General features: G+C 59.0%; 386 protein-coding genes, 3 tRNA genes and 18 pseudogenes (2 of these 407 running past the window's edge). 208 read left to right on the top strand and 199 right to left on the bottom strand.

Going from position 1 to position 461,373, the window contains the following annotated elements; all coding sequences use genetic code 11:
- On the top strand, positions 1 to 288 hold the 3' portion of the coding sequence (pssA, locus tag AB4N91_RS12765; protein WP_010460013.1) for a CDP-diacylglycerol--serine O-phosphatidyltransferase. 1,056 nt of this gene lie to the left of the window's left edge; 288 of the gene's 1,344 nt are visible here — the last part of the coding sequence; its start codon lies beyond the left edge, outside the window; the stop codon is at positions 286 to 288.
- Positions 289 to 291: 3 nt separating this feature from the next.
- On the opposite strand, the gene AB4N91_RS12760 is transcribed toward pssA, so the two are convergent.
- The 5 genes from AB4N91_RS12760 to efeU all read right to left on the bottom strand — a co-directional run bounded on the left by AB4N91_RS12760 (position 292) and on the right by efeU (position 5,836).
- Positions 292 to 1,461 (bottom strand): MFS transporter, encoded by a 1,170-nt coding sequence (locus tag AB4N91_RS12760; protein ID WP_154504577.1) that lies wholly within the window; start codon positions 1,459 to 1,461, stop codon positions 292 to 294.
- 161 nt (positions 1,462 to 1,622) lie between these two features.
- Positions 1,623 to 2,447: an iron uptake system protein EfeO gene (gene efeO, locus AB4N91_RS12755; protein WP_154911751.1), complete on the bottom strand. Its 825-nt coding sequence runs from the start codon at positions 2,445 to 2,447 to the stop codon at positions 1,623 to 1,625.
- A 24-nt stretch (positions 2,448 to 2,471) separates the two neighbouring features.
- Positions 2,472 to 3,770, bottom strand: a complete 1,299-nt coding sequence (gene efeB, locus AB4N91_RS12750; RefSeq protein ID WP_154911750.1) for an iron uptake transporter deferrochelatase/peroxidase subunit — start codon at positions 3,768 to 3,770, stop codon at positions 2,472 to 2,474.
- A gap of 18 nt (positions 3,771 to 3,788) precedes the next feature.
- Complete coding sequence (gene efeO / locus AB4N91_RS12745) at positions 3,789 to 4,988, bottom strand: iron uptake system protein EfeO (RefSeq protein WP_154911749.1); 1,200 nt, start codon at positions 4,986 to 4,988, stop codon at positions 3,789 to 3,791.
- A gap of 8 nt (positions 4,989 to 4,996) precedes the next feature.
- A complete protein-coding gene (efeU, locus tag AB4N91_RS12740) occupies positions 4,997 to 5,836 on the bottom strand; it encodes an iron uptake transporter permease EfeU (RefSeq protein WP_010460022.1) in 840 nt (279 codons plus the stop codon).
- 291 nt (positions 5,837 to 6,127) lie between these two features.
- On the opposite strand from efeU, the gene AB4N91_RS12735 reads away from it, so the two are divergent.
- From AB4N91_RS12735 to AB4N91_RS12710, 6 genes are all read left to right on the top strand, one after another.
- Positions 6,128 to 7,144, top strand: a complete 1,017-nt coding sequence (locus AB4N91_RS12735; protein ID WP_042932818.1) for an AraC family transcriptional regulator — start codon at positions 6,128 to 6,130, stop codon at positions 7,142 to 7,144.
- Between the two features lie 168 nt (positions 7,145 to 7,312).
- The gene (locus AB4N91_RS12730) at positions 7,313 to 8,971 is read left to right on the top strand and encodes an AMP-binding protein (protein WP_145307258.1); all 1,659 of its coding nucleotides are present in this window, start codon (positions 7,313 to 7,315) and stop codon (positions 8,969 to 8,971) included.
- Positions 8,972 to 8,991: 20 nt separating this feature from the next.
- A complete protein-coding gene (locus AB4N91_RS12725) occupies positions 8,992 to 9,753 on the top strand; it encodes an SDR family NAD(P)-dependent oxidoreductase (protein WP_460112516.1) in 762 nt (253 codons plus the stop codon).
- A 12-nt stretch (positions 9,754 to 9,765) separates the two neighbouring features.
- Complete coding sequence (locus AB4N91_RS12720) at positions 9,766 to 10,959, top strand: acetyl-CoA C-acyltransferase (protein ID WP_460112515.1); 1,194 nt, start codon at positions 9,766 to 9,768, stop codon at positions 10,957 to 10,959.
- 142 nt (positions 10,960 to 11,101) lie between these two features.
- Entirely contained in the window at positions 11,102 to 12,229 is a 1,128-nt protein-coding gene (locus AB4N91_RS12715) for an acyl-CoA dehydrogenase (RefSeq protein ID WP_077748382.1), read from the top strand.
- Positions 12,230 to 12,242: 13 nt separating this feature from the next.
- Positions 12,243 to 13,016, top strand: a complete 774-nt coding sequence (locus AB4N91_RS12710) for an enoyl-CoA hydratase (protein ID WP_077748383.1) — start codon at positions 12,243 to 12,245, stop codon at positions 13,014 to 13,016.
- 116 nt (positions 13,017 to 13,132) lie between these two features.
- On the opposite strand, the gene AB4N91_RS12705 is transcribed toward AB4N91_RS12710, so the two are convergent.
- From AB4N91_RS12705 to argH, 11 genes and pseudogenes are all read right to left on the bottom strand, one after another.
- Positions 13,133 to 14,284 (bottom strand): acyl-CoA dehydrogenase family protein, encoded by a 1,152-nt coding sequence (locus AB4N91_RS12705; protein WP_010460035.1) that lies wholly within the window; start codon positions 14,282 to 14,284, stop codon positions 13,133 to 13,135.
- 3 nt (positions 14,285 to 14,287) lie between these two features.
- Entirely contained in the window at positions 14,288 to 15,394 is a 1,107-nt protein-coding gene (locus AB4N91_RS12700; RefSeq protein ID WP_077748385.1) for an enoyl-CoA hydratase/isomerase family protein, read from the bottom strand.
- A 218-nt stretch (positions 15,395 to 15,612) separates the two neighbouring features.
- Complete coding sequence (locus AB4N91_RS12695) at positions 15,613 to 16,320, bottom strand: HPP family protein (protein ID WP_010460040.1); 708 nt, start codon at positions 16,318 to 16,320, stop codon at positions 15,613 to 15,615.
- A gap of 159 nt (positions 16,321 to 16,479) precedes the next feature.
- Positions 16,480 to 17,658, bottom strand: a complete 1,179-nt coding sequence (locus tag AB4N91_RS12690) for an MFS transporter (RefSeq protein WP_102593775.1) — start codon at positions 17,656 to 17,658, stop codon at positions 16,480 to 16,482.
- A gap of 106 nt (positions 17,659 to 17,764) precedes the next feature.
- Positions 17,765 to 19,145, bottom strand: a pseudogene (locus tag AB4N91_RS12685) (MmgE/PrpD family protein).
- Positions 19,142 to 20,029 carry a polysaccharide deacetylase family protein gene (locus tag AB4N91_RS12680; RefSeq protein WP_077748388.1) on the bottom strand — a complete coding sequence of 296 codons (888 nt, stop codon included), beginning with the start codon at positions 20,027 to 20,029 and terminating at the stop codon, positions 19,142 to 19,144. Before AB4N91_RS12680 ends, AB4N91_RS12685 begins: the two are co-directional and overlap by 4 nt.
- Positions 20,022 to 20,870, bottom strand: coding sequence for a polysaccharide deacetylase family protein (locus AB4N91_RS12675; RefSeq protein ID WP_154504595.1), 849 nt, complete (start codon positions 20,868 to 20,870; stop codon positions 20,022 to 20,024). The genes AB4N91_RS12680 and AB4N91_RS12675 overlap by 8 nt, the downstream gene beginning before the upstream one ends.
- A gap of 135 nt (positions 20,871 to 21,005) precedes the next feature.
- On the bottom strand, positions 21,006 to 21,830 hold the full coding sequence (locus AB4N91_RS12670; protein ID WP_460112513.1) for an ABC transporter substrate-binding protein: 825 nt from the start codon (positions 21,828 to 21,830) through the stop codon (positions 21,006 to 21,008).
- A gap of 39 nt (positions 21,831 to 21,869) precedes the next feature.
- Complete coding sequence (locus AB4N91_RS12665) at positions 21,870 to 22,634, bottom strand: amino acid ABC transporter ATP-binding protein (protein WP_010460050.1); 765 nt, start codon at positions 22,632 to 22,634, stop codon at positions 21,870 to 21,872.
- Between the two features lie 10 nt (positions 22,635 to 22,644).
- Positions 22,645 to 23,523 carry an amino acid ABC transporter permease gene (locus AB4N91_RS12660; RefSeq protein WP_010460052.1) on the bottom strand — a complete coding sequence of 293 codons (879 nt, stop codon included), beginning with the start codon at positions 23,521 to 23,523 and terminating at the stop codon, positions 22,645 to 22,647.
- Positions 23,524 to 23,676: 153 nt separating this feature from the next.
- On the bottom strand, positions 23,677 to 25,104 hold the full coding sequence (argH, locus tag AB4N91_RS12655; protein WP_460112512.1) for an argininosuccinate lyase: 1,428 nt from the start codon (positions 25,102 to 25,104) through the stop codon (positions 23,677 to 23,679).
- A gap of 359 nt (positions 25,105 to 25,463) precedes the next feature.
- Here argH and AB4N91_RS12650 point away from each other — a divergent pair, with 359 nt between their 5' ends.
- Complete coding sequence (locus tag AB4N91_RS12650; RefSeq protein ID WP_083376808.1) at positions 25,464 to 26,429, top strand: LysR family transcriptional regulator; 966 nt, start codon at positions 25,464 to 25,466, stop codon at positions 26,427 to 26,429.
- A 386-nt stretch (positions 26,430 to 26,815) separates the two neighbouring features.
- Here the strand turns inward: AB4N91_RS12650 and AB4N91_RS12645 are convergent, their stop codons facing one another.
- The 9 genes and pseudogenes from AB4N91_RS12645 to arnB all read right to left on the bottom strand — a co-directional run bounded on the left by AB4N91_RS12645 (position 26,816) and on the right by arnB (position 37,241).
- Complete coding sequence (locus tag AB4N91_RS12645; protein WP_460112663.1) at positions 26,816 to 28,381, bottom strand: ArnT family glycosyltransferase; 1,566 nt, start codon at positions 28,379 to 28,381, stop codon at positions 26,816 to 26,818.
- A gap of 45 nt (positions 28,382 to 28,426) precedes the next feature.
- A pseudogene (locus AB4N91_RS12640) lies at positions 28,427 to 29,808 on the bottom strand (UDP-glucose dehydrogenase family protein); the annotation flags it as partial.
- The gene (gene arnF / locus AB4N91_RS12635; RefSeq protein ID WP_083376807.1) at positions 29,805 to 30,206 is read right to left on the bottom strand and encodes a 4-amino-4-deoxy-L-arabinose-phosphoundecaprenol flippase subunit ArnF; all 402 of its coding nucleotides are present in this window, start codon (positions 30,204 to 30,206) and stop codon (positions 29,805 to 29,807) included. The gene arnF and the pseudogene AB4N91_RS12640, both read right to left, overlap by 4 nt.
- Positions 30,203 to 30,547, bottom strand: a complete 345-nt coding sequence (gene arnE / locus AB4N91_RS12630) for a 4-amino-4-deoxy-L-arabinose-phosphoundecaprenol flippase subunit ArnE (protein WP_083376806.1) — start codon at positions 30,545 to 30,547, stop codon at positions 30,203 to 30,205. Before arnE ends, arnF begins: the two co-directional genes overlap by 4 nt.
- The gene (gene arnT, locus AB4N91_RS12625; RefSeq protein WP_460112511.1) at positions 30,544 to 32,193 is read right to left on the bottom strand and encodes a lipid IV(A) 4-amino-4-deoxy-L-arabinosyltransferase; all 1,650 of its coding nucleotides are present in this window, start codon (positions 32,191 to 32,193) and stop codon (positions 30,544 to 30,546) included. The genes arnE and arnT overlap by 4 nt, the downstream gene beginning before the upstream one ends.
- On the bottom strand, positions 32,190 to 33,074 hold the full coding sequence (arnD, locus tag AB4N91_RS12620) for a 4-deoxy-4-formamido-L-arabinose-phosphoundecaprenol deformylase (protein ID WP_427700877.1): 885 nt from the start codon (positions 33,072 to 33,074) through the stop codon (positions 32,190 to 32,192). The genes arnT and arnD overlap by 4 nt, the downstream gene beginning before the upstream one ends.
- Entirely contained in the window at positions 33,074 to 35,080 is a 2,007-nt protein-coding gene (gene arnA / locus AB4N91_RS12615; RefSeq protein ID WP_458725320.1) for a bifunctional UDP-4-amino-4-deoxy-L-arabinose formyltransferase/UDP-glucuronic acid oxidase ArnA, read from the bottom strand. The genes arnD and arnA overlap by 1 nt, the downstream gene beginning before the upstream one ends.
- Positions 35,077 to 36,096 carry an undecaprenyl-phosphate 4-deoxy-4-formamido-L-arabinose transferase gene (gene arnC / locus AB4N91_RS12610; protein WP_083376803.1) on the bottom strand — a complete coding sequence of 340 codons (1,020 nt, stop codon included), beginning with the start codon at positions 36,094 to 36,096 and terminating at the stop codon, positions 35,077 to 35,079. Before arnC ends, arnA begins: the two co-directional genes overlap by 4 nt.
- Positions 36,093 to 37,241, bottom strand: coding sequence for a UDP-4-amino-4-deoxy-L-arabinose aminotransferase (gene arnB, locus AB4N91_RS12605; RefSeq protein ID WP_460112510.1), 1,149 nt, complete (start codon positions 37,239 to 37,241; stop codon positions 36,093 to 36,095). The genes arnC and arnB overlap by 4 nt, the downstream gene beginning before the upstream one ends.
- Positions 37,242 to 37,643: 402 nt before the next feature.
- Between arnB and AB4N91_RS12600 the strand changes: the two genes are divergently transcribed.
- Complete coding sequence (locus AB4N91_RS12600) at positions 37,644 to 38,534, top strand: site-specific integrase (protein WP_460112509.1); 891 nt, start codon at positions 37,644 to 37,646, stop codon at positions 38,532 to 38,534.
- A 10-nt stretch (positions 38,535 to 38,544) separates the two neighbouring features.
- Here the strand turns inward: AB4N91_RS12600 and AB4N91_RS12595 are convergent, their stop codons facing one another.
- The 10 genes from AB4N91_RS12595 to AB4N91_RS12550 form a co-directional block, all read right to left on the bottom strand.
- Positions 38,545 to 39,615 carry an ABC transporter ATP-binding protein gene (locus AB4N91_RS12595; RefSeq protein ID WP_083376800.1) on the bottom strand — a complete coding sequence of 357 codons (1,071 nt, stop codon included), beginning with the start codon at positions 39,613 to 39,615 and terminating at the stop codon, positions 38,545 to 38,547.
- Positions 39,612 to 41,210 (bottom strand): ABC transporter permease, encoded by a 1,599-nt coding sequence (locus tag AB4N91_RS12590; RefSeq protein ID WP_083377308.1) that lies wholly within the window; start codon positions 41,208 to 41,210, stop codon positions 39,612 to 39,614. The genes AB4N91_RS12595 and AB4N91_RS12590 overlap by 4 nt, the downstream gene beginning before the upstream one ends.
- A 3-nt stretch (positions 41,211 to 41,213) precedes the next feature.
- Positions 41,214 to 42,224: an iron ABC transporter substrate-binding protein gene (locus tag AB4N91_RS12585; RefSeq protein WP_460112508.1), complete on the bottom strand. Its 1,011-nt coding sequence runs from the start codon at positions 42,222 to 42,224 to the stop codon at positions 41,214 to 41,216.
- A 205-nt stretch (positions 42,225 to 42,429) separates the two neighbouring features.
- Positions 42,430 to 42,990, bottom strand: a complete 561-nt coding sequence (locus tag AB4N91_RS12580; protein ID WP_083376798.1) for a PqiC family protein — start codon at positions 42,988 to 42,990, stop codon at positions 42,430 to 42,432.
- A 16-nt stretch (positions 42,991 to 43,006) separates the two neighbouring features.
- The gene (locus AB4N91_RS12575; RefSeq protein ID WP_460112505.1) at positions 43,007 to 44,662 is read right to left on the bottom strand and encodes a PqiB family protein; all 1,656 of its coding nucleotides are present in this window, start codon (positions 44,660 to 44,662) and stop codon (positions 43,007 to 43,009) included.
- Positions 44,643 to 45,302, bottom strand: a complete 660-nt coding sequence (locus AB4N91_RS12570; protein WP_460112504.1) for a paraquat-inducible protein A — start codon at positions 45,300 to 45,302, stop codon at positions 44,643 to 44,645. Before AB4N91_RS12570 ends, AB4N91_RS12575 begins: the two co-directional genes overlap by 20 nt.
- Positions 45,299 to 45,895: a paraquat-inducible protein A gene (locus AB4N91_RS12565; protein WP_102593784.1), complete on the bottom strand. Its 597-nt coding sequence runs from the start codon at positions 45,893 to 45,895 to the stop codon at positions 45,299 to 45,301. Before AB4N91_RS12565 ends, AB4N91_RS12570 begins: the two co-directional genes overlap by 4 nt.
- 212 nt (positions 45,896 to 46,107) lie before the next feature.
- Positions 46,108 to 47,400, bottom strand: coding sequence for an NAD(P)/FAD-dependent oxidoreductase (locus tag AB4N91_RS12560; RefSeq protein ID WP_304873853.1), 1,293 nt, complete (start codon positions 47,398 to 47,400; stop codon positions 46,108 to 46,110).
- Positions 47,397 to 48,485: a polyamine ABC transporter substrate-binding protein gene (locus AB4N91_RS12555; RefSeq protein WP_221109489.1), complete on the bottom strand. Its 1,089-nt coding sequence runs from the start codon at positions 48,483 to 48,485 to the stop codon at positions 47,397 to 47,399. Before AB4N91_RS12555 ends, AB4N91_RS12560 begins: the two co-directional genes overlap by 4 nt.
- Before the next feature lie 144 nt (positions 48,486 to 48,629).
- Positions 48,630 to 49,988: a glutamine synthetase family protein gene (locus tag AB4N91_RS12550; protein WP_077748402.1), complete on the bottom strand. Its 1,359-nt coding sequence runs from the start codon at positions 49,986 to 49,988 to the stop codon at positions 48,630 to 48,632.
- A gap of 162 nt (positions 49,989 to 50,150) precedes the next feature.
- Between AB4N91_RS12550 and AB4N91_RS12545 the strand changes: the two genes are divergently transcribed.
- On the top strand, positions 50,151 to 51,065 hold the full coding sequence (locus AB4N91_RS12545) for a helix-turn-helix domain-containing protein (RefSeq protein WP_010460092.1): 915 nt from the start codon (positions 50,151 to 50,153) through the stop codon (positions 51,063 to 51,065).
- A 59-nt stretch (positions 51,066 to 51,124) separates the two neighbouring features.
- Here AB4N91_RS12545 and AB4N91_RS12540 read toward each other — a convergent pair whose 3' ends face one another.
- Positions 51,125 to 53,512 carry a DUF3772 domain-containing protein gene (locus AB4N91_RS12540; protein WP_172790882.1) on the bottom strand — a complete coding sequence of 796 codons (2,388 nt, stop codon included), beginning with the start codon at positions 53,510 to 53,512 and terminating at the stop codon, positions 51,125 to 51,127.
- Between the two features lie 209 nt (positions 53,513 to 53,721).
- Between AB4N91_RS12540 and AB4N91_RS12535 the strand changes: the two genes are divergently transcribed.
- Entirely contained in the window at positions 53,722 to 54,177 is a 456-nt protein-coding gene (locus tag AB4N91_RS12535; RefSeq protein WP_010460096.1) for a YMGG-like glycine zipper-containing protein, read from the top strand.
- On the opposite strand, the gene AB4N91_RS12530 is transcribed toward AB4N91_RS12535, so the two are convergent.
- The 5 genes from AB4N91_RS12530 to AB4N91_RS12510 all read right to left on the bottom strand — a co-directional run bounded on the left by AB4N91_RS12530 (position 54,162) and on the right by AB4N91_RS12510 (position 60,104).
- Positions 54,162 to 55,187 carry a DUF2955 domain-containing protein gene (locus AB4N91_RS12530; RefSeq protein ID WP_154911736.1) on the bottom strand — a complete coding sequence of 342 codons (1,026 nt, stop codon included), beginning with the start codon at positions 55,185 to 55,187 and terminating at the stop codon, positions 54,162 to 54,164. The genes AB4N91_RS12535 and AB4N91_RS12530 overlap by 16 nt on opposite strands.
- A complete protein-coding gene (locus tag AB4N91_RS12525) occupies positions 55,177 to 56,316 on the bottom strand; it encodes an HlyD family secretion protein (RefSeq protein ID WP_460112503.1) in 1,140 nt (379 codons plus the stop codon). The genes AB4N91_RS12530 and AB4N91_RS12525 overlap by 11 nt, the downstream gene beginning before the upstream one ends.
- Entirely contained in the window at positions 56,313 to 57,851 is a 1,539-nt protein-coding gene (locus AB4N91_RS12520; protein WP_460112502.1) for an efflux transporter outer membrane subunit, read from the bottom strand. Before AB4N91_RS12520 ends, AB4N91_RS12525 begins: the two co-directional genes overlap by 4 nt.
- Positions 57,852 to 58,070: 219 nt before the next feature.
- Positions 58,071 to 58,703: a response regulator gene (locus AB4N91_RS12515; protein ID WP_010460104.1), complete on the bottom strand. Its 633-nt coding sequence runs from the start codon at positions 58,701 to 58,703 to the stop codon at positions 58,071 to 58,073.
- A gap of 33 nt (positions 58,704 to 58,736) precedes the next feature.
- Positions 58,737 to 60,104, bottom strand: a complete 1,368-nt coding sequence (locus AB4N91_RS12510; protein WP_460112501.1) for a cache domain-containing protein — start codon at positions 60,102 to 60,104, stop codon at positions 58,737 to 58,739.
- A gap of 380 nt (positions 60,105 to 60,484) precedes the next feature.
- Between AB4N91_RS12510 and AB4N91_RS12505 the strand changes: the two genes are divergently transcribed.
- From AB4N91_RS12505 to AB4N91_RS12490, 4 genes are all read left to right on the top strand, one after another.
- Positions 60,485 to 62,542 (top strand): carbon starvation CstA family protein, encoded by a 2,058-nt coding sequence (locus AB4N91_RS12505; RefSeq protein WP_010460108.1) that lies wholly within the window; start codon positions 60,485 to 60,487, stop codon positions 62,540 to 62,542.
- Between the two features lie 16 nt (positions 62,543 to 62,558).
- The gene (locus AB4N91_RS12500; RefSeq protein ID WP_010460111.1) at positions 62,559 to 62,756 is read left to right on the top strand and encodes a YbdD/YjiX family protein; all 198 of its coding nucleotides are present in this window, start codon (positions 62,559 to 62,561) and stop codon (positions 62,754 to 62,756) included.
- Positions 62,757 to 62,975: 219 nt separating this feature from the next.
- Entirely contained in the window at positions 62,976 to 63,797 is an 822-nt protein-coding gene (gene ppk2, locus AB4N91_RS12495) for a polyphosphate kinase 2 (RefSeq protein WP_010460112.1), read from the top strand.
- A 141-nt stretch (positions 63,798 to 63,938) separates the two neighbouring features.
- Positions 63,939 to 66,824: a sensor domain-containing phosphodiesterase gene (locus AB4N91_RS12490; RefSeq protein WP_460112500.1), complete on the top strand. Its 2,886-nt coding sequence runs from the start codon at positions 63,939 to 63,941 to the stop codon at positions 66,822 to 66,824.
- Positions 66,825 to 66,835: 11 nt separating this feature from the next.
- Here the strand turns inward: AB4N91_RS12490 and AB4N91_RS12485 are convergent, their stop codons facing one another.
- The 6 genes from AB4N91_RS12485 to AB4N91_RS12460 form a co-directional block, all read right to left on the bottom strand.
- A complete protein-coding gene (locus AB4N91_RS12485) occupies positions 66,836 to 67,744 on the bottom strand; it encodes an amino acid ABC transporter substrate-binding protein (RefSeq protein ID WP_083376791.1) in 909 nt (302 codons plus the stop codon).
- 47 nt (positions 67,745 to 67,791) lie between these two features.
- Positions 67,792 to 69,132 carry a putrescine-ornithine antiporter gene (gene potE / locus AB4N91_RS12480; RefSeq protein WP_010460119.1) on the bottom strand — a complete coding sequence of 447 codons (1,341 nt, stop codon included), beginning with the start codon at positions 69,130 to 69,132 and terminating at the stop codon, positions 67,792 to 67,794.
- Between the two features lie 113 nt (positions 69,133 to 69,245).
- The gene (locus tag AB4N91_RS12475; RefSeq protein WP_010460121.1) at positions 69,246 to 70,679 is read right to left on the bottom strand and encodes an efflux transporter outer membrane subunit; all 1,434 of its coding nucleotides are present in this window, start codon (positions 70,677 to 70,679) and stop codon (positions 69,246 to 69,248) included.
- 1 nt (position 70,680) lies between these two features.
- A complete protein-coding gene (locus AB4N91_RS12470; RefSeq protein ID WP_010460123.1) occupies positions 70,681 to 73,890 on the bottom strand; it encodes an efflux RND transporter permease subunit in 3,210 nt (1,069 codons plus the stop codon).
- A complete protein-coding gene (locus AB4N91_RS12465; RefSeq protein ID WP_371857840.1) occupies positions 73,887 to 74,969 on the bottom strand; it encodes an efflux RND transporter periplasmic adaptor subunit in 1,083 nt (360 codons plus the stop codon). Before AB4N91_RS12465 ends, AB4N91_RS12470 begins: the two co-directional genes overlap by 4 nt.
- Before the next feature lie 208 nt (positions 74,970 to 75,177).
- A complete protein-coding gene (locus tag AB4N91_RS12460) occupies positions 75,178 to 76,368 on the bottom strand; it encodes a cation:proton antiporter (RefSeq protein ID WP_010460127.1) in 1,191 nt (396 codons plus the stop codon).
- Between the two features lie 468 nt (positions 76,369 to 76,836).
- Between AB4N91_RS12460 and AB4N91_RS12455 the strand changes: the two genes are divergently transcribed.
- From AB4N91_RS12455 to AB4N91_RS12410, 10 genes are all read left to right on the top strand, one after another.
- Positions 76,837 to 77,280: a CopD family copper resistance protein gene (locus AB4N91_RS12455; protein ID WP_083376787.1), complete on the top strand. Its 444-nt coding sequence runs from the start codon at positions 76,837 to 76,839 to the stop codon at positions 77,278 to 77,280.
- 116 nt (positions 77,281 to 77,396) lie between these two features.
- Entirely contained in the window at positions 77,397 to 78,743 is a 1,347-nt protein-coding gene (locus tag AB4N91_RS12450; protein ID WP_102593711.1) for an oxygen-independent coproporphyrinogen III oxidase, read from the top strand.
- A gap of 22 nt (positions 78,744 to 78,765) precedes the next feature.
- Positions 78,766 to 80,154 (top strand): oxygen-independent coproporphyrinogen III oxidase, encoded by a 1,389-nt coding sequence (hemN, locus tag AB4N91_RS12445; protein WP_083376785.1) that lies wholly within the window; start codon positions 78,766 to 78,768, stop codon positions 80,152 to 80,154.
- A 77-nt stretch (positions 80,155 to 80,231) separates the two neighbouring features.
- Positions 80,232 to 82,445, top strand: coding sequence for a transcriptional regulator NosR (gene nosR, locus AB4N91_RS12440; RefSeq protein WP_154911728.1), 2,214 nt, complete (start codon positions 80,232 to 80,234; stop codon positions 82,443 to 82,445).
- Positions 82,446 to 82,498: 53 nt separating this feature from the next.
- Entirely contained in the window at positions 82,499 to 84,421 is a 1,923-nt protein-coding gene (gene nosZ / locus AB4N91_RS12435; protein WP_370655154.1) for a TAT-dependent nitrous-oxide reductase, read from the top strand.
- Between the two features lie 27 nt (positions 84,422 to 84,448).
- Entirely contained in the window at positions 84,449 to 85,738 is a 1,290-nt protein-coding gene (locus AB4N91_RS12430; protein ID WP_077748417.1) for a nitrous oxide reductase family maturation protein NosD, read from the top strand.
- A complete protein-coding gene (locus AB4N91_RS12425) occupies positions 85,735 to 86,658 on the top strand; it encodes an ABC transporter ATP-binding protein (protein WP_010460143.1) in 924 nt (307 codons plus the stop codon). The genes AB4N91_RS12430 and AB4N91_RS12425 overlap by 4 nt, the downstream gene beginning before the upstream one ends.
- Positions 86,655 to 87,485, top strand: a complete 831-nt coding sequence (locus AB4N91_RS12420) for an ABC transporter permease (RefSeq protein WP_460112499.1) — start codon at positions 86,655 to 86,657, stop codon at positions 87,483 to 87,485. Before AB4N91_RS12425 ends, AB4N91_RS12420 begins: the two co-directional genes overlap by 4 nt.
- Before the next feature lie 33 nt (positions 87,486 to 87,518).
- Positions 87,519 to 88,022, top strand: a complete 504-nt coding sequence (locus AB4N91_RS12415; protein ID WP_010460147.1) for a nitrous oxide reductase accessory protein NosL — start codon at positions 87,519 to 87,521, stop codon at positions 88,020 to 88,022.
- Positions 88,023 to 88,130: 108 nt separating this feature from the next.
- Positions 88,131 to 88,874: an SDR family NAD(P)-dependent oxidoreductase gene (locus AB4N91_RS12410; protein WP_010460150.1), complete on the top strand. Its 744-nt coding sequence runs from the start codon at positions 88,131 to 88,133 to the stop codon at positions 88,872 to 88,874.
- Positions 88,875 to 89,580: 706 nt separating this feature from the next.
- On the opposite strand, the gene AB4N91_RS12405 is transcribed toward AB4N91_RS12410, so the two are convergent.
- The 11 genes from AB4N91_RS12405 to nirS all read right to left on the bottom strand — a co-directional run bounded on the left by AB4N91_RS12405 (position 89,581) and on the right by nirS (position 98,621).
- Entirely contained in the window at positions 89,581 to 91,074 is a 1,494-nt protein-coding gene (locus AB4N91_RS12405) for a cytochrome D1 domain-containing protein (RefSeq protein ID WP_460112498.1), read from the bottom strand.
- Positions 91,071 to 91,910: a uroporphyrinogen-III C-methyltransferase gene (gene cobA / locus AB4N91_RS12400; protein WP_102593705.1), complete on the bottom strand. Its 840-nt coding sequence runs from the start codon at positions 91,908 to 91,910 to the stop codon at positions 91,071 to 91,073. The genes AB4N91_RS12405 and cobA overlap by 4 nt, the downstream gene beginning before the upstream one ends.
- Positions 91,911 to 91,980: 70 nt before the next feature.
- Positions 91,981 to 93,159 (bottom strand): heme d1 biosynthesis radical SAM protein NirJ, encoded by a 1,179-nt coding sequence (nirJ, locus tag AB4N91_RS12395; RefSeq protein ID WP_154911726.1) that lies wholly within the window; start codon positions 93,157 to 93,159, stop codon positions 91,981 to 91,983.
- A gap of 27 nt (positions 93,160 to 93,186) precedes the next feature.
- The gene (ahbB, locus tag AB4N91_RS12390; RefSeq protein WP_460112497.1) at positions 93,187 to 93,690 is read right to left on the bottom strand and encodes a siroheme decarboxylase subunit beta; all 504 of its coding nucleotides are present in this window, start codon (positions 93,688 to 93,690) and stop codon (positions 93,187 to 93,189) included.
- Positions 93,665 to 94,108 carry an Lrp/AsnC family transcriptional regulator gene (locus tag AB4N91_RS12385; protein WP_460112496.1) on the bottom strand — a complete coding sequence of 148 codons (444 nt, stop codon included), beginning with the start codon at positions 94,106 to 94,108 and terminating at the stop codon, positions 93,665 to 93,667. The genes ahbB (AB4N91_RS12390) and AB4N91_RS12385 overlap by 26 nt, the downstream gene beginning before the upstream one ends.
- Positions 94,101 to 94,616, bottom strand: a complete 516-nt coding sequence (gene ahbB / locus AB4N91_RS12380) for a siroheme decarboxylase subunit beta (protein ID WP_460112495.1) — start codon at positions 94,614 to 94,616, stop codon at positions 94,101 to 94,103. Before ahbB (AB4N91_RS12380) ends, AB4N91_RS12385 begins: the two co-directional genes overlap by 8 nt.
- Positions 94,613 to 95,071: an Lrp/AsnC family transcriptional regulator gene (locus AB4N91_RS12375; RefSeq protein WP_010460166.1), complete on the bottom strand. Its 459-nt coding sequence runs from the start codon at positions 95,069 to 95,071 to the stop codon at positions 94,613 to 94,615. The genes ahbB (AB4N91_RS12380) and AB4N91_RS12375 overlap by 4 nt, the downstream gene beginning before the upstream one ends.
- A gap of 1 nt (position 95,072) precedes the next feature.
- On the bottom strand, positions 95,073 to 96,251 hold the full coding sequence (locus AB4N91_RS12370) for a cytochrome D1 domain-containing protein (RefSeq protein WP_458725311.1): 1,179 nt from the start codon (positions 96,249 to 96,251) through the stop codon (positions 95,073 to 95,075).
- A complete protein-coding gene (locus tag AB4N91_RS12365; RefSeq protein WP_017338897.1) occupies positions 96,248 to 96,571 on the bottom strand; it encodes a c-type cytochrome in 324 nt (107 codons plus the stop codon). Before AB4N91_RS12365 ends, AB4N91_RS12370 begins: the two co-directional genes overlap by 4 nt.
- A 19-nt stretch (positions 96,572 to 96,590) precedes the next feature.
- Complete coding sequence (locus AB4N91_RS12360; RefSeq protein ID WP_042932083.1) at positions 96,591 to 96,905, bottom strand: c-type cytochrome; 315 nt, start codon at positions 96,903 to 96,905, stop codon at positions 96,591 to 96,593.
- Positions 96,906 to 96,929: 24 nt separating this feature from the next.
- Positions 96,930 to 98,621, bottom strand: coding sequence for a nitrite reductase (nirS, locus tag AB4N91_RS12355; RefSeq protein WP_460112493.1), 1,692 nt, complete (start codon positions 98,619 to 98,621; stop codon positions 96,930 to 96,932).
- Positions 98,622 to 98,820: 199 nt separating this feature from the next.
- On the opposite strand from nirS, the gene AB4N91_RS12350 reads away from it, so the two are divergent.
- The 3 genes from AB4N91_RS12350 to AB4N91_RS12340 are packed head-to-tail and all read left to right on the top strand — an operon-like array spanning position 98,821 to position 100,451.
- The gene (locus AB4N91_RS12350) at positions 98,821 to 99,612 is read left to right on the top strand and encodes a CbbQ/NirQ/NorQ/GpvN family protein (protein ID WP_083376777.1); all 792 of its coding nucleotides are present in this window, start codon (positions 98,821 to 98,823) and stop codon (positions 99,610 to 99,612) included.
- Positions 99,596 to 100,183, top strand: a complete 588-nt coding sequence (locus AB4N91_RS12345; protein WP_458368476.1) for a cytochrome c oxidase subunit 3 — start codon at positions 99,596 to 99,598, stop codon at positions 100,181 to 100,183. The genes AB4N91_RS12350 and AB4N91_RS12345 overlap by 17 nt, the downstream gene beginning before the upstream one ends.
- A 10-nt stretch (positions 100,184 to 100,193) precedes the next feature.
- On the top strand, positions 100,194 to 100,451 hold the full coding sequence (locus tag AB4N91_RS12340; protein WP_077748428.1) for a cytochrome C oxidase subunit IV family protein: 258 nt from the start codon (positions 100,194 to 100,196) through the stop codon (positions 100,449 to 100,451).
- A 65-nt stretch (positions 100,452 to 100,516) separates the two neighbouring features.
- On the opposite strand, the gene AB4N91_RS12335 is transcribed toward AB4N91_RS12340, so the two are convergent.
- Positions 100,517 to 101,464 carry an IS110 family RNA-guided transposase gene (locus AB4N91_RS12335; protein ID WP_460112662.1) on the bottom strand — a complete coding sequence of 316 codons (948 nt, stop codon included), beginning with the start codon at positions 101,462 to 101,464 and terminating at the stop codon, positions 100,517 to 100,519.
- Between the two features lie 404 nt (positions 101,465 to 101,868).
- Here AB4N91_RS12335 and AB4N91_RS12330 point away from each other — a divergent pair, with 404 nt between their 5' ends.
- From AB4N91_RS12330 to AB4N91_RS12320, 3 genes are all read left to right on the top strand, one after another.
- Positions 101,869 to 102,309: a c-type cytochrome gene (locus AB4N91_RS12330; protein ID WP_010460184.1), complete on the top strand. Its 441-nt coding sequence runs from the start codon at positions 101,869 to 101,871 to the stop codon at positions 102,307 to 102,309.
- A 3-nt stretch (positions 102,310 to 102,312) separates the two neighbouring features.
- Positions 102,313 to 103,740, top strand: a complete 1,428-nt coding sequence (locus tag AB4N91_RS12325; protein WP_077748429.1) for a cbb3-type cytochrome c oxidase subunit I — start codon at positions 102,313 to 102,315, stop codon at positions 103,738 to 103,740.
- 78 nt (positions 103,741 to 103,818) lie between these two features.
- A complete protein-coding gene (locus tag AB4N91_RS12320) occupies positions 103,819 to 105,660 on the top strand; it encodes a nitric oxide reductase activation protein NorD (RefSeq protein WP_077748498.1) in 1,842 nt (613 codons plus the stop codon).
- A gap of 15 nt (positions 105,661 to 105,675) precedes the next feature.
- Here the strand turns inward: AB4N91_RS12320 and AB4N91_RS12315 are convergent, their stop codons facing one another.
- Positions 105,676 to 105,876, bottom strand: a complete 201-nt coding sequence (locus AB4N91_RS12315) for a protein DnrP (protein ID WP_077748430.1) — start codon at positions 105,874 to 105,876, stop codon at positions 105,676 to 105,678.
- Positions 105,873 to 106,556 (bottom strand): Crp/Fnr family transcriptional regulator, encoded by a 684-nt coding sequence (locus AB4N91_RS12310; protein ID WP_010460193.1) that lies wholly within the window; start codon positions 106,554 to 106,556, stop codon positions 105,873 to 105,875. The genes AB4N91_RS12315 and AB4N91_RS12310 overlap by 4 nt, the downstream gene beginning before the upstream one ends.
- 484 nt (positions 106,557 to 107,040) lie before the next feature.
- Here AB4N91_RS12310 and AB4N91_RS12305 point away from each other — a divergent pair, with 484 nt between their 5' ends.
- Both AB4N91_RS12305 and AB4N91_RS12300 read left to right on the top strand, forming a co-directional pair.
- Complete coding sequence (locus AB4N91_RS12305) at positions 107,041 to 108,231, top strand: NnrS family protein (protein ID WP_010460195.1); 1,191 nt, start codon at positions 107,041 to 107,043, stop codon at positions 108,229 to 108,231.
- Positions 108,232 to 108,259: 28 nt separating this feature from the next.
- Entirely contained in the window at positions 108,260 to 108,697 is a 438-nt protein-coding gene (locus AB4N91_RS12300; RefSeq protein WP_010460197.1) for a CopD family copper resistance protein, read from the top strand.
- 137 nt (positions 108,698 to 108,834) lie between these two features.
- Here the strand turns inward: AB4N91_RS12300 and ytfE are convergent, their stop codons facing one another.
- A complete protein-coding gene (gene ytfE / locus AB4N91_RS12295; protein ID WP_017338886.1) occupies positions 108,835 to 109,509 on the bottom strand; it encodes an iron-sulfur cluster repair protein YtfE in 675 nt (224 codons plus the stop codon).
- 155 nt (positions 109,510 to 109,664) lie between these two features.
- Between ytfE and norR the strand changes: the two genes are divergently transcribed.
- The 7 genes from norR to ubiT all read left to right on the top strand — a co-directional run bounded on the left by norR (position 109,665) and on the right by ubiT (position 116,444).
- On the top strand, positions 109,665 to 111,194 hold the full coding sequence (gene norR / locus AB4N91_RS12290; protein WP_010460201.1) for a nitric oxide reductase transcriptional regulator NorR: 1,530 nt from the start codon (positions 109,665 to 109,667) through the stop codon (positions 111,192 to 111,194).
- 88 nt (positions 111,195 to 111,282) lie between these two features.
- Positions 111,283 to 111,930, top strand: coding sequence for a pyridoxamine 5'-phosphate oxidase (pdxH, locus tag AB4N91_RS12285; protein ID WP_010460203.1), 648 nt, complete (start codon positions 111,283 to 111,285; stop codon positions 111,928 to 111,930).
- Between the two features lie 244 nt (positions 111,931 to 112,174).
- Positions 112,175 to 112,729: a molybdenum cofactor biosynthesis protein B gene (moaB, locus tag AB4N91_RS12280; RefSeq protein ID WP_010460206.1), complete on the top strand. Its 555-nt coding sequence runs from the start codon at positions 112,175 to 112,177 to the stop codon at positions 112,727 to 112,729.
- On the top strand, positions 112,726 to 113,961 hold the full coding sequence (locus AB4N91_RS12275) for a molybdopterin molybdotransferase MoeA (protein ID WP_169857758.1): 1,236 nt from the start codon (positions 112,726 to 112,728) through the stop codon (positions 113,959 to 113,961). The genes moaB and AB4N91_RS12275 overlap by 4 nt, the downstream gene beginning before the upstream one ends.
- A 122-nt stretch (positions 113,962 to 114,083) precedes the next feature.
- Positions 114,084 to 115,079: a ubiquinone anaerobic biosynthesis protein UbiU gene (gene ubiU / locus AB4N91_RS12270; RefSeq protein ID WP_169857757.1), complete on the top strand. Its 996-nt coding sequence runs from the start codon at positions 114,084 to 114,086 to the stop codon at positions 115,077 to 115,079.
- A 10-nt stretch (positions 115,080 to 115,089) separates the two neighbouring features.
- A complete protein-coding gene (locus tag AB4N91_RS12265; RefSeq protein WP_083376770.1) occupies positions 115,090 to 115,980 on the top strand; it encodes a U32 family peptidase in 891 nt (296 codons plus the stop codon).
- Complete coding sequence (ubiT, locus tag AB4N91_RS12260; RefSeq protein WP_010460215.1) at positions 115,974 to 116,444, top strand: ubiquinone anaerobic biosynthesis accessory factor UbiT; 471 nt, start codon at positions 115,974 to 115,976, stop codon at positions 116,442 to 116,444. The genes AB4N91_RS12265 and ubiT overlap by 7 nt, the downstream gene beginning before the upstream one ends.
- Before the next feature lie 135 nt (positions 116,445 to 116,579).
- On the opposite strand, the gene AB4N91_RS12255 is transcribed toward ubiT, so the two are convergent.
- The 4 genes from AB4N91_RS12255 to AB4N91_RS12240 all read right to left on the bottom strand — a co-directional run bounded on the left by AB4N91_RS12255 (position 116,580) and on the right by AB4N91_RS12240 (position 120,248).
- Complete coding sequence (locus AB4N91_RS12255) at positions 116,580 to 116,966, bottom strand: putative zinc-binding protein (RefSeq protein WP_102593695.1); 387 nt, start codon at positions 116,964 to 116,966, stop codon at positions 116,580 to 116,582.
- 74 nt (positions 116,967 to 117,040) lie between these two features.
- Complete coding sequence (locus tag AB4N91_RS12250) at positions 117,041 to 117,715, bottom strand: Crp/Fnr family transcriptional regulator (RefSeq protein WP_010460219.1); 675 nt, start codon at positions 117,713 to 117,715, stop codon at positions 117,041 to 117,043.
- 86 nt (positions 117,716 to 117,801) lie between these two features.
- A complete protein-coding gene (narL, locus tag AB4N91_RS12245; protein WP_010460222.1) occupies positions 117,802 to 118,449 on the bottom strand; it encodes a two-component system response regulator NarL in 648 nt (215 codons plus the stop codon).
- Positions 118,446 to 120,248 (bottom strand): HAMP domain-containing protein, encoded by a 1,803-nt coding sequence (locus AB4N91_RS12240; RefSeq protein ID WP_077748433.1) that lies wholly within the window; start codon positions 120,246 to 120,248, stop codon positions 118,446 to 118,448. Before AB4N91_RS12240 ends, narL begins: the two co-directional genes overlap by 4 nt.
- Positions 120,249 to 120,552: 304 nt before the next feature.
- Between AB4N91_RS12240 and AB4N91_RS12235 the strand changes: the two genes are divergently transcribed.
- The 13 genes and pseudogenes from AB4N91_RS12235 (at position 120,553) to AB4N91_RS12175 (ending at position 136,918) form a co-directional block, all read left to right on the top strand.
- Positions 120,553 to 121,857, top strand: coding sequence for an MFS transporter (locus tag AB4N91_RS12235; protein ID WP_077748434.1), 1,305 nt, complete (start codon positions 120,553 to 120,555; stop codon positions 121,855 to 121,857).
- A complete protein-coding gene (locus tag AB4N91_RS12230) occupies positions 121,835 to 123,232 on the top strand; it encodes a NarK family nitrate/nitrite MFS transporter (RefSeq protein WP_077748435.1) in 1,398 nt (465 codons plus the stop codon). The genes AB4N91_RS12235 and AB4N91_RS12230 overlap by 23 nt, the downstream gene beginning before the upstream one ends.
- A gap of 69 nt (positions 123,233 to 123,301) precedes the next feature.
- Positions 123,302 to 127,075 (top strand): nitrate reductase subunit alpha, encoded by a 3,774-nt coding sequence (locus tag AB4N91_RS12225; RefSeq protein ID WP_102593693.1) that lies wholly within the window; start codon positions 123,302 to 123,304, stop codon positions 127,073 to 127,075.
- Position 127,076: 1 nt separating this feature from the next.
- Positions 127,077 to 128,615: a nitrate reductase subunit beta gene (gene narH, locus AB4N91_RS12220; RefSeq protein ID WP_010460230.1), complete on the top strand. Its 1,539-nt coding sequence runs from the start codon at positions 127,077 to 127,079 to the stop codon at positions 128,613 to 128,615.
- A 2-nt stretch (positions 128,616 to 128,617) separates the two neighbouring features.
- Complete coding sequence (narJ, locus tag AB4N91_RS12215) at positions 128,618 to 129,373, top strand: nitrate reductase molybdenum cofactor assembly chaperone (RefSeq protein ID WP_010460232.1); 756 nt, start codon at positions 128,618 to 128,620, stop codon at positions 129,371 to 129,373.
- Entirely contained in the window at positions 129,366 to 130,046 is a 681-nt protein-coding gene (gene narI, locus AB4N91_RS12210) for a respiratory nitrate reductase subunit gamma (protein WP_010460234.1), read from the top strand. Before narJ ends, narI begins: the two co-directional genes overlap by 8 nt.
- 10 nt (positions 130,047 to 130,056) lie before the next feature.
- Positions 130,057 to 131,016, top strand: coding sequence for a peptidylprolyl isomerase (locus tag AB4N91_RS12205; RefSeq protein WP_077748439.1), 960 nt, complete (start codon positions 130,057 to 130,059; stop codon positions 131,014 to 131,016).
- A 25-nt stretch (positions 131,017 to 131,041) separates the two neighbouring features.
- On the top strand, positions 131,042 to 132,034 hold the full coding sequence (gene moaA / locus AB4N91_RS12200) for a GTP 3',8-cyclase MoaA (RefSeq protein WP_154504667.1): 993 nt from the start codon (positions 131,042 to 131,044) through the stop codon (positions 132,032 to 132,034).
- Positions 132,035 to 132,297: 263 nt separating this feature from the next.
- Entirely contained in the window at positions 132,298 to 134,313 is a 2,016-nt protein-coding gene (locus tag AB4N91_RS12195; RefSeq protein WP_460112492.1) for a ribonucleoside triphosphate reductase, read from the top strand.
- 32 nt (positions 134,314 to 134,345) lie between these two features.
- Complete coding sequence (gene nrdD, locus AB4N91_RS12190) at positions 134,346 to 134,513, top strand: anaerobic ribonucleoside-triphosphate reductase (protein WP_010460242.1); 168 nt, start codon at positions 134,346 to 134,348, stop codon at positions 134,511 to 134,513.
- Positions 134,510 to 135,205: an anaerobic ribonucleoside-triphosphate reductase activating protein gene (locus tag AB4N91_RS12185; protein WP_424479031.1), complete on the top strand. Its 696-nt coding sequence runs from the start codon at positions 134,510 to 134,512 to the stop codon at positions 135,203 to 135,205. Before nrdD ends, AB4N91_RS12185 begins: the two co-directional genes overlap by 4 nt.
- A gap of 51 nt (positions 135,206 to 135,256) precedes the next feature.
- Positions 135,257 to 135,778 (top strand): annotated as a pseudogene (locus tag AB4N91_RS12180) (MCP four helix bundle domain-containing protein); the annotation flags it as partial.
- Positions 135,779 to 135,781: 3 nt separating this feature from the next.
- On the top strand, positions 135,782 to 136,918 hold the full coding sequence (locus tag AB4N91_RS12175; protein WP_372242836.1) for a methyl-accepting chemotaxis protein: 1,137 nt from the start codon (positions 135,782 to 135,784) through the stop codon (positions 136,916 to 136,918).
- Between the two features lie 33 nt (positions 136,919 to 136,951).
- Here AB4N91_RS12175 and AB4N91_RS12170 read toward each other — a convergent pair whose 3' ends face one another.
- From AB4N91_RS12170 to AB4N91_RS12150, 5 genes are all read right to left on the bottom strand, one after another.
- Entirely contained in the window at positions 136,952 to 138,331 is a 1,380-nt protein-coding gene (locus AB4N91_RS12170; protein WP_460112491.1) for a 4Fe-4S binding protein, read from the bottom strand.
- Positions 138,319 to 139,170 carry an FTR1 family iron permease gene (locus AB4N91_RS12165; RefSeq protein ID WP_460112490.1) on the bottom strand — a complete coding sequence of 284 codons (852 nt, stop codon included), beginning with the start codon at positions 139,168 to 139,170 and terminating at the stop codon, positions 138,319 to 138,321. Before AB4N91_RS12165 ends, AB4N91_RS12170 begins: the two co-directional genes overlap by 13 nt.
- Before the next feature lie 22 nt (positions 139,171 to 139,192).
- Positions 139,193 to 139,525: a cupredoxin domain-containing protein gene (locus tag AB4N91_RS12160; protein WP_010460251.1), complete on the bottom strand. Its 333-nt coding sequence runs from the start codon at positions 139,523 to 139,525 to the stop codon at positions 139,193 to 139,195.
- Entirely contained in the window at positions 139,526 to 140,056 is a 531-nt protein-coding gene (locus tag AB4N91_RS12155; protein WP_010460253.1) for an iron transporter, read from the bottom strand.
- Positions 140,057 to 140,143: 87 nt separating this feature from the next.
- The gene (locus AB4N91_RS12150; RefSeq protein WP_077748446.1) at positions 140,144 to 140,482 is read right to left on the bottom strand and encodes a hypothetical protein; all 339 of its coding nucleotides are present in this window, start codon (positions 140,480 to 140,482) and stop codon (positions 140,144 to 140,146) included.
- Positions 140,483 to 140,639: 157 nt separating this feature from the next.
- Between AB4N91_RS12150 and AB4N91_RS12145 the strand changes: the two genes are divergently transcribed.
- The 6 genes and pseudogenes from AB4N91_RS12145 to AB4N91_RS12120 all read left to right on the top strand — a co-directional run bounded on the left by AB4N91_RS12145 (position 140,640) and on the right by AB4N91_RS12120 (position 144,804).
- Positions 140,640 to 140,879 (top strand): DUF3079 domain-containing protein, encoded by a 240-nt coding sequence (locus AB4N91_RS12145; protein WP_077748447.1) that lies wholly within the window; start codon positions 140,640 to 140,642, stop codon positions 140,877 to 140,879.
- Positions 140,880 to 141,261: 382 nt separating this feature from the next.
- Positions 141,262 to 141,840 (top strand): hypothetical protein, encoded by a 579-nt coding sequence (locus tag AB4N91_RS12140; protein WP_224795479.1) that lies wholly within the window; start codon positions 141,262 to 141,264, stop codon positions 141,838 to 141,840.
- A 250-nt stretch (positions 141,841 to 142,090) separates the two neighbouring features.
- Positions 142,091 to 142,276: pseudogene (locus tag AB4N91_RS12135) on the top strand (IS5/IS1182 family transposase); the annotation flags it as partial.
- Positions 142,277 to 142,581: 305 nt separating this feature from the next.
- Positions 142,582 to 143,952 (top strand): NAD(P)-binding domain-containing protein, encoded by a 1,371-nt coding sequence (locus tag AB4N91_RS12130; protein WP_077748449.1) that lies wholly within the window; start codon positions 142,582 to 142,584, stop codon positions 143,950 to 143,952.
- Between the two features lie 263 nt (positions 143,953 to 144,215).
- Positions 144,216 to 144,497, top strand: coding sequence for a hypothetical protein (locus tag AB4N91_RS12125; RefSeq protein ID WP_010460264.1), 282 nt, complete (start codon positions 144,216 to 144,218; stop codon positions 144,495 to 144,497).
- A 64-nt stretch (positions 144,498 to 144,561) separates the two neighbouring features.
- Positions 144,562 to 144,804 (top strand): AbrB/MazE/SpoVT family DNA-binding domain-containing protein, encoded by a 243-nt coding sequence (locus tag AB4N91_RS12120; RefSeq protein ID WP_010460266.1) that lies wholly within the window; start codon positions 144,562 to 144,564, stop codon positions 144,802 to 144,804.
- Positions 144,805 to 145,053: 249 nt separating this feature from the next.
- Here the strand turns inward: AB4N91_RS12120 and AB4N91_RS12115 are convergent, their stop codons facing one another.
- Together AB4N91_RS12115 and AB4N91_RS12110 are read right to left on the bottom strand one after the other, a co-directional pair.
- Positions 145,054 to 146,373, bottom strand: a complete 1,320-nt coding sequence (locus tag AB4N91_RS12115; protein ID WP_077748450.1) for an ABC1 kinase family protein — start codon at positions 146,371 to 146,373, stop codon at positions 145,054 to 145,056.
- Positions 146,370 to 146,834 (bottom strand): DUF3429 domain-containing protein, encoded by a 465-nt coding sequence (locus AB4N91_RS12110; protein ID WP_172790991.1) that lies wholly within the window; start codon positions 146,832 to 146,834, stop codon positions 146,370 to 146,372. Before AB4N91_RS12110 ends, AB4N91_RS12115 begins: the two co-directional genes overlap by 4 nt.
- 565 nt (positions 146,835 to 147,399) lie before the next feature.
- Here AB4N91_RS12110 and AB4N91_RS12105 point away from each other — a divergent pair.
- Positions 147,400 to 147,864, top strand: coding sequence for a hemerythrin domain-containing protein (locus AB4N91_RS12105; protein ID WP_200668590.1), 465 nt, complete (start codon positions 147,400 to 147,402; stop codon positions 147,862 to 147,864).
- A 105-nt stretch (positions 147,865 to 147,969) separates the two neighbouring features.
- Here AB4N91_RS12105 and AB4N91_RS12100 read toward each other — a convergent pair whose 3' ends face one another.
- Positions 147,970 to 148,206, bottom strand: coding sequence for a hypothetical protein (locus tag AB4N91_RS12100; RefSeq protein WP_077748452.1), 237 nt, complete (start codon positions 148,204 to 148,206; stop codon positions 147,970 to 147,972).
- Between the two features lie 437 nt (positions 148,207 to 148,643).
- Between AB4N91_RS12100 and AB4N91_RS12095 the strand changes: the two genes are divergently transcribed.
- Both AB4N91_RS12095 and AB4N91_RS12090 read left to right on the top strand, forming a co-directional pair.
- Positions 148,644 to 149,216, top strand: coding sequence for a TetR/AcrR family transcriptional regulator (locus AB4N91_RS12095; RefSeq protein WP_460112488.1), 573 nt, complete (start codon positions 148,644 to 148,646; stop codon positions 149,214 to 149,216).
- Complete coding sequence (locus tag AB4N91_RS12090; RefSeq protein WP_077748454.1) at positions 149,213 to 150,190, top strand: DMT family transporter; 978 nt, start codon at positions 149,213 to 149,215, stop codon at positions 150,188 to 150,190. Before AB4N91_RS12095 ends, AB4N91_RS12090 begins: the two co-directional genes overlap by 4 nt.
- 563 nt (positions 150,191 to 150,753) lie before the next feature.
- On the opposite strand, the gene AB4N91_RS12085 is transcribed toward AB4N91_RS12090, so the two are convergent.
- The 3 genes from AB4N91_RS12085 to AB4N91_RS12075 form a co-directional block, all read right to left on the bottom strand.
- Positions 150,754 to 152,313, bottom strand: coding sequence for a diguanylate cyclase domain-containing protein (locus AB4N91_RS12085; protein WP_460112660.1), 1,560 nt, complete (start codon positions 152,311 to 152,313; stop codon positions 150,754 to 150,756).
- A 309-nt stretch (positions 152,314 to 152,622) separates the two neighbouring features.
- Positions 152,623 to 153,993, bottom strand: a complete 1,371-nt coding sequence (locus AB4N91_RS12080) for a heavy metal sensor histidine kinase (protein ID WP_077748455.1) — start codon at positions 153,991 to 153,993, stop codon at positions 152,623 to 152,625.
- Positions 153,990 to 154,661: a heavy metal response regulator transcription factor gene (locus AB4N91_RS12075; protein WP_077748456.1), complete on the bottom strand. Its 672-nt coding sequence runs from the start codon at positions 154,659 to 154,661 to the stop codon at positions 153,990 to 153,992. The genes AB4N91_RS12080 and AB4N91_RS12075 overlap by 4 nt, the downstream gene beginning before the upstream one ends.
- Before the next feature lie 154 nt (positions 154,662 to 154,815).
- Between AB4N91_RS12075 and AB4N91_RS12070 the strand changes: the two genes are divergently transcribed.
- The 4 genes and pseudogenes from AB4N91_RS12070 to AB4N91_RS12055 all read left to right on the top strand — a co-directional run bounded on the left by AB4N91_RS12070 (position 154,816) and on the right by AB4N91_RS12055 (position 156,758).
- A complete protein-coding gene (locus AB4N91_RS12070; RefSeq protein ID WP_077748457.1) occupies positions 154,816 to 155,319 on the top strand; it encodes a GlcG/HbpS family heme-binding protein in 504 nt (167 codons plus the stop codon).
- Between the two features lie 10 nt (positions 155,320 to 155,329).
- Positions 155,330 to 155,740 (top strand): hydroxyisourate hydrolase, encoded by a 411-nt coding sequence (gene uraH / locus AB4N91_RS12065; protein ID WP_077748458.1) that lies wholly within the window; start codon positions 155,330 to 155,332, stop codon positions 155,738 to 155,740.
- Between the two features lie 218 nt (positions 155,741 to 155,958).
- Positions 155,959 to 156,267 (top strand): annotated as a pseudogene (locus AB4N91_RS12060) (oxidoreductase); the annotation flags it as partial.
- Positions 156,268 to 156,305: 38 nt separating this feature from the next.
- Entirely contained in the window at positions 156,306 to 156,758 is a 453-nt protein-coding gene (locus AB4N91_RS12055) for a PAS domain-containing protein (RefSeq protein WP_010460270.1), read from the top strand.
- 447 nt (positions 156,759 to 157,205) lie between these two features.
- Here the strand turns inward: AB4N91_RS12055 and AB4N91_RS12050 are convergent, their stop codons facing one another.
- On the bottom strand, positions 157,206 to 157,985 hold the full coding sequence (locus AB4N91_RS12050; protein WP_042932070.1) for an SDR family NAD(P)-dependent oxidoreductase: 780 nt from the start codon (positions 157,983 to 157,985) through the stop codon (positions 157,206 to 157,208).
- A 62-nt stretch (positions 157,986 to 158,047) separates the two neighbouring features.
- Here AB4N91_RS12050 and AB4N91_RS12045 point away from each other — a divergent pair.
- A pseudogene (locus AB4N91_RS12045) lies at positions 158,048 to 158,413 on the top strand (response regulator); the annotation flags it as partial.
- Positions 158,414 to 158,603: 190 nt separating this feature from the next.
- Here AB4N91_RS12045 and AB4N91_RS12040 read toward each other — a convergent pair.
- The 3 genes from AB4N91_RS12040 to AB4N91_RS12030 all read right to left on the bottom strand — a co-directional run bounded on the left by AB4N91_RS12040 (position 158,604) and on the right by AB4N91_RS12030 (position 160,920).
- Complete coding sequence (locus AB4N91_RS12040) at positions 158,604 to 159,020, bottom strand: hypothetical protein (RefSeq protein ID WP_460112487.1); 417 nt, start codon at positions 159,018 to 159,020, stop codon at positions 158,604 to 158,606.
- Positions 159,021 to 159,377: 357 nt separating this feature from the next.
- Positions 159,378 to 159,998: a dTMP kinase gene (locus AB4N91_RS12035; protein WP_010460277.1), complete on the bottom strand. Its 621-nt coding sequence runs from the start codon at positions 159,996 to 159,998 to the stop codon at positions 159,378 to 159,380.
- Positions 159,999 to 160,152: 154 nt separating this feature from the next.
- Entirely contained in the window at positions 160,153 to 160,920 is a 768-nt protein-coding gene (locus AB4N91_RS12030) for an AraC family transcriptional regulator (RefSeq protein ID WP_169857753.1), read from the bottom strand.
- A gap of 278 nt (positions 160,921 to 161,198) precedes the next feature.
- On the opposite strand from AB4N91_RS12030, the gene AB4N91_RS12025 reads away from it, so the two are divergent.
- From AB4N91_RS12025 to AB4N91_RS12010, 4 genes are all read left to right on the top strand, one after another.
- Positions 161,199 to 162,125 (top strand): 4-hydroxyproline epimerase, encoded by a 927-nt coding sequence (locus AB4N91_RS12025; RefSeq protein WP_010460281.1) that lies wholly within the window; start codon positions 161,199 to 161,201, stop codon positions 162,123 to 162,125.
- A 61-nt stretch (positions 162,126 to 162,186) separates the two neighbouring features.
- Complete coding sequence (locus AB4N91_RS12020; protein WP_010460283.1) at positions 162,187 to 163,134, top strand: dihydrodipicolinate synthase family protein; 948 nt, start codon at positions 162,187 to 162,189, stop codon at positions 163,132 to 163,134.
- Between the two features lie 71 nt (positions 163,135 to 163,205).
- Positions 163,206 to 164,483, top strand: coding sequence for an NAD(P)/FAD-dependent oxidoreductase (locus AB4N91_RS12015; RefSeq protein WP_010460284.1), 1,278 nt, complete (start codon positions 163,206 to 163,208; stop codon positions 164,481 to 164,483).
- Positions 164,484 to 164,624: 141 nt separating this feature from the next.
- Positions 164,625 to 165,269 carry an MliC family protein gene (locus tag AB4N91_RS12010; protein WP_010460286.1) on the top strand — a complete coding sequence of 215 codons (645 nt, stop codon included), beginning with the start codon at positions 164,625 to 164,627 and terminating at the stop codon, positions 165,267 to 165,269.
- Between the two features lie 28 nt (positions 165,270 to 165,297).
- Here AB4N91_RS12010 and AB4N91_RS12005 read toward each other — a convergent pair whose 3' ends face one another.
- The 12 genes from AB4N91_RS12005 to AB4N91_RS11950 form a co-directional block, all read right to left on the bottom strand.
- Complete coding sequence (locus AB4N91_RS12005) at positions 165,298 to 165,738, bottom strand: CBS domain-containing protein (protein ID WP_010460288.1); 441 nt, start codon at positions 165,736 to 165,738, stop codon at positions 165,298 to 165,300.
- A gap of 40 nt (positions 165,739 to 165,778) precedes the next feature.
- Positions 165,779 to 166,156: a nitrite reductase small subunit NirD gene (gene nirD, locus AB4N91_RS12000; protein ID WP_010460290.1), complete on the bottom strand. Its 378-nt coding sequence runs from the start codon at positions 166,154 to 166,156 to the stop codon at positions 165,779 to 165,781.
- Positions 166,156 to 168,717, bottom strand: coding sequence for a nitrite reductase large subunit NirB (gene nirB, locus AB4N91_RS11995; RefSeq protein WP_010460292.1), 2,562 nt, complete (start codon positions 168,715 to 168,717; stop codon positions 166,156 to 166,158). The genes nirD and nirB overlap by 1 nt, the downstream gene beginning before the upstream one ends.
- Positions 168,718 to 169,065: 348 nt before the next feature.
- A complete protein-coding gene (locus AB4N91_RS11990) occupies positions 169,066 to 170,406 on the bottom strand; it encodes a glutamine synthetase family protein (RefSeq protein ID WP_460112486.1) in 1,341 nt (446 codons plus the stop codon).
- 20 nt (positions 170,407 to 170,426) lie between these two features.
- Positions 170,427 to 170,981 (bottom strand): helix-turn-helix domain-containing protein, encoded by a 555-nt coding sequence (locus AB4N91_RS11985; protein WP_010460296.1) that lies wholly within the window; start codon positions 170,979 to 170,981, stop codon positions 170,427 to 170,429.
- Between the two features lie 25 nt (positions 170,982 to 171,006).
- Positions 171,007 to 172,296, bottom strand: coding sequence for an NAD(P)/FAD-dependent oxidoreductase (locus AB4N91_RS11980; RefSeq protein ID WP_460112485.1), 1,290 nt, complete (start codon positions 172,294 to 172,296; stop codon positions 171,007 to 171,009).
- Between the two features lie 68 nt (positions 172,297 to 172,364).
- A complete protein-coding gene (locus AB4N91_RS11975) occupies positions 172,365 to 173,549 on the bottom strand; it encodes a patatin-like phospholipase family protein (protein WP_042932066.1) in 1,185 nt (394 codons plus the stop codon).
- Between the two features lie 102 nt (positions 173,550 to 173,651).
- Entirely contained in the window at positions 173,652 to 174,116 is a 465-nt protein-coding gene (locus AB4N91_RS11970; protein WP_010460302.1) for a MaoC family dehydratase, read from the bottom strand.
- A gap of 21 nt (positions 174,117 to 174,137) precedes the next feature.
- Positions 174,138 to 174,869 carry a hypothetical protein gene (locus AB4N91_RS11965; RefSeq protein ID WP_154911703.1) on the bottom strand — a complete coding sequence of 244 codons (732 nt, stop codon included), beginning with the start codon at positions 174,867 to 174,869 and terminating at the stop codon, positions 174,138 to 174,140.
- Entirely contained in the window at positions 174,866 to 175,954 is a 1,089-nt protein-coding gene (locus AB4N91_RS11960) for an AI-2E family transporter (protein WP_083376750.1), read from the bottom strand. Before AB4N91_RS11960 ends, AB4N91_RS11965 begins: the two co-directional genes overlap by 4 nt.
- A gap of 78 nt (positions 175,955 to 176,032) precedes the next feature.
- Positions 176,033 to 176,668 carry a response regulator transcription factor gene (locus AB4N91_RS11955; RefSeq protein ID WP_010460308.1) on the bottom strand — a complete coding sequence of 212 codons (636 nt, stop codon included), beginning with the start codon at positions 176,666 to 176,668 and terminating at the stop codon, positions 176,033 to 176,035.
- A 4-nt stretch (positions 176,669 to 176,672) separates the two neighbouring features.
- Positions 176,673 to 178,949: a PAS domain-containing sensor histidine kinase gene (locus tag AB4N91_RS11950; RefSeq protein ID WP_083376748.1), complete on the bottom strand. Its 2,277-nt coding sequence runs from the start codon at positions 178,947 to 178,949 to the stop codon at positions 176,673 to 176,675.
- Between the two features lie 231 nt (positions 178,950 to 179,180).
- Here AB4N91_RS11950 and AB4N91_RS11945 point away from each other — a divergent pair, with 231 nt between their 5' ends.
- The 6 genes and pseudogenes from AB4N91_RS11945 (at position 179,181) to phaR (ending at position 186,888) form a co-directional block, all read left to right on the top strand.
- Positions 179,181 to 180,803 (top strand): acyl-CoA synthetase, encoded by a 1,623-nt coding sequence (locus AB4N91_RS11945; RefSeq protein ID WP_010460312.1) that lies wholly within the window; start codon positions 179,181 to 179,183, stop codon positions 180,801 to 180,803.
- Between the two features lie 121 nt (positions 180,804 to 180,924).
- Entirely contained in the window at positions 180,925 to 181,251 is a 327-nt protein-coding gene (locus tag AB4N91_RS11940; protein ID WP_010460314.1) for a DUF485 domain-containing protein, read from the top strand.
- On the top strand, positions 181,251 to 182,921 hold the full coding sequence (locus AB4N91_RS11935) for a cation acetate symporter (protein WP_424481663.1): 1,671 nt from the start codon (positions 181,251 to 181,253) through the stop codon (positions 182,919 to 182,921). Before AB4N91_RS11940 ends, AB4N91_RS11935 begins: the two co-directional genes overlap by 1 nt.
- Before the next feature lie 63 nt (positions 182,922 to 182,984).
- Positions 182,985 to 184,757 (top strand): acyl-CoA dehydrogenase C-terminal domain-containing protein, encoded by a 1,773-nt coding sequence (locus AB4N91_RS11930; protein WP_145307042.1) that lies wholly within the window; start codon positions 182,985 to 182,987, stop codon positions 184,755 to 184,757.
- Between the two features lie 129 nt (positions 184,758 to 184,886).
- A complete protein-coding gene (locus AB4N91_RS11925) occupies positions 184,887 to 186,155 on the top strand; it encodes an OprD family porin (protein ID WP_010460319.1) in 1,269 nt (422 codons plus the stop codon).
- A 185-nt stretch (positions 186,156 to 186,340) separates the two neighbouring features.
- Positions 186,341 to 186,888 (top strand): annotated as a pseudogene (gene phaR / locus AB4N91_RS11920) (polyhydroxyalkanoate synthesis repressor PhaR).
- A 38-nt stretch (positions 186,889 to 186,926) separates the two neighbouring features.
- On the opposite strand, the gene phaP reads toward phaR, so the two are convergent.
- A complete protein-coding gene (phaP, locus tag AB4N91_RS11915) occupies positions 186,927 to 187,496 on the bottom strand; it encodes a TIGR01841 family phasin (RefSeq protein ID WP_077748474.1) in 570 nt (189 codons plus the stop codon).
- Between the two features lie 242 nt (positions 187,497 to 187,738).
- Between phaP and AB4N91_RS11910 the strand changes: the two genes are divergently transcribed.
- Entirely contained in the window at positions 187,739 to 190,207 is a 2,469-nt protein-coding gene (locus tag AB4N91_RS11910; protein WP_460112484.1) for a DUF3141 domain-containing protein, read from the top strand.
- Positions 190,208 to 190,387: 180 nt separating this feature from the next.
- Here the strand turns inward: AB4N91_RS11910 and AB4N91_RS11905 are convergent, their stop codons facing one another.
- Positions 190,388 to 191,425: an AraC family transcriptional regulator gene (locus tag AB4N91_RS11905; protein ID WP_460112482.1), complete on the bottom strand. Its 1,038-nt coding sequence runs from the start codon at positions 191,423 to 191,425 to the stop codon at positions 190,388 to 190,390.
- A 281-nt stretch (positions 191,426 to 191,706) separates the two neighbouring features.
- Between AB4N91_RS11905 and phbB the strand changes: the two genes are divergently transcribed.
- The 5 genes from phbB (at position 191,707) to AB4N91_RS11880 (ending at position 197,679) form a co-directional block, all read left to right on the top strand.
- Positions 191,707 to 192,453, top strand: coding sequence for an acetoacetyl-CoA reductase (gene phbB, locus AB4N91_RS11900; protein WP_010460332.1), 747 nt, complete (start codon positions 191,707 to 191,709; stop codon positions 192,451 to 192,453).
- A gap of 57 nt (positions 192,454 to 192,510) precedes the next feature.
- The gene (locus tag AB4N91_RS11895) at positions 192,511 to 193,689 is read left to right on the top strand and encodes an acetyl-CoA C-acetyltransferase (protein WP_010460334.1); all 1,179 of its coding nucleotides are present in this window, start codon (positions 192,511 to 192,513) and stop codon (positions 193,687 to 193,689) included.
- Positions 193,690 to 193,788: 99 nt separating this feature from the next.
- Complete coding sequence (gene phaC, locus AB4N91_RS11890; protein WP_102593673.1) at positions 193,789 to 195,492, top strand: class I poly(R)-hydroxyalkanoic acid synthase; 1,704 nt, start codon at positions 193,789 to 193,791, stop codon at positions 195,490 to 195,492.
- Between the two features lie 144 nt (positions 195,493 to 195,636).
- Positions 195,637 to 196,290 carry a hydrolase gene (locus AB4N91_RS11885; protein ID WP_010460339.1) on the top strand — a complete coding sequence of 218 codons (654 nt, stop codon included), beginning with the start codon at positions 195,637 to 195,639 and terminating at the stop codon, positions 196,288 to 196,290.
- 66 nt (positions 196,291 to 196,356) lie between these two features.
- Positions 196,357 to 197,679: an OprD family porin gene (locus tag AB4N91_RS11880; protein WP_083376741.1), complete on the top strand. Its 1,323-nt coding sequence runs from the start codon at positions 196,357 to 196,359 to the stop codon at positions 197,677 to 197,679.
- Positions 197,680 to 197,686: 7 nt separating this feature from the next.
- Here AB4N91_RS11880 and AB4N91_RS11875 read toward each other — a convergent pair.
- From AB4N91_RS11875 to fdnG, 7 genes and pseudogenes are all read right to left on the bottom strand, one after another.
- Positions 197,687 to 197,782: transfer RNA gene (locus AB4N91_RS11875), tRNA-Sec, on the bottom strand.
- A gap of 6 nt (positions 197,783 to 197,788) precedes the next feature.
- Entirely contained in the window at positions 197,789 to 199,696 is a 1,908-nt protein-coding gene (gene selB, locus AB4N91_RS11870; protein ID WP_460112481.1) for a selenocysteine-specific translation elongation factor, read from the bottom strand.
- The gene (selA, locus tag AB4N91_RS11865) at positions 199,693 to 201,114 is read right to left on the bottom strand and encodes an L-seryl-tRNA(Sec) selenium transferase (protein WP_427700503.1); all 1,422 of its coding nucleotides are present in this window, start codon (positions 201,112 to 201,114) and stop codon (positions 199,693 to 199,695) included. The genes selB and selA overlap by 4 nt, the downstream gene beginning before the upstream one ends.
- Before the next feature lie 50 nt (positions 201,115 to 201,164).
- Positions 201,165 to 202,091, bottom strand: coding sequence for a formate dehydrogenase accessory protein FdhE (gene fdhE / locus AB4N91_RS11860; RefSeq protein ID WP_460112480.1), 927 nt, complete (start codon positions 202,089 to 202,091; stop codon positions 201,165 to 201,167).
- A gap of 5 nt (positions 202,092 to 202,096) precedes the next feature.
- Positions 202,097 to 202,750, bottom strand: a complete 654-nt coding sequence (locus AB4N91_RS11855) for a formate dehydrogenase subunit gamma (protein WP_102593669.1) — start codon at positions 202,748 to 202,750, stop codon at positions 202,097 to 202,099.
- A pseudogene (gene fdxH, locus AB4N91_RS11850) lies at positions 202,747 to 203,683 on the bottom strand (formate dehydrogenase subunit beta). The gene AB4N91_RS11855 and the pseudogene fdxH overlap by 4 nt, the downstream one beginning before the upstream one ends.
- Positions 203,684 to 206,749 (bottom strand): formate dehydrogenase-N subunit alpha, encoded by a 3,066-nt coding sequence (gene fdnG, locus AB4N91_RS11845; protein WP_169857741.1) that lies wholly within the window; start codon positions 206,747 to 206,749, stop codon positions 203,684 to 203,686.
- A gap of 356 nt (positions 206,750 to 207,105) precedes the next feature.
- Between fdnG and AB4N91_RS11840 the strand changes: the two genes are divergently transcribed.
- The 6 genes from AB4N91_RS11840 (at position 207,106) to AB4N91_RS11815 (ending at position 212,854) form a co-directional block, all read left to right on the top strand.
- Positions 207,106 to 208,260, top strand: coding sequence for a MalY/PatB family protein (locus AB4N91_RS11840; protein ID WP_083376736.1), 1,155 nt, complete (start codon positions 207,106 to 207,108; stop codon positions 208,258 to 208,260).
- Positions 208,261 to 208,481: 221 nt separating this feature from the next.
- Positions 208,482 to 209,339 (top strand): SDR family oxidoreductase, encoded by an 858-nt coding sequence (locus AB4N91_RS11835; protein WP_010460357.1) that lies wholly within the window; start codon positions 208,482 to 208,484, stop codon positions 209,337 to 209,339.
- Between the two features lie 166 nt (positions 209,340 to 209,505).
- The gene (locus AB4N91_RS11830; RefSeq protein WP_010460359.1) at positions 209,506 to 210,117 is read left to right on the top strand and encodes a Yip1 family protein; all 612 of its coding nucleotides are present in this window, start codon (positions 209,506 to 209,508) and stop codon (positions 210,115 to 210,117) included.
- Positions 210,118 to 210,163: 46 nt separating this feature from the next.
- Complete coding sequence (locus AB4N91_RS11825) at positions 210,164 to 211,507, top strand: cation:proton antiporter (protein WP_010460361.1); 1,344 nt, start codon at positions 210,164 to 210,166, stop codon at positions 211,505 to 211,507.
- 191 nt (positions 211,508 to 211,698) lie between these two features.
- Positions 211,699 to 211,995, top strand: coding sequence for a hypothetical protein (locus tag AB4N91_RS11820; RefSeq protein ID WP_010460363.1), 297 nt, complete (start codon positions 211,699 to 211,701; stop codon positions 211,993 to 211,995).
- Positions 211,996 to 212,377: 382 nt separating this feature from the next.
- Complete coding sequence (locus AB4N91_RS11815; protein ID WP_010460365.1) at positions 212,378 to 212,854, top strand: hemerythrin domain-containing protein; 477 nt, start codon at positions 212,378 to 212,380, stop codon at positions 212,852 to 212,854.
- A 54-nt stretch (positions 212,855 to 212,908) separates the two neighbouring features.
- On the opposite strand, the gene AB4N91_RS11810 is transcribed toward AB4N91_RS11815, so the two are convergent.
- A complete protein-coding gene (locus AB4N91_RS11810; protein WP_010460367.1) occupies positions 212,909 to 213,445 on the bottom strand; it encodes a hypothetical protein in 537 nt (178 codons plus the stop codon).
- Between the two features lie 138 nt (positions 213,446 to 213,583).
- On the opposite strand from AB4N91_RS11810, the gene AB4N91_RS11805 reads away from it, so the two are divergent.
- Positions 213,584 to 213,817, top strand: a complete 234-nt coding sequence (locus AB4N91_RS11805; RefSeq protein ID WP_010460369.1) for a hypothetical protein — start codon at positions 213,584 to 213,586, stop codon at positions 213,815 to 213,817.
- Between the two features lie 12 nt (positions 213,818 to 213,829).
- On the opposite strand, the gene AB4N91_RS11800 is transcribed toward AB4N91_RS11805, so the two are convergent.
- Positions 213,830 to 215,752 (bottom strand): hybrid sensor histidine kinase/response regulator, encoded by a 1,923-nt coding sequence (locus tag AB4N91_RS11800; RefSeq protein ID WP_010460371.1) that lies wholly within the window; start codon positions 215,750 to 215,752, stop codon positions 213,830 to 213,832.
- Positions 215,753 to 215,898: 146 nt separating this feature from the next.
- Here AB4N91_RS11800 and AB4N91_RS11795 point away from each other — a divergent pair.
- Positions 215,899 to 216,655, top strand: a pseudogene (locus tag AB4N91_RS11795) (DJ-1/PfpI family protein).
- Here AB4N91_RS11795 and AB4N91_RS11790 read toward each other — a convergent pair.
- The 3 genes from AB4N91_RS11790 to AB4N91_RS11780 all read right to left on the bottom strand — a co-directional run bounded on the left by AB4N91_RS11790 (position 216,636) and on the right by AB4N91_RS11780 (position 221,541).
- Positions 216,636 to 217,532, bottom strand: coding sequence for a zeta toxin family protein (locus AB4N91_RS11790; RefSeq protein ID WP_154911687.1), 897 nt, complete (start codon positions 217,530 to 217,532; stop codon positions 216,636 to 216,638). The pseudogene AB4N91_RS11795 and the gene AB4N91_RS11790 overlap by 20 nt on opposite strands.
- Before the next feature lie 128 nt (positions 217,533 to 217,660).
- A complete protein-coding gene (locus AB4N91_RS11785; protein ID WP_154911686.1) occupies positions 217,661 to 219,940 on the bottom strand; it encodes an ATP-dependent DNA helicase in 2,280 nt (759 codons plus the stop codon).
- Complete coding sequence (locus AB4N91_RS11780; RefSeq protein ID WP_224795481.1) at positions 219,937 to 221,541, bottom strand: VRR-NUC domain-containing protein; 1,605 nt, start codon at positions 221,539 to 221,541, stop codon at positions 219,937 to 219,939. Before AB4N91_RS11780 ends, AB4N91_RS11785 begins: the two co-directional genes overlap by 4 nt.
- Positions 221,542 to 221,776: 235 nt before the next feature.
- Between AB4N91_RS11780 and AB4N91_RS11775 the strand changes: the two genes are divergently transcribed.
- On the top strand, positions 221,777 to 222,001 hold the full coding sequence (locus tag AB4N91_RS11775; protein ID WP_010460381.1) for a YgdI/YgdR family lipoprotein: 225 nt from the start codon (positions 221,777 to 221,779) through the stop codon (positions 221,999 to 222,001).
- A gap of 84 nt (positions 222,002 to 222,085) precedes the next feature.
- Here the strand turns inward: AB4N91_RS11775 and AB4N91_RS11770 are convergent, their stop codons facing one another.
- The 15 genes from AB4N91_RS11770 to AB4N91_RS11700 all read right to left on the bottom strand — a co-directional run bounded on the left by AB4N91_RS11770 (position 222,086) and on the right by AB4N91_RS11700 (position 243,865).
- Positions 222,086 to 222,448: a hypothetical protein gene (locus AB4N91_RS11770; RefSeq protein ID WP_154911684.1), complete on the bottom strand. Its 363-nt coding sequence runs from the start codon at positions 222,446 to 222,448 to the stop codon at positions 222,086 to 222,088.
- Between the two features lie 200 nt (positions 222,449 to 222,648).
- A complete protein-coding gene (locus tag AB4N91_RS11765) occupies positions 222,649 to 224,502 on the bottom strand; it encodes a polyurethane esterase (protein WP_010460385.1) in 1,854 nt (617 codons plus the stop codon).
- Between the two features lie 96 nt (positions 224,503 to 224,598).
- Positions 224,599 to 226,287: a polyurethane esterase gene (locus tag AB4N91_RS11760; RefSeq protein WP_154911683.1), complete on the bottom strand. Its 1,689-nt coding sequence runs from the start codon at positions 226,285 to 226,287 to the stop codon at positions 224,599 to 224,601.
- Positions 226,288 to 226,311: 24 nt separating this feature from the next.
- Positions 226,312 to 229,383 (bottom strand): autotransporter serine protease, encoded by a 3,072-nt coding sequence (locus AB4N91_RS11755; protein ID WP_154911682.1) that lies wholly within the window; start codon positions 229,381 to 229,383, stop codon positions 226,312 to 226,314.
- A gap of 215 nt (positions 229,384 to 229,598) precedes the next feature.
- The gene (gene eprS, locus AB4N91_RS11750) at positions 229,599 to 232,556 is read right to left on the bottom strand and encodes an autotransporter serine peptidase EprS (RefSeq protein ID WP_460112479.1); all 2,958 of its coding nucleotides are present in this window, start codon (positions 232,554 to 232,556) and stop codon (positions 229,599 to 229,601) included.
- A gap of 72 nt (positions 232,557 to 232,628) precedes the next feature.
- Positions 232,629 to 233,996: a TolC family outer membrane protein gene (locus tag AB4N91_RS11745; protein WP_042932057.1), complete on the bottom strand. Its 1,368-nt coding sequence runs from the start codon at positions 233,994 to 233,996 to the stop codon at positions 232,629 to 232,631.
- A gap of 2 nt (positions 233,997 to 233,998) precedes the next feature.
- The gene (locus tag AB4N91_RS11740) at positions 233,999 to 235,348 is read right to left on the bottom strand and encodes an HlyD family type I secretion periplasmic adaptor subunit (protein WP_154911680.1); all 1,350 of its coding nucleotides are present in this window, start codon (positions 235,346 to 235,348) and stop codon (positions 233,999 to 234,001) included.
- The gene (locus AB4N91_RS11735; RefSeq protein WP_102593484.1) at positions 235,345 to 237,120 is read right to left on the bottom strand and encodes a type I secretion system permease/ATPase; all 1,776 of its coding nucleotides are present in this window, start codon (positions 237,118 to 237,120) and stop codon (positions 235,345 to 235,347) included. The genes AB4N91_RS11740 and AB4N91_RS11735 overlap by 4 nt, the downstream gene beginning before the upstream one ends.
- A gap of 173 nt (positions 237,121 to 237,293) precedes the next feature.
- Complete coding sequence (locus AB4N91_RS11730; RefSeq protein WP_077747857.1) at positions 237,294 to 237,719, bottom strand: AprI/Inh family metalloprotease inhibitor; 426 nt, start codon at positions 237,717 to 237,719, stop codon at positions 237,294 to 237,296.
- 72 nt (positions 237,720 to 237,791) lie between these two features.
- A complete protein-coding gene (locus tag AB4N91_RS11725) occupies positions 237,792 to 239,249 on the bottom strand; it encodes a serralysin family metalloprotease (RefSeq protein ID WP_077747856.1) in 1,458 nt (485 codons plus the stop codon).
- A gap of 449 nt (positions 239,250 to 239,698) precedes the next feature.
- A complete protein-coding gene (locus AB4N91_RS11720) occupies positions 239,699 to 239,953 on the bottom strand; it encodes a hypothetical protein (RefSeq protein ID WP_460112478.1) in 255 nt (84 codons plus the stop codon).
- Between the two features lie 118 nt (positions 239,954 to 240,071).
- Entirely contained in the window at positions 240,072 to 241,157 is a 1,086-nt protein-coding gene (locus tag AB4N91_RS11715; RefSeq protein ID WP_154911679.1) for a polyamine ABC transporter substrate-binding protein, read from the bottom strand.
- A gap of 51 nt (positions 241,158 to 241,208) precedes the next feature.
- A complete protein-coding gene (locus tag AB4N91_RS11710; protein ID WP_010460408.1) occupies positions 241,209 to 241,550 on the bottom strand; it encodes a cupin domain-containing protein in 342 nt (113 codons plus the stop codon).
- 42 nt (positions 241,551 to 241,592) lie between these two features.
- Positions 241,593 to 242,999, bottom strand: coding sequence for an NAD(P)/FAD-dependent oxidoreductase (locus AB4N91_RS11705; protein WP_010460410.1), 1,407 nt, complete (start codon positions 242,997 to 242,999; stop codon positions 241,593 to 241,595).
- 50 nt (positions 243,000 to 243,049) lie between these two features.
- Complete coding sequence (locus AB4N91_RS11700; protein WP_010460412.1) at positions 243,050 to 243,865, bottom strand: helix-turn-helix domain-containing protein; 816 nt, start codon at positions 243,863 to 243,865, stop codon at positions 243,050 to 243,052.
- Between the two features lie 263 nt (positions 243,866 to 244,128).
- Between AB4N91_RS11700 and AB4N91_RS11695 the strand changes: the two genes are divergently transcribed.
- Positions 244,129 to 244,404 (top strand): DUF1652 domain-containing protein, encoded by a 276-nt coding sequence (locus AB4N91_RS11695; protein ID WP_010460414.1) that lies wholly within the window; start codon positions 244,129 to 244,131, stop codon positions 244,402 to 244,404.
- Between the two features lie 58 nt (positions 244,405 to 244,462).
- Here AB4N91_RS11695 and AB4N91_RS11690 read toward each other — a convergent pair whose 3' ends face one another.
- Positions 244,463 to 246,937 (bottom strand): UvrD-helicase domain-containing protein, encoded by a 2,475-nt coding sequence (locus tag AB4N91_RS11690; protein WP_460112477.1) that lies wholly within the window; start codon positions 246,935 to 246,937, stop codon positions 244,463 to 244,465.
- A gap of 281 nt (positions 246,938 to 247,218) precedes the next feature.
- Between AB4N91_RS11690 and AB4N91_RS11685 the strand changes: the two genes are divergently transcribed.
- A complete protein-coding gene (locus tag AB4N91_RS11685; protein ID WP_460112476.1) occupies positions 247,219 to 247,914 on the top strand; it encodes a pirin family protein in 696 nt (231 codons plus the stop codon).
- A 187-nt stretch (positions 247,915 to 248,101) separates the two neighbouring features.
- Here AB4N91_RS11685 and pgm read toward each other — a convergent pair whose 3' ends face one another.
- The 4 genes from pgm to AB4N91_RS11665 all read right to left on the bottom strand — a co-directional run bounded on the left by pgm (position 248,102) and on the right by AB4N91_RS11665 (position 254,398).
- On the bottom strand, positions 248,102 to 249,748 hold the full coding sequence (gene pgm, locus AB4N91_RS11680; RefSeq protein WP_102593491.1) for a phosphoglucomutase (alpha-D-glucose-1,6-bisphosphate-dependent): 1,647 nt from the start codon (positions 249,746 to 249,748) through the stop codon (positions 248,102 to 248,104).
- 120 nt (positions 249,749 to 249,868) lie between these two features.
- The gene (locus AB4N91_RS11675; RefSeq protein ID WP_154911676.1) at positions 249,869 to 251,269 is read right to left on the bottom strand and encodes an aminotransferase-like domain-containing protein; all 1,401 of its coding nucleotides are present in this window, start codon (positions 251,267 to 251,269) and stop codon (positions 249,869 to 249,871) included.
- Positions 251,270 to 251,336: 67 nt separating this feature from the next.
- Entirely contained in the window at positions 251,337 to 252,815 is a 1,479-nt protein-coding gene (locus AB4N91_RS11670; protein ID WP_077747844.1) for a hypothetical protein, read from the bottom strand.
- A gap of 560 nt (positions 252,816 to 253,375) precedes the next feature.
- Positions 253,376 to 254,398: a zinc-dependent alcohol dehydrogenase family protein gene (locus AB4N91_RS11665; RefSeq protein ID WP_010460426.1), complete on the bottom strand. Its 1,023-nt coding sequence runs from the start codon at positions 254,396 to 254,398 to the stop codon at positions 253,376 to 253,378.
- A 269-nt stretch (positions 254,399 to 254,667) separates the two neighbouring features.
- Between AB4N91_RS11665 and AB4N91_RS11660 the strand changes: the two genes are divergently transcribed.
- The 4 genes from AB4N91_RS11660 (at position 254,668) to AB4N91_RS11645 (ending at position 261,778) form a co-directional block, all read left to right on the top strand.
- Positions 254,668 to 255,585: a LysR family transcriptional regulator gene (locus AB4N91_RS11660; protein ID WP_008156370.1), complete on the top strand. Its 918-nt coding sequence runs from the start codon at positions 254,668 to 254,670 to the stop codon at positions 255,583 to 255,585.
- Between the two features lie 311 nt (positions 255,586 to 255,896).
- Complete coding sequence (gene mexE / locus AB4N91_RS11655; protein ID WP_145307622.1) at positions 255,897 to 257,150, top strand: multidrug efflux RND transporter periplasmic adaptor subunit MexE; 1,254 nt, start codon at positions 255,897 to 255,899, stop codon at positions 257,148 to 257,150.
- Between the two features lie 15 nt (positions 257,151 to 257,165).
- Positions 257,166 to 260,360: an efflux RND transporter permease subunit gene (locus AB4N91_RS11650; protein ID WP_154504733.1), complete on the top strand. Its 3,195-nt coding sequence runs from the start codon at positions 257,166 to 257,168 to the stop codon at positions 260,358 to 260,360.
- The gene (locus tag AB4N91_RS11645) at positions 260,357 to 261,778 is read left to right on the top strand and encodes an efflux transporter outer membrane subunit (RefSeq protein ID WP_010460436.1); all 1,422 of its coding nucleotides are present in this window, start codon (positions 260,357 to 260,359) and stop codon (positions 261,776 to 261,778) included. Before AB4N91_RS11650 ends, AB4N91_RS11645 begins: the two co-directional genes overlap by 4 nt.
- A 55-nt stretch (positions 261,779 to 261,833) precedes the next feature.
- Here AB4N91_RS11645 and AB4N91_RS11640 read toward each other — a convergent pair whose 3' ends face one another.
- Complete coding sequence (locus AB4N91_RS11640; RefSeq protein ID WP_256577972.1) at positions 261,834 to 261,962, bottom strand: hypothetical protein; 129 nt, start codon at positions 261,960 to 261,962, stop codon at positions 261,834 to 261,836.
- A gap of 181 nt (positions 261,963 to 262,143) precedes the next feature.
- Here AB4N91_RS11640 and AB4N91_RS11635 point away from each other — a divergent pair, with 181 nt between their 5' ends.
- The 3 genes from AB4N91_RS11635 (at position 262,144) to AB4N91_RS11625 (ending at position 266,494) form a co-directional block, all read left to right on the top strand.
- Positions 262,144 to 263,199 (top strand): tetratricopeptide repeat protein, encoded by a 1,056-nt coding sequence (locus tag AB4N91_RS11635; RefSeq protein ID WP_010460438.1) that lies wholly within the window; start codon positions 262,144 to 262,146, stop codon positions 263,197 to 263,199.
- 125 nt (positions 263,200 to 263,324) lie between these two features.
- A complete protein-coding gene (locus tag AB4N91_RS11630; RefSeq protein ID WP_010460440.1) occupies positions 263,325 to 264,827 on the top strand; it encodes an ATPase domain-containing protein in 1,503 nt (500 codons plus the stop codon).
- A 14-nt stretch (positions 264,828 to 264,841) separates the two neighbouring features.
- Positions 264,842 to 266,494 (top strand): ATP-binding protein, encoded by a 1,653-nt coding sequence (locus AB4N91_RS11625; protein WP_154505554.1) that lies wholly within the window; start codon positions 264,842 to 264,844, stop codon positions 266,492 to 266,494.
- A gap of 30 nt (positions 266,495 to 266,524) precedes the next feature.
- Here the strand turns inward: AB4N91_RS11625 and AB4N91_RS11620 are convergent, their stop codons facing one another.
- The 5 genes from AB4N91_RS11620 to AB4N91_RS11600 form a co-directional block, all read right to left on the bottom strand.
- Positions 266,525 to 266,902 (bottom strand): response regulator, encoded by a 378-nt coding sequence (locus AB4N91_RS11620; protein WP_145307628.1) that lies wholly within the window; start codon positions 266,900 to 266,902, stop codon positions 266,525 to 266,527.
- Between the two features lie 77 nt (positions 266,903 to 266,979).
- Positions 266,980 to 268,161 (bottom strand): hybrid sensor histidine kinase/response regulator, encoded by a 1,182-nt coding sequence (locus AB4N91_RS11615; protein WP_010460446.1) that lies wholly within the window; start codon positions 268,159 to 268,161, stop codon positions 266,980 to 266,982.
- Positions 268,155 to 268,748 (bottom strand): chemotaxis protein CheB, encoded by a 594-nt coding sequence (locus AB4N91_RS11610; RefSeq protein WP_145307630.1) that lies wholly within the window; start codon positions 268,746 to 268,748, stop codon positions 268,155 to 268,157. The genes AB4N91_RS11615 and AB4N91_RS11610 overlap by 7 nt, the downstream gene beginning before the upstream one ends.
- Entirely contained in the window at positions 268,745 to 269,578 is an 834-nt protein-coding gene (locus tag AB4N91_RS11605; RefSeq protein ID WP_010460449.1) for a CheR family methyltransferase, read from the bottom strand. The genes AB4N91_RS11610 and AB4N91_RS11605 overlap by 4 nt, the downstream gene beginning before the upstream one ends.
- A complete protein-coding gene (locus AB4N91_RS11600) occupies positions 269,578 to 273,069 on the bottom strand; it encodes a response regulator (protein ID WP_010460451.1) in 3,492 nt (1,163 codons plus the stop codon). The genes AB4N91_RS11605 and AB4N91_RS11600 overlap by 1 nt, the downstream gene beginning before the upstream one ends.
- Positions 273,070 to 273,327: 258 nt before the next feature.
- On the opposite strand from AB4N91_RS11600, the gene AB4N91_RS11595 reads away from it, so the two are divergent.
- The 17 genes from AB4N91_RS11595 to AB4N91_RS11515 all read left to right on the top strand — a co-directional run bounded on the left by AB4N91_RS11595 (position 273,328) and on the right by AB4N91_RS11515 (position 293,541).
- A complete protein-coding gene (locus tag AB4N91_RS11595; protein ID WP_010460453.1) occupies positions 273,328 to 273,687 on the top strand; it encodes a response regulator in 360 nt (119 codons plus the stop codon).
- A gap of 341 nt (positions 273,688 to 274,028) precedes the next feature.
- Positions 274,029 to 275,321, top strand: a complete 1,293-nt coding sequence (locus tag AB4N91_RS11590; protein ID WP_154911674.1) for a glycosyltransferase — start codon at positions 274,029 to 274,031, stop codon at positions 275,319 to 275,321.
- A gap of 148 nt (positions 275,322 to 275,469) precedes the next feature.
- Positions 275,470 to 276,336 (top strand): PI-PLC domain-containing protein, encoded by an 867-nt coding sequence (locus tag AB4N91_RS11585; protein ID WP_077747838.1) that lies wholly within the window; start codon positions 275,470 to 275,472, stop codon positions 276,334 to 276,336.
- A 189-nt stretch (positions 276,337 to 276,525) separates the two neighbouring features.
- Positions 276,526 to 277,413: a PI-PLC domain-containing protein gene (locus AB4N91_RS11580; RefSeq protein ID WP_010460458.1), complete on the top strand. Its 888-nt coding sequence runs from the start codon at positions 276,526 to 276,528 to the stop codon at positions 277,411 to 277,413.
- Positions 277,414 to 277,494: 81 nt separating this feature from the next.
- The gene (locus AB4N91_RS11575) at positions 277,495 to 278,400 is read left to right on the top strand and encodes an AraC family transcriptional regulator (protein WP_077747836.1); all 906 of its coding nucleotides are present in this window, start codon (positions 277,495 to 277,497) and stop codon (positions 278,398 to 278,400) included.
- Between the two features lie 296 nt (positions 278,401 to 278,696).
- Positions 278,697 to 280,007: an ABC transporter substrate-binding protein gene (locus AB4N91_RS11570; RefSeq protein ID WP_460112471.1), complete on the top strand. Its 1,311-nt coding sequence runs from the start codon at positions 278,697 to 278,699 to the stop codon at positions 280,005 to 280,007.
- Positions 280,008 to 280,189: 182 nt separating this feature from the next.
- On the top strand, positions 280,190 to 281,116 hold the full coding sequence (locus AB4N91_RS11565; RefSeq protein ID WP_077747832.1) for a carbohydrate ABC transporter permease: 927 nt from the start codon (positions 280,190 to 280,192) through the stop codon (positions 281,114 to 281,116).
- 10 nt (positions 281,117 to 281,126) lie between these two features.
- A complete protein-coding gene (locus tag AB4N91_RS11560; protein WP_007936731.1) occupies positions 281,127 to 281,957 on the top strand; it encodes a carbohydrate ABC transporter permease in 831 nt (276 codons plus the stop codon).
- Between the two features lie 159 nt (positions 281,958 to 282,116).
- Positions 282,117 to 283,220 (top strand): ABC transporter ATP-binding protein, encoded by a 1,104-nt coding sequence (locus tag AB4N91_RS11555; RefSeq protein WP_077747830.1) that lies wholly within the window; start codon positions 282,117 to 282,119, stop codon positions 283,218 to 283,220.
- Between the two features lie 15 nt (positions 283,221 to 283,235).
- A complete protein-coding gene (locus AB4N91_RS11550; RefSeq protein WP_460112470.1) occupies positions 283,236 to 284,708 on the top strand; it encodes a mannitol dehydrogenase family protein in 1,473 nt (490 codons plus the stop codon).
- Between the two features lie 158 nt (positions 284,709 to 284,866).
- Positions 284,867 to 286,363: a xylulokinase gene (xylB, locus tag AB4N91_RS11545; RefSeq protein WP_460112469.1), complete on the top strand. Its 1,497-nt coding sequence runs from the start codon at positions 284,867 to 284,869 to the stop codon at positions 286,361 to 286,363.
- A gap of 13 nt (positions 286,364 to 286,376) precedes the next feature.
- Positions 286,377 to 287,315: a carbohydrate kinase family protein gene (locus AB4N91_RS11540; RefSeq protein ID WP_154911670.1), complete on the top strand. Its 939-nt coding sequence runs from the start codon at positions 286,377 to 286,379 to the stop codon at positions 287,313 to 287,315.
- 382 nt (positions 287,316 to 287,697) lie between these two features.
- Positions 287,698 to 289,908 (top strand): type VI secretion system Vgr family protein, encoded by a 2,211-nt coding sequence (locus AB4N91_RS11535; protein ID WP_460112468.1) that lies wholly within the window; start codon positions 287,698 to 287,700, stop codon positions 289,906 to 289,908.
- Entirely contained in the window at positions 289,905 to 290,900 is a 996-nt protein-coding gene (locus AB4N91_RS11530; protein ID WP_102593501.1) for a DUF2515 family protein, read from the top strand. The genes AB4N91_RS11535 and AB4N91_RS11530 overlap by 4 nt, the downstream gene beginning before the upstream one ends.
- 71 nt (positions 290,901 to 290,971) lie before the next feature.
- The gene (locus tag AB4N91_RS11525) at positions 290,972 to 291,787 is read left to right on the top strand and encodes a hypothetical protein (RefSeq protein ID WP_154911668.1); all 816 of its coding nucleotides are present in this window, start codon (positions 290,972 to 290,974) and stop codon (positions 291,785 to 291,787) included.
- A gap of 1,001 nt (positions 291,788 to 292,788) precedes the next feature.
- Positions 292,789 to 293,055, top strand: a complete 267-nt coding sequence (locus AB4N91_RS11520; RefSeq protein WP_154911667.1) for a DUF2790 domain-containing protein — start codon at positions 292,789 to 292,791, stop codon at positions 293,053 to 293,055.
- A gap of 90 nt (positions 293,056 to 293,145) precedes the next feature.
- On the top strand, positions 293,146 to 293,541 hold the full coding sequence (locus AB4N91_RS11515) for a hypothetical protein (RefSeq protein ID WP_077747817.1): 396 nt from the start codon (positions 293,146 to 293,148) through the stop codon (positions 293,539 to 293,541).
- Here AB4N91_RS11515 and AB4N91_RS11510 read toward each other — a convergent pair.
- Positions 293,538 to 293,807, bottom strand: a complete 270-nt coding sequence (locus tag AB4N91_RS11510; RefSeq protein WP_083376698.1) for a DUF1652 domain-containing protein — start codon at positions 293,805 to 293,807, stop codon at positions 293,538 to 293,540. The genes AB4N91_RS11515 and AB4N91_RS11510 overlap by 4 nt on opposite strands.
- Positions 293,808 to 294,191: 384 nt before the next feature.
- On the opposite strand from AB4N91_RS11510, the gene eco reads away from it, so the two are divergent.
- Positions 294,192 to 294,674 (top strand): serine protease inhibitor ecotin, encoded by a 483-nt coding sequence (gene eco / locus AB4N91_RS11505; RefSeq protein WP_010460500.1) that lies wholly within the window; start codon positions 294,192 to 294,194, stop codon positions 294,672 to 294,674.
- 27 nt (positions 294,675 to 294,701) lie between these two features.
- On the opposite strand, the pseudogene ilvA reads toward eco, so the two are convergent.
- Positions 294,702 to 295,703, bottom strand: a pseudogene (gene ilvA / locus AB4N91_RS11500) (threonine ammonia-lyase, biosynthetic); the annotation flags it as partial.
- Positions 295,704 to 295,952: 249 nt separating this feature from the next.
- Between ilvA and AB4N91_RS11495 the strand changes: the two are divergent.
- Positions 295,953 to 296,288 carry a DUF2834 domain-containing protein gene (locus AB4N91_RS11495; RefSeq protein WP_145307660.1) on the top strand — a complete coding sequence of 112 codons (336 nt, stop codon included), beginning with the start codon at positions 295,953 to 295,955 and terminating at the stop codon, positions 296,286 to 296,288.
- Positions 296,289 to 296,408: 120 nt separating this feature from the next.
- On the opposite strand, the gene AB4N91_RS11490 is transcribed toward AB4N91_RS11495, so the two are convergent.
- Both AB4N91_RS11490 and AB4N91_RS11485 read right to left on the bottom strand, forming a co-directional pair.
- Entirely contained in the window at positions 296,409 to 297,332 is a 924-nt protein-coding gene (locus AB4N91_RS11490) for a magnesium transporter CorA family protein (protein ID WP_010460506.1), read from the bottom strand.
- 7 nt (positions 297,333 to 297,339) lie between these two features.
- Positions 297,340 to 298,914: a RimK family protein gene (locus AB4N91_RS11485; protein WP_154911666.1), complete on the bottom strand. Its 1,575-nt coding sequence runs from the start codon at positions 298,912 to 298,914 to the stop codon at positions 297,340 to 297,342.
- A 92-nt stretch (positions 298,915 to 299,006) separates the two neighbouring features.
- Between AB4N91_RS11485 and rimI the strand changes: the two genes are divergently transcribed.
- Positions 299,007 to 300,104 (top strand): ribosomal protein S18-alanine N-acetyltransferase, encoded by a 1,098-nt coding sequence (gene rimI / locus AB4N91_RS11480; RefSeq protein ID WP_154911665.1) that lies wholly within the window; start codon positions 299,007 to 299,009, stop codon positions 300,102 to 300,104.
- Positions 300,105 to 300,222: 118 nt separating this feature from the next.
- On the opposite strand, the gene AB4N91_RS11475 is transcribed toward rimI, so the two are convergent.
- Positions 300,223 to 301,374: a PQQ-dependent sugar dehydrogenase gene (locus AB4N91_RS11475; RefSeq protein WP_460112465.1), complete on the bottom strand. Its 1,152-nt coding sequence runs from the start codon at positions 301,372 to 301,374 to the stop codon at positions 300,223 to 300,225.
- A 51-nt stretch (positions 301,375 to 301,425) separates the two neighbouring features.
- Entirely contained in the window at positions 301,426 to 301,773 is a 348-nt protein-coding gene (locus tag AB4N91_RS11470) for a hypothetical protein (protein WP_154911663.1), read from the bottom strand.
- A gap of 193 nt (positions 301,774 to 301,966) precedes the next feature.
- Between AB4N91_RS11470 and ku the strand changes: the two genes are divergently transcribed.
- Entirely contained in the window at positions 301,967 to 302,827 is an 861-nt protein-coding gene (gene ku, locus AB4N91_RS11465) for a non-homologous end joining protein Ku (protein ID WP_010460516.1), read from the top strand.
- 120 nt (positions 302,828 to 302,947) lie between these two features.
- Here the strand turns inward: ku and lpxO are convergent, their stop codons facing one another.
- The gene (gene lpxO, locus AB4N91_RS11460; protein WP_077747809.1) at positions 302,948 to 303,847 is read right to left on the bottom strand and encodes a lipid A hydroxylase LpxO; all 900 of its coding nucleotides are present in this window, start codon (positions 303,845 to 303,847) and stop codon (positions 302,948 to 302,950) included.
- Between the two features lie 495 nt (positions 303,848 to 304,342).
- On the opposite strand from lpxO, the gene AB4N91_RS11455 reads away from it, so the two are divergent.
- Complete coding sequence (locus tag AB4N91_RS11455) at positions 304,343 to 305,932, top strand: ABC-F family ATPase (RefSeq protein ID WP_010460520.1); 1,590 nt, start codon at positions 304,343 to 304,345, stop codon at positions 305,930 to 305,932.
- Between the two features lie 187 nt (positions 305,933 to 306,119).
- A complete protein-coding gene (locus AB4N91_RS11450; protein ID WP_083376690.1) occupies positions 306,120 to 307,307 on the top strand; it encodes an MFS transporter in 1,188 nt (395 codons plus the stop codon).
- A gap of 22 nt (positions 307,308 to 307,329) precedes the next feature.
- Here AB4N91_RS11450 and AB4N91_RS11445 read toward each other — a convergent pair whose 3' ends face one another.
- Together AB4N91_RS11445 and AB4N91_RS11440 are read right to left on the bottom strand one after the other, a co-directional pair.
- Positions 307,330 to 308,367, bottom strand: coding sequence for an alpha/beta hydrolase family protein (locus AB4N91_RS11445; RefSeq protein ID WP_154504757.1), 1,038 nt, complete (start codon positions 308,365 to 308,367; stop codon positions 307,330 to 307,332).
- 168 nt (positions 308,368 to 308,535) lie between these two features.
- Positions 308,536 to 309,147 (bottom strand): FMN-dependent NADH-azoreductase, encoded by a 612-nt coding sequence (locus tag AB4N91_RS11440; RefSeq protein ID WP_154504759.1) that lies wholly within the window; start codon positions 309,145 to 309,147, stop codon positions 308,536 to 308,538.
- Between the two features lie 130 nt (positions 309,148 to 309,277).
- On the opposite strand from AB4N91_RS11440, the gene AB4N91_RS11435 reads away from it, so the two are divergent.
- A complete protein-coding gene (locus tag AB4N91_RS11435) occupies positions 309,278 to 310,186 on the top strand; it encodes a LysR substrate-binding domain-containing protein (RefSeq protein WP_010460527.1) in 909 nt (302 codons plus the stop codon).
- Entirely contained in the window at positions 310,183 to 310,542 is a 360-nt protein-coding gene (locus tag AB4N91_RS11430; RefSeq protein WP_083376688.1) for an MmcQ/YjbR family DNA-binding protein, read from the top strand. Before AB4N91_RS11435 ends, AB4N91_RS11430 begins: the two co-directional genes overlap by 4 nt.
- On the opposite strand, the gene AB4N91_RS11425 is transcribed toward AB4N91_RS11430, so the two are convergent.
- Both AB4N91_RS11425 and AB4N91_RS11420 read right to left on the bottom strand, forming a co-directional pair.
- Positions 310,539 to 310,970: a DUF1294 domain-containing protein gene (locus AB4N91_RS11425; RefSeq protein WP_154504761.1), complete on the bottom strand. Its 432-nt coding sequence runs from the start codon at positions 310,968 to 310,970 to the stop codon at positions 310,539 to 310,541. The two genes, AB4N91_RS11430 and AB4N91_RS11425, sit on opposite strands and share 4 nt — an antisense overlap.
- A complete protein-coding gene (locus AB4N91_RS11420) occupies positions 310,967 to 311,797 on the bottom strand; it encodes an undecaprenyl-diphosphate phosphatase (RefSeq protein ID WP_042932039.1) in 831 nt (276 codons plus the stop codon). Before AB4N91_RS11420 ends, AB4N91_RS11425 begins: the two co-directional genes overlap by 4 nt.
- Before the next feature lie 289 nt (positions 311,798 to 312,086).
- Between AB4N91_RS11420 and AB4N91_RS11415 the strand changes: the two genes are divergently transcribed.
- From AB4N91_RS11415 to AB4N91_RS11375, 9 genes are all read left to right on the top strand, one after another.
- The gene (locus tag AB4N91_RS11415) at positions 312,087 to 313,721 is read left to right on the top strand and encodes a methyl-accepting chemotaxis protein (RefSeq protein WP_460112463.1); all 1,635 of its coding nucleotides are present in this window, start codon (positions 312,087 to 312,089) and stop codon (positions 313,719 to 313,721) included.
- 243 nt (positions 313,722 to 313,964) lie between these two features.
- A complete protein-coding gene (gene pnuC, locus AB4N91_RS11410) occupies positions 313,965 to 314,528 on the top strand; it encodes a nicotinamide riboside transporter PnuC (protein WP_010460537.1) in 564 nt (187 codons plus the stop codon).
- The gene (locus tag AB4N91_RS11405) at positions 314,525 to 315,049 is read left to right on the top strand and encodes an AAA family ATPase (protein ID WP_010460539.1); all 525 of its coding nucleotides are present in this window, start codon (positions 314,525 to 314,527) and stop codon (positions 315,047 to 315,049) included. The genes pnuC and AB4N91_RS11405 overlap by 4 nt, the downstream gene beginning before the upstream one ends.
- Before the next feature lie 331 nt (positions 315,050 to 315,380).
- A complete protein-coding gene (locus AB4N91_RS11400) occupies positions 315,381 to 315,815 on the top strand; it encodes a hypothetical protein (protein ID WP_010460541.1) in 435 nt (144 codons plus the stop codon).
- Between the two features lies 1 nt (position 315,816).
- Positions 315,817 to 316,389, top strand: a complete 573-nt coding sequence (locus AB4N91_RS11395; RefSeq protein WP_102593514.1) for an adhesin — start codon at positions 315,817 to 315,819, stop codon at positions 316,387 to 316,389.
- Positions 316,390 to 316,442: 53 nt separating this feature from the next.
- Positions 316,443 to 317,873, top strand: a complete 1,431-nt coding sequence (locus tag AB4N91_RS11390) for a hypothetical protein (RefSeq protein WP_042932036.1) — start codon at positions 316,443 to 316,445, stop codon at positions 317,871 to 317,873.
- Between the two features lie 62 nt (positions 317,874 to 317,935).
- Positions 317,936 to 318,616 (top strand): C39 family peptidase, encoded by a 681-nt coding sequence (locus tag AB4N91_RS11385; RefSeq protein WP_010460547.1) that lies wholly within the window; start codon positions 317,936 to 317,938, stop codon positions 318,614 to 318,616.
- Positions 318,617 to 318,649: 33 nt separating this feature from the next.
- The gene (locus AB4N91_RS11380; RefSeq protein ID WP_010460550.1) at positions 318,650 to 319,402 is read left to right on the top strand and encodes a hypothetical protein; all 753 of its coding nucleotides are present in this window, start codon (positions 318,650 to 318,652) and stop codon (positions 319,400 to 319,402) included.
- 46 nt (positions 319,403 to 319,448) lie between these two features.
- Positions 319,449 to 320,729, top strand: a complete 1,281-nt coding sequence (locus AB4N91_RS11375; RefSeq protein ID WP_288113840.1) for a coiled-coil domain-containing protein — start codon at positions 319,449 to 319,451, stop codon at positions 320,727 to 320,729.
- A gap of 72 nt (positions 320,730 to 320,801) precedes the next feature.
- Here the strand turns inward: AB4N91_RS11375 and AB4N91_RS11370 are convergent, their stop codons facing one another.
- Positions 320,802 to 322,127 (bottom strand): sigma-54 dependent transcriptional regulator, encoded by a 1,326-nt coding sequence (locus AB4N91_RS11370; RefSeq protein WP_460112462.1) that lies wholly within the window; start codon positions 322,125 to 322,127, stop codon positions 320,802 to 320,804.
- A 342-nt stretch (positions 322,128 to 322,469) separates the two neighbouring features.
- On the opposite strand from AB4N91_RS11370, the gene AB4N91_RS11365 reads away from it, so the two are divergent.
- From AB4N91_RS11365 to nhaB, 3 genes are all read left to right on the top strand, one after another.
- Positions 322,470 to 322,736 (top strand): hypothetical protein, encoded by a 267-nt coding sequence (locus AB4N91_RS11365; RefSeq protein WP_010460556.1) that lies wholly within the window; start codon positions 322,470 to 322,472, stop codon positions 322,734 to 322,736.
- 273 nt (positions 322,737 to 323,009) lie between these two features.
- Complete coding sequence (locus tag AB4N91_RS11360) at positions 323,010 to 324,299, top strand: NHL repeat-containing protein (RefSeq protein ID WP_460112460.1); 1,290 nt, start codon at positions 323,010 to 323,012, stop codon at positions 324,297 to 324,299.
- A gap of 77 nt (positions 324,300 to 324,376) precedes the next feature.
- Positions 324,377 to 325,879 carry a sodium/proton antiporter NhaB gene (gene nhaB / locus AB4N91_RS11355; RefSeq protein ID WP_010460560.1) on the top strand — a complete coding sequence of 501 codons (1,503 nt, stop codon included), beginning with the start codon at positions 324,377 to 324,379 and terminating at the stop codon, positions 325,877 to 325,879.
- Positions 325,880 to 325,968: 89 nt separating this feature from the next.
- Here nhaB and AB4N91_RS11350 read toward each other — a convergent pair whose 3' ends face one another.
- The 3 genes from AB4N91_RS11350 to gnd are packed head-to-tail and all read right to left on the bottom strand — an operon-like array spanning position 325,969 to position 329,290.
- A complete protein-coding gene (locus AB4N91_RS11350) occupies positions 325,969 to 326,793 on the bottom strand; it encodes an HAD family hydrolase (protein ID WP_154912204.1) in 825 nt (274 codons plus the stop codon).
- Complete coding sequence (gene zwf / locus AB4N91_RS11345) at positions 326,790 to 328,313, bottom strand: glucose-6-phosphate dehydrogenase (RefSeq protein ID WP_102595631.1); 1,524 nt, start codon at positions 328,311 to 328,313, stop codon at positions 326,790 to 326,792. The genes AB4N91_RS11350 and zwf overlap by 4 nt, the downstream gene beginning before the upstream one ends.
- Positions 328,310 to 329,290 (bottom strand): phosphogluconate dehydrogenase (NAD(+)-dependent, decarboxylating), encoded by a 981-nt coding sequence (gene gnd / locus AB4N91_RS11340; protein WP_102595630.1) that lies wholly within the window; start codon positions 329,288 to 329,290, stop codon positions 328,310 to 328,312. Before gnd ends, zwf begins: the two co-directional genes overlap by 4 nt.
- A 272-nt stretch (positions 329,291 to 329,562) precedes the next feature.
- Between gnd and AB4N91_RS11335 the strand changes: the two genes are divergently transcribed.
- From AB4N91_RS11335 to AB4N91_RS11320, 4 genes are all read left to right on the top strand, one after another.
- Complete coding sequence (locus tag AB4N91_RS11335) at positions 329,563 to 329,745, top strand: DUF6026 family protein (RefSeq protein ID WP_077747795.1); 183 nt, start codon at positions 329,563 to 329,565, stop codon at positions 329,743 to 329,745.
- 209 nt (positions 329,746 to 329,954) lie between these two features.
- On the top strand, positions 329,955 to 331,700 hold the full coding sequence (locus AB4N91_RS11330) for a phosphoethanolamine transferase CptA (protein ID WP_077747794.1): 1,746 nt from the start codon (positions 329,955 to 329,957) through the stop codon (positions 331,698 to 331,700).
- Positions 331,701 to 331,902: 202 nt separating this feature from the next.
- Positions 331,903 to 334,140, top strand: coding sequence for a TonB-dependent siderophore receptor (locus tag AB4N91_RS11325; protein WP_460112458.1), 2,238 nt, complete (start codon positions 331,903 to 331,905; stop codon positions 334,138 to 334,140).
- A 96-nt stretch (positions 334,141 to 334,236) separates the two neighbouring features.
- On the top strand, positions 334,237 to 334,446 hold the full coding sequence (locus tag AB4N91_RS11320) for a hypothetical protein (RefSeq protein ID WP_010460570.1): 210 nt from the start codon (positions 334,237 to 334,239) through the stop codon (positions 334,444 to 334,446).
- A 56-nt stretch (positions 334,447 to 334,502) separates the two neighbouring features.
- Here AB4N91_RS11320 and chrA read toward each other — a convergent pair whose 3' ends face one another.
- The 6 genes and pseudogenes from chrA to AB4N91_RS11290 form a co-directional block, all read right to left on the bottom strand.
- Entirely contained in the window at positions 334,503 to 335,711 is a 1,209-nt protein-coding gene (gene chrA, locus AB4N91_RS11315) for a chromate efflux transporter (RefSeq protein ID WP_102595628.1), read from the bottom strand.
- 6 nt (positions 335,712 to 335,717) lie between these two features.
- Positions 335,718 to 336,209: a GNAT family N-acetyltransferase gene (locus AB4N91_RS11310; RefSeq protein WP_010460575.1), complete on the bottom strand. Its 492-nt coding sequence runs from the start codon at positions 336,207 to 336,209 to the stop codon at positions 335,718 to 335,720.
- 102 nt (positions 336,210 to 336,311) lie between these two features.
- A complete protein-coding gene (locus tag AB4N91_RS11305; RefSeq protein ID WP_010460577.1) occupies positions 336,312 to 336,893 on the bottom strand; it encodes a DinB family protein in 582 nt (193 codons plus the stop codon).
- An 18-nt stretch (positions 336,894 to 336,911) separates the two neighbouring features.
- A complete protein-coding gene (zapE, locus tag AB4N91_RS11300; protein WP_010460579.1) occupies positions 336,912 to 338,030 on the bottom strand; it encodes a cell division protein ZapE in 1,119 nt (372 codons plus the stop codon).
- 27 nt (positions 338,031 to 338,057) lie between these two features.
- The gene (locus AB4N91_RS11295) at positions 338,058 to 338,399 is read right to left on the bottom strand and encodes a nuclear transport factor 2 family protein (protein ID WP_460112457.1); all 342 of its coding nucleotides are present in this window, start codon (positions 338,397 to 338,399) and stop codon (positions 338,058 to 338,060) included.
- A gap of 52 nt (positions 338,400 to 338,451) precedes the next feature.
- Positions 338,452 to 339,169 (bottom strand): annotated as a pseudogene (locus tag AB4N91_RS11290) (helix-turn-helix transcriptional regulator).
- Positions 339,170 to 339,369: 200 nt separating this feature from the next.
- On the opposite strand from AB4N91_RS11290, the gene AB4N91_RS11285 reads away from it, so the two are divergent.
- A complete protein-coding gene (locus AB4N91_RS11285) occupies positions 339,370 to 340,422 on the top strand; it encodes an aldo/keto reductase (protein ID WP_154504775.1) in 1,053 nt (350 codons plus the stop codon).
- Positions 340,423 to 340,498: 76 nt separating this feature from the next.
- Here AB4N91_RS11285 and speB read toward each other — a convergent pair whose 3' ends face one another.
- Together speB and AB4N91_RS11275 are read right to left on the bottom strand one after the other, a co-directional pair.
- Positions 340,499 to 341,458, bottom strand: coding sequence for an agmatinase (gene speB, locus AB4N91_RS11280; RefSeq protein ID WP_200666180.1), 960 nt, complete (start codon positions 341,456 to 341,458; stop codon positions 340,499 to 340,501).
- 16 nt (positions 341,459 to 341,474) lie between these two features.
- Positions 341,475 to 342,566 carry a polyamine ABC transporter substrate-binding protein gene (locus AB4N91_RS11275; RefSeq protein WP_411959690.1) on the bottom strand — a complete coding sequence of 364 codons (1,092 nt, stop codon included), beginning with the start codon at positions 342,564 to 342,566 and terminating at the stop codon, positions 341,475 to 341,477.
- A 101-nt stretch (positions 342,567 to 342,667) separates the two neighbouring features.
- On the opposite strand from AB4N91_RS11275, the gene AB4N91_RS11270 reads away from it, so the two are divergent.
- From AB4N91_RS11270 to AB4N91_RS11260, 3 genes are all read left to right on the top strand, one after another.
- Positions 342,668 to 343,561 carry a LysR family transcriptional regulator gene (locus tag AB4N91_RS11270; protein ID WP_010460591.1) on the top strand — a complete coding sequence of 298 codons (894 nt, stop codon included), beginning with the start codon at positions 342,668 to 342,670 and terminating at the stop codon, positions 343,559 to 343,561.
- A 219-nt stretch (positions 343,562 to 343,780) separates the two neighbouring features.
- Complete coding sequence (locus tag AB4N91_RS11265; RefSeq protein WP_424479952.1) at positions 343,781 to 345,253, top strand: nucleobase:cation symporter-2 family protein; 1,473 nt, start codon at positions 343,781 to 343,783, stop codon at positions 345,251 to 345,253.
- 57 nt (positions 345,254 to 345,310) lie between these two features.
- Positions 345,311 to 345,796, top strand: coding sequence for an LEA/WHy family protein (locus AB4N91_RS11260; protein ID WP_145307716.1), 486 nt, complete (start codon positions 345,311 to 345,313; stop codon positions 345,794 to 345,796).
- A gap of 205 nt (positions 345,797 to 346,001) precedes the next feature.
- Here the strand turns inward: AB4N91_RS11260 and AB4N91_RS11255 are convergent.
- Together AB4N91_RS11255 and AB4N91_RS11250 are read right to left on the bottom strand one after the other, a co-directional pair.
- Positions 346,002 to 348,285 (bottom strand): annotated as a pseudogene (locus tag AB4N91_RS11255) (heavy metal translocating P-type ATPase).
- Positions 348,286 to 348,507: 222 nt separating this feature from the next.
- Positions 348,508 to 349,434 carry a universal stress protein gene (locus tag AB4N91_RS11250; protein WP_460112456.1) on the bottom strand — a complete coding sequence of 309 codons (927 nt, stop codon included), beginning with the start codon at positions 349,432 to 349,434 and terminating at the stop codon, positions 348,508 to 348,510.
- Between the two features lie 224 nt (positions 349,435 to 349,658).
- Between AB4N91_RS11250 and AB4N91_RS11245 the strand changes: the two genes are divergently transcribed.
- Positions 349,659 to 350,189 (top strand): GNAT family N-acetyltransferase, encoded by a 531-nt coding sequence (locus tag AB4N91_RS11245; protein WP_083376670.1) that lies wholly within the window; start codon positions 349,659 to 349,661, stop codon positions 350,187 to 350,189.
- A gap of 290 nt (positions 350,190 to 350,479) precedes the next feature.
- Positions 350,480 to 351,847 carry an erythromycin esterase family protein gene (locus AB4N91_RS11240; protein ID WP_460112455.1) on the top strand — a complete coding sequence of 456 codons (1,368 nt, stop codon included), beginning with the start codon at positions 350,480 to 350,482 and terminating at the stop codon, positions 351,845 to 351,847.
- A 16-nt stretch (positions 351,848 to 351,863) separates the two neighbouring features.
- On the opposite strand, the gene AB4N91_RS11235 is transcribed toward AB4N91_RS11240, so the two are convergent.
- The 3 genes from AB4N91_RS11235 to AB4N91_RS11225 are packed head-to-tail and all read right to left on the bottom strand — an operon-like array spanning position 351,864 to position 354,162.
- Positions 351,864 to 352,520 (bottom strand): dienelactone hydrolase family protein, encoded by a 657-nt coding sequence (locus AB4N91_RS11235; protein WP_460112454.1) that lies wholly within the window; start codon positions 352,518 to 352,520, stop codon positions 351,864 to 351,866.
- Positions 352,513 to 353,220, bottom strand: a complete 708-nt coding sequence (locus AB4N91_RS11230; RefSeq protein WP_460112453.1) for a phosphoribosyltransferase — start codon at positions 353,218 to 353,220, stop codon at positions 352,513 to 352,515. Before AB4N91_RS11230 ends, AB4N91_RS11235 begins: the two co-directional genes overlap by 8 nt.
- Positions 353,221 to 353,277: 57 nt before the next feature.
- On the bottom strand, positions 353,278 to 354,162 hold the full coding sequence (locus AB4N91_RS11225; protein WP_102595251.1) for a universal stress protein: 885 nt from the start codon (positions 354,160 to 354,162) through the stop codon (positions 353,278 to 353,280).
- Between the two features lie 347 nt (positions 354,163 to 354,509).
- Between AB4N91_RS11225 and AB4N91_RS11220 the strand changes: the two genes are divergently transcribed.
- Genes AB4N91_RS11220 through AB4N91_RS11210 form a run of 3 tightly spaced genes read left to right on the top strand, consistent with a single transcriptional unit; the run spans position 354,510 to position 356,681 of the window.
- On the top strand, positions 354,510 to 355,076 hold the full coding sequence (locus tag AB4N91_RS11220; protein ID WP_083376666.1) for a phosphoribosyltransferase family protein: 567 nt from the start codon (positions 354,510 to 354,512) through the stop codon (positions 355,074 to 355,076).
- A 38-nt stretch (positions 355,077 to 355,114) separates the two neighbouring features.
- A complete protein-coding gene (locus AB4N91_RS11215) occupies positions 355,115 to 356,080 on the top strand; it encodes a ribose-phosphate diphosphokinase (RefSeq protein WP_288113816.1) in 966 nt (321 codons plus the stop codon).
- A gap of 52 nt (positions 356,081 to 356,132) precedes the next feature.
- Positions 356,133 to 356,681: a flavin reductase family protein gene (locus AB4N91_RS11210; protein ID WP_460112659.1), complete on the top strand. Its 549-nt coding sequence runs from the start codon at positions 356,133 to 356,135 to the stop codon at positions 356,679 to 356,681.
- A 135-nt stretch (positions 356,682 to 356,816) separates the two neighbouring features.
- Here the strand turns inward: AB4N91_RS11210 and glgP are convergent, their stop codons facing one another.
- Both glgP and ppsA read right to left on the bottom strand, forming a co-directional pair.
- Positions 356,817 to 359,318, bottom strand: coding sequence for an alpha-glucan family phosphorylase (gene glgP, locus AB4N91_RS11205; RefSeq protein WP_460112452.1), 2,502 nt, complete (start codon positions 359,316 to 359,318; stop codon positions 356,817 to 356,819).
- A gap of 65 nt (positions 359,319 to 359,383) precedes the next feature.
- Positions 359,384 to 361,810 carry a phosphoenolpyruvate synthase gene (ppsA, locus tag AB4N91_RS11200; protein ID WP_460112658.1) on the bottom strand — a complete coding sequence of 809 codons (2,427 nt, stop codon included), beginning with the start codon at positions 361,808 to 361,810 and terminating at the stop codon, positions 359,384 to 359,386.
- A 297-nt stretch (positions 361,811 to 362,107) separates the two neighbouring features.
- Here ppsA and AB4N91_RS11195 point away from each other — a divergent pair, with 297 nt between their 5' ends.
- Complete coding sequence (locus AB4N91_RS11195) at positions 362,108 to 363,535, top strand: bifunctional enoyl-CoA hydratase/phosphate acetyltransferase (protein WP_154504789.1); 1,428 nt, start codon at positions 362,108 to 362,110, stop codon at positions 363,533 to 363,535.
- Positions 363,532 to 364,767, top strand: a complete 1,236-nt coding sequence (locus tag AB4N91_RS11190) for an acetate/propionate family kinase (RefSeq protein ID WP_460112451.1) — start codon at positions 363,532 to 363,534, stop codon at positions 364,765 to 364,767. Before AB4N91_RS11195 ends, AB4N91_RS11190 begins: the two co-directional genes overlap by 4 nt.
- A gap of 135 nt (positions 364,768 to 364,902) precedes the next feature.
- Here the strand turns inward: AB4N91_RS11190 and polX are convergent, their stop codons facing one another.
- The 8 genes from polX to AB4N91_RS11150 all read right to left on the bottom strand — a co-directional run bounded on the left by polX (position 364,903) and on the right by AB4N91_RS11150 (position 373,786).
- Positions 364,903 to 366,723 (bottom strand): DNA polymerase/3'-5' exonuclease PolX, encoded by a 1,821-nt coding sequence (polX, locus tag AB4N91_RS11185; protein WP_460112450.1) that lies wholly within the window; start codon positions 366,721 to 366,723, stop codon positions 364,903 to 364,905.
- Between the two features lie 201 nt (positions 366,724 to 366,924).
- Positions 366,925 to 367,485: a nitroreductase family protein gene (locus AB4N91_RS11180; RefSeq protein WP_460112448.1), complete on the bottom strand. Its 561-nt coding sequence runs from the start codon at positions 367,483 to 367,485 to the stop codon at positions 366,925 to 366,927.
- Between the two features lie 199 nt (positions 367,486 to 367,684).
- A complete protein-coding gene (locus AB4N91_RS11175; protein ID WP_010460623.1) occupies positions 367,685 to 367,963 on the bottom strand; it encodes an acyl carrier protein in 279 nt (92 codons plus the stop codon).
- A gap of 11 nt (positions 367,964 to 367,974) precedes the next feature.
- Positions 367,975 to 369,093 carry a dihydrolipoamide acetyltransferase family protein gene (locus tag AB4N91_RS11170; protein WP_460112447.1) on the bottom strand — a complete coding sequence of 373 codons (1,119 nt, stop codon included), beginning with the start codon at positions 369,091 to 369,093 and terminating at the stop codon, positions 367,975 to 367,977.
- A 46-nt stretch (positions 369,094 to 369,139) separates the two neighbouring features.
- Positions 369,140 to 370,126: an alpha-ketoacid dehydrogenase subunit beta gene (locus tag AB4N91_RS11165; protein WP_042932032.1), complete on the bottom strand. Its 987-nt coding sequence runs from the start codon at positions 370,124 to 370,126 to the stop codon at positions 369,140 to 369,142.
- Entirely contained in the window at positions 370,123 to 371,106 is a 984-nt protein-coding gene (gene pdhA / locus AB4N91_RS11160; protein ID WP_200666207.1) for a pyruvate dehydrogenase (acetyl-transferring) E1 component subunit alpha, read from the bottom strand. The genes AB4N91_RS11165 and pdhA overlap by 4 nt, the downstream gene beginning before the upstream one ends.
- Positions 371,103 to 372,866, bottom strand: coding sequence for an acetate--CoA ligase (gene acsA / locus AB4N91_RS11155; protein ID WP_460112446.1), 1,764 nt, complete (start codon positions 372,864 to 372,866; stop codon positions 371,103 to 371,105). Before acsA ends, pdhA begins: the two co-directional genes overlap by 4 nt.
- A gap of 32 nt (positions 372,867 to 372,898) precedes the next feature.
- On the bottom strand, positions 372,899 to 373,786 hold the full coding sequence (locus tag AB4N91_RS11150; protein ID WP_460112445.1) for a universal stress protein: 888 nt from the start codon (positions 373,784 to 373,786) through the stop codon (positions 372,899 to 372,901).
- Between the two features lie 258 nt (positions 373,787 to 374,044).
- On the opposite strand from AB4N91_RS11150, the gene AB4N91_RS11145 reads away from it, so the two are divergent.
- Positions 374,045 to 375,097, top strand: a complete 1,053-nt coding sequence (locus tag AB4N91_RS11145; RefSeq protein WP_460112444.1) for a phosphotransferase — start codon at positions 374,045 to 374,047, stop codon at positions 375,095 to 375,097.
- Between the two features lie 20 nt (positions 375,098 to 375,117).
- On the opposite strand, the gene groL is transcribed toward AB4N91_RS11145, so the two are convergent.
- Positions 375,118 to 376,734 carry a chaperonin GroEL gene (groL, locus tag AB4N91_RS11140; protein WP_145307753.1) on the bottom strand — a complete coding sequence of 539 codons (1,617 nt, stop codon included), beginning with the start codon at positions 376,732 to 376,734 and terminating at the stop codon, positions 375,118 to 375,120.
- Positions 376,735 to 377,052: 318 nt separating this feature from the next.
- Here groL and AB4N91_RS11135 point away from each other — a divergent pair, with 318 nt between their 5' ends.
- From AB4N91_RS11135 to AB4N91_RS11125, 3 genes and pseudogenes are all read left to right on the top strand, one after another.
- Positions 377,053 to 377,550, top strand: a complete 498-nt coding sequence (locus AB4N91_RS11135) for a BCAM0308 family protein (RefSeq protein ID WP_010460640.1) — start codon at positions 377,053 to 377,055, stop codon at positions 377,548 to 377,550.
- Positions 377,551 to 377,638: 88 nt separating this feature from the next.
- Positions 377,639 to 377,872, top strand: coding sequence for a hypothetical protein (locus AB4N91_RS11130; protein WP_200666215.1), 234 nt, complete (start codon positions 377,639 to 377,641; stop codon positions 377,870 to 377,872).
- 29 nt (positions 377,873 to 377,901) lie between these two features.
- A pseudogene (locus AB4N91_RS11125) lies at positions 377,902 to 378,132 on the top strand (LEA type 2 family protein); the annotation flags it as partial.
- A 44-nt stretch (positions 378,133 to 378,176) separates the two neighbouring features.
- Here AB4N91_RS11125 and AB4N91_RS11120 read toward each other — a convergent pair.
- Both AB4N91_RS11120 and AB4N91_RS11115 read right to left on the bottom strand, forming a co-directional pair.
- A complete protein-coding gene (locus AB4N91_RS11120; RefSeq protein ID WP_017341458.1) occupies positions 378,177 to 379,139 on the bottom strand; it encodes an IS110 family transposase in 963 nt (320 codons plus the stop codon).
- Positions 379,140 to 379,448: 309 nt separating this feature from the next.
- Entirely contained in the window at positions 379,449 to 380,372 is a 924-nt protein-coding gene (locus AB4N91_RS11115; RefSeq protein ID WP_460112443.1) for a carbon-nitrogen hydrolase family protein, read from the bottom strand.
- 85 nt (positions 380,373 to 380,457) lie between these two features.
- Here AB4N91_RS11115 and AB4N91_RS11110 point away from each other — a divergent pair, with 85 nt between their 5' ends.
- Positions 380,458 to 381,366: a LysR family transcriptional regulator gene (locus tag AB4N91_RS11110; protein ID WP_458725262.1), complete on the top strand. Its 909-nt coding sequence runs from the start codon at positions 380,458 to 380,460 to the stop codon at positions 381,364 to 381,366.
- Between the two features lie 9 nt (positions 381,367 to 381,375).
- On the opposite strand, the gene AB4N91_RS11105 is transcribed toward AB4N91_RS11110, so the two are convergent.
- The gene (locus AB4N91_RS11105) at positions 381,376 to 381,627 is read right to left on the bottom strand and encodes a hypothetical protein (protein WP_010460650.1); all 252 of its coding nucleotides are present in this window, start codon (positions 381,625 to 381,627) and stop codon (positions 381,376 to 381,378) included.
- A 164-nt stretch (positions 381,628 to 381,791) separates the two neighbouring features.
- Here AB4N91_RS11105 and AB4N91_RS11100 point away from each other — a divergent pair, with 164 nt between their 5' ends.
- On the top strand, positions 381,792 to 382,109 hold the full coding sequence (locus tag AB4N91_RS11100) for an ElaB/YgaM/YqjD family protein (protein WP_460112442.1): 318 nt from the start codon (positions 381,792 to 381,794) through the stop codon (positions 382,107 to 382,109).
- Between the two features lie 94 nt (positions 382,110 to 382,203).
- Here AB4N91_RS11100 and AB4N91_RS11095 read toward each other — a convergent pair whose 3' ends face one another.
- Complete coding sequence (locus AB4N91_RS11095; protein ID WP_083376650.1) at positions 382,204 to 383,244, bottom strand: Ldh family oxidoreductase; 1,041 nt, start codon at positions 383,242 to 383,244, stop codon at positions 382,204 to 382,206.
- 227 nt (positions 383,245 to 383,471) lie between these two features.
- Here AB4N91_RS11095 and AB4N91_RS11090 point away from each other — a divergent pair, with 227 nt between their 5' ends.
- Together AB4N91_RS11090 and AB4N91_RS11085 are read left to right on the top strand one after the other, a co-directional pair.
- Positions 383,472 to 388,310 carry a dermonecrotic toxin domain-containing protein gene (locus tag AB4N91_RS11090; RefSeq protein ID WP_460112441.1) on the top strand — a complete coding sequence of 1,613 codons (4,839 nt, stop codon included), beginning with the start codon at positions 383,472 to 383,474 and terminating at the stop codon, positions 388,308 to 388,310.
- 96 nt (positions 388,311 to 388,406) lie between these two features.
- Positions 388,407 to 389,408 carry a FecR family protein gene (locus AB4N91_RS11085; protein ID WP_460112440.1) on the top strand — a complete coding sequence of 334 codons (1,002 nt, stop codon included), beginning with the start codon at positions 388,407 to 388,409 and terminating at the stop codon, positions 389,406 to 389,408.
- A 54-nt stretch (positions 389,409 to 389,462) separates the two neighbouring features.
- Here AB4N91_RS11085 and pvdQ read toward each other — a convergent pair whose 3' ends face one another.
- Positions 389,463 to 391,808, bottom strand: a complete 2,346-nt coding sequence (gene pvdQ, locus AB4N91_RS11080) for a bifunctional acylase PvdQ (RefSeq protein WP_460112439.1) — start codon at positions 391,806 to 391,808, stop codon at positions 389,463 to 389,465.
- Positions 391,809 to 392,052: 244 nt separating this feature from the next.
- Here pvdQ and AB4N91_RS11075 point away from each other — a divergent pair, with 244 nt between their 5' ends.
- A complete protein-coding gene (locus AB4N91_RS11075; protein ID WP_010460662.1) occupies positions 392,053 to 392,424 on the top strand; it encodes a hypothetical protein in 372 nt (123 codons plus the stop codon).
- Between the two features lie 19 nt (positions 392,425 to 392,443).
- Here the strand turns inward: AB4N91_RS11075 and AB4N91_RS11070 are convergent, their stop codons facing one another.
- Positions 392,444 to 392,632: a hypothetical protein gene (locus AB4N91_RS11070; protein WP_010460665.1), complete on the bottom strand. Its 189-nt coding sequence runs from the start codon at positions 392,630 to 392,632 to the stop codon at positions 392,444 to 392,446.
- A 157-nt stretch (positions 392,633 to 392,789) separates the two neighbouring features.
- Here AB4N91_RS11070 and AB4N91_RS11065 point away from each other — a divergent pair, with 157 nt between their 5' ends.
- The 6 genes and pseudogenes from AB4N91_RS11065 (at position 392,790) to AB4N91_RS11040 (ending at position 400,269) form a co-directional block, all read left to right on the top strand.
- The gene (locus AB4N91_RS11065) at positions 392,790 to 392,927 is read left to right on the top strand and encodes a hypothetical protein (RefSeq protein WP_010460667.1); all 138 of its coding nucleotides are present in this window, start codon (positions 392,790 to 392,792) and stop codon (positions 392,925 to 392,927) included.
- A 267-nt stretch (positions 392,928 to 393,194) separates the two neighbouring features.
- A complete protein-coding gene (locus AB4N91_RS11060) occupies positions 393,195 to 394,436 on the top strand; it encodes an MFS transporter (RefSeq protein ID WP_460112438.1) in 1,242 nt (413 codons plus the stop codon).
- A 21-nt stretch (positions 394,437 to 394,457) separates the two neighbouring features.
- Positions 394,458 to 395,587: pseudogene (locus AB4N91_RS11055) on the top strand (LuxE/PaaK family acyltransferase).
- A gap of 1 nt (position 395,588) precedes the next feature.
- Positions 395,589 to 397,991: an aldehyde dehydrogenase family protein gene (locus tag AB4N91_RS11050; protein WP_154504819.1), complete on the top strand. Its 2,403-nt coding sequence runs from the start codon at positions 395,589 to 395,591 to the stop codon at positions 397,989 to 397,991.
- Positions 397,992 to 398,044: 53 nt separating this feature from the next.
- The gene (locus AB4N91_RS11045; RefSeq protein ID WP_460112437.1) at positions 398,045 to 399,334 is read left to right on the top strand and encodes a phenylacetate--CoA ligase family protein; all 1,290 of its coding nucleotides are present in this window, start codon (positions 398,045 to 398,047) and stop codon (positions 399,332 to 399,334) included.
- The gene (locus AB4N91_RS11040) at positions 399,334 to 400,269 is read left to right on the top strand and encodes a GNAT family N-acetyltransferase (RefSeq protein WP_010460676.1); all 936 of its coding nucleotides are present in this window, start codon (positions 399,334 to 399,336) and stop codon (positions 400,267 to 400,269) included. Before AB4N91_RS11045 ends, AB4N91_RS11040 begins: the two co-directional genes overlap by 1 nt.
- Here the strand turns inward: AB4N91_RS11040 and AB4N91_RS11035 are convergent.
- Positions 400,258 to 401,184, bottom strand: a complete 927-nt coding sequence (locus AB4N91_RS11035) for a LysR family transcriptional regulator (RefSeq protein ID WP_154504821.1) — start codon at positions 401,182 to 401,184, stop codon at positions 400,258 to 400,260. The genes AB4N91_RS11040 and AB4N91_RS11035 overlap by 12 nt on opposite strands.
- Positions 401,185 to 401,302: 118 nt before the next feature.
- Between AB4N91_RS11035 and AB4N91_RS11030 the strand changes: the two genes are divergently transcribed.
- A complete protein-coding gene (locus tag AB4N91_RS11030) occupies positions 401,303 to 402,298 on the top strand; it encodes an aldo/keto reductase (protein WP_010460679.1) in 996 nt (331 codons plus the stop codon).
- Between the two features lie 45 nt (positions 402,299 to 402,343).
- Here AB4N91_RS11030 and AB4N91_RS11025 read toward each other — a convergent pair whose 3' ends face one another.
- Positions 402,344 to 402,877: a hypothetical protein gene (locus tag AB4N91_RS11025; protein WP_010460681.1), complete on the bottom strand. Its 534-nt coding sequence runs from the start codon at positions 402,875 to 402,877 to the stop codon at positions 402,344 to 402,346.
- Between the two features lie 390 nt (positions 402,878 to 403,267).
- Between AB4N91_RS11025 and AB4N91_RS11020 the strand changes: the two are divergent.
- The 7 genes and pseudogenes from AB4N91_RS11020 to rarD form a co-directional block, all read left to right on the top strand.
- Positions 403,268 to 404,347 (top strand): annotated as a pseudogene (locus tag AB4N91_RS11020) (cache domain-containing protein); the annotation flags it as partial.
- Positions 404,348 to 404,734: 387 nt separating this feature from the next.
- Positions 404,735 to 405,259: pseudogene (locus AB4N91_RS11015) on the top strand (methyl-accepting chemotaxis protein); the annotation flags it as partial.
- 192 nt (positions 405,260 to 405,451) lie between these two features.
- Positions 405,452 to 405,898 carry a DUF411 domain-containing protein gene (locus AB4N91_RS11010; RefSeq protein WP_010460685.1) on the top strand — a complete coding sequence of 149 codons (447 nt, stop codon included), beginning with the start codon at positions 405,452 to 405,454 and terminating at the stop codon, positions 405,896 to 405,898.
- Complete coding sequence (locus AB4N91_RS11005; protein ID WP_077747751.1) at positions 405,898 to 406,332, top strand: YqaA family protein; 435 nt, start codon at positions 405,898 to 405,900, stop codon at positions 406,330 to 406,332. The genes AB4N91_RS11010 and AB4N91_RS11005 overlap by 1 nt, the downstream gene beginning before the upstream one ends.
- An 85-nt stretch (positions 406,333 to 406,417) precedes the next feature.
- A complete protein-coding gene (locus AB4N91_RS11000) occupies positions 406,418 to 407,443 on the top strand; it encodes an alpha/beta fold hydrolase (RefSeq protein WP_083376640.1) in 1,026 nt (341 codons plus the stop codon).
- A 13-nt stretch (positions 407,444 to 407,456) separates the two neighbouring features.
- Positions 407,457 to 408,410, top strand: coding sequence for a D-2-hydroxyacid dehydrogenase family protein (locus AB4N91_RS10995; protein WP_083376639.1), 954 nt, complete (start codon positions 407,457 to 407,459; stop codon positions 408,408 to 408,410).
- 102 nt (positions 408,411 to 408,512) lie between these two features.
- Positions 408,513 to 409,394: an EamA family transporter RarD gene (rarD, locus tag AB4N91_RS10990; protein WP_010460694.1), complete on the top strand. Its 882-nt coding sequence runs from the start codon at positions 408,513 to 408,515 to the stop codon at positions 409,392 to 409,394.
- Between the two features lie 127 nt (positions 409,395 to 409,521).
- Here rarD and hppD read toward each other — a convergent pair whose 3' ends face one another.
- Both hppD and AB4N91_RS10980 read right to left on the bottom strand, forming a co-directional pair.
- A complete protein-coding gene (gene hppD / locus AB4N91_RS10985) occupies positions 409,522 to 410,598 on the bottom strand; it encodes a 4-hydroxyphenylpyruvate dioxygenase (RefSeq protein WP_010460695.1) in 1,077 nt (358 codons plus the stop codon).
- 249 nt (positions 410,599 to 410,847) lie between these two features.
- Entirely contained in the window at positions 410,848 to 411,786 is a 939-nt protein-coding gene (locus AB4N91_RS10980; protein ID WP_460112436.1) for a DMT family transporter, read from the bottom strand.
- Between the two features lie 78 nt (positions 411,787 to 411,864).
- On the opposite strand from AB4N91_RS10980, the gene AB4N91_RS10975 reads away from it, so the two are divergent.
- The 3 genes from AB4N91_RS10975 (at position 411,865) to AB4N91_RS10965 (ending at position 414,981) form a co-directional block, all read left to right on the top strand.
- Positions 411,865 to 412,737: a LysR family transcriptional regulator gene (locus AB4N91_RS10975; RefSeq protein ID WP_010460697.1), complete on the top strand. Its 873-nt coding sequence runs from the start codon at positions 411,865 to 411,867 to the stop codon at positions 412,735 to 412,737.
- Positions 412,738 to 412,853: 116 nt separating this feature from the next.
- Complete coding sequence (locus tag AB4N91_RS10970; protein WP_460112435.1) at positions 412,854 to 414,386, top strand: EAL domain-containing protein; 1,533 nt, start codon at positions 412,854 to 412,856, stop codon at positions 414,384 to 414,386.
- 232 nt (positions 414,387 to 414,618) lie between these two features.
- Positions 414,619 to 414,981, top strand: a complete 363-nt coding sequence (locus AB4N91_RS10965) for a histone-like nucleoid-structuring protein, MvaT/MvaU family (protein ID WP_077747869.1) — start codon at positions 414,619 to 414,621, stop codon at positions 414,979 to 414,981.
- A gap of 176 nt (positions 414,982 to 415,157) precedes the next feature.
- On the opposite strand, the gene AB4N91_RS10960 is transcribed toward AB4N91_RS10965, so the two are convergent.
- Entirely contained in the window at positions 415,158 to 415,682 is a 525-nt protein-coding gene (locus AB4N91_RS10960) for a DUF4946 domain-containing protein (protein ID WP_460112434.1), read from the bottom strand.
- 145 nt (positions 415,683 to 415,827) lie between these two features.
- Between AB4N91_RS10960 and gloA the strand changes: the two genes are divergently transcribed.
- Positions 415,828 to 416,349, top strand: coding sequence for a lactoylglutathione lyase (gene gloA, locus AB4N91_RS10955; RefSeq protein WP_010460703.1), 522 nt, complete (start codon positions 415,828 to 415,830; stop codon positions 416,347 to 416,349).
- A gap of 131 nt (positions 416,350 to 416,480) precedes the next feature.
- Here gloA and ahpF read toward each other — a convergent pair whose 3' ends face one another.
- The 3 genes from ahpF to AB4N91_RS10940 all read right to left on the bottom strand — a co-directional run bounded on the left by ahpF (position 416,481) and on the right by AB4N91_RS10940 (position 419,819).
- A complete protein-coding gene (gene ahpF / locus AB4N91_RS10950; RefSeq protein WP_077747745.1) occupies positions 416,481 to 418,043 on the bottom strand; it encodes an alkyl hydroperoxide reductase subunit F in 1,563 nt (520 codons plus the stop codon).
- A gap of 123 nt (positions 418,044 to 418,166) precedes the next feature.
- On the bottom strand, positions 418,167 to 418,730 hold the full coding sequence (ahpC, locus tag AB4N91_RS10945; protein ID WP_010460707.1) for an alkyl hydroperoxide reductase subunit C: 564 nt from the start codon (positions 418,728 to 418,730) through the stop codon (positions 418,167 to 418,169).
- A 150-nt stretch (positions 418,731 to 418,880) separates the two neighbouring features.
- A complete protein-coding gene (locus tag AB4N91_RS10940) occupies positions 418,881 to 419,819 on the bottom strand; it encodes a site-specific integrase (protein ID WP_282410049.1) in 939 nt (312 codons plus the stop codon).
- Positions 419,820 to 419,996: 177 nt separating this feature from the next.
- Between AB4N91_RS10940 and AB4N91_RS10935 the strand changes: the two genes are divergently transcribed.
- On the top strand, positions 419,997 to 421,016 hold the full coding sequence (locus tag AB4N91_RS10935) for a DNA-binding protein (protein WP_083376634.1): 1,020 nt from the start codon (positions 419,997 to 419,999) through the stop codon (positions 421,014 to 421,016).
- Here the strand turns inward: AB4N91_RS10935 and gorA are convergent.
- Positions 421,013 to 422,371, bottom strand: a complete 1,359-nt coding sequence (gorA, locus tag AB4N91_RS10930) for a glutathione-disulfide reductase (RefSeq protein WP_460112433.1) — start codon at positions 422,369 to 422,371, stop codon at positions 421,013 to 421,015. The two genes, AB4N91_RS10935 and gorA, sit on opposite strands and share 4 nt — an antisense overlap.
- 132 nt (positions 422,372 to 422,503) lie before the next feature.
- Positions 422,504 to 423,343 (bottom strand): UTP--glucose-1-phosphate uridylyltransferase GalU, encoded by an 840-nt coding sequence (gene galU / locus AB4N91_RS10925; RefSeq protein ID WP_010460715.1) that lies wholly within the window; start codon positions 423,341 to 423,343, stop codon positions 422,504 to 422,506.
- 258 nt (positions 423,344 to 423,601) lie between these two features.
- Here galU and AB4N91_RS10920 point away from each other — a divergent pair.
- Positions 423,602 to 423,788: pseudogene (locus AB4N91_RS10920) on the top strand (hypothetical protein).
- Between the two features lie 139 nt (positions 423,789 to 423,927).
- Positions 423,928 to 424,209, top strand: a complete 282-nt coding sequence (locus AB4N91_RS10915) for a hypothetical protein (protein WP_169857679.1) — start codon at positions 423,928 to 423,930, stop codon at positions 424,207 to 424,209.
- 11 nt (positions 424,210 to 424,220) lie between these two features.
- Here the strand turns inward: AB4N91_RS10915 and AB4N91_RS10910 are convergent, their stop codons facing one another.
- Together AB4N91_RS10910 and AB4N91_RS10905 are read right to left on the bottom strand one after the other, a co-directional pair.
- Entirely contained in the window at positions 424,221 to 424,451 is a 231-nt protein-coding gene (locus AB4N91_RS10910) for a hypothetical protein (protein WP_010460721.1), read from the bottom strand.
- Positions 424,452 to 424,523: 72 nt separating this feature from the next.
- Positions 424,524 to 424,880: a hypothetical protein gene (locus AB4N91_RS10905; RefSeq protein WP_083376633.1), complete on the bottom strand. Its 357-nt coding sequence runs from the start codon at positions 424,878 to 424,880 to the stop codon at positions 424,524 to 424,526.
- Positions 424,881 to 425,092: 212 nt separating this feature from the next.
- Here AB4N91_RS10905 and AB4N91_RS10900 point away from each other — a divergent pair, with 212 nt between their 5' ends.
- The 6 genes from AB4N91_RS10900 (at position 425,093) to ada (ending at position 428,768) form a co-directional block, all read left to right on the top strand.
- Positions 425,093 to 425,395, top strand: coding sequence for a DUF1883 domain-containing protein (locus tag AB4N91_RS10900; protein WP_007946189.1), 303 nt, complete (start codon positions 425,093 to 425,095; stop codon positions 425,393 to 425,395).
- A 29-nt stretch (positions 425,396 to 425,424) separates the two neighbouring features.
- Positions 425,425 to 425,601, top strand: a complete 177-nt coding sequence (locus tag AB4N91_RS10895; protein WP_010460725.1) for a hypothetical protein — start codon at positions 425,425 to 425,427, stop codon at positions 425,599 to 425,601.
- Positions 425,602 to 425,738: 137 nt separating this feature from the next.
- Positions 425,739 to 426,245, top strand: coding sequence for a methylated-DNA--[protein]-cysteine S-methyltransferase (locus AB4N91_RS10890; RefSeq protein WP_077747740.1), 507 nt, complete (start codon positions 425,739 to 425,741; stop codon positions 426,243 to 426,245).
- Positions 426,242 to 426,946 (top strand): 2OG-Fe(II) oxygenase, encoded by a 705-nt coding sequence (locus AB4N91_RS10885; RefSeq protein WP_077747739.1) that lies wholly within the window; start codon positions 426,242 to 426,244, stop codon positions 426,944 to 426,946. The genes AB4N91_RS10890 and AB4N91_RS10885 overlap by 4 nt, the downstream gene beginning before the upstream one ends.
- Positions 426,936 to 427,616 carry a DNA oxidative demethylase AlkB gene (gene alkB, locus AB4N91_RS10880; RefSeq protein WP_077747738.1) on the top strand — a complete coding sequence of 227 codons (681 nt, stop codon included), beginning with the start codon at positions 426,936 to 426,938 and terminating at the stop codon, positions 427,614 to 427,616. Before AB4N91_RS10885 ends, alkB begins: the two co-directional genes overlap by 11 nt.
- An 87-nt stretch (positions 427,617 to 427,703) precedes the next feature.
- A complete protein-coding gene (gene ada, locus AB4N91_RS10875; protein WP_083376632.1) occupies positions 427,704 to 428,768 on the top strand; it encodes a bifunctional DNA-binding transcriptional regulator/O6-methylguanine-DNA methyltransferase Ada in 1,065 nt (354 codons plus the stop codon).
- On the opposite strand, the gene acuI is transcribed toward ada, so the two are convergent.
- Complete coding sequence (gene acuI / locus AB4N91_RS10870; protein ID WP_169857677.1) at positions 428,769 to 429,752, bottom strand: acrylyl-CoA reductase (NADPH); 984 nt, start codon at positions 429,750 to 429,752, stop codon at positions 428,769 to 428,771.
- A gap of 237 nt (positions 429,753 to 429,989) precedes the next feature.
- On the opposite strand from acuI, the gene AB4N91_RS10865 reads away from it, so the two are divergent.
- The 8 genes from AB4N91_RS10865 to AB4N91_RS10830 all read left to right on the top strand — a co-directional run bounded on the left by AB4N91_RS10865 (position 429,990) and on the right by AB4N91_RS10830 (position 436,079).
- Entirely contained in the window at positions 429,990 to 431,054 is a 1,065-nt protein-coding gene (locus AB4N91_RS10865) for an NAD(P)H-dependent flavin oxidoreductase (protein WP_460112431.1), read from the top strand.
- Between the two features lie 145 nt (positions 431,055 to 431,199).
- On the top strand, positions 431,200 to 431,967 hold the full coding sequence (gene modA / locus AB4N91_RS10860; protein WP_262382741.1) for a molybdate ABC transporter substrate-binding protein: 768 nt from the start codon (positions 431,200 to 431,202) through the stop codon (positions 431,965 to 431,967).
- Complete coding sequence (modB, locus tag AB4N91_RS10855; RefSeq protein WP_077747734.1) at positions 431,968 to 432,648, top strand: molybdate ABC transporter permease subunit; 681 nt, start codon at positions 431,968 to 431,970, stop codon at positions 432,646 to 432,648.
- Positions 432,649 to 432,651: 3 nt separating this feature from the next.
- Positions 432,652 to 433,731, top strand: a complete 1,080-nt coding sequence (gene modC / locus AB4N91_RS10850) for a molybdenum ABC transporter ATP-binding protein (protein ID WP_010460742.1) — start codon at positions 432,652 to 432,654, stop codon at positions 433,729 to 433,731.
- Between the two features lie 78 nt (positions 433,732 to 433,809).
- Positions 433,810 to 434,850 carry a DNA topoisomerase IB gene (locus tag AB4N91_RS10845; protein WP_460112430.1) on the top strand — a complete coding sequence of 347 codons (1,041 nt, stop codon included), beginning with the start codon at positions 433,810 to 433,812 and terminating at the stop codon, positions 434,848 to 434,850.
- 72 nt (positions 434,851 to 434,922) lie between these two features.
- Positions 434,923 to 435,144: a hypothetical protein gene (locus AB4N91_RS10840; RefSeq protein ID WP_083376626.1), complete on the top strand. Its 222-nt coding sequence runs from the start codon at positions 434,923 to 434,925 to the stop codon at positions 435,142 to 435,144.
- Positions 435,145 to 435,259: 115 nt separating this feature from the next.
- Positions 435,260 to 435,490 (top strand): hypothetical protein, encoded by a 231-nt coding sequence (locus tag AB4N91_RS10835; protein ID WP_010460746.1) that lies wholly within the window; start codon positions 435,260 to 435,262, stop codon positions 435,488 to 435,490.
- Between the two features lie 304 nt (positions 435,491 to 435,794).
- Positions 435,795 to 436,079, top strand: coding sequence for a hypothetical protein (locus AB4N91_RS10830; protein WP_010460748.1), 285 nt, complete (start codon positions 435,795 to 435,797; stop codon positions 436,077 to 436,079).
- Between the two features lie 107 nt (positions 436,080 to 436,186).
- On the opposite strand, the gene AB4N91_RS10825 is transcribed toward AB4N91_RS10830, so the two are convergent.
- Positions 436,187 to 436,906 carry a TetR/AcrR family transcriptional regulator gene (locus tag AB4N91_RS10825; RefSeq protein WP_460112429.1) on the bottom strand — a complete coding sequence of 240 codons (720 nt, stop codon included), beginning with the start codon at positions 436,904 to 436,906 and terminating at the stop codon, positions 436,187 to 436,189.
- Positions 436,907 to 437,061: 155 nt separating this feature from the next.
- Here AB4N91_RS10825 and AB4N91_RS10820 point away from each other — a divergent pair, with 155 nt between their 5' ends.
- A complete protein-coding gene (locus tag AB4N91_RS10820; protein ID WP_460112657.1) occupies positions 437,062 to 437,898 on the top strand; it encodes an NmrA family NAD(P)-binding protein in 837 nt (278 codons plus the stop codon).
- Between the two features lie 86 nt (positions 437,899 to 437,984).
- Here AB4N91_RS10820 and AB4N91_RS10815 read toward each other — a convergent pair.
- Together AB4N91_RS10815 and AB4N91_RS10810 are read right to left on the bottom strand one after the other, a co-directional pair.
- A tRNA-Leu gene (locus tag AB4N91_RS10815) sits at positions 437,985 to 438,071 on the bottom strand.
- Between the two features lie 162 nt (positions 438,072 to 438,233).
- A tRNA-Cys gene (locus AB4N91_RS10810) sits at positions 438,234 to 438,307 on the bottom strand.
- 413 nt (positions 438,308 to 438,720) lie between these two features.
- Between AB4N91_RS10810 and AB4N91_RS10805 the strand changes: the two genes are divergently transcribed.
- The 3 genes and pseudogenes from AB4N91_RS10805 (at position 438,721) to AB4N91_RS10795 (ending at position 443,205) form a co-directional block, all read left to right on the top strand.
- The gene (locus AB4N91_RS10805) at positions 438,721 to 440,316 is read left to right on the top strand and encodes a lactate dehydrogenase (RefSeq protein ID WP_460112427.1); all 1,596 of its coding nucleotides are present in this window, start codon (positions 438,721 to 438,723) and stop codon (positions 440,314 to 440,316) included.
- Between the two features lie 128 nt (positions 440,317 to 440,444).
- Positions 440,445 to 440,679, top strand: a pseudogene (locus AB4N91_RS10800) (methyl-accepting chemotaxis protein); the annotation flags it as partial.
- Between the two features lie 327 nt (positions 440,680 to 441,006).
- Entirely contained in the window at positions 441,007 to 443,205 is a 2,199-nt protein-coding gene (locus AB4N91_RS10795) for an LTA synthase family protein (RefSeq protein WP_460112426.1), read from the top strand.
- A 10-nt stretch (positions 443,206 to 443,215) separates the two neighbouring features.
- On the opposite strand, the gene AB4N91_RS10790 is transcribed toward AB4N91_RS10795, so the two are convergent.
- Positions 443,216 to 448,690: a trifunctional serine/threonine-protein kinase/ATP-binding protein/sensor histidine kinase gene (locus AB4N91_RS10790; protein WP_460112425.1), complete on the bottom strand. Its 5,475-nt coding sequence runs from the start codon at positions 448,688 to 448,690 to the stop codon at positions 443,216 to 443,218.
- A 492-nt stretch (positions 448,691 to 449,182) separates the two neighbouring features.
- Between AB4N91_RS10790 and AB4N91_RS10785 the strand changes: the two genes are divergently transcribed.
- The 5 genes from AB4N91_RS10785 to dctM all read left to right on the top strand — a co-directional run bounded on the left by AB4N91_RS10785 (position 449,183) and on the right by dctM (position 453,314).
- Entirely contained in the window at positions 449,183 to 449,458 is a 276-nt protein-coding gene (locus AB4N91_RS10785) for a hypothetical protein (protein WP_460112423.1), read from the top strand.
- A gap of 135 nt (positions 449,459 to 449,593) precedes the next feature.
- Entirely contained in the window at positions 449,594 to 450,079 is a 486-nt protein-coding gene (locus AB4N91_RS10780) for a hypothetical protein (RefSeq protein WP_460112422.1), read from the top strand.
- A 259-nt stretch (positions 450,080 to 450,338) separates the two neighbouring features.
- Entirely contained in the window at positions 450,339 to 451,334 is a 996-nt protein-coding gene (gene dctP, locus AB4N91_RS10775; RefSeq protein WP_010460763.1) for a C4-dicarboxylate TRAP substrate-binding protein DctP, read from the top strand.
- 67 nt (positions 451,335 to 451,401) lie between these two features.
- On the top strand, positions 451,402 to 452,034 hold the full coding sequence (locus tag AB4N91_RS10770; protein WP_083376620.1) for a TRAP transporter small permease: 633 nt from the start codon (positions 451,402 to 451,404) through the stop codon (positions 452,032 to 452,034).
- Positions 452,031 to 453,314 carry a C4-dicarboxylate TRAP transporter large permease protein DctM gene (gene dctM, locus AB4N91_RS10765; protein ID WP_460112420.1) on the top strand — a complete coding sequence of 428 codons (1,284 nt, stop codon included), beginning with the start codon at positions 452,031 to 452,033 and terminating at the stop codon, positions 453,312 to 453,314. The genes AB4N91_RS10770 and dctM overlap by 4 nt, the downstream gene beginning before the upstream one ends.
- 70 nt (positions 453,315 to 453,384) lie before the next feature.
- Here dctM and AB4N91_RS10760 read toward each other — a convergent pair whose 3' ends face one another.
- From AB4N91_RS10760 to AB4N91_RS10745, 4 genes are all read right to left on the bottom strand, one after another.
- Positions 453,385 to 453,783 (bottom strand): DUF1850 domain-containing protein, encoded by a 399-nt coding sequence (locus AB4N91_RS10760; RefSeq protein WP_010460768.1) that lies wholly within the window; start codon positions 453,781 to 453,783, stop codon positions 453,385 to 453,387.
- Positions 453,780 to 455,807 (bottom strand): TRAP transporter permease, encoded by a 2,028-nt coding sequence (locus AB4N91_RS10755; RefSeq protein WP_010460771.1) that lies wholly within the window; start codon positions 455,805 to 455,807, stop codon positions 453,780 to 453,782. The genes AB4N91_RS10760 and AB4N91_RS10755 overlap by 4 nt, the downstream gene beginning before the upstream one ends.
- Before the next feature lie 81 nt (positions 455,808 to 455,888).
- Positions 455,889 to 456,842, bottom strand: coding sequence for a TAXI family TRAP transporter solute-binding subunit (locus tag AB4N91_RS10750; protein WP_010460773.1), 954 nt, complete (start codon positions 456,840 to 456,842; stop codon positions 455,889 to 455,891).
- Positions 456,843 to 457,013: 171 nt separating this feature from the next.
- On the bottom strand, positions 457,014 to 457,394 hold the full coding sequence (locus AB4N91_RS10745; RefSeq protein ID WP_010460776.1) for a response regulator transcription factor: 381 nt from the start codon (positions 457,392 to 457,394) through the stop codon (positions 457,014 to 457,016).
- Positions 457,395 to 458,156: 762 nt separating this feature from the next.
- On the opposite strand from AB4N91_RS10745, the gene AB4N91_RS10740 reads away from it, so the two are divergent.
- Together AB4N91_RS10740 and AB4N91_RS10735 are read left to right on the top strand one after the other, a co-directional pair.
- The gene (locus AB4N91_RS10740; protein WP_460112419.1) at positions 458,157 to 460,415 is read left to right on the top strand and encodes a nitric-oxide reductase large subunit; all 2,259 of its coding nucleotides are present in this window, start codon (positions 458,157 to 458,159) and stop codon (positions 460,413 to 460,415) included.
- 81 nt (positions 460,416 to 460,496) lie between these two features.
- Positions 460,497 to 461,373: the 5' portion of a sensor histidine kinase gene (locus AB4N91_RS10735; RefSeq protein ID WP_154912140.1), read on the top strand. 656 nt of this gene lie beyond the right edge of the window; only the first 877 of its 1,533 coding nucleotides appear in the window; its start codon is at positions 460,497 to 460,499; its stop codon lies beyond the right edge, outside the window.

Below are 461,373 nucleotides of genomic sequence, written 5' to 3'. Positions count from 1 at the left end.
CACCTCAAGGGCATGTGGATCGACAAGCGCTACACCTTGCTGACCGGTAATAACCTCAACCCACGGGCGTTCCGCCTCGACCTTGAGAACGCGTTGCTGATCGATGACCCGAAAGGCGAATTGCTGGAGCCGCGCAGTAAAGAACTGGGCGAGATTTTCCACAACACCACGCGCATCCAGCGATATCAGGATCTGGAAACGCTGCTGGAATACCCGGCGGCGGTGGCCAAGTTCCTCAAGCGTGTCAGTCGGGTGCGGATCGAGCGGTTGCTCTATCGGATTTTGTAACCCTCAGTGCTGCCGCGTCTGTGGCCACAACGCCACCAGCAGCAACAGCGCAGCGGCAAACAGGTAGGGAAGGCGCGGATCGACGTCGTAGATCAACGTCGCCGCCAGCGGTCCGATGACCACGCCAAAGCCTTGCGCGGCACCAATGGAGCCGGCGGTGGCGCCTTGTTCCGAGGCGTCGACCGCGTTGGCCGCCAGTGCGGCGAACGACGGAAAGATCAGCCCCATCCCACCCGCCGACACGAAAAAACACAGCCATAAACCCCAAGCAGCATCCGCCAGGATGCTGCCGGCAAAGCCCACGGCCGCCACCAGTGCGCCCGCGCGGATGAGCCGCAGCGGCGGCCATTCAAGCCGGCGCACCAGCAGTTGCGAACAGATCAGCGCGAAACCGACCATGGTCAAGGCGATGCCCGCGGTTTGCGCGGCATCGGCCGGGTTCATGCCGAGTCGGTCGAGGGCGAAGAAGCCGACGGTGATCTGCGCAATCGACACACAGAGCATCGCCACAAACGCGACGGCCATTGGGCGACGCAGTCGTGGATCGTTCAGATGAACCTTGCGCGGCGCTTGCCGCAGGTGCAGTTCCTGACCCTTGAGTTTGTAGTGCAGCACCACAAACGCCAGTAACGGCAGGATCGCCATGGCATAGAACGGCAAGCTCAGACTGAAGCGCGACAACAACGCCGCAATCGCCGGGCCGATCACCAGCCCGCAGGCGTTGGCCGCGCCCAGGGCCGCCATGGCTTTGGCGCGGTGTTGCGGCTCGATGTTGTCGGCGATCAGCGCGTTGCCGCCCACCGGAATCGCGGCATAGAACACGCCGATCAGGCCGCGTCCGATCATCAACCCGATAAACCCCAACAGCGCCGACGGCAGAAAACGCAACGAGGCATCGATGAACAGGCACAAGGCCCAGTAGGCGAGGGTGAAGCCGGCTGTGGCGATCAACAGAATCCGTCGCCGGCCATAGCGATCACTGGCCCGGCCCCAGGGGCGGGCGAGCAACATCCAGATCACCCCGGACACCGTCACCGCCGCGCCGGCCTGCCAGGTGGCCAGGCCCAATACCCGGGCGATCGGTCCGATCAGGGAGACGAACGCCATCATCGACATGGAACAGGCCATGTTGGCGACCATGAGTGGGCGCAGGTCGAAGGCAGGGGTGGTCATGGTGAGTCTTCCGTGAGCTTTTATTATTGGCGGGGGATGTTAGCGCGGGTTATGTGCAAGGCAGGAGGAATATCGGTGAGCGTGATAATGCCTTCGCGGGCAAGCCTCGCAGCAGGAGCGAGGCTTGCCCGCGAAGAGGCCCGCCAAAACGCTACAAAAAATCAGTTCAAACCCAATTTCCCACGCAATGTGGAAAGGTCTTCAGCCAACGTATTCACCGGCCCAACCAACGCCTTGCGGTCGTTCTCTTTCACCTTGTCATACGTCTCGAACCCACCATCCCCGGTTTTGTACTTCGCCAGAATCTTGTTCACGCTGGCAAAGTTCTTGTCGACCTTGGCAATAAACGCCGCGTCCTGCTTTTCGATCTGCGGACGGAACAGGTCGACGATTTTCTTCGCGCCGTCGATGTTGCCCTGGAAGTCATACAGGTCAGTGTGGCTGTAGCGGTCTTCTTCACCGGAGATCTTGGTGGCCGCCACTTCTTCCAGCAGCGCAGCGGCGCCGCCCACCACTTTCTCGGGCGGGAAGGTCAGGCCGGCGACGCGGGTTTGCAGGTCTTTGACGTCTTTGTTCAAGCCATCGGCCAGTTCATCGAGACCCTGGGTGCTGTTTTGCGAGAACAGCGAATATTCAATGCGGTGGAAACCGGTGAAATCTTCGGCCGTCACGCCTTTTTCGTGGTCATCGACACGGGAGTCGATGGAGGCATCGAGGTCGCTGAACAGCTCGGCAATCGGCTCGATCGATTCGTAGAAAACCCGGGTCGGTGCGTACAGTTTCCTGGCGGTGGCCAAGTCTCCTTTTTTCACTGAATCGGTGAACTGCTGTGTGTGGCTGGCCAGCTCATCCAGTTGCTCCGTGACATAGATTTTGTAATCCGAAATCGGCTGCACCAGCTCCAGCGGCGCCGTCGTCGCGAAAGCCGACAGCGGGGTATTGAGCAAGCCTAGGGTCAGCAATAACGCGAGGGGCGACTTTTTCATGGGACGGTTCCGTGTGGGGGTTGTTCAGGTGTTTGTTTTGGGTGAGGCAGCGTCAAGCAGCGAGCGACCGATGAAGTCCTGGTCGCCCGTCACACCCGGCAGGGTGAAGAAGTAACCGCCGCCGACCGGCTTGAGGTATTCCTCCAGCGGCTCGCCGTTGAGTCGGGTCTGGACGGTGATAAAACCTTTGTCCAGATCCGCCTGGTAGCAGATGAACAACAAACCCATGTCCAACTGGCCGTTCTTGTTCACGCCGTTGGAGTAGTTGAACGGCCGGCGCAGGATCAGGTTGGCCTGGGTCGCAGCAGCGCGCGGGTTGGCCAGGCGGATATGCGCGTCGAGTTTGGTCAGTTTGCCTTGCGGGTCCTTGGCGTAGTCCGGAACTTCAGTTTCATGGGCGCCGCCCATGGGCGCGCCGGTGGCTTTTATGCGGCCGAGAATGCTTTCCTGTTCCTGCAAGGGCGTGCGGTCCCAGCGCTCGACGAAGTTGCGGATGATCCGCACCGCCTGATAGCTGCCATTGGCGGCCCACGCCGGTTCGTCGCTGCCCGGTTGCACCCAGACGAGGCTGTCCATGGACTTGGCATCGTTGGAGTCCGGGTTCGCCGAGCCGTCGCGAAAACCGAGGAAATTGCGTGCGCTCTGCGCCGGCACACCGGGTTTCGTCGGCGCCTGGGGCGGCACGCTGCCTTCCTGTTTCCAGCGCACCAGCAGCAGGTCCGGCAGGTTTTTCACAATGTCGCGCAGGGCGTGGATGTTGGTGTCGGTGGTGTTGGCGCAAAACTGCAGACTCAGGTCGCCGTGGCAGCAATCGGCGTCCAGAGCATCGTTAGGAAAACCGACCATGCGGCTCAACCGTTTGGGCTTGGCCGCGGCCAGGCCGAAGCGCTCGTCGAACAGCGACTCGCCCACCGATACGGTGATGGTCAGGTTGTCCGGCGTGACCACCGGGCCGAGGATGCCCGAATCCACCGGCGGCAGTTTCGGATCGACTTGCGCCACCGGTCCGCCCTGCATCAGGAACGCGATGCGCTCGTTGAGGGTGCGGAACAGCCGTTCCAGGTCCTCGCGATCACTGGCCAGCACATCAAACGACACCAGCATGCCGGACGCCGGGCGCGGAGTGACGATGCCGGTCTGGTGCTTGCCATGGAACGCGTGGCGGTCTTCGGTCTTGTCGCTGCTTGGTGCTTCGGTGACTTGCGCGGGGCTTGCGGCCATCGCCGGGCAGCTCAGTGCGGAGCCTGCCAGCGCAACACCCGCAGCGCCCATGCCCATCAATACCCGGCGACGCTGGAGGTTGAAGTGTTCTGAATCGTTCATCGGTTTTGAGTCTTCTGCTTAAAGGCCGGAAAGGCCGAGGGCGGGATCGATTCCATCGAGTGCGTCGGCCAGCGCCTTGGCCTTGTCGGCGATCTGTTTGCGCTGCGCGGCACTCACCATGTCGTAGCTCGCGTAGCCGTCCTGGACCTTCAACCCATTGAGTTCGGCATCGAGGGCAGTGATCGCGCTGTCGATCTTCGGCAACAACTCGGTGGCGGACTTGGTCAGCAACGGGCGCAACAGGTCGACGACTTTGCGCGCAGCAAAGAGGTTGGCGGCAAAACCGTTCAGGTCGGTGTGGCTGTAGCGTTCTTCTTCACCGCTGCTGGCACGCACATCGGCGAGGCTGTGCAGATTGCGCGCGACAATGCTCACCAACTGTTCCGGTGGCAGCGATTGCGCGAGCAGTTGCTGTTTGAGCGTGGCGACGTCGCTGTTCAAGCGCTGGGCAACCGGTGCCAGACCGTCGAGGTTGCGTTGCTGGAACAGCGCGTACTCGATGCGGTGGAAACCGCTGAAGGCTGGATCCTGTTCGCGTTTCTCGAAGTAATCGGCGCGGGCATTGATGGCGTTGTCCAGTTCAGCCAGACGCTGGGCGGCGGGGGCGATCCGTTGATAAGCGGCGCGGGCGGGCACATACAGCGCTTGTGCCTGGCTCAGGTCGCCAGCGGCGATTGCTTGCTCAAGGGCGGCGACGGCTTTGATCAGCGCGTTGCTTTGACTGCTCAGGTACACACGGAATTCTGACAACGGCCCTACGAAGGCGACCATCGACGGCTTGGCCTTGGCGGCCGCGTCGGAGGCGGCAGTCGGAGTCACGTGCAAGGTGCCTCGCGGGTTGCTCAGCAATCCGCAGGTGATCGCATAGTCGCCGGGTAGCAGGTTGGCATTGATCACCTGGCTCAGGCCCGGCGCGATGTTTTCCCGTTCTTCGACTACCAGCACGCCGTCAAGGATCTCCCATTCCACCGCCCGGTCCGAGCGATTGACGATGCGGAAGCTGGCGCGACCCGCCGGAACGGACAGCGCATTCGGCTCGCAGCTGTGCGGGTGAATAGTCACCAGCACTTCGTCATGGTTAACCTGGCGCTTGGCCGCCGCCATTTTCGAGGCGTAGTAGAACAGGCCGCCGGCGGCGATCATCACGATCACCGAACCGACCACCGCCCAGCGCAAGGCACGGGGAGGCGAGGCCTGGGGAGGGACTTGATTTGGCATGGGTGCCCTTATTGGCTGGAAACGGAAGAAGGTTGTTCAGCGGGTGCCGGGGCTGGGATGAAGAACATCACCAGCGCCACTGCCAGGTAAATCAGATAGGCCCCGAGGGTGCTGACCGTCGGCGCGTCCTGGTAACCGAACATGCCGGCCAGCACCGATCCCACCGGGCCGTCCATCGGCAGCGTCGCACTGAAGTCCAAGAGCACGGTTTGCAGGTGATTCCAGACTCCGGCTTCATGCAGCGCCTGCACCGAGTTGGCGAGAATGCCCGCCGCCACCACCAGGATGAACAAGCCGGTCCAGCGGAAGAACGCGCCGAGGTTCAGGCGCATGCTGCCGGTGTAGATCAGGAAGCCGACGATGATCGCCAGGATCAGGCCGAGGAGGGCGCCGATCGGTGCCGCCGGGCCTTCGCTCTGCTGGAACACCGCGAGCAGGAAGAACACCGTCTCCAGGCCTTCCCGGGCCACGGCGAAAAACACCATGGCGATCAGTGCCGTGACCTGGTGTTTGGAGCCGGTCAGCGCGTGGTCGAGGGAGACGTGCAGCGAGTGCTTGATCGAACGCGCCACTTTGCGCATCCAGAAGACCATGGAGCTGAGAATGCCGACAGCCACCAGGCCGACCACACCTTCAAACAACTCCTGTTGTTTCTGCGGGAATTCGGCGCTCACCAGCTCCAGACCACCGCCCACCAGCAAGGCCAGCGCAACGGCAAGGAAAACGCCGATCCACACGGCGGGCATCCACTGGCCACGGCCGGTCTGCTTGAGGTAGCTGGCGATGATGCCAACGATCAACGCGGCTTCAATGCCTTCGCGCAGCATGATCAGAAAAGGAACAAGCATTCAGCACCGTCGTGGAATTAGATAGGGTGCTAAGTTGTAACATAATGACACTCATTCCCAAATGGCATTCATTGGCATTTACCTGAACCTAACCTGAACAACTCTAAAGATCACACCACCCCCTTGTAGGAGCGAGGCTTGCCCGCGAAGAACGATTACTCGGTATCAGGGCAAGACCGAGTCGCCTGCTTCGCGGGCAAGTCGGATCGCCGCACCGCTCGCTCCTACAGGATTGGGTCGCTGTGCGCTAAGATGCCGGCACTCAAACAAGATCAAGGCCCACCTCGCTCAATGTCGGAAAAAGACACCATCGCCATCCAACTGGTGCGTGAAGCCCTGTTGCAAAGCTGCGCCCCCGGAGCCGCCACCGACGAGGTATTGAACAAAGTCGGCATTGATCCGCAGCTGCTACAAACCAGTGATGCCCGCGTTCCGGCGACGGCGTATGCACGGCTTTGGCGCTTGCTGGCCCGGCGCGGGGACGATGAATTTTTTGGCATGGACCCGCGCAAGCTCAAATCCGGCAGCCTTGAGTTTCTCTGCCGCAGCTCGATGATCCAGCCGAGCCTGGCAGCCGGCCTGACCTCAGGCCTGAGTTTCCTGTCGTTGATGCTCGAACGCATGCCGGCGCAGCTGGTTCGTCAGCAAAGCCTGGCGGAGATCGTGTTGCTGGAAGATGAGCTGGACCCGCGCCGGGCCTTTACCTATTTCACCTACTGGATGATCGTGCACGGCGTTGCCTGTTGGCTGGCGGGGCGGCGGATACCGATTCTGGCCATTGAATTACGCTGCCCGGCGCCGGATTTCTGCGATGACTATCAGGTGATGTTCTCCGAGAACCTGCGATTCGACCGGCCCCGCACGCGGATGATTTTCTCGGCGGATTGCCTGGACCTGCCGATCAAGCGCAGCCCGGAAGAACTCAAGCGCTTCCTGGCCCATGCGCCAGCGAATATTCTGGTCAAGTACCGCGACCCGGAGAGCCTGGCGAGCCGGATCAAGCATGATTTACGCCAGTTGCCCGCCGATCAGTGGCCGGAGACCGAGCCTCTGGCGCAGCAACTGTGCATGTCGGCCTCGACCTTGCGCCGGCGCCTGGCGGAGGAAGGGCAGACCTATCAAGGGCTCAAGGACAGCGTGCGCAAGGAATTGGCCATTGTCTGGCTGGCTGAGCCGAGTATCAGCTTTGCCGAGATCGCCACGCGGCTGGGGTTTGCGGATGCGAGTTCGTTCTACAAGGCGTTTCGCAAGTGGTCGGGGTCCAATCCGGGGCATTATCGGAGTTTGATCCTTAACGAAGCGAGCTAGATACCGATCGTTCCCGCGCAGAGCGTGGGAACGATCATTGGCTACCTTGGCCAAACCAGTCAGACAACTTGATAGCTTTGACCATTGCCCCGAGCCCCGCGTGGGGTGAGTATTTCTGTGGTTTTTACGGTTCCCCCAACCTAATAAAAATACACAGGGATTCTGGCAATGCGCGATTACTTGTCTGCCACGTCACAGTTCAATTATCAGCACACCGTCGACGCCGCCCTGGCCGGCGATCTGACTGCCCTAAACGCCTGCGTCGAGTGTTGCGACCGGCATGCCTTGCCGGGGCGTATTGCGCTGTTCTGGGAAGGCCGCGACGGCGCCAGCGCCACGTACACCTTCAAGGACCTGCAGGACAAAGCCGCGCGCTTTGCCAACTTCCTTCTGGCCCAGGGCGTGAAAAAAGGCGACAAGGTCGCCGGCCTGCTGCCACGTAATATCGAATTGCTGATCACCGTCTTCGCCACCTGGCGCATCGGCGCGGTCTATCAGCCGTTGTTTACCGCCTTCGGCCCGAAAGCCATCGAACACCGACTCAGCTGCTCCGGCGCCAAAGTGGTGGTGACCGATGCGGTCAATCGCCCCAAACTCATTGAAGTCGCCGACTGCCCGACCATCGTTACCGTCGGCGGTGCGAAAGGCCAAGGCATCGTCCGTGGCGATTACAGCTTCTGGGCCGAACTGGCCAATTATTCCCCCGAGTGCGAACCGGTGTTGCTGACCGGCGAAGACCCGTTCCTGCTGATGTTCACCTCGGGCACCACCGGCCCGTCGAAAGCCCTGTCGGTGCCGCTCAAAGCCATTGTCGCTTTTCAGAGCTACACCCGTGACGCCGTGGACCTGCGCCCCGAAGACGCGTTCTGGAACGTCGCCGATCCGGGCTGGGCCTACGGCATCTATTTCGGCGTCACCGGTCCCATGGCGATGGGGCATCCGATCACCTTTTACGATGGCCCGTTCACCCTCGAAAGCACCTGCCGGGTGATCAATAAATACGGGATCACCAACCTCACCGGGTCACCGACGGCCTATCGCTTGCTGATTGCCGGTGGCGACGAGTTCGCCAAGTCGATCAAGGGCAAACTGCGCATCGTCAGCAGCGCCGGTGAGCCGCTGAACCCGGAAGTGATCCGTTGGTTCGCCGACAACCTCGGGGTGGTCATTCATGACCATTACGGCCAGACCGAACTGGGCATGGTCCTGTGCAATCACCATGGCCTGGAGCACCCGATCCACATGGGCGCCGCCGGGTTTGCCTCGCCGGGCCACCGCATCGTGGTGCTCGACGACGAGTACAAGGAGCTCGGCGTCGGCCAGCCCGGCATCCTCGCCATCGACCGTACCCAGTCGCCGATGTGCTGGTTCGCCGGTTACGAAGGCGCGCCAACCAAGGCCTTCGTTGGCAACTACTACCTGAGTGGCGACACCGTCGAGTGGAACCCGGACGGCAGCATCAGCTTCGTCGGGCGCAGCGATGACGTGATCACCACTTCCGGCTACCGCGTCGGCCCGTTCGATGTGGAAAGTGCATTGATCGAACACCCGTCAGTGATCGAAGCCGCCGTCGTCGGAAAACCCGATCCGGAGCGCACCGAACTGGTCAAAGCCTTCGTCGTGATTTGTGAGCAATACCGCCCGACACCGGAGCTGGCCGAAGAACTGCGCCAACACGTGCGCAAGCGCCTGGCCGCGCATTCGTACCCGCGTGAAATCGAATTTGTCAGCGAGTTGCCGAAAACCCCAAGCGGCAAATTGCAGCGCTTTATCTTGCGCAACCAGGAAATCGCCAAGGCTCAAGAGGCTGCGGCGAAGAACGTTTAGCTTGAATCAAGGACACAATGATGCAGATCGAAAACAAGGTTTTTCTCGTCACCGGCGGTGCCTCGGGCCTCGGTGCGGCCACCGCTGAAATGCTGGTCGCGGCTGGCGCCAAAGTGATGCTGGTGGACATGAACGCCGAGGCGCTCGCGGCCCAGGCGCAACGTCTCGGCGCGCAAAGCGTAGTGGCCGACATCAGCGACGAAGCCGCTGCCGAAGCCGCTGTGCAGGCGACGGTGAAAGCCTTCGGCGGTCTCAACGGTCTGGTCAATTGCGCCGGCATCGTGCGTGGCGAGAAGATCCTCGGCAAGACTGGCCCGCACGCGCTGGCCAGTTTCAGCCAGGTGATCAACGTCAACCTGATCGGCAGCTTCAATATGCTGCGCCTGGCTTCGGCGGCCATCGCCGAAACCGAAGCGGATGCCGACGGCGAACGCGGCGTGATCATCAACACCGCCTCAGCCGCGGCTTACGATGGCCAGATTGGCCAGGCCGCTTATGCAGCGTCCAAAGGCGCGATCGTCAGCCTGACCTTGCCCGCCGCCCGTGAACTGGCGCGCTTCGGCATCCGCGTGATGACCATCGCCCCCGGCATTTTTGAAACCCCGATGATGGCCGGCATGACCCCGGAAGTCCGCGCGTCCCTGGCGGCTGGTGTGCCATTTCCGCCGCGCCTGGGCAAACCGGGCGAGTATGCCGCGCTGGTCAGGCATATCATTGAAAACAGCATGCTCAATGGCGAGGTGATCCGTCTCGACGGTGCCTTGCGCATGGCCGCTAAATAAGGAGGATTTGTCATGACTATTGCCAACGATCCCATCGTTATCGTCAGCGCCGTCCGCACCCCGATGGGCGGTTTCCAGGGCGAACTGAAAAGCCTGACCGCGCCGCAACTGGGGGCTGCCGCGATCCGCGCTGCCGTCGAACGCGCGGGTATCAAACCTGAATCCGTAGAAGAAGTGCTGTTTGGCTGCGTACTGCCCGCAGGCCTGGGTCAGGCACCGGCGCGGCAAGCTGCATTGGGCGCGGGGCTGGATAAATCGACCCGCTGCACCACCCTGAACAAGATGTGCGGCTCGGGCATGGAAGCAGCGATTCTGGCCCACGACATGCTCGTTGCCGGCAGCGCCGACGTGGTCGTCGCGGGCGGCATGGAAAGCATGTCCAACGCACCGTACCTGCTGGACCGCGCTCGCAGCGGTTACCGCATGGGCCATGGCCGCGTGCTCGATTCCATGTTTCTCGACGGTCTGGAAGACGCCTACGACAAGGGCCGCCTGATGGGCACCTTCGCCGAGGATTGCGCCGAAACCAACGGTTTCAGCCGCGAAGCCCAGGACGCGTTCGCCATTGCCTCGACCACCCGCGCGCAGCAGGCGATCAAGGACGGCAGCTTCAAGGACGAGATCGTGCCGATTACCGTGACTGTCGGAAAAGAGCAGGTGCTGATCAGCAACGACGAACAACCACCGAAAGCCAAGCTGGACAAGATCACTTCGCTGAAACCGGCATTCCGCGAAGGCGGCACGGTGACCGCGGCCAACTCCAGTTCGATTTCCGACGGTGCGGCGGCGCTGGTGCTGATGCGCCGGTCCGAAGCACAGAAACAAGGTCTGAAACCGCTGGCAGTGATTCACGGCCATTCTGCATTTGCCGATACCCCGGGCCTGTTCCCGGTGGCACCGGTGGGCGCGATCAAGAAGCTGCTGAAGAAAACCGGTTGGTCCGTGGACGACGTCGAGCTGTTCGAAGTCAACGAAGCATTCGCGGTGGTCAGTCTGGTGACCATGACCAAACTGGAAATCCCCCACGAGAAGATCAACGTGCACGGCGGCGCCTGCGCCCTGGGCCACCCGATTGGTGCGTCTGGCGCGCGGATTCTCGTGACCTTGCTCTCGGCCCTGCGCCAGAAAGGCCTGAAACGCGGCGTTGCAGCGATCTGCATCGGCGGCGGTGAAGCCACGGCCATGGCTGTGGAATGCCTTTACTAAGGTTGACGCAATTCCCACTGTAGGAGCGAGCCTGCTCGAGAATGCGGTGTGTCATTCAACGTTAATGTCGACTGACACGGCTCTTCGCGAGCAGGCTCGCTCCTACAGGTTCTGCGTCAGGCTCAATTTTTAAGGATTCACCATGATTCCCGATGACGACCAACAACAGATCCGCGACATGGCCCGACAATTCGCCCAGGAACGGCTGAAACCGTTTGCCGCCGAGTGGGACCGCGAACACCGCTTCCCCAAGGAAGCCATCGGTGAGATGGCCGAACTGGGCTTCTTCGGCATGCTGGTGCCGGAGCAGTGGGGCGGTTGCGACACCGGTTACCTGGCCTACGCCATGGCTTTGGAAGAAATCGCCGCCGGTGACGGCGCCTGCTCGACGATCATGAGCGTGCACAACTCCGTGGGTTGCGTACCTATCCTCAAGTACGGCAACGATGATCAGAAAGAACGCTTCCTCAAGCCACTGGCCAGCGGCGCGATGCTCGGCGCCTTTGCCCTGACCGAACCGCAGGCCGGTTCCGACGCCAGCGGCCTGAAAACCCGTGCGCGCCTGGAAGGCGATCACTACGTGCTCAACGGCTGCAAGCAGTTCATCACGTCCGGGCAGAACGCCGGGGTGGTGATCGTGTTTGCCGTGACCGACCCGAGTGCCGGCAAGCGCGGCATCACGGCGCTGATCGTGCCGACTGATTCGCCGGGCTACAAAGTCGCCCGGGTTGAAGACAAACTCGGCCAGCACGCCTCCGACACCTGCCAGATTCTCTTCGAAGACGTCAAAGTGCCGGTGGCCAACCGGTTAGGTGAGGAGGGCGAAGGTTACCGGATCGCCCTGGCCAACCTTGAAGGCGGCCGTGTCGGTATCGCCTCGCAATCGGTGGGCATGGCCCGCGCCGCGTTTGAAGCGGCCCGCGATTACGCCCGTGAGCGTGAGAGTTTCGGCAAGCCGATCATCGAACATCAAGCCGTAGCCTTCCGCTTGGCAGACATGGCGACGCAAATCGCCGTCGCCCGGCAGATGGTGCATTACGCCGCTGCATTGAGGGACAGCGGTCAACCGGCCCTGGTCGAAGCGTCCATGGCCAAGCTGTTCGCCTCGGAAATGGCCGAGAAGGTCTGCTCCTCGGCGTTGCAAACCCTCGGTGGTTACGGTTACCTGAACGACTTCCCGCTGGAGCGGATCTACCGCGACGTGCGGGTTTGCCAGATCTACGAAGGCACCAGCGATATTCAGCGCATGGTTATTTCGCGCAATCTTTAAGAAGGAGTCCATTGTGAGTTACGAAACGATTTTGCTGGAAACCCACGGTCGTGTAGGCCTGATCACCCTCAACCGTCCGCAGGCGCTGAACGCGTTGAATGCGCAGATCGTCAGCGAACTGAACCACGCCCTCGATGGCCTGGAAGCTGATTCGAACATCGGCTGCATCGTGCTGACCGGCTCGAAAAAAGCCTTCGCCGCCGGCGCCGACATCAAGGAAATGGCCGAGCTGACCTACCCGCAGATCTATCTGGACGATCTGTTCAGCGACAGCGATCGCGTGGCCAACCGCCGCAAGCCGATCATTGCAGCGGTCAACGGTTTCGCCCTGGGCGGTGGCTGTGAACTGGCGCTGATGTGCGATTTCATCCTTGCCGGCGACAATGCGAAATTCGGCCAGCCGGAAATCAACCTCGGCGTGCTGCCGGGTATGGGCGGCACCCAGCGCCTGACCCGCGCCGTGGGCAAGGCCAAGGCCATGGAAATGTGCCTGAGCGGACGTTTGATTGATGCGGTAGAAGCCGAGCGTTGCGGGATCGTCGCGCGGATCGTGCCGGCGGATGAACTGCTGGAAGAAGCGCTGAAAGTCGCCGCGTTGATCGCCAAGAAGTCGTTGCCGATCGCGATGATGATCAAGGAAAGCGTCAACCGCGCGTTTGAAGTGAGCCTGTCGGAAGGCGTGCGCTTTGAGCGCCGGGTGTTCCATGCGGCGTTTGCGACGCAGGATCAGAAGGAAGGGATGGCGGCGTTCATTGCCAAGCGTGAGGCGCAGTTCCAGGGTAAGTGATGTAGCGACCTCACCGACGCCTTCGCGGGCAAGCCTCGCTCCTACTGGGTTACGGGTCGTTCATGCGAACACCGATAACCTGTAGGAGCGAGGCTTGCCCGCGAAGCTTTCAAGCTTCACACCAGATAGTTTTTCAACTCCCGGGCAATCACCATCCGCTGTATCTCGCTCGACCCTTCATAAATCTGCGTAATCCGCGCATCCCGGTAATAGCGCTCCACCGGGTAATCTTCCAGATACCCGTACCCGCCATGAATCTGCATCGCAGACGAGCAGACTTTCTCGGCCATTTCCGACGCAAACAGCTTGGCCTGCGAAGCCTCGGACAGGCACGGTTTGCCGGCACTGCGCAGCCGAGCCGCATGCAGGATCAGCAAGCGCGCCGCGTTTAGCCGGGTGTGCATGTCAGCGAGCATATTCGCGATGCTCTGGTGCTCGATGATCGGTTTGTCGAACTGCACCCGATCCCGCGAATACGCCAGTGCGGCTTCGAACGCTGCCCGGGCAATGCCCAGCGCCTGGGCAGCGATGCCGATGCGGCCGCCTTCGAGGTTGGACAGGGCGATGGCCAGCCCTTTACCGCGATCACCCAGCAGATTGGCTTCGGGAATCGTGCAGTTGCTCAAAGTCACCGCGCAGGTGTCGGAGGCGCGAATGCCCATTTTGTGTTCGGTGCGGTCGACGATGAAACCGGCGGTATCGGTCGGCACCAGGAACGCCGAGATGCCGCGCTTGCCCAGGTCCGGATCGGTCACGGCAAACACAATCGCCAGTTTTGCCCGCTTGCCATTGCTGACGAATTGCTTGGCGCCGTTGATCACCCATTGGCCGTCGCGCAGTTCAGCGCGGGTGCGCAGGTTGTGCGCTTCGGAGCCGGCTTGCGGCTCGGTCAGGCAGAAGCAGCCGATCGCCTGGCCGCTGGCCAGATCCGGCAACCAGGTTTGTTTCTGTTCTTCGGTGCCGTAGTTGAGCACCGGGCCGCAGCCCACGGAATTGTGGATGCTCATCAATGCGCCCGTGGCGCCGTCGCCGGCCGAAATCTCTTCTACCGCCAGGGCGTAGGCGACGTAGTCGACATAGGTGCCGCCCCATTCTTCCGGCACCACCATGCCCAGCAGGCCCAGTTCACCCATCTTCGCCACCAGACCGTCATCGATCCAGCCGGCCTTTTCCCAGGCTTGCGCATGGGGCGCGATTTCGCCGCGGGCAAAGTCCCGGGCCATGTCGCGGATCATGACTTGCTCTTCGCTCAATTCGATATCGTGCATGGCTCAGTTCCCGCTCTGGTCAAAACCGCTGAAGAAACTCGCGACGTGCTCGGCGTCCAGCGCCTGCAAGGTTGGCGGATTCCAGCGTGGTTGCTTGTCTTTATCGATCAGCAAGGCGCGCACGCCTTCGATCAGGTCGCCGCGCGCGAACCACTGACGGTCCAGGTGCAGCTCAAGGGCAAAACAGTCTTCGAGGCTCAAGTGCCGACCACGGCGCAGCATTTCCAGGGTCACGCCCATCGCCAGCGGCGAACGGCTCTCCAGCAGGTCGGCGGTGGTCATGGCCCATTCATGGCTGTCGGCGACCGTCACTTCACGCAGTTGCTCAACAATACTCGGCACATCGGGCAGGGCGAAGAAGTGATCGATGGCCGGGCGCAGCGCTTCCAATGGCGCATCGGGCAGTTGTTGCACCGCGAGTTTCGCCAGCAGGCCTTGCAGGTCCTTGAGCGGCGTGTCGCGCCATTCGAGCTGGTCGAGTTGCTCGTCGAGGGCGCCGAGTTTTTCGCTTTCCAGAAACCAGTCTGCCAAGCCGCAATAGAGCGCATCGGCTGCGCGGATCTGCACGCCGCTGACGCCCAGATAAATCCCCAGCTCACCGGGAATCCGTGGCAAGAAATGACTGCCACCGACGTCCGGGAAATAACCGATGGCCACTTCCGGCATCGCCAGACGGCTTTTCTCGGTAACCACCCGCAAGTCAGCGCCTTGCACCAGGCCCATACCGCCGCCGAGGACAAAACCGTCCATCAGGGCCAGCACCGGTTTGCAGTAGTGATGAATGGCGAGGTCGAGGGCGTATTCCTCGACGAAGAAGTCTTCGTGCAACGTGTCGCCGCTTTTGAAACTGTCATACAGCGAGCGAATATCGCCGCCGGCACAGAAGGCTTTCTCGCCGGCACCGCGCAAGACCACCGCGTGAACCTGCGGATCCTGCGCCCAGGCGTCGAGCTGGCGCTGCAGGTGGCGGACCATGTTCAGGGTAATGGCGTTGAGACCGGCGGGGCGATTGAGGATCAGGTGACCGATGTGGTTGCGGACCTCGGCCAGCACTTCGTTTTGCGTGGCATCCATGAACGAAGTCTCTTTCGATGAAACCTGAGCAGTCATCACTAACTCCCTGCTTTTATTGTTCTTTATAGAGAAGCTCGCGCGCGAGCGATCCCGGATCGTACCAGTGCAAATTTATGATGTACAACCGGGATATATGCAGGTGCTTTCTGCATATTTGCATGGGCCTGTGAGAGCGAGCCTGCTCGCGAAGGCGTTGTGTAATTCAACATTGAGGTTGAAGGGCAGGGCGTCTTCGCGAGCAGGGAGGTGTGCCGTCAGGAACTATGACGCAGCACTTCACTAATACTGCGACGTTTGGCGTGTAACTCACTGATATGAATCAGTTGTTCCAGGTCTTCCGGGGTGACATCGAAGAACGCCTCCATGTCCGCCAATGCCAGTTTCAAGTCCTGGGCGGTGATGGCCTGGCTGTCGATCGGCGGATGATCCGCCGGCACCATGGGCACCGGTTCGGCGGCGCGCTTGGGGTAGCGAATGCGCGTCAGGTTGTTATAGGCCAGCGCGCAGAGCAGCATGGTCGATGCGGCGAGCATGACCGCGCCGAGGGCTTTCCAGTCCAGTGCGATGGTTGCCGGATCGGCCAGCACCAACAGCAACGCCAGCGCTCCGGCCGGTGGGTGCAGGCAACGCAACCAGCACATCAGGATCAGCGCCATGCCCGCCGCCAGGCAGGCGCTGCCAAGGGTTCGGCCGAGAACATGTGCGACCAGCAGCGCAACGACGCCGGCACTCAAGTATCCGCCCAGAATCGACCATGGCTGGGCGAGGGCGCCGGAGGACACCGCGAACAGCAACACCGCCGATGCGCCCAACGGCCCGATCAAATGTTGCGCCACTTCCATGCCGAACACTTGGGCGCACAGCCAGACGCTGAACAGCGTGCCCAGGGACATGCCAATGGCAGCACGGCTCCATTCGGAAGGACGGGTGTTGATGGCGGCAGGTAACCAGCGAGCGAGCATGAGGCAAACGATCCGTTGGTAAAAATCCAGGAAAAAAAAGGCTTAACTGGGAAACCCAGAAAGCCCTTGAAGGTGTTCCAACTATTGGGGGAGGAACGGGGCACAGTGTGCCGTTCATTCCCGATGCTGACAAATTCATATTAATGCAGTTTGAGTGCATTATTTTTGCTGTAACGCGACTCGGCGACCGCTCATGAAACACAGGAACCCGCCCATGGCCGTCAGCGCACTCAATGCGTAAAACATGGTGGGCGCCGGTGTGTGCATCAGCAGGAAACCACAAATCACAGGGCTCAGGGCTCCGCCGAGGGCCGCGAGGTTTTGTGCGCCGTAGTAACTGCCGCGCAGTTCTTCCGGGGCCAGGGTGTCGACGAAGAGAAATTCGGCGGGGTAAATGATCATTTCGCCGAGGGTGAAGATGAACATCGCCACGCACCAGCTCACCAGGCTGTCGGCCAGACTGAAGCCGATCAGCCCGACGATAAACAGACTGGTGCCGCCGGCGATCCAGTAACGCAGCTGTTCGCGCTTGAGGAATCGGCCGATCTGGTATTGCAGCAGGATCACGCTGATGGCGTTGCAGGCGAGCAGGGCGGCCATGGTTTCCAGTGCGCGCTTGGAATCATGGGTCACCAGCAGGTATTGCGACAGGTACAGGGTGAATCGACCGTGGACCACGGTGCTGAGCAGGCAACCGCAGGTGAACATGATCAGTGTGCGGTCGTTCTTCAGAGTAATCAGCGTCTTGAGAAAACTTTGGGGTTGGCCGATCGGGGGTGTCTGCGACGAGTCCCTGGGGATGCCGATCATCAGGAAAATGCTGAAGAACGCGATGCCGCCGGCTATCAGGAACGGCGCAATCGGGTACACCCCGGCAATCACCACGCCGAGCATCGGGCCGGTGGCGTAGCCGATGTTGGTCAGGGTGTAGCGCAGGGAAAACGCCTTGGCGCGTTGGCCAATCGGCAGGTTTTCGCTGAGGATCGCCTTCGAGCCGATCAGGAACAACGCCGAGGCGGTTTCGGTGATGACCAGGGTGGCGGTGGTCAGGTAGAGGTTTTCGGCGAAGGTCAGCAGGACGAAGCCGATGGCGCTGGAGAGCATCGCCAGAATCAGCAGCCGACGTTTTTCGAGGCGGTCGATGATGTAGCCGCCATAGAGCGCGAGCAGGGTGGCGATAAATACCGCGATGCCCAACAGCAAACCGACGTCCTGCTGGTTGAGGCCGAGCTTGTTGCTCAGGAACAAGGTGAGCAGCGGGCTGGTGATGGCGCGGCTGACGACGATGGTCAGCGAAACGATCATCAACCGGCGGATTACGAGCGAGTAAGTGGCCACGGTGGGGCAAATGTCCTTATTTAGGTTGTGTAGTGTTCGTCGTGGAGCCGCGTCGCCTTCATTCGCGGGCAAGCCTCGCTCCTACAGGTTGTTGGTGTCCGCATGATCAACGCAGGACCTGTAGGAGCGAGGCTTGCCCGCGAAGAGGCCCGCACAGGCAGAACACCGATTCCAACGTGTCCAACCGCCACAATTGCTCAAGCAATTCCCCAGCCTGCTCCTGGGGCATCACCCGCCCGGCCAGGCTGAAAAACTTCTCCTCCAGCGCCGCATCACTCAACGGATTCCCCGGCGCGCCCAATGGCGGGTCGATACAAAGATTTGCCTGCCGACCGTCCACCGTCCGCACGCGGATGACGGGCTCGCCATCCTCTGACAGTTGCGGATCCACTTCAAGACGAATGCGCGCCATCCAGTGAGCAATCCGAGGGTCGCCCCGTTGTGCCTCGTCATAGGCTTCCAGCCGGCAATGACCATGAACCAGCCGGGCGGCGAGGGCATAGGGCAAACTCATCTGTGCTGCCGCGAGCGTGCTGACATCCTGTCCACCGCACATGTCCTGAAGAAACCCGCACAACGAGACTTCGATGTCTTCAATCTGATCGGCGCCGACTTGCAGTTGATCTATTAACAACCCCAACGCATCGATTGCCGAATGAGTCCCCCGGCACGCGGCGTAGGGCTTGATCGAGCAGCGGGCGAGCTTCCCACACGACGCCCAGATCCGCATCGAGCGCGGTCGGATCTGAGGCCACGCCGGCCAGGGTTCTGAGAAAACCGCCCCAGACATCCTCGAACAACTTTTTCGGTCCGCTGATGCCTTGTTGAGCAAACCGCGCCGCCAGCAATCCACCTTCGGCCGCTCGACCGCTGTGCAGCTTTTTACTCTGCGAGCCGTCGTGGATGAAGGCCCACAGCCCACCGCTGAAACTGCCAGCGATGCCCAGTGCCGACACGGTTTGCGCGGCGTCCAGTCCAAGGATCCGCGCGCTCGCCGCTGCGGCGCCGAACACCCCGCAGGTCGCGGTCGAATGCCAGCCCGCGCCGTTGTGCGCCGAATAGCCGCCGCAGGCTTCGAGCACGCGACGGCTGACGTCGTAGCCAATCACCACGGCGGTAATCAACTCGCGGCCGTTGACCGGTTCGGTCTTCATCGACACCGCAGCCATCACCGCCGGCAGCACCACCGCGCCGGAGTGGTCGCAGCCCCCGGTGTCGTCCAGTTCCAGGGCGTGGGCGGCGATGCCATTAAGGATCGCGGCCTGAGCGGCGCCCATGCGCAGATCAGTGCCCCAGACCAGGGTGTCACCGGCTTCACTTGCGAATACCTGACGCGCCTGTTTCGCCACTTCGCTGTCAGCCCCGGCCAATGTCACGCCGAAGGTGTCGAGGATGTGCCGTTTGGCTTGCGCCACCAGGGCCGGTGGCAAATCTTCAAAGCGCGTGTCGACGCAAAACTGCGCGAGTCGCTGCATGCGTTCAGTCATACGAGGTAATCCCGGTAATGCCGCTCATACACCGATGCCGGATGATCCTCGGTCACGGGGACTGCCGAATCGGCCCACCATTGCGCGACCTCGCCGGCCGTGGCGATCCACACGTCATCGTGCTGCTGCATGCCCTCAAGCAATTCACGCAACACGCCAATTCGCCCCGGCGTGGCAATGATTTCCGGGTGCAGGCGCAGCACGTAACACAGGCCAAACCGGCGAAACCCGGCGAAGTCCATTTGCAGGTTGCCCAGGGTGTGGCTGTAAGAGGCGATTCGCGATTGTGCCGGCGGCACCGCCGGGCTGAGGTTGAAGGCGAAATAGGGCTCGTCTTCCAGTTCGTAGTGCAACGGCAGCTCGATCACTTCGGGGGCGGTGGGGTGAGCGAACGGCAAATCATCGCCGCGCCACGACGAAGACCAGCGAATGCCTTGGTTCCTCAGCGCCTCGATGAAGCCCGGCGCACCGTTACCGGCCGGGATGCGAAACCCGCTCGGACGCTGGCCGGTCAGTGCCGCGAGCGCTTCGCAACCCTTGGCAATCTCGGCGCTTTGTCCGGCCAGATCGAGCAGGTCGTAGTTCTGGTGGCGATAGCCGGCGCAGGCGATCTCATGCCCGCCGGCCTGAATTGCCCGTAGGTGTTGCGGGTTTTCCTCGGCAACGATACCCGGGATGCACCAACTGCTTTTTACCCCGAGTTCGGCGAACAAACCGAGCAAACGCTCGACGCCGCGCTGGGTGCCGTAACGCCAGACCGACAGCGTCTTGTCGCGGCCGGCGACTTCAGGTGCCTGGGTCAGGATGCCGTGGATGTCGTTGTAGTCGACGGTCAGGACCACGGCGCAGCGGTATCCTTTGGGCCAGACGGTGGAATCAGCCATGGTGATGCTCCTTGAGCCACCACTGGGCGACATCGCGGCAGGTGGCAAACCACACGTCGTCGCGCTGACGCATGTGTTCGAAGAGTTTTTCCAACAGCAGGATGCGCCCCGGCTTGCCGGTGATCTTGGGGTGGAACAGGGTGGTCAGGCACAGCCCTTCATTCATCGCGCCGTCGTACTCGCGGCACCAGTTGTCGAGGGTCAGTGCGTAGCTGGCGGTGCGGTCCAGCCCCGAGGGGAAGTCCGGCGCCCGGGTGTAGGCGAGGGAGGCGTAGTCGTCCATTTCCCAGCGGCCGGGGATTTCCACCAGCGGGGTTTCATGGCCCGGCACTTTCACCAGGTACGGGCGGTCATCGCCGCGCATGCTGCTGGAGTAAGTCACGCCGGCTTCCACCAGCATCGCCGGGGTCTCGGCTCGCCAGTCTCCGGAGGGGGTGCGGAAACCTTCGGCGCGGATGTTCAGGTGTTTCCAGAACACCTCGCGGGATTTGTTCATCACGTCCTTTTGCTGTTCCAGCGCCAGGGCGTAAAAGGATTCGTGTTTGTAGCCGTGGTACGCCACCTCATGCCCGCGCTCGATAATCGCCTGGCACTGTTTCGGCCAGTTTTCCACGACCCAGGCCGGGACGAAAAAGGTCGTCGGGATCCGGTATTCGTCGAGCAAATCCAGAATCCGCGGCAAGGCCCGGTAAGGACCATAACCGCCAAAACCGAAGTACTCGGGCTTGCGCCAGATCGAACCGTTGAGCATCGCATCGCCTGTCGGACCATCGAGGTCGAAGGCCAGGGCGAGGCAGGCTTTGTGCGGGTCGGGCCAGGTGGGTTGGGGGGAGGAGGACATCGTGGCGCTCCATTTTATCTATAAGTAAAACGCAGTTCCTGTAGGAGCGAAGCTTGCTCGCGAAAAGGCCGGTACATTCAACATCTCTGCCAAACACCGCCTTCGCGGGCAAGCCTCGCGCCTACAGGGCAAGCATTACTTGCCGGCGTTGATGGTCACGGTCTTGATCGCGCCCAGTTCCAGGTCCCATTTCTTGAGAATCGCCTGATAGCTGCCGTCATCGACCATGCTCTGCAACGCGACCTTCACCGCTTCACTCAACTCAGGCTTTTTCTTGCTCACGCCAAGGCCGGTGAACTGCTGGGAGATTGGCAGGCCCACGGTCTTGTACATGTCCTTTTCCTGGGTCTTGAGATACGGCAGGGTTTCGCTACCCTGCATGGCCGCATCGATACGGCTCTGACGCAATTGCGCGCGGGCATCGGCCGAGCCTTCAGTGCCGACCACCACGATGGCCGGTTTGCCGGCGCCTTCGCAGTGGGCCTTGCTGTATTCAGCAATTTCCGCCGGGAAGGTGGTACGACGGCTGGTGCCGACTTTCTTGCCGCACAGGTCGGTGATCTCGTTGAAGTCCTTGTTCTTCTGCAAGGTGTAGAACTGCGGGCCGCTGGTGAAGTAGTCGACAAAGGTCACGCTGGCCTGGCGTTCAGCGGTGTCGGTCATGCCCGACATCACCATGTCCACGCGGTCGGTGGTCAGGGCATTGATCATTTGCTCGAAGCCGGTTTCCTGCCACTTGATCTTCACGCCCAGACGTTCGGCCAGGGCATTGCCCAGGTCAACGTCGAGACCGGTGAGGGTGTTGGTGGCCGGGTCCTTGAAATCCATCGGCGGGTAGTTCGGCATGATCGCCACAATGACCTCGCCTTTTTCCTTGATGCCGGCCGGAAGCTCAGCGGCGAAGGTGAAGCCGCAAGCCATAACACCTGCGAGTACTGTCGGGATAACTATTTTCTTCATGGTCGTTCTCTTATGAGTGTTGTGAGCGCCAAACGGCGCTTAGGTTCGAACGGCAGAAATGAAGCTTTGGGTGCGCGGGTTTTGCGGACTTATTAGTATTTCTTCGGGGCTTCCAGCCTCCACGATCTGCCCGCCGTCCATGAACACCATGCGGTTGGCAACCTCACGGGCAAAGCCCAGTTCATGGGTGACGACGATCATGGTCATGCCGGTTTGCGCGAGGTCACGCATCACCGACAGCACCTCACCGACCAGTTCCGGGTCGAGTGCCGAAGTGGGTTCATCGAACAGCATCAGCTTGGGACGCATGGCCAGGGCACGGGCAATGGCGACGCGTTGCTGCTGACCACCCGAGAGTTCGATCGGGTAGCTGTTACGCTTGTCGGCCAGGCCGACGCGAGCGAGCAATTCCACGGCTTCTTCGTGCGCCTCTTTGGGCGAACGCTTGAGCACCTGGCACGGCCCTTCGATGATGTTTTGCAGCACAGTCATGTGCGGGAACAGGTTGAAACGCTGGAACACCATGCCGGTGGACAGGCGTTGACGGGCGATCTGCGACTCATTGAGCTCGTGCAATTTGTTGCCGACGACCCGGTAACCCACCAGTTCGCCGTCGACCCACAGGCCGCCCTTGTCGATCTTTTCCAGCTGGTTGACGCAACGCAGCAAGGTACTTTTGCCGGAGCCGGACGGGCCAATGATGCACAGAACTTCGCCTTGCTCGACTTCGATGTTGACATCCTTGAGCGCGTGGAACTGGTCGTAATATTTGTTCAGGCTCACGGCCTTGACGATGCTTCTCATGTGGGGCTCCTCAAGAACGCTTGCCGGCGCCGCGAGCGAAACGACGCTCCAGACGGCTTTGACCGAAGGACAGCACGGTGACGGTGGCCAGGTACCAGATACCGGCGACGATCAGCAGCTCCATTACGCGGGCGTTGGCGTAGTAGATGTTCTGGGCGTTGTAGAGCAGCTCCGAGTACTGGATGACGCTCGCCAGGGAGGTCATTTTCACCATGCCGATGAACTCGTTGCCCACCGGCGGAATGATCACCCGCATGGCTTGCGGCAGGATGATCCGGCGCAGGGCTTGCAGGCGTGGCATGCCGATCGACTTGGCGGCTTCGTACTGCCCGGTGTCCACCGACAGCAAACCGGCACGCACCACTTCAGCGGTGTAGGCGCCCTGGTTGATGCTCAAGCCGAGCAGGGCGGCCACGAACGGGGTCATCAGAGTCACGGTGTCCATTTCGAACACGCCGGGAATGCCGATGGTGGGAAAGATCAGCGCCAGGTTGAACCACAACAGCAGTTGCAGGATCAGCGGCGTACCGCGAAACAGCCAGGTGTAGGTCACCGCGACATAACGCAGGATCGGATTGGCCGACATGCGCATGATCGCCGTGATCACCCCGAAGACGATGCCCAGGGCCATCGCCAGCACCGCCATGACGATGGTGTTGAGCAAACCCCACATGATCGCTTGCGAGGTAAGGAACTGGCCGATGTACGACCATTCGATCTTGCCTTCGGCGAAGGCGCGTACCAGCCCGAGAATCGCAATGACGATGACGGTGGCGAAGAAAATCCGCCCGTAATAACGCCGGGGCACGTGGTGGTATTGGGTAATGTCGAACTGGTTTTCCGCCAGTTTTCGCTCCCGCTGGAGTCGTTCTGCCTGAGTCTGGCTCATGTTGTTTCTCCGTACACTGTTCTTTCAGATCAACCAAAATCCCCTGTAGGAGCGAAGCTTGCTCGCGAAAGCGGTGTGACATTCAACATTGAGGTCGACTGACATGACCTCTTCGCGAGCAAGCTTCGCTCCTACGGATTTTTGCGTGCTGCTTCAGAGGCGGAAACCCTGATAGTTCTCGGTCCATTGCTGCTGCGCCGCGAGGGCGGTTTTCAGACGGCCGATCTGCTCGCGCACCTGTTGCGGCGCCGTGCCACCCCAGCCACTGCGGGCGGCGATGGCTGCTTCGAGGGTCAGACTCTCGCGCACTTCCGCGGTCAGGCGTGGATCAATCTCGGCCAGCAGCGCCGGCGATGCTTCCCACAATTCAATGTCGTGTTTCTCACAGGCCTGGACCAGCGCGCCGGTGATTTCATGCGCTTCCTTGAACGGTACGCCGCGCATGGCCAGCCAGTCGGCGACTTCGGTGGCCAGGGTGAAACCGAGCGGTGCCTGGCGACGCAGCTCTTCGACGTTGACCTTCATGGTTGCGACCATCCCGGCCATGGCTGGCAACACCAGCAGCAGCGTGTCGACGCTGTCGAGCACGCCGTTCTTGTCTTCGCTCAAGTCGCGGTTGTATGACAGCGGCAGGGATTTCAACGTCGACAACAACCCGGTGAGGTTGCCGATCAGGCGGCCAGCCTTGCCCCGGGCCAGTTCGGCAATGTCCGGGTTCTTCTTCTGCGGCATGATCGAACTGCCGGTGGCGTAGGCATCGTCCAGCGCGACCCAGCGAAATTGCCGCGACGACCACAGGCAAAACTCTTCGGCGAGGCGGGAAATGTTGATCCCGAGCATGCTGGCGATAAACAGAAACTCGGCGACGTGATCGCGGCTGGCCACGGCGTCAATGGAGTTTTCGCAGACGCCGCTGTAGCCCATTTCCTTGGCCGACTGCTGCGGCAGGCGCGCGATGGCGGAACCGGCCATGGCTGCCGCGCCGAGTGGCGACAGCGAGGTGCGATTGTCCCAGTCCACCAGGCGTTGCACGTCACGCAGCATCGATTGAGCGTGAGCCAGCAAGTGGTGAGCGAAGACGATCGGTTGCGCTTGCTGCAAGTGAGTGAAGCCTGGACAGATGCTCTCGATGTGTTGCTCGGCCTGATCCACAAGCGCTTGCTGCAAGGCCAGTATTTCGACGGCCAGGGTGCGCACGTGATCCCGCAGGAACAGGCGCAGGTCGTTGGCGGTCTGGTCGTTACGGGACCGCCCGGCGCGCAGTTTGCCACCGAGGGCGCCGAGGCGTTCGGTCAGCAGGCGTTCGATAAAGGTGTGGACGTCTTCGTCGTCCAGGGTCGGCGCGATGCTGCCGGCACGGAAGTCATCACCGATGCGCGTCAGAGCGTCGAGCATGGTCAGGGTTTCCTGCTCGCTCAACAGCCCGGCGCGCTGCAATTCACGGGCATGCGCCTTGGAACCGGCGAGGTCATACGGGGTAAGGCGAAAGTAGCGTTCGGGGCAACGGGACAACGCCGCCAGGGCTTCGGACGGGCCGCTTTTGAAGCGGGCACCCCAGAGACGGTCGGTGGATTGAGACATTGTTGTTTTCCTCGTCGTAGCCGGAAGTTAGTCATTAGTTTGGTGTGATGCCGAAGAGCTTCGCGGGCAAGCCTCGCTCCTACAGATCGGTATGCCGGACCTGGAACCCGTGCCGGGATCGTTAAAAAATCAACCGGGCGTGGTCAGGCCAAAGCAGTTTCAATAGGGGCAGTTATATCGTTGCGAGAGCTGATCGAAGTGTCAGCTTTTAATAGTTCGAAATCAGTGAGTTGGCACTGAAGTACGGGGATTATTAGCGGTTGCCAAGCCTGGTTTTCTGTGTTCATTATTATTTACCAGCACTATTTTTGTTGTTGGACACAGAGTGTTGAATAGGGCGCCAGAGGTAAATAAGCATTATGGAAACCCCACTTTCCAATTCCGGAAACCCGCCACCGAAAACGTCGCATCGGGCGCCGCTGGCCCTCAGTGGCCTGGATTTCAAACTGCTAAAAGTGTTCAAGGCCGTGGTCGAGGCCGGAGGCTTCAGTGCCGCCCAGAACGAGCTGAATGTGGGGCTGGCAGCCATCAGCAAACAGATTTCCGACCTTGAAATCCGCATCGGCATGCGCCTGTGCACCCGAGGCCGGGAAGGCTTTCACCTGACCGAAGAAGGCAGTCTGGTGTACCAGGCATCCATCGACTTGTTTGCCTCGGTCGACAACTTTCGTGATCGGCTTAGTTCGGCGCAGAATGAACTTGTCGGTGACCTTGGGGTGGGTGTTATTGACAATACAATCTCCGACGATAATTCACCGTTAGTGGCCGCGCTTAGAAGAATCAATGAAGAGTCACCTAAAGTAAGGTTCCAACTTCAGTCATCGCAACTGGATGAAGTCGAAAGAGGCGTCGTAGAGGGGCGGTTAGTGGCGGGCATCGTTCCTGTTTATCAGAAGCGTGAAGAGTTCGATTACTACGCGCTGTATGAAGAGCGCTCGGAGGTTTACTGCGCGCTCGGTCATCCGCTGTTCTCGATGCCGGACGCCGAAATCGGCAGCCACGTGCTCAAGGATTACGAGTTCATCAACCATCGCTACGCGATTCATCGCGACAAACTCAATTTCGTCCACTACGACAGTTTTTCAGCCTCGGCGACTCAGGTGGAAGCCGTGGCATTGCTGATCAAGACCGGGCGTTTCCTGGGCTTTTTGCCGCAGCATTACGCCGCATCGATGGCGGCTCAGGGGCAATTTCGCGCGGTGCGCCCGGACCTGATCAGCATCGTCACGCCGTTCAATCTGATCCTGCGCCACAACACCGTGCGCAGCCCGCTGGTCAAGGCGTTTGCGCAGGCATTGGGTGTGGATCTGAAGGCACCGGTTTGAAAGTCAGACACATCTGATACGCAACACAGGGATTATTTCAGGCTGCGCATCGTCATCTGTTTTGATCAATCTGATTTGTTTTTTACAGTACCTTCTCAAGTTTTTTTGGGAAGGCGATCAAAAGATAAATTGATAAACCGATATAACAAGTCCCGCCCCTTATTCTGCGAATAATAGAATCAATATCTGCAAAGTCAGTAATCACGGAAAAAACAATCATGGTGTGGAAGCCAGCGCAAGAAATGATCAACAAGTAAATTCTTGCGAAAAATATTCTTCTTTTAAACTTGGCGGTGGCCAGCCACCGAACGCTCGATGGCGGGGAGGGCGGCGTCGGTGGAGTGGGCGGCGGGCAATGACATTGATCCGTGCACTTAGCAGCAGCCTCACGGGCTCGGCATCTGCGAAGGCAGGTTGAGGTGCAGCAAGACGTAATCATCTTTGTCGAATCGGCCGCTTAACACCGGCGGCACGGCTGCGAACGGCGTGCCTTGCAAGGCCCGATAGTCACGCGCGTCCATCATCAACCACGCCGGCAGTTGAAGCTGTTCCAGCTCCTGAATCGACTCGGTGAACACCGGTTGCAAGTCCTCATCGATATTGACCATGAACTTGATCGCCTTCGCGTCTTTACCCATGCCATGCAATACCAGCGGCGCCGGATCGTTTTGCACGAGCGCAAAGGCCGCGCGGCTGAACGTCTGGGTGTCGTAGAGCCGGCGTTCGACCGGTTCGAACACCAGAATGTAGACCGACCACAACGCCAGAACCGCGCAAAACGCCAAGGTCTGTGCCCGCCATCGGGGCCTGAAAAGCGTGGCCAGTGCGATCACTTGCAGCGCGGCGAGGATGATCAGCATCGAAGTGATCGAGGTCAGTTGCTCGGGAAACCGTCGATGGGCGTACAGCAACACGCCGATCAATACGCAGGGCGTCAACAACCACACTCCTTGCATCAAACCGCGCAACCAAACGAAAACCTGTCCCCGCGCCACCTGGAACGGGTACGCGGCAATGATCGCGGCCATGGGCAACATCGGCAGCAGGTAGCGGGCCTTTTTTGCTTGGGGAATCGACAGTCCGACCATCACAATCAACGCCGCCGCCGTGCAGTACTGCAACAGGCGCAGCGCCGGACCTGACTGGCGCTGATGGGGCAGCCAGACCGCCGCCAACACCAGCAGCGCCAACGGATACGCCAGCGCATAGTTGCCCAGCGATCCGGTGAAGTAATACAGCGAACCGCTCACGCCTTCACTGCCGTCCATTCGCCCCAGAAACTGCATGCGCACGACATCCTGCATGAACAGGGGACCGCCACGGCTTTCGGCCAGCCATAACAACATGCCGACGCTTGCGGCCAGCAGCACCGCCGCCGTCAGGCCGAAGCCGAACAGCCGCTGCCATTGGCGATTGAGCAGCCAATAACTGCACAGCATGCCAGTCGGGACCACCAGCCCGATCGGGCCACGAACCGCAAAGCCCAGAAGCAACAGGGCGAAAATCAGCAGCCAGCGCCGGGGTGCCGAAAAGTGGTCCGCGGCATAACCCAGATAGAACACTGCAAAGGCGATCGCCGCGAGCATCAGGTCCTGGGACACCGCTCGGACTTCGGTGACGAAGGTGTTGGTCATCAACATCAACGCGATGCTCAGCAGCGCCCAACGTGGGGAGTAGGGCGCCAGCAAGCGGTACATCAGCGTAACGATTACCGCCCCGGCAATTGCGCTTGGTAACCAGGCACTGAGGCTGTTGACCTGTCCGAAGGGCAACGACAGGACCCAGATGAACAGGGTCGAAAGCGCCGAGTAATCGGCGTAGGGCTGGCCATAGGTGGTCGGAAAAACCGACGGCCCATGGCGCAGCATTTCCTGGGCAAACAGCACAAAACGCGAATCGAAACCGATGGCGGCCTGCTGATAAACCCCGGCGCTGAACAGCCCCAGCGCCATCAGCCCCAGCCACAAGGACTGCCGGCGTATGGGCGCCGATACGGCGATCAAGCGACGACCTGATTCGCGGGCCACTGCTGGAACGGAATCGGCAATTTGCGTGATTCCCCACGGCCTATCGGGAAGTACAGGAAACCGCTGCGTGCCAGGCGTTCGGCGTCGTACAAATTGCGTCCGTCGAAGATCACCGGCGCCTTCAACCGTTGCTGGATCAGGTTGAAATCCGGGGCCTTGAACTGCTGCCATTCGGTGCAAATGATCAGCGCGTCGGCACCGGCCAATACCGATTCCGGTGTGCCCATCAGCATCAACTTCGACTCCTCGGGATACAGGTGCTGGGTTTCCTGCATGGCTTCCGGGTCGAATGCGCGCACGCTGGCGCCGGCGGCCCACAGCGATTCCAGCAGCACCCGGCTCGGCGCATCACGCATGTCATCGGTGTTGGGTTTGAAGGCCAGGCCCCACACGGCGAAGGTCTTGCCGCGCAAGTCACCCTTGTAGAACGCGTTGATGCGCTCGAACAGCTTGTGCTTCTGCCGCTGATTGATCGCTTCCACCGCTTGCAACAGGTCGCTGGAGCAGTGCGCCTCTTCGGCGCTGTGAATCAGCGCGCGCATGTCTTTGGGGAAACACGAACCGCCATACCCGCAGCCGGGGTAGATGAAGTGGTAACCGATGCGCGAGTCGGCGCCGATGCCCAGGCGCACCGATTCGATGTCCGCACCCAGATGCTCGGCCAGTTCGGCGATCTGGTTGATGAAGCTGATCTTGGTGGCCAGCATGCAGTTGGCGGCGTACTTGGTCAGCTCGGCGCTGCGCAGGTCCATGAACATGATGCGGTCGTGGTTGCGATTGAACGGCGCGTAAAGGTCGCGCATCACGTCGCGCACGTCATCGCTGTCGCAGCCGATGACGATCCGGTCCGGGCGCCGGCAGTCCGCCACGGCCGAACCTTCCTTCAGAAATTCGGGGTTGGAGACGATATCGAACTGCAGCAAGCGGCCGACCTTGATCAGGCACTTGTCGATATGCGCTCGCAAGGTGTCGCCCGTGCCCACCGGTACCGTGGATTTCTCCACCAGAATCACCGGCTGCTCACGATGCCGTGCAACCGCTTCGCCCACCGACAACACGTAACGCAGGTCCGCCGAGCCATCGTCCCGGGACGGTGTACCGACCGCGATAAACAGCACCTGACCATGCTGCACCGCGAGTTTTTCATCGGTGGTGAATTGCAGGCGTTTGGCTTCCAGGCTTTCGCGCACCAGGCTGGCCAGCCCCGGTTCGAAAATGCTCACGTGGCCTTGTTGCAGCAATTCGACTTTCTTCTCGTCAATGTCCATGCAGACCACGTCGTGGCCGACTTCCGCCAGGACGGCGGCTTGCACCAGGCCAACGTAACCGCTACCAAATACACTGATTTTCATGAGGCACTCCTGCGTTCGGGCGCGCGAGCCGGACGTGAGTTGATGGTGATGACTCCGAGCATGACCAGGGCCACGCCGAGGGTTTTTGTAACGCTGAACGCTTCGTTGAACACCGGCAGGCTGGCGGCCAGCAGATACACCAGCGCGTAGCTGATGCTCAGCAGCGAATAGGCCCGGCCCAGCGGCACATCCCGCAGGGCGGCGAGCCAGGACAGCATTGAAACTCCGTAGGCCAGAATCGCCCCCAGCACCACGGCGACCGCCGCTGGATCGATGCTGGAAGTCAGTAGATGTTCGGGGGACGGCAGGCGCGTCATGCTCCAGCGCATGCCCAACTGCGCCGCGCTGCCGAGCAGCACGCTGCCCATTGCAAAGGTGATTCCGCGACGCAGGTTCATGCTTGTTGCCCCAGCAGAATCACACCGCCGATCACCAGCGCCACGCCCAGCCAGTGCCGGCGGTCGATGGGCTCGTGGAAGACAAACCGGGCGATCAGGGTAATCAGCACGAAATTCAGGCTGAGCATCGGGTAGGCAATGCCGACTTCAAGGCGCTGCAACACCAGCAGCCAGACCAGCAAACCCAACCCCAGCGCAGCGAGTGCCAGCCACAACCAAGGGGAGCGCAGTTTCTCGCCCCAGGCTGACGGCTTCGCCCGCCAACTGTCGACGGCGTACTTCTGGGCGATCTGGCCCAGGCAGGTCAGCAGGCACGCGGCCAACAGCAGGAGCAGGCTCATGACGCACCCTGAGGAAAGATCAGAATCACCAGATTGCCTTGTTCATAGCGCTTGCCATCCTTGGGCAGCCGTTCGATTTCTTGCAGCTCGTCCTCACCCTTGACCCGCATCACCACGCCGACCGAGCCGCTCTGACGGGCGTTGCGCATCCACTGCTGAACCTGATCGGGATCGACGCGCTGCTGCACCGAGTCAGGATAAGCAAGGCCATATTTCAGTTCGCCTATCGTGTTGTACAACGCCACGTCCGGGCGCTTCAGACGCCAGGCCAGGGCAGCTGCGGCGCCGAGATCGTTGCTCAACAGTTTCCCGGTCTGCGCCAGTTCATCGGCGTGATGGCGGATGAACTGGTCGGGCATCTTGTTGGCCACCACCGAGTCGGGCAGCCCGGCGGGCAGTAGACCGATCAGCAGCAGGCTGCCGAAGGCCGGTGCGGCCCAGCATTGCAGGGGTCTGAAAGCTTGCAGCAGGTTGGCCATGATCCAGCCGATCAGGCCGATGAACACCAGCACCAGGTTGTGCAGTTCATGGTTATACAGCGGCTTTTTCAGTTGCAGATAGACCAGGGCGAGCAGGGCGGTCAGCCCCAGCAGCAAGTTCAGCAAACCGTTGAGGCCCAGCACCCGGCCTTGCTCCAGCTTGAGTCGGTCGGCCAGGGTATGCCCCAACAGCAAGGCCAATGGCAGCAGGCAGGGCAAGATGTAGCTCGGCAATTTGCCGTTGCTCAGGCTGAAAAACAGCAGCGGCGTTACCAGCCACAGCAGCAGAAAACCGATGCGGACCTGGCCACGGGTTGTCCATGCTTGCCGCAACGCCGACGGCAGCAATGCCACCCACGGCAGACTGAACGCCACCAGCAACGGCAAATAGAACCACCACGGCGCGTCATGCTGGGCGTCGTCACCGGCAAAGCGACGGATGTGTTCGTGCCAGAAGAAAAATCGCCAGTAATCGGGTTCCTGCGAGTGAATCGCCAGCGCCCACGGCAGACTGACCGCAATAGCCACGATGATTGCCACGGGGCCGTAGACCAGCAGCTCACGCCAGCGTTTTTGCCAGATCATGAAGGGCAGGGCGATCAGCACCGGCAGTAACCAGGCGAGAAAGCCCTTGGTCATGAATCCCATGCCGCAGGCCAGCCCCAGCACCGCCCAACCGGTCAGGCGCGGACCCCGGCGGTCGCTGTCGAGCGCGAACCATAACGCGACCAGGCTCAGATTGACCCAGAAGGCAAATTGCGGATCGAGATTGGCGTAGCCGGCCTGGCCCGCGACCACGGTGAAACTCATGTACAGCAACGCACAGGCAAAGCTTTTGCGCGGTTCGTTCCACAAACGACGGGCGATCAGAAAACACAACAACACACTCAGGCCCATGCTCAGCGCCGAGGCAAAGCGCACTCCAAACAGGTTCTGGCCAAACAAGGCCTGGCTGGCCGCAATCACCCAGTACCCGGCTGCCGGCTTTTCGAAATAGCGCAGGCCCATGAAATGCGGCGATACCCAGTCGCCGCTCAGGAGCATGCCTTGGCTGATCTGCGCATAGCGGGTTTCATCGGGAATCCATAAGCCGTGGCTGCCCAACGGCAACAGATACGCCAACAGAAAAACCCCCAACAGCAGCGGCAGTCCCCAGCGTTTGCTCATGCGCCTTGCACTCCCAGCCAGCCTTCCCGGCCTTCGAGATGGCCGCGCACGACCCGGCCCGTTGGCAAGGCGCCCGGGGCTGCGGGAAGCAGGTCGCCCAAGGGTTTAAAGCCGATACCACGCTGGCGCGCATCGGCCAGCAGTTGACGGAAATCGTTGGCCATCAGAATCCCTTCTACTTCGGCGTGGATCGTATAAACGTTGAGGTGTTCAGGGGTGAAGCGATCGAGGATGAAGGCGTTGAAGTCCTTGGCCGCAACGGCAGGGCCGACCACTTCATCGAAGGTCGGCAGGTCCACCGGAATCTGCGGCGCCCCCAAGCCACCGCCGGCCAATCTTGGTTGGAACAGGCTCTGGCCGCGGCAATCGCTGTTGTAGCGAAAGCCGAAGGCCTGCTTGGCCTCGATCACGCGTTCGTCCGCACGCCAACCGGCCGACGCCGAGCACTCGACGGCTTGCCCGAGGATGTCGCTGAGGGTGTCGACGCCCTGGCGGATCTGTTCGATCAGCTGCGCCTCGCTCCACCGCCCGGCATTGGCCTGCCAGCCGTGGTGATCCCAGGCGTGCAGACCGACTTCATGGCCCGCATCCCGGGCCTGACGCATCAAGTGCCCGAGGTCGCGGCCGATCGGTTTGCCCGGCCAGGCCGTGCCGGCCAGCAGAATGTCCCAGCCGTACAGGCCGGCCGCGTTGGAACGGAGCATTTTCCAGAGGAATTGCGGGCGGATCAGGCGCCACAGATGGCGCCCCATATTGTCCGGCCCGACACTGAAGAAAAACGTCGCCTTGACCTGTGCTTCATCGAGGATTTCCAGCAGTCGCGGCACCCCCTCACGGGTGCCCCGGTAAGTGTCGACATCGATCCGAAGGCCTGCCCGCATCAGCATGATTCTTCTTTGGAGTGCTCGGCAATTTCGAGCATGGCCTCACGCAAGAAGAAATCCAGGGTGTTGCCGATGGTCTCGCTCATCTCCACCGTCGGCGTCCAGTCCAGCAGGCGCTTGGCGTTGGCGATACTCGGTTTGCGGTGGGACACGTCCTGGTAGCCGGTGCCGTAGAACGCCTTGCTTTCCACGTCGCGGAAACCGGCGAACGGCGGGAAGTTGTCGCGCAACGGGTGCGCTTCGAATTGACGCAACAGTTCTTCGCCCAACTGACGAATGCTGGCCTCGTTGTCCGGGTTGCCGATGTTGATGATCTGGCCATTACAGGCATCGTTCTCGTTGTCGATGATCCGGGCCAGCGCTTCGACGCCGTCGGCAATGTCAGTAAAGCAGCGTTTCTGCTCGCCGCCGTCGAACAGACGAATCGGCGTGCCTTCCACCAGGTTCAGGATCAGTTGGGTGATGGCCCGGGAGCTGCCGATCCGCGCCGAGTCCAGCCGGTCGAGGCGCGGGCCCATCCAGTTGAAAGGACGGAACAGGGTGAAGCTCAGGCCTTTCTGGCCGTAAGCCCAGATCACCCGGTCGAGCAACTGTTTGGAGATCGAGTAGATCCAGCGTTGCTTGTTGATCGGGCCGACGACGAGGTTGGAGCTGTCTTCGTCGAAGTTCTGGTCCTGGCACATGCCATACACTTCGGAGGTCGACGGGAAGATCACGCGCTTGTTGTATTTGACGCAGTAGCGCACCAGTTTCAGGTTCTCTTCGAAGTCCAGTTCGAACACCCGCAGCGGGTTGCGGGTGTATTCGATTGGCGTGGCTATAGCCACCAGCGGCAGGATCACGTCGCACTTCTTGATGTGGTATTCGATCCACTCGGAGTGAATGCTGATGTCGCCTTCGACGAAGTGAAAACGCGGATGGCTGCGCAAGCGGTCAATGGCATCGGAGCCGATATCGAGGCCGTACACCTCGTATCGGTCGTCGCGCAAAAGCCGCTCGGACAGGTGATTGCCGATGAAGCCGTTGACGCCCAGGATCAGCACCCGAGTGCGGCGTGGCGCGCGGCCGGACTCGGCGCCACGCAACACGGAACCGTCGACCAGCCCCAGTTCGCTGGCCAGTTGCGGACCGCTCAGGTACAAGCCGTTGTCGTTACGCTGGCCGGAGGTGATGACCAAAGAGTCTTCGCCACAGGCAATGCGCAGCGGATCGACGCTGATGACCCGGCCCGGTGCCTGGCCTGCGTTTCCCTTGGCAACTTCTGCGCTCCAGACGATCAGCTTGTGTTCGCCAACGGCACAGAACGCGCCTGGGTACGGCTGGGTGACGGCGCGGACCAGGTTGAACAGTTCTTCGGCGGGGCGCTTCCACACAAGCTTGCCGTCGGCCGGGGTGCGACGTCCGAACACCGTGGCTTTGGATTCATCCTGCGGGGTTTCGCTGACGGTGCCTTGACGCAACGCCGGCAAGGCATCGCGCAGCAGGTCGATGGCGGCCACACGCAATTTGCCGTGCAGGCTCAACGCCGTGTCGCTGCGTTCAATGGCCACCCGTTGCTGGGCGATGATTGCGCCGGCGTCGGCGCGCTTGACCATACGGTGAAGGGTCACGCCGGTTTCACTTTCACCGTTGACCAGCACCCAGTTGGCCGGTGCACGACCCCGATAGCGCGGCAGCAATGAACCGTGCAAGTTGAACGCACCTTTGCGTGCCGTGGCCAACAGCGGTTCGCTCAGCAGCTGGCGGTAGTAGAACGAGAACAGGTAATCGGGTTTCAGCTTGCTGATGCGCTCGATCCACAACGGATGGTTGGCATCTTCCGGGGCATGAACCGGGATGCCCTTGCGCGCACACAGTTGCGCCACGGAGGCGTAAAAGGTGTTTTCCTTCGGATCATCAGCGTGGGTAAACACCGCGGCGATCTCGAAGCCTGAGTCGAGCAGGGTTTCGATGCCGGCACAGCCGATATCGTGATAGGCGAAGACAACAGCTTTTGCGCTCATGAGAGAACCTGATCGGAAGAAGTGTTAGTGAGGCCGTCGACGGTGACAACGGGTGCTGGCGTGGCGGGTTGGCTACGCAGGACTTTCTCGACGAAGAATCGGGGGCGGGCGCGGACGTCGCTGTACATGCGGCCCAGGTATTCGCCCAACAGGCCCATGCCGATGAACTGCCCGCCGGTGAACACAAACAGCACGGCGAACAACACGAATGTGCCGTCGCCGGCCCATTCGGCGCCGAACACCAGGCGCAGGACGATCAACGCCGTGGCGAACAGCAAGCCGAGTCCGGCCATGGCGAAACCGACGATGCTCAGCAACCGCAGCGGCGTGGTGGTCATGCAGGTGATCAGGTCGAACATCAGGTTGACCAGGCGCATGGGGCTGTATTTGGATTCGCCGTGTTCACGTTCGGCGTGGGTCACCAGGATCTCCGTGGTGTGCCGGGCAAAGCTGTTGGCCAGGATCGGAATGAAGGTGCTGCGTTCGCGGCAGGCGAGCATCGCGTCGACGATGCTGCGGCGGTAGGCGCGCAGCATGCAGCCGTAATCGCTCATGGCCACACCGGTCGAGCGCTGTACGGCCAGGTTGATCAGCTTCGACGGCCAGCGGCGCAGCGCGGAGTCCTGGCGGTTGTTGCGTACCGTGGCAACCACGTCATAGCCCAGCTCGGCCTGCGCCACCAGGCGAGGGATTTCTTCCGGCGGGTTTTGCAGGTCGGCGTCGAGGGTGATCACCACATCGCCTTTGCACTGCTCGAAACCGGCCATGATTGCCGCGTGCTGGCCGTAGTTGCGGTTGAGAATGACCGCCACCACCGGGCTGCACTCTCGATTGGCGGCCTCCTCGAGGATTTGTGCGGAGTTGTCGCGGCTGCCGTCATCGACCAGCACGATTTCATAGTCATGGCGCAACAAACGGCAGGCCGCTTCGGTCCGCCTGAGCAGCTCGGGCAGGCTGTCCTGTTCGTTGTAGACCGGGATGACGATCGACACGCAACGGATCGGATACGGTTTCACAGGCTTTTTTCCAGTGTGTTTTCGATGGCGTCGACGACACGATTGACGTCATCGGTGGTCATGTCGGGGAACAACGGAATCGAGCACAGGCGCTCCGAGTTCCATTCGGTGTTGGGCAGGTGAAGGTCAGGGAAACGCTGGCGGTACCAGGTGTGCAGGTGCGTGGCGATGAAGTGAATGCCGGTGCCGATGTTCTGTTCCTGCAAGGCCCTCATGAAGGCATCGCGATCCAGTCCGCAGCGCTCGGCGTCGATGCGCAGGACGAACAGGTGCCACGCGTGCCGCTGCGGATACGTCGGGATGGCCAGCGGTTGCACCGGTAAACCTTCGAGGCGTTGCAGGTAGGTGCGCGCCAGCTCGGTGCGCTTGGCGTTGATCGCACCCAGACGCTCAAGCTGCACCAGGGCGATGGCGGCATTGATGTCGGCCAGGTTGTATTTGAAACCCGGCTCCATCACTTGTGCCTGAGGTCTGCGACCGTGGGTCAGCCGATCGTAGGCATCAACGCCCAGCCCATGAAACTTGAGCATGCGTACCCGGTTGGCCAGCGCGGTGTCGTCGCTGACGAACATCGCGCCCTCGGCGCAGGTCATGTTCTTGATCGCGTGGAACGAGAAGATCGCCGTGCCTTTAGCGCCGACATGTCGACCGTTATAGAAAGTGCCTGCCGCATGGGCGGCGTCTTCGATGACGGGGATGCCGTGTTTGTCGGCCAATGCGTAAAGTGGATCAAGGTCGAAGGCGGCACCGGCGTAATGCACCGGAATGATTGCCCGGGTGCGCGGCGTGATCGCCGCCTCGATGCTGGCCAGGTCACACATGAGCGTGTCGCGGTCAACGTCGACAAAGACCGGTTTGGCACCCAGCAGGCAGATCATGTTGGCGGTGGACACCCAGGTCTGCGACGGCGTAATGACTTCATCGCCCGGACCAATGCCCAATGCCAGTAACGTGATATGCATACCACCAGTGGCCGAAGAAAGTGCAACGGCATGACGGCAGCCGACATAGTGGGCAAATTGCTCTTCCAGTTGCTGGGTTTTCGGCCCGGTAGTGATCCAGCCGGAGCGCAATACTTGCTCTACGGCTGCGATTTCCTCATCGCCGATAGTCGGGCGGGAGAAGGGGAGAAACGCCTCATTCATAAGAATCTCCGGGCGAACGGCTTCCTTCAGCAAAATCGCCGAAAGAAGCGTGTTTTCAATGGGTTGACTACCGGAGCAGGAAGCCATCAATTGACTTTCCGGGCCGCGACCGGCAGCGTGACGACCCACAAGGGCTCGTCGGGTTGATTGAAGGTTATGCCCGATTTTGTGAAAGGAACATGAAAAACCGGTCTTCGAATCGTTTATCTGAAAGTCATACAGCCACTGTTCAGACTTCTGCCGTTTATCGCGATTTTTAGAAGAGAAGTCCTACGGAAGTGTTCCCCTTTATATGAACAATGTTTCAATCCTTAGTTGTTTTTACTGAATTGTTTCCACTCAAGGCCGTTTCGTTTGATTGACTTAGTTAATACCCACTCTGTTGCTTCGAAGACCAACCCGATGACTGTCTACCTGGCCCGACTGGCGCCCTCCAGTCAGTTGACCATGCGCTACGTTTTGCAGGATGCGGCCGACCGTTTGGGTTTCGAAGACATGAACGTCGAGGAGATTCCCTGGCATCAGCTCCAACCCGACAATGTGATTGCGCTGGTCGCAGCGCTGCGTGAAGACGGGTACGCACCGAATACCTCGTCGCTGTACGTCAATGCGGTACGCGGGGTGATGAACGAAGCGTGGCGCATGAGCCTGATCAGTCAGGAACACTTGCTGAAAATGCGCTCGGTGAAAGGGATTGCCGGCACGCGTCTGTCCCAGGGGCGCAACCTCAGGCGCTCGCTGATTCAGGAGATGATGGCGGTGTGTGCCGCCGACCCGCGTCCTCAAGGCTTGAGAGACGCCGCCATCATCGGGATTTTGTACGGTTCGGGAATGCGCAAATCCGAGTCGGTGAACCTGGACCTGTCACAGGTGGATTTCAGCGAGCGCAGCTTGCGGGTCGCCGCCAAGGGCAACAAGCAGTTGATCAAATACGCCCCGGCCTGGGCCTTTGAAAAACTGCAGGCCTGGCTGGAACTGCGCCGTTCGCACCTCAAGGAAGGCGAGGTGGACGACCCGTTCCTGTTCAACCGCATCCGTCGCGGCAGCCACATCACCCGCGAGCGCATCACCAAACACGCGATCTATTACATCGCCCGGCAGCGCGGTGCGCAGGTCGGGGTAAAGATCATGCCGCATGATTTCCGGCGCTCGTTCATCACCCGGGTGATCGAAGAGCATGACCTGTCGATCGCGCAAAAACTCGCTCATCACAGCAATATCCAGACGACGGCCAACTACGATGTGCGCGACGACAACGAGCGGCGTCGGGCGGTGGATCGCTTTGATCTGTGATGGAGTGGATTCAGGGTTCACTCAGCACATGGGCATGGCCGATGGTTGATACGTGAACCTCACTGCCAGCGGGCGGAGCGTACAGGCCAGAGCTGCGCACCATCAGTGATCGACCGTGCGGGTCGCCGGCGACGGCAGGCTGCAACTCCACGGTCAAGGTGCAGGTGTTGCCGCTGAAATCCCGCTCGGTCACCACGGCGCGGCAACCGACGGCATCTGTCAGGCTGGGCTGGATGCTGACCAGTTGCAGCTGCTCGGGGCGCAGCATGATCTGCGCGGCATTGTTGTTACGGTGGTTGTTGACCGGAATACGGCCCAAATCGCAATGGGCCCAACCGGCCTCGATCCTGGCGGGCATGACCACGGCATCTCCAAGAAACAGCGCGGTCTGTTCGTCGTCGGGATAGCGGTAAAGGTCCAGCGGATGGCCCGACTGCACCAGCCGGCCGTCACGCATTACCGCCAACTGATCGGCGAACGACAAGGCTTCGCTCTGGTCATGGGTGACCAGGATGGTGGTGACGCCGGCGTCGGACAGCAATCGCGCGACCATTTTGCGCATGGCGCCCCGCAGACCGGTATCGAGGGCCGAAAACGGCTCATCCAGCAACATCAGCCGTGGTTGCTGCGCCAACGCACGCGCCAGCGCCACTCGCTGTTGCTGACCGCCGGAAAGCTCATGGGGCCAACGTTGGGCCATGCTCGCGTCGAGGGCCACGCTGTCCATCAACTCAGCGATTCGCTGGTGCTTCGCGTCGCCTGTGGTCGACAGCCCGAAACCGATATTGGCGGCCACCGTCATGTGCGGGAACAGCGCGCCGTCCTGGGGAACATAGCCGATCAAGCGCTGATGCGCCGGGACTTCATGGGTGTCGTCGACGAGTGTCTGGCCGTCGAGCGAAATACTGCCCGTGTCCGGGAATTCGAAACCGGCGATCATCCGCAGCAACGTGGTTTTGCCGGAACCCGAGGGGCCAACGATGACTGTCCGGCTGCCTTTTGGCACCGACAGGCTGACGTTCTCCAGCGCTCGCTGAGAACCGTAATATTTGCAGATCGCGTGCAGTTCCAGAGCGTTCATCGTCCAGCCGTTCGTTTGGATTGGTAATAAAGAATTGCGGTCAACGGAAGCGACAGCACAATCATCAGCAGGGCGTAGGGCGCGGCGGCGGCATAGTCGATTTCGCTGGTCATGGCCCAGAAACCAGTGGCCAGGGTGCGCGTGCCGTTGGGGGCGAGCAGCAGGGTCGCGGTCAGCTCATTGGTGATCGCCAGAAACACCAGCGCGGCACCGGCGGCGGCCCCGGGCGCGGCCAGGCGCAGGGTGATCAGCCACAGTGCCCGCGCAGGCGAGCGGCCGAGGCTGCGCGCCATGTTTTCCAGTTCGACCGGTGCCTGCGCGATGCCCGCACGCAAACTCACCAGGGCGCGGGGCAAAAACATCAGCAGATACGCCAACAGGACGGTGATCGTGGTCTGGTAGATCGGTCGGGCGAAATGAATGGTAATGGTGACCAAGGCCAGGGCGACGACGATCCCGGGCAACGAGCTGGTGATGTAGTTGCAGCTTTCCAGCAAACGCTGCAGCCGACCCGGCGAGCGAATCGACAGCCAGGCAATCGGGATGGCGGCGCAGGTGGTCAGGACTGCGCCGCAAATCCCCAGCAGCAGGGTTTGTTCCAGCGCCGGCACAAGCTCTGCCAAGTCCCAGACTTGCGGGCCGCCCGCGATCAGCCATTTGCCCAAGGTGATCAGCGGCACACCCAAGGCCAGGGCGCAGGTGGTGATTTGCAGCATCAACCCCAGCACCGTGGCTTGAGCGTCCAGGCGCACCACCCGTTGTTCACGCGCGCTGCCGGAACCGACCCGGGCGTAACGCGCCGTACCGCGAGCGGCCGATTCGGCGGTCAGCATCAGCAGGCAACACAGGGCGAGCACGCTGGCCAGCATGTGGGCAGCGGGGCCGTTGAAGGTGGATTTGAACTGATCGAAGATCGCCGTGGTGAAGGTGTCGAAGCGGATCATCGCGTACAGGCCATATTCGGCCAGCAGGTGCAGGCCCACGAGCAACGCACCGCCACAGATGGCCAGGCGCAGTTGCGGCAACACCACCCGGAAAAAGATCGCCCAGGGCTTTAGCCCCAGGGATTCGGCCACGTCTTCGATCGCCGGGTCGAGCCGGCGCAACGTCGCTGCAATCGGCAAGTACAGGAACGGGAAGTAGGCGATCACCGAGACCAGAACCCCGGCAAACAGGCCGTGAATCGGTGGTACCAGGCTGACCCAGGCATAGCTGTGCACGAAGGCCGGCACCGCCAGCGGCGCGATCGCCAGCAACGACCAGCCACGTCGCCCGGGCAGGTTGGTGCGCTCCGTCAACCAGGCCAGGGCCAGGCCCAGGCTGATGCACAACGGAATCGTGATCACCACCAGCAACACGGTGTTGATCAGTAACTCGCCGACCCGAGGCCGGAACACCAGCGGCACCAGCGTTGCCCAGCCGGTTTGTATCGACACGCCGATGACGAAGGCAATCGGCATCAGTGCCAGCAACGACACCAGCACCGACAAACCGATTACCCAGGCGCCACCGCGACCGGCGAAGACGCCACGGGCGCGTCGTCGCAGGTTGACGGGTATCGCCGCGGGGATACCGGTTGGCAGGGATTCAGGGATCAATTAGAGCAGCCCCACCTGAGTCATCAGGTCCACGGCTTTTTTGCTGTCGAGTTTCGACGCATCGACCATCGGGGCGTCGAGTTGCGACAAAGGCACCAGTTTCGGATTGGATGGGGCGTTTTTGCCCACGGCGTATTCGAACGACTTGCCAGTCTTGAGGATGTCCTGGCCGTCCTTGCCGGTGATCCATTTGAGCAACGCCTGGGCTTGTTCCTTGTGCTTGCTGGACGCCAATACGCCGCCCCCCGAGACGCTGACAAAGGCCCCCGGGTCCTTGTGCTTGAAGTAGTGCAGGGCCGTGTTGTTGCTGTTTTCGCCGGTCTTGGCTTGATCGCCGAAGCTGTAATAGTGATAGATCACGCCGCTGTCGATCTGCCCGGCATTCACCGCCTTGAGCACGGCGCTGTTGCCGCGATAGGCCGTAACGTTGTTTTTCATCCCTTTGAGCCATTCCAGCGTTGCGGCTTCACCCTTGAGTTCCAGCACTGCAGCGACGATTGCCTGGAAGTCGGCACCGGCCGGAGAAGCGCCCCAACGACCTTTCCACGCCGGACCCGCGAGGTCCATCAGTGATTTCGGCAAGTCGGCCTCGGGCAGTTTCGCAGGGTTATAGACAAACACGGTTGAGCGCGTGGCAATCCCGACCCATTTGCCATGGGCCGGACGATAAGCCGCCTCGACTTGCTCCAGCGTCGTCGGGGCAACCGGCGCAAACAGGCCGGCGTTGTCCACCAGCACCATCGCCGGGGAGTTCTCGGTCAGGAACACATCGGCCGGGGACGCGGCGCCTTCCTGCACGATCTGATTGCCCATTTCGGTATCGTCACCATTGCGCACGGTGACCTTGATGCCGGTTTCCTTGGTGAAGCCCTCGACCCAGGCTTTGGTCAGGCTTTCGTGCTGCGCGTTGTAGACCACAATGCCGTCATCCGCTGCAAACACCTGTGTGGCGCCGAGCAGGGCAGTGGCCAGCAAGGCCGCTTTGAGGAAGGAAGGGGTAGAGGTGAACATTCTGTCGGCAGCTCCTGTTCTTTTGGAAGGCATGCACGTCCATTCGCGGATCAATCAATGCGAACCATTTGCATGTTTGAATCGCAGGGAATGTAGAGCTCAAAATGAGAAAAAAACGTCAAAGAAACCGTTAATACATGTCATTTACATTCAGATTAGCAGCACCTCGGCCCCTTGCCCGATGGGTCTGAATCAAACGGTGTGGTCACTGGCTCGATGGGCAGCCTTTCGAAGTTCCGCCGGCCGCCTGATTGATCGCAGCGGCCAGACGCTTGACGTTGTTCTGATGCGCCACCACCAACTCATCAATGCTGGGGCCGGAAGGTGACTGCAACGTGCTGCGGCAAGTAATCAGCGTGTTATCACTGTCGCCAAGGCTGCGCAGGCGCCATTTGACGTCGATCAGCGCGTATTGCCCTGGAATCGAGTCGAAGCGCTGCACATCCAGGCGCAGTGACATTTTGCGTTGTGAATGGCTGTTGAGCAGTTGGTCAACCATGGCGCTGCGCAATTCATCCACCAGGCTCGCGGCCCACCATTCGGTTTCGAGTATCGCCAGGCCGCTGTTGCCCTGGCGGATCACGATCTGCGGACGATCGACCTGGGGCGGCACGCTGATGCTTTCAATCTCGATCTCCGAGGTACCGCCTCTGGATTGATTACCCAATTGCGCCGGAATCAGGGTGTGAAACTGAATCGGGTCACTGCGGCAAGCGGTGAGCAGTAACAGCGCGGTGACCAAGGTGATCTTCAGCGAAAAAGCCATGGTGTTGCTCCTGTGGTCAGTTGCGCGGTGGCGCCTGCAGATCCATCGGTGCGGCGTTGTTGGGGCGGCCGCGAATCAGCGATTCCGGATGGCGTCCCAGGTAATCCGAGAGCTCACGCAAGGAGCGCGACATGCGTCCGAGTTCGTCCAGGGTCTGGGTCAGCTGTTCCCGCTGCGGCGAATCTTCGGCGAGCGTCGAACTGGCCGATTGCAGGGTTTTGCTGACGTCGGCCAGGGTGGTTTGCACGCCCGGCAGCGTCTTGGCGTTGAATTGGGCGAGGCCTTTGCGCAGTTCGACGAGGTTACTGTCAAGATTGCCGGCAATTCGCTCGATCGGCAGTTGGTTGATCTTGTTGACCATGCCTTCGAGTTTTTCCTGCAACTGTTCGAGGCTGCCGGGAATGGTCGGAATACTGACCGGACGGGCGCTCGGATCGAACGCGACTTTCTCGGCCTTGGGGTAGAAATCCAGTGAGATGTACAGCTGGCCGGTCAGCAGATTGCCGCTGCGTGCCTGGGCGCGCAGACCGTTCTCGATAAAGGAACCCATCAAGCGCACGGCTGCGGCTTCATCATTGGGATCATGATTGAGCGCCTTGAGCATTTTGGTATGGGCCGAACCCAGGCGCTGCGGGTAGATCACGATGCCAACGTTGACCGGGAAGCTGCGCTTTTTCGCATCGAAATCCAGATTGATCGACACCACTTTGCCGAACTCCACGCCGAGGAATTCCACCGGTGCATCGACTTTGAGGCCCCGCAGGGCCTGGTCGAAACGCAGGCTCAAGTATTGGCCCTTGCCACTGGGCGGGGCGAGGGCGGTTTGCTGGTCGGTGAACAGTTCATAGGCATACTCTTCGGCCGCCGGTTTATCGTTGGGGCTGTACTCCGGCGCGCGGAAGGCGATGCCGCCCACCAGCAGCGATGACAACGACTCGGTCTTCACCGCGAAGCCATTGGCGCCGACGCTGACATCAATACCGCTGGCGTTCCAGAACCGGGTGTTTTCGGTGACATAGGCATCGTTGGGCGCGTGAATGAACAAGTCGATGTTCACACCGTTGCCGTCAGGGTCCAGCGCATAGGCCACCACCTGGCCGACCGGGATTTTTCGGTAATAGACCGGCGAGCCGATGTCCAGCGATCCGAGGTCCTGGGTGTGCAAGGTAAAGCGTTTGCCCGGTTCGCCATAGGTAATCGCTGGCGGGTTTTCCTGGCCTTTGAAGTGTTTCGAACGGGTGTTGGACTGGCCGATATCCGCGCCGATGTAGTCACCGGAGAACAGGGTATCGATGCCCGACACGCCGCCGGCACCGATACGCGGACGCACCACCCAGAACTGTGAGTCTTCACGGGTGAAGCTTTCCGCCTGTTTGGCCAGTTTGATCGTGGCGTTGACACTCTTCTGGTCGCTGCTCAGTTCCACGTCCGAGACCTGCCCGATCACCACATTGCGGTATTTGACCTCGGTCTTGTTGGCAGTCAGGCCGCTGCCGGTCTTGAACGTGACCGTGATGGTCGGGCCTTCCTGCATCATGCTGTGGACCACCAGGGAAATGCCCACCAGTACTGCGACGATTGGCACGATCCAGACCAGCGAAACGCTGAAACGACGAGTCTTGATTGGGGCCTGGCCAGGGGCTTGCGGCCCGTCAGTGGCTTGCGACTTCATCCATGTCCTCCTCGGTGTGTGAGTTTTTATCCTGCTCGTTATCCCAGATCAGACGCGGGTCGAAACTCATCGCTGACAGCATGGTGAACACCACCACCAGTCCGAAAAACAGAATGCCCGGACGCGGTTCGATATCGGCCAGGGCTTGAAACTTCACCAGTGAGGCCACCAGGGCCACCACGATCACGTCGAGCATGGACCAATAACCGATGAGCTCGACGAAGCGGTATAACGTCGATCGCTCCTTGCGCGCCCATAGGCTGTTGCGATGCACCGTAATCAGCAGCAGCATTAACACGACGAACTTGACGCCCGGCACCGCGATGCTGGCGATAAAAATGATCAGGGCGATGTCCCAGGCACCGTGCTGCCAGAAATCCAGCACGCCGCCCATGATTGTGCTGTCAGCTCCGTTGCCGACCATCTTCGTATTCATCACCGGCAGCAGATTGGCCGGGACGTAAAACACCAATGAGGTCAGCAGGTAGGCCCAGGTGCGGGTCAGCGAGTTGGTTTTGCGCCGATGCAACGGCGCGCCGCAGCGCTCGCATTCGTGCGGTTCACCTGTCATGTCGCAGGCCAGTCCGCAGCTGTGGCACAGGCAGAGGTTGAGTTCGCTGGCGACCGGAGGCGTTGTCATAGAATGTCCCACAGCTCACGGATATCGCGCCCGGCGATGCGGATCATCATCAGGCTGAGCACGGCCAGGGCAAACAGACCGATGCCGGGCAGCACATCCAGCAACCCGGCGAGCTTGATCACCGCGACCATGGCCCCCAGCAGACAGACTTCGAGCATGCTCCAGGGCCGCAGGGTTTCCAGCCAGCGCATGCAGAAGCTGAAACCGGGCGAGCGCCGGGAGGCGAGGGCATAGCTCAGCACCCAGATCAGCAGCAACAGCTGGAAAATCGGCGCGATGATCATCGCGATCGCCGCCACCATGGCAATGAACGTGATCGGCCCCAGGCTCAGGGCCAGCACCGAGTCCCAGAGGGTTGCGCTGTTTTTCAGGCCTTTGAGGCTGATGCTCATGACCGGGTAGAAATTGGCGAAAATCCACAGCATCAACGCCGTCCAGGTCAACGCCAGGCGTTGTTCCACCGTCAGGCCGTTATAGCGCTGGAGCACACCGCCGCAGCGTGTGCACAGGGTTTTTTGATGTTTGGCGAGCGTGACTTTTTCATACACGCAGTCGCAGTGCTCGCAGATGATCAGTCGGTCAGTCGTAGCCATAGGCCGTACTCGCCAGGACGCAGAAAAGTCAGAGCACCTCCTCAATATAGAAGTGCCTTGCGATTGAGCAAATCGAAAGGCCTAAACAACTGATTGACCGCGTTATCGTTTATCGCGAGCAGGCTCACTCCCACAGGGATCGTCGTCGTTCAAAAATGCTGTGTCCGCCGAAAATCCCCTGTGGGAGCGAGCCTGCTCGCGATAGCGGCCTGTCAGCCAACCAGTTCGCGCAGGCGATACCAGAACATCCCAAGCGCCAGCAACGGCGAGCGCAGCATCGGCCCGCCGGGAAAGGTCATGTGCGGCACGGCGCTGAACACGTCGAACCCTCGACTGTGCCCGGCATGGATCGCTTCACCCAATAGCTTCGCGCACCAATGCGTGACGTTCAGCCCATGCCCCGAGTAACCCTGGGCATAAAACACATTCGGGTGCTGACTCAAGCGGCCAACTTGCGGGAAGCGATTGGCGGAGATGCCGATCCGGCCGCCCCATTGATAGTCGATGCGCACATCGCGCAATTGCGGGAAGACTTTGAGCATCTGCGGGCGCATGTACGCCGTGATGTCAGCCGGATCGCGCCCGGAATAATGGCAGGCGCCGCCAAACAGCAAGCGCCGGTCCGCCGAGAGCCGGTAGTAATCCAGGCCGACTTTCTGGTCGCACAACGCCAGGTTCTGCGGGATCAACTGCGCGGCAACCTCAGGTGCCAGCGGCTCGGTGGCAATGATGTAGCTGCCGGCCGGGAGCACCTTGCCGCTGAGCTTCGGTTCGAGTTCTTCAAGGTGCGCGTTGCAGGCCAGCACCAGACTTCCCGCGCGTACCGTGCCACCGGCACAGCGAACCTGCACCGTGCTGCCATGGATCAACTCCAGAACCGGGCTCTGCTCGAAGATCTGCACCCCAAGGGATTGCGCCAGCCTTGCTTCGCCCAGCACCAGATTGAGCGGATGCAAATGGCCCGAACCCATGTCGACCAGACCACCGGCATAGACGCTTGAGTCCACCACTTGCTCACGGATCTGCTCCGGCCCGACCAGACGGGTTTCGTGGGCGTAACCTGATTCGGCCAGACTGTCGCGCTCCGTCTTGAACGCCGCGAATTGCGCCTTGGTGTTGGCCAGCTCGCAGAACCCCCAGCGCAGGTCGCACTCAATCCCGTGTTCACGGACGCGATTGCCCACCAGTTCCACCGATTCGATCCCCGCACGCTCCAGATAGCGCACCCCGTCCTCACCGACGTACCGGGTGAAACCGCTGACGTCATGGCCGATGCCGCGGATCAACTGCCCGCCATTGCGCCCGCTGGCGCCCCAGCCAATCCGCCGGCCCTCCAGCACAATCACCGAGAGCCCGCGCTGAGCCAGCTCGATCGCGGTGTTGACCCCGGTAAAACCGCCGCCGATCACGCAGACATCGGCCACAAGGTCCGAGGCCAGCGTGGGGTAGGGCGTCAGGCCTTTGGCCGTGGCCGCGTAGTAGGAATGTGCGTGTTCGTTATTCATTTGTTGGACTTCACTTTGCTCCAGGAACGGGTCATCAGTCGCATGATCGCCTGGGGCGGGGTGGTCGAAATGTAGAGTTTGTCGAGGACTGCCTGAGGTGGGTAAACCTCAGGGTTGTTCACCAGCTCCGCGTCCATGTACTCCTTGGCGGCGGGGTTCGGGTTGGCATAGCCGACCGAGGCGCTGACCTTGGCAATCACTTGCGGGTCCAGAAGGTAGTTGATGAAGGCATGGGCTTCTTTCGGGTTGCTGGCATCGGCAGGAATCGCCAACAGGTCAAACCACAAGTTACTGCCTTCCTTCGGAATGGCGTAGGCGATGTTCACGCCGTTCTTGGCTTCCTTGGCCCGGTTGGCGGCCTGGAACACGTCACCGGAATAGCCGAAGGCCACGCAGATGTCGCCGTTGGCCAGGTCCGACACGTATTTGGAGGAGTGGAAATAGGTGATGTAAGGCCGGATGCTCAACAGTTTGGCTTCGGCTTTTTTGAAGTCTTCAGGGTTCTCGCTGCGCGGGTCCATGCCCATGTAATTGAGAATCGCCGGGAACACTTCATCGGCCGAGTCCATCATCGATACGCCGCACTGGCTGAGTTTCTTGATGTTTTCCGGTTCGAACAGCACTTCCCAGGAATCGATGCGGTCGATGCCGAGCACTTGCTTGACCTTGTCGACGTTGTAGCCGATGCCGTTGGTGCCCCACAGGTACGGCACGGAATGCTCGTTACCCGGATCGTTTTTCTCCAGCAGCGTCAACAATTTCGGGTCGAGGTTTTTGAAGTTGGGCAACTGCGCACGGTCCAGCTTGAGGAACGCGCCGGCCTTCACCTGACGGGCGAGGAAGTGGTTGGACGGCACGACCACGTCATACCCGGTACGCCCGGCGAGCAACTTGCCCTCCAGGGTTTCGTTGGAATCGAAGACGTCGTAGATCACCTTGATCCCGGATTTGGCCTGGAAGTCGGCGAGGGTGGTTTCGCCGATGTAATCGGTCCAGTTGTAGACGCTGACGGTGGGTTGAGCCTGGGCAACGGCACTGAACAGCACGGCAAGCGCGGCCGGCACCATGGATTTCAATAGACGCATTCGACACCTCTTTAGTTATTAGACTGTGTAGGAGCGAGGCTTGCCCGCGAAGAGGCCGGTCCGTTCAACATCGTCGTTGACAGTCAGGCCGCCTTCGCGGGCAAGCCTCGCTCCTACAGGGGGGCGCGTGATCTCGCGTGGTTTTCAGACGCTAAGCATCAAGAACTCACGCTCCCAGGAACTGATCACCCGCTTGAAGTTCTCGTGTTCAGCACGCTTGACTGCCACGTAACCGCGCACGAATTTGTCGCCCAGATACCGTCCGATGGTTTCGCTCTCTTCCATCTGCGTCAGCGCATCCTCGATGGTGATCGGCAGGCGCAGGTTGCGGCGCTCGTAGGCTCGACCTTGTACCGCCGCACTCGGTTCGATGCGTTCAACCATGCCCAGATAACCGCACAACAAACTGGCCGCGATCGCCAGGTACGGGTTGGCGTCAGCCCCCGGCAAGCGGTTCTCCACGCGCATCGAATCTGGCGTCGAGGTCGGCACTCGCAGGCCGACGGTGCGGTTTTCTTCGCCCCATTCAACGTTGACCGGGGCCGAGGTGTCCGGCAGGAAGCGGCGGAACGAGTTGACGTTGGGCGCGAACATCGGCAGCACTTTGGGGATGTACTTTTGCAGACCGCCGATGTGGTGCAGGAACAGCTCGCTCATCGTGCCGTCGGCATTGGCGAAGATCGGCTGACCGGTGGCAATGTCGACTACGCTCTGGTGGATGTGCATGGCGCTGCCGGGCTCGTCGCCAATCGGCTTGGCCATGAACGTCGCCGCGACGTTGTGCTTGAGCGCCGCCTCACGCATGGTGCGTTTGAACACAGTGATCTGGTCGGCCAGGTCCAGCGCATCGCCATGACGGAAGTTGATTTCCATCTGCGCCGGGCCGTCTTCGTGGATCAGTGTGTCGAGGTCCAGGCCTTGCAGTTCGCACCAGTCGTAGACGTCTTCGAACAGCGGATCGAATTCGTTCGCGGCGTCGATGGAAAACGACTGACGACCGCTTTCCGCACGGCCCGAACGGCCCAGCGGCGCCTTGAGCGGCAAGTCCGGGTCTTCACAGCGCTGGGTCAGGTAGAACTCCATTTCCGGCGCGACAATCGGCCGCCAGCCTTTGTCGGTGTACAGCTGCAGCACTTTCTTCAGCACATTGCGCGGCGACAGTTCGATCGGGTTGCCGAACTTGTCGAAGGTGTCGTGGATCACGATGGCGGTCGGCTCGATGGCCCATGGAATCACATACACCGCGTCGGCGACGGGCTTGCAGACCATGTCGATGTCGGCCGGGTCGAGCAGGTCGTAGTAGATGTCGTCGTCGACAAAGTCCCCGGTTACCGTTTGCAAAAGCACACTTTCCGGCAGGCGCATGCCTCGCTCATGCAGGAACTTGTTGGTGGGTGCGATTTTGCCGCGTGCAATGCCGGTCAAGTCACTGACCACACACTCGACTTCGGTAATCTTGTGATCTTTCAGCCACGTGAGGAGCTGATCGAAAGGGGCATTCATAAAGACCTCGTTATTGGTTTTTTTTAACGCCGGGGAGGGCGGTTTCATCCACCGCACACTTCCCCTGAGACGCGTTGACGACTATCTTGGGCGAGCCTTGCGGTTCCATCTATCCACTTTCAGCGGCACCAAAACGCACCAAACGAGTGCGTAAGGTCATTCATGTCAGCGTCCAGTCCAATTCAGGTTCAAGCGTTCAACACCGACGATGTCGCTGCGCAAATCCGCGCCACGCCGGGTTGGGTTCAGCATTACCAGCAAATGTCGCCGGGGCATTTCGCCGGGCGTGTGCGCTACCTGGACCTGCAAGGCGTGGAGATTTACGAAGAGCAGATGAACACCCGGGTCGAACAGAATTTCAGCGCGCCCGAGGGTTCGCTGGCGTTCTGTTTCGATCGCAGCGACAACGCGCTGTATGTGTTGAATGGCGAAAGCCGCAACATCTGGATCACCCCGGAGAACTACCAGGAAGTCGCCGTGGTGTTTGGTCCGGAGTTCGTGCAGCGTCATGGTTTGAATGTTGCGCGGCTGGAAGGCTTGTTCATGTCGCCGCTGAACTCGGGGCAGAACGCCTTGTTCAGCCGCTGGTTGAGCGGCACCTTGACCCGCCTCGCCGAAACGCTCGACCCGCCGAGCAAAGAAGCGCTGACCCAGCAACTGCTCGAAGACTGCCTGTACATCCTCGACAACGCCTGTGTGTGCCTCGATCACGGCGGCCTGCAGCGCCGCACCGAAGAACGCGCAGTGATGAAACGCATCGGCGAATGGGCCGCCGACTCACCGGAAGAAACCCTCAACCTGCTGGAGCTTTCCCAGGTGGCCGGGGTTTCCCTGCGGCAGTTGCAGCACGCGTTCAAGGCCTTCACCGGGATGACGCCCACCCATTGGCTGCGCCTGCGCCGCCTCAACAGCGCCCACCGCGAATTGCTCGCGCGAACACCGAATGACACCACCGTTGCCGAAGTGGCGATGAATTGGTCGTTCTGGCATCTGGGGCGGTTTTCCAGCAGTTACCGGGCGCTGTTCAAGGAACTGCCGAGTGAAACGCTCAAGCGCATTCGCCCGAGCAGGACCTGATTCGCAAGTTCAGCCTCGCCGAGAGGGCGCAGTGACTGGCTGAACGACCGGTTTTTTGTTCAAACCGTCGATGCAGGTTTCGCCAGTTCAATCCCGGCCGCACCCAATCGCTTGAGAATTTCAAACAACAAATCGCTTTTAGTCGTGCCGACGATTCTCGGGCTGCTGACGTAGCCCGTGACCGTCAGCGTGATGCCTTCGGGGGTCAGTTTGCTGAACCGGACGAAGGTAGCCGGTTTGTCGAGGATGGTTTCGTTCTCGCGGTACGTGTCGTACAGCAGGTTTTGAACTTGCTCCGGATCGATGTCCAGCGGGAACATCAGCTCCAGTGTCGCCACCCCTTGTGCGCTGCCGCCGAGGGTGACGTTGCGCAGGTTCTGCGAGATCAGTTGTGAGTTGGGCACGATGACGATCGAGCGGTCACTGAGTTGTATTTCGGTGGCCCTGACGTTGATGCGGCGGATGTCGCCTTCGACGCCACTGATGCTGATCAGGTCGCCGACCTTGACCGGGCGCTCGGTCAGCAGAATCAGCCCGGAGACGAAGTTTTTGACGATTTCCTGCAAGCCGAAGCCGATCCCCACCGACAGGGCGCTGACAATCCACGCCAGGTTGGTCCACTCGATGCCCAGGGATGACAAGGTCAGCAGTATCACCAGGGCGTAACCGATATTTGAGAACAGTGTGCTGAGCGAGGCACACATGCCGGGGTCCATGTCGGTCTTGGGCAGGAACTCGTTATCCAGCCATCGGCGCAGTGCGCGAATCAGGTAGATGCCGATGAACAGGGCCAGTAGCGCATTCAGCAAATGGCCCGGGATGATATTGAGTTTGCGCAGGCCATCGCCGCCGAGGATGGCGAACGTCTGGGTAAACAGTTGCCCCAGCGTCGTGCCGACGCCACCGACAAACAGTGAAATGACCGCCAGCAGCATTAAACCGGCGCGACCGACACCGGACAGAATGATCGACGCTTGCTCAAGGCGTACATCGCCGATTCCGAGCAATTGTTTGAGCGCCTTGCCGCTTGGACTCTTGGGTGAAAACAGGTACTCACAGCTGTCTCTGAACAATTGCGTCAGCAAGTAGAAGCCCGACAGGATGATAAAACCCCAGACCAGTTGGTACGTAATGAACCGTGCCAGGGAGATGTAGCCGATCAGCAGCGCAATCAGCGATACCACCGTCGCAAAACCGGCCAACGAATAAATCAGGCCGGCAAGGGTGGTACTCGATTCGGGCGCTTCCCCGGTAGCCGCAACGGCTCTGCGGACTCTGCTGGCTCGCCGGAACAACGTGCCGATAATCAGCGTGACCACCAGCGCGATCAAACCGCGGCCAAACAGAATGGCCGGCGGGCTCATGCCGGTGACGTTGGTGATTTGTGCCAGGCTGACCAGAATCAGCAGTGTGACGGCCAGTATTCTGGGGAAGGGCTGGATTGCCAGTGCCACGGGATCGGAGATGGCCGGCAGTCGCCAGGAAGGATGTCGGGTCGACAGCAGCGCCCGGCTCAGACCGGTAATCAGGATGCACACATAGATGATTTTTTCGAATTCATCGGCAAAGTTCTGAATCAAAGGCGACAACGGCAATTGCCGGGTGAGCGCATAAAACAGCAGTTGCATTGCAAAAGCCGTGGTCAGCAGCGTGGCCACGACAGAGGCCAGTGCGAGCGAGCTTCGACGCAAACGTCCTTCCGGCATTCGATGAATACACACCCAGGTCAGCCCGCGCTCCGCGATTCTTCGGCCCCAGGACCAAACACCCAGGGCCAGCACGATCAATGCGATGGTGAACAGGCGTTCGCCGGGTTGCCAGGCGGCCTTGATTGCGCTGGAAGCCTGCTGGATGAATTCGCTCAGCCGCTGGCGGTCCTCCTTCAGCGGACTGAACAACGGAGCCCAGAACCCCGGCCCCAGGATACTGCCGCTGCGCAGCGTGACTTCGGATTCCAGCAGGTTGCGGCGAATGCCGGCGATTTGAATAAGGAGACCGGCAGCATTGTTTCTGAGTGCTGTCAGGGTTTTGAGGCTGGAATCGACTTTGGTCTTTTGCTCGGAGAGATAGGCTCTTTGCGTCGCGATATCCGATTTCTCTGACTCTACATCGTCGAGTGATACCGGGCCCAACACATCAAGTTGGGCTTGCAGTTGCTTCTGTTCGGGCAGCAGGGATGACTGCAGGCTATCCACGTCGTTGATAAACGACTGAACAGCATCTTGCAGGCCGACCATCTGGGTGAGGTTATTGGCCAGCGAAATCTGTTGCTTGATTCGGTCAAGGCGGATTTGCAGGTTTTGCAGATCACTCTGAGAAATGACTAACGACGAAGTACCCGATGTAATACCTGCAGCCGGCGGTATGTCGGCGGCCGACAGCGCTCCGTCACTGGTTGCAAGCAGCGTGAGCACGACGAACATCATTGACTTCAATGCATTACGCATGGGGGTGCTCGACTCTGTGGTGGGTCGCTCAACCTATGAGGTTAGGCCATCACGCCAAAACGATCGAAAAGAATCCTGTTCGCCGTCAGGATCAGGCAATACCGTGCAGAGAGTGAGTGCCGCGTGATCTACACTCTTTGTTGCTGAATCAAGCCCGGGATCAGCTACCCGGGGTTAGTGCAGAGTGACGGGCTGCGTTGGAGGTCATTATGAGCAAGGTGTCATCCATCGGCCTGAGCATCGCATTGACGGTTGCGTGCACCCAGGGTTGGGCTGCAACGGTCGTTCCGATGAAAGGGCAGAGTTCGCAACAGACCCAGCTGGACATCAATGAATGCAACAGCATCGCGTCCAGTCAGGCCGCGTCGACCGCACAGCCTGCTTCCGGAGGGCGATTGCGCGGTGCTGCCGCGGGGGCCGCCGCGGGATCGGCCGGGGCAGAAGTGCGCGGGCGTCAGCATGACGAGTTTTATGAGCGCATCGATGACGACACGAAACAGGACTATCGGCAGGACCGCGCGAAAGAGACCGCCGTGGCCGGTGCAGTGGTGGGCGGCTCGCGTCAGCGTCAGGAGCGCCGGGCACAAGAGAAAACCAGTGCTGCAACTACCTCGACGGCGTACACCAGTTGCCTGCAGGGCAAGGGGTATCAGGTTAATCCCTGAGTCTTTCGCGGCCGCTGCTCGAGCAGATAAACCATCAGGCAGGCGTACAACGTGACGGCGAGGAACAAGCCCATGCGCACCGCAAACGCGGTGTACACGTCCTTGCCTGCGATGCTGTCCTGAACCGACTGGCCCAGCAGGATAATCAGCGTGATCAGGGTGTTGAGCCAGAACCCCGGGCTGAACCCGGTCGGGCTCAGCGCGTAGAGCTTGCGCGCCAGCACCAGGCCGAACAGCAGCATCCACAGAAAGAACATCCAAAGGTGCACAAACAGGCTGAGGGCGCTCCAGAACAGGATCGCCAGCAGGCCTGCGAGCAAGGTTGAGCCAACGAGTTCGCGACCGGCTGTGTGGGCGTTGGTCGTGGAGCTTTGTTGGCCCAGGCTGACGGCCTTGAGGATGATCGGCAGGTAACCGGCCGGGTCGATCAAGGCGAGCAGGAACGTCGGTAACACAATCAGGGTTGCACGTAGCGCCACTCGGCTGACCTCTTCGGCGGGCAACGTCGGGGCAGGCGGCGGGGAAGGGGCGTTGGGCGGATCCGGGAATAACCCGTGACTGACCGCCACGACCGCTACGGCGAGCAGCAAGCCCTTGACCAGGGCACCGATGACCATCGCCGCCAGATCGAATTCGGCAACGCCGGCCGAGGAAATCATCGTCAGGCCAATCACCAGAAAGGTCACGATCAGGGCATTTCCACCGCGCAGGCCAAAACGGAAGACCAGGAATAGGCTCAGACCGATCAGCAGCACGCCGCTGACGGGGTAATAACGCAGGATCGGGATCAACAACAGGCCGAGGCCCGTGGTCAACATCGCAGCCAGTGCGAGCACCACGGCTGCCTTGAACGGCAACGGGCGATTGATCGACGCCAGCAGGATCAGGCACAGCACCGGCGCGAGAAAGGGGATCGGCAACCCGAGGCCGAAGCTGGCGGCAAGGCACAGCGCCGTGCCAGTGGCCAGGCGTAATGCGCGCTGTTCCCGGGGCGTGCGTTTAGTAGGCATAGCTCAGCCAGCTCATGAAACCCACAAACAGCCGACCCAACGGGTTCAGCGGGTTGCCTTGAGTCGGGAAGGCCATGACTTCGGCCTGCCCGCCAGCACGGATGGCGCCGCTGTCACGCAAGCTTTTTCGGGCGTCTTCGGAGAGCTCGATAATCACCGGAAAACGCTGGGCCGGTCGCAGCCAGTCGCGGCTGTTCTGGACACTGGGTAAGGTGCCAGGCGCCGGTGTCTGTCCGACACTGACGCCATAACCGACACTGCGCACGCGTCCGTCGAACACTTCGCCCGGGAATGCATCCAGGACGATCGCCACGGGCGTATCGACTTTCACCAGACCGAGGTTGTTTTCAGTCATGTCCGCGCTGATCCAGACATCGTGGATGGCAATCAGGGTCATGACCGGGCCACCGGCCGCGGCGAACTGCCCGGCGTCGGTGCGCAGGTCGGTGACCAACCCCGCCGAACGGGCGCGAATCTGCGTGTTGGACAGATCCAGCTCGGCTTTCGACAGCGCCGTGGCGGCGCTTCGCAGCAGGGCGTTGTCTTCCTCGCTGCCACCTTCTTGCTCGCGGGCGCGTTGCACTTCGGCGCGGGCGGCCGCGACCTGGCTGACCGCCTGTTCACGATTGGCGCGAGACACTTCGAGCAGACGCACGGAAATGGTTCCGGGGTCTTCGCGGTACAAACCTTCCAAACGTTGATTGTCTTGTTTCGCCTTCAGTTCGTTGGCCTGGGCCGCGCGCAAGTTGGCTTGCGCCGAAGCGATGCCGGCGGTGCTGGCGCCGATCTGCCGACGGGTCGATTCAAGGTCTGCGCGGGCGCGGTCGACGGCGATCTGGTAGGGCTGCGGGTCCACTTCGAACAGCACGTCGCCCGCCTGGACGTCCTGATTGTTGCGCACGTTGACGCGGATCACCCGGCCGGCGACTTCCGAGGCGACCGGAATGACAAAGGCGCCCACGCGGGCTTGTTGCGTATAGGGCGTGAAACGGTCGGCCGCCAGGTACCACGCCAGGCTCAGGAGGATCAGGAGCAGCACCCATTTGATGCCTTTTTTCGCCGGGTCGGCGGCAGGCTCAGGAGGCTTTGGGGCGGGCGCCTCGGGGACAGGCTGCACGGTTTCACTCATGGCTGTTTACCTTGTGGGGCAGGGAGGGTGGCGGGCTCGCTCAGCAGGTCGCCCCAGTCGGTGCGTTTTTCCATCTGCTGGCGGGTGGCTTCATCGACTTTGGGCTGGGCGCTGTACCAACCGCCACCGAGGGATTTGTACAGGGCAATCAGGTTGCTCACCGCGTTGCTGCGGGCGACCAGGTAGCTGTCCTGCTGTTCGAGCAGTGCGCGCTGAGCATCGAGCACCCGCTGAAAGTCCGAGTAACCTTCGCGGTACTGCGTGCTGGCCAGCACCAGCGAGCGTTTGGCGGCCACTCCGGCTTCGCTCAGGATGCGTTCGCGCTCCAGCGATTTGATCAAACCAGTGGCGGCATCGTCAGCCTCCCGCGCGGCCTGGCGGACTTTGTCGCGGTACGCCTCGATCAGTTGCTGCAACCGCGCATCCTGGACGCGTACGTTATTGCTGATCTGACCATGGTCGAACAGGTTCCAGCGCAGGCTGGGGCCGCCGATCAGGTCCAGGCTTCGGGACGTACCGTTTAGCGTGTCGGCCGACCAGACGATGCTGCCAAGCAAGGTCAGCGACGGATAGAAGTCACTTTCGGCCACGCCAATCAATGCCGACTGGGCGGCGACATTCAGCTCGGCGGCGCGCACATCGGGCCGGCGCAGCAGCAGATTGGCCGGCACATCCTGGAGCACGGCGCGATCGACCAGCGGGATCAAGCCTTCGTTGCTCACGAGCATCGGCAACGCGCCGGGCGGTTGCCCGATCAGCACGGCCAACGCATTACGCGTTCGTTGCAACTGGTCTTCGAGGGAGGGGATGGTGCTCAGGGTGCCGAGGTATTGGGTTTTGGCCTGTTGCAGGTCGAGTTCCGCTTGCTGGCCGCTGTTGAACAGTTTTTCGGTGATCTCGAAATTACGCTTTTGTTGTTTGGCGTTCTCCCGGGCGACGCGTAACCGTGCCTCGGTGGTGCGCAATGAAAAGTAGGTGTCCGCGACCTGGGCGCGCAGCAATACCAGCACGTCTTCATAGTTGGCCTGAGCGGCAAAATAACTGGCGTCGGACGATTCGATGGCCCGGCTGAAACGCCCCCAGAAGTCCAGCTCCCAACCCATGTCGAACCCAGCGCTGTATTGCCAGAAATGGCTGTCCTGGGGATTGGTGCCACCCGATTGCCGGCGATTGAAGTACAAACTGTCGGCGCTGGCTTGCTGCAGTTGCGGGTACAGAGCGCTTTGCGCTATGCCCAGCTGGGCACGGGCTTCCATCACGCGCAAGCCGGCGATTTTCAGGCTGGAATTATTTGCATCCGACTCGGCGATCAGCTGATTCAGTAGCGGATCGTTGAAGACCTGCCACCACTGGCGGATATCCGGATTCGGTCCGCGTTGACTGGCGTGTTCAAGGGCTGCGGTATTCCAGTGTTCGACCCACGTTTCGCCCGGCGGCTGGAAGTCCGGCCCCAGCCGCACGCAGCCACTCAGGCCAAGTGCGCCGAGCAGGAGGAGGTGGCCTGGCAGTCTTTGCAAGGAACGGCCTCGAGGCATCGCGTATCGTCCAACCAGAGAAGGTCACTGGAGCATAGCCGTCCAAATGAGCAACCGGCTGTTAAGCTTCTCAGGCACCCTCAAACCTTCTGCGATCATTGATAGGCAGGACACTCATGAGTCTTTTTGTGCTGGGGGGCAATTTCTGGGAGAAGGTGCGGGCGTTGTTTATCCGCTCTGCCAAGGTGGTCAATCCCGAGGCAGTGCAAGGCGTGCCTGCTAGCGCGAAATGATCCCGTGATCGATCGCATACTTGACCAGGGCTGCGGGTTTGTCGATGTTCAGTTTGCGGCGGATGCTCAAACGATGGGTTTCCACAGTGCGCACGCTGATGTCGAGCTCGCGGGCCATTTCCTTGTTGTTCAATCCTTGCGCCATTTTGTACAACACCTGGCTTTCGCGAGGGGTCAGCTCATTGTCGGTGCTTTTGTCGGCTATCAGCCGCTGGGCGATTTCGGCGCTGTAGAACGTGCCGCCACTGACGATGGCTTCGATGGCCGCAATGATTTCCCGCGACGGTGAGTTCTTCAGCACATAGCCGCTGGCGCCGGCGCGAACGGATTCACTCACGTATTCATAATTGTCGTACATGCTCAGCATCAGCACCTTGAGCGACGGATACTGGCTGCGCAGCACGCGGGTCAGCTCAAGCCCGTTCATGTCGCGCAGGCTGATGTCGACCAGCAACAAGTCTGGCTGGCAGCGCCCGACCATCTCGATGGCCTGCGCGCCACTTTCGGCTTCGCCCACCACTTCCAGGGGCGCCATGACCGCGAGCAGCGCTTTGATCCCGTCGCGGACCAGGGAGTGATCGTCGACCAAGGCGACGCGGATCGGATAGGGCAGGTTCATCGCAGATATTCACTCTTGTTGTAAGGGGGTGGGTCAGCGTTTCGCACCGGGCATTTTCATCGGCAGCAGCACGTCCAGCTCACTTCTTCCAGGCATCGATATCAGGTCGAACCGCCCGCCAAAATGTTCGACACGCTCACGGATATTACGCAGGCCGATGCCCGCGTGGCGGCGTTCGACCTGGGCGACATTAAAACCGACACCGTCGTCGACCACCGTCAACCGCACGGATTCCTGTGACCCATGCAGGGTAATCGAAACGTTTTTAGCCTGTGCGTGGCGTTCGATGTTGGTCAGGCCTTCCTGCACAATCCGGAACAGCGAAACAGCCGCGCCGTCGACCAGTTCACAGTCAAATTCATTATCGTCGTAAGTCACGGTGAGACCGCTGCGCTGCTCGAATTCGGCGGCGAGCTGGCCGATCGCCGCCGGCAGGCCCAGCGTGTCGAGCAATGACGAGCGCAGATCGTGAGAGAGGCTGCGAACCTCGCCAATCGCGTCGCCAAGGCGCTCCGTGGCATCTTTCAGCGTATTCAAACCCTTGTCGTTGGCCTGGCCATTCTCCAGCAGCAGGCTGGCCAGTTCGAACTGGAATTTTATGGAGACGAGCACCTGGCTGATGCCGTCGTGCAGCTCCCGGGAAACCCGTGAGCGCTCTTCCTCCTGGAGGCTGACGATCCGCTGGGTCAGGCGCTGGAGCTTTTTGTCCGCCAGGCGATGCTCGCTGACGTTGAGCGTCATGCCGCTGGCGAAGACGAACAGCACAGCCACGAGCGCCACCGCGGCAATCGCCAGCATGGTCTTGCGGATGCCGTGGGCCACTTCGTCACGCGCCTGCTGGGTGGCGCGCTCAACGTCTTCAAGGTAGATGCCGGTACCGAGCATCCAGCCCCAACGGTCCAGCATCACTACATACGCGAGTTTGTCGGTGACCTGACCGGAGGAAGGCTTGTTCCAGGCGTAGCGCTGAAAACCTTCGCCGGATTGCGCACTTTTGAGCAGTGCCTGAATCACCGGCAAACCTTGGGGATCTTTCATGTCCCACAGGTATTTGCCCACCAGTTCCGACTGGCGCGCGTGCATCAGGCTGCGACCCTCACGGTCGTAGACGAAGAAGTAGCCGTTGATGCCAAAGCTGAGCTTGCGCAGTTCTTCCAGCACCTGTTGCTGGGCGTGCTCGTCACCGTGGCCGTCGTCGTAGAGCGGCGCGATCAGGCTCTGGGCCATTTCCACGTAGTTTTTAAGCTCGGCGCGTTTGCTCGCCAGAATGCTGTCTTCAATCAGCTGCGCCTGTTGATCGCCGAGTTGGCGATTGAGGGAAATCACCAGCGCGCAGATCACCGCGATCGCCAACACCAGCGGCAGAATCCCGAGCGCGACGATTTTGTGTTTGAGCTGCATCTTGGCTCCTGACCGGACCGAGGGAAGGCGATGGCCCGGCATCATATGCCAAAGATACGCGCGTCCAGTAGCGGTGCTGGACGGAATGACCTGCGGCGGGGATGTCTGTCAGGTGAAATGCAAAACCCTTATAGGAGCGAGCCTGCTCGCGATAGCGGTAGTCAGACGACATTGATGGTGAATGTCAGTCCGCTATCGCGAGCAGGCTCGCTACTACAGAGGAATCAGCGCATCTACGTAGAACTACGTAGGCGCCATGTACGTAGTAACGCGGATTTATTTGTGGACGGCATGCGGGGATATTGGGCCAGCTCCGCACCGCGGACACAATTATAAAAAATTACCGCCGCAGTCCACTGGCTGTCGGCAGGAGACACGCTATGCCCCGTATGGCTAAACACCTCGCCTGGTTTGCCGTGGCTGTTCTGGGAGCGTTTGCGCTAAGTGTCGTGGCCTTGCGCCGCGGCGAAGCGATCAACGCCCTGTGGATCGTAGTCGCAGCAGTCGCTATCTACCTCGTTGCCTACCGCTACTACAGCCTGTTCATCGCCACCAAGGTGATGCAACTCGACCCCAATCGTGCCACGCCCGCCGTCATCAACAATGATGGCCTGGACTACGTGCCGACCAACAAACACGTACTTTTTGGTCACCACTTCGCGGCCATCGCCGGTGCAGGTCCGCTGGTCGGTCCCGTTTTGGCGGCGCAGATGGGCTATCTGCCCGGTACGCTTTGGCTGATTGCCGGCGTGGTGCTGGCCGGTGCGGTTCAGGACTTCATGGTCCTGTTCATGTCCACCCGCCGCAACGGCCGTTCCCTGGGCGATATGGTCCGGGAAGAAATGGGCCGCATCCCCGGGACCATTGCGCTGTTCGGCTGCTTCCTGATCATGATCATCATCCTTGCGGTGCTGGCATTGATCGTCGTGAAAGCCTTGGCCGAGAGCCCGTGGGGGATTTTCACGGTGATGGCGACCATCCCGATCGCGATGTTCATGGGCATCTACATGCGCTACATCCGCCCGGGTCGCATTGGTGAAATCTCCATCATTGGTGTGCTGTTGCTGCTCGGTTCGATCTGGCTCGGTGGGCAGATTGCTGCTGATCCGGTCTGGGCCAAAGCGTTTACGTTTACTGGCATTCAGATCACCTGGATGTTGATCGGCTACGGTTTTGTCGCCGCGGTATTGCCGGTGTGGCTGATTCTGGCCCCGCGTGATTACCTGTCGACTTTCCTGAAGATCGGCACCATCGTGGCCTTGGCGATCGGCATTCTGATCACCATGCCCGACCTGAAAATGCCGGCACTGACCCAGTTCATCGACGGCACTGGCCCGGTGTGGAAAGGCGGGTTGTTCCCGTTCCTGTTCATCACTATCGCCTGCGGCGCGGTCTCGGGTTTCCATGCACTGATTGCCTCCGGCACCACGCCGAAACTGTTGGCCAGCGAAGGTCATGCCCGTTACATCGGTTACGGCGGCATGCTGATGGAATCCTTCGTTGCCATCATGGCGATGGTCGCGGCTTCGGTGATCGAACCGGGCGTGTACTTCGCCATGAACAGCCCGGCGGCGCTGGTTGGCTCTGATGCTGTTTCGGTTGCTCAGACCGTCAGCAGCTGGGGTTTTGCAATTACTCCGGAAGCGCTGCAAGCGGTGGCCAAGGACATCGGTGAAACCACGATCCTGGCCCGTGCTGGCGGTGCGCCGACCCTGGCGGTCGGTATCGCGCAGATCCTGCATCACGTTCTGCCAGGTGAAAACACCATGGCGTTCTGGTACCACTTCGCGATCCTGTTTGAAGCGTTGTTCATCCTGACGGCCGTCGATGCGGGCACCCGTGCCGGGCGTTTCATGTTGCAGGATTTGCTCGGTTCGTTCGTACCGTCGCTGAAGCGCACTGAATCCTGGACCGCCAACCTGATCGCGACCGCTGGTTGCGTGGCGATGTGGGGTTATCTGCTGTACCAAGGCGTGATCGACCCTCTGGGCGGCATCAATACCTTGTGGCCGTTGTTCGGTATCTCCAACCAGATGCTGGCCGGTATCGCGCTGATGTTGGCGACCGTTGTGCTGATCAAAATGAAACGTCAGCGCTACGTCTGGGTGACCATGTTGCCAGCCGTGTGGCTGCTGATCTGCACCACCACCGCAGGCTTCATCAAGCTGTTCGATGCCAACCCGGCGATCGGTTTCCTGGCCCTGGCCAAAAAGTACAGCGATGCGCTGGCCAACGGCCAGATCCTCGCCCCGGCGAAGAGCATCGACCAGATGCACCACGTGATCTACAACGCCTACACCAACGCAACGCTGACCGCGCTGTTCCTGCTGGTGGTCTTCAGCATCCTGTTCTTTGCGCTCAAGGTCGGCATTGCGGCCTGGGGCTCCAAGGAGCGTACGGATAAAGAAGCCCCATACCAGGCGCTGCCGCAAGCGTGAGGGAGGAGGGCGCCAAATGTTCAATGACCTGAGTCGCCTCGGTAAATACCTCGGTCAGGCCGCGCGCTTGATGGTGGGCATGCCGGACTACGACACCTACGTCGAACACATGCAGGGCAAACACCCGGACAAGCCGGTGATGAGCTACGAAGTGTTCTTCCGGGAACGCCAGGAAGCGCGTTACGGGAGCAAGGCCGGGCCTAAATGTTGTTGAGGTAACTGGCGGCTTGATGCAATCCCCGTGGGAGCGGGCTTGCTCGCGAAAGCGGTGTGTCATTCAACACGGATGTTGACTGACACGACCTCTTCGCGAGCAAGCCCGCTCCCACTTTTTTTTGTTTTGTCTTTTAAATCCTCGACGGCGTCCTCGGCGCCGGTAAATCTTCAACCATGGACTAAACTCAGCGAGCCAATCGACTGCGAGGTGTTGTTCATGGCAAAGGACAAGAAATCCACCAAGAAACGTCATTCCGTCGACATCGCGAAGATGTCCAACAAGGACTACCTGAGTGAACTGCGCCGACTGCATGTCGAAATAGTGAAGTTGCAGGAATGGGTGCGGCATGAGGGCATCAAGATCTGCATTGTCTTCGAGGGCCGCGACGGGGCGGGCAAGGGCGGCACCATCAAGGCGCTGACCGAGCGCGTGAGCCCACGGATCTTTCGCGTTGTGGCGTTACCTGCCCCGACCGATCGCGAAAAAAGCCAGATGTATGTGCAGCGTTACCTGCCACATTTGCCTGCGGCTGGCGAAGTGGTGATCTTTGATCGCAGTTGGTACAACCGTGCGGGCGTCGAGCGCGTGATGGGGTTTTGCACCAAAGAGCAGGCAGTCAGTTTCCTGAGGGCTGTCCCCTTGGTCGAGCGCGCAATCGTCGACTCGGGCATCATGCTGTTCAAGTATTGGCTGGAAGTCAGCCCGCAGGAACAGACCCGACGGCTTGAAGCGCGGATTGAGGACGGCCGCAAAATCTGGAAGCTCACCCCAATGGACCTGAAGTCGTACAGCCGCTGGTATGACTACTCGCGTGCACGTGATGACATGTTCAAGGCGACGGATACCGGACATGCTCCCTGGCTGGTAGCCAACTCGAACGACAAACGACGGGCTCGCCTGAACATCATCACCGATTTGCTCAGCCGCATTCCTTATGAAGAGGTGCCGCGCGAGAAAGTGAAGTTGCCCAAGCGTCAGCGGCCAGGCGGTTATCACGAACCGGATTACCCACTAAAACGCATTCCCGAAAAGTTCTGAGTGCGTCGTCAAATCTTTCATGGGTACTAAAGCGAATAAAACTATTGATAAAAAGGTACATAAGCTTTAAACGGGAAGAACACTGGCGTATTGCTAGCAACTAAAAAGTGGATATCGCCAGTTTTGGCACAGGGAGCGCTGATGAGTTTTTGTCCATTGTCCGACTCCCCGCAGCAATCCGTTGTCGCCACGCTACCGAAGAGTCGGCCGGATGCTGTCGGCACAGCCTGCAAGGGCCATGAAGAAACGGTTGAACAATTGCTGACCTCGGCTCGCCACTGGGCTCACACCACCGCATGGGTGGTGTACCGTGCCGGCGAACACATGCATCTGGTCGGGCAGGGCGATCCGCAGGCGAAGTGGCCGTCCAGTGTGGCGAGTGAAGAATTTGAGGCTTTTTGCCAGGCCCGGCACTTGCACCGATGGCCGACCGGTCGAGGCGAAAGTGTATTGGGATGGCTGCTCGCGCCCATCAAGGATGCTGCGGAACCGGCGCTCGCCGAATTTGCCCAGCGCCTGGGCATGCAGGTACAGACCGATACTCTTGCCCGAGCGCAAATTACTCAACGGGTGCTGTATGAAATTACCTACCTCGCGAGTTCGACCCGCGACCGGTTTGTATTTCTGGTGGGGGTTCACCGGCTACTCGCCAGCCTGATCGACGCCGAGAACTTCTATCTCGCACTGTATGACCCGCACACCGGCAAGATTGACTATCCGTATTACGTCGACATCATCGACGTTGATGCCGTGGAGGCCGAACACTACGAGTACCTTGATGTTTCACACCTGTCGTTGACCGGCCAGGTGTTGACCACCGGCCAGCCGTTGCTGATCGACGCCGCCGGCATTCGCGCGGCTCAGGCCGAGGGCCGCTTCTACTGCGTGGGGGATCGTCCCGAGTTCTGGATGGGCGCGCCGTTGAAAAATGCTTCGGATGACGTGTTTGGCATGCTGGCCATGCAGGTCTACGACGTTTCCCGTACCTACAGCGCTGAAGACCGCGCATTGTTTCTGGTGGTGGTCCGCCACGTGGCCATGGCGCTGGACCGGATCCTGCACCGCGAGAATCTCGAAGGGATCGTCATGCGTCGCACCCTGGAGCTTTCGGCACTCAACGACGCCTTGAGGCAGGAAGTGGCAGAACGTGAGCGCGCCGAACATTTGCAGAGCGCGCTGTTCCAGATTGCTGAACTGTCAAGCCAGCCTGGCGATATGGCTGAACTGTTTCAAACATTGCATGGCATCGTCGGTGATCTGCTGTTCGCGCAGAACTTCTACATCGCACTGTTCGACGACACGACCACTGAAGTGACTTTTCCGTATTACGTTGATGATCGGCAGACAACTTGTCCGTCGGCACGGCGTGGACGCCGGGGCCTGACTGAGTACGTTATTCGTCAGCGTCGTCCTTGCTTGATTGACGCCGACGAGGCTGAACGATTGCATGTGCACGGTGAAATCGAAATTGCCGAAGAGTGTTACCGGTCCTACTCCTGGCTGGGCATTCCCTTGTTCGATGGCGATGTGGTGCGTGGTGTACTGGCGGTACAAAGCTATACCTCGCAAGTGCGGTATACCCTGCGTGATCAGGAACTGCTGACGTTTGTGTCGCGGCACATCGACACCGCGTTGTCGCGACGCACGGCCGCCGAAGCCATCCATTCCGCCAACCTCAAGCTCGAAGCCCGGGTGCAGAGCCGCACCCGAGAACTCGATCACGCCAATGCCAAGCTGCAACACGAAAACTCCCACGATGCGCTGACCGGGCTGCCGAACCGAACCTACCTGCAACAGCACCTCAATCAGGCCTGGTTGCGATTCGGCAGCGAAGGCGGGCACCTGGCGGTGATGTTCATCGACCTTGATCGTTTCAAAATGGTCAACGACAGCCTCGGCCACCATTTTGGCGATCTGCTGTTGAGGCAAGCCGCCCACCGTTTGCGCAGCTGCCTGCGTGACACCGACATGCTCGCGAGACTGGGGGGCGATGAATTTTCGGTGCTCGCTCCCGACGCGCCGCTGGACGTGGTGATCGAAATCGCCGAACGGATCCTGGTGGCGTTTGACCTGCCGTTTTTTATCAATGGCCATGAGGTTTTTTCATCCTGCAGTATCGGTATTGTCAGCGCCGACAATCAGTTCCATCACGAACCGGCCGACTTGCTGCGCGATGCCGATGCGGCGATGTACCGGGTCAAGAGTGCCGGTCGCGACAGCTACGCGGTGTTCAATCAGGAAGTGCGCCGAGAAGTCTCGGACCAGATGGAGCGCGAAGGGGCCTTGCGCAATGCGCTGAAGCGCACCGACGAACTGCTGCCGTATTTCCAGCCGATTGTCAGCGTTGAAACGGGTGAACTCCTGGCCCTTGAAGCGCTGATCCGCTGGCATCAGCCGAGCGGCCGAGTGATCGCACCAGGGGAGTTTTTGCCGAACGTCGAAGGGTTGCGCCTGATCGGTCGACTGGACCTGTACATGCTCACCAGCGTCGCAGTAATCCTCGCACTCCCTCAACACGCCAATTGGCCGCCGGTGCACGTGAATTGCTCCAGCTACAGCATGACGCGCCCGGACTTTGCCAGTGATGTGCTTGCCCTGTTGGCGCAGCACCGGGTCGCGCCGTCGCGGATCTGCCTGGAGTTGACCGAAGGTGCCCTGGTGGCCGAGCCGGCTATTGCCCGGCAGAACATGCAGCAATTGGCCGACAATGGCATGTCGGTGGTGCTCGATGACTTCGGTGCAGGATTTTCATCCCTGAGCTACGTGCATCAATACCGTTTCAGCGGCTTGAAGATCGACAAGTCTTTCATCCTTGAACTGACCACCAGCGCCCGCAGTCGCGCGATCGTGCGGGCAATTGTGCGGATGGCCGAATCGCTGGACCTGAGCGTGGTGGCCGAAGGTGTCGAGGATGAAGCGACGCTGATCTTGCTGCGCGAAATTGGGGCAGGGCAGGCTCAGGGCTATTATTTTGCCAAGCCCATGGGGTTGCAGGCGTTGCTGGATACGTTACTTGTCGCTCGCTAAAACGGGGTGTGTTATTGCGGCAATGCATAGACCTTGAACAGCTTTTTGGCCGTGTCGTCGGCGCCACCCAGGTATTTGTCGAATGCCTGCTCAATCTCGCCCGAGCGGTACATGTCACTTAGCGCGGTATCGACCAGCAAACGGAAGTCTTCATCGTTTCGATCCACTGCCATTGCAGTCGGTGCGTACTCGAAAATTCGGTCGAGCAAAACCAGATTGCTTGCAGACTTATCCGTGGCGAGAAGATTTTTCAGCACCATGCGTTCAGCGAAGAAGGCATCGGCCTTGCCTTCGGCGACCTGCTTGAGGCCTGCCGCGGTATTTTCGACAGTGACAAGCGTGGCCACGACCCCGAGTAATCGCATCCGCTCACGGATCCATGTCTCGGTGACTCCGCCTGCAATGGCGGCATAGGTCTGGTTGGACAACCCATGGTTGATCGTCGCTCGCCACGTTGGTCCGGTGTTAGCCACCTTGCCAGCAAGCGCATTGAGCAACGGCTGCGGTGCATCCTGACGCACCACTACCGAGAGGCCAGCCGTGTAGACCGGTACTGAGTAGCTCACCCTCTTGCGCCGCTCCAGAGTGGGGGCGGTCGGTGTACAGAGAATGTCGATTTTCCCCGAGCTGACGGCATTTATCTCGTCGGTGGGTGAGACCGACAGGTAGCGTATTTGCAAACCAGGCAGAGCCAATTCGGTCTTGACCTTGTCGGCGATCTTCAGGCACAGATCGATCGCATAACCGCTCGGTATATCGCTTGCCTGGGCGCTAAAAGGGGGGAAGTTCGGCAAGTAGCCGAGGGTGAAGGATTGAGTCGTCCGCACGCGCTCAAGCGTATCGGCACCCGCCAATACCGGCATCAGCGTGAGCAGGCAGACGAGCAGCAGGTTGTTGGCTTTGGACAATTTAACGTTCATATCCTGGTTCCCCGAATTCAGATGGCTGGCAGTCCTGAAGACGACGGTCAAGGGATGTTGGCCTGAGTCTGAGGCGGTGCAGATGGCTCGACAAACCGTTTGGAGAGGAAGCCGTAAAGCAGGTAGCCGAACGCCAGGACAAGGGCGCCGCCGAACACGGCTTCTTTGCCGCAGGCATACAAAGCGTACAAGGAGTAAGCCACGGCAATCAGTAACAGCGCCGTATTGCGGGTGTATACGCCTGCGCTGACTTTGGCTTTGTACATCATGACCAGCAGGCCGGTGGCCGCCGTCACATAGGGGATCAGGTTGGTCACTGCCGCCAGGCTGACGAGTTTTGCAAACTGAGCGCTGGCGTTGGGCGATATGGTCGACAGCGCCATCAAGGTCTGCAATACACCGCAGACAAGCATGCCGACAATGGGCGCGTTCAGCGCGCTGACCTTGCTGAACAGTTTGGGAAACATGCCCTGGTCAGCCGTCATCTTGGCCGTTTGCGCCAGGGTGAACTGCCAGCCCAGCAGCGAACCGACACAAGCCAATACTGCCAGCGCCATGATGATGTTGCCGACTGTCGGGTTGAACATGTGTGCGTAGACGAGCGCGAAAGGGGCCGATGAGTTGGCCAGTTCGGCATTGGGTATGATGCCCTGAATAACGGACGTCGACAGCACGTAAACCACTGCTGCACCGAGCGTGCCGAACAGGCAAGCCAGCGGCACCGTGCGCTTGGGATCGTCCACGGCATCGGAAGCCTGAGCCGCCGACTCCATGCCGAGGAAGGCCCACAGCGTCAGGGGGATCGCTTTGCTGATGGCTTCGGAGATTGGCAGTTCGTTGGGGTTCCATGCGGCAGCCAGCACGTCAGGCTTGAACCAAAACCAACCGATGATGCACAAGCCGGCCACCGGGATGATGACACCCCACACGGTGATCGCACCGATCTTGCCGGTGATGCCGGGGCCGCCAAAGTTGGCCACGGTGGTCAACCAGAGCAAGCCGACCGTTCCGATGAACAATGGAATGGCGCCACTTCCCAGCCACGGCAGGAACGATGTCATGTACCCCACCGCGGAGATGGCGACGGCCACGTTGGCGATGGCCAGCGAAAGGAAGTACAGGTACGAGCAGAGGAAAAACCCAGATTTGGCGTGTGCCTCTTCGGTGTAGGCAGACAACCCTCCTGGACGCGGGCAGAAAATACCGCACTGGGAAAAGCAGTAGGCGATGGACATTGAGCCAATGGCCGTGACGATCCATGACAACAATGAAACGGCCCCGAGTTGCGCCATGCTTGTCGGCAACATGATGATGCCTGAGCCCATCATGTTCACCGTGACCAGTGTGGTGAGCCCCATGAGGCTCATTTTCTTGCTTGAGTCGGCCATCGGAAACTCCTGGATCTGCTCGACGCATTGACCCTGTGCCCGACGCTTGGATACTTGTCGTCGGGCAAGGGCTTAACCTTGGTGTTTTTTTGACCCCATCTGCCTAGCGCTAATCAGGGTGGCTTTTCGCTTGCAGTGACGGTCAGCTTGTCCGCTTCGGTAACCCAGCCTCCGCCAGTAGCCTTATAAACATCGACCATGGCGCTGAACACCGAACCCCGGGTCCGGGTGTAATTCAACTCGGCGTCGAACAAGCTGCGTTCGGCATCCAGTACTTCTATGTAGCTGGTGTATCCGTTGTCGTAGCGCAGGCGCGCAAACCGGGTGTAAGTACGCAACGCCTCGACCTGATTGGCCTGGGACACCATCTGCTCGCGGGATTTGCTCGCTGCCACCAGTGCGTTTTCAACATCCCTGAAAGCCGACTGAATGGTCTTTTGGTAGGCCAGCAAGGTTTGTTGCTGGAACGCCTCGGCTTGCTGGACTTCACCGGCGATGCCACCCGCGGTGAAAATCGGCATGCTCGCGGCGACACCATAGGACCAGGTGGCGGCCGGCCCGGTGAACAAATTCGAGAGTTGATCACTGACTGAGCCCAGTAGCCCGGTCAGGGATATCGTCGGGAAATACAGCGCCTTGGCGGCACCGATGCGGGCATTGGCGGAAATCAGATCCAGCTCGGCCTGACGCAGATCGGGGCGTCGTTCCAATAAGTCCGAAGGCAAGCCGGCAGGCACCAACGGTAGCGTCAGTTGGGCCAGGTCACGCCCGCGCAGAATTGGCCCCGGGTTGCGTCCCAACAGCACGGCCAGGTTGTTCTCCTGCTGTGCAACCTGGGACTCGAATTGCGATACAGAGGCCTGAGTGCGCTGGAACTCGGAAAGGTTTTGCGCCAGTTCCATTTCGGAAATGGTGCCGGCACCAAAGCGCAGTTTGAAAATCTCGTAGGAGTCGCCGCGGGCCTTGGCAGTGGTGCGGGCGATTTCCAGTTCGCGGTCGAGATCGCGAAGCAGGATGTAGCTGGATGCCACCGACGACACCAGGCTCAGAATGACCGTGCGCCGGCCTTCTTCAGAGGCCAGCAGGTCAGCGCGTGCGGATTCATTGAGGCGCCGCAAACGACCCCAGATATCCAGCTCCCAGCTGACACTGAGGGTGGCCTGGTAGTTGTTGTAAATCGGATCGACGTTGGCATCCAAAGGCACCGGGCCGTTGTCGCGTGGCGCCCTGGACCGACTGCCTTGCGCACCGGCGCCGATTTGCGGAAACATCTGCGAGCGCACCACTCCGTAACGGCCCTGGAATTCCTCGACCCGGGCGGCGGCAATCTTGATGTCTTTGTTTTCCGCCAGCGCCGTGCGAATCAGGTCATTGAGCGCCGGATCCTTGAACTGTTCCCACCACAGCGTATTGGACAGGTCATGGGCTTCCTGGTCTGCATAACGGTAGGTTGCCGGAGTGTCCGTGGTCGGACGTTGGTAATCCGGGCCGAGCATGCAGCCCGTCAGGCCCAGGCACACCACGAGGGGTAGATGAAAGGTGCGCATCTCAATCCCCCTCATGTCGGTGTTGCGCAGCGCCGCCGGGAATCTCCCCGGTCGACGTAGACGGCGGTGGTTGAGTGGTCTGCTTGACCGTGCCTTTTTTCTCGGTCAACCGTTCGACCAGGTAGTAAAACAGCGGGATAAAGAAGATTGCGATGACTGTCGCCGCCAGCATCCCGCCAATGACCCCGGTGCCGATGGAGTGGCGACTGTTTTCGGATGCACCGACGGCAATGGCCAGCGGGACGCAGCCAAGAATAAACGCCAGGGATGTCATCACAATCGGGCGCAAGCGCTCCTTGGCGGCGGTCATGGCGGCATCGTAGGCAGACATGCCGCTTTCGCGGTTCAGTACCGCAAACTCGAAAATCAGGATGGCGTTCTTGGCGGCCAGGGCCACCAGCATGGTCAAGCCGATCTGGAAATAAACGTCATTGCTCAACCCACGGATCAGCACAGCCAGCAGCGCACCGAACAATGCAAAGGGCACCGCCAGCAGCACCCCGACAGGCAGTGACCATTTCTCGTATTGAGCCGCCAGGATCAGGAACACCATAATCAGGCCGAAGATGAACACCCGGGACGAGGCTCCGCCGCTTTTTTTCTCCTCGAAGGCTTCACCACTCAAGGCCAGGGCGTAGTCGTTGGTCATGATTTCAGCGCTTATTTCTTCCAGCGCCTTGAGTGCCTGGCCGGAGCTGTAACCGGGGGCTGCGTTGGCGGTGAGTTTGACTGCGGGGAAGTTATTGAAACGGGTCAGCAGGTCGGGACCGGTGACGTAGCGGGTGGTCAGCACGGCTTTGAGCGGCACCATCTCCTGGTTTTTGTTGCGCACGTAGATCTGTTGCAGGTCCTCGGCCTTGAGGCGATAGCTTGGTTCTGCCTGCAGGATCACCTGCCACAGCCGGCTGAATTTGTTGAATTGCGACACATAGAGCGAGCCGAACATGGTTTGCATGGTGCTATAGACTTCTTCCACCGGCACACCCAGCGACTCTGCCTTTTCCCGGTCTACGTCGACCAGCAACTGCCGGGAAAAAACGTTGAAGGTGGAGGTGATGGCGCCGAGTTCGGGGCGCTGCCTGGCTTTGGCGACAAACGTGCCGACCATTTCTGCCAGTTGATTGACGCCGGCATCCCCCTTGCTCTGAATCCATACCTCCATGCCGCCGGTGGTGCCAAGGCCGGGAATGGACGGCGGATTCACCGGCAGAATGATCCCGCCTTGAACGTTGGCAAAAGCATGGACCGCTTTCTGGATGACGGCGGGGGCGCTTTGTTCCTTGATTGTGTCCGAGTCCTTGTAGCGCTCCTCGAAATCCTTGAACCCGACAAAAAAGGCGCCGGCATTGTTCTTGTTCTGGCCGTCGAGCAGGCTGTAACCATTAACGATGGCAACGCCCTCGACGGCCTCGTCGTTCATGAAGAAGTCACTGGCTACTTTGCCCACCTCGCCGGTGCGATCGAGACTGGCGGCATCGGGCATGATCACGGCCCCCAGCAGATACCCCTGATCTTCCGGCGGCAAAAAGGCGCTGGGAATGCGCTGCGCCATGAGCAGAATCAACGCGATCATGCCGGCGAACAGTAACAACGCCATCACGAAGCGCTTGATCATGAAGGCCACCGAGCGCGAGTAGCCCTCGGTCATGCGTTCGAAGCTGTGCTCGAACCAGCGGAAAAAAGCATTTTTTTCGCCGTGTTGGGGTTTGAGCAGCAGGGCCGCCAAGGCAGGCGAAAGTGTCAATGCCACCAGACCGGATATCACCACAGAGATGGCGATGGTGATCGCGAACTGTTTGTAGAGCTGGCCTGTGATCCCGCCCATGAAGGCCACCGGAATGAACACCGCGCACAGCACCAGCACGATGGCCACCACCGGGCCTGCGACTTCATCCATGGCTTTTTTCGCGGCGTCCTTGGGCGTCATCTTGTGGACGTGCATGTTGCGTTCGACGTTCTCGATCACCACGATGGCGTCGTCGACCACGATACCGATGGCCAAGACCATCCCGAACAGCGTCAGCATGTTCACTGAAAAGCCCAATGCCGACATCCCGATGAAGGTGCCGACGATCGACACCGGCACCGCAAGCACCGGGATCAGGGTGGCACGCAGGCTCTGCAGAAAGATGAACACCACGATGACCACCAACACCAGCGCTTCGAAAAAGGTGTATATCACCTCGGAAATCGAGGCGCGGGTAAACGCGGTGGTGTCCATTACGATCTTGTATTCGATGCCCTCGGGGAAGGTCGTCTTCATGTCTGCCAGGGTCTTGGTAACCGCAGCAGACACGTCGAGGGCGTTGGCGCCCGGTTGTTGATACACCGCAATCAGCGTTGCCGGACGGCCCTGATAGGTGCTGCGCAGCGAGTAGTCTTTTTGTCCGAGTTCGGCACGGCCGATGTCCTTGAGACGAACGATTGCCGCCCCTTCGTTGCTGGCGCGCAGAATGATGTTCTCGAACTCTACCGGCTCGGTCAGACGTCCCTTGGTGGTCACGGCAAACGACTGCTCTACCGCCTGGCCGGTGGGCGACTGGCCAACGCGACCGACAGCAAATTGCTGGTTCTGATTGGACACGGCTTTTTGCACGTCTGCCGCAGTGATGCCCAACTGGGCCATCCGGTCGGGCTTGAGCCAGATCCGCATGGCGTAGTCGGGTGTGCCGAAAATACTGGCCTGGTTGGCGCCCGGAATACGCTTGATCGCATCCAGAATGTAGAGGTTGGCGTAGTTGGCCACATAAGTGCTGTCAAAACGATCACCTGCGGAGTACACGGCGAGGACCATCATGAAGGCCGAAGATTTCTTCTGCACCTGAATACCCTGGCTCTGAACCGCGGAGGGCAGTTGCGGCAGGGCCAGGTTGACCCGGTTCTGCACGTCTACCTGGGCAAGGGAAGGGTCGGTGCCAATCTCGAAGAACACATTGAGGGTCATGTTGCCGGTCGCTGAGCTCGACGAGTTCATGTAGATCATGTTGTCGGCGCCGTTGACCTGCTGCTCGATAGGCGCTGCCACATTATTGGCCACGACCTGGGCATCCGCGCCCGGGTAGGTGGCTGACACCGTAATCTGCGGCGGTGTGATATCCGGGTACTGGGCGACCGGCAAACTGACCATCGCCACTGCACCGGCCAAGGTGATGATGATCGAGATAACGGAAGCAAAAATGGGACGATCAATGCAATAGTGAGAGATGCTCATGGGCGACGCCCACTGTCTTGCACCGACGCGGTGGCTGTCGGTTTTGCCGTCGTCTCGGTTGCCGGGGGAGGGGGGGCGATGATATTCAGCGGCCCTCCGGGGGTCACTCTGATCGCACCATCGACCACGATGCGTTCACCGGCTTGCAATCCTTGGGTGATAAACCAGTCATTGCCATGCCAGTCACCCACTTCGACCACCCGTTGCTCGGGCTTGCCCTGTGCATTGATCACCCAGACGAAACGGCTTTTGGCTCCCTCCAGAACGGCCTTCTGCGGCACCGTAATGGCGTTCGGCCTGGAAGCCCCGATGGCCCGCACCCGCACGAACTGTCCGGGTCTGAGTAGGCCTGTCGGGTTGGCAACCACCGCCCGGACCAGAAAGGTCCCGGTATCCTGGCTATAAGAAGGCGCTGCAAAATTCAGGCGGCCACGCTCGGGGACAACGGTGCCGTCGGCCAGGACGACCTCTACGACGAACTCACTGCGCAGGGGAAATATAAGGTGTCCAGACGCAATCTCGTCGCGGAACTTGAGCGTCTCGTTTTCCGAAAGACTGAAGTTGACGTAGATAGGGTCCATCTGTGAAACGGTGGTCAGCAGCCCGGATTCACCCGGCGTGACGTAACTGCCTTCCTGCTTTTTGGCAAAACTTGAAAGGCCGGTGAGGGGCGAGGCTATGGTGGTGTAACTGAGGTTCAACTGTTCGGTTCGAACCGTGCCCTCGGCGGCAAGCACGGCAGCCCGTGTCTGACGCTCATCACCGACAGCATTGTCCAGATCCATCTTGCTGACCGCATTCTGCGCCGCCAAGGGACGGACACGGGCCAGCGTAGCCTTGGCGACTTCCCAGCGTGCCTGTTGTTGAGCCAATTGGCCCTGCGCCGACAGCAATGACGCTTCAAAAGGTTTACGGTCCATCTGGAACAGCGTTTGCCCGGTTTTTACCAAATCGCCTTCGGTGTACAGCCGCTTCTCCAGGAAGCCGGCAACCCGGGCGCGGATCTCAACTTCGCGGGAACTTTGTGTTTGGGCAACGAATTCGAATGTTACCGGGGTGTCGCGGGCGGTGACCGTCATGACCGTCACATCGGGGGCTTGGCGAGCCAGGGTCACGGGCTCTTTGCCGCAACCGACCAGGCTCAAGACCCCGACCATAATGGCAACAGGCAAGCCGACGAGCTGCCTGACAACAATCATGTTTGCGCCCATTCTCACGCTCCCTAAACGCTTAGCCACGCTTTCGTAAAACGCTAACACCCGCAGACCGTGGCATTTCTGACAATAATCAATGAATACGACCGGCCAGCCGCGAGACCCATGGATTGGCGCTCAAGCCGTGCAGCAGCACGCTGAGTAAAACGGTACAGGCAGCGACAGATACCAAGGTGCGACTGGTTTCTAGAGGGTAGTCCAATATCATGACGGCGAAGACGATGCTGGCCAGGCCGCGTGGGCCGAACCAGCCGATGAACAGGCGGGTTTCGAAATCAAAGCCGGTTCCTGTCAGGCTGATCAGCACGGGCACTATGCGAATCACGGTCAGACTAAGCACTGCATACAGGCAGATGTTCAGGGTGAGATTGTTCCAGGCCCAGGGGATCACAATTGCGCCGAATACGACCCACGTGATGACCGACAGCAGGCTGGCGAATTCTTCACTGGCTTCGAGCAGATGATGCTTTTGTTCGGTAAACAAAAAACTGGCGAGCAACCCGCCGACGAACGCGCCGATAAAACCGCTACCGCCCAATGTTTGCGCGGTGGCAAAGCACAAAATGGCGAGCCCCGGCAGTGTCAGTTGCGACCACATGGGGGCTTGCCAATGGTGTTTTGCGGCGTAACGCTGCAACAGCCAGGCAATGAGCGTAAGCGCCACACCACTGATTGCACCGATGCCCAGCTCCTCGATAACCAACTCTACCGCGAGTGAAAGCGGCGACTGCGTCTGCTCTTCGACCAGCAGTGCAAGGAACATCAGCAGCACTGGAACACAGATCCCGTCATTCAGCCCGCTTTCTACGTTCAGTCCTTCACGCACGGGGGCGGGCACCTTGGGATTACTCACCACCGCCTTCCCCAGCGCAGCGTCGGTGGGCGCCAGAAGGGTCGCCAGTATGGCCAGTTCCAATGGCGGTACTTGCGGGAACAGCCAGATACCGACCAGCCAGCCACTGAGCATGGTCAGTGGCAGACCTATCATCAATAAACGCAACGGCAACCCTTCGTGCGCCCTTAAAACCTTGAGGTCAGCATTGGCCGCATCGCTAAAGAGAACAATGGCCAATGTCAGCTCTGCCAGAATCCTGAGGCCGTCCTTGTCAATCCGGGGTTGCAGAATTCCCAGGAACGCAGGGCCAAGAATCAGGCCGGCAAGCATGAACATGAGAGGACCGTTGAGCAGGCGAGATTCGAAGCGCCCCGCAAATATGCTGTAGGTCAGGAGGAAGGCGGCAAGCAGAGCTAAGTTCTGATACATCGCAGACCTGCTTATCCAGGTTGATGTAAAGGCAATGGTGTCATTGCCAGGACGAGGCGCAGCTGAAATCAAAACATCAGGTTAGTCCACATGCTCGGGTTTGACCGGGTCGCCCGACTTCAAACCCAGCTGCGCCCTGACATCGTCGAGACTGGAGAAGCGATAACGCAGGATGAGTTCGTTCGTTGTCGATTCGTCTGATTTAAATCAAGGCAGGGCAACTCGGTACGTCCATTGAAACAAGTATTGCCTTGCCAGCTGACTCAGTGGTGACCCAGGTTTCAGTTTTTTCTCTCGACCAACGATAAGAACGGTCGCTCCTGCACGTTCGATACTGATGGAGTGCGGTGAGTGTGGGTTTTGTGCTTTCTTGATCGATGTCAACCACATGGAGCGGACGGCTCTGTAGTCTCCAGAGATCGACATACCCGTGCGTAACGGGTTGCCTTGACTCAAGGCGACACCTCCATGATCTATCCGCTGATTCTGACGTTGCATCTGTTTGCCGCCCTGATCTTTATCGGCACGGTGTTCTTCGAAGTGCTGTTCCTTGAAAGCATCCGCAAACAGCTACCCACCAGGGTCATGTTGCTGGTGGAGGAAGGCATCGGCCGGCGAGCGCGCTCGCTGATGCCGTGGGTGCTGCTGGTATTGTTCGGTGCGGGGCTCGGCATGGTCTGGCTGCGCTACCTGCCAGTCCTTGCCTCACCATTGGCTTCATCGTTAGGCACATTGCTTGCCTTGAAAGTCGCGGTGGCCGTGAGCGTACTGCTGCACTTCCTGGTGGCCATGTTTTTGTTCAAGCGTGGCCGAATGAGTCCGCGGTACCTGCAGTTCATCCACGGCAGCCTGTTTTGTCACATGGTCGTGATCGTGCTGCTGGCCAAGGGAATGTTTTATCTGACCTGGTGATCGGCTTTGACGGGTAGTCAGTTCTTCCAAGACTTTGCTTGTGCTTGATGCAAATCAAGGCGTATTGATCGTTGAACCCCGACACTGACGATCCGCAGCCAGTGTCGGAGACCTTCATGCTCGATTTCTTTTACAACCCCGGCGAGCTGGTCGCCCGGTGCGATCAGGGCGTGCTCGACCCCAACTGTCATGCCGACACGCAAAAATTCCATGAGGGTATCGGATCACTGGATCTGCTTCGCGCGTTGCGCGTCAGCCGCCAGAAGCGACGTCCGCTGTCCTTGAACGTGCAGCTACCCTCCAGTCTCAAGCTTTCCTTTTGTTCCCCTCGTGACAGCGCCGACGAGCACCAGGTTATTGAGCAGTACCTCCAGCATCTGGAGCAGGAGATCGACCTCGTCGGTTGCCACCTGGATGCGCAGCAACGGGTGGAACAGTTTCATCTGGGCGGCGGAACACTCACCACTGCTCACATAGGGCGGCTAATGAGTCACCTGCGTAGCCGTTTCAACTTTCTCTTACATGATTGCGGCGACTACAGCGTCGAGGTGGACCTCTATCAAACCGATTGGGCGACCATGGGCGTGCTGCGCGACCACGGTTTCAACCATGTCAGTATCGGCGTTCCGGATTTCGACAGCGACTGTGAAAGGTCGGTGGCCTGTTACCAGAACCCGGCGCCGATCCAGTCGCTCATGGACGCGGCGCGGACCTTTGGTTTTCGATCCATCAACGTCGATCTGGGTTTTGGCCATGCCTGGCAGACGCCAGACAGTTTTGCGTTGAAGCTGGCGAGCATTATCAAGCTGGAGCCAGACCGGCTGATGGTGTTCGATTATGCCCGGCCACCACGGCGCTATCGTCCGGTGCCCGGTGACAAAGTCAGAGCGCCGTGCAGCCAGGTCGATAAAGGCGCGATGCGCCAAATCTGCTTTGATCAACTGCTTTGCGCGGGTTATCACTACATCGGTATGGGGCAGTTTGTCCGGCCCGATGATGATTTGGCCGTCGCCCAGGAGCGAGGCCGGTTGCGCCGTACCTGTGAGGGTTTCTCCCGTCACGGCTATTGCGATCATGTTGGATTCGGTTTGGGTGCCATTAGCCAGATCGACGATTTGTACACGCAAAACACCGACGAGATTGAACGCTATCAGCAGCAACTGGACATGCGGCAATTGCCGACGTGTCGAGGCTGGCGCTTCGAGGCGGGAGAGCAAATCAGGCAAATGGTCATGGAGCGACTGGCGTGTGATCTGGAATTGGATATACGCGCCATCGAAAGACGTTATGGGCTGGTTTTTTCCAGGTATTTCTCGTCGGTCTGGCCGTTGCTGGAGCAATTGAGTCGTGAGGGGTTGATTGAGTTGTCGGACCGCTTCATCAGCATTCTCCCTGCCGGTCGGCCGGAAGTGGATGCCATCTGCAACCTGTTTGAAAAGGATGTGGGCGGTGCGAGGTGTTAACCCATTTGCGAGTTGATTGATCATGAAGCCTTCCTTTGATTTCAATCGCGCCCTGGTCGAAAAGTATGACCGCCCGGGGCCGCGCTACACTTCTTACCCAACCGCGCCACAGTTCCATCAGGCCTTTGCCGTTGACGACTATCAGCGTGCCGCCCGCGAGAGCAACCAGGCGAGCGCGTCGAAACCGCTGTCGGTGTATATCCACATTCCGTTTTGCAAAAGTCTTTGTTACTACTGCGCCTGCAACAAAATCATTACCCAGAAAACCCATCGCGCCGTCGAGTACCTTCGGTACCTCAAGCTTGAGATTGCGATGCAGGCGGCCTTGTTCGATAGCACCCGTAAACTCACGCAATTGCACCTGGGCGGCGGCACGCCTACTTATTTAACCAGTGAACAGCTCGCGGACCTGATGGATTGCCTGCACCAGGCGTTCAACATGGATGACAGCGATGACCATGAGTTTTCCATCGAAGTCGACCCGCGCACCATCAGCACCGAGCAGATCCGGTCGCTGCGCCAGTTGGGCTTCAATCGCCTGAGCTTCGGTGTTCAGGATTTCGACCCCGACGTGCAGGCCGCGGTCAATCGCCAGCAAAGTGAAGAGCAGATTTATGCGCTGGTTGCTGCGGCACGCGAGGCGCAATTCAAGTCGATCAGCGTCGATCTGATCTATGGCCTGCCGTTGCAAACCGTGCAGAGTTTCGACGTCACCCTCGGCAAGATCATCGCGCTGCGTCCGGACCGGATTGCCGCCTACAGCTACGCGCATCTGCCGGAAATGGTTCGCGCACAACGGTTGATTCGTCCCGCCGACATGCCGCCGCCGGAGCGCAAGCTGGAATTGCTTGAACTGACCATCCGCCGTCTGACCGCGGCCGGTTACGTCTATATCGGCATGGATCATTTCGCCTTGCCGGACGACGAGCTGTCGCTGGCCCGCGCCAATGGCACCCTGCAGCGTAACTTTCAGGGCTACTCCACCCACGCCGACTGCGACTTGATCGGCCTCGGCGTGTCCTCGATCGGCAAGGTCGGCGACAGCTACAGCCAGAGCGTCAAGGAGCTGTCTCAGTACTACGCGCGTCTGGACCAAGGCCTGCTACCGGTGCATCGCGGTTACCGCTTGAGCGCAGACGACTTGCTGCGCCGCGAAGTGATCAGCGACCTGATGTGCCATGGCCGTATTACGTTTAACCGCTATGAAATGCGTCATGACATTCTCTTCACCGAGTACTTTGCCGACGCCTTGTCCCAACTGGAGGAGCATGTTCGCGACGGACTGCTGCAGATCCACTGCGACGAACTGGTGCTGTTACCACAGGGGCACTTGATGATGCGCAGTGCCGCGATGGCGTTTGACGCCTATCTGGGTAGTGAGCAAAAAGGCCTGTTTTCACGCACGGTTTGAGTCATTGGCGCCTGTCCTCATGGGCTAATTTCTCAAGTTGATTTCAATCAAGGGCAGGGGGCGCAACGCTCCCTAACATGACCGAAAGCCCTTTTGAAATCAGCGAGCCCATGACAATCCATCCGCCTTCGATACACGGCAACCTGCGCGCCTGGGGCGTCGGGCTGGTGGTCATGCTAATGCTGATGCTCGCCACCTTTGAGGCGGTGCAAGCCAAGGAATACGGCGACATCGAGCAGCAGCGCATCGAGAAAACCTTCCCTCAGACCGATTCCGTATCCGCCCCCGAAGGCCGGTTCAAGGTGCGCACGCTGTCCGCCGCCGGCAAGGTGCTCGGCTATGTGTTCCAGAGTCTGGACGTGGTGGACATTCCTGCCTACTCGGGCAAGCCGATCAATACCCAGGTGATCCTCGACACTGCTGGTGCGATTCAGGATGCCTATGTGCTGGAGCACCATGAGCCCATTCTGCTGATCGGCATTCCTGAGGCAAAACTTCACGGCTTCAGTGCCAGGTACAAGGGCATCAAGGTCAGCCAGCGGGTGGTCGTCGGCCATTCCAGCGACCCGAAGGCCGTCACCGTCGATGCGATTGCCGGGGCTACCGTCACGGCGATGGTGGTCAACGAGGTCATCATGCGCGCCGCCCACGACGTGGCCGTATCGCTCAAGCTGATCGAGGACACGGGCGGTGTGGCACGCATGCCTGCCACCGTGCGCCAGGACTTTTTCGAACCCGCCACCTGGGAACAACTCACCGGCAACGGCGCCATCCGCCGCTTGAACCTGACCCGTGGCCAGGTCGACGCCGCCTTCAAGGGCACCGACGCCGAAGGCGTGGAAAACGCCGCCGCCGATCAGGTGGATGAGACCTTTATCGAGCTCTACACCGCCGACCTGAATCCGCCGACCATCGGCCGTGCGCTGCTGGGCGACAATCAATATCGCTTCCTTATGCAGGACCTCAAGCCCGGCGAGCAGGCCATTGTGGTGCTGGGTCGTGGGCTTTTTTCCTATAAAGGCTCGGGGTATGTGCGCGGCGGGATTTTCGATCGGGTGCAATTGCGCCAGTTCGGCAACGTCATCAGTTTTCGCGACATGGACCATCAGCGGCTCTCCGACGTCTTTGCCAAGGGCATGCCGGAATTCACTGAAATGTCGATTTTCATTGTGCGCGAGCCGGCCCGGTTCGACCCGGGATCGCCCTGGTCCCTGGAATTGCTGGTGCGTCGTCAAACCGGGCCGCTCAGTGGCACGTTCAGCAGCTTCGAACTGCCTTATCAACTGCCCGAGCCATACCTTGAGCGGCCACTGCCCAGCGCCGAAGAATTGGCCGCCCTCGAGGAAGCCGGTCGGCCGATGTGGTTGACCATCTGGTACCAGAAATCCTTTCAGATCACCGTGCTCGGCAGCGCATTACTGCTGCTGATGGCGATCCTGTTCCTGCAGGACTCCTTCACGCGTCGGCCACGTTTTCTGCACTGGCTGCGCCGAGGTTACCTGGTCTTTACCGTGGTGTTTCTCGGCTGGTATGCGCTGGGGCAACTGTCGGTGGTCAATGTGCTGACCTTCGCCCATGCGCTGTTCGATCACTTTCGCTGGGAGCTGTTTCTCACCGACCCGCTGATCTTCATGCTCTGGGTCTTCACCGCTGCGAGCATTCTGCTGTGGGGGCGGGGCGTATTCTGCGGCTGGTTGTGCCCGTTCGGTGCGTTGCAGGAGCTGATCAACGAAGCCGCGCGCAAGCTGAGAATCCCCCAATACGAATTGCCTTTCGCGGTGCATGAACGGCTGTGGGCCATCAAATACATCATTTTGCTGCTGCTGTTCGGCCTCTCCCTTGAGTCGATGTCCACCGCCGAATTGTTCGCCGAGGTGGAACCGTTCAAGACCGCTGTCACCCTCAAGTTCGACCGCCAATGGTGGTTCGTCCTCTACGCGGTGGCACTGCTGGTCATCAACCTCTTCACCCGCAAAGTCTATTGCCGCTACATCTGCCCGTTGGGTGCCGCGCTGGCGATTCCGAGCAAATTTCGCCTGTTCGACTGGCTCAAACGCCGCAAGGACTGTGGCACACCCTGCCAGCTGTGCGCCAAGGAGTGCGAGATCCAGGCGATTCATCCCGATGGCCGAATCAATGCCAACGAGTGCCACTACTGCCTCGATTGCCAGATGACTTACCAGAACGACAACAAGTGTCCGCCGCTGATCAACAAGCGCAAGAAGCGCGGCAAACCGGCACCCATCGCTGTGCAACTGATACCTGTCGTGGAAGTGAGCGCTCTGGAATGAACCCCGCGAGCGCCTGTGCGCTGCGACCGTTTTTATCCCTTCAAGGAACACAACTGATGAACGACACAGAATCCAAGAAAACCACTGAAGTGCCGGAATCGACCGGCCTCAGTCGTCGCGGTTTCCTGGGCACCAGTGCGGTAACCGGTGCGGTACTGGCCGGTGCCACGGCCATCGGTGGCGCGGTGTTTACCCGTGAGACCTGGGCGGCAGCGGCCAAGGACGCGCAACTCAAAACCCACGTCGGGCCGGGCGAACTGGACCAGTACTACGGTTTCTGGAGTGGCGGTCATCAGGGGGAAGTGCGGATCATGGGCATTCCGTCGATGCGCGAGCTGTTGCGTGTACCGGTGTTCAACGTCGACTCCGCCACTGGCTGGGGCCTGACCAACGAAAGCAAACGGATCATGGGCGACAGCGCGCATTTCCAGAATGGCGACTGCCACCACCCGCATTTGTCCATGACTGACGGCAAGTACGACGGCAAATACCTGTTCATCAATGACAAGGCCAACAGCCGTGTTGCGCGTATCCGTCTGGACATCATGAAGTGCGACAAGATGCTTACCGTGCCCAATGTGCAGGCCGTTCACGGGCTGCGCCTGCAAAAAGTGCCGCACACAAAATACGTGTTCGCCAATGCCGAATTCGTGATTCCACACCCCAATGACGGCAGCACCTTCGACCTGCAGGACAAGAACAGCTACACGATGTTTAACGCCATCGATGCCGAGAAAATGGAGATGGCCTTCCAGGTCATTGTCGATGGCAACCTGGACAACACCGACGCCGACTACACCGGCAAATACGCGGCGTCCACCTGCTACAACTCGGAGAAGGCCTACGACCTGGGCGGCATGATGCGCAACGAGCGCGACTGGGTGGTGGTGTTTAACATCCCGCGCATCGAAGCGGCGATCAAGGCTGGCAAGTTCATCACCCTGGATGGCTCGAAAGTGCCGGTGGTCGACGGTCGTAAAACCGATGGCAAGGACAGCGCATTCACCCGTTACATCCCGACGCCGAAGAACCCCCACGGCCTCAATACCTCGCCTGATGGCAAATACTTCATTGCCAACGGCAAGCTTTCGCCGACCTGCACCATCATTGCCATCGCCAAGCTTGACGATCTGTTCGACGACAAATTCAAGGACCCGCGCGACGTGGTGGTCGGTGAACCCGAGCTCGGTCTGGGCCCGCTGCACACCACTTACGACGGCCGCGGCAATGCCTATACCACGCTGTTTATCGACAGCCAGGTGGTGAAGTGGAACGTGGAGGAGGCCATTCGCGCGTACACCGGCGAGAAGGTCAACTACATCAAGCAGAAACTCGACGTGCAATACCAGCCAGGCCACAACCATGCGTCGCTGACCGAAACCAGTGAGGCCGACGGCCAATGGCTGATGGTGCTCAGCAAGTTTTCCAAGGATCGCTTCCTGCCGACCGGCCCGCTGCACCCGGAAAACGATCAACTGATCGATATCTCCGGCGAGGAAATGAAACTGGTGCATGACGGCCCGGCCTTCGCCGAACCCCACGACTGCGTCATGGCCCGCCGCGACCAGATCAAGACCAAGAAGATCTGGGACCGCAACGACCCGTTTTTTGCCGAGACGGTGGCGATCGCCGCCAAAGACGGGATCAAGCTGGAGACCGACAACAAGGTCATCCGCGACGGCAACAAAGTCCGCGTCTACATGACCTCGATGGCCCCGGCCTACGGTTTGCCGGAGTTCACCGTCAAACAAGGCAACGAGGTCACGGTGACCATCACCAACATCGACCAGATTGAAGACGTGACCCACGGCTTCGTGATGACCAACCATGGCGTGAGCATGGAAATCAGCCCGCAGCAGACCTCGTCGATCACCTTCATCGCCGACAAGGCCGGCCTGCACTGGTACTACTGCAGCTGGTTCTGCCATGCGCTGCACATGGAAATGGTCGGCCGCATGAAGGTCGAGAAGGCCTGACCGTTGCCCATCGACAGGAGCGAAGCAATGACTGATAGCAAGGGAAACCCGGTGACGGTCATTGCATTTGCGCTCCTGCTGATGTCCGGCAGCGCGCTGGCGGTGCAACCCATCACCTCGTTGCCGCTGCGGGTGGACGCCAATCAACGCTGGCACCTGCCGGTGGGGGAATACCGGGGCTCGTTCAGTGTCGATCAACCGATGCAGATTCTCTGCGAGCCCGGCGCGGTATTTCAGGGGGAGGGGCAGGGCAACGGTGTGATCATCAGCGCGCCGGATGTCGCCATCGAAGGCTGCACCTTTCTAAACTGGGGACACGACCTCACCGCCATGAATGCGGCGGTGTTTATCCAGCCCAAGGCCCATGGTGCGGTGATTAAAGGCAATCGCCTGCAGGGTAAGGGCTTCGGTATCTGGGTCGACGGCACTCAGGATGTGAGCCTGATCGACAACCGCATTCAGGGTGATCCGGCGATGCGTTCGCAAGATCGCGGCAACGGCATTCACCTGTATGCCGTGCATGGCGCCAAGGTCATTGGCAACCAGGTGCGCGACACCCGCGATGGCATCTACATCGACACCTCCAACGGCAACCTGCTGCAGGGCAATACCCTGGAAGACCTGCGCTACGGGGTGCATTACATGTTCGCCAACGATAACCAACTGATCGGCAACACCACCCGCCGCACCCGCACTGGCTACGCCTTGATGCAAAGCCGCAAGCTCACGGTGATCGGCAATCGCTCCGAACAGGACCAGAACTACGGGATCCTGATGAACTACATCACCTATTCAACCTTGCGTGACAACTTCGTCACTGACGTGCGCGACGGCTCGACCGGCGACAGCATGATCAGCGGCGCCGAGGGCAAGGCGCTGTTCATCTACAACTCGCTGTTCAACAGCATCGAACACAACCACTTCGAGCACAGCGCCGTGGGCATCCATCTCACCGCCGGCTCGGAAGACAACCGCATCGCCGACAACGCGTTTGTCGGCAACCAGCGGCAGGTCAAGTACGTCGCCACCCGCTTGCAGGAATGGTCGGTGGATGGCCGTGGTAACTACTGGAGCGATTACCTGGGCTGGGACCGCAACAACGACGGCCTCGGCGATATCGCCTACGAACCCAATGACAACGTCGACCGCCTGCTCTGGCTGTACCCGCAGGTACGACTGTTGATGAACAGCCCCGGCATCGAGTTGCTGCGCTGGGTGCAACGGGCCTTTCCGGTGATGAAATCGCCGGGGGTGCTGGACAGCCATCCGCTGATGAAATCATCCACTCAACCCCTGACCCAGGAGCCCAACTCATGAACGTCATCGACATCGAAGGCGTCAGCCAGCGCTATGGGCATGCCACCGTGTTGCATCAGCTCAACCTCAGCCTGGCGGAAGGTGAAGTGCTGGGTTTGTTCGGTCATAACGGCGCGGGCAAGACCACCAGCATGAAACTGGTGCTGGGCCTGCTCCAGCCCAGCGAAGGGCAGGTCCGGGTGTTCGGTCGCTTGCCCTGCGATCCCCACGTACGACGCCTGCTCGGTTATCTGCCGGAGAACGTGACGTTTTACCCGCAGCTGAGCGGTGTTGAAACCTTGCGCCATTTCGCGCGACTCAAAGGCGCCGCGTCCGCCCAAGTGGACGCACTGCTGGAGGAAGTCGGCCTGGCCGGTGCGGCGCATCGGCGGGTCAAGACCTACTCCAAGGGCATGCGTCAACGGTTGGGGCTGGCGCAGGCGCTACTCGGCGAGCCGCGTTTGTTGCTGCTCGACGAACCAACAGTCGGCCTCGACCCCATCGCCACTCAGGACTTGTATCGGTTGCTCGATCGCCTGCGCAGCCAAGGCACCAGCATCATTCTGTGTTCCCACGTCTTGCCCGGTGTCGAGGCGCACATCAACCGCGCCGCGATTCTGACCCAGGGACGTCTGCTGGCACTGGGGAGTCTACGCAGTTTGCGCGAGGAAGCCGGGTTGCCGACGCTGATTCGCGCCAACGGCCTCAAGCACGCCGGGCCCTTGCAGCAACGCTGGAACAACGCCGGGCACCTCACCGAGCGCTGGGGCGTCGAAGGTCTTGAAGTGGCCGCACTCAATGGCAGCAAGCTCGGGCTGTTGCGCCAGCTGCTCAATGAAGACGAGCCGGCCGACGTGGAAATCCATCAACCGTCGCTGGAAGATATTTACCGCTACTACATGAGCCGGGCCGGTGCGGCGCCAATCGGGGAGGCCGTATGAACGCTGTCTGGAACATGGCCCGCAAGGAATTCAGTGACGGTTTGCGCAATCGCTGGTTGTTGGCAATCAGTGTGTTGTTCGCGGTGCTGGCCATCGGCATCGCCTGGCTGGGCGCCGCGGCCTCCGGGCAGTTGGGTTTCACCTCGGTGCCGGCCACCATCGCCAGCCTCGCCAGTCTGGCGACGTTTTTGATGCCGTTGATTGCGTTGCTGTTGGCCTATGACGCCATCGTCGGCGAGGACGAGAGCGGCACGTTGCTGCTGTTGCTGACGTACCCCTTGGGTCGCGGGCAGATTCTGCTCGGCAAGTTTGTCGGCCACGGGTTGATCCTGGCGCTGGCGACGCTGATCGGTTTCGGCTGCGCCATGCTGGCCATCGCGGTGCTGGTGGACAACGTCGAACTGAGCCTGCTGTTCTGGGCCTTCGGTCGGTTCATGGCGTCGTCGACGTTATTGGGCTGGGGGTTTCTGGGGTTGGCCTATGTGCTGAGCAGTGCGTCGGCCGAAAAATCCACGGCGGCCGGGCTGGCACTGGGCGTGTGGTTCTTCTTCGTGCTGGTGTTCGACCTGGCCCTGCTGGCGCTGTTGGTGCTCAGCGAAGGGCAGTTCAACCCGAAAGTGCTGCCCTGGTTGCTGCTGCTCAATCCCGCTGACATCTATCGCCTGATCAACCTTTCCGGTTTTGAACCCGGTGCCGGCAACACGGGTGTGCTGACGCTTGGCAGCGATTTGCCGATGCCGGGCTCGATGCTCTGGCTATGCCTGTCGCTGTGGGTGGCGGTGCCATTGGGTTCGGCCTGGTTGTTGTTTCGTCGCCGAGCGACATGAATTTTCACTTTGATGGTTTTGGAGTAGTTGACGATGAATGCGTTTTATCTGACGACGATGCGCGCGGTGGCGGGCCTGATGATGTGCCTCCTGCTGACGGCCTGTGACAACCCAGTGCAAGCCACTTACAGCGACACCGCCGCGGCCTTTCATCCCAGTGATGAATGCCATGTCTGCGGGATGATTATCGACGGATTCCCCGGGCCCAAGGGCGAAGTGGTCGAGCGGGCGGGGATCAAGAAGTTCTGTTCCACGGCGGAAATGATCGGCTGGTGGTTGCAGCCGGAAAACCATCATGGCGATGCAAAACTGTATGTCCATGACATGGGCCGCAGCCCGTGGAACGCGCCGAATGACGCCCATCTGATCGATGCAAAAGACGCCTTCTACGTGGTCGGTACCCAACTCAAAGGCGCCATGGGCGTGGTGCTGGCGTCGTTCTCAAGTCGCGAGGCCGCTGAAAAGCTTGCCGCTGAACAGGGCGGTCGCTTGCTGCGCTTCAGCGAGATCACTCCGGCGCTGCTGCAACAACACTAACGTCGTTTTAAAAGCCTGATCGCCGTCAAGTCGTTTTTTCGTCTCCTGCTCAAAGATAGGGCTCGCTACGTCCCCAGTGCTGGCATCCGTGATGCCCAGGAGAAAATGATGAAAACCGAGTTTCAAGATCGTTTGGCGGTGGTCACAGGTGCCAGCTCCGGGATCGGCCTTGCGCTGTGCGCCGCGCTGTTACCGCGCGGGGTCAAGGTGCTGGCGATGTCACGGACCCTCGGTGAATTGCCGGCCTTGCAGCAGATCTACGGCGAGCGGTTGCAGTGGTTTGCCGGGGACGTCACAAGTCAGCAAGACCTGAGCGAACTGGCCGAGCGCGCTGCGGCGATGGGCCCCGTGGACTATTTGGTGCCTAACGCGGGTGTCGCCGAAATGGCCGACAGCCTGGATATGCAGGCCTTCCAGCGTCAGTGGGCGGTCAACGGCGCTGGGGCGTTGAACACCCTGGCGGCGTTACGCGGGGAATTGGCGAGCCCGGCTTCGGTAGTATTTGTCGGGAGCTTCCTGACCGGCTCGAGCTTTCCCGGGTTGGCCGCTTGCATTGCCAGCAAGGCCGCACTCGCGGCTCAGGCGCGCACGCTTGCGGTGGAGTTCGCGAATTTTGATGTGCGCATCAATCTGGTCTCGCCGGGACCGACCGCCACCGCGATGTGGGACAACCTGGGGTTGAGCGAGGGGGAACTCGGCGACGTCGCCGACACCCTGGGTAAACGTCTGTTGCCGGGGCATTTTCTTGATGCGGCGGCGGTGGCCAATGTGATTGTTTTTCAGTTGTCGCAGGGGGCTCGGGGTGTTTACGGCCAGGACTGGAAGGTTGATAACGGTTACACCTTGGGCTGAAGTCCGTTCGGGGTACATATCCGTTTCTGCGGTAACGGCTACTATTGATTCCGCTTTTACAGCGGGTCACTTGGAAAAGCGCCAAGTAACCAAACGCTTTCGCCCCTGACGTACGGTGCCTCGCCTAGGCTCGGCATGCCCTCGCTCCGGTCCTGCTCCGTGGGCCCGCCGCCATCGGCCATCCATGGCCGGGGGCGGCTACCGCGGCATCCTTGCCGCGGTGCCCACTGCGCAGAACCTGCGCTCGGCCTTCCGACGGGGCAGATCAAGATCAAGTTCAAAAGCCAGATCAAAAGCCAAAGCGAGGCGGCCTGATAGCCGACCTGATGTCTGTCAGGGGCATCGGCGGTGGACCTCTATGTCATGCCCGCCAAAAATCCAACTGTGGGAGCGAGTCTGCTCGCGAAGGCGGACTTACATTCAACATTGATGTCGACTGACAGGGCCTCATCGCGAGCAGGCTCGCTCCCACAGGGGAATGCGTACGCTTGAAGATACAGGCCGGCCGGTAGGCCGCCTCGCAGTGTTTTTGCGGTGGTCGCCCCCTCGAGAGGCCCACGGAGCAGGACCGGAGCGAGGGTATGGCGAGCCTCCGAACGAAAGGGGTAGAAGCGCTTTGGTTACTTTGGCGCTTTTCCAAAGTGACTCGCTGTAAAAGCGAAACCAATAGCCGCCGTTACCAAAGAAACGGATATACCCCCAAGGCCTAATGCGAAGTCCCCTCGGCAAACTCAATCTTGTTCCCCACGTTGTACTTGCCCGAAGGCTTGTTCATCGGAATGCGTTTGATCTCCTGGAGGGTGTTGCTGTCGTAGACAATCAGCGCACCGTCGGTGGCCCAGATGCTCAACAGCAGGAAACGGCCATCCCGGGTGAACTCAACATGAGCGGCGGTTTTACCGGGCATCGGGCGCAAGGTGTGGGCAATCTCCAGCGTCTGTTTGTCGATCAGGTGGATCGCATCGTTGTCGGGCCCGAAGAACACATCAGTCCAGGCATACCGCGAGTTGACATGACTGCGCATGAAAAACCCGGGCCCCAGGGTCGGAATTTCCTTGATCAGTTTCCAGGTCTTGAAGTCGATGACCGAGATCAGCCCCTTGCTGATATTCGGCGTGGCGAACACCCATTCACCGTTGCGTTTCCAATAGGTCCCCGAGCCCAAATGCGGCATGCCCGGCAGCGGTATGTCGGTGACCACCTTGCCGCTGTCGAGGTCGATGACCTGGCCGCCCTGGGCCTTGCGCGACGTGGCCAGCAGCTGTTTGTAGTCCGGCGAAAAGGAAAAATCATCGAGAAAATCCCCGGCAGGAATCCGCCGGGGTTCGAAATCCGGTGTGCCCGCCCAGGACAGCTCCCAGACTTCCTTCACGTCCTTGAGTGCGACGATGAAACTGTCGCGCGGCGGGGCGGAGTAAACCGCGCTGACCCGTGACGCGGTACCGTTCTGACCGATGGTCGGGATGGTTTTGACCAGCGACAGATCGCGGGCATCGAACACCACCAGGTTGCCGGGCAAATAGTTGCCTACCAGCACCCAGCGTCCATCCTTGCTCACCGCCAGGTTGCGGGTGTTAAGGCCGGCGCGGACCTCGGCGATCAGCTTCAGGTTGTGCAAGTCATACAGGCTGATCCAGCCGTCACGGGAAGCGAAGTAGACGAAGCGCCCATCGGGCGAGAACTTCGGCCCGCCGTGCACGGCGAAGTGCGAAGCGAACCGCGTGAGCACCTCAAATCGGTCACCGTCGAGGATGTCGATGTGATGGTCGCCAGCTTCTACCACCACAAACAGGTTCATCGGGTCGGCGCCGTGCTGGGGCGTGGAGGGCAGTTTGCTAAGGTCCGCGAGCAGCGAGTAACTGCCGAGAATGTCGTCATTGCTCCAGGTGGGCGGGGTGGCAGGCGGTTGCTGAAGGTAATCCACCAGCGCGTCGACCTGCGCGGGGCTGAACACGTTGGCATAGCCGGTCATCTGGCTCGCGGGGCGACCGTTTTGAATCACGCTGCGGATTTCATCAGGTTTGATCCGGCTGAGGCTCTCAGGCAACAACGCCGGCCCTGCGCCGCCGAGACGGTTGATACCGTGACAGCTTTTGCAATGCTGCTGATAGAGTTGCGCTGCGTGTTCAAGTGCCGGCACTGCTGCGCCGGCCTGGGCCGCACTGACCCCTAACAGGTGGGCAAGGACGATGCGCCTCATATCGCCACCTTGGCGCGACGTAGCAGGGCTTGGGTCGGGTAGAGTCGCGCCGGGTATTCCAGCTGTTCTGCGTCAAACATATCGACCACTGAGCCGATTACCGTCAGTGTCGGAATACCCGGTGGACAATCCAGCGCCAGGGTCGGCAATTGGTGCAGCTTGCCGCGGGCGACGTGCTGGTCGGGTCGCGTGCCGTTGCTGATCAGCGCCGCCGGTGTGTCGGCCGACAGCCCGGCTTCGATCAAGCGTTGAGCGATGATCCCCAGGTTCGACAAGCCCATGTAAAACACCAGCGTCTGGCTACTGTCGGCGAGGCTGCTCCAGGGCAGCGACAACTCGCCATCGCGTTGCAAATGGCCGGTGATGAACCGGCAGGAATTGACCAGGTCGCGGTGGGTCAACGGTATGCCTGCATAGGCGCTGCAGCCGGAAGCGGCGGTGATTCCCGGCACCACCTGGCAATCAATGCCGCGTTGCAGCAGGTACTCCAGCTCCTCGGCACCGCGACCGAAAATGAACGGGTCGCCGCCCTTGAGCCGGACCACGCGTTGCGCTTGATCGGCGAGGTCGGCCAGCAGTTCGTTGATCTGTTCCTGGGGCAGGCTGTGGCAGCCACTGGCCTTGCCGACGTAATGACGGGCGCAGGTCAGGGGAATCAAGTTCAGCAGTTCGGGGCTGATCAGCCGGTCGTACACCACGGCGTCGGCCTGCATCAACAGGCTCCAGGCGCGCAGGGTCAGCAGGCGTGGATCGCCGGGGCCGGCGCCGACCAGGGCAACTTCGCCCGGCCGGAACGGCGACTCAAGTGTGGCCGGTATAGCAATTGATGGAGGCATGGGACGTCCTTGGTGCTTCATCAGGTTGGCCGGCCCCAGCCTTTGTCAGGTGGTTGGCCGGACGGGCTATTCAGTGGGTGATGCAAGGGATGTTCGTTGACGGCGTAACACCGATTTCGTCATCGCTGAGGTGGCAGCCGGGGTCCTGGCCCCACAGATCTCCCTCGGCCCAGGCACGCGTGCGGGTGTTGCCGTTGCAGATGGGCAACCAGCGGCATTGCGCGCAACGACCACCGACAGCGCGGGGATGCTCACGCAGGCGCAACAGCAGGGCATCCGGCTGATCCAGCCACAACGTGCGGAACGGCGTGCGGCGGACATTGCCCACCGAGTGTTGCCACCAGTAGGTGTCCGGGTGCACTTCGCCGGTGTTGTCGATATTGGCAATGCCGCTGCCGGAGGCGTTGCCACCCCAGGCGCGGAGCATGTTTTCCAGGCGTGGGTAATGCTCGGGAATACGCAGGGCTGCCCATTGCAGCAGCAGAATGGCATCGGCATCGTTGTTACCGCTGACAAAATCGCTGTCGCGCCCCTGTTGGATGTCTTCCCAGGCTCGCTCAAAGATCAACGTCATGGCCTCGCGGCTCATCTGCTGGTGCGCGTCGAGTTTGCGACTGCGTTTACCGCGACCGCTGTAGTTGAGGTGCGACAGATAAAACTTCTGCACGTCGAACTCGCGCATCAGCGCCAGTAATTGGGGTAACTGCGGATGGTTTTCCTGGGTCAGGGTAGTGCGCAGCCCGACGCGAATGCCTTGTTCGCGACAGAGCCGGATCGCCTGCATGGAGCGGGCGAAGCTGCCCTTGAGTTGGCGGAAAGCGTCATGGGTGGCTTCCAGTCCATCGATGCTGATGCCGACGTAATCGAAATTCGCTGCGCTGATCTGCGCAATGTTCTGCTCATCGATCAGCGTGCCGTTGGTGGACAAGGCCACAAAGAAACCTTTGGCCCGGGCGTAGGCGCTGAGCACAAACAGATCCTCGCGCAACAGCGGTTCGCCACCGGAAAGAATCAATACCTTCACCCCGGCATCGTGCAAATCGTCGATCACGGTCAGCGCGGCGGCCGTATCCAGTTCGTCGCGAAAGACACTGTCGGCCGAGGTGGCGTAGCAATGTTTGCAGGTCAAGTTGCAGCGCCTGAGCAGGTTCCAGATCACCACCGGCGCCCGGTTACTGCCCGGTGGACTGGTTCTCGGTGCAGGCGCCTGGCCTGCCAGCGCACGCAAGTATTGGCTGATCCTCAACATGCAACTCTCCTTGAGTCGGGAACGTGTTCAGCGCGAAGCGGGCGGCAGGCGCAAGCCGGTTTTCTTCAGGATGCGGCTGCTCACCAGCATCTCGTCGGCAGAACAGGCCTCGCCCAACAAATAGCGCAGGTGCTCGCGGTAGCTGTTGATCTCATCGCGGCTGCGGCCATGCACCATGGCGAACAGGTTGTAGCGCCATCCGGTTCGGCGCGGGCGGCGATAGCAGTGGCTGACGAAAGGCTGCGCGCCGATCAGCGCGCCGAGGCGCGTTATGTCGGTGTCGCGCACATCCCAGACCGTCATGCCGTTGTGGCGATAGCCCAGTCGGTAGTGATTGGGTACGGCGGCAATGCGCCGAATCGCGCCCTCGGCCTGCAAGCGCTTAAGTAGGTCCAGGGTGGATTCGATGCTTAATTCCAGTTGTTCGGCGAGCCACGCCCACGGGTCATCCAGCAACGGCAGACCGGCCTGGGTCAACGCAATCAGACGCTGGGCGAGGGTGTCTTCAGATCGGGAAATACAGACCGACATGGTAAGTCTCCTCTTTAGGCAGGTTGAGCAGGGGCAGGCCGGTCAGGGTTTCGATGCGCTGCAGCGTCTCGGCGATGCCTTCTTCGGTCGCGCAGCCAAGCACGAACCACATGTTCCAGGCGTGTTCGCGTCGGTAGTTGTGCGCCACTTCCGGCAGGCCATTGAGCTGTTCGGCGACGTCATCGAAACGTTCTTCCGGCACCGCCAACGCGGCGAGGGTGAAGGCGCCGCCCAGCCGTTCAATGTCGAACATCGGGCCGAAGCGTGTGAGCACGCCATCAGCGAGCAGGGTGTGCAATCGGTCGAGCAGTTCAGTGCTGCTGCTCTGCAGTTCGGCCGCCAATACCCGCCAGGGGTGGCGCACTAGCGGCAAGCCCAATTGCAAACGGTTGATCAGTCGGCGGTCGAGGTCATCCATGGGTCGGTACTCCGGTGCGCGAGGGCGCAAAACGGCCGCCGCACTGTTTGAAGACCTGGGTACTGAACAGTAATTGATGGGGCAGGTCGCTCAGTAGATGCTCCTCCAACAACGCCTGGATCTGCGCCTCAACCTGCTCACGTTGACGCCCGTGCACCATGCAAAACAGGTTGTACCGCCACTGCGGCAGGCGCCGGGGCCGTTGATAGCAGAGGTTGATGCCGGGCGCTCGCCCCAGGCGCTGGCCGACTTCGTCGATCAGTGCATCGGGAACATCCAGCACCAGCATGGCGTTGGCGGTAAAGCCCAGCGCGCGATGGTGCAGCACCAGGCCGATACGGCGAAACAGCCCTTGCTCGCTCCATTGGCGCATCTGTTCGAGTACCTGGTTTTCGTTAGCGTTGAGCCGTTCGGCGAGAGCCTGATACGGGCGCGACACCAGCGGCAACCCGCCTTCGAGGTGCCGGCGCAGCGCCAATGCTTGTTTGGGGTTCAATCCTGGTGTCATGAGTTTTCTCCCAGGGCAAAGCCCAGGTCGATGCGGTAGGCGGTCAACATCGGCAGGTCCAGCGGCATGAGGCCGGTGTCGTCCTCCAGTTCCTTGAGCACGCGGTCGATGTGTTGGCGATCAGGGCCGGTCAGCACAAACCACAGGTTGTAGAAATGCTCCCGTGCGTAGTTGTGATTGACCTCCGGGTACTGACTGACGCGATCGGCCACCTGTTGCAGGCGGTCAGCGGGCACGGCGAGGGCGGCGAGGGTGCTGGCCCCGGCGCGGCTGTGTTCGAACACCGGGCCGATGCGTGAGAGGGTGCCGGCCTGATCCATTTCTTCCAGGCAGGCCATCACCTGGGATTCGCGGCAACCGAGAATCCTGGCCATCTCCTTGTACGGTGACGGACACAGCGGCATGCCGTGCTGAAAGCGGTCGATGAGTTGGCGGCTGAGTCGTTCAAGGTCCATTTCAATACCCCATTTTTTGCGCGCGACTGCTGAAGAAGATGCCGCTCGGTGCTCTGGCGGGCAGGGTGCTCAGCAGCTTCAGGCGGTACGGATCCCAGACCTGGACCTGATCACCGTCGCGTAATGACAGCCACAATTGGTCGCCGCGTGCGGTGAATTCCATGTGCAGCACCGCTGGCCCGGGGCGCAGATCGGCGACCACGGCGTGGGTTTCGGTGTCGATGACCTGAACCCGATCGTTGTCCGGGTAGGCGAAATTGACCCACAGCTGCCGACCGTCCGGGCGCGACGTGACAAACACCGGTTGGCCGGCTACCGGAATCACGGCGGTCTGCTGCCAGGTGCGTGAATCCATCACCAACACTTGATGCCGGCCGACGGCGGGCACGAAGGCCTGGTTATCGGCGACGGCCCAGCCTTCCAGGTGCGGCATCTTGTAGACCGGGAGTTTCGCCTGACCGCGTCCGTAATCGCCGAGTACTCGCTGCACGCCGCGTTCTGGATGCCAGAGGTCGAGTTGCGCCATGCCGTCTTCACCGAACAGGCCGGCCATGTAAAAGCGTCCGTCCGGGGTGATCAAGGCATCGTAGGGTTGCTCACCAATGCCGGTGAAACGGCTGATTTGTGGTGTGCTGCCCTGACTGAAATCGGTGGTCCAGATCTCGCCGGTATCGAACAGGCTGAAGACAAAACGTTGCCCCGGCGCGTCGACCAGGCCGACCACCCGGGAGCGCTTGCTGCCATCGGCCAGGGGCGTGGCCGGAATATCGGCCACCAGTTGCAGGGTGTCGGCATCAAAGACCTTGACCCCGCCGGGCACGTAGTTGGACACGGCGATCAGCTTGCCGTCCTGACTGATGGCGCCACCAATGCTGTTGCCGCCCTGGATGACGCGATGGTCGATACGCCAGGTCAGCAAGTCGATTTTGCTCAACCCGCCGTCGCGCCCGAACACATAGGCGTAGCGCTGGTCACGGGAGAACACCACCGAGGCATGGGACAGGTCGCCAAAACCCTCGAGTCGGGCCAGCGCGGTGTGGGTGTCGCTTTCGATGATTTGTACGCTGGCGGTGGCGCGCTCCACGACCAGGCCCAAGTCGCCGGTGCCACGCACTGGTGGCTGAACGCAAGCGGACAACAACAGCCCGGTCGCCGCTGACAGCAGGATTGAACGGATCATGGTGCGGGATATCCCTGGAGAAGTAGATCGACCAGCCAACGGATGTCGCCGGGGCTGAGCAACGGGGCCCAACCGGGCATCGCGGTGCCGGGCCGGCCTTGGGTGACGGTGGCAATCAGGCTGTCCCTGGATTTGCCGGCCAGCGCTGCGCGCGTCAGTTCGGGGCCTAGCCCGCCAGTCAGGTGCAGCCCATGGCAGGCACCGCAGTCCTGGGTCAGCAGGTGTTCGAGTTGCGCCTGACGCTGGGCGTCCGGCGCCGCAACCGCGGTTGCGCAAATGAGGAGGAGGGCCGCCAGAATCACAGCGTGTCGATACACCATCAAGACGCCCTCCTGGCGGTTATTTGAGTGTCAGTACCCAAGTCGCGAGCGTTTTCGCTTCTTCTTCAGTCACCGGGTTGGCCGGCATGGGCATCGGCCCCCAGTTGCCTTGTGTACCGTTCTTGATGTGGCTCGCGAGGGTGTCCACGGCTCCGGGTACGCCAGCGTTCTTGGCCGCTACATCCTTGAGCGCAGGGCCGACAATCTTGGTGTCGATGGAATGACAGGCTGCGCAGGGTTTGCTCTTGAACAGCTCCAGCGCGTCTTGGGCCATGGCCGGTTGCACACTCAGCGCAGCGGTCAGGGCGAACAGTGAAAACAGAGTATTTTTCATGGTGTTTCCTTGCATTGATGGAGCTCAATAGATGTCGTGTTGGGTGTTGTAGACGTTGAACTTTCCGGTGGGTGTGATCAGTCGCTTGTCCTTGATGACTGACTTGAGCTTCAGTGTTTTGTCGTCGATCACCACCAGCGCCGACTCGTCTGCCTGGCCACTCCACACGGAGAACCAGACTTCATCGCCGGCCTTGTTGTATTCCGGTTGCACGACGCGCATGGCGCCTTGCTTGATGCCCGCGTATTCAGCGATGGGCAGCACGGTGTAGCCGGCGTCGAGTTTGTCGAGGTTGAACACCGCCACTGACTGGCTGAGTTTTGTATCCGGGTTGAGGGTGGTATCGACGTACAGATGACGGGAGTTGGGATGGGTTTTGATGAACAGCGATCCACCGCCCTGACCCTTGAGCGAGGCGACCTGCTTCCAGGCGTATTGCGGGTGTTTGGTCGGGTCGGTGCCGATCAGCGAGATACCGTCATCACCCAGATGGCTGGTGGCCCAGACCGGGCCATAGGTCGGGTGGTTGAAGTTGGCGCCGCGACCCGGGTGAGGGGTTTTGCCGACGTCCACCAGCGCGGTCAACTTGCGCTCCTTGGAGTCGATCACGGCGACCTTGTTGGAGTTGTTGGCGGCGGTCATGAAGTAGCGGTGCGTGCTGTCCCAACCACCGTCATGCAGGAAGGGCGCAGCATCGATGTAGGTGACAGTGAGGTTTTTGATGTCCTGGTAATTGACCAGCATGACCTTGCCGGTTTCCTTGACGTTGACGATGAACTCCGGCCATTCGTGGGAGGCGATGATCGCCGCGACCCGAGGCTCGGGGTGATATTCCTGTTTGTCGACGGTCATGCCGCGGGTCGAAACGATCTGCTTCGGCTCCAGGGTTTCGCCATCCATGATGGTGAACTGCGGCGGCCAATAAGAACCGGCGATGGTGTATTTGTCTTCGTAGCCCTTGAACTTGGAGGTCTCGACCGAGCGCGCCTCGATGCCCACTTTGACTTCGGCGACCTTGGTCGGCTCCACCGGCCACAGGTCAATCATGTCGATCCGGGCGTCTCGACCGATCACCAGCAGGTAGCGGCCTGAGGCTGAGATTCGCGAGATGTGCACCGCGTAACCGGTCTCGATGAGTTTGACGATCTTCTTGCTGTCACCGTCGACCAGGGCGATCTTGCCGTCATCGCGCAACGTCACCGAAAACAGGTTCGGCAGGTAGAGTTTGCTCAGCTGCTTCTTCGGACGATCTTCGGGTTTGACCAACACTTTCCAGGTTTTCAGCGTCTCGGCCATGCCCCATTCCGGTGGCGTCGGCGGCGTGTGCTGAATGAACTTGGCCATGACCGTGATCTGATCCTTGTTCAGTGCATTGGACGTCCCCCAGTTCGGCATGCCCGCCGGTGACCCGTAGGTAATCAAGGCTTCCAGATACGGTTGCCCGCGGCTTTGGGTAATGTCCGGCGTCAGCGGTTTGCCCGTGGCCCCTTTGCGCAAAACGCCGTGGCAGCCTGCGCAGCGCTGGAAGTAGATTTCCTTGGATGAGTCGAACTCGGCCTGGCTCATGTCGGGAGCGCCAGCAGTTTTAACCATGGGCAGGTTGGCCACCACTGCGGCGGGCTCTTCAGCGCTGGCGGCATGACCCACCACCAGGGCCAGTGACGAACACAATGCAGCGCGGGCCAGGGCAAACGTTTTTCTATTGCTGATCAGCATTCCATTTCTCCTCAGGCAAGACCTTTGCGATGTGCTGAAACGGCAGCACAGAACGCAGGTTCTTAGTGCCGTGCAAGGCTATGCCCGAGCAGGCCAATGTTCGCTTGACGACGATCAAGTTTGCCGGCCATCTCACTTGCCAGGTTGTCGCAGGGGCCCGTAGCGTGTTCCTTGAATCCGCTTTTGGAACAGGCAGCCCATGGACCGTAACCCGTCTTGCGAACCCTTCTATCAACCGCTCAACAATGAGGAGGCGCTGTTCGAGCAAGCCTGGCGACACGGCATGCCGGTGCTGATCAAAGGCCCGACGGGATGCGGCAAGACCCGCTTTGTCCAGCACATGGCTCATCGGCTGAAACTGCCGCTGTACACCGTGGCTTGCCATGACGATCTGAGCGCGGCCGACCTGATCGGCCGCCACCTGATCGGTGCCCAGGGCACCTGGTGGCAGGACGGACCGCTGACCCGCGCGGTGCGTGAAGGCGGCATCTGTTACCTCGACGAAGTGGTCGAGGCGCGTCAGGACACAGTGGTCGTATTGCATCCATTGGCCGATGATCGTCGTGAACTGTTCCTGGAACGCACCGGCGAAGTGCTGAAGGCGCCGCCGTCCTTCATGCTGGTGGTCTCCTACAACCCCGGTTACCAGAACCTGCTCAAAGGCATGAAACCCAGCACCCGCCAACGTTTCGTGGCGATGCGTTTCGGCTATCCACCAGTGGCCGACGAAGAACGTATCGTGGCCCGGGAAGCCCAGGTGGACACCGCGCTGGCGACGCAAGTGGTGCGGTTGGGCCAGGCGCTGCGCCGGCTCGATCAACATGATCTGGAAGAGGTCGCCTCAACGCGGCTGCTGATTTTTACCGCGCGCATGATCCGCTCCGGCATGAGCCCGCGTGAGGCCTGCATGGCCTGCCTGGCCGAGCCGCTGAGCGACGATCCGTTGACCGTTGCCGCGCTGATGGACGTGGTTGATGTCCACTTCGGCTGAGTCCGCGGGCGTCTTGCGCCGTCACTTGCCGGGCGATCTGGCGATGTGGTTTTTCATTCTGGCCGAGCTGTCGGTGTTCGCCATCCTGATTGTGGTGTTCGCCGTGACCCAAGCGATCAAGCCGCAGATGTTCAGTGAAAGCCGCCTGTTGCTGAACACCTCAACCGGGTTGGCGATGACCCTGAGCCTGCTCACTGCGGGGCTGTTCGCCGCGTTGGCGCAAGAGCAAGTCAGGCACTCGCGGCCGCGTCACGGTGCGGTCTTCCTGCTGATGGCGTTACTCGCCGCCAGTGTCTACGTGGTGCTGAAACTCACGGAATACAGGCACTTGCTCGCCTCGGGGCTGGGCATGGAGCACAACACCTTTTTCACCCTCTACTGGATCCTCACCGGTTTTCATTTTCTCCACGTACTGCTCGGCATGGTCATTCTCGGGTGGCTCGCGGAGCGCTGTCGCCGTGGCTTGTACGACGCCAGCAAGCGCAGCGGGTTTGAATCCGGCGTGCTCTATTGGCACATGGTCGATCTGATCTGGGTCATGCTGTTTCCGCTGGTCTACGTGCTGAGTTGACGAGGTTCTCATGTCTGTTTCCAGGGTATTGCTCGTCTGTTGGGCGGCGCTTGCCACGTTAAGTGTGTGCACGGTGGTGTTGGCCCACGTTGGCGCGACATCGCTGCTGTCGATGGCCATCTTGCTGGTGGCGGTGGGCAAGGCGTGGCTGATCACTGACGGCTTCATGGAGATGCGCCACGCACCGCGACTGTGGCGCCGGTTGATGTTGAGCTGGGCGCTGGTGTTGGCGACGGTTGTAGGCCTGACGCTGGAGGTGGTCCGCTGAAGGAATACAGCCCGTAAAACAGCACAACTTTCAACGTGGGAGATTCTATGGTTGAGGGGAAACCCTCAACTCACCTTTGACTGATATTCGCTTTGCCCTTTCAGCAAGGCGAATGCCACCCGCGCAAGCTTGCGAGCCAGCATCACCAGCGCCTCAGTGGTGCTGAAGCCCCGGGCTCTTTGGGCTTCGTAAAACCCTTTCCAGGCTTTCGTACGGCTAGCCGACATCGCTGCATTGTGCAGAAGCCGGCGGGCCTCGGGGTCACCGCGCTTGGTCAAACTGCGGCGACCGTCCTTCTGTCCTGATTTAGACACCCGTAAATCCATGCCCAGGAAGGCGATAAACGCATCCGCGTTTCTAAAATCCCCGCGCTGAAATGCAGTTATCAAGCGAGCCCCAGTCAAAAATCCAATGCCTTCAACTTTCAGGCAACGTTTCAGTTGACCGAGTAAACCGGCTTCTTTGAGCTGATCGTTGATCGTCTTTTCGATCAGCGTTTCAAGCTGCTGCATGGACTTCACTTGTTCTGCAAAAGCCGCTTTCAGCAGCGGCTCATTCGACCAACTCTGCACCAGGCCAACCCTAGCCTGGACCAAGGCAGCCCGGCGGCGGAAGAGGCTCAGGAGCTGGCGGTACAGCGGTGATGGAGGGGTCCAAGGGTGCAACTCCTCGGCTTCGTTCTTCAGGTAACGGGCCAGCAACTTGGCGTCCAGCGCGTCGGTTTTGGCGCGGATTTTCACGCCTTCGCGATAATGTTTGAGTTCATAGCCTCCCACCATGTAAATCGCACATCCGGCCTCATAGGCCAGATCAGCAAAGTCCAGGTGATAGATGTTGGTCGCCTCAATGGCAATAGCCACCGTCCCCGGCAACGTATTCAGCCACTGCTTGATGGATGTTTTAGTGTTGGGAATCTCTTTAAGCAAATCGTTATCAGCCTGATAAATCACCAGTTCATTCTTGGCGACATCCACGCCCACGATCGGTTTTGATAGAGAGACCCGCATTGCCATAGGATTTCCTCCGAGATAAGGTTTGAGCACTTGAAGGGCTCACCCAGAGGCGCAGGCTTGTTCCTATCGTCGGTCTAGCCAGATGCATTCTTTATCGGCGCTTGGGTGAAAGGAGGAGAGGCGAAATCTCCCACAGTCTGTACTGCGTCAACAGTCAGAATCGAGCCTTGTCCCTCCTCCTCCCTTCAAGTCCTACCATACAAGCGAGCCTGCTCGCGAAGGAGCCGTCACATTCAACATCCAAGTTGACTGACACTCTGCCTTCGCGAGCAGGCTCGCTCCCACATTCGATCTGCGTTGTCAGTAATACCCGACCAAAACCATCTGTCTTTCTTGATCGCCATCAAGCAGGTTTCAACCCTTCGCTTCCTATCATGGACGGGCCAAGCAAAGAGGAAGCGACCATGTCAGAGACCTTCACCAAAGGCATGGCCAGGAATATCTATTTCGGAGGAAGCATCTTCTTCTTCCTGATATTCCTGGCCTTGACCTATCACACGGAACAGACCTTTCCGGCCCGCAGCAATGAGGCGCAGCTCACCGAATCCGTGGTGCGCGGAAAGTTGGTCTGGGAGCAAAACAATTGCATCGGCTGCCACACGCTGCTGGGCGAGGGCGCCTACTTTGCGCCTGAGCTGGGCAACGTGTTCCAGCGGCGCGGTGGGGAAGCGGGCTTCAAACCCTTTCTGCATGCCTGGATGAAAATGCAGCCACTGGGTGTACCCGGCCGGCGCGCGATGCCGCAGTTCAAGTTGAGTGACCAGGAGGTGGATGACATCGCCGAGTTCCTCAAATGGAGCTCGAACATCAACACCAATGGCTGGCCGCCAAACAAGGAGGGCTAAGCGATGAGCATTGCTAATCCGCATCTGAAATTTGCCTCGCAAGCCGTGGCCAAACCGTACTTCGTGTTCGCCCTGATGCTGTTTCTCGGGCAGGTGCTGTTCGGGTTGATCATGGGCCTGCAATACGTGATAGGGGACTTTCTGTTCCCGATCATTCCCTTCAACGTGGCGCGGATGGTGCACACCAACCTGCTGATCGTCTGGCTGCTGTTCGGGTTCATGGGCGCTGCCTATTACCTGATTCCGGAAGAGGCCGACCGCGAACTGCACAGTCCGAAGCTGGCGATCATCCTGTTCTGGGTCTTCGCCGCCGCGGGTGTGCTGACGATCCTGGGCTATCTGCTGGTGCCGTATGCCGGCCTGGCCAGGCTGACCCACAACGAATTGCTGCCGACCATGGGCCGGGAGTTCCTGGAGCAACCGACCATCACCAAGATGGGCATTGTGGTGGTGTGCCTGGGCTTCCTCTACAACATCGGCATGACCCTGCTAAAAGGTCGCAAGACCACCGTCAGCATGGTGATGATGACCGGGTTGATCGGGCTCGCGGTGTTCTTCCTGTTCTCCTTCTATAACCCCGGCAACCTGGCCCGCGACAAGTTCTACTGGTGGTGGGTGGTGCATCTTTGGGTGGAAGGCGTGTGGGAACTGATCATGGGTTCGATGCTCGCGTTTGTCCTGATCAAGATCACCGGGGTAGACCGGGAAGTCGTGGAGAAATGGCTGTATGTGATCATCGCCATGGCGCTGATTACCGGGATCATCGGCACCGGTCACCACTTCTTCTGGATTGGTGCGCCTGAGGTCTGGTTGTGGGTCGGTTCAATCTTCTCGGCACTCGAACCGCTGCCGTTCCTGGCCATGGTGATTTTCGCCTTCAGCATGGTGAAGAACCGCCGCCGACAACACCCGAACCGCGCCGCCACCCTGTGGGCCAAGGGAACCGTCGTCACAGCGTTCTTCGGTGCTGGCGTCTGGGGCTTTTTACATACCCTGGCACCGGTCAACTTCTACACCCACGGTTCGCAACTGACGGCGGCGCACGGCCACCTGGCTTTCTACGGTGCTTACGCGATGATCGTGATGACCTTGATCAGCTACGCCATGCCACGACTGCGCGGGTTGGGTGAAGCAGGCGATGAGCGCTCGCAGACCTTCGAAATCTGGGGCTTTTGGTTGATGACCCTGTCGATGGTGATGATCACGCTGTTCCTCACCGCAGCCGGTGTCGTTCAGGTCTACCTGCAACGCTGGCAGGTCGATGGTGTTGCGTTGCCCTTCATGGCCACGGTCGAACAACTGCAGGTGCTGTTCTGGGCCCGTTTTGGTGCCGGTCTTGGTTTCCTTGCGGGACTGCTCTGTTACCTGTTCAGCTTCAAGCAACGTGGCCGCGCAGCCTTGCGCGCCCCGGCGGCCGTGGTGCCTTCATGAGCCGGTGTCAAGGTTAGAAAAGGTCGGCCCGGCTGATACAGCGGGCCGTTTTTTTGCTTTACAAAAAGGGCAATGATCATGGCCTTTACCGTCGAACTGGAAGAGTGGGTCGGCAGCGTCTGGCATCGCTTCATCACCCGGCGCGCCAGCCCGGACTTCCCCGAAGCACGCGTTGAACTGGCCAGCCAGCAACGTCCGCTGGCGCTGCTGTTTCGCGCCATGGGCGGTGCCAGTGGTATCGGTGTCGAAGCCGCCAGCGACCGCGATCTGCTGTTGCGGCGCAACGTGTTGCAGCAGATCGCCGGCACCTGCAAGCAAGTGCCCCTGGCGTGGTGCGATGCGAGCAACCTTCGTCTACCGTCGAGCCTCGCGGTGTTTCCCGAAGTCGCACTGAACGAAGAACTCTATCGTTGGCTCGCCTTGCTGGCGGCACAGGCCGGCCAGATGCGGCACTGGGGACGGGACAATCAACGCTGGACGCAACTGCTGTTAGGGCGTTATCCCGCGTTGCGTGCCCGGTACAAACGTCTGGTCGATGCTCACCTGCAATTGCGCCCGGATCCGGCCACATTGAGTAGCGGCGAAGCGGCCCTGGAACGGGCGTTATGCCAGGCGCTGCGCGAGCCCGGCAGTGTCGAACATTTTCCCCGCAGCGAACGGGCCGCGTGGCCGTTGCCCCTGTGGTTGTACCCGCCGCAAAACCTTGCGAGCCCTCAGGCTGCCGACCTGGGGGAGGAGTCCGAAGAATCGTTGACGACCCCGCCCGGTGAGCAAAAGGGCGCAAGCAAACGCGCCAAGCGGATAGATGAAAGCACCCGTGACGGCGGGTTGTTGATCGTGCGTCTGGAGAACCTGTTCAGCTGGACCGAACACGTGGACCTGGATCGCTGGTCGGACGACAGCGAGGACCCGGACGCGGCCAAAGTCGCCGAGGACCTCGACGAGTTGAGCCTGTCGCGCACCCGTCTGCGCAAGGGCGGCGGCCTCAAGCTGCACCTGGATTTACCGCCGGCCGATGTCGACGATATTCCCCTGGGCGAGGGCATCAAGTTGCCGGAGTGGGACTATCGCAAACAGCAGATGCAAGACGCCTTCGTCAATCTGCAAATGATGGTGCCCCGGGACTGCGAGGCGCAGCCACTGCCGCCACGGCTGAAAGCTTCGGCGCACCGTCTGCGGCGCCAGTTCGAGCACCTGCGCAATGACCGCCAATGGTTACGCCAGCAACCCCAAGGGTCTGAACTGGATATGCAGGCCTGGCTGGATTTTCACGTTGAACGCGAGCATGGCCAGTGTGCGGAACGCGGTTTGTTCATGGAACAACGGCAGACACGCCGTGACCTGGCGTGCCTGTTGCTGGCCGATGTGTCGATGTCCACCGACGCGCACCTGAACGATGAGCATCGGGTGATTGATGTCATCCGCGACAGCTTGCTGCTGTTCGGTGAGACCCTGTCGGTGCTCGGTGACGATTTCGCCCTGTACGGGTTTTCCTCGTTGCGCCGTCATCAAGTGCGGATGCAGGAACTCAAGTCTTTCACCCAGCGTTATGACGACAACACCCGCGGTCGTATTCAAGGGCTCAAACCGGGTTATTACACGCGCATGGGCGCCGCCATCCGCCAGGCCACCCAACTGCTGGGCAAGAGCAAGCGCCGCAGCAAATTGTTGCTGCTGCTCACGGATGGCAAACCGAATGATCTGGACTTGTATGAGGGACGTTACGGTGTTGAAGACACCCGCGAAGCGGTGCTGGAGGCGCGGCGCAAGGGGTTGACGCCGTTTTGCATCACGATTGATCGCGAGGCCGGGGATTACCTGCCTTACATGTTCGGCGCCAATGGCTACACCTTGATCCGTCAGCCCGAGCAATTACCTCTGCGATTGCCGCAGCTGTACCGCCAGTTGACCCAACCTTGAGGGGGGGACGCAGCATCAACTGATGCCGCGTGGCAGCCAGAAAAACATCGTCACGCAGAAGATCGTCAGGCCAATGCAGAACCACGTGAATCGGCGCAGCCGACATTGCGCCGCGTGTGCGGCCAATACTGGCAAGGGCATGCCGCACTGGCGGCACTCGGTTTCTTGTGCGGGGTTGGCGCGTTGGCAATACAAGCAGACGGGCATGGCACTCACTCAAACTGCTCCAGGCGCAGACGATCGAGAATGGCGATCTGGCGGCCGTCCTGGGTGATGATGTTTTCATCGATCAGGCGACGGATAATCCGCGAAAAGGTTTCCGGCTGGATCGACAGGTGCCCGGCAATCAGTTGCTTGGCCATTGGCAATTCGAATTGGCTGCCAACGGTTTGCTGGCGCACCAGTTGCGTCAGCAGATAACGCACGACCCGGTGGGTGGCGTTTTTCAGTGACAGGGTTTCGATTTCGTTGACCCGTTGATGCAAGCGAACGCACAGCTTGCCGAGCAGCGCAAAGGTCAGGCGGCTGTTACTTTGCAGCAGGCGCATATAGGTGCTGTTGGATAACCGATAGAGCTGAGTGGGGCAGATCGCTTCGGCCGAGGCCACATAGTTCGGGGTGTCCATCAGCATCATCGCTTCGGCGAAGGTTTGCCGGTCACCAATGACCTCAAACACTTTCTCCTGCCCGTCCGGCGTCAGGCGATAGATTTTCACCGCGCCGGCAATCACGAAATAGAACGAGTCTGCCGGCTCGCCCTGACGGAACAACGGTTCGCCTTTGTCGATGCTCAGCAAATGGCTGGTACTCATCAACTCATCCAGCTGTTCTTCGTTCAACGGCTCGAACAAGTGATGACTGCGCAGAATCTGGTGATGGACGCGATGAAGCACCATAAGAATTCATCCTGAAGTTTGAAGAGGGGATGGCGATCAAGTCAAACGAGGCCCAGCGAGACACCGCTGGCCAACGCCAGCACCGAGGTCAGCACCACAAACCAGGCCAATGGCTGGATGACTTTTTTCATGACGACTCCTGGGGATCGAGAAGGATCAGGTTTTCCTTAATTTCTGAACCATTGAGCAAGACGCGGGCCATGCCTGGAGTCCTTTGTTTACTGGGGCTGCCAGATAGGAGGGTAAAAACGACCACGGGGTTTAGGGTTCAAATAACCCTTTGATGGTCATTTCTACCCTGGCCCGGTCCCGCAGGGGCGCGGGTCCTCTCACCACAGCGGGCGAATGAACATCAGGGCACGGCCCTTGCACACTTGATCTGCGACAAAGGCAATTAATCGTCAATACCCGATGATTGCCCCCGGACTTGCCTCGACGCGTGTGGGTTGGCGTCAGGTCAGCAGCAAGGTAAAGGAGTAGCTTTATGCAAGTGCTTGACCGCCGTAAAGCGATGGCTATCGCGCCGCTGTTGCGTTTGGCCTTTCGGCCGTTTTTCCTCGCCGGCTGCCTGCTGGCGGTGCTGGTCATTCCGCTCTGGCTGTTCGCCTTCAGTGGTGAGCTTTCCGGCTGGCAGCCGGCGGGTGGCTGGCTGAACTGGCATCGACACGAATTGCTGTTCGGATTCGGCTTGGCGATCATCGCCGGCTTTCTGCTGACGGCGGTGCAGACCTGGACCGGTCGCCCCGGCATCAGCGGGCAACCACTGGCCATGCTGGCGCTGCTGTGGTTATTGGCGCGCGTGGCCTGGCTGGTCAATGCACCGTTGCCGGTGCTTGCGGTGCTGGAACTGGCGTTCCCGCTGGCGGTGGCTGCGCTCATGGGATTCACCTTGTGGAAGGTGCGGCAGAAACGTAACTACCCCATTGCGGTGGTGTTGCTGCTGTTAGCAGCGGCCGATGGGTTGTCCCTGTATGGTCTGGTCGAAGGTCATGAAGGCTGGCAGCGTCAAGGCGTGTTGACGGGTATGTGGCTGGTGGCGGCAATGATGGGTTTGATCGGTGGGCGCGTCATTCCGTTCTTCATCCAGCGCGGCCTCGGCAAGGTCGAGGGCGTAACCCCTTGGCCGTGGCTGGATTGGCTGCTGCTGATTGGCTCACCGCTGGTAGCGTTGCTCTATGCCGCGGGACCTGCGCTTGCCCCCGATTTCTGGGTGGGCCTGTTGTTCGCGGTGTTGGCCGCTGGGCATCTGGTGCGCCTGGTGCGCTGGCATGATCGCGCCCTCTGGCATGTGCCGTTGTTGTGGTCGTTGTACCTGGCTTATGCCTGGCTGGCGGTGGCCTGTCTCGGGATGGCGCTGTGGCATTTCGGTGTGCCGATCAATCCGAGTCTGGCGGTGCATTGCCTGACCATTGGCGCCATGGGCGGCCTGGTGCTGGCGATGATTGCACGAGTCAGCCTGGGGCATACCGGCCGCGCGCTGGAGCCGCCGTCGGGCATGACCCTGGCGTTCATTCTGCTCAACCTGGCCTGTCTGAGCCGGGTCGTGTTGATCCTGTTTTTCCCCTTGCCGGCGTTGTGGCTGGCCGGTCTGTGTTGGGTGCTGGCGTTTGCGCTATACGCCTGGCGCTATGGGCCGATGCTGTTGCAGTCCCGGGTGGACGGCCATCCGGGCTAAGCACGCTAACTGATGGAGGCTGCCGGTGATGTATCCCTTTTTACTGGTCACCCACTTGCTGGCGGCGATTGCCTTCATCGGCACGCTGTTTTTCGAGGTGGTGATCTGGCACAACGCCCGCCAGCAGGTGGCCGTTAGCGCGCAAACGAGCGCCGATCAAGCGATTGCAGTGCGTTCGCGCAAGGTGCTGCATGGCGTGGTGTTGCTGTTGTATGCCGCCGGTATCAGCCTGGCGTGGCAACACCGGGGTGTATTGAGTCAGCCGCTGGCGAGCAGTTTTGGTACGTTGCTGAGCCTGAAGATCATCCTGGCCCTGAGCATCATCGGCCATTACTTTCTGCTGGCGTACTGGCTGAAAAGTGCATGCCTGACCACGACCCGCGCCACTTGGATTCGCCGCAGCATCCTCGGGCACATGGTGTTGATCGTGATCCTGGCCAAGGCCATGTTCTATTGGCACGGTTGATCGCGCTGGAGAACCCGCAACCCTGTAACGGCGCCATTCGCGAGCAGGCTCGCTCCCACATTGGGATACCGTTCCCCTGTGAGAGCGAGCCTGCTCGCGAAAGCTGTGTTCACTGGTTTTGTATGACCCGCAATCGATCAATGGCGAGGTTTAAGTGCGTTGACGAACAACACGTTGTTTTCCAGATGGATGTGTTGCATCAAGTCATCACGGAACTCCAGCAGCCCGCGATACAGGGCACGCCAGGTATTACAGGCATCGGCCGGCGGGGTGATGTTGTTGGTCAGCGCAAGCAGCCTTTCCAATGCTTCGCCATGTTGATCATGTTCAAAGCGCAGCACCTGGATCGGCGGTGCGGCCTGAGGGCCGATGCCTTGTTGCAGCATCGGGAAGAGCACTTGTTCTTCCTTGAGCATGTGGCCTTCAAGTTCTTGTTGCATGTCGGTCAAGAGATCGGCCAGGCCGTTGGGGCAACTGCTGCGGGCACCATGGACCTGCTCGACGCGGCGGGCCAGACGAATCAGTTCCGGCAGTTGTTCGCGATGGCGGGCGTGGTAGCGCGCCAGAAGATGGGCGATCAACAGCTCCGAGGGTTCGTTGCGCCAGTCGTGCTGGGTTTCGCCGGTGTCTTGCAGCCGGTGCAGCGCATCGGCAATCAGGGCCGGATCGAGGCCTTTGCCAGCGGCCGCTTCAAGCAGGCTTTTATGCCCGCCACAACAGAAGTCCAGTTTAAAGGTGTGGAAGATCCGCGTGGCGCCGGGAATGTCGCACGCCAGTTGGCCGAGGCTTTGTTCCAATAGAGTCAGGCTCATCAGGGGTTCCTTGTTTGGATTTCAACGGTTCCCCAGGCTCATTGCATCCGACATGCCATATTTAACGTATTGAAAAATATGGCTTAATTTTTAGTTGTGGTGATAGACACCCGGACACTTTAGGGTGAATCCAACCATAGAGGGTAATAACTACCATGCTGCGTGAAAGCCTTGCGGCCGACCTGATCGTCGAGTTGCCGAATGCTGTGCGGTTGCAACGTTTGGTCCAGACCCTGCGCGAGTACTTCAACAGTGGCGCCGTGGGATTGCTGCGTCTGGATGACGACAGCCTCAGGCCGGTCGCGACGGTGGGGCTGGTGCATGAAGCGTTGGGCCGCCGGTTTGTCATCGCTCAGCATCCGCGGCTGGCGGCGATCATGGCGTCGCGCGAACCCACCTGGTTCGAGCCCGACAGTCGGCTGCCGGATCCCTATGATGGCTTGCTCGACAATCACGCCGGCGAACCGATGCCAGTGCATGACTGCATGGGCGTGAGTCTGTATGTGGAAGGTCGGATCTGGGGGGCGATCACCCTCGATGCGCTGCATGCCGGGACCTTCGACAGCCGTGCGCGGGAAGAACTCAAGCGCTGCACCTTGCAGATCGAAGCCGCCGTGCGAGTCACCCGACTGGAACAGGAAAACCGCAGCCTGCGCTTGTCCCGCAGCGATATTCAAGACGTACGCAGACCGGCGGACGAAGGCGAAATCCTCGGGCAAAGTGAAGTGCTGCACCAGTTGCTCAATGAACTGGATGTACTGGCCGATTCCGAGCTGCCGGTGTTGCTGCTGGGCGAGACCGGCGTCGGCAAAGAGCTGTTCGCCCGGCGCTTGCATCGTCTGTCGCGTCGCAGTCATAAGCCGCTGGTGCAGGTCAACTGCGCCGCTTTGCCGGAGTCTCTGGCGGAAAGTGAATTGTTCGGCCATGTCAAAGGCGCGTTTTCCGGCGCCACCAGTGACCGTGCCGGGCGTTTCGATGCGGCCAACGGCGGCACGCTGTTTCTCGATGAAGTCGGTGAATTGCCATTGGCGGTGCAGGCGAAACTGCTGCGCACCCTGCAGAACGGCGAGATCCAGCGTCTCGGCGCCGACAAGCCGTTGCACGTCGATGTGCGCATCATCGCCGCGACTAACCGGCACCTGCCGGACAGCATCCGCGATGGTTTGTTTCGGGCGGATCTGTATCACCGGCTCTCGGTCTATCCGGTGCCGATTCCGCCGTTGCGCGAGCGGGGTAACGATGTGTTGATGCTGGCCGGGCACTTCCTTGAGCTGAATCGGGCGCGGCTTGGCTTGCGCGGTTTGCGTCTGTCGCCGGCCGCCGAGCGCGCGCTGCTGACTTACAACTGGCCGGGCAACGTGCGCGAGCTGGAACATGTGATCAGCCGAGCCGCGTTGAAGACGCTCAGCCGCGGCACGAGTCGTACCCTGATCATGACGCTGGAACCCGAGATTCTGGACCTCGACAGTGCCATGGGCGGGCAGGGCGTGGTCGTCGAAAGTCCTCTGGACGAAACGGCTGACGCGCCGTTCCAGCCCCTGGGGGAAGCGGTCGACGATTACCAGCGCAAGAAAATTCTCCAGGCCTTGAGCCTGTCCGGGGATAACTGGGCCAGCGCCGCGCGGATCCTGGAAATCGATCCCAGCAACCTGCACAAACTGGCGCGGCGGTTACGCCTCAAATAAGGCGGGGCATGCTCAGTGTTGATGGTGGTCAAGGTGCTGTTGCGCGAAGTCTCGCACGCTGGGCAGAACCTTTTCGGAGATCACCGTCATGCCCCTTTCTCTGGCACAGATGCGCCGCAACTACACCCTTTTTGGCCTGCAAGACGAGGCGGCGCTGGACGACCCGCTGGCCATGTTCCGACAGTGGATGCAACTGGCCCGCGACACCGAGCGCGCGCCTGTCGAAGCCAACAGCATGGTGTTGGCGACCGTCGACAGTGAAGGTCGCCCGCACTGTCGGGTCCTGCTGCTCAAGGGCTTTAGTGATGAAGGCTTCACGTTTTTTGGTCATTACCAGAGCGACAAGGGGCAGCAGTTGGCTGCTAATCCGTATGCTGCGATGACCTTTTTTTGGCCGGGGCTGGAGCGTCAGGTGCGGATCGAGGGTCAGGTGTCCAGGCTCGCCCCGACGCTGTCGGATGCGTACTTCGATTCCCGCTCACAGGACAGTCGCCTGGGCGCCTGGGCCTCACCGCAAAGCCGACCATTGGCCAATCGGGCTGAGCTTGAATCGCTGTTGACACAAACCACCCAACGGTTTGCCGGCCAGACCGTGCCGCGGCCCGAGCATTGGGGCGGCTACTGCTTGCAGCCGGATCGCCTGGAATTCTGGCAAGGCCGTGCCGACCGCTTGCATGACCGCCTCGATTACCGGTTGCGCGATGGCGTATGGCAACGGAACCGCCTGGCACCTTGAACCCGCAGAACACGCAGCGATGGAGAACAATGTGGGAGCGAGCCCTGCTCGCGATAGCAGTGGGTCAGTCGACATCAATGTTGCCTGACAAGCCGCTATCGCGAGCAGGCTCGCTCCCACAGGTATCGTGTGGCCTACACGTTCTTCATATGTCCCTGTAGAGGTACCTCCTTGGAGGAATAGGCTCATCGGGCATTCCAGTTCAGGCTTTGCCCCATACCCTCATTTACGGGAAGGCTTGGATATGGCCCATCTGGCGCAACGCACGTTTGAACCCCTGAACATTGCCGTACTGACCATCAGCGATACGCGCACCTTTGACACCGACACCTCGGGGCAGACCCTCACGGATTTGCTGCAAACGGCCGGGCATGTATTGATCGATCGTGGTCTGGTCAAGGACGACATTTATCAGATCCGCGCCAAGGTTTCCCACTGGATCGCCGACCCCAAGGTGCAGGTGGTATTGATGACCGGCGGCACCGGTTTCACCGCGCGCGACAACACACCACAAGCGGTCTTGCCGTTGCTGGACAAACACGTGGAAGGCTTCGGTGAACTGTTCCGTCAGGTGTCCCTTGCGGAAATCGGCATGTCCAGCCTGCAGTCACGGGCATTGGCGGGGATGAGCAATGGCGTGCTGGTGTGCTGCGTTCCGGGTTCGCCGGGCGCGTGTCGAACGGCCTGGAACCAGATCCTGCTCGAACAGCTGGACAGCCGCACCGGCCCATGCAATTTCGCCCCCCATTTGAAACCGCAAGGGCAACGGGTCGTCGACGCCTGCGAGACCCGCTCATGACCGGCCGGGTGTGTGACCTTGGTCACTTGATGCCGGTGGACGAGGCCATCAATCGTTTGCTGGACCAGGCACCGCCGCCGCCCCTGGCGCAAAAGATCGACCTGGATCAAGCCTTGGGTCGGGTGCTGGCGGCGGACATTCATTCCCCCGTCAACCTGCCGGCCTGGGACAACAGCGCCATGGACGGTTATGCCCTCAGGGCCGCTGACCTGCCACCGGAGGGTGGCTGGTTGTTGATTGGCGGACGAATCGCAGCGGGGGATTCGGCGTGCTCGCCGTTGCTCGCGCAGCAAGCAGTGCAGATTTTTACCGGCGCTCCATTACCTGCAGGCGCCGACACCGTGGTGCCGCAAGAGCGCTGTCGGATCGAGGGCGAGCGCGCCTGGTTCCCGCCCGTCAGTACTGGCGATCACGTGCGCAAAGAAGGTGAGGAGGTTCGCCGCGGCGACCTGTTAATCCGGGCCGGCAAACGTCTGCGTGCGCAAGAAGTGGGGTTGCTGGCTGGCGCTGGCATCGGGCAGGTTGAGGTCTATCGTCCGTTGCAGGTGTGCTTGCTCAGCAGTGGCAATGAACTGCGTGAGCCGGGTGATTCATTGGCGCCCGGGCAGATTTACAACAGCAATCGCTACTGCCTCGCCGCGTTGTTGAGCGGTTGGGGGGTCGAGGTGCATGACTATGGCGTCATGGCCGATGAGTTGGCCGCCAGCCGGCATGCCTTGAGCCTGGCGTCTTCGGAATGCGACCTGTTGTTGAGTTCCGGTGGCGTCTCGGTGGGTGAAGAAGATCACCTCAAACAAGCGATCGAGGAACTCGGCAGCCTGGATTTCTGGCGGCTGGCCATTCAGCCGGGCAAGCCGCTGGCCTTCGGCGAAGTCGCCGGCAAACCCTGGATCGGCATGCCGGGCAATCCCTCGGCGGCGCTGATTACCGCGTTGGTGGTGGTGCGCCCGTTCCTGCTCAGGGCTCAGGGCGTCAGCGATGTGTTGCCGGCGCCACTGGCCGTGCCCGCCGGGTTCGATTGGTTGCAGCGCAACAAACGTCGGCAGTACCTGCGGGCTCGGTTGACACCCGGTGCTGATGGTCAGTTGAGCGTGGAGCTGCACCCTCAGCAAAGCTCGGCGATGTTGACCGCCGCGTGCTGGGCCGATGGCCTGGCGGTGATCGAGTGCGAGCAGCAAGTGCTCAAGCACGACAACGTGATGTTCCTGTCCTTCGCCGACCTGATGCATTAATCGCAATTGATTGCCGTCAAGGCCGTGCCTGCCGGTCTCGCTAGACTGGCAGCGCCTTCTTCGATCGCTGTACCACGAGCATCGAGGGAGGGTCCAGACGCGTTTTTCCATGAGGATTACCCATGCAACTGGTCTGCCCGGCAGGCAACCTGCCTGCGCTGAAAGCGGCGGTGCGCCAAGGCGCCGATGCCGTTTATGTCGGTTTTCGCGATGACACCAATGCCCGGCATTTTGCAGGGCTGAACATGGACCACAAACAATTCGACGCGGCGGTCGCCCACATCCGTCAGCACCAACGCAAACTCTACGTCGCGGTCAACACCTACCCGCAACCCAAGGGCTGGGAACGCTGGCAGCGCGCGGTTGATCGCGCCGCCGATTTTGGTGTGGATGCGCTGATCGCCGCCGACCCCGGCGTACTCAACTACGCCAGCCAGCGGCATCCGCAACTGGCGCTGCACCTGTCGGTGCAGGGCTCGGCGACCCATGCCGCGGCCCTGGAGTTTTATGCGCAGCGCTACGGAATTCGTCGCGCGGTTCTGCCACGGGTGTTGTCGTTGGCGCAGGTGCGCCAGGTCGCTGCGAGCAGCCCGGTGCCCATCGAAGTCTTTGGCTTCGGCAGCTTGTGCATCATGGCTGAAGGGCGTTGCCATCTGTCTTCGTACATTACCGGTGAGTCGCCGAACCTCTGTGGCGTCTGTTCGCCGGCCAAAGCGGTGCGCTGGAGCGAAGACGCCGACGGCTTGAGCGCACGGCTCAGTGAAGTGCTGATCGACCGTTACACCCCTGAGGAACCCGCCGGTTATCCGACCTTGTGCAAAGGCCGTTTCCTGGTCGGCGGCAAACGCTTTCATGCGCTGGAAGAACCCACCAGCCTCGACACCCTGGACTTGCTGCCGGAATTGACGGCCATCGGCGTCGAGGCGGTCAAAATCGAGGGCCGGCAACGCAGCCCGGCGTATGTCGAACAAGTCACCCGTGTCTGGCGTGCGGCGCTGGATGCCCATCGTGGCTCGCCGGGCAGTTTTCGGGTCAAGGAGGAATGGCGCCGGGTGTTGGCCGGTTTGTCCGAAGGCAGCCAGACCACTTTGGGTGCTTACCATCGATCATGGCAATGAGGGAGGCGACATGAAGCTCAGCCTTGGACCGGTCCTGTTTTATTGGGACAAAGCGCAACTCAGCAACTTTTACGCCGAGATGTCGGCCTTGCCCCTGGATGTGATTTATCTGGGGGAAACCGTGTGCTCGAAACGCCGGTCATTTTCATTGGATCAATGGTTGGGGCTGGGGCGCGAGTTACAAGACTGCAGCCAGGCACAACTGGTTCTCTCCAGCCTGACGCTTATCGAAGCGGCCTCCGAACTCTCTAGCCTGCGGCGGCTCTGCGACAACGGCCAACTGTTGGTGGAAGCCAACGACATGGGCGCGGTGCAGTTTCTGGCCGAGCGCAAGTTGCCGTTCGTGGGCGGTCCTGCGCTGAATGTGTACAACGGGCATACGCTCACGCAACTGCTGGACGGCGGGATGACCCGTTGGGTGCCGCCCGTGGAGTGTTCGGCGACGCTGATTAGCGATGTGCTCGATCAGGTGCGGGAACTGGGTCGAGAGGTCCCGGAAGTCGAAGTCTTTGCTTACGGGCATTTGCCGTTGGCCTATTCCGCACGCTGCTTCACCGCGCGGGCGGAAAACCGGCCCAAGGACGACTGCCAGTTTTGCTGCATCAACTACCCCGACGGCCTGCCGCTGACCAGTCAGGAAGGGCAAGCACTGTTCACCATTAACGGCATTCAAACAATGTCGGCCGAGGTGACCAATCTCCTGGCAGATTACGCGGGGCTGGTGGCCTGCGGCGCTGATTTGTTGCGACTGAGCCCTCGTTATCAAGGCATGGCGCAGGTCATTGCCGCCTATCAACGGGTTCGTCTGGGCGAGACACCGCCGGTGTTCGTCGACGGTTGTAACGGTTACTGGCATGGCCAGGCCGGCATGTTGCGCATCGAGGAGGTCGGCTTGTGTTGAATCGGAAGAAGTGGCTGCTCAAAGGCGCCGACCGGTTGTTGCCGTTGGTGCGCCGGGTGCCTTTTGCAGTGCAGCGTCTGGCGTTGCAGCAGGCGTTGAATCGTTGCCTTGCCGAGCCGTTGCGCGACGGCGAGTTTGAAGTGTTGCGTGGGCGCTGGTTGTGCCTGCGGATTCCGGATTTGGGCTTGTCCTGGTATTTGACGCTGACCCGTCAAGGGTTGCGAATTGCCGAGCATGCCACGGCGCATGTGACCATCAGCGGTAACTGGCGCGAGTTTTTATTGCTGGCCAGCCGTCAGGAGGATCCGGATACGTTGTTCTTTCGCAGGCGTTTGGTGATTGAGGGTGATACGGAGTTGGGGCTGGCGCTGAAGAACCTGATCGACAGCCTCGATCCCGACGTGTTGCCTGTGTGGCTGTGGCGCAATCTGGAGCGGGCAGGGAAGGGGTTGGCGACGGTTTGACCCACACAGATTAACTGTGCGAGCGAGCTTGCTCGCGAAGGGGCCAGTCCATCCATATGGAGGCTGACTGACACGCCGCCTTCGCGAGCAGGCGCGCTCCCCCTGTTGGATTTTCGGTGGCTGTCAGACCATCGTTTACTGGCGTTTTTCATGCTGGCGAGCATCACTCGCAATCAACTGCCTGATCTCTTCGAACAACTCATCCCCCTGCGCTGGCGTGCAATCCTCGCCATTGCGTTTACGCAACCCGTAATGGCTAAGAATCAAGTGCACGTTCGCGTGCAGGCCATGTTGCTTCAGGCAGTTTTCGACGCATTGCAGCGGGCAGCCGTCCAGCGCAAAAATCCGCCGTCCCGAGCGGGCCTTGTTGACCAGCGCCGCCACATGCCCGCCAACACCGACGATGCAGGACATTTCCGCCAGTCCGCTGCGATCAAGGCGCACCGCCAGGGTATTGGCCAGTTGGGCAACGTTGGAGCAGCCTGAGCAGGCATAAATCAGCGGCAAGGTTGAACGTGGCATCAGCACTCTCCATGGATGGACTTCTTCAGTCTGCAAGAGCGGTGGCATTGCGCATTGACGGCGGTCAATTACGACTATTGGAAGGCCGCGAGATCCTCTTCGGCGAGGATGCTGATATTGCGGCGTTCCATCGCGATCAGGCCGCTGTCCACCAGGCGGTGCAAGATCCGCGAAAAGGTTTCCGGCTGAATGCCCAGCTTCGAGGCCACCAGGCGTTTGGACACCTGCAACACAATCAAACCGCTGACCGGGTTGCGTTCCTGCAACAGGAAATTGATCACCCGGCGGCTCGCACTGGCCATGGTCAAGGTGTCGATGTCGCGCAGACGCAGGTGCAGGTGCACGCTCATGCTCGCCAGGATCGCCAGGCAGACTTTCGGCTGATCTTCCAGGGCATTGCGGTAGTGGTTGCCCTCGATACTCACCAGTACGCTGTCTTTCAGCGCCGTGGCGCTGACCGGGTAGAGACGGGCCTGGCTGAACAGTAAGGCTTCGGCAAAGGTCTGGCCCGGCTGGATGATCTCCACCAGATTCTCCTGGCCCTCGCCGGTCAGCCGATACAACTTGATCTGGCCGCTGACCAACAGGAAGAAACGCTTGGCCGGATCCCCTTGGTGCATGAGTGTGCTGTGACAACTCAGGCGCTTGAGCATCGCCAGGCCGCAGACTTCCTCGAAGATTTTCTCCGGTAGTTGGCTGAACAGATGGTGACGGCGCAACGTTAAAACGATGGAAGGGTGGGTCAGCATGGCGTACCTCCGCTGACGCTCATAGTAGAGAGCGTCGGCCGGATGACCTATGCCTCTGCCGGCCTACCTCCAAAGAGGCATACCCGTCATCCGGCATTGCGCAGATGTTCCATGGCCCATACGGCGGCCTCGACCCGCGAGCGCAAGCCGAGTTTGTGCAGCAGGTTTTTCACATGAACCTTGACCGTCCCTTCAGTGATGCCGAGCTTGTGCCCGATGACTTTGTTGCTGAAGCCGCTGGCGATGGTTTTCAGCACCTGACGTTCACGCTCGGTCAGTTCCACCACGGTCTGGCGCTGGGGTGAGCGCAGTGCCTGGGCCATGACCTGGGTCAGCCCCGGGCTGATCACCAATTCGCCGTTCAAGGCATTGCGGATGTACTGAATCAACAGTTCGGGCTCCATGTCCTTGAGGAGGTAGCCGTCGGCATCCAGACGCAGTGCGTCGCGAATATCGTCTTCGGCATCCGAGACCGTGAACAGCAGCACCTTGCCGGTGTAGTGCATCGCCCGTAACTGGCGCAGGGTTTCAATGCCATTCATCACCGGCATGTTGTTATCGAGCAACACCAGATCCGGTTGCAGCGGCTCGATCAGTCCGAGCGCTTCTTCACCGTTGCTGGCTTCACCGACGATCAGGAAATCATCTTCGAGTTCGAGCATCTGGCGGATGCCGTGACGCATCATCGGATGGTCATCGACCAGCAGGATGGTGTGTTGCAGGGATGGGTTCATGTGACGCTACCTTCTGTTTTTTGTCCCAGAAACTCCGGTTGGAATTCCAGTTGGACACGGGTGCCTTGCGGCTCCCTGGAGACTATTTCGAGTTGGCCGCGCAAGCTGCGGGCCCGCTCATCCATGATTTTTAGGCCGTGATGCTCGCGTTGGTCGACGTTGCCGCTGAAGCCACGCCCGTCGTCTTCGACGATCAGCCTCACGGTTTCACCGTCCTGACGCAGTTGCAGCCAGGCGTTTTGCGCATGGGCGTGACGCAGGCAATTGGAGAGCGCCTCGCGGGTGATCTGCAGAATGTGGATTTGTTCGCTGGCCGATAATTGAAAGGCCAGCGCGTCGACGTGCAGGTGCACCTGGCACTCCCCGCGACGGGAGAACTCTTCGGCGGTGTCCTTGAGCTCCTGCACCAGCCCCGCATCGTGAATCTGCAAGCGAAAGGTGGTCAGCAATTCGCGTAACTGGCGGTAGGCATTGTTCAACCCTTCGCGCAGTTCGGCGGTGACGTTTTCCAGGGTCTCGATCGGTTCGCCACGACGCATCAGGGTTTGCAGGCGGCTGACTTGCAGCTTCATGTAGGACAGGGCCTGGGCCAGTGAGTCGTGCAGCTCGCGGGCAATGATCGTGCGTTCGTCGAGCAGCAGCAGGCGATGATCCTGTTCCCGTTGGCGCTTGAGCGAGAGCGAGGTGCCGATCAGGTTGGCCAGGGCCTGGATCAGTTGGGTTTCCCAGGCTTGCGTCGGGTGTCCATCGACAAAATGCGCCTTGAGCTCACCCAGTTCGCTGCCCTGGTTGCTGATGCTGAAGGTTTGCGGGCTGGCTTTATGGTGCTTCTGGCACGTGGCGCAATCGCTGCTGGCGCAGACTTCGCGGATGTTGGCGCCATGCAGGGCGAGCAACTGTTGGGCCGGGGCCTGCAATTGACCTTGAAGGCACAGCGACAGGCGCAAGCCGGGCAGGCGTTGCTGGAAGCGCCGGATCAACTCATCCAAACCTTCGGCATTGGCCAGGCGTGTGGCCAGGCTTCGACTGCTTTGGTACAGCAATTCAAGGGCCGCATTGGCTTGTTGCAGGTTCAGGGTTTTTTGCTGCACCTGACTCTCAAGGGTGCGATGCGAGTCTTCGATCGTCTCGGCCATGGCGTTGAAACTCATGGCCAATTGGCCCAATTCGTCCTGGGACTGATGGTTGACCCGCACCTTGAAATCGCCACGACGAAAACGCTGGGTCGCGTCCACCAACTCTTTCAAGGGCGTGACCACGCCATATTGCAGTTCGTACAGCCCAAGCAGCAGGACGATCATCGTGGTGAACAGCGCCAAGCCCTGGATAACTTGTTGCCAGCCTTGCTTCTGTTCGCTTTGGCGCTGCAACAGGTCGACGAAATGGTTCAGTTGCTCAACGAAGGACAGGGCCTGGACCTGAAAATAGGCGGCATCACCGCGCTCCAGCGCCGGACGCAAATCCTCGTTCCATTGTTGCTGGATTTGCCCGTAGCTGATCTGCAGCGCAGTGGTCGGGCCATCTTCCAGCACGGCTTTGAGTGACTGGCTGTTTAGACGGGTTTGGAGGCTGTCGGTGATGGCGAGGATTTCTTCGCCGGTTGCCCCTGCGGCCAGTTTCCAGCTCAGGTGGTAGGTCTCCATGCGCACAGAGCCAGCGGTGTTGATGGCAGCCGCATCACCCTGGCTGAACCAGGCGATCAGTCCGGCGCTCAACGAACTGGCGAGGGCGAGCACGGCGATCAGGATCACGGCCAGCCCGGCGCGAGCGGGCAGGGAGCTGCGCAACCAGCGCATCATCAGCGCAGGTCCCGGAAAATTTCAGGAAAACAGAGCATGCGGAACCCCAGGTCAGGGCTTTGCCGCCGATCCCGGGCGCGCTACCTCTAAAGAGTTGTCGACTGATCCTTGTCAGCAAAAACCTTGGCGAAAAACCTTAAGACACTGATAAACAAACGGTTTCAGGGTTCTTCTGTACTACCTCCTTAGAGGTAGACCCCGCAAGCATAGGCCTATGCCCCCATGGGCTTCGTTGACGTAGGTCAAGTTTTTGCGGGGTTGGCCTCTCTAGTCTGCCGCCATGGCTAACTGACTGGAGAGCATTGTGACCGAACCCCGTGTACGACAAGGCCTGGTGCTGGGCATGAGCACATTGGCCTTCACTGTCTGCTTCATGGTCTGGATGATGTTTGCCGTGCTCGGGGTGCCGATCAAGGACCTTCTCCAGCTCAACGAAACCCAGTTCGGCCTGCTGGCCGCGACGCCGGTGCTGACCGGTTCGCTGGTGCGTCTGCCACTGGGGCTGCTGACCGACCGCTTTGGTGGGCGCAGCGTGTTCTTCCTGCTGATGCTGGCCTGCGTCGCGCCGCTGTACCTGATCAGTCACGCCACCGCCTATTGGCAGTTCCTGGTGCTGGGCTTGTTCGTCGGCCTGGCCGGCGGCTCGTTCTCGGTGGGGATTGCCTACGTCGCCAAATGGTTCGACAAGGAGAATCAGGGCTTCGCCATGGGCATCTTCGGCGCCGGTAACGCCGGAGCCGCGGTGACCAAGTTTCTGGCCCCGGCATTGATCGCTGCCGGCAGCTGGCAGTTGGTGCCGAAAGTTTTCAGCGCCATTCTATTTATCACCGCGCTGTTGTTCTGGTTCCTCAGCGCCGAGAACAAAAACCACCGCAGCGCTTCGGGCGCCACGTTGCGTGAGCAATTGAGTTCGCTGAAGGACCCGGCCGTGTGGCGCTACTGCCAGTACTACTCGATCGTCTTCGGTGGCTACGTCGCCCTCGCGCTGTGGATGACCAAATACTACGTACAGGAATACGGTTTCAGCCTGCAAAGCGCGGCGCTGCTGGCGGCCTGTTTTTCCCTGCCCGGTGGCGTGCTGCGTGCGGTCGGTGGCTGGATGTCGGATCGCTGGGGTGCGCAAAGCGTGACCTGGTGGGTGTTGTGGGTCAGTTGGATCTGTCTGTTCCTGCTCTCGTATCCCCAGACCCAACTGCAAGTGCAAACGATCAACGGCCCGGTGGATTTTCACATCGGCCTCAACCCTGCGCTGTTCACCGTACTGCTGTTCGTCATGGGCATCGCCTTCGCGTTCGGCAAGGCCTCGGTCTTCAAATACATCGCCAATGACTACCCGAAAAACATGGGTGCGGTGTCCGGCATCGTCGGCCTCGCCGGTGGCCTGGGCGGCTTCGTGTTGCCAATCCTGTTCGGCGCCCTGGTGGACCTCACCGGCGTGCGCTCTTCCTGCTTCATGTTGATGTACGGCGTGGTCTGGGTCTCCCTCACCTGGATGTACTTCAGCGAAATACGCAAAAGCCCGGTGCTGGGTAAAGCGCCGCTGCTGACACCGTCCCCGATTTCCAGCATTGCCCTAGGAGAAGAACATGTCCGTTCTGCAAAAGCCTGACAAAGGCCCGGTCATTCATGACTGGCGCCCCGAGGACCCCGCGTTCTGGGGAAGTAGCGGTAAACAGACCGCCACGCGCAACTTGTGGATTTCCATTCCTGCGCTGCTGCTCGCCTTTGCGGTGTGGATGGTCTGGAGCACGGTGATCGTGCGTTTGAACGCCATCGGTTTCTCCTTCACCACCGACCAGCTGTTCTGGCTGGCGGCGTTGCCGGGGCTGTCCGGGGCGACCTTGCGGATCTTCTATTCCTTTATGGTGCCGATCTTCGGTGGCCGTCGCTGGACCGCCCTGAGCACCGCGTCGCTGTTGTTGCCATCGATCTGGATGGGCTTCGCCGTGCAGGACCCGAGCACCTCCTACAGCGTGTTCGTGTTGATTGCGTTGCTCTGCGGTTTTGGTGGCGGCAACTTCGCGTCGAGCATGTCCAACATCAGTTTCTTCTATCCCAAGTCGCAGCAGGGCACGGCCCTTGGCCTCAACGCGGGGCTGGGTAACCTGGGCGTCTCGGTGATGCAGTTCTGTGTGCCGCTGGTGATTACCTTCGGTGTGTTCGGTTTCATGGGCGGCTCGCCGCAAGCACTGCCGGACGGCGGCCAGTTGTGGTTGCAGAACGCCGGCTTCATCTGGGTACCGTTTATTGTCCTGGTGACCGTGCTGGCCTGGTTTGGCATGAATGATCTGTCCAGTGCCCGGGCCTCGTTCAGCGAACAGGCGGTGATCTTCAAACGCAAACACAACTGGCTGATGTGCTGGTTGTACCTGGCGACCTTCGGTTCGTTCATCGGTTTCTCCGCCGCGTTTCCGCTGCTGATCAAAACCTCGTTCCCTGACGTCATTGCCTTGAAGTTTGCCTTTCTCGGTCCACTGGTTGGCGCTCTGGTACGGCCATTGGGTGGCTGGCTGGCCGACAAGCTCGGTGGCGCGAAAGTGACCTTGTGGAACTTCGTGCTGATGATCGTGATGGTCTTCGGTGTTCTGCACTTTCTTCCCGAAAGTGGCCAGGGCGGCAACTTCTACGGCTTCCTCGGCCTGTTCATGCTGCTGTTTATCACCACCGGCGTCGGCAATGGCTCCACCTTCCGCATGATCCCGGTGATCTTCCGCACCCAGCATGAGAAAGCCTCGGCTGGAAAATCAGCCGCCGTGCGCGAACAAGCGCTGAAAAATGCCGGTAAAGAGTCCGCCGCCGTCCTGGGCTTCAGTTCGGCCATGGGCGCCTTCGGTGCGTTCTTCATTCCCAAATCCTTCGGCTCTTCGATGGCCCTGACCGGCGGCCCGGAGATGGCCTTCTACATGTTCGTCGGCTTTTACCTGAGCTGCATCGTGGTGACGTGGTGGTGGTACGCGCGCAAAGGCGCCGCGACACCCTGCTGAGTCGAACCGAATCCAACCATTGCGTGGGCGGGGCACAGACTCCGCGACAAAGCCTGAGAGGACTACACCGTGAGTCATTTACTGGATCAATTGCGGTTTTTCAACCGCAAGCAAAACGAGTTTTCCGACGGTCATGGCGAGACCCGCAAAGAGTCCCGTGACTGGGAGAACGTCTACCGTTCGCGCTGGCAGTACGACAAGATCGTGCGTTCCACCCACGGGGTGAACTGCACCGGTTCCTGCTCGTGGAAAATCTACGTCAAGAACGGCCTGATCACCTGGGAAACCCAGCAGACCGACTACCCGCGTACCCGTAACGATCTGCCGAACCATGAGCCCCGTGGCTGTCCGCGTGGTGCCAGTTACAGCTGGTACATCTACAGCGCCAACCGGCTCAAGTACCCGAAAATCCGCAAGCCATTGCTCAAGCTCTGGCGCGATGCGCGGCAGACCATGGCGCCAGTGGAAGCCTGGGCCAGCATCGTCGAGGACAAGGCCAAGGCCGACTCCTATAAAAGCAAGCGTGGCATGGGTGGCTTCATCCGCTCCAACTGGGAGGAAGTCAACGAGATCATTGCCGCGGCCAACGTCTATACGATCAAGCAATACGGCCCGGACCGGATCGTCGGCTTCTCGCCGATCCCGGCCATGTCGATGGTCAGCTATGCCGCAGGCTCGCGTTACCTGTCGCTGATCGGTGGCGCCTGCCTGAGTTTCTACGACTGGTACTGCGACTTGCCACCGGCCTCGCCGATGGTCTGGGGCGAGCAGACCGACGTGCCGGAATCGGCCGACTGGTACAACTCCAACTACATCATTGCCTGGGGTTCCAACGTCCCGCAGACCCGTACCCCCGACGCGCACTTCTTCACCGAAGTCCGTTACAAGGGCACCAAGACGGTCGCGATCACCCCGGATTACTCGGAAGTCGCCAAACTCACCGACCTGTGGCTGAACCCTAAACAAGGCACCGATGCGGCGCTGGCCCAGGCGTTCAACCATGTGATCTTCAAAGAATTCCACCTGGACAAACCGAGCGCCTATTTCACCGACTACGCCAAGCGCTTCACCGATTTGCCGGTGCTGGTGCTGCTCAAGCAAATGGTCGACAAGGCACCGGGCGCCGGTTACCAGCCGGACCGTTTCCTGCGCGCCAGCGACCTGACCGACAACCTCGGCCAGGAAAACAACCCGGAATGGAAAACCATCGCGCTGGATGTCAGTGGCGAACTGGTGTCCCCTCAGGGCTCCATCGGCTATCGCTGGGGAGAGAAGGGCAAGTGGAACATCCTTCCCCGCGAAGGCGGCGAAGGCCGTGAGATCGATCTGAAGCTGAGCCTGATCGGCGATGACGTGGCCGAAGTGGCGTTCCCGTATTTTGCCGGCGAGTCCCACGAACACTTCCAGCACGTGGCCGGCGATGCCGTGCAATACCGCCGCGTGCCGGTACACAGCGTGGTGCTGGCGGACGGCAGTGTGGCCAAAGTCGCCACCGTGTTCGACCTGTCGGCGGCCAATCTGGCGATCGACCGTGGCCTGGGGGGTGAAAACGTCGCCAAGGATTACAACGACGCCTCGGTGCCCGGCACCCCGGCGTGGCAGGAGCAGATCACTGGCGTCAGCCGTGAGAAAGCCATCCAGATTGCCCGTGAGTTCGCCGACAACGCCGACAAGACCAAGGGCCGCTCGATGATCATCGTCGGCGCGGCGATGAACCACTGGTACCACATGGACATGAACTACCGCGGGCTGATCAACATGCTCATGCTCTGCGGGTGTGTCGGTCAGACCGGTGGCGGTTGGGCGCACTACGTGGGCCAGGAAAAACTGCGTCCGCAATGCGGCTGGCTGCCGTTGGCGTTCGGCCTGGACTGGAACCGTCCGCCTCGCCAGATGAACGGCACCAGCTTCTTCTACGCCCACAGTTCGCAGTGGCGCCACGAGAAGATGAGCATGCACGACGTGCTCTCGCCATTGGCCGATAAATCACAATTCCCTGAGCATGCCCTGGACTACAACATCCGCGCCGAACGCGCCGGCTGGTTGCCCAGCGCACCGCAACTCAACACTAACCCGTTGCACATTTGCCGTGACGCGGCGGCGGCCGGCATGGACCCGAAAGACTACGTGGTCAAGTCGTTGCAGGACGGTTCGCTGCGCTTCTCCTGCGAGCAGCCGGACAGCCCGGTTAACTTCCCGCGCAACATGTTCATCTGGCGTTCCAACCTGCTGGGCTCCTCGGGCAAGGGCCACGAGTACATGCTCAAGTACCTGCTGGGCACCAAAAACGGGGTGATGAACGAAGACATCGGCCAGGTCGGCGATTGCAAACCTGAAGAAGCCGAATGGGTGGATGAGGGCGCCATCGGCAAGCTTGATCTGGTCACTACGCTGGACTTCCGCATGTCCTCGACCTGCGTCTATTCCGACATCGTGTTGCCGACCGCAACCTGGTACGAAAAAGACGACATGAACACCTCGGACATGCACCCGTTCATTCACCCGTTGTCGGCAGCGATCGACCCGGCGTGGGAATCGCGTTCCGACTGGGAAATCTACAAAGGCATCGCCAAGGCGTTTTCCAGTATGTCCGAAGGGCACCTGGGCGTTGAGAAGGATCTGGTGACCATCCCGCTGATGCACGACAGCGTCGGCGAACTGGCCCAGCCGTTTGGCGGCACCGACTGGAAAAGCGACGGCGTGGCACCGGTGCCGGGCAAAAACGCACCGAATCTGCACGTGGTGGAGCGTGACTACCCGAACATCTACAAACAGTTCTCGTCCCTCGGGCCATTGCTGGAAAAACACGGCAACGGCGGCAAGGGCATCAACTGGAACACCGAAGACGAAGTGAAATTCCTCGGTGAACTCAATCACAAAGAAGGCGATGCCGGTATCAGTCACGGCCGTCCGAAAATCGACACGGCCATCGATGCCGCTGAAGTGATTCTGTCCCTGGCGCCGGAAACCAACGGCCAGGTGGCGGTCAAGGCCTGGGCCGCGCTGTCGGAATTCACCGGCATCGACCACAGCCACCTGGCGCTGTCGAAGGCCCACGAGGCGATTCGGTTTCGCGACATTCAGGCACAGCCGCGCAAGATCATTTCCAGCCCGACCTGGTCGGGTCTCGAAGACGATCACGTCAGCTACAACGCCGGCTACACCAACGTTCACGAAGGGATCCCGTGGCGCACCATCACCGGTCGCCAGCAGTTCTATCAGGATCACCCGTGGATGCAGGCATTCGGTGAACAACTGATGAGTTATCGCCCGCCGGTCAACACCCGCACCATCGAAGGGGTGAAAGGCAAGCGCAGCAACGGCGAGATCGAAATCGTCCTGAACTGGATTACCCCGCATCAAAAATGGGGCATCCACAGCACCTACAGCGACAACCTGCTGATGCTCACCCTCAGCCGCGGCGGGCCGATTGTCTGGCTCTCGGAGAATGACGCGAAAAGCGCCGGCATCGAGGACAACGACTGGATCGAGTGCTTCAACGTCAACGGTGCACTGACCGCCCGGGCGGTGGTCAGCCAGCGCGTCAAGGACGGCATGGTGATGATGTATCACGCACAGGAACGGATCGTGAACGTGCCAGGTTCGGAAACCACCAAGACCCGTGGCGGCCACCACAACTCGGTCACCCGCGTCGTGCTCAAGCCGACCCACATGATCGGCGGCTATGCGCAGCAAGCCTACGGTTTCAACTATTACGGCACGGTCGGTTGCAACCGCGATGAATTCGTCGTGGTGCGCAAAATGTCCAAAGTCGACTGGCTCGATGGTTCAAGTGGCGATGACCTGCCACGTCCGCTGCCGACCGATATTGAGGAGAACTGAGATGAAGATTCGCTCACAAATCGGCATGGTTCTGAACCTGGACAAATGCATCGGTTGCCACACCTGTTCGATCACCTGCAAAAACGTCTGGACCAGCCGCGAAGGCATGGAATACGCCTGGTTCAACAACGTCGAATCAAAACCCGGGATCGGCTACCCGAAAGAATGGGAAAACCAGGACAAGTGGAAGGGCGGCTGGATCCGCAACGCCAACGGCACGATCAACCCGCGCATCGGCGGTAAATTCCGCGTGTTGGCGAACATTTTCGCCAACCCGGACCTGCCGAGCCTCGACGACTACTACGAACCGTTCGACTTCGATTACCAGCACCTGCACACCGCACCGCTGGGCGAGCATCAGCCCACCGCGCGACCGCGTTCGCTGATCTCCGGCAAGCGCATGGAAAAAATCGAGTGGGGTCCGAACTGGGAAGAAATCCTCGGCACCGAATTCGCCAAACGTCGCAAGGACAAGAACTTCGACAAGATTCAGGCGGACATTTACGGCGAGTACGAAAACACGTTCATGATGTATTTGCCGCGCCTGTGCGAGCACTGCCTCAACCCGACGTGCGCGGCATCGTGCCCGAGCGGTGCGATCTACAAGCGTGAAGAAGACGGCATCGTCCTGATCGACCAGGAAAAATGCCGTGGCTGGCGGATGTGCATCAGCGGCTGCCCGTACAAGAAGATCTATTTCAACTGGAAAAGCGGTAAGTCCGAGAAATGCATCTTCTGCTACCCGCGTATCGAAGCCGGTATGCCGACCGTTTGCGCGGAAACCTGCGTCGGGCGCATCCGCTACCTCGGCGTGCTGCTGTATGACGCCGACCGCATCAGCGAAGTGGCGAGCACCGCCAATGAGCAGGACCTGTACGAGAAACAACTGGAGATCTTCCTCGATCCGAACGATCCGGCAGTGATTCGTCAGGCCCTGGCCGATGGCGTACCGCAATCGGTGATCGATTCCGCTCAGCGTTCGCCGGTCTACAAAATGGCCGTGGACTGGAAACTCGCCCTGCCGCTGCACCCGGAATACCGCACCTTGCCGATGGTCTGGTACGTGCCGCCACTGTCGCCGATCCAGAACGCCGCGACCGCCGGCACTGTCGGCATGAACGGGGTGATTCCGGATGTCGACAGCCTGCGTATTCCCCTGAAGTACCTGGCGAACCTTTTGACGGCGGGTGATGAAAAACCGGTCAAGCGTGCGCTTAAACGCTTGCTGGCGATGCGCGCCTACAAACGTTCCGAGCAAGTCGACGGCGTGCAGGACCTGCAGGTGCTGGCGGATGTCGGCCTGAGTGTGGCCCAGGTCGAGGAGATGTATCGCTACCTGGCAATCGCCAACTACGAAGACCGTTTCGTGGTACCGAGCGCCCACCGTGAAGACGCCATGAGCGACGCCTTTGCCGAGCGCTCCGGTTGCGGTTTCAGCTTTGGTAGCGGCTGCAGCGGCAGTTCCGACACCAACATGTTCGGTGCGAAGAAAGCCAACCGCCGCGACATCCTGAAAACCGTCCAGTTGTGGGAGGAATGAGCATGCAAATTCTCAAAGTGATTTCGCTGCTGCTCGATTACCCGACCGAGACACTGATTGGCGGTCGCGACGAACTCGAGCAAGCGATCATCCAGTCACGGGAAATCAGCCCCAAGCAACGCGGCGCGTTGTTCGAATTGTTGGAGTTGATCTGCGCCAATGACCTGATGGATGGGCAGGAGCACTACGGTGCGCTGTTCGGTCGAGGCCGCTCGCTGTCGCTGCTCTTGTTCGAGCACGTGCATGGCGAATCCCGCGATCGCGGCCAGGCGATGGTCGACATGATGGCGCAATACGAAGAAGCCGGTTTTGCCATCGGTGTCAAAGAGCTGCCCGATTACATACCGCTGTACCTGGAGTTCCTGTCCACCCGCGAAGACATCGAGGCCCGGGAGGGCCTGGCGGATGTGTCGCACTTGCTGGCCTTGCTCGCGGCGCGTCTGGAAGAGCGTGAAAGTGCCTATGCCAGCTGCTTCCGGGCGCTGCTGCAAATTGCCGGGGCCGAGCCGCATCAAGCGGTGGCCGACCTGCGGGCGCAGGTGGCGGCGGAGCCGCGCGACGACTCCCTGGAAGCCCTCGACAAGATCTGGGAAGAGGAGGCCGTGGACTTTCTCCAGGCCGAACAGCAGGACCGTTGCAGTGGACTGCCAAGCGCACCGGGCAAGGCCCGGGAAGAAAGCGCGGTGCCGTTGCACTGGGTGGATTTTCAGCATGAAGGGTTGGCCGTCGTGCCGGCCAAGGAGGTAGGCAATGTCTAAATGGAACCTGTTGTTGTTCGGGGTCTATCCCTACGTCGCCCTGGCGATTTGCCTGATTGGCAGCTGGGCGCGTTTCGATCTGTCGCAGTACACCTGGAAGGCCGGCTCGAGCCAGATGCTCAATCAGCGCGGCATGCGCGTGGCGAGCAACTTTTTCCACATCGGTGTGTTGTTCGTACTGGCCGGACACTTTGTCGGCCTGCTGACCCCGGCATCGGTGTATCACCACGTGATCAGCACTGAGAACAAGCAGTTGCTGGCGATGGTGTCCGGTGGCTTCTTCGGTCTGTTGTGCCTGATTGGCTTGCTGATGCTGGTCAATCGGCGGCTCACCGATCCACGGGTCCGCGCCACGTCCAGCCCCTCGGACATTCTGGTTCTGCTGGTGTTGCTGGCGCAGTTGCTGCTGGGGCTGCTGACGATCGTTGCGTCCACCGCGCACATGGACGGCTCGGTGATGGTGATGCTCGCCGATTGGGCACAGAACACCGTGTTGTTGCGTCCGGTGGAAGCCGCGGCGGCCATCGCGCCGGTCGGGTTGATCTACAAGCTGCATGTGTTTCTCGGTTTGACTCTGTTTGTGCTGTTCCCCTTCACCCGTCTCGTACACATGATCAGCGCACCGATCTGGTACCTGGGGCGTCGTTATCAAATCGTTCGTCAGAAGTACTGAGGAGACAATCATGTCAGGTGGATGCGGATGTGGTGGCGGTAATGGGGGCAGCGGTGGCTGCGGTTCTTCAAAAAAAGCGGAGGCCGTTCTCGACATGGCACCGGTCGCAGAGGCGCAGTTCGAGGCGCTGCCGGTTGAGCCCGCAGGGGCCGATGACGCCCCGGCGCAGTTGATCGCCAGCAGTGAACAGGAGTGGCCGATCATCAGCGTCAACGAGGTGTCGATCACGCCGGAAGCGATGGCGCTGGAGCTGCAATATCACCCGGCCGAAAGCCGCGAAGAAGCGGTGTACTTGGCCGCCAGGGCGTTGGTGATCCGCGAGTTGTTGCAGCAGCGCATTGCCGAACTCGGCGTATCGATGGAGATCGGTGCTGGCGAGAACGAAGAAGAAGCGGCCACGCGTTTGTTGCTTGAACGCGAGGTGCATGTGCCGCAGTGCGACGAGGAAACCAGTCTTCGTTACTACGAAAACAATCGCGGGCGCTTTCACAGCGCACCATTGCTGGCGGTACGGCACATCCTGCTCGAATGTGCGCCGGACGATGTAGAGGCGCGCAGCCTTGCGCATGTTCAGGCGGAAGTCCTGCTGCAACGTCTGGATGAATTCCCCGGCACTTTCGCCGAACTGGCGTTGAAATATTCGGCCTGCCCGTCGAAGGCTCAGGGTGGTTCTTTGGGGCAGATCAGCAAGGGCCAGACCGTGCCTGAACTGGAACGTCAGTTGTTCACTCTGGCACCGGGCCTGGCCAGCAAACCGCTGGAAAGTCGCTACGGCTGGCATGTGGTCAGTGTCGATCAGCGAATCGAAGGCATGCCGTTGCCCTACGAAGTGGTGTCGACGGCGATCCGCACGCAGTTGCAGCAAGGCGTGTGGCAAAAAGCCTTGGTGCAATACCTGCAAACCCTGATCGGTGCGGCGGATATTCGCGGTATCCATTTGCAGGGCGCCGACTCACCGCTGGTGCAGTGAGCATCGAGGCAAACCGGGAGATGTGATGAACGCTGTAATGCAGGATGGCTTTGGACGGCAGATTGATTATCTGCGGATGTCGGTGACGGACCGCTGTGATTTTCGCTGTGTGTATTGCATGGCGAAAAACATGACCTTCCTGCCGCGTCAGCAGGTGCTCACCCTTGAAGAGTTGCAGCGTTTGGCAACGCTGTTCGTTGGCCTGGGTGTACGCAAGATTCGCCTGACCGGCGGCGAGCCGCTGATTCGTCCGGGCATTGTCGACCTTTGTCGCAACATCGCCGCGTTGCCCGGTTTGCGCGAATTGGTGATGACCAGCAACGGCTCGCAGCTGGGCCGTCTGGCCCGGCCGTTGGTCGATGCCGGGGTGAAGCGGATGAACATCAGCCTCGATAGCCTGGACGGGCAGAAGTTTCGCGCGATCACCCGCATTGGCGATCTCGATCAAGTACTCAACGGCATTGAGGCAGCACGGGACGCGGGGTTCGAGCGGATCAAACTCAACTGCGTGGTGATGAAGGGCCGCAACTTTGATGAAGTCCCGGCGTTGGTGCAGTACGCCATCGACCAGCGCATCGATATCAGTTTCATCGAGGAAATGCCCTTGGGCGATGTCGGGCGTTCCCGGGGTGAATCGTTTTGTTCCAGCGACGAGGTTCGGTCGCTGATCGCCAGCCAGCATCGGTTACTCGACAGCACCGAAAACAGCGGCGGACCGGCACGCTATGTGCGTCTGGAACGCCATCCAGAGACCCGGATCGGCTTCATTTCACCCAACAGCCACAACTTCTGCGGCAGCTGCAACCGGGTACGGATGACCGTTGAAGGGAAGCTGTTGCTGTGTTTGGGGCAGGACGACGCCCTGGATTTAAGAGGGTTGCTGCGGCGTTATCCGCTGGATGATCAGCCCGTGATCAATGCCGTGCAGAAGGCCTTGCGCGGCAAGCCGTTGCGCCACGATTTCAGCCCCGAAGGGGAGGTGCAGATTGTACGGTTCATGAACATGAGTGGCGGTTGAGCTGATCTGTAAAACACAGCAAATCACTGTGGGAGCGAGCCTGCTCGCGATAGCGGTAGAACAATCGACATCAATGTTGAGCGTGCTGCAGTCATCGCGAGCAGGCTCGCGCCCACATTAGATTTTCTTCTGCCGTTATCGGACGTTCTTTCGCCGGGGAATCTTGATGTCGATCAATTGCAGATCAGCACTTTTTCCGTAGCCTTCACTGCATGTTGTGGTTTTAGATTTTTTTAAATCTATATGTAGTGTCTGGAGGCCAAATGCAAAGCACGCTGATCGCAGTAGGATGTAACCGCTTGCACAAACGCGATGGCAGTCAGGTCGCCTTCGATGCCGACAAAATCCGTCAGGCATTGATCGCCGCCGGCAAGGCGACGGGGGAGTACGCCGAGGTTGAGGTTGAAGGCTTGCTTAACGCGGTATTGGCCAGGCTCGAAGGTTTGCCAAGACTCCATGTCGAGCAAATCCAGGACCGTGTTGAACGGGTGTTGATGGACGCCGGATATTTCCTCGCCATGCGTGCCTACATCGTCTACCGCGAACAGCACGGGCGCTTGCGCCGCGACCGCCGGACCATGGTCGAGGTGGCGACTTCGATGAACGAATACCTGGACCGTGAAGACTGGCGGGTCCAGGCCAACGCCAATCAGGGGTATTCACTGGGCGGACTGGTGTTGAACGTGTCGGGCAAGGTCACTGCCAACTACTGGCTGGACGAGGTGTACAGCGAGGCCATAGGCCAGGCCCACCGCGAGGCGGATTTGCATGTGCACGACCTCGACATGCTCGCCGGTTACTGCGCCGGCTGGTCGCTGCGCACCCTGTTGCACGAAGGGCTCAACGGTGTGCCGGGGCGTGTTGAAGCCGGTCCGCCAAAGCACTTGAGCAGTGCCTTGGGGCAGATGGTGAATTTTCTCGGCACCCTGCAAAACGAATGGGCCGGTGCCCAGGCGTTCAGCTCGTTCGACACCTATCTGGCGCCCTACGTGCGCAAGGATCAACTGACTTTTCAGGAAGTACGCCAGGCGATCCAGGAGTTCATCTACAACCTCAACGTACCGTCACGCTGGGGCACGCAGACGCCATTTACCAACCTGACCTTCGACTGGGTGTGCCCCCAGGATTTGCGTGAGCAAATACCCGTCATCGGCGGTGAAGAAATGCCGTTTGCCTATGGTGACCTGCAAGCCGAAATGGAGCTGCTCAACCGCGCTTACATCGAAGTGATGCAGGCCGGTGACGCGAAAGGGCGGGTGTTCACCTTTCCGATCCCGACCTACAACATCACCCATGACTTTCCGTGGGACAGTGAAAACGCCGATCGTCTGTTCGAGATGACCGCGCGGTACGGCCTGCCGTATTTCCAGAACTTCCTCAATTCTGATCTGCAACCCAATCAGGTGCGTTCAATGTGCTGCCGTTTGCAGCTCGATGTGCGCGAGTTGCTCAAGCGTGGCGGCGGCTTGTTCGGCTCAGCGGAACAGACCGGATCGCTTGGCGTTGTCACCATCAACTGCGCACGGCTGGGCTATGTGTTCAAGGGTGATACCAGTGGATTATTGCAGCGCCTGGACATACTGATGGAACTGGCGATGGAAAGCCTGGAGGTCAAGCGCAAGGTGATTCAGCACCACATGGATGCCGGTTTGTACCCGTACACCAAGCGCTACCTCGGAACCCTGCGCAACCATTTCTCGACCATCGGCCTCAACGGCATGCATGAAATGCTGCGCAATTTCACCGGCGACGAGGAGGGCATGCACACCGAGCATGGCCGGCAGTTTGCCCTGAACATGCTCGATCATGTGCGCGCCACGTTGCTGCGTTTCCAAGAGGAAACCGGCCACATGTACAACCTGGAGGCGACGCCAGCTGAGGGCACGACTTACCGTTTTGCCAAGGAAGACCTCAAGCGTTACCCCGGCATTCTCCAGGCTGGCAGCGTGCAAGCGCCGTATTACACCAACTCTTCCCAACTGCCCGTGGGCTACACCGAAGACCCCTTCGAGGCCCTGGAGCTTCAAGACGAACTGCAATGCAAATACACCGGCGGCACCGTCTTGCATCTGTACATGGCCGAGCGGATTTCCTCGACCGAGGCGTGCAAGCAACTGGTGCGCAAAGCGCTTGGCCGCTTCCGCCTGCCGTACCTGACCGTGACCCCGACGTTCTCCATCTGCCCGGTGCACGGCTACCTCGATGGCGAGCATGAGTTCTGCCCCAAATGCGACGAGGTCTTGCTGTTGCAAGAACAGAAGCTCGGCACCGTTCATTGATTTCGATCCACTCAACCGCAAGGAGCTTCACCATGACTGCATCGCAAGCACTGCCCCAGGCTCAACGTCAACGCTGCGAAGTCTGGACCCGGGTGATGGGCTATCACCGCCCTGTGTCGGCGTTCAATCCGGGTAAACAGTCGGAGCACCGTGAGCGGGTGCACTTCACTGAAAGCGCGGCGCTGGCCGGGCGCCAATGAGTCGAACGCTTCGGGTCGGGGGCATGGTGCCCCTGACCACTATCGACTATCCGGGACAGCTCGCCTGTGTGCTGTTTTGCCAGGGTTGCGCCTGGCGTTGTCGTTACTGCCATAACCCGCAGTTGATCCCGCCTCGTGGCACAGACGAAGTGGAATGGCGGCGGGTGCTGGCGTTTCTGCAACGCCGTCAGGACCTGCTCGATGCGGTGGTGTTCAGTGGCGGTGAGCCGACCCTGCAGGACGGTTTGCTCGGCGCCATGGAGGAGGTGCGGGCGATGGGGTTTCGCATTGGTTTGCACAGTGCCGGTATCAAGCCGGCTGCGTTCGCCAAGGCATTGCCTGGCGCTGATTGGGTTGGCTTCGATGTGAAGGCGCTGCCGGAGGATTGCCAGGCGATCACCCGGGTCGAAGGCAGCGGTACCGCCAATTGGCGCAGTCTTGAGCATCTGCTGGCCAGTGGTGTCGATTATGAATGTCGTACCACCGTGCACTGGCATCTGTTTGAACCGGCGCGTCTGCTGATCCTTGCCAAGCGCTTGAGCGAACTCGGCGTCAAGCGTTTCGCCGTGCAACTGGTTCGCACCGAGCGGATGTTCGACCCGTTGCTGCCGAGTGTTTCGGCACAAGCCTTGCTACCTGACTTATGGGAAGCCATGCGCGAGCTGTTTCCCGCTTTCGTGTTACGGGGGTAACCGTGGCTGCGAATCAACGTTTAACGGTGACATCCATCATTAGGTTTTCAAATGCGCTGCCAATCGGCAGGTATCAAACAGGGAGCATTTGATATGGCCAAATTAACGACAGCACAACGTATCGTCATCGGCTTTGCCATCGCGCCGTTGGCGCTGATGGGCATGGCGTTTTACGCGTTGCACGATCTGGCAACGCTCAAGGAACAGGCGGTAGTAATCGTCAAGCAGGACTGGCCGAAGATCGATCCGATCATGGTCATCGCCACCGGCGTACGTGATAACGCCAGGAACACCCGGGATCTACTGATCGATAAAGATAATCAGCAGGTGCAGCAGTCAATCGACGCTACCAAGAAAAGGATTACCCAGGCACTCGATACGCTTGAACCATTGTTCTATTTGCCAGAGGGCAAAACCGCTTATGCCGCGTTGAAGAAGAATCGTGAAGCCTACGTGGCGGCGTTCACTCAAGTGCAGGTGTTGATCCGGCAAGGGGCTTTCGATGACGCCATGGCACAGCTGAAACAAAAGGTCGTGCCGGCCGAACGCGAGGTTTATGGCAGCCTGGATCAATTGATGGCGCTGCAAGGCAAAATATTCGCCGACAGAGAACAATCAGCGCAGGCGCTGTACAGCGATGCCCGGCGCAATATGCTCGGGTTGTTTTTGTTCTGTGTGGCGCTGGTCATCGCCGCGGCGGTGATCGTCACGCGCAGTGTGACCCGTCCATTGGGCGGCGAGCCGGATGATGCCGCACGGTTTTTAAGTCAGATCGCTCAAGGCGACCTGACGATTCAGGTACCCGTGAACTCAAGTGCCGGCGGCAGCGTGATGATGAACATGCATCAGATGCAGCAAAGTCTGAATGCCATGGTCAGGCACATCGCGATGTCGGTGGACCAGGTGGCCAGTTCCTCCGAAGAGCTGAGTGCGGTCAGCAGCCAGACCAGCAGCAACCTGCAATTGCAAGGGCTGGAGATCGAGCAGGCGGCCACCGCCGTGAACCAGATGACCGCGGCGGTCGATGAAGTGGCGCGCAATGCGGTCAGCACCTCCGAGGCCTCGCGGCAGTCCGAGCAAACCGCGCAACGCGGGCGTGAACAGGTTCAGGAAACCGTGGTTTCAATCGGCGCACTGGCCGATGGGGTCACCGACACCTCACAGCGCATCGAGCAACTGGCGGGCCGGGTGCAGGACATCAGCAAGGTGCTGGACGTGATTCGCAGCATCGCCGAGCAGACCAATTTGCTGGCCCTTAACGCGGCCATTGAAGCGGCTCGTGCTGGTGATGCCGGACGCGGTTTTGCCGTGGTCGCCGATGAAGTGCGCGCCCTGGCGCATCGCACTCAAGAGTCCACCCAGGAAATCGAGCAGATGATCGGCAACATTCGTCTCGATACCGGGCATGCGGTGACGGCCATGCAAAGCAGCAGCAACCTGGTGCGGGCCACCCTGGAAGTGGCGCAACGGTCGGGCGATGCATTGGATGAAATCACCCGGTCGATCTCGCAGATCAACGAGCGCAACATGATGATTGCCAGCGCTACGGAGGAGCAGGCATTGGTGGCGCGTGAGGTGGACCGCAATCTGATGGGGATTCGCAACTTGTCAGAGCAGGTCTTGCTGGGTGCCCAACATACTCACACCGCAGGTCACGATTTGGCGCAGATGGCCGGGGCGCTGCACCAGACGGTGGCGCGTTTTAAAGTCTAGGTAATTCGGGTTGGTGGTTGTGGATTAGGGCGCTCAGGACCAGCCCCAGAACTGCAACCACCAGTCGAACCCTACCAAGCCGATGGCGGGTAACAGGCAAGTGCTGCCAGCGCAGCGACGAACCTGGGAAAGGCCTTCGCGGTCCAGCCGTTTCCAACCCAGCAACAGGCTCCAGCCCATCGCAGCCATTAACAGACAAGCCCTGGCCGGTTGTACCCACTCCAGCAGCAGACCTTCATAGCGCAGCAATTTCACCGTTGTGGCCGACAGCCCTAGAAACAATCCCGCCCCACCCAAGGGCGTGAGTGTCAGCGCCAGGGGCCAATACAGTGCAGGATCTTGCGCCAGTCGAGCCGTCAGGCGCATAAGGATCATCAACGCCGTGCCCAACACCATCGAACTCAAACTCAAGTAAGCGACGATGCTGAAACCGTCGAGCCAGCTGAAGCTGTCGTTGAGCTGCGGATAATGGGTCAGCAGCCACCAGGGCGCGTTGTCCTCAAGGGCCCAGAGTTGGTCGTGCTCGACCAGCCATTGGGCGAGGGTTTGTTTGAGGGCGACGAACCATGGGCTGACCGTCCACTGAAAGGCGCCCATGGCCAGACCGATCACACCGAACAGCAATAGACGCGCGTCCCATGGTGAAAGCGTCTGCGCCGTCGCATGAAGAATCTCTTGGTTGCTGGAGCGCGCGATCAGCTGAACCGCGCCGCGTTGTCCGCTGCAACGTCCGCAGGCATGGCAGTCACTGGCGCCTTGCATACGACGGATATCGAGCAAGGGCGCGCAGTTGGGCGGCGGGAGGCGTGGCGCGGCGTTTTCCATCCAGCGTTGTTCGTCGACCTGAAAATGCACGGGCGCCAGTCGGGCGAGCAGGGCGAAGACGCCACTGACCGGGCACAGGTAACGGCACCAGACCCGCTTGCCTCGGGCGAACAGCAACCCGACGACGACCGCGGCGACGGTCGAACCGCCCAGAATCAACAGCGCCGCCTGGGCGTAGTCATAGACGCTGATCAACTGGCCGTAGAGGGTTGTCAGGCAGAACGCCAGGGTTGGCCAGCCGCCCCAGCGCAACCAGCGCGGTACACCCAAACCTTTGCCGTAATGGCTGGCCCATTCGCTGAGTGAGCCTTCCGGACAGAGAACGCCACACCAGATTCGTCCAAACAGTACGATCGACAGCAACACGAACGGCCACCAAATGCCCCAGAACAAAAACTGCGCGAACAGGGTCAGGTTATCGAGCAGCCGTGCCTGGCTGTCCGGCAGCGGCAACACCGCCGGGATCACCAACAGCAACGCGTAAAACAGTACAACGACCCACTGCACGGCACGGATGACGGGCGCGTGACGACGCATGCCGTCGCCCAGGCGCTGCAGCCATTGATTGCGGCGACTCAGCTCAGGCATGGGACTTTTTCCACAGCACGCTGGCGCAGCCAACCTCCGACGGTCAGCCAATAACCGGCCAGCACCAGTAACGTCATGCCGCTGGGCGTCGCACGATAACCGGCAAAACCGGCAAGAAAACCACCCAGTCCATGGCTGTCGCTGAGCAAGGCACTGCTGTCCCAAAGCGCATCACCAACGAGGCTGTACATCACCTCCGGTAAATCCATGGCGAGTAATTGGCCGCCAATTCGCTCGGTACCGCTGACCAGCAACGCCGCGCCGAGTATCAGCAAAACAGCTTCGCTGATGGAAAAGAATCGCTGCCACGAGATGAGCCGGCGACTGCTGTGCAGCAGGGCAATGGTCAGCGCCGACAGCACCAATCCCATTGCGCCGCCGACGACAAACAAACTGAGCTGCGGACCTCGCAACTGAGCACCGGAGCCATAGAGAAAGACTACCGTTTCACTGCCTTCGCGGCTGACGGCGAGCAGGGCCAGCAGTAACAGACCCGCGCCACCTTGCCGAGCCAGGTGGCTATCGGCGTGTCGTTGCAAATCGTGCTTGAGCGTGCGCCCGTGGCGGTGCATCCAGCCGACCATTTGCACGATCAGCAGGCTGGCCACCAGCGCAAGTGCAGCCTGGAACCATTCACTGGCTGAACCGCTCATGGCCTCACCGGCAAACAGAATCAACACCGCCAGCAGGCCCGAAAGCATCAACCCCAGCACGACGCCTGCCCACAAGTACTTCGCCAGTCGATCACCCTGATGCTGACTGACCCAGGCCTGGAGAATGCCGATCACCAGCAGCGCCTCGACGCTTTCGCGCCAGACAATGAACATTGATTGATACATGAAAACTCCGTGTTTGAACGGGTTATTTCGCGAGGATGCCGCCCTCGGGCAGTTGTGGATTGAACTCGTCGAAGAAGGGGTAGTGGCCGGGCCTGAGCGGGTGAATGACCACAAAGGTTGTCACGCCCGGCGACAGGACTTTTTCGACCCGCAACGGCGTGCTCTCAAATTCGGCTGGGCCTTGGCCGATATTTCTCAGGATGATCTTGAAGCGCTGACCGGCCGGAACCTCCAACAGGGCAGGAGTGAAGTGGCCATCGCGCAGGCTGAGTTCATAGCTGGGTAATTCGGCATAGGCCATGAACGGCGCCACTGCTCCGGCAAGCATCAGCCAGGCAATCTGCAGGCGCTTCATTCAATAGCCGCCTTTTTTACCAATGCCGGCGTAGATGAACTCGTAGTGCAATTCGCAGCGTTCAAACCAGGGGGCTACGCCGGTTTCCTTATCGGTATGACGGCCAAGGGACCCATGACCGCCGGGTGGCAGGACGGTGAAGGTCAGCTGATATTTGCCTGGGCCGAGCAGCTTTACATTGTCGCCATAGTGCGGGCCGTCATTGGCGACCATGGCGTGGAAATCGCCTTTGAGTTCGTTCTCGCTGCCCTGTTTTTTCAGATAGAACGAGACATTGAGGTAAGGCACGAAACTGCCTTCCTGAAAGCCCTGTCGATTGTCCGCCGTGGCGCGAATGTCGGCTTCCAGATGCACATCGGAATCCGCGGTGGCCCGCATCATTCCGGCAGGTGCCATCTCGATCGGCTGCAAATACACCGCCCCGACTTCCAGCCCAGGACACAACTGTGGCTCACCGATCGGGTATTCCTTAGCGTGAGCCAGCGGTGTGAGCAAGAGCAGGGCAAGCGAAAGCGACAAGGGGGTACGCATAATTTCTTCCTGGGCATTGACGAGTAGGAGCCCGAGTCTAGGAAGCTTTGCTGCGAACAATAATGATTGGCATCAAGTTTCGAGAAATTAAACCGATGGCACATCACTCTGGCGAAATCGCTGGGCGCGCTCGACGGTGTGGGTCATCTGTTCGGCTGCGTGAATGGTCAGCGGATGCTGGGTAAAGCCGGGTCTGGGGGATATGTAGGTGGCCATCTCGCGCGCAACGGCGAGCTGGTGTTCCGAACCATCGGCCAGCAGGGCGATGACCAGGTTTTCCAAGGCAATCACTCGGACACGCAGATGAACCAGTTCAGCGTTGGTCAAGGCGGGCGGGGCGGTAAACGCTTTGTCATCAAGAGATGTTGCAGCATCTTGATCGTCCCAAGTTGATAGGCCGCTTGGGAAAGGATTTTTATTGAGCATGAGAGGCGTCTCCAAGTCTGTTAAAGCGTTAGCTTAGCCCCGGGATTGCGAAGGAGGTGAGCGCAGTCATCTGATGTCGATTCTTGATGTGTATCAAGGCTGGCTTTGCGTAAGGGCTATAGGTTGGAAGAACGCCTCCCAATGACCGGAGATCGGCATGGCTAAGAACTTCCCCATCAACCCCAAGCACCCCGAACGGATTTGTTGGGGGTGCGACCGTTATTGTCCGGCGAAGTCCCTGGCCTGCGGCAATGGTTCCGACCGTACGATGCACCCGGCCGAACTTTTCGGCGAGGATTGGAATGTGCCTGGTGACTGGGGCATCGAGAAGCTCATCACTACTGACAAGCCGACAGATGATGTTGCGGACACCTGGACTGGCAGTCGGAGCGAGTAGCGGGTGACAGAAGCAAACAACCAGACAGTTTCATGCTTTTAGTTACCATTTTTTAGGTTATTTAGTTCGGATAGCTGGCAGGCTGCTCAAAAAACATCACATCGATCATCTATGCGATTTCGCCACATTAATATAACTAAACTAAATAGACATTTAGCTTAGTTATAATTATTCGTTATTAATGGGGAAGGGTAGTGCATTAAATGAACTAGGGGTCGTTCTTCCTTGGTCGCTATCTTTCAATCATGTACGGTATCTTTCAAAGCTTCAAGCAGACACGTGTAATCGGTAACAAGCCAAGTAAATCAGGGGCTCCAGCGTTGTGAAGCTTCTGGCTTTGGCTTCTAAGAGCTGAACGAAAACGAGTGAAAAGATTGTTGTAATGACATATTTATCGCCCTGGATGGTTGAAAGCGCTTATCGCTATTTGAAGGCTGCGAAGCACCTTAGACGTGGCCATGACATGCTGGACATTGCGCAGATCAATGCTGCAATTGGCATGGAAATCCTGCTCAAAAGCTTCGTGTCAAAACCCAATGGCAACCTTGGCCAGGTTAATGAAACTTACGAACTAGACCTGGTAGCAATAAAAGCTGCGCATGAGCATTTGAAAGCGACAGACAGAATTCCGGTTTATCGGAAAGACAGAGGGCCAAATAAGCACGATCTGCTTACGTTGTTTCACGCGATACCTGAACCGATCAGGCAGCATATTCGGCTTGATCGTCACGAGCATTGGATCGAGAAGGATCGTGAAGTTTTCACCAATGCGCGTTATCGATATGAAGCCGGTGCTCCTGGAGGTTACGACGATATTTTGATCGGTGTCTTGGACGAACTGATTGAGGACGTTGTGCACTGGTATCGTGAGCTGGGCAGCAAAGATATGTTCATCGTGTTTTATGGAATGCCGCCGCTGGAGCAGTTGCCGGATTCCGATCAGGAGCCGGACAACCTTTGAGCCTGCCTTCAAATCTGATCACCACAGCCCCCCAGCCCCATATAAGATATTACGCATAATGTATATTATGTTAAACGATGTGTCAGAGCGGAACTTCTACCAAAGGTTCTTTCGAGCTACCACTGCTGTACCCCGCACCGACAGAGCTCTCTGAGTGCAAGTGATAGCGAGTCGCCTGTCACTCAAGCGATTCGTGCGATGACCAACTGGGATTCATCTGACGTACTGAGCCGAGCCGGTGGCTCGAAGGATGGAGGAAGCGCTATATGAAATCGCGCCAATACGTCAGTTCGCATGCCTGACCATCAGCGCGTCTAACTCCGAAGACACCACGATCATGACCTTCCGGCACCTGCTGGAAATACATAAGTTGGCCCATGCGATCTTCACCATCATCAATGGTTATTTGCAGGAAAAAGGCTTCTCCCTACGTCGGGTGTGTTAACGTTCTGACCGGTTTCAAGCATTTTTTCTCCTGTTTGACCGGATCGAACGCTGCCTTCCAGCGTTTTCTCGAGAACCCTCGCTTCATTGGTGGCCTGCCCACCCTCCGGCCTTCTGTTTCAGCGACAGATGCTGCCTTCATCACATTGCACTATCGGTAAAGCCGATTTTAGTGCGCATCACTACAGAGCTTGATGGCCCGACCGTTGCCGGTACGAGCATCACTCTTTTCCGCGCTCAGTCGTCGTCAGGGCCAAGATCCCGCGCGCGATGAACCGCCTGAAGAAAGGAGTCTTTATGACTTTTAGAGTTGCCATTCTTGGCGCCGGCCCTAGCGGCTTGGCACAATTACGTGCTTTTGAAGCTGCCCGTTGCGACGGCGCTGAATCCCCCGAGATCGTTTGCTACGAAAAGCAGAGTGACTGGGGCGGTCTGTGGAATTACACCTGGCGCACCGGTTTGGATCTGTATGGCGAGCCCGTCCATGGCAGCATGTACCGATATCTCTGGTCAAACGGCCCCAAGGAATGCCTGGAGTTCGCCAATTACAGTTTCGAAGAACACTTCGGCCGGCCGATTCCTTCCTACCCGCCACGCGCCGTGTTGCGAGACTACATCATCGGCCGCGTAGCCAAAAGCAACGTGCGACAGCACATCCGTTTCAATACAGCGGTGCATTGGGTTGCCTATGACGAGAGCACCGGCAAGTTCGCGGTCACCGTGCGCGACCTCAAGCAAGACCAACTGATCACCGAAGAATTCGATCACGTAATCGTCGCCACCGGGCACTTCTCGACCCCCAACGCGCCCTACTTCGAAGGCTTGGAGCAGTTCCCCGGTCGCGTATTGCACGCCCATGATTTCCGCGATGCATGCGAGTTTCAAGGCAAAAATTTGCTGCTGGTTGGCAGCAGCTACTCCGCAGAAGACATCGGCACGCAGTGCCACAAGTACGGCGCCAAGTCGGTTACTTTCAGCTATCGCACCAAGCCTATGGGCTTTGATTGGCCGGAATCTTTTGCCGAAGTACCGTTGCTCACCCATGTGGTCGGCAAGACCGCACATTTTAAGGATGGCACCAGCAAAGAGGTCGACGCGATCATCCTGTGCACCGGGTATCAGCATCACTTCCCGTTCATGCCCAACGAGTTGACGCTGACCACGCGCAACCGGCTCTACCCGGAAGGCTTGTACAAAGGCATCGTGTCTTTGGCCAATCCGAAGCTGATGTTCCTCGGCATGCAGGATCAGTACTACACGTTCAACATGTTCGATGCCCAGGCCTGGTATGCCCGGGACATTATGCTTGGCCGCATCACGCTACCAGTAGAGCAAGCCATGGTCAGCGACAGCCGTGAATGGGTGGCTCGCGAAGAGCAAGTGGCCGATCCCTTTGAAGCCATCGACTATCAAGCCGCCTACATACTCGACCTGCTTGAGCCCACCGATTACCCGCCTTTCGATGTTCTCGCCGTGGCTGATATCTTCAAGGAGTGGGAGCATGACAAAGAAGCGGACATCCTCGGCTATCGCAACAAAAGCTACCGCTCCACGCTGACCGGCACCATGGCGCCCGTGCATCACACGCCGTGGATGGATGCGATGGACGATTCACTGGAAGCCTTTCTGCACGGCAAGCAATCGAAGCCTGCAAAGGTATCTACATGAATCAGCCAAGCCTGAGCCAGGCACGGTCGCACTCCCCTCTCCAGTCGACCGATAAGATCGAGTACGGAATCATCCCTGGCATGTTCCCAATTTCACACGATCGCCGTGTTGGAAGAAATTGATGATCCGCCTCCTCTCTTCGACCTGAAATCCTGTGGCTGTATCTGCAGCCCAAATTTTCGACACGATCGATTGGATGTTCCCCAACCGGCCACTGGCCTAGTCGATTACTGGGTGCCTGGTTTCCTCATAGGAGTGACAAATTGCTGACTCGACCCGACAAAGATGCGCTACGTGCAATGCTCGAATCGCAAGTTCAAGAAAAGCTACAGCACGACCCTGATGCGGTAACGACTTATGCAGCACAGCCTGAACCCGAACGGAAGCCATACACCAGTAAGCCCACGGTTCAGGACAAGGCTTTTCACAAAGAGTTAGAGCAAATGCGTGCAGATGCCGAAGCCGGAGTGATACATACGCCTAAGCGTGAGTCTCAGGAGACGGGGGCTCCTAGCCTTAGGCTGGACGATTATCCAGATCTGTAAAACACGCCGCAGTGAATCTAAAGGCATTGGACGGCTTCAGAATTAGAACCAATGGAGACCACACGTGAGAAAGCCCCCTTTGAAGGTCATCATTGAAGAATGGGATGGTGACGGCGCTATTCGAATTCCGGACGAAGCGCTGCAGGAATTGGAACTGGATGTCGGCGACGCTGTGTATTTGATAGAAGAATTTGTTGGCAATACGCGCTGCCTTGTCCTATCAAAAAAGCCTCAAATCACGGATCTGATAGACGAGCTCACGGAAGCATGGAATAGCAGGCAGCTTGGTAACGCCCAGGAGAAATGAGACAGCTGCAATGCGCTTCGCGAATCAATCGTGGCAGGCCAACTGCGGAGTGAATCGCTCAGGGCATATGAATACTTTGGGTCGAGCCGGCTTAAGCCCGAATGAGCGATAGCCGATGTAGCTATAGCTCCGCAGCCCAGCAAATCGCCAATTGAATCAGAGATCAGGTACTTGCGGGCCGAGAATTATGTAAAGGCCTGGTTAAGCAGTAGTGGTACCCAGGGCGAGCATTAATCGTCCATAAAGCGCTCACATCACGTAAGGCTCGAACAGCCTCCGGACATTCACCCGCGCCTTCAGCTTCGCGGCCAACAGGTACAAACCTCCCACCTTGCGATGAAGAAATAGTACATCCACAGGTGGCGTGTGCCAGAAGTCGCGGTCGGCACCTAGTTCCCAACCGGTATCACGTAGGCGTACGGCCAGGTCAGACGTCGCAAAGTCATAGGTACCTTGATGCCTCAGTGGCTCGCAGGCCTGTGTAATGAGATCAGTGAGCACCGCTCGGTGTTTGGGCAGCGTTTCAGGCTGAAAGTAGCCGACGTCCAGCGCGGCATTGGTGATGGCGGCACGGTCTTCATGCAGGCCTGCAATCAACAAGCGGCGATAAGCCTCGGTAGTGTTGCGGTCATAAAGTCGCGTGGCGCCGAAGTCCAACAATACCATCCGGCCGGAGTCTTGCTGATAACGGTAATTGGCAAAGTTAGGGTCGGTCTGCACGCACTGGAACTCAAACACCTCGCGCAGAAACAGGCCGAATAGCAACATGATGATCCGGTCGCGCTCTGCCTGCGGCGCGTGCTCTAGTGACTCCACCGCTACTCCATCAACGAAGGACATCACCAAAATATTTGGCGTGCTGAACTGGGCATACGCACGAGGAACCAGAAAGTCAGGACTGTCCGCCAACAGTTGATCAAAGCGCTGTAGGTGCTCGGTTTCTTTCATGTAATCCGCTTCATCCTGTAGCTGACGCTTGGCCTCTTGGAGCAATGGGCCGATGTCCATGCCTTTAGGCAGCATCCCGGACATGCGCAGCAAGGTAGCAACGTTATCCACATCGCTGGAAATACTCTCGCGCACGCCAGGGTATTGCACCTTGATCGCCAGGCGTTGGCCGTCCTTATCTTTCGCAGCATGAACCTGGCCGATGGACGCTGCCGCCAATGGCGTGAAGGAAAACCGTTCGAAGCGCTCTTCCCACCCCTTGCCCCAGCTTCCGTTGAGGACTGCCACCAACTGGCTCATAGGCATAGGGTGAGCGTCGCAACGCAGACGAGAAAGGATTTCGCTGAACTCGCGCGGCAACAAATCACCTGTGTCCATCGATAACAACTGGCCAACCTTCATGGCGGCGCCACGCAGTTGCGACAGTTGCTCGACCACCCGATGCACATTGCCCGACGTCAACAGAAGTTCGCTGAGCGCCGGACGTTTGCCCTGAACCCACTGCCGAGCGCCTTCGGCTAGCATGCCGCCCGCGACGCCCGAGGCCAAACTGCCAAAACGCATCAACCGCGATAAGCGGCTGCCAGGCACGGGCAACGAACCGGGCTCACGAGGCTTCATGAATGAAGCGCCTCAACGATCGCGGCAAGCAGCAAGCAGACGCTCGCCACGAAGGTAAGCCGTAATCGCATCGGCAAGTACCAAGCGGGCAAGCTCGTAACCCGCAACAGCTGCCTGTCCTGCCGGAGGTGGGCAACAAAGCCGATGACCAACAGCAAGCAACCCAATGGCATTGGCAGTAACGTGGCAATCCAAGCAACAAGCGCAGGAATGACACTCCAGATGAACCGGTCTCTGCCCTGCTCGGCGCTCATGTCTTGCACGGTCATGGCGAAGCCCCAGTGTAAGGCGCCGACAAAGCTCAGGATGACTGCGCCATAGTTAACAAGCGCAATCGTAAACAACGACCGATAGTCGAGAGAGAACGGGATCAGTAGCGCCAGAAAAATAAACGGCAACAGACCGCCATAACCCAGCAGGCTGACGTGCTTTGGCGGAGAGGTTGAAGGCAACACGTTCATTTGTATTCCTTGCAGTGAGCGACACTCAAGACTGTAGGCCCAAAAGCCCCGCTTGGGCGAGATTGATGGCGATCCGAAGCTGGGGTCAGCGTAATGAATCGCTTTGTAGAATTGGATCATTGCCCATTGCTTTGCGGGCAAGGAGGCGACGGCATATGAGGAGTTTCGCATCCTTGAGATCATGCTCAGTGCCTGCATTTACCAAGTCGACCGCACCCTAGAACCCTTCCAGTCTTCAGTTCTTAGTGATCGGGTTTTTAAAGCGTTCCAATGCAATGAACAGATTCTTGAAACCAAAATTAATAGGGAAACCGCGCCAGCTGTGCTTTGCCTGGTCGTCCAAGGCTCCCTGCCCTGCGGCGAGTTTAAGATGTTTACAGACCTCCTTTCAGCGAGACAAAGCGCGAACTCTGTGCTCGCCTATACTAATAATGTTAAATCATGCTGGTGAGCTCGGCTAACAAGGCATTGATAAATATGGAGATTTAAAAAATTGTTTGCCTTGGAGGTCGCGGGTTAAGAAATATTTCGCCGTGACGGTTTGGTGTCGTTTAGAGGTTTTGATATGAACGTCTTGTTGAAAGAACTTCAGGCATATCATCATGAGGTCGCTATAAAAATCAATCAGATCAAAGAGTTGCTGAGGAAGATGAGGCATGAATCCGAATCCGATGGTGCTGATGACTGCAAGCTGTTGTTCAAGATGCTGGAAGCCATGCATGGTGATGCAGAACGACAACACCATGAAAATGAAGAACTTATTAGGCTGGCATTGCTAGCGACTGAGGCGCCGATCCACCAACGGGTCAAGGATATCGAGCGAGATCATCAAGCATTTGGGCGCATTGCTGGACAGCTGAAGATGTTGGAGGACACAACTCAGGAAACGAGAGTAATTGCTGATACTATCGATGACTTTATCAAAAAATATTTCGATCATATGGACTCGGAGGAAAATATTTTCTTTCCGTTGGCAGATAAATGGCTGGCAGACGAGCAGTGGCAGGAAATAAAGCGTCAGTGGCATTAATTGCGTCTTACCGTAGACCTTAATATTCTAGCAACTACTCAGATCCGCGATCTAACAAGCTCGGTTTGCTTTACTTGATTTGGTAATCGGAATATTGCAATGCGCTCATTTAAGCCTCCTAACTTTTTCTCCGGTGAGAAAAATTATAAACTCGGAATCGCTGATTTGACTGACCGGCCCAAAATCTATCGCGCGCAAATATGATGATCCGTTAACCCACTTTGATTCATCGCCAATCATGGCGTCTCGTGACGACTGGCTCGTTGATTCAACAATCGTGTATTGCCGTCCAGACTTACCTATTGCTTCGAAGCGATCGGTTTCTTGAAGACGACTAGCCATTTCATAGAACTCCATTTCGGTTGGAAGCCGTTAAAAGATAGCATCGTGGTACTGAATTGCCAGAAAACGGGCTTGTTCCAGCTTCGGTAATTTATCCGGTGTAATAGGCAAGCCCTCAAACGTCGCTGCAAGCGTAATCGGCTTCAAAGATGATGTTATTGGCGATTTGCCGACCTCTACAACTAGCCCCATAAATGCACATCCTTACCCGTGGATCGATTCCCGTCACATACCAGAGGCAAGAGCGTATGCGTTAACCACTCGGGTGCGTTTAGTTAGCGTAACGAACGTCCTGGCTGGCCAAATCCTGCGATTCACTGCTGCGTTTGCATACTGCGGTCTGCGTCGTAACGGCCATGATTCAGGTCGTATTTGGATGCACCCCAATCTTACCGGTCAGTATAGTTAGCTCCGTCCCTATGCCGGAGTGCCTTAAATTGGACAATACCCGTGAACGCTTGATTGAGTCAGCGCTGAAGCTGTTTCTTTCACAAGGTATATACATTACTGGTGTGATGGCCATCGCCGCGATGGCAGGTGTTACCAAGATGACGCTCTACAGCCATTTCCCCTCCAAGGATGCGCTGATAGTGGCTTGCCTTGAGGAGCGCGACCGACGCTGGCGTGAAGAGGTAGAGCGCACCTTGGCAGGGCATCCTGACCCGGTCAGTGGCATGCTCGCTTTTTTCGATTTGTATCAACGCTTTCTTTTACAAGACAGCGAACGCGGGTGCCTGTTCGTCAACAGTGCGGCCGAATTCCCCCAGTTTAGCCACCCTGTGCATTTAGCAGTGAGCAGGCATAAGCAAGGGATACGCGACAATCTCACTACCTTGGCCGTGAGCGCCGGTATAAGTGACCCTGACGTAGTTGCTGAGGGGCTGTTTATCTTGCTGGAGGGCAGTTTTGTCAGCGGCGCCATGGGCCAGGACGTCAGGGTATTCGACACTGCCCGACACGTAGCTCATTGCTGGATCCGGAAGCAGGCCCAACAGGAGCAGAGCGTATGACCCTAGGCCTATTGGCGGCCATTGCCGCCACTTTTTCATGGTCGCTGCTCTACATCTTTCCGGGGTTGGTCGGCGATTACAGCCTTTTTGATCTGGCTGTGGTGAGCTATGCCTTTGCTGGTTTAGGTAGCCTGCTTGTGCTGTTTGTTTACCGCAGCGAAGTTCGGCAATTGCGACTGAGCGACTGGGCCTGTGCCGCACTGCTGGGCTTCTTGGGATACATCGGCTACTTCTTCCTGATCACCACTGCGGTCTTGGCAGCTGGGCCGGTGATCCCTCCGGTGATGATGGGGTCAGTACCGATTGTGCTTGCGATCGCCGGCAACATGCGAAGCTCCAGCGTGCCCTGGCGCGCCATTGCCGGGCCGCTGCTGGTGGCGGCATTGGGCATAAGTTTGGTCAACTTGAGCGTGTTTGATTTTAGCGCCGCAAAGGTGGTGCTCCCGACCCATTCGATACTGCTGGGGCTGCTCGCATCGTTAATGGCAATTGGATTTTGGACGGGCTTTGGATTGTTAAATGAAAGTGCTTTGGCTCAGCGCCCAAGCATGTCCCCCATGTTGTGGTCAGCCATGTTGATCTTCATGTGCAGCGTCGAGATGCTGGCGTTCATACCCGTTGGTCTGCACTTGAACCTGTCCCACTTCGCTAGCCATCCGAGCGGGTTAGCAGGTACTCAGGCGCTATTAGTCTGTGGGTTGATTCAGGGGTTAGGGGCTACCCTTGCGGGTGCCTGGGCATGGTCAATTGCAACTCGACGTCTACCTCTGGCGCTCAGCGGGCAATTGATCGCCAGCGGAACCATTTATGCAACTACGATGGGCCTGCTGATCAACCAACGCTGGCCCTCTCCTATGGAAGCGCTTGGGACAGGGTTGCTATTGGTCGGGGTGGTATGGGCAATTCACGCCTTTTATCGCAGGCAAACACGCCTCGCGACGCGTGGTGGGGTAACTGACCTTGGCCAAAACTAATTCGACTGCGCCGGTACGGGCATTTTAGGTGTCCACTTTGGATTGATTTGGCATCATTACCCTGAGTGCCGGAGTCGGGAAGGTGTGTTTGGCGGACGGTTACGGCGTAGCTGTCGGAGGGGCCCGGCATTGCGAAATCAAACTTAGAGAGACGCGGGGGGGCTCAATCACGTAAGGATTTCAAGGTATTTCAACCTGATAGGCCGCATCGGAAGTCGGAATGCCGATATGCAGAAATGATATCTGTATTCAGAGCATTTCTAACAGAACCTGACAGGCTCCCTGGGTCTTTGTTGCCGAACTTAGCGATTAAATGAGCCGGAATATCCTAGACGCAAGATCGCTACCGAAGAAAGACCGCAAAAGGCAAAGCCGCCTCTAAGTCAGTAACGCGCAAATAAAAACTGACGCTTTGTTGGGTTCCCGTTTTGTTCTAGGGGGGCGTGCTGCGAGTTTAAATATGACGAAGGCCAATGCCGCATCGAGGCCAACGGGACGCTAAAGTAAATTTACATCCGATGGATCCTTGCCTGACTAAGCGACTAGCGGTGCTAGTGAGCATCTCAAGCTTCCGGGGACTCAGTCATCGCGACTCCTTTTCGCCCCAGTTGTTTAACGCCATACATGGCCTGATCCGCCGCCTTAAGCAATGTATCGAGACTCTTGCCATGGGTAGGACACAGCGAGACGCCAATACTGCACGATATTGAAAGCTCTCCTGCACTGGTCACGACTGTCTGCGCGATGGTTTCGAGCACCCTCGCCGCCTTCAGTTCCGCACTCTCGGTGTGGGTAATGCCTGTAACCAGAATCACGAATTCATCCCCGCCGTAGCGTGCGATGGTGTCACACGAGCGAGTGGCTTGAAGCATGCGATTTGCGACCGCTCGGAGAACCTGATCGCCGACCTCATGGCCGTACTTATCGTTGATATCCTTGAAGTGATCCAGGTCGATCAACAGCACGGCAAATGGAACCCCGTTCACTTTCCAATCGGAGAAGGCCTGATCAAATCGATCGGCGAAAAGGTAGCGATTAGGCAGTTGGGTGAGCACGTCATGAGTTGCGAGATAAGCCGAGCGTTCGTGTTCAACCTCTGCTCTTTCGATCGCGTTGAAATGCCGAATCAATACCACAGGCACAAGCACGAATGCCCCCGCGAGAACCGCAAGGATGATCAATGTTTCCGCGGTCAGAATATCCCCCAATCGCAACTGACGCTCAAACAACAAGATCATCGGTTGTGAAACATTCCTGATCTCGACTCGGTCAGATAGCGCCGGTAATAGGAAGCGATCCAAGATACAGGCTTGCTCGGTCTGCGTTGAAAAAACATTGCTTTCAGATCCTGCAGCGGTTTTCAGGACAGCACTGACGCGAACCAGGGGATCTACGTTCGCATAACTCACAGCCTCCTGTAGCGAGTCCGTCTTGATCAAAAGCAAAGACACCATCGTGCTGCCAAAGAAATTGGGGCGAGTGTTCCCTCGATCCTGTTCAGGACGAATGACTGACTGCATCAGAATGTAAGCGTTCCCCCCCTCATACATTGAGAAAACAGGCGATACGACCGGCTTCTGATTATTGTGTGTTCGAGCCAACGCATAGGAGAGATAGGCGACGGTTTCTAGCTTGACGCCATAGATCGAACTCGATTCAGGGAGTAAGGGGTACATGAACAATACAGGCCAAGTCTCATTGAGATAGACCTGATGTTGCGCAGGTTGGTGAGTGAGACTCGGAAAATCCTTGAGTTGAAAGTCTGGTCGCCAAGTACGGCGCAACAGATCTTCAAAAGCCGCCTGTTCGGCGATGGGTACCGCCCGCGCCGCCTCAAGCATATAAATATGAGGGTAAGCGGCTAAAACGACGGCTGCATACCGGGCCGCAGCTTCCGTATCGCTCTGATCGACGGCTTGAAGAAATGCCGAGAAACCCGCCAGCACAGCCTCATTAGTATCAAGCTGATTGCGCACGATGCCGGAAATATTTTGTACGTATTCCGAGAAACGCTTTTCTCTACGTTCAGTCTCAGACTTCAGCAGTAACAGAGCTGAAAAAACAACCAATCCGACAGCGAGGAAAATGAAACCTGCCAGGGAGCTGCGCCGCCTAGTAAGCATCACTTTAACTTTTCCAAAGCGCAGAGCGAGAGCCGAGCCTTGGCAAGCACCGTTGAAGCTAAAAGAGATCGCGGGTGAACGACCGATAAATGCCGATTTGAAGGTCGCTGAGCATTGAAAACAACTCCCAAGGAATCAGATCCGATACGATTTCTGCTCTGCACTGCGGCTACCCCTTTCGCATGTGCTCGAAAGAAAAATTTTCGAGCCCCATTTGCTGCTTCCTAGATGGTCACCACCGCAACGAAACTCACTATAGGGCAATTTGCCAGTATTCGCTGTGTCGTGTGCAATACCTTCGGTTCGAGCTCAGGCGTTTATAAGGGGAAACTCCAAGTGAAAGCTCGTACCTGCGTCAGTGCTATCAACGGTTATACGTCCGCCATGCAGTTGCATAATCGAACGAACGATGGCCAATCCCAGCCCTCCGGAATCGTCGGGTTGATTGCGTGATGGGTCACACCGGTAAAAACGCTCAAACAATCGTGGAAGATGTTCTGCCGCAATCGGCTCGCCGTGGTTGTGCACAGTGATGTCGAGACGGTGCTCCAAAACCCTGCTGCTGATCGTCACTGCAGAGGTAGGAGTTGCGTAGCGCAGCGCATTCGCCAGCAAGTTAGCAAGTGCTCGACGGATCAAGCCTGGATCACCCAGCAATTGATCCTGGGCCTGGTTTATCAGCTGTACATCTCGTTCTTGCGCTACCCCTTCGAAATACTCACAGAGCTGCTCGATCAGATCGTGCAGGTTGATTTGCTCGAATTTTACGCAAGCGTTTGGTTGCTCGGTGCGAGCGAGGAACAGCATGCTGTCGATCATGCGGGCCAGCCTTTCATACTCTTCCTGATTGGAAACCAGCAGGTTCTGATAGTCCTCTATAGAGCGACTGCGCCTCAGAGTTTGTTGGGTATGTCCCATCAGGTTGCCTAGTGGGGTTCGCATCTCATGGGCGAGGTCTTCCGAGAAACGTGAAAGCTGGGCGAATCCGTCCTCAAGACGTGCAAGCATCTGGTTGAGGGCATTACAGAGCGGTTTGAGTTCATTCAGCTCACTGAACTCATCCAGCCGCAGATGCAGATGCTGCACATCGATAGCGGCCGCGCGCTTGGCCAGCAGGCGCACAGGGTGCAGGCCTCGTTGACTAACCCACCAACCGAATCCAAAAGCCAATAGCGCTCCGACTGACATGGCCAGCCAAAGCCTGAGTCGGTAAACCCCCAGCATCTGCTCGCGCTCACCCAACAACTTGCCAGCGATCAAGGTCAAGCCGCGATCACCTTGTATGACATCCTGCCAGGCAAGCCGCACAGCCTCGGAAGAGTGATCCTCAACAAGGCGCGCCTGGGGGGCAGCCGGCAACTTTGGAAAAGTCATACCCACCGGGTTGATTTCGATCAACACCTTGCCGGTGTCATCGACAATCCATAGCAGACTGTCGCGATTGCCCAACATGTTTTCGTAGAGCTTGGGCCGACCTCGCAGTTGCTCGATGCTGTCGCTATCGCTGATCAATGCTTGCATTCGCTCCAGGCGTCCCAGCAGGGCCTGGTCGTCGCGCCACGCAATCTCTCGCTGTAACGATTGATAAAGATAAAAACCGATGGAGCCCAATAACAGTGCGCTGACCAATGCGAACATGATCGCCAGGCGCAGGCTCAGAGTGCGCGGAAACAGAGTCAAGATTGCACCTCGAGCATGTAACCGATACCACGGACTGTGTGGATCAATTTCAGCGGGTAAGGATCATCAACCTTGGCGCGCAGTCGGCGGATGGCGACATCGACCACATTAGTGTCACTGTCAAAGTTCATTTGCCAGATCTGTGAGGCAATCAACGAACGCGATAGCACCTCCCCTTCACGACTAAGCAGCAAGTGCAGTAGGGCGAACTCCTTATTGGTCAGGGTGAGGCGCTCTCCGTTGCGCGTTACCTTGCGTCGCAACAAGTCCAGACTTAGGTCGCCAGCCACAAAATGCTCCACCTCGCGAGGCGGGCCACGGCGCAGCAAAGTGCGTACGCGTGCCAACAACTCGGCATAGGAAAAGGGTTTCACCAGATAATCATCAGCCCCCAACTCCAGCCCTTTGACCCGATCATCAACCGAATCACGTGCGGTAAGAAACAGTACCGGGGTCTGCCACTTACGCCGGATGATTTGCAGCAATTGCCAGCCGTCCAACCCCGGCAACATGACATCCAGAATGATCAGATCGAACTCACTCTCCTGTGCCAAATGCTGGCCATCGAGGCCGTCAAGAGCGATCTCTACCGAATAGCCCGATTCAGTCAGGGCTTTGCGCAGGTAATCCGCCATTTTCGTTTCATCTTCAACCACCAGGATACGCATTTTTTCCTCCAGGACTGGCGCACAGGCTAGCCCGCTTCGCTGATTTCTCACATTACATATTGGTAATCAGGAGGTAATCATTCTGACGGAGCGGGCTGGTCATGATGTCTGGCAATGACCCAGACAGACTCAACCAACCAACCAAGGAAACAGCATGCGTACAAGCCTATCGACTTCATTGCTGATCACACTCGCAATGAACTCTGCGTTCGCCGTTGCAGCTCCGGATCAGGTTGCGCAGCGCCAGGACGTGTCACTTGCAATGGCCAACGATTTGCTAACGGCCGCGCTGACCGCCTGTCATGCCGATGGCCGCACAGCCGTCGCCGCAGTTGTCGACCGTGGCGGCAATCTGGTTGCCGTGCAACGCGATGACAATGTCGGCCCGCACAACACGTTAGCCGCGCAACGCAAAGCCTATACCGCCCTGTCGACCAAGACTTCGACGCGGTTGTTAGCTGAGCGCGCTCGCGCTAATCCAGATGCTGAAAACCTCAACACCCTCGATGAGTTGTTACTGCTCGGTGGAGGCGTGCCATTGAAATTCGATGGTCAGGTCATCGGCGCCATTGGGGTGGCTGGTGCGGGGGGCGCAACACACGATGAAGGTTGCGCAGAGGTCGCTATCAACAAAGTTTTACCTGCCGTTAAAAACTAAGGACATCACCATGACTGTATTGAAAAGTATCTTCGCTGGCGCTGTATTGAGTGCCCTTTCAGCCCTTGCATCAGCGGCAACAAATCCGTTGAGCGTGCATGTACTCAACTTGCAGGATGGTCTGCCCTCCCCTGGAGTCAATGTCACGTTGGAAAAACAGGATGGGAAAAACTGGGACATGCTCAACAGCGCGGCTACCAACGAGCAAGGTCGTATCACCGGGCTGTATCCGCAAGGTCGGGGTCTGGAGAAAGGTACCTACCGTGTCACCTTCAAGACTGGTGAGTGGTTCAAGTCGCACAAAACGTCCAGCTTCTTTCCGGAGGTACCCGTCATTTTTGAGGTGGACGGTACCGTTCCTCACTATCACATCCCGTTGCTTCTGAGCCCTTACGGTTTCTCCACATACCGAGGAAATTGATCGTAAAGCGATACCAAAGGATACCGCCCGAAGGTGAAGACAGCCGCCCCTACTCAAAAGGGCGGCACTGTCGCTTAACTTTTGGGCATCAAAACCTTCAGCGATGACCACGTTCACGCCTTAGGCTTGGTTCACGTTACAGGTGTGATGCCGGTAACAGTGCCTTTCTGATCCTTGAACATGAATAGCGGGCCACTCATCCCCCCGTATAACCCATGCTGAGATACCTCTCCATCGCCGAATCGGACTGGGATAATGCACCACGGATGCCGGAATCGTTCCGTCGCGCAGTCCGTAGTTCTTTCAGCGGTGCGAACATCTACGCCGGTCGTTACACTGCACAAAGCGCTACGCAGTTGCTGGATTCAGGACTGGCCGACCTTGTCGCTTTTGGCCGTACGTTCATGGCCAACCCGGATCTGCCAGCCAGAATCTCGAACGATTGGCCGCTGCCCCCTCTAAACTCAGCCACAGTGTATGGCGGTAATGCCGAGGGTTATACTGATTACTGCGTGTATGGCGGGTAACCGCTAAAAATGAGATGTCACTCACTGGGGCTCTGAAAATGATCGACGCAGAACTGCTGAAACTGGTGGTTGAAGCATCCAACGACGGCATCGTGGTAGCAGAGCAGGAAGGCGACGAAAACATCCTGATCTATGCCAACCCCGCCTTTCAGCGCCTAACGGGGTACAGCGTTGACGACATCCTGTACCAGGACTGCCGCTTCCTGCAGGGTGATGACCGTAATCAAGCTGGTTTGACAGTAATCCGCGAGGCGATAAGGAACATGCTCCCCTGCCGCCAAGTCATTCGCAACTATCGCAAGGACGGCAGCGCCTTCTGGAACGAGCTGTCGATCACCCCAGTGTTCAACGACACAGATCAACTCACCTACTTCATCGGTATCCAGAAGGACGTCAGCGTCGAAGTTGAGGCCAAGGAGCGAGTGCGTGAACTGGAAGCTGAAGTCGCACAGCTGAAGACCCAGCTGGCTCTATTACAATCTAAAACCTAGATGAATCCGCACTTGATGGTTAACGATCCAGTATCCACCCGTAAAAACGTCTCTGTTTCTGAACCAGGGACTGGTGAACTCTCAAGCAACGTACCACCCCCACCCTCGCAATCATCCGCCATAATTTGTGCACTGCCGTAATCGTAATCAGATGGTGCACAAGATCATGGCCCATTCCAGCTATCCGGCGAGATGCCAATGGCCCGGCCTTCGGCCGAGTTTGGTGTATGCCGATGCCCTACGTCATCGAAAGACAAACGTGGTGCTTAAGGATGGCTGGGCTGCACGGATGTTCTGGTATGGAAGCACCTGAAAGTAATCGCTCAACCTGAGTCACTATTTCAACGCTGGCGGAGCTAGCATCCGGCTTAAGGCTAGCAAGTATCTGCGCGTTTGATTTCTTCGTTAAATAGTAGGCTCACTAAAAGACAGCAGTCCAAGCTAACGTCAGGGCGCCTTGTTTTCGATCAGACAATTACCGCCATCCACCACCAGCACTTCACCGGTGATATAGCTGGCTTCCGGAGACGCCAAAAACGCCACTGCAGCGGCAACCTCTTCTGGACGACCGGCGCGACCGATCGGAGTGTAGGTACCCGCGCGGCTTTCTTCTTCGGTCAATGCTCCCGTATCAATCCAGCCTGGTGCAACACTGTTGACGGTGATGCCCCGTTTACCGACTTCCAGCGCCAGGGCCATATTCATCCCCAGCATTGCTGCTTTTGCCGCACTGTAAGCCGACTCACCTGGATTGCTTCCGCGTGTACCGGACGTCGAACTAATGTGGACGATACGTCCGTAACCGCGCGTCTTCATCCCAGGTAACACCGCACGAGTCAGCAAAAAAGCGGTAGTCAGGTTGCGCGCCAGAGATAGATTCCAGGTCGCTAAATCCATGTCCGCCACTTCGACGAAGGGTTCCGGGCTGCCGACCATAGCCATGCCGGCGTTATTGACCAAAATGTCGATATGGCCGAACTGCTCATGAGCCCAATCGGTCAGCGCTTTGACTTGCAATTCGTCAGTCAGGTCGGCTGCCATCGCCCGAGCGTCTATACCTTCAGCCTGCAACTCGGCGACACGTTGCTGAATTCGCGCACTGCTGGCAGTGATCAAGACTCGCGCGCCTTCGCGGCCCAAACGTCGGGCGATTGCGAGTCCAATACCACTTTCACTGCCCGCACCGCTGACCAGCGCGACTTGACCTTGCCACATTGGAATCGCCATTTCTTATCCCTTTGTGATCACTCAATTTAATGCAACGATAGCAAAAAAGCCTATTAATGGCGGTGCTCAACGGTTGGGACGTCCTGACAAAGATCCGGGCCGCAGGCGCAAGTATGCGAGTGTTGTTCCTCTCAGCTCGCGATGGCGTAGAAGACCGAGTTAAAGTATTGGATCTGGGTGCTGATGACTACATGGTCAAGCCTTTTGCGTTCCCCGAGCTACTTGCTAGAGTCCGAGTCTTGCTGCATAGAGCAGACCCTCCATCCAGTCAGCCCCATTTAGTAATCGGTGATCTTGAGCTTGACCTACTCAAGCATCAGGCGTTTCGAGGAGGGAAACGGATCGACCTAACGGCGAAAGAGTTTTCATTATTGGAGTTTATGCTCCAGCACCGTGGTGAAGTTCTTCCGAAATCCCTTATCTGCGCCCTCCTTCGGCAAAATGGGCTCCGCTAGTTTGCTGCCGAGACGGGTTCTGATACCTCGACAAGCACACCTTCCTTCAATTTGAAGTGAAAGTGGGCGTTTACCGGTTTCGACCACAGGTCTTTGTCCTGCATTTCACGAGCGAACGTTGGAACACCAACAGTGACCGTGGCGGCGTAAACACCATCACCAGCTAAGGGGCTGTTTTCAGAGTAATGCAGCCCCACATCGGCGGTAGAATCGTTTCTACGCTCTTTCCATTGGCTTTGTTCGTCGCAGCGAAGGTAACCGTGGAGTACGGGAGTCGCGTCTTGGTTGCGTTGTCCGTCACCTTGATCTCAATATGATACCGCTCGTTCTTTGCGGGAACATGTTCACTCCACTGAGCAGGTGTTCCCATCTGCATCCACATAGCTTCGGCGCCCTCAAGCTCCAACTGGATTGTCAGCCCGTCGTTGATGACTCTACCTATTAGAACTGCGCTTTCCGTTGGATCTTTCGGTGAGGTGAGCGTCTTGATCTGCGGCTCTTCCGCTTGCGCAAGGCATGTGGCGACTGGCAGTGCTATTGCGGATCCTAAAGCGAACAGCAACTTTTGGGTGTTTGTCATCTCAAGTGCTCCTGGCTGAGTGAAGCTATCGCGGATGCAATTTCCAACGCCAATTAGATCTCACTGTCGTTTCCACCAATCACGTTTGCAATAGCATCAATGGCTAAGTTCATCTGCAAGCCCTTTGAATAGCTACGTTGGTACTTCACTCTAGCCCATGGACTGCCTACTGCCGGTTAGCTGTCAGAAATGTAATATTTCAAACAGCTAATCAACGCTGCTCCCGCATAGGCTTTCGATTGCCGACCTCTGGCCCAGGCTGTGTGTGCGTGTGTGTAAAAGCGCGGGCACCTTCTTGAAGAAGTCGTTGCTACGTAAAAACTGTCAGCGCCGCAAGACCGGCGCAGCGAACTTCGTCTACAGGGCACATCGAAGGACGCCATTGATCTGCGAAACCACCTGCATCGTTGCGGCTTCGATCGTTCCTTCATTACGGCATAAAACCCAGCCGTGATCTGCAATCGCTCGTTCGAACGCCTGGGTACAAGCGACATGTTCTTCCAACCGATGGATCACAGTACTGCTCAGCCCACGCTGTCGTGCCGCTGCCCTCGCCCATGAAATATCAGGGGCGGTGACAACTCCGACATGCAGGTCTGGCACTCGCACGTTTCGATCAATGTTCAACTGCAGAATCTCTGCAAACGGGATTATCCGGCGAAACGCGGCATCAGATGGATACCAGCGATCAATCAAGATGATGCTGCCTGGTGGTTGTTTAGTCAGCACGTGCCGGGAGATCCAGGCACGGCTATCGGCGAAGCGCTCACAAACTTCCAACTCCAGATCCCGGCTGGGATTTCTGACGAGTTTGTTCACGAGGGCCATTGTTTCACCCCTGTAGGGATCGCTTTTTTTCTCGCAAAGCCGGATCACTTTTTTGTTGTCTGCCCTCAGTACTTTCGTGACGGCCTCCAACAGTGTGGTTTTGCCGGCTCCCTTGGGCCCATCTAGAGAAACAAACAGCGGACGATTCATTCTTCACATAACGATTGATACACGGTTTTTTTTGCCCTGTTCGTTCGCTGGAACCGCTTGGCGCGACTACCCGAATCGAGTGCAGGGCCCTTATGAGCAGACACTGATGGGCACTCTAACTTAGTTTCTGGCGAATGAATGTCCCCCGATGCATTCATGACACCTGTCGATACTGGCGCGGCGTAAACCCGGTCAATGCCTTGAACTGTCGTGTGAACGCACTGTGGTCGGTGTAGCCGCACTGCAATGCCACGTCGGTAATGGGAATGTCGGTGTGCAGCAGTCGGTGCGCATGTTCCAGTCGAATCTTTTGAATCATCTGCCGTGGCGTCAGGTGGAACACTCGCTTGCAATACCGTTCCAGTTGCGCCACCGAAATACCGGCGATCCGCGTCAGTTCGCCCAAGGTGATACGGCGATTGAAATGCGCGCGAATGTATTCATCCACCGCCGCCAGGCGCTGATAGGCCGGGTGAGCATCACTGGCCGATTGCAGATCGACCGAAATTCCCGCCAGGCCCATGATTTCACCGCTGCGGTTATACAACGGGCGTTTATGCGTCAGGCACCAACCGGGTTCTCGACTCCCATATAAATGCAATTCCAACTGGTCTTCCAGAACAAAGCCTTGCTCCAGTACACGACGATCCTGTTCGGTGTAGCCAGGCCCCAATTGTGCTGGAAAGACTTCAGCGCTGGTTTTGCCAAGCAGCGGTTGCAACTGTTTCAACCCGCAGCGCTGAACCAGCGTGCTATTGGCCATGACATAACGCGCCTTCATGTCCTTGATAAAGATCGCGGCATTGGGGATCACGTCCAGCATCGGCAACAGCAGTGCCACGCCCGCCAGTAATTCTTCGAGGGTATCGGGGCGATTCAGGTCGTTTCCTTGGCACAGGATCGCCAATGCGTTCTGCGTCATGACGCTTGTTCTCCCACTCTGCGGACAAGCAAAAATCCTCCCTTGCGCCCTCTCCGCTCAGCAACTGGCCTTCACTTCGGAGCCGTTGTCGAGGCGCGCGCAAGCAGATTGCCCCAAGGTTTACCCCGTGTCGAGGCCACAAGGATTGTGCTGATTTCGTCATTTGCATTCATGGAAAACATCAATCGCTATCGCCCCTGACGCGTTCACTCTATCCGCAGGTTCGGTGGCCTGGTGGTGGCAACCGGCGTACCGGCACACTTCTAAAGGATGGGTTCATGAAACGAGTACATGTCATCGACTCCCACACCGGCGGCGAACCGACTCGCCTGGTGATGAACGGATTTCCCCAATTGCCCGGCCAGACCATGATCGAGAAGCGTGATGCCCTGCGCGATCAGCATGACCACTGGCGCAAGGCCTGCCTGCTGGAGCCCCGGGGCAACGATGTCCTGGTCGGCGCCCTGTATTGCGAGCCGGTCTCGCCGGATGCCACCTGCGGCGTCATCTTCTTCAACAATGCCGGCTACCTCGGCATGTGCGGTCACGGCACCATCGGCCTGGTCAACTCGTTACATTACTTGGGGCACATCGCTCCGGGTGTGCACAAGATCGACACGCCGGTCGGCCCGGTCAGCGCGACGCTGCATGAAGACGGCACGGTGACCCTGCGCAATGTGCCCGCCTACCGCTATCGCCAACAGGTGCCGGTAGACGTCCCCGGGCACGGCTGCGTCTACGGCGATATCGCTTGGGGCGGCAACTGGTTTTTCCTGGTGTCCGACCACGGGCAAGTGTTGCAACTCGATAACGTCGAAGCGCTCACCGATTACACCTGGGCGATGCTCAAGGCCCTCGAAGCCCAAGGCATCCATGGCGAAGACGGCGCCGTCATCGACCATGTCGAGTTGTTTGCCGACGACGACCAGGCCGACAGCCGCAACTTCGTCATGTGCCCGGGCAAAGCCTACGACCGCTCGCCCTGCGGCACTGGCACCAGCGCCAAACTGGCATGCCTGGCTGTCGATGGAAAACTGACCGCGGGTGCGCCCTGGGTACAAGCCAGCATCACCGCCAGTCAATTCGTCGGCAGTTACGAATGGGAAGGCGAACGCGTCCGCCCGTTCATTACCGGCCAGGCCTTCATGACCGCCGACAGCACGCTGCTGATCGACGAACAGGACCCCTTCGCGTGGGGCATTTGAGCGAACACGCTGCATTCCCCACCTCAATCAAGCTGAATAAACGCTTCTAGGAGTGCCAACAATGAGCGCAAACATCTTCACTGGCTGCATGCCTGCACTGATGACCCCTTGCACCGCCGAGCGCAAACCCGACTTCGACGCGCTGGTGGCCAAAGGTCGCGAACTGATCGATATCGGCATGAGTGCTGTCGTGTATTGCGGTTCCATGGGTGACTGGCCTCTGCTCACCGAAGCCGAGCGCCAGGAAGGTGTGGCGCGTCTGGTCGCTGCCGGCGTTCCGACCATCGTCGGCACTGGTGCCGTCAACAGTCGTGAAGCGATTTCCCACGCGGCGCATGCGGCCAAGGTCGGTGCCCAGGGCCTGATGGTCATCCCTCGCGTCCTCTCCCGGGGTGCCTCGCCGGCCGCGCAAAAAGCTCACTTCGCGGCGATTCTGGAGGCTGCTCCAAATCTGCCGTCGGTGATCTATAACAGTCCTTACTACGGCTTCGCCACCCGTGCCGAGCTGTTCTTCGAACTGCGCCGCGAACACCCGAACCTGATCGGCTTCAAGGAGTTCGGCGGTGCTGCCGACCTGCGCTACGCCGCCGAAAACATCACGTCAAAGGACGATGACGTCACCCTGATGGTCGGTGTCGATACCCAAGTGGTGCATGGCTTCGTCAACTGCAACGCCACCGGCGCTATCACCGGCATCGGCAACGCGCTGCCCCGCGAAGTGCTGCAATTGGTGGCCCTCAGCAAGCAGGCGGCCAAGGGTGACGCCACGGCTCGCCGCCTGGCCAAAGAGCTGGAATCTGCGCTGCAGGTGCTGTCGTCCTTCGATGAGGGCTGCGATCTGGTGCTCTATTACAAGCACCTGATGGTGCTCAATGGCGACAAGGAATACACCCTGCACTTCAACGAAACCGATGCGCTCAGCGATGCCCAACGGCGCTATGCCGAGACTCAGTACACGTTGTTCCGCCAGTGGTACAAAAACTGGTCGGCCGAGCAGAACGTTGCCTGATCCCACCCTGACTGCGCCCGCTGTAAACCCGCCCGGCTTTGCAGCCGGGCCACTTATTCCAGGAAAGCGCCATGACTCTGCCTGCTGCACACAACCCGCACGACATCGCTGACATTGCCGTGGTCGGCGCCGGCATCATCGGCGTCGCTTGCGCTGTGCGGCTGGCACGTCAGGGTCTGCGGGTGGTGGTCCTCGACCAGCAAGACCCTGGCCGGGGCGCCTCGTTTGGCAATGCCGGGCACCTGGCGACCGAACAGGTGTTTCCTATCGCCGACCTGTCCATCCTCAAACGTCTGCCCGCCATGCTCACAGACCCAATGGGGCCGTTGCGCCTGGACTGGAAATACCTGCCACGCGCTCTGCCCTGGTTCACTCGCCTGTTGCTGAACCTGCGACATGCCCCCTTCCAACGAACCATCGCCGGCCTGCGCGCACTCAACGAAAGCAGCCTGGGCGCCTGGCACCGACTGCTGGAGGACATTGCCCGCCCCCATCTGCTGCGCGAAGACGGCTCGTTGCTGGTGTTCGAACGGGCGGACTCGCATAAAGCAATCGAAGCGCTACAGGCTCGGATGCGCCATCAACACGTACCGGTCGACTACTGGCAGGCCAACGCGGTGCGCGAGGCGGCGCCACAACTCAGCGAGCGAATTCAGGGCGGTCTGTTCTTCCCGCGCACCGGTCATTTTCTCGACCCTTACCGAGTGGTCTGCGAACTGGTCCATGCCGCCAAAGCCTGCGGCGTGCACTTCCTCAAGCACCAGGTCCTGGGCGCACACCTGCATGAGCACGGCGTCTCGCTTATCACCGACCAGGGCCGTTTCACCGCACGCCAGACCCTGATCGCCTGCGGTGCTCACTCCGCGAAGTTGACGGCAGCGCTGACCGGCAAAAAAGTACCGCTGGATACCGAGCGCGGCTATCACCTGATGTTGCCCCATGAACACGGACGGCTGCCGTTCGCCGTCACCTCGCTGGAGCGCAAGTTCATCATGACCCCGATGACCGATGGACTGCGCTTGGCCGGCACCGTCGAGTTTGCCGGCCTCGACCGAGCGCCGGTGATGGAGCGTGCCTGGCAGTTGCACCGGTTAAGTGAAGGTCTGTTCAAGCGCGATTTGAACGCTGAGGCGGCGACGCCGTGGATGGGGTTTCGCCCGTCCTTGCCGGATTCCCTGCCGATCATCGACCGGGTGTGCGACGGCAAAGTGCTGCTCGCTTTCGGTCACCAGCACCTAGGCCTGACACAGGCCGCAGTCACAGCCGAACTCATCGCGCAACTGGCTTCGCCTGCGCCTCATACCCATGAATTACCGGACATTGCGCCCTACAGGTTGGATCGATTCTGAAGGTCACCCGCCGCCGGGCGGGTGTGGCAAGTTTCAAACACTGGCATACACTGCGTACACCCATGCAAACGAATGACTGTTCAACGGATCGCCAGGTCCTCGGCAATCCGGGCATCCCAAAATGATCTGGGTGAAGCCAACATGAAAACGGTCACGGCCCTGTTCAGATGCCTGTTCGCTGCCAGCCTGTGCGCGGCGGCGAGCACCTGCGCCCACGCTGCGTCCCCTCCCGGCATCGACTGCGCCAAGACCAGGGTCTCCGTCGAAAAGCTTATCTGTCGCGATCCACAACTGACGCAGATGGACATCGAACTGACGCGTCTTTATCGCCTGGCGCTCACCGATGAACGTTCAGTTCCGCCCCCGGACAAAGTCATCATCGACCAGCAGTTCTGGATCGATGCCCGCAATGGGTGTGCCTCGGGACCGGAGCAAAAGATGTGCATCATCCGCAGTTATGCCGAGCGTGCGCACCAGCTTCGCCAAGGCTCGGCCATCGTGAGAACCAAGGATCCAGACCGACTCACCGAAGGCCCCCTGGCGTTTCGTTGTGCAGGCTTTAACACGCTGATTACTGCCACTTTCTTCAGTACGCAGCCGGGTGTCGTGTACCTGAAATGGGCCAACACCGCGATCACCCTGAGCCAGGTGCCGAGCGATTCGGGCACTCGATACACCGGCAAGGATTACCAGGGCAATTACAGCTTTTGGCAAGACGGCAACGCGGTGCTTTTCCAGAAGCCAGGCTCACGGGAAATGAGCTGTACGGTCGAACCGGTCAGTTGATGGCTTTGGCGCAAAACCACCCACCGTCTCAGTGCCCGCGAATGTAATGCTCCAATTGCCGAATCAGATCGGCCTGCTCGACGATGGCTTCCTTGACCAGATCGCCAATCGACAGCAGGCCAATCAGTTCACCGTCTTCCACCACCGGCAAATGACGCAGATGACTGTCGGTCATGACGGCCATGCAGCGCTCGATGCTTTGCTGACTCGGCGCAGTCACTACCGGCGAGCTCATGATGTCGCGCACTGGCGTCCCCACTGAAGAGCGCCCCTGCAGCACGACTTTGCGGGCATAGTCACGCTCGCTGATCACCCCGACCACCTGGCCTTTGTCGATGACGGGAAGTGCCCCGACATTCTTTTCGGCCATGAGCTTCAGGGCCTCCAGCACCATTTCATCAGGTGCGATGCTATGCACCTGACGGTTCTGCACGACCTTGAGTTTGAGCAACTGTGCGGCTGTTTTCATACGTGGCTCCGATTCGATTGCGTGATGCAGTTAATGGCCTTCAAACCGCCGCGACCTCCACCCTCCCCCCGTTCAACCGCACCGGCCAGACCCGCAAACGCTGTTGCGGGTACTCCAGGCAACTGCCGTCCTCGAGCCGGAAATGCTGTTTGTAGATCGGCGACGCCACCACCAGGTCGCCCTTGATGCTTCCGATCAACCCGCGCCCGATGACATTCGCCCCGGATTGCGGGTCATGGTTGTCAATGGCGTAGAGGGTCTGCCCCTCGACTCCGGGCAGGTAGAACAGCGCCACTTGTGCGCCGTCGAGCCAGACGACCACGCCGGAGTTACTGACCAGGTCCTGTTGGTCGCAGACGGTTTGCCAGGCGGCGGTGTTTTCCAGGGGCGCAATGCGTCGGGTAGTGGGCTGGCTCATCAGGCAATCTCCTCGGTGACAGGGATAAGGTTGAGTTCGGCGGCCATGATCGGACGCCGCTGACCGCGCTCCTGGACAAAGTGAATGTCCGGGTCCGGGCGTTTGTCGTTGACGAAGGTACGGAAACGCTTGAGTTTTTCCGGGTCTTTGAGGGCGTTGGCCCACTCGCATTCATAGCGGTCGACCACCAACTGCATCTGCGATTCGAGCTCTTCACCCAGGCCGAGGCTGTCGTTAATGATCACCTCCTTGAGGAAGTCGAGGCCGCCTTCCAGGCTTTCACGCCATACCGAGGTGCGCTGCAATTTGTCGGCGGTGCGGATGTAAAACATCAGGAAACGGTCGATGTAGCGGATCAGGGTTTCATCGTCGAGGTCGGTGGCAAACAGTTCGGCGTGACGCGGTCGCATGCCGCCGTTGCCGGCGATGTACAGGTTCCAGCCTTTCTCGGTGGCGATCACGCCCACGTCTTTGCTCTGGGCTTCGGCGCACTCACGGGTGCAACCGGACACCGCGAACTTAAGCTTGTGCGGCGAACGCAGGCCCTTGTAGCGGTCCTCGATGAGCAGGGCCATTTTCACGCTGTCCTGTACGCCATACCGGCACCAGGTGCTGCCGACGCAGGACTTCACCGTGCGGGTCGATTTGCCGTAGGCGTGCCCCGTTTCGAAACCGGCTTCGATCAGCTCGGCCCAAATGTCCGGCAACTCGTGCAACTGCGCGCCGAACAAATCAATACGCTGACCGCCGGTGATTTTGGTGTAGAGGTCGTATTTCTTCGCCACCACGCCGATGGCGATCAGTTTGTCGGCGGTGATCTCGCCACCTGGGATGCGAGGCACCACCGAATAGGTGCCGTTTTTCTGCATGTTGGCCATGAACGTGTCGTTGGTGTCCTGCAGCGGCACCAGTGAGGCGTCCATGATCGGCTGGTTCCAGCACGATGCGAGGATCGAGCCCACCGCCGGTTTGCACACGTCGCAACCGGTGTGGCCACGGCCATGTTTGGCCAGCAGTTCTTCGAAGGTGATCACCCCTTCTACCCGTACCAATGCGTAAAGCTCCTGACGGGTATAGGCAAAGTGTTCGCACAGGCTTTTGTCGACGCTGACGCCGCGGGCAATCAGCTCATGTTCGAAAACCTGCTTGAGCAACCCGGCACAACCGCCGCAGCCTGTGCAGGCCTTGGTTTGCGACTTGAGCAGGCCGAGGTCGGTGCAGCCACCGTCGATGGCCGAGCAAATGGAGCCCTTGGTGACGTTGTGGCACGAGCACACTGTGGCCGATTCGGGCAACGCGCCCGGGCCCAGGGTCGGCGCGCCTTCGGACGAGGGCAGAATCAGGCTGGCGGGTTCCGCGGGCAAGGCAATCGCGTTCTGCATGTATTGCAGCAGCGTGTCGTAATAGCTGTTGTCGCCGACCAGCACCGCACCGAGTACGTGCTTGCCTGTCGCATCCACCACCAATCGGCGGTAGCTGGCGGTGGTTTCGTCGATGAATTGATAACTGCGCGAGCCCGGCGTGTTGCCATGCGCATCGCCGATGGAGCCGACGTCAACGCCCAACAACTTGAGCTTGGTCGACATGTCCGCGCCCTTGAACGGCTCGGCGACTTCGTTGCACAGCCGTGCAGCCACGCCGCGCGCCATCTGGTAGCCCGGGGCGACCAGGCCAAAAATGCTGCCATTCCACGCGGCACACTCGCCGATGGCATAAATGTTCGGATCGCTGCTCAGGCATTGGTCGTCAACCACCACGCCGCCGCGCGGGCCGACTTCCAGCGAGCACTGGCGGGCCAAGGTATCTTGGGCGCGGATCCCGGCGGAAAACACAATCAGGTCGGCCTCCAGAAATTCGTCATTGGCGAAATTCATCCGATAGCGATATTCCTCGCCTGGGCTGATCGATTGAGTGCCTCGCGACAGGTGCACGCCGACGCCGAGGCGTTCGATCTGGGCCTTGAGTGCACGACCGCCCTGCTCGTCCAGCTGCACCGGCATCAGGCGCGGCGCGAATTCCACCACGTGAGCTTCCAGGCCCAGGCTTTTCAGGGCATTGGCGGCTTCCAGTCCGAGCAAGCCACCGCCGACCACCACGCCACGTCGGGCATTGGCCGCAGCGGCGCGGATCGCATCAAGGTCTTCAAGGGTGCGGTACACCAGGCGCGAATCGCCCTCGGCGCCTTCGATCGGCGGCACAAACGGGTAGGAACCGGTGGCCAACACCAATTTGTCGTAGGCGACGCAGCCTTGCGCGGTGATCACCTGGCAGCGGGCGCGGTCGATTTCCAGGACCGGCACACCCAAGTGCAAGGTGACGCCCGGGGTCTGGTACAACGAGGCTTCACCCAAGGCGAGCGACTCGGCATCACGTCCGGTGAAGTATTCGGAAAGGTGCACACGGTCGTAGGCGCGCATCGGCTCCTCGCTGAAAACGTGCAGCCGATAGTGATCAAGGGCACCGCGCTCGATCAGCTGTTCGACACAATGATGTCCGACCATGCCGTTACCGATCACGATCAGCGTTTGCAGCTTGTTCAACGCGGCGACATTGGAATTCATAAGAAGTACCCGACTAAGCCCATCACGGTTCAAAAAGCAAAAAAAAACGCCTGAAACCTTGCGGTTCCAGGCGTCTTTGCCTGTTCTTTTGCGGTGTTGAAACCAGACGTCTATGCCTGACCCACCGATGTTGCCCACGAATCGATCGTCGTTGACCGAAGGGGCTGCCCACTCGACTGCGTTCACGGTGGGCCTGATCGATGTAATGCAGCGATTGTGCCAAGCGCTGAATGTCAGTGTTTTACGGCACCTTCCGGGACTTTAAGGAGATCAACGTGGCGGTTTCTGCCTTGGCTTAGTGCATGCCACCGCACGAAAGCTTTATTAAAGTGCATTCGCACGCTTGGCTTATAGATACCAGCGATACTCCCGCGCACTGATCTCCTGCATGAACGCCAGATGATCCTGGCGCTTGTTCTCGCAATACACGTCTACGAACTCCGCTCCCAGCCCTTCGCGCAGCTGCGGTTGATGCTGCATGGCGCGCACCGCTTCGAGCATCTCCAGCGGGAAGTCGACCCCACTGTTGCGGTCTTTATTGAGCGGCGGGATCGGTTCGTTGCCTGCTTCCAGGCCCTGTTCGAGTCCCACCAGAATCGCCGCCAGCACCAGGTACGGGTTGGCATCGGCACCGGCCAGGCGATATTCGATGCGCAGGTTTTTCGCATCCGATTCCGGAATGCGCAGGCACGCATCACGATCCTCAAAGCCCCAGCTCGCCCGGGTGGCGATGTTGGTGGTGCCGCCCAAACGGCGAAAGGCGTTCTGGTTCGGCGCGAAGATCGGCATGCAATGCGGCAGTAATTCCAGGCAACCGGCTACGGCATGACGCAACGATTGCTGCTGATTCGCGGCGAGGAGGTTGTTGCCGGCGGCGTCATACAGACTGACGTGCACATGCATGCCGCTGCCCGGGTGCTGCAAGTAAGGCTTGGCCATGAAGCTGGCGCGATAACCGTGTTTCAGGGCCACGCCACGGGTGCTGCGACAGAACAAGGCCGCCCAGTCCGCCGCTCGCAAGCCATCATCAAGATGCCCGAAATTGATCTCGAACTGGCCCGGGCCAAGCTCGGCGGTGATCACTGTGGTATCGATGCCTTGGGCCCGCGAGGCTTCGACCATCTCATCCAGCACCGGCGCAAAACGTGACAGGCGCTCGATGTGCATGTTCGGCTGATCGTCGGCATCGTCGGTCAGATCATCCCGGGGGAATTGCGGCAGTCCGTCGCGCAGCTTTTTATCGAACAGATAGAACTCCAGCTCGAACGCCACCACCGGATGGATGCCTTTGCCGGCGAGCCTGTCCAACACCTGCGCCAGGACCTGGCGCGGCTCGAACACGATCGGCTTCTCGGTGCCGTCCGAGGTGATCAGCATTTGCCCCAGCGGTTGTGCTTCCCAGCTGACCGGCTTGAGTGTGCCGGGCACCAGGCGGCGCAGCGCATCCGGGTCTCCGTCGTTAAAGCAGTAGTCGCCAATTTTGAACAAACCGCCTTGCACACCGAGCAGCACACAGTTTTGCGGCAGTTTCAGCGCGCTGCCGGACGCGACCTTTTCCAGCATCTCCACGGGATAGCGCTTGCCGTAGAAGTGCCCCGGAATGTCCAGGGAAATCAGGTCGACATAACGTACATCAGGGTAGCGTTGGCGAAAGGCGTGCACCTCGGCCAGCAGATCAGCGTCCATCATGGTTGGTCCTATTGTGGTGATCAGGTGTAGACCCAGAGCACTCGCGTGAGGTGCTCGGTGAGGTTGCCGTAGCGGCAACGGGTATGGCTGTCGAACTGAAAGCTGTCGCCGGCCTGCAAGGTGACGGCGTCGTCATCACCCAACCACAGCGTCAACTCGCCTTCGAGCACGTAGCCGCCCTGCTCCGAGCTGTCGCTCAAGTGCCGTTCGCCACTGCTGGCGCCGGCTTCGAGGTGACTTTCGAGCATGGAAAACGAAGCCCGCATCTTCGGCGACACCAGAATGTCGGTGATGCCGTTGGCGTAGTACAACGTGCGGCGTTCATCCGGCCGGGTGACCCACGGCAGTTCCTTGGGTTTGGGCAGGCTATAGAAATAGGTGGTCGGCACGCCCAGGGTTTCGCTGATCGCCGTCAGGTCGGCCACGGTGGGTCGTGACAGGCCGCGTTCGACCTGTGAGAGAAAGCCGACGGAACGACCGATCTGATCAGCCAGATCCTTCAAGGTGTACTTCTTATGCTTGCGCAGATCGTGAATCAGGATCGCCAGCGCGGCGATTTCTTCTTGCTTGTTCATGCCTGGAATTCCGCCAAGTGATTCATCAAATGCTGTCGCGCAGTCGATACCACGCCTTGCCGATGGCTTCCAGCGGCGCCGCCAGGTATTTACCGCCGGGGAAGCTGGGGTTACTCAAGCCCTGATACAACGCCAGTTCATCACTCTGGCCGAAAATCGCGTCGGACACGGCGCGGGCAGCGGCCAGTGTGGGCAGCACGCCATGCCCGGAATACCCCTGAAGCCAGTAGCGATCACCCTTGCGACCGATGTCTGGGGTGCGTTTGAGCGTCAGGTCAATGTGCCCGCCCCAGGCGAACTCTAGCTTCACGCCTTTGAGCTGCGGGAAAACCCGTTCCAGAAACGGCCGGGTTGCGCCGGCAATGTCCCTGGGCATCCCACCCAGATACGTGCATCCACCGCCGAACAGCAAGCGGTTGTCCGGCGTGCGACGGAAATAGTCGAGGACGAACTGGTTGTCGGTGACGCAGACATTGCTCGGCAACAGCGCCGTGGCCTGCTCGGCCGTCAGGGGCGCGGTGGCGACTTGATAAGTGCCCACCGGCAACACGCAACTGGCCAGCTGCGGGTCGAGCTCGTCGAGATAGGCATTGCAGGCCAGCACCAGCACATCCGCGCGAATCGATCCGCGTTCGGTGTTTACCAGGAATTGACCGCCCTCCTCTCGATAACTCAACGCCTTGCTTTGTTCATGGATACGGCCGCCCGCACGCTCAATGGCGGCGGCCAGGCCGAGGGCCAGTTTCAGTGGATTCAGGTGCGCGCCTTCAGGGTCATAAAGCCCGGCCTGATAGCGCTCGCTGGCCACCCATTCCGGCAACTGTTCACGGCGGATGAACTGCAAGCCATCGTGGCCCCATTTGTGGCTGGCTTCGTGCTGCCACTCCGTCAGCAGACCAACCCGACGGGGCATCACCGATGTCCACAAATGGCCAGCGCGGTAATCACAGTCGAAACCATGGCGAGCCGGCAACTCACGCAGCTCTTGCGCAGCCCAGCGCATGCCGTCCCACAACCGCCGCGCACGCTCGTAGCCCAACGCTGCTTCCAGCGGCGGCATGTCACACGACCAGCCGAGAATGGCCTGCCCGCCATTGCGGCCCGACGCGGCCCATGCCACGCAGCTGGCTTCCAGCAGCGTCACCCGCTTACCAGCCAAAGCCAGGCGCAACGCAGTATGCAGGCCGCTGAAACCGGCACCGATGATGACGATTTCGGTGGTTTGCTCACCGGCAAGCGCCGGTCGGGTGGTCAGGCGATCAGCGCAACTGTGGGCGTAATAGCTGGCGACATGCTGCGTGGACTGCTGAAACATACAAGCCTCATGAAATTATATTTTTATAATTTCATGAAAAACTACAGCATAAATTTCATGCAGGCAACTCAGGTGTGCGGCGATTTATGCCACGGGTAGCCTTGCGCGCTGAGTTGAAAGGCGTAATCGAACAGACGCTTCATGTACTCGCCATCGAATTTCTGATTGCGCGGGCAGATAAAATCCGCGCCGATGTACGCCAGATTGAAATCTGCGCCGTCCTGCTGGGCGATCCGGTAAATGTGATTGAGGTCGCTGATCCCCTGGGTCTGGATCAAGGTGCTGATGGCTCGCCCGCCGATGCTCAAGGTCCGGCGCTTGGTACCGGACCACTGCGGTTCCAGTTTGCCATTGCGAATGACATAGAAATGCCGGGCACGGCGGATACGCGCGCCGGCCACGCTGTTCAACGCCATCACGGTGCCCGGCGGGTAAAGGAACACCTGAGTGAGGACGCCTCCGTCCACGTGCATTTCCTGAAACTGTTGGCCGTCGACCTCCACATCGATCATGACCGGTGAAACGGCACCGGGAATGCTCATCGACGCGATCATGATGTTGCGAAACAGGTGCAGCGCGCCCGGTGCTCCGCTGGAAGCAATCGCGCCCATGTTCCAGGTGACGGGCCGCCCGGCATCGAGGTCGGTGGTGCCGATCATCAGCAGTCGTCCCTTGGCGTATTGCGCAGCGATGGCCGCTAACACGTCGGCGGTGATGTACTTGGCAATGAGGCGCGCCAGGGGCTTGCTGTCCGCGATGCCGTCGCTGGCCAGGCGGGTCAGCACACTTCGCGCATGGAACACATCTTTCGGACCGATTGCGCTGCAGATCCCCAGGATGACCGGGTCATACTCAGGCCCCAGGTATGCGAACGGTGCGACCAGGGCACCTGCGCTGATGCCGGTGACGACTTTGAAAGGCGGTCGGCTCCCATGCAAGCTCCAGCCGGCGATGATGCCCGCCGCGAAGGTGCCGGCGTCGCCGCCCCCCGAAATGGCCAGGTAGTAAGCCAGTGGCAGCGCATCGGTCGGCAACTCTGTGTCGGCGAGCGCCTCGACCTCGCGATCGTTGGCCAGGCTCGCATCCACGATGAACGCCGTCAGGTCCCGGTCCAGCCAGTAGCGCGCATTCGGGATGCCCGGAATGACTGCTTGTTCCGTCAGGTCTTGCGGCACCGCATCACGGCGTTGCAGGCACCCTTCACGCAACATGTTCATTGTTGAGGCGCTGGGCCTGGGCAGAAATGGTTTCACGACGCCTCCTCCGGTCCCTGCCATCGACAGAGCGCACTCGACTGACTCGGTGAAAACTGGCCTCCGCCATCATGCGCGCCCCCTAAAACCCATGACTACTTTTCAGTCAGGCGGCGGTCTCCTGAAGACCAGCAATTTGCCGGTGGCTCTCTGCACCACCTTGTCATTCTGATTGAGGGTCTCCATGAACATCGTCACTACGCCCCGGTCGGGTTTGGAGCTGGACGGGTCGATGGCCTGCACGGTGCATTGCAGGCGCAACAGGTCATCGGGGTAAGTCGGTGTCGGCCAGCTCAGCTCGATGCCCAACCCGATGATGCCGTCCGCCAACGGCACGCTGTCCACCAGCAGCTTCATGGTCAGGGCGGCGGTGTTCCAGCCGCTGGCGGCCAGGCCGCGGAACAGGCTCAACTCGGCAGCTTCAGGGTCGAGATGAAACGGTTGCGGGTCGTACTCCTGGGCGAAGGCCAGCATCGACGCTCGATGGACCCGCACGCTGTCGCTTTCGAACTGCTGACCCAGGCTCAGGTCATCGAGGTAGAGTTTTTCCCAGGCATGTACGGTCATGATTGTTCCCTGCGCAGCGCATCAGGAATAGCCGATTTCGCTGAGATCGATGGCTACCAGCAAGGCATCCATGTCAGCCAGGCCGTCCTTCCCGCGTCGGTAGGCACGACGCTTGCCGGGCATGCGCAGCCCGTCAGCCTCGATGTAGTCAGACACATATTGGGTGGCAGGCATACCACCACTGACATCCACGTTGTAGTCGTGTCGCCGCAGCAGGAAGTCTTCACCGAAGTAGAAATCCTGTACGGCGCAGTGCGTGGCGATGCTTTCGGGAAAGTGCACCCGCAAGCGGCGCCAGCGCTCGGTTGCTTCTTGCCAGGGTTCGATTTCCTCGGTCACCACCCCCGGCCACTTGAACAGAAAAGGCATGGTCAGGTAGGACCAGAGCGCATACCCGTTGAAGTACGCGCGATGCAGCGGGTCCCACGGGGTGTTTTCGGTGTGGTCGCCAAAGGATTCCCGGGGCGCCCGGCGCTCGGCGATCACCTGCCCGTCGGTGGCTTCGATGGCGATTCGATCGGGTGAATAGGCTGTCCGTTTATCCGGGCCACCGAAGGGGGTTACCGAGGCTTTCTGTTCATGCAGCCAAACGGTCATCTGGCGAGGGGCGCTGTCTTGGGTCAGCCCTTTCGCGGCCCAGAGCGAGCCGCCGGTCACCAGGGTGGCGCGCACAGTGTTGAAGCTGTTCCAGCGGTCCAGACCGCCATGGGCGATCAGCACCTGATCCAGCAGTGGATGATCCTGCGCATTCACAGTGGCGGCCCTCCTGTTTCCGATGGTCGATCCTGCACCCACTGCCAGAATAATTGATAGCCGACGGCAAGGACCACTGGCCCGATGAACAGCCCGATGATGCCACTGGTGACCATGCCGCCCAACGCACCAATCAACACCACCGGCATCGGCACGTCGACACCGCGCCCCAGCAACAAGGGCTTGAGGACGTTGTCCACCAGGCCGGCAATGAACACATAGATGGCGAAAATAATGGTCGCGGTGCTGGCGCCTTCGGTGGCAAAGACGAAGGCAATCACCGGTAGCGTAATCAGCGTCACCGGCAATTGCATGATGCCGAGCAGCAGCACCGCCAAGGCCAGCAGACCGGCACCGGGGATGCCCTTGAAGACAAAGCCGAGGCCCACCAGCAGCATCTGGATGAACGCGATGCCGACCACGCCCAACGCCACCGCACGGATGGTGGCGGTGCACAGTTCAGCGATTTTCGGGCCCCGTGCCGGACCGCTGACTCTGGAGGCAATCTGGACCGCGGCGCGACTGCCGCCTTCGCCATGGGCCATGAAAATCCCGGCAATGATCAAGGCGAAGATGAACGTCAGGAAACCCATGCCGACACCCGCGAGTTTACCCAACAGGCCCAGGCTGACGTGTTTGATTTGCGGTACGTATTTGGCGGTCAGCTCGGGAAGATTGGTGGAGGCTTGAAGCCACAGATCAGAGAGTGGCCGGCCCACCAACGGCCAACTGGCAACTGACTCGGCCGGCGGTGGAATGTGAAAACCGCCGCCCTTGACGACGTCCATCGCCCGTTCGACCGAATCGGCAATCGAGGTGCCCAGCAGGTAGATCGGCACCATCAGGATGACGATGGCGATCAGAATGATCAGCGTCGCGACGTGCCCGGGTTTGTGGCTCCCCCTGAGTCGCTCTTGCAGCGGATAGAGGGTGATCGCCAGGATCAGCGACCACAACATCAAGTCGCGGAACGGGCTGAATATCTGGAAACAGAAAAGTACCAGCACCGCGATCAACCCGGCACGAATCATTACATCGAGCAGGGTGCGGCTCAGCGTTTTCTCGGTAAAGGGTGTGGGCTCCACGGGTGGCTCCTTGCAGATCACTGCAACGGTAGCGGATCGGTTAGCCCAGCATAGACGCTCAATACACGGCGTGAGGCCTCAACGCAATTTCAGTGGATCGACCAGTCCGGCGGCAATGGCCATGCCCACCAGGTCCGGCAGGTTGCTGGCCTGCATGCGCTTCATCACGCGTGAGCGATACAGGTCGACGGTTTTTGCGCTGACGCCCAGTTGCTCGGCGATTTCCCGAGTGGTGTAACCCTGCACCAGCGGCAGCAAGACATCGCGCTCGCGGGGGGTCAGTGTCAGCAAACGGGCTTGCAAGGCGTCATGGCCCTGATTACCCGAACGGTTGGCCGCGCAGTTGCTCAGCGCCTGTTGCACGCTGTCCAGCAACAACTGCTCGTTGTAGGGTTTTTCGATGAAGTCATGGGCGCCTGCCTTGAACGCGCGCACCACGATGGGCACATCGGCGTGGCCGCTGACGAAGATGATCGGCAGGTTCAACTCCCGAGCGCGCATTTCTTCCTGGACGTTCAACCCGCCCATGCCGGGCATGCGCACATCCAGCAGCACGCAGGCGTCGAGCGTGGCATCACAGGCGCTGAGAAACTCCACGCCACTGGTAAAGGGCAAGGCCTTGAGCCCGACCGATTCCAACAGCCAGACCGTTGAATCGAGCATGCCCTGGTCATCGTCGACCACATACACCACGTGCTCAGTCACACCTGCCATTGCGTTATTCCTGTTGTTGTTTTGTTGGGCCGGCAAGCGGCAAGCGGCAACCCATCAGCAGCCCGACCGGTTGGCGCCGAGCCTGCAATTCACCGCCGAAACCTTCGATGATGCTGCGGCTCATGGACAAGCCAAGGCCCAGGCCATCGGCCTTGCTGGTATAGAACGGGGTAAATATCTGCTCCAGTTCGGGCTCACTGACGCCCGGCCCCTGGTCTTGCACACGGATTTCCACGGTGGCACCACCACCCTGCTCCGCCGTCATCACGATCAGCGAGGGCTGCCCCGGATGTTGTTCGCGATTGGCGTCGATGGCATTGCGCAGCAGATTGAGCAGCACTTGCTCCAGCAACACCCGGTCGGCATAAACGGGCGGCAGATTATCCGGCAGTCGATCCTCGATTGTCACTTGGCAATTGCTCGCTTCCCAGGCACACAAACGCACGGCCTCACGGGCGACGTCGGTAAAATTCAGGGCCTGCATGCGCCGCTGCCCCTTGCGCAGAAATGCCCGTAACCGCTTGATCACTTCCGAGGCATGGGTGGCGTGATGGGTGATGCGTTGCAGCCCTTTCGCCACGCGTTCGGCGGCCTCGGGGTTGGTGTCGAGCGTCTGTAAATAGCGTTGACTGGCATTGGCGTAATTGACCACGGCGGCCAACGGCTGGTTGATTTCGTGGGCAATGCCCGAGGCCAGCTCGCCGAGCGTGACCAGTCGCGCCGTGTGTGCCAATTCGTCTTGATGGCGGCGCTGTTGTACCTCGCGCAACTCGCGCTCGGTCATGTCCCGCGCCACCAAAGAGTAATAGCGCTCGCCGCCGGCCGAACGGTGCGCCAGCAGCACCAGCGACACCGGCACCGACGTGCCGCCACCGGGCGGTTGCAACCGTGCATCGGTGCTCCACACGCCGTCGCGTTCGGCGCTGCTCCAGCCGTCACGTTGCAGGCGCGTCAGGTCAGCGCTGGCAAACAGCTGCGCCAGGGCCGGCATCGGTTGTTGCTCGTCGATATCGAGGATGCGCCGTGCGGCCGGGTTGAGGTAAGTGACTTGCCCGTCAGGGTCGATGAACAACACCGGATCGGTGTTGGCCTCGACCACTTCCGCCAGGCGCCGCTTGTTTTCTTCGGCCTGTACCCGGGCGGTGATATCCCGGGACACGCTGACCACCTCGACCACCGCGCCGGTGTAGGTTTCACGGATCGCCCGGCTGGCGGTTTCGAACCACAGGTAATGCCCGGCGCGGTGGCGAATGCGGTACGTCATGGTGTGATAACCGTCCTGCTCCAGCGCGTCCCGCGCACGCTGCACCAGGTTGGCGAGGTCCTGGCCGTGAAACAGGCCCTGGGCCATTTGCCCGCGCAACTCTTCGGGCCAGTAGCCAAGCAATGTCCAGGATGCCGGCGAGGCATCGAGAAAACGCCCGTCCGGGGTGTGCCGGGAAATCAGGTCGGTGGTGTTCTCGATGATCAGCCGGTACAACCGGCGGGCCGTGGCGGCTTCGCGTTCGGCCAATACTTGTACCGTGGCGTCGCGGCAACGGGCGAGCACGCGGTTGTCCTGGGGATCGGGGATAAACGTCCAGATCAGAATCTGCGCCTCGAACTGGGCCTCGACCCCTTCGATGGCACGTTGCTGGTCGAGGCAGGCACGCACCAACACCCGATGATTGACCGGCAAAAAGCCCAGCACCTCGGTCAGCGGCTTTTCCGCGAGCAGGGCCAGCAGCGCCGCATTGAACTCCAGCGGTCGGCCCTGCGCATCGAGCAACAGACTCGGTTGTGGGTCGTGCCCCAACAGCGGAGACCCCCGCAGCATGCCGTTGACGCTGCTGAGCAAGGTGGTCAACAAATCCTGCACCCAACCCAGCCAGTCCAGACTCACGCCGTCGCAGACTTCCACCAGCAACAGGCCTGACTGCCCCGCCTGCAAGGCCAGATCAAACACCTGGCCATGGCTGATGGCTGCGCGGCGTAATCGGCCGGACAGCCAGCAATCGAGTTGCCGCACCTGGGCCAGGTCCAGGCGCCCGGTCTCGCCCAGCCGATCAAACAGCAGCTGATCGCTGGCCAGCGACGGATCGCCAAGGCCCGGCGGGAAATGCTGGGCGGCGCCTTCGTGGCTGTAAATTCGCGCGCTGGGTTGCCAGCTCAGGTAAACCGCCCGCCGCACCTCGGGACATTCCTGCAGCGCACGGCACAACGCATCCGCCCGAGCGGCCAGGGACACGCCCTCGCGCTGCAGGCGCAACCAGCTGTGCAATCGAACGGGAGTCAGGGTCATCACAGGTCCGCATTGTCGGGAGAGCCAAGAATATACCGGCGCTAGAGGTATCGCCGCATTCATTTGGAGGCAGAAGAATCAAATATAGTACATCTACTATACTGCGTAGGTTGTACTTCCATATCCATGGCAGATTGTTATATAAAGCACACCGGACATAAAGGATGACCTCAGCGGCTACGCTGAACAGGCCCATCCATAGAGCTAACAATCAGCCACCGAGTACCCGTCATGTCGATCTATGAACAAGGGCTAGGCCCTTCGGCTGTCAATCACATTGCTTTGTCGCCGCTCAGCTTCATCGAACGCACTGCCAGCGTTTACCCCCACTACCCCGCCGTGATCCACGGTTCGATCCGTCGTACCTGGGCGCAGACCTACACCCGTTGCCGGCGTCTGGCCTCGGCGCTGGCCGGTCGTGGCATCGGCAAGAACGATACGGTGGCGGTGATGCTGCCCAACATTCCCGAGATGCTTGAAGTGCATTTTGGCGTGCCGATGATCGGCGCCGTGCTCAATCCGCTCAACGTGCGCCTGGATGCCGAAGCCATTGCCTTCATGCTGCAGCATGGTGAAGCCAAGGTGCTGATCACCGATCGTGAATTCCATGACGTGATTCACGCGGCCATCGGCATGCTCGATCACCCGCCGCTGGTCATCGACGTCAATGACCCGGAATACGGCGAAGGCAAGGCCGTCAGCGACCTGGATTATGAAGCGCTGCTGGCCGAAGGCGATCCGGATTACGCCTGGCAATGGCCGGACAACGAGTGGCAAGCCATCTCGCTCAACTACACCTCCGGCACCACCGGCAACCCGAAAGGTGTGGTCTACCACCATCGCGGCGCGTACCTGAACTCGCTGGGCAACCAGATGACCTGGGCCATGGGCAACCATCCGGTCTACCTCTGGACCCTGCCGATGTTCCACTGCAATGGTTGGTGCTACCCGTGGATCATCACCGCCATGGCCGGTGTGCATGTGTTCCTGCGCCGGGTCGATCCGCAGAAAATCCTCACGCTGATTCGCGAGCATCAAATCACGCACCTGTGTGCTGCGCCTATCGTGCTCAATGCATTGGTCAACATGCCGGAATCGGCGAAAGCGGCCATCGACCATCCGGTCAACGCCATGGTTGCCGGTGCTGCACCGCCCGCCAAAGTGATCGGCGCCGTGGAAGAAATGGGCATCAAGGTCACGCACGTCTATGGCCTGACCGAAACCTACGGTCCGGTGACGCTCTGCGCCTGGCATGCCGAATGGGATGAGTTACCGCTGGACGAACGGGCACAGATCAAATCCCGTCAGGGCGTGCGCTACCCGACGCTTGAAGGTGTGATGGTCGGCGACTCAAAGACGCTGGAACCTACCCCACGGGACGGTCAGACCATCGGTGAGATCTTCATGCGCGGCAACACCGTGATGAAGGGCTACCTGAAAAACCCGACCGCCACCGCCGAAGCATTCGAAGGCGGCTGGTTCCACACCGGTGACCTGGCGGTGTGTCATCCCAATGGTTATGTCGAGATCAAGGACCGACTCAAGGACATCATCATTTCCGGCGGCGAGAACATTTCCACCATCGAACTGGAAGGCGTGCTGTATCGCCATCCGGGCGTGATGGAAGCGGCCGTGGTTGCCCGTCCCGATGAAAAATGGGGAGAAACGCCCTGTGCGTTCATCACCTTGAAGGCCGACCACCAGGACGTTCGCGAGGCCGACATCATCAGTTTCTGCCGCGAGCATCTGGCGGGCTTCAAAGTCCCGCGCACGGTGATCTTCACCCTGTTGCCGAAAACGTCCACCGGCAAAATCCAGAAGTACGTCCTGCGCGACAGGGCTAAAGCGCTCTAACCCGAACCGACGTTTTACCCACCCGGCGGCAGGTGTTCCATCTGCCGCTTCGGGCTCGTGCAGGCCGAATTCGGCCCTGCCCTGCCCCCAGACACATAACAAAAACAATGTGGAGCCACCCATGATCGACATCCATTCAACCGATACCCAACGTTGTGAACGCATTCGGACCAATCCGAAATTCCTTCAATTGGTGAGCAGCCGTTCGCGCCTGGCCTGGTCGCTGAGTGCCGCCGTGCTGGGCACTTACTACGGATTCATGCTGGTGGTGGCGTTTGCCCCGCAATGGCTGCATGCGCCAGTCGCCGAGCATCGGATGTTGACCCTGGGCATGCCGGTGGGTGCGGCGATCATCATTTTTTCCTGGCTGCTGACCGGTTGGTATGTCTACCGCGCCAACACGCGTTTCGATGCACTGGGCGCCGCCATTCTCGAGGAGAGCAAGTGATGAACCTGCTGCGTAAGCTCATCCTCGCCGCTGCCGGCCTGTTGCCGGCCTCCATCGTCCTCGCCGCCCCGACAATGGGCACAGTGGAAAAACAACCGCTGAACCTGCATGCGATCGGCATGTTCTTTGTCTTCGTGCTGGGCACCCTGGCGATTACCTGGTGGGCCGCACGGCAAACCAAATCCACGTCGGACTTCTACACCGCTGGCGGTGGCATTACCGGGTTCCAGAACGGCCTGGCAATTGCCGGTGACTACATGTCCGCCGCCACGCTGCTGGGACTGTCCAGCCTGGTGTTTGCCAAGGGCTACGATGGCTTCATCTACACCATCGGCTTCTTTGTCGGCTGGCCGATCATCACCTTCCTGATGGCCGAGCGCCTGCGCAACCTGGGCCGCTACACCTTCGCCGACATCGTTTCCTATCGCCTCGACCAGAACAAGGTGCGGATCTTCGCCGCGTTCGGTTCGCTGACAGTGGTGTGCTGCTACCTGATCGTGCAGATGGTCGGGGCCGGTCAGTTGATCAAGTTGCTGTTCGGTCTCGACTACCCGGTTGCGGTGGTGATCGTCGGTGCGTTGATGCTGGTCTACGTGATCTTCGGCGGCATGATTGCCACCACCTGGGTGCAAATCATCAAGGCTGTGCTGCTGCTCGCCGGCGGAACCACCCTGGCGGTGATGGCCATGTCGCAGTTTGGTTTCAGCTATGAAACCCTGGCCGACAAAGCCGTCCAGGCCCATGCCAGCGGCTGGAACATCATGGGGCCAGGCTCGATGCTCGCCGACCCGATCAACACCGCGTCGATGTCGTTGGGCCTGGTGTTCGGGATTGCCGGTCTGCCGCACATCCTGATGCGTTTCTTCACCGTGCCGAACGCCAAGGAAGCGCGCAAGTCGGTGTTCTACGCCACAGGCTTTATCGGCTTCTTCTTCCTGGTGGTCTGCACCCTGGGCTTTGCCGCGATGGTCATCATAGGCACCGACCCGCAGTACTACGTCAACGGTGAAGTCGGCGGCGCCCTGATCGGCGGCGGCAACATGGTTGCCATGCACTTGGCCAAAGCAGTGGGCGGCAACCTGTTCTTCGGTTTCCTCTCGGCCGTGGCCTTCGCCACCATTCTGGCGGTGGTCTCCGGACTGGCCCTGGCCGGTGCCTCGGCGATTTCCCATGACCTCTACGCCACGGTGTTCAAGAAAGGCAAGGCCAGCCAGAAACAGGAAATGCGCGTGACGCGCATGGCGACAGTAGGCCTGGGCATCATCGCGATTCTGCTGGGCATTCTGTTCGAGAAGATGAACGTTGCGTTTCTGGTAGGCCTGACCTTCGGCATTGCCGCGTCGACCAACTTCCCGGTGCTGATCATGGCCATGTACTGGAAAGGCCTGACCACCAAAGGCGCGATCCTCGGCGGTTTTGCCGGCCTGATCTGCGCACTGGTGCTGGTGATCCTGTCGCCAGCGGTCTGGGTCACCGTGCTCGGTCACGCTCACGCGATCTTCCCCTACGACCACCCGGCGCTGTTCTCCATGCCGCTGGCGTTCTTCGTGATCGTCGTGGTGTCGAAACTCGACCGCAGCGTGCGCGCCGACAAGGAGCGTGACGCCTACGCCGACCAGTTCGTTCGCGCCCAGACCGGCCTCGGTGCCGCCAGCGCTTCCGCTCATTGATTGAAAGGGCACGGTCTGCCGTAACGGCGCCGTGCCCACCGCATACCTTTTGAGGTTCACGTTATGCCCGAATTCAACGCCCCGCTGCGCGACATGCGCTTTGTGCTGCACGAAGTGTTCGATGCCCCGGCCCTGTGGGCGCGCTTGCCGGCCCTGGCCGACACGGTCGACGCCGCCACCGCTGACGCCATTCTTGAGGAAGCGGCGAAAGTCACTTCGCACCTGATTGCGCCGTTGAATCGCAGCGGCGACGAAGAAGGCGCCCAGTGGCTCGATGGCCAGGTCAGCACGCCGATCGGCTTCAAACAGGCTTATGCCACCTTCATCGAAGGCGGCTGGGTGGGCCTGTCCGGTAACGCCGATTTCGGCGGCATGGGCATGCCGAAGATGCTTGCCGTGCAGTTTGAAGAAATGCTCTACGGCGCCAACTCAAGCTTCGCCCTGTATTCGGCCTTGAGTTCCGGGGCCTGCCTGGCGCTGGATGCCCACGCCAGCGAGACCCTGAAAAATCTGTATTTGCCGCCGATGTACGAAGGCCGCTGGGCCGGTTCCATGTGCTTGACCGAAGCGCACGCCGGCACTGATCTGGGGATCATCCGCACCCGCGCCGAACCCCGGACCGACGGCAGTTTCAGCATCACCGGCAGCAAGATCTTCATCACCGGTGGCGATCAGGACCTGACGGAAAACATCATCCATCTGGTGCTGGCCAAACTGCCGGACGCGCCAGCCGGACCAAAAGGGATCTCGCTGTTCGTCGTGCCCAAGGTGCTGGTCAATGCCGACGGTTCTCTCGGCGACGCCAATGCCGTGAGCTGCGGTTCGATCGAACACAAGATGGGCATCAAGGCTTCGGCCACCTGCGTGATGAACTTCGACGGCGCCAGCGGTTGGCTGGTCGGCGAAGCCAACAAAGGCCTGGCGGCGATGTTCACCATGATGAACTACGAGCGCTTGTCCATCGGCATTCAGGGCATCGGCTGTGCGCAAGCGTCCTATCAGAGCGCCGTGGCTTACGCCCGTGAACGTGTACAGAGCCGCGCACCGACCGGCGCGATGGCCCCGGACAAAGTGGCTGATCCGATCATCGTCCACCCCGATGTGCGCCGCATGTTGCTGAGCATGAAAGCCATGACCGAAGGTGGCCGCGCGTTTGCCAGTTACGTCGGTCAACAACTGGACCTGGCGAAGTTCTCCGATGACGCCCAGGAGCGCGACAGCGCACAAACCCTGGTCGCGCTGCTGACACCCGTGGCCAAGGCGTTCTTCACCGACACGGGTCTGGAAAGCTGCATCAACGGCCAGCAAGTGTTCGGCGGCCATGGTTACATTCGCGAATGGGGCCAGGAGCAGTTGGTCCGTGACGTGCGCATCGCGCAGATCTACGAAGGCACCAACGGCATTCAGGCGCTGGACCTGCTCGGCCGCAAAGTGTTGGCCGACAGCGGCTTCGCGCTGCGTCAGTTCACCGGGGAGATTCGTCGTTTCGCCCATCAGCCTGACGCGCCCTACTCCGTGCAGCTGTTCGATGCCGTGCAGCGTCTGGAAAACCTGAGCGACTGGCTGCAAGACCAGGCCGCCACCAACCGCAACGAAATCGGCGCGGCTTCGGTCGAGTATTTGCACCTGTTCGGTTACGTCGCCTACGCCTGGCTCTGGGCGCGCATGGCCCAGGTTGCGAAGAAAAAACTCAGCGAGGACCCCAAGTTCTATGGCGCGAAGATCGCCACCGCCGATTTCTACATCCGTCGCCTGCTTCCGCGCACATTGAGCCTGGAGCATTCCATTCTTGCCGGCAGCGCCTCGTTGTACGGCCTGAGCGCCGAACAGTTCTAACGATTGAACCGACGCGGCGCCACGCTCCTCTCGATTCGGCGTCCGCGTTTTTTTTATTGATAAGCCCTCGCCCACCCGGCGAGGGCCGCGGGACCTGTCTTTCCATAATAAAAACAAAGGGGCTTCACCATGGACCGCAACACCCGCATCCTCGCTACCCGACTGTTGCTGGCCGGCGGCGTCATCAGCCTCTCGGCCCCCGCCGCTGCTGACTTTGTCAAAGACAGCAAGGCCAGCCTTGAGCTGCGCAACTTCTATTTCAATCGGGATTATCGCCAGGACAACGCCGCCCAATCCAAACAAGAGGAATGGGCCCAGGGTTTCCTGCTGCGCTACGAGTCGGGCTTCACCGACGGTTTGGTCGGTGTCGGTTTCGATGCCATCGGCCTGGTCGGCGTCAAGCTTGATTCGAGTCCTGACCGCGCCGGTTCCGGCCTGCTCAAACGCCATCGCGACACGAGCAAAGGCGCTCAGGACGAGTACGGCGAACTGGGATTGACCGCCAAACTGCGCGCCTCCAAAAGCACCCTGAAACTCGGCACGCTGCTGCCGAAGTTGCCGACGGTACTGGCCAACGATTCACGGCTGTTGCCACAAACCTTCAAGGGCGGTCAATTGAACTCGCTGGAGATTGAAGGCTTGACCGTGGATGCCGGGCGGCTAACCCAGGTCAATCAGCGTGACTCCTCGGACTACGAGGACATGGGCATCACCCGGACCGGCGCCAAAGGCATCACCACGCGGCACCTCGACAGCGACAGCTTTGATTTCGCCAGCCTGAACTACAAATGGACCAGTAACCTCGCCACCGGCTACAGCTACGGCCACCTCGACAACTTCTACAGCCAGCACCTGGTGAACCTGACCTACGTGATGCCGGTAACGACGGGGCAATCGTTCAAGACTGACCTGCGCTTTGCCCGCTCCACGGATGATGGCGGCAGCAATGTCGACAACAATGCGATTGGCGCCATGTTCACCTACAGCCTCGGCGGTCACGCGTTTGGCCTGGGTTATCAAGGCATGAGCGGCGACACCGGTTTTGCCTACATCAACGGCACCGATGCGTTTCTGGTGAACTTCGTGCAGATCGGAGACTTCGCCAGCAAGGATGAAAAATCCTGGCAGGCGCGTTACGACTACAACTTTGCAGCCATGGGTGTGCCGGGCCTGACCTTCATGACCCGCTATATCACTGGCGACAATATCGACCTGGGCGGCAACCGCCCCGAAGGCAAGGAATGGGAGCGTGATACCGACATTGGTTATGTCGTGCAGAGCGGTCCGCTGAAGAATGTCGGGGTGAAATGGCGTAATGCGACGGTGCGTTCGACCAACTTCGGCAGCGATCTGGATGAGAATCGCTTGATTGTCAGCTACACCCTGCCGATCTGGTAACGATTCAGGCTTCACAAGGGGGGACTCGCTTGGCGGCGCAGTTCCCCTTTTTGTTTTGGATTTTCGCTGAGATGGCGAGCCTCTTCGCGAGCAGGCTCGCTTCCACAGGGGAACGCGGTCAACGGTAGGAGCGAGCCTGCTCGCGAAGGCGGCCTCAAAGGCGCCAAACATGAGAGTAGGTTAAGATGCCTGCAAACCAGGCCCGCCGCGAGACGCCCCGCATGACTGATACCACCCCCCGCCTGATCAAGAAATACCCCAATCGCCGACTCTACGACACCCACACCAGCAGTCATTTGACGCTGGCGGATGTGCGCCAACTGGTCGTCGATAAAGTTGCGTTTAAGGTGGTCGATGCCAAGAGCGGCGAAGACCTGACGCGCAGTATCCTGCTGCAAGTGATTCTGGAAGCCGAAAGCGGCGGCGAGCCGATCTTCACCAGCGAGATGCTGATGGGGATTATCCAGTTCTACGGTCCGTACCAGGGTGTGCTCGGCAGCTACCTGGATAAAAGCATCCAGACCGTCATCGACATCCAGTCCCAGACCGGCGCGCAGTCATCCGAAGCCTGGAGCGACTTCATGCATCAACAGGCCCCGGTCATGCAGGACCTGATGCGCCAGTATGTCGACCAGTCCAAGGCCTTGTACCTCAATACCCAGAACCTGTTCGGCATGTTTGGCGCCAAGCCCGGCACCGATAACGGGCCGAAAAAAATGGCGATGGGGAATAAACCCATCGCCATCGTTTGTGCCGCTGGCCTGAAATGACTTACTTGTTACCGCTGGTGGCCTTGGCGCTCGCTTCTGGTGCTGCTTTGGTGGCAGCGGCAGTGGCGGCGTCAAAATTGCTCTGAGCCACATCGGAAGCCTGTTTCACGGCTTTCTGTGCGCTTTCAAACACGGTACTGGCATTGGCAAGGCCCGACTTGAATGCAGCCACGACAGGCTCGGAGCCGGCCGGTGCATTCTTGCTGATCGATTCAACAAACTCATTGACCTGCTGGGTGCCCGCCTCGACCTGACTCGACGTCAGTTTGGCGATGTCCGACTGCGTGCCCACGATCAGCGCTTGAACCTGACGATTGAACTCGGCCAGACGCTCGGCCTGCGCGCTCGGCTGGGTAAACGATGCCTGCAAATCGGCAAAACCTTGTGGGTCACGCACGGCCAGCAGCTTGCGCACGCCTTCGAAGTGCTCTTCGGTGGAGTCGCGCAGTGCCTTGAACTGCAACTGGCTCAGTTGTTCAACGCTGGCGAAGACTTTGCCGCTGATCTGCTGCAAAAGATCGAGGTTGGCTTTCTGAGCGGTTTGCAGTTTTTCCGAATTGAAAAAAGACATGCTTTATCTCCTGGTTCTGGAAGGCCCGGATGGGCCTGAGGACGCGATAGCGATCCTGCCAGACATCGCGTTAGCCTTGATATTGCAGTGCACAAAACTATTTGGCAACGGCTATTTTGTGCGGCGCACAATAAAGTTCGCTTCCTTGACCGTTATTCCCTATACACTCATGAAAATCGAACGACCGGCTTGATTGCTATTAGTCAGGGCAACGTTCCCACGCATGGCGTCAGGAGTTCACGATGGGTCAGGAAGAAAATATTGCGCTGCAAGATAAAGGGCTTTCGACTGCGTCCGGTGTGTTCGAGCACCTGAACCATCTGCAGCGCCTCAATACCCGCAACGTTATTGACGCCGTGCAACAGCGCCAGGCCAAAACCTACGCACCTTCAAGTCTTGAACAACTCAAGCAGCCGACCGCCGCTGACTGGCAGGAATACTTCACCGACCTTGGCCAACGCAGCGTGCTGTTCTGGGACACCTTGCGTCAGCGCGGCGACAACACCCTGGCCCACGAACGCGCCGGGTATCCGCTGCTGCTCAAGTTCAACCATGAAACCCTGATTGCCGGTGAAGACCTGCCGCGCCCGGTCAACTACTCGCTGCTGCAGATCATCGCGGGCCCCGGGCAACAGCTCGACAGTAAAAAGCAGCCGGTGATCATCATTGACCCGCGCGGCGGCCACGGTTCAGGGATCGGTGGCTTCAAACAGGATTCGGTCATCGGCGAAAGCCTGCGCGCCGGTCACCCGACCTATTTCATCTCGTTCAGCCATTCGCCACGCCCGGGGCAAACCCTCGCGGACATCGTTGCAGCCCAGGCGCGGTTTATCGAAGAGGTCAGCGCGCGACACCCCGCCAGCACCAAACCTGTGGTGATCGGCAACTGCCAGGCCGGCTGGGCGTTGATGGGCCTGGCGGCGACCCGTCCGGAACTGCCGGGACTGATCATCGTCAATGGCGCGCCTTTGTCGTACTGGGCGGGCGTCAATGGGCGCAATCCGATGCGCTACACCGGCGGTTTGCTGGGCGGCGGCTGGATGGCACGCCTGGGCAGCGACCTGGGCAATGACCGTTTCGACGGCACTTGGCTGGTGAGCAATTTCGAAAGCCTCGACCCGGCCAACACCTGGTGGGGCAAGTACTACCACCTGTTCAGCGAAGTCGACAGCGAGGCTCCGCGCTTCCTCGATTTCGAACGCTGGTGGGGCAGCCCGACCCTGCTCAATGGCGAAGAGATCGAGATGATTGTCGATGACCTGTTCATCGGCAACCAACTGTCCGGCGGCCTCGGGCGCAAGAGCAGCGGGCTCGACCTCAAACGCATCGAAGTGCCGGTGGTGGTGTTCTGTTCCTATGGCGACAACATCACCTCGCCGCAGCAAGCACTGGACTGGATCACCGACGTCTACCCCAGCGACCTCGCCCTGCAAAATGCCGGTCGCACCATCGTTTACCTGCGGCACGCGAGCATTGGCCATCTGGGCATCTTTGTTTCCGGCGAAGTCGCGCGGCGTGAGCACCGGGAGTTGTTGGGCGCCGTCGACGCGATCAACGAACTGCCGGGCGGGCTCTATGAAATGCTCATCGAGGACCTGCCGGAACATTCGCCAACGCCCTACGCCGTGCGTTTCGAGCGACGACGTATCGCCGACATCCACGGTGACGCGCAGCCGCCCCGTGACGATGATCGCGAATTTGCGCTGGTCGAGCGTGCCTCTGATTTCAACAACACCCTTTACGACGGGTTTGTAAGACCGTGGTTGCGCCAGTTGATCAACGAGCCGACCGCCGAGCTGATGCGCAAGGCCCACCCGTTTCACCAGCAACAGGTGATGTGGAACAGTTTGAACCCGGCGCTCTGGTGGTTGGCAGGCAGTGCCGCCCAAGTGAGCAAGAACCGTCAGCCGGCAAACCCGTCCAATCCGTTGCTGGCCTGGCAGGCATTGTTTTCCAACCAGATACAGGATGCCTTGAACGGCTATCGGGACCTGCGTGATGCCGCTCAGGAAATGAGCTTTTACGGCGTGTATGGCGTGCTCAACAGCCTTACCGGCAACGTACCGGCTCGCAATCTCCAGGCGCACGCCGAGCAGCACGATAAAGTACTGATCGACCGCCTTCAGGACGCCCTGCCCCTCGGCGGCTTGATGGAAGCCTTGATCCGGATCCTGTTCCTGCTGGGCCGCGACAGCGACGAACCGGGCAAGCAAAGCGTCGAGAAACTCATCCTGCAATTGCAGGTGCTGCTGCAGGACTACAGCGCCGAGCCGCTGGACCTGCGCGAAACCCTGCGCCTGCAAAAACTGCTGGTCGCCACCCATCCGCAGGAAAGCCTGCAAAGTCTGCCCCTGATGCTGGCCGAGGTCGAAGAACGCCAGCAAGTGCTGGCCGCCGTCGCCAACATGCTGCCGGAACTGCTGACCAGCGGCGCAGACAATCCGTTCTGGTGTGAGCTGCACACGCTGCTCGACGTGCCACTGCCGGGGTTCAACCTGACTCAACCTCCGGGCGCAGCCGATGTTGTCGAGGAGGAAACACCGACGACAACCCCGGAGCCGATCAAGCCGAAAACCGCGGTCGTCGCACCAGAGCCCGCCAAACAAAGCGCCCCCGTGGTCGTCGCTGAGCCAATTGCCCCGGGAACGCTGACAAAAACGCGCAAACCCGCGAAGGGCAAAAAAGCCGCGAAGAAACCTCCTGCTCTCTGATGAGTAACTTGTGGGAGCGAGCCTATGTGTGTGGCGAGGGAGCTTGCTCCCGCTGGGTCGCGAAGCGGCCCCAAAAGCTATGCGACTGCTTCGCAGCCGAGCGGGAGCAAGCTCCCTCGCCACGAAAGCGCGCTCCCACAGGGGTTCGTTGTCGACAAAATGTTAGGGCAGTTCACCGCGTCACACTGGCGCGGCTTCCTGGATCTCGAACGATTCATCGGACCGATACTGCCCCGGCGTCATGCCAAACCAGCGGCTACAAGCTTTGTTGAAGCTGCTGTGGTCATGAAAGCCAAGGAGATAGGCGACATGCTTCATGTTGAAGTGAGAATGGCGCAGGTAGAAATCAGCGAGTTGCCGGCGCACCGCGCTCAGCACGTCCTTGAACTGTGTCCCTTCCTTTTCCAGCGCTCGTTGCAGCGTTCGCTTGCTGATGTTCAAGGCCGCCGCAATCGATTCCATGTCGCATTGCCCCTGGCCCTGACTCAGGCGCTCGGTAATCAGCGCGCGAATTCGCCCGACAATGCAAAAACCAAACAGCAGGTCCAGTTGCGCCTCGGCAAAACTGTCATGCAGCACCGCCAGCGTTTCGTTGGCCATGCTCAACGGTCGCATCAATTCCTGCCCGTCAAACAAAATGCTGTCGTAAGGCGCGTTGAACTGCAGATTGCAGCCAAACAGCCGTCGATGCTCGGTGGTGTCTTCGGGTTCTGGATAGGTGAATTCGACGCTCAAGGGTTGCGGTGCGTTGCCGCCCGCCAGCTTGCGGCAGAACCCCAACAACGACGCCAGCCCGGCATCGGTGTATTGGCGCGGTTTGACCGAACCCTGCTGTTGATGATCGAGCCCGGACAACCGGTAATGTTGCTGTTCGGCGGTAAAGAACAGGCTGAACCCGGTGCCAATCAGCGGACTGAAACGGACCAGGCGTTCGAGGGCGTTTTTCAGATTCAGGCTGGACATCATGGTGTAGCCGATGATCTGAAAGCTGCCGGGGTGGAAACTGCCATAGGCCCTCAAGCCAATGTCCTGATCGCCCGAGGCCTTGGCGGCCAGCTCCCAGAGTCGATAGATGGTCTTTCGCTCGCAAAACGCACCTGGTTGGTCCGCGAGGTCAATGTCTAGTCCAGCCTCCCGACACAGACTGGCAACATCCAGTCCTTGGGCCGAGAGCGTATTGACCAGCACGCTGGCATAGCCTGAACTCATTTTATACATGGCGTCCTCAATGACCTGTGGAACCGGACATCCTGTCCGGAGCCGTGACTGATCTGAAATAAATCAAATATTAACGAGTGGTTCCGTTGCCAATATTGATCCCAGTATAGGTAATCCTCATTTTTCGCCACTGTTCCCGGCCATTCGTCGCCCGGATGCAACTAAACCGGCCATGGCGCCTTTGGACACCAGCCCGTCACCTCCAAACACTTCCGCATCCCCCGCCAATACCGAACAATCGCCCATCTTGCAGCGCAAAACAATAAAGAGGAACGGAGCTTATGAAGTCGCTTGGTCGTATTGCGTTGGTCACAGGTGGTATGGGTGGGATTGGTACGGCGATCAGCCAGCGCCTGTACAAGGAAGGGTTCAAAGTCATCGTCGGTTGCAGCTCGGATTCCGCCCGCAAGAACGACTGGATTGCCGGTCAACTGGCGGCGGGTTATCAGTTCGAATGCATCTACGGCGACATCACCGATTGGGAGTCGACGCGCAAGGCCTTCGAGATGGCGCGAGAACAATTCGGCCCGATCGATGTGCTGGTCAACAACGCCGGCATCACCCGGGATGCCTCCTTCCGCAAGCTGACGCCCGAGGACTGGAATGCTGTGATCGGCACCAACTTGAGCGGCATGTTCAACACCACCAAGCAGGTGATTGAAGGAATGTTGGCCAAGGGCTGGGGACGGGTCATCAATATCTCCTCGATCAACGGCCAACGAGGCCAGTTCGGTCAGACCAACTACAGCGCGGCCAAGGCCGGCATCCACGGCTTCACCATGGCCCTGGCGCGGGAAGTGTCCGGCAAGGGCGTGACCGTCAACACCGTCTCCCCGGGTTACATCCAGACCAGCATGACCGCGGCCATCCGCCCGGACATCCTCGACACCATGATCGCCGCCACCCCCGTCGGGCGCCTCGGCCAACCCGAAGAAATCGCATCGATCGTCGCCTGGCTGGCCTCCGACGAATCGGGCTACAGCACCGGCGCTGATTTCTCGGTGAACGGCGGCATGAACATGCAGTAGACCGATCAGGGCAAGGACGCCCTGCTCCCGCTCGACAACATCTTAATGAGGTCACGCATGAACGAAGTCGTAATCGTTGCCGCTACACGTACCGCCATCGGCAGTTTTCAAGGGGCCTTGTCCGCGATTCCAGCCACTGAACTGGGCGCAGCGGTGATCCGCCGTCTGCTGGAAGAAACCGGCCTGGACGGCACGCAGATTGATGAAGTGATTCTTGGCCAGGTGCTCACCGCAGGCTCGGGGCAAAACCCGGCACGTCAGACGGCAATCAAGGCCGGCCTGCCCTTCACCACCCCTGCCCTGACGCTGAACAAGGTCTGCGGCTCGGGCCTCAAGGCTGTGCAACTGGCGGTCCAGGCGATCCGCTGCGGCGACGCCGAGCTGGTGATTGCCGGCGGTCAGGAAAACATGAGCCTGGCGCCTTATGTGCTGCCCAAGGTACGCACCGGTTTGCGTCTGGGTCATGCGCAGTTGCAAGACAGCGTGATTCAGGACGGTTTGTGGGACGCCTTCAACGACTACCACATGGGCATCACCGCTGAAAATCTGGCCACGCAGTACAGCGTCAGCCGCGAAGATCAGGACGCCTTCGCCGCCGCCTCGCAACAGAAAGCAGCTGCCGCCATCGAAGCGGGCTACTTCAAGGGGCAAATCACCCCGATCCTGATCCCTCAGCGCAAGGGCGATCCGCTGGTGTTCGACACGGATGAACAACCGCGCCCGGGCGGCACGCTGCAAGCGTTGAGCAACCTTAAACCGGCGTTCAAGAAAGACGGCAGCGTGACCGCCGGCAATTCGTCGACTCTCAACGATGGTGCCGCCGTGTTGCTCCTGGCCAGCGCCGCCAAGGCCCAGGCCCTCGGCTTGCCGGTGCTGGCGCGCATCAAGGCTTACGCCAGTGCGGGCGTCGACCCGTCGATCATGGGCATCGGCCCGGTCCCGGCCACCCGTCTGGTGCTGGAAAAAGCCGGCTGGAGCCTGGACGACCTCGACCTGATCGAAGCCAACGAAGCGTTCGCCGCGCAATCACTGGCGGTTGGCAAGGAACTGGGTTGGGACACCGCCAAGGTCAACGTCAACGGTGGCGCGATTGCGTTGGGTCATCCGATCGGCGCGTCGGGCGCGCGGATTCTGGTGTCGCTGGTGCACGAGCTCATTCGCCGTGACGGCAAAAAAGGCTTGGCCACGTTGTGCATCGGTGGCGGCCAAGGTGTCAGCCTGGTCATCGAACGATAACAAGAATCACAGGACTGCTTGCTTGACTGCTGACGCGGTGCCGAATGGCGACACCGCGGTTTTTTTCTGCCCGGTTTACCGATGTGGGCAAGGAGTTCCATGGACAATAACGCGCACACCTTCAACACCTTCTGGTCAGGCCAGGTCCCGTTCATTGCCTCCTTTGCAGTGCAACAATTACGCTTGTGGGTGAGCACCAATCCTTGGTTCACCGGCCAGGAATACGAGAAGTGGTTCGACCTGCCACGCACCACACTGGAAAGCCTGCAAGCCGAGTATCAAACCCAATGGGGTGATCTGGGCCAGCGGCTGCTGACCGGCCAGCCGTTTTCCTTTGAAGATCGACGTTTTTCCAGTGGCAACTGGAGCACACCGCTGTTCGGCTCCCTCGCGGCGTTCTACCTGCTCAATGCCGGTTTTCTGCTGAAGCTGCTCGATAAACTGCCGATCAAAGACAAGAAACCCCGCCAGCGCCTGCTGTATCTGGTGGAGCAAGCGATTGCCGCCGGGGCGCCCAGCAACTTTCTGGCGAGCAACCCCGATGCCTTGCAACGCGTCGTCGACACTCAGGGCGGCAGCCTGTTCACCGGCCTGTTGCACCTGGCCAGCGACCTGCAAGAAGGCAAGATGCGTCAGTGCGACAGCGGCGCTTTCAAGGTCGGCGTGGATCTGGCCAACACCCCCGGCGAAGTGGTGTTCGAGAACGAACTGTTCCAGTTGATTCAGTACTACCCGCAAAGCGAAACCCAGTACCGGCGCCCGGTGTTCATCGTCCCGCCGTCGATCAACAAGTACTACATCCTCGACCTGCGCCCGGACAACTCGATGGTTCGCCATCTGCTGCAACAAGGCCACCCGGTGTTCCTGATGTCGTGGCGCAACTTCGATCAGGCGCACGCCGGCACCACCTGGGATGACCTGATCGACACCGGCATCATCAAAGGCCTGCAAGTGACCCGCGAGATCAGCGGCGATCAACGCCCCAATTGCGTGGGTTTCTGCATCGGCGGCACGCTGTTGAGTTCGGCGCTGGCGGTACTGGCGGCGCGCGGCGACAAGGACATTGGCAGCGTGAGCCTGTTGACCACCTTCCTCGATTACCTCGACACCGGCCCCATCGACATCTTCGTCGACGAACAACTGGTGGCCTACCGCGAGCGCACCATCGGTGGTCAGGAGGGCCCCATCGGCCTGTTCAAGGGCGAGGACATGGGCAACACCTTCTCGCTGCTGCGCCCGAATGATTTGTGGTGGAACTACAACGTCGACAAATACCTCAAGGGCCAGAAACCCATCCCCCTCGACTTGCTGTTCTGGAACAACGACAGCACCAACCTTCCGGGGCCGATGTACTGCTGGTATCTGCGTCACACCTACCTGCAGAACGACCTGAAATCAGGTGAGCTGGACTGCTGCGGGGTCAAGCTCAACCTGCGCGCCATCGATGCACCGGCGTACATCCTCGCCACCCACGACGATCACATCGTGCCGTGGCGCAGCGCTTACGCCAGCACCCAATTGCTCTCCGGGACCAAGCGCTTTGTGCTGGGTGCCTCAGGGCACATCGCCGGGGTGATCAACCCGCCGGCCAGGGAAAAACGCCATTACTGGACCAACAATCGAGTGTCGAAGGATCCCGACACCTGGTTCATGAATGCCCAGGAACAGGCCGGCAGCTGGTGGAATGACTGGTTTGTCTGGCTGGCAGACCAGGCCGGCGAGCGTCAGCCTTCGGTGTCGCACATCGGCAACGCGCACTACCCGGCGCTGGAATCGGCACCCGGGCGTTATGTGATGCAATGACCGAAGGCCCCGCGCACTGACTGATATTGCGCGGGGCCGTTCTTCAGGCGTCCTCGCAAATAACCAAACACAGCACATCGCTTCAATATTCCCGCCTGAATCTGCGCAACCATGGCCTCCTCACTCACCCGTAAGGACCTCGCCATGGCCATCGCCAAAGCTGCTCCCGGCAAAACCCTGCTGACCCCGACCGACCACACCCTGATCATGATTGATCACCAATCGCAGATGTCCTTCGCGACCAAGTCGATCGACGCCGTCACCCTGCGCAACAACGCCGCCCTCGTGGCCAAGGCCGCGCGCGGCTTCAAAGTCTCGACCATCCTGACCACTGTCGCCGAGAAGAGCTTTTCCGGGCCGATCTTCGACGAAATCAAGTCGGTGTTTCCGGAACACAACGTCATCGACCGCACCAGCATGAACACCTGGGAAGACGAGCGCATCGCCGTCGAAGTCAACAAATTCGGCAAACAGAAAATCGTCCTCGCCGGCCTGTGGACCTCGGTGTGCATCGTCGGCCCGGCGCTGTCGGCCATCGACCAGGGTTTTGAGGTCTACGTGATTGCCGACGCCTGTGGCGACGTCAGCACCGAAGCCCATGAAATGGCCATGCAGCGCATGATCCAGATCGGCGCCCGTCCAATGACCTCGCTGCAATACCTGCTCGAACTGCAACGCGACTGGGCACGTACCGAAACCTATGAAGAAACCGTGAAAACCTCGATTGCCAACGGTGGCTCCTACGGTCTTGGCCTGATCTACGCCAAAACAATGTTCGGTGCCTCGGAAGGCCATTAAGCGGTCCTCCTCTGAAAAGCGAGCGACTGCGGACCCTCCGCAGTCGCTGCTGCGTGGTGATTGATGATGAAGTTTGGCAAGCAAGACCTGCGTACCCGGTTGCCCTTTTGGTTGTCGGTGCTGTTCGCGGGAACAGCCTGGGCGGATGAACCCGCACAAGGGTTTCTGGATGGCGCGGCGCTTGACGTGCTCAGCCGCAACTTCTACCTCAACAGCGACTACCGGTCCCCTTCGCCGACAGGTAAAAGCTATAAAGCCGAGTGGGCTCAAGGCTTTATCAGCACTTTTGAATCTGGATTCACACCCGGCACGCTCGGCTTAGGCCTCGACGCCCACGCCTTTCTGGGATTGAAGCTGGATGGCGGCAAAGGTCATTCCGGGACCGGATTGCTGCCCGTGAATGATGACGGCCGTAGCGAAGACAACTATTCCAGTGGCGGCGGCGCACTGAAAATCAGAGCCTCGCGAACCACCTTGGCGTTCGGTGAAATGATGGTGGAAACCCCGGTGTTCGACACCGCGGACAAACGCTTGCAACCGGAATACGCCACAGGCTTTCTATTGAACAGCCGCGAAATCGATGACGTGAATCTGCTGGCCGGGCATTTCACCGCGTTCAAAAACCAGGACAGTTCTTCGAGCAAAGGCAATTTCTACGGCTACGGCGCCAACACCGAAGCCGGAGGCATTACGTTTCTGGGCGCTGACTTATTCACCCAACGCCCCGTCGGCGGCGCGCTCTATGCCTCAGAACTCAGCGACACCTGGCATCAGTACTACGCCAACCTGCACCTGAAGCAGCCCGGGGTGTTCCTCGACGCCAATCTCTACCACACGCAAGACACCGGCAAAGCGCTGGCCGGCGCCATCGACAACACCGCGTTCAGCCTGTCGGGCAAGTACACCGTCGATGCCCACGCCTTCACCCTGGCCTATCAAAAAATCAATGGCGATACGCCGTTCGATTTTGTCGGCGGCGACTCGATCTACCTCGCCAACTCGATCAAGTACGCCGATTTCAACGGCGCCCACGAACGCTCATGGCAGGCACGCTACGACCTCGATTTGAGCACCTTCGGCATACCTGGCCTGAATTTCATGACCCGTTACGTCATGGGCAGCCGGATCGACGGCACCCGTGCGCCCAAGGGCGGCGCCTACAACCCTTTCGATGAGTCCATCGGCGAATACGTGCCACAACAAGGCGATGGCGGCCGGCATTGGGAGCGCGACATCGACCTGCGCTACATCGTGCAGTCCGGCGCGGCCAAAGGGTTATCGCTGCAACTGTCCCATGTCTCGCATCGGGCCAATGCGGCGCAGGCCGGCGATGATATTGACCGGGTGTACGTGGTCGTTCAGTACCCGCTGAATTTCGGGCATCTATGAAGGGAAATGGCGGAAGGCAGCCGGAGTCGAACCTGCCCGGGAACGGATGCCGTCCCCAACCGGGTTTGAAGCCCGGCCGCGCCACCGGGCGCGATTGCCTTCCTTGAAGTCAGTTTCCTGATGGCTGGGCCAGGGCATTGTCGAGCCGCAGATGGCGCTTGTCGCTAAAGCGTCGGGTCAGGCCCAGCCGGTCGAAGTATTCGAGGATCTGGATGCTGCGCTTGCGCCCCAGGCCCACGGCATCGCGAAACGCCGTGACCTGAATCACCGGGTTCTGCGCAGCCAGTTGCACAAGCATAGCCGCCAATCGGCGAATGACTGCTTCGGTGTAGAACAGGTCGCGGACGACCTGATGCACCAGCCCCAGCCTCGCCATTTTTCGCAGCAGCAGGCGCACCGTCACTTCGTCATGGCCAAGGTCGCGCACCCATGGGGCATTGAATCCGGCCTGTTCGAACAACGGTTGCAGCTGTTGCCACAACGCTTCGTCCTCTTCGCTCAAGCGCACCTGATGCTCGGGCAAATGCAGCCACGGCCCGCTGGCCAGCATGGCGCCGCTGGTGAGTAATTCGTCGACCAGGCTGATGAAAGTAGGCCGATCCAAAGATGTCCCGGCGAAGCGCCGCAAGCGATCCCGGTCGGGGCCCATCTGGTCCGGTTCGAGCCGGTGGAAACGAGCCAGATGCCCCAGCAATGGCGCTTTCAGCGCTTCCCAACGGTCAGCGCTGAACAGCAAGGGTCCTTGGCGGGTATCGATCAAACGGATATTGGCGGGCAGGACCCAGGTGTCACGCGGCCGGTTGAACTGACGCTCCAGGCGTCGCGGGTCGAGCCCGGTTTCGCTGTTCAGCAATAACGCAGGCAGCACGTCTTCCAGCGCATTGCGGGTGGCGAGTGCCTGCAGCTGCGCCAATCGCTCGGGGCTGCGACGGTGTCGGGTCGGGGCGAACGGGTCGAGCACCCGGCCACCGCCGAGGGTTCGTTGAGCGCTCTGGTCACGCAGAATCAACGGATCGCCCTTCACCGCCTGCACCGGCGCATTCAGCAGGATTTGCGCGAACATCCGTTCACCCGGCGCAACGCTGGCACCTTCCAACAGCGCCACTCGCCCCGTGACATCCTGCGTCCCCAGGTGAACATGCACCGTTTGAAAATGCTCGAACGCCTTGGCTTCGCTGGCCAGCAACCGCATGTCGATGTCCAGGCGCTGGGTCGGTGCGTAGAGCCATTCGGACACCAGCCAGTGGCCACGGTGAATCTGCTCCAGTGCCAAGCGCTCGGCACTCAGGTTCAGCGCCACTCGCTGACCCGCAACCCCAATCTCTGCGGCCTGGTTTTGCGCATGCAAGCCACGCACGCGCACGGGTTTGCCCAACGGACCGAGCATCAGCGTATCGCCCACGGCAACCTGCCCGGACAGCGCCGTGCCGGTCACCACGATACCGGCCCCGGCCACGCTGAACGCACGATCAATCGCCAGACGAAAACTGCCACGGGTGCTGCGTTGCAGCACATCACGCTGCGCATCCAGCAAGGCCAGACGCAACGTCTCGACGCCCTCCCCGGTCACGCTCGACAGGGCAATCTGCGGCGCGCCGGCATACGGCCCGGGCGCCAGCAAACTTTCGATTTGTTCGCGCACGGCCTGCACGCGGGCCGGATCGACCCGGTCGCATTTGCTGATCGCCACCAGCGCCCGAGGGATGCCCAGCAGTTCGACGATTGCCAGATGTTCGCGGGTCTGGGGCATGACGCCGTCATCCGCTGCCACTACCAGCAATACCAGATCGATGCCCTGGGCTCCGGCCAGCATGTTGTGAGTGAAGCGCTCATGACCCGGTACGTCGATAAAACCGGTCAATGCAGCGCCCGGTTCCAATGCGGCGTAGAGATAACCGAGGTCGATGGTCATGCCGCGCTCGCGTTCTTCCCGGCGACGGTCGCCGGCCTGGCCAGTCAATGCCTGGAGTAACGCCGTCTTGCCGTGGTCGATGTGCCCGGCGGTGCCGACAATCACCCTGGCACCTGCAATTGATCGAGTTGCGCCCGCCACGCGGCTTCGTCGTCCAGCTGGCGCAGGTCCAACCACAGCGCGTCGTCGTCAATCCGGCCTAGCACCGGAATGGCCAGCTGACGGAACGCGGCCTCCAGCCCCAGTAAATGCCGGCCGCGCAGGCGTTTACTGACCAACGGGCGCAGGCACAACGCCGCGCTCGGCAGGCGAGCCACCGGTTGGCTGCCGCTGCCGATCATGCCCAGCGCCGCCACTGCGCTGACGCTCCAGCCATCGCCAAGGGCCTTCGCCAATGACGGTTGCAGGCGTTCGGCTTGCGCAAGAATGTCGGCCTGCGGTCGGGTCAGCAGGCGCAGGCTCGGCAGTCGTTCGGCCAGTTGATCGGGATTGCGGTACAGACTCAACACCGCTTCGAGGGCTGCCAGGGTCAGTTTGTCGACCCGCAACGCACGTTTGAGCGGGTTCTTCTTGATCTTCGCGATCAAGTCTTTGCGGCCGACGATCAACCCGGCCTGTGGACCGCCGAGTAACTTGTCGCCGCTGAAGGTGACGATGTCCGCGCCATCGATCAGCGCCTGGCGCACCGTGGGTTCGGCGGGCAAGCCCCAGCGGGTCAGGTCCAGCAGACTGCCGCTGCCAAGGTCTTCGAGCAGTGGCAGCCCGTGCTTGTGCGCCAATTCAGCCAACTCGGCCGTCGGCACCCGGGCGGTGAAGCCTTCAATGGCGTAATTGCTCGCATGCACCCGCATCAGCAGACCACTGCGCGGGCCAATCGCCGCCTCGTAATCCCGGGCGTGGGTGCGATTGGTGGTGCCGACTTCGTGCAGTTTGACGCCGGCCCGGGCCATGATGTCGGGAATGCGGAAGGCGCCGCCGATTTCGATCAGCTCGCCCCGGGAAATGATCCCTTCCTTGCGCGCGCCCAGGCTGTTGAGCGTCAGCAGCACGGCAGCGGCGTTATTGTTGACCACGGTCACGGCTTCGGCGCCGGTCAGTTCACGGATCAGGCCTTCGATCAGGTCGTCACGGTCGCCGCGCTTGCCGCTTTGCAGGTCGAATTCGAGATTGAGCGGATAGCGAGCGGCCCTTTGCACCGCTTCGATGGCTTCGTCTGGCAATAACGCGCGACCGAGGTTGGTGTGCAGCACTGTGCCGGTCAGGTTGAACACCCGGCGTACCTGGCTGCGATGCTGGAGATCCAGGCGCTCGCCCGCTCTGCCAGCCAAGACTTCGGGGGTGATTTCAACGGCGTCGAGTTGGCTTGACAGAACCGGTTCGCGCAGGTCATCCAGCAACTGCCGCAGGCTGGCCAGCAGCGCGTCACGCCCATAGCGCTCGGTCAATGGCAGGCACGCCGGATGGCGCAGCAAACTGTCGATGGAAGGCAGCCGCAAGGCTGGGCTGGCGGATCTGGCAGGCATCAGGCGCTCCCGCAAACGTTAACTGTCGCGCCTGAGTGTAGCCGTTGTGCTTAATCGCCTCCCGGTGCGAGCAGAAGATTCGGTGCCGGGCGCACGTAACCCTCCTGTTCCAGACGCATGTCCAGCATCAGGCTGGTCAGGTCGGTCGAGAGCGCTTCGGCCTCGGCGTCGTTTTCCAGGTACAGCAGTTTCAGGTAGCTGTGGCAGCCGGGGCAGGTTTCGGCGCGCAACGGCGCCTGATTGGCGGCATGGCGGTCGTCATCGAGGCTGACGTATTCCAGGCCTTTGCTTTGTTCGCAGTACACGCATTTGACCCGCACCACGTGCCATTCGCAGGCACACAACGAGCACACCAGATAACGCAAACCGTTGTGTTTGCCGCGATGGCGAATGACCCCGGCCATGGCCGGCGAACCACAGGCCGGGCATTGGTTGAGGCTGTCGCCGGGTTTGAGCGCAAGCTTCGGCGTGTGCAGCAGCCAATGACTGAACGCGGCCTGCAACGCTGCGCCAAGAAAGGGCACCAGCGCCGCCGGCAGCAGCGAATACTGGCCGCTGACCAGTGCGATCGCCCAGGCTTTGCGTTGCCCGCTGTTGGCATTGCGCAAGGACGCGATGGCTTTCTCGACGGCTGAGTCTGGTGGTGGCGAGTACCGCTGCAACAAGGCGTCGAGATACGTCAGCCAGGTGTCTTCGCGCACCAGGCTGTCGGCGGCGAACGGTGGCAGACCGTGTTGCTGGCACATTCGCAGGCGCTCGGGATCGAGTGGCGCCGAGTCAGGTGGATTGTCCAACAGGTCCTGCTGAACGCGGCACAGGTCCGCCACCAGCCGCAAGTAATCGGCCAGTGGGTGCCCGTCTGCCAGTTTTTCCAGGCGCAGCGCCCGCAACGCGAACAGGTTGTTCGGTGGCAGGTGCAGGAACGGCGGAGAACCCGCCGCCGCTTCGATCTCTCCAGGCTCAAGAATGGTTGCCAAAGGGCTTATCCTTTTTTGCTGATCGGCCGCTCAGGGTGCTCGTCCCGGGTCACTTCCCGATACCAGAGCTCATGGTGCTTCTTCGCCCAGGCGCGGCTGACCCCGCCATGCACCATGGCGCTGACCGAGCCTTTGATCCAGATCCCTGCGTAAATGTGGATGATGATGCTCAACACCAGCACAAAACCCGCCAACGCGTGAAGCAGCATCGCCCAGCGAATCGAGGTGATGCCGAAGTATTCGCTGAAATATGCACGCCAGATCACCAACCCGCTGAACAGCAACACCAGCATGCACAGCAACAAGATCCAGAACAGCAGCTTCTGCCCCGGGTTGTACTTGCCGATCGGCGGCAGACCCTCCTCTTCATTGCGGATCACCCGCCCGACGCGCCGGAGCCACAACCGGTCATTGCTGATAAAGAAATTCGCCCGAAAGAACTGGATCACCAGACCAAGGAACAGCACAAACATCGCCACCCCCAGGAACGGGTGCAGGATGCGTGTCCACGGCCCGCCGCCGAACAGGTGGCTGAGCCAGAACAACGCCGGGTGAAAGAGCGCCAGGCCTGACAGCGCGGCCGTGAAAAACAGGATCGCCACCAGCCAGTGATTGGTTCGCTGGTTTGGGGTGTAGCGCAGGATCTGTCTGCGGATCATGGTCTGTCCTCCCCACGCGGATCAAAGGTATGCACCGACGGATCGACTTCATGCACGGCCGGGTCGTTGAGCGGCGGCAATTCATCTTCTTCAACCACTTGCGGCCCGACGCGCACGTAATGGAAGAACCCGGCCAGCACCGCCAGGCCCATGGCCAGCACGCCCAAGGGTTTGCTCACGCCCTTCCACAATTCCACCAGCGGGCTGATCGTCGGGCTGCCCGGCAAACCGGCGTACAACGTCGGCGTGTCGGCGTGATGCAGCACGTACATGACGTGCGTACCACCCACGCCTTCGGGGTCGTACAGGCCGGCGTGATCGAAGCCGCGGCTTTTCAGGTCGACGATGCGTTCGGCGGCGTGTTCTTTCATGTCTTCCTTGCTGCCGAACACGATGGCGCCGGTCGGGCAGGTTTTCACGCAGGCCGGTTCCAGCCCCACTTCCCACCCGGTCTGAACACAAGGTGCATTTATAGGCCTTGTGATCCTTTTGCGAGATCCGCGGAATGTTGAACGGGCAGCCGGTGATGCAATAGCCGCAACCGATGCAATGGTCCTGATCGAAATCGACGATGCCGTTGGCGTGCTTGATGATCGCCCCCGGGCTCGGGCACGCCGCCAGGCAACCCGGCTCGGCGCAGTGCATGCAGCCGTCCTTGCGAATCAGCCATTCCAGGTTGCCGGCATCGGTTTCATGCTCGGTGAAGCGCATCAGGGTCCAGGTTTCTGCGCTGAGGTCTTGCGGGTTGTCGTAGGTGCCGAGGTTGTGGCCGACCTCGTCGCGCAACTCGTTCCATTCCGAGCAGGCGACCTGGCAGGCCTTGCAACCGATGCACTTGGTGGTGTCGATCAGCTTGGCCACTTCCTCCTGGTTGCGCACCGAGGACGGCACGGTGGTGGTGGCCGAACGGGCGATGATGTCTTGGCTGGCCATTTAGACTTTCTCCACGTTGACCAGGAATGACTTGGATTCCGGGGTCTGTGTGTTGCCATCGCCGAGGAACGGCACCAGGGTGTTGGTCAGGTAACCGTGGCGCGTAAGGCCGGTAAAGCCCCAGTGCAGCGGGATGCCGATCTGGTGCACCACCTGATTGTTGACCTGCAGCGGACGAATCCGCTTGGTCACCACCGCCACCGCTTCGATGTGCCCGCGCTTGGAACTGACCCGGACCCGGTCGCCGGCGACAATGCCTTTCTCCTTGGCCAGCACTTCACCAATCTCGACGAATTGCTCGGGTTGGGAAATCGCGTTGAGCTTGCAATGCTTGCTCCAGAAGTGGAAATGCTCGGTCAGCCGGTAGCTGGTCGCCGCATACGGATAGTCTTTGGCCACGCCGAGGGAATCCCACACCGAATCGAAGATCCGCGCCGCCGGGTTGCTGGTGGCTTTCTTGTTTTGCGGGTGCAGCGGGTTGATGCCGATCGGCGTCTCGAACGGCTCGTAGTGCTCGGGAAATGGGCCTTCGTTCATCTTGTCGACGGCGAAGAACCGCGCGATGCCTTCGGGGTTCATGATGAACGGATTCATCCCGGCTTCCGGCGGCGAGTCGGCCTTGAAGTCCGGCACATCGGTGCCGCCCCAGGCTTTACCGTTCCACCACACCAGGCGCTTTTTCTCGTCCCATGGCTTGCCTTGCGGGTCGGCGGAAGCGCGGTTGTAGAGAATCCGTCGGTTGGCCGGCCAGGACCAGGCCCAGCCCTGATGTTGGTGCATGCCGTAGGGGTCGCTGTTGTCGCGCCGGGCCATCTGATTGCCCGCCTCGGTCCAGCTGCCGCAGAAAATCCAGCAGCCGCACGCCGTGCTGCCGTCGTCCTTGAGCTGGCCAAACCCGGCCAGTTGCGCATTCGCCTTGATCGTCGCGCCCGTGGCGTCGGTGTAGTCGGTGATGGCCGTGCCGTTGATTTCGCGCGCCAGTTCTTCCGGCGAGGGTTCATCGGCGATCTTGTACGGCCACGACAGTTTGAGGATCGGGTCGGGATAAGCCCCGCCCTTGGCTTGATAGCGCTGGCGCAGCCGCAGGAACAGTTCGCTCATGATCTGCACGTCGGTGCGCGCCTCGCCCGGGCCATCGGCGCCTTTCCAGTGCCATTGCAGCCAGCGGCTGCTGTTGACCAGCGAGCCGTCCTCCTCGGCGAAACAGGTGGTGGGCAGGCGAATCACTTCGGTCTGGATACCGGCGGTTTCCACATCGTTGTACGGCCCGACATTGCGCCAGAACTCCGAGGTTTCAGTGGACAGCGGGTCCATCACCACCAGCCATTTGAGCTTGGCCAGTGCCGCCATGACGCGATTCTTGTCAGGCAGCGCCGCGATGGGGTTGAACCCCTGGCACATATAGCCGTTGACCTTGCCCTGGCCCATCAGGTCGAACACTTTGAGGATGTCGTAGTTGGGAATGTCCAGTTTCGGCAAATAGTCGTAAGCCCAGTTGTTCTCCAGCGTGGCGTTGTCGCGGTACCAGGCCTTCATCAGGCTGACGTGGAATTTGCTGTAGTTCTGCCAGTAGGACAGCTGCCCCGGACGCAACGGCATTTGCGTGCGCTTGGTGATGTAGGCGGTGTAATCCTGCTCGGCGTCGTTCGGCAGGGTCAGGTAGCCCGGCAGTGCGTTGGACAGTAAGCCGAGGTCGGTCAAGCCCTGGATGTTGGAGTGCCCGCGCAAGGCATTGACGCCCCCGCCCGGCATGCCGACGTTGCCTAACAGCAGTTGCACCATCGCCGCGCTGCGGATGATTTGCGAACCGATCGAGTGCTGGGTCCAGCCCAGCGCGTAGAGAATCGTCATGGTCTTGCCCGGTTGCGAGCAGGTGGCGATTTCTTCCCAGATCTTCTGCATGGCATCAACCGGCATACCGCAAATCTGGCTCGCCAGTTCGATGTTGTAGCGGCTGTAATGCTGCTTCATCAGCTGATACACGCAGTGCGGGTCTTGCAGGCTCGGGTCGGTTTTGACGAAACCGTCCTGGCCCAATTCGTACCCCCAGCCGGATTTGTCGGTATACACACGTTTGGCCGCGTCGTAACCGCTGAAGATGCCGTCCTCGAAGCCGTACCCCGCTTTGACGATAAACGACACGTCGGTGTAGTTGCGCACGTATTCGTGCTGGATTTTGTCCTCGTTCAGCAGGTAATTGATCAACCCGCCCATGAAGGCGATGTCGGTGCCGGTGCGAATGGGCGCGTAATAGTCGGCCACCGAGGCGGTCCGGGTAAAACGCGGATCGACCACGATCAAGCGCGCCTTGTTGTGCGCCTTGGCTTCGGTCACCCATTTGAAACCGCACGGGTGCGCTTCTGCTGCGTTGCCGCCCATCACCAGGATCAGATTCGCGTTGGCGATATCGGTCCAGTGATTGGTCATGGCACCACGGCCGTACGTCGGGGCAAGACTTGCCACCGTCGGGCCGTGTCAGACACGCGCCTGGTTATCAAACCCCAGCATGCCGAGACTGCGAATGACCTTGTGGGTGATATAACCCGCTTCGTTGGACGCCGCCGAGGCTGCGAGAAAACCGGTAGTCAGCCAGCGGTTCACCGTTTGGCCTTTGTCGTTCTTCTCGATGAAGTTGGCGTCGCGGTCGGCCTTCATCAGGTCGGCAACGCGATCCAGTGCCTCATCCCAGGAGATGCGCGCCCACTCAGTGCTGCCGGGTTTGCGCACCTGCGGATATTGCAGGCGCCCGGGGCTGTGAATGAAGTCCAGCAGGCCGGCGCCTTTGGGGCACAGGGTGCCGCGGTTGACCGGGTGGTCTGCGTCGCCTTCAATGTGGATGATGCTTTGCGCGACGTTTTTGGCGTTATCGCCCTGGCTGTACATGATCAACCCGCAGCCGACCGAGCAATACGGGCAGGTGTTGCGGGTTTCATGGGTGTGGGCGAGTTTGAAATGGCGTACCTGCTCGGCGAAGGCAGGCGTGGGCAGCATGCCCAGCGCGCCGAGGCTCGAGCCCGCAAGGCCGATACCGGCGACCTTGAAGAACTGACGACGGTTGAGGTCCATCGTGCACTCCTGATCAGGTGGAGACCCGGTACTTTTGCCGGGTTTTTCTGGACGATCACGGTGCCGGCAGCGTGGCTACCGACACTTTGAACTCTAGACAATGGGAGAACTGACTGCCTGAAAACCGACCATCGGACAGTGCCCAAATGCCAGCCATCACGCATAACCCTGTGGGAGCGAGCCTATTCGCGATAGCGGTGGGTCAGTTTGCATAGATGTTGAATGAGCTGACGCCATCGTGAGCTGGCTCGCTCCCACAGGGGTTTGTGTTGTTTGGGCGATTACCGTCTCGCTCCCACAGGGGCTTGGCGTTTATCATGGCGCCACGTTCAACCCCGCTTTTTATGAGACTGAGCATGACCTTCGATTTTGATCAGGTGTTCGACCGCCACAACACCGGCAGTACCAAGTGGAGCCGCTACCCGGCCGACGTGTTGCCGATGTGGGTCGCCGACATGGACTTCGCCGCGCCGCCGGTCATCCTTGAAGCCCTGCGTAAACGCCTCGAACACCCGATGGTCGGCTACAGCGTGCCTCAGGACGATTTGCGCGCCGCCATCGTCGCCGATCTCTGGAACAAATACGCCTGGCGCGTCTTGCCGGAGGAACTGATTTTCCTGCCGGGTGTGGAGTCGGGTTTCAACATGGCCCTGAAGGCGCTGATCGAGCCGCAACAAAACGTCGTGGTCCAGGTGCCGAACTACCCGCCGCTGCGTCATGCGCCAGGTCATTGGGGCTTGAACAAGGTTGAACTGGAATTCGACGCGCTGGCCGATGGCACGTACAACACGCCGCTTGCGGCCTTGAGCCAGGCACTGACCGGCGGCGGCGCGCTGCTGCTGAGCAACCCGCACAATCCGCTGGGCAAGGTTTTCCCGCGGGAAGAACTGCAAGCGCTGGCGGACATTTGCCTGGAACACAACGCGTGGATCATCTCCGACGAAATCCACGCCGAGTTGTGCTTCGACGGGCGCGTGCACATTCCCACGGCATCGCTCAGCCCGCAGATCGCCCAGCGCACCATCACCCTGATGTCGGCGAGCAAGGCTTACAACATTGCCGGTCTTAAAACCTCCTTCATGATCATCCAGGATTCGGCGGTGCGTGCGCGGGTCAATCATGCCCGTTGTGGCATGGTCGACAGCGTCAACCCGCTGGGAATGGAAGCCACTCGCGTTGCCTACAGCGAAGGCGGCCCGTGGCTGGCCGGGTTGACGGCGTACCTGCAAGGCAATCGGGACTACCTGGTGGAAGCGGTTCGCACGCGCTTGCCGGGCGTGACGATGAACATCCCGCAGGGGACGTATCTGGCATGGCTCGATTGCTCCGCCCTGGGGCTGGACAATCCGCAGCAGTTCTTCCTCGACCAGGCCAAGGTCGGCCTCAGCCCCGGCCTGGATTTCGGTGACAACAACCGCCAGTTCGTGCGCCTGAACTTCGGCTGCCCACGGGCATTGCTCGAAGAAGGCTTGGCACGCATGGCGCGTAGTTTGCTCAACCTCAAGGCCTGACAACACGACAAATCCCCCTGTAGGAGCGAAGCTTGCTCGCGAAGGCGGTGTGCCAGTTGACACATGTATGACTGACACACCGCCTTCGCGAGCAAGCTTCGCTCCTACAAGGGATTTGCCAGGATTCGGGGTTTTGTGCACCCACCTGAATCCAACCGAACTCAAGGCAAAACATCAGGGTCAACCCTTTGAATCCTGTGCCCCGAGATCGGAGATTTGCCATGACTGACTACCCAAGACCACCCTTCCCCAAACAAGGCCAACCTGTCCCAGGCTCCCAAAAGAAAATGGACCCGTATCCAGACTGCGGCGAAAAAAGCTACAAAGGCTCGGGCCGGCTGGATGGCAAGATCGCCCTGATCACCGGGGCCGACAGCGGCATCGGCCGTGCGGTCGCCATCGCCTTCGCCCGTGAAGGCGCCGATGTCGCGATTGCCTACCTCAATGAACATGAAGACGCGCAGGAAACCGCACGTTGGGTCGAACAGGCCGGACGTCAATGCGTGCTGCTGCCCGGCGACATCGCGCAGAAAGCGCAATGCCAGGCCCTGGTGGACAAGACAGTCGAACGCTTCGGGCGGATCGACATTCTGGTCAACAACGCGGCCTTCCAGATGACGCACGAACACTTCGAAGACATCCCGGACGAAGAATGGGTGATGACCTTCGACGTCAACATCACCGCCATGTTCAGGATCTGCCAGGCCGCGCTCAAGCACATGAAGGCCGGCAGTTCGATCATCAACACCAGTTCGGTCAACTCGGACATGCCCAAGCCCACCCTCCTGGCCTACGCCACGACCAAGGGTGCCATCGCCAACTTCACCGGTGGCCTGGCGCAGATGCTCGGGCCGAAAAACATTCGGGTGAACAGCGTGGCGCCGGGGCCGATCTGGACACCGCTGATCGTCTCGACCATGCCCGATGAAGAGGTGCAGAACTTCGGCGCGCACACCCCGCTGGGCCGGCCGGGCCAACCGGTGGAAGTGGCGCCGATTTACGTGCTGCTGGCGTCGGACGAGGCCAGCTACATCACCGGCCAGCGCTACGGCGTGACCGGCGGTAAACCGATGTTGTGACCGCCCGCTGTAATAGTAGCTGCCTTGTGGCGAGGGGCTTGCCCCCCTCGCCACAAGCTGCGCCAACGGCTACACGTCATTCGAAGTCGCGAAAAAATGAACCCCTGACAAATCTCTCCCCTCAATACGTTTAGGCCCCCATCACGGGCCGTTCGAGGAGGTCGTCATGTCCGCACCTATCGTCAAACTGTTCACCCAGCCCAATTTCGCCTGGACGGATATTCGCCGGGAGGAGGAAGCACATCCGCGCCATTACCTCGCGCATTTGCTGCTGCTCGCCTTGATCCCCGCCGTCTGCCTGTTCATCGGCACCACCTATGTCGGCTGGAGCCTGGCCGAGAACGAAACCGTCAAACTCAGTACTCAAAGTGCGTTGCAACTTTGCGTGCTGCTGTACGTCACCATCATCGCCGGCGTGGCGTTGATGGGGGGATTCATCCGCTGGATGTCGCGCACCTTCGACGCGCGTCCGACCATCAATCAATGCATCGGTTTTGCGGCGTATACCGCGACGCCGTTTTTCCTGGCAGGGATTGCCGGGCTGTACCCGAGTCGCTGGCTGGCAATCATTGTGTTGATGGCTGCTTCGGCTTATTCGACGTTTTTGCTGTTCGTCGGCTTGCCGACGTTCATGCACGAGCGCAAGGAACAAGGCCTGCTGAATGCGGCGTGCGTCTGGGGCGTCGGGCTCCTGGTATTGGTGACTATTCTGGTAGAGATGATTCTGCTGTGGTTCAACGTGCTGACGCCTGAATACCTGCGCGCCACGGTCGGTTGATCCGCAGAGACCAACAAACGCGGTCCACCCCCAGCGAGAACCGAGTATGAGTTTCATTTTATGGGTGGCCGTGTTGGGTGCTGTACTCCTGACGCTGGCGCTGACCTCGTCCTACCTGCGATGGATGCCAGTGACCACGTCGGCGGTGTGCCTGGTGCTGGGCGCCGCCATCGGCCCGGCCGGGTTCGGGCTGTTGAAACTGGACACCGCTGACGCTTCGATCTGGATGGAGCACCTGACGGAAGTCGCGGTGCTCTTTTCGCTGTTTGTCTGCGGCCTGAAATTGCGCTCGCCGCTCAAGCATAAAAACTGGCGGATTGCGGTCGGCCTGGCCGGCCCGGTGATGCTGCTGACCATTGTCGGCGTCTGCTTGTTGCTGCATTACGCATTGCAATTGTCATGGGGCGCGTCAGTGCTGATCGGCTCGATCCTGGCCCCCACCGATCCGGTGCTCGCCGCGCTGGTCCAGGTCAACGACGCGCGGGATGACGACAGCGTGCGCTTCGGCCTCTCCGGTGAGGCCGGGCTCAATGACGGGATCGCGTTTCCGTTCGTGATCCTTGGCCTGCTCCTGCTGCAACACGAGGGTAACCCCGGCTGGTTGGGCGACTGGGTGCTGCGCAGTCTGATCTGGGCGGTTCCGGCCGGTTTTCTGACGGGGTACTGGATGGGACGCGGCATCGGGCGCCTGACCTTGGCGCTGCGGATCAAGAACGATGACAGCACGCTGTCTCCGAACGATTACCTGGCCCTTGCTTTGATTGCCCTGGCGTATGTCGGGGCCGAGTCTATCCACGCCTATGGGTTTCTGTCGGTGTTCGCCGCCGGCCTCGGATTGCGCCAGGAAGAAGTCAGCTCCACGGGCAACGACGAAACCCCTGCCGAGCATCTGGTCCAGCCGGTGGTCGGTCACCAGAACGTCGAACCACAACACGCGGTGCATGGCGATACCGACAACCTTGAAGACACCCAGGTCGCCGCGGGCATCATGATGGGTGACATGCTCGCTTTTGGCAGTCTCGTGGAGCGGGCCATGGAAGTGTTTCTGGTGACACTGCTCGGCGTCGTGCTGATCGCTCACTGGGACTGGCGCGCCCTGCTGGTCGGCGGGGTGTTGTTTTTTCTGGTTCGCCCTTTGAGTGTCGCCGTGATGCCGTGGGGCCGATTGCTCGATTGGCGCCAGCGAATGTTGATCGGCTGGTTTGGCATCCGTGGCATCGGCAGCCTGTATTACTTGTTCTACGCCTTGAATCACGGGCTGGGTCAGTCGGTGTCGACGCTGTGCATGGACCTGACGTTGTCCGTGGTCGCGTTGAGCATTTTGATCCACGGCATCAGCACGCAACCCACCCTCGCCCGCTATGAACGGCGCAAGAAACAAATTATTTGATTTTTACCTGCGTGTTTACAGGTTGAATCAAACGAATTTTCGCCTCAAAGAATTTGAAATCCCTGTGCAACTCGACAGTCACAACCTTAATTCCGCCTGTTTTCTTTTATACGGCGGAACCCGACAGGTTCGGTTCCACTGTGGCAACGATGCCTATTAAAAGGGACCTCGAAAAAAGTAAGGTGCCGGTCATGGTTCACTATTCAACTCCCGATCAAATCAAAGCCTGCCGGGCGTTTGCCCTGGAATGCAATCGCCAGATGTTCGAAGACGCCCAGGCGTTGAGCCGAAGCGCTTTCGAGATGCTTGAGGACGGCGACATGGACCTGGAACGGTTCGAGCATTACAGGGCGATGCGCAGGAAGGCTGATTTGAAGTTTCAGGAAGCGATTGAGCACCTGCGTTTGCTCAACGCGGACTTCCCACCGATCCCGATGTCCGTGAATAACGCCCACCGGTTGCGCCAGCAGCTTGAAGACCGGGTTTGATCCTGAAAACCCCCGGGGCATCAGCCCTGACGCACTCCATATAGCCGCTGGCGAATTCGCCTTCGGCTATCGCATCAGTTTCCACGCTCCGTCAGCGGAACATCCCTTGAACCCGGTGTCAGGATGCGGCGAATCTGATCGACGGTAACACCGACAATTCACATTTCTCGACGGAAAACTTCGCGCCGCGAACTGCATGAGTCAATTTCCAGACTCATGCAGCCTGCACGACCTCAATTCGCCATCAGATCTTTTAACCAATTGTTTTATATAGCTTTACTCATGGCGGTGAAATCGGCACGACAAATGCTCCCAGTGTAAAAGCGACCTACGGCCATGAGACCGTTTGCGCCTATTCCGTGACTAATTGAGAGATTCGACCATGAACGCCATCGACCTGTTGAAAGCCGACCATGAACGCGTAAAAGGCATCCTGACTCAGTTAAGCGAGTCCACCGAACGGGGTGTCAAAAAACGCACCGAGTTGCTGGCCAAGCTCGAAATGGAGATCACCATCCATACCCGGCTCGAAGAAGAAGTCTTGTACCCGGCGTACAAAAAAGCCGGTGGCAAGGAACAGGACGTTATGTACTACGAAGCCAAGGAAGAACACCGCACCGTGGATTCCCTGGTGTTGCCGGACCTGAAAGTCACCGACCCTTCCACCCCAGAATTCGCGGGTCGGGTGAAAGTGGTCAAGGAGCTGCTGGAACACCACATCGAAGAAGAGGAAACCGAAATGTTCCCTCAGGCGAAAAAACTGCTGGGCAAGGCCACCCTGGAAGAATTGGGCGCGCAAATGGAAACGCTCAAGGCTCAGTACAAGAAAGAAATGAGCGCGTCCAATCTGGCGGCTTGATTTGGTAGTCGATGTCAGAGAGCCCGGCAAATGCCGGGCTTTTTAGTCTGCGATTCAGCCACCGGGATTGGTGACCTGGATGTAAACCGCATAAGTGCCCAGCAACACCCAGAACGTCGCGAAAATCCACGGCGTCCGCACGGAAAACAGCAGCGATTTGCGGTAGCCCTTGTGGGACGATTCCATCTCACTGAACAGCGGGGATTCATCGTACGCCAGCCCCATCAATGGCTCGCTGCGCAACAGCTCACTTTGCTTGAAGTGCCAGTGGTCGATGATGTCGTAGGCCGCACGAATGCCCGGCCAGGCGTTCAGCGAGCTCAGTAAACCCAGCAGCGCGAGGAACGGCGGCACCACCAGGGTGAAGAGTTTTCCCCATTCGGGATTGAGGTTGGCCATGCAGGAAGCAAAGGCAATCACCAGGAACGACTGCGCGGCCAGGTAAGCGTCGGTTCGATTGGCGAGGATGCTGGTTTCGTACTGGATTTCCCGACGGTAGAAATCCAGACGCTCCTTGGGCGAGCCGAACATTTTGGCGTTGTGTTCGGACAAGGCTTCTTCGGCGGTAGGTTCGGTCAGTATTCTGGGCACGGAAATTACACAAGGACTGGGAAAGCGTTATGACGAAAACTGTCCCGGCAAAGTTCAGCCGAATTTAATGCGCCTCGCTCGAACGCTATTTCGCTGCCGTGGTCCTTCAAGTACACAGGCTGACTTCAAGGATTGCGGATGGACACTCTCGATTGGGTGCAATGGCCAGCGATGCTGGTCACGGTACTGGCGGCGTGGTTGATCGGCTCGCAATCACCCTCGCGCAGGGTGTGGGGCTTCAGCTGCTTTATCGTCAGCAACCTCTTGTGGGTGATCTGGGGTTACCACACCCACGCCTACGCATTGATCGTGTTGCAGTTTTGCCTGTGTGCCATGAACTTGCGCGGTTTCAAGAAGAACGTGAAAGGCTGAGCACGACGCCCGTTACTTCATGGCCAGCGCAATCACCTCGACCAGATTGAGTTGGGTATACGGTTTGGACAAGCGAGGGAGTGTGGTCGCGAAGCCTTCAAGGCGTTCGGCATAACCCGTGGCAAGAATGATCGGTACGTCCGGCTTCAACGCCCGGATGGCATTGGCCAACTGCTCACCGTTCATTTGTGGCATGGCCATGTCGGTAATGACCAGGTCAACATGCTGCTCGCGTTCGAACAGCTCAAGCGCTTGGGCACCGGACACCGCACTGATCACCCGATGGCCGAGATCCTCAAGCAACAGGCCGGTGCTGGTCAGCACCAGGCTGTCATCGTCCACGACCATGACGCACAACTGAGCCACTGGCGGAGCGGCCACTTCCGATACGGCGGGATGATTGAGCGCAGCTGTGGTCGCGGCGGGTATCCACAGTTCGGCGACAGTGCCGATGTCCTTCTGACTCTTGAGAATGAATCGTCCGCCCAGTTGTTCTATGAAGCCATGGATCATCGACAACCCCAGCCCCGTGCCTTTGCCCACCCCTTTGGTGGTGAAAAACGGGTCCATGGCCGACGCCAGGGTGACCTCATCCATGCCCTCCCCGTTATCGGCAACACTCAGGCAAACATAGCGTCCGGGCTCCGGCAATAGTGTCGATTGGTCGCAGACGTCTTCCGTCCGGGTACTGATGACGATTTTTCCGCCGTTGGGCATCGCGTCCCGGGCATTGGTGGCGAGGTTCAGCACGGCCAGTTCGAGCTGATTGACATCGGCCATGACCGGAACGAGGTCGGGGGAAAAACGGGTTTCGAGCTGTACGGATGGCCCGAGGGAGCTGCGCAACAATCCGCTGATTCCTTCCACCAGCGCGGGTATTTCGACGGATTCGGACTTGAGTTCCTGACGTCTGGCGAACGCCAGCATGCGTTGAGTCAGGGACACCCCACGCAGGGCACCTTGGGTGGCGTTGTCGACCAATCGAGTGACTTTCGGATTGTCTCCCACGCGTTTACGGACGATTTCCAGGTTGCCAAGGATAACGGTCAGCAGATTATTGAAATCGTGGGCGATCCCGCCACTGAGTTGGCCGATGGCCTGCATCTTCTGCGCCTGGAACAGCGCTTCACGGGTTTGTTCCAGAACCTTCTGTGCTTGTGTGGCCTCGGTGATGTCCCGGGTAATTTTGGCAAAGCCCAGCAACGTGCCCGTATCGCCCCAGATCGGATCGACCACCACATGGGCAAAGAACCGCGTGCCGTCCTTGCGCACGCGCCAGGCCCTGTTTTCAAAGCGCCCTTCCCGCATAGCCGTCTCCAACGCACGTTGGGGTTCCCCGGCTTCACGGTCTTCGGGCGTATAGAAGAGTGAAAAATGCTGACCGATGACTTCTTCGGGTCGGTAGCCCTTGATGCGCTGGGCCCCTTGATTCCAGTTGGTCAATCGTCCATCCGGGGCGAGCATATAGATGGCGTAGTCAGTCACGCTTTGAACCAGCAAACGAAACTGCTGCTCGCTTTGCTTGAGCGTCTCTTCGGCCATTTTGCGGTCGGTGAGGTCCCGGGTGATCTTGGCAAACCCCAATAGATTGCCTGCCGGGTCGCGAATCGGATCGATCACCACATGGCACCAGAAGTGTGTTCCGTCCTTGCGAACCCGCCAGCCTTCACCCTCGAACCGCCCTTCGCGGATCGCCGTATCCAGCGCGCGCTGGGGTAGACCGGCACTGCGGTCTTCTTCGGTATAAAAGCGCGAAAAATGCTGTCCGAGGATCTCCTTCTCCTCATACCCCTTGAAACGTTTGGCGCCAGCGTTCCAGCTGGTGATGATGCCATCGGGGTCAATCATGTAGATCGCATAGTCCACCACGGCATCAATCAACAGGCGAAAGCGCATTTCCTCGATGGCGTTGGTTTTGGACTGGTTATCACTCATCGATCACACCCGTGACTGTTGTTTTGCGAAGTATGCGTCAAACCGTGGGTTTGGTAAGCCAGAAAACGGTTGTGCACTGGAGCATAGCGTTCACTCCGCCTATTCTCGATGCCAAACGCCATTCCTGGCGGTTCCAAGGCGCCCCGATGATCCTGATTCTGTTACCCACGTCTGACTACGATCCCACAGAGAGCAGCGTTCCATGGCAGGCCATGCGTCAGGCCGGCATCGAGGTGCGCTTTGCATCCCCCCAGGGATTGCCCGCCTACGCCGATTCACGCCTGGTGGACATCGGCTTCGGCCTGTTGAACCCGCTGCTGATGACGCGCAAGGCCGACCTTGCCAGCTACGCCAGGATGATCGAAGACCCCTCCTTCCCGCCGACCGCTGAACTATGACGATGTGGACCCCGGCGAGTTCCAAGGACTGCTGATTCCCGGCGGGCATGCCAAGGGCATGCGCAGCCTGCTGGAGTCCGAGCAGGCGCGACGGATTGCCCTGCACTTTTTCAAGACAGACAAACCCGTGGCAGCGGTCTGCCACGGCGTACTGTTGCTTGCCCGAACCCTCGACCCCGATACCGGGCGTTCGGTGTTGCAGGGGCGCAAGGTCACCGCCCTGGTCGCCAACACCATGGAGCTGCCTGCCTGGGCAATCACCGCCGCCTGGCTCGGGCGCTACTACCGGACCTATACCCAAACCGTCGAAGCGGAAGTCACGGCCGCCCTGTCCAGCCCGACGGATTTCCTGCGCGGGCCCGTCCTCGCGGTGCGTGATTCGGCGGACCAGCCACAACGCGGGTTCGTCGTCCGTGATGGCCTGTTGTTGACCGCGCGCTGGCCGGGAGACTGTCATCGCTTTGCCGCCGAGTGGGTTCGCCTGCTTACCGGTTCACGTATTTGACGATGTAGGCGTACAGGTCGTTGTAAACGAAGTCAGGAACAACCAGGGCGTAAGTCTGGGTGTTGAGTAACGCCAAGTGGCATTCTTTAACTATCTCGTCACGCTCACTCAGGGTGTGGACATGATTATTGATGATGCTTTCATAGGCGCTGTATGCCGTTGGCGTCGTAGAGGGCGTCACGCAAGCGGTTGTGGTGTAGGTGATATGAGCACGCGAGACGCGTTCCTTCAGCGCCCCGAACCCGCGTTCATATACCGTGATTTGTGAACGATCGACCGCCTTCGAGGCGGTTTCGAAGGCCAGGATCACCGCTTGCTCATTCCTCATGGAGCTCTCCAGTGTCGATCGCGTGACAAACCTTTCCAGTTCGCGGTTTTCCAGGCTTTTAAAGGCTCTTTTGATGCACGAAACGTGAGCGAACTCCAGCGTGCAGCCAACGATATGCGTTTCGAACTGATAGCCGGCCGCCGTCGCGAGTGGTGGAAATGCCGCGAAATCGATGCTGTCGAACGCACACTCCATGATGATGTTGTATTTGAGTGTGAAGGCTTCGGTGAAGATTTTGGCGCAAAGCTCTCGTACGAAAGCTTCGGTATGTTCATAGGCATGCAGCACGCCAAGCTTGATCATCTCTGCGTATTGAGGATGTTTCTGCCGGTATTCGGGCAGGTAGAGACGGACATACTTGTCGTAGCGCCTGGTCGGCAGGAGTGTGTTTTCCAGCAGGAAGGTTTTACCCGAGCCTTGAAGCCCGGCAACCACCAGGATTTTCGGCGTTTCCTCGGCCGTGATGCCGCGGAACAGCGTGGTTTTGATGGCATTGAATGCGGCGCTGACTTGTTCAGTGGTGTAGGTGTAGTTCGGTGCGGAGGACATGCCTTGATTTCCTTATCAAAGAGCCGGCTGAAATTGATTGGCTGCCCTTTGAATAAAGCGCTGTTTCACCGCTTGTTCAAATACGTCTGTCTTTCAAGATATGTACCTGTTTTAAAAGGTAAATAATCCTACGCACCTGAAGCCAAATGCGCCTGTTCGACCGACCACCAACGCGGCAGCAAGTGTTTGACCTTGCTGTCGCCGAACCGGTCATCGATCAACATCACCACCCCTTGATCCTGCTGAGTGCGGATCACCCTTCCTGCCGCCTGCACGACTTTCTGTACGCCGGGATACAAGTAGGTGTAGTCATAACCGGCGCCGAAAATCGCCGCCATTCGATGCTTCATCTGTTCGTTGACCGGATTGAGTTGCGCCAGCCCCAGGGTGGCAATGAATGCACCGATCAGGCGTGCGCCGGGCAAATCGATGCCTTCACCGAACGCTCCGCCGAGCACCGCAAAACCTATGCCCTGGCTGTGCGTGGTGAACTGATCGAGAAAGGCCTGGCGTTGCCCTTCCGCCATGCCCCGGGACTGCGACCACAAAGTGATTTGCGGGTGTCGTTCGGCCAGCAACTGTGCCACTTGCTGCAAATAATCGAAGCTGCTGAAAAATGCCAGGTAGTTGCCGGGGCGTTGGCTGAATTGGCGGGCGATGAGTTCGACAATCGGTTCGAGGGACGCCTGGCGATGGACGAATCGGGTCGATATCTGGCTGACGATGTGCACTTTCAACTGGTCGGCATGGAACGGCGATTCGACATCAATCCACACTGTATCCGGCGGCGTACCCAGCAGGTCCGCGTAATAATGCCGAGGGCTCAGCGTCGCCGAAAACAGCACGGTGCTGCGCGCAGCCGTCAGGCGTGGGCGGATGAAACCGGCCGGCACCACGTTGCGCAGGCACAGTTGCGACAGGTTTTGTTTGCGTTCGAGGTCGCGCTTGCTGATGTCGAACAGGAACTGTTCATCGAAGAGTTCGGCCACCCGGCAAAACTGCAGCATGTCGAAGTAAAAACTCTGTAGGGCACTGTCCAGGCCTTGGGGATGATCGTTGAGATAATCGCCGATGCTCGCGCTGCATGACGACAGCGCCTGGAGAAGTTTTTCCGGTGCCTTGTCGTAGGCCTGATACGGCGCCAATTGCAGATTATGCAGGGCATTCCACTCACGATTGACCCGCTGCAACGGTTTTTTCAGGGCGTCCGGTGCGGTTTTTCGTACCCCGCTGAGGGTCGACTGATCGAGCGTGGCGCTGTACATCTGCCGGCCGCGTTCCACCAGGTTGTGCGCCTCATCCACCAACACCGCGACTTTCCAGTTATTGGCCTGAGACAAGCCGAACAGCAACGCACTGAAATCGAAATAGTAGTTGTAGTCGGCGACCACCACATCGGCCCAGCGGGCCATTTCCTGGCTCAGGTAATACGGACAGACCTCATGCGCCGATGCCACTCGGCGCAAGGCGTCCTGATTCAGCAGGCTGAGTTCGCTGGCGGCCTGGCGAGCGGCCGGCAAACGGTCGTAAAAGCCCTGGGCCAACGGGCAGGATTCACCGTGACAGGCTTTGTCCGGGTGCTCGCAGGCCTTGTCCCGGGCGATCATCTCCAGCACCCGCAGCGGCGGCGCATCGGCACTCTCCAGGATGACTTGCGCGGCATCCAGCGCCAGTTTGCGCCCCGGCGTTTTCGCCGTCAGAAAGAACACTTTGTCCAACTGCTGCGGCGCCAGGGCCTTGAGCATCGGAAACAGCGTGCCCACGGTCTTGCCGATGCCGGTTGGCGCCTGAGCCATCAGGCAACGACCGGTGCTGACCGCCTTGAACACCGATTCCGCCAGGTGCCGTTGCCCCGGACGAAAGTCGGCATGGGGAAACGCCAATTTCTGCGCCGCGTGATTGCGTGCTTCGCGATGGGCCATCTCCTGCTCGGCCCACAGCAGGAACAGCCCGCAATGATGCTCGAAGAACGACTGCAGCTCTCCGGCGCTGAAGGCTTCGACCAGGCAGGTTTCCTTTTCGCTGACAATGTCGAAGTACACCAGCGCCAGATTGATCTGCGCCAGTTCCAGCTTCTGGCACATCAGCCATCCGTAGACCTTCGCTTGCGCCCAGTGCAACTGCCGGTGGTTGGCCGGTTGCTTGCTCAGGTCGCCGCGATAGGTTTTGACTTCTTCCAGGCAGTTTTGCGCCGGGTCGTAGCCGTCCGCCCTGCCCTTGACCTTCAGGGTTCTATACAGGCCTTCGAGGGCGACTTCGCTTTGATAGCCCTCGCTTCGGCGCGAGGCGACAGTGCGGTGCCCGACGATGCCTTCCAGCGCGGTTGGCGACGGCGTGAAACGCAGGTCGAGGTCGCCGACCTTGGCGGTGAATTCACACAGCGCCCGCACCGCAATGCTGTAACTCAAGCGCTCTGCTCCGCCCATTGCACGTAGCAGACGGCGATTGGCATCTGGTGTTCGTGACAGAACTCCAGCCAGCGCAATTGGTTGTCTTGCAGGCGATCGCCGGGGCCTTTGACTTCGATCATGCGGTAGGTCTTGTGCTGCGGCCAGAACTGGATCAGGTCGGGCATCCCGGCCCGGTTGGCCTTGATGTCCAGCAACAGGCGATTGAACCAGTGCTTGAGGTGTTCGGCGGGCAGGCAGTCAAGCGCCTGATCCAGCAGTTCTTCGCTCAGCGCGCCCCAGAATACAAAGGGTGACTGCACGCCCCACTTGGCGACGTAACGCTCACGGATGGTCTGGCTATAACGCCCGTCATCGAGTTCGGCGAGACAGGCCTGAAACACCTCCGCCCGACGTGCATGGAAGTCTTCGTTGAGCAGGTCCACCGGCCCGCGCTGGAACGGGTGGAAAAACGCCCCCGGCAACGGCGCAAAGATCGCCGGCCAGCACAACAGGCCGAACAGCGAGTTGATCAGACTGTTCTCGACGTAATGCACCGGCGCCGAATCCTCCGCCAGGTGCGCCTGAACATGAAATTCGACCGACAGCGCCGGATCGGTCCTGGGCAAGTGCAGGTCCAGGCGCAGCATCTCCCGGGGAGATGGCCGCTTCATTGCCGGGCCGCCCAGTTTGCGCCGCAACCTGGGCACCACACGCAGCACATGCTGATGCTCGGTGGCGCTTTCCGGCGATTGCTCCGCGTGCGTGGCCAGATGCAGGGCCAACTGATATTCACCACAGCGTTCGAGCACACGGATAAGACGCACCCGAGCGCCGGGGTAGGCGCAATCGCGATAAATCGACAGCGCCGTGGAGAAATCCGTCATGCGTTCACAATGCTGACCAATCTGGAACAGCAACTTGCCCCGGCGTCTTTGCAGCCAAGGGTTGTCGAGTTGCACCTCGTTGATTTGCTCGACAATGTCCGCCACCTCTTCACCGGCCTCGAAACGTTGCTGGCAGTGGTGCAGAAACAGGCAGGCGTCCACGTCTTCACGGCTGCGCAAGCCCCGGGACTCGGCGCAGAATTCGACTTTCTCATAGGTAAAGATGCCGAGATCGGCCAGCACGAACTCTGACCAGTCCTGATAAAGGTTGCCGAAGAACATCAGCCGCAAGCGGTCGCACAGGTCCATGATGGTCAGCGTGAACAGCCGGTCGTTCAGTTGCGGGCACCATTGCGCGAAGCTCTGCGACTCGCAGAACTGCTCGCTCAGGGTCGCCAGCCATTCGGTCTTCTTGCCTTTGGGTTGATCGATGGCGGCACCGAAGCAGTGAAGAATCTCGGCCTTGAGCAGAACGTCGAACAGTTCCTCGATCTGTAGCGGCGATTGCGCAGAGATCCAGCCTGCCGCCAGCAATGGCTCGGCAGCACTGGCAATGTCGCCAATCTCGACGTAACTCAATTTGCCGGCCCTGAAATGCAGGCCCTTGCGCATCACCATCCTGACCAGCAGCGCCCGGGACTTGCGGGGTTGCCGACGAAAATCGCGGATGAAGGCTTGCTCCTCGACGCTCAGCACATCGGCATAACGATGTTCAAGCCAATCAAGCACTTGCATGAAGTTGTTCAAGTAATAGAACGGGTCGTCGAGAGGATTTTCAGTCACAGGAAAAAAGGGCCATGGCGAGCGAATACTGGTTATGCGTACAGATACCAGTTACAGCGCGTTGGGTGCAAACGGAAAAGGATAAGCGGCGGCGCTATTTGGCTATTTTCAGGTGACCATCGAACTTTCTGCCGTTCCACGGCACCAACCGGCATAGCGGCTTTTTTCACGCATTTGAGAGGTGGGTATGAATATCAAGACTCTGGGTTTGCCTTTGGCAGCGGCAGCCTTCCTGGCACTGGCCGGTTGCTCCACGCCAACGGTGGTGACGCTGCAGAACGGCACCCAGTATTTGACCGAAGACATGCCGAAAACCAAGACCAAGGACGGGTTTTACGAGTTTGAGGATATTTCCGGCGCGAAGGTGAAGGTCAATGCCAAAGATGTGGCCACGGTCCGCGAGGAAGACTGAGAACCGCATTATCGTTCTTCGCGAGCAAGCCTCGCTCCTACAGGGTTGTGCGATGTGAGGCTGGCCCGCGAAGAGACCGAGAATCTAAGGCATCCACGGCGTACTGTTATCGCAGGAGATGAACTTCCCTCCCCGTCTCCTCAGTTCTTCATGAATCTTCTGGCAGCGCTCGTAATCCTGCTGCATCGCGTGGTCGATGCTGATGTTGCCTGTCATCTCCGGCTGCTTGTCCCCCGAGCGAAATGTCACAAAAGGCTCTTCCGGCTGGAGCTGGAAACGGCTTTTTTCTACCAGCGGGTCGGCGGGTTCCGACGGTGCCGGTGTCGGCAGTTGATCTGGCGTCATGCCATAGCGGCTCAAAATCGAGCTATGAGGCAACTCCGCGGCGGCACTTCCTGATAACAGGGCCAGCGCCAGACCGATGAGGTGCTTCTTGCTGTTACTCACGTTGCGTAATCTCCTGATCCAGTACTCAATCCTGTTGTTGCAAGGTATTGGAGTCCGCAGGTGACTGTCGGGTCACGTGCTCAGGCAGGTTTACCGCGTTATCGTTCTTCGCGGGCAAGCCTCGCTCCTACAAGGAATCGCACAACCCTGCAGGAGCGAGGCTTGACCGCGAAGAGGCCCTTACCGGCGCCACATCACCCTCAGGCGATTACGATCCCGGCGCCAGACAAACTGTCCAGCCCAACTCCCACCAACGTCACCGAATCCCCGCCAAACGTCAGCACCGTATCCTGCCCCACCGTCGTGGCATGAGCCCGATAGTCATCATTCGGCGCGACCCCCTGAACCCCGAGGAATACCAGCTTGTCGTTTGCCTGATACCCCACCACCCGGTCCTGACCAAACGCACCGCTGAACAGGAACGTATCAAGCCCGCCCCCCGATTCCATCAGGTCATTCCCCGCCCCGCCCACAAACACATCGTTGCCCTGGCCGCCGATCAAATGATCGTTGCCGTCCAGACCGAACAACCAATCGCCCGTCGTATGCGCCTTGAGCGTATCGGCCCCCGTGCCGCCCTTCACCGATGACGCGTATGACGTCAGGTTGTTGCCGACGGCAAGTCCATTGGCCGTCACGCTGTGTGTCACATCATCCTTGAACAGCCCCCACAAGAACCCCGGTTCCTTGGTGACAATACTGCCGATGTCTCGGGTGATGCTGATACCGCCATTGGCGTCACGAACATAGAGGGTGCCGGCGCCGTCATTGGCAAAGTCGACATTCTTCACCGACTGCTGCAAGTCCAGCACGTTGTTGCCATTGCCTCCCAGCAGGATGTTGTAGCCGCCGCCGTCACGGAAGGTGTCGTTACCGTCACGCCCCTCCAGGTAGTCGTTACCTTTGCCACCCTGAATCAGGTCGTTGCCGTCGCTGCCGATGATGAAGGTACTGCCCTTGTGGGTTTCGGCGTTGCGATTGAGGTCCTGAACCCAGGTATTGGCGCGTGCCGGGTCCGAGAGATTGGCGACGACGATCGTCGAGTCCTTGCTGGTGAGGTCGTAGAACTTCGATTCGATCACCCGGTTCATGCCATCGCCATAGGCGGTCGGCAAGTGCGAGATCCAGGTCGGGATGTTGAGGATGGAGAACGGCAGCACATTCCATGCGGTCGAGGCGTAGTGATCGTTGAAGCTGACGATGTTATCGGTCGCCGAGGCCTTGGCGGCATCGTGCACACCCACCGACGACAGGTTGAAGGATGAACCGTCGAGGGCCCGAAACACCGGGTCGTTTTCATAGCCGACATTGAGCACTTTGTCGGTGCTGCTCTGGGTCGGGGACGCGTAGGCGATGTAGTTGGAGTCCTGGTAGAACCCGGACCACTTCTCCGCGCTCAAGTCAGCCAGGCTGTTGACCGCCAGCCCGCCGAGGCTGTGGCCGCTGACCAGCACGTTTTTGCCCGACAGGCCATTGGCCTGGGCAAAAGCCATGACGTCGCCGAGCAGATTGCCGAAGGCTTCACCCACATAGTTTTTCGCATAATCCTTGGGACCTAGCGCCGCCAGCAGATCGTTGATCACGTCGCCGATGGAATCGCCGATCAAGATTTCCCGCGGGCCGCTGGTGCCGCGAAAGGCGATGCCGATTTCGCTGAGATGGCCTTGAGCATCGTACTTGCCGAGGATTTCGACCTGCGCGCTGGTGTACCCGGCCTTCTCGCCGAAGAACGTTCCGCGAGCGTCGACCTTGCCGTCATAACCCAGTTGCGAGGCCGTGATGGGCGTCCAGCCGGCTTTTTGCACGGCCTCCAGGGCGGCTTTTTCCGAATCGGGGTTCCAGGGAATGCCGGGGATCACGCCTTGAGAATCGGTGCCGCCCAGCAGAGCGGTAACCAAAGTCGCCGGCAAGCCCAGGCCGAAGCCGTTGTGCTGGTAGCCGGTGGCAAAGCCATTGTCGAGGTTGTGATAGGAATACAGCGTGATCGCCATCGCGTCGGTGAATAACGCTTTGGAATCGGCTGTGCCGAAGTTTTTGTAGTCATACACACCCATTGGTATTGCCTCTCTTTTGTTGGAATTGTCAGAGATAGCTCACAACCAGGACGCCTCATTCACGAGGCGCCCCAGAGCATTTAGTGGATGCAGCCTTTACGCAAACGTGATGCCTGACGCCGACAGGCTGTCCAGTCCTACTCCCACCAGGGTCACGGCAAAATCGCCCACTTTCAGCACCGTGTCATGGCCCGACTGCGAAGCGTGTTGCTTGTAGTCATAACCCTGCCCCGCGCCCTGAACGCCGAGGAACACCAGCTTGTCGTTGCCCTGGTAGCCATTGATCGCGTCGAAACCGAAGGCGCCGCTGAACAGGAAAGTGTTGTGGCCTCCCGAGGCCTGCATCAGGTCGTTGCCCGCGCCACCGACGAAGGTCACCTGGCTTTTGTCGCTGCGCAGCAGGTCGTCGCCGGCATGACCGAACAACCAATCGCCGTCGACGCTGGCCGCCAGTGTGTTGCCGTAGGCGTCACCGTTGAGCGAGTGGTTGTAGTGGGTCAATTCACTGCCGTTGAGCAAGCCATTGGCGGTGACGCTGTAAGTCACCTCCTTGCTGCCCCACCATGAACCCGACTCCTTGCTCACCAGCGAACCGATGTCGCGGGTCATGCTGATGCCACCATAGGCATCGCGCACGTACAGGGTGCCGTCGCCGTCGTTGGCAAAACTGAAGTTCTGCAACGGCTTCTGCAATTCGAAGGTGTTGCTGCCCTTGCCGCCCAGCAGAAGGTTGTAGCCGCCGTCGTCGCGCAAGCGATCGTTACCGTCGCGGCCTTCGATGAAGTCATTGCCGGCACCGCCCTTGAGCAAATCGTCGCTGTCGGTGCCGATGATGAAGGTGCTGCCGGTGTGGGGTTCGCCGCTGCGTCCGAGGTCCTCGACCCAGGTGGTACCCCGAGACGACTCCGCCAGGTTGGAGACGATCAGCGTTGAGTCCTTGTCGGTGAGGTCGTAGAACCGCGAGTCGATCACCCGGTTCAAACCGTCGGCATAGCCCAACGAGCCATGGGCTGACCAGTTCAGCGGATTGAGGATGCTGAACGGCACCAGGTTCTGCGCGGTGGACGCGTACTGGTCGTTGAAGTTGACGATGTTGTTGGTCGCCGAATCCTGATGACCGTCGTGCTTGCCCAAGGACCCACTGCTGAACGTGGTGCCGTCGAGCACCCGGAACACCGGGTCGTTCTCGTAGCCGATGTTCAACACGTTGTTGCCGGTGGCGCTCTGGGTCGGTGAGGCGAACGCGATGTAATTGGCGTCCTTGTAGAAGCCGCCCCAGTTGTTGCCGCTCAATTCGGCGAGGCTGTTGACCCCCAACCCGCCGAGGCTATGGCCGCTGACCATGACATCCCTGGCGCTCAGGCCATGGGCGATGGAAAACGCGGCAACGTCCTTGAGCAAGTTGTCAAAGGCGTTTTTCGCGTAATTCGTCGCGTAATCCACCGGGCCGACGGCGGCCAGCAGGTTGTTCTTCATGTCGCCGAAGGTGTCGCTGTACCCCAGGCCTCCGGTGCCCCGGAAGGCAATGCCGATACCGATCAGCTTGCCCGCCGTGTCGTACTTGCCGAGCACTTCGGCTTCGGCGCTGGTGAAGCCGTCCTTCTCACCATAGAAAGTGCCCTGAGCACCGACCTTGCCTTGATAACCCAGTTGTTTGGCGCCAATCGGCGCCCACGCGGTGGTCGGCAGTGGCTGACCGGTTGGCGTGTACGCATACAGCGTCAGGGCGATGGCGTCGCTGTACAGCGCCTTGCCGTCAGCATTTTTGTAATCAAACAGTCCCATGTTGTTTGCTTCCTTTGCGTTAAATCAGAACTGCCAGTCGAGTGTCAGACCTACACCGTGGTCTTTTTCGTTGGAGCCCAGCAGTCCGTTGTAATCCAGGCTCACACGCACATCCTTGGCCACCGCCAGACCGGCGCGCGCACCAATGACGGCGGCGTTACGATCCAGAGACACGCTCTGCACGCTGAACCCGGTATTGCCGTTGGCGAAGGCCAGGTGGTCTTCGGAACGGGTGTTGCTCAGGTTGTGCTGCCAGCCCAGGGTGCCGGACAGTTCCAGTTGCTGTTTGTCCGACAGGGCAATGGCTTTGCTCGCCCGCACACCGAGGGTCGAGAGCACGGCGTCGCGGTTGTCTTCGCCCCCCTTGAGCGCGGCGGCATCGCCTTTCTCGGTGAAGCTGTCGCGGTTGAGGTGCACGTAAGCCAGGTTGGCAAACGGTTCCAGGGCCAGCGGTTGCAGGTCCAGGCGATACGCGGCTTCGGTAAACAGCTGGGCGGTGGTCGCATCGCGTTTGGATTTCTGTTTGCCGCTGACGTCACCGAATTGCAGGTCACGTTTCACATCGATGCGATGCCAGCTATAAGCGCCGCCGACACTCAAGCGCAGTGCATCGATTTCATGGCCCAGGTAGGCGCCCAAGTGGTAGCTGTCGACCGAGGCCGACGAATGCGTGCCATCGCCCATGCTCAACGAGCTGTCGCTATACCCGGTGACGAAACCGAGCCGCGTATCTTCAGTGATGAGACCGTCGACACCGGCCAGCAAGCCGCCGATGGAGCTGGTGGAACTGGCGTTGTCATGCCCGCCGTCGCTCTTGCCCCAGGCGCCGAGGACTTTGACCCAGGCATTGCTGCGGTCATCGGTAGGTGCCGCGGCATCGAACAGATCACGCTCACGCAGGCGTTCGCCGACGGCATCGCGCAGGTAACGGCTGTCGTTGATCAGCAACGTGCCGATCGCCGGATGAATCTCACCGGACAGTTGCTGGAAGGCTTGTTGCGCGACGGCAGCGGTCGGCGACAGCAACAGGGTTTCATAGAGCGGATTGCCCGCGCCCAGTTGCTCGGCAGCGGCAGCCACGGCACGTTGGTTCGGGGTCTGGCCGATGCTGGCGAAGGACGCGGCGTTGCGCTCTACCGCCAGTTGGATGCCAGTAGCCGAGTAGTCGAGCGCGCCGCCGATGAACAGGTAGTTCGGCAGGACTGCGCCAAACCGCCCTTCGATGCCGCCAGCTGCTTGCAGGATGTTGTATTGATTGCCAAGCAGCGATTGCACGTCGCTGGTGGTCAGCAAGGTCGGGCTGTTTTCCAGGGACAGGCTGACAGTCGCGCCTTCGATCACTGCTTTACCGCCCGCGATGATCTGGTCGCTGCTGGTCGGTGACAATTCCACGGCGTAGGTCGAGCCCGGCTCGAATGTCACGTCACCCGCGACCTGCAAGGTGCCGATGGAATTGCCGGGGGCCACGGTGCCGCCGCTTTTCGCGGTCAATGCGCCGATGCGGCCGTTACCGCCGAGGATCCCGCTGTCGTTGACGGTGACCGCCGAGAGCAGCGAGCCGTTGATCGCCAATCGACCCTGATTGACCAGCGTCGGGCCGGCGTAAGTGTTGGCGCCGGTCAGCACCAGCGTGCCGATGCCCTGCTTGGTCAGGCCGCCGTGGCCGGAAATGTCGTTGCGCCAGACGTCCCGGCCACACTGCACGTCATTGCACACGCGCTCGGTCGGTTTGCCCGCATCGATAATCGCGCCGATGCCGGGCAAGTCCGCGACAAATTGGCTGGAGCCGTAGGCGCCCTGGATGCGGAACTCCTCGGGTATGTCTTGCTCGGTGACCAACATCGCCGGGCCATCGATGCCTTTGCGCAGGTTGATCATGCCCCAGCCATACAGCGCGTCGACACCCGGTGCGCCCATGTCGGTGGCCGTGGTGCGCAGCACGCTGGCAACCTGGGCGCCAGTCATGTACGGGAAGCGTTCCATCAGCACCGCCACCGCGCCCGCGACGTGCGGCGCCGCCATGGAGGTGCCGTTTTTGTTGGCGTAGCCGATGGTCATGTTATCGGCATTGGTGCCGCCGATGACTGCGCTGAAGATCTTGCTGCCCGGTGCCGACACGCAGAAACTCGCGGTGTAGCCGCAACGCGACGAGAAGGTGCTGATGTTGTAGAGGTCCGGGCTGTTGAGGTCCGGGTTCTTCTGCAAGGCCGCGACGGTCATCCAGTTCGGTGCGATTTCGGGGACGAAATAACCGAGCCCGGCAATGGCGTCCGGGTTGTTGAGGTTGTAGTCGTTGCCGGCGGCGAAGATCGTCACGATGCCGCTGCGAGCGGCCGCGATCGCACCGTCATAGGCACCGCCCTGGCGCGTGCCGAGGATGGGTTGGATCTGATTGAATTGCAGTTGCGCGTCCTGCACGGTGAAGTGCGGATACGCCGGGTCGCGGCCGCCCAGGTCGAAGCGATCGGTGATGCCGATGCCCCAACTGTTGTTGATGATCCGCGCCCCGCTGGCGATCAATGCATCCCAACCGGCCTTGTACACCGCGCCGTCGTTGCCGAGGATGATCCCGTCTTCGGGGCCCGGGTCGCCGTTGTCGGCACTGATGATTTGCGCGTTGTACGCCACGCCGTGCATTGGATTGCCGTCACGGCTGCCCGCGGCGATCCCGCCGACGTGAGTGCCGTGGGAGCCGAGCTTGCCGTCGTAGCCGACCGAGGGCGAACCGTCATACACAAACGCATCGCCGGCTTTGACCGGGATGTACGGGTCGGTGTATTCGCGGATGCCGCGGGTGACCAGAGTGACGACCTTGCTGGCACCGGAAAACTCCGGATGCTGGGCGTAAACCGGTTGATCGAAGATCCCCAGTTTCACGCCTTTGCCGCTGTAACCGGCGGCGTAGGCATCCTGGGCATTGATGGCGCCCAGGCCCCAGTCAGCGTTGAACTCAGCGCTGCGCCAACTGTTGGGATCGCCTGCTTTGCCGCTTTCCACGTAGGGCACCGCTTGTGCGGTGCCTACTGAAGCCAGCGCACAAAGCAGGGCTCGGTTGAGTGCTTTCAAGGCGAATAAGTTGTTGTTCTTAACTTTCATACAGCGACCATCCTTAGTTGTCTTGCCAAAATCCCTGTGGCGAGGGGGCTTGTCGGAACGCCGCATCGTCCCGTTCGGCTGCGCAGCAGTCGCGAGCCCGGCAGATGCGTTTTGTCTGCCAAATCACCGCTGCCTGTTTTGGGGCGGCTTCGCCACCCAGCGGGAGCAAGCTCCCTCGCCACATTTAATGTTTGCCACGTTTTTTGTTCGTGTTTTTAAAACTGCCAATTGAGGCTTAGCCCTACGCCATGGCTCTTCTCGCGGCTGGCCAGTTGGCCGGTGTAATCGAGGTTCACGCGAATGTCCCGGCTCAGGGCCAGGCTGGCATGCGCGCCTACCAGTGCCGCGTCACGTACCATTGGCGTCCCTTCCACCGAGAACGCCGTGCTGCCGCTGGCAAATGCCAGATGTTCTTCAGCATCGGTATTACTCAGGTTGTGCTGCCAGCCGAGACTGCCGCTCAGGTCTAGTTGCTGCTGGCCGGACAGGTTCACCGTTTTCAATGCGCGCACGCCCAGGGTGCTGAGCACCGCATCCCGCGTGCCGCCAGTGCTTTTCAGTGCAGCGCCATCACCTTTCTCGGTGAAACCCTCGGTGTCGAGGTGCACGTAGGCCAGGTTGGCGAAGGGTTCGAGCGCGAGCGGTTGCAGATTCAGGCGATACGCCGCTTCACCGAACACTTGAGTGGTGCCGGCATCGACCTTGGCTTTCTGCTTCGCGCTGACGTCGCCGTATTGCAGGTCACGTTTGACGTCGGCACGATGCCAGCTGTAGGCACCGCCGGCACTCAAGCGCCAGGCACCGACTTCGCGGCCGGCGTATGCACCCAAGTGATAGCTGTCGACCTTGGCCGATGAATGCGTGCCCGAGCCCATGCTCACCGAACTGTCGCTGTAACCCGTGACCAGGCCGATCCGGGTTTGCTCGTCAATCGCGCCATCGACACCGGCAAGCAAGCCGCCGATCGAGGTGGTGTAACCGGCGGTGTCATGGCGGTCATCGGTCTTGCCCCAGGCCCCAAGCGCCTTGATCCAGCCATTGCTTTGCGCGCCTTTGGCGTCAACCAGTCGCTCACCGATTGCATCGCGCAGGTATCGACTGTCGTTGATCAGCACCGAACCCAACGCCGGGTAGATTTCCCCCGACAACTGCTGGAACGCCTGCTGTGCGGACGTCGCGGTGGGCGACAGCAACAGGCTTTCGTACACCGCATTCCCTGCCCCAAGCCCTTCCACCGCGGAAGCGACGGCGCGCTGGTTCGGCGTCTGGCCGACGCTGGCGAACGTCGTGTCGTTACGCTCCACGCTCAGTTGAATACCGGTGGCGGCGTAATCGAGGCTGCCGCCGATGAACAGATAGTTGGGCAACACCGCACCGAACTGACCTTGAATGCCGCCGGCCGCTTGCAGGATGTTGTATTGCTGACCGAGCAGGCTTTGCACTTGTTGAGTGCTGAGCAAGGTCGGGCTGTTTTCCAGTGACAGGCTGACCGTCGCACCGCTGACCGTGGCCGTGCCGCTCGCAACGATCCGGTCGCTGTCGGTCGGAGACAGCTCCACCGCGTAAGTCGAGCCGGGAGCAAACGTGACGTCGCCGGCGACCTGCAAGGTGCCAATGGAATTGCCCGGCGCGACGGTAGCGCCGCGGTTGGCCGTCAGATCCCCGACTCGTCCTGAACCGCCCAGCGTGCCCCCGTCATTGACGGTCACACTGGATGCCAACGAACCGTTGACCGACAGCAGGCCGCCATTGACCGTGGTTGGCCCGCGATAGCTATTGTCACCGGTCAGCATCAAGCGTCCGGCTCCTGACTTGATCAGGCTTCCTTCGTAGACCCGAGTGGTGGCGGCAAGATCGCGGGCCATGCCGACGGCGTAATCCGTCTGATCCTGCTGACTGGCACCGGCCGGTACGCCATTCTCCCAGCCCTTGGTCCTCAACGTCTGTTGCCAGGCACTGCGTTCGGCCGCGTCTTCACTCTGCCGCTGGATCAGCGCGTTGTCCGAGATGTCGTTGCTCCAGACATCGCTCTGCCCTGCCCCCAGATTGGCGTCGAAGCGCCCGAGCAATTGCCCCGGCCCGCGCATCGCCCGTTCGAGGTTGGCCACGCCCCAGCCGACGCGGGTATTGGGCGCCTGGGTGACGGAACCGTCTAGTTGGGTGGCGGTGGTCAACAGGGTTTCCAGCGCCTGCTGGTTGGTCATGTACGGATAGCGTTCCATCACCAGCGCCAGCGCGCCGGTAGCATGCGGCGCGGACATGGACGTGCCGGACTTGATCGCATAACCGGCGTCGGGAATGGTGCTGTCGATCTTCGCACCGGGGGTGGTGATGCACCAATACTTGGCGATTCCGCACTGGTTGTACTTTTGCTGGTTACTTTGATCCAACCCCGACACCGCCAGCCAGTGGCCTTCCAGGTCCGGCTGGAAGTAAGGCAAGGCCGAACGCACGCTGGCATTGGGGTAACCGCTGTTGCCGGCGCTGAACACATTGATCACACCGCGACGGGAAACGTCAGCCGCCGCATCGAGCCAGGTGCCTTTGTTCCAGTGCTGGGCGTAGGCGGCGTGCAGATCGTCGAGGGTGCGATAGCTGACGTCCGGTGGCTGGCTGCCCCAACTGTTATTGATCGCCCGCACACCGGCGTCGGCCAAGGCGTTATAGACTGCTTTGAAGTAGCGCGGATCCGGATTGGGGCCGAACAGAAAACTGTCGTTCTTGTTGGTATTGCCGACGTAGACCTGCGCGTTGTACGCCACACCGTGCATGCCGGTGCCATCGCGGGAGGCGCCAATGGTGCCGGCGACATGGGTGCCGTGGGAGTCGTTGTTGGCGTTGAGGGTGCCGTCGACATTGAACAGTGAGCCGTCGACGTAGCTGCCGCTGGCCAGTACCGCGTGGTAACGGTCGGTGGCGAATTCGGGATGGGCTGCATCGAAGCCTGAATCGAGTTCGCCGATTTTCACACCCTTGCCGGTGATGCCAGCGGCGTAGGCCTGGTCGGCCTGCATGCGGGCCAGTCCCCAGTCCCGCTGAAATTCCACCGAGCGCCAACTGGCCGCATCGCCCAGGGTGCCGTTTTCCTGATAAAGCGCCTGGGCCGAGCCTGGCGCTACTGAAATCCAGAGCAATAACGTGCCGACCGACATCGGCTTGATCTGTACGTCCATGTCAACTTCTCGCTTTTTTGGCGTTTTTAGAATTCTGGTTGCCCACTTGGGGCTGCAACGCAACAGCTCAAATCATTGAGATCTCGGGCCTTGACCGAATGCCTCGTCCACCTTGGCCAGATCCTGCTCATTCAAGGTCCCGGCGTAGTAATGCAACTTGGTCCAGGCCATCAGGTAGTCGTACCTTGCCTGAGCCAAATCCCGGCGGGTGGTAAATAGTTGTTGTTCGGCATTCAACGCATCCAGGTTCACCCGCTCACCGCCCAGGATGCTTTGCTTGGTCGAAACCACCAGCGCTTCCGCCGATTTCAGGGCTTTCTGATAAGCGCGCAACTTGTTCACCCCCGACAGGCAGGCACTGAATTGCCGACGCAGCTCGATCAGGGTTTCCCGGGTCTTGCCATCGAGTTCGTACTCGGCCTGTTCCATGGTGCGGCTGGCCTGACGGGTCGACGCCGACACCCCGCCGCCGGCGTACAACGGCACGCTGACTTCAATGCCGATGGTGTTGGTGTCGTAACGCTGGTTGTAGGTATTGCCGCTTTCCGATTCGTTCTGGCGCACCGAAGCGTAGGCACTGACTTTCGGCAGGTGTCCGGCGCGGTTGCGTTCGACTTCATACCGCGCGACTTCCACCGCCTGACGCTGGGAGGCCAGGTTCGGGTTGTTGGCCACGGCCATCTCGTGCCAGGTGTCGTAGTTGGCCGGCAGCAGGCTGAAGGTCTGGAAGTTCTGGTCCAGCGGCGCCAGATCGGTGATGTCGACGGCCGGCACGCCAATCAGCGCGCCCAGTTCGCGCAAGGACGCGTCCTGCTCGTTGCGTGCCTCGATTTCCTCGGCGGTCGCCAGTTCGTAGCGAGACTCGGCCTCAAGAATATCGGTGCGCGTGCCCTCGCCCTGGCGGAACATCTGCTCGTTCTGCTGGAATTGTTGTTCGAAGGCCTTCTTCTTCGCCAGCGCGATGTCGATCTGATCCTGGGCGAACAGTGCATTGGTGTAGTTTTCCAGCACACGAACCAGCAATTCCTGGCTCTTGCCGCGGAACGCTTCGTCGGCAAACAGCGACTGCGCCACGCCTTTGCGATACCCCGCGTAGGCTTCGTAATCGAGCAACGGCTGTTGCAGGGTCAGGTTCGAGCCGTAGCTGCCGTAGTTGCGGTCCTCGGTGAAGTCCGGCCGACCTTCATTGATTTGGGTGACCTTGGAGGTGTTGCGCCCCTTGTTGTAGGTGTAACCGAGCCTGGGCAACAACCCGGCCCGGCCTATGATGCGGTTTTCAAGGCCGGCATCGCGTTCCTTCATGGCGCCAAGGAATACCGGGTCATTGCGCAACGCTTGCTCGTAGATATCGAAAGGCCCCATGGCGGCCATCGCACCGTTGCACGTCAGCAACGCCAGGGTGGCTGTGAGCATTGAAAGCTTATTCATACAGCCGAACATCCTTATTCCTCGGTCAACGCGGAGCCTGCCCGGTCGAGCAGCGGTTTGAACAAATAGTTGAGGAGTGAACGTTCACCGGTGCGCACGAACATTTCCGCCGGCATGCCGGGCTTGATCACCAGCCCGTTGAGTTTTTCCATGGCCTGATCGCTGACGCTGCTGCGCAGCACGTAGTACGGCGCGCCGGTTTTCTCGTCGACCATCTGGTCGGCGGAAATCAGGCTGACTTCGCCGGGTACGCGCGGTGTACGGCTCTGGTTGAACGCGGTGAACAGAATGTCCACCGGCAAGTGGGTGCCGACCTTGTCGATCAGGTTGATCGGCAAGTGCCCTTCCACTTCCAGGCGGGTGCCTTGCGGCACGATCTCCAGCAAGGTGTCGCCCTGGCGGACCACCGCACCTTCGGTGTGAACTCCAAGGTTGACCGCGATGCCGTCGGCGGTGGCGATGATCTCGCTGTGTTGCAGATCAAACCCGGCGGAAGTCAGCTGCTCTTCCAGGGTCACGCTTTTGAGTTGCGCGTCGGCCAGTTGCGTGCGGACTTCTTTCTGGTATTCCTCGATGTGCTGTTGCAGCTTCAGGCGCGACTCGAGGATGCCCTGCTCGACCCGGCCGCTTTCGCCGCTGTTTTCCGCCAATTGCTGCTGCACCTGCGACAGCTGCCGCTGGAACTCCATCAAGCGATTGCGCGGAATGTAGCCGTTGTCTGCCAGGGGCTGAAGGTTACTCAGTTGTTGCTGCAAGGAGCTGGCCTGAGCCGAAAGGTCGGTACGCGCTCGGCGCATGCCGGCCAATTGCGCGCTGGCGCCTTCGATGCTGGCGCGCAGACCCGCCTGCTCGCGGGAAAACGCTTCGCGGCGGCTGCTGAACAATTGCCGCTGGCCTTCGAGGACCAGCGCCAGGCGTGGGTCGGGATCGTTGCTCAGTTCCGCGGGGAAATTCACCTGCTTGAGGTTGTCCCGCTCGCTCTGCCAACGCGCCAGGCTGGCCCAGGCCATGCGGTATTGCGCTTGCAGCGATTGCACATCGGCCGCGACCTGGGTCTGGTCGAGCTGGAACAGCGGTTGGCCCTGCTTTACCACCTGGCCTTCGCTCACCAGGATCCGGCTGACCACGCCGTTGCTCATCGATTGCACGGCCTTGCGCTTGCCCGAGACCACGACCGTGCCTTGCACCGGGATTCCTTGGTCAAGCGGCGCGAGGCTGGCCCAGGTGAAGAAACTGCCAGCACCGACGATCGCCAGAATCCAGCCCATGCGGGAGAAGAAACGAGCATCACGCTCAGGGCGTTCGGCGATGTAATCGTGTTCCATCGTCGCTTCGTTTTCAGTGTTAATGCGAGCGCTGGTCATACACCCGAATTCCTTGTCGTAGGCTGATACTGGCGACTCATGCTGAGCCCGCCCGGTGCTTGCGCCGGTTTTTCACGTTGCTGTTCCTGGGCGCCGGAGAGTGCCTTGAGCACTTCCTGGCTGGGGCCAAAGGCCTGTAAACGACCGTCGTTGAGCACCAGCAACTTGTCAGCCTGAGCCAGCGCCGAGGAACGATGGGTCACCAGAATCACGCTCGTGCCCTGAGCCTTCATTTGCGCGATGGCGCCGGCCAGCGCCGCTTCGCCCACGGTGTCGAGGTTGGAATTGGGTTCATCGAGCACCACCAGGCTTGGCTTGCCGTACAGCGCGCGGGCCAACGCCACCCGTTGCTTCTGGCCGCCAGACAAGCCACTGCCGTCCTCGCCCAGCACCGTGTCGTAGCCCTGCGGCATGCGCAGGATCAGTTCATGGACGCCCGCCTGTTGCGCCGCTTCGACGACTTTTTGCGAATCCGCTTCGCGAAACCGGGCGATGTTTTCCGCGATGCTGCCGCTGAACAATTCGATGTCCTGGGGCAAGTAACCGATGTAGGGACCCAGATCGTCGCGGTTCCAGCGATGGATGTCCGCGCCATCAAGCCGCACCGTGCCGCCAAGGGTTGGCCAGACGCCAACCAGCACCCGGGCCAGGGTCGACTTGCCGGAGCCGGAGGCGCCGAGTACGCCCAACACTTCGCCGGCACTCAGGCTGAAATTGACCATGTGCAGGGTCGCCGCGCGTTGCCCCGGAGGGCCGGCGCTGACTTGTTCGAAGGTGATCTGCCCCTTCGGCGCCGGCAGCGCCATGGCTTCGTCACTCGGTGGAAAGGCTTGCAGCAGCGAATCAAGACGACGATAAGCGAGCTTGGCGCCGCTCCACTGTTTCCACACCGCGATCAGCTGATCGATGGGGCTCAGGACACGGCCCATCAGAATGGAGCCGGCGATCATCATTCCGGCGGTCATATCGCCCTTGATCACCAGTAACGCGCCGAGGCCCAGGACCAGGGATTGCAGGCACAGCCGCAAGGTTTTGCTCAGGGAGCTGATGATGGCGCCGGTGTCGCTGGCCTGATTTTGCAGACCGAGAAAACGCGAATGCACCTGGAACCAGCGCTTGCGCAACACGCCGAGCATGCCCATCGCCTGGATGGTTTCGGCATTGTGCAGATGACTGGTGGCCAGTTGGCTGGACTTCTGGGAAAACCCGGCGGCTTCGCCCAAGGGCTTTTTGGTCATTGCCTCGTTCAGACACGCGAGACCGATGAGCACCAGCGCGCCCACGGTCGCGAACACACCGAGCCAGACGTTGAACAGGTAGATCACGAAGAGGTAGACCGGAAACCACGGTGCGTCGAAGAAGGCAAACAGCGCAGGACCGGTGACGAATTGGCGAATGTGGGTCAGATCGCCAAGGGACTGACCGGCGTTGCCCTCGCCCTTGAGCAGGTTGCGCTCGAACGCGGCCTGATACACCCGCAGGTTGAAACGGCGCTCCAGCTGGCTGCCGATGCGGATGACGATGAAGCTGCGCACGATCTCGAGCAACCCGATGAAGGCGAAAAATCCGACCACCATCAGCGACAACATGGCCAGGGTGGTTTCGTTTTGCGAAGACAACACGCGGTCGTAGACCTGGAGCATGTAAATCGACGGGACCAGCATCAGCACATTAATTAACGCGGTAAAACAACCGACGCTGATCAGGATGCTCTTATAGTCGCCCAGTGCCTTGAATAACGGTGCGGTGGCCGGGCTCATTGCCATCTTCATGGTTTCTTCCTGAGGTGTTAATCCTCGTCATGCCTGACGAAGTTTCCATTAACTGTCCGCGCAGAGGCAGATATAGGTTTGGCGCATCAGCGCTTACAAACCAATAACAACTTTTATTCTGGTTTGGTGCTTATAACGATAATGACCGTCGCTCTTTCGCCGTTGCCTTTTAATTACTGCGTCTGGCGCACAAGTGTTATGACCAGCGCGGATTTCAATGTGGCTTTATAAGCGCCGTCACGTTGACGGCTGAGAAATAGAATCTTCGAACCTTCGTTGCCGGTGATCGCAATGCCGTCCGGTTCCGGGAACCAACCGGTAGCGGTTTTGCCATCCAGCCAGGCGCTAAGGCAGCTGGCGCCCTCACCCAATGTCTGGGTTTGCTGAAAGTCGATGACGCACACGTTGGACGGTTTGTCTTGCAACGCCCGGGACTCTGGCGAGTCATCTTTGGCGCTGAGAGTCGCCTGCCATTTGCCGGCCAGTTCCGACGGATCCGCTAATTTCAGGCTGCTTGACATGGCTGTCTCTCCAAAAAAAATCATCAACGTCGCCAGGAGCCACGCGGTTGTAAGGTTGGTAAAGGCTTTATGAGCCATAGGTTGTTGTACTCCGGCAGCGGTCTTTGGCACAGAGGGCGGCGCATCGGCGCCACCCTCCTTATCGCTACATCACGCGGCGATGTCCGAGAACGCCGCCTGGCCAACGGTGCTGACCAGGAAGTCAGCCACGCCATGCCCGGAGAAGTCCACCGCCAACTGGCTGTTACCGCCCGAAGAGGTCAACACGGCATCGCCTGCCGCACCGGTGAACGAATTCACGAAGTGCAGGCCCGCGCCTTTGGTGATGGCGGTCAGGTCGATCTTGTCCAGGCCACTGACAAAGTCGAGGATCTGATCAGTCGCACCCGGCTTGGAATCGCTGCTCGCTGCGAACACAAAAGTGTCCGAGCCGGTACCGCCCCACAGCTTGTCCGCACCGCCCGCGCCGAAGAGGATGTCGTTGCCGGCACCGCCCTTCAGCTCGTTGGACACGCCATTACCAATCAGCAGGTCGTTACCCGAACCGCCAATCGCGTTCTCGATGGTTGCACCCTTGGCAATGGAAACGTTGCCTACCATGCCGCCAACATCGGAGAACGAGGCCTCATTGAGGTTGATCTTCTGGTTCTGGGTAAAACCGGAGAAGTCCAGCGTGTCTTTGCCGCCCGCATCCCACACCGAGAACACGACCTTGTCCGACGACGAAGACGCGCTCAGGAAATCGCGACCGGCATTGGAGTTGAAACCGTAGGTGGTGTCACCGGTGCGGGTGGTGGTGTTGGCACCGTAGAGCTTCTGGATGGCGGCAATATCGTCCAGCAACGGACCGGACGCATAGGCTTCGACGCCGGCCTTGCTGAAGTTCTGGTCGGTATTGCTTTCACTCCAGTAGCTCATGAGGCTGTAGCCGCGGGTGTCTTCCGCGTAGGTCGCGTCGTTGTAAGTCGGCGCGCCTTCACCGGCGTTGTAGTCGCCGGGGTGGGCCAGGCCCAGGGAGTGACCGATTTCGTGGGTCAGGGTTTGACGACCGTAGTTGTTCAGGTCCGGTGTCTTGTTGGGCGTGTAGCTGCTGTTGGTCAGGTACCAGGAAGTACCGTCATAACCGGCGCCGGTGCCAGGCAGGTAGGCGAATGCCGCTGCGCCGTCCTGGCCGCTGCTGTAATTGCCGAAGGTCATGTGACCGTCGCCGCCTGTGGCTTTCTCGGTGAAAGTGACTTTGGCCACATCGGCCCAGGATTGCATGGCGAGCACGGCCTGGGCTTTCTGCTGGGCGCTGAACTGACTGAAACCGGAAATCCCGTGCTTGTTCATGGTGCTCGACGACGCCGAGGTCAGGAACGTGTAGGTCAGTTCGATTTTGCCGCTGCCGTCCTTGTCCTGGTAGGCAGCGCCGTCGCGCAGCAATTGCGTCGCTGCCTCGTCGACGGAGTAGGAAGGTTTGCCATTGACCGTGAGATTGCCACCCCGGTCATACTGATGGCTGAAGCTGTCGATCTGGTTGTACGCAGAACTGGGCGCAGCCAATGCTTGCAATGGCGAAAAGGCCTGTTCGGCAAGATCAATAGCGTTGTTTTTAACTTTCGACATAAACACACTTCCTTGTTTAGCAATGGAACAGTTTTTGTCAGATAGCGACAATCTCTGGCGAGATCGTCCTATCACTCGCCCAATGAAGGCGAAAGAAAACTGACACAATTCGAAATCGAACGTCTACATTTTTTTTGACGTCAAATTGTTCTGCCCCGGCAAGTACCCGGAAACAATGCCTGCGCTGTCGAAATATAGTTTTTAGTTGAGGGTTTCGGACTAATTGTCTGACAATTGCGTATTTAAATATTAAATAGAGGTAAGTTGTTTTTTGTCGAGAGCGTCTCACTTTTCCGTGACTTATTAATATGAGTGCCAGTGCAATGCCATCAGCCAAATCAAACGCCCGATGAGGGGCAGCCAGCCGCGATGACTTCCAGATGAACAGGAGTCGATGGTGAACACGTTGCGTGTTCACCATCGCATTTACCCACCGCCATCACTGCTTTCTAAACCTCATCAACAACGGACAAGACCGTTTCTCGACTGTCCAGGATCCCCAGTTGCTGGAGGATGTCATTGATGCCCCCCCATAGGCCGAGATCCTCAGGTGTCGGGGCTTCGACCAAGATACGACGCAAGCTCAGGTTGACCTTCAACCTGCCATAGGCGATTTCATCGGACTGGGCGCCTTTATCGATGATTCGCTTGGCAGCGAGGTTAATCTCTCCTTCAACGTAAGCTTGCAAAGCTGATTTTTTCATTGCGATTCTCCTTTGCAGACGTCATGTCTGTGCCGGAAACGCTACAAAGGATTTTGCCAGCCATCTACTGTCAGAATTTACAGGTCCAGACGGTCAATGCCGCGATTGGGTTATGGCCTCAACTCCCCGTCCGAATCTTGTTCCACACCCTCGTCCGAATCCGGTCGATATTCAGCGGCATCGCCTCCAGGGCGAACAGCTTGCCCATCATTTCCGGGCTCGGATAAACCTTGGTGTCATTCTTGATGGCCGGGTCGATCAGGCTGTCGGCCTGCTGGTTGCCGTTGGCGTAGTGAACATACTTACTGATGCTGGCCATGACGTCCGGGCGCAGCAGGTAGTTCATGAACGCGTAGCCGGCCTTTTCGTCCGGGGCGTCGGCGGGCATGGCGACCATGTCGAACCAGATCGCGGCGCCTTCCTTGGGAATGGCGTAGCCGATGTCGATACCGTTTTTGGCTTCTTTGGCACGGTTTTCGGCTTGCAGGATGTCGCCGGAGAAGCCGACGGCCACGCAGATGTCTCCGTTGGCCAGGTCGCTGGTGTATTTGGATGAGTGGAAATAGCTGACGTAGGGCCGGACTTTCATCAGCAGCGCTTCAGCTTTTTTGTAGTCTTCCGGGTTCTTGCTGTGGTGCGGCAGCCCGAGGTAATTCAGCGCGGCCGGCAGCAGTTCGGGGCCGTTGTCGAGGATGGCGACGCCGCACTTTTGCAGCTTGGCCATGTTCTCGGGCTTGAAGATCAGGTCCCAGGAGTCCACTGGCGCGTTGTCGCCCAGCACGGCTTTTACCTTGGCGATGTTGTAACCGATACCGGTGCTGCCCCACAGGTATGGGAAACCGTGTTCGTTACCCGGGTCGTTGGTCTGCAATGCCGTGAGCAATACCGGGTTGAGGTTCTTCCAGTTCGGCAGCTGGTTCTTGTCGAGCTTCTTCAGCGCCCCGCCCTGAATCTGCCGTGCCATGAAGTGGTTGGACGGGAATACCACGTCGTACCCGGATTTTCCGGTCATCAACTTGCCGTCCAGGGTTTCGTTGCTGTCGTAGACGTCGTAGCTGAAGGCGATGCCGGTTTCTTTCTGGAAGTTTTTGGTGGTATCCGGCGCGATGTAGTCCGACCAGTTATAGATCTTGACGGTCTCGGCGGCATGGCTGAGGGACGCGACAAGCGCAAGGGGTGCCAGGGTCAGTGTCTTTCGGATCATGAGTCGATTCCTGTATGGGTTGTTTTTGGCAGGCAATCAAAGGATCAAAAATCAAAAAATCAAAACGTAGGTCTTGCGCACGGTTTCCTGGATATCCCAGATGCCGAGGCTGTTGGCCGGCAACATCAGTGCGTCGCCGGCTTCGATGTAGAGGGTTTCACCGTCGTCCGGGGTGAACGTGCAGCGCCCCTGGATGAAGTGACAGAATTCCTGGGCAACGATCTGCCGGCGCCAGCGGCCGGGCGTGCATTCCCAGACGCCGGTTTCGACGCCGTCGTCGCGTTCGACGCTGGTGGTCGAAGCCACCGCCACCGGCGCTCCCAACGGCACGGCGACGGGGTTCGACTCCTCCAGTTCCAGTGTTGCGGTGTTCTTGAATTGCGTGATGCCCATGGGAGTACCTGTCGATTGAGCCTGTAGATGAAAGCGTGCTGTTCAGTGCATGAAACCTTCCATGAACCCCGCCACCTTGCTCGCCAGTTTGCGGCGCCAAGGGGCTGTCGCCGGGTTGGCCAGGGTCTGGTCTTCGTGGACGAAGCTGCGGATGATTGCGTTGTAACCCAGCCAGCGGCAGGGTTCGGGTTCCCAGGCCCGGAGCGTGTCCAGACCGCCTTGAGGCATGACCCAAGGCTGGTGAACCAGTTCGGTATCGCGCTCAAGAATCAGATCCGCCAGGGTTCGGCCGCCCAGGTTGCTGGCGCCGACGCCCTCCCCGCCATAACCGCCGGACAAGGCAATGCCGCTGGCCTGATCGCAGAGCATGTGCGGCTTGAAGTGCCGGGACATGCCCAGGTTGCCGCCCCATGCGTGGGTAATCTGCACGTTCTTGAGTTGCGGGAAGAGTTCGCTGAACAGGTAGCGCCGCAACTCCACTTCGCTGGTGGTCAGGTCAAAGTCATGGCGCAATTTTCCGGCAAACTGGTAGCCGCCCCGGGCGCCGAACACCAGGCGGTTGTCGGCCGTACGCTGGCCGTAGGTGACCTGTCGACTGCTTTCGCTGAACGCCTGGCCGCGGCTCAGGCCGATTTCGTCCCAGGTCGCAGCAGACAATGGTTCGGTGGCGACAATCAGGCTTTGTACCGGTAACTGATAACGGCCGAGGGGTGGCAACGTGACCGAATAACCTTCTACCGCCGGCACGATCCAGCGGCTGCGGACCTGAGCCTTTGCCGTGCGCAAACTCCCCGACTGCCACTGCGTGACCGCGCTGTTTTCGTAGATTTTGACACCCATGCGCTCGACCGTTTCTGCCAGGCCTCGCACCAACTTTGCCGGGTGAATGGTCGCAACGTGCGGTGCATAGATACCGCCATAAGGCTTCGCCACTCTGATCTGTTGCGTCAGTTGCTCCGGGCTGAGCCAGCGGTAATCGCTTTCGGTCAGGCCTTGGCGGTAAAGCTTGTCCAGATAGTCGCGCAGGCTGGTTTCCTGCTCGGGATAACGCGCGGCACAGTACAACACCCCGCCTTTGCGATAATCGCAGTCGATGCCCTCCCGTTCGATGACAATCTCGACTTCATCAGGAATGCTGTGCAGCAGATCGAAAGAGGCCCGACGTTGGTCTGGCGGCAAACCCGCCAACAGACGGTCCTCGCCCAGCAAGTTACCCATCAGCCAGCCGCCGTTGCGGCCCGACGCGCCAAAACCGGCGGTTTGCGCTTCGACGATGGCAATGTCCAGGCCTGGCGCCAGGCGCTTGAGGTAATACGCGGTCCAGAGCCCGGTGTAGCCTGCGCCGATGATAGCCACGTCGACGTCCAGGTCATGTTCCAGCGCAGGACGCGCCAGCAACGGCTCGTCGAGTTGATCCATCCACAAACTGATAGTGCGCCACGCCGACATGCCAGACTCCGCCACTCAAACTTCGATGGCGTCGATCCTAGTGCGTGACCTCAGGGGCTGTCGTGCGCGCGTGCACGCAAAGAAATTTGTTTGACGTAAGCCTTGGGCGACAGCCCTGTGTGCTGGCGAAAACAACTGTAGAACGCCGACAAGGAGTTGAAGCCGGCGGCAAACGCCAGCTCATCAATGCGCAGCGGTGGCATGGCGGCGTCCAGCGCCGCGAGTAAATGCTGCAGCCTCGCCTGATTGACATAGCGATAGAAGCTCTGGCCCAACACTTGATTCAGCAGATAGGAAATCTGATTGCGGCTGTACCCGCACTCCTGCGCCACCCGTTGCAGATCGAGCTCGGGATCCAGATAAGGCTGCTGGCGCTGGAAATACTGTTGCAGGTCCTCAGCCATGAAACTCAGCTGGCGCGGTGAAAGCCCAAGTCGGCTGGCGGCCGGGCGCGAATTCGTAGCGGTGTTGCGTTGCGGTTGTTCGCGCACCAGTGATGCGTATTCGTTGACTCGCCAGATCAACCCGTCGCGCACCGTGATCGCTTCACTGGAACGGAACGACACCAGCCCTTCGCCGCCGCGCAAGGTCATCTGGTACTGGATGAACGCAGTGTTGCCGTCCAGCCGTATGCGATCGGAATGCTCCAGCGCTTCGTCCGGGTTACGCGGCATGCTGCCGCGCACGTACTCACGCAACTCATCCAGGCCCATGATCCGGTTCTGGAAAAAGTCGTTGTACTGAATGTCCGGGTGATAAAGCGCCATGACCCCGTCCAGATCCCGGTGTTTCCAGCACAGGTGGTAGCGCATGACCGTCTCGCCCGTGGCCTTTGTTTGCAGCGGGCCATCATCATCGGCGTGCATAAGGGACTCGACGAAAAAAGCCGAGCTTGCCGAAGTTCGGCCGCGGCTTCAATGACCACGCCTGATCGCCGGTAACGCCGAGCAAGGCCCGGCACGTGATCCATATCAAAAAAACGGTAGCAATCGCCAAACGGACTGAAAAAAATCACATGGTTTTCACATCCGGGTGCTACTTTTAAAGGCAGTCACCGGTTGAGCCATTGAAGGCTCTTCCCTCCTAACATGAGCTAAAGGAAGCGCTCGATGAAGAAGGCGGGCAACACATGAATAAAGGGTCTTTCAGCAAAGTTACGTTTCCAAACGCCTGTCAGCTGATGCGCTGGCATTTCCATCCCATGGGATTCGAGGCGAGCATGGACGCGCCGGGCAGCATGATTGCCCGCCTGTTTGACCGCGCCAGTGGCGAGACCATGATCGCCATTGCAGGCATTCCATGCGCAACCGTGATGAATGCCGCGGACGTAGAACGAATAATCGAAGCCGTGGAAGACGAGCTAGAGTCTTTCATACCTCCCCAGGCCTTCAAGAGTTATGCCTGAAGGCCAAACGCCCAACAAAAAGCCCACATCATGTGGGCTTTTTTTGTGGGGCTCGGGTTCAGGCCAGTTTCTGACCCTGGCGATGATCAGCAAAGAATGGCTTGTCCTTGCCAATCCGGTCAGATGCCTTGGGCATGTTCGCCGCCTGAGTATCCTGCCCGTCGACATACCAGTAGCAATGACTCACCGCCCGAGTGATGCCGACGTAAGCCAGCCGCAGGATTTCGTCTTTCTGTGCGTTGTCGTATGGCTCGTTGTCGCCCGTCTTGCCAAGGCCCGCCATGCGATAGACCTGATTCTTGTAGGGAGAACTGGTCAGATGCTGACAATCACCCAGCAAAAACACCGCGTCAGCCTGCAAGCCCTTGGCGCTGTGATACGTCAGCTGTTTGATGCGCCGTGCTTCATATGGCAAGTTAGAATCCACATTAACTACAGACTGAATATGTTGTTCAATCAATAACTTATCGCTGCTTTTTCGATAAAGCATCAAGATTGAATCACCTTGTCGGTAATGCTGGATCAGGCGTTGAGCCATGCCTTGATCATCCCGATCCATGACGTTCACCGGCAACAGTGCCTTGGGTTCACCGCTGGCCTTGGCCTTTTTCCCGGCGATCGACGGCGCTGCGCGGACGATATGCTCGGCCGCATCAATGATGTGCTGATGACTGCGGAAATTGTCGCTGAGCATCACTTTGGTCGTGCTCGGTGACGGGAATTCCTTGTTGAACTCCATGAAATACGCTGGAGAACTGCCGCGCCAGCCATAAATGGACTGCCAGTCATCGCCGACGCAGAGCAAGGAGGAACGTTGCGCGCCTCGCCCCACATGCATCGCCGGGCCGCGACTGCGGATCTCGGCCAGACTGGCACGGATCCACGAGACAATTTGCGGCGATACGTCCTGAAATTCGTCGATCATCAGGTGTGACAAGGGCCTTAGCAGCTCATCGCTCAGCAGCTTCAGGTTTTCCGGGGAATGCTCGCTAAACAAGGCAAACATCCGGTTGTAGGTCATCACCGGTGGTTTTTGATCAAGCAAATGATCTTCCAGGGCGCGCCAGAACAGGCTCAGAGCTTCGAAGAAATACCGGTCCGGGTCATCCTTGGCGAAACTCATCTGGCCTACGGCACTCGGAACATCCAGGCCGAGGTTTTCGATAAACCCGGCGGCGGCCACAAAACAATCCAGCAAGGGGGCTGATCCCAGCTCACCTTTGACCTTGTAATCGAAACCCGGACCGGCACTGGCATCCCCTGCCAGGGAAGCCAGTACGCGCCTTGATGATTCGTAACTATCCAGCCATATCAAGGGTTTACGACAGAAAGCTTGAAACAGGGTGCGCTTCACCGCCCATTCCGCGCGGACAGTCAACTTGGCATTCGGGCGGCAGACCTGCGGATTTTCCCGTGGGTCAAAACCGAGTACGACCCAGGCGTCCAGCGTGGGGATGTAGCCGTGACAATGGAAAGTCGCACCATTGATATCGAAAGCCTGCCGATTGGGCTCGATGCCTTTTATTGGCCAGGCGCCGGCACGAAACCACAGGTCTTCAATCGTGTCGCAGAGCTCCTCGTCACGTTTGGCCGCCAACTCGGTCACCGCCACGCGCTTCTGCACGTCGGGGTGATCGCGCTCAAGCTCCTTGAGTTGCAAGGCATGACGGGACAATGGCTTGATCAGTTCGCGAAAACGCTCATCGCGAGTGTGCAGGCTGTGAAAACACGCATTGAGTTGCTGACGCTGCGCGTCATTGATGCGCAGGTCGAAGGGATTGCTGTCGACGTCCTCATCGCCGTTTTGCGCGCGATTGCTGAGGTTTTCGAATGCTTGCAGGCGCTCGAAGCCCGGCAGGCTGCGAACCATCGGCAGGATTCGCGAGTGGAAGGTGCGCACCAGGTCGCGCGCCTCCTTGAGGCTCAGTGCCCGGCCCCACACACCAAACAATTCGATCAGCTTATTAATGAAGTCCTTGCGCGACTCGCGGGTGAAGGTCACCACGGTCATCGAGCTCAGCTCGAAGCCCAGGTAATGGGTCAGCAGCAGGATACGCAGGACCAGTGTCGTCGACTTGCCTGCACCCGCCCCGGCAATCACCGACGTCGAAGGCGTGTCGCTGAAAATCATTTTCCACTGGGCGGCGCTGGGCTGGGCGTGAGGTGGCAGCAGTCGGGCGACATCGGCCTTCACGCGCTTCTTAAGCTCAGTGCTGAGTGGCAGGCGCCAATCGTCGAACAAGTTGCTATCGACATTAGGTGGCCGGTGCTCGGTGGAGCGCGAATCGCGGATCAGCAGGACCTGCCGGCCTTCTTCCAACCCCTCGGCTTTGCCTTCCTTATAGCCGTAATCGACCCCGGCGCTGTGACCACTGCGAAACCCATCGGCTTGCCCGTGCAACCACGAGGCACGGTGTTGCGCGCGCAGCCGGGTCAAGCCATGGCCAAAGAACCGGGCGGCGAGGCGCTTGAGCAGTGGCATCTCGGCCAGGGGACGAAGTTCGGGAGGAAGATCGGGGGTGTGTTGCGGCACGCGGGCTGACTCCAGGGTGTGAGGCTGACGAGGGCTATGGTGTCCGTATTTGCCGTTGAGTTCTAGTGAAATGCTTACAGGTCATTGGCTTATACGATGAAGTGAAGGCTGGATGAGAACGTTTCGAGGTTATTTGATATCAACTTATCCGATCATGATGAGGCATTTTTTACGCTTTTTATCGATTGGTGCCTGATAGATGATGCCCGCCATCAACCACCGGTTCTCGTTTCGTGGCTCAGGCGCTCTGCCCCATGACGAACCTTTTTCAGGAGACGATCATGCTTGAACTCAGACCTTTCAACTCCCTGGGCGGCGCCCACCATGGCTGGTTGGATGCCCACCACCACTTTTCGTTCGCCGAGTACCACGACCCGAAACGCATGAACTGGGGCAACCTGCGGGTATGGAACGACGACGTGATTGCCTCCGGCACTGGGTTCCCTAAACACCCGCACCGGGACATGGAAATCATCACCTATGTTCGTGAAGGTGCAATTACCCACGAAGACAACCTCGGCAACAAGGGCCGCACCGAAGCGGGCGACGTTCAGGTCATGAGCGCCGGCACCGGGATCGCTCACAGTGAATACAACCTGGAAGCGAACGAAACCAGGATCTTTCAGATCTGGATCATCCCGAACGAATCAGGCCTGGCCCCCTCATGGGGCGCCAAGCCATTCCCGAAAGGCCAACGTGAAGGCTTCGTGACGTTGGCCAGCGGTAAGGCGGGTGACGATCAAAGCCTGCGAATCCGTGCCGATGCACGGCTGGTGGCCGCCAATCTGAAGGCCGGTGAAACCGCCGAGTATCGCCTGGACAGTGGCCGTCGCGCTTATCTGGTTCCGGCTACCGGGGTCATTGAAGTCAATGGCTTGCGTGCACAAGCTCGAGACGGTGTTGCCGTGGCGGATGAGCAGGTGTTGCGGGTGACTGCGATTGAGGACAGTGAGATCGTGTTGGTGGATCTGGCTTGATCGGGTAAATGCAGGGCAAAAAAAGGGGCGACCGTTGATGGTCGCCCCTTTTTTACATCTGAATCCTGAGTGGCCGTGCTGGCGTCTTCGCGGGCAAGCCTCGCTCCTACTGGATAGATATCGCCCACAATCATGTGATCGACTCCGCCCATGCAGGAGCGAGGCTTGACCGCAAAGGGTCGCTCAATCACTTCGCAGAAATAGCGCCATCCACCAGGGTCTGAGCTTCTGCAACCAACTGCTTGAGGTGCTCGTCACTGACGAAGCTCTCAGCGTAAATCTTGTAAATATCTTCAGTCCCCGAAGGCCGTGCCGCGAACCAGCCGTTCTCGGTCATGACTTTCAAACCGCCAATGGCCTGGTCGTTACCCGGCGCGTGGCTGAGGATGCTCTGGATCGCTTCGCCCGCCAGTTGGGTCGAGGTGACCTGATCCGGTGACAGCTTGCTCAACAAGGCCTTCTGTTCAGGGTTGGCCTTGGCGTCGACGCGCACCGAGAACGGTTCGCCGAGCTCGTCAGTCAACGCACGGTAGGCCTGGCTCGGGTCGCGACCGGTACGAGCGGTCATTTCTGCCGCCAGCAATGCCGGAATCAAGCCGTCCTTGTCGGTGCTCCAGACGCCGCCGTCCTTGCGCAGGAACGAGGCCCCCGCGCTTTCTTCGCCGCCAAAGCCCAGCGAACCGTCGAACAGACCGTCAGCAAACCATTTGAATCCGACCGGCACTTCGTACAGGCGACGGCCCAGGCGCTTGGCCACACGATCGATCAAGCCGCTGCTGACCACGGTTTTGCCCACGGCAGCATCGGCGCGCCACTGTGGACGGTTCTGGAACAGGTAATCGATGGAAACGGCGAGGTAGCTGTTCGGTGCCAGCAGACCACCGGACGGGGTCACGATGCCATGGCGATCGTGATCCGGGTCGCAAGCAAACGCTACGTCAAAGCGCTCTTTCAGACCGATCAGGCCTTGCATGGCATGGCTCGACGAGGGGTCCATCCGGATTTGCCCGTCCCAGTCGACTGTCATGAAGCGGAACGTCGGGTCGACCTGTTTGTTCACCACTTCCAGGTCCAGACGGTAGTGCTCGGCAATCGCCGACCAGTAGCGCACCCCTGCTCCGCCCAGCGGATCAACGCCCAGACGCAGCTTGGCACCACGGATGGCATCGAAGTCGATCACGTTGATCAGGTCGGCGACGTAGGTGTTGAGGTAATCGTGACGATGGGTCGTGCCGGCCTTCAATGCCTGCTCGTAGCTGATGCGTTTGACGCCGGCCAGCTTGTTGCCCAGCAGCTCGTTGGCCTTCGCTTCGATCCACTTGGTGATGTGGGTATCGGCCGGTCCACCGTTGGTGGGGTTGTATTTGTAGCCACCGCTTTGCGGCGGATTGTGCGATGGCGTGATGACGATACCGTCCGCCAGGCCCGAGGTACGGCCGCGGTTGTAGCAAAGAATCGCGTGGGAAATCGCCGGGGTCGGCGTGTATTCGTCACCCTCGGCGATCATCACGGTCACGCCGTTCGCGGCCAGCACTTCCAGGGCGCTGGCGCCGGCCGGGGTGGACAGTGCGTGGGTGTCGATGCCGACAAACAGCGGACCATCGATACCCTGGGCTTCGCGGTACAGGCAGATCGCCTGACTGATCGCCAGAACGTGCCATTCGTTGAAACTCAGATCGAACGAGCTGCCTCGGTGTCCGGACGTGCCGAAGGCTACGCGTTGGGTAGAGATGGCGGCATCAGGCTGGCCGGTGTAATAGGCCGTTACCAGTCGCGGGATGTCGACCAACAATTCTGCCGGTGCCGGTTTGCCCGCAAAAGGACTGAGTGTCATGCAAAACCTCTGGAATAGAGTGGTTCAGGAGTAGGAGCGCAGTTTACTGGCAGTTTGACCGCAGCGCGACGTTATCGATCCCGAGGGAAATGTTATCAATCGCCAAAGCCCCACCCCTGCTCAATCGATCGATTCCAGGCGCAAGGCATCGCCCAGCAAACCCATGGCCGCCGCGAGGTCGTGGTCGCCGCCGAAGGTATGGCTCAGGCGCAAGTGTTGCGCGTGCAACCCTTGGAGGCTGAACAGCTCCCCTGGCGCAATCACCACCTGGTGCCTGAGCAGGCGCTGGAACACCCGACGCACATCGACCTGACGCAGCGATTGCACCCAAATCGTCGCACCGCCCAAGGGTTCGACAAAGTGCAAGGCATCCCCCAGACGCTCCTGCAACAGTTGGGTCATGTGCACCTTGCGGTCCTTGAGCAGCCGGCGCAATACCAGCAAGTGCTGATCGATTCGTCCATTGCTGTAAAGCCGTGCGATGGCTTTCTGGCGAATCGGTGACAACCGGAATGAACGTAACAAGAAATGCCGCTGCAGTTCGACGCTCAATTGCCGCGAGAGCAGATAACCATAAGGCGCTTCCGGCCCGATGGATTTTTCGAAGGTGGAGAAAACGATCAGCCGGTCCGGGTTCAGCAGATCGCGAAACCGCAGGCCGTCGGGCTCGAATGCGAGCTCGCCATAGCAGTCGTTCTCCAACACCCAACTGCCATGACGCTCCAGCAGTTCAGCGGTTGACTGCCTGTTGCTGTGGGAAGCCACGCTGCCGCGCGGCATGTTGAGGCCGGAAGAAAGCATGACCAGCCGTACCGGCTTGGTCTCCAGCAGTTGCTTGAGCTGCTCAAGGTCCAGGCCGCCATGGGGTTGCAGGGGCAACTCGATGACCTGGACGTCAGCGTCCTGGAGCAAGCGCAGGATCATCCAGTCGCAGGGCGATTCGACGACTACCATGGCATCTTTGAGACACAGTACAGCGATCAGTATTTCCAGGACACCACGCAAATCGGCGCCAATGTAGACATTATCGGCGTGCCAGCAACGTGCCGGAGACGAGGTATAGCGTGCGGCCAGTGCGGCGCGCAGTTCCAGTTCACCACAAGGTTGTGAAGTCGGTTGCGGCTGACGCGGATATTGACGCAGCAGTTCTCTTTCAAGCAGCAACAGCGGGCTGTCCAAGGGCTGCAACAACGCCGGTTCATCCGCGCTCAACACCAGCATCCCCGGTCGCCTGGCGTTCACATAGACCGTCTCGAGCAGGTCATTGCCGCTGCTGAGCGGGTGAATGGACGACACCGGCAGCGCGTAATAGCCGGATTTGGCGACCGAATACACCCGCCCTTCCTTTTCCAGCAGCGAATAGGCGTACTGAATCGTCGAAATCGATACGCTCAAACGGTCCGCCAATTGCCTTAATGAAGGGAGGCGGACCCGCGTGTCGCTGACGGGCTCGTTGATGAGGTTAGTCAGGTAACGGTACACCGCCTGATAGGCAAAGTCGGTTTCGCGGGGTCCTTTCATGGGTGATGACCAAGCACGCCACGCGCCGCGTGGGGTGGGTGGATGAGCGCGGTAACCCCGAGAATTTTCAACGACCCGTTGACCGTTCGCCATTTGCGGCGTTGCCCGCGTCGAGGTCCAGCGCAGGCTCATCCGCATTACCGACTGCCGGGCCCGGCCCTTCGCCCCTCGCAACCGGTCCCATCCGGTAAAGCGTGCCGATCAACTTGACGGTCAACCCGCTGACGTCGACCATCCATTGCAGCACCTGCTCGGGAGCCGACTTGCCCTGCATCGCCCGGTGCAGATCAGGCAACGCCACGAGCATACCGGGATGGCATTGGCGTAGAAAACGCTCAAGCGAGGCGCCGTTATCGACGAAGGGCGCGAACAGCAAGCACACCAGTTGAGCCTCACTCAAGCCCAGGCTTTTCTGGGCCTGCGCCGCTGCCAATGCACGCTGGTCGGACATTGTCGTCGGGTTAACGAACGTTTCCATTACCTGCTCGCAATAGCGCTCGGGAAGCTGTTTGCGACGCATCATGACCAAGGCCCGCTGTACGTAATCGGCGACGCCTGCTTCATAGGTGCGGCCATGAACAAAACACGCCTCCAGCCCCCGAACGTGCGCAGAAATCGTCAGGCTGACAAACTCGTTATCACTAAGCTGGGCCGCCAGTTCGTCAGGCTGAAACCCGAGGAAATCGGTGAGTAGCGGCCAGCGATCTTCCAGATTGCTGACCAGCATGTCGTGAATATCGATGAAGGTTGTGCGCCGACACGCTTCAAATGATTCGGCCGGCCGCCACTCAGCCTGCCCATGCTCAGAATAAAACTCGCGGTAGCAATCGCTGCCCAGTTCATCCAGTCGCGCGAACAGCTCCTCGTAACCGGATTCAGGGGCATTCGATGCATTGAGGCCAGCCTTTTGCGCCGCACGGGTCAACCCATGCATGAACTGCTTTTGCTGACGAGGTGTATCGCTGCTGACCAACGCATCGACGCCTCGGTCCCAACGGCAGATTTGCCCATAAAACTCGCCCGCCGCCAGGTACCCGTCATCCCACAGGTCAAGCGGCCCGTTCCAGGTTCGCCGATGACCCACCATCAACAGATTGAGGCGATTTGACTCGCGACCTGCATCGGAGACCGGCGCCAGATGGCTGAATGGCAGGACTTCCCGGTTATCGACCATCACCACTTCGACCCGAGGATCGTCGTAGAGAAACAGCGCACTGCAACTGTGATGGATGTTTTCAAGGGCCATCGGGCTTGCGCCATTCGTGCGCAAGGTCGCGACTCTCAGCTGGAACGTCGCAGGCGCCCGGCCAGCGATGCTCAATTGTGCGGCGCGCAGCAATGCCAGCGTGTAGCAACAGTCGCGGGTTCCGGACTGGATCGACAACACCTTGTATTCGCCGATCCGCTCCATGCCACCCGCGGAGACCACCAGGCGCTGAATCATCAGCTGCAGTGCCGTGCGCTCGGCGCGTGAAAAAAAACTCAGCAATCGCTGCAATACTTGCTGATAAACATAGTTCATTGCCTGTTCATGGGTATGGGTCATCATTGTTTACCTGTTACGCATAGGTTCGATGTCACGCAAACAACTGTGTGCATTGCGCACACGGCTGACTGACATGATTAAAGTGTTTCGATTGATATGAAATCCTAACACTTAGTTTTGAGTAATTATTTGAAATGAATCGAGCTTACTTGTGACCCTGTCCGCACACGATGGCAGGAAAGCCCCGCAGGACAAGGGTCCTGCGACCACACGAGGGATCCTAGGAAATGTCCGACAGCGTCCCACAGACATGTAGCACGAGAAATAAAGAAAGAAGTCGCAATTAATTTTTCGGCAATTGATCGATAACACGCTATTTGTTGAGCTTGTATTACCGGAGTGCGAAGAAAAGTATCTGTCCAATACCCAGCCATAGCTCATTCCTTGAGATGAAAGTAATCATTCAATTATCGGGGCTTATAGGGTGATTAGAAGATACAGATTGAGAGCAAAAACCAGTTCAGTTGCTGAACTGACTCGTCGCAGGTTGAGGGGGACGTCTCGGAATTTCGGAGGGGGAAATGCAAAAGTCCGTGCAAGCACGGACTTTTTCAGTGGTGTTACGCCGGATCGACCTGGAGCGCAACCCGTTCGCGACACGGGCATTCATCCATGTAGCGGTGCGCCTCGACAAACTCGGAAAACGGAAAGACCCGAGTCTTGAGTGGCAGCAACACGCGGTCTGCGGTCAGCTGGTTGATGTCGCGCAAGGCACGTTGCAGTGCGACCTGATCCTGGATGATGCCCAGCTCCGGCTTGCCAGTGAAGTTGCCGATGCAGTGAACGAAGAACTGAATGTTCTTCTGGAACGCTGCGCAGGCCGGGAACGGCGTCTGGTTACCACCTTGCAGGCCGTACAGCACCAGGCTGCCACGAGGCGCGAGCACATCGCCCAGCAGTGACATCTGCGGACCGCCGAGGCCATCGAACACCACATCCACGCCGCGGTTGTCGGTGATTTTGTTGATCCGCATGAGCAGATCCTCTTCCTCGGTGACGATTACTTTCTCGGCACCCAGTGACAGCAGGTATTCACGTTCTTCAGCGGTCTTGGTGGCGGCAATTACCCGCACGCCCAATGCCTTGCCCAGTTGCACAAACGATGGACCGGCACAGTGGCTCGCGTCAGTCACCAAGGCAAATTGCCCAGGTTTGACACGCGCCAGATCGACATAAGCGAAGTAGGCAATCAGCAGCGGCGTGTAATGCACGGCCGCTTCAATCGGGCTGAGCACGTCCGGATAACGGGTCAATGCCGAGCGAGGCAGAACGATCTGCTCGCCATAGACCGGATAGTCGTTGGGGCTTTCAGCCGGGAAGCTGGCGACCTTGTCACCGACTGCCAGGTCATCGACGCCCTCGCCGACTGCTGTCACGACGCCGGACATCTCATGGCCAAGGCCAGAAGGCAGACGAGCATGGGATGAGGCCAGGTTCTGGCGCCAGAGAATGTCGTACCAGCTGATGCCAATCGCCTCGACGCGCACCTGCACTTCGCCCGGCGCAGGGAGAGCGGCCGCATGCTCTTCGCATTTGAGCACCTCGGCTGGACCAAACTTGTGAAAACGGATCGTGCGGGACATCGCAAACCTCGTCAAAGAAACCTCTAATGCCCTGAACTCTATCTGGGCTTTCTACCCAAGACTATCAGTGGCTATTAATAGTCGACATGCCTGTCATTGATTCCGCAGCATCCATTGGATCAACGGTTATCGTAAAAATCCGGAGCATCCGTTCCAGGGAAACTGAATTATTCGGTGCAGAGTAGCAGCCTTTCCCCGTAATATTCATGCCGGCCATTGTTCTCATATGGCCGCTCTCGTCAAGCTTGATGACTCTGCCAGGACTCCAGATGAATCGTAATGACCTGCGTCGTGTCGACCTGAACCTGTTGATCGTTTTTGAAACATTGATGCACGAACGCAGTGTGACCCGTGCTGCGGAGAAATTGTTCCTCGGCCAGCCGGCCATCAGTGCGGCGCTCTCACGCCTGCGCGGGCTGTTCGATGATCCGTTATTCGTGCGCACCGGGCGCAGCATGGAGCCTTCCGCTCGCGCGGTGGAAATCTTCGCCCTGCTCTCTCCTGCCTTGGATTCGATTTCCACGGCAGTCAGCCGTGCGGCAGAATTCGACCCGGCGACCAGTACGGCGGTGTTCCGCATTGGCCTGTCGGACGATGTCGAGTTCGCGCTGCTGCCGATGCTGCTCAAGCGTTTGCGTGCGGAATCGCCGGGGATCGTATTGGTGGTGCGTCGGGCCAACTACATCCTGATGCCGAGCCTGTTGGCCTCGGGGGAGATTTCCATCGGCGTCAGCTACACCGCCGACCTGCCGGCCAACGCCAAGCGCAAAGTGCTGCGCCGCAGCATGCCGAAGCTGTTGCGCGCCGATACGGTGCCGGGGCCATTGAGCCTCGATGACTTCTGCGCCCGCCCCCATGCGCTGGTGTCGTTTGCCGGTGACCTGAGCGGCTTTATAGATGAAGAACTGGAAAAGCTCGGGCGCAAACGTCATGTGGTGCTCGCGGTGCCGCAGTTCAACGGGCTCAGCACACTCATCAGCGGGACTGATATTGTCGCGACGGTGCCGGACTACACCGCTGAGGCGTTGACGGCGGCTGGCGGGGTGCGAGCTGAAGATCCGCCCTTGCCGGTGCGCAGCTTTGAATTGCACATGGCGTGGCGTGGGTCGCAGGATAATGACCCGGGTGAACGTTGGTTGCGCTCCAGGATCCAGATGTTCTTCGGGGATCCGGATAGCCTGGCGTGATCCTGATCTTTTGTTGGGGCTGATGGCCTCTTCGCGGGCAAGCCTCGCTCCTACAGGGATTTAATCAGCGCCACAATTCCCTGTGGGAGCGGGCTTGCCCGCGACTCGGTCTCAAGCCAATCCCTTGCATTCTGCGCAACATAGAATTGTCATCAATCCAATTGATCGCCGTCCAATGTAAGGCGCATGCTAGAGGGCTGGCTTCAGACTTATATCATTCCGAATGATAGTTACCTTTGCTTCATTCGATTCGTGCGATACCACCCCGCCGCTCATCATCCGCCCATCTCAATACATTGGCGGATGCATCCATGGAACAGTCACTCAAACATTTGCGCTTCCCATTGGCCATGTTGGCCGTACTGGTGATGAGCGCCTGCGGCAAGGCTCCGGAGTCTGCCGCTACCATGCCTGCGGCGAAAGTCAGCGTCGCCAAGGTCCTGGAACAACCGGTCAACGAGTGGGACGAATTCACCGGGCGCCTTGAAGCGCCAGAAACCGTAGAAATTCGTCCACGGGTCTCCGGCCAGATTGATGAAGTGGCCTTCACCGAAGGCGCACTGGTCAAGAAAGGTGACCTGCTGTTCCAGATTGACCCACGCCCATTCCAGGCCGAGGTCCGCCGCCTCGAAGCACTGGTTGCCCAAGGCCGCGCCAACGCCACCCGCAGCGAAAACGAAGCCCAGCGTGGCGAACGCTTGCGCACCAGCAACGCGATCTCCGCCGAACTGGCCGATTCGCGCACCAGTGCAGCCCAGGAAGCCCGCGCCGCCGTCGGCGCTCTCCAGGCCCAACTGGACCTGGCCAAACTGAACCTGAGCTTCACCCGCGTCACCGCGCCCATCAGCGGTCGCGTCAGCCGTGCGGAAATCACCGCCGGCAACCTGGTGACCGCCGACACCACCGCGCTGACCAGCGTTGTTTCCACCGATAAGGTCTACGCCTACTTCGACGCCGACGAACGTGTGTTCCTCAAATACACCCAGCTCGCTCGCCAGGGCAAACGCGGTGCAACCACTCCGGTTTACCTCGGCCTGTCCAACGAAGACGGCAACCCGCACCAGGGCGTGATGAACTTCGTCGACAACCAGGTCAACCCGAAAACCGGCACCATCCGCGGTCGCGCGGTCTTTGACAATGCTGACGGACAGTACACCCCAGGCTTGTATGCCCGTTTGAAACTGGTCGGCAGCGGCACTTACTCCGCCGTCCTGATCAACGACGAAGCGGTCGGAACCGATCTGGGCAAGAAATTCGTGCTGGTAATGGATGCCGACAACAAGACGGCCTATCGCTCCGTCGAACTGGGGCCGAAGATCGAAGGCTTGCGCATCGTGCGCAGCGGCCTGAACAAGGATGACACCGTCATCGTCAAGGGTCTGCAACGGGTTCGCCCTGGCTCGCCGGTCACCCCTGAAGTGATCCCTATGGCCAGCGAACAAACCCTCGCGGCACTCGCACAACAACGACAAGCGCTGGAAGCCAGCAACCTGCCCCAAGTCGCACCTGCCAAGGTCGCGCCGGGTTCGGTTGTGAAACTGGCTGCTGCGACTCCACGCGGTTAAGGGACGACAACTCTGATGAATTTTTCCCAATTCTTCATTTCACGGCCGATCTTCGCAGCGGTGCTTTCGCTGCTGATCCTGATCGCCGGTGCCATCTCGCTGTTCCAGTTGCCGATCAGCGAATACCCGGAAGTCGTGCCACCGACCGTTGTGGTCCGTGCGAACTTCCCCGGCGCCAACCCAAAAGTCATCGGTGAAACCGTGGCCGCTCCCTTGGAGCAAGCCATTACCGGCGTCGAGAACATGCTGTACATGTCCTCGCAGTCTACCGCTGACGGCAAGATCACCCTGACCATCACCTTCGCACTGGGCACTGACCTGGACAATGCACAGGTGCAGGTTCAAAACCGCGTGACCCGGACCGAGCCGAAACTTCCAGAAGAAGTGACGCGCATCGGTATCACCGTCGACAAGGCGTCGCCCGACCTGACCATGGTTGTGCACTTGACCTCGCCGGACAAACGCTACGACATGCTCTACTTGTCCAACTACGCCTTGCTCAACATCAAGGATGAGCTGGCGCGCCTGGGCGGTGTCGGTGACGTGCAACTGTTCGGTATGGGCGACTACTCGCTGCGAGTCTGGCTCGATCCGAACAAGACCGCTTCGCGCAACCTGACTGCCACCGATGTGGTAACCGCGATTCGTGAACAGAACCGTCAAGTAGCTGCCGGTGCACTGGGTGCGCCCCCTGCGCCGAATGCCACTGCGTTCCAGCTGTCGGTCAACACTCAGGGCCGTCTGGTTTCTGAAGAAGAGTTCGAGAACATCATCATTCGCTCCGGCGACAACGGTGAAATCACGCGCCTGAAAGACATCGCTCGCGTTGAGTTGGGCTCCAGCCAATACGCATTGCGCTCGCTGCTGAACAACCAGCCTGCGGTGGCGATCCCGATCTTCCAGCGCCCTGGCTCCAACGCGATCGAGATCTCCAACGAAGTTCGCGACAAGATGGCCGAACTGAAGAAAAACTTCCCGGAAGGCATGGACTTCAGCATCGTCTATGACCCGACGATCTTCGTGCGCGGCTCCATCGAGGCGGTGGTCCACACCCTCTTCGAAGCGCTGATCCTCGTGGTTCTGGTGGTGATCCTGTTCCTGCAAACCTGGCGTGCCTCGATCATTCCGTTGGTGGCGGTGCCGGTTTCGCTAATCGGTACGTTTGCGGTGATGCACCTGTTCGGCTTCTCGCTGAATGCCCTGTCACTGTTCGGCCTGGTATTGGCCATCGGTATCGTGGTGGACGACGCCATCGTGGTGGTGGAGAACGTGGAAAGGCACATCGAGCTGGGAGAAACGCCCGTAGAAGCCACCAAGAAAGCCATGCGTGAGGTGACCGGGCCGATCATCGCGACGGCGCTGGTGCTGTGTGCGGTATTTATTCCGGCGGCGTTCATTTCGGGACTCACCGGCCAGTTCTATAAACAGTTTGCCCTGACCATTGCCATCTCGACCGTGATCTCGGCGTTCAACTCGCTGACACTGTCCCCTGCCCTGGCCGCCGTGCTGCTCAAGAGCCACCATGCGCCGAAAGATCGCTTTACCAAAGTGCTTGATAAACTGTTGGGCGGCTGGCTTTTCCGTCCGTTCAACCGGTTCTTCGAACGCGCCAGCCATGGTTATGTCGGCACCGTAGCCCGGGTTATCCGCAGCAGCGGTATTGCCCTGCTGTTGTACGCAGGCCTGATGGTGCTGACCTTCTTCGGTTTCGCCCACACCCCGACCGGCTTCGTACCCGGCCAGGACAAGCAATACCTGGTGGCCTTCGCGCAACTGCCGGACGCTTCGAGCCTTGACCGCACCGAGGACGTGATCAAACGCATGTCCGACCTGGCCCTGAAACAGCCTGGCGTGGAAAGTGCGGTAGCGTTCCCGGGCCTGTCGATCAACGGTTTCACCAACAGCCCGAATGCCGGCATCGTGTTCGTGACCCTGAAACCGTTCGACGAGCGCAAAGACCCGAGCATGTCGGCCGGTGCGATTGCCGGTGCATTGAACGGCCAGTTCGCCGGAATCCAGGAAGCCTACATGGCGATCTTCCCGCCGCCGCCGGTACAAGGCCTGGGCACCATCGGCGGTTTCCGCCTGCAGATCGAAGACCGGGGCAACCTGGGCTACGACGAGCTGTATAAAGAAACCATGAACATCATCACCAAGAGCCACAACGTGCCGGAACTGGCCGCGCTGTTCACCAGCTACACCGTGAACGTGCCGCAGGTCGATGCCGCCATCGACCGTGAAAAGGCCAAGACCCACGGCGTGGCTGTCAGCGACATCTTCGACACCCTGCAGATCTACTTGGGTTCGCTGTATGCCAACGACTTCAACCGCTTCGGTCGCACCTATCAGGTCAACGTCCAGGCTGAACAACAGTTCCGTCTCGAACCGGACCAGATCGGTCAGCTGAAAGTGCGTAACAACAAAGGCGAGATGATCCCGCTGGCGACCTTCATCAAGGTCAGCGACACCTCGGGCCCGGACCGCGTGATGCACTACAACGGCTTCATCACCGCTGAAATCAACGGTGCGGCAGCCCCAGGCTACAGCTCCGGCCAGGCTCAGGCAGCGATCGAGAAACTGCTCAAGGAAGAACTTCCAAACGGCATGACCTACGAGTGGACCGACCTGACCTACCAGCAGATTCTGTCCGGCAACACCGCGCTGTTCGTGTTCCCGCTCTGCGTATTGCTGGCGTTCCTGGTGCTCGCGGCCCAATACGAAAGCTGGAGCCTGCCACTGGCGGTGATCCTGATCGTACCGATGACCCTGCTGTCGGCCATCATCGGTGTGATTGCTTCGGGAGGCGACAACAACATCTTCACTCAGATCGGCTTGATCGTACTGGTGGGACTTGCGTGTAAGAACGCGATTCTGATCGTCGAGTTTGCCAAGGATAAACAGCAGGACGAAGGTCTCAGCCCGCTGGCTGCGGTCCTGGAAGCATGCCGTCTGCGTCTGCGTCCGATCTTGATGACTTCCTTCGCGTTCATCATGGGTGTTGTGCCTCTGGTCTTCTCCAGCGGTGCCGGTGCCGAAATGCGTCATGCCATGGGTGTGGCGGTGTTCTCCGGGATGCTCGGGGTGACCTTCTTCGGTCTGTTGCTGACACCCGTGTTCTACGTATTGATTCGTAACTTTGTGGAGCGCGGTGAAAAGCGCAAAGCGGCCAAGGCGCTAAAACTGGAAAAGCAACTGGAGGCGCAACAATGAGCCTGAAAGCCTTCCTGCCGAGCCTTCTGGTACTGGCCTTGAGTGCCTGTGCCGTCGGCCCGGACTACAAGACACCAGCCACCGAGCCGGCCAACATCACCACTGCCACCGACGGCGCTGCCGGCCAGAAAAACTTCGACCGCTCGCGTTTCGAAGGCATCTGGTGGCAGCAGTTCGAAGACCCGACCCTCAACCAGTTGGTGACTCAATCGCTGCAAGGCAACCGTGATCTGCGCGTGGCCTTCGCCCGCTGGAAAGCGGCCCGGGCGATTCGCGATGACGTCAGCAATGACGCCATGCCCACCATCACCAGCCGCGCCAGCAGTGACTTGGGCAAGGGTCAGATCCCGGGCCAGACCACCAAACGGGTCAACAGCGAACGTTATGACCTCGGCCTGGACATGGCGTGGGAGATCGACCTGTTTGGGCGTATCCAGCGCAACCTCGAGTCCGCCGATGCCGAACAGCAGGCGCTCGAAGCCGATCTGTACCAACTGCAAGTCACCATGATTGCCGAACTGGTGGATTCTTATGGCCAATTGCGCGGCGCACAGTTGCGCGAAAAGATTGCCCTGGCCAACCTGAACAACCAGCAGGAGTCGCGCAAGATCACCGAAAGCCTGCGTGATGCCGGCGTCGGCGATCAACTGGACGTCGAGCGTGCCGATGCACGCCTGGCCTCGGTCGAAGCCAGCGTGCCGCAGTTACAGGCCGAACAGGTTCGGCAGAAAAACCGTATCGCCACCCTGCTGGGCGAGCGTCCGGACAAGCTGACTGTCGACTTGAGTCCAAAAGACTTGCCGGCCATTGCCAAAGCATTGCCGATCGGTGACCCGGGGCAGTTGCTGCAACGTCGTCCGGACATCCTCAGCGCCGAGCGCAAACTGGCCTCCTCCACCGCCCGTATAGGCGTGGCCAAGGCTGATCTGTTCCCTCGGGTCAGCCTCAGCGGCTTCCTTGGTTTTACCGCCGGCCGTGGTTCGCAGATCGGTTCTGCGGCGGCCAATGCCTGGGCGCTCGGCCCGAGCATTACGTGGGCTGCGTTCGACCTGGGTAGCGTGCGAGCCCGTCTGCGCGGCGCCGATGCCGATGCCGAAGGCGCGCTGGCGACTTACGAACAGCAAGTGCTGCTGGCGCTGGAAGAATCGGAAAACGCATTCAGCGACTACGGTAAACGTCAGCAACGGCTGATCTCGCTGATCCGTCAAAGCGAAGCGAGCCGCGCCGCCGCAGACCTGGCGCAAATCCGCTACCGCGAAGGCACCGTGGACTTCCTCGTCCTGCTGGATGCCCAACGTGAGCGTCTGGCGGCTGAAGATACCCAGGCCTCGGCGGAAACCGATCTTTATCGCGGCATTGTCGCGATCTACAAAGCCCTTGGCGGTGGCTGGCAACCAGAGACGGTCGCCAGCAAGTAATTTTTAAAGAGCTCCTTTGGTTGGCCGCAACCAACCAACTTTTTAGCCCTGCGCCTCATTCGGTCGCGGGGCTTTTTTTTGCTTTTTCAGAAGACAATGTGAGCCCGTTGCCATAGCAGGGATCAGGGTCGGTTTTGAGCCCGGGGTTGATCATCGCCTTGAAGTACTGGAGCAGCGGTTGCATGGGAACACTCTTCGAGCCATCTCCAGCAAGCGTAGTCACTGCTTCAGGGCTTCGACGGGTTTCAATGTCGACGTGACTTGTAGGCAAAATCGCCGGCATCGGACTGAGTCAGGGTTTGACTCACACGCCCACCTGACCGAAGCTGACAGCTTTGCAAAAGCTGCCAGCCCCGGATTCCTGCATGCCCCAGTCCCGCCGCTACTTGCTCATCAGCCTCTGTGTCCTGTTCGCCATCGCTCTTGCCTGGTTTTTCCTGCGCAGCACGACGCCCGTGGTGCCGGAAGCCATCAAGCGCGGCTATAGCGAAGCGTTGACCCAGGCACGTGCCGGGCAACCGGGGGCCGCACGGGTGCTCTACCAGCAGCTGGGTCGCCCTGACCTGTCGCCCAAGCGCCGTGTCTGGCTGCATGCCGAACTGCCGAACTACCCGAGCCCGCAGGCCTTGAAACTGGCGGATGCAGACCTGCAAAACCCGTCGGCCGACGTGCGCATCGCCGCCATCAAAAGCATTGGCGGACTGGTGCCGAGTGGGCAGCGCAGTTTGCTGATCGGACCATTACTCGACGACAGCGAACAAAGCGTCCGGTCTGCCGCGATCAACGCGCTGCTGGGTTTATCGCCGGATGACCTGGGCTTGTATTTCGGGCCGTTGCAGCAAGCCATCGATGCCTGGGAACGGGACCTGAAAAGTCTCCCGGAAAGCGCCGAAACCCAATACCAGTTGGCCCGTCTGCACTTGCACAATGCCGAACTGAAAGATGCGCAGCAGGCGCTGGAACGCACGCTGCAACTGGAGCCGGGCAATCTGCCTGCGTTGGTGATGCAGATTGAAGTGCTGGATAAACAAGGCCAAAGCGACGCAGCCCGGCAATTGCTGGCGAAACAGTTGAAGGCTCAACCCGACTCCGCCTACCTGCAACATGCCCTGGGGCTTTGGTTGCTGCATCACGGGCAAAGTGAATTTGCCCTGCTTGGGCTGTCCAAAGCGGTCGAGATCGAGCCGAACAACAAGGATTACCGCTACGACCTGGCGACTACGTTGCACGGCGAGCAAGAGTTGGAAGCGGCGCAGAAACAGTTGCAGGAAATCGTCCAGCGCCATCCGGCGGATCGCAAGGCGCGTGTGCTGCTCATCAACTACTGGAAAGAAAGCGGACAATTGCAGAACGTGCAGATCCTTCTGGCGCAGCTGGAACAACTCAATCCAGACGATCCGGCGTTGCAGCAGGGTTTATAACGCCACTGATATCACACCGGCAAAAAGGTTGAACCGTCGCCACGGCAAAAGGTCAAGTGATCAGGCAGTCCATTCAGGCACTTCAAGCCTGCTGCCTCGCTTCCCCTAGTCATGAGAGGGTTTTTTTGTCTACATCTAACGAGTTGTTCAGTGCAAAAGCCGCCACCGGCATCGACGGTCTGGATGACATCCTGGCCGGTGGATTGTCCCGCGGCCATGTGTTCTTGCTGGAGGGTGAACCCGGAACCGGCAAAACCACCGTCGCTTTGCATTTTCTGTTGGCCGGCGCCCGTGCCGGCGAGCGCTCGTTGTACATCACGCTTTCAGAAACCGAGCGCGAACTGCGCCAAGGGGCGTTGTCCCACGGTTGGGAGCTGGATGAAAACATCCACATCTTCGAACTGACACCACCAGAAAGTCTGCTCAATGCCGAGCATCAGCAAAGCCTCCTGTATTCCTCGGACCTCGAGCTGGGCGAAGCAACCAAGCAGATTTTCGAAGTGGTCGAACGGGTCAAGCCGACCCGAGTGGTCCTCGACAGCCTTTCCGAAATCCGTTTGCTCGCCCAGAGTTCCCTGCGATATCGCCGGCAGATCCTGGCGATCAAGCACTACTTCGTGCGCTACGACGCGACCGTGCTGCTGCTCGATGACCTGACCACCGAATCCCTCGATAAAACCGTGCACAGCGTGGCGCACGGGGTGGTTCGCCTGGAAGAACTGACGCCGAACTACGGCGCCGAACGCCGGCGCATACGTGTCGTGAAGTATCGCGGTCAAAAGTACCGTGGCGGTTTCCATGACTTCACCATCATGGGCGACGGTGTGCACGTGTTCCCTCGTCTGGTCGCCGCTGAACACCGCGGCGGTTATATCCGCCAGCAGTTGACCAGCGGCATCAAGGAAATGGACGCCCTGCTCGGCGGGGGCATCGAGACCGGTTCGAGCACGCTGATTCTCGGCCCGGCCGGTACCGGCAAGTCGCTGATCTCGATGATCTTCGCCGCCGCGGCCGTCGCCCGGGGTGAGAAAGCCGCGCTGTTTATCTTCGATGAAGAGCTGGGACTGCTGTTCGAGCGCATGAAAAACATGGGCATCGACCTGCAGGCGCTGCAAGACACCGGCAACCTGCTGATCGAGCAAGTCGACGCCGCCGAACTGTCCCCCGGCGAGTTCTCGCACCGGGTTCGTCGTTGCGTCGATGAGCGCAACATCAAAACGGTGGTGATCGACAGCATCAACGGCTATCAGGCCGCGATGCCCGAGGAAAACGCGCTGGTGCTACACATGCACGAGTTGCTGCTGTACCTCAATCGCCGAGGCGCCGCGACGTTCATGACAGTGGCCCAACATGGGCTGGTCGGGGACATGCAGGCCCCGGTCGACATTACTTATCTGGCTGACACGGTGATTCTGTTGCGCTACTTCGAAGCGGTAGGCAAGGTTCGCCGGGCCATTTCAATTATCAAGAAACGCACCGGCAGCCACGAATCGACCATTCGCGAATACCGCATCGGCAGCGCAGGCATGACCATCGGCGAGCCTTTGGATGCATTCCAGGGTGTATTGCGCGGCGTTCCAACCTATCTGGGTGCCAGCCAGCCACTGCTCAAGGATGATGAACGGTGAGCGTTGTCGAGGCGATGTCCGAGCGCGCGCTTATTCTCGCGCCGCTGGGACGTGACAGCCAGATTGCACTGATGATGCTTAACGAGGCGGGATTCGAAGGTCTTGTGACACGGGATCTGGTCACGCTGTGCAGCGAGCTGGCACAAGGTGCCGGCCTGTTGTTGATTTCTTCGGAAGCCTTGCTGGGTTGCGACCTCGAACCGCTGCTGGGCTTGATCGAGGAACAACCGGCCTGGTCAGACCTGCCGATCGTACTGTTGACCCACCACGGCGGGCCGGAACAAAACCCCGCGTCACGTCTCGGACCACAATTGGGCAACGTGACCTTCCTCGAGCGCCCGTTTCATCCGGTGACATTGATCAGCCTGGTCACTACCGCATTGCGTGGGCGACGACGGCAGTATGAAGCCAGGGACCGGTTGATTGACCTGAGCCAAAGCGAACTGCGTCTGCAAAATACGCTGGAAACCCTCGAACAACAGGTCGAGGAACGTACCGCCCAACTGCGTCATAACGAAGAAGCCCTCAGACAGTCGCAGAAAATGGAGGCTGTCGGCCAACTCACCGGTGGTATCGCCCACGACTTCAACAACATGTTGACCGGCATCATCGGCAGCCTCGAGTTGCTACGTCGACGCCTGGCCCGAGGTCGCACCGATGACCTGGACGGCCTGATCGATCTGGGGGTGACCTCGGCCAATCGCGCGGCCGGTCTTACCCATCGTCTGCTGGCGTTTTCCCGACGCCAGTCGCTGGATTCAAAACCCGTGAAAATGAATACCCTGGTGGTGTCCATGGGCGAGCTCCTGCAGCGCAGCATCAACGAAAGCATTCAGCTGGACATGCAGTTGAGCGAGGACTTGTGGGTGGCCGAGGCCGACCCCAACCAACTCGAAAGCGCCCTCCTCAACCTGGTGCTGAACGCCCGCGACGCCATGCCCGAAGGCGGGAAACTGGTGGTCAACACCTCGAATCAGCATCTGGACAAAGGTTTCACGCAGGTTCACAGCAACCTGCAACCGGGTGATTACGTCGTGCTGCGCGTGACCGACACTGGCTGCGGCATGCCGGAAGGCACCATCACCAGAGCCTTTGATCCGTTCTTCACGACCAAACCGATCGGCCAGGGCACCGGTTTGGGCTTGTCGATGATTTACGGTTTCAGCAAGCAATCCCACGGCCACGTCACCATCGAGAGTGAAGTGGGCAACGGTACGACGGTGAGCCTGTATCTTCCGCGCTACAACGGTGCGCTAGTCGAGGACACGCTGATCGACATCGCACACGCGCCTCATGCTCAGGACGGAGAAACCGTGCTGATCGTCGAGGATGATCCGGCGGTACGGGTGTTGGTCAGCGCGGTACTGAGTGAGTTGGGCTACGCCTTCGTCGAAGCAGGCGATGCCGACAGCGCGGTGCCGATTCTCGATTCCGGCCAGCGTATCGATTTGTTGATCAGCGATGTGGGATTGCCAGGGATGAATGGCCGGCAACTGGCGGAAATCGGTCGGCAGTACCGGCCTGATCTGAAAGTGTTGTTCATTACCGGCTATGCCGAACACGCAGCGGTGCGCGGTGGATTCCTTGACCCTGGCATGCAGATGATCACCAAACCGTTCACCTTCGACCTGTTGACGGCCAAGGTGCGGGAGATGATCCGAATCTGAAAGCCCCCATGACGGGGGCTTCGGGGCTGTTTACGACAGCATGTCCTGCATCAGCTCTTGCAACACGTTCAGATCGAATGGCTTGCCGAGGATCGGCGCCTTGCGCGTGATCGGACTGTCGGTCTCGCGGATCTCCTGCGGATAACCGCTGATAAATATCACTTTGAGCTCTGGTCGCAGCTTTACGGCAGGCTCGGCGATCTGCACGCCGGAGATGCCGCCAGGCAGGCGAAAATCAGTGATCATCATGTCCAGGTGCGGCTTGCTCGCCAATATTTCGAAGGCCTGCTCGCCGTTTTCGGCCTGCAGCACCCGGTAACCCTCACCCGACAAGTAAGCGGACAATACCATCAGAATCGAGGGGTCATCCTCGACAATGAGTACTACATCTTGTGCATCTTCACTCATGGGAAGCCTTTGTTCGGTCAATAGCTGCTGATACGACCATGGGGTCGATCAGAGGTTGCGTTTATCCGGCTGTTTTCCTACAACGGCAGACAAACGCGAAATAAGGCGCCCTCGTTGATCTTGCTCTCGACGGCGATGGAGCCGCCATGGGCGGCGACGATCTGCTCGGAAATAAACAGCCCCAGTCCCAGCCCCGCGACCACGGTTTTGGCTGACACCCGTTCGAACTGTTGAAAAATGCGCTTCTGGTTTTCTTCACTGATACCGATCCCGCGGTCCTGCACTTCGACCCGTGCCTGACCCTCGTGACTGTAGACCCTGACATCAATCAGGCTCTTGCCACCATAACGCAAGGCGTTGGTCAGCAGATTTGAAATCACTTGTTCGATACGAAATTCGTCCCAATTGCCGACCACTGGCTGCTCGGCGGTAAACGCAACGGAACACTCGGCGGCGTCAACTTGCGGCGCGAAGTTTTGCAGCAGGTTGCTGACCAACTGCACGAGGTCAAATCTGGTCGAGCGGATCGACAACTTGCCGGTGCGGATGCGTGACACATCCAACATGTCTTCAATGAGACGGATCAGGCTTTTGATCTGCCGCTCGTCACGGTCGACCATGGCGTGCATCTTGTCGAGGGTGAACGCCGACGCGTTGTCCCGGGCCAGGTGCATCTTGCGCAGCTGGGTTTCGAGGATCAGGCCATTGAGCGGCGTGCGGACTTCGTGGGCGACGATCGACATGAAGTCATCGCGCATGCGCACCGCTTGCTCCAGTTCATTCTGGGTGGTCTGCAACTGCTTGAGCAGCGCTTCCTGCTCGCGGCGAGCCTGCTCCAGCTCTTCAACCTGTTGCTTCATCGCCTTGCTTTGGCGGTAGAGGTCGACGAAGACGTTGACCTTGCTTTTGACGGCGTGAATATCCAGTGGCTTGTGCAGGAAGTCCACGGCCCCGCTTTCGTAACCCTTGAACGCGTAGTTCAGCTCGCGGCCTGCGGCACTGACAAACACGATCGGGATGTTCTTGGTCTTCTCTGTACCGCGCATCAACTCGGCCAGTTCAAAGCCGTTCATGCCCGGCATCTGTACGTCGAGAATGGCCATGGCGAATTCGTGTTGCAGCAGCAACGACAAGGCTTCGTCGGCGGACAAGGCTTTGTAGACCATGCGGTCTTCACGCTTGATCAGCGCCTCAAGTGCCAGCAGGTTCTCCGGCAGATCGTCGACAATCAGCAATTTGGCTTGGATGTTACTTAGCATGCTATTCGTTCCAGCTCGACAAGCAGACGGCCGATGCCGCGTATTGGGAGAATGTGGTCAGGGCAGTGCAAATCCAGCGCCGCCCGAGGCATGGTCGCGACCTGGGCTTCGTCCGGGTCCTGCACGATGGTCAGGCCGCCACGACGTTTGACCCGCGCCAATCCGTGTGCGCCATCACGGTTCGCGCCAGTCAGCAGCACGGCCGCCAGGCCTGGGCCATAGACATCGGCCGCCGACTCGAACAGAAAATCAATGGAAGGCCGCGAGTAATGCACGCGATCCTCAAGGCTCAGGGAAAAACTGCGGTCCTGCTCCACTGACAAGTGATAGCCCGGAGTGGCGAAATACAACGTTCCGGCTGCCACATCAATTTTGTCGCCAGCTTCCTCGACAGGCATGGAGACCCGGCGGGCAAAGACTTCGGCCAGTTGGCTGCGGCGCTCGTCGGGCAGGTGCAGGACTACGATGATCGGCAGCATGAAACCTTTACGCAACGGACTGAGAATGTTGAGCAATGCCTCCACCCCACCGGCCGAAGCGCCGATCACGATAGCTTCTATCGAAGGCAAATCCGCTGCATTGTTCATGATTTACGGTAAATCCGTTCTTGTTTGACCAAGGGCGAAAACTGGTTGCCGAAGGCGGAAAAATCCGGAGTTTCCTTACTGCCCAGCACCAGGAATCCCCGGTGACAAAGGGATTCATGGAACAAACCGAACGCGCGATCCTGAAGCTTTTTGTTGAAATAAATCAAAACATTACGGCACGAAATCAATTGCGTTTCTGAAAAGACGCTGTCCGTCGCCAGGCTGTGATCGGCGAACGTCACGTTCTCACACAACGTCTTGTCGAAAATCGCGTAGCCATACGCCGCCGTATAGTAGTCGGCGAACGAACGCTGGCCACCGGCCTGCTGGTAGTTGTGAGTGTAGGCGCGGACATTCTCCATGGAGAAAATCCCCTGTTTGGCCTTCTCCAGCGAGCGCGGATTGATATCGGTGGCGTAGATGATCGTGCGATCGAGCAAGCCTTCTTCGCGCAGCAGAATTGCCATCGAATAGACTTCTTCACCCGTGCTGCAACCTGCGATCCAGATCTTGATCGACGGATAGGTCTTGAGCAGTGGCACGACTTCCTTGCGGATCGCGAGGAAATGCGAAGGATCGCGAAACATTTCGCTGACCGGGATCGTCAGCAATTGCAGCAACTGCATGAACGCGGTCGGATCGTGCAGCACCTTTTCTTGCAGGGCCGAAATGGTATTGCACTCGAATTGCGCCAACGCATGATTGACCCGGCGCTTGATCGAAGCGCCGGAATAATCGCGAAAGTCGTAGCTGTACTTGAGGTAGATCGCCTCGATCAACAACCGCAATTCGATCTCGCTGTTACGCGCCACTGTTTCAATGCGTTCCACTAAATGCGTTCCATCTTCGGTAACCACACGCGAATCAGCGAAAACAGGCGATCCAGGTCAATGGGCTTGGCCAGGTAATCGTTGGAGCCGGCTTGCAGGCAGCGCTCCTGATCGTCCTTCATGGCCTTGGCCGTCACCGCAATGATGGGCAGCTTGCGCCAGCGCGGGTCCTTGCGGATCTCGATGGTGGCTTCGAAACCGTCCATCTCCGGCATCATCACGTCCATCAACACCAGATCGATGTCCTCGACTTCATTCAGTTTTTCAATCGCCTCACGACCGTTCCGGCCGATGACCACGACTGCACCCTTTTGCTCCAAAGCGCTGGTCAGGGCGAAGATGTTGCGTACATCGTCGTCCACCAGCAGCACTTTGCGGCCTTCGAAGACCTTGTCGCGGCTGCGCGCGGTCTTGAGCATCCGTTGGCGTTCATGGGACAACCTGGATTCGACTTTGTGCAGAAAGAGTGTGACCTCATCCAGCAAACGCTCGGGTGAGCGAGCGCCTTTGATGATGATCGAGCGCGAGTACTTGCGCAGGTCAGCCTCTTCGTCCCGGGTCAGGTTGCGTCCGGTGTAAACGATGACCGGCGGGAACGAGCAGATATCTTCGGTGGACATGCGCTTGAGCAGATCGTTGCCGAGCATGTCCGGCAGCTTCAGGTCGATGATCATGCAATCGAAAATGGTCGTGCGCAGCAGGTCGAGCGCTTCCTGGGCGAAGCCGACGGCGGTGATTTCAATGTCCTCGTCGCCGATCAGGCGAGCAATGCTGTCGCGTTGCAAATCATCGTCTTCGACCAGCAGCACCCGTTTGACCTTCTGGGTCAGCTTGGCCTCGAGGCGGGCAAACACGTCCTTGAGTTCTTCGCGAGTGGTCGGCTTGACCGCATAACCGATCGCGCCCATGTGCATGGCCGCCTCGACCCGATCTTCCACCGAAATCACATGCACCGGAATGTGGCGGGTTTCGGCATGTTCTTTCAGACGCTGCAATACGGTCAGCCCGGAATGGTCCGGCAGGCGCATGTCCAGCAAAATGGCGTCGGGAATGAACTCCTTGGCCAGGTCGTAGCCTTCATCGGCCCCGTGAGCGACCAGGCACTGGTAACCCAGTTCGTGGGCCAGATCGTAGAGAATGTTTGCAAAATTCGGCTCATCTTCCACCACCAGGATGCAACGGGTGGTGAATGGCGCCTTGCTGCGGTCATCATCGAAACGTGGAATGTCGACTTCGGCAATCAGCGGCACCAGCGCGGGCGTTGTCACCCTAGGTTTTGCGGCGACCGGGGTAGCCTGCATCGGCGCGAGGGGCGCATCACCCGGTTCTACGTATTGCTGCGGCAGCACGAGGGTGAACACACTGCCCTGCCCCGGCTCGCTGGTGACGCTGATCGAACCGCCCAGCAACGCCGCCAGATCGCGGGAAATCGACAGGCCTAGCCCCGTGCCGCCATAACGGCGATTGGTGGTGCCGTCGGCCTGGCGGAAGGCTTCGAAAATGCTGTCCTGCTGGTCGGCGGCGATGCCGATCCCGGAATCGCGGACGATAAAGGCGATGCCGTCGTTCGGCTGGGACGCCACCGTGAGGCTGACGATGCCTTTTTCGGTAAATTTCACCGCGTTCGACAGCAGATTCTTAACGACTTGCTCCAGACGCTGGCGGTCGGTGAACAGCATCATCGGCGAACCGGGCTGCACGTCGACCTCGAACTCCAGCTTCTTGTCAGCGGCCATCGGCTCGAACATTCCGCGCAGTCCGTCCACCAGACGCGCAACGCTGGTGTTCTCGGGGCGCATTTCCAGCTTGCCGGCCTCGACCTTGGAAATATCGAGAATGTCATTGATCAGATTGAGCAAGTCATTGCCGGCGGAGTAGATCGACTCGGCGAACTTCACCTGCTCGGCGCTGAGATTTTCCTGAGGGTTTTCCGCCAGCAACTTGGCCAGGATCAGCGAACTGTTCAACGGCGTGCGCAGTTCGTGGGACATGTTGGCGAGGAACTCGGACTTGTACTTGCTCGATCGCTGCAATTCTTCGGCGCGCTCTTCAAGCTGGGCCTGGGCCTGGTTGAGCTCGGTGTTCTTCAAGTCCATCGCATCACGCTGATCGGCCAGGATCTGTGCCTGATCGGCGAGTTGTTCGTTGGTCTGCTCCAACTCGACTTGCTGGGTTTCCAGGTGAGCCTGGGACTCCTTGAGAATCCGCGATTGCTCTTCGAGCTCTTCGTTGGCGGTCTTGAGTTCTTCTTGCTGAACTTGCAGCTCTTCGTTGAGCTGCTGGGTTTCGGCCAGCACTTCCTGCAAACGCTGACGGTAGCGAGCGGCCTCGATTGACGTGCCGATGTTGCCGGCGATCAGCTCGAGCAATTCGACGTCGCGGTCGTCCAAGGGGCGCAGGAAACCCAACTCGATCACGCCATTAACCCGATCATCGTCGCTGGTGGGCACCACGAGCACGCTACGCGGCAGGCCTTCGCCCAGACCGGAGCTGACTTTGAAATAGTCGCTTGGCACGTCATCGAGACGGATCAGGCGAGCCTGTTGCGCCACCTGGCCGGCAATCCCTTCATCGCTGTAGATCTGCTGGTCGCGCTCTTCCTGCTCGCGAGAAAAACCGTAGGACGCTATTCGTCTGAGGCCGCCATGTTCTTCGCGCACATAAATAGCAGCGACCGCAGTGCCCAGATATTGCGCGCAGAACTGCAGGATGTTGCGCCCCAACAGATTCAGGGACAGTTGCCCCAGCACCTGCTCGGCCAGTTCGGTCTGGCCGTTGCGCAGCCACGCTTGCTGTTCCAGGCGCCGGGCGCTGGCCTGTTGTGCGGCGAGGTTGGCGCTATAGCTTTGGGACAGGTTGAGCAAATCGCGACGACCGATATAGGCCAGCAAACCGCTGATGCCGAGGATGAACAGCAGGTAAAGGGAGATGCTCCAGATCGTGGTGCGGCGCACTTCCTCGTTGCGCGTGGTGCGCAACTGCTGCTCCATGTCGATCACGTCTTCGAATTGCTTGCGGATTTCGTCGGTCAGCCGTTTGCCCTGCCCAGCTTTGACAGCACCGCGATAATCACCGTTGGTGCGCTGCAACTCGATCATGGATTGCGCATAGTTGGCCCACTCAACCTGCAAGGCCTGGAGTCGGCGCAGACGATCGGTCTGAACCGGATTGTCGGCCGTGAGCTCGAGCAAAGTATTGAGCGCGACCGCGATTCTCGGCTTGGCCGTTTCGTAAGGGTCGAGAAAATGCTCATCGCCGCTGAGCAGAAAGCCGCGCATCCCCGTTTCCAGATCAACGGTCAGTTTCACCGCCTCATTGGCGTTATTGATCACCCGGTCAGTGTGCTCGACCCACTGGATTACCGACAGCAGGTAAGTGATCAGCGAGACAAAGAACACCGCGCTGAGCACACCAACGCCCAACGGCAGACTGATGTTGCGGCTCAGGAGTTTACGGAATCGTTGCTCATCAACCGAAGACGCAGGGGTCATGGGGAGGCCTTGTCGAACTGTTCAAAACCAGGGAGTTTGCCCCAAAACGGGCACATTGATCCAACTTTCTGCGGCCGATCCGGGCAAATACCCGCATTTAGCTGCGATCGATCTAAGGAGCGGTTATCCTGCCGTCTCTTGTACAGCTATTCTTTTTTGCACAACGCCGGGAACTTGTCGGGATCTGCCACTTACTCATGATAGAGCCCGGCGATTTCGATCGACCTGCGACCCTGAATTTACCTTGAGAGCCCTCTTATGTCCTCCACCCCGTCCACCATCCTGGTAGTAGAAGACGATGACATCGTGCGCATGCTGATCGTCGATGTACTGGAGGAACTGGACTACAAGGTCCTTGAGGCCGATGGCAGCAAAAAGGCGCTGGAGTTTCTAAACGATGAGGACCAGCACATCGATTTGATGATGACCGATGTGGGTTTGCCGGATATGGATGGCAGAGAACTGGCGAAACAGGCGCGGATGCTGCGTCATGAATTGCCGATCCTGTTCGCCAGCGGTTATGCCGAGAGCATCGAGCTCCCTGCGGGCATGCAAGTGATCGGCAAGCCGTTTTCGATTGATAAGTTGCGCGACAAGGTCAAAGGCATGCTTGCTTAATCATTCATTACATTTTCTTAGGCGCACTTTTTCCAAAAAATGGTTTGCCGTATCAACGGCAAACCTTAGCTGCCTATAAATGATCCTGCTGCACTTGAGCAATCAATGCGCCTTCCCTGTTTATTGAAACAATCCATCACACTAACAACCTTGCTACCGGACCTGTGCGGATAAACCTGAGCACGTTTTCCATAGCCTTAGCCTGCCCACCACCGGTTGCACAGGCCGCCCTGGATGGCAGAACATTCCATCGACGTCGTGATCCCTTGCGGCCAGATATGGTTAAATCCCGCGCCTCTCGCGTCACTCAGCCCTCATCCCGAGTCAAGGAAATACCGTTCATGAATCAGCCCCGCGCAACCAAAGTCCTCGTCATTGGTTACGTCTGGCCCGAGCCCCGCTCTTCGGCCGCCAGTGGGCATGTGATGCAGATTCTGGATACGTTTCTGAAACAAGGCTGGGATATTACCTTCAGCAGTCCGGCCGGTACCGGTGAACATCGCGCGGATCTGACGGCGCTAGGCATTCGCGAAGTCCCGATCGAATTGAACAACAGCAGTTTCGACGACTTCGTCAGCCAACTGGCCCCGGATATCGTGCTGTTTGATCAATTCATGATGGAAGAGCAATTCGGCTGGCGTGTCGAGAAACACTGCCCCGCCGCCTTGCGAGTGCTTGAAACTTCGGATCTGCAAAGCCTGCGGCACGCCCGACATCAGCGTCTCAAGGATCGCTTGAAGACCAGCGACGATAACAATGATTTCACTGACCTGTTCGCACCGGCATTGCGCGAAGAGTTTGACTTGATGGCCGATACCGATCTGGCCAAACGGGAAATGGCCGCGCTGTATCGTTGCGATTTGAACCTGATGATCTCTGAAGTGGAAATCGAGTTGCTGGTCGAGCAGTTCAAGATGCCGCGCAATTTGCTGCACTGGTGCCCGTTGATGGTCGAACCGCCGAGCGTGCCGGCGGCTGCCTTTGAAGATCGGGTGCACTTTCTCAGCATCGGTAACTTTCGACATGCGCCGAACTGGGATGCGGTGCTCTGGATGAAAACGGCGATCTGGCCGTTGATCCGCGAACAACTACCCGGCGCCCAACTGCACATCTATGGCGCTTACACGCCGCCCAAGGCCACTGCGCTGCATAACGCGGCCCAAGGGTTCCATGTCATGAACTGGGCGGAAGACGCCTTGCAAGTGATGTCGGCGGCGCGCGTGTGCCTGGCACCGCTGCGTTTCGGCGCGGGCATCAAGGGCAAGATCATCGACGCCATGCTGTGTGGCACGCCTACAGTCACAACGCCTATCGGCGCAGAAGCAATGCACGGCCAGCATCCCTGGCCTGGCGCCGTGGCCCGGACGGCACGGGAGTTCGCCGATGATGCGGTGCGGTTGTACAAGGATGAAGCACTCTGGACGGACGCCCAATCCAGAGGGCAGGTGTTGCTGGCCAATCGTTATAGACAAGCCGAACATGGCCCGGCACTTATCGAAAAATTAATAGACTGCCAACAACGTCTCGCCCAACTTAGAACGGATAACTTTACCGGCAGCATGTTGCGTCATCACCACCATAAAAGTACGCAGTATATGGCGCAATGGATTGAAGCAAAAAACCGCACTCACTAACTATCGACACTATCGCTACACACTTTGCATCGTCACGCTTATTGACCCCTTTCACACCCCATCTTATAAATAACTCGCCGGATTAGATTCAGACAAACTTATCCGGCGGCATTTATCTAACTTACCACTTGATGCAAGGATGCATTAAATGACTACCATTGTTCAAAACAACCTGACACTTAACAACTGGATGGCCAGCACGCCGGCCATTGACACGTTGTCACTCTGCGAATTGACCCTGCCGGGCACCCATAACGCTGGCAGCGACTGGAAAGCCTCTTGGCCGCTTATTCCAGGCGCCCACTGGCTGGCTTGTCAGCACCAATCGTTTTACTCGCAACTGTGCAAAGGCTCTCGAGCGTTGGATATCAGACTCGTATTTGACGCCAAGGAACCGGGGCTTGGAAAATTCCGAATGCATCACAACGGCTACCGCAACAATCGTACCTTGGGGAACTTGTTTACCGACCTGAGGCAGTTTCTTGACGAGAACCCCGATGAATTCATTGTCCTGGACTTCCACGAACTAAAAGGGGATGCGTTTGATTACACTTTCTTCAACAACATGATGATCCATCTTATGGGGCACCAGATAATTCCCACTCGAAACCGTTCTCTGAGCCTGCAACAACTCAAGCAAATCAGTTCTGAGCAAAGGCTTCTGGTCGCAGCCCCTGGGCATTGGCAGCTTGATCGAAACGTGTTCCTTGAACAGATTGAACACCAATGGTCTGGCAGCGGCATCACAAGCGCCGCCGATCTGGAGAAGCACATTACGAGCGTCCTGACCTACCCGCCAGGCACATGGGCACCATGGTCGCTCTCGGCAGCGAGTTACAGCGCCCTCGGTGGCCCCGTGGATATTCATGATGAACTCAATGCCTGGTTCGACCCGGAAAAAAGTGATTGGGCGGCAAAGTGCAACATCATCAATGTTGACTTCATTGAAGAGTCGCAAATTGTTTCCTATTGCCGAACCGCAAACGTATATAAAGCCGCCAAACGAGCCAACTAATCGGCGTGCCATTAAACGGCTATCTATGTGTAACTGTTTCCATGACTGGAAATCCTCTTACTCACTTCTATGCTGGGTCATGAAAGCCTTTCTGCGCAGGGCGATCAACACAGGTGTGGCGTGCAGCCAACTCTGATACATGAATTTCGTCGCCCCACGGAGGGGGCGCGTCAACGACAAGGAACTGTCATGACCCAAAACACAGCGGGCACGTTAGACAAACAAAAGTGGATGAGTAACGTCCTGGATATCCATCGATTAAAATTGACCGATATCGTCTGGCCGGGCGCCCATAACGCCGGCATGGATAAACAGGCACCCAATTATGATGTGGTTATCGGCAACTGGACGACGTGTCAAAACGGTTCATTTGCCTGGCAACTGTCCAACGGTGCCCGGGCCTTTGATATCCGCCTGGGTTACACCGAGGGCGCGGACCAGTCGATTTTCTATTTTCACCACAACGGATACCAGTCCCATCGGGTCCTCGATGAACTGATGACAGACGTGTCAGCGTTCCTTGACCGCAATCCCGATGAGTTCATCGTGCTGGATTTCCACCAACTCGCGGATGGGTCCAAACCCTTTGATTATCAGAAACTCAACGATCTTCTGGTGAGTCGACTCGGGCAGCGAGTGATCCCCCCCGGCGACGCCGAAAAAACCATCGGCGAACTGAAGCGGATCAGTTCCCGCCGCCGGGTGGTGTTGGCGGCGCATGGACGGCGGGAACTGGATGAGGATTACTTCTGGCCGCGCATCCCGCACAAGTGGATAAACAAACGGTTTACCGATACCGAGGATCTGCAAAACCATGTTTCCAGCGCACTCGAAGACGCGCCGTACGAAACGTTTCTATGGTCGTTATCAGCCACCAGCTACGCGTTTCTGGGAGGGCCTCAGGACATCAAAACCCAGATCAATGACTGGTTCAATCCCACCCGGGACTGGGTCACGCGCTGCAGCATCATCAATACCGACTTTTTCGACGAATCAGAGATCGTTCGTTATTGCTGGACGGCCAACAGCATGAAAGCGGTTTACGGCCATGCGTTGCATGAGCGGACACCGGGCTGACACACGGAACGTTGCACACTGGCATTAGGGGCCTGGAAAGAGGCATGATCAGGGCGCAATGATAATAAAAAGCGCCCTGACATGACCCGAACCGCAAGAGTCACCGATCCTTCCTACGAACTGATGGACGACCACAACGGGTTGTCGATCATCTATCGCCAGCATGGATTTCCCTGCCCGTTGGTGCGGTGGCATTTCCACAAGGAATACGAGCTGCACCTGATCGTCGCCAGTTCCGGCAAGGTGTTCATCGGCGATTACATTGGCAACTTCTACCCGGAAACCCTGTTCTTGACCGGCCCGAATCTGCCTCACAACTGGATCAGCCAGGTGGCCGAAGACGAGGTAGTGCCCAAGCGCGACATGCTGGTCAACTTCACGGATGAATTGTTCGAGAGCGGTCATCAGGTATTCGCAGAACTGAAGACCCTTGCGCCACTGCTGGAGCGCGCGCAGTACGGCATCGAATTTCGTTGCAAGCGCACCATCCGCCAGGCCATGACGTTGATGCAACGCATCGCTGACACTAAAGGCGTCACCCGGCTCGGGCACTTTTTCATACTGCTGGAGCTGCTCGCGGCTTCTGACGATTTTCAGTTGCTGTCGGGTGCCACCACGCCGCAACTGGCGGATGAACACAATATCGATCGCACCAACCGGGCGGTGGATTACATTTTTGCGCATTACGCCCGGGACCTGCCGCTCGAGGAAGTCGCCGAGCATTTAGGCATGAAGCCAACGTATTTCAGTCGGGTGTTCAAGCAAGCCACCGGGCGCTGCTTCATCGAGTTCGTCAATCGCCTGCGCATCAGCAAATCCTGCGAGTTGCTGGCCGATGGCGACAAACCGGTGACCGATGTGTGTTTCGAATCGGGTTTCAACAATATTTCCAACTTCAATCGGCGGTTCCAACAGCTCAAGGGCATGACGCCCTCGCATTACCGGCGGCTGGCGGTACAGCGGCTGACCGAACAGAATCTGGCCTGAACGTCTTGGTCACAGGTCGTTCTGGGCCATACGCCATACCTGTAGGAGCGCGAGGCTTGCCCGCGAAGGAGCCAGAAAACCTGTACAAAATCGATGACTGTTCACCTCTGTGAAGCCTGTCCTTGTATCTCCCCCCATTAATCCCAGTGCAAAAAAGTATCGATTCAAGTGCGACGGATGATTTGTCACATCCTCAATTGAAGGCTGTAATCAGTGCACATTCTTCCTGCCCTCGGAAGACACAAAAACAATAACTGTCCTTCTGTCCCCCATCGGGTGCAGAAAAGGAGTGCACGATGCAACCTTCTGTAAAAGCTCTGCTTGCCCTCACCTGCATGACCCTCAGCAGCGTCAGTCTTGGCGCTCAGACGCTGACCATCGCCACCGTCAACAACAGCGACATGATCCGCATGCAAAAGCTCTCGAAAACCTTCGAGGCCGAGCATCCGGACATCAAGCTCAATTGGGTGGTGCTGGAAGAAAACGTCCTGCGCCAACGCCTGACCACTGACATCGCCACCCAGGGCGGGCAGTTCGACGTGCTGACCATTGGCATGTACGAAGCCGCACTCTGGGGCGCCAAGGGCTGGCTGGAGCCGATGAAGGATCTGCCGGCCACCTACGCCCTCGACGATGTGTTCCCTTCGGTGCGTGAAGGCCTTTCGGTCAAGGGCTCGCTCTACGCCCTGCCGTTTTACGCGGAAAGCTCCATCACCTATTACCGCACCGACCTGTTCAAGGACGCCGGGCTGACCATGCCCGAGCGCCCGACCTGGACCCAGATCGGCGAATTCGCCAGCAAGCTCACCAATAAAGACAAAGAACAGTACGGCATCTGCCTGCGTGGCAAGGCCGGTTGGGGCGAGAACATGGCGCTGATCACCACCGTCGCCAATGCCTATGGGGCACGCTGGTTTGATGAGCAGTGGAAGCCGGAATTCACTGGCCCTGAGTGGAAAAACGCCTTGAATTTCTACGTCGACACCATGAAGAAATCCGGCCCGCCGGGTGCCTCCAGTAACGGCTTCAACGAAAACCTTGCGTTGTTCAACAGCGGCAAGTGTGCGATCTGGGTGGACGCCAGCGTTGCCGGTTCCTTCGTCACCGACAAAAACCAAAGCAAGGTCAGCGAGCACGTTGGCTTTACTTATGCGCCGCATGAGACCACCGACAAAGGTTCAGCCTGGTTGTATTCCTGGGCGCTGGCGATCCCGACCAGTTCCAAGGCCAAGGACGCGGCGAAAACCTTCAGTGCCTGGGCCACCTCCAAGGAATACGGCGCATTGGTTGCCGAAAAAGACGGTATCGCCAACGTGCCGCCCGGCACTCGGGCCTCGACCTACAGCGAGGCTTACATGAGCGCCGCACCGTTTGCCAAGGTCACGCTGGAATCGCTGAAAGCGGCGGACCCGAGCAAACCGACCCTCAAACCGGTGCCTTACATCGGCATCCAGTTGGTGACTATCCCTGAATTCCAGGCGGTGGGCACCCAAGTCGGCAAGTTGTTCTCGGCGGCGCTGATTGGCCAGACCACGGTCGACCAGGCACTGACGGCGGCCCAGCAAACCACCGAACGTGAGATGAAACGCGCCGGTTATCCCAAATAACCCCTAGCCATCCAAATTGTGGCGAGGGCGCTTGCTCCCGCTGGGCTGCCTAGCGGCCCCAAATCCGGGAAACGCGATTCATCAGACAGACCGCATTTTCCGGATTTACGACTGCTTCGCAGCCGAGCGGGAGCAAGCTCCCTCGCCACAGGGTCTCGCCGCATTTCGAGCAAGTGATCGCCATGAATATTTCAACTGCCAAAGCTCACATGGACATCCCCCAACCGGTGCGTAAAAGCCGATTGGCCAATCCCGGCTGGTTTCTGGTCAGCCCCTCGGTGGCGTTGTTGCTGCTGTGGATGATCGTGCCGCTGGGCATGACCGTTTACTTTTCAATGATCCGCTACAACCTTCTCTATCCCGGCGAAAACGAATTCGTCGGGCTGGAGAACTTCACCTACTTCCTGACTGACTCCGGGTTCATGCCCGGCGCCACCAACACCCTGTTGCTGGTCGGCAGCGTGCTGCTAATCAGCGTGGTACTGGGTGTGCTGATCAGTGCCTTGCTGGAGGCCAGCGAATTCCTCGGTCGCGGCATCGTGCGGGTGATGCTGATCTCGCCGTTTTTCATCATGCCCACCGTCGGCGCACTGATCTGGAAGAACCTGATTTTCCATCCGGTGTCGGGGATTCTCGCCTACGTCTGGAAGCTGTTCGGCGCACAGCCGGTGGACTGGCTGGCGCACTACCCGCTGCTGTCGATCATCATAATCGTGTCCTGGCAATGGCTGCCCTTCGCGATCCTGATCCTGATGACCGCTATGCAATCCCTCGACCAGGAACAGAAAGAAGCCGCACGCCTCGACGGGGCCGGGCCGATCGCGATTTTCTGGCACCTGACCCTGCCGCACCTGGCACGGCCGATTGCGGTGGTGGTGATGATCGAAACCATCTTCCTGCTCTCGGTGTTCGCCGAAATCTTCACCACCACCAACGGCGGTCCCGGCTATGCCTCGACCAACCTTGCGTACCTGATCTACAACCAGGCGCTGGTGCAGTTCGACGTCGGCATGGCGTCCGCCGGCGGGTTGATCGCGGTGGTGATTGCCAACATCGCGGCCATCGTGCTGGTGCGCATGATCGGCAAAAACCTGACAGACAAAGCCTGAGGCCTGCGCCATGACTCTTCAACAATCCCGCCGCCTGCAAAGCCTGCTGCTCGGCACTCTGGCCTGGGCCATCGCGATCCTGATCTTCTTCCCGATTTTCTGGATGGTGTTGACCAGTTTCAAAACCGAAATCGACGCGTTCGCCACGCCGCCGCAGTTCATCTTCACGCCGACGCTGGAGAACTACCTGCACATCAACGAGCGCAGCGATTACTTCAGCTTCGCCTGGAACTCGGTGGTGATTTCGTTCAGCGCTACGGCTCTGTGCCTGCTGATCGCGGTGCCGGCGGCCTACTCCATGGCGTTCTACGAAACCCAGCGCACCAAGGGCACGCTGCTGTGGATGCTCTCCACCAAGATGCTGCCGCCGGTGGGCGTGCTGATGCCGATCTACCTGTTGGCCAAGAGCTTCGGCCTGCTCGATACGCGCATCGCGCTGATTGTGATCTACACGCTGATCAACCTGCCGATCGTGGTCTGGATGATTTACACCTACTTCAAGGACATCCCCAAAGACATCCTCGAAGCCGCGCGCCTCGACGGTGCCACGCTTTGGCAGGAAATGGTCCGGGTGCTGCTGCCGATCGCCAAGGGAGGCCTGGCCTCCACCGTGCTGCTGTCGCTGATCCTGTGCTGGAACGAAGCGTTCTGGTCGCTGAACCTGACCTCGTCGAAAGCCGCGCCACTGACCGCGTTGATCGCTTCGTACTCCAGCCCCGAAGGCTTGTTCTGGGCCAAGTTGTCGGCGGTGTCGACCCTAGCCTGTGCGCCGATCCTGATTTTTGGCTGGATCAGCCAGAAACAATTGGTCCGCGGCCTGTCGTTTGGCGCTGTGAAATGACCTGCCGACATGCAAATCCCTGTGGGAGCGAACCTGCTCGCGATGAGGGAGTGTCATGCAGCATTAATGCATCTGACTTACCGCAATCGCGAGCAGGCTCGCTCCCACAGAAAAGCCCGCCCGGCTCAACTGAATAACAACACGTGGAGGCCCATCATCATGGCCAACCTGAAAATCAAGAATCTGCAAAAAGGCTTCGAAGGCTTTTCCATCATCAAAGGCATCGACCTGGAAGTGAACGACAAGGAGTTCGTGGTCTTCGTCGGCCCGTCGGGCTGCGGCAAATCCACCCTGCTGCGCCTGATCGCCGGCTTGGAAGAAGTCAGCGGCGGCACCATTGAACTCGACGGTCGCGACATCACCGAAGTCAGCCCGGCCAAACGCGACCTGGCGATGGTGTTCCAGACCTACGCCCTGTACCCGCACATGACCGTAAAAAAGAACATGTCGTTTGCCCTTGATCTGGCCGGCGTACCAAAGGCTGAAGTCGAGAAGAAAGTCGGTGAAGCGGCGCGCATCCTCGAACTGGGGCCAATGCTTGAGCGCAAGCCCAAGCAACTCTCCGGCGGCCAGCGTCAACGTGTCGCAATCGGCCGCGCCATCGTGCGCAACCCGAAAATCTTCCTGTTCGACGAACCGCTGTCCAACCTCGACGCCGCGCTTCGCGTGCAGATGCGCCTGGAACTGTTGCGCCTGCACAAAGACCTGCAAGCGACGATGATCTACGTGACCCACGATCAGGTCGAAGCGATGACCATGGCCGACAAAGTGGTCGTCCTCAACGGCGGCAAAATCGAGCAAGTCGGCTCGCCACTGGACTTGTACCACCAGCCAGCCAACCTGTTTGTCGCCGGGTTCCTCGGCACGCCGAAAATGGGTTTCCTCAAAGGCAAAGTCACCCGAGTCGAGAGCCAAAGCTGTGAAGTCCTGCTGGACGCCGGCACCCGCATCACCCTGCCGCTGAGCGGTGCCCAACTGAACGTCGGCGGCGCGGTGACCCTGGGCATTCGTCCGGAGCACCTCAACCTCGCGCAAACCGGCGACTGCACCTTGCAGGTCACCGCCGACGTCAGCGAACGCCTGGGCAGCGACACCTTCTGCCACGTCGTCACCGCTTCCGGCGAAGCGTTGACCATGCGCGTTCGTGGCGACCTTGCCAGCCGTTACGGCGAAGCCTTGAGCCTGCACCTGGACGCCGAACACTGCCATTTATTCGATGCCGACGGCGTGGCGCTCACCCGCCCGCTGCGTGCAGCGGCCTGATTTAGAGAGCCTGTGATGAAACTCAACCAACAGAACCTCAACCGCCTCGCGCCCGAAGTGGCCCTGCCGGCCTACGCCCTGAGCGATACGCGCCAAGGCATCGCCCACATCGGCGTCGGAGGTTTTCACCGTGCCCATCAGGCGTATTACACCGACGCCTTGATGAATACCGGAGAAGGCCTGGACTGGGCTATTTGCGGGGTCGGCCTGCGCGCCGAAGACCGTCGCGCCCGGGACGATCTGAAAGAGCAGGATTACCTCTTCACCTTGTTCGAACTGGGCGACAGCGACGACACTGAAGTCCGGGTCATCGGCGCGATTCGCGACATGCTGTTGGCCGAAGACGGCGCGCAGGTGTTGATCGACAAGCTCGCCAGCCCAGAGATCCGCATCGTCTCGCTGACCATTACCGAAGGCGGTTATTGCATCGACGACAGCAACGGCGAGTTCATGGCGCACCTGCCGCAAATCCAGCACGACCTGGCCAACCCGAACGCACCGAAAACCGTGTTCGGCTTCCTCTGCGCCGCGCTGGCCAAACGTCGCGCCGCCGGCACGCCGGCCTTCACCTTGATGTCCTGCGATAACCTGCCGCACAACGGCGCCGTCACCCGCAAAGCCTTGTTGGCCTTCGCCGCGTTGCGCGATGCCGATCTGCGTGACTGGATCGCCAACAGCGTGAGCTTCCCCAACGCGATGGTCGACCGCATCACGCCAATGACCAGCACCGAACACAAGCTGCAACTGCACGACAAACATGGCGTCGACGACGCCTGGCCGGTGGTCTGCGAACCCTTTGTGCAGTGGGTGTTGGAAGACAAGTTCGTCAACGGGCGTCCGGCTTGGGAAAAGGTCGGCGTGCAATTCACCGACGATGTCACTCCGTATGAAGAGATGAAGATCAAACTGCTCAACGGCAGTCATTTGGCCCTGACGTATCTGGGGTTTCTGAAGGGTTATCGCTTCGTGCACGAGACCATGAATGATCCGCTGTTTGTGCGCTACATGCGTGCCTACATGGACTTGGACGTCACCCCGCAACTGTCGCCCGTGCCGGGCATTGACCTGACGGATTACAAGAACACGCTGGTGGCGCGTTTCTCCAATCAGGCCATCGCCGATCAGCTGGAGCGTGTGTGTTCGGACGGCTCGTCGAAGTTTCCCAAGTTCACCGTTCCGACGATCAATCGCCTGATTGCCGATGGCCAGGAGACCAAGCGTGCCGCGCTGGTGGTGGCAGCCTGGGCGTTGTATTTGAAGGGGGTGGATGAGAATGGAGACACTTACTCGATTCCCGATCCGCGGGCGGCGTTCTGCCAGGACTTGGTGGCCGATGATGCGTTGATGACCCAGCGGTTGCTGCAGGTTGAGGAGATCTTTGGTACGGCGATTCCCCGTTCTCCGGCGTTTGTGGCGGCGTTTGAATGGTGTTGTAACAGCTTGCGGGAGGTGGGTGTGACGCGGACGCTGGAGCGGGTGCTGGCGTAAATGCGGCGGTGACAATGCTGCCGTCTTCGCGAGCAGGCTCGCTCCCACATTGGATCGTTGTCGAACATGACTAAACATCCCCTGTGGCAGCGGGCTTACCCGCGATGACGGACTGACCGACAACCTAAATGTCGAACCTGACGATCCAAGGACCTTCGATGGCAAACCAACAATTATTCATCGGCATTGACTGCGGCACCCAAGGCACCAAAGCCGTGATCCTGGACGCCCACACTGGCCAGGTCCTGGGCCAGGGAGCCGCTGTGCACAGCTTGATCAGCGGCGCCAACGGTCGCCGCGAGCAAGACACCGGCCAGTGGCTCGAAGCGTTCACCCTGGCCACCCGCCGTGCGTTACTCGCGGCGAAAGTCGACGGTCAGGACATCCTTGGCCTCGGCGTCTCCGGACAGCAACACGGCCTGGTATTGCTCGATGACCAAGGTCAGGTGCTGCGTCCGGCGAAGCTTTGGTGCGACACCGAATCCACCCCGGAAAATGACCGTCTCCTGGCTCAACTCGGTGGCGAAAAGGGTTCACTTGAGCGCCTGGGTGTGGTCATCGCGCCCGGCTACACCGTTTCCAAACTGCTGTGGACCAAAGAACAGCACCCGGACATTTTCGCCCGGATCGCCCACATCCTCCTGCCCCACGACTACCTGAACCATTGGCTCACCGGCCGCAGTTGCAGCGAGTACGGCGACGCGTCAGGCACCGGGTATTTCAACGTGCGGACCCGCCAATGGGATTTGCAGTTGCTGCGCGACATCGACCCGACCGGACGCCTGCAAGCCGCGTTGCCGGAGTTGATCGATGCGCATCAAGCAGTCGGCACGATCCTGCCCGGCATCGCCGAACAGCTTGGCATCAACCCGCAGGCGCTGGTCTCCAGCGGGGGCGGCGACAACATGATGGGCGCGATCGGCACCGGCAATATCAAGCCCGGCGCGATCACCATGAGCCTCGGCTCTTCGGGGACGGTGTACGCCTATGCTGACCAGCCGAAAGTCAGCCCGGATGCGTCGGTCGCCACGTTCTGCTCGTCCAGCGGCGGCTGGCTGCCGTTGATCTGCACCATGAACCTGACCAACGCCACGGGGGTCATTCGCGAGCTGTTCGCCCTAGATATCGAACACTTCAACGATTTGGTCGAGCAGGCGCCCATCGGTGCCGAAGGCGTGTGCATGCTGCCGTTCCTCAATGGCGAGCGCGTCCCCGCCCTGCCCCATGCCACCGGCAGCCTGCTGGGCTTGACCATGACCAACCTGACCCAGGCCAACCTGTGCCGCGCAGTCGTCGAAGGCACGACCTTCGGTTTGCGTTATGGACTGGACCTGCTGCGCCAGAATGGCTTACAAAGCCGCAGCATTTGCCTGATCGGCGGCGGCTCGAAAAGCCAGGTGTGGCGGCAGATCGTCGCCGACATTATGAACACCCCAGTGATCTGTACCGAGCAGAGCGAAGCGGCAGCCCTGGGCGCAGCGATTCAGGCGGCGTGGTGCAAGTCCAGGGCAAACGGCCACGAGGACAGTCTGGCGGACCTTTGCGAGCGTTGTGTAAAGCTCGATCTGGCCAGTGAAACCTTGCCGATTGCTGACAATGTGGCGGCCTGTCAGCAGGCCTATGAACGTTATCAACAACATGTCGCAACCCTTTAAAGAGCGAACAACTATGTATCTGGTGTGTGGCGAAGCGCTGTTCGATTTCTTCAGTGAAGACGACGCCAGCGGCCTGGCTTCAAAAGTGAATTTCAAGGCAATTGCCGGCGGTTCGCCGTTCAATGTGGCGGTTGGCTTGCGGCGATTGGGCGTGGAAGCGGCGCTCTTTGCAGGACTCTCCACCGACTACCTTGGCCGACGCTTGCAGCAAGTGCTGCAGGACGAAGGTGTGCGCCCGGATTACCTGGTGGACTTCGCCGCACCGACCACACTGGCAATGGTCGCGGTTGGGGCCAATGGCTCGCCGCACTACAGCTTTCGCGGTGAAGGTTGCGCGGACCGCCAGCTCAAACCTGAGCATTTGCCTGAGCTGGGCCCGCAAGTGCGTGGTTTGCACATTGGCTCGTTCTCCCTGGTGGTGCAGCCGATTGCCGACACGCTGCTGGCGTTGGTGCAGCGGGAAAGCGGAAAACGCCTGATCAGCCTTGATCCGAATGTCCGACTCAATCCTGAACCGAATATCGACCTGTGGCGTTCGAGGATTGCGACGCTGGTTGAGTTGGCGGATCTGATCAAAGTCAGCGATGAGGATTTGAGTCTGTTGTACCCCGAGCAGGATCCGCAGCGGGTGATTGAAGGTTGGTTGCAGCATCGCTGTCAGTTGGTGTTCCTGACCCGAGGTGGTGAAGGTGCCACGGTGTTCAGCCGCACTCAGGGTTCGTGGTCAGTACCGGCGAGCTCAGTGAAAATCGCCGATACCGTGGGCGCGGGCGATACGTTCCAGGCGGCGTTGATTACCTGGTTGACCGAGCAGCAGCTGGATTCGGTTGCGGGTGTGCAATCCCTTGAGCGCGGGCAAATCGACGGAATGTTGAAGTTTGCGGTACAGGCAGCGGCGCTGACGTGCAGCAAGACCGGGCCGGATTTGCCGTATCGGCAGCAACTCATCTGATAGATCGTTCCCACGCTCCGCGTGGAAATGCAGCCCGGGGCGCTCCGCGTCCAAAGCGGACGCGGAGCGTCAGTGAGGCATTCCCACGCAGAGCGTAGGAACGATCAACAGGATCATCGGCAATGGCGGCAGCAGGCTTTTATCGGTCGAAGAGGACTTTAGTCTGGAAATGACTGTTGATTCTTGGCCGCCTGGAAGTTGTGGCGCAGTGATACCCAGGAAAAGAAAACTAAAAATCCCCTGCATTCATTGGCCGAAACCTTGTATCTAAGGGTTTTCCCGATAGCCCAACGCATCCACTCCTACGCCATTTGCGCCTTGAACGTGGCGGTTTAATCCTGCACCATCCGCACCAGCTTATTCAAAGGACGGAATTAAAGGCATGCTGGACGCGAACGCAACCCATATTTCCCTGACGCTGGAAGGCGTTTCCGTTGACCTGCAAGTGCTCAGCTTCGTCGGTCGCGAAACCCTCAATCAACCGTTCTGTTTCGACATCGAACTGGTCAGCGCCCGTCCCGACCTGAAACTTGAAGAGTTGCTGCACAAACCTGGCTGCCTGACCTTCGGCGCCACCGGCAAGGGCATCATTCACGGTCTGGTCTATCGCATCGAGCAAGGCGATTCCGGCAAAAGCCTGACGCGCTACAGCATCAGCCTGGTCCCGCAACTCGCTTACCTGCGCCACAACCATGACCAGCAGATTTTCCAGCATTTAAGTGTGCCGAAGATCATCGCCCAGGTACTGGAGGCGCGCGGCATCCTGTCTGACGCCTACAGTTTCCAGCTCGGCGCGATCTACCCCGAGCGCGATTACTGCGTGCAGTACGACGAGTCCGACCTGCACTTCATCCAGCGCCTGTGCGAAGAGGAAGGCATTCACTTCCACTTCCAGCACAGCGCCAGCGGCCACAAACTCGTCTTCGGCGATGACCAGACGGTGTTCCGCAAACTCGCACCCGTGGCCTACCAGCAAGACTCCGGCATGGCGGCCACGAAACCGGTGATCAAGCGCTTCAACCTGCGCCTGGAAACCCGCACCTCCCGCGTCAGCCGCCGCGACTACGACTTCGAAAAACCACGCATCCTGCCCGAAGGCGCCGCCAAGAGCACTTTCGCGCCGGATCTCGAAGACTACGACTACCCCGGCCGCTTCCTGACCCGCGAGCGCGGCAAACAACTGGCCACCCGCGCGCTGGAGCGCCATCGCAGCGATTACAAACTGGCCGAAGGTAAAGGCGACGAGCCGACCCTCGTCAGCGGCCACTTCATGGCCCTGAGCGAACACCCGCGCGCCGAGTGGAACGACCTCTGGCTGTTGCTCGAAGTCGTGCACGAAGGCAAGCAGCCGCAAGTGCTCGGCAAAAACGTCACCAGCGACGTCACCCACAACAAAGACGATTTCCATCAGGGCTACCGCAACACCTTCCTTGCCACCCCGTGGGACGCGCACTTCCGCCCTGCCCTCGAACACCCGAAACCGAAAGTCCTCGGCAGCCAGACCGCCATTGTCACCGGCCCGTCCGGCGAAGAAATCCACTGCGACGAATACGGCCGCGTCAAAGTGCAATTCCACTGGGACCGCGACGGCCAGGCCAACGACACCACCAGCTGCTGGCTACGCGTCGCCACCGGCTGGGCCGGCAGTGCCTACGGCGGCATCGCCATCCCGCGGGTCGGCATGGAAGTCCTCGTCACCTTCCTCGAAGGCGACCCCGACCAACCGCTGATCACCGGCTGCCTGTTCCACAAGGAAAACGTCGTCCCCTACGACCTGCCGGCGAACAAGACCCGCAGCACCTTCAAGACCCTCAGTTCACCGGGCGGCAAGGGTTACAACGAGTTCCGTATCGAAGACAAGAAAGGCGCGGAACAGATCTACCTGCACGCCCAGCGCGACTGGGATGAAAACATCGAGCACGACCAGAAAATCCGCATCGGCAATGAACGCCATGACACGGTCGAGGCCAATGTTTTCAGCGAGTTCAAGGTTGAAGAACACCGGATTACCCATCTGGACCGCAAGACTGAAGCGCGGGCGGATGATCACCTGACCGTGGCGGTGACCCAGCATGTGAAGATCGGCACAGCGCAGTTTGTCGAGGCGGGTCAGGAGATTCATTACCACGCTGGCGAGAAGGTGGTGGTTGAAGGCGGAATGGAACTGACGGCCAAGGCTGGCGGGAGTTTCGTCAAGGTTGATGCGGGGGGTGTGACGATCAGTGGGGCTGAGGTGAAGGTGAATACCGGGGGCTCGCCTGGGGTGGGGACAGGCATTGGCATTCTTGCACCGCTTGTTCCTGTCATTGCAGATCAAGCACGGGCAGGAAGCTTGCTGCACGCGAAGAAAATAAGTGAGCGATACGACGAACAACTCAAGTTTGTCACGCGTCGTGGACAACCGATTAAATCAGTCAAAGCGGCACTGATCGTGCCATCGGAAACCGCTCCCCAAATATCGAGGAGCGATGCCGCCGGCCTCCACCCGCGGGTCCAGACAGATGCAGAAGAACCGGTGAAAGCCCACCTTGTATGGGATGAACTGGTCGTGCCTTCCGGTGCCGACGACTATGAAGCGAGCAGAAAGAAATGAGTGCGCCAATCACAACCTTTAAAACAAATGCCAAAGAATGCTCCGTCCACGAGGTTGTCCTAGGCTGCGACAAGTTGTGGGCCATGGGCCAGGAAGAAGCCATACGCCGCCTCAGCAAAAAGCGCTCGTCTGCCTCTAGCAAATATGAATTGATCTCTGACTTTGGCGCTCGTGCCGCAAGAATTGCCGCTGCTTACGCCAGTTTCTATCTCGAACAAGGTGAAGATGGAAAACCGGAACTCAAGGGTCGCTTCTATTGGATGGGACTCGCGGCGTTTGCCAGCAAGCAGGTCAAATGCGGGTTGGATTTTATTCCGAGTGAACCCTACCTGACACTTACGCCCCTCGCTTTTCAACCTCCTCTGCGTATTGGTAAAAACGAACTGGGCAAAGGCAATTTCTGGCTATTTCAAGATATTTTTGTTTGGCATTGGTTTTACAGCAAATATAAAGATCAATTCAATGAATGCGCGCCGGAGCGTAATGCGCGCAGTTGCGAAGGGCAGATCAAAACCAATATCGATAGTTTGCCCTGGGCGAATGACGCGCTCAGCACACTTGGTAATTTGCATGTTACCGACGAGATTAAATCAGGATTTAAATCTATTCAAAACACAGAAAGTCTATCTAAAGGCACCGCTAGGCGCGAGATGCAACTGTCGTCACTAATGGACATTGCAAACCATGAGCAACGAAAGATTCTTCAGCCTCTTATTTATGATGGCAAGGCATTTCAAACTACGCTTAAAATGCAAGCAGGATTTGAGTGGGCTCCATTTGTTCCGGTCAGAGTAGCCGCTTTTAGCACCGCCTGCGACGTTGAACAGCCTGAATTACGAGTTCAAATGAAGAAAGGTGATCTTTATGATGAAACTGACAGAATGGTTTTTATCACTGAAATTGCCAATCAGTACCACTTCCTAATGGGTAAAAAAGCCGAATACATGGAAGGCGAGATAAAAATAATTTCCACCTGGTCAAATCAACAATGAAAAAAATCCTAATCGCCATTTTAATATTGATCAGTGGATGCGATGACGTTAGCAACTCGACAGAGACCCCTATGACCAATCAATCAGAAATCATTGAAATCGAACTTTTATCTTCCATAAAAAATATCACAAAAAACACACCGATTCCATTCACAGAAAGCTGCATGCCCCAGGTAAATATCTGTTGGTATAAAATACAAAAATCGGCAAATGACACCGACCTACCGACGATCAACGTAAAAAATAACGGCAGTATTTTAAGTCTGGAGCAGGCTGTAAATATTACAGTTGCATTAGACAAAGACACGACAGAAAACATCGAAAACCTAAACGTAATATTACGTGGGCTACCAAAAGGAAGCACACACGAACAATATCGGGACTTGATATTCAGTCTAATAGACAAAATAAAAAAATCTGGCTGGTCACACTTTTATTTTCCAGAAGATCCTAGGATCTCTGGCTCGCAGGCGGGAAAAATCAGTAGTCCTGACGAGGTGTTCGGGCGATACGTCAGCAGCCATCCTTGGCTGGATCCGGATTATCAGTTGGATCTGAAGAGATGGCTTCAGATTGGCTCTTTTTACAGATGGTATTTTTACAAAGACGGCATCTATCTCAACCTTAAAGCGTGGAAGCAAAACGATTCAGAAGCCCCAACCGAAAAGGCGACTTACCTTATTACGCTGGATTTTCAATCAGAGAGTGAGTTCTGGCTCGACGGCATTACAGACAAAAAAGAGAGGCAGCACTGGAAGGAACTATTGCCAGGAAGGTTGAATGCCTACCACAAGACAAGACTTGAACTGGAAGAAAAAGCCCGCGCCGCAGGGATCGAAATCGATGAGTCTTATCAAGACCCTCTGATTCACGCTCTTAACAATTGAGCCAGTTGGTGACTAGCGAACGGGATTTTACTCGTTTGCTTGCCTTCGTAGTTCAATACGGACAATGCGACCGAATCAGATGAATAAATTGTGTTCGGCTTTTGGCTTGTAACTGTTTGCATTCAGGCATGTGCTGTTGAACCTCGATCAAGCAACGTGATCAATTGTGAATTGGCAGGCCCGAAAAACACGATTTCGCTGCTGCGTGGATCGCCAATAGTCGGCACCTATATCTATGAGGTTCGCGCCACCCAAGACGTCAGATTTATGTATGAGGATGCAGATGCGTCGCGAGGAGGCAGAGTGCAATGGCAATGCGCTTCCGATCATCAAGATGTGAACGTGTTGCTGGTTTCCAGCGAGTTCACTTCGAACTTTCTGCAAGGTGCTTTGTTTTACTTTGACTCGGGGGATGGGCGGATCGAACGAATCGATTTCGCCGAAAGAAATCGTCCTCGGTGGGTAAGAATTTCTGCCCAGGGCGCGTAGGCATAGTAATTACTCGGGTATTAATTAGTAATCGCCAGCACCGTGACCAAACGGTGGGAGGCGGCTGTGTACAGGCTTGGTCAACCGACAACACCCAATCGGCTCGCCCTAAGGCGTCCCGCACACAGCCACCATTGCAACGCACCACGAGGACGTAGAAGTCCGCGGCGCGAATCATGGCACATATATGTGCGGTGTTATCAGGTGACCAAACCTGTCCGCTGATTTTTCAGCGAACCCAAACAGTAATCGCTCCTACCCATCAGGCGAAAGTCGACAAGGCGTCTGACCTTGTAGGATCAAGCCGAAGATCCCGTAGATCGTTTCCCATGTGAAACCTCTGACAGAAACACCCTCGCGACAGGCGGCATTCAACCGGGTTAACCATCCGTTAACCCCGCGGTCCAAGACTTTACTGGACCGCACGCCCTCAGCTCCCTCTGACGCCCAGTGCGGCAGGTTCGACGCTTTATCCGTCGAACTGACTCAACGTCTGCACTGGAGATCGTCCCATGAACATCCGCACGCTGCTGATGACTTCCGCCCTCGCCTGCACCGCGTTTACTGGTCTTGCGCAGGCCAACGAGACGTCGTCCTCGCAAGCTACCCCCTATCACTACGGTATGCCGCTGAACATCGGCAAAGTGGTCGCGCTGACTGAGCCGAACACGCTGGAATGCAAAGTGATCACGGCCGACATGAAGTACATCGATACGTCAGGCAAGCCTGAAGAAATCAGCTACCGGAAGCTTTCTGACGCTTGCAGTTATCAGAACTGACTGAAAGGTCTGATTTTGCACTTTGCGGTACTCCTGTGAGGGATCAGGCGCTATGCTTTGGCGCCTCCCTCACTGCCGCAAGGATCCGCCATGCAGTTATCGTTTCGTATCGTGTCGACCTTCACTTCCCTCCTCTGTTTTCTGCTGGCCCTGGTCTGGGGTTTGATGCCGGATGGGTTGCTGGCGATCTGGAGTATTGAGTATTCGTCTGCGGCAGGGTTTGTCGCGCGACGCAGTGCAGTGCTGTTCGCGGCGTTGGGCGTGATGTTTTATCTGGTTCGGAACGAGGCGCCGTCGGTCACCCGCAATGCGCTGAGCACCGGGTTTACCGTGGGTTGTTTCGGCTTGGCGATACTGGGTTTTGGCGAATGGCTCAATGGCCATGCCGGGCCGGGCATATTGCTGGCGGTGATGGTCGAATCGGCGCTGGGACTGGGGTTTGTCCAGGCCCGGCGCGTGTCGGCAGAATTCGAAACTGCAGGTTAAAGCGCTTTCCTGTCGGGATGCAGTGTCTGACTCGCTTCCTGATGCTGCATCTCTGAGCGCAGGCCTGCAATCAGGTCGTTGATTTCACGGCAACCATTCAGTTTTTTGGCATTGATTCCGGTCACCATCAGATCTAGGTGATCGGTTTCACGATCGGAATACACCTTGACGGTCATCGACAGGTCCGGCGACAGCGTGCACTGACAGCGTTTCGGCAGAAAACTGCTTTCAACGATATTGCGAAGTTCCAAGGCAGAAAGAAACATGGCGACCCTCTCCTAATTGTGAGATTGCCAATTAATATCCAACGTCGGCGGTGCTGAGATCTCCCGCTTTACTTCCTTTGCGGGGTTTCTACGCCTCAACAACGGGCCGGTTTCTCGTTCCAGAGCTGACTCAATACTGTCCTGGTCAACTTAAGATCTGCTTGAGCATAAAACATGCCGCAAATTTCGCCGTGCAGCTCATCGGTAAATCAATGATTTAACGGACATGCCTGAAAATGGCCTCATGCAATCTGCAAGAAAGGGCAGTTTGAACCCTGCAATTTGCATACATTCCCGACCGGGTTTGCATTGGTGGCGGTCGGCAGTAAGAATGCGCCTGCCAATCCAGTATCCGCTGACCCTACTCACACGCAAGGAGGCATCATGGGTTCTTTGACCTGTATCAATACCGTCGGGCTGATTGTTGCCAGCCTTTCCAGCGTGGCCTGTGCGGCAAAGCTCGAAACCGTCGCGCCGTTCCCTAAACCGGAAAGCGGTTTTACCCGCCAGGTCATTCATGTAGCGCCGCAGCCACAGGAAGAAAACTTCCAGGTCGAGGTGCTGGCGGGCAAGACGCTGACGGTGGACTGCAATCGCCAACGTCTGGGCGGTATCCTTGAGGAAAAAAACCTTGAAGGCTGGGGCTACCCCTTTTACCGTCTGGAAAAAATCATCGGCCCGATGAGCACGATGATGGCCTGCCCCGACGGCAAGAGTAAAAAGGCGTTTGTGCCGGTGGTCGGTGACGGCTTCATGCTTCGTTACAACAGCAAGTTGCCGATCGTGCTCTACGTGCCCAAGGACGTCGAAGTCCGCTATCGGATTTGGTCGGCGTCGGACAAGGTCGAGAAAGCCGTTCAAGAGTAACCGCAGCGCCCCTCCTCACGCTGAGGCGTCGCTCAACGCGGCGCGCTCGGCGACATGCCGCAGGCTGTCAAAGTTGATATTGGCGCCCGAGTCGATCGCGATCAGGGTTTGACCACACGCACCGGTTTGAGCGACGTACTTCTTGATGCCGGCCACCGCCAAGGCACCGGAGGGCTCGGTGATCGAGCGGGTATCGTCGTAGATATTCTTGATGGCGGCGCACAGTTCGTCGTTGCTGACGGTCAGCACTTCATCGACGCAAAACCGGCAGACCTCAAATCCATAGGCGCCAATCTGCGCGACGGCTACGCCATCGGCGAACGTGCCCACGGTGGGCAGGACGATCCGCTCGCCAGCTTGTAACGCCGCGTACAGACACGCGGAATGTTCTGATTCGACGCCGATGATGCGGACTTCCGGGCGCAGGTATTTGACATACGCCGCGATGCCGGCGATCAGACCTCCGCCACCCACCGGGACGAAGATCGCATCCAGGGGGCCTTGTTGCTGGCGCAGGATCTCCATGGCCACGGTGCCCTGCCCGGCGATTACGTCCGGGTCATCGAAAGGTGAGACGAAGGTGCAACCGGTTTGCTCGGCGAGGCTCAGGGCGTATTCGAGGGCGAACGGAAAGCTCTCGCCGTGCAGCACGGCCTCTGCCCCCCGACTGCGCACCCCGTGCACCTTCAATGCGGGTGTTGTGCAAGGCATGACAATCGTCGCAGCGATCCCCAATTCACGCGCCGCCAACGCTACGCCTTGGGCGTGATTACCCGCTGAAGCGGTGATCACGCCCCGAGCCTTTTGCTCATCGCTCAGTTGCACCAATTTGTTGTAAGCGCCACGGATCTTGAAGGAAAAGGTCGGTTGCAAGTCCTCACGCTTGAGCAGGATCTGATTACCCAAGGCCTCGGACAGCGCTGGCGCGGGTTGCAACGGTGTGCGCACGGCCAGTTCATACACCGGCGCGGCGAGGATCTTTTTCACATAGTGCTCAAGCAAGGCCTGCTGGGCGGGGGTGCTGCTCATGGTCGTCTCCTGACATTGATCGGGGCCCAGGAGACAGAAAGTAAAAACCCGCCTCTAGGGCGGGTTGGGTGCTGCAGTCGTGAGCTAGCCCGCCAAATAAGGAATGGCGGTAATAATGCTTGGCTGGCAGCGCAATACGGTGGAAGTCATGGCTGGAAATTAGCCGGGCGTTGCGGGCAAGTCAATGGTCAATTTTCCTCGGTCTCTGTAGGCTGGCGGACATCGCTCATTGTCCCAAGGAAGGAAACCATGAAGTCTGTCGCCCTGCCCCTCATTGCCTTGATCGCCTTTGCCGGCTACACCGTTTCCGTGATGCTTCAGGCGGAGCAGTCGTTGATCGACTTCGGCATCGGTTTGATGTCACGCCCGGATACTGCGCAGGTGGTGATTGATCTTTATCTGTTGGCGACACTTGCGGGCGTCTGGATGTACCAGGATGCGCGCAAGCGTGGGCAGTCGGGGTTATCGGTGATTCCGTATCTGCTGATTACGGCGGTTTTCGTGTCCGTCGGGCCGCTGTTGTACCTCGTGGTTCGGGGGCTCAAGAATCGCAGGAATTGCGGTGATGCACGCCAGCGAGTTTGATCCACAGTAGTGTTGTGTTGCGGATAGCGCCTTCGCGGGCAAGCCTCGCTCCCACATTGGAGCGTATCCCCCCTGTAGGAGCGAGGCTTGCCCGCGAAGACGGCCTGACAGTCGACATCGTCATTTCGCCAACCGCCTGAGCCCAAGCACCATCGCCCCCGCCCCAATCATCATCGCCGTCAGAAACAACGGATACGACACCCACCACGGCGTGTCCCCGGTCATCATGCTGAACTCGGACATGCCGCCAATGCTCGCAATCAGGTTCAGCGGCAAAAACACCACGTTAATTAATGTCAGCTTGCGCAGCAGATTGTTCATGCTGTTGTTCATCAGGTTGCCCCGGGCGTCGATCAGCCCGGAAAACACCGTGGAGTAAATTTCCGCCTGCTTATAGCACTGGTTATTTTCGATGATCAGGTCGTCGATCAGCCCGATGGCCTCGGCGCTGAAGTGTTCCTTGGCGGCATGATTGCGCAACCGCGTCAGCACTGCGCCGTTGCTGTGAATCGCGTTGATGTAATAGATCAGGCTTTCGCTGAGGTTGAACATCTGGATCAGGTGCTGGTTCTGCATCGAGGCGTTGAATTTCTGCTGCAACTCCCGGGCAACCAGCTTGATTACCTTCAGGTGGCCCAGATAGTGATGGATGTTGTTGAACAGCAGATCGAGCAGCACATCCAGCGGCGTGTTCAGCCGCTGCCGGGTGCCGAGCCCGTGCAGCGGCGCATCGTCGGTGGCGATCACCAGCAAGCGCTGCGCAGAAAACAACAGGCCACAGGACGACACTTCAAAGGCCAGGCTGCCGGCACCGGAGTAATTTTCCGGGCGCTTCCAGATCAGGAACAGGTTGTCGGGGTGGAACTCGATGCGCGACACCTCGTCAGGGTCCAGTGCCGAGGCCAACGCGTGCTCATCAAGCTTGAAATGGCTGTGCAACAGATCCCGTTCGGCGGCATCGGGGTTGCTGAACAGCATTACCTCGGCATCCAGTCGTTCGACGGCATGCAAGGCGCCGCCGTCCAGTTGAAAGCTTTTGATCATCGGCCGATCACCAGGCCTGGCCGCGACGTTTTAGTTCCAGGCGACGGACGAACTCTTCCAGTACCAGCGAATACAAATCGTCCTGCAAGTACGCATCTTCGATGCCGGCGTCCATGTTCGGGTTATCGTTGACTTCGATCACCACCACTTTGTCGCCGGACTGCTTGAGGTCCACGCCGTAGAGGCCGTCGCCGATCAGATTGGCGGTTTTCACGGCCAGCTCCACCACGGCGCGCGGCGCTTCGTGGACCGCCAGGGTGCGGCATTCGCCGTTGATGTCCTGGCCCTTGGCCTTGTGGTTGTAGATTTGCCAATGGCCCTTGGACATGAAGTATTGGCAGGCGAAGATCGGTTTGCGGTTGAGCACGCCGATACGCCAATCGTATTCGGTGTAGAAGAATTCCTGGGCCAGCAACAGCACCGAGTGTTCGAACAGTTCGGCGGTCGCTTCGAGCAAGGCTTGCTGGCTTTCGACCTTGATCACGCCCCGGGAGAAACAGCCGTCGGGGATCTTCAGCACCAAGGGAAAGCCCAGGCGCTCGCCGACCCGTTCGAAATCTTCCGGTCGTTCCTTATAAAGGATTTCGGTGGCGGGCATGCCGAGTTGATGGCTCTTGAGCAGGTCGGTCAGGTAGACCTTATTGGTGCAGCGCAGAATCGACGCCGGATCGTCCATCACCACCAACCCTTCGCTCTCGGCTTTTTTGGCAAAGCGATAGGTGTGGTTGTCAACGCTGGTGGTCTCGCGAATCAGCAGGCCGTCGTATTCGGCAATGCGTGCGTAGTCCTTGCGCTCAATCAGCTCGACATCAATGCCCAAGGTCTTACCGACGCGCACGAAATTATCCAGCGCCTTCGCATTGGAAGGTGGCAAGGCTTCCTGCGGATCATGCAGGATGGCCAGGTCATAACGGGCCAGCCGTCGTGAGCGTGGCACACGCCAGATCTTGCGACTGAAACTGTCCAGAGAGTTGGCAAATTGATCTTCCTGGTCTTCACGTAACTTATGCAACGCCCCGGACTTTATACCTTCAATGTGCCAGCCATTTGTTCGGCGAAACTCAACTAATAATATTGGACACGGAAACACTTCAAACAACTGCCGTGCCAGATCCTGCAAGGGCTCTATATTGGTTTTGCCGAAGTACAACGTCAGGGTAAAGCCTTCGGTGTCGCTGTAAAGATGGTTACTGAGGGCTTTTTCCAGGGGTTTATCCAGGTCATCAAGGGCCAGGCCGTACAACGACTTCTTGGTCAGCTCACTGATGGTGCGCACCGACGGAATGACCTTGTGCCCCCGCGCTTCGGCCAGCAACGAGCAGTAATAGCCGTGCCCCAGATACTTGTAGCTGCGGCACAGGTTGATCACCTGGACCCGCTTACCCTGTTCGTTGTCCCGCGTCTGTTCGAGGTATTCCTGGGCGCTGATAATGTCCTCGCTGGGGAAATACGAGGCCCAGTCTTCCTTGCGTTCGACGATGATTATCAACTGACTTGAAGTTCTGCCTGCATCATTTAAATAAGTTGCTGCCGGCAAAGTTTGCTCGGATACTTCGCGCCAATGACCTTGTACCGCTGACATAGTGATTGATCCGTTGGAGAACAAGACCTTTCCTATTAAGCACGAACTTTTTCGAAAGTCCCGTTTCGTTACGTAACTTTTACGGCGGTCATATGAACACTGTCTTTCGCTTGGCGGTAGTTGAAGACTTACCCGCGCTGCTGGAACTCGAACAGCAATGTTTCACCACGGACCGGCTCAACAGTCGCAGTTTTCTGTGGATGATCACTCGGGCTCACGGCCAGCTGTTGGTGGCCCAGCGTGGCGAGCAATTGGTCGGCTACGCGGTGGTGCTGTTTCACCGAGGCACTTCGCTGGCGCGGCTTTACTCGATTGCGATCGCGACCGGGGCGCGCGGCAGTGGGCTGGGCAAGCAGTTGCTCGAACGCATCGAGTCCTGTGCCCTTGAACATGATTGCGCCTACTTGCGGCTAGAAGTGCGCATCGACAACCCGGCGGCGATTGCCTTGTATGAGCGCAACGGTTACCGGCGGTTCGCGCTGATTCATGACTATTACCAGGACCACGCTGATGCGCTGCGCCTGGAAAAACGCATTCTTGAGCACTGCGATTCGCGCAACATCAAGGTCCCGTGGTACCGGCAGACCACCGATTTCACCTGCGGCCCGGCTTGCCTGCTGATGGCCATGGGCGCGCTGCAAGGTGAGCGTTGGCTGGAACGCCGCGAGGAACTGCAAATCTGGCGCGAGGCGACGACGGTGTTCATGACCTCAGGTCACGGCGGCTGCAGCCCTCAAGGCTTGGCGCTGGCGGCCTGGCGTCGGGGTTTTCGGGTGCGGCTGCAACTGAGCATGGCGGGACCGTTGTTCCTCGATGGCGTGCGCGATGAGCATAAAAAAGACGTAATGCGTTTGGTCCACGAGGAGTTCACCACGCAGTTGGAAGAAACCGATGTGGAGCGTGTGATTGGTGGATCGCTGGACCTTCCACGTTTACTCAACGATGGCGGACAACCGCTGGTGCTGATCAGCAGCTATCGGCTGACCCGCTCCAAGGCGCCGCATTGGGTGATCGTCACCGATTGCGATGAGGAATTTGTCTACCTGCACGACCCGGATGTGGACCACAGCCAACATCGCCAACCGATGGACTGCCAGCATTTGCCGGTCAGCCACGGCGAGTTCGACAAGATGTGCAGTTTTGGCCGGGGCAAGCTTCGGGCGGCGGTGATTATCTACTGCCGAAAATAGACCTGTGGCGAGGGAGCTTGCTCCCGCTGGGTGCAAAGCGCCCCATTCAAGCGACTGCTCCGCAGTCGGACGGGAGCAAGCTCCCTCGCCACCAACCCCCCAGAGAGGTCGAATCGGGTTACTTCAGGCCAACCTTGTACAGCCCGCCGTCGTCCGCATCGGTCAGCACATACAAGTAACCGTCCGGCCCCTGTCGCACATCGCGGATGCGCTTGTTGAGTTCGCCGAGCAAGCGCTCTTCGTGAACCACTTTGTCGCCATCAACCTGCAAGCGGATGAGCTCCTGGCTCACTAGCGCACCGATGAACACGTTGTGCTGCCAGGCCTTGAAGCGATCAGCGTCGTAGAACGCCATGCCACTGAGGCCGGGGGATTTTTCCCAGACATGGTGCGGCGCCACGGCGCCTTCTGCGGTCTTGCCCTCGGCTTCCGGGATTGGTTGTCCGGAATAGTTGATGCCGTGGGTCGCCAGCGGCCAGCCGTAATTCTTGCCGCGTTCGATGATGTTGATTTCATCACCGCCGCGGGGGCCATGCTCGTTTTCCCAGAGCACGCCAGTCCATGGATTGAGCGCTGCGCCTTGCGGATTGCGTTGGCCATAGGACCAGATTTCCGGGCGTACGCCCGACTGCCCGACAAAGGGGTTGTCGTCCGGCACCTTGCCGTCCGGGTAGATTCGCACGACCTTGCCTTGCAGCTTGTCGAGGTCCTGAGCGGTCGGCCGATCGTTGTTTTCGCCCAAGGTGATGAACAGGTAGCCGTCGCGATCAAACACCAATCGTGAGCCGAAGTGGTTGCCGACCGACAGCTTCGGCTCCTGGCGGAAAATCACTTTGAAGTCCTTGAGGGTTTTCAGGTCCTCGGACAACTGGCCTCGCCCGATCGCCGTACCGGCCTTGTCGCCCGCACCACCGCCCTCGGCGTAAGACAGATAAACCGTCCGGTCCTGCTTGAAGTCGGGCGACAGCACCACGTCCAGCAAGCCGCCCTGCCCCTTGGCCCAGACCTTTGGCACCCCATTGATCGGTGCCGAGAGCTTGCCATCGTAATCCACCACTCGCAGGTTGCCGGGCCGTTCGGTGACCAGCATGCCCCTGCGATCGGGCAGGAACGCCAGAGCCCACGGATGTTCCAGGCCCTTCGCAACTTGCCAGACCTCAAGGGTGCCTTGTTCGCTTTTCATCTCCTGGGGCGGTGCCGCAAGAACGAGTGCCGTGGCGGTGATCAGTACGCTGGCGCAGAAGGTGGCCAAGAGGGTTTTACGCAACATGCACGATTCCTTTTGTCGTTCGAATAGCTGGCAAGAACGCTGTCCTGCCGTTCAACGGTTGCTTGTGCCTGCATCTCGAGGGGGCGGATTGGGAATGAATTTGGGTGGGCTGGCGGGAGCGGTATGGTTCTGGGGATAGCGATTGCCGATGCCGCCGTTATCAAGGGTCGGTGGACGGGGCACCGGGACGGTATTTGGCCCGCGAATGACCGGGGCTGCGGGTTGTGTGCCTTGCATGCTATTGGGATTGGCCCGGCGGATCGGGCTATTGTAGGGGTTGCTGGAATTGCCCGTGGGGCTCTGGGCCAGCAGCATCGACGATAGTGGCGAGGCCTGGGCCAGCTGACTCATCAGGCCACTGAATGCCAGTACGGTGCAGGCGAGCACGAATCTGTTCATGGGAAGCCTCTGGGCGTCAGCGTGGATAGAATCTTCGATTGCACGCTACGCCCGGGGTTCGGATTTGTTAACTAAAACCTCTTTCTTAAGATGTAACACCAGTTGACGGTCCAGCAGGACCGGGCCGCAGCCCGCTGAAACTTTTGCTCCGCGCCGCGGGTCACCTGAACACATCACTCGCGAGTAGACGACCATGGCACGGGCAATCTGGAAAGGCGCAATCAGTTTCGGGCTGGTGCATATCCCTGTGGCGCTGGTGTCGGCGACGTCCTCGCAGGGGGTGGATTTCGACTGGCTCGACAGCCGTAGCATGGAGCCGGTCGGTTACAAACGCGTCAACAAGGTCACCGGCAAGGAAGTCACCAAGGAACACATCGTCAAAGGTGTGCAGTACGAAAAGGGCCGGTACGTGGTCCTCAGTGAGGAAGAAATCAAGTCGGCGCACCCGTTGTCCACGCAGACCATCGACATCTTTTCTTTTGTCGACGCCGAACAGATCCCCCTGCAAAACATCGACACGCCCTACTACCTCGCGCCGGATAAACGTGGCGGCAAGGTCTATGCGCTGTTGCGCGAAACCCTCAGCAAAACCAATAAAGTCGCCCTCGCCCATGTTGTCCTGCATACCCGTCAGCACCTGGCGGCGCTGATGCCCCTGGAATCGGCCATGGTGCTGGTCATGCTGCGTTGGCCCGCTGAAGTGCGCAGCCTCGATACGCTAGAGCTGGGGCCTGAGGTGACCAAGCCCGAACTGGCCAAGGGCGAACTCGACATGGCCAAGCGTCTGGTGCAGGACATGAGCGCCGACTGGAAGCCCGAGGATTATCGCGACAGTTTTGAAGACAAGATCATGGCGCTGGTCGAGAAGAAGGCGAACGAAGGCAAGATCGAGGATGTGGAAACGGCGACGGGTGAAGAGGAACGCAAGACAGCTGATGTGATTGATTTGACTGAATTGCTTAAACGTAGTCTGGGTGGCAAGACTGCCGGCAAGGCCAAACCGGCGGCTAAACCGGCAGCGAACAAAAAAGCCACGAAGACGTCTCGTGGCTGATTGTTGTTTTCGCGTTGGCTGTCAGGCCCCCTTCGCGAGCAGGCTCATTCCTACAAGTGATCGAGGTCAACTGTAGGAGCCAGACTGCTCGCGAAGGGTTTGCAAGCCGGCATACAACATTCAGATCAGCACAAATACCGCCAGCAACCCGCCAAAAATCGCCCACTTCTCAAGGTAGTAAAGTTTGCGATTACGCTTCTTCAGCGCCTTGCCCCGCAGCCGAATCGCGTAGATTTTGGCAAACAGCCGGTTGATGCCCCCGGTCTTGTCCCCGGCATCATTCGGCGCGCCCGCCGCCGACATCACGTTACGGCTGAACCAGCCATTGAACGCCGCCGCCCAGCGATACTTCATCGGCCGCTCGACGTCGCAGAACAGAATGATGCGGTTCTGCTGAGTGGTGTTTTCGGCGTAGTGAATGAAGGTCTCGTCGAACATCACCGCTTCACCATCGCGCCAGTGGTAGTTCTCACCATCGACGTTGATGTAGCAACCGGCATCGTTCGGCGTTTCCAGGCCCAGGTGATAACGGTACGAGCCGGCGTAGGGATCGCGGTGGCGGACCAGTTTGGAACCCGGTGGCAACTCGGCGAACATCGCGGCTTTGATCGACCCGATGCTTTGCACCAACTCAGTGGTGCGCGGGCAGAGTTTCGTCGCCGAAGGATGGCTGTCGCCGTACCACTTCAAGTAGAAACGCTTCCAGCCGGTCTTGAAGAACGAGTTGAAACCGACATCGTCGTATTGGTTCGAGCGCTTGATCTCCCCGGCCCTGAGCAGGTTCTGGCCTTCCGCGCGAATTTCTTCCCAGTGCGCCTGCAACGGACTCAGGTCCGGGAAATCGGCCGGGTCGAGATAAGGCTTGTTGGGGATTTTCGAGAACAGATAAAGGAAGCAATTGATCGGCGCGAGAAACGACGAGTGATCGCTCAGTTGGCGGCCCAGCTTGTGGCGCACCCGCCCACGCAGATGGACGTAGGCAATGGATACAACGTAAATAGCGGCAATGATCAGTTTCACAGAAATCGTCACATGTCAGAAGTGAACAAACTGCGTCCCCGGCCAACCTAGCGGCCCAAGGGTCTTGTGCAGCGTCTGAATACGAAACAGCGGTCCCGGTGGCGCGTCCTTGAGCCTCTACCGACGGTCGGCGCCTGTTGAAAAGTGGCATTTTAGTCTCATTTTGTAACCAATAGTTAACCTTCAAATGTGAAAATCTGTCCGCTGGTGCCACCAAAGCGCCCGTGCGGCCTCAACGCCCTATCGTTTAAAGAGCCAGACCAGTACAATCGCCGCCAAACATTACGCGCCCCCCTTGGTTGATGACGGGAATGAACCCCGTCTCAGCGCACTTCGACTCGGGCCAAGCGCTCCAACTGCTGCTGTCCACTTATTGCCAGATGGACCTTCCGCTTCTGACCGGGATGCATTTCCCGTGGTTTGAAAAACGGAAACGGGTACTGAATCGGTACTGCCGCAACCCTAGCTACTCTGAATGCTTCGCAGGAAAAACCTTTGATCTCTACAGCTAACATCACGATGCAGTTCGGCGCCAAGCCGCTATTCGAAAACGTTTCGGTCAAGTTCGGCGCGGGCAACCGCTACGGCCTGATCGGCGCCAACGGTTGCGGCAAGTCGACCTTCATGAAAATCCTCGGCGGCGACCTCGAGCCGTCCGGCGGCCAGGTCATGCTTGAGCCGAACGTGCGTCTGGGTAAATTGCGCCAGGACCAGTTCGCCTACGAAGAATTCACCGTCATCGACACCGTGATCATGGGTCACGAAGAGCTGTGGAAGGTTAAAGCCGAGCGCGACCGCATCTACTCGCTGCCGGAAATGACCGAAGAAGACGGCATGGCCGTGGCCGAGCTGGAAACCGAGTTCGCCGAAATGGACGGCTACACCGCCGAATCCCGTGCCGGTGAATTGCTGTTGGGCCTGGGTATCGGCATCGAGCAGCACTTCGGCCCGATGAGCGAAGTGTCCCCGGGCTGGAAACTGCGCGTATTGCTGGCTCAGGCGCTGTTCTCCGATCCTGAAGTACTGTTGCTCGACGAACCGACCAACCACCTGGACATCAACACCATCCGCTGGCTGGAAAACATTCTGACCCAGCGCTCCAGCCTGATGATCATCATCTCTCACGACCGTCACTTCCTGAACAGCGTGTGCACCCACATGGCTGACCTGGATTACGGCGAGCTGCGCCTGTTCCCGGGCAACTACGACGAGTACATGACCGTGGCGACCCAGTCCCGCGAGCAACTGCTGTCGGACAACGCCAAGAAGAAGGCACAGATTTCCGAGCTGCAATCGTTCGTCAGCCGCTTCTCGGCCAACGCCTCGAAAGCCAAGCAGGCCACTTCCCGCGCCAAGGCGATCGACAAGATCCAGTTGGCCGAGGTCAAGCCTTCGAGCCGTGTGAGCCCGTTCATCCGTTTCGAACAAACCAAGAAACTGCACCGTCAGGCTGTCATTGTCGAGCGCATGGCCAAAGGCTTCGACGGCAAGCCGCTGTTCAAGGACTTCAGTTTCCAGGTTGAAGCGGGCGAACGCGTCGCGATCATCGGCCCGAACGGTATCGGTAAAACCACCCTGCTGCGCACCCTGGTCAACGAACTGACCCCGGATGCCGGCACCGTGAAGTGGACCGACGCCGCAGAACTGGGCTACTACGCCCAGGACCACGCGCACGACTTCGAAGACGACTGCAACCTGTTCGACTGGATGGGCCAGTGGACCCAGGGCGGCGAGCAAATCGTTCGCGGCACCCTCGGCCGCATGTTGTTCTCCAACGACGAGATCCTCAAGTCGGTCAAGGTTATCTCCGGTGGTGAGCAAGGTCGCATGCTGTTCGGCAAGCTGATCCTGCAAAAGCCGAACGTGCTGATCATGGACGAACCGACCAACCACTTGGACATGGAATCGATCGAAGCGCTGAACCTGGCGCTGGAAAACTACCCGGGCACGCTGATCTTCGTCAGCCACGACCGTGAGTTCGTATCGTCGTTGGCCACCCGCATCATCGAGCTAAGCCCAAGCGGCGTGATCGACTTCAGCGGTACTTATGATGACTACCTGCGTAGCCAGGGCGTTGTGTTTTAAGAGCAGCTATTAGTTTCAAGCTGCAAGCGGCAAGTAAAAGCCCTGTCCTGGTGACGGGGCTTTTTGCATTCGAGGCTGAATGGATTTGGGTGCCCTCAACCACAACGAATATAGTTAGCCTGCTTCCTTTTATATCCCACCCAAGCCATGATGCAGTTCTCCCACCGCCGACCGCGAACGAGCCGTCATGTCTGTGCAGCAACTGCCACCGCAAAGCTCCATGGCGATCACCCTGCAGATCGTCTCCATCGTTTTCTATACCTTTATTGCCTTCCTCTGCATCGGCCTGCCTATTGCGGTGTTACCGGGCTATGTCCATGAGCAGTTGGGTTTCAGCGCGATCGTCGCGGGACTGACCATTGGCTCTCAATACCTGGCCACCCTGCTCAGCCGCCCGATGGCCGGGCGCATGTCAGACACCATTGGCACCAAACGGGCGATTGTCTACGGCCTGTCCGGGATTGTGCTGAGCGGTGTGCTCACGTTGATTTCAACCTTGCTGCAAAGCTTTCCACTGCTGAGCCTGTTGATCCTGATCGCCGGACGCTTATTGCTCGGCATCGCCCAGGGCTTGATTGGCGTGGGCACGATCAGCTGGTGCATGGGCCAGGTCGGCGCGGAGCACACCGCGCGCTCGATTTCGTGGAACGGCATTGCGTCTTACGGCGCCATTGCGATCGGGGCGCCGCTGGGCGTGGTGATGGTCGCCGAGTACGGCTTCGCCAGCCTGGGGATCGCGTTGTCATTGCTGGCCCTGGCCGCCTTGTTGCTGATCCGCAATAAACCCTCGGTGCCGGTGATTCGTGGCGAACGCCTGCCCTTCTGGGCGGTGTTCGGGCGCATTGCGCCCTTCGGTGCCAGCCTGAGCCTGGCCTCCATCGGTTACGGCACCCTGACGACCTTTATCACCTTGTATTACGTCAGCCGTGGCTGGACCGGCGCGGCCTGGTGCCTGACGGTCTTCGGGATCTGCTTTATTTTGTCGCGCTTGCTGTTTATCTCCGCGATCAGCCGCTTCGGCGGTTTCACCTCGGCGATTGTGTGCATGAGCATTGAAACGGTGGGTCTGGTGCTGCTGTGGCTAGCGCCTTCGACCGCTTATGCGCTGATCGGCGCGGGCCTGGCCGGGTTCGGTCTTTCGCTGGTGTATCCGGCGCTGGGGGTGGAAGCAATCAAGCAAGTGCCCAACTCCAGTCGCGGCGCGGGTTTGAGTGCTTATGCGGTGTTTTTCGACCTGGCACTGGCGATTGCCGGGCCGTTGATGGGCGCGGTGGCGTTGAACCTGGGGTATTCGTGGATTTTCTTCAGTGCGGCGATGTTGTCTGTCACCGGGCTCGGCTTGACCTTATTGCTGAAGCGTCGCGCAATCAGCTGACACCGCAGGGCTGGCGTGGAAATTACTGATCCGCAGTCTGCATCCCGGCCCGGGTAGGCTTGCCCAGCGCGTGCGAGAAGAACCGCCCGGCTTCGGACACCATGTTGCGATGGATGTCCTCGCGGTCAACACCATCTGCATCGGTGCACAGCGCCGGCATGGCGGCGATCTGCTCTTCATTGCACGGCGCCATGAACACGAAGTGCCCTGCCCCGGCCAGCAATTTGAAGTCTGGTGCAATCGGCAGTTTGCGCGCCAGGGCGGCGGCATTTTTGTCGAACGCCACCAGTTTGTCGCCATCACCGCTGTAGAGCAGCACTGGCACATGCACGTCGGCCAAGGTGTGGCGGCCGAATTTCAGACTCAGCGGCGCCATCAGCAGCAAGGCATGGACACGTGGATCCGCCACAGGCTGCAAATCATCCCGGTCGACAATCAGCTCGCCCTGGGTGTTGCAGGCATCGTGGTCGTCCGGGCGTTCCTGGCAGTAGCGGCGCAGACGATCCAGGTCAGGCGTGGCGCCGGAGAGGATCAGCGCCGTTTCGCCGCCCGCCGAGTAACCGATCACTCCGACCTGATCGGCATTGACGAAAGGCGCGAGCATACGGTCGCCCAGGGTCGCGGTAATGGCTTCGGAAATCTGGATGGGCCGGCCGTAAAGGTTACTCAACGTACCGAGGCGGCTGTGGTCTTTGGAGTTGTCACCGGGATGGATCACCGCCACCACCACAAACCCTTTGCGTGCCAGCGAGGTGGCGAGGTCGTGCAGCGCCAGCGGGGTACCGGTGTTGCCGTGGGACAGCATCAGCATCGGGAAACGGCCCATGGCGACGCGGGTGTCTTCCCCTGCCTCGACCGTGTAACCCTCGATTTTGCTGGTGTGTTCCCGGTCGCTCGAGGGATAGAACGCGATGGCGCGCATCGGCTGCAAGTCCAGAGGATCGAGAAAACTCATCTCATGGAAGCCGACGCTCCAGTGAGGGTGCGGCGCAGGCGCGGCGTGCACTGAATTCAGGCTGCTGAGCAGGCAAATCAGAAACATTGCACAAAGACGCACCATGGGATGCCCCACCTTGTTACTGGACCGGAGTCGGTAACCCTCGACTGCATAACCCGGGCCAAAACCTGTAATGACCAGAAACAAAAAACCCTGCATCTGGCACTTGCGTGATCAGAATACAGAGTTTTTTGGGTGGTGCCTGAGCTGTTTGAGCTCTTTACGCAAGCCTTACGCGGCGGCGAACAATTGCTCGCTGATTTGCGTGTGGGCATCGCTCATGGCTTTGGTGCGCACTTCGTCACCGTAGGCCAGGCCATGGGCACGAACAAACTCAATGTCGGTGATGCCGATGAAGCCGAACAGCACCTTCAAGTACTCTTCGTGCGCAACGCCAGTCGCCTGACCGGCATGCAGACCGCCGGACGTTGAGACGATCACGACTTTTTTGCCACCGCACAGGCCTTCAGGGCCCGCTTCGGTGTAGCGGAAGGTCTGACCGGCAACGGCAATGCGGTCGATCCAGGCCTTGAGTTGGGTCGGGATGGTGAAGTTGTACATCGGCGCTGCGATGACAACGGCGTCAGCCGCGAGGAATTCGGCCAGGGTGGTGGCGCTGAGTTCGGCTTCGTGCTGTTGCGCGGCGTTGCGCAGTTCAGCGGTGGTCCCGGCGGCAACCAGGGTGGTGGCGGAGAAATGGCTGATGGCATCGGCGGCCAGGTCGCGGTAGGTCACCACCGCGGTTGGCTCGGCGGATTGCCAGGCTTTGACGACTTCGCTGCTCAGCAGACGGGAAGCCGAGTTGTCACCAAGAATGCTCGAATCGATATGCAGCAGTTTCATAAGGGATCTCCAGGTGAGGATCGCCACCGGGCGATCTGATGGGGAGGATCCTACAGATGAAACCAATAGCTGATTAGTCCGCAACAATGCGATAGTTCGTCCCACTGATAGAACAATCGGATTTCCAATCATGCAAGACCTCAACGACCTTTACTATTTCGCCAAAGTGGTCGAAGCCGGTGGCTTCGCCGCAGCCGGGCGTTTGCTGGGGATTCCCAAGTCCCGATTGTCGCGACGCATTGCCGAGCTGGAAGAACGCCTCGGCGCGCGCCTGCTGCAACGTACCACCCGGCAACTCAAGCTGACGGCGGTGGGCGAACGTTACCTGCGGCACTGTCAGGCGATGCTGCTGGAAGCCGAGATGGCCGATGAAGCCGTGGCGAGTATGTCCAGCGAACCTCGCGGACGCTTGCGGGTGTCCTGCCCCGTCGGGCTGGCCCACGAAATGCTGCCGACGGTGATCAGCCGCTTCCTCGAAAAACACCCTCAGGTGCAACTGGAAGTCATGTTGCTCAATCGCCGGGTCGACTTGGTCACCGAAGGCGTTGATGTCGCGCTGCGGGTCCGTGAGTTGGGCGATGAAGATCCGTTGCTGGTGACCCGTCGCTTGCGCCAGGCACAGATGGCGATGGTCGCCAGCCCGGCCTTCCTGCACGGACGTGAGATCAACCACCCCGAAGACCTGAAATCCTTGCCGGTGCTTGGTGCGCTGGAAGCCGACCGCCTGGTGCACATTCGCATGCTCGATCAGCAGGGAAAAAGCTACGATTTGAGCCTGGAAGCGCGATTGGGCATTGACGATTTCATCGTGCGCAAGGCCTGCACGCTCGCCGGCCAAGGGTTCACCATGCTGCCGATGATGTATTGCGAACAGGAGCTGGAAAATGGTTCGCTGGTGCAGTTGCTGCCCGACTGGTCATTGCCTGGCGGCTGGCTGCAAGCGGTCTACCCTCATCGGCGCGGGGTGATGCCGGCCGTGCGGGCCTGGATCGACCATTTGATCGAATCATTCAATGCCTGTGGGGACCGATTGATATGAAGGCTGGACGCATGAGCGAAGAGGACGTCGCGCAATTCTGTCTCGCGCTGCCCGGTGCGCGGGAAGACTACAAGTGGGGAGGCGTTCGGGTGTTTTCGATTGCCGGGAACAAGATGTTCGCCTTGCAGAACCTGCGCGGCGATTCCCTGGCCTTCAAGGTCGACAAGGATCTGTTCCTCGGGCATTGCGACCGCCCGGGGATTCACCCGGCGCCGTACCTGGCGCGGGCCCAGTGGATCATCATGCAAACGCCCTACCCGCTGGGATCCGAGGAACTTCAGGCGTTGTTGCAACGTTCCCATCAACTGGTGGTGAGCAAGCTGCCCAAGCGCACCCAGGTCAGCCTGCTGCTTTAAAACAGCGCAAACAGTTGCGCACCAAGAAACAGCTGGTCGATCCAAAACACCTGATGCATCAGCACAATGAGCCAGAACACCAGCTGGAACGAGACCTTGCGAGTCTTGTGCCGAAACACTTGCTGGGCCAGCAAGGCACCCGGCCAACCGCCCGCCAGCTCCACCGCGTGCAACACGTTCTCCGGTGTCCGCCAGCTGTCGGCGCGAGCCTTGCGCTTGTCGCTCCAGTACAGGAAGAACGCCAGCACGCTGACGATGCCGTAAGCCGCCAGCGGAATCAGCGACACCCCATGCAGCCACAACGACATCGAGCCTGTCAGCGGCAGCGCGCACAGGATCGCCAACACCAGCAATTTCAGCCGAGGGTGCTGGACCCGCTCGCCCCCGGACCTGCGCCCGGCATTGTTGCGCGCGCTGGAGTCATTCATGGGCGTGCGGCGGCCCAATCGACCCAGCCAAATTGCCAGGTGGCCAGGATGAACAGGCCGAACGCAATGCGATACCAGGCAAATGCCGCGTAGCTGTGGCTGCCGATGAACACCAGCAAGCCTCTGACGGCAATCATCGCGAAGATGAACGCCGTGACGAAGCCGATCGCAAACACCGGAAGATCAGCCGGTACGAACAGGTCGCGGTATTTGTAGCCCGAATACACCGCCGCACCGACCATGGTCGGCATCGCCAGAAAGAACGAGAACTCGGTGGCCGTCTTGCGCGACAACCCGAACAGCAAGCCGCCGATGATGGTCGAGCCGGAACGCGAGGTCCCGGGAATCATGGCCAGGCACTGGGCGAAACCGACTTTCAAGGCATCTTTCCAGGTAATTTCGTCGACAGTGTGGGCATGCACTTCATGCTGACGCTGCTCCGCCCACAACATCACGATCCCGCCCACGACCAAGGCCGTGGCCACGGTGATCGGGTTGAACAGGTATTCGTGGATGAGATCGGCAAAAATCACCCCCAATACCACCGCAGGCAGGAAAGCGATCAACAGGTTGGCGGTAAAACGCCGGGCGTTTGGTTGTGTCGGCAAACCGACGACCACGTCGAAGATCTTTCGGCGAAATTCCCACACCACCGCCAGGATCGCCCCGAGCTGGATAATGATGTTGAAAGCCATCGCGCGTTCGCCACCGAAGTTGAGCAAGTCCGCGACTATGATTTGGTGACCGGTACTGGAAATGGGCAAAAATTCCGTCAGCCCTTCTACAACCCCTAAAATCAATGCCTGCAAGGCGGTCCAAAGTTCCATCAATCCCCCAAAGGCGATGCGCCAAGGCATGCCCCATTAGTTTTTTAAGCGTTCACCGCGCCAAGCGTAGCTGAAGTCCCGCGCGCAAAGGATCCAGACGGAGCCGTAAAAACTCCGTGAAAAATCAACTTGGATTCAGGTTTTTCCGCGCGGGGCCGAAATCCTATCAGACAAGCCCCGATAACGCTGCCGCGTAATGAGACTTGGGTCGTATAGGCCCGACCGGCAAAGCGTGGTTGGATGCTGGCAATCGTTTATTACAAGAAAAAGAAATCGGAGTGACAGCGTTATGAACAGCTTGCGCAGTGTGTCGATCAGCCGACGCTTGTGGCTCATCTTGATTGTGTCGGTATTGATGTTGTTGACGTTGGGCGTGTTGATGCTCAAGCAGATCCATACCGATCTATACCAGGCAAAAGCCCAGAAAACCCAGCACGTAGTGCAGACCGCCAGCGGCATTCTGACTTACTACCACGGCCTGGAAACCGCCGGCACACTCACCCGCGATGCCGCGCAGAAGCAGGCACTGACCGCCGTGCGCGGGCTGCGTTATGACCAGAACGACTATTTCTGGATCAACGACCTGACGCCGGTGATGGTGATGCACCCGGCCAACCCCAAACTCGATGGGCAAAACCTCTCGGCGATCCGCGACCCGGACGGTTTTGCGCTGTTCAACGAAATGGTGGCCGTCGCCAAGGCCAAAGGCGCCGGTACGGTCAACTACCGCTGGCCTAAGCCGGGCGCCAGCGACCCGGTCGGGAAAACCTCCTACGTCAAATTGTTCGAACCTTGGGGCTGGGTGATCGGTTCGGGCGTGTACATCGATGACATGCAGGCCGAGTTCTACGGCCAGGTCTGGAAGGCTTCGTTCGTCGGCCTGGTGATTGCGCTGATCATGGCGTTGCTGGTGATCATGATCGCTCGCAGCATCGTGCGACCGCTTCAGGACACGGTGAACGCCATGGCCAACATCGCCAGCGGCGAAAGCGACCTGACCCGCAACCTCGACACCCATGGCCAGGATGAAGTCACGCAACTGGCCCGGCACTTCAATGCCTTCACTGCCAAACTGCGAGGGGTGATCAGCGAGCTGCAAGTGTCCGCGAGCGCCCTGGGCCAGTCGTCCAGTGAACTGGGCAATGACGCCGCCCAGGCCCAGCAACGCAGTCAGCAACAGTCCCAGCAGATGGAGCTGGTGGCGACCGCGATCAACGAAGTGACTTACGGTGTGCAGGACGTGGCCAAGAATGCCGAGCATGCGGCCAGCGAAATGCGCGATGCCGAATCCCAGGCGCAGCAGGGGCAGATCAATATTGATGGCAGCTTGCAGCAGATCGACAAACTGTCCGGCACCATCGATCAAGCCGTGGAAGTGATTCGCACACTGGCCGCTGAAAGCACCCAGATTGGCAGTGTCCTGGAGGTGATCCGCTCCATCGCCGAGCAAACCAACCTGCTGGCACTCAACGCCGCCATCGAGGCTGCCCGCGCCGGTGAACAAGGCCGTGGCTTTGCGGTGGTGGCCGATGAAGTGCGCCTGTTGGCCCAGCGTACCCAGAAGTCCACGGCGGAGATCCAGTCGATGATCGAGCGCCTGCAGACTCACTCCGAAGCGGCGGTGAAAGTGATCGGCGACAGCAGTCGAGCCTCGCAACTGACCATCGAACAGGCCGGTCTGGCCGGCGCCAGCCTCAATGCCATCGGCCAGGCGCTGCGCAACCTCAACGGGCTGAACGCATCAATCGCCAGTGCAACCCTGCAGCAAGCCCATGTGGTGGAAGACATCAATCAGAACGTCACCCAGGCGGCAGGCTTGTCCCACAGCACTGCGCTGGCGGCCGAGCAATCGAGTGTGGCCAGCGTTCGGCTCAAGGACTTGAGCGAGCAGGTTAACAGCCTGCTCAAACAGTTCCGCGTGTAAAAGCAGACACAGAACCCTGTGGCGAGGGGGCCTGCTCCCGCTGGGCCGCGAAGCGGCCCTGAATAGGCAATCCCGTTTTTTCAGGTAAACCGCGATAGCGCCTTTGCGACTGCTTCGCAGCCGAGCGGGAGCAAGCTCCCTCGCCACAAGTGTGCGTCAGACGCCAGTTTCGGGTTGCTAACGCATTTGCCTTCTCTCTGGGTACAATCCGCCCCCCTCTTTCGTTTTCACCAAGGAACCTCCATGTCCGGGCTTGAACTGTTTGCCGCCACCCTCGGCGTGATCGCCGTCTGGTTGACGGTCAAACAGAACCCCTGGTGCTGGCCGATCGGCCTGGTCATGGTGCTGCTTTATAGCTGGATCTTTTTTGAAGTGAAGCTGTATTCGGACATGCTCCTGCAAGTGATCTACGCCGCGCTGCAGCTCTACGGCTGGTGGCAATGGACCCGCGCGGGCGAAGCCAATAGCGGCCGGCAGGTCAGTCGGCTTGAGAGCAAATCGATCGCTGCGGGCCTTGCGGCCGGTGCCATCGGCAGTCTGCTGCTGGGCGCCGCCATGGCTCACTGGACAGATGCCGCGCAGCCCTGGCTTGATGCTGCGCTGACCGGTTTCAGCCTTGTGGCGCAGTTATGGATGGCGCAAAAACGCGTGCAGTGCTGGCCGTTGTGGGTCGTCCTTGATGTGATTTTCGTCGGACTGTTCCTTTATAAAGGCATGTACCTGACTGCTGCCCTCTATGCGTTGTTCCTGTTGCTTGCCGTACAAGGCTGGCGTGAATGGCGCGCCGACCCGGCTCTGCGCGCATGAAAGTGCTGGTGCTCGCGGGCCCTGAATCCAGCGGTAAAAGCTGGCTTTCGGGCGAGATTCACGCCAATTTTGGCGGCATATTAGTCAATGAGTACGTTCGCCACTTTATCGACAGCGAAGCCCGTGAAACCCGCTACGATGACATTACATCGATAGCTCATGGCCAGCTTTCGTGGGAGGACGAAGCACGCGCCAGGCAACCGTCACTGCTGATCCTCGATACGCACCTCTTAAGCAATATCCTTTGGAGTCGCACGTTGTTTAGCGATTGCCCGGCATGGATCGAGCAAGCCTTGCTGGCCCGGCACTACGACCTGCATTTGCTGCTGAGCCCTGAAACCGTGGCCTGGCATGACGACGGGCAGCGTTGCCAGCCGCAACTGGCAGAACGCCAAGCGTTTTTTCAGGCCAGCCGTGCATGGCTTGACCTGCACCGCCAACCTTGTCAGGTGCTGCAAGGTGACTGGCAACAGCGCAAGGACGCCGCATTCGAGGCTGTGACACGTTTGCTCAAGGCCTGACCGGAGTGCCCCGCCCCGTAGCAACTGTCCATTCCTGAAACACCCAATCCCACGCAAACCCGCGAACTAAAGCGGCCCGAGCGTTCCTGCAAGAAAATGTTAAGCCACTGATACAGCCTGCGTTCAACGCCCCCAGCGTGCACCGCCGCCCGTGTGGATGTCGTTTTTGCGTAGCTCTGTCTCAGTGGCGTTACACAATTTTTTTGACCACCCCGACAATTTAATCCAACCACTTGTTTTTAAACGAATAACCGAAAGCGGCACACCTTCTGCTCTCTACCTCGCAACGCTGATAAGGGCCAGCGTTCCATTTACAGAAGGAATTGCCGCCGTGGGGAAATTTGATAGAAGCATCTTTAGCCTGCTGATCGGATGCGCACTGGGCTCAACAGTCTGCCTGCCCGTGCAGGCTGACAACGGCATCATAACTATCAAACGTGATGTGCAGACCCGCAACGCAACCATCCCGCCGCTCATCCCCGACCCTAACCCTACGACCGTCAATGCCAACCCGTCCAGACAAATTCTCCAGCAAACGAACGAGTTGAGCGACGGCGATTTTGCCAACGTTGCCAGTGGTGCAGGCATCAACCGCCTGGTCACTCAAAACACTAACAACCTGGGCGGCAACATCAGCAACCAAACCCAACTGTCCAACCTCCCTGCCGGACGTTCGGGAAATTCAGGCAATGGCATTGCCAACATGGTCAATTCCAACATCCAGCAAGGCTTGGGTGCTCTGAAAATCATAACGGGAGACCGTTAAGATGAATCGTTCGCTGCTGATGATCGCCATGTTTTGCAGTGCATCGACCTTTGCCCAACCTCCCGTCATCAACAACGCCGACATCGACGGCTCGGGTATGCAGTACCAAGGCAACCTCACGGTCAACCAGGCGGCGGGCGATCTTCAGCAACAGGCCAACGCCAGGGCCATCGCTATTGGTACCAATGCCAGTGCGACCACGCAGATTCGCCAGCGTTTGCGCACCGTTGTCGACCCCAGAATTGATGCCCAGTCCAACATCCAGGGTGACTCCTTCAGTCACGGCAACGGCGTACTGGGTGTCAACCAGAGCGCGGGCGCCAGTAACCAGCAAGCCAACGCACTGCGGATAAGCATTAGTAAACAGCCGCAAAGCATCGACGACAGCGTCCTCATGCAACAGAACGTGGCGCTGCTCAACAACTCCGATCCAACTGACTCTGCACCAGGCCATCGCCAGGTCACTACCAGTGACCAGGCATTCACCGGTAGCCGTGGGGTGATCCAGTTGAATCAGAGCGCCGGGGTGGGAAACCGAATGGCCAATACCCTGAGCGTAAGGGTCGTGGATTGACCCGAAAAGGTAAGAAACAACACTTAACCTAAAATAAAGTACGGAGAATCACCATGAAACCTTCGATGGCACTAAAGCCTCTGGTTTTCGCAATTGCTGCGGTCATGGCTGTTGCTGTACAAGCTGGGCAAAATGATCGGCGTGGCAACCATCATGGTCATCACAACGGTGGCCAACAACAAACCCCTCCTGCAAGAATGGTCCCAATCAATGCGACTGCCAATGCGACGGACCGGCAGAACAGTACCGGCAATAGCATCTGGAATGAAGGGACAGAAAACTCGGCCGAGATGAGCAGTTCGGCCGCAGGCGCGAGCGGCAACGTCGGCGTCAACGTGGCGGCAGGTAACGGCAACCAGCAAGACAACGCCGCCGCCATCGCCAACGCAGCCTCCGACAACGCCGCGATCGATAACAGCTTTGTGTTCGGCACGGCCACTGCCACCGCTGACGTGAGGCAAGTCAGCAACAATAACCGCGTCGACAACTTTGGCTCCACCAACTCTGCCGTGATGAGCGGATCCGGCGGCGGTAGCAGCGGCAACATGGGTATCAACATTGCTGGCGGCGATCTGAACCAGCAGAAAAACACCATGGCAATTGCCAACGCCAATGCTCCACTGGGTAATGCAACCGCCACCGCGTCCGCCGTTCAAAACGGTCCCGGCCTGATCGTGAACAACAACGCAGATCGGACCTACCGCGTTGATACGATCACCGTTACCAATACGGCGAGCGGCAGTTTCTCCAAAGATAAGTCGTTTGAGGCAAGCGGCAGTCAAAGCGCTTCTTCCAGCTGGAACAAAGCCGGTTCCAAAAGCTATGACGCCAGCGGGTCAAAAAGCGTTGATATAAGCGGTTCTCACAGCAGTAATGCCAGCGGTTCCAACAGCAGCAATGCCAGCGGTTCCAACAGCAGTAGTGCAAGCGGTTCTTCGAGCGCTTCTTTGAGTGCTTCCTTGAACGCTACGCTGGACGCTACTTCGGCGGCTTCCAACTCCACTACCGTCAATTTTGGCTTCGGCGACCGCACCCGCAGCTCGTCTTCCGACGCATCGCTTAACGCATCGCTCGACGCGACGCTTGATGCATCGATAGACAAATCGTATGACAGATCGCACGACTCTTCGTACGACAGATCGCGCGACTCCTCGTACGACAGATCGCGCGATTCGTCGTTCGAAAAATCGTATGACAAGTCGTACTCGAAGTCGTCTGACTCCTCGTACGAAAAATCGGGCAGTCAATCGTCCGAGTCTGAGTATGCAAAAGCGAAAAGCTACAGTGAAAGCAGCTCTTATGATTTGAGCAACACCTACTCTTATCAAGTGCTGACTCCAACTGGCTGGGCCAACCCTGTGACCAACACTGCAACCCTGAGCGGTTCGGTGAATGGCGGCAGTGGCAACCTGGGCGTCAACGTGGCGGCTGGTGTGGGCAACCAACAAAGCAACTCGTTGGCCATTTCCAACCAATCGTTCTAAATGCTGTCTCTGGAGGCCCCCTTACGGGGGCCTTTTTCAACATCACCAGAGGGCGTCCAATCATGCGTATTCTCGCCTTGGCATTTTTGCTTTGCGTGGCCACTGTGATCGAGGCCGCACAAATGCCGCTCTCCATCCTGCCGGGCGGCGCGTTGGTGTACAAGCCGATCCAGAGCGTTCGCGAGCGCAAATTTGCCGACCTGGTACAACAGAAAACCGACTTCAGTTGCGGCGCTGCGGCGCTGGCGACCATCTTGCGCCAAGCCTATTGGCTGGACGTGAATGAAGAACAGATCATCGAAGGCATGCTGGCACACTCTGATCAAGATCTTGTCCGTGTCCAGGGCTTCTCCATGCTCGACATGAAGCGTTACGTGGAAAGCATCGGCATGCGAGCCCGTGGCTATCGGGTAGCACCGGAAACGTTGAGTGATATCAGAATCCCGGTAGTGGTCCTCATGGATATCCGTGGCTACAAACACTTTGTGGTCATGCAAAGAGTCCATCAGGGCTGGGTCTACATCGGAGATCCGGTACTCGGTCATAAACGCTACAAAGTCGACGACTTTATCAAAGGCTGGAACGGCATCATCTTTGCCATCATCGGCCAGGGTTACGACAAAACCAATGCGTTGCTCGACCCGCCCATGCCGCTGACCGCCAGGAACCGCGTCAACGCCTTTAGCCCGGTGCAAGACGCAGAGTTGATGGATTTTGGATTTATCCAAAGCGACTTCTTCTAATAACAAGGGAGCACGACGCTCCGGGAGCATCCCATGAAGACTCCAATCTGGCTGGCCGTGGTCTGCCTGGCCGCCAGCCTGCCGACCCAGGCACAGACGTTCAAACCCATTGAACTGAAGGATCAGGAGTTGGCAACCCTGCGTGGCCGTTATGTCATGCCAGGACGGATTATCAGTTTCGGCATTTCGATGACCAGCACTTGGCAAAATGCCAATGGTGAAGTGATCGGGGCAACGTCCACGATGCAAATTCAACAATCGACCATCAAGCCACAGTTTTATGTGTCGATGATCGACGAAAAAGGGAATGGATCGACCCGTTCGCAAGGCGCCAGCACGGGCACCGGCACCGTCACTGGCGGTAACGGCCTCAATACCACCGAAGGCGTCACTCAAGTCGTACGGGCTGCCGGCGACAACAATACGGCCTACAACAACGTTGATATCAACGTCACCAAGGCAAACCAAGCGCCAGCAACGCAACAGCAGGGCCAGGCACTGGCCGCAGGCACGACATTGGTCGGCGCCAATGGCGCGGGCTCAATGAGCGTTTCCTCGAACGGTACGGGTGTGCAATTCAACATCGTGGCCAACAACAACCAGGGCAATACCGTACAACGCCTGGCCCAGGGTGGCCTGATGCAGAACACAACATTGCTCGGCAGTAGCAACCAGGTCCGCAACCTCACTTCCTTCAATGTCGTGCTGCGTGACAACGTGCCGTCAGCCGGATCGGTGAGCGGCAATCTGGACCAGCTCAAAGGTCTTCGCACTCTCGGATTCTGATCTACGCTCAGTCTCATCAGATGTAGTCAGAAGGGACGGCTAACCCATGCAACGATCTTCAACGTTCAGAGCTTTGGTATGTTTGAGTAGCCTGGCCCCGGCCACAATGCTATACGCAGCACCGGACCCCCAGGTCGAAATCCTAAAACAAGAACTCATGGAGTTGAAACAGCGTTACGAAGCACAACAGAACGCGTTGATGGTACTTGAGCAACGCGTTCGCCAAGTCGAAGAAACACCGCAGCCACCAGCTCCCAAGCGCTTGACCAAATCCCCCGCCGAACCCTCCCGGGGTAACCAGGCGGTCGCCGCTGGTGCGCCGGGCACCACCGGCAGCTCCTATGGCCAATCGCTCAAGGACGATTCGGAACCTGCGCAAAGCGTTTCCAACCTGTATGACGAAGCCAGCGGCTTCTTCGGTGGCGGCAAGTTCAGCGTCGAAACCGGCCTGACCTACACGCACTACGATACCCGCGCCTTGACGCTTAACGGCTTCCTGGCACTGGACTCGATTTTCCTCGGCAACATCAACCTCGACCGCATCAAGGCCGACAACTGGACCCTGGACCTGACTGCCCGCTACAACGTGGCACAACGTTGGCAGTTCGACATTAACGTCCCCGTGGTTTACCGCGAATCAACGTACTCCTCCGGCGGCGCTGGTGGCGCTGGTCCGGTGACGTCTGACGCCACCGTGACTCGCGACCCGACCATCGGCGATGTGAACGTTGGCGTAGCCTACAAGTTTCTGGATGAGTCGGTCAGCCTGCCCGATGCGGTCGCTACACTGCGCGTCAAGGCGCCGACCGGCAAGGACCCCTACGGCATCAAGCTGGTCAGCGACCCTACCAACGATAACCTCTCGGTCCCCGAGGATTTGCCGACCGGCAATGGTGTCTGGGCGATCACCCCGGGTATCTCGCTGGTCAAGACCTTCGACCCTGCCGTGCTGTTCGGCAGCCTGTCCTACACCTACAACGTTCAGGACTCTTTCAGCGACATCAGCCCTCAGGTCGGCTCCAAGGTGAAAGGGGACGTGAAGCTGGGCGATTCCTGGCAGATCGGCGCCGGCATTGCCTTCGCCTTGAACGAGAAGATGAGTATGTCGTTCTCGTTCACCGATCAGTTCGCCCGCAAGAGCAAGATCAGGCCGGACGGTGGTGATTGGCAGTCGATTTCCAACAGCGACTACAACTCGGCCAACTTCAACATCGGCATGACCCTGGCCGCCTCCGATAACCTGACGATCGTACCCAACCTGGCCATCGGCCTGACCGACGACTCGCCAGACTTTTCCTTCAGCCTGAAATTCCCGTACTACTTCTGATCCACCACAACAAAGCCCCGCTGCGACTTCAATCCCAGCGGGGCTTTTGTGTGTGGAACATTAAATCTGCGTCTAGCGGATCTGATGTTTGTGCAACAAACGGTAAAAAGTCGGCCTGGAGATCCCCAACACTTTGGCGGCAATGCTCAAGTTATCGCTGTGGCGGTTGAGTACATCGCACAAGGCCTGGCGTTCAGCGCGGGTCTTGTAGTCTTCCAGCGTGCCCATCGGCGCAGGAATGACGTGCTGGCTGATCAGCCCAAGGTCTCGCGCTTCGATCTGCCGGCCTTCGGCCAGTACCAACCCGCGACGTACCCGGTTGGCCAGCTCGCGAACATTGCCCGGCCAGTCGTGCTTGCCCATGGCAATCAAGGCGTCGTCGCTGAAGCTGCGGGGGCGGCGGCCGGTTTCATGGCTGTAGAAGTGGGAAAAGTGGTTGGCCAGCATGGATAAGTCACCATGGCGCTCACGCAGCGGCGCGGTGACGACCTGCAATACGTTAAGGCGGTAGTACAAATCCTCACGGAAGGTTTTTTTCTCGACGGCCGCCTCAAGGTCGACATGAGTCGCCGCCAACACCCGCACATCCACCGGAATCGGCTGGCTGCCGCCGACATGCTCGATATGTTTCTCCTGCAGAAAGCGCAGCAGATTGGCTTGCAACTCCAGTGGCAGGTCACCGATCTCGTCGAGAAACAATGTGCCGCCATTCGCCGCTTCGATCCGACCGACCTTGCGTTGATGGGCGCCGGTAAAGGCGCCCTTCTCATGACCAAACAGCTCCGACTGGATCAAGTGTTCGGGAATGGCCCCGCAATTGATCGCCACAAACGGCTTGGTGTGACGCTGGGATTGTCGATGGAGCGTGCGGGCGACCAATTCTTTACCGGTTCCGCTTTCACCACGAATCAATACCGGCGACTCGGTAGGCGCCAGCTTGCTCAGTAACTTGCGTAGCTCGCGAATCGGCTTGCTGTCGCCAAGCAGCTCGTGCTCAGGCTGATCAATATGAATCGTGCCCTGTCCGCGCAGGCGCGCCATGCCGAACGCGCGGCCCAGCGTGACTTGCACCCGGGACACGTCAAACGGCAGGGTATGGAAGTCAAAAAACCATTCGCAAACGAAATCTCCGACATTTTGCAGGCGCAGGACTTCCTGGTTGAGCACGGCGATCCACTCGGTACCGCTGCGGCTGATCAGTTCTTTGACCGCTTCCGGGCGTTCCAGATGAAAAGGTTGTAATCGAAGGAGGCCGACGTCGCACGTTCGGTCGGCGGCGTTCTCCAAGGAACAGCTGTCAACATCCCAGCCCACAGAGCGCAGACCCGGCAGCAGACGATAGCAGTCGTCGCAGGGATCTACTACTAACAGACGTCGTAACGCAGGCGTTTCGATCATGACTGTTCCTTGACGCCAAACTTTAGGAAATATTATTAAAAACAGTCGTTTGGCGGATCTGGCTGTAACATTAGCAAGAATTTGACGCACCCTTGTACCGTTTGACTATAGGAACACCGCATTATTAGTTATAAGAATGAGTTTGTTAGTTACCTAACGAGTTCAACCTTTCATTCAGCTTTCAAAAACCGCTCTGCCATTGAGTATATGAAAGAAAGTTGAAATTTCTTTTGATTGAGTGTGACCTGACCCCCGGTTGAGGGCATCAGTACAAGTAACCAGCCGAACGGTAAGCCCAACCGACGGCCTGTCACTTGATTGGGCATATAGAGAGAAGACCCCATGACTGCCCCGCTCCGTATCAACGAAGCTCTTTTGATTGCCAACCGCGCATTCCAACCTTTTCAATGCGTGGCCTGGGCCCCACAAGACGGCAATGGCGAACTCAGCCTGACCATTATCGACCGCACCAATACCCACATTGGCCGCACACAAATTCCGAGCAGTACTTATTCCGACCCCGCGCAACTTGAACACATTCTTGAAGAAGCTCGCGCCGAACTGAGCGAGGAAGGTTACACCCTGCAATCGTGGTCGATGCCACACTAAGGACGTTGGCGGATGACTTAAGTTGTCCGCCTCTTCTCCTTTCTTTTAGCGAACTACGTCGGTCGTCACGCCCCCCCCCCATTCCAACTTGCCCGCCACGAATTACTTGGCAGGCTTGTCAGTGGTTCGAAAAGTCACTGTTCTGGCACAAAGCGACCCTCCACCTGTGAGTTGTGACAGTTGTGCAATCGAGCGTTCAGGGATTGAATGTTCTGCACACGCAGTTGCCCTCCCGGTTCCCGGGTTTCGGTCAGCTCGCAAGGAGATGCGCGCATGCCCACCCTGACTGCTTTTGCCCGACCTGCCGCGCAGCGCACGGCCGGCCTCCTCGATAAAAGCTTCGCCTCCAACGGCAAAACCCAGGTGTATTTCGCCGGCAGTACGTCGAGCATCGCCAACGGCGTGGCGATCGACTCGAGCGGTCGCGTACTGGTAGCGGCGAAAGTCGGCACTCGAAGCGGCCATTGCTTTGGCCTGGCTCGCTTGCTTGAAGACGGTTCGGCAGACCTGGCATTCGGCGCTCATGGCAGCGTCATCGGGCAATTTCAGCGCGGTCATGAGGCCATGGCGGGAAAAGTCCTCGTATTGGGCGACGGGAACATCCTGGTCGCCGGCCTGCACTATGAAGACGCTCTTCGGACGCTGCCGGCCTTGGCGATGTTCGACGCGCAAGGTCACCCGGTCAGGGACTTTGGCGACAATGGATGCTGTGTCATACGCCTGCCGGGGAATCTGTCCCAGGGCGTGCGCGACGCCTGGCTCCCTCCCGGCGTACCGGGGGCTGAAGCCTGCGACGTCCAGGTACAGGCTGACGGCCGAATCCTGCTGCTGGCCAATCACCCTTTCGAACTGGCCGATCACGTCGGCCTGCTGATTCGCCTGACCGACGCTGGCGAGCTCGATACCTCCTTCAACGGCCGCGGCTTTGTCATGGTCAGGCATTTGCTGATGAACACCTGGCTCAGCAGCCTGCTGTTGCAGCGGGACGGCCGGATCATGGTCGGCGGATCGATCAATTTCCCTGAAGAAGGTTTGCTGGCGCGCTACCTGCCCGACGGCAGTCTGGATGATCACTTCGCCGTGGATGGTTTCATGACTTTCAGTGTTGAGGGGCACAGCGCTCAGGTCAGCCAGATCGTCCAGCAGGAAAATGGTGATTTGCATTGTTTTGGCAGCAGCCGCGACCCGATGCATTGCCTGGCGCTGACACTGCACAGCAACGGTCGCCCGGACGTTCATTGCAACGGTGGCCAGCCACACCTGCTGAAAATCGGACCCAGTGGCTGCCAGTGGAACGCCGCCCAACTCCAGCCGGACGGCCGTGTACTGGCGGTTGGCGCCACGATTGGCGGAGTCGAAGCCGACTTTCTTCTGGCTCGGTACTTGCCGGGCGGGCAACTCGACCCTGGTTTTGCCGAGGGCACTTGTTGGGTTCGCACCCGTCTGGGGCGCAGCCTGGACACCGCCACATCAGTGGCCGTTCAGCCGAATGGAGGCATCGTCGTAGGCGGTTATTCGCTGGACGGCAACTACCGGGCGGTTGTGGTGCGCTATCTCGGCTAAGCCAACGACTTTCCCCCCACTTGATCTTCCCGTCGGCTTACGGCAAGTTGCGCGCTTCTTAATACAAGGAGTAGCCGATGTCCGGTTCAATGGCCCAGGCCTTCGCGCACAACTTTCTAGGCCACTCGCCTCGCTGGTACAAGGCGAGCATTGTCGGTTTCCTGATTCTCAACGCCCTGGTGTTGTGGACCGTCGGTCCGGTAGCGGCCGGTTGGCTGCTGGTGCTGGAGTTCATCTTCACCCTGGCCATGGCGCTCAAATGTTATCCGCTGATGCCGGGCGGGTTGCTGCTGATTGAAGCGCTGCTGCTGAAAATGACCACGCCCCAGGCGCTCTATGACGAACTGATACACAACTTTCCGGTGATCCTGCTGCTGATGTTCATGGTGGCAGGCATCTACTTCATGAAAGACCTGCTGCTGTTTCTGTTCTCGCGCCTGTTGCTGGGGGTTCGTTCCAAGGCCCTGCTGGCCTTGATGTTCTGCTTTCTCTCGGCGTTTCTGTCGGCGTTCCTCGACGCCCTGACGGTGACGGCGGTGATCATCAGTGCCGCCGTGGGGTTTTACTCGGTGTATCACCGCGTCGCCTCGGGCAATGATCCGCGTCAGGACAGTGAGTTCAGTGATGACCAGCACCTGCCCAAATTGCACCACGACGACCTCGATCAGTTCCGTGCTTTCCTGCGTAGCCTGCTGATGCACGGCGCCGTGGGCACGGCATTGGGTGGCGTCTGTACGCTGGTCGGCGAGCCGCAGAACCTGTTGATCGGCCATGAAATGGGCTGGCACTTCGCCGAGTTTTTCCTGAAGGTTGCCCCGGTGTCGCTGCCCGTGCTGGCAGCGGGCCTGGTGACGTGCGTGCTGTTGGAGAAATTGCGCTGGTTCGGTTATGGCACGCTGCTGCCGGACAACGTGCGCGCGGTGTTGGCCAACTATGCCGCGGAAGACAATGCCGAACGCACTTCACGCCAGCGCGCAGCCTTGCTGGTGCAAGGCGCGGCGGCGTTGATCCTGATTGCCGGGCTGGCGTTTCATATCGCCGAGGTCGGCCTGATCGGCTTGATGGTGATCGTGTTGATCACCGCCTTCACCGGCATCACCGACGAGCACCGCATCGGCAACGCGTTCAAGGACGCCATGCCGTTCACGGCCCTGTTGGTGGTGTTCTTCGCGGTGGTCGCGGTGATTCACGATCAGCAGCTGTTCACGCCGCTGATCCAGTGGGTGCTGGCGCTGCCGGCCGATCAACAGCCGGGCATGTTGTTCATTGCCAACGGCTTGCTGTCGGCCATCAGCGACAACGTGTTTGTGGCGACCATTTACATCACCGAAGTGAAACAGGCGTTCATCTCTGGCCATATGAGCCGCGAGCATTTTGAAACGCTGGCGATTGCGATCAATACCGGCACCAACTTGCCGAGCGTGGCGACACCCAATGGCCAGGCGGCGTTTCTGTTTTTGCTGACGTCGGCGATTGCGCCGCTGATTCGCCTGTCGTATGGGCGGATGGTGTGGATGGCGGTGCCGTACACGGTGGTGATGGGTGTGCTGGGTTGGTACGCCGTGAGCTTCTGGCTTTGAGTTAGCAGGTTTGACGCCTTCGCGGGCAAGCCTCGTCCCCACAGGTCAGTGTAGGAGCGAGGCTTGCCCGCGAAGAACGATAACGCGGTTTAATCCACGTTGAGGATGTATTGCTCGATCGCCTGGGCCGCGCCGTCTTCGGTATTGGCACCTGTCACCACGTCGGCCTGGCGCTTCACCGCTTCTTCCGCCTGCCCCATGGCAATCGACAACCCGGCACGATGAAACATCGCCGGGTCATTGCCGCCATCGCCCATCGCGGCAGTCTGCTCCAGCGGCACACCGAGAAACTCCGCCAGTGTCGCCAGTGCGGCACCCTTGTTGGCGAGCATCGCTGTCACGTCCAGGTACACCGGTTGCGACCGCGAGACTTGTGCCTGGCCTTCCACTTTCGGCAGCAGCTGGGCTTCCAGCTCAATCAACAACTGCGTGTTGTGGCTGGTGGCAACAATCTTGTCGATGCGCGTCAGATACGGCTCGAAACTCTCGACCACCACCGGCGGATAGCCGAGGCCGTGCTGCTCGCGTGGGACCATCGGCCCGTTCGGGTCTTTCAGCAACCAGTCACCGCCACTGAACACCCAGATTTCCACGTCCGCCTGATCGGCAAACAGCGCCAACGCCGTCAGCGCAGCCGTGGCCGGCAAATAATGCGCGACCAGCACGCTGCCGTCCGGATGGACGATCGTGCCGCCATTGAATGCCGCCGTCGGCAGGTCGACACCGAGGGCTTCGATCTGCTGCAGCATGGCTTTCGGTGGACGCCCGGTGGCCAGGCTGAACAGCACGCCGGCCTCACGTAACGAACGGACGGCCTCGATGGTGCGCTGACTGAGGCTGTGATCGGGCAGCAGTAAAGTGCCGTCCATGTCACTCAGCAGAAAACGGATGGATTGTGGCGTGACGTCACTCATCCGAGGCTGTGCCAGACGCGACCGTCGCGGGCCAGCAGTTCATCAGCCGCTTCCGGGCCGTTCTCGCCCGCCGGATAGCGCTGCACGCTCGCGTCCTGCTGCCAGGCATCGAGGAATGGCTGCACGGCGCGCCAGCCGTTCTCGATGTTGTCGGCGCGCTGGAACAGCGTCTGATCACCCGTCAGGCAATCGTAGATCAGCGTTTCGTAGCCGGTGGACGGCTGCATTTCAAAGAAATCCTTGTAGGCAAAACCCAACTCGATGTTGGCCATTTTCAAGGCCGGCCCGGGCCGCTTGGCCAACAGGTCGAACCACATGCCTTCGTTGGGTTGAATCTGAATCCGCAGGTAGGTCGGTTGCAGCTCATCGACCTCGGTATCGCGGAACTGCGCGTAGGGCGCAGGTTTGAAGCAGATGACGATCTCGGTGTCACGCACACTCATGCGTTTGCCGGTGCGCAGGTAAAACGGCACGCCGACCCAACGCCAGTTGTCGATCATGACCTTGAGCGCGACGTAGGTTTCGGTGTTGCTGTCGGACGCTACGTTGGCTTCCTCACGATAACCCGCCAAGGATTTGCCATCGAGTTCGCCGGCCGTGTATTGGCCACGCACCGAGTTGGCTCGCGCCTCTTCCGTGGACCACGGACGTATCGCGCCGACCACTTTGGCCTTCTCGCCACGGACCGCATCGGCGCCAAAGGCTGCCGGCGGTTCCATCGCGACCATCGCCAGCAACTGGAACAGGTGATTGGGCACCATGTCCCGCAAGGCGCCCGTGTGTTCATAAAAACTGCCACGGGTTTCCACGCCGACGGTTTCGGCGGCGGTGATCTGCACGTGGTCGATGTAATGGTTGTTCCAGAACGCTTCGAACAGACTGTTGGAGAACCGGCTGATCAAAATGTTCTGCACGGTTTCCTTGCCCAGGTAGTGATCGATCCGGTAAATCTGGTTTTCCGACATCACCTTGAGCAGACATGCATTCAACGCTTCGGCGGTGTGCAGATCGGAGCCGAACGGTTTTTCGATCACCACCCTTCTGAACGCTTCGGGTGTCTCTTGCAGCAAGCCGGCGGCGCCGAGGCGGCGCACCACTTCACTGAAGAAACGTGGCGCGGTGGCCAGGTAGAACACCGCATTGCCCGTGCCGCTGGCGGCGATTTTCGCCGCCAGCGCTTGATACGTGCTGTCGTCCAGGAAATCGCCCTGGACGTAGCTGATGCCTTTGGCCAGTTTGGCCCACAGCGCCGGGTCAAGGGCTTCATCGCCCTTGCCGACTTTGGTGGCCGCTTCGGTGCGGATGAAATCTTCAAGCTTCTGCGCAAAGGCTTCGTCACTGATGGCGTTGTGGTCAACGCCGATGATCCGCAGTCCATCGCCTAGCAGACCGTCGCGACTCAGGTTGTACAGCGCCGGCATCAGCAAGCGCTTGACCAGGTCACCATGGGCACCGAACAGAAACAGCGTGGTCGGTGGTGCGGGTTCTGCTTTCGATTTATTGCGGATCAGACGGGTCATTTTTTCGAAGTCTCCACGTGGCCGCCGAAGCCGAAGCGCTGGGCCGAGAGGATCTTGTCGCCAAAGGTGCCTTGGCCGCGCGAACGGTAGCGTGAGAACAGCGAGTTCGACAGCACCGGTACAGGCACCGATTGCTCCATGGCGGCTTCGATGGTCCAGCGGCCTTCACCGCTGTCAGCCACGGAGCCGGAGTACCCGTCGAGTTTCGGATCGCTGGCCAGTGCGTCGGCGGTCAGGTCGAGCAACCACGACGACACCACGCTGCCACGGCGCCAGACTTCGGCGATGTCGGCCACGTTCAGGTCGAAACGCTGGTCTTCCGGCAGGTTTTCGCTGGCTTTGGTCTTGAGGATGTCGAAGCCTTCGGCGAAGGCCTGCATCATTCCGTACTCGATGCCGTTGTGGATCATCTTCACGAAATGGCCAGAACCTGCAGGGCCGGCGTGGATGTAACCGCGCTCGGCGCGATCGTCTTCCGACTTGCGGTCCTTGGTACGCGGGATGTCGCCCATGCCGGGGGCCAGACTGTCGAACAGCGGATCAAGGCGTTTCACCACCTCGGCTTCGCCGCCGATCATCATGCAGTAACCGCGCTCCAGGCCCCAGACGCCGCCGGATGTGCCGACATCGATGTAGTGCAGGCCTTTTTCCGACAGGGTTTTCGCCCGGCGGATGTCGTCCTTATAGAAGGTGTTGCCGCCGTCGATGATGGTGTCGCCGGCTTCGAGCAAGGTGCTCAGGGAGTCGATGGTGTCTTCGGTCGGCGCACCGGCCGGCAGCATGACCCACACCGCACGTGGCTTGGCCAGGCCTGCGACCAGCGCCGGCAAGTCGATGACGCCCTTGGCGCCTTCTGCTGCCAGGGTGTCGACGAAGGCGGTATTGCGGTCGTAAACAACGGTGGTATGCCCGTTGAGCATCAGGCGACGCGCAATATTTCCGCCCATGCGGCCCAGTCCAATAATCCCGAGTTGCATGTGCTGATGCTCCCTACTACAAATAAAGTGTGTCAAAGGTTATAGCCCAACGCGACCAATGAGGGTTAGTCCAGAGCGTTGGCGTGAAGTTTCCGGGCATTGTGCCCGATCCTGACTGATAACGTCGGAAATCGAACTCAAGACACAACGACCATGAAAAATAAAAAAGTTCCCTTCAGGGGCAAAAGAAATCAAAATCGGTGCCGATAGTAATACAGCACCCGATGTCGGGGCGGTTTTACAGTTGATGCACGCCATTTGCGAGGTGAGCAATGGGCACAGTACAAGCAGCACGGCCAGCACAAACCCTTTACGTCACGATCCGTCGTGATGAATTGCGCCAGTTGAAAGAAGAGCGCGACCTGTTGAAGCAGGAGCTCGCGCAGCTGCGCTTACTCACACAAAGCTCTTCGGCTCAGCCCTTGCCCGTCACCGCGCGCGCACCACACGCCTGATCCCCCGCCTGACTCGGAAACAGCCTTCTGCTGTTTCCGACACCGCTTCCCAGCCTTGCCGTTTGCGGCAACTCACAAAGTTTTCACATCGACGTGTTGATACTCCGGCTCATTATGGCCGCTCGGTATCCGCGCGGTTTCCGTTCGTCGGCAACATGGAAGGCTCCCGACGGGTATACGCGATTTGATATTTTTGGCTGGAGCGCTGAATGACTGTGTTTAAACGCAGCAATACGACTGCGAAAGGTTTTGATTGGGCAGGATTTCTCTGGTTGTTCCTGTTCTTCTGGTATTTTTCCGGCATCACCCAATTACTCATTCAATTGACGGGCACCTCGGGCTTCACCGGGTTCCGCCAAGCCTTTGTGATGAGCGCCATCTGGCTCGCGCCGATGCTGCTGTTCCCTAGACAGACACGCGTCATGGCCGCGGTGATCGGCGTGGTGCTGTGGGCCTGCTCGATGGCCAGCCTGGGTTACTTCTTCATCTATCAGCAGGAATTCTCCCAGAGCGTCATCTTCATCATGTTCGAATCGAACATCAGTGAAGCGGGCGAGTACATGACCCAGTATTTCGCCTGGTGGATGGTGGCGGCGTTCCTCGCCCACACGCTGTTTGCTTATTTCCTGTGGACCCGCTTGCGCCCGGTGTACATGCCCCGTGGACGTGCGCTGGTGGCTGCAACCGCCATTCTGGTGGCCGTGGTCGGTTACCCGCTGATCAAGCAAACCGCGCGTACCGGCAGCCTGGCTGGTGGCTTCGAAAAATTCGAAACCCGTATCGAGCCGGCGGTGCCTTGGCAGATGGCAGTGGCGTATCACCGTTACCTCGACACCCTGGCCGGCATGCAAGACATGCTCGACAGCGCGAGCAAGATCCCACCGCTCAAGAACCTCAAGGACACGATGGCCAACCAGCCAGCGACCCTGGTGCTGGTGATCGGCGAGTCCACCAACCGTCAGCGCATGAGCCTCTATGGCTACCCGCGTGAAACCACGCCGGAACTGGACAAGCTCAAGGATCAGATGGCGGTCTTCGACAACGTCATCACCCCGCGCCCTTACACCATCGAGGCGTTGCAGCAGGTGCTGACGTTCGCCGACGAAGAAAACCCGGACCTTTACCTGTCCACGCCGTCACTGGTCAGCATGATGAAACAGGCCGGTTACAAGACCTTCTGGATCACCAACCAGCAAACCATGACCAAGCGCAACACCATGCTCACCACGTTCTCCGAACAGGCCGACGAGCAGGTGTACCTGAACAACAACCGCAACCAGAACGCCGCGCAGTACGATGGCGACGTCATCGCACCATTCAACAAGGCCCTGGCAGACGCCGCACCGCGCAAGCTGATCGTGGTGCATTTGCTCGGCACGCACATGAGCTATCAGTACCGGTACCCACCGACCTTCAACAAGTTCACCGATCGCAAAGGCGTGCCGGACGGCGTGCGTGACGACCAGGTGCCGACGTACAACAGCTATGACAACGCCGTGTTGTACAACGACTTCGTGGTGTCCAGCCTGATCAAGGACTACGCCAAATCCGATCCGAACGGCTTCCTGATGTACCTCTCGGACCACGGCGAAGATGTCTTCGACTCCGTGGGCCACAGCACGCTGGGACGCAACGAGGCCAAGCCGACGGCGCCGATGTACACCATTCCGTTCATGGCCTGGGCTTCGCCGAAATGGCGTGAAACCCACGACTGGAGTTTTGCCGGTGACCTGGCGCGGCCTTACAGCAGCTCGCAGCTGATCCACACCTGGGCGGACCTGGCGGGTCTGAGTTTTGATGAGCTGGACCGCAGCAAGAGCCTGGTCAGCGACAGCTTCACGCCGCGTCCGTTGATGATCGGCAATCCGTATGAGCGTCAGTCGCGCCCGCTGATCGACTTCAGCCTGATGAAACCGAAAAGCACGCCGACCGATCCGGCAGTCGCGCAGAAATGATGCGCTGAGGGATCGGCGCCGATCTTTCACTCAGTCGAGAACCCTGCGGGAGCTTGCTCCCACAGGGTTACACCAGGCCCCGCCATAACCTCTCCGAAACATCTTAAAATAACAATAATTCTCGTTTAGACCTAAATCCCCTCTCCCCCCTTCGTCTTTGAACAAACGGAATTTTTCCCTCGAAGACAAGGAGTCGGCTGCGATGTTCGCGCCTATCACCCGTTCCATGACCTTTACCCTGGGCCTGTGCAGTGCTGCCCTGAGCCCCGACCTGCTGGCTGAAACCGCCCCGGATCAAGAGCCGAGCCACACCCTTGAACTGGGTGCAACCAATGTGACAGCCCAGGGATTGGGCAGCACCACCGAAAACACCGAGTCATACACCACCGGTGCCATGAGCACCGCTACGCGGCTCAACCTGTCGATCAAGGAAACGCCGCAATCGGTGTCCGTGGTCACCCGCCAGCAAATGGACGACTTCAAACTCGGCACGCTTTCCGAAGCCATGAGCCAGACCACCGGCGTGGTGGTTCAGCACAACGATTCGGACCGCGTCAGCTATTCGTCCCGTGGTTACTCGATCAACAATTTCCAGATCGATGGAATGCTCAACACCTTCAGCTACATGAAGTCCGATTCCGACACCATTATTTACGACCGCATCGAAGTGGTTCGCGGCGCGACCGGCCTGACCACGGGCGCCGGCGATCCTTCCGCGACGATCAACATGGTGCGCAAACGGCCGACCGCACAATGGGAGGCCCAGACCGATGTCAGCGGCGGCAGCTATGACGATTACTACAGTTACGTCGATGTCGGTGGACCGCTGGCCTTCGACGGCCGCTTGCGCGGTCGCGGTGTGCTGGCTTATCGCGACAGCGGTTCCTACCGAGACAAGTACGCGTTGCAACGGGAAGTCGGCTACGGGATTCTCGAAGCCGACCTGACTGATGACACCGTGCTGGCCGTGGGATACGACTACCAAAACAAACAGGTACAAGGCACCTCTTGGGGCACCGTGCCCTACTGGAATGCTGACGGCAGCAAAGCCAACCTCGGACGCTCCACCAACATGGCCACACCGTGGAGTTCCTGGCCACTGAAAGACAAGACCGCGTTTGCCACGCTGGACCAGCAACTGGGCGCCGGCTGGCACCTCAAGGCCGCTTACACCCACCGTGAGAGTGACACCGACGGCAAGATCTACTACGGCGGTGGCGGCTTCCCCGAGGCCGATCGCAGCGGCATGATCGCCAACGTCAGCCACATGGTCGGCACGCAAAAAATGAAAGCCTATGACTTCAACGTGTCCGGCCCTTATTCGCTCTTCGGGCGTGAGCACGAAATGATGATCGGCTATGGCGAAGCCGAACGCAGCGAAGACAACCCTTACACGGTAGACGGCCCGCAGTCGCCGGATTACGAGAAAGTCCCCGACTGGAAGTACATGGGTGGCATTCCCAAATTCCCGGACACCGTCACCGGCCTGAAAGGCTCCGATGAAAGCACCCGGCAAAAGGCCGGTTACCTGGCCACGCGCCTGACCCTGACCGACGACCTGCACGCGGTACTCGGCAGTCGCTATGGCACGTGGGAAATTTCAAGAAAGGCCAACCAATACGACGGCAATCTGCAACTGACCGGTGTCGAATCCACCAGCCAGAAGCACAACGACATGTGGACACCGTACGCCGGGCTGCTCTACGACATCACGCCTGAATACACCGCTTATGTCAGCTACACCGATATTTTCAAGCCGCAGGACGAGCGTGACAGCAATCACAACTACCTCGAGCCAGTGGTCGGCAGCAACTATGAACTGGGGCTCAAGGGCAGCCTGCTCGAAGAGCGACTGAACCTCGCCACCGCGGTGTTCTGGAGCAAGCAGGATAACGTGGCCGAACTCGACGACTCGGTGCCACCGGACCCGGTCACCGGTGAGGAATTCTTCAAATCGGGCGGCAAAGGCAACAAAGTCCAGGGTTTCGAAGCCGAGGTCTCAGGTGAAGTGATGGCAGGCTGGAACATGACGGCCGGCTACACCTATACCCACTCGGCCAATGGCGAGAAGCAGCGCAACAACACCAACCAGCCGTTGAACATGTTCCGCTTCTCCACGGCTTATCGCTTGCCCGGCGACTGGCAGGCACTGACCGTGGGCGGCGCCGTGAACTGGCAAAGCGACGTCTACCGCGCGGCCAGGCGCCCGGTCGGCCGTGGCGCCGATGGCGAGATCATCACCGCCAGCACCCACATCCGTCAGGAGGCCTACACCGTGGTCAAACTGATGTCGCGCTACGCATTTGATCAGCACCTGTCGGCTTCGCTGAACGTCGATAACCTGTTCGACAAGAAGTATTACGACAACGTCGGCTTCTACAACGGCGTCTACTGGGGTGACCCGCGCACGGTCACCCTGAGCCTGGACTGGAAGCTCTGACGCAGATCATATCCAGCTGACGGAATCGGCGGATAATGGCCAGGCAACATTGGTTCATGGACGAAAGAGCACCCTATCCGCAGTAGGAGGCACACCATGAAACGTACCGCGTTGATTCTTGCCAGTCTGATGATGTTCGGTTCGACAGCAGCCTTTGCAGAAGGCGGCGCCGAGCGCATGAGGTATTACTTCGAAACCCTGCACTTCAAACAACAGCAGGCCAACGGCATCGAGACCAGGACGATCGAGCTGAGGGTTCCGAACGATCAGACCGCGCAAGTGACCGAAACCTATCGGCCGACATAAACGATGGCAAACGGGCGTTCTGAGGGACGCCCTTTTTTATGCCCGCTCGACAGTTTTCACGCGCCCAGCAGCACCCCGCAAAACCCGCCCAGCAGCACCAGTAACCACGGCGGGCACCGCCAGAACAGCAGCGCCATCAATGCCAGGACCGCCATCAGAACATCCAGCGGCCCGAGGATCGAGGTGGTCCACAATGGCTGATACAACGCAGCCAGCAACAACCCGACCACCCCGGCGTTCACCCCGGCCAGCGCCGCTTGCACTCGGCCGATGCCACGCAAGCGCTGCCAGAACGGCAGGACGCCGATCACCAGCAACAGCGACGGCAGGAATATCGCCAGGACGCACACCAGCGCGCCGCTCCAGCCGCTGATGGACGCGCCAAGGAACGCCGCAAACGTGAACAATGGTCCTGGCATCGCTTGCGCGGCGGCGTAACCGGCGAGAAACACGTCATTGTCGAGCAATCCCGTGCTCACGACCTGGCTTTGCAACAGCGGCAACACCACATGGCCGCCGCCAAACACCAGCGCCCCCGTGCGGTAGAAACGGTCGAACAGGCTGGTCAGCGAGTCCGGCCAGTAATGCGCAATCAACGGCAACCCCAACAGCAACGTCACGAACACAGCCATCGCCAGCCAGCCGGCCACGCGACTGACCCGAATCGACAAACCCTCCCGTGGCGCTGCATTGGCGTTGTGCAGCAAGACCAGGCCGATCAGCGCCGCCACGGCCATCACCGTCAGTTGCCCGCCCATCGTTGGCCAGAGCAACACCCCGGCAGTCGCCAGCAACGTGATGCCCACTTGCACCGGACCTCGGCATAACGTGCGGGCCATCCCCCACACGGCCTGGGCAACCACGGCGACGGCGACAATTTTCAGCCCGTGAATCAAACCGGCCGGCAACGCCCAGCCACCGTGGGTGATGCCCAATGCCAGCAGCGTCAGGATCAGCGCCGAGGGCAAGGTAAACCCTGCCCACGCCGCCAATGCCCCCCAATAGCCGGCGCGGGACAAACCCAGCGCCATGCCCACCTGGCTACTCGCCGGGCCCGGCAGAAACTGGCACAGGGCAATCAGTTCGGCGTAGGCGGCTTCGCCGAGCCAGCGCCGACGCGCCACGAACTCGTCACGAAAATAGCCCAGATGGGCGACAGGACCGCCAAACGAGGTCAGCCCCAGGCGCAGAAAGATCAGGAAAATCGCCCACGGCTTGTCCGTTTTCACGGGTGCCCTGCCTTGCGCGTCATCGAGGCGGCTCATGTGGCGTTAAAGGTCCTTGGTCCAAAACAGCATTCGGCCATGGGCCGGGTCGAACATGCCGGGGGCAAATCCGAACTTGCCATAAGACGCCTGCGCGACGGCATTACCCTCGAGGACTTCCAGGGTGATCTTGCAGCAGCCGCGCTGGCGGGCGATGTCTTCAACTTTTTGCAGCATCTTCTGGCTCAACCCCAGGCCGCGAAACCTGGGCATCACCGCCACATCGTGCACGTTGACCAGCGGCCGGCAGGCAAACGTCGAGAAACCTTCGAAGCAATTGACCAGCCCGGCCGGCTCGCCACCGACAAACGCCAGCACGCTGAATGCATGAGGACGCTTGGCCAGTTCCCCCGGCAGTTGCCGCAGGATGTCTTCGGGCAGTGGGTGCCCGCCGCCCATCGGGTCTTCGGCGTAGGCATTGAGCACCACACCGATCGCCTCGGCATGCAGCCCATTGGTGTAGCTGGCCTGAAGCACTAGAATTTCTGCGGATTCCATTTCCATCGTCAACGTCCCGTCAAGTTGCCCCGGCGCGTCACTCGCGCCGGGAGGTCGACGGACATTATATCGAGGCGCAATCGGCGACAACCCGAACCTGTTTCAAACGCCCCAGATCAGCGTTTCGGTCCAGCCCAACTCGGCAAAATCCTCAGCCCTCAGGTGCGATTCCCCGGCGCAGAAAAACTCGTCCAGCTGCGGCGGCTTGACCGAGGTGCCGCTGAGCATCGCGTGAACCTGGCCGCGATGATGCAGCTGGTGTTCGAACAAATGCGATAGCAGGCGCAGACGGCTGTCATGTTGCGGCGTGTCCCGGGCGATGGTCACGATGCGTCCCAGGTCGGCGTCGCGCAATTGTTCGCAATAGGCAATCAGGCGACGGTCCACATGCGCTTGTTCACGCTGCAGATCGGCGGCCAACGCGAACGGCTCGTCTTTGGCAAAGAACACATAGCAATCAGGATGCGGATCGTCCCCGCGCAGTTCCCGCTCCAGCGCATCCACGTAAAACCAGTCGCACGTCAGGATGTGGTTGAGGGTGGCGATCAGGCTGGGGAAGAAGCTCACTCGCGGTGCCGCCAGTTCGGTCGGGCTCAGCTGAGTCCAGGCCTTGGCGAGTCGGTAATTGGCCCAGGCATTCTGATAGGCCATGGTCAGCAAATGGTGAGACAGAGGCTGATTCATATTCGCGGCTCCCGGCCATCAGGCTTCGGCGAAGCGTTGCAACTGCATTTCCTGTAAACGGCTTAACGTGCGGCGGAACGGGAATTCCAGATAACCCTCGGTGTACAACGCCGCCATCGGCACCTGCGCTTCGAGGTACAGCGGCACCTTGCGGTCGTAGCACTCGTCCACCAGGGCAATGAAACGCCGGACACCGTCGTCATGCACCGACAATTGCGGCAGCTCGCGATCACCGGCCACGACCCGTTCGGCACCGTCTTCCGTGCCTCGGGCGATGCGCCCTTCACGTTTCTGTGCGCTCAAATTTGGCACTTCACTCAACAGAATAGCGCTGAAGGTGTCGCACAGCGCCATGAAGTCCATGGCGGCGAACGGCTGTTCGCACAGGTCGGCGTAGCGGCACCAGAGTACTGTCGAACTGGCCTGCACCACAGTGACCGAGCGGTAACCAACCGTGATCGGATCGCTGGACGTGGGCTGGCCTGCGGTCAACCCGTTGAACACCTCACCGAGCGCGCTCGGCTGCCCGGGCGCCGCCACCCAATACCGTTGCAGACCCGCGCCGGGATGCAGGCGATGGTCTTCGCCGCCATCCACCGCGATCACTTGCATGTGCTTTTTGATCGCTTCGATGGCGGGCACGAAGCGGTCGCGGTTGAAGCCATCGGCGTATAGCTGGTCCGGCGGTTGATTGGAGGTGCAGACCACCACCACGCCCTGCTCGAACATCACCTGAAACAAACGCCCGAGAATGATCGCGTCGCCGATGTCGTTGACGAACAGTTCATCGAAACACAGCACCCGCACTTCCTGGCTCAACTCACGGGCCAGCGCCTTCAACGGGTCGGCGGTGCCGGTCAGCTGGAACGAGCGCTGATGCACCCAGCCCATGAAATGGTGAAAGTGTTGGCGTCGGGCCGGGACCTTGAGGTTTTGGTAGAACTGATCCATCAACCAGGTTTTGCCCCGTCCGACCGGCCCCCAGAGGTAAACGCCGGTGATCGGCGTGCGGCCTTCATGCAGGGCTTCATGGCATTTTTGCAGCGCCCACACGGCATGTTCCTGGGCTTCGTCCTGGACGAAGCCCTTCTGTTCAATGGCGTGTTGCCAGGCGCTTAGGGGAGAGTCGACATTCATGCGCGGCAGTATGCCATGCGCTCGGGTTTACACAGAGATGTCCAGCCGGGCGATCTTGCCCTGCTCGTTGAGGCGGAACATGTAGCGCAGTTCCAGCGGACTGCCGGGAAAGGTCCCGGAAATCAGGTTGTGCACCAGGACTTTGCCGGTACGTTGCTGAACGTCGAGCACTTCGACCCGTGGTTCATAACGTTGCGCGGTGTCTTGCATCCATTGGGCGATGGCTTGCGTGCCGATCCGGTGTTGGCCCTCATCGAACACGTTGGCGTCCTTAGCAAAAAAACTGCCGACCCGCGAGGTGTCGCGGGCATTGGCGGCGGCAATGTAGGCGGCGATGGCGGGTGCCAGTGAAGAGGCTGGATTGGACATGGGTGCGGCTCCTTGTTGTTTGATTCTGGAGCCATGCTAGAACAGGTCTGTGTCAATTCTTGTCAGGAGTGAAACGCCCGGCGTCATCCAGTTGCATCTGCTTGTGCCAGGTGCGCAACAGGTCGCTGCGTCGCCCCGGATAGCGCTCGCCCTGCTCGTGAGCGGCCGAGATCCGGTCGGTACGAAACGTGCGGTAGGCACTGCGCAATTCGCACCAGGCGACAATGATCCGCACCTCATTGAGAAAACCCAGCGCCAATGGCCAGATCAGCCGCTGACTGGGCACCTGTTTGAGCGTCTGCATAATCGATGTTCAGCTTGGATTGATCGCGAATCGCCTGACGAAACATGTTCAACGGCACGGCGTTTTGCGGATACCCATAGCCGCGCGGGCCCGGCAACACCGTCGGGTTGCGCAAAGCATCCTGAGCTTCAGGCGCCAACACGGCGGCAATCTTCGCCAGGGCATCGGCCGCGGCTTTGCTCAACACCTCGTCGCCACGCTGATCGACGTAACGCAATCCGAGCACGATGGCTTCGGTTTCGTCGGCATTGAGCATCAGAGGCGGCAGGAACAACCCGCTGCGCAACACGTAGCCGACCCCTGCTTCGCCGAAGATGGGTGCGCCCAGCGCGGTCAACTCGGCGATGTCGCGGTACAACGTGCGTTCGGAAATCTGCAATTCCCCGGCGAGCGTCGCGGCCGTGGCCGGACGACTTTTACCCCGCAGTACTTGCAACAACGTGAGTAAACGAGTGGTACGCGACACGATCGGCAGGCTCTTTCCTGAAAAGTCGTCGGAGCTTAGCAGAGGCCGCTGTCAGAAGTTGGCAGGAGCGCCGCCCTGATGGTCAGCTGTTTTGCCCTGCCTGGAAAAGCGCCTTGACGAGCCATATTACTCACATCATATTAAATACATGTTGCTAGACATTTAAATCACCCCCGGCGTCGTTCCTCAGGAGTTACCTCATGCATTACACAGTCTTCGGCCGCAAAACCGGCTTGCGGGTTTCGGAACTGGCGCTGGGCGCCGGTAACTTCGGCACCGGCTGGGGGCATGGCGCCGAGCGTGACGAAGCCAAGCGCATTTTCGACGGTTACCTGGAAGCCGGCGGCAACTTCATCGACACCGCCAACGGTTATCAGGCCGGCCAGTCGGAAGCCATGCTCAGCGAGTTCATCGCACCGGAACGCGATCGCCTGGTTATCGCCACCAAATACACCATGGGTACCACGCCAGCCGCGGGCATTTCCCACACCGGCAACAGCCGCAAGAACATGGTTCGTGCCGTGGAAGAAAGCCTGAAACGGCTCAACACCGATCACATCGACCTGTTCTGGGCGCACATCAGTGACGGCGTGACGCCGATGGAAGAGATCCTGCGCGGCTTCGACGACCTGGTGCGCGCCGGCAAGATTCACTACGCCGGGCTGTCGAATTTCCCGGCCTGGCGCATTGCTCGCGCCGATGTCCTGGCCGAAGTACGCGGTTTCGCGCCGATTGCAGCGATTCAGGCCGAATACAGCCTGGCCGAACGCACCGCCGAACGTGAGTTGCTGCCGATGGCCGAAGCGCTCGGGCTGGCGGCTACGATCTGGTCGCCGCTGGGTGGCGGGTTTCTCACGGGCAAGTACCGCAGCAATGATGACAACAACCGCGCCGCCAAACTCGGCATGCTGGTCCACACCGAGAAAAGCGCCCACGAAACCGCCCTGCTCGACACCTTGCTCGCAGTGGCAGCGGAGCTTGAAGCCACGCCGACCCATGTGGCCATTGCCTGGCTGCGGGAAAAGGCCAAGCGTTCGACGACGGCGCTGATTCCGATTCTGGGTTCGCGCACTCGTGAGCAACTGGATGCAACATTGGGCGCGTTGACGGTGCAATTGAGCCCGGAGCAATTGTCGCGGCTTGATGGGGTCAGCAACGTGCCGAAGGGCGTGCCACATGAAACGATTGCCGGTTCGGCGGCGCGGTATACAGGGGCTGAAACCCTTGACCTGCCAATCATTCCGGTGGCCTGAAAAAGCTTCGCGGGCAAGCCTCGCTCCTACGGATTTGTGGCGTTCACAGACTTTGTGTTCGCCACAAGAAGGCGTCTTACCGGTCTATTTTGTGCCTGGCCGCATACAGGCACAGCATCTCCATCGCCAATGTCGCCGCCGCCAGTGACGTAATGTCCGCATGGTCGTAGGCCGGCGCGACTTCCACCACGTCCATCCCCACCAGATTGATCCCGCGCAACCCGCCGAGAATCTCCAGCGCCTGCACCGTGCTCAAGCCTCCACACACCGGCGTTCCGGTGCCCGGTGCGAACGCCGGGTCGAGGCAATCGATATCGAACGTCAGGTACACCGGGTTATCCCCCACCCGCGCACGAATCGCCTCGACAATCGCCTCACACCCTTGCCGATGCACCTGCCGCGCATCCAGTACCTGGAAGCCCTGGTGATCATCATTGGTGGTGCGCAAGCCGATCTGCACCGAGCGCGACGGATCCACCAAACCTTCCTTGGCCGCGTGCCAGAACATCGTCCCGTGATCGACGCGCTTGCCCTCTTCGTCCGGCCAGGTATCGCTGTGGGCGTCAAAGTGAATCAACGACAGGGGGCCATGTTTGCGCGCATGGGCCTTAAGCAGCGGATAACTGACGAAGTGGTCACCGCCGAAGGTCAGCATCGCGCAACCGCCGTTCAGGATGTGCTCGGCGTGGGCCTCGATGCTTTCCGGCACCGCGTGCGGCGAGCCGTAATCGAAGGCGCAATCACCGTAGTCGATGACCGCCAGATGATCGAACGGGTCAAACGTCCATGGCCAGTGACGTTCCCAGGCGATGCCGGTCGATGCGGCGCGAATGCCGCGCGGGCCGAAGCGCGCACCGGGACGGTTGCTGGTGGCGGTGTCGAACGGCACACCGCTGACCACCACGTCGACGCCGCGCAAATCACGGCTGTAGCGACGACGCATGAAACTGGTGATACCGGCGTAAGTACTTTCGGCGGCAGTACCGAAGAGGCTGTCGCGGGTCAGGGCCTGATCGTTTTGCATCGGGACGTCCATGGGATCTCCTTATTACTTATTGGCGGCTACGGAAAGTGGTCCACAGGCGAGTGCGCGAGCGCATGTCCTTGAGGCTCATGCTGCGGTCGGCGTACAGCCGTTCGCGGGTGTCGGCCAGGGGGTAGATGTCCGGGTCGGTCCGCACGGCTTCGTCCACCAGCGGCGTCGCTGCACGGTTGGCCGTGGCAAAGAACAGCGTGTTGGTCAGCGCCGCGACGGACTCGGGGCGCAGCATGAATTCAATGAATGCCCGAGCCGCTTCGGGGTGCGGCGCGTCCTTGGGTATCGCCAGGTTGTCCTGCCAGACCAGCGTGCCTTCCTTCGGAATCCGGTAGGCCACCTCGAACGGTTTGTTGGCCTTGCGCGCCTGGTCGGCGGCCATGCTGGCGTCGCCGTTATAGGTCAAGGCCAGGCACACGCTGCCATTGGCCAGATCGTTGATCTGCCGCCCGGTGGCGACGTACAGCACATTGGGCTGCAACTGATGCAACAACGCCTCGGCGGCGGTCAGATCTGCCTTGTCGGTGCTGTAGGGATCTTTACCGAGATAGTGCAACGCCAGGCCAATCACTTCCTGGGGCGAATCGAGAATCGCAATGCCGCAATCCTTCAGCTTGCCGGCGTATTGCGGTTTGAACAGCAGATCGAGGCTGTTGAGCGGCACACCGGGCAAGCGTTTTTGCACCGCCTCGACGTTCATCCCCAGCCCCAGCGTGCCCCAGGTATACGGCACGCCATAACGATTGCCAGGGTCGACGGCCGCCAGTTTTTCCAGCAGGTCCGGGTCGAGGTTGGCGTAGCCCTTGAGCCCTTCGTGGGGAATCTCCTTCAGCGCACCGGCCGCCAGACCACGGGCCAGCACGCTGGAGGACGGCACCACCACGTCATAACCGCTGCCGCCGGTGAGCAGTTTGGTTTCCAGCACTTCCGAAGAATCGAACGTGTCGTAACGCACATGAATGCCGGTTTCCTTTTCGAAATGCTGCAGGGTTTCAGGCGGCACGTAATCGGCCCAACTGTAGAGGTTGAGGGTTTTTTCCTCTGCCTGGGCCGACGCGGCCATGGCGAGAAAGAGCGCGGGTAAACCCAGTTTGAATACGGGAGCCATGACGAACACCTGACCAGAGGAAGTGGTTGCAGCGTGCGCCCTCAGATACATTGGCAAAATACCAAGTTTGTTAACCTGACTTTATTGCGGAGTAATGTTTGATGCTCGGTCAACTCCACGACCTCGACCTGCAACTGCTGCGCCTGTTTGTCCGCGTGGTGGAATGCGGCGGGTTCAGCGCAGCGCAAGGTGAACTGGGGTTGAGCCAGTCGAGCATCAGCCAGCAAATGGCCAGACTCGAAACCCGGCTCGGCTATCGTTTGTGCAGTCGCGGCAAGGGTGGATTCCGGGTCACGCCCAAGGGCGAACAGTTGCTGAGCGCGACGCGCGGGCTGTTTGAGTCCATCGAAGCGTTCCGTCATCAATCCAACGGTGTGGCGGGTCGGTTGATCGGCGAAGTGCGCCTGGGTTTGTCCGAAGCGCTTGATCAATCGGTGCTGCAAAAAGTCGCCGATGCCATCCGTCGCTTTCGTGAACGGGACGAATCGGTGCGCATCGAGTTGATGAGCGCCATGCCCGGTGAAATGGAACGCCTGTTGCTGCAACAACGGCTGGACCTGGCGATCGGCTATTTCTCCCAAGTGCAAAGCGCGTTTGACTACCGCGAACTGTTCAGCGAAACCCAGCACCTGTACTGCGCCCCGGGTCATCCGTTGTTCACCGACGACGCGCCGGACGATCTGGCGTTGCAGGCGTGCGACCGGGTCGATCATCCCTATCGTTTTCTGCGCAGTGACGAGCCGTTTCAAGGCAAATTATGTTCGGCACGGTCCGAGCAGGTCGAAGGCACCCTCGCCTTCATCCTGTCCGGCAAGCATGTCGGCTATTTGCCTGAACATTTTGCCCGCAGCTGGGAAGACAAAGGTTTGCTGCGCGCCGTGCGCCGGGATGACCTGAGTTTTGATGTGGCGTTTCATCTCGCGCGCCATCGTGCCCAGGTGCCGGGGGATGCGCAGAAAGCCTTTGAAGAAGACTTGCTCGCCGCGTTTGAATGAACACGCACGGACCTGGGGCGAGGGAGCTTGCTCCCGTCCGGCGGCGCAGCCGTCGCAAGATCTGCACACAAGGTGTGGTTGAAGGAATGCCGGGGGCCGTTACGCAGCCCAACGGGAGCAAGCTCCCTCGCCACAGCTCCGTGTGTATCGTTTGCCCTCGGTGCCCGCTGCTGGCATCCTGCGCCTCCATTTTTTGACCTGGCCCCTGGCGCTTTCCTCGTGACCTCTTCCGAACACGCAAAACCCCAGCCCCGTTCCGACCTGATCTACGGCCTCAACGACCGCCCACACCTCACCGCCACGGTCTTCGCCGCCTTGCAGCATGTGCTGGCGAGTTTTGTCGGCATCATCACGCCCACCCTGATCATGGGCGGTGCTCTGGGCCTGCAAAGCGAAGTGCCGTACCTGATCAGCATGGCGCTGTTTGTCTCGGGCCTGGGCACCTTTGTTCAGGCGCGTCGGTTCGGCCCGATCGGTTCCGGCCTGTTGTGCCTGCAAGGCACCAGTTTCTCGTTCATCAGCGTGATTCTCAGCGCCGGGTTCATGGTCAAGGCCCGGGGTGGCGGCACCGATGAAATCCTCTCGACGATTTTCGGCGTGTGCTTTTTCGCGGCATTTATCGAAGTGGTGTTGAGCCAGTTCATCGGCAAGCTGCGAATGCTGATCACACCCGTGGTGACCGGCACCATCATTACCCTGATGGGGCTTTCGCTGATCAAGGTCGCGATGACCGACATCGCCGGCGGCTTTGGCGCGGCGGACCTTGGCGCGGCCAGTCATCTGGGGTTGGCGGCGTTGGTGCTCGGCACGATCGTGGTGCTGAACCGGGTCGATGTGCCGTTCCTGCGCCTGGGGGCGATTGTCATTGGCCTGACTCTGGGTTACGTCGTGGCCTGGCTGATGGGCGACGTCAATTTCGCCAGCCTGCCCGACGTGCCGCTGATGAGCGTGCCGGTGCCGTTCAAGTACGGCTTCAATTTTGACTGGGTGGCGTTTGTGCCGGTGGCGGTGATTTTCCTGGTGTCGCCGCTGGAAGCCGCCGGTGACCTGACCGCCAACTCGATGATTTCCCGGCAACCGGTCAAGGGTCCGATTTACATCCGCCGGATCAAGTCCGGCCTGCTGGCTGACGGCCTGAACTCGGCCATGGCGGCGGTGTTCAACAGCATGCCGATGGTGACCTTCGCGCAAAACAACGGAGTGATCCAGCTCACCGGCGTGGCCAGCCGTTACGTGGCGTTCTTCATCGCCGGCCTGCTGGTGTTGCTGGGGCTGTTCCCGATGATTGGCGCGGTGCTGCAATTGATGCCCAAACCGGTGCTCGGCGGCGCGGAACTGGTGATGTTCGGCACCGTGGCGGTGGCCGGCATCAAGATCCTCGCCGAGGCCGGTCTGCATCGGCGCAACATGCTGATCGTGGCGATTTCCATCGGCATGGGCCTGGGGGTCGCAGCGGTGCCCGAAGTGCTGCGCGAGCTGCCCAAGGCGCTGCACAACATCTTCGAATCACCGATCACCGTCGGGGCGTTGTGCGCTATCGTGCTGAACATCTTCCTGCCCGAGGAATTCATCGAGCTGGAAGAGGACGATTTCGATCCGGAAGCGTCGATCTTGCAGGTCATGGAAAACCCCGATGTCCCGGCCAAGGGTGAACCCGCAGGGCCTGCGGCAGTCGCACTGTTGAACCGCTAGAAAGCTCGAGGGCTGAGCCCGTGGCGGTTCAGCCCTTTTCTTTATGAGAGTGTCTACATGCGTAGCGTCCACGCCGTCATCCTTTCTCTGCTGTTGCTCTCCCTGAGCGCCTGCGCCCTCTTCCCCCATCGCGATCCGTTGAACATCAACGTGGTCGGCATCGAGCCGCTGCAAAGCCAGGATATGGAAGTGCGCTTTGCCGTGAAGATCCGGGTACAGAACCCCAACGAAACGCCGATCGACTACAACGGCGTGGCGCTGGATCTGGAAGTCAATGGCCTGCCACTGGCGTCCGGCGTCAGCGATCAGTCGGGCTCGATTGCACGCTTTTCCGAAACCGTGCTGAGCGTGCCGGTGAGCGTTTCGGCGTTCTCGGTGTTGCGCCAGACGTTGGGGCTGAGCCAGACGCAGACACTGAATAATCTTCCCTACGTGTTACGCGGCAAACTGGCGGGCGGCTTGTTTGGAACGGTGCGCTTCGTGGACACCGGGAAGCTGAGCTTGCCGGGGTCGACAGCCGGAACTCGGTCATACCGACAATGAATATCCCCTGTGGGAGCGAGCCTGCTCGCGAAGGCGGAGTGTCAGAAAACACATGCATTGACTGACACTCCGTCTTCGCGAGCAGGCTCGCTCCCACAGGGGGGATGCTGTTCAACCAGTGACGGTTATGCGGTGCAACGGACGCCGGGCCGGGCGCGCGTAGTGACTGATCCCGTCGTAGTCATAACGCGCGCGACTTGATCTTCTAGCGCCAATCCAGATAACGAAACAGTTCCTCCTCCTGATCAAAGTGCAGTCGCACGAGGGTATCCAGACGAATCAACTGATGCTGGATCTCATCAGCAGATGCCGTTGCGGGGTCGGAACTGAAGTCGTTACTCATGCGCGCCAGTAAATGGATAAGGCGAAAAATCTCCCGGTGAGCGTGGCTCATAGCCGACATCGGGTCCTCTCCCGGCATGCTTCGCGTCAGCAGCGGGTACAGTATGTTTTCATCTTCGTGTTCATGCTGCGCCAGTGATGTTTGCAGCTTGTCGACCAGTTGCACCAGGTCGGTCTGTGCTTGCGCCAGTGGGCGCCGGGCGAAGTCATTGGCCAGTTGGTGCAGATCGCTCAGTACGGTGGAGAGTTGCTGGTGTTCATCTTGCAGGCGATCGATATGTTCTGCGGCAAGCTTTCGTTTCCTCAGCACCCACAACGGCCCCAGTGCCCGCAAGGCGTTAAGGATAATCACCACGTCGATACCCTCCTGCACCACGGCGCCAATCAGCGGCGGCAGGTAACCGAGGGCCGCCACCGCCATGGCCAGCAACGACATCCCCATGCCGACCAGCACACCCTGGCGGGCGATGTAGCGGGTGCGTCGGGCAATGTCCAACGCCTCGACCAGACGATCCAGCCGATCCACCAGCAGCACAACACCTGCGGCTTGTGCAGAAGCAGTGGCACCGCTGGCCCCCATGGCTACGCCGACGGTGGCCGCCGCCAGGGCCGGGGCATCGTTGATGCCATCACCGACCATCAGTGTGCTGGTGCGCAGGCAACCTTCCTGTACAGCACGCACTTTATCCTCAGGGGTCAACCCGGCACGCAGCTCGTCAATCCCGGCAGATAGCGCAATCATCTCGGCGGTTTCCAGGCGATCCCCGGTGAGCATGACTATCTTTTCGATGCCCCGATTACGCAGTCGATGCAGAGTCTGTGGCGTTTCGCGCCGAACCTTGTCCGAGAAAACCAGCAGGCCCGCGAGTTGCCCATCCACGTCGATGAAGCTTCCCACTGCACGCCAGGTAATCCATGTGGCGCAGCATGGCGGCGACCCAGTCAGTTTCAGGGGCGTCTTTGTGAGCGAAAGACAACGAGCCGAAACGCACCTGCACGCCATCGACTTGCCCACAAAGTCCGGAGCCTGGGCTTTCTTCTACTTCCTGTGGGACGCTCAGAGGCAATTGACGCTGATGCGCCGCCTCAACGATGGCCTGGGAGACAGGATGCGTCGAGGCCTGCGCCAGCGAAGCGGCCAGGCCAAGCAGGCGCTGCGGATCGACCAGTCCGTTGACCTCTATCGACTGCAGACGGGCATGGCCGCTGGTCAGCGTGCCGGTCTTGTCGAGGAACACCTGCTTGACTCCGGCCAACGCTTCCAGGGTCACGCCGTCCTTGATCAGTATCCCGCGCCGCGCTGCCCTGGAAATCCCCGACATGATGGCAATCGGTACGGCCAGAATCAAAGGGCAAGGTGTGGCCACCACCAGTACCGCCAGCGCTCGCAAAGGATCACCACTCAATTGCCAGGCCAATCCGGCAATCAGCAACGTCAGCGGGATGAAGAACAATGCATAGCGGTCGGCCAGGCGCACGAAAGGTGCGCGTGAACGACGTGCCTCCTCAGCCAGCCGCACTATGCCGGCATAGGTACTCTGCGCGGCCGTTCGCGTGGCGATTATCAGGATGGGCGCACCGACATTGGAAACGCCGCTGGGCAGTTGCTCTCCTTCTCGACGGGTGACGGGCAACGACTCACCGCTGAGCGCCGATTCGTCCAGAATGGCCGCAGGACTTAGCAACCGACCGTCGACCGGTATCACCTCCCCCAACCGCACCAGCAATGTCTGATTCAGCTGGACCTGCTCAACGGGGATCTCGCGCAAGCCGCCCTCCTCCTGCAGCCAGGCAAAACGTGGCGCCCGGTCGATGAGCGCACGAAGCTCACGGTCGGCGCGTTGCTTGGTGAAAAACTCCAGGGTCCGTCCGGTCGCCAGCATTAAGGCAATCACCGCTGCCACCAGTGTCTGATCAAAGACCAGGGCGGCAGTGATCGACAGCAGCGCGATCAGGTCGACACCGGCCTCGCGCCGGGCCAGGCGCCTGACGATTTCAAGGAGCAGTACCGCAGCCATCACCAGACTTCCGGCGGCCCAGCACCTCGATGCCCAATCAGGTGCTTGCGCAACATACGCAATGCCGCCGGCCAGCAGCGTCAGTGCGGTGAGCAGCAACAGAACAGGGTCCAGCCACTTACTGAGCATCGAAGTGAGTTCCTCAAAAGCGATTTGCAGGCCTCGCTGTAAAACAGCTGTCGCTCATCGAGGTATAGCTTAGGACTCGATGTCTTTCGTGTCCCCGGCACGCCGCAATTTCGGCGCTGGACACAATAGAAGTCACGGTTGTGCCCGGACGAACCTGGTGTAAACCTATTTCAGGACTAGACAGTGCAAAAGGCTGAAGCAAGGCGTGCGTTAACGCTGCGATCACATGTTCTCTTCGACGAACGAATCTGATTGTCTGACCGCCAGAATGCTGCCCTGCAACGAATACAGCGCGCGCTCCATAGTGCTGCCGATGAATCGATTAGTACCCACCCGATGCAAGGTGCCCATCACCACGACGTCAGCCTGGTAATCATCGACAAATGCACTGATCACCGACATCGGCAGCCCCATGAAAAAATGCCGGCGCTCTGGAGCAATGCCATAGCGCTCAGCCAGGGTGTTGAAGGCCTGATGAAGGGACGCTCGCAACTCATCCATGAAGGCCACATTCCAGCAGCCGGTGATCAGCGGCGTATCGCCATTGAATGCAGGCGATAAGTCATAGGCGTAAAGCAGGTGCAGCGATGCGTCGCATTGCACGGCCAGCGTATGAGCTGCCTGAATAATGGCATCGTTCACATCACGGATTTGTGTGACCGTATCAAACAGGTCCACAGCGGCGACGATCTGATGAGGCAACTCATGATGGACCTGGTTGACCAGGTGCAACGCAACGGGACACCCGCGCAGCAAATGATAATCCAGAGGTGTGACGAACACCCGTCCAAGTACCGGGTCCACCGTGACATCTTTGATGACCAGGTCGGGCTTGAGCTCTTCTACACACTTCAAGATGTCGAGCAGTGGATCGCAGGTGAAGACAACTTGCACGTTCACGTCCAATCCCTGTGCATTGAGACCCTGAAGTGTCTGGTCCCTCCAGTGGAGATAATGGCGCTGATATCGCGGGTCCCCCTCCTCGTCTCTGTTCTCTTCCCACACATGCGCCATGGCCGCCGGTTCGATAAAGGCTCGTACATCCAGCATGGCTCCACTGGCCCTGGCCAGGGCGATGGCACGCAGCAAGGCTGGGGCTTCTTTGAGGTTTGGGTTGGCGATCAGCAGCAAGCGTTGATAGTGGGCCATGACACACCTCGTCTATACACCGGCCCATAGCGTGGCCATGTTCAAAGACTGCGCTCGTTGCGCCCTATGCCTGTTTGATTTACATCAAATCCAGGCAATTGAGTGCACTGTCACAAGAGATCTGATCCAGATCATATTCAGGCGCAGTCAGCGGAGTAGAAAGAAGTGAATCGCGAGATTTGCCACTGCGCGCCAACCTATGAAGACGGCTGGAGGATCGCATCATGCTCACTGTCAAAGACCATAATGATCGGGCCTCTGAAGCCTATTCCAAAGTCACTGGGAAATACTGGATCGAAGCGCTCAAGGATGGTCGTCACGTGTTGATCCGGCAACTGACGGAAAAAGACCGCGAGCGAGAGTACCGCTTCATCAAACATCTGTGCCCTGAGTCCCGGCACATGCGCTTTCTCATGCAGAGCAACGAACCCGGCAACAAGCAGTGCCTGGCATACATCGCACTGGTCCACGAAAATGGCCAATTGATCGAGATCGGCGTCAGCCGGTATGTCGCCACGGGCGAATACAAGTGTGAATGTACGGTGACAGTCGCCGATCAGTGGAAGCGTCTGGGTTTGGGTACGTTATTGCTGGAACATTTGATCACGGCCGCGCGCAAGAACGGTTTTCACCAGATGTATGCGCTCGACGCCTCCAGCAATGCCCCGATGCGCGACCTGGCCAGATCACTGGGCTTCGAGACGCGCGACGATCCCTACGATACCCGTCAGGTGATTCACTGCCTGTACCTGTAAAACAACGGGTCTGTTGAAGCACCTTGATCCGGCGACTCATATAAGCGGCCTATTGGCCCGCGAGGTGAGGAATCTGGCCCCCGACACCTTCTCTCAAGCCTTTGCACCCTTTATTGACGAAACTCAATTGTTCATCTGGAGCAAGGCGTAGGAATAATCAAACAGGTGATGAATCGACACAAAAGTTTGCGTTTAAACACAATGTGTCGAGGACCTGCGGATCGATCTCCGGCGGTTGTGCGCAAGCGCAATACCGCTGGCGGTAACCCACCCTTACGGGGACGACGGTCATGAACACACCCTCCCAAGACATGCTGGATAACCTGTATGGCTCACCTCGGCACATTGACCAGGCTGCCATCGCACCGCTTCTGCGCCAATACGCTGAGCCTCTGCCGGCGCTGGACTCATCCGCCTTTGGTGAAATGTTCGATCGCTATGCGGATGCGCGGGTGGTGATGATTGGTGAGGCCAGTCATGGCACCAGTGATTTTTATCGAACCCGGGCAGCGATCACCCAAAGGCTGATCGAGCAACACGGGTTCAACATTGTGGCCGTTGAAGCCGACTGGCCGGACGCCGGCCATGTCGACCAGTATGTCCGGGGGTTGGCACACTCGGCGTGGAAACGTCACATCTTCAGCCGATTCCCGACCTGGATGTGGCGCAACACCGACGTGAGAGCATTCGCCCACTGGCTGCATCTCTACAACCACACCCTCGCCACGGAACGTCGCGTCGAGTTCCGCGGACTGGACGTCTACAGCTTGCGCAACTCCATCCATGAGGTGCTGAGTTATCTGGACCGGGTCGACCCACAGCTGGCCCACGAGGCCCGGCGGCGCTATGGCTGTCTGACCCCTTGGCAGGATGATCCCGCGTTGTATGGTCACTTCGTCGAACGTGCCGGCTTGATGCCTTGTGAGCAACCGGTGATTGAACAGCTCGACGCCATGCTGGCCGAACAACTGGCCGGGCTCATCCAGAACGACGAGGCCTTCTTCAATGCGGCGCAAAACGCTCGGGTAGTGCAGGCGGCGGAACAGTATTACCGTGCGATTTATCGAGGGTCGACCGCCTCGTGGAACCTGCGTGACCGGCACATGTTCGACACACTTCGGGCACTGCTTGAGCACCGGGGTCCACAAGCCAAAGCCGTGGTCTGGGCGCACAATTCTCATATCGGCAACGCGGCTGCGACGGAAATGGGCTGGAAGGGTCAGTTCAACATCGGTCAGCTGTGCCGCAGTGCTTATGGGCGCGATGCCGTACTGATCGGTATGAGCACCGACCGTGGCCAGGTGGCCGCAGCCGATGACTGGGACAGCGACATGCTCATCAAGGATATCCGGCCCTCTCGCCCGGACAGTTGGGAGCACCAGTTCCTCAAGGCGGGTGTGCCGGCGTCATTGACCGACTGGCGAGACCCAACGCGCAAAGCGCTGCGCCGGGTGTTGTCCAAACCGTTGCTGGAACGGGCCATCGGGGTGATTTACCGCCCTGAAACCGAACGTGGTAGTCACTACTTCGAAGCGACGCTGGCCGAACAGTTCGACGCCATGATCTGGATTGAACAGACCCAACCCGTGACAGCACTGGCGCTGCCGAAAAGCCAGAGACTCGAACCGGAAGACGAAACCTATCCGTTTGGCGTGTGAGGCCGATCAGGCGTTGTCAGGCGGGGTCGTGCAAATACTTCTCGAACCAGTCGCCAGCGAGTCTGGCGACTTCTTCAAGGGCTCCAGGTTCTTCGAAAAGATGGGTCGCGCCCGCCACAATTTCCAGCTGCTGCTCACACCGCAAGGCCTGACTGCTTTGATCATTCAGTTCGAGCACCACTGGGTCTTGGGCGCCTACGATCTGCAGGGTGGGTGCTCTCACCTGCGACAATGCAGCCCCCGCCAGGTCGGTGCGCCCTCCGCGGCTGACCACCGCATGCACCACCTCCGGGCGCACGGCCGCCGCCAACAACGCCGCCGCAGCACCGGTGCTTGCGCCGAACAGACCGATTCGCAGCGAGCGCAACTCCACGTCCCGACCGACCCAGTCGATGACGTCCACCAGTCGCCTGGCGAGCAAGGCAATATCGAAACGCAGCTCCCCGGTGAGGTTGTCCAGGCGTTGCTCTGGCTCCGTGAGCAGGTCGAACAGCAGCGACGCCAGCCCCCGCTTGGCCAAGGACTCTGCGACAAACTGATTGCGTGGGCTCAGACGGCCACTGCCGCTACCGTGCACGAAGATCACCAGACCGTCAGTCTGCAGCGGCAGACGCAGATCGGCCGATAACTCAACCTCACGCAATTCCAGCTGTCGAGATTGAGGCTTAATCATCGAAAGGTTCCCGCGAGGCGGAATCGGTGGCGGCTTCTCGCTGCCAGGCCCGTTGCAACAAATCAATGACTTCTTCGTCCGAGGTCTGGGGGAAACTCAAGTACCAATACCCGATCGACATCATCCATTCAGGTATGAGTGGGCAGATCACCTCATCGACTTCGAAGCTCAGCGTGTCCACCGTTTCCCGCGGAGCAACCGGCACGGCAACGACGATACGAGTAGGTGCCTGCACACGCACCGCGCGGATCGCCGCCATCATCGAGGCGCCCGTCGCCAGGCCGTCATCCACCAGAATCACCACCTGCCCCTTGAGCTGCAAGGGTGGCCGGGCGCCCCGGTACAGGTGCTCCCGCCGCTGCAATTCCCGTGTTTCACGCGCGACCACGGCGTCGAATGCGGCCGGGGAAATCGGGTGAGCCCGCAGCGCTTCTTCATTTCGGATCTGGATACCGCCACTGGCGATGGCGCCCATGGCGAACTCGGGGTTGGACGGCACGCCCAGTTTGCGCACCAGCATCAGGTCCAGGCGCACGTCCAGGGCCTTGACCACTTCATAGGCAACCGGAACGCCGCCACGGGGCAAGGCGAGGACGATGACATCGGGTCGATGGGCGTATTTGAGCAACGGTTCCACCAGACGTCGACCGGCTTCTGCCCGGTCCTCCAATGTGGTTTGTAATGAGGGGCTTTGACTCATGAAAAACCTCCTCAGGCGATGACGCCTGTCGTTTCGTTACACCATGGCCTTGTCCGGCTAGACCGCCAGAACACTGCAAGGCACCTGGTACAGAATATGTTCGGTCGTGCTGCCCAGCAGCTTCTCCAGGCCGTGGTACTGGACTCGGCCCATCACGATCACATCCACCTGCTGCTCGTTGGCAAAATCGCTCAACGCCGCGACCGGATGTCCGAGAACAAAATGCCGACGGTCAGAGGGGACGCCGTACCGACCGGCCAATTTGCTGAACGATTGTTCCTCGGTGGTGCGCAACTCTTTGGTGATGTCTGGAAGCGCCAGCCCCCCCATGTCTGCCAGATAGACCCCTGAAAGATCGCAGGCATACAGCAGGTGCAGCTCGGCATCGCACTGCAACGCCAGATTGGTGGCTTGCTGAATGATCCGCTCGTTCAGCTCGCTGTCCGCAGGCGCCGCATCCGACGCGTCAACCGCCGCCACGACCTTGCGCGGCAAGGCATGACCACCGCCGCCCACCAGATAGACCGGTATCGGGCAGTGGCGCAACAAATGCCAATCCAACGGGGTGAAGAATGCGCGTTTGAGCGCTGATTCGTGCTGCACTTCCTTGATCAGCAGGTCGGGCTGCATTTCCGTGACGTGATCAAGAATGTCTTGCTTCATGTCGTCGGCCCACATTACCTCTGTCGTCACTTTGAGCCCCAGCGCGTTGAGATTGGTTGCCTGGTTTTTCAGCCAGTCGCGATGGTCCTGAAGGTAGCTTTCCCGGGCTTTTTCCTGCACGCCTTCGTCAAGCAGTGACAGTATCTCCAACGGCTTTACAAGCGCAGCAATATGCAAGCCCGCGCCGCTGGCCTTGGCCAGAGCGGCCGCATGGTTTATCGCTGGGGAATGGCGCAGGGCCGGGTTGATGATGAGTAACAAGCGTTGATATTGGCTCATGATCTGACTCCATACAGGGGGACTCGACGTCCATCGCTGCCCCATTGCTGAGACTAGTCGTAACGCCTGCGCCGGATCAGGCACCCGCGTTGATTCAGCGTCCTCTCTTGATGTCGCCCTGGCGTTGATTTATATCAAATCCCCACGTAACGCCGTTCATTGGACCAATGCGGGTCATGGATCGGGCTTTCATTTCGCCGTACTTGATCAATATCAACAGGGCCGGGCCGAGCAGGATTACGTTGGCAAAATGGGACGGCATTTTTGCTGTGCTCAGGACTTTGATGCTTGCCGGTTCCTTGATGGTGTGATGCCTCCACCGCACCGGCTTTCGACAGGAGACGGCAATGTCGACCCAACTTGCGAGTCAGCGGTTGCGCTTGTACGACAGCGATGAACTCGATGGTGTGCTGCAGGCGATGGCGCGCCAAGCGGCGATATTGTTGCCGCCCGCTCAATCGGCACTGATTGGCATCCAGCGTCGCGGCGAGCCGCTGGCACAGCGCTTACAGCAGCATCTTTCGCGTCAGACCGGCCAGCCAGAACTGCCGCTTTACCCCCTGAAGGTCAAGCGTTATGCCGATGACCTCAAGGTCCTGCATGCACAGACGGAATTGACTGAGAACCCACTTCTGGGCGAGCTGGACCTTGCCAATACCACCCTGCTTGTTGTCGACGATGTGCTTTTTGAAGGCCACTCCCTTCTGCGCACCTGTGCCTATTTGGCGCAGCTGGGAGCCCGTCGGGTCTACACTGCGGTATTGGTTGACCGGCATGTTTGCCAGCAACCGATCCGTGCCGACATTGTCGGCGTGCACCTGCAAGTTGCCGCCCATGACATTGTCGAATGCAACGTCCCGCCCTACGAAATGGAGTTCTGCATTGAAGTGTTGCGTCATGGTGCTGCCCGATGATGGCGCAACTGTTCGATAAGCCTCAAAGGAGCCAATACATGCTCACCGACCGCCCGCTTCTTTTTGCCCTGCAAGGCAGTGAGCACTATGCAACCCGCGTCGCGCAACGGCTTGGCTGCCAACTGGCCCTGCATGAAGAGCGCGACTATGAAGATGGCGAACATAAATGCCGACCGCTGGCATCGGTTAACGGTCGCGAGGTCGTGGTGTTCCATGCTTTGTATGGGGATGACCGGCAGAGCGCTAACGATAAGTTGTGTCGCCTGTTGTTCTTTTGCGGAGCACTCAAGGATGCCGGCGCTCGCCATGTGCAAGTCGTAACGCCCTATCTCTGTTACGGACGCAAAGATCGTCGCAGCCAACCTCAAGACCCCACGATCACCCGCTACCTGGCGGCCATGATTGAAGCCTGCCACGTTGATCGTCTGGTTGCCCTGGAGGTGCATAATCCGGCCGCGTTCGACAATGCCTTTCGCATTCCGACGTGGAACGTGCAGTGCACAGAATTATTCGCCGAGCATTTCGCCAGGTTCGTCGGCGACGCCGACGTGGTGGCGGTGTCCCCGGATTCCGGTGGTGCCAAGCGCGCCGAACAGTTTCGTCAGGCCCTCGAACGACATCTGGGACGCTCAGTGGGCAGTGCGCTGATGGAGAAGCACCGTGCTCATGCGACGCTGACAGGCGCCCTGTTGGTGGGCGACGTATCGGGTAAGACAGCCATTGTTTTCGACGATCTGATCAGTACCGGTGAAACGCTGAAGCATGCGGGCCTTGCCTGTCAAAAGGGTGGAGCGACCCGATTGTTTGCCGCGGCGACCCATGGTTTGTTCACGGCGGGCAGCCATCTGTTCGACAAGCCGCTTTTCGAGCACATTGCGATCTCTGACAGCGTGCCTCCGTTTCGCCTATCCCCCGAGTGCGTGACGCAGCACGTGCACGTAATCGACAGCACCGCCCTGATAGCCACCTTGCTTGCTGAAAGTGGAGCATTCGATACCGTTTGAGCAGATGAAGAGGCCGATCAAAGACAATGGGGAGTGCCTGACGTTGAAAAAGATGAAAATCAACACAGCATTCACACTGATGGAGCCAGGCCCGGTGGTCTTCGTCACCACAAATGATGGCCGCAAGAACAACATCATGACCATCTCGTGGACCATGGTGATGGGCTTCACGCCGATTTTTGCCATGACCACCGGGCCCTGGAACTATTCGTACGCCGCGCTTCTGAAAACCAAGGAGTGCGTCATTTCAATCCCCACCGTCGATTTGATCGATCGCGTTATTGGTGTGGGAACCTGTTCTGGTGCCGACACAGACAAGTTTGCAACCTTCGGATTGACGCCCGTGAAAGGCAAACATGTCAGGTCACCCTTGATTAAGGAATGCCTGGCCAATATCGAATGCAAGGTTGTCGATATCATCGAGAAACACAATATTGTTGTCCTCGAAGGCCTCGCCGCCTACATCGATGAGTCACGCCAAGAGACACGAACCCTTCATTCAGTGGGTGATGGTTCCTTTGTCGTGGACGGACGCAAACTGGATAGAAGAGAAATGATGCAGTCGAAGCTACCAGAGGGTGTCCAGTTGGTTAGTCAATGATAATGAGCGCCACCGGCGTCCACTTGGCAGGCAATGAACAGTCCTCGACGAGTCACTGACCTGGTGCGTTCCCGAGCGTTAATAAAAGCCTTCCGGGTAATACGTTGAGACCTGTCAAGTGAAGGCGAGCCAGCGTCAACGCTGCCACGCAATAAGTGCATTTTCCGCTGGCAGAAAGGCGTCTGAGTGCCAGGCGCGTACCCGTGGGGTGTAGCCATCCACGGGCCGCGTGGCAGCGACCGAGATGGAAAAGATATAGCCTTGGATGGCGCCGGGTATGGGGCCGACAGCGGTCATCGGCAGGCATTCTGCCGGGTGTCCATCGCACGGGGCGGCATAGAGTTCCACCCTTACCCACTCCGGTGCGATCTCCCCCAGATAGACCGGCACGCTGATGTACAGCCACTCGCCGTCGTGTTTCGCATCGACCGTGCCGAAATGTATGTTGTTCCATCCCAAGGCAACCGCCTTGTGCCAGGCATAAAGCCCACGTGCGAGTTCAGCCTTATTCTTGCTACGGCGTCGGAAAGCCCGGATCGCCGGTTGGTAACAACAATCCAGGTATTCGAGCAGCATGCGATTGCTACTGAATTGCGGCCCCAGTTGCGACATGCTGGCGCGCATGCGTTGCACCCAGTCTCGTGGAATTCCCTGCGTGTCGCGTGTGTAAAAGGTGGGCACTACTTCTTCTTCGAGCAGGCGGTACAAGCACTCGGCGTCGACTACATCGTCGCTGGGGGCGTCGTCGCCGATTGCCCAACCGCAGGTGGGCTGGTACGCCTCCGCCCACCAACCGTCCAGTTGGGACAGGTTAAGTCCGCCATTGACCAGAACCTTCATCCCACTGGTGCCACAGGCTTCCCATGGTCGTCGCGGTGTATTGATCCAGACATCGACGCCTTGCACCAGATGTTGGGCCTGTTCAATGTCGTAATCCTCCAGGAACACGACATGCCTTCGCAGATTTGGACGATGAACAAACTCCATCCATGCCTGGATCAGCTGCTTGCCCTGCTCGTCACTGGGATGGGCTTTACCGGCGATGATCAGTTGGACCGGTCGATGCTCATCGGTTAGCAGGCGGCTCAGGCGCTCCGGGTCATGCAGCAACAAATTCGGTCGCTTATAGTCGGTGAATCGCCGCGCGAAGCCGAGCGTAAGGCAATTGGGATCGAGCACCTGCGCGGCTTCTTCGACCCGCTGAGGTGACTCGCCACGCTGTCCAAGATGCCATGCCAAACGGTGACGCGTGTAATGCACCAGATCGCGGCGTTGCTCGGCGGCCATCGTCCACAAGGCCCTGTCATCACTGTGGGAGACCGTCCCTGAGAGAGACTCCACCGTGCCGAGCCAACGTTCCTTGCCACAGGTGCTAGTCCATAGGTGATCGGACCACACCGAATCCCAGGATGGCACATGGACGCCGTTGGTAATGTGCCCCACAGGTATCTCTTGAAGCGGCCAGCGTGGATAAAGATCACTGAACAATTGACGGCTGACCTCGCCATGCAAACGACTCACGGCATTGCACTGGGCGCACCCACGCAATGCCAGAAAAGCCATGTTGAACGGCTCATCGTCGTCCGCCGGATCACGCCGGCCCAACGAAAGCAGCTCGCGCAATGAAATGCGACAGTCTTCGAGATACTCACGCGCGTACTTGTAAATGAGCGAGGGTGGAAATAAGTCGAAACCCACAGCCACTGGCGTATGCGTTGTGAATACGTTACCTGCACGCGTTGCCCACCATGCCTCCCAGAACGTTGTTCCCATCTTGTGCATAAAGCGACGGGCACGTTCCAGCACAAGCAGTGCGGCATGACCTTCGTTAAGGTGGCACACGTCAACGTCGATACCCAGTGCGTCGAGTACCGCCCAGCCACCAATGCCGAGCACCACTTCCTGGAGCAAACGCATTTCCGAGCCGCCGCCATACAACTTAGAGGTGATACCGCGGTCGGCGGGCCCATTGCGCAGATCGTTACTGTCCAGCAGATACAGGCGCGTACGTCCGACAATGGCCTGCCATATACGCAAATACAAAGTGCGACCGGGAAGTTGCAGCACGATTTTCAGCCAAGCGCCGTCATTTCCGATCGTTGGCTGAATCGGCAGGCTGGTGGCGTCGTTGTAAGGATAGGCCTCATGCTGCCTGCCTTGCGCGTCGATGTATTGCCGAAAATAGCCTTCCTGATAGAGCAAACCCACCCCAAGTATCGGAACGCCCATGTCGCTCGCCGTCTTCAGGTAATCTCCTGCAAGCACACCGAGTCCGCCGGCGTAGAGCGGAAAGGCCTCACTCAAACCGTACTCCATGCTGAAATAGGCGATCCGCGCCGAATCCCTGGCCCCTTGCTGCTGTGCATACCAGCCTGAGTCGTCGAGATACCGCCGATGCTCTGCGATGGCGTGCGCCAGTTTCTGCGAGAAGTCAGGATCTCGGCAGAGTTCGTCAAGACGCTGCTGCGAAGCATTCTGCAGAATCATCCACGGATTATGGGTACGCACCCAAAGTTCTGGGTCAATCGATTTCCACAGGTCGTCGAGTGCATGATTCCAGGTCCAGCGCAGGTTAAGCGCGAGGTCGGTCAGTGCGCAGAGTTGCTCCGGCAACTCACGTGGCAAGAAGGCATACACGTCGACACCTCAATGTAATCGGCAGTTTTACGGATCTTGATCAGGCGTGCCATGAGGCAACGGTTTTACGGTGTGCGATTAAGTGACAGGCGCTTTTCCACCGCCAGAACATGCCGGGTCGTGGCGAGCACTGCATCCGGATTGAGGCTTATCGAGTCGATGCCAATTTCCACCAGAAATTCAGCCATCTCGGGATAGTCAGACGGCGCCTGTCCGCAAATACCGGAGTGGCGGCCGTTACGTTTTGCTCCCTCCACCGCCAGGCGAATCATCTGTTTAACCCCCGGATCGCGTTCATCGAAATCGAAGGCGACGATTTCCGAATCGCGATCCACGCCGAGCGTCAGCTGGGTCAAGTCATTGGAGCCGATGGAGAATCCGTCGAACAGTTTGGCGAAGGCGTCGATCAGGATGACGTTGTTGGGGATCTCGCACATGACGTAGACCTCCAGTCCGTTTTCTCCGCGCTTTAGGCCATGGCTGGCCATCGCTGCCAACACCTTTTCACCCTCCTCCACTCTGCGGCAAAAAGGGATCATCAACTTGACGTTAGTCAGGCCTATCTCGTCGCGCACCCGCTTCATTGCCGCGCATTCCAGCGCAAAACCTTCGGCATAGGCACTATGGGTATAACGGGACGCCCCACGAAAACCGATCATCGGATTGTCTTCTTCCGGCTCGAAATACTGACCGCCCAGCAGGGTCGCGTATTCGTTGCTTTTGAAGTCGCTCATGCGCACTACGCAGGGTTTTGGATACACCGCCGCCGCAATTGTGGCGACGCCTTCGGCCAAGGTCTTGACGAAAAAATCCGCAGGATCATTGTAAGCAACACTCAGGGCTGCGATCTTTTCACGTGTTGCGTCATCCACCTTTTCCGGGTGTACGAGTGCCATCGGATGCACCTTGATGTATTCATTAATAATGAATTCCATACGCGCCAGACCAATGCCATCCACCGGTAGCGAGGCAAGACTAAAGGCCTGATCAGGATTGCCCAGGTTCATCATAATCTTTGTTTTTGGATGTCCCAGCTCGCTGAGATCGGTGTGCTGAATGTCAAAACCCAGAATGCCTTCATAGACATTTCCGGTTTCGCCTTCGGCGCAGCTAATGGTGATCGGTGTGCCGGTTTCTATTTTGTCTGCCGCGTTTGCGGTTCCCACGATGGCGGGAATGCCCAGTTCACGCGAGACGATGGCGGCGTGACAAGTACGTCCGCCCCTGCTCGTCACGATAGCCGCGGCGGTCTTCATGACAGGTTCCCAGTCGGGTGCCGTGGTATCTGAGACCAGCACCTCGCCTGGTTGAAAATCACTGAGATGCTTGGCATCGTTGATGACACGCGCCTTGCCGGCGCCAATTCTGGTGCCGACCGCCCTGCCCTTAAGCAGCACTGTCGATCTTTGCTTGAGATGGTAAATCTCAAGCACGCTGCCTTTCTTTTGCGACTCCACCGTTTCCGGTCGCGCCTGCACTATATATAACCGGCCATCGATGCCGTCTTTGGCCCATTCCATATCCATGGGTTTGTTAAAACCGGCTTTGCCCGAATAGTGGTTTTCAACCTTGATGGCATAGTCGGCCAGCACCATCACATCCGCATCAGTGATGCAGAAGCGGGTTCGTTCTTCGCGGGGCGTGTCAATATTCTTGGTGTATTCCACCGCGATATTGCCGGTATTGAGCTCGCCGGCAAAAATCATCTTCTTTGCTTTGCTACCCAGGCTGCGCTTCAAGACAGCACGATAACCCTGCAGAAAGCTGGGTTTGTGCACATAGAAACTGTCGGGGTCTATCGTGCCCTGCACGACATTCTCGCCGAGCCCCAGCGCGGCATTGATGAAGACGACATCCCTGAAGCCTGTTTCCGTGTCCAGCGAAAACATCACGCCACTGGCCCCTATATCGCTACGCACCATCTTCATGACCACGACGGCGAGATAGACCTTGTAGTAATCAAAGCCATTGTCGTATTTGTAGTGGATGGAGCGGTCGGTAAAGTTGGACGCCAGGCAACGTTTGTAGGCATCGAGCAGATCATCGTCAGTGGCGATGTTGAGATAGGTATCGTTCTGCCCGGCAAATGAGGCCTGCGGCGAATCCTCGGCGGTCGCCGAGGACCGCACCGCCAATGAAATGTTTTCGCCGTATTCCTGTTTGAGTTGGGCATAACTTTGCAAAATCGCCGTCTTTAGATCTTCCGGCAATGAACAGCCATATACGATCGCCCTCGCCTTTGCCCCCCGCGCCTGCAAATCCTTGATGTTGTCGGGGTCGAGTCCGTCAAGTGCCGCATGCAGAGGCTGCCAGGCGCTATTGTGATCAAGCACATAACGATACGCCTCAACGGTGATGGCAAAACCGTTGGGGATGCATACACCCTCAGTCGTGAGGTTCTGGTACATCTCACCCAGCGAGGCGTTCTTGCCACCGACCAGCGATACATCGTTGATACCCAGCTCTTTGAACCAGCGGATATGTGAATGCATCACGATATTTCTCCTTTTGATGGGGGGAGACTGTGTCGGCCGCTTCTATTTGATATAGAGCTTTATGGCTTGATGCCGCCTGCGTGTGTTGATTTAGATCAATGAGCGCCCTTTGAGCAGTAATAGCCGGGAGTATCAGCCCGCTTTTTGATGTATGCAGAGGGCGTAGCTGGACGAGAAGTACCGCCGCTACCAAGACCTCACCGTCTGCAATGGCTGCCGGCTCTGGTCACCTGCGCCGATTGAGCGTTGAATGATGTAGCCGAGCCGTCCGCCATCCTATTCAGGATCAAACCCATGACCCGTTCTGTTCCTGTAAACGCCGACGATCTGGAGCGACTGCATAATCGATCGTTCGAGGAAATCGTCATCGGCGAGTCCGCCTCTCTGGAGCGCACCCTGACAGCTCAAGACATTCAGCTGTTCGCACTGGTCTCCGGCGATGTGAACCCGCTGTACGTCGATCCGGAATTTGCCGCCACCACCCACTTCAACACTGTTTTCGCCCATGGCATGTGGGGGGGAGCGTTGATTTCGGCGTTGATTGGTACGCAGTTGCCAGGGCCCGGTTCGGTGCCCTTGGGGCAAACCCTCAAGTTCCTTGCCCCGGTACGCATCGGTGACACACTGACGGTCTCGGTGACGGTTACTGCTCGCGACGTAGCGCGGTATCTGCTCACGTTGGCCTGTACCGGCATCAATCAGGAAGGCGTGGTCGTGCTGGAAGGTGAATCCCTGGTCCACGCGGCCGGCGAGCATATCGATGTGCACCGAGCCAGCCTGCCGGGCATAGAACTGCGCCACAGCGCCGACGGTCTGAATCGTTTGTTGCAAGCCTGCCAGACGCTGGAACCGATCCGCGTTGCGGTGGTACATCCTTGCGACGAGGTGAGTTTCGAGGCGGCCCTTGATGCCCGCGATGCTGGGTTGATCGATCCGATCCTGATTGGCCCAAGAGCCAGACTCGAAGCGTTGGCGGCCAAGGGCGGCCACGACCTTTGCGGTCTCACCATTGAATACGTGCCCCACAGCCATGCTGCCGCCCTGCGCGGTGCGCAAATGGCCCGTGATGGTCTAGTCGAAGCGTTGATGAAAGGTAGCCTTCACACCGACGAATTGATGTCCGCCGTGGTGCCGTCGTCGGCGCTACTGCGTACCAAGCGGCGCATCACCCACTGCTTCGTGATGCAGACGCCTTTTTATCCGCGCCCCTTCATCATCACCGATGCAGCGATCAATATCGCGCCGGCGTTGGTCGACAAAGTGGACATCGTGCGTAACGCCATCGATCTGGCACATATCCTCGGCGTCAGTAATCCCCACGTGGCGATTCTCGCTGCCGTGGAAACGGTGAATGCCAACATGCCCGCCACCCTTGATGCCGCAGCGCTGTGCAAAATGGCTGATCGCGGCCAGATCACTGGCGCGGTCCTTGACGGGCCGCTGGCGTTCGACAACGCCATCTCCCTGGCGGCGGCGCGTATCAAGGGCATTCACTCAGCTGTTTCCGGTAAAGCCGACATTCTCGTCGTGCCTGATCTGGAAAGCGGCAATATGCTCGTCAAGCAACTGGAATACCTGGGCGGTGCCTCCAGCGCGGGTATCGTGCTTGGCGCCAAAGTGCCGATTGTCCTGACCAGCCGCGCCGACTCCGTTGAATCGCGCATCGCGTCCTGCGCCATCGCCGCGCTGGTCGCCCATCACTATCGGGTCACCCCGCCATGAACGACACGGATAACGGTGAAGTGATCCTGGTCCTCAATGCGGGGTCGTCGAGCATCAAGTTCGCCCTGTTCGACGCCACCTGCAGCCCTTTGGCTCGCACACCACTGTGGCGCGCAAAGGTCGACGGCATCACGGGGCCAAACTCGGTGGTCAGCGAAAACGGCGGCGACGATCAGCCACTGACCCTCGATGCAAAACATCCTTATCACGATGCCCTTGGGTATATTCGTGAGCGGTTGCGAACTCAACTGGTAGGCCGTTCGATCAGGGCCATCGCCCACCGCGTCGTGCATGGAGGGATTAAATACTCCAAACCGGTATTGATCGACACGCAGGTGCTGGCCGACCTTAAAAGCTACATCCCGCTAGCCCCGTTGCATCAGCCCTTCGCACTGGAGGCCATCGAAACGCTGCTGCAAACCCACCCCGACCTGCCACAAGTGGTGTGTTTCGATACCGCCTTCCACCAGACCCTGCCAGACGTGGAGAAAATCCTGCCGCTGCCTTGGTCGGCCTGGGAAAGCGGCTTGCGCCGTTACGGGTTTCACGGACTGTCCTATTGCTATCAATCCGTTGCGCTGGCCGAACGTTATGGCGATCAGGCGCGCGGCCGAACGCTGGTCGCGCACCTGGGCAGCGGTGCCAGCCTGTGCGGTATGCGGGACTTGAAAAGCGTCGCCACCACCATGGGTTTCTCGGCGCTGGACGGTTTGATGATGGGCTCCCGCTGCGGGGCGCTGGACCCTGGCGCGGTGATTTTCCTGATGGAAATCTGGAAGCTGAGCCTGGAGCGGGTCAGCCATATTCTGTATCACGAGTCTGGCCTGCTGGGAGTTTCCGGCATTTCCAGCGACCCGCGCGAATTGCTCAAAGTCGAAGCCACTGAGCCTCGCGCGGCCATGGCCCTTGCGTTGTACCTGCGCCGGTTCATCCACGAAGCCGGTGCCCTTGTCGCGGCACTGGGTGGTCTGGACATGCTGGTGTTCACGGCAGGTATTGGCGAACACAACGCGGCGATTCGCTCTCGTATGTGCGCTGGCCTGCAGTATCTGGGCGTCGAACTGAACGAAACGGCGAACCAGGCCAATGCTTCAGTGATCTCGACCCCGGCCAGCCGAGTCAAAGTGGTGGTCGAGGCCACCAACGAAGAATGGGTCACGGCGCTCGATGCCCTGCGCCTGACAGAGCCAGCCAATCAGCAAGTTCGATCCGCCCCGCGCCTCATCCCCTGAAGGTATTCGATGGCTCGCCGAGAAGTGCTGTAAAGCGTCGGCACGTCGGTCAACCCGCCGACGGTGATCGTTGAGCTCAAATGAGGTGCCGATCGTGAGGCTGCCCCGGACAACAAGGCGCTCAACGGCCTGACATCAGTTTTGTGCGCTTTGAGGGCGACCGCCACCGCCATCGCGTAAAAACTCCTTGAGTGAGGTCAGCGAACGGGTATTGAGCACATCGTGTTTTTCCAGCCAGGCTCGACGCGCCTGAGCGACGCCGTAGCGCAAATAGGAAAAATCCGCGGCGCGATGGGCGTCCGAATTGATGCTGATGAGCACGCCTTGATCCTTGGCGTATTGGCACTGAAGGTCAAACAGATCCATGCGCTGGGGCTGCGAGTTGAGTTCCAGGCAGCAACCACGCTCAGAGGCTGCCTTGATGATTGCAGGCAGGTCCATGCTCAGGGGCGCGCGTTCATTGATCAACCGACATAGGGGATGTGCCAATACGCTGAAGTAGCGATGATCCATGGCCCTGAGCAGGCGTTGGGTTTGTTGATGCAGGGTCAAGCCGAAATGACTGTGGACGGCGCCCACCACCAGGTCCAGGCGCCCCAGAATGTCATCTGGCAGATCCAGGCGACCGTCTTCGAGAATGTCGACCTCAACGCCCTTGAGCAAGGTCATGCCTTGCAAGCGGGCGTTGAGCGCATCGATCTGGTCGATTTGCTTCAACAATCGATCAGTGTCCAGGCCATGGGCCACCCTGAGGGACCGGGAGTGGTCGGTAATCGCCAGGTATTCCAGTCCGGCGTGCTGCGCCGCAAATGCCATCTCTTCCAGGCTATTGCCTCCATCCGAGTCACGGGTATGAGCATGCAAGTCACCTTTGAGGTCGCTCAACTCAATCAGCCTCGGTAAACGACCTGTCAGTGCCGCCTCGACTTCACCGCGATCTTCGCGCAGTTCCGGCGTGATCCAGACCAACCCCAAGGCCTGATAAACCGCCACCTCGGTGGCACGGGCCACGCATTCTTCGGCCTTGAACACCCCATATTCGTTGAGTTTGAGCCCCAGCGTCCGGGCCCTCTGGCGAATCGCGATGTTATGCGCCTTGCTGCCAGTGAAATACACCAGAGCGGCGCCAAATTGCGCCGGCTTTACAATGCGCATATCCACTTGCAGGCCTGAGCCCAGCACGACGCTGGCACGCGTGCGCCCTTTAACCAACACGGTGGAAATCTCCGGGTGCTTGAGCAAGTGTGCCGTGACATTCACAGAAGGCGCTGCGGCCACGAGGAGGTCGACATCACCGACAGTGTCGCGCATGCGACGCAGGCTTCCGGCCACCGTCGCTTCCTCGATACCCGCAAGCTGCTGCAAGTATTCGATCAGACGGTGCGCCACGGGCTCGACAAACGCCAGCGGCAAACGGCGATCGCTTCCAATCCCCTTCTGCGCGGCGCTCAACAGCCGCGTTTCCATCTTTTCACCGAAACCGGGCAGATGGCGAATGCGCCCCTGTCGAGCAGCCTCGCATAACTGCTGCGCGGTTTCGATCCCCAGATCGTGATACAGGTGCCTGACGCGTTTGGGACCCAATCCGGCGATGGACAACAGTTCAACCAATCCGGGCGGCAAGGTCGAACGCAACCGCTGGCGCAAAGCGCAATTTCCAGTGGTAACGATTTCGTTGATCTTGCCTGCCAGATCAACTCCAATACCGGTCAGTTTGGGCAGTGGTTCGCCACGCGCGATGATCTCTGCGAGTTCGAAGGTCAACGCCCTCAAGGTGCGCGCCGCATTACGGTAGGCCCGGATCCGGAAGGGGTTGGCGTCATCGATTTCCAGCAGATCAGCGATTTCGTCAAAAACCTCGGCAATTTGATCATTGCCAATCAGCCGCCTGTCCTTGAGCGAGGCCGATAGCAAGTCTGGTAACGGTTCCTGAGGCGGTACGGCGGTGAGCTTCATGGCAGTGCCCGTCCAGTGAAATGAAGAACGCGCGTTTGAGCGTTGATTCGTATTGCACGTCCTTGACTAACAGGTCGGGCTTTTTCCCGCGCGATTCCTCAAGCAGTGACGATTTTACGAAAGCGGCAATATGCAAGCTCGCCACGGTAGCCGAGTTCAGCGCTAAATGCCGGTGAGGCACATGCTGTGCGTGTTTTGCGATCAGCCGACCCAGCGAATCTCCGGCGCCTTGTGCAAGACCGGTGCAGGCGCCGATTTCGGATGGCCAACGATAATGGGCGCCACTGGCGTCCACTCGGCAGGAAGGCCCAGTGCATGCTTCCCCTGCGGCGTATCAAGAAAACGTTGGGCGAAACCGATCCAGCAGGTACCCAGCCCGTCAGCGTACGCGGCGAGCATCAGGTTTTCGGCGGCCAATGCGCAGTCTTCGACGATCCACTGACCTGGCGCGTTCCCCGAAATAAGGATGAGTACTGGCGCGTGGTAGAAGATGTGAAAGTTTTCGTCATTGAGTAGCGAATGGAAGTGCGCGGAATGGGGGCCAGCGGGCATCGTCTTGAGCATGTAGGCCTTTGCTTCTCGCGAGATCCGATCCAGCACTGCTTGGTCTCGGATCACCGTGAACGTCCACGGTTGTTGGTTGACCGCGCTGGGCGCCTGGGCAGCGGCATTGATCAAACGACGAATGACATTTTCATCAACGGCTTCTGTCGTGTATTCACGCGTGGAGCGCCGGCCGGAGATTGCCTTGTCGATGTTCATGAGTGCATACCTCAAGGTAGGTCATTTCATAAAGTCGTCCAATCACGCAGACCTGCTGCTGATTTAAATCAGATCAGGGCGGAACCGGTGGCAACCGACGATTCGATCGGCTCACCGTTTGAGTGGCAAACAATGCGCGACGGCGCTACTGCCCGGTACCTTCACCCCTTGCGGATCGAAGGCTCGGCTTCGCCGGATTTCACCCCTTGCGGATCGAAGGCTCGGCTTCGCCGGATTTCGCCTTTTGCCCCAGATAGGCGATGAGCTTGTCCAGGGTGTCCACGTGTTGGTAATCGCTTTCAGGAATTGCAATGCCCAGGCTCCGATTCAGAGCCTCGATGACACGAAGCCAATCCATGGAATCCAGATCAACCTCTTCGCGCAGTGACCGGTCAGATCGCAACTGCTCGATTTCAAGTTCCGGGGCAATGCCTTTCAAGGCTTTCAATACTTCATCGCGGATCATTTGCGGGTTCATGTGCCCTCTCCTCAAAGCGCCTCTGGCGTCTGCAGCAAGCGACGAACTTCGCCCAGAAAACGTGCGCCGTAATGACCGTCGCTGACTCGATGATCGGCGGACAAACTGCTAATGACAGTGGGCATGACACACAGCTGGCCCTCTTTCACCCAGGGCCGCTCACTGATACGACCGAAACCGACCAAGGCAACCTGGGGCGGATAGATCACCCCCAATACGCTGTCCACGCCCTGATCGCCGAGTTGAGTGACCGTCATGCCGGCGCCTCCCAGCTCGGAGCTGCGCAGGGATCCGCTGCGGGCGCGCTCGACCAGGCAGGCCAGTTCACTCATCAAATGAGTCAAGGATGTGTCCGCCACATGATGCAGCACCGGGGCGACCAGGCCACCCTGGCGCAAGGTGATTGCCACCCCAAGGTCGGTATCGAGTGCGGGCTTGAAGGCGTTATCCAGCCAGAAACCATTGAGCTGCGGATAGTCGCGCAAGGCCAGCGCCACTGCTTTGAGCAGCAAGACGCTGGGCAGCAGGCGCTCTTGAAGTGTGCTTTGCGCATTGTGTGCCTGCAGCCAGGCCATGGCTTTATCCAGGGCGATGGTTTCGCTGAGGTAGTAATGGGGAATCTCGCGTTTTGAACGAGTCATGGCCGCCGCAATGGCGTGCCGCATGGCCTGGTCGGGGTCCGGCGGGTGCGCCACATGAGCGGCTGCCTCGATGTCCTCCAGGGTAACCACTCCCTGTGGCCCATGGCCTTTCACATCAGCGGTGCTGACGCCTAGCTCGGCAGCACGCTTGCGCGCCGCGGGAGATATCCGCGGGCGTCTGCCGGGCGATGCCTGCTCTTCGATCAGCAGCGGCGCCGCCGTCGTTGTTCGTCGCGCACTGTGCGGATCTTCGCCCGGTTCCAACAACCAGGCGATGGTGGTACCGACCGGGACTTTGGCGCCGATATCGATCAGCAGTTGCGACACCGTGCCCTCATGCCAGCACTCGACATCGATGGCGGCCTTGGCGGTATCGACGACGGCAATCACCTGGCCCGGCTTGACCACATCGCCCGGATGGACTTTCCACTCCAGCAACGTGCCTTCATCCATATCAGCCCCCAGAGAGGGCAATTTGAATTCGATCATCGTTTACCTTCCTGGCCTGATACTTGAATACGCCACGTCATCGCGCTCACCCTGATGTCCCCCGGCACAGTTCATGAGCGGCCGCGACGATCGTCGACACTTGTGGCAGGGCCGCCTCTTCCAGATGCCGGGGATAAGGTATCGGCACTTCGGCGCTGCACACCCGTGCCGGCGGTGCATCCAGCTCGAAAAAGCCTTGTTCTATGATCCGTGTAATGATCTCGGCGGATAGACTGCCGCTGCGCCATCCCTCATCGACCACCAGGGCCCGACGGGTCTTGCAGACAGAAGCCATCAAAGTCTTGTCATCCAGAGGGCGCAGGACACGCAGGTCGATGACTTCGCAATCAATACCCTCCCCGGCCAGTACCTGCGCAGCCTCCAAGGTCTTGCCGAGTGTGCCGCCGTAAGTGATCAGGGTCAGGTCCTTGCCGGTTCGGCGGACCTTGGCGGAGCTGATGTCCACCGTCTCCCACTCGCCCGCATCACCCTCCAGGTTGTAGAGCTGGGCGTGTTCGAATATCAGCACCGGGTCCGGATCCAGCAGCGCTGGCCAGAGCATGCCGCGTGCATCTTCGATGGTCGCCGGCGCCAGGATTTTCAGCCCGGGAATATGGGCGTACCAGCCCTCCAGGCTGTGCGAGTGTTGCGCCGCAAGCTGGCGTCCGGCGCCTGTCGCCATGCGCACAACCAGGGGCACGGAGAACTGTCCACCGGACATGTGCCTCAAGGCAGCAGCCGTATTCATCAACGGATCGAGGGCGAGCAGACTGAAGTTCACGGTCATGATTTCGACAATCGGCCGCATGCCCCCCAATGCCGCCCCTATTCCGGCTCCCACGAAACCCAGCTCGGACAATGGCGCGTCTCGAATGCGCTCGGGGCCGAACGCCTCAAGCAATCCCAGGGACACGGCATAACTGCCACCGTAGCGACCGACGTCTTCGCCCATCAGGAATACCCGTGGGTCCCGCTGCAGCGCCTCACGTATTGCCTCGCGCAGCGCCTCGCGATAGCTCATACGAATGCTCATGGCGCCGCCCTTGGGGTGTAGACATCGCGAGACAAATCCTCGAGCGGCTCCAGGCTACCGCTTTCGGCATAAGTAACGGCGGCTTCCACTTCAGCGTCCACCTGGGCGAGGATCGCCAGAAATCCGGGTTCGTCCAAAAGGCCCTCGGCCTTAAGCTGTGCACTGTACGTATGGATCGGCCCATGGGTCTTCCATTGCTCCACCTCGTCCTTGTCACGATAGAGCTGTGGGTCGAACATCGAATGGGCACGAAACCGATAGGTGCGGAACTCCAGAAAAAAAGGCCCACGCCCCGCACGGATGTGTTCAACCGCATCACGAGCGGCTTCATACACCGCGATCACGTCCATGCCATCGACGGACCGGGTATCGACTTTGTAGGCCGAGGCTTTCGCACACAGGTCCGTTTGCGACTGCGAACGGTCCAGGGCAGTCCCCATCGCATAGAGGTTGTTTTCACAGCAAAACAGCATCGGCAGTTGCCACAATGCGGCCAGGTTGATGGACTCATGGAAAGCCCCTTCCGCCATCGCGCCTTCACCAAAAAAACAGGCTGAAAGACGCGCTCCACCTTGCATACGTTCAGCGAGCGCCAGACCCACCGTCAGTGGCAAGCCACCCGCGACAATGGCATTGCCGCCGAAGAATCGCGTCGTGGCATCAAACAGGTGCATTGAGCCGCCGCGCCCTCGCGAGCAGCCTTCCTGGTGCCCATACATTTCGGCCATGATTGCTTTCATGGGGACGCCCTTGATCAGGGCGTGGCCATGTTCGCGATACGTCGCGACCACCGCATCGTCGGCTGCCAGTGCATGCAGAACGCCGACGGCGACCGCTTCTTCACCGATGTACAGGTGCAGAAAGCCACGAATCTTGCCCTCCCCGTACAACTCGCCAGCGCGCTCCTCAAGACGTCGGATACGCACCATGTCCCGCAGCAGGTCGAGAGCAATGTCCTGGGACCGCGGTGGGAGGCTCATGGCGCACTCTCCATGCTGGAAGTGTCGCCTTCAGGCAAACCCAGTTCCCTGGCCTTGAGCAGACGCCGCATGAGTTTTCCGCTACGGGTGTGCGGAAGCACTTCCACAAATTCCAGTTCCTTGGGCGCAACGACCGCCCCGAGGCGCTTGCGTCCATGACCGAGCAACTCGTCGTGCAGAGCCTGGCTGGCAGTGAAACCACGCTTGAGTGAAACAAAGGCTTTCACGGTTTCACCCAACAGCGGGTCGGGCTTGCCGATCACCGCGGCCTCGGCTACGGCCGGATGTTCCATGAGGGAGCTTTCAACTTCGAACGGACCGATCAGGTGACCCGCCGACTTGATGACATCGTCGCTGCGACCAATGAACCAGTAGTAACCATCGGCATCGCGACGCACGAGATCGCCGCTCAGGTACCACTCACCGACAAAGCAGTGACGATAACGCTCCTCCTGCCCCAGGTAGGTACGGAACATGGCAGGCCATGGCTGTTTCAAGGCAAGGTCACCGACCTCGTTGTCACCCAGAAACGCCAGTCCGCCCTCTTCTCCTCGAACGACGATGGCCGCCTCGACACCCGGCAGCGGCTTACCCATGGAGCCTGGTTTGATGGGCATGGCAACTGTGTTGGCAATCATGATGCCGCCGGTTTCGGTCTGCCACCAATTGTCGTGGATCGGCAGCCCAAGTACCTCTTTGCCCCACCAGACAGCCTCGGGATTAAGCGGCTCGCCAACACTGGCAATAAACCGCAGACTCGGAAAACGATGGCCGCGCGCCAACTCCGCCCCCGCTTTCATCAGCAGGCGAATGGCTGTCGGGGCGGTATACCAGACCGTCACCTGTTGCTTCTCAAGTATCCGGTACCAACGCTCGGCATCGAATTCATTGCCCTCGACCACACTGGTGACGCCCAGCAACAACGGGGCAAAGATCCCGTAGGAAGTGCCGGTCACCCAACCCGGATCGGCGCTGCACCAATAGACATCTTCGGGGTGCAAGTCCAGGGCGTATTTCCCGGTGACGCGGTGGGTCAGCGCCGCGCCATGGGCATGCAACACGCCTTTCGGAGTGCCTGTCGTGCCGCTGGTGAAGTGTAAAAGTGCGGGGCTGTCGGCGGTCGTATTGGCAACGGTGAAGGCTTCCTCTGCCTGCGCCAGCAGCTGATGCAGATTGAGCGTCCCCTCGATCTGCGCCGTATCGCCACCGTTTTCGTCGTACAGCAGCACATGTTTGAGGGCCGGCAAACGCTCGCGTATGGCCGCGACCTTGCGCCGGTAGAGGGTTTCGCTGGTCAGCAACACACTGCCTTCGCCAAGACGCATACGGGTTTCGATGGGCTCCGGGCCGAACGCACAGAACAAGGGCGACACCACGCAACCGAGTTTCAGGCCACCGAGCACCCCCAGATACAGTTCCAGCCCTCGGCCACAGAGTACAAATAGTCGCTCGCCGGGCATCACGCCCAGCTTTTTCAATACATTGGCAAACCGGTTGGTCAGGATGCTCAGTTGGGCGTAACTGATGTCGCAACTCCCCCCGTTGCGATCAAGAATGCGCAATGCCGTATGCCGTCGACGCGCCCCTTGCGCATGCCGATCCACGGCTTCATACGCCAGGTTCAAACCGCCGCCCGGCAAACCGGCCAGCGCATTGGCTTCCACCTGCCAGGAAAAGGCCTCCCGAGCTTGCACGCTATCGAGCCAATTCGGCGCTAACGGCAAGTTGGCCAGGGTTTTCTTAATGATCGCTGGATGCATGATCGCCACCTTGAGTCGTCTTTGGTCCGTCCCTAGACCGCCAGGACACTGCAGGGCACCTGATACAGAATATGTTCGGTCGTGCTGCCCAGCAGTTTCTCCACCCCGTGGTACTGGACTCTGCCCATCACGATCACATCTATGTTGTGCTTGTTGGCGAACTCGCTCAGCGCCGAAACGGGATGTCCCAGAATGAAATGTCGACGGTTAGCAGGCACACCGTACCGACCGGCGAGTTTCAGAAACGATTGTTCCAGCTCTTTGCGCAGCCCCTTGGTCAGCTCCGACAGTTTCAAGCCACCGCCCAATTCCTCCAGGTAGTCTTCCGTAATGTCATAGGCATACAGCAGGTGCAACTCGGCATCACACTGTATGGCGAGGCTGGAAGCCTGGTGGATAATGCGGTCATTCAACTCACTGTTCTCAGGCCCACCCGCCGAAGCATCAACCGCCGCCACAATCCTGCGCGGCAGGACATGGTGAGCCTCGCCCACCAGATAAACCGGTACCGGACAGTGGCGCAGCAAGTGCCAGTCCAGCGGGGTGAAAAACGTGCGCTTGAGCGTTGATTCTTGCTGGATTTCCTTAATCAACAGGTCGGGCTGCAATTCCTTGACGTGATCCAGGATGTCTTGCTCCATGTCATCAGCCCACGCCACCTCGGTGGTCACCTCGATCCCTCTGCCACGCAGAAGTTTGGACTGGTCCTCCAGCCAATCGTGATGGTCCTGCAGGTAACGCTCCCGAGCCTTTTCCCGGTCGCCTTCTTCGAGCAGCGACAACAGTTTCAACGCAGGAATCAACGTCGCAATATGCAAACGTGCACCGCTGGCCCTGGCGAGCGCTGCTGCATGGTCGATTGCCGGAGAATGGCGCAGGGCCAGGTGGAGGATGAGTAACAGTTGTTGATACTGGCTCATGGTCTGACTCCAGGCAGAGGGTTCAACGCCTGCCGTTAGCCACGTAGGGCTCAGCCGTTGCGTCCACGCCGGACCAAGCACCAGCGCTGATTCAGGTTGCTCCGCTGGAAAGTGCCTGACGTTGATAAATATCAACTACCGGCGTGAGCCCCATAAGAGGAGCAGCCTTTCATTCCACCGTACTTGATCAATATCAATCGGAGCAGGCCTTCCCTTCTTCACACTGCCGAATAGTCCGCAGACGACGTGGAGGCGAGAATGCACACCCTGCAAGACGAGGTCATAGCCTTTCTCTCCAGGCCGTCCAGCTACGGCACGTCAAACCAACCCGTGGAGCGTATCGAGACCCATGGTTCGGTGATTTTTCTGCATGCCAACCGCGCCTACAAACTCAAACGCGCCGTGGCGTTTGCCGAGCTGGATTTCCTCAGCCTGGAAAGCCGCAAAAACGCCTGCGAGGCAGAGTTACTGCTCAATCGACGGACTGCGCCGACGCTGTATTTGAGCCTGTGTCCGATCAATCGCCAGGCGAATGGCCAGTTGGCGCTCAACGGTTGCGGACCAGCGGTTGACTGGCTCGTGGTGATGCGCCGCTTCGCTCAGGATCGGCTGTTTGACCGTATGGCCGTTGAAGGACGTCTGACTGAACCGATGATGGAACAGTTGGGGGCTGAGATCGCCCGCTTTCATGCCAATGCACCCATCACTCCTTCTTACGGTCACATCCCGGACCTGTATGAAGAAATCGAGAAAAACCATCGGGAAATGTCTCGCTACCTACCCATCCTCGATTTCGCGACAGTCACCGCGATTGCTCATACCTCCCGGACCCTGTTGGAGTCGTTGACCGAGTGCCTCGAAGATCGCCGCCGTGAGGGCCGCGTTCGCCGTTGCCATGGTGATATGCGCTTGGCCAATATCTGCCTGCTCGACGGTCAGCCCACCCTCTTCGATGGCATCGAGTTCAGTGAGCGGCTTTCCTGCATCGATGTGCTCTACGACCTGGCTTTTGTGCTGATGGACCTGCAACACCATGGCCTGAACAGGTTAGGTGCTCGGCTGTTGTCCAGTTACCTCAACCACAGTGATGTGCAGGAGGACTGCAAACCCTTGGCGTTTTTCCTTTCTTTGCGGGCCGCCACGCGCAGCTTCTCCCTTGCGGGTGCAGCGCTACGTCATGCCGATCCGGCCAAGCGATACGAGAAAAAAGAAAAAGCTGTCCAGTTGATGCACCAGGCACTGAGTTACTTGCACGGCGAAAACCCGATTCTCAATCACCTGGCGATGTCTGAGGCGGCCTCCTATACATGACGTTACCCACGATGGGCGTTTCATTCAGGGAAAGGAGCCTGGGCCGGTGATTCCTTTTCCGGAATATCCGTCATGGTCGCCTCGGTCAGCAGCAAGATACTGGCGACTGAAACAGCATTTTCGAGGGCAATACGCACCACCTTGGTCGGGTCAATGATGCCGGCTTCGTACATGTCGACATAGCAATTGGCAGACGCATCGAAGCCAATGTTCCCAGGTTCGGCGAGCATGCGCGCAACCACGACGCCGGCATCCACTGCCGAATTTTCAGCGATGAGTCTGGCCGGAGCTTCCAGCGCCCGGCGAAGAATCTGCAGGCCGGTCCTGGCATCGCCCTCATATCGGGCCTCTTCGGCCGCGATAATCGGGACGGCCTTGAGCAACGCAAGACCACCCCCCGGCACAATGCCTTCGGCGATCGCCGCCCGGGTCGCTGAGATGGCATCATCCAGCGCATCCTTGCGCGCCTTCATTTCGGCTTCGGAAGGCGCCCCGACCCGGATCACCGCAACTCCGCCAGACAGCCTTGCCAGTCGTTCCTGAAGCTTTTCACGGTCGTAATCGCTGGTGGTACTGTCTAGTTGCGCACGGATCTGCTGCAAACGCGCCTCGATGGCCTCGCGCGTACCGGCGCCCCCTATCAGCGCCGTGCTGTCTTTTTGCACCACGACTCGATGTGCACGTCCCAACTGGTTCAGTTCCACCTGTTCCAGAGTGACGCCCAGTTCGCTGGAAACCACCGTTGCCCCCGTCAGAACGGCCATGTCCTGCAGCATTTCCTTGCGCCGATCACCAAAGCCCGGAGCCTTGATTGCTACCGCTCGCAGAACACCGCGTATCTGGTTGACGACTAGCGTGGTCAACGCCTCACCCTCGATATCGTCCGCGATCAAAACCAGTGGTTGCCCGCTTTTAGCCACGAGTTCAAGCAAGGGCAGCAAGTCTTTGAGTGCACCGATCTTATGGTCACAGAGCAGCAAGTAGGCGTCATCGAGTTCGACCTGCATCTTCTCGGCATCGGTGACGAAATAGGGTGAGACATAACCCCGGTCAAACCGCATGCCTTCCATGACTTCGACCACTGTTTCGGTGGTCTTGGATTCCTCGACACTGACGACGCCTTCAACGCCGACCTTTTCCAGAGCGTCTGCCACCAGTTGACCGATGACGGCATCGTTATGCGCCGACAGCGTGGCGACCTGGGCCTTTTCCTTGGGGGTGCTGACCGGACGTGACTGGGCGGCCAGGGATTCGACGACCAACAACAGCCCGCGATCCAGGCCGCGCTTGAGGTCGATTGCACTGGCGCCCGCGACGACGTTACGGATGCCATCGGCCAGGATTGCATGGGCCAGCACCGTTGACGTACTGGTTCCGTCCCCTACCGCATCGCCTGTGCGTTCGGCCGCCTGACGCAGCATTTGCGCGCCCAGGTTTTCCTCGGGGTCGAGCAAGTCAATGCGTTTGGCGATCGTGACGCCATCATTGCAGACCGTTGGATTGCCCCATTTACTCTGGATCAGTACCGATTTTGATTTTGGCCCCAATGTCACCCGCACGGCGTCTGCCAACTGTGTGGCGCCACTCAGGATTTTCTCGCGGGCTGCAGCACGAAACACGATTTTAGTGTGAGCCATCAGGGTGTTCTCCTGGCCAGTTTTACAACAAGTGCGTTTTGGCAGCTTCTATGAACTGGCCCGGGCGACGTTGACTTTTATCAACAAACTCACAACGTCACCGCGCCCCAGACCGCCCAAACAATGCGCGCACCGTCGGGATGACCGACTGTCAGTTCACGTCCCGGAATTGACAAAGATCAATTCGCGCAGCAAGAAACAGAGTCCAAATGAGGGTGTGTGTTCAGCAGGCTGGAAGGAGAAGGGATCTGTTTTTCAGTCACGGTTTCACGGTTACAGGTGAGATCTTTTCCCATTTGATGCGCGAGGAGAAAAGCCATGGACAAGTTTCAGCAGAGTCAAAAAAGCAAGCTGTTCAAAACATCCACTCATGACCCCTATTGCTCGCAGCGGGTTGAAGGTTCAGCCATCTGCCCGCAGTGTGATGCGGTCTATCAAGCCGGGAACTGGACTTGGAAACACCCTGAAAATACGGTCATTCATGATGCGCAAACAGTGACGTGCCCAGCCTGCCGACGCATCGATGACAACATGCCAGCGGGGACGCTCACGTTATCGGGCAGCTTCTTGCTCAAGCATCGAAATGAAATCATCAACCTGATCAAAAACACCGAAAAAAAGGAAAAAGCCGAGCATGCCCTGGAGCGCATCATCGGCCTTACCGACTCAGCGGCTGCTCTAATCGTGACCACGACCGGCATCCATCTCGCGAATCGCCTGGGCCATGCACTGGAAGCCGCGTTCAAAGGGAACTCTGATTACCGGTACGGCGATGATAAGTATGGCTTGAGCGTTAACTGGACACGTGACGAATAGAACCGGGCGCGGTTGTCTCAATATGGAAAGTTGAGGGGGGATCAGGACACCGAGCTCACCTTCTTGTGCTTCCAGAAGGAGTACGACCATGGCCATCAATGAATCAGCCTCGCCGCATGCAACCAACCTTAAATCGATCAGCCATAGCAGGGCGTTGTTTTTTGAAGCCGACCGTTTGAACGATCAAGCCTACGCATTTTTGAACGAGCCCGTTTCGGCGCAGACCATCCATAAGTTTTCTGACGCAAAAAAACGGGCGGATGAAAAATACCGACAAGCCTGGCAGGAATGGTTGCATACCAGGGACAAGAACAACCGATGACAGCACGTGAATGCTGTTGGGTCAGCAGCGTGGCCAGCCGTGGCATGGCGTCCGGCGTCAGCGATCAATCGGGCTCGATTGCACGCTTTTCCGAAACCGTGCTGAGCGTTTCGGCGTACTCGGTGTTACGCCAGACGTTGGGGCTGAGCCAGACGCAGACACTGAATAATCTTCCCTACGTGTTACGCGGCAAACTGGCGGGCGGCTTGTTTGGAACGGTGCGCTTCGTCGACACCGGAAAACTGCGCTTGCCGAGGTCGATAGCCACGGTCATACCGACAATGAATATCCCCTGTGGGAGATTCTATGTTTGGGGGGAACACCCAAACATAGAATTTGGCTTGTATTCGGTTTGGTTTTTCATCAGGGCAAACATCACTCTGGCCAGCTTGCGTGCCAGGATAACCAAGGCCTGAGTGCCTTTTAGACCTCTGGCCAGATAGCGTTCGTAGTACGGCTTCCAGGTCGGCGAACGGCTGGCAGCCATAGCGCTATTGTGAAACAAGCGCCGGAACTCCGAGTCCCCTCGTTTAGAGAGTCGGCGCTTTTGATCCTTTTGTCCTGACTGCCTCACACGCGGATCCATGCCGAGGAAGGCGACGTACTCGTCGCTGTTGGCAAATTCCCCACGCATAAAAGCAGTGGCCGCTGCGGTGGCCGTCAGGAGCCCTACGCCCTCGATGGCCTGGCAACGCTTCACCTGATCATCAATCCCACCTTCCTCAGCAATTTCCTTGAGCGTTTTCTGAATCATCTTTTCGAACTGGGCAATGGCGGCCAGAAGCTGGTTGAAGTGCTCTTTCAGCAAGGATTCGTTTTTCCAGCTCTGCTTGAGTGCAACACAGGCCCGGACCAACTGAGCCCGACGGCGAAGCAGGCTTTTCATTTGTGTGTAAGCCTTCGGTGGCGGATTCCAGATCCTCAATCTGTCGGATTCGCGGCTCAAGTAACGGGCCAGCAGTTCGGCATCCAACGTATCTGTTTTCGCCCTCATGCCTATTCCATCGCGGTATTTGTTGAGGCGACTGCCATCGATGACGTAAACGTCATGGCCCATTTCATGGGCCATTTCCGTTGTATCAAGGTGATAGATATTGGTCGCTTCTAGCGCGATAGCGCTGTGCGCTGGCAGCGTCTTGAGCCATTGCTTCAAGGTTGATCGCTTGTTCGCGATATTTAGGGTCTTTTCCAGGTCGGATCGATAGATAACGATCTCGTCCTTCGCCACATCCACACCGACGACCACCTGCGAATCCAGGATTGTCATGGCACACCCTCCGAGCTAGGGTTTAGATACTTGACGGGGTTCACCGTTGCGCTGGCTTGTTTCTATCGTCGGTCCGAGCCGATGCATTCCTTATCGGCGCATTAGGTGAAGGGGTGGGACGAAGTCTCCCACGGTCTGTACTGGTCAGAGTCAGATGACGAGCTTTAGTCCCACCCACCCCTTCAAGTCTAAACATACAAGCGAGCCTGCTCGCGAAGATGGAGTGTCAGTCAATACACGGTTTTCCGACACACCGCATTCGCGAGCAGGCTCGCTCCTACAGGGGTGATGCTGTTCAACCAGTGACGGTTATGCGGTGAAACGGACGCCGGGCCTGGCGCGCTCGTCGACGCTCAACTCGAACACATCCGGGCGCGCGTAGTGACCGACCACGTCGTAGTCATAACGCGCGCGGACCAGGTCGTCGGTGTCGATTTCGGCGGTGAGCAACCCGGCCCCGTCACGCAACGGCCCCGCCAGAATGTCGCCCATGGGCCCGACGATCACACTGCCGCCCGCAATCAGCGGTCGATCCGCCGGCCAGTTGGCAATCTCCACGCCCAGGGCTTGCGGTGAATCCTGAACCTGGCAAGCGCTGACCACAAAACAACGGCCTTCATGGGCGATGTGGCGCATGCTGACCTGCCACATCTCGCGCTCATCCACGGTCGGCGCGCACCAGACCTCGATGCCCTTGGCGTACATCGCGGTGCGCAGCAGCGGCATCATGTTTTCCCAGCACACCACCGCGCCGATTCGCCCGACCTGGCTGTCGATCACCGGCAACGTCGAGCCATCGCCCTTGCCCCAGATCAATCGCTCAGTGCCCGTGGGCATCAGTTTGCGGTGCTTGGCGACCAGGCCGGCCTGCGGATCGAAATACAGCGCCGTGCAATGCAACGTGCTCCCGGCGCGCTCGATCACGCCGATGACCAGGTTGGCCCCGGTGCGCGCCGACAACCCGGCCAGGGCGTCGGTTTCGGCCCCGGGCACGTCGATGGCGTGGGCAAAATAGCGGGCAAACGCTTCGCGACCTTCCGGCAGTCGGTAGCCCAGCTGAGTGCCGAACGTCTCGCCTTTGGGATAACCCCCGAGCAACGCTTCGGGCATCACCACCAGCGCGGCGCCGGATTCGATAATCGCGTTTTCCCAGGCAAGAATCTGTTCCAGGGTCTCGGTCTTGCCGCCGGGCAAGGCGCCGATTTGCAACGCTGCGACAATGGATTTTGGCATGGCGATCTCTCCGAAAGCGTTGAGGTGTTGCCCATTCTCATGCGCCACGGGATCATGAATAAAGCCCGACTCACTGCTGAATGATATGAGCCAAATGAATATCGCCACTGTTGACCTCAATCTGCTCAAAGTTTTCGAAGCGCTGCATGAAGAGTCCAGCGCCAGCCGTGCGGCGTTGCGCCTGGGCGTGACGCAATCGGCCGTCAGCGCGGCGTTGCGGCGACTGCGCGAGCTGTATGGCGATCAATTGTTCGTGCGCACCGGCCGTGGCCTGGCACCGACGCTCAAGGCCAATCAGTTAAAACCGGTGGTGAGCGATGCGCTGAACAAATGCCGTCAGAGCCTGGCAATGGTCGATCCGGCAGCCAATCATTACGACGGGCGCTCGGTCACGGTGGGGTTATCGGATGATTTCGAGGTGGCCTACGGCCGGCGATTGATCGAGGCCATTGCGCGCAGCGCGCCGAAGTTGCGCCTGATTTTTCGGCAAACCCACAGCCAGATCGTCGCCCAGGCATTGATGGAACGCAGCATTGATCTGGCGATCACCGCGGGTGGGTTCAGCGAGCGGTTGCTCAGTCGTCAGGTGCTGGGTGAAGGCGGTTATCTGTGCCTGGTGGATCCGCTCAGCCTGACCCCGGGGCAACAGAGTCTCACGCTAGAGGAGTTCGTCGCCCGCGAGCACATTCTGGTGTCGTCCGGCGGCTTTATCGGGATCACCGATGAGGGGCTGGCGGCGCTGGGGCTGAGTCGGCGGGTATGCGCCTCGACCACCCACTTTGCGGCGTTGCCACACTTGCTCAAGGGCAGTCAGGCGGTGGCGACCATTCCGGCCCACGCCGCTCAAAGCATCGCGACGCTCTGCGGTCTGGCGCTGCTGCCCTGCCCTTTGGCGTTACCGCGCTACCCGATCGAACTGGGCTGGCGCACCAGCACGCAGCTCGATCCGGTGGTGTTGAAAGTGCGCGAGGCCATTGTCGCGAGTTTTGCGTGAAGGCAGGCCTTACTTGGCGGCCATCAAGCGATTCACTTCACTGCGCACCATATTGGCGAATTCCGGGGGCGACATGGCATCAAGTTCGGCGCGAACCCATTCAGCCCATTTGCCTTTGCGCTTGGCGCGTTCGCCAAACAACCGCGCGGCCTCGCCCTTGGATTTGCCAAGGTTGCTTTGCCAGAGGTCGAACAGACGGGATTTCTCATCTTCAAGCGCTGCGCGCTCAGCCAGGGGTTTGTCGGCCAGATTGAAGCTCATGGGAGTTACCTGCTGCGTAAAATAGGCAACATCTTACACTGTAGGACGAAATATCCGACTCGGGATTTTTCCTTGGCGTACAGTCAATACGCAAAGTCGCTGCAACTTTTTCAGTTGCCGCAGACTCCATTGTTCACTGCCCATTTACCTGCAAGGAGTACCCAATGGCCCGGAAAACCGCCGCACAAACCGCCGAAGACCAGATCAAGGATCAGGCATTCAGCGAACTTCAGGCACTGATCGAAGAATCGGAAAAACTGCTCAAAAGCAGCGCTTCTCTGGTGGGTGAGGAAGCCGAGACCCTTCGCGGGCAAATCTCTCAGAAACTCCAGCAGGCCCGGGACTCGGTCACCAGTGTTCGTGACCGCACCAAACCGGTGGTCGACGCGACAGAGACCTACATCGGTGGCCATCCATGGCAAACCGTGGCCATCTCCGCCGGGTTCGGCCTGGTGGTCGGGTTGCTGCTGGGCCGCCATTAACAGAAACACATCGAACCTGTAGGGGCCAGGCTTGCTGGCGAAGGCGATTTCAAATGCGCCTTCGCCGGCAAGCCTGGCTTCTACAAAAAACGTTTCAGAGCCCTGCCAGTTCTCGCAGGTTTGCCAACGTCTGAGCGTTCAGCTGAATGCCTTGAGCGTTGGACTGAGCTCGCTGGTGGTGACGTCGATCACCCGGCAGGCGCTTGAGCCCTACGCTGTGCATCTGACGCACCAGTTCCTGGCTGCGTTCGGCGAAATTCTGCCCGGCGGCCTTGCTCGGATCGATCACGATCAGCAGTTGGCCGGTCCATGGCGTTTTGGCTCCCGGATGGTTCTTCCAGTCGAACTCGAAGGAGAAATTGCCGCCGGTCAGGGCCGCCGCCAACAATTCGACCATCATCGACAGCGCTGAACCTTTGTGCCCACCAAACGGCAGCAGCGCGCCCCCCTCCAGAATCGCCTTCGGATCCTCAGTCGGCTGGCCAAGGCTGTCCACGCCCATGCCTGCCGGCAAGCGTTCACCTTTTTGCGCGGCAATCTGCACATCGCCATGGGCGATGGCGCTGGTGGCCAGGTCAAAGACAATCGGCTCACCGTCAGCCCGGGGTGCGGCGAAGGCGATCGGGTTGGTGCCGAACAGCGGCCGGTCGGCGCCGTGGGGCACCACGCACGTCATGCTGTTCACTACGCTCAGCGCCACCAGCCCTTCATAGGCAAACGGCTCGACATCCGGCCACAGTGCCGCGAAATGATGGGAGTTGCGGATCGCCAACACCGCAATCCCGGCGCTGCGGGCCTTTTCCACCAGCAGAGCCCGGGCGGCCGCAAGCGCGGGTTGGGCAAAACCGTTAGCCGCGTCGACCCGGACAAACCCCGAGGCGACGTCCTCGACCACGGGCACGGCCTGGCCGTTGACCCAGCCGCTCTTGAGTGTCGAGACATAACCTGGAATACGAAACACGCCATGGCTGTGGGCGCCATCGCGTTCAGCGCCGGCGCAGTTCAGCGCCAGGGTCTTGGCGACATCGGCGGAGGTGCCATGGCGCAGGAAAATTTGCTCAAGCAATACAACAAGCGCGTCGAAATCGAGCGATGGGGTGGTCGAACTGACGGCCACTTCGGGCGTTGCGGTCATCTGAAGCTCCAGTTTTATTATTGAATACGGGCACCAGGGGAAACGAGGTTGCTCGGCAACCAACAGCAGACGTCGATTAAGCGCTGTTGTACCGGCGTCCTGTCAAGTCTCGAGCACCTGATCGGCTCAAGCAATATGTACCGCACCGAAGCCCTCCGCTGACCTTAATGTTTTTCCTCAACCAATAGCCTGCGATGGCCACTGATCGCAGCCAATGAGGAACATCCATGACCACCCCCGCTGAGCCCTATTTTTTCGACGAGGCTGAACGCGCATCCAATGCCAGACAACCCGGTGAGCGCGAAAACACGCTGAACTTCACCCTCGACGACCTGAAATGGCTGAAGCACGTGTATTTGGCCACCCACGCTGCTCGCGTCGCGCAAAAAGAGCCCATGCAGGCCTGCCAACTGTTGTTGAAAGTAACCGGCAAAACAGACATTCCATTGGCCGGAGCCTTTGCCCTGAGCCGGCCCGAAAATGGAGAGGTCATCCTTTACACACCGTGGAAAGGCTTGATCAAGTTTGCCGATTTGGCCGACCTCAAAAGCAAACTCAAGGAATGGCTGACGCAGGCCACAGGCAAACGCGAGCTGTTGCGCTTTCTCTCCATCGAACAACGCAGCGCTTTACCCGCCGCCACCGTTCCCGACATTGCCACGAAAGACATCGAAGGCGCGGTGTTCCAGGACCAGCAACTGACCCTCGATCACAATCAGGAACAGAACATCAAAGCGATGAAGGCTGAGCTGCTGAAGACGCCAACCCTGCAATCGATGCTCGATGACACCCTCAAGCACGCGTTGCACAAGGCATTTCCCGCGCTGGACCAGCGTCTGACCCGGCTCAAGAGTTTCGTGAAGACCGTTTCAGCCTTCGACGGCAACGAAGACCTGCACACAATTTCCTCGATCCCTTTGAGCGATGCACTTCTGCACTTCTATCTGACCAACCAGTGGCCCACCGGCGATTCAAGAGTCTTCGCCAATCCCGAGCACAGCGTCAGCAACGACGCGGATAACCTGACGTGGGAAAGCGCGGTGAAAGAAATCGCGCAGAGCTTCACGCCGCACTTGCACAGCCTGCTCGCCTTGTTCTGGAACACATCCATGAGCACAGGCCTTTCACGCTTGGCGTTTTTCACCGAGGGCCTGCGTGACACCTTTCACCTGAAACTGCTGCACCAGCGCCAGAACGGTGGTTTGACCACGCAGGAATACCTGCGACTGATGAACGTCAGCCTCCCGCCTGACGCGCACGACCCTCTTCGCATCGAGAAAATACGAGTGACCGCACCCTTCAGGCATTTTGCGGAGCTGGCCTCGACCTTGATGATCGGAGGCACCAACACCCTGGGTTTTCTGTACTCCCCTTCCCGAGGCATCGAAGCGACGAACAATCTGCCGGCAGTCAAAAATATCGTGCTGGAGATGATGAAAACCGAAGGGCATGAAGACACCTTGCTCAACTTCATGTCGCTGGACGAACGCGCCACCTTTCTTGCTTTGGAGCCGGTTGAGCGCGTGATTGAGGGCAAACCGATCGTTGGTCCGGTGTTCAATCACTTGATGGCCGACATCCTCGGCAAGCAACGGGACAACCTGTCTCATGCGCTGAGCCGCTTGCGCGAAAGTGAAGGTACGCTCGACCCCCATGCCTTGCTCGACAGCGCACTGGATGTCCGGGGGTTGATCGATGACCGTCTGCTGGCCTCCGACCCTTCAGGACGCTGGAGTACACGCGTGGATCGGCGCCTTGGCGCGCAACCGGCCACCGTCCGCGCCGAGTCGGCCAGGGAGGAGTTGGCGCGGCTCGATTCCGTCGAACAGGCGCTCGATCAACTTCTGGATAAACACCCGGCCATCTCCACGGCAACCCGCTCGATCACTGACGCTGAGCGCGTCCTGAGTGACTCCGTGGCCAGCTTGCAATCGACGTTTTCTCATACGTTGTCAACGGCATTGCGCAGTGAACTGAAGCTGCGTGCCGTCACCCGCACCTTGAGTACAACGGAGCAGGCAATCATCAAAACCGTGCTCGACAGCCCGATACACCTGCAGCGAGCGGCATTGAACGGCTTTCTGCCGGACGTGTTTTCCCTGGCGCTCAAGGCCGGCGATGCAGCGGATCCGTTGAAGCTGGCCAGCTGTTTTGTCCTGACTGAACGAGGCGGCCAGGATCCGGTGCATTCGGGCAAGGCGATTGTGTGGACGCCTGCGTTGGGGTTTGAAGCGTTCAAAGGGCTGACGCCGTTGCTGACCGAACTCGGTCGACGCCTCGCCGACGTCAACCATCGCTCAATGCTGCTGGAGAACCTTGGTCGCAGCGAGCGTTTGCCTGGCCGGACTTACACGTTGGCGCCTCTGCAGCGGGTCTATGGGCATTTTCTTGATTATCTGCAAAAACCTTATGTGCACCTCGATGAGCCGTGCCTGACCGATGCGCTGGCAACAAAGCTCTCCGCGACGCCACTGACCCATCTCCTGGATCTTGTCTCGCTGCGTAAACCGATGACAGGGCTTGACCGTCCGATGGACATTGCACAATCCCTGACCACCCGGCAAAAACTGCCGGCATGGCTGGCCCAGGCATCCGTCAAAGAGCTGATTGTGCATGCCGAGCTGCTTCAGCAATACGTCGATAATGTGAAAGACGACCAGGATTACCTGACCGGCCTGCGGTCACTGCAACGCACGGCGCACCATGGCCTTGAAAAACAACTCAAGGCGGACGGCTTCAACATCGACCCTGACACGGTCCGGGTGCAAATCAACGCCCGCCCGACATCCACGGCCCACACCCAAACCCTGACCGACTTTGCCTTGACTCATCTCAAGTCGCTGGACCCACTCCATTTCAAACTGGTATCGCTTGATAGCACCGTGATTCCCGAGGGGATGAACGAGCGCTACATCAAAGAGCTGATCCGCAACCTGAAACCGGGCGACCATCAACAGAAAATAGTGAACGACGCCCTGGCCGACACCCCGGCAAACGCAGAGCGCCGCAAGCGCTTCTACACACAATTGCCCTGGCAATTAATGCATTACGCCCACGCGGAAAAACTTCAGGAGCGCCTGAGCGAGACCGGGTTTGATCTGATCCGGCAAGTCATGGACATGCCCGACGCCCTCGCCCGCGCGGCGGTCGACGGTGCCCACGCAATCATCCGTCCGCTTGAGTTCCTGGGTATCAGGCAGGCCCAATCGATCAAAGTGCCCGGTGTCTATCTGATCGGCTCGACGGCGGATCGCACTGGACCGCAGGTGCTGATTGCGCCTCACAGCCCTGGGCACGGAGTGAAGGAATATGAAAACGAAGCCCAGCTGCTGACAGAACTGGAGACCCGCGGACCGCTGCTCGACTGGCTACTCCTGAATCTGCAGAACCCTGACCGGACGTTACTGGAAACCCGGATGGCGACCCCCCATCACCGCGTTGCCAGAGCCGCGTCGTCGAACATCACCACGCTGGCTTCCCATCCGATCAAGGGGAACCTGTTCAAACACCTGCTCAATGACAACGTCGCCTTGCTGGGCCGATTGCTCGGTTGCCAGTCCGATGAGCGAAAACAAGGCGAATGGGCAACCATCAAGCATGTGCTGGGCGAAGACCTGCACGAGGCCTATACATTTTTCATGGGCAAGCTCGCCTACCCGGAGACGGTGTGGCGCAGTTACCGCGACATCAAGCAATCTGCCGAAGACCTGCAAACCCATCGGTGGGGAGCCGCCGTAAAAGCGTTCATCAGCGGCGTGGCCGAACTTTCCACGCTGCGCCAGACACTGGGGGATTCAACGCTGCTGTCGTCGGCACCGGCCCTACCGGCACCGGAAAAACCCGATACCCGGCTCAAATGGCAGGACATCGATGTCACGGGACCCGAACGCACGAAACTCGCGCGCCACGAAAGCATGAACGTTGATCTGGGTTCGCTGACTTCAGACGCCACGCTTGGGCTCTACACCCACCCAACGACAAAACAACACTACGGGCCGGTTGAAGGAAAGGTGTATCCGGTCATCAAGCGCGGCAGCCGCTGGCGCATCGGCGACACACGCGAGCTGGGCCCTCATCTGCGCCAGAACGAATCGAAGCAATGGTTGCTTGATGGACGAGAGTCGGCGCCTCGCTTCAGTCTGTTCGGACGCCTGGAGACTGCGAGATCGGTGTTTGATGGCATGAACGTCGATGCCTCGGGCATGTCCCGTATCCGACGATTGTTTCCACAGAAGGCCCGTCAGATTGACGAAGCGATGGACCTGGCAACGACCTACGCCTGGAACAGCTACCGAAACCTGCAACAACTCAAGTCCTCCGACGACACCGTCACGCCCGTGCATCAGCTCATCATGGATTTCCTCGGTGTGCAGCATGTGCTGCCCGCGCATGTCGAGCAGCTTGAAAAAGTCATTGGCGACGTTTTCGCAGCGCTGCTGGAGCCGTCACTGAGAAAACCGAAGTCCAGTCGTTTTGCCGTCGGCAGGCTGACCGAAGACGCCCAAAACACGTTTGCCTTCATTGTGGCCAAAGACAAAAACCGCAGAATTCACCTTGCAGAAAGATTCTTCGACCTTAGATTCGATCACTACCGTCAACACCTGACCGACGCGGCCTTCCCGATCGACACCCATGCACGGGCGGTGACGTTGATACATGAGTTGTCGCACATGGCCTGTCAAACCGAGGACATTTCCTATCTCGATCCCGGCAGGCCGTTCACCGACCTGATTGGAACAGCCACCCCGCTGGCCACAGAGCTCAAACGTGCGTTGACCCACGTGCAGAAAACGGCGCTTTCGATCCAGACCCCTTATACCCGGCTGTTCATGACCCAGGATCCTGATACCGGTGAGTGGGAAGATCTGGGCAGTAACTCCGACAAGGAATCCGATCGGGTGAAGGACCATATCCTGGCATTGACTGGCGCAGAAAACCTCAGCGGAGCCCGCGAAACGTTCAAGAAAAACCCGCTGGTCAGGCTGACCGTACAGTTGGGCAACGCCGACAGTGTGGCCTGGCTGGTCAGTCATCTGGGCCGTGAACTGCACGTCAGTACGCCCTGATGTCAAAAATAATTCTCATTTGATGGTTAATTGCCATGACGGCTGTTCTCGCAGACTTCCCCTCAAGGTTAGAATGCACGAAATCAGGATGAGTCAATGACCGACAATTCTCTCTCGCAAGCCGAATATGACGCCATCACCGATGCCGCTGCGCACTGGTGCATGCGTCTGCACGCCGTCGACTGCACCGCCGAAGAGCGGATCGCCTTCGAACATTGGCGTGATGTTCATCCGCTGCATGCGTTCGAGTACGAAGCCATGCTCGAGATCTGGGAAGTCGCGGGGGATTTGCCGCGTCCCGAAGCCGTTACATCGGTAGCTCGCTTCAAACAGGCCGCTCCTTGGCGCACGGTCGGCATTGCCGCCGCCGTGTGCGCCTTGGCGTTGCCGCTGGCGGCGTACAGCGGCTGGAACATGGGCTGGCTACCGAATTCGTATCAGCATTTCGAAGCGAGTGACACGGTCCGTCAGGTCACCCTGAGCGATGGCAGCCAAGTGGAGCTGAACCTCGGCAGCGAACTGATCTTCAGCAACTACAAGGATCAGCGCCGGGTCACGCTGGAAAAAGGCGAGGCCTTCTTCAGCGTCAGCCACGATCTGGCCCACCCTTTTGTTGTCAGGGCAGCGGACGGCAGGATTCGCGTCACCGGGACCAAGTTCAACGTCTGGATGTACGAGGATCAGGTACGCGTGAACCTGATTGAAGGCTCGGTGCTGGTGAGCAGCAACGATGACCTTCCAGGGGATGGCTTGCGCCTGGGGCCGGCGATGCAGGCGCGTTATAAACACGGCGACTTCACGCCGCAGATCAATCAGACCTACCCCAACGACAATTCCCTGGCGTGGCGCAGTGGCAAACTGGTGATCGATGATCTGGCGCTGAACGATGCCCTGCCGTTGATCAACCGTTACCTGAGCAAACCGGTCATGGTCGCTGACCACAGCACCGGCACGATTCGCCTGGGTGGCATCTACAACATCAAGGAATTGAACAGCCTGGTGGCGTCCCTGCCCAAGGTGCTGCCGGTCTACCTGACCCGTAACAAGGAAGGTAATCCGGTACTCAATTCGATCCCGCAACAAACCCCTAAAAGCTGAAAAGGCCGCAACCCTCAAGGGGGTGCGGCCTTTTTTACTGCTTGAATCGCCCTCTTACTGAGCGGCGACCTTCCCGGCTTTTTCATCCTGCTCGCGGATCGTCTGCGCCTGATACTGCGGATCTGAGGTTATCTGCTGCTCGGTAAACGGCAGCGGGCTCAACTGCTTCTTCGAAAAGGCAACGGTCTGATCCCGTGAGTACTTCGACGTCGGGTCGCTGGACAACGAGAAAGCCAGCAGGCCTTGGGCGTGCGGCCCCTTGTCATCAAAGGTCACCACTTGCAAATAGCTGGTGCCGCTGATGACTTCAAGTTTGCCGTCGGTTCTCGGAACACTCTGGATGGCGTTGTACACGCCAAGCGTGCCGGGTCCGCCGTGGACCGGCGTCTGTTGTCCGCCGCTGCTGACCACCTGAATATCACCCCAACGGCTGTCATCCTTGAGCCCCAGTTTTTCCACCTGTTCCACCGACGCCAGCATCGCCTCGCGAATCGCCTGGGTGACCTGCGAATTATCGAGCGCCAGGCCACGGGGCGTGTGCTGCGGATCTTTCGGGTCGAACGCCACTCGCCAGATGTCCGGGACTTGCTGCAACGGTTCCATGACATTCTGGAAGTGTACAAAGCCGAGTCCGCTGTCCAGATTCGCACTGCGGTCCCAGGTCTTCAGGCTCGCGCACATCGGAGCGAGCGTTGCTGCATCGGAACCCACATCGTTGGCGCAAAATTGCAGCAGGTCCGGCATCACTTGCCCGGCCTGGTACACCTGATCGTCCATCACCATCCGTTGCAGATCCGCCGCGGAGATCGGACCGGCCTTGCTCAGCGTGCTCAACCGGTCCAGAGCGAACCGCGAGCGCAGCCCCAGCGGCTGGTTTTCCTGACTGATCAGGGGCGAGAAGCCGGTGAGCGGTTGCGCCGGGTTGGCCATCCACGCCGAATCGTTGGAGTGTTGGACGTAGTCCCTGCGTTGCAGTTGCGGCAACTTGTCCGCCGCATAAATGCCTTTTTGCGCGGCGTTCGGGTCGATGTCCCAGGCACAGGCGCTGTTTGAACCATCGAGCACGATCAACTGCAACCCGACACGCGGGTCGCTGCACTTGGCGAGTTTGTCGGCACTGACGTTCGGCACCACCGACAGGTTCATGTATAGCGTCTGCCCCTGATCATCCACCGCCAGGGTATTGACCCACGGGATACCCTGAATCTTGTGGACCGAGGCCTGTAGATCCTTGAGGCTGGAGGCCTGGTTCATGGCGTACCACTGCTGCAACACCCGGTCGTTTTCCAGGTTGGCATCGCGCAGGCTGTAGGCGTACTGATTGTCCCAGTCGAGTTTTCCGGGCCACTGCACGATCGGACCGAACTGCGAGCTGTAGACCACATGGGACACCGCTTTGGTCTGGCCGTCGGGCTGTTTCACGTTCACCGTCACGGTCTGCTTGCTCATCGGCAGCGACTGGCCGTCGAGCAGATAACGGGTCGAATCCTTGGGATCAAGTTGCAGGCGATACAGGGTGAAGTGCTTGGACGTGTCCACCGTATGGGTCCACGCCAGGTGTTGGTTAAAACCGATATTGATCATCGGCAACCCCGGCAACGCCGCGCCCATCACGTCCAGCTTGCCGGGAATGGTCAGGTGCATCTGGTAGAAGCGCATCCCGCCAATCCACGGGAAATGCGGGTTGGCCAGCAACATCCCACGGCCGTTGAACGAACGTTCGCTGCCGACCGCCACCGCGTTGCTGCCGCGATCCAGCGCGAACCGCTGCATGCGCGTGGCCGCCAGCTGAAACGACGCCCCTTCGCCCGCGGCCTGAGCAACGGCCTTGGGTGGCGTCGCCCCCGCCAGCGCTTCGGCGAATTGCCCTACGCCACCTTCGACCAACAGGCGGCGGGTCAACTTGACCAGGTCCTGCGAGGTGATGTCGCGCACCCATTCGCCCTGGCACTGCTGCGGCAAACCCTGTGCACGACGCTCGGTCAGCGAGCGGTTGTATCCGGCCACATAACCCTCGACCAGATCACGCACTGGCTGAGTTTGCGCCTTCCAGAACCCGGCGACGGCTTCTGGGGTATTGAGCCAGGTGAAGAACAGGTCGCTGACCTGGTTCTCGCGCTCCTCGACCGTCAGCTGATCCGGGCCGAAATAGCGTGAGCGCTCGCCATTGACGGTGACAATCTCATTGGCCAGCAAGCACAGATTGTCCTGCGCATAGGCGTAACCGATGCCATAACCGAGTCCACGCTCGTCTTCGGCACGAATATGCGGCACACCAAAACTGGTGCGGCGAATGTCGGCGCTGGCCTGCTCCGGCGCATTGCGTGCATTTGCCGCAAGACTCAGCCCTACCAACATGCCCGCAAGGCTCAACCTGGTAAATTGCCTGGAAATAATCACGCTCGCTCCTGATCGAAAAGACAAACACCCTGCGTCAAACACGCATCGCGCCTTCCCCTAGGAACGAAACCCACGACAAAAATTTAGGCCCTGAAAGGCGCTTTAACCAGCCTGCTCACAGGACGCTGACGTGACGGTGACGAATTTTCTACATTCGATCCTTCATTATTTGCCGTGCTCATACGTCTTATTGAATGAGAGCACCCATCACATTTCCTGGCCGGCTCGGAAAAGGAGTTTTTGCATGTACAACTCGCAACTGCCAACGGACGGTAGTCACGCGCCCAAGCGTTCAGCCATGGACTCCGGGGTCTTCAGTCAACGAGGCGAGCGTAATGGTAACGAGCGGATCAGATTGCTGCTCAAAAGCTTCGGCCTGCGAACCAGCCTGATTCGCCTCAAGGTCATCGACGCCTTGCTGACCGCCGCCGAAAGCGAGCGCAGCCTGGGCGTGCGAGGCGTGCACGGCCATTTGCTGGACCTGGATATTCCCCTGTCCTTTCTGAGTGTGCGAGAAGTGTTGAAACGCTTGTGCAGCGAAGGCGTGATCACCCTCAATGCCGACAAAAGCTACAGCCTGCATCCGCACGCTGTAGCCATGCTCCATCGCGACTGATCAGGTCAAGGTGCGTCGCTCAAGGCTTGACCTTGCGACGCATCACACCATTGACCACCACCACGATCACCGCGACGCCGATGGCGATGTACTGAAACAGCTTCTCACTGATGACGCCTGCGTTTTGCAGATACGAAAGGCCGAACATGATCCCCAACACCACCAGGGAGATCAGAATCGAGTATTTCAAACGTTGCGACTGAGTCATTGCGAATTCCTGAACCTGAAAAATGTGTCCGGTTTGTATCCGAAAGCATGCCAAGCCCCTACCTTTGTGCAGGAATGGGACGCTGCAAACGGGGTCTCATGTTACAGCCGATGAAGAGATTTGGCTTTATTACGGCGATAACCATGAGGATTTTCAAATGTTCCGTCGAATCACACGGCTGATTCCCCTGCTCGCGCTGCTGATGCTGAGCGGCTGCATCGTTTTCCCCCACGGTGGCCGGCACGGCGACCACCATTACGATCGCGGTGGACCGGGTTATTACCAGCATCGATAACGTATGACGCGTAAGTAATTGAACACCCGCTTGTAAGAAAAGTGGATATTCCGTGATTGCTGAACCAATGCCCGCCCCGTTGCGGGCATTTTTCGTACATACACTTTCCCTTCTTTTTTTACTGCCCTCCCCCCATCGAAACCTGGCGAAAACTATTGAAGCTTTCAGTCTTAATAGTCCGTTTGAGGTATTCATACCCGCTTGATTAATCTTGGCGCATCGCAATAAGACCCACTATTTAACTTCACGAAGAAGAACAGGGATGCCATGCACAAACCGCTCATAAATATTAGCCCCTATCAGGTGTTCGGCTTTTGCCTTGCCATTACTTTTTTTGAACTTCTGACGTATATGGCCAGCGACATGATCATGCCCGCCATGTTGACCGTCACTCATGATCTGAATGCCAGCGGGAGACATGTCCCCTACGCCTTCAATCTTTATCTGGCGGGCGGCATTCTTCTGCAATGGCTTATTGGTCCGCTGTCGGATCAGTTCGGTCGCCGACCGATGTTGCTCATCGGTTGCGGTTTATTCGCCCTGTCCTGTGCCGCCGCGTTCAGCGTGCACAGCATTTATGCGTTCAACGGCTTGCGGGTGATTCAGGGCATGGGGCTGGGATTTGTCATCGCGGTCAGCTATCCAGCCTTGCAAGAAGTGTTCTGCGAAGCCGACGCAGTAAAAATCATGGCGTTGCTGGGCAACGTTGCATTGCTCTCTCCGCTGCTGGGGCCGTTGCTCGGTAGCCTGCTGCTGGAGTGGTTGTCCTGGCGGCAGCTGTTTTTACTGCTGGGTATCGGCGGCCTGTTGGTCTGGCTCGGGCTTTACCTGTTCATGCCGGAAACCGTGGGTACCTCGCGTCATGACGGTCAGCGACTGGCGGCGGTGCCGTTCGAATGTCGCGGCACCGTGCGCCGTTATGCCGCGTTGCTCGGCAACCCGCGATTCCTCAGCGCCTCGGTCGCGCTGGGGGTCATGAGCCTGCCCTTGATTGCGTGGATCGGGCTGGCCCCGCTCCTGCTGATTCACAATCAGGGACTTTCACCCTTGCAGTACGGCCTGTGGCAGATCCCGGTGTTTGCGGCCGTCATTCTCGGCAACCTGATACTCAATCGATTGATCGCCGACACTGAATTGCCGCAACTGATTCGATACGCGTTGTGGCCGTTTTGCGGCGGACTCCTCACCTTGCTCGCCAGCAGTTTCTACGGGGCGTCTACGCCTTTGCTCATCAGCTCCCTGGCCGTTTATGCCATCGGCCTTGGCATGAGCAACGCCGCCCTGTACCGGCTCGCGCTGTTTTCAAGCGACGACAGCAAAGGCCTGGTCTCGGCCATGATCGGCATGATCTCGATCGCCGTCATGGGCGGCGGCGGCTCGCTGATTGCGGCGGCCGGTGCCGGTGACAACCACGAATCCTTCGCCCTGATGGCGGCTATTGCAGGGCTCATGTGCCTGCTGCCCTTGCGCCTTTTTCTGCGGCGTTCTCACCTCCCGCTTGCTGCCTGACTCCACCCGAAAGGTCCTTTGATGATCCATTTACCCCACACCGATGCGCTTTGCGCGTTAACGCAACCCTATTGCCTGGATTCCGTGCCTGAAGGCCTGTTCGACCGGGCCATGGGGGAAATCAGCCTGTTTCATTGTCACCACACGCCAGGCTATGAGCGCTGGCTCAACAGCAACGGGCTGGTCGCTCAAGACCTGGCGACATTGGATGACTGGTCAAGACTACCGCCGATTTTCGCTCACTATTTCAAACGTCACCTGTTGTTCGGCCCTACGGGCGAAGGCGCGCTGGAGCTGACATCGTCCGGCACCAGCGGCCAGAAAAGTCGCCTGCGCTATGACCAGCGCAGCATGGCGGCCGCCCAGGGCATGGTGAGCCACATTTTTCGCCATTACGGCTGGGACACTCCGGACAGTCCCTGCAACTACTTGCTACTGAGCTATGAACCCAAGGCTGCGATCACCTTGGGCACTGCCTACACCGACCACTTTCTGTGCAGCTATGCGCCGGTCAACCGCATCGCTTATGGATTGCGCCTGACGGGCAACGGTCACGCGTTCGATGTTTTTGGGGTGATCCGCGCCTTGCAGGAATTCGCCGAAGAAGGATTGCCGGTGCGCATTCTCGGCTTCCCGGCGTTCCTCTCCCACGCGTTGCAGCACATGGAAGACACCGGCGTCGCGGATCTGAAGCTAGCGGCCGAGTCCCTGGTGTTTCTCGGGGGGGTTGGAAAACCCAGGCCGCACAGGAAATTCCTTTGTCGCAGTTGTATCAACGCATCCACCGCCAATTGGGCATCGACCTGTCCCGCTGCCGGGACGGTTACGGCGCTGTCGAGCATGCCGTGCCCTACATCCAGTGTGCTCGGCAGCATTTCCATGTGCCGGTTTATTCGAAGGTCTTCGTGCGCAACCCATCCAGTTTCACTGTTCAACCCTACGGTCAGCGCGGCTTGTTGGAGTTCGTGTCGCCGTACATTTCGTCCAGCCCCGCGCACGCCGTTGTCATGGGCGACCTGGCGACGCTGCACCCCGCTGCCAGCTGCGGATGCGGCTTGCAGACCGACTGGTTTGAACTGCATGGACGCGCCGGCACGACCGCCAGCCGAAGCTGCGCAATGGCCGCATCTGAACTGATTGGAGGGGCGTGACATGTACTTGATCAATGGTGAACTGCGGGACGATATCACCCTCGAGACAGCCCTCGAGCAACTGCATACACAATTGCCACAGCGGTTGAATGCACCGATCGACAGCGACACCGTCATCGACGCAGCGGCTCGATTTGCTCTGCAATTGCAAGCCGGAAGGCTGGATGTGCGCCTCGACAACGATCAACGATTGGGGCTTGTCGACTTCTGCCAACGCAGCCACCTCACCACCAAGCTTGAACGTGAGTTGGGGGTGCAACCGCGTTCGTTACGGCGTATTGATTACCGGCAAGCCTGTTTTGAAAGCTGGCATCCGCTGGGGCTGGTGGTGCACATCACGCCGGGCAATGCGCCGATGCTGGCGTTCTGCGCGGTCCTGGAAAGCCTGTTGGCCGGCAACATCAACTGGCTGCGCCCCAGCTCCAGCGATCAAGGATTGACCGCCCGGTTACTCGCCGCGCTGGTGCATTGCGACACCAGTGGCCAGTTGGCTGATTTCATCGCGGTGCTGCCGGTCAGCACGGCTCAGATAGGGCAACTCTGCACCCGCGCCGATGGCGTCGCCGCCTGGGGTGGTGAAAACGCGCTAAAAGCGATTCGTCAGCAGATCCCGGCCGGGTGTCGCTGGATCGATTGGGGCCACAGGATCAGCTTCGCTTATCTGTCGCCCGAGGCGGCGAGCGATTCGGCGCTGGACGCGCTGGTGGATGAAGTGTGCAGTCTGGATCAGCAAGCATGCTCCAGCCCGCAATGGCTGCTGGTAGACAGCAACGATCCGGCGGTTTTGCTGGACCTGGGTGAACGTCTGGCCAAAGCCTTTACACGTCGATCCTCACATTGGCCGGCGCTGGTTCCTACCGACCAGGAGGCTTCGGAAATCACCACCCGTACCGCGATGGCGAGGCTGGAACACTGCTTTGCGCAGCAGACTGGTCAGGTCTGGACCGGCCCGGGATGGAGGGTCATCTGGGATCACCATCAGACGCTCGCGCCCTCGCCGCTGTTTCGTACACTGCTGCTCAAACCGGTGCCGCAACACTTGATCGCCGAGACGCTATTGCCTTGGCGCACCGTCCTGCAAAGCTGCGTGTTGATGTGTTCTGCGGTGCAGACGCCCGGGTTGGTGCGCTCGCTGGTCAATGCCGGCGTTACGCGTATTGCCCCGTGCGGGCTGATTCATGACGGTTACCCTGGGGAACCCCATGACGGCGTCTACGCGCTGTCGCGCTTCAGTCGCCGCCTCTCGGTGAGTCTGTCGCCTGAGGCCGTGCCTGGCCGGGCAACACTCGACGCGCTGCCAACCGCTGCGGATACACGCCATGAGCCAATCATGGACAAAAACACATTCATGACCCAGCCGATCAACGCCATGGCCCAGCTGTTTTTCCGCTCTGGGGGCAGCAGCGGCACGCCAGCCCTGGCCGGGTTCAGCTATCAGGACTTTCAACGGCAAATGCGCGCGGCGGCAGACGGCCTGTTCGCCGCCGGTCTCGACCCGTCAACGGATCGGGTGATGAACCTGTTTTACGGCGGCAGCCTGTATGGGGGATTCTCCAGCTTCACCAAGGTTCTGGAATTGATGGGCGTTACACATTTCCCCATGGGGGCGCCGCACGATGATGACTTCAGCGAAATGGCCCGAATGATCGTGGATCATCGCATCACCGTGCTGATCGGCATGCCGAGTACGTTACATCGCTTGTTTTTCAACGAACAAAGCCAGCTTCGCGCGTACTCGGGCATCAGCAAAGTGTTCCTCGGCGGCGAGCACCCTGGCCAGGCCAGCCTGCGCCTGATGGAAAGCTGCGGAGTCTCGACGATTCGCTCCGCGATTTATGGCTCGGTCGATGCCGGTCCGCTGGGGCATGCCTGCACGGCAACGACAGGCGGCGTCTTTCATTTGATGTGCGATACCCAGCATCTGGAAATCGTGCATCTCGAACACGATTCTCCGGTGCAAGCCGATGAGATCGGCCGGCTGCTGTTCACCTCTCGGGCCCGGCAAGGCCAGGCCGTGCGCCGGTATGACGTGGGGGACACCGGCCGCTGGATATCCGGAGCCTGCCCTTGCGGGCTCGACTCACCGCGATTCGAATTGCTGCAGCGCCACGGCAAGCTGATACGGATGGGCACGGAATTCATTTCACCGTCGGCGCTGCAGGACAGCCTCGGCCTGCCCGTTCAACTTGTGCTGGACCACGCCTGCGATGGCAGCGAGCGGTTGAAGGTTTTAGTGAACCTGGAGGCCGAAAAGGCGTATGAAAAGTTATTGACCCACGCCGCACTGACCAATGCCGTGAATGCCGCGCTGATCATGGTGGAAGTTCACGAGTGTGCTGAATCCGAATTCACCAAAAACAAACACAGCGGAAAAACACCGTTGGTTATCGACAACAGACATTAAACATCTCGTTTGTCTTTTAACCTCACAACGCCTGATAAAAAAAAGAGAACCCAGTGAAAACAACTTATTCGCTTGAACAACTCTTGCCTTATATAAGGCAACACTCAAACTTCTATCGCAAACACCTGCAACACTTACCGGCAGAAGGTATTACATTAAAAGACCTGCCACTGACCAATGTGGCCGACTATTGGGCGGACAGTAACGACCTGAATCATTGGCCTGTGCTGACCGGCAACATCGAAGACGCGCTGGTGTTTAAAACCGGCGGATCCACCAGTCAGGGCAAACTGACGGTTTACTCGACCCGCGAGTGGCAAGCCTTGGTCAGTACGTTTGGAAACAGTGTTTCCTCTCAACTGAAGGACGGTGACAGGGTTGCCAACCTGTTCTTTTCCGGCGATCTCTACGCCAGTTTTCTGTTCATCCACGACTCGCTGGCGCACGTCAAAAGGTCCATCTGTGAGTTTCCGTTCACCGGCGAAGTCAGCATGGATGTCCTGGCGGATGCGCTGGATCAGCACCGGATCAACGTGCTGGTGGGTGTGCCGGCGCAGTTGTTGAAATTCGCCGCGTACCTGAATCAGCATCAGCGGGTGCTGTGTGGGGTTGATACGTTGCTGTACGGCGGCGAAAGCCTGTTCGGCCCGCAATTGGCCATCCTCACCCAGGTATTTCCCAACGTGCGCATCGCCTCAATCGGCTACGCCAGTGTCGATGCGGGCCTGATCGGCGCGACAAGCCGCGACTGCGCCTTGGGCGAGCATCGGGTATTTGAACCCCAGACCCTGCTGGAAATCGTCGACGAACTGACCGGTGAAGTCATTGAACAATGCGACCACACCGGATTATTGCTGGTGACCAACCTGACCCGCCAACTCATGCCGCTGCTGCGATATCCGGTAGGCGACCGCGCCTGCTGGCGTGAGCCCGCCAACACCCCGATGCGCAAATTCGCCCTCAAGGGGCGTAGCGCCCATAGTCAGCGGGTTCGTGTGGGGTCGGCGTCGTTGTTGATCGACGAAATGCGACAGATCGTCCAGCGCGTTGCTGGCACCGACCAATGGCAATTGCGCATCGAACATGACGGCTACAAGGACATCGTCAGTGTGACATGGGTGCCTGACGCAAACGCCGTGGCCACCGCCCCACGATGCCTGGCATTGTATGAAGCCCTTATGGCCCATTACCCCGCGCTCGAGCATCTGAATCGCGAAGGGCTGCTGGAGTTGCGAGTGCTGTCCTGCAACGTCACCGACCTGAAGCTTCACCCTCGTTCCGGCAAACAGATGCGGGTCCTGGATTTGCGCCCCTATGACGCGCCATCGCTGGAGACTGCGTGATGTCTCATCTGATTTTTCGACGCTACCGCCCTTCCGACGCCCGCGCCGTGAGCCAGTTGTTTCGCGAGGTTTATGGCGATCATTACGTTCAACCGGATGTTTACCTGCCGCACATGATCAGCCAGCACACCGCCGAGGGTCGCTGGAAATCGATGCTGGCGGTGGATGATGTACGCGTTCTGGGGCATGCCGCGTTATGCCACGAATCGTCCCCGCAGAGCGCGGAACTGGCTCTCAGCGTGGTGCATCCCGCGGCGCAGGGGCAAAGTATCGCGACACGTCTGGGCCGGGAGTTACTGTTGCAGGCCGGGGCACTGGGCTTTAAGAGCGTCCTGATCAAGCAAGTGACCCACCATCCGTACACGCAACGCATGGCCGCAAACATCGGTTTCCACAGCACGGGAGTGCTGCCCGACTACGTTCCTTCGCCCTTCGCCGAACCGCACCCGGAAACCATTGTGATGGGCTGCCACGTGGTCGAAGGGCAGGCGCGTCCTCTTCCCGACATTCCCTGGCCCGAACGCTACCGGGGGTTTATGCAGCACCTGAGTTCGCTGTTCGGAACCCATCCAGAAATGCCCCCACAACCTTCGATACCCTTGCAGATCAAGCAGCACCATCACCGCTTCGACATGGTCATTCACCGTCTGACCAAACGTCTGCTCGACCAGATCCGGCAATTGCCCGGTCACTGGATGATCTCGACCCGACTTGCGCTGTCGCGACACTTCGCCGAAGACTTGCGCAGTTTGACGACGCTTGGCTTCTCGTTTACCGGGTTGATGCCCGCTCCCGGCAGTCATGGATGGTTTGCCCTGTTTCATCGAGGGGCGCGGCCTCGGTCCCTCAATCTGCATTGCCCCTACATGCAACAGTTGCACGACGATTTGCAGCAAAACACCGAAGCACTGGGCAGCGCTCGCTCAGCCGCTTGAGTCTTTTCGGTAAAACTCATTGCCCGGCTGCGCGCAAAGCTCCACCAGCCAGTCGACAAACACCCTCACCCGCCGGGACAACTGGCGGTGTGGGGGATAGAGCGCCGTCAACGGCATCCCGGGGGGCGGCGTCGCGTTCAATACTTCGCACAAACGCCCTTCCTTCAATTGGCGGGCGACGTGGTAGTACGGCGTCTGGATCAGTCCGTAACCCGCCTCACAAGCAGCCAGGTACCCGTCGGCACTGTTGACCGACACGTGCTTGGGCAGGTCAATCAACCGGAGTTGATCATCGACCATGAATTCCAGCCCGAACCGCTTGCCGGTGGTGCCGGAGAAATACTCCACCATCTGATGGCGCTCAAGATCAGCCAGATTGTGCGGGGTTCCATGACGCGCCAGGTACTCGGCGCTGGCGCAGGTGATCTGGTCGAGCATGACCAGCGGCCGCGCCACCAGTGACTCATCCAGCGCCGCCCCGCCGCGCAGCACACAATCGACGCCTTCACGAATCAGGTCGACAGGTCGGTCATTCAAACCGATTTCCAGTTCGATCAACGGATAGCGGCGGGTGAACTGCGGCAATGCCGGAATCACGATCAGGCGCCCGATCCCGGACGGCATGTCCACTCGCAGCAAGCCTTTGGGGTTGTGGCGGGCGGCGGAAAACACCGCTTCGGTTTCCTCCAGATCGGCCAGCAAGCGCACGCAACGGGGGTAATAGGCTGCGCCATCGAGGGTCAGGCTGATCTGCCGCGTGGTCCGTTGCAGCAGTTGCACGCCAAGGTGAGCCTCAAGTTGCTTGATCAGGATGGTCACCGACGCGCGGGGCAATTGCAGGCTGTCCGCCGCTTTGGCAAAGCCGCCCAGCTCGACGATTCGGGTGAACACGCGCATGGCGTTAAAACGGTCCATTTGTCAGGCGATCCGGTCGATTATTTAGAAATTGCGAACAGTGATAGCAGTTGTAGCCGGTTTATCTTGTTTCTGTCGAGGTCAACACTGGAGGCTTACACCACAGGGAGTTCATTTCATGCAAACACGTCAATTGGGCAAAAACGGCCCACAGGTTTCTGCCATCGGTTTGGGCTGCATGGGCATGACCGATTTCTATACGACCGGTGTCGATACCCGTGAAGCCACCGCCACCCTGCATCGGGCGCTGGAGTTGGGGATCGACCTGCTCGACACCGCAGACATGTACGGCCCGCACACCAACGAAGAGTTGATCGGCAAGGCCATCGTCGGTAAACGCGAGCAGGTGTTCCTGGCCAGCAAGTTCGGCATTGTCCGCGATCCGTCCAATCCCGGCGCCCGGGGCGTCAACGGCCGACCGGACTACATTCGCACGTCTATCGACGGCACGCTCAAACGACTGGGCGTTGAAACCCTGGATTTGTACTACCAGCACCGGATCGATCCGCAGGTGGCCATTGAGGAAACCGTCGGCGCCATGGCCGAGTTGGTCAAAGTCGGCAAGGTGCGTTATCTGGGCTTGAGTGAGGCGTCAGTGGCCACGCTGGAACGGGCACACAAGGTTCATCCGATCAGCGCCCTGCAAAGTGAGTATTCGCTGTGGAGCCGTGACCAGGAAGAGAACGGTTGCCTGGCTGCGTGCCAGCGTCTGGGCATTGCGTTCGTCCCTTACAGCCCATTGGGTCGTGGCTTTCTGACGGGGGCACTGAAAAGCCCGGATGACTTTGCCGCCGACGATTACCGGCGCTTCAGCCCGCGCTTTGAAGGGGAAAATTTCGCGAAAAACCTGTTGCTGGTGCAGCAGGTACAAGCCTTGGCAGCCGACAAAGGGGTGACGGCGGGCCAATTGGCGCTGGCCTGGGTGCTGGCGCAAGGTGACTACCTGATCCCGATTCCCGGGACCAAACAGCGTAAATACCTTGAAGAAAACGTTGGCGCACTGGAGGTGAAACTCAGCGACCACGACTTGCATGCCCTGGAAGCGATTTTCCCGGCCAATGCCACCGCAGGCTTGCGCTATCCAGAGGAAGTCATGAAATTACTTGATCGGTAACCAACGCCAGGCCCATTCGGTCTGAGTGGGCCGGCACTGCGAACATCAAGCCTTGGATCTGACGCCACCGTCGGTAGCAGGCACCGTTGTACCGTTGCCCTTGCCGTAAGCCTGCAGGTTCTGCAGCACATAAATCGCCGTCTTGTATTCCGGAATCAGGCCGGCGGCGTATCTGTCGCCCTTGATGCTGTTGTTCTGGATGGTGTCCAGTTGCGTAGCGAAATACTCCAGCGCATTGAATTTTGCATCCGGGTCTTTCTGAATACCAAACCGGTCGAATTTGTCACCGGCGTTCATCAACGTCATCGACGTGATATCGGAGATCAATCCCTTGCCTCGCAAAAAGGCGCTGAGATTGCCCAGCTGTTTGGCGGAGACATTTTCCGGGTCAAAGCCTTTCACGTTCCGATGGATTTTCTGCTCATCCATTTTCGCCGTGTTCAGCGCGTTTGGATTGGTCCCCACCAGTGCCAGCATCTGCTTGACCCTGGCGCTGTGGGTGACAGGTTTGCCCCCGCCCGTATCCTGAACCAGCAACCCTGCCTTGGGAGTCCAGGCCCCTGTGTAGCCGATAGTCATGAATGAACTCCCGACTGCGTGACCATAAAAAATTCCTTGTTAAGTCCAGTTTTAGAGCCGCCGAGTATCGGCCTGGCAACTAGCCATACCAACAACTTTTTTCCAGTTTTTACAATTTTTGTACATGTTAGATACAAAGCACCAAGCGCCTTGTTTCATTGGTCTACACATTCTTTTCAAAAGAGGTCTAGCCAACTAATCAGCCTCTTGTACGTCTTGGTTAGTTTATTTGTATCAACATCGACACTGTCCGGCCCTTGACCGCTCGTCACCCCACCCCTTTCTAGCACGTCCGTACCTAAAGCTCGTCCCTTGCAAGCCGATAGCTCTTCGAAGCGCCGATTTTCATTCCGAAAACCACAATAAGAACGCTGCACAAGGACCGGTCCCATGCCCGCATTCCGCACCATCCAGGCTCGTTACACGCTGTTTCTGGTCCTGTTCATCCTGCTGTTGTTCGTCCTCACGGTGGTCGGCATCAGCCAGTTGGTCGCCCCCAAGCTTCGTCACACCGAAGAACAGGTGGCCCTCAACCGCATCGCCGAAGTGGCCGAGCAAATCCAGGGCGAACTGAACAAGGTTCAGGCGCAACAGCGCAGCATCACCCAGACCATTCCGTTGCTCGACAGCGCCGCCATCGACACGGTGCTGCCAGGCCTGGTCGATCAATACGGCGAGTTGAAAGTGTTCGGAGGCGGTATCTGGCCGTTACCCGGCCAGCGTGAGGCCGGGCGTAACAAGTTCAGCACCTTCTGGCACCGCGACGCCTCGGGCAAGCTGGCGGTCAATACGTTCTGGAACAGTGACGCCGCTCCCAACTATTACGACCAGACCTGGTACAAGGGCGGCATGCAAACCCCGCGCGGCCAATGCGCCTGGGCCGCGGCCTATAAAGATGACGCCAGCGCCGAGCCACGGACCAACTGCGCCATGGCCATTCAGAAAAATGGCGCGGCGTATGGCGTCTCGACTATCGACGTGACGCTGGGCTTCTTCAATGACTTGATCGCCCGCAAGGAAAAAGACCTCGGCGCCGAAATGCTGATCGTCGAAGCCGACGGCAAGATCATCAGCAACAGCTCGCGGATCAGTGGGCCAATCGTGCTGAAGAACATCAGTGAGCTGGCCGGCAACTCGCCGTTCGCCAGTCAAGTGAAGGCCGGCCTGCAAAACCGTGATCAGTCGCAGCGGGTCGAGTTCGACAACAACGGTGAAGCCAACACCTTCTTCATGCGCCCGATCGAAGGCACCCCGTGGTTCCTCGCCACGGCCCTGCCGACCTCGCTGATCACCGCCCAGCGTGACGATGTGCTCAGTACCTTGAGCCTGCTGCAAATCCCGATGGTGATTCTGCTGGTGTTGCTGCAGATCTATGCGATTCGCCAACTGATCCAGCGGATGAAAATCCTCAAAGCCAACATTGATGCCCTGTCCGCGGGCGATGCCGACCTGACCAAGCGCATCACTATCCGCGCCGAAGACGAACTGGGCGCCATCGGGCACTCGGTCAACGCCTTCATCATTTATTTGCAGAACATGATCGGCGAAGTCACCCAGGCCACCGGTGCCATGGCCTCCAGCCTGGACAACCTGCAGCGGACTTCCGCCCACACCAGTCAGATTCTGGTGCGCCATGCGTCTGAAACGGATCAGACGGTCACGGCGATTACCGAGATGAGTTCGACCGCCGAAAGCGTAGCGCAGAACGCCGCTGAAACGGCGGCCTTCACCCAGCGCGCCAACGAGAACGCCGATCGTTCACGGGTCGTGGTCGGTGAAGCGTCCAGCAGCGTGATCGCCTTGATCGACGAAGTGGCGAGCGCCACCCATAAGGTCGAAAGCATGCAGGAAGACGCGCAACGCATCACCGAAATCCTCGGGGTGATTGGCGCGATTGCCGGGCAGACCAACTTACTGGCGCTCAACGCCGCGATCGAAGCGGCCCGGGCCGGTGAGCAAGGTCGCGGTTTCGCGGTCGTCGCCGATGAAGTCCGCGCCCTCGCCGCCCGCACGCAAGCCAGCACTTCGCAAATCAATGAAATGCTCAAGCGCCTGACCCAAGGCGTGAGTTCGTCTGTAACTGCGATGGAAAATACCCAGGCCAGTTGCCAGTCTGCCGCCGACGCCACGGCGCGGGTCAACACGGGCCTGGATGAAATGGCCGGCTCGGTCAGCCACATCAACAGCCTGAGTACGCAGATCGCCACCGCCGCCGAGCAGCAAAGCGCGGTGACCGAAGAGATCAACCGCAGCATGGTGCAGATCCGTCACATGGTGGATGAGCTGGTGAAAAGCGGCCAGGCCAGCGAGCTTAATACCCAACAACTGCTGCAAGCCAACGCGCGAGTCAGCTCGATCATGGGGCGGTTCAAGGTTCGTTGATCGCTGCTGAATTACACATGCTCCCTGTGGCCGGGGAGTTGGGTCTGGTGAGGATCTTTGTGGTGAGGGGGCGTGCCCCCTCGCCACGACAGCTTGGCGTACCTGTATTACTTCGAAACAACCTCGTATCTCTTCCCGGCAAAAAATGGTCAAAATGCATCTTTTTGGCCGCAACCCGAGACGAGATCCCCCATGCGAATCCACCTGCGTCTGGTCGCCCTGAGCGCCCTTTTTATCTCCTCCATGGCCCAGGCCGCCGACCTGGTCCCGATCGAAGTCCACCGTGACGCCAACTGCGGCTGCTGCAAAAAATGGATCAGCCACCTCGAGGCCAACGGCTTCAAGGTTGAAGACCACGTCGAATCCAACATGAGCGAATTCAAGCAGCAGCACGGCGTGCCTCCACGCCTGGCGTCCTGCCACACCGGCCTGATCAACGGCAAATTCGTCGAAGGCCATGTGCCTGCGGATCAAGTCCTGGCCTTGAGCAAACGCAATGACCTGCTGGGTGTTGCGGCACCGGGCATGCCTATGGGTTCGCCGGGCATGGAAATGGACGGCATGAGCGATGCCTATCAAGTGATCGGCCTGAAAAAGGACGGCACTGATGTGGTGGTGGCGGACTACCCGGCCCATTGATGGGTGGCGCCTACATCGGGCTGTTCTTCGCGGCGTTCGGTGCCGCGACCTTGCTGCCGTTGCAGTCCGAAGCGCTGCTCGTGGGGCTGTTGCTCAGCGAACAGTATTGGCTATGGTTGCTGCTGGCCGTCGCGACGCTGGGTAATGTCCTCGGTTCGGTGGTGAATTGGTGGCTCGGCTGTCGCATCGAGCGGTTTCGCGACCGGCGCTGGTTTCCGGTCAGCCCGCGCCATCTGGAACAGGCCCGAAAACACTATCAACGCTATGGTCATTGGTCATTGCTGCTGAGTTGGGTGCCAATCATCGGTGACCCGCTGACGTTGGTGGCCGGCGTCATGCGCGAGCCGCTTGGGCGGTTCCTGCTGATCGTGACGCTCGCCAAAGGTGCTCGTTATGGCGTGCTGGCCCTGGCCACGCTCGGCTGGATCGGTTGAACGATCGGCGGCGGCGATTGCCTGTCTTTAATGTCGCCCTAATCATGCCGATCCAGCATCGGCGGGTTTTCTATGGAGTTCACCCATGTCCCTTCCCCTCTCCCGTTGGCTGCCCGGCCTGTTTCTGACCGCTGCACTGCCTGTTCTGGCTCACGCCGAAGGCCCGGAATACGGGCCGGAACTGCAAGGGTTCGAGTACCCGTATACGGTCAAGCACTTCTCGTTCGAGTCCCAAGGCAAATCCTTGCAGATGGGTTACATGGACGTCGCCGCCCACGGCAAGGCCAACGGGCGCAGCGTGGTGTTGATGCATGGCAAAAACTTCTGCGGCGCCACTTGGGACAGTTCGATCAAAGCCCTGAGCGAAGCCGGTTACCGGGTGATTGCGCCGGACCAGATTGGTTTCTGCACCTCCAGTAAACCCGACAACTATCAGTACACATTCCAGCAACTGGCGACCAATACCCAGCAACTGCTCAAAGCGCTTGGCATCCAGAAGTCCAGCGTGCTCGGGCACTCCACCGGCGGCATGCTCGCCACACGCTATGCGTTGCAATACCCCGATCAGGTCGAGCAACTGGCGCTGGTCAATCCCATTGGCCTGGAAGACTGGAAAGCCCTTGGCGTGCCCTATCGCACCGTCGATCAGTGGTACGAGCGCGAACTCAAGCTCAGCGCCGACGGCATCCGCACCTATGAACGCAACACCTATTACGGTGGCCGCTGGAAGCCTGAATTCGATCGCTGGGTCGATATGCTTGCCGGCTTGAACAAAGGCCCGGGGCACACACAGGTGGCCTGGAACTCGGCGTTGATCTACGACATGATCTTCACCCAGCCGGTGTACTACGAGTTCAAGGACCTGAAGATGCCGACGCTGTTGCTGATCGGCACGTCCGACACCACGGCCATCGGCAGTGACATTGCCTCCCCGGAGGTCAAGGCCAGGCTCGGTCATTACGACGTGCTCGGCAAGCAAGTGGCAAAGTTGATTCCGCAGTCCACACTGGTTGAATTCCCCGGCATGGGCCACGCGCCGCAGATGGAAGAACCGGCGAAATTCCACCAGGCATTGCTCGACTGGCTGAACAAAACCAATCCCGTGCGTTAATGAGGTAAGGCTGATGGCGGTGCAGATTGCGGTGATCGATGATTGGCAGGACGTGGCCCGTGACGTGGTCGACTGGTCAGTGCTGGACAGCCTCGGCGAGGTGAGTTTCATCCATGATTACCCCGCCGACAACGCAACCCTGGCGGAGCGTCTGGGTAAATTCGAAGTGATCTGCGTAATGCGCGAACGCACCCGCTTCGATGAAGATCTTCTGCGCCAATTGCCGACACTCAAGCTGCTGGTCACCGGTGGTATGCGTAATGCTGCGCTGGATCTCAAGGCCGCTGCGGCACTGGGTATCCAGGTCAGTGGCACCGACAGCTACAAACACGCCGCTCCAGAACTGACCTGGGCGTTGATAATGGCCGCGACCCGCAATCTCGTGGCCGAAGCCAATGCCTTGCGCGCCGGGAAATGGCAGCAAGGCCTGGGCGGTGACTTGCACGGCAAGACACTGGCGATCCTCGGCCTTGGCAGCATCGGCCAACGGGTCGCGCAGTTCGGTCAGGTGTTCGGGATGCGGGTGATCGCGTGGAGCGAAAACCTCACGGCCGAACGTGCCGCTGAAGTGGGCGTGACCTATGTCAGCAAGCAGGAACTGTTCGAGCAGGCCGATGTGCTGTCGGTTCATCTGGTGCTCAGTGATCGCAGCCGCGGATTGGTCGACGCCCAGGCGCTGGACTGGATGAAACCCTCGGCGCTGCTGGTCAACACCGCCCGCGGACCGATTGTCGATGAGGCTGCGCTGATCAAGGCCTTGCAAAAGAATCGACTCGCGGGGGCGGCACTGGATGTGTTCGACATCGAGCCATTGCCGGTGAATCATCCGTTCAGGACGCTGGACAACGTTTTGGCGACTCCGCATGTCGGGTACGTCAGCCAACAGAACTACCATCAGTTCTTTTCGCAAATGATCGAGGACATTCAAGCGTGGTCGGCGGGTGAGCCGATTCGCCTTCTGAGCTAGGACCGAAGCGCCGCTCTCGCACTCGATCGATGTTGGTCAATACTGAACGCGAAAACCACGTATCCTCTGCGCCCGTTTCACGTTCAACCTCGCGAGGGCAGTTTGTCTAAAGGTATCGCTTTATCGGTCTCGGCCTCGGTGCTGTTTGCCGTCATGTATTACTACACCTCGCTGCTCACCCCCTTGAGCGGCGTGGAGATTTTCGGCTGGCGCATGCTGCTGACCGTGCCGTGCATGACCGTGTTCATGATGGTTTCCGGCGAATGGAAACGCGTGGTCGAGATTTTTCGGCGTATCGCCGGGAATCGCAAACTGATCGCCGGCCTGATCGCCTCCTCTGCCCTGCTCGGCGTGCAGCTTTGGCTGTTCATGTGGGCGCCGCTCAACGGCTACAGCCTGGATGTGTCGCTCGGCTATTTTCTGTTGCCGCTGACCATGGTCCTGACCGGGCGGATCGCCTATGGCGAGCGCCTCTCGTATCTGCAAAAAATCGCCGTGGTGCTGGCCTGCCTTGGGGTGATCAACGAGGTGTATCAGGTCGGTGGTTTTTCCTGGGCAACCTTGCTGGTCTGCATCGGCTATCCCTTGTATTTCATCCTGCGCAAGCGCCTGGCCGCCGACAACCTTGGCGGTTTATGGCTGGACATGGCGTTGACGCTGCCGGTGGCGTTCTGGTTCGTGCAGAGTGGCGAACAGGGTTTCGGCGTGTTTGATCAACACCCGTGGTTGTCGCTGCTAATCCCGATACTCGGAGTGATCAGCGCGTCGGCGCTGGTGGTCTACATCATCGCCAGCCGGTTGTTGCCGTTCAGTCTGTTCGGGCTGTTGAGTTATGTAGAGCCGGTGTTGCTGCTGGGCGTTGCATTGCTGCTTGGGGAAAGCATCAAGCCCGGGGAATGGTTGACTTATATTCCGATCTGGCTGGCGGTGGTAGTGCTGGTGTTTGAAGGGTTCAAGCACCTGGTTCGGCATCGCAAACCTTAAGCCCTACACAAAACCAAATGCAGGAGTGAGCCTGCCCGCGATAGCTATCTGTCAGTCAACAATGATGTTGAATTTGACGACGCTATCGCGAGCAGGCTCACTCCTGCAGTTTTAACGGTGAAGCGGCTTAATCGGTGGCGAGTACACCGCGGCGAACCTGATCACGCTCGATCGATTCGAACAGTGCCTTGAAGTTGCCTTCGCCGAAACCGTCGTCGCCTTTACGCTGGATGAATTCGAAGAACACCGGCCCCATCAGGGTTTCCGAGAAAATCTGCAGCAACAGACGCTTGTCGCCCGACTCGGACGAACCGTCCAGCAGGATCCCACGCGATTGCAGCTGATCGACCGGCTCGCCGTGGTTCGGCAGGCGGCCTTCGAGCATTTCGTAGTAGGTTTCCGGTGGCGCGGTCATGAAGCGCATGCCGATGCTTTTCAGGTGATCCCAGGTCTTGATCAGGTCATCGCTGAGGAAGGCCACGTGCTGGATGCCCTCACCGTTGAACTGCATCAGGAACTCTTCGATCTGCCCGGCGCCCTTGGACGATTCTTCGTTCAGCGGGATGCGGATCATGCCGTCCGGCGCGGTCATGGCCTTGGAGGTCAGGCCGGTGTATTCGCCCTTGATGTCGAAGTAACGGATCTCACGGAAGTTGAACAGCTTCTCGTAGAAGTTGGCCCAATACGCCATGCGACCGCGATACACGTTGTGGGTCAGGTGATCGATGATTTTCAGACCGGCGCCGACCGGGTTGCGGTCAACACCTTCGATGAACACGAAGTCGATGTCGTAGATCGAGCTGCCTTCACCAAAACGGTCGATCAGGTACAGCGGCGCGCCGCCAATGCCTTTGATCGCCGGCAGGTTCAGTTCCATCGGCCCGGTTTCGATGTGGATCGGCTGGGCGCCGATTTCCAGCGCGCGCTTGTAGGCCAGTTGCGAATCCTTGACGCGGAACGCCATGCCGCACACCGACGGGCCGTGCTCGGCCGCGAAGTACGAAGCAACGCTGTGCGGTTCGTTGTTGAGGATCAGGTTGATCTGGCCCTGGCGATACAGGTGCACGTCTTTGGAGCGATGGGTCGCGACCTTGGTGAAGCCCATGATCTCGAAGATCGGCTCCAGGGTGTTCGGGGTCGGCGATGCGAACTCGATGAACTCAAAGCCCATCAGGCCCATTGGGTTTTCGTATAAATCTGCCATTTTGGCGCCTCATCATTTTTTAGAATTAACGGAACGTTAGTTGCTAAGAATGCTGAAGCCGGCGGGTGGCGCGCAGGAGATGCCCCGCACGCTGCGGGCGAGGAAGTCACCGTAGATCAATTGAAACCCAAAACTTTTCATTGTCGACCCAAGGCTGATGCGGGCGAGGCTTCTGCTGGCAGAAGACGATTATTATTGTATGCGTAACCCGATTCTACACAGCGTAAATAGGTTTGTCCGCCTTCTGTATCAAATCCCCTTTTTCCCTGCTCGCGCAAGGGGTTTGTTGCACAGGAAAATCCCCGCAAGAATCAGCCCGCCTCCCAGGCACATCGTCAGCGTCAACTGCTCGCCCAACAGTAACGCGCCGAGGATCACCGCCGTCAGCGGATTCAGGGCAATGAACACCCCCGAACGTGTCGCGCCGATTTGGCGAATGCCATCGTAATAGCCGATGTAGGCCAGCGCCGAGCCCAATACACCCAGGTACATAAGGCTCATCCATTGCTGCGGACCGAGGCTGATGAGCGCGCTGACACTCAGTTCACCCCGTATCGCACTTGCCACCCACAGCATCAGGGTGCCGAGCAGAATCGAATACGCCACCGTCTGCACCGGCCCCAGCGAGTGGTTCAGTTCTTTGGAGAACAGCGAGTAAATCCCCCAGCCGAGCACGCAGCCGAAAATCAGCAGGTCACCGATCCACGCGTCGGCGTTGTCGACCAGTAAATGCGGGTTGCGACTGACGATCACCAGACTCGCCCCGGCGATACAGATCGCGATCCCGATAACCTTCGCCCGACTCAAGCGCTCCTTGAACAGCAGCCACGACGCCAGTCCGATCACGGCGGGATTCAGCGCCACAATCAATGACGCACGCGATGCATTGATGTAATGCAGTCCATAAAAGAAGCACAGGTTGTAGAAGAAGATGCCGAAGAACCCCAGCAGCGCCAGTTGCAGCCACTGCCCGGGGCTCGGTTTCGCCAGTGGTACGCGGGCCAGCAGCAAAAACAGCAGCAATGCCACGCTGGCCAGGAGGAATCTGAGGCTGGCGGCGAACAATGGGCTGAGGCTGTCCGCGAGAAACCGGCCAGCCACGAACGTCCCGCCCCAGATCATGGTGACGGCGGCGAGTTTCAAATAAACCGGCACATCCGATGAGGTTGTTTGCGCGTAAGCATTCATGAGGTGCAAGGACTTCAGTCAGGGAAGATGACGTATCATTCGACTAATGCATGATCATCGTAAAATGAGTAAAGACTCATGACCCTGACACAACTCGAGATTTTTTCGCTGGTCGCCGAACTGCGCGGGTTCACGGCGGCGGCCAATCGGCTGGGGATCTCCCAATCGGCGGTGTCGCATGCCTTGAAGTCGCTGGAACAGGAATTGGGTGTCGAGTTGTTCCGGCGCCACCAGTCCCAAGTCGAGCCGAGCGACATCGGTCTACAGCTCTTGTCGCGCGCCCGGGCCATGCTCGGGTTGGCCGACACCTTGCGCCAGGAAGCCGCCGACGCTCGCGGGATGAAGCGCGGCACCCTGCGCATCGGCTCGTTCGGCCCCACCTCATCGATCAAACTGCTGCCACAGATCCTGGCGCACTACCGCGCCGCTCACCCCGGTATCGAAGTGCACATCGACGAAGGTCCGGACCGGCAGATTATCCAGTGGCTGGAAGAACGACGAATCGATATCGGTTTCGTGGTGCTGCCCGAAGATCGCTTCGATACCTTCAGGCTGATCGAAGACCGGATGGTCGCGCTGTTGCCCTCCGATCACCCGCTGACCGGTCGCGACAGCCTGAGTTTGAGCGACTTGTGTCACGACCCGTTCGTGCTGACCGAAGCCGGGTCTTCGGAGCTGGTTTCACGGCTGTTCACGGCTGCCCGGCTGACACCGAACATCCGTTATCGCTGCTCGCAGCTGCTCAGCACCCTCGACACGGTAGGCCGAGGCGATGCCGTGACCGTGGTCGCCGAAGGTTCGTTGCCCGACGACAACGACAGCCGCTACGTGAAAAAACCGCTGTCTCCATCCGTCAATCGGCAGGTAGGTCTGGCGGTGCTCGACCAGCGTCAGTCGTCGCCCGCAACGCTGGCGTTTATCCAAATGGCTACAAACCTTGACTATCGTTGACCGGCATAAGTACCGACAGCCATCTATCATGCCCACTACCTGAACTCTTTTTTGGGAGGCGTGCCGTTGTCCTCCCTGCATTTGAGAGCCGTATCCCTTCGTCACAGGCTTTGTGAATGCCACTAAACGCCAAGACCCACAAACGCGGCAAACGAATGGCTGTGACCGTTTTGAGCGGGGTACTCCCGGTGCTGTTGGGGGTTGTCATTCTCTATATGCAGGCCGAGCGTGCGCTCAAGCAGAGCACCGAGCTGACGGCCGAAGAAGCCATCCGCCAATTCGAACTGATGCTCGACCGTAACGCCCAGGCGGCACGAGAACTGCTGCCGCTGGCCGGCCAAAGCTGCAAAGACGTCAAATTGGCCCTGCGTGAACAGGTCACCCGCGGTCCATTCGTGCGCGCGACGAATCTGGTGTGGGACGACAGCATTTATTGCAGTTCTTTGTTCGGTGACTACCACGAACAGCTCAGTGCCGGCGACTACTCCAAAGGCCGGTTGCTACTGATGAAAGGCAACCTGGTCACGCCTGACACTGCGATACTGGTGTATCGACTGGGCGAAGGAAAACAGGGAGCTTTAAGTACGCTGGACGGTTATCACCTGAGCAACGTGCTGCGCATGATTGGTCGCAAGACGATCCTGTTGCTGCAAGTCGGTCCCAACTGGTTATCCGCCGACGGCAAGGTTCACGATGTCGCCCTTCCCGTCCCGCCCGTAGCCGAAAGCAAACTGACGTCCACGCGTTATGGTTTTACGGTCGCAGCCGGTTTCCCCGAGGGTGAAACCTGGCGCTACATGAACAGCGAGTACCCACCGCTGTTCAGTTTGCTGATCTTCTTCGGCGTGGTCTCGGGCGCAATCGGACATGTCCTGCAAAAACGCTCGTCGTCCCCCAGCCATGAAATGCAGCGTGCGCTGGAGGCCGGTGAGTTTGTTCCGTACTTTCAGCCCGTGGTGCATGGCGATACTAAAACCTGGTCCGGCGCCGAGGTGTTGATGCGCTGGAATCACCCGAAGGAAGGCCTGGTACGCCCGGACCTGTTCATTCCTTTTGCCGAGCATTCCGGGTTGATCGTGCCAATGACCCGCTCGTTGATGCGACACACCGCGGCGCTGTTGGCGCCTGCCGCTGCTTCGTTCGATGGGCCATTTCACATTGGCATCAACATCACCGCCAGTCATTGCAAGGACTTGGACCTGGTCGAAGACTGCCGGGAGTTTCTCAGTGCCTTCGCACCAGGGGCCATCCACCTGGTGCTGGAATTGACCGAGCGCGAACTGATTGAACCAACGGCCATTACGCACCTGCTGTTCGAGCGGCTTCGCACCTTGGGCGTAATGATCGCTATCGATGACTTTGGCACAGGTCACTCAAGCCTCGGTTATCTGCGTCAGTTCAATGTGGACTTTCTGAAAATCGATCAGAGTTTTGTCGCGATGATCGGCGTTGACGCGCTTTCCCGGCACATTCTGGACAGCATTATCGAATTGTCGGCCAAGCTTGATCTGGGCATCGTCGCCGAAGGCGTGGAAACCGAGGAGCAAAGTGACTATCTGGCCGCACACGGCGTGAACTTTCTGCAAGGTTATTTGTTCGGTCGACCGATGCCAGGAGCCGAATTCATTAATGCATTAAGGCACCATTAACCTGCGGTTTAAGCGACGAGGCAACGAAGCAGCGCACCAAATTGAATCAAAAGACTACTGTAGTTACATGAAGAAAAAGACAGGATTTACTCTTGGCCAATTAACTACTACAATTTTTCATGCCTGCGCAAGATTGGCAGGTGAGCCACTATCACCGAGTCGCTTCAAGGCTCTTGGCTTATAGCTTTGTTTGCGGTTGGTATCAGCCAAACACACTATTGGAGTAATGAATTTGTCCAGACTCGCTGAATTTCGTGCCGCTGAAAAGGCCCTTCAAGAACAGCTCAAGCAGCTGGAATCGCTGAAGAATGATGCCGGGCTCAAGAAAGAAATCGAATTCGAAGAAAAGCTCCAGGGGCTGATGAAAACCTACGGCAAAAGCCTGCGCGACATCATCGCCATCCTCGATCCGAACCCGGCAAAATCCGGTCTGCAGGCAGCAGCCCCTAAAACCCGTCGCGCCCGTGTGGTCAAGGTTTATCACAACCCGCATACCGGTGAGCTGATTGAAACCAAGGGCGGCAACCACCGTGGCCTGAAAGCCTGGAAGGAACAATACGGTGCCGCCACCGTAGATTCCTGGCTGCGAGGCTAAGCACTCGCGGTGATAAACAAGCCCTGCCAATGCAGGGCTTTTTTTATGGCCGGCCTCTCAATGCAACGAGGGGAGTCGTTCAACTCGCTACTTGCCGACTAAACTTTATGCTTAATCCGTTTGGGTATCTAAAGATTTCAGATCGCGCTGAAATCTGCAGTCACGCAAACCCGCAACTAAAGTTTCAAGCTGTTACGAGCCGCCGCAATTTCATCCTCACTTGCCTTATAAGCCTCGGCCTGCCCCGCGTAGGAAAGAACATAGGCCTTATCGGCATCCACCGCTGCGACCAATGTTTGCGACAGCACATGTCGACCATTCTGCGTAATCGTGCAGGTAGTTTCCAATCCCGATAAGCGGCTCAAGGTCGCCGGATGAATTTTGTTGCAGACACTTTGATAGCCGCCTTGAAAGAAGTCCTTCTGCACCGACTTGCGCATTTCCAGCAGCACACCCTCCAGATTGACCTGATGACCGCTTTCTACTTGAGTCATGGTCAATTCCATCACCATTACCGGCGTGCCGCCTTGGTCGACTTTCACCGCGCGCTGTCGGGAAACCCCTGGCTTGGCATTATCTTGCGGAACGGCTTCCACCTCCCAGCCCTTCGGCCAGGTCACCACCGGTGCATCCGCTTGAGCGCTGGCGACACCTGACAACAGGAAAAACAGGACCCACGTCGATTTACAGAATCGGATCATTGCAATGAGCACTCACGGATTGAACCGCAAAGTCTGAGCCTCACCCGTCCGTCAGGCAATAGCAGACTCTTAGCGTTTGGTGATGTCCCAGCCCTTGCGTATCATTGTCGCCATTCGTTAGCCCCACTTATTTTCCGGAGGGCCCATGAGCCTGCACGAATTGAACACTTTCCCCGGCGTGACCGCTCAACCTGACACCGCCACCCAGAAGTTCGTCTTCAACCACACCATGCTACGGGTCAAGGACATCACCAAGTCCCTGGATTTCTACACGCGCATCCTGGGTTTTTCGCTGGTGGAAAAGCGCGACTTCCCGGAAGCCGAGTTCAGTCTGTATTTCCTGGCGCTGGTTGATAAAAACCAGATTCCGGCCGACGCCGCCGCCCGTACCGAATGGATGAAATCGATCCCTGGCATTCTCGAACTGACCCACAACCACGGCACCGAGAACGACGCGGATTTCGCCTACCACAACGGCAACACCGACCCGCGCGGCTTCGGCCATATCTGCATCTCCGTGCCGGACATCCGTGCGGCGTGCGAACGTTTCGAAGCGCTGGGCTGCGATTTCCAGAAACGCCTGAACGACGGGCGCATGAAGAGCCTGGCCTTTATCAAAGACCCGGATGCGTACTGGGTCGAGATCATCCAACCGGCACCGATGTGAAAAATTCGCTGCCAAGCTCTGCGTGGAATTCAGCCCGGTAGGCGTTACCACGCAGAGCTTGGGAACGATCAGTATCACGCACACAAAAACCCCATGATCGCTCATGGGGTTTTGTGTTTCAGCGTTGGTGTTTAAGCCGGCGCGGAGGTGCGGATCAGGTGATCGAATGCGCTCAGCGAAGCCTTGGCGCCCTCGCCCACTGCAATCACGATCTGCTTGTACGGCACGGTGGTGACGTCACCGGCAGCGAACACGCCCGGCATCGACGTTTCACCACGGGCATCGACGATGATCTCGCCGCGAGGCGACAGCTCGATGGTGCCTTTGAGCCAATCGGTGTTGGGCAGCAAACCGATCTGCACGAAGATCCCTTCCAGCTCTACGTTACGCAGCTCGTCAGACTGACGATCCTTGTAACGCAGGCCATTGACCTTCTGACCGTCGCCCAACACTTCAGTGGTTTGCGCACTGGTGATCACAGTGACGTTCGGCAGGCTGTGCAACTTGCGTTGCAAGACCGCGTCAGCGCGCAGTTGTACATCGAACTCCAGCAACGTGACATGAGACACGATGCCCGCCAGATCGATGGCCGCTTCGACGCCGGAGTTACCGCCGCCAATCACCGCCACGCGCTTGCCTTTGAACAGCGGACCATCACAGTGCGGGCAGTACGCCACGCCTTTGTTGCGGTATTGCTGCTCGCCCGGGACGTTCATTTCACGCCACCGCGCACCGGTCGCGAGGATCACGGTCCTGGCTTTCAGGGTCGCGCCACTGGCGAAATGGACCTCGTGCAACTCACCGTTCTTGCCCGGCACCAGTTTGTCGGCGCGTTGCAGGTTCATGATATCGACGTCGTATTGCTTGACGTGTTCTTCCAGCGCTACTGCCAGTTTCGGGCCTTCGGTTTCCTGCACAGAGATGAAGTTCTCGATGGCCATGGTGTCGAGCACCTGCCCACCAAAACGCTCAGCCGCCACACCGGTGCGAATGCCTTTACGAGCAGCGTAGATCGCTGCCGAAGCACCTGCCGGGCCACCGCCGACGACCAATACGTCAAAGGCTTCCTTGGCGCTGATTTTCTCGGCCTGGCGCTCGATGCCGCTGGTGTCGATCTTGGCGAGGATTTCTTCCAGGCCCATGCGGCCCTGGCCGAAGTTCACGCCGTTGAGGTAAATGCTTGGCACGGCCATGATCTGACGATCATCGACTTCGGCCTGAAACAACGCGCCGTCGATGGCGACGTGGCGGATGTTCGGGTTCAGTACCGCCATCAGGTTCAGCGCCTGGACCACGTCCGGGCAGTTCTGGCAGGACAGCGAGAAGTAGGTCTCGAAGCTGAACTCGCCTTTGAGCGAACGGATCTGCTCGATCACTTCGACACTGGCCTTCGAAGGGTGGCCGCCCACTTGCAGCAAGGCCAACACCAACGAAGTGAATTCATGGCCCATCGGGATGCCGGCAAAACGCAGGCTGATATCGGCACCCGGGCGATTGATCGAGAACGATGGCTTGCGTGCATCGTCACCGTTATCTAACAACGTAATCTGGCTGGAAAGACTGGCAACGTCTTTCAGGAGTTCGAGCATTTCCTGGGATTTCGCACCGTCGTCGAGGGAAGCAATGATCTCGATCGGCTGGGTGACCCGTTCCAGGTACGATTTCAACTGGGCTTTAAGATTGGCGTCCAACATACGGGCGATTTCCTTTTACTTGAGACGAAAAAAAACGCCCGAGCGAATCTCGCCCGGGCGTTTTTGAGGGCGGTTGCAGCTTACTGAGGTGCGGAAACCCGCCCTGATAGTACTTTCACAGACTTAGATCTTGCCGACCAGGTCCAGGGACGGAGCCAGAGTGGCCTCGCCTTCTTTCCACTTGGCTGGGCAAACCTGGCCTGGGTGAGCAGCGACGTACTGGGCAGCCTTGATTTTGCGCAGCAGCTCGGAAGCGTCACGGCCAACGCCGCCATCGTTCAGTTCAACGATTTTGATCTGGCCTTCAGGGTTGATCACGAAGGTGCCACGGTCAGCCAGGCCAGCGTCTTCGATCAGCACGTCGAAGTTGCGGGAGATGGCGTGAGTCGGGTCGCCGATCATGGTGTACTGGATTTTGCCGATGGCTGGCGAAGTGTTGTGCCAGGCAGCGTGGGCAAAATGGGTGTCGGTGGAAACGCTGTAGATCTCGACGCCCAGTTTCTGGAACGCGTCGTAGTTGTCAGCCAGGTCTTCCAGTTCGGTCGGGCAAACGAAGGTGAAGTCGGCTGGGTAGAAGAACACGACAGACCACTTGCCTTTCAGGTCAGCGTCCGACACTTTTACGAAGTCGCCATTTTTGAAGGCGTCAGCTTTGAACGGTTTAACTTGGCTGTTGATGATAGGCATCGATGACTCTCCGTCAGGGTTGAAAAGTTTGGTTGAGAAGTTGATGGGGTGAATCCTACCCACTCGATCGCCGCCTGGCTCATTGGCAAAGCTCATGCTGCTGATTGGTTTTCGCTATTAGCGGACAGTATTAATAGAAGAAAACGGTATCTAGCTCACCAATGGCTTTTCAGCGACTCGGGCCATCCCGAGAAACGGGCTGACTTCAACATAGCGCATGGCTGACTTCACATCCTTCCAACCCACATAACTCATCAACGATTTCAGATCCCAACCACTCTGATGGGCCCAACTGGCAAAGCCGCGGCGCAGGGAATGGCTGGTGTAGTGGTCCGCCGAAATGCCGGCACGTTCCAAGGCCTGGCGCAACAAAGGGATCACGCTGTTGGCGTGCAAGCCCTCCTCGCTCAAGTGACCCCAGCGGTCGATTCCGCGAAACACCGGCCCGCGGACCAGCGCAGCTTCCGTGATCCATTGAATGTAGGCGTTCACTGGGCAGAGGCGCTGCAGGGCCGGGGTCTGGTAAGTCTTGCCGAGGTTCTCGCGATCGCTTTTGCTGCGCGGCAGGTAGAGGGTGATGCCTGAACTGGCGATCGCCTGCACGTGTTCGATTTGTACGCGGCACAATTCATCACTGCGAAAGCCACGCCAGAAGCCCAGCAAGATCAGCGCGGTGTCACGTTTGGCGCGAAGCAATCCTGGCTGATCGTTTTGCGCCTTGGCGGTTTTGGCCTCCTGTTCCAGCCATGCCACCACTTGCTCCAAATGCTGAAGCTGCAATGGCTCGGCCTGTTTCTCCTGGGCCGGGTGCAGCGCCCGTATGCCCTTGAAGACCTTGCGCACCACCGGCGACTTGGTGGGGTCGGCGAATCCCTGGCTGTTATGCCACTGCGCCAGCGCTGACAAACGCAACTTCAACGTATTGATCGACAGCACGCCCGCATGGGCCACCAGATAACGCGCCACGCTGTCGCTCGTCGCAGGCAGGAAACCACCCCAACTGACTTCGAAATGCTCGATGGCCGCCCGGTAGCTGCGACGCGTGTTGTCGCGGGTGGCGGCTTGCAGGTAGCGATCCAGGTCGGTCATGGGCTATCTCTCGAAAATGTACCGCTTTGGTGAAGTAAAACGTGTAACACGGCGTATCACGCGGGGTAATACCAGTATATCCCGCCTCAACAACTTACATTTTTTATCTTTTTGTTGATGATGGTACACTGCGTACTTTAGTGGCATGTACCACAGTACGAAATCGTAGGAGAAGAAATGGCTCGTGGCGGCGTAAACAAAGCGGTGGTGCAGGCGGCACGTTTGGCAATCCTTGCCCGTGGCGAAAACCCCAGCATCGATGCAGTACGGATCGAGATGGGCAATACCGGCTCAAAAACCACCATTCACCGCTATTTGAAGGAGCTGGACGACGGCAGCGAGCGCGCTGAAACGCCCTCTGAACCCATCGATGATGAGCTCGCAGGCTTGGTCGCGCGTCTGGCGCAGCGTCTCAAGGAGCAGGCGCAAGAGCCCATCGATCAGGCACGCACGCAATTCGATCAGCAACGGAAGGAACTGGAAATCCAGCTGACTGAAGCCCGGCAAGCCAACACTGAACTGCACCAGCAATACGAAATTCAAAGCCTGGCCCTGACTCAAGAATCCGAAGCGCTGCACGAAACCCGCGCCATGCTGCAGACCGAGCAAACCCGCAACGCCGGATTGAACCAGGCACTGGCCGATTTCGATTTACGCTTGCAAGACAAGGATGTGCAGATCCGCTCACTGGAAGAAAAGCACCTGCACGCACGCGATGCACTGGAACACTACCGCAACGCCATCAAGGAACAGCGCGAGCAGGAACAGAGCCGCCACGAAGGCCAGTTGCAACAGATTCAGATGGAATTGCGCCAGGCCCAGCAAAGCGCATTGGTGCGTCAGGACGAAATCACTCAATTGCACCGCGACAACGAGCGCCTGCTCACTGAGAACCGTGGAACGCTACGCGAACTTGGGCTGCTACAGGAGCAACTCAAACACACCCACAGCCGCCAGGATCAACTGCTGGAGCAGGTCAACCGCATCGACAGTGAGCGCACCCTCCTCCAGGAACGCTTGCGTGCCGCGCTGTTGGAAAGTCAGTCGCTCAAGCAAAGCGTCGACGAGCAGTCGCAGATAAACAAAGCGCTGGAAATCGATTTGCTCAAGACTCAGGCGAGCCTCGACGAAAGCCTGCGCCTGGCCGCTGTCATTGCAACAGCGCCAGACGCATCAGAGAGTGAAAAGAGCGATTAACCGGCAACCGGCGTGCGCATGGTGACGAACTCTTCGGCGGCAGTAGGATGCACGCCGATGGTTTCGTCGAAATCGCGCTTGGTCGCACCAGCCTTCAAGGCAATCGCCAAGCCCTGAACGATCTCACCGGCATCCGGCCCGACCATGTGGCAACCCAAAACCTTGTCGGTCTTGGCATCGACCACCAGCTTCATCAGCGTGCGCTCCTGGCACTCGGTCAGGGTCAGCTTCATCGGCCGGAAACGGCTTTCGAAAATCTGCACCTCGTGGCCAGCTTCGCGCGCATCTTCCTCGCTCAAGCCGACAGTGCCAATGTTTGGCAGGCTGAACACGGCGGTCGGGATCATCTTGTAATCCACTGGACGATATTGCTCAGGCTTGAACAAGCGACGCGCCACGGCCATGCCCTCAGCCAAAGCGACGGGGGTCAGCTGGACACGGCCGATCACATCGCCAAGCGCCAGAATCGACGGCTCCGCAGTCTGATACTGATCATCGACCGCGATGAAACCTTTCTTGTCGAGTTTGACGCCGGTATTTTCCAGCCCGAGGTTGTCGAGCATCGGCCGGCGACCGGTGGCGTAGAACACACAATCCGCTTCCAGCTCGCGACCATCCTTGAGCGTCACCTTCAGGCTGCCATCGGACTGTTTATCGATGCGCTCGATGTCGGCGTTGAATTGCAGGTTCATGCCGCGCTTGGTCAGCTCCTCCTGCAAATGCTTGCGTACCGCACCGTCGAAGCCGCGCAGGAACAGCTCGCCGCGATACAACAACGTAGTGTCGGCGCCCAGCCCGTGGAAGATCCCGGCGAATTCGACAGCGATGTAACCGCCGCCCACCACCAGAACGCGCTTGGGCAACTCTTTGAGGAAGAACGCCTGGTTGGAACTGATCGCGTGTTCATGCCCCGGAATCTCCGGGATCTGCGGCCAGCCACCGGTCGCAATCAGGATGTTTTTAGCGGTGTGACGCTCGCCATTGATTTCGACGGTGTTCGGGTCGACGATCTTGGCGTGGCCTTCATGCAAGGTCACACCGCTGTTGACCAGCAAGTTGCGGTAAATGCCATTCAGGCGATTGATCTCGCGATCCTTGTTGGCGATCAGCGTCGCCCAGTCAAACTTCGCTTCACCCAACGTCCAGCCAAAGCCCGAAGACTGCTCGAAGTCTTCAGCGAAGTGCGCGCCGTAGACCAGCAATTTCTTGGGCACGCAGCCGACGTTCACGCACGTACCACCCAGGTAACGACTTTCAGCCACAGCCACTTTCGCGCCAAAACTGGCAGCGAAACGCGCAGCCCGTACACCGCCGGAACCGGCGCCAATTACATAAAGGTCAAAATCGTAGGCCATTTTCAATCTCCTCGGCAGGCAACCAGCATACCCGCAGACGTCCGTTGGGCAAGCGCTGCAAGCGATATCGGGGGGCGGCAAATGAAAAAGCCACCCGAAGGTGGCTTTTCAATACAAGCAGGTCAAGCGCTATCAGTAAGCCTTGCCAGTCTTGTAGAAGTTCTCGAAGCAGAAGTTGGTCGCGTCGATGTAGCCTTCAGCGCCACCGCAGTCGAAACGCTTGCCTTTGAACTTGTAAGCCATGACGCAGCCGTTCTGGGCTTGCTTCATCAGGGCGTCGGTGATCTGGATTTCACCACCCTTGCCTGGCTCGGTTTGTTCGATCAGGTCGAAGATATCCGGCGTCAGGATGTAACGACCGATGATCGCCAGGTTCGACGGTGCATCTTCAGGCTTTGGCTTCTCGACCATGCTGTGAACACGGTAGATGTCATCGCGGATCATCTCACCGGCAATCACGCCGTACTTGTGAGTTTCTTGCGGGTCGACTTCCTGGATGGCAACGATCGAGCAGCGGAACTGCTTGTACAGCTTGACCATCTGGGTCAGTACGCCGTCGCCTTCGAGGTTGACGCACAAGTCATCCGCCAGCACCACGGCGAACGGTTCGTCGCCGATCAGTGGGCGACCGGTCAGAATCGCGTGGCCCAGGCCTTTCATTTCGGTCTGGCGGGTATAGGAGAACGAGCAGTTGTCGAGCAGCTTGCGGATACCGACCAGGTACTTCTCTTTGTCGGTGCCCTTGATCTGGTTTTCCAGCTCGTAGCTGATGTCGAAGTGGTCTTCCAGGGCGCGTTTGCCACGACCGGTGACGATGGAGATTTCAGTCAAACCAGCGTCCAGTGCTTCTTCGACGCCGTACTGGATCAGTGGCTTGTTTACCACCGGCAGCATTTCTTTGGGCATGGCTTTAGTCGCTGGCAGGAAGCGAGTACCGTAACCGGCTGCTGGGAACAAGCATTTCTTGATCATATAAGTCCTTGAAAGGGCTGTGTGTACGAGTTTCGGCGCAGTCTAATCAGGCGGCGTGCACCTTACAATGCCCCGCGCTGGCTAACCAATGCCATCATAGAGAAATATTCCCGCGGATAGTTCAATCCGCATTTTCACGCGGTCAAATCAGCGTAGCTCAAAGAGGCCGACAAACTCGACCACCATACGCTTATCGTCCCCCAATGCGAGCATTTGCCGGTATCATGGCGACTTTGAACCAGTGAACGAGACAGATAGATGACCGTAGCAAAAATCATCAACGGGTACACGGTCGACAAAGGAAAAGATGGCCAGTGGCACATTACCGCCGCCAATGGCGAAGATGTTTCCGGGCCGTTACCCAGCGAAGCGATGGCGGTTGAAGTGGCGTCGGTGCTCGACTACACCCCCCGCGCCGAAGCGACGCGGCAAGAGTCAGGACTGATATCCTGCAGCACTCGCAGAGCCCTGCCATTGAGCAGGGCTTTTTTGTGGCCAGGTACAAACAAGTGGCCATTCGCTATAACCTTTTGCTGCCTGCGCTGTCACAGGCTTAGCCCCATCATCCTGACGACGACAACGACATGACTAAATTTTTGCCCCTGATTGCAATCCTGGCCCTGACCGGCTGCGCCACTTCCGAGAAAATGTACCTGAACAACGGAGAGCAAGGCCTGGCAATCGACTGCTCCGGCGAAGCCAACTCCTGGGCCACGTGCTATGAAAAAGCCGATGCCTCTTGCGCGGGGACCGGCTACCGGATCGTCGGCACCGACGGATCGCCTTCCACCAAGGAAAGCGACAAAACCCTGGGGGTCGATGTCGGCAACTTCAAGAACCGCAGTGTCGTGGTGGTCTGCAAGTAGGGCGCCCTGCCCTACATGTGAATTTCCGCAAATTTGATTCCGAGACCACGCACGGTCTCGATCAAATCGTCGAGACGAGCAAACGACTCGACCTCATCGTTATCATCCACCAGAAAATAGCTGCGCCCGGCGCTCTTCTTGAAAAACACGATCCATTCCCCCGGGTTCGCGGGATTTTGAATGACGTGGGTGGCAGAGATCAGTCCCTCTGCATGGCGTTCCTGTACCTGCTCTCGCTTCATGCTCGACTCCAGAAAAGACAATGCCGCCAAAGCATGACTTTGACGGCATCGGTGTGAACGGTGGCTAGTCTATCAGCCGGAAATGCAGGCGTTGGCGGCTTTCTGCACGTCTTTAGGACGCACCGGCACATTGGACATACGCTCATGCAGCTTTATACCACTGCCACCCGAACGGTCTTCGATGTCGAACACGGCTGCCGGGGCCGATGAAAATTTCGCCGGCACGATGACGCGCATCCCGTCCTTGGTTGACTCCAGTTGCAGGGCGCCACGACTGTCGGCCAGTTTTTCGACCAGGCATTGCGCGTATTCATTGGGCTTTTTGCCTGAGATCACGTTCATGGTAGGCAACGTCTCATTAATCTCCGAGACATTCGCACAGCCACTCATCACCAATGCCAACGGCAAGGCCAACACACCCCACTTCATACAAAACCTCCGATAAAGACCCTCCGACAGCACAAATGCTGATTTTCTCCGAGGCTCGCTGCGTTTATCGCTCATAGAATTCCGAATAACTGTTTTTAATTGTCAAAGCGAACCTCGACGACCGGATAATAACCTGTTCGGGCTGATAAACTGCGCCAATCGCCCATGCTATCGTTTTGATTTTGTAGAAAAAGCCCTTCTGGAGGCGCCTCATGAAATTTATCCACCAGCGCGAGCACCTCAACGAAGACGACATCGTCGTCATCCAGTGCTCCCAAACATGCAACATCCGCTTGATGAACGACGCCAACTTCCGCAGCTTCAAGAACGGCGGCCGTCACACTTACCACGGCGGTGCGTTCGATACTTTCCCGGCCCGGATTACTGCACCGAGCACCGGTTTCTGGAACATCACCATCGACACGGTCAACCGCCGTCCGATCAGCGTGACCCGCAAACCGACCCTGACGCACTCGATCAAGATCATCCGTCGCTCCAGCACGAAACTGAGCTGAGTGACGCTCCCACACGAATAAAAGCAGGTATGACCGTGGCCCAAACGACCAAGTACGTCATCAAATACAAACTCAACGGCGAACGCCGCTTCGAATTTGCCCAGCTCGAAAAAGGCACTGAAGAAGAAGCCAAAGCTGCGCTGGACGCCATTCATGGTTCGAGCGACGACGTCATCAGCGACATTGCCGTCAGCAAAGCACTGTAACGCGACCCGGCACCCGGAGCGACAACATGGACGTCGTGCTCCGCGCCCGTCTTGAATTCGACCGCAAGCGCCGGAGTGTTCACTCCCTTGGCGCCCCCTAGACTGGCCACCTCGACCTTTGGTTAAGGAGTCAGAACATGTCTACCTCCCCGATTCGCTACATCAGCGGCACTTCCAGCCTAGGCGTCTTGTTGCTGGCGTTCAGCGCCGAGGGCCTGTGCGCGTTGCTGCTCGGTGAAGACTTGATCACGCTCGAACGCGATCTGGCGCGGCGTTTCCCTGGCCCGCCACCGCCGCAGCGCGATGAAGGTTTGATGCCGGCCTTGGAGCAAACCCTGCGCCACCTCGAAAACCCACACACCGCACTCGATCTCCCACTGCACCTGAGCGGCAGCGTATTTCAACGGCGAGTCTGGGAAGTCCTGCGGAAAATCCCCGTCGGTGAAACCGCCAGCTACCGTGATATCGCCCAGCGCCTGGGTCAGCCCAGCGCTTCCCGGGCGGTAGCGAATGCCTGTGGGGCCAACCCGGTGGCCGTTATCGTGCCTTGCCATCGGGTGCTGCGCCAGGACGGCAGCCTCGGCGGTTATCGCTGGGGACTGGAGCGCAAACGGCAGTTGCTGGATCGCGAGGCTCAGCGATGAGCGAGCAAACCTTCGATGCGCTGGACTGGGCGGCCCTGGGGCAACAAATCGATCAGGATGGCTGCGCTGTCATCAAGTCGCTGTTGAGTGCGCAGGCGTGCGATGACGTCAGTGCGCTCTATACCCAGTCAGCGCCCTTCCGCTCTCAAGTGATCATGGCGCGACACGGTTTTGGCCGTGGCGAGTACAAGTATTTCAACTACCCCTTGCCGGACACAGTCGCCCGCTTGCGCAGTGCGCTCTACCCTCGACTGGTGCCGATCGCCAACCGCTGGTATGAATGCATGGACTTGCCGTCCCGTTTCCCCGCAACCCACGAAGCGTTCCTGCAACGCTGCCATGCCGCCGGTCAGGAACGCCCGACTCCGTTATTGCTGCAATATGGCCCGCAGGACTACAACTGTTTGCACCAGGATCTGTACGGCGAACACGTGTTCCCGCTGCAGGTGGCGATTCTTCTGTCGGAACCGGACGAAGACTTTACCGGCGGCGAGTTTGTGCTAACCGAACAACGCCCGCGGATGCAGTCACGCCCGCAGGTGATCCGCCTGAAGAAAGGCGATGGTCTGATCTTTGCCGTGAGCCAGCGACCGGTCAAAGGCGTTCGCGGCTATTACCGAGTGACCATGCGTCACGGCGTGAGTCGCCTGCACAGCGGAAAACGGCATACCCTTGGAATCATCTTTCACGATGCGTTATGACCCCATGAGCCCGACCACTTTCGATCTTTTTGCCGATGCCGAACCCGAGCAGGAGCCCAGACGTGAGCAGATCGGTGAACAGTCCTTCGTCTTGCGCGGCTTTGCCCTGCCCCGGCTCGATCGATTGTTGCCAGCACTTGAAGCGGTTCTGGCGGCCGCTCCGTTTCGGCAGATGGTCACCCCCGGCGGCTTTACCATGTCGGTGGCCTTGAGCAGTTGCGGCACCTGGGGCTGGACCACCGACCGCAGCGGCTACCGGTATACGCGCAATGACCCACAGACCGGACGCCCCTGGCCCGAGATGCCTGACGTGTTTTTCGAACTGGCACAAGCGGCGGCACGGGAAGCGGGATTTGCCGGGTTTGTCCCTGACTCCTGCCTGATCAACCGCTATGTCCCCGGGGCCAGGATGTCATTGCACCAAGACAAGAACGAAGGTTCCTACGCCGCACCGATCGTGTCGGTGTCATTGGGATTGCCGGCAATGTTCCTGTTCGGCGGGTTTGAACGAAGCGATAAAAGCCAGCGTGTACCGTTGCTGCATGGCGATATCGTGGTCTGGGGTGGCGTCGATCGTTTGCGTTATCACGGCGTGCTGCCGATCAAGGACGGCCATCACCCGCGCCTGGGTGAACAACGGATCAACTTCACCTTTCGAACCGCCGGATGAAGCCCAAGAATTCAACCGCAAGACTCGGAGTGCTGTGGTGCTGGGGGCTTGTTAATCCGGAAAAAACGGGTCAACGGACATGAAACCATGACAACTCATTCGACCAGGATTGCCACCGAGGACGATCCTCGCTGGGCCGCCGTCGTTGCACGGGATCCCGGTGCCGACGGGCAGTTTGTCTACGCCGTGAAAACCACTGGAATCTATTGCCGCCCCAGCAGCCTGGCACGCTTGCCGAAACCGCAGAATGTCGAATTTTTCGACACGGCAGAACAAGCCCTGGCGGCGGGCTATCGTCCCAGCAAACGGGCCACGAAGGATCAAAGCGATGTAGCCGCACAACACGCAGCAACCGTCGCTGTCGCCTGCCGCCACATCGAATCCGCCGAAAATCCGCCTGCGTTAAATGAGCTGGCGCAGGCAGCAGGCCTGAGCAGCTTCCATTTCCACCGCGTATTCAAAGCCGTGACCGGGCTGACACCCAAGGGGTACGCAACCGCCCATCGTTCCCGCAAAGTGCGCGAACGCCTGGCCGACGGCGGCTCAGTCACCGACGCCCTGTATGACGCCGGTTTCAACTCCAACAGCCGCTTCTATGAATCGGCCGATAAACTGCTGGGCATGAAGCCGGGGGATTACCGCGCGGCGGGCCAGAACAACGACATTCGTTTTGCCGTTGGCCAGTGTTCCCTGGGGGCCATTCTGGTGGCGCAAAGTGAACGCGGTGTTTGCGCGATCCTGCTGGGGGATGATCCGCATCAACTGGTTTGCGACCTGCAGGACAAGTTTCGGCGTGCGAATCTGATTGGCGCCGATCACGCGTTCGAGCAGTTGATTGCCAAGGTTGTCGGTTTTATCGAAGCCCCGGCAATTGGCCTGGATTTGCCGCTGGACGTGCGCGGCACCGCTTTTCAAGAGCGGGTCTGGCAGGCGCTGCGGGAGATTCCTGCAGGCAGCACCGCCAGCTACGCCGATATCGCTCAGCGTATCGGCGCGCCCAAAGCCGTGCGCGCCGTGGCTCAGGCCTGCGGCGCGAACAGTATTGCAGTGGCGATCCCGTGCCACCGCGTGGTACGCAGCGACGGCAACCTCTCGGGCTATCGCTGGGGTGTCGAGCGCAAGCGTCAGTTGCTGGAACGCGAAACCGTGTAATCACCGATTCACATCGACCACCACTCGCCCGCGCAATTGTCCGGCGAGCAAGCGCGGTGCGGCGTCGATAGCTTCGCTCAAGCCGATTTCATGGCTGATCAGTGGCAGCAACGCGAAGTCCAGATCCTTGGCCAGCCGATTCCAGGCTTCCATCCGCTTGGCTTTGGGCTGGGTCACGCTGTTGATCCCGGCCAACGTCACGCCACGCAAAATGAACGGCGCGACGGAGGCCGGGAAATCCATGCCTTGTGCAAGACCACAGGCGGCGACCGTGCCATTGGCCTTGGTGCTGGCGCAGGCGTTGGCCAGCGTGTGGCTGCCGACCGAGTCGATCACCGCCGCCCAGCGTTCCTTGGCCAGCGGCTTGCCCGGCAAGGACAGGATGGCGCGATCAATGATCTCGCTGGCGCCCAGTTGCTTGAGGTAATCGTGCTCGGCGGTGCGGCCCGTGGACGCTACGACTTTATAGCCAAGCTTGCTCAGCAGCGCGATGGCGAAACTGCCTACGCCGCCGTTGGCCCCGGTGACCAGGACTTCGCCCTGCTCAGGCGTGACACCATTATGTTCCAGCGCCAGGATGCACAGCATCGCCGTGTAACCGGCCGTGCCGATTGCCATGGCTTGAGCCGCGGTGAATTCCTTGGGCAGTGGGATCAGCCAGTCACCCTTGAGGCGCGCTTTTTGTGCGAGCCCGCCCCAATGCCCTTCGCCTACGCCCCAGCCATTGAGCAAGACCTGGTCACCGACCTTGTAGTCCGGATGCTCGCTGACTTCGACCGTACCGGCCAGGTCGATCCCCGGCACCATGGGGAATTTCCTGACCACCGGGCTGCTGCCGGTGATCGCCAGGCCATCCTTGAAGTTCAAGGTGCTGTACGCGACCCGCACCGTCACATCGCCCTCGGGCAGTTGATCGTCATTGATCTCTTGCAGTGTGGCCCGGTAACCGCTGTCGTCTTTGTCGATCAAAATACCTTTGAACATCATTGCCTCTCAATGCAATCGATCCGGTTGTGGGGGCATTGAAATACCACAAAGAAACATCTCGCCGTACAAGACTTTAGCCAAACCTACGATGCACCGAGCGCTACCATGACGTGCGGTTACGCCTTTTTTTAAGGCCCTTGAATAACGGAAAACGTCCCGGATACAAAAGTCGACTGGCTCTGCATCAACCATTGCTGGTAAAAAACCGGTTCTATCCGCCGGAGAATCATTGAAATGAGCCAATGGCCAGACACCCGTATTCTTGACCTGCTCGGCATCGAACTGCCGATCATCCAGGCTCCTATGGCCGGCGCTACCGGCTCGGCCATGGTTATCGCCGCGAGTAACGCTGGCGGCCTGGGCTCGATGCCCGCGGCGATGCTGAGCATCGAGCAGTTGCGCGAAGAGCTGAAGACGATCCGCCAACAGAGCCAGCGTCCGTTCAATATCAACTATTTTTGCCATCAGACCCCGGCTGCCGATGAGCAACGGGCTCGGGAATGGAAAAACCTGCTGGAACCGTATTATCGGGAACTGGGCGTCGATTTCGAGGTCCCCACACCGGTATCCAATCGCGCGCCGTTCGATAACGCCGCCTGCGAAGTGCTCGAAGAATTCCGTCCCGAAGTCGTGAGTTTTCACTTCGGCCTGCCGGAACAATCACTGCTGGATCGGGTAAAAGCCACCGGGGCGAAAATTCTTTCCTCGGCGACCACCGTCGAAGAAGCCGTCTGGCTGGAACAACATGGCTGCGACGCGATCATCGCCATGGGCTACGAGGCAGGCGGACATCGGGGAATGTTCCTCAGCGATGACTTGAGCAGTCAGGTCGGCACATTCGCCCTCGTGCCTCAGGTCGTCGATGCGGTGAAAGTGCCGGTGATTGCAGCGGGTGGGATCGGTGATGCGCGGGGGGTGGCGGCAGCTTTTCTGCTGGGCGCTTCGGCGGTGCAGGTGGGGACGGCTTACCTGTTCACGCCGGAGGCCAAGGTCAGCGCGTCTCACCACAAGGCGCTGCGCACGGCCAAGGAAAGCGAGACGGCGGTGACCAATCTTTTCACCGGCCGCCCAGCACGAGGAATCCTCAATCGGGTGATGCGCGAACTCGGCCCCATGAGCGATAAAGCCCCGGCCTTCCCGTTGGCCGGTGGTGCGTTGATGCCGTTGCGGGCCAAGGGCGAAGCGGATTTCAGCAATCTCTGGGCTGGGCAGGCATTCACGTTGGGCGTTGAAGTGAGTACGGCAGAGCTGACTCGGCGTTTGGCGGAGGAAGGTTTGGCCAAGTTGCTCCGTCGCTGAAGCACGCTGCTGTAGCCTGCTGCTCCAGGATCACGCAACTTCACAGATTCGGCTCCAACACATTCCGTTTGCGGGCATTACGCTATATATTTCGATATATAGCGTTTCGTCCCCTCGTTGCATTCGCCTATCACGGAGCCGTTTCATGCCCATGCGTGCCTCACGTTTTGCCCCGGCCTGCCTCGCAAGCCTGCTCGCCGTCTTCGCGTTCGGCTCCGCTCAGGCAGGCGAAGTCCAGGTGGCCGTCGCCGCCAACTTCACCGCGCCGATCCAGGCCATCGCCGCCGATTTCGAAAAAGACACCGGGCATAAACTGGTCACCTCCGTTGGTGCAACCGGTCAGTTCTACGCCCAGATCAAGAATGGCGCGCCGTTCGAAGTGTTCCTCTCTGCCGACGACACCACCCCGCAAAAACTCGAAGCTGAAGGCGACACCGTCAAGGGTTCGCGCTTCACCTACGCCGTAGGCACGCTGGCACTGTGGTCAGCCAAGGAGGATTACGTCGATGCCAAGGGCGATGTGTTGAAAAGGAACGAATACAAGCACCTTTCCATCGCCAACCCGAAAGCCGCGCCTTATGGCCTTGCCGCCACTCAGGTGCTCGCCAAACTGGGCCTGACCGACAAGGTCAAAGACAAGCTCGTTGAAGGCCAGAACATCACCCAGGCCTATCAGTTCGTTTCCACCGGCAACGCTGAACTCGGCTTCGTGGCCTTGTCGCAGATCTACAAAGACGGCAAAGTCACCGGCGGTTCGGCCTGGATCGTCCCGGCCGACATGCACGACCCGATCAAACAAGACGCGGTGATCCTCAACAAGGGCAAGGACAACCCGGCCGCCAAGGCACTGGCTGACTACCTCAAGGGGCCGAAAGCCGCCGCCATTATCAAGTCCTACGGTTACCAACTCTAAATGACGCTGACGAGTGCCGACTTTTCCGCCATCTGGCTGACCCTGAAACTGGCGTCCCTGACGACGGTTATCCTGTTGATCATCGGCACTCCGATTGCGTTATGGCTGTCGCGCACCCGCTCGTGGTTGCGCGGCCCGGTCGGGGCAATTGTCGCCCTGCCCCTGGTCCTGCCGCCCACGGTGATTGGCTTTTATTTGTTGTTGGCGCTCGGCCCTAACGGTTTTGTCGGCCAATTCACCCAGTCACTGGGGCTCGGCACGCTCACATTCAGTTTTGCGGGACTGGTGATCGGTTCGGTGCTGTACTCGATGCCGTTCGTGGTCCAGCCGCTGCAAAACGCCTTTTCCGCCATTGGCACCCGCCCGCTGGAAGTGGCCGCCACCTTGCGCGCCAATCCATGGGACACCTTTTTCAGCGTGATTCTGCCGCTGGCTCGCCCCGGCTTCATCACCGCGGCCATTCTCGGTTTCGCCCACACTGTCGGCGAGTTCGGCGTGGTGCTGATGATCGGCGGCAACATTCCCGACAAGACCCGCGTGGTCTCGGTGCAGATCTACGATCACGTTGAAGCCATGGAATATGCCCAGGCCCATTGGCTCGCCGGGGCAATGCTGGTGTTCTCCTTTGCCGTATTGCTGGCGCTCTATTCCAGCCGTAAAACCAAAGCGGGCTGGAGCTGATCGATGATTCATATGCGCCTTAAACTGACTTATTCAGGATTCGCCCTGGAGGTGGATCTGCAATTGCCCGGCCGCGGAGTAACGGCACTTTACGGCCATTCCGGGTCAGGCAAGACCACGTGCCTGCGCTGTATCGCCGGTCTGGAGCAGGCCGAACAGGGCTTTATTCAGGTCAACGATGAAGTCTGGCAGGACAGTGACAAGAAGATTTTCGTACCGCCGCATAAACGTGCGCTTGGGTATGTTTTTCAGGAGGCCAGCCTGTTTCCTCACCTTTCGGTGCTGGCCAATCTGGAGTTCGGGCTGAAGCGCATCCCCAAGCAGCAACGCCGGGTTGACATGGCGCATGCCACTGAACTGTTGGGCATTGGTCATCTGCTGGACCGCCATCCGCAGCACCTGTCCGGAGGCGAACGGCAACGAATCGGCATCGCCCGCGCGCTGCTCACCAGCCCCAAACTGTTGCTGATGGACGAACCGCTGGCGGCGCTGGATAGCCAGCGCAAAAACGAAATCCTGCCTTATCTGCAACGCCTGCACGATGAACTCGATATCCCGGTGCTGTACGTCAGCCATTCACAGGATGAGGTCGCCCGACTGGCCGACCACATCGTCCTGCTCAGCGACGGCAAAGCGCTGGCCAGCGGACCAATCGGCGAAACCCTGGCGCGTCTCGATTTGCCCCTGGCGCTGGGCGACGATGCGGGCGTGGTGATTGAAGGCCATGTCAGCGCCTATGACCCGCACTATCAGTTGCTGACGCTGCAGCTGCCCGATACCGACCTGAGCATTCGCGTGGCGCACGCTCCGATGACCCAAGGCCAGGCGCTACGTTGCAAGGTCCAGGCGCGGGATGTCAGCCTGAGCCTGCAAGGCGTCGAGCACAGCAGCATCCTCAATCGCTTGCCGGTGACGGTGATCAGCGAAATCGGCGCCGATAACGCCGCCCACGTGCTGATCCGCCTGAATGCGGCCGGCACACCGCTGCTGGCACGCATCACCCGCTACTCCCGGGACCAACTGGGCGTGCACCCCGGCCAGCAACTCTGGGCGCAGATCAAAGCGGTGGCCGTGCTGGCGTAAATTCGTCGGCACCACGGCGAATGGACGCGGTCAATGGCTGTACAGGCCCCCTGACTTCGTCGCCAAGGACTTTTTGCCATGCCCGATACCGCGCTGCCCGATGCGCTGCCACCCGACCTGCACTATGTCGACGACACGCAGCCTGGAATCACCCGCAAACTCTTGCGCGGCAAATTCTGCTACTTCGATCCTTCGGGCCAGCGCATTACCGATCCCGACGAAATCAGGCGCCTCAACGCCCTTGCCGTGCCGCCGGCCTATACCAATGTGTGGATCTGCGCCGACCCACGTGGTCATTTGCAAGCCACCGGCCGTGACGCTCGCGGTCGCAAGCAATACCGTTATCACGCGCGTTGGCGCGAAGTGCGCGATGCCGATAAATACTCACGCCTGAGGGACTTTGGCCTGGCACTGCCGAAGCTGCGCAAACAGCTTGAAACGCTGCTGGACGCTCCGGGTTTCAGCCGAGATAAAGTCATGGCCACCGTGATTACCTTGCTCGATGCGACGCTGATCCGGGTCGGCAACACGCAATACGCCCGGGAAAATCGCTCCTATGGCCTGACCACCCTGCGCAGCCGTCACGTCGAGGTCAACGGCAGCGCGATCCTGTTCCAGTTTCGCGGCAAGAGTGGTGTGGAGCATCAGATCACCGTGAAAGACCGACGCCTGGCGCGAATTATCAAGCGCTGCCTGGAGATTCCCGGGCAAGACCTTTTCCAATACCTGGACGAAAATGGCGAGCGACACACCGTCAGCTCCTCAGATGTCAATGCTTACCTGCAAACCCTCACCGGCGCCGACTTCACGGCCAAGGATTATCGAACATGGGCCGGGAGCGTCCTGGCGTTGTCGGTGCTGCGTGAGTTGCAGTGGGAGCCTGAGTCGGACGCGAAACGGCATGTGGTCGAGATGGTCAAGAACGTTGCCAGGCAACTCGGTAACACCCCGGCCGTGTGCCGCAAGTGCTACATCCACCCGGCGGTGCTCGAAGGTTTTATGCTCGGCGCCTTGGCCCAACTGCCGCGGCCGAGACTGCGTAAAGGTCTCAGGGCAGAAGAAGTCGGGCTCGCCATGTATCTGGAGAAAATGATCGCTGAGGCAGAATCGACAAAATGACCCATCCATTTTTTGCACGATCGCAAAGAACTTCTATAGTTGATGTGGACATGAATCAGCTGCGGTGACGCCATGGAAGACATTTTCGTTGTGAAGCGTTGCAACAAGATCATCATTCATGGCCGCCGGGCCGGAGAAGCCGGCCACCCGCCACCCGACGCCGCCGTCTGGTATCGCATTGAAGATACCCGCACCCGTGGCTTTATCGGTGACGGCTTCGATCTTGAAGAAGATGCCCAACGTGAATGCCGGCAGCTCAATACCAGATCACAAGTGACGGCCCGACAAGCCTGAAGTCCGGGTCTATACTGAAATCAGCTGAAGGACCAGCGACCCCATCGGCAGAAAGCTCGCACCCAGCGGGCTTTTTGCTGCTATTTGTCAGGTTTCTTGAACGGAGGTGTTTGCCATGTCCGAAAAAGAGTCCATCACCACCCTGCTTACCCTGCTCGACTCCCGCCAGGCTCGACTTGCCGCTGCGTGCAAGGAGATTGCCGATTGGGTAGATCATCAAGGAGGGCATCCGACAGCCCTCAGAATTCGTGACCGCCTGAACGACATTGAAAAAGACGCGCCACTGATTCGAAACACCCTGTCTTCGTTAAAACCTGTCGACCCGCCTCTTCCGCGGTTCAGATGATTCGATCTGGGCGCGCGATTCAAGAACAGGGCCTGATCCAGGACGTGTGAACGGCGACTTCATCGTCAGCGCGTCCGTGCCTGTCTGATTATCTTTTTCTCCACACCCTACCTGGCCTGACGCCGGGATTTTTTGTGACTTCTTTTCACGTAACGTTCACAACACACACCCTACAATGGGTTCACTCCTTTGATGAACCCCTTGGCCTGCCCGCATGCAGGCCATTTTTTTGCCCGCTGGGCAGCCAACGAACGTCTTCATTAGCTGGAGGTCAAACAGTCACACGTCACGAAGGAGACGTCCCATGGTCACTCACTTCAAAGTCAGCGGGCATCTGGCCTGCGGTCACAAAGGCAGCAATCTCACATCAACCAGCGAATTGACCCGCGTAAAGTGCAGAAGCTGCCGCAACACCGACGCGTTCAAAGACGCGCGCAAAGCCGAACGTAACGCAGCACGCCGTGCTGCGCGTAAGGCCAAAGTCACTCACACCGCCAATGACTGGCGCGCCGCCTGGGTACAACGGTTGACCGCCATGGCCGGACTGCAAAGGTTACCCCGCGGTTTTACCGGCCAGCCTTTCGTTTAAAAACTGCGCCAGGAAAGATCTCATGCGGGAGAGAACCTGCTCGCGATGAGGGCAGCACATTCAACATTGATGTGACTGACCTTCAACCATCGCGAGCCGGCTCGCTCTCACCGGGGGATTGGCCCTGACAGGTCTGTTGATGAGTCGCACGTGTTCAGGTTCGCCGCCTCCATGATTTCAGCGAGCGACATGCGCTTGAAGGCTTCAAACAACCGCCGGCCCTCTTCGGGCGCACAAGAAATGGCCAGTCGCATAGTCGCTTCACCTAGCTGCCAGATCAGAAAGGCAGAATCAGCAACCCGCTGCGCATCGCTGCCTGGAAACACCCGCAGCATCGCATCGGCCAGCAAGCCGCCCGCCACACGACTCTCCTCCAGCTCCAACGCCAGCAACTGCTTGTCTGCCTGCATGCCTGACCAAATATCACGCATCGCAGGTTCGGCCTGAACGATCTCGTAATACTGATCCAGCAGGTCCGAATAGGCATCCGCCAACCCTTGCGCATCTTGCACCGTCACCAGCGCCTCTTCGATACAACGACGGCTTGCCGCGTTATAGCGCTCGGCCAGGGTGCGAATGACCGAGCTCTTGTCAGGGAAGTACTGATAAAGCGATCCGATCGAGATCTCCGAGCATTCGGCAATTTCGCTCATTTTTACCTGGTCGCTGCCCTTGGTTGCGATCAGTTGCGTCGCCACCGCCAGGATTCGCTCCTGCCGCTCGCGACTGCGTTGTTGCGTGGGATTGCGGCGGGTCGGCTCTGCAGCAGGTTGCTCGAGCCCGGTGGCGGCTTTCTTTGGCACTGGCGAGATTCCGATCAATAACATGACAAGCACTCACCTTAGCACCACCCGCGAACGCCCCCAAGTGGTTGCATCCGTATGTCGGTTTCCTCCTTAACATGGGTTGACGGTAGAACATGAGCGTTTATCATCTTCTTAACGTGAGCATTCCTCACATTAACCCGATGGAGACGAACGCGATGAAAACCACTCAGGACACCCTCCTCGTTCTCGGTGCTACCGGTAAAACAGGGCGCAGGATCACCCAGCATCTCCAGGCCGCAGGATTGCCTGTGCGCTTGGGTTCTCGCGGCGCGAATCCTCCCTTTGACTGGGAAAATCGACGGACCTGGGATGCGGCGCTTGATGGCGTTCACGCTGTTTACATTTCCTATCAACCGGACCTCGCCATTCCGGGTGCCCTCGATACTATCCAGGCGTTTACCAACCTGGCCGTCAAACGTGGCGTCGGCAAATTGGTTCTGCTGTCCGGACGTGGCGAGGTTGAAGCGGAACAAGCCGAACGCGTCATTCAAAACAGCGGTGTCGACTGGACGATCCTGCGGGCCAGCTGGTTCTTCCAGAACTTCAGCGAGGCGCATTTTCTGGAGCCCATTCTTGAAGGAGAACTGGCCCTTCCCGTCGGCAATATCGCGGAGCCCTTCGTCGATGTGGAGGACATTGCCGAAATTGCAGTCCAGGCACTGACCCAACCGGGGCATTCACGCCAACTCTATGAATTGACCGGGCCACGGGCACTGACTTTTACCCAAGCGGTCGAGGAGATTGCTCAAGGGACCGGGCGCGAGATCAGTTTCGTCGCCGTACCGCCGGATGCATATCGTCAGGCACTGGAGCAGGCACAACTTCCTGCGCCGTTGATTGACCTGGTGCTTTATCTCTTCACCACGGTGCTCGACGGTCGCAACACGCCGTTAGCCAATGGCGTTCAGCGCGCACTTGGCCGGCCCGCGCGCGACTTCAGCGATTATGTTCGGCGCACCGCTGCTACAAAAATCTGGCAGAACCAGGTTTGAGGTTGACGAGGATCATCTATCAAGAATTGCGGAGCAGAAACGACAAAGGCCTGCATGAGTTTCCTCATGCAGGCCTTTGATATGTATGGTGCCCGAAGCCGGAATCGAACCGGCACGCCCTTACGAGCGGGGGATTTTAAGTCCCATGCGTCTACCAGTTTCGCCATTCGGGCGGTAGCGCGGTGAAGCTGTCTGGCTTGTGCAACAGAGGACGAAATATATACATCCCGCCCCGGTGAAGCAAGTTCGCAGATCCCCTTTTCAAGACAAAATCTTGCAAGGTTGCGCAAATAAAAAAGCTCCGTAAATCATAGATCTACGGAGCTTGTTTATAGTGGAGGCCGAGGTCGGAATCGAACCGGCGTAGGTGGATTTGCAATCCACTGCATAACCATTTTGCTACTCGGCCTCAAACATTTGATGTCATGTAGCGCAACATCAAATGTGTACAAACCTGGAACAGGAAACGAGCTTATGATTCACGCTCTATCTCCTTGAAAACATTGAGCTTTTTCAGCCGTCTGTGCTTTCGATGGCGTGAATTATGTACTCATTTCCTGAGGCTGGCAACCCCTTGATTTCAAAAAAATTCTGGCAGCAAGTTTTGTTGGCCCCCGGGTGTTTGTGCCCTTCCCTCTGATCGCCCGGGCATTGATGCACGATTCTACAGCCAGGCAACAAGAGACTGATCATAAGGTGACTGGCTTGGTATCTGATCCCTGCAAGGCTGTCGTTTTCCGGTAGTACCTCCGGGATCGGACCTCAAGTTGTCACTATCACCGCCGACTAGTGAGGTAGGAACTTAATGAGCATGGAGCTGCCGTGACCCTGATATCTTCAATCTCCGCCCCCCAGCCACTGGCAATCGCTAAAGTGGCGGCCACCGTGCCCATCGGCAATCCCATCGAATCAACAGCCGTCACTGATTCGCCCTCGTCGATAGTCACCTTGCTGCAAGATAACAAAGCCGTCGATGCACTGACGTATACCTCCCGGGGCGGGATAGCGCAGCTTGACGCACCGCTTTCCTGGGAATACACGCAGCATGACAAAGTGTCCTTGCACATGAGGGGCAATTTCGGAAGTTCGTCGACGGCCGGCCGGTTCCAAAATCTGGGCGCATCGCTGCTTTTGCAACTGGCTGAGACCAACAAGAACATTTCCCAGTCAGTCCTTCGCTCATCGACTGGAAGGCCTCTTGAAGCTGGCGAACTGGCGGCTGCCCAAGCCAAACTCCATAGTGGCATCGCAGATAACTCCATCAGCCTCACGCTGAATACAGCGAGTGGCAAAACTATCCAACTGACCCTCTCCAGTCAGGACAATGCGCTGGCGGTACAGGCGCAGGTCGAGGGTGGTGATCTCAGCAAAGAAGAACTTGCTGCGCTGGGCGCAATGGCAGACGGATTTGAGTCGGCCATTCAAGGGCTCACTGCGGTGCCTCCGCAACTCAAACTGGACACCTTGATTCAGTTCGACTCCAAGGTGTTTTCCTCGGTCGATCTGGTGACACGATTCAAGCTCAGCGATGACAGCACGCAGACCCTTGAGCTGCATGCCGATGCAAGCCAGCGCCGGGTAAGCATGAAGGGCGCATCGGGCGATCTCAACATAGCCGTGGACTTGAAAAATGCTGCGATTCTGGGCAACAGCACTCAGAAGGCCAAGGCGCTTGAGGGGTACATCCGTCAAATAGAAGCGGCGCGCGACCGAGGCGACGGCGACCGACACCTGCTGTCGATGTTCGATAGTGCATTTAAGGCCGTTCACACAAATTACTCGGAAAGCCTCGCCGCAACCGTGCGGCAGCCCCCAGGCTCGAACTACCTGACAGACACCGACCGCAGCATGCTTACCGGCCTGGCCGATTTCAGTGCGACGGTCACCGAGAAGACTGTAAACGGCAATCCTGCGCGGCCTGCCGAACTTGATTCATTCAGCTATGACGTGTCCCAATCCACGCAATCCAAAGGTGCGAATCGGCTCAATCGCACGCTTGTTCAGGATCAGCAATCCCATCTGACAGCCCAGTACCATAAGCCTCTGTATGCCGGGCAAAAGCTGGAACTGACGACGGACTCGGAATCGCAGAATTACCTGTACTACCAGATCAACGATCAGGCCAGCAGCACGAGCCGCATCGGTTATGCCGAAGGTGAGTTGGTCGAGGCTTCCATCAGCCATTCGGCAAGCCAGTCCACTCGCATTGCCAAATACGTAAAGGGGAATTTGGAAGAAGACAATTTGACGCCTGCCTCATCCTCGAAGACGCAGAATCTTCTCGTCGTTCTGCAACAGGCACTGCAGCAGGATAAGGCGGCGAATCTGGGACGAGGCAGGTCATTTCTCGAATACACCTTGGCCGCTATCCAGGACAAAGTAATGTTGGTCAGCGATCCGAGTGAAATCAAGGATTGACCCGTCAACCGAGCGAGAGAGAGTCACTCATACCAGGTCTGGGGCAGATTTATGACCTGCCCTTGTTATTACCGACGGCATGCACGATGAGCCAACTTGTTGAGCGGGACGGTGCGGAGAAATACCTGGCAAATGCCGCGGGTGATTCTTTAACACAGATAACCGAGTCTATTTCTCAGAGCAACGAGCGAAATCTGGTCATTGCAAGCGCTTCGGAGGAGCAGGCACAAGTATCTAGAGAGGTTGATCGTAATCTGGTCGACTCAGTCTGCAGCAGGTGCCAATCAAACCAGTGCGGCCAGTAATGAGTTGTCACGGCTGGCTGTTGATCTAAGTGGAATGGTGACTCGATTTATAGTTTAACCACGGAAAAATGCCAAAAGTGTGGCGAATTACAACGTTCTCGTCACCCGGCATTGTGGCCGTGCGCACGTCCGCCCGCAATCGGACGGAACACGTTAAACAGCCTGAAACAGTTAATGTTCACGACCATCAACCGGCATTAACACCCTTCATGCAGGGCTCTGGAACGGGGGTTAAGAGCTGAAGCCTTTAGCCGGCAGGCCATTATCCAGGCTACCCACCGTTTCAGTACCCCTCCCCCTATTTCGAATGTCCCGACCAGTCATGCCATCGCTTGATACCATTCAGCACACTTGTATGAAGCTTTAATGTCTGGAAGGTCTTTTTGTGAACGTTATCCGTCACTGGTTACGACAACCCTATGCGCGCCTCGTCGCGCTGATCGGATTGGTCCTGATCTTGCCTCTATGCCTGCGTGCGGCACTGGGTTGGTCGAGTCCACTCGGCTACCTTTCAGATCTGGGAATTGCCAGTCTTCTCATCGTCACCCTGCATCGTCGTCCCTGGTGGTTAGCGCTGCCGGTGTTGCTGGTTTGGGGAATTATGACGTTGGCGACTGCTGAACTCGTCAGCGCGGTCGGGAGGTTTCCAAACGCCACAGACCTGCAGTACTTGATTGACCCTCAATTTCTGGAAAACTCTGCCGGCGGTGGTTTCGCCCAGCCATGGCTGGCAGCCACTCTGTGCTTTGGACTGGCGATCTGGTTGATCACGCAGTGGATGGGCCGCTCCAAACCTATTCCGGCCTTACCACGTAGCGTGTGGGCAGCACCGTTGCTGCTGTTGATCGGCCACTGGGGCGCCCAGCACCTCTACCCCACCGACGAAGACCCTTGGCGCTTGTTCAACCTCCCGCATCAGTTACTGTCCGCGAGCGTTGGAGACGTTCAGTCAAGTGCTGAAGAATGGTTGGCAGGTGATGTTGTCGATGTCCCTCCACAAATGGCGGGACTCACCCAACTCGATCTGGAAGGACAGAAACTGCTCGCCGCTCCCGGGCGGGCGCGGAATGTGTTGATCATCGCACTGGAAGGTATTCCCGGCGCCTACGTGGGTGTTAATCGCGAAGCCTTGCACAGCAGCTATCAGGAAAATCTCATGCCCAATCTCAGTCGATGGGCAGAGCGCGGCATGAATACGCCGGACTACGTCCTTCACAGCCACCAAACCATTCGCGGTCTGTATGCAATGCTGTGTGGCGATTACGACAAACTGGACAACGGCACGCCGAAGGGTGTGGAAATGTTGACCCAGAGCGAACGCAATCAAGCGTGTCTGCCAGCCCAGTTACACCAGAACGGATTCGCCACGCACTATCTCCAGGGTGCGGGCCTGCGTTTCATGGCAAAAGACAAGATCATGCCGCACATCGGTTTCGATGCCACTCATGGATTGGAATGGTTCACCAACAGCAACTACCTGGAATTCCCTTGGGGCAAGGACGACAAGGCCTTCTTCGAAGGAGCCCTTGAGTACGTTGGCCAGCTGAAAAAACAGAAAAAACCGTGGATGCTGACGCTACTGACCGTTGGCACCCACCAGCCCTATTCGGCTCCTGAAGACTACCTGGAGCGCTACGACACACCCAAGCAGGCCGCCGTCGGGTATCTGGATGATGCGCTTGGGCAATTCCTCAACGGCCTGGAACGTCAGGGAGTCTTGAAAGACACCCTGGTGGTGATCACCTCGGATGAATCCCACGGTATCGATGGAGTGCGCCTGGCGTCCTCTTGGGGCTTCAATCTAATGCTCGCGCCCGAGCAGGATCAGTTGCCCAAGGTGAAGTCCGGGGTTTACGGGCATGTCGATCTGAGTGCCTCGATACTCGACTATTTCGCCTTGCCCTTCCCCCCAGCCTTGAGCGGTCGCTCGCTGTTTCGCGACTATGAAACGGGCCGCGAAATCATGTCGTACACCAACGACAAGTTGCGCTATCACAATGGTCAGGGCACCTTGACCGAGTGTGACTTTCAACAGCGCTGCCGGAATTACGCCAGCCCAGGCTTCATCGCGGAACATGCGACCTTGACTGGTCAGTACGGACGCAAGCGCGCCCGCCAAATCGCAGCCAGAGCGACGGCGCTGGATCATTCGCTGCTGCGCACACCCTTGAACCAGCACTACCAGTTCGGCAGTTCCGCCATCATCCCTCTTCAGACAGCGATCAAGGATGACTGGGCCGATAACCTCATTGGTGCGCAGTACCTGGAAATGCCAAAGGGCTCACTCACTCGCGTGCGTCTGACCGTGCGCTCGGTAGATCCACAACAGGATGCCTACATTCTGCTCAAGGCCAAGGAGCGGGAACAGGATGTCCCGTTGGGCCTCCCCGCAGAAATGATTGTCACTGCGGATCAGCCATTGGAGATGCACTTCAGTTTCGACAATCCGCAGCCGCGCAAGGCGTTCTCTTTTCACTTGCTGGGCTACGGGTTGGGGGCCGTTGAGGTGAGTGACTTCAGTGTAATTACTGAGTTACCGGGGCAGGACGACCTACCCACGAATATCGACAAGGCAGAGGGCTAGTCGCGACCGATCAGGCAGGCGTATGAGGCGGCAGAGAGAATTGAATCACCGCTCCCCGGGGCTGATTCGAACTTGCCCATAATCGACCGCCATGCGCCTCTATGATCGAATGGCAGATTGACAGCCCCATGCCCAGGCCGGTCGCCTTGGTCGTATAGAAAGCGGTGAACACCCGCTCGGCTTCACCTGCAGCGAACCCTGGGCCGCTGTCGCTCACCTGCACCAGCACGCTGCCCTGCTCTTCCATCTCGGCGTTGATCTGTAACTGTCTCTCGCCGCCGTTGACGCTGCTCATTGCCTCTAAAGCGTTAAGAATCAAATTCAGCAACACCTGTTGCAGTTCTACACGATCGCCGTGTACTAACGGCAAATCTTGCGCGATGTCTGTATGCACCGAAGCACCGTTACTGGTTGCCTGACTGCGAGTGAATTCGACCATTTCGCCGATGATTTTCGCGATGTCTACGGGTCCCTTTTTTGGCGGGGCCTTGCGAATATGCCCCCGGATCCGATCCAGAACCTCGGCCGCGCGATGAGCATCCTTAATCACGTTGTCGAGTACCTGTTTTATCTCGCCAAGATTAGGTGGCTGGGCGCCCATCCAACGCAGCGCAGCGTGAGCCCCCATAACGGTGGCGGCAATAGGCTGGCTGACTTCATGGGCTATCGAAGCTGCCAGTTGGCCCATCGTCGCGACACGGTTAGCGTGCGCCAACTCCACCTGGACATTGCGATAACGCTGTTCGCTTTGACGAGCGTTTTCTTGCGCCTGCTTACGCTCGGTCAGGTCAAGCACGAACGCGACACCCTCCTGGCTCCCTGAGTCGAACGTGGCCAAACCGATGATGATGGGCAGCAGGCTGCCATCCTTTTTGATGTACTCCTTCTCAAAAGGACGGGCACTCCCGGCCTGCAGCGCTTCTATCATTGTCTTTTCACTAACCTCACGATATTTCGGCGCTGTCAGGTCTCTCCATCTGACACGGCCTGAGACAATGTCTTCGCGTTCGTAACCGACCATCCGTAAAAACGCATCGTTGGCATCCGTGATTTCACCATCGGTATTCCAGAAAATAATGCCAATGATATTCGAGTCTACGAGCCGCCGGATCTTGGCTTCGCGCTCCGCGACATCACGATATAAATGGGCGTTCTCCAGAGAGATGGCGGCCTGGGAGGCCACCAGCTTCAGCACGGCAATGCGCGCAGGGCTGAATGCCCCTGCGGTCAAATTATTTTCCAGGAACAGCGCGCCAATGAGTTTCGCCTGGTTCATCAACGGCAAGCAGAGAATGGAGCGGGCTCGATGTTTCTGGATGTAGGGGTCCGCGGCGTACAAGGGTTGGGTAATCGCGTCGTCAATGACAACGCTCTCTTGCGTGCGCAGCACATGGTAGAGGATCAATTCAGGCAGCAGCGACGCACTCACCGGCACATCACGCAGACGCAGTTGCGGCGAGTCATTGCCCGCAGTCGCCTCGGCGACTATTCGATGGTGACTGCCATCTGTGCGCACCATCAGACCTCGCTCCGCGCCGGCTTGTTCGACGGCCGTCGACATGACCATATCGATGAGCTTTTCCAGAACGATTTCACCTGAGACGGCCTGCGACACTTTGAGCACGGTGGCAAGATCAAGCTGTTCGATGGGTGTGGCGATGGTCGTCGCCGGACCGAACGTGGATGCTTCCGCCCGCAGATACGTGTGCACCGCTTCAAGCTGCCGGACCTTGCCATCCGCGCCCCAGCGCAGATACCCATAATGGGCATCGCGCATATAGACGCGGGCGATTTTGGCAAGACCGCGTGCGGCGTAGAAGCGCGAAGCGAGTTCATTGGCGAGTGCTCCGATATGGATAAACCCGCCATGTTGCGCCGAGTCGATTGCCTCTTCGTATAAATGCTCCGCATCCACCAGGCGGTTCTCAATCCGGGCAATTTCGGCGCCCACCAGCGCCTTGTGGCTGGCGAAATTCTCGGGACAAATGTCTGCCCAGGCCCCCAGTTTCTGGTGGTGTGCATTGAGAACAGTCAAATGCTGCCGTCGATCATCTGACGAGTTGCTGGCGCACAGGCCCGCCCTCGCCAGCGCGTCATACAAGTAGTATTCGGCTTCCTCGAGAAAGGAGTGCGATACCACGAGTAAAGGCTGCGCCAGTGCGGCGGCTTCAATGGCGGACGTAAAATCGCCGGCAAGATAGCGCGCTTGTAACTTGCGGATCCAGAAGCAACACGTCAACACCGGCGAGGTCTTGGAAACATGGTGCTCCGCGTCGCTCTCATTAAACTGCTCGCTGTCCAGGCAACCGAATACCGGTGTCAAACCACGCAACATCCGTATCAGTGCCAGCTGGTTTTCGATGAAGTCTATGACAAGGCCAAAGTGCACTTTCCTGGCATACGCGAGGCCTCGCTCGGCCTCACGTTGCAGATCGGGCAGCCGCTCGCCAGCGAACAGCAAGTTAGAGACGGTAATGTTGCAAGCAAACGCGCCAAATGAGTAATCGCCGACCCGGTTTGCAGCATCAAAAGCGCGATCCAGCAACGCGCGGCAACTGCGCACAGGACGTGCCCAGCGCGCGACAAAAAGTGAAAAGGATAAGTACGTACGCGCCTCATAACGCTCAAGGTTTCTGCGCTCGACAAGTTCACAACCCAGCTGGCCAAATCGAAATCCCACTTGATAATCGCCAAACCGTTGCCCGGTGACGAGAGAGAGATTGGCGTAGGCCACGCATGAGGCATCGCCATTGCCGTACTCAAGGCTGAGATTGATCGCCTTGCAAATGGTCAGACAGGCAAGGTTCGTGTCCGTGTGCAAAGCCGGCGAGATCAACATGGTCAGCGCATGAAGTGTTGCGAGAGCGACAGCATCCTCCATCGGCGGCAGCTCGATGATTTGTTCAACTGTTTTATTTCCAAGACTGGACCAGATGCCCTCGTATTCGCTCCGAGCCGCTTCGTCACTCGGGTGAGCGGACCACTCGATACCGACGTGACGTAGAAAGGACAGACAGACAGCCACCGCTTGATCACTGCGGTCGAGGAGTAGATTCACATTCATCCGCATGCACGCGACGCTACCCTGCTCGACGATCGTTAACGCGCGCTCCGAAAGTGCCTGTAGCCGCTGGTCCGCCACAAGCAACTGCCCGGTCAGGAATTCACATTCGGCCAGGTTCAACTCCAATTTGAATTTCAGTTCATGCCGACGAAGCCAGCACGGGTCGTCCAACAACTGGGCGCCGGTGATGAAATATTTGAGCGCCAAGTCATAGGCGGTCGAAGCATGGGAGCGCTGGCCGGCGATCAAGTTGAACCGGGCCAATTGCTCTCGTTCTTCCTGCTCGGTGATCAGCTGGGCGCCGCGATTGAGCTGGTTGACTATGTCGAAGATTACCTCTTCGTGCTGTTCCGCAGGCATTTCGCAAACTAGCAGCCGACCAATCTTCAGGTGGGCTTGCGATAGCAGATGCGTGGGGATCAGTGAATAGGCGGCCTCATGAATTCGATCATGAGCGAACAGATAGACACCGTCCGAGCGCTCGATAAGCTCTTGGCGAATCGCTACCCATAACTCCCTGTGTAACTGCGCACGGGGAATCCCCATGACCGTCGCCAACGTCGAGATATCAACGACATTGCCGAGGCAGGCCATTTGCTGCAACGCCTGCAGCGTCGAGTGCGGCAGGCGGTTCAATCTGCCTGCCATCAGATCCACGACGTTGTCGGTGTAGCCCTTTGCGTGAATCCGATCGGTATCCCATTCCCACTGCCTGCGGTCATGGTCGAAGTTCAGCAGTTTCTCTTCGGCGAGCGCATGAAGAAACTGAATCACGAAGAAAGGATTGCCAGCGGTCTTATCGTGGACCAATTGAGCCAGCGGCTTGATCGGCGTCGGCTCGGTATGAAGCGCGTCGGTGATTAACTGCTCGATGTGCCCAATGGCAAGCGGCGTTAACGTTATCTCATCGATCGGGACCCCTGCACTCCTCATCGTTTGAAGCTTCTTCCTCAGAGGGTGATCTGCAGCGACTTCATTATTACGGTAGGCGCCAATCAGCATGAGGTGACGCAACGAAGAGCGTGTGAGCAAGTCCTCGATAAGGTCAAGTGTCGCCGTATCAAGCCACTGCAAATCGTCTAGAAACAGCACGAGGGGGTGTTCCGCCCGGGCAAATACGCCAATAAATCGGCTAAATACCAACAGGAAACGACGCTGCGCTTGTTGCGGTTCCAGGTCTGGAACCATGGGCTGTTCGCCAATAATGAGTTTCAGCTCAGGCATCAGGTCAGTCATGAGCCGCCCGTTGAGATCGAGTGCCTCAAGCAGTGCCGTGCGCCAGCCATCCAGCTCCGCGTCGCTCTTGCCCAGAAGCGTGCGGACCAGTCCCTGAAATGCTTGCACGAGTGTTGAATAAGGGATGTCACGTTTGTACTGGTCGAACTTGCCAGAAGCCAGCAGTCCTCTCAACGGCACCAATGCCTTATGCAATTCATTGACGACAGAGGACTTGCCCATCCCGGAATAACCGGAGACCAGCACCAACCCTGTCCCGTCACTTTGAACTATCCGCCCGAAAGCGGAGACCAGGTCTTCAACGGCGCTCTCGCGCCCGTACAGTTTCTCGGAAATCACCAGCCGGTGAGACCTGCCGTGTTCATCCAGCGTAAATGGGCTGATATGTCCTTGCTGCTGCCACTCGGACCAGCAGCGCCGCAAGTCATGCTCGACGCCGGCAGCCGTCTGATAACGCTCCTCGGCCGTCTTGGCGAGTAACTTCATGATAATCCGTGAAATCGACTCCGGGACGGTGCCAACTCGCTCACTCGGTGGCATCGGCTTCCTGGCAATATGGCAATGCACCCATTCCATAGGGTCAGAGGCCGTAAATGGCAGCACACCGGTCAACATCTGATAAAGGGTCACACCCAACGAATAAAGATCGCTGCGCGAATCGATCGAGCGATTCATCCTGCCGGTCTGTTCAGGTGCCATGTAGGCAAGCGTACCGGCGATGGTCTCGGGCGCCTGCCGTTCCCGTGGCAAACGCGAAGCAAGCCCGAAGCCGGTGAACCGGGCCTCACCGTCCGGGCAATTGACGAATATATGCGTGGGCTTGATATCTTTATGGACGAGTCCGCTCAGGTGAAACTTGTTCAGCACAACGGCGATGCTGATCGCAAGACGCAAGAACGTTGCCGTCTCGACAGGACCAATGAGCAGCTTCGCCAGCGGCTCGCCTCCCGGGTCTTCAAACAACAACACTGTGCGGCCACCTTCGCTCACGAGTTCGATGGGACGCACTGCCCATTCGTCTTTGAGCTCATCCTTCAGGCCGAACTCGTGAGCAAGGCGATCCAGGGTAGCGAGCGATGGTTGCTCCAAGGTGGGTCGTGCAACCAGCACCATTTCACGGCCAAATTTGCCGGAGCGCTGTCCCCGGCTCAAGACACGCTCACCGTCGTCCCACAATACCTGCATGCTTTCGCCTATCAACGCCCTATCCTCAATGTCCTAACCGACAGCCCTGCTACACCGCCGGCAAAGCGCCAGCCTCCTGATATGGAACACCACATCGCCTACAGATGGGTGTCCTGCATCGCCTTTTTTTGTCGCCTAAGCTGATGTCCAGAATGTCGGCCCTACGCTGCCGAACGATAGTAACGTAAAGCATTTGCTCGATGAGCGGCCCCCATAAAGATTCGGCGCTCCTATCGCCTCATTGAACCATGACAATTCACAGCGTTTGTATAATTTCGCCATACAAAGGCACTGCGCACAATTGCAGCTGTCACCTTCGTTATCGAAGCGCTTAGACAAGCCGAGTAAATCATTCTTAGGTGTTACCTGGTCATACTAAGAGGTTAGTCAGGCATCCGATCGTAGAAGCCATTAAATGCTATTTTCAGCGGACAATAAATTCGTTCCGTGGAGGAATGTCTTAGCCCATATTTTTGCATTGGAGAAAACGCTATGAAATTTCTGTCCATGCTATTGGCTATTGTTGCGATAGCGAATTTTGGATTCGCTGGTCCGCCTAGCTGGATTGCGAAAGATACTGTGTTTTCGGGCCCTGACACGCGCACCAGCACTAATGCGAAGGACATATCTTCGAAAGCTCCGGTTGCATCCGACACTGCAGGTAACGTCGGATCGATTGGTTTTGCATACGATAAAACGGATCGCCTTGGCTTGAATCGTCGTGTGTCTGATATTACCAAGCGCAGTGATATCAATCGCAAATCATAGAAAAGAACAGACCGCTATAGCGCCAATGCAACCGCGCAAATAATGCAACACACAGATGTAAACTTCTACGTCCGCGCCGCCATGGCCCATAAATGCCTTGGTTGCTTATTTGTACTTATACCTATAGGCACTTTAATGATCCGTTTTTTTCTAGCGACAACCGCCATCATGGTGTCATTCAGTTGCTCGGCAGGGTTGCGAATTACTTCACCTGACCATGCCTGTACAGTGCTCAGCGATACTCGACTGCGCGCGAATACATGGTCGACCAGCGCGGATGGGACGGAAGGTTGTTCGAGTCCTGTACGGGATATCCGCGCCGACAGTACTAGCGGCAATACTATTAGATTTGTTGCACAAGGCGCCGACCACATACCTGAACATCTCAGTCTGATCATCGATATCGCGTCGCCCTCTCTCGCCGATGATGCCAAGCGTGAAATGATCAAAGCCACCAAGCGCCTCTCGGTGAGAGCGCTGGGCTTATCAATACCGCATAAGATTGACGAATCGATACTGAAAGGCGAGAACGTGCAACTTGAAGTGGGCAGTGGCGTCGTGACGATCACCCGTACTAACCGGGCCCAGGGGGCGTATCAGTTGACGTTGACCATGCGATAAACGCCGGATAACAACGCTGAAATCACCGAAGCCGATTAAACACGACACGCCGCTAACCCTTAGCGCATTCACGCCAAGCGTTAATATTGTAAGAGAGTGTTTCCGAAGGCGGCACCCTCTTACAGACAAGATTTCTAACTACATTCAGTCATCGCCTTTCAAATGGCGGTTTTCTGCCTAGACTTGCTCTTGTCCGCCGTGCGCATGCTTTTCAGAGCATGGAATCGCACGAAAAACTAAAACAAGAGGAATTCCCCCCATGTTCAAACCCATGTGGAAAGCACTCGCCTGCGCCCTTGCCCTTGGCACCATGAGCACGGTCATGGCTGCTGATCCGGTGATTATAAAATTCTCCCACGTCGTTGCAGAGCAGACTCCCAAAGGCCAAGGGGCCCTGCTGTTCAAGAAACTGGTGGAAGAACGCTTGCCCGGCAAGGTCAAAGTAGAGGTCTACCCCAACTCTTCGTTGTTTGGCGATGGCAAAGAGATGGAAGCCTTACTGCTCGGGGACGTACAGATGATTGCACCGTCGCTGGCCAAGTTCGAGCACTACACCAAGACCGTTCAACTGTTCGACCTGCCTTTCCTGTTTGATGACATCTCCGCCGTTGACCGCTTTCAGCTGAGCCCGCAGGGCCAGGGACTGCTCAAGTCCATGGAAGACAAAAACATCACAGGACTGGCCTATTGGCACAACGGGATGAAACAACTGTCCGCGAACAAAGCGCTCCGAGTGCCGGGTGATGCCCGTGGGTTGAAGTTCCGGGTGCAGGCCTCTGCCGTGCTAGAGGAACAGTTCAAGGTCATACGCGCCAATCCACGCAAGATGAGCTTCGCCGAGGTTTATCAAGGCTTGCAGACCGGTGTTGTCAACGGAGCGGAGAATCCTTACTCGAACATCTACAGCCAGAAAATGCATGAAGTACAGAAGTACATCACCGAATCCAACCACGGTGTACTGGATTACATGCTGATCACCAACACCAAATTCTGGAATGGTTTATCGCCAGAGCTTCGTGGCGAGCTGGACAAGATCCTCGTCGAAGTCACCGCCCATGTGAACAAAGAGGCCGAGCAGCTGAATCAGAACGCCAAGCAGAGCATCATTGCGGCCAAGACCACCGAGATCATCATCCTGACGCCTGAGCAGCGCGACCAATGGCGCGTTGCGATGAAGCCCGTGTGGAAGAAGTTCGAAGGCGATATCGGCGCCGAGCTGATCACCGCGGCTGAAGCTGCCAACCAGGCCCAATGATCGGTGGACGACAGGTGTTGCCGCCCTGGCAGCACCTGCCTGCCATCCGCTACAGGAGATGCCATCCATGAATGCTCTTCGGCGCATCTGGGAACACTTCGAGGAAGGCTTCATCGTCTTCCTTCTGGCGGCCATGACGTTGGTAACATTCGTCTACGTTGTCCTCAACAACCTCTACACCCTGTTCTACCGCCTCGCCGAGAGCTGGGAAGGCGCCAGCGAATCGCTGTTCGCCATCGGCGACGGCGTCATGGGTATGGCGCAAGCCATGACCTGGAGCACCTCACTGACCAAGGCCTTGTTCGGCTGGCTGATATTTTTCGGGCTGTCGTACGGCGTGCGCACCGCGGGCCATATCGGCGTCGACGCCCTGGTCAAGTTGGCCAGTAAACCGGTGCAACGGTTCATTGGCATTATCGCCTGCCTTTTCTGCCTGACTTATGCCGGGCTGCTGAGCATCGCCAGTTTTGGCTGGATCCAGACCCTGATGGTTGCCCAAATTGGCGCCGAAGACCTGGGCCAATACGGGATCATGCAATGGCACATCGGGTTGATCGTCCCCGTGGGGTTCGCCTTGGTTTTCATCCGTTTCGCTGAAATTCTCGTGCGCATCCTGCAAAACAGGCAGACCGGCCTGGGCCTGGCTGATGAAGCCGCAGATGCGTTGAAGCTGACCGAACACGAGGATGACAAGTCATGACCATTGCCTTCCTCTTTGCATCATTGTTCGTGCTGATGTTGATCGGCGTTCCCATTGCTATCTCCCTGGGGTTGGCAGGCTCACTGACCATCGTTTTTTTCAGCCCGGACTCGGTGCGCTCACTGGCGATCAAACTGTTCGAAACGTCGGAGCACTACACGCTGCTGGCCATCCCGTTCTTTCTGCTCGCGGGGGCCTTCATGACCACCGGTGGCGTCGCTCGGCGGCTGATTGACTTTGCCAATGCCTGTGTCGGTCATATTCGTGGTGGTCTGGCTATCGCTGCCGTGTTGGCGTGCATGTTGTTCGCTGCCCTTTCAGGATCGAGCCCGGCCACTGTGGCGGCGGTGGGTTCAATTGCCATTGCCGGCATGGTCCGCTCCGGTTATCCGCAGGCCTTCGGCGCGGGGATCGTCTGTAACGCTGGGACCCTGGGCATCCTGATTCCACCCTCGATCGTCATGGTGGTCTACGCCGCCGCGACCGAAACGTCTGTCGGCAAACTGTTCATGGCGGGCGTGTTACCAGGCCTGCTGCTGGGGTTGGCGCTGATGGTGGCGATCTACATCGTCGCCGTGAAGAAAAAGCTGCCCGCCATGCCGCGCGCGACGTTCCGTGAATGGCTTGGCACGGCACGCAAGGCGATCTGGGGTCTACTGCTGATGTTCATCATCCTGGGAGGTATCTACTCCGGGATGTTTACCCCCACCGAAGCTGCGGCGGTGGCGGCCGTGTACTCGGCCTTCATCGCCTTGTTCGTCTACAAAGACCTGACGTTCCGCGAAACGCCAAAGGTCCTGCTGGACTCGGCCAAGCTGAGCATCATGCTGATGTTCATTATTGCCAACGCCATGCTCTTCGCGCACGTTTTGACCACCGAGCAACTACCGCAACAGATCACCGTGTGGGTGATAGAGGCGGGTCTGACACCGGTGATGTTCCTGCTGGTGGTGAACATTGTGCTGTTGATTGCAGGGGCCTTTATGGAACCTTCGGCCATCATCCTGATCCTGGCACCGATTCTCTTCCCCATCGCCATGAAGCTGGGTATCGATCCCATTCACCTGGGCATCATTATGGTGGTGAATCTGGAGATCGGCTTGATCACGCCGCCCGTGGGTCTGAACCTGTTCGTGACCTCTGCTGTGACGGGTATGACACTGCCGGCAACCATCAGAGCCGCCATGCCTTGGCTGATGATACTGTTCCTGTTCCTGATCCTGATTACCTACGTGCCTTGGATCTCCCTGGCTTTACCAAACTGGCTGGGCATGAGCTGATGCCTCCCCTGTCCGGGTACTGGACGTTCGTATCCGGACAGGGCTTTCACGTTTGTGCTACCCCGGCCACTTAGTGTTGTCCTGAGTCCGTCCAGCAACTCCATAGATCCACTGAGGCCGGGTTGCTGACGGGTGGCCCTAGCCACTCGCTCATCTCATGACATTGCTGTTGGAAGCATAACTGGTAGTCACCTGCTTGCGGGGTGCGTCCCAGACTCAGAGGCTGCAAAGGCGGCAGGTGACGTTGATAGTGCCAGCTGCCTTTTTCCAACCTGGCCTCCGGGGGAATCTCCATACCCGCGCCATTCCCTTTGACCCTGGCCTCGGTGAGCACAAGTCCCTGCTCCGAGACGCGGTAGTCTTCTTCCCAACGAATTTTTTCAATTGAGTGGTTCCAAGCCAGTGTAAAGCTTGAAACAGGGAGTTGGGCCCAGGCGACGCCGGCCAAACCCAGGCACAAGCCAATCATGCGATGGCCGGTCTGACACGACGAGATCGCCAGACATGCTGAAGTATTATCAACACACCCAGCACGAAACCGATTTCGTCAGTCAACGGCAGCGCAACGACCAACAAAGCACCTGCGGCGAAACTCAATACACGCTCCCAAATCGGCATCTTCTGTTGCAGATAACCTGTGGACGCCATTCCCCAGAGGCCAACGGCCAACACTGTCTTCACCAACATATAAGCCGTCATCCACAAATTGTCGCCTTGCATCATGAGCGCAGGGTTGTAGACCGCCATGAACGGAATGACAAAGCCAGCCAATGCAATACGAACCGCCCACAGACTGATCTTGAATCCTGTTTCCTTGGCGATGGGCGCTGCGGCAAAGCATGCCAAGGCAACCGGTGGCGTAAGGTCTGCAAGAATTCCGAAATAGAAAACGAACATGTGCGACACGATCAGCGGCACACCCAACTCAAGCAGAGCAGGTGCTGCAATCGAACTGGTAATGATGTAGTTGGGAATCGTCGGGATACCCATGCCCAACACAAGGCAGGTAATCATCGTCAGTATGAGTGACAACAACAAATTATCCCTGCCGATGGCCAGTATGTAACCAGCGAAAGTCGAGGCTATCCCCGTCAATGACACTACGCCGATGATGATTCCCACTAGCGCGCAAGCAATCCCGACCGGTACAGCATGGCGAGCACCTTCGACTAACGCATGCAGGCAAATACTCAGGGTTGCTCGGCCTCCCTGAATGAACCAGCAGATGACCACTAACGTGGCGATCACCGCAAAGATCACGCTAATACCCAACTGGAAAAAACCGACGCAGAGGACACCAAGCGCAATCCAGAACGCACACCGCATCGCGTAACTGGACACCCGGAGAATGATTGCCGAACCGAGAATAACGATGGCTGTTAGCGCCAGACCCACCATTCCGGAGAACAGCGGAGTACGTCCGGAAAAAAGCAGGTAGACCAGGACAAAAAGCGGAATCAGCAAATACCAGCTTTCCTTTACCGCACCCCATGCGCTGGGGCATTGGTCTTTGGGTAACCCCTTAAGGTCGGAGCGTTTTGCCTCAAGGTGAACCATCCAGAACACCGAACCGAAATACAGGATGGCTGGAATTAACGCAGCTTTGGCGATCTCTACAAACGGGACATTAATTGTTTCCGCCATAATAAACGCGACAGCCCCCATCACAGGCGGCATCAGTTGGCTGCCCATGCTCGAAGTCGCCTCTACGCCGCCAGCAAATGCTGCCTTGTAGCCGAAGCGCTTCATCAATGGAATCGTGAACTGCCCGGTTGTGACAACGTTCGCAATGCCTGAGCCTGTGATCGTCCCCATCAAAGCCGATGACGCGACCGATACTTTTGCCGGCCCCCCGAGTTTGTGGCCAAACAGTCCCATCGCGAAATCTGTGAACAATTTGATCATGCCGGCCTGTTCGAGAAAGGACCCGAACAAAATGAACAGGAAAATATAGGTAGCGGAAACGTAGGTTGGTGTCCCGTAGAGACCTTCGGTGCCGAATGACAACTGGTTGACGACTTGATCGAATCCGTAGCCTCGATGAGCCAGGTCGCCTGGCAGGTATTCACCCAATAGACCGTAGGCCAGAAACAAACCACAGATGACAGGCAAAGCGATCCCCATCACCCGACGCGCGGCCTCAAACACCAAGGCGATCAATACCAGCCCAACCACCATGTCAGCTGTAGTCAGGTCACCTGAACGCTGGATCAAATCCGCCTCGAAGAACCATTGATACAAAGCAGTGGTAATCCCCGCGAGGCTCAATATCCAGGCCAGCGGCTGCCAAGGACGTGCTCTGCCATACGCCGGGTAACTCAGAAACACCACCCACAACAGGAAACCAACGTGCACCGCGCGCAGCACCTGGCTGGAAACAGGCGCAAACGCAGCGGTAACAATCTGGAAAACAGAAAACAACAACGCCACGTAGAACAGAGTCTTAGGCCAGTCGCGTGGGTTGGCGGCGATGCCATGATGATCTTCGCTCATTGGGTACCTGCCTCAAAACTACATAGAAGGGTACGAACCGCTCTATCGCTCTAGCGACCATCCCCGTGGCGCATTTTTGGATTACAGCGCTCCAGCTTCCTTGTAGTAGCGCTCGGCACCGGGGTGAAGTGGAATGGGTAAATTCCTGGCAGCATTTTGCAACTTGATGTCCTTGGCGGCTGAGTGAGAATTACCCAGGCGAGTGAGGTTTTCGAACATCAGCTTGGTCATCTGGTAGGCAACATCCTCTGAGACGTCCTCGCGCGTCACAAAAATATTAGTGATCGCCACAGTAGGCAGTGACTCAGGTTGTCCGTCATAGGTATTGGCTGGAATTTGTGCAGGCTGATAAGCGGCATTGCCGATTTTCGTAACCACATCAGGAGGAATCGCGACGTAGTTCAATGGCATGGTTGAGGAAAGGTCGCGGATGGCCGCCATGCCTAAACCCGAGGACTGAAGCGTGGCATCTAACTGACGGTTTTTGATCAGCTCTACCGACTCCGCGAAGGGTAGGTATTGGACTTTGCTCATGTCTTCGTACGTCAATCCCGCCGCTTTGAAAATCGCACGTGCGTTCAGTTCGGTACCGGACTTAGGGGCGCCGACGGAGATGGTTTTCCCTTTCAAATCCGCCAAGGTTTTGATGCCGGACTCTTTATTCGCAACAATTTGAATGTAGTTCGGATAGGCGCCTGCAATTGCTCGCAACTTTGTCAGCGGGGCCTTGAATCCTGCATCTTCCACGCCGTTTTTTGCATCAGCCACAGAGTCCCCAAGCGCCAGAGCGAGCTCCCCACGACCAGCTTGTAAAAGGTTGAGATTTTCCACCGAGGCTTTGGTCGCCTGCACAGAAGTCTTCGCCCCCGGTATCCCATCGCTGTATATCTGTGACAGCCCAACCCCAATGGGGTAATAAACCCCGCTAGTCCCTCCGGTAAGAATATTTATGAACACAGGTGCGGCGTTAGCTGCGCACGAGACTGTCAACGCAGCGGTGGCCGCAAAGAGGCTAAAGCGACTGGTTACTCGCATGGAAAACTCTCCGTCTTGTTATGGCTTTATGCAGAGTCTTACCACTGTAGTCGAAACCAACGACTTGAGTGGGAAACTGAGTTGGCCTGATAACCCGACGCCACGTGCAGACTTGGCAAAACACCCGACAACGATAGGGAGCAGAGCGAATCGTCACTCGGCCACTCATTTCTATTCGGCAGGTCTCCCACTCAGGACATGCTGCACTCGCCGCATGAGCTGCTCAGAATCGAAGGGTTTCTTGAAGTAGCCCACGGCCCCCAGTTCCCGCGCTTTTACTTCGGGAGTCTCACCGATGCAGGCGGTAATGAATATCACCGGAAACCGCATGTCGCGCGCCAGCAACTGTTCCAGCATTTGCAAGCCATTCATCCCCGGCATGCGAATATCCGAAATCATGCATGAGGTCGAATCCAGCGCATAATCGGCCAGACATTCCTCGGCACAGGCATAGGTTCGCGTCACATATCCCATTGACCTCACCAGACTGTCCAGCGACATGCGAAGTGTGTCGTCGTCGTCAACGATCGAAATGATTGGAATATTTGACAATTAGTTCAACCTTGAGGTTATGGGAGCTGATTGACAGAACTCCACTTGTGTTAAGACGCGCATCCGCACCTCAATATTCATGCTGCTTCAGAAAATCATCAAACACGCGAAACGTTTGCGGCACCGCGCTTCGGCTAACGACAGACAGCGACAAAGTCGATGACACGGCTCTTGATGGCCATGTCCAACGAATCGGGGAATGTCGCCCCTGAACACTTGGAACAGAGTGCCAGATAAACGTAAATATTTATGGGCAATTAGGTATGGTCACATTATATGAAAGTATAGTTTTTCAGAGCTCGTAACTTCTACCCGTGGTTGTTGAATAGCACCTTCCTGCCCAATGCGACGACCTACTATCAATTGTCAAATTTCACCCTACAATCCGAAAAAAATAAATAACACGCCAGTTCATGATACTCATTGGCAAGCCAGCACCTGAAAAGCCCCAAAAACGCATTAAATGCGCTTAAGTTAATACCAAAGAATGATCAACTCATACGAACATACCTCCGAAAAACCCCTAGGCATAAGTGACTCGCCTATTCATTCCGTTATTATTCGCTCAACGCGATACCGCTCCGTTTGGAATTGACACTCCCGGTTTGATACCTCCTTTTCAAAGCGGGCTTTAGCGCTCTTTTTACCGAAAGAGCGCTTTTTTTATCAATACGACGTTGCGCATTTTTTTATAACCGAATTACACAAATGCAGCGCACGCGCTTGCTGTGTGAATTCAACAGGCAAACGCCGAGGTGATTCATGGGTGAATACCGAAGATTATGGTGGATTTTGATCGGCATTCTTGGGGTCACGTTCTGCCTGCTAGGCTGGTTTGGGCGCGAGATCTATCGCCAGGCGCCACCGATTCCGCAATACATACAGAGTGTCGACGGCCACACGCTGTTCAAGGCCGATGACATTCTGGATGGGCAAACGGCCTGGCAGAGTGTCGGTGGCATGCAGCTGGGATCCATCTGGGGGCACGGCGCGTACCAGGCACCGGACTGGACGGCAGACTGGTTGCATCGCGAGTTACTTGCCTGGCTCGAACTGGCGGCGACTGACAGCTATGACAGACCCTTTGCCGAGCTGGGTGAAGAGCAACAGGCCTTTTTACAACATCAGCTCAAGCGTGAGTACCGCAGCAATCGCGTGATTGACGGCACGTTGGTACTCAGCGCTCGCCGCAGCCAGGCAATGGAGCAGACAGCGACGTATTACGATGCCCTGTTCGGCGGCGATCCCACCCTGCACAGCAGCCGTCAAAGCTTCGCGATGAAAGAGGTAACCCTGCCGGACCCTGCACGGCGCAAGCAAATGACCCGCTTCTTTTTCTGGACAGCGTGGGCAGCCGCGACCGAGCGAGACGGCCAGAACGCCACGTTTACCAACAACTGGCCTCATGAACCCCTGATCGGTAATACACCGACGGCCGAAAACATCATCTGGTCGATGGCCAGTATCATCATGCTGGTGGCGGGAGTGGGCTTCCTCGTTTGGGCGTGTGCGTTTTTACGCAAGCACGACGACGCTGAACCCGTTGCATCCGCCCGAGACCCCATCAGCCTGGTGACCTTGACGCCCTCGCAGAAAGCCTTGGGCAAGTACCTGTTGCTGGTCGGCGCCCTGTTCGGGTTTCAAGTGATGATGGGTGGATTGACAGCCCACTACACCGTCGAGGGGCAAGATTTCTACGGGATCCCGCTGTCCAAGTGGTTCCCCTACTCCCTCACTCGCACGTGGCATCTACAGAGTGCGATGTTCTGGATCGCCACCGGCTTTCTCGCCGCCGGGCTGTTCCTTGGCCCGATCATCAACGGCGGAAAAGATCCGCGGTGGCAAAAGCTCGGCGTCGATCTGCTGTTTTGGGCGCTAGTGGTGGTCATCATCGGCTCTTATTGCGGCAACTTTCTCGCCATCGCCCAGTTGTTGCCAGCCGAGTGGAGTTTCTGGCTTGGGCATCAGGGCTATGAATATGTCGATCTGGGCCGGCTGTGGCAGATCGGAAAATTCGCCGGTATCGTCTTCTGGCTGGTGCTGATGTTGCGTGCCATGGTCCCCGCGCTACGCAGCCCGGGCGATAAAAATCTGCTGGCGCTGCTCGCATGCTCGGTGGTTGCTATCGGCCTGTTTTACGGTGCCGGACTGTTTTATGGCGAACGGACTCACCTTTCGGTAATGGAGTACTGGCGCTGGTGGGTGGTGCATCTGTGGGTCGAAGGTTTTTTTGAAGTTTTTGCTACCAGCGCGCTGGCATTCATCTTCACCAGCATGGGCCTGGTCTCGAAGAGAATGGCGACGACCGCCACGCTCGCGTCCGCGTCGTTGTTCATGCTCGGCGGTGTACCCGGCACGTTTCACCACATCTACTTCTCCGGGACTACTACGCCGGTCATGGCCGTAGGGGCGACATTCAGCGCTCTGGAGGTCGTGCCACTGATTCTGCTGGGGCATGAAGCCTGGGAAAACTGGCGTCTGCGCGACCGCGCCCCGTGGATGGAACGCGTGCGTTGGCCATTACAGTTTTTCGTGGCCTGCGCCTTCTGGAACATGCTCGGTGCCGGAGTTTTCGGTTTCCTGATCAACCCGCCAATCGCGCTGTTCTACATACAAGGTTTGAACACCACCCCGCTACATGCCCACGCTGCCCTGTTCGGTGTCTATGGCTTCCTGGCGCTGGGGTTTGGCTTGTTGATCCTGCGCTACATTCGCCCCGACCTGCGGTTCAACAATCGCCTCATGACCGTTGGGTTCTGGTGGCTGAACGCGGGCCTGCTGCTGATGATTTTCACCAGCCTGCTGCCCATCGGCCTGATGCAGTTCTACGCCAGCGCCAGCCAGGGTCTGTGGTATGCACGCAGCGAAGCGTTCATGCAGCAAGACTTGATGCAGACGCTGCGCTGGATGAGAACCATTGGTGATGTGGTGTTCATGGTGGGTGCCTTCGCCGTCATTGCACAGATCACTCGCGGGTTAATGTGGACGTCGTCGAAAGCGCTGGTGAGTGAGGCTGCGTAACGGTCCAGCGGTAAATGGGCGTCGCCCCTCGGCGACGCTGACCGCGACGGTCAACCTGTGCCATTGTTAAAGGGAAAAAACATGCTGCTCACGCGACTTTGCAAACGTTTCCTGGAGTCAGACCGGCTGGCGTTTATCGCCTCTGTATCGGCGGCAATCACCATCTCCGTCATCAATCTTTTGATTGACTCGGATCTCGCGCATGCCGTGCTCTACATCACCCTGTTGTTCATGTCGGCGCATGTTTTTTCGATCCGAATAGTGACCATTGTCGCGCTGTTCTGCTTCCTCCTGGTCACCGGCAGTTTCATCATCGATTACTTCTACCAAGCCACAGGCAGCATTGTTGGCTACATCAGGTGCCTTGTCTCGCTGGTGACCATCACCTTGCTGACTGTACGCAGCAAATGGTCGACCAATGAATTGCGCCGCAATCAGGCTTTTCTGACCGGGGCGCAACGTTTGAGCCGGACCGGGAGCGTCGGGTTGCGCTTCGATCACGGCCAATGCAAAGAAATACGCTGGTCCGAGGAAGCCTTTCGCATCTACGGTTACCCTCGGGATATCGAGCCGTCCTGGGCGCTGATGACGGCAAGGCTGCACCCGGAAGATCACTTGCTGGCTGGCGGACTGTTTACCCGACTGGCGGCCGGGGTGCCGGACATTGAACTGGAACAGCGCTTGATCATGCCGGATGGCAATTGCCGCTACGTGCAGATGGTTTTTAACGCCATCAACCTGAGCAATAGCGCCCATAGTCGCGAGTACGTGGCGGCGGTGATGGACATCACCTCGGAGCGCCAAGCCGAGCAGGCGTTGTTCGACTCCCGAGCTCAACTGGCGCATGTCACCCGGATGACATCGCTGGGTGAACTCGCCGCCTCCATCGCCCATGAAGTGAACCAGCCGCTGGCAGCGATCGTTTCCAGCGGAGAGTCGTGCATGCGCTGGATCGACC

It is taken from the genome of Pseudomonas sp. H3_D04 (genome assembly GCF_054669175.1).
Note: the sequence above shows the minus strand (reverse complement) of the source record. Positions and strands in the feature narration are given on the sequence as shown.

Coding starts and splice junctions, on each gene's coding strand:
- AB4N91_RS11165 (WP_042932032.1), bottom strand. CDS start 370,126: ATGAGCATTCGTATGAGCTATCGCGAGGCGCTGCGCGAGGCAATACGT.
- AB4N91_RS10885 (WP_077747739.1), top strand. CDS start 426,242: ATGAGCGAGCAAACCTTCGATGCGCTGGACTGGGCGGCCCTGGGGCAA.
- nosR (WP_154911728.1), top strand. CDS start 80,232: ATGACCGAAAGCCCTTTTGAAATCAGCGAGCCCATGACAATCCATCCG.
- AB4N91_RS11565 (WP_077747832.1), top strand. CDS start 280,190: ATGAATATTTCAACTGCCAAAGCTCACATGGACATCCCCCAACCGGTG.
- AB4N91_RS11760 (WP_154911683.1), bottom strand. CDS start 226,287: ATGGGACTGTTTGATTACAAAAATGCTGACGGCAAGGCGCTGTACAGC.
- AB4N91_RS10835 (WP_010460746.1), top strand. CDS start 435,260: ATGTCCGAAAAAGAGTCCATCACCACCCTGCTTACCCTGCTCGACTCC.
- nirS (WP_460112493.1), bottom strand. CDS start 98,621: ATGCTGATCAGCAATAGAAAAACGTTTGCCCTGGCCCGCGCTGCATTG.
- AB4N91_RS11930 (WP_145307042.1), top strand. CDS start 182,985: ATGCCCGAATTCAACGCCCCGCTGCGCGACATGCGCTTTGTGCTGCAC.
- AB4N91_RS11510 (WP_083376698.1), bottom strand. CDS start 293,807: ATGTTTCTTTCTGCCTTGGAACTTCGCAATATCGTTGAAAGCAGTTTT.
- AB4N91_RS12650 (WP_083376808.1), top strand. CDS start 25,464: ATGGAAACCCCACTTTCCAATTCCGGAAACCCGCCACCGAAAACGTCG.
- AB4N91_RS11310 (WP_010460575.1), bottom strand. CDS start 336,209: ATGGAATCCGCAGAAATTCTAGTGCTTCAGGCCAGCTACACCAATGGG.
- AB4N91_RS12570 (WP_460112504.1), bottom strand. CDS start 45,302: ATGACAACGCCTCCGGTCGCCAGCGAACTCAACCTCTGCCTGTGCCAC.
- narH (WP_010460230.1), top strand. CDS start 127,077: ATGAAGATTCGCTCACAAATCGGCATGGTTCTGAACCTGGACAAATGC.
- AB4N91_RS12325 (WP_077748429.1), top strand. CDS start 102,313: ATGAGCATTGCTAATCCGCATCTGAAATTTGCCTCGCAAGCCGTGGCC.
- AB4N91_RS11220 (WP_083376666.1), top strand. CDS start 354,510: ATGTCGACCCAACTTGCGAGTCAGCGGTTGCGCTTGTACGACAGCGAT.
- AB4N91_RS11675 (WP_154911676.1), bottom strand. CDS start 251,269: ATGAAAGGACCCCGCGAAACCGACTTTGCCTATCAGGCGGTGTACCGT.
- AB4N91_RS12010 (WP_010460286.1), top strand. CDS start 164,625: ATGAAAACGGTCACGGCCCTGTTCAGATGCCTGTTCGCTGCCAGCCTG.
- AB4N91_RS11980 (WP_460112485.1), bottom strand. CDS start 172,296: ATGTTTCAGCAGTCCACGCAGCATGTCGCCAGCTATTACGCCCACAGT.
- AB4N91_RS11685 (WP_460112476.1), top strand. CDS start 247,219: ATGCTTGAACTCAGACCTTTCAACTCCCTGGGCGGCGCCCACCATGGC.
- acuI (WP_169857677.1), bottom strand. CDS start 429,752: ATGTTCAAAGGTATTTTGATCGACAAAGACGACAGCGGTTACCGGGCC.
- AB4N91_RS11715 (WP_154911679.1), bottom strand. CDS start 241,157: ATGATCCGAAAGACACTGACCCTGGCACCCCTTGCGCTTGTCGCGTCC.
- AB4N91_RS11695 (WP_010460414.1), top strand. CDS start 244,129: ATGAATAAAGGGTCTTTCAGCAAAGTTACGTTTCCAAACGCCTGTCAG.
- AB4N91_RS11375 (WP_288113840.1), top strand. CDS start 319,449: ATGCAACGATCTTCAACGTTCAGAGCTTTGGTATGTTTGAGTAGCCTG.
- AB4N91_RS12330 (WP_010460184.1), top strand. CDS start 101,869: ATGTCAGAGACCTTCACCAAAGGCATGGCCAGGAATATCTATTTCGGA.
- AB4N91_RS12075 (WP_077748456.1), bottom strand. CDS start 154,661: ATGCGTATCCTGGTGGTTGAAGATGAAACGAAAATGGCGGATTACCTG.
- AB4N91_RS12005 (WP_010460288.1), bottom strand. CDS start 165,738: ATGAAAACAGCCGCACAGTTGCTCAAACTCAAGGTCGTGCAGAACCGT.
- AB4N91_RS11905 (WP_460112482.1), bottom strand. CDS start 191,425: ATGTATAAAATGAGTTCAGGCTATGCCAGCGTGCTGGTCAATACGCTC.
- modA (WP_262382741.1), top strand. CDS start 431,200: ATGCCCATGCGTGCCTCACGTTTTGCCCCGGCCTGCCTCGCAAGCCTG.
- alkB (WP_077747738.1), top strand. CDS start 426,936: ATGCGTTATGACCCCATGAGCCCGACCACTTTCGATCTTTTTGCCGAT.
- AB4N91_RS11765 (WP_010460385.1), bottom strand. CDS start 224,502: ATGGGTGTGTATGACTACAAAAACTTCGGCACAGCCGATTCCAAAGCG.
- AB4N91_RS11790 (WP_154911687.1), bottom strand. CDS start 217,532: ATGTCCTCCGCACCGAACTACACCTACACCACTGAACAAGTCAGCGCC.
- AB4N91_RS11005 (WP_077747751.1), top strand. CDS start 405,898: ATGGGTGGCGCCTACATCGGGCTGTTCTTCGCGGCGTTCGGTGCCGCG.
- AB4N91_RS11570 (WP_460112471.1), top strand. CDS start 278,697: ATGCAACCTTCTGTAAAAGCTCTGCTTGCCCTCACCTGCATGACCCTC.
- AB4N91_RS12430 (WP_077748417.1), top strand. CDS start 84,449: ATGACTGATAGCAAGGGAAACCCGGTGACGGTCATTGCATTTGCGCTC.
- AB4N91_RS12070 (WP_077748457.1), top strand. CDS start 154,816: ATGCGTACAAGCCTATCGACTTCATTGCTGATCACACTCGCAATGAAC.
- moaB (WP_010460206.1), top strand. CDS start 112,175: ATGGCCCATCTGGCGCAACGCACGTTTGAACCCCTGAACATTGCCGTA.
- AB4N91_RS12510 (WP_460112501.1), bottom strand. CDS start 60,104: ATGCAGCTCAAACACAAAATCGTCGCGCTCGGGATTCTGCCGCTGGTG.
- AB4N91_RS11670 (WP_077747844.1), bottom strand. CDS start 252,815: ATGACCCATACCCATGAACAGGCAATGAACTATGTTTATCAGCAAGTA.
- AB4N91_RS11445 (WP_154504757.1), bottom strand. CDS start 308,367: ATGGTGCGTCTTTGTGCAATGTTTCTGATTTGCCTGCTCAGCAGCCTG.
- AB4N91_RS11475 (WP_460112465.1), bottom strand. CDS start 301,374: ATGTTGCGTAAAACCCTCTTGGCCACCTTCTGCGCCAGCGTACTGATC.
- AB4N91_RS12020 (WP_010460283.1), top strand. CDS start 162,187: ATGAGCGCAAACATCTTCACTGGCTGCATGCCTGCACTGATGACCCCT.
- AB4N91_RS11990 (WP_460112486.1), bottom strand. CDS start 170,406: ATGATGGACGCTGATCTGCTGGCCGAGGTGCACGCCTTTCGCCAACGC.
- AB4N91_RS11230 (WP_460112453.1), bottom strand. CDS start 353,220: ATGAGTCAAAGCCCCTCATTACAAACCACATTGGAGGACCGGGCAGAA.
- galU (WP_010460715.1), bottom strand. CDS start 423,343: ATGATCAAGAAATGCTTGTTCCCAGCAGCCGGTTACGGTACTCGCTTC.
- nirB (WP_010460292.1), bottom strand. CDS start 168,717: ATGAATTCCAATGTCGCCGCGTTGAACAAGCTGCAAACGCTGATCGTG.
- AB4N91_RS11840 (WP_083376736.1), top strand. CDS start 207,106: ATGACCTTCGATTTTGATCAGGTGTTCGACCGCCACAACACCGGCAGT.
- ppsA (WP_460112658.1), bottom strand. CDS start 361,810: ATGCATTCACATATCCGCTGGTTCAAAGAGCTGGGTATCAACGATGTA.
- efeO (WP_154911749.1), bottom strand. CDS start 4,988: ATGCCAAATCAAGTCCCTCCCCAGGCCTCGCCTCCCCGTGCCTTGCGC.
- AB4N91_RS11550 (WP_460112470.1), top strand. CDS start 283,236: ATGAAACTCAACCAACAGAACCTCAACCGCCTCGCGCCCGAAGTGGCC.
- AB4N91_RS11520 (WP_154911667.1), top strand. CDS start 292,789: ATGAACATCCGCACGCTGCTGATGACTTCCGCCCTCGCCTGCACCGCG.
- AB4N91_RS12055 (WP_010460270.1), top strand. CDS start 156,306: ATGATCGACGCAGAACTGCTGAAACTGGTGGTTGAAGCATCCAACGAC.
- ahpC (WP_010460707.1), bottom strand. CDS start 418,730: ATGCCTATCATCAACAGCCAAGTTAAACCGTTCAAAGCTGACGCCTTC.
- AB4N91_RS11440 (WP_154504759.1), bottom strand. CDS start 309,147: ATGAAACTGCTGCATATCGATTCGAGCATTCTTGGTGACAACTCGGCT.
- AB4N91_RS11535 (WP_460112468.1), top strand. CDS start 287,698: ATGCTGGACGCGAACGCAACCCATATTTCCCTGACGCTGGAAGGCGTT.
- AB4N91_RS12515 (WP_010460104.1), bottom strand. CDS start 58,703: ATGAACCTGCCCTATCCGATCCGCGTCGCCTTGGTCGACGATCACTCC.
- AB4N91_RS12420 (WP_460112499.1), top strand. CDS start 86,655: ATGAACGCTGTCTGGAACATGGCCCGCAAGGAATTCAGTGACGGTTTG.
- AB4N91_RS11830 (WP_010460359.1), top strand. CDS start 209,506: ATGTCCGCACCTATCGTCAAACTGTTCACCCAGCCCAATTTCGCCTGG.
- AB4N91_RS10770 (WP_083376620.1), top strand. CDS start 451,402: ATGAATGCTCTTCGGCGCATCTGGGAACACTTCGAGGAAGGCTTCATC.
- AB4N91_RS11095 (WP_083376650.1), bottom strand. CDS start 383,244: ATGACCGCAACGCCCGAAGTGGCCGTCAGTTCGACCACCCCATCGCTC.
- AB4N91_RS11625 (WP_154505554.1), top strand. CDS start 264,842: ATGTCCGAGCGCGCGCTTATTCTCGCGCCGCTGGGACGTGACAGCCAG.
- AB4N91_RS11780 (WP_224795481.1), bottom strand. CDS start 221,541: ATGCAAGTGCTTGATTGGCTTGAACATCGTTATGCCGATGTGCTGAGC.
- AB4N91_RS12680 (WP_077748388.1), bottom strand. CDS start 20,029: ATGGCTGATTCCACCGTCTGGCCCAAAGGATACCGCTGCGCCGTGGTC.
- acsA (WP_460112446.1), bottom strand. CDS start 372,866: ATGCATCCAGCGATCATTAAGAAAACCCTGGCCAACTTGCCGTTAGCG.
- AB4N91_RS12665 (WP_010460050.1), bottom strand. CDS start 22,634: ATGAGAAGCATCGTCAAGGCCGTGAGCCTGAACAAATATTACGACCAG.
- AB4N91_RS10780 (WP_460112422.1), top strand. CDS start 449,594: ATGATCCGTTTTTTTCTAGCGACAACCGCCATCATGGTGTCATTCAGT.
- ahbB (WP_460112495.1), bottom strand. CDS start 94,616: ATGACACCAGGATTGAACCCCAAACAAGCATTGGCGCTGCGCCGGCAC.
- AB4N91_RS12050 (WP_042932070.1), bottom strand. CDS start 157,985: ATGGCGATTCCAATGTGGCAAGGTCAAGTCGCGCTGGTCAGCGGTGCG.
- pdxH (WP_010460203.1), top strand. CDS start 111,283: ATGCCCCTTTCTCTGGCACAGATGCGCCGCAACTACACCCTTTTTGGC.
- dctP (WP_010460763.1), top strand. CDS start 450,339: ATGTTCAAACCCATGTGGAAAGCACTCGCCTGCGCCCTTGCCCTTGGC.
- AB4N91_RS10905 (WP_083376633.1), bottom strand. CDS start 424,880: ATGAAGTGGGGTGTGTTGGCCTTGCCGTTGGCATTGGTGATGAGTGGC.
- AB4N91_RS11635 (WP_010460438.1), top strand. CDS start 262,144: ATGCCCCAGTCCCGCCGCTACTTGCTCATCAGCCTCTGTGTCCTGTTC.
- AB4N91_RS11560 (WP_007936731.1), top strand. CDS start 281,127: ATGACTCTTCAACAATCCCGCCGCCTGCAAAGCCTGCTGCTCGGCACT.
- AB4N91_RS12185 (WP_424479031.1), top strand. CDS start 134,510: ATGAGTCGAACGCTTCGGGTCGGGGGCATGGTGCCCCTGACCACTATC.
- AB4N91_RS11970 (WP_010460302.1), bottom strand. CDS start 174,116: ATGACCGTACATGCCTGGGAAAAACTCTACCTCGATGACCTGAGCCTG.
- AB4N91_RS12250 (WP_010460219.1), bottom strand. CDS start 117,715: ATGCTGACCCACCCTTCCATCGTTTTAACGTTGCGCCGTCACCATCTG.
- hppD (WP_010460695.1), bottom strand. CDS start 410,598: ATGGCAGATTTATACGAAAACCCAATGGGCCTGATGGGCTTTGAGTTC.
- AB4N91_RS10790 (WP_460112425.1), bottom strand. CDS start 448,690: ATGCAGGTATTGTGGGACGACGGTGAGCGTGTCTTGAGCCGGGGACAG.
- AB4N91_RS12575 (WP_460112505.1), bottom strand. CDS start 44,662: ATGAAGTCGCAAGCCACTGACGGGCCGCAAGCCCCTGGCCAGGCCCCA.
- AB4N91_RS11030 (WP_010460679.1), top strand. CDS start 401,303: ATGCAAACACGTCAATTGGGCAAAAACGGCCCACAGGTTTCTGCCATC.
- AB4N91_RS11775 (WP_010460381.1), top strand. CDS start 221,777: ATGAATATCAAGACTCTGGGTTTGCCTTTGGCAGCGGCAGCCTTCCTG.
- AB4N91_RS11365 (WP_010460556.1), top strand. CDS start 322,470: ATGACTGCCCCGCTCCGTATCAACGAAGCTCTTTTGATTGCCAACCGC.
- AB4N91_RS11320 (WP_010460570.1), top strand. CDS start 334,237: ATGAAACGTACCGCGTTGATTCTTGCCAGTCTGATGATGTTCGGTTCG.
- AB4N91_RS12525 (WP_460112503.1), bottom strand. CDS start 56,316: ATGAGTGAAACCGTGCAGCCTGTCCCCGAGGCGCCCGCCCCAAAGCCT.
- chrA (WP_102595628.1), bottom strand. CDS start 335,711: ATGAGCCGCCTCGATGACGCGCAAGGCAGGGCACCCGTGAAAACGGAC.
- AB4N91_RS10935 (WP_083376634.1), top strand. CDS start 419,997: ATGGCTCGTGGCGGCGTAAACAAAGCGGTGGTGCAGGCGGCACGTTTG.
- AB4N91_RS12565 (WP_102593784.1), bottom strand. CDS start 45,895: ATGGCTACGACTGACCGACTGATCATCTGCGAGCACTGCGACTGCGTG.
- AB4N91_RS12705 (WP_010460035.1), bottom strand. CDS start 14,284: ATGCACGATATCGAATTGAGCGAAGAGCAAGTCATGATCCGCGACATG.
- ahbB (WP_460112497.1), bottom strand. CDS start 93,690: ATGTCGGTCTGTATTTCCCGATCTGAAGACACCCTCGCCCAGCGTCTG.
- gnd (WP_102595630.1), bottom strand. CDS start 329,290: ATGCAACTCGGGATTATTGGACTGGGCCGCATGGGCGGAAATATTGCG.
- AB4N91_RS11110 (WP_458725262.1), top strand. CDS start 380,458: ATGAGCCAAATGAATATCGCCACTGTTGACCTCAATCTGCTCAAAGTT.
- AB4N91_RS11000 (WP_083376640.1), top strand. CDS start 406,418: ATGTCCCTTCCCCTCTCCCGTTGGCTGCCCGGCCTGTTTCTGACCGCT.
- AB4N91_RS11575 (WP_077747836.1), top strand. CDS start 277,495: ATGACCCGAACCGCAAGAGTCACCGATCCTTCCTACGAACTGATGGAC.
- AB4N91_RS12550 (WP_077748402.1), bottom strand. CDS start 49,988: ATGAATGCCCCTTTCGATCAGCTCCTCACGTGGCTGAAAGATCACAAG.
- AB4N91_RS11325 (WP_460112458.1), top strand. CDS start 331,903: ATGTTCGCGCCTATCACCCGTTCCATGACCTTTACCCTGGGCCTGTGC.
- xylB (WP_460112469.1), top strand. CDS start 284,867: ATGGCAAACCAACAATTATTCATCGGCATTGACTGCGGCACCCAAGGC.
- AB4N91_RS12375 (WP_010460166.1), bottom strand. CDS start 95,071: ATGGACCTTGAACGACTCAGCCGCCAACTCATCGACCGCTTTCAGCAC.
- AB4N91_RS12520 (WP_460112502.1), bottom strand. CDS start 57,851: ATGCCTCGAGGCCGTTCCTTGCAAAGACTGCCAGGCCACCTCCTCCTG.
- AB4N91_RS11275 (WP_411959690.1), bottom strand. CDS start 342,566: ATGGCTCCCGTATTCAAACTGGGTTTACCCGCGCTCTTTCTCGCCATG.
- gloA (WP_010460703.1), top strand. CDS start 415,828: ATGAGCCTGCACGAATTGAACACTTTCCCCGGCGTGACCGCTCAACCT.
- AB4N91_RS12345 (WP_458368476.1), top strand. CDS start 99,596: ATGTCCACTTCGGCTGAGTCCGCGGGCGTCTTGCGCCGTCACTTGCCG.
- AB4N91_RS12035 (WP_010460277.1), bottom strand. CDS start 159,998: ATGAATCGTCCGCTGTTTGTTTCTCTAGATGGGCCCAAGGGAGCCGGC.
- AB4N91_RS11305 (WP_010460577.1), bottom strand. CDS start 336,893: ATGAATCAGCCTCTGTCTCACCATTTGCTGACCATGGCCTATCAGAAT.
- arnD (WP_427700877.1), bottom strand. CDS start 33,074: ATGCGGGCAGGCCTTCGGATCGATGTCGACACTTACCGGGGCACCCGT.
- speB (WP_200666180.1), bottom strand. CDS start 341,458: ATGGACGTCCCGATGCAAAACGATCAGGCCCTGACCCGCGACAGCCTC.
- AB4N91_RS12300 (WP_010460197.1), top strand. CDS start 108,260: ATGTATCCCTTTTTACTGGTCACCCACTTGCTGGCGGCGATTGCCTTC.
- AB4N91_RS11485 (WP_154911666.1), bottom strand. CDS start 298,914: ATGTCAGCGGTACAAGGTCATTGGCGCGAAGTATCCGAGCAAACTTTG.
- AB4N91_RS10740 (WP_460112419.1), top strand. CDS start 458,157: ATGGGTGAATACCGAAGATTATGGTGGATTTTGATCGGCATTCTTGGG.
- AB4N91_RS11495 (WP_145307660.1), top strand. CDS start 295,953: ATGAAGTCTGTCGCCCTGCCCCTCATTGCCTTGATCGCCTTTGCCGGC.
- AB4N91_RS10830 (WP_010460748.1), top strand. CDS start 435,795: ATGGTCACTCACTTCAAAGTCAGCGGGCATCTGGCCTGCGGTCACAAA.
- AB4N91_RS12455 (WP_083376787.1), top strand. CDS start 76,837: ATGATCTATCCGCTGATTCTGACGTTGCATCTGTTTGCCGCCCTGATC.
- AB4N91_RS11285 (WP_154504775.1), top strand. CDS start 339,370: ATGCATTACACAGTCTTCGGCCGCAAAACCGGCTTGCGGGTTTCGGAA.
- AB4N91_RS12170 (WP_460112491.1), bottom strand. CDS start 138,331: ATGCCTGAGCTGAGTCGCCGCAATCAATGGCTGCAGCGCCTGGGCGAC.
- AB4N91_RS12145 (WP_077748447.1), top strand. CDS start 140,640: ATGGCTAAGAACTTCCCCATCAACCCCAAGCACCCCGAACGGATTTGT.
- AB4N91_RS11335 (WP_077747795.1), top strand. CDS start 329,563: ATGGGCACAGTACAAGCAGCACGGCCAGCACAAACCCTTTACGTCACG.
- arnF (WP_083376807.1), bottom strand. CDS start 30,206: ATGAACCTGCGTCGCGGAATCACCTTTGCAATGGGCAGCGTGCTGCTC.
- AB4N91_RS10915 (WP_169857679.1), top strand. CDS start 423,928: ATGACTAAATTTTTGCCCCTGATTGCAATCCTGGCCCTGACCGGCTGC.
- AB4N91_RS12110 (WP_172790991.1), bottom strand. CDS start 146,834: ATGAACGTGTTGCCTTCAACCTCTCCGCCAAAGCACGTCAGCCTGCTG.
- AB4N91_RS12175 (WP_372242836.1), top strand. CDS start 135,782: ATGGCGCTGCAAGGCAAAATATTCGCCGACAGAGAACAATCAGCGCAG.
- AB4N91_RS12760 (WP_154504577.1), bottom strand. CDS start 1,461: ATGACCACCCCTGCCTTCGACCTGCGCCCACTCATGGTCGCCAACATG.
- AB4N91_RS11835 (WP_010460357.1), top strand. CDS start 208,482: ATGACTGACTACCCAAGACCACCCTTCCCCAAACAAGGCCAACCTGTC.
- AB4N91_RS10840 (WP_083376626.1), top strand. CDS start 434,923: ATGGAAGACATTTTCGTTGTGAAGCGTTGCAACAAGATCATCATTCAT.
- AB4N91_RS12695 (WP_010460040.1), bottom strand. CDS start 16,320: ATGCTCGCTCGCTGGTTACCTGCCGCCATCAACACCCGTCCTTCCGAA.
- dctM (WP_460112420.1), top strand. CDS start 452,031: ATGACCATTGCCTTCCTCTTTGCATCATTGTTCGTGCTGATGTTGATC.
- AB4N91_RS10970 (WP_460112435.1), top strand. CDS start 412,854: ATGCCACTAAACGCCAAGACCCACAAACGCGGCAAACGAATGGCTGTG.
- AB4N91_RS11100 (WP_460112442.1), top strand. CDS start 381,792: ATGGCCCGGAAAACCGCCGCACAAACCGCCGAAGACCAGATCAAGGAT.
- AB4N91_RS12460 (WP_010460127.1), bottom strand. CDS start 76,368: ATGTATCAGAACTTAGCTCTGCTTGCCGCCTTCCTCCTGACCTACAGC.
- AB4N91_RS11260 (WP_145307716.1), top strand. CDS start 345,311: ATGCGTAGCGTCCACGCCGTCATCCTTTCTCTGCTGTTGCTCTCCCTG.
- arnE (WP_083376806.1), bottom strand. CDS start 30,547: ATGAGCCTGCTCCTGCTGTTGGCCGCGTGCCTGCTGACCTGCCTGGGC.
- AB4N91_RS12205 (WP_077748439.1), top strand. CDS start 130,057: ATGTCAGGTGGATGCGGATGTGGTGGCGGTAATGGGGGCAGCGGTGGC.
- AB4N91_RS11745 (WP_042932057.1), bottom strand. CDS start 233,996: ATGTTCGGCTGTATGAATAAGCTTTCAATGCTCACAGCCACCCTGGCG.
- AB4N91_RS11540 (WP_154911670.1), top strand. CDS start 286,377: ATGTATCTGGTGTGTGGCGAAGCGCTGTTCGATTTCTTCAGTGAAGAC.
- AB4N91_RS11755 (WP_154911682.1), bottom strand. CDS start 229,383: ATGAAAGTTAAGAACAACAACTTATTCGCCTTGAAAGCACTCAACCGA.
- AB4N91_RS11880 (WP_083376741.1), top strand. CDS start 196,357: ATGAAGTTTGGCAAGCAAGACCTGCGTACCCGGTTGCCCTTTTGGTTG.
- AB4N91_RS11450 (WP_083376690.1), top strand. CDS start 306,120: ATGTCTGTGCAGCAACTGCCACCGCAAAGCTCCATGGCGATCACCCTG.
- AB4N91_RS11885 (WP_010460339.1), top strand. CDS start 195,637: ATGGCCATCGCCAAAGCTGCTCCCGGCAAAACCCTGCTGACCCCGACC.
- AB4N91_RS11430 (WP_083376688.1), top strand. CDS start 310,183: ATGAAGGCTGGACGCATGAGCGAAGAGGACGTCGCGCAATTCTGTCTC.
- AB4N91_RS11235 (WP_460112454.1), bottom strand. CDS start 352,520: ATGATTAAGCCTCAATCTCGACAGCTGGAATTGCGTGAGGTTGAGTTA.
- AB4N91_RS11945 (WP_010460312.1), top strand. CDS start 179,181: ATGTCGATCTATGAACAAGGGCTAGGCCCTTCGGCTGTCAATCACATT.
- AB4N91_RS10960 (WP_460112434.1), bottom strand. CDS start 415,682: ATGATCCGATTCTGTAAATCGACGTGGGTCCTGTTTTTCCTGTTGTCA.
- AB4N91_RS11735 (WP_102593484.1), bottom strand. CDS start 237,120: ATGAAGATGGCAATGAGCCCGGCCACCGCACCGTTATTCAAGGCACTG.
- AB4N91_RS11065 (WP_010460667.1), top strand. CDS start 392,790: ATGTTCCGTCGAATCACACGGCTGATTCCCCTGCTCGCGCTGCTGATG.
- AB4N91_RS11650 (WP_154504733.1), top strand. CDS start 257,166: ATGAATTTTTCCCAATTCTTCATTTCACGGCCGATCTTCGCAGCGGTG.
- AB4N91_RS12310 (WP_010460193.1), bottom strand. CDS start 106,556: ATGGTGCTTCATCGCGTCCATCACCAGATTCTGCGCAGTCATCACTTG.
- AB4N91_RS11115 (WP_460112443.1), bottom strand. CDS start 380,372: ATGCCAAAATCCATTGTCGCAGCGTTGCAAATCGGCGCCTTGCCCGGC.
- AB4N91_RS11090 (WP_460112441.1), top strand. CDS start 383,472: ATGACCACCCCCGCTGAGCCCTATTTTTTCGACGAGGCTGAACGCGCA.
- AB4N91_RS12240 (WP_077748433.1), bottom strand. CDS start 120,248: ATGATGCGCTGGTTGCGCAGCTCCCTGCCCGCTCGCGCCGGGCTGGCC.
- AB4N91_RS11710 (WP_010460408.1), bottom strand. CDS start 241,550: ATGGGCATCACGCAATTCAAGAACACCGCAACACTGGAACTGGAGGAG.
- hemN (WP_083376785.1), top strand. CDS start 78,766: ATGAAGCCTTCCTTTGATTTCAATCGCGCCCTGGTCGAAAAGTATGAC.
- polX (WP_460112450.1), bottom strand. CDS start 366,723: ATGAAGCTCACCGCCGTACCGCCTCAGGAACCGTTACCAGACTTGCTA.
- selA (WP_427700503.1), bottom strand. CDS start 201,114: ATGCCTGCCAGATCCGCCAGCCCAGCCTTGCGGCTGCCTTCCATCGAC.
- AB4N91_RS12530 (WP_154911736.1), bottom strand. CDS start 55,187: ATGCCTACTAAACGCACGCCCCGGGAACAGCGCGCATTACGCCTGGCC.
- AB4N91_RS11075 (WP_010460662.1), top strand. CDS start 392,053: ATGTACAACTCGCAACTGCCAACGGACGGTAGTCACGCGCCCAAGCGT.
- AB4N91_RS11195 (WP_154504789.1), top strand. CDS start 362,108: ATGACCCGTTCTGTTCCTGTAAACGCCGACGATCTGGAGCGACTGCAT.
- AB4N91_RS12160 (WP_010460251.1), bottom strand. CDS start 139,525: ATGAAGCGCCTGCAGATTGCCTGGCTGATGCTTGCCGGAGCAGTGGCG.
- nirJ (WP_154911726.1), bottom strand. CDS start 93,159: ATGTTGAGGATCAGCCAATACTTGCGTGCGCTGGCAGGCCAGGCGCCT.
- AB4N91_RS11270 (WP_010460591.1), top strand. CDS start 342,668: ATGCTCGGTCAACTCCACGACCTCGACCTGCAACTGCTGCGCCTGTTT.
- AB4N91_RS10900 (WP_007946189.1), top strand. CDS start 425,093: ATGAAATTTATCCACCAGCGCGAGCACCTCAACGAAGACGACATCGTC.
- efeO (WP_154911751.1), bottom strand. CDS start 2,447: ATGAAAAAGTCGCCCCTCGCGTTATTGCTGACCCTAGGCTTGCTCAAT.
- efeB (WP_154911750.1), bottom strand. CDS start 3,770: ATGAACGATTCAGAACACTTCAACCTCCAGCGTCGCCGGGTATTGATG.
- AB4N91_RS11380 (WP_010460550.1), top strand. CDS start 318,650: ATGAAGACTCCAATCTGGCTGGCCGTGGTCTGCCTGGCCGCCAGCCTG.
- rimI (WP_154911665.1), top strand. CDS start 299,007: ATGAACACTGTCTTTCGCTTGGCGGTAGTTGAAGACTTACCCGCGCTG.
- AB4N91_RS10940 (WP_282410049.1), bottom strand. CDS start 419,819: ATGACCGACCTGGATCGCTACCTGCAAGCCGCCACCCGCGACAACACG.
- AB4N91_RS11035 (WP_154504821.1), bottom strand. CDS start 401,184: ATGGACCGTTTTAACGCCATGCGCGTGTTCACCCGAATCGTCGAGCTG.
- AB4N91_RS11405 (WP_010460539.1), top strand. CDS start 314,525: ATGAAAGTGCTGGTGCTCGCGGGCCCTGAATCCAGCGGTAAAAGCTGG.
- AB4N91_RS11615 (WP_010460446.1), bottom strand. CDS start 268,161: ATGCTAAGTAACATCCAAGCCAAATTGCTGATTGTCGACGATCTGCCG.
- AB4N91_RS11240 (WP_460112455.1), top strand. CDS start 350,480: ATGAACACACCCTCCCAAGACATGCTGGATAACCTGTATGGCTCACCT.
- AB4N91_RS10975 (WP_010460697.1), top strand. CDS start 411,865: ATGACCCTGACACAACTCGAGATTTTTTCGCTGGTCGCCGAACTGCGC.
- AB4N91_RS12580 (WP_083376798.1), bottom strand. CDS start 42,990: ATGGCTTTTTCGCTGAAGATCACCTTGGTCACCGCGCTGTTACTGCTC.
- AB4N91_RS12595 (WP_083376800.1), bottom strand. CDS start 39,615: ATGAACGCTCTGGAACTGCACGCGATCTGCAAATATTACGGTTCTCAG.
- AB4N91_RS12350 (WP_083376777.1), top strand. CDS start 98,821: ATGGACCGTAACCCGTCTTGCGAACCCTTCTATCAACCGCTCAACAAT.
- AB4N91_RS11295 (WP_460112457.1), bottom strand. CDS start 338,399: ATGTCCAATCCAGCCTCTTCACTGGCACCCGCCATCGCCGCCTACATT.
- AB4N91_RS12415 (WP_010460147.1), top strand. CDS start 87,519: ATGAATGCGTTTTATCTGACGACGATGCGCGCGGTGGCGGGCCTGATG.
- AB4N91_RS12660 (WP_010460052.1), bottom strand. CDS start 23,523: ATGAGCCAGACTCAGGCAGAACGACTCCAGCGGGAGCGAAAACTGGCG.
- AB4N91_RS12500 (WP_010460111.1), top strand. CDS start 62,559: ATGTTCAATGACCTGAGTCGCCTCGGTAAATACCTCGGTCAGGCCGCG.
- AB4N91_RS11085 (WP_460112440.1), top strand. CDS start 388,407: ATGACCGACAATTCTCTCTCGCAAGCCGAATATGACGCCATCACCGAT.
- AB4N91_RS10750 (WP_010460773.1), bottom strand. CDS start 456,842: ATGCGAGTAACCAGTCGCTTTAGCCTCTTTGCGGCCACCGCTGCGTTG.
- AB4N91_RS12155 (WP_010460253.1), bottom strand. CDS start 140,056: ATGCGTACCCCCTTGTCGCTTTCGCTTGCCCTGCTCTTGCTCACACCG.
- AB4N91_RS11210 (WP_460112659.1), top strand. CDS start 356,133: ATGAAAATCAACACAGCATTCACACTGATGGAGCCAGGCCCGGTGGTC.
- AB4N91_RS12485 (WP_083376791.1), bottom strand. CDS start 67,744: ATGAACGTTAAATTGTCCAAAGCCAACAACCTGCTGCTCGTCTGCCTG.
- AB4N91_RS11855 (WP_102593669.1), bottom strand. CDS start 202,750: ATGATCCGCAGACAGATCCTGCGCTACACCCCAAACCAGCGAACCAAT.
- AB4N91_RS11180 (WP_460112448.1), bottom strand. CDS start 367,485: ATGAACATCGACAAGGCAATCTCCGGCCGGCGCTCCACGCGTGAATAC.
- AB4N91_RS10825 (WP_460112429.1), bottom strand. CDS start 436,906: ATGTTATTGATCGGAATCTCGCCAGTGCCAAAGAAAGCCGCCACCGGG.
- AB4N91_RS10755 (WP_010460771.1), bottom strand. CDS start 455,807: ATGAGCGAAGATCATCATGGCATCGCCGCCAACCCACGCGACTGGCCT.
- AB4N91_RS11120 (WP_017341458.1), bottom strand. CDS start 379,139: ATGACAATCCTGGATTCGCAGGTGGTCGTCGGTGTGGATGTGGCGAAG.
- AB4N91_RS10865 (WP_460112431.1), top strand. CDS start 429,990: ATGAGCCAATGGCCAGACACCCGTATTCTTGACCTGCTCGGCATCGAA.
- ubiU (WP_169857757.1), top strand. CDS start 114,084: ATGCAACTGGTCTGCCCGGCAGGCAACCTGCCTGCGCTGAAAGCGGCG.
- AB4N91_RS11940 (WP_010460314.1), top strand. CDS start 180,925: ATGATCGACATCCATTCAACCGATACCCAACGTTGTGAACGCATTCGG.
- pnuC (WP_010460537.1), top strand. CDS start 313,965: ATGTCCGGGCTTGAACTGTTTGCCGCCACCCTCGGCGTGATCGCCGTC.
- argH (WP_460112512.1), bottom strand. CDS start 25,104: ATGTCTCAATCCACCGACCGTCTCTGGGGTGCCCGCTTCAAAAGCGGC.
- AB4N91_RS12725 (WP_460112516.1), top strand. CDS start 8,992: ATGCAGATCGAAAACAAGGTTTTTCTCGTCACCGGCGGTGCCTCGGGC.
- AB4N91_RS12465 (WP_371857840.1), bottom strand. CDS start 74,969: ATGACGGTCACCGCCCGCGACACCCCGGTAACATTCGAATTCGTTGCC.
- narL (WP_010460222.1), bottom strand. CDS start 118,449: ATGAACCCATCCCTGCAACACACCATCCTGCTGGTCGATGACCATCCG.
- AB4N91_RS12555 (WP_221109489.1), bottom strand. CDS start 48,485: ATGCGTCTATTGAAATCCATGGTGCCGGCCGCGCTTGCCGTGCTGTTC.
- AB4N91_RS12700 (WP_077748385.1), bottom strand. CDS start 15,394: ATGACTGCTCAGGTTTCATCGAAAGAGACTTCGTTCATGGATGCCACG.
- AB4N91_RS10980 (WP_460112436.1), bottom strand. CDS start 411,786: ATGAATGCTTACGCGCAAACAACCTCATCGGATGTGCCGGTTTATTTG.
- ada (WP_083376632.1), top strand. CDS start 427,704: ATGACAACTCATTCGACCAGGATTGCCACCGAGGACGATCCTCGCTGG.
- AB4N91_RS11435 (WP_010460527.1), top strand. CDS start 309,278: ATGCAAGACCTCAACGACCTTTACTATTTCGCCAAAGTGGTCGAAGCC.
- AB4N91_RS11150 (WP_460112445.1), bottom strand. CDS start 373,786: ATGAGCCAGTATCAACAACTGTTACTCATCCTCCACCTGGCCCTGCGC.
- AB4N91_RS11515 (WP_077747817.1), top strand. CDS start 293,146: ATGCAGTTATCGTTTCGTATCGTGTCGACCTTCACTTCCCTCCTCTGT.
- pdhA (WP_200666207.1), bottom strand. CDS start 371,106: ATGAGCCTCCCACCGCGGTCCCAGGACATTGCTCTCGACCTGCTGCGG.
- AB4N91_RS11585 (WP_077747838.1), top strand. CDS start 275,470: ATGACTACCATTGTTCAAAACAACCTGACACTTAACAACTGGATGGCC.
- AB4N91_RS11740 (WP_154911680.1), bottom strand. CDS start 235,348: ATGACCAGCGCTCGCATTAACACTGAAAACGAAGCGACGATGGAACAC.
- AB4N91_RS12320 (WP_077748498.1), top strand. CDS start 103,819: ATGGCCTTTACCGTCGAACTGGAAGAGTGGGTCGGCAGCGTCTGGCAT.
- AB4N91_RS11245 (WP_083376670.1), top strand. CDS start 349,659: ATGCTCACTGTCAAAGACCATAATGATCGGGCCTCTGAAGCCTATTCC.
- AB4N91_RS12040 (WP_460112487.1), bottom strand. CDS start 159,020: ATGACAAACACCCAAAAGTTGCTGTTCGCTTTAGGATCCGCAATAGCA.
- AB4N91_RS11425 (WP_154504761.1), bottom strand. CDS start 310,970: ATGAATGACTCCAGCGCGCGCAACAATGCCGGGCGCAGGTCCGGGGGC.
- AB4N91_RS11025 (WP_010460681.1), bottom strand. CDS start 402,877: ATGACTATCGGCTACACAGGGGCCTGGACTCCCAAGGCAGGGTTGCTG.
- AB4N91_RS11225 (WP_102595251.1), bottom strand. CDS start 354,162: ATGAGCCAATATCAACGCTTGTTACTCATCATCAACCCGGCCCTGCGC.
- AB4N91_RS12490 (WP_460112500.1), top strand. CDS start 63,939: ATGAGTTTTTGTCCATTGTCCGACTCCCCGCAGCAATCCGTTGTCGCC.
- arnB (WP_460112510.1), bottom strand. CDS start 37,241: ATGAATGAGGCGTTTCTCCCCTTCTCCCGCCCGACTATCGGCGATGAG.
- AB4N91_RS11610 (WP_145307630.1), bottom strand. CDS start 268,748: ATGAACAATGCAGCGGATTTGCCTTCGATAGAAGCTATCGTGATCGGC.
- AB4N91_RS11660 (WP_008156370.1), top strand. CDS start 254,668: ATGAATCGTAATGACCTGCGTCGTGTCGACCTGAACCTGTTGATCGTT.
- AB4N91_RS12470 (WP_010460123.1), bottom strand. CDS start 73,890: ATGAGCATCTCTCACTATTGCATTGATCGTCCCATTTTTGCTTCCGTT.
- AB4N91_RS11705 (WP_010460410.1), bottom strand. CDS start 242,999: ATGTCGGCGTGGCGCACTATCAGTTTGTGGATGGATCAACTCGACGAG.
- AB4N91_RS11700 (WP_010460412.1), bottom strand. CDS start 243,865: ATGCACGCCGATGATGATGGCCCGCTGCAAACAAAGGCCACGGGCGAG.
- AB4N91_RS11580 (WP_010460458.1), top strand. CDS start 276,526: ATGACCCAAAACACAGCGGGCACGTTAGACAAACAAAAGTGGATGAGT.
- AB4N91_RS10760 (WP_010460768.1), bottom strand. CDS start 453,783: ATGATTGGCTTGTGCCTGGGTTTGGCCGGCGTCGCCTGGGCCCAACTC.
- AB4N91_RS11130 (WP_200666215.1), top strand. CDS start 377,639: ATGGCCATCAATGAATCAGCCTCGCCGCATGCAACCAACCTTAAATCG.
- AB4N91_RS12425 (WP_010460143.1), top strand. CDS start 85,735: ATGAACGTCATCGACATCGAAGGCGTCAGCCAGCGCTATGGGCATGCC.
- zwf (WP_102595631.1), bottom strand. CDS start 328,313: ATGACCCGTCTGATCCGCAATAAATCGAAAGCAGAACCCGCACCACCG.
- AB4N91_RS11350 (WP_154912204.1), bottom strand. CDS start 326,793: ATGAGTGACGTCACGCCACAATCCATCCGTTTTCTGCTGAGTGACATG.
- AB4N91_RS11665 (WP_010460426.1), bottom strand. CDS start 254,398: ATGTCCCGCACGATCCGTTTTCACAAGTTTGGTCCAGCCGAGGTGCTC.
- AB4N91_RS10890 (WP_077747740.1), top strand. CDS start 425,739: ATGTCTACCTCCCCGATTCGCTACATCAGCGGCACTTCCAGCCTAGGC.
- AB4N91_RS11600 (WP_010460451.1), bottom strand. CDS start 273,069: ATGACCCCTGCGTCTTCGGTTGATGAGCAACGATTCCGTAAACTCCTG.
- AB4N91_RS12275 (WP_169857758.1), top strand. CDS start 112,726: ATGACCGGCCGGGTGTGTGACCTTGGTCACTTGATGCCGGTGGACGAG.
- modB (WP_077747734.1), top strand. CDS start 431,968: ATGACGCTGACGAGTGCCGACTTTTCCGCCATCTGGCTGACCCTGAAA.
- uraH (WP_077748458.1), top strand. CDS start 155,330: ATGACTGTATTGAAAAGTATCTTCGCTGGCGCTGTATTGAGTGCCCTT.
- AB4N91_RS12360 (WP_042932083.1), bottom strand. CDS start 96,905: ATGAAAAATACTCTGTTTTCACTGTTCGCCCTGACCGCTGCGCTGAGT.
- AB4N91_RS12255 (WP_102593695.1), bottom strand. CDS start 116,966: ATGCCACGTTCAACCTTGCCGCTGATTTATGCCTGCTCAGGCTGCTCC.
- AB4N91_RS11800 (WP_010460371.1), bottom strand. CDS start 215,752: ATGAGTGATAACCAGTCCAAAACCAACGCCATCGAGGAAATGCGCTTT.
- AB4N91_RS11730 (WP_077747857.1), bottom strand. CDS start 237,719: ATGGCTCATAAAGCCTTTACCAACCTTACAACCGCGTGGCTCCTGGCG.
- modC (WP_010460742.1), top strand. CDS start 432,652: ATGATTCATATGCGCCTTAAACTGACTTATTCAGGATTCGCCCTGGAG.
- AB4N91_RS11470 (WP_154911663.1), bottom strand. CDS start 301,773: ATGAACAGATTCGTGCTCGCCTGCACCGTACTGGCATTCAGTGGCCTG.
- AB4N91_RS11555 (WP_077747830.1), top strand. CDS start 282,117: ATGGCCAACCTGAAAATCAAGAATCTGCAAAAAGGCTTCGAAGGCTTT.
- AB4N91_RS11420 (WP_042932039.1), bottom strand. CDS start 311,797: ATGGAACTTTGGACCGCCTTGCAGGCATTGATTTTAGGGGTTGTAGAA.
- AB4N91_RS12105 (WP_200668590.1), top strand. CDS start 147,400: ATGAACGTCTTGTTGAAAGAACTTCAGGCATATCATCATGAGGTCGCT.
- AB4N91_RS12085 (WP_460112660.1), bottom strand. CDS start 152,313: ATGCTTACTAGGCGGCGCAGCTCCCTGGCAGGTTTCATTTTCCTCGCT.
- AB4N91_RS11985 (WP_010460296.1), bottom strand. CDS start 170,981: ATGAACAAGCAAGAAGAAATCGCCGCGCTGGCGATCCTGATTCACGAT.
- narI (WP_010460234.1), top strand. CDS start 129,366: ATGTCTAAATGGAACCTGTTGTTGTTCGGGGTCTATCCCTACGTCGCC.
- AB4N91_RS12150 (WP_077748446.1), bottom strand. CDS start 140,482: ATGCTCAATAAAAATCCTTTCCCAAGCGGCCTATCAACTTGGGACGAT.
- AB4N91_RS12405 (WP_460112498.1), bottom strand. CDS start 91,074: ATGAGGCGCATCGTCCTTGCCCACCTGTTAGGGGTCAGTGCGGCCCAG.
- AB4N91_RS11805 (WP_010460369.1), top strand. CDS start 213,584: ATGGACACTCTCGATTGGGTGCAATGGCCAGCGATGCTGGTCACGGTA.
- AB4N91_RS12305 (WP_010460195.1), top strand. CDS start 107,041: ATGCAAGTGCTTGACCGCCGTAAAGCGATGGCTATCGCGCCGCTGTTG.
- AB4N91_RS12090 (WP_077748454.1), top strand. CDS start 149,213: ATGACCCTAGGCCTATTGGCGGCCATTGCCGCCACTTTTTCATGGTCG.
- eprS (WP_460112479.1), bottom strand. CDS start 232,556: ATGGACGTACAGATCAAGCCGATGTCGGTCGGCACGTTATTGCTCTGG.
- AB4N91_RS11330 (WP_077747794.1), top strand. CDS start 329,955: ATGACTGTGTTTAAACGCAGCAATACGACTGCGAAAGGTTTTGATTGG.
- ppk2 (WP_010460112.1), top strand. CDS start 62,976: ATGGCAAAGGACAAGAAATCCACCAAGAAACGTCATTCCGTCGACATC.
- AB4N91_RS12730 (WP_145307258.1), top strand. CDS start 7,313: ATGCGCGATTACTTGTCTGCCACGTCACAGTTCAATTATCAGCACACC.
- AB4N91_RS10785 (WP_460112423.1), top strand. CDS start 449,183: ATGAAATTTCTGTCCATGCTATTGGCTATTGTTGCGATAGCGAATTTT.
- AB4N91_RS12230 (WP_077748435.1), top strand. CDS start 121,835: ATGTCCGTTCTGCAAAAGCCTGACAAAGGCCCGGTCATTCATGACTGG.
- AB4N91_RS11010 (WP_010460685.1), top strand. CDS start 405,452: ATGCGAATCCACCTGCGTCTGGTCGCCCTGAGCGCCCTTTTTATCTCC.
- AB4N91_RS11050 (WP_154504819.1), top strand. CDS start 395,589: ATGTACTTGATCAATGGTGAACTGCGGGACGATATCACCCTCGAGACA.
- AB4N91_RS11820 (WP_010460363.1), top strand. CDS start 211,699: ATGGTTCACTATTCAACTCCCGATCAAATCAAAGCCTGCCGGGCGTTT.
- AB4N91_RS11720 (WP_460112478.1), bottom strand. CDS start 239,953: ATGAAAAAATCAGCTTTGCAAGCTTACGTTGAAGGAGAGATTAACCTC.
- AB4N91_RS11250 (WP_460112456.1), bottom strand. CDS start 349,434: ATGGCCCACTATCAACGCTTGCTGCTGATCGCCAACCCAAACCTCAAA.
- AB4N91_RS11390 (WP_042932036.1), top strand. CDS start 316,443: ATGAAACCTTCGATGGCACTAAAGCCTCTGGTTTTCGCAATTGCTGCG.
- AB4N91_RS12585 (WP_460112508.1), bottom strand. CDS start 42,224: ATGTTCACCTCTACCCCTTCCTTCCTCAAAGCGGCCTTGCTGGCCACT.
- cobA (WP_102593705.1), bottom strand. CDS start 91,910: ATGCCTCCATCAATTGCTATACCGGCCACACTTGAGTCGCCGTTCCGG.
- AB4N91_RS11060 (WP_460112438.1), top strand. CDS start 393,195: ATGCACAAACCGCTCATAAATATTAGCCCCTATCAGGTGTTCGGCTTT.
- phaC (WP_102593673.1), top strand. CDS start 193,789: ATGGACAATAACGCGCACACCTTCAACACCTTCTGGTCAGGCCAGGTC.
- narJ (WP_010460232.1), top strand. CDS start 128,618: ATGCAAATTCTCAAAGTGATTTCGCTGCTGCTCGATTACCCGACCGAG.
- ahpF (WP_077747745.1), bottom strand. CDS start 418,043: ATGTTGGACGCCAATCTTAAAGCCCAGTTGAAATCGTACCTGGAACGG.
- AB4N91_RS12100 (WP_077748452.1), bottom strand. CDS start 148,206: ATGGCTAGTCGTCTTCAAGAAACCGATCGCTTCGAAGCAATAGGTAAG.
- AB4N91_RS12720 (WP_460112515.1), top strand. CDS start 9,766: ATGACTATTGCCAACGATCCCATCGTTATCGTCAGCGCCGTCCGCACC.
- efeU (WP_010460022.1), bottom strand. CDS start 5,836: ATGCTTGTTCCTTTTCTGATCATGCTGCGCGAAGGCATTGAAGCCGCG.
- AB4N91_RS11950 (WP_083376748.1), bottom strand. CDS start 178,949: ATGACCCTGACTCCCGTTCGATTGCACAGCTGGTTGCGCCTGCAGCGC.
- AB4N91_RS11595 (WP_010460453.1), top strand. CDS start 273,328: ATGTCCTCCACCCCGTCCACCATCCTGGTAGTAGAAGACGATGACATC.
- AB4N91_RS11135 (WP_010460640.1), top strand. CDS start 377,053: ATGGACAAGTTTCAGCAGAGTCAAAAAAGCAAGCTGTTCAAAACATCC.
- AB4N91_RS12505 (WP_010460108.1), top strand. CDS start 60,485: ATGCCCCGTATGGCTAAACACCTCGCCTGGTTTGCCGTGGCTGTTCTG.
- zapE (WP_010460579.1), bottom strand. CDS start 338,030: ATGAATGTCGACTCTCCCCTAAGCGCCTGGCAACACGCCATTGAACAG.
- AB4N91_RS12545 (WP_010460092.1), top strand. CDS start 50,151: ATGTCAGCGTCCAGTCCAATTCAGGTTCAAGCGTTCAACACCGACGAT.
- AB4N91_RS10995 (WP_083376639.1), top strand. CDS start 407,457: ATGGCGGTGCAGATTGCGGTGATCGATGATTGGCAGGACGTGGCCCGT.
- AB4N91_RS12735 (WP_042932818.1), top strand. CDS start 6,128: ATGTCGGAAAAAGACACCATCGCCATCCAACTGGTGCGTGAAGCCCTG.
- AB4N91_RS10895 (WP_010460725.1), top strand. CDS start 425,425: ATGACCGTGGCCCAAACGACCAAGTACGTCATCAAATACAAACTCAAC.
- AB4N91_RS12025 (WP_010460281.1), top strand. CDS start 161,199: ATGAAACGAGTACATGTCATCGACTCCCACACCGGCGGCGAACCGACT.
- AB4N91_RS12030 (WP_169857753.1), bottom strand. CDS start 160,920: ATGACGCAGAACGCATTGGCGATCCTGTGCCAAGGAAACGACCTGAAT.
- AB4N91_RS11415 (WP_460112463.1), top strand. CDS start 312,087: ATGAACAGCTTGCGCAGTGTGTCGATCAGCCGACGCTTGTGGCTCATC.
- AB4N91_RS11395 (WP_102593514.1), top strand. CDS start 315,817: ATGAATCGTTCGCTGCTGATGATCGCCATGTTTTGCAGTGCATCGACC.
- groL (WP_145307753.1), bottom strand. CDS start 376,734: ATGGCTCACACTAAAATCGTGTTTCGTGCTGCAGCCCGCGAGAAAATC.
- arnA (WP_458725320.1), bottom strand. CDS start 35,080: ATGAGCGCAAAAGCTGTTGTCTTCGCCTATCACGATATCGGCTGTGCC.
- AB4N91_RS12715 (WP_077748382.1), top strand. CDS start 11,102: ATGATTCCCGATGACGACCAACAACAGATCCGCGACATGGCCCGACAA.
- AB4N91_RS12015 (WP_010460284.1), top strand. CDS start 163,206: ATGACTCTGCCTGCTGCACACAACCCGCACGACATCGCTGACATTGCC.
- AB4N91_RS12645 (WP_460112663.1), bottom strand. CDS start 28,381: ATGGCGCTGGGGCTGTTCAGCGCCGGGGTTTATCAGCAGGCCGCCATC.
- AB4N91_RS11385 (WP_010460547.1), top strand. CDS start 317,936: ATGCGTATTCTCGCCTTGGCATTTTTGCTTTGCGTGGCCACTGTGATC.
- AB4N91_RS11620 (WP_145307628.1), bottom strand. CDS start 266,902: ATGAGTGAAGATGCACAAGATGTAGTACTCATTGTCGAGGATGACCCC.
- AB4N91_RS12115 (WP_077748450.1), bottom strand. CDS start 146,373: ATGAAGCCTCGTGAGCCCGGTTCGTTGCCCGTGCCTGGCAGCCGCTTA.
- AB4N91_RS11070 (WP_010460665.1), bottom strand. CDS start 392,632: ATGACTCAGTCGCAACGTTTGAAATACTCGATTCTGATCTCCCTGGTG.
- AB4N91_RS12370 (WP_458725311.1), bottom strand. CDS start 96,251: ATGATCCGTTCAATCCTGCTGTCAGCGGCGACCGGGCTGTTGTTGTCC.
- AB4N91_RS12560 (WP_304873853.1), bottom strand. CDS start 47,400: ATGAATAACGAACACGCACATTCCTACTACGCGGCCACGGCCAAAGGC.
- gorA (WP_460112433.1), bottom strand. CDS start 422,371: ATGGCCTACGATTTTGACCTTTATGTAATTGGCGCCGGTTCCGGCGGT.
- AB4N91_RS12140 (WP_224795479.1), top strand. CDS start 141,262: ATGACATATTTATCGCCCTGGATGGTTGAAAGCGCTTATCGCTATTTG.
- ytfE (WP_017338886.1), bottom strand. CDS start 109,509: ATGAGCCTGACTCTATTGGAACAAAGCCTCGGCCAACTGGCGTGCGAC.
- AB4N91_RS12335 (WP_460112662.1), bottom strand. CDS start 101,464: ATGGCAATGCGGGTCTCTCTATCAAAACCGATCGTGGGCGTGGATGTC.
- AB4N91_RS10820 (WP_460112657.1), top strand. CDS start 437,062: ATGAAAACCACTCAGGACACCCTCCTCGTTCTCGGTGCTACCGGTAAA.
- AB4N91_RS11825 (WP_010460361.1), top strand. CDS start 210,164: ATGAGTTTCATTTTATGGGTGGCCGTGTTGGGTGCTGTACTCCTGACG.
- AB4N91_RS12535 (WP_010460096.1), top strand. CDS start 53,722: ATGAGCAAGGTGTCATCCATCGGCCTGAGCATCGCATTGACGGTTGCG.
- AB4N91_RS11525 (WP_154911668.1), top strand. CDS start 290,972: ATGACCAATCAATCAGAAATCATTGAAATCGAACTTTTATCTTCCATA.
- AB4N91_RS12365 (WP_017338897.1), bottom strand. CDS start 96,571: ATGGTGTATCGACACGCTGTGATTCTGGCGGCCCTCCTCCTCATTTGC.
- AB4N91_RS11215 (WP_288113816.1), top strand. CDS start 355,115: ATGCTCACCGACCGCCCGCTTCTTTTTGCCCTGCAAGGCAGTGAGCAC.
- AB4N91_RS11145 (WP_460112444.1), top strand. CDS start 374,045: ATGCACACCCTGCAAGACGAGGTCATAGCCTTTCTCTCCAGGCCGTCC.
- AB4N91_RS11105 (WP_010460650.1), bottom strand. CDS start 381,627: ATGAGCTTCAATCTGGCCGACAAACCCCTGGCTGAGCGCGCAGCGCTT.
- AB4N91_RS12385 (WP_460112496.1), bottom strand. CDS start 94,108: ATGGATGACCTCGACCGCCGACTGATCAACCGTTTGCAATTGGGCTTG.
- AB4N91_RS11370 (WP_460112462.1), bottom strand. CDS start 322,127: ATGATCGAAACGCCTGCGTTACGACGTCTGTTAGTAGTAGATCCCTGC.
- AB4N91_RS12340 (WP_077748428.1), top strand. CDS start 100,194: ATGTCTGTTTCCAGGGTATTGCTCGTCTGTTGGGCGGCGCTTGCCACG.
- pgm (WP_102593491.1), bottom strand. CDS start 249,748: ATGACACTCAGTCCTTTTGCGGGCAAACCGGCACCGGCAGAATTGTTG.
- AB4N91_RS11910 (WP_460112484.1), top strand. CDS start 187,739: ATGGGTCAGGAAGAAAATATTGCGCTGCAAGATAAAGGGCTTTCGACT.
- AB4N91_RS11360 (WP_460112460.1), top strand. CDS start 323,010: ATGCCCACCCTGACTGCTTTTGCCCGACCTGCCGCGCAGCGCACGGCC.
- AB4N91_RS11175 (WP_010460623.1), bottom strand. CDS start 367,963: ATGAACCCGCAAATGATCCGCGATGAAGTATTGAAAGCCTTGAAAGGC.
- AB4N91_RS11490 (WP_010460506.1), bottom strand. CDS start 297,332: ATGATCAAAAGCTTTCAACTGGACGGCGGCGCCTTGCATGCCGTCGAA.
- ku (WP_010460516.1), top strand. CDS start 301,967: ATGGCACGGGCAATCTGGAAAGGCGCAATCAGTTTCGGGCTGGTGCAT.
- AB4N91_RS10845 (WP_460112430.1), top strand. CDS start 433,810: ATGCCCGATACCGCGCTGCCCGATGCGCTGCCACCCGACCTGCACTAT.
- AB4N91_RS11645 (WP_010460436.1), top strand. CDS start 260,357: ATGAGCCTGAAAGCCTTCCTGCCGAGCCTTCTGGTACTGGCCTTGAGT.
- AB4N91_RS12130 (WP_077748449.1), top strand. CDS start 142,582: ATGACTTTTAGAGTTGCCATTCTTGGCGCCGGCCCTAGCGGCTTGGCA.
- AB4N91_RS11925 (WP_010460319.1), top strand. CDS start 184,887: ATGGACCGCAACACCCGCATCCTCGCTACCCGACTGTTGCTGGCCGGC.
- AB4N91_RS11815 (WP_010460365.1), top strand. CDS start 212,378: ATGAACGCCATCGACCTGTTGAAAGCCGACCATGAACGCGTAAAAGGC.
- AB4N91_RS11040 (WP_010460676.1), top strand. CDS start 399,334: ATGTCTCATCTGATTTTTCGACGCTACCGCCCTTCCGACGCCCGCGCC.
- mexE (WP_145307622.1), top strand. CDS start 255,897: ATGGAACAGTCACTCAAACATTTGCGCTTCCCATTGGCCATGTTGGCC.
- potE (WP_010460119.1), bottom strand. CDS start 69,132: ATGGCCGACTCAAGCAAGAAAATGAGCCTCATGGGGCTCACCACACTG.
- AB4N91_RS11640 (WP_256577972.1), bottom strand. CDS start 261,962: ATGCAACCGCTGCTCCAGTACTTCAAGGCGATGATCAACCCCGGGCTC.
- nrdD (WP_010460242.1), top strand. CDS start 134,346: ATGACTGCATCGCAAGCACTGCCCCAGGCTCAACGTCAACGCTGCGAA.
- AB4N91_RS11590 (WP_154911674.1), top strand. CDS start 274,029: ATGAATCAGCCCCGCGCAACCAAAGTCCTCGTCATTGGTTACGTCTGG.
- nhaB (WP_010460560.1), top strand. CDS start 324,377: ATGTCCGGTTCAATGGCCCAGGCCTTCGCGCACAACTTTCTAGGCCAC.
- eco (WP_010460500.1), top strand. CDS start 294,192: ATGGGTTCTTTGACCTGTATCAATACCGTCGGGCTGATTGTTGCCAGC.
- arnT (WP_460112511.1), bottom strand. CDS start 32,193: ATGAGCAAACGCTGGGGACTGCCGCTGCTGTTGGGGGTTTTTCTGTTG.
- AB4N91_RS12675 (WP_154504595.1), bottom strand. CDS start 20,870: ATGTCCTCCTCCCCCCAACCCACCTGGCCCGACCCGCACAAAGCCTGC.
- AB4N91_RS12670 (WP_460112513.1), bottom strand. CDS start 21,830: ATGAAGAAAATAGTTATCCCGACAGTACTCGCAGGTGTTATGGCTTGC.
- phaP (WP_077748474.1), bottom strand. CDS start 187,496: ATGTCTTTTTTCAATTCGGAAAAACTGCAAACCGCTCAGAAAGCCAAC.
- AB4N91_RS11955 (WP_010460308.1), bottom strand. CDS start 176,668: ATGGCAGGTGTGACTGAGCACGTGGTGTATGTGGTCGACGATGACCAG.
- AB4N91_RS11935 (WP_424481663.1), top strand. CDS start 181,251: ATGAACCTGCTGCGTAAGCTCATCCTCGCCGCTGCCGGCCTGTTGCCG.
- AB4N91_RS12195 (WP_460112492.1), top strand. CDS start 132,298: ATGCAAAGCACGCTGATCGCAGTAGGATGTAACCGCTTGCACAAACGC.
- nirD (WP_010460290.1), bottom strand. CDS start 166,156: ATGAGCCAGCCCACTACCCGACGCATTGCGCCCCTGGAAAACACCGCC.
- AB4N91_RS12450 (WP_102593711.1), top strand. CDS start 77,397: ATGCTCGATTTCTTTTACAACCCCGGCGAGCTGGTCGCCCGGTGCGAT.
- AB4N91_RS11725 (WP_077747856.1), bottom strand. CDS start 239,249: ATGTCGAAAGTTAAAAACAACGCTATTGATCTTGCCGAACAGGCCTTT.
- AB4N91_RS12475 (WP_010460121.1), bottom strand. CDS start 70,679: ATGCGCACCTTTCATCTACCCCTCGTGGTGTGCCTGGGCCTGACGGGC.
- phbB (WP_010460332.1), top strand. CDS start 191,707: ATGAAGTCGCTTGGTCGTATTGCGTTGGTCACAGGTGGTATGGGTGGG.
- AB4N91_RS12165 (WP_460112490.1), bottom strand. CDS start 139,170: ATGTATCAATCAATGTTCATTGTCTGGCGCGAAAGCGTCGAGGCGCTG.
- norR (WP_010460201.1), top strand. CDS start 109,665: ATGCTGCGTGAAAGCCTTGCGGCCGACCTGATCGTCGAGTTGCCGAAT.
- AB4N91_RS12600 (WP_460112509.1), top strand. CDS start 37,644: ATGACTGTCTACCTGGCCCGACTGGCGCCCTCCAGTCAGTTGACCATG.
- AB4N91_RS11190 (WP_460112451.1), top strand. CDS start 363,532: ATGAACGACACGGATAACGGTGAAGTGATCCTGGTCCTCAATGCGGGG.
- AB4N91_RS11170 (WP_460112447.1), bottom strand. CDS start 369,093: ATGATCGAATTCAAATTGCCCTCTCTGGGGGCTGATATGGATGAAGGC.
- AB4N91_RS12540 (WP_172790882.1), bottom strand. CDS start 53,512: ATGCGTAATGCATTGAAGTCAATGATGTTCGTCGTGCTCACGCTGCTT.
- AB4N91_RS12410 (WP_010460150.1), top strand. CDS start 88,131: ATGAAAACCGAGTTTCAAGATCGTTTGGCGGTGGTCACAGGTGCCAGC.
- moaA (WP_154504667.1), top strand. CDS start 131,042: ATGAACGCTGTAATGCAGGATGGCTTTGGACGGCAGATTGATTATCTG.
- AB4N91_RS12265 (WP_083376770.1), top strand. CDS start 115,090: ATGAAGCTCAGCCTTGGACCGGTCCTGTTTTATTGGGACAAAGCGCAA.
- AB4N91_RS11530 (WP_102593501.1), top strand. CDS start 289,905: ATGAGTGCGCCAATCACAACCTTTAAAACAAATGCCAAAGAATGCTCC.
- AB4N91_RS11895 (WP_010460334.1), top strand. CDS start 192,511: ATGAACGAAGTCGTAATCGTTGCCGCTACACGTACCGCCATCGGCAGT.
- AB4N91_RS10910 (WP_010460721.1), bottom strand. CDS start 424,451: ATGAAGCGAGAGCAGGTACAGGAACGCCATGCAGAGGGACTGATCTCT.